General features: G+C 71.1%; 391 protein-coding genes and 4 pseudogenes (2 of these 395 only partly in view). 162 read left to right on the plus strand and 233 right to left on the minus strand.

All coding sequences use genetic code 11. The features are described from left to right. The 8 genes from DMA15_RS28590 to DMA15_RS28625 form a co-directional block, all read right to left on the minus strand. On the minus strand, positions 1-840 hold the 5' portion of the coding sequence (locus DMA15_RS28590) for a VgrG-related protein (protein WP_125515609.1). 1,056 nt of this gene lie to the left of the window's left edge; the window shows 840 of its 1,896 coding nt (coding positions 1-840); its start codon is at positions 838-840; its stop codon lies off the left edge, out of view. A 19-nt stretch (positions 841-859) separates the two neighbouring features. Further along, positions 860-1,609, minus strand: coding sequence for a LysM peptidoglycan-binding domain-containing protein (locus tag DMA15_RS28595; protein ID WP_125515610.1), 750 nt, complete (start codon positions 1,607-1,609; stop codon positions 860-862). A 1-nt stretch (position 1,610) separates the two neighbouring features. Beyond that, a complete protein-coding gene (locus DMA15_RS28600) occupies positions 1,611-2,048 on the minus strand; it encodes a phage tail protein (RefSeq protein ID WP_125515611.1) in 438 nt (145 codons plus the stop codon). 56 nt (positions 2,049-2,104) lie between these two features. Further along, positions 2,105-4,708 carry a hypothetical protein gene (locus DMA15_RS38040; protein ID WP_125515612.1) on the minus strand — a complete coding sequence of 868 codons (2,604 nt, stop codon included), beginning with the start codon at positions 4,706-4,708 and terminating at the stop codon, positions 2,105-2,107. A 773-nt stretch (positions 4,709-5,481) separates the two neighbouring features. After that, positions 5,482-5,640, minus strand: coding sequence for a DUF6760 family protein (locus tag DMA15_RS36800; protein WP_164551842.1), 159 nt, complete (start codon positions 5,638-5,640; stop codon positions 5,482-5,484). Continuing rightward, positions 5,637-6,083: a hypothetical protein gene (locus tag DMA15_RS28615; protein ID WP_125515613.1), complete on the minus strand. Its 447-nt coding sequence runs from the start codon at positions 6,081-6,083 to the stop codon at positions 5,637-5,639. Before DMA15_RS28615 ends, DMA15_RS36800 begins: the two co-directional genes overlap by 4 nt. Continuing rightward, positions 6,083-6,526: a phage tail protein gene (locus DMA15_RS28620; protein WP_125515614.1), complete on the minus strand. Its 444-nt coding sequence runs from the start codon at positions 6,524-6,526 to the stop codon at positions 6,083-6,085. The genes DMA15_RS28615 and DMA15_RS28620 overlap by 1 nt, the downstream gene beginning before the upstream one ends. 55 nt (positions 6,527-6,581) lie before the next feature. Continuing rightward, a complete protein-coding gene (locus DMA15_RS28625) occupies positions 6,582-8,186 on the minus strand; it encodes a phage tail sheath subtilisin-like domain-containing protein (protein ID WP_125515615.1) in 1,605 nt (534 codons plus the stop codon). Positions 8,187-8,761: 575 nt separating this feature from the next. Here DMA15_RS28625 and DMA15_RS38045 point away from each other — a divergent pair. From DMA15_RS38045 to DMA15_RS28640, 3 genes are all read left to right on the plus strand, one after another. Continuing rightward, complete coding sequence (locus DMA15_RS38045) at positions 8,762-12,079, plus strand: BTAD domain-containing putative transcriptional regulator (RefSeq protein WP_164551843.1); 3,318 nt, start codon at positions 8,762-8,764, stop codon at positions 12,077-12,079. Positions 12,080-12,190: 111 nt separating this feature from the next. Further along, entirely contained in the window at positions 12,191-13,849 is a 1,659-nt protein-coding gene (locus DMA15_RS28635; RefSeq protein ID WP_125515617.1) for a peptidoglycan-binding domain-containing protein, read from the plus strand. A 5-nt stretch (positions 13,850-13,854) separates the two neighbouring features. Continuing rightward, complete coding sequence (locus DMA15_RS28640) at positions 13,855-15,240, plus strand: hydrogenase expression protein (protein WP_125515618.1); 1,386 nt, start codon at positions 13,855-13,857, stop codon at positions 15,238-15,240. Positions 15,241-15,289: 49 nt separating this feature from the next. On the opposite strand, the gene DMA15_RS28645 is transcribed toward DMA15_RS28640, so the two are convergent. The 5 genes from DMA15_RS28645 to DMA15_RS28665 form a co-directional block, all read right to left on the minus strand. Beyond that, positions 15,290-17,332 carry an ATP-binding protein gene (locus DMA15_RS28645; RefSeq protein ID WP_240659975.1) on the minus strand — a complete coding sequence of 681 codons (2,043 nt, stop codon included), beginning with the start codon at positions 17,330-17,332 and terminating at the stop codon, positions 15,290-15,292. After that, complete coding sequence (locus DMA15_RS28650) at positions 17,329-18,009, minus strand: DUF4255 domain-containing protein (RefSeq protein ID WP_125515619.1); 681 nt, start codon at positions 18,007-18,009, stop codon at positions 17,329-17,331. The genes DMA15_RS28645 and DMA15_RS28650 overlap by 4 nt, the downstream gene beginning before the upstream one ends. A 46-nt stretch (positions 18,010-18,055) precedes the next feature. Continuing rightward, positions 18,056-18,742, minus strand: a complete 687-nt coding sequence (locus DMA15_RS28655) for a response regulator transcription factor (protein WP_125515620.1) — start codon at positions 18,740-18,742, stop codon at positions 18,056-18,058. Between the two features lie 151 nt (positions 18,743-18,893). Continuing rightward, on the minus strand, positions 18,894-19,496 hold the full coding sequence (locus DMA15_RS28660) for an NAD(P)H-dependent oxidoreductase (RefSeq protein ID WP_125515621.1): 603 nt from the start codon (positions 19,494-19,496) through the stop codon (positions 18,894-18,896). 181 nt (positions 19,497-19,677) lie between these two features. After that, positions 19,678-20,310 carry a hypothetical protein gene (locus DMA15_RS28665; RefSeq protein ID WP_125515622.1) on the minus strand — a complete coding sequence of 211 codons (633 nt, stop codon included), beginning with the start codon at positions 20,308-20,310 and terminating at the stop codon, positions 19,678-19,680. A gap of 408 nt (positions 20,311-20,718) precedes the next feature. Here DMA15_RS28665 and DMA15_RS28670 point away from each other — a divergent pair, with 408 nt between their 5' ends. From DMA15_RS28670 to DMA15_RS28680, 3 genes are all read left to right on the plus strand, one after another. Beyond that, the gene (locus DMA15_RS28670) at positions 20,719-22,275 is read left to right on the plus strand and encodes a 3' terminal RNA ribose 2'-O-methyltransferase Hen1 (RefSeq protein WP_164551844.1); all 1,557 of its coding nucleotides are present in this window, start codon (positions 20,719-20,721) and stop codon (positions 22,273-22,275) included. Next, positions 22,272-24,875, plus strand: coding sequence for a polynucleotide kinase-phosphatase (locus DMA15_RS28675; RefSeq protein ID WP_125515624.1), 2,604 nt, complete (start codon positions 22,272-22,274; stop codon positions 24,873-24,875). Before DMA15_RS28670 ends, DMA15_RS28675 begins: the two co-directional genes overlap by 4 nt. Positions 24,876-24,981: 106 nt before the next feature. Continuing rightward, complete coding sequence (locus tag DMA15_RS28680) at positions 24,982-26,214, plus strand: arginine deiminase (protein WP_125515625.1); 1,233 nt, start codon at positions 24,982-24,984, stop codon at positions 26,212-26,214. 36 nt (positions 26,215-26,250) lie between these two features. Here DMA15_RS28680 and DMA15_RS28685 read toward each other — a convergent pair whose 3' ends face one another. After that, a complete protein-coding gene (locus tag DMA15_RS28685) occupies positions 26,251-26,706 on the minus strand; it encodes an ATP-binding protein (RefSeq protein WP_125515626.1) in 456 nt (151 codons plus the stop codon). Positions 26,707-27,054: 348 nt separating this feature from the next. Between DMA15_RS28685 and DMA15_RS28690 the strand changes: the two genes are divergently transcribed. Both DMA15_RS28690 and DMA15_RS28695 read left to right on the plus strand, forming a co-directional pair. After that, entirely contained in the window at positions 27,055-27,882 is an 828-nt protein-coding gene (locus DMA15_RS28690; protein ID WP_125515627.1) for an enoyl-CoA hydratase family protein, read from the plus strand. After that, positions 27,879-30,257 carry a bifunctional salicylyl-CoA 5-hydroxylase/oxidoreductase gene (locus DMA15_RS28695; RefSeq protein WP_125515628.1) on the plus strand — a complete coding sequence of 793 codons (2,379 nt, stop codon included), beginning with the start codon at positions 27,879-27,881 and terminating at the stop codon, positions 30,255-30,257. The genes DMA15_RS28690 and DMA15_RS28695 overlap by 4 nt, the downstream gene beginning before the upstream one ends. Before the next feature lie 7 nt (positions 30,258-30,264). On the opposite strand, the gene DMA15_RS28700 is transcribed toward DMA15_RS28695, so the two are convergent. Together DMA15_RS28700 and DMA15_RS28705 are read right to left on the minus strand one after the other, a co-directional pair. Further along, complete coding sequence (locus DMA15_RS28700) at positions 30,265-31,086, minus strand: PaaX family transcriptional regulator C-terminal domain-containing protein (RefSeq protein WP_125515629.1); 822 nt, start codon at positions 31,084-31,086, stop codon at positions 30,265-30,267. Positions 31,087-31,090: 4 nt separating this feature from the next. After that, positions 31,091-32,776 (minus strand): AMP-binding protein, encoded by a 1,686-nt coding sequence (locus DMA15_RS28705; RefSeq protein ID WP_125515630.1) that lies wholly within the window; start codon positions 32,774-32,776, stop codon positions 31,091-31,093. Positions 32,777-32,884: 108 nt separating this feature from the next. Here DMA15_RS28705 and DMA15_RS28710 point away from each other — a divergent pair, with 108 nt between their 5' ends. The 3 genes from DMA15_RS28710 (at position 32,885) to DMA15_RS28720 (ending at position 35,516) form a co-directional block, all read left to right on the plus strand. Continuing rightward, the gene (locus tag DMA15_RS28710; RefSeq protein ID WP_125515631.1) at positions 32,885-34,111 is read left to right on the plus strand and encodes an acyl-CoA dehydrogenase; all 1,227 of its coding nucleotides are present in this window, start codon (positions 32,885-32,887) and stop codon (positions 34,109-34,111) included. Between the two features lie 142 nt (positions 34,112-34,253). Further along, positions 34,254-34,652 (plus strand): RidA family protein, encoded by a 399-nt coding sequence (locus DMA15_RS28715; RefSeq protein WP_125515632.1) that lies wholly within the window; start codon positions 34,254-34,256, stop codon positions 34,650-34,652. Between the two features lie 114 nt (positions 34,653-34,766). Continuing rightward, positions 34,767-35,516 carry a hypothetical protein gene (locus DMA15_RS28720; RefSeq protein ID WP_240659978.1) on the plus strand — a complete coding sequence of 250 codons (750 nt, stop codon included), beginning with the start codon at positions 34,767-34,769 and terminating at the stop codon, positions 35,514-35,516. Between the two features lie 93 nt (positions 35,517-35,609). On the opposite strand, the gene DMA15_RS28725 is transcribed toward DMA15_RS28720, so the two are convergent. Together DMA15_RS28725 and DMA15_RS28730 are read right to left on the minus strand one after the other, a co-directional pair. Continuing rightward, a complete protein-coding gene (locus DMA15_RS28725; RefSeq protein WP_125515633.1) occupies positions 35,610-37,139 on the minus strand; it encodes a UDP-N-acetylglucosamine 1-carboxyvinyltransferase in 1,530 nt (509 codons plus the stop codon). 117 nt (positions 37,140-37,256) lie between these two features. Beyond that, positions 37,257-39,173: an amidohydrolase gene (locus DMA15_RS28730; protein ID WP_125515634.1), complete on the minus strand. Its 1,917-nt coding sequence runs from the start codon at positions 39,171-39,173 to the stop codon at positions 37,257-37,259. A 154-nt stretch (positions 39,174-39,327) separates the two neighbouring features. Here DMA15_RS28730 and DMA15_RS28735 point away from each other — a divergent pair, with 154 nt between their 5' ends. After that, a complete protein-coding gene (locus DMA15_RS28735) occupies positions 39,328-40,332 on the plus strand; it encodes a LacI family DNA-binding transcriptional regulator (RefSeq protein WP_125515635.1) in 1,005 nt (334 codons plus the stop codon). A 35-nt stretch (positions 40,333-40,367) separates the two neighbouring features. Here the strand turns inward: DMA15_RS28735 and DMA15_RS28740 are convergent, their stop codons facing one another. Further along, a complete protein-coding gene (locus DMA15_RS28740; RefSeq protein ID WP_125515636.1) occupies positions 40,368-40,961 on the minus strand; it encodes a TetR/AcrR family transcriptional regulator in 594 nt (197 codons plus the stop codon). Between the two features lie 74 nt (positions 40,962-41,035). Between DMA15_RS28740 and DMA15_RS28745 the strand changes: the two genes are divergently transcribed. The 4 genes from DMA15_RS28745 to DMA15_RS28760 all read left to right on the plus strand — a co-directional run bounded on the left by DMA15_RS28745 (position 41,036) and on the right by DMA15_RS28760 (position 47,634). Then, entirely contained in the window at positions 41,036-41,860 is an 825-nt protein-coding gene (locus DMA15_RS28745) for a class I SAM-dependent methyltransferase (RefSeq protein WP_125515637.1), read from the plus strand. Positions 41,861-41,983: 123 nt separating this feature from the next. Continuing rightward, entirely contained in the window at positions 41,984-43,288 is a 1,305-nt protein-coding gene (locus DMA15_RS28750) for a phosphatase PAP2 family protein (RefSeq protein ID WP_276314399.1), read from the plus strand. A 268-nt stretch (positions 43,289-43,556) separates the two neighbouring features. Beyond that, the gene (gene acnA / locus DMA15_RS28755; protein WP_125515638.1) at positions 43,557-46,271 is read left to right on the plus strand and encodes an aconitate hydratase AcnA; all 2,715 of its coding nucleotides are present in this window, start codon (positions 43,557-43,559) and stop codon (positions 46,269-46,271) included. Positions 46,272-46,479: 208 nt separating this feature from the next. Next, positions 46,480-47,634 carry a S1 family peptidase gene (locus DMA15_RS28760; RefSeq protein WP_240659980.1) on the plus strand — a complete coding sequence of 385 codons (1,155 nt, stop codon included), beginning with the start codon at positions 46,480-46,482 and terminating at the stop codon, positions 47,632-47,634. Positions 47,635-47,665: 31 nt separating this feature from the next. Here the strand turns inward: DMA15_RS28760 and DMA15_RS28765 are convergent, their stop codons facing one another. The 3 genes from DMA15_RS28765 to DMA15_RS28775 all read right to left on the minus strand — a co-directional run bounded on the left by DMA15_RS28765 (position 47,666) and on the right by DMA15_RS28775 (position 55,238). After that, the gene (locus DMA15_RS28765) at positions 47,666-49,804 is read right to left on the minus strand and encodes a glycosyltransferase family 39 protein (protein ID WP_125515639.1); all 2,139 of its coding nucleotides are present in this window, start codon (positions 49,802-49,804) and stop codon (positions 47,666-47,668) included. A 133-nt stretch (positions 49,805-49,937) separates the two neighbouring features. Then, complete coding sequence (locus DMA15_RS28770; protein ID WP_125515640.1) at positions 49,938-51,116, minus strand: serine hydrolase domain-containing protein; 1,179 nt, start codon at positions 51,114-51,116, stop codon at positions 49,938-49,940. Positions 51,117-51,338: 222 nt separating this feature from the next. After that, positions 51,339-55,238: a GH92 family glycosyl hydrolase gene (locus DMA15_RS28775; RefSeq protein WP_125515641.1), complete on the minus strand. Its 3,900-nt coding sequence runs from the start codon at positions 55,236-55,238 to the stop codon at positions 51,339-51,341. A gap of 400 nt (positions 55,239-55,638) precedes the next feature. Here DMA15_RS28775 and ngcE point away from each other — a divergent pair, with 400 nt between their 5' ends. From ngcE to DMA15_RS28840, 13 genes are all read left to right on the plus strand, one after another. Next, a complete protein-coding gene (gene ngcE, locus DMA15_RS28780) occupies positions 55,639-57,072 on the plus strand; it encodes an N-acetylglucosamine/diacetylchitobiose ABC transporter substrate-binding protein (RefSeq protein ID WP_125515642.1) in 1,434 nt (477 codons plus the stop codon). Positions 57,073-57,197: 125 nt separating this feature from the next. Beyond that, positions 57,198-58,127 carry a sugar ABC transporter permease gene (locus tag DMA15_RS28785; RefSeq protein ID WP_240660283.1) on the plus strand — a complete coding sequence of 310 codons (930 nt, stop codon included), beginning with the start codon at positions 57,198-57,200 and terminating at the stop codon, positions 58,125-58,127. Between the two features lie 22 nt (positions 58,128-58,149). After that, a complete protein-coding gene (locus tag DMA15_RS28790; RefSeq protein ID WP_125515643.1) occupies positions 58,150-59,043 on the plus strand; it encodes a carbohydrate ABC transporter permease in 894 nt (297 codons plus the stop codon). A 148-nt stretch (positions 59,044-59,191) separates the two neighbouring features. After that, entirely contained in the window at positions 59,192-60,454 is a 1,263-nt protein-coding gene (locus DMA15_RS28795) for an extracellular solute-binding protein (RefSeq protein ID WP_240659982.1), read from the plus strand. Between the two features lie 70 nt (positions 60,455-60,524). After that, on the plus strand, positions 60,525-61,472 hold the full coding sequence (locus tag DMA15_RS28800) for a sugar ABC transporter permease (protein WP_206302864.1): 948 nt from the start codon (positions 60,525-60,527) through the stop codon (positions 61,470-61,472). Beyond that, positions 61,472-62,359 (plus strand): carbohydrate ABC transporter permease, encoded by an 888-nt coding sequence (locus DMA15_RS28805; protein ID WP_125515644.1) that lies wholly within the window; start codon positions 61,472-61,474, stop codon positions 62,357-62,359. Before DMA15_RS28800 ends, DMA15_RS28805 begins: the two co-directional genes overlap by 1 nt. Positions 62,360-62,554: 195 nt before the next feature. Further along, complete coding sequence (locus tag DMA15_RS28810; protein ID WP_125515645.1) at positions 62,555-63,754, plus strand: ROK family transcriptional regulator; 1,200 nt, start codon at positions 62,555-62,557, stop codon at positions 63,752-63,754. A gap of 131 nt (positions 63,755-63,885) precedes the next feature. After that, positions 63,886-64,974, plus strand: a complete 1,089-nt coding sequence (locus DMA15_RS28815) for a substrate-binding domain-containing protein (RefSeq protein WP_240660285.1) — start codon at positions 63,886-63,888, stop codon at positions 64,972-64,974. Positions 64,975-65,110: 136 nt separating this feature from the next. Further along, complete coding sequence (locus tag DMA15_RS28820; RefSeq protein WP_125515646.1) at positions 65,111-65,911, plus strand: ATP-binding cassette domain-containing protein; 801 nt, start codon at positions 65,111-65,113, stop codon at positions 65,909-65,911. Next, positions 65,908-67,212, plus strand: a complete 1,305-nt coding sequence (locus tag DMA15_RS28825; protein ID WP_125515647.1) for a sugar ABC transporter permease — start codon at positions 65,908-65,910, stop codon at positions 67,210-67,212. The genes DMA15_RS28820 and DMA15_RS28825 overlap by 4 nt, the downstream gene beginning before the upstream one ends. Before the next feature lie 256 nt (positions 67,213-67,468). Then, entirely contained in the window at positions 67,469-69,400 is a 1,932-nt protein-coding gene (gene dxs, locus DMA15_RS28830; RefSeq protein ID WP_125515648.1) for a 1-deoxy-D-xylulose-5-phosphate synthase, read from the plus strand. Positions 69,401-69,558: 158 nt separating this feature from the next. Beyond that, complete coding sequence (locus DMA15_RS28835) at positions 69,559-71,061, plus strand: amino acid permease (protein WP_125515649.1); 1,503 nt, start codon at positions 69,559-69,561, stop codon at positions 71,059-71,061. Between the two features lie 84 nt (positions 71,062-71,145). Then, positions 71,146-72,642, plus strand: a complete 1,497-nt coding sequence (locus DMA15_RS28840; RefSeq protein WP_125515650.1) for a glycosyltransferase family 39 protein — start codon at positions 71,146-71,148, stop codon at positions 72,640-72,642. An 18-nt stretch (positions 72,643-72,660) separates the two neighbouring features. On the opposite strand, the gene DMA15_RS38050 is transcribed toward DMA15_RS28840, so the two are convergent. From DMA15_RS38050 to DMA15_RS28855, 3 genes are read right to left on the minus strand one after another with little or no spacing between them, the layout of a single operon-like run. Then, positions 72,661-73,347 (minus strand): GAF and ANTAR domain-containing protein, encoded by a 687-nt coding sequence (locus tag DMA15_RS38050; RefSeq protein WP_125515651.1) that lies wholly within the window; start codon positions 73,345-73,347, stop codon positions 72,661-72,663. Between the two features lie 48 nt (positions 73,348-73,395). Then, positions 73,396-74,124 carry a GAF and ANTAR domain-containing protein gene (locus DMA15_RS28850; RefSeq protein WP_125515652.1) on the minus strand — a complete coding sequence of 243 codons (729 nt, stop codon included), beginning with the start codon at positions 74,122-74,124 and terminating at the stop codon, positions 73,396-73,398. Beyond that, the gene (locus DMA15_RS28855; protein WP_125515653.1) at positions 74,121-74,867 is read right to left on the minus strand and encodes a GAF and ANTAR domain-containing protein; all 747 of its coding nucleotides are present in this window, start codon (positions 74,865-74,867) and stop codon (positions 74,121-74,123) included. Before DMA15_RS28855 ends, DMA15_RS28850 begins: the two co-directional genes overlap by 4 nt. Positions 74,868-75,177: 310 nt before the next feature. On the opposite strand from DMA15_RS28855, the gene DMA15_RS28860 reads away from it, so the two are divergent. Together DMA15_RS28860 and DMA15_RS28865 are read left to right on the plus strand one after the other, a co-directional pair. Next, positions 75,178-75,915, plus strand: coding sequence for a GAF and ANTAR domain-containing protein (locus tag DMA15_RS28860; RefSeq protein ID WP_125515654.1), 738 nt, complete (start codon positions 75,178-75,180; stop codon positions 75,913-75,915). Between the two features lie 183 nt (positions 75,916-76,098). Further along, positions 76,099-76,437 carry an STAS domain-containing protein gene (locus DMA15_RS28865; protein WP_240659984.1) on the plus strand — a complete coding sequence of 113 codons (339 nt, stop codon included), beginning with the start codon at positions 76,099-76,101 and terminating at the stop codon, positions 76,435-76,437. A gap of 17 nt (positions 76,438-76,454) precedes the next feature. Here DMA15_RS28865 and DMA15_RS28870 read toward each other — a convergent pair whose 3' ends face one another. Next, on the minus strand, positions 76,455-77,435 hold the full coding sequence (locus DMA15_RS28870) for a hypothetical protein (RefSeq protein ID WP_240659985.1): 981 nt from the start codon (positions 77,433-77,435) through the stop codon (positions 76,455-76,457). Between the two features lie 23 nt (positions 77,436-77,458). On the opposite strand from DMA15_RS28870, the gene DMA15_RS28875 reads away from it, so the two are divergent. The 5 genes from DMA15_RS28875 to DMA15_RS28895 all read left to right on the plus strand — a co-directional run bounded on the left by DMA15_RS28875 (position 77,459) and on the right by DMA15_RS28895 (position 84,286). After that, positions 77,459-78,661 carry a CapA family protein gene (locus DMA15_RS28875; RefSeq protein WP_125515656.1) on the plus strand — a complete coding sequence of 401 codons (1,203 nt, stop codon included), beginning with the start codon at positions 77,459-77,461 and terminating at the stop codon, positions 78,659-78,661. Positions 78,662-78,856: 195 nt separating this feature from the next. Beyond that, complete coding sequence (locus tag DMA15_RS28880) at positions 78,857-81,142, plus strand: HAMP domain-containing protein (protein ID WP_346428927.1); 2,286 nt, start codon at positions 78,857-78,859, stop codon at positions 81,140-81,142. Positions 81,143-81,148: 6 nt separating this feature from the next. After that, on the plus strand, positions 81,149-82,717 hold the full coding sequence (pgsB, locus tag DMA15_RS28885; RefSeq protein WP_125515657.1) for a poly-gamma-glutamate synthase PgsB: 1,569 nt from the start codon (positions 81,149-81,151) through the stop codon (positions 82,715-82,717). Further along, positions 82,714-83,196 carry a poly-gamma-glutamate biosynthesis protein PgsC/CapC gene (locus tag DMA15_RS28890; RefSeq protein WP_125515658.1) on the plus strand — a complete coding sequence of 161 codons (483 nt, stop codon included), beginning with the start codon at positions 82,714-82,716 and terminating at the stop codon, positions 83,194-83,196. Before pgsB ends, DMA15_RS28890 begins: the two co-directional genes overlap by 4 nt. Before the next feature lie 16 nt (positions 83,197-83,212). Beyond that, positions 83,213-84,286: an NlpC/P60 family protein gene (locus DMA15_RS28895; RefSeq protein WP_125515659.1), complete on the plus strand. Its 1,074-nt coding sequence runs from the start codon at positions 83,213-83,215 to the stop codon at positions 84,284-84,286. 70 nt (positions 84,287-84,356) lie between these two features. On the opposite strand, the gene DMA15_RS28900 is transcribed toward DMA15_RS28895, so the two are convergent. Next, a complete protein-coding gene (locus tag DMA15_RS28900) occupies positions 84,357-84,728 on the minus strand; it encodes an NTP pyrophosphohydrolase (protein ID WP_125515660.1) in 372 nt (123 codons plus the stop codon). Positions 84,729-84,802: 74 nt separating this feature from the next. Between DMA15_RS28900 and DMA15_RS28905 the strand changes: the two genes are divergently transcribed. Continuing rightward, on the plus strand, positions 84,803-85,879 hold the full coding sequence (locus tag DMA15_RS28905) for a hypothetical protein (RefSeq protein WP_125515661.1): 1,077 nt from the start codon (positions 84,803-84,805) through the stop codon (positions 85,877-85,879). A 61-nt stretch (positions 85,880-85,940) separates the two neighbouring features. Here DMA15_RS28905 and DMA15_RS28910 read toward each other — a convergent pair whose 3' ends face one another. From DMA15_RS28910 to DMA15_RS28930, 5 genes are all read right to left on the minus strand, one after another. After that, positions 85,941-88,073 (minus strand): 3-hydroxyacyl-CoA dehydrogenase NAD-binding domain-containing protein, encoded by a 2,133-nt coding sequence (locus tag DMA15_RS28910; RefSeq protein ID WP_125515662.1) that lies wholly within the window; start codon positions 88,071-88,073, stop codon positions 85,941-85,943. After that, positions 88,070-89,296 (minus strand): acetyl-CoA C-acyltransferase, encoded by a 1,227-nt coding sequence (locus DMA15_RS28915; RefSeq protein WP_125515663.1) that lies wholly within the window; start codon positions 89,294-89,296, stop codon positions 88,070-88,072. Before DMA15_RS28915 ends, DMA15_RS28910 begins: the two co-directional genes overlap by 4 nt. Positions 89,297-90,455: 1,159 nt before the next feature. Beyond that, a complete protein-coding gene (locus tag DMA15_RS28920) occupies positions 90,456-91,730 on the minus strand; it encodes a ribonuclease D (RefSeq protein WP_125515664.1) in 1,275 nt (424 codons plus the stop codon). A gap of 78 nt (positions 91,731-91,808) precedes the next feature. Then, positions 91,809-92,471, minus strand: a complete 663-nt coding sequence (locus tag DMA15_RS28925; RefSeq protein ID WP_016643199.1) for a response regulator transcription factor — start codon at positions 92,469-92,471, stop codon at positions 91,809-91,811. Positions 92,472-92,791: 320 nt separating this feature from the next. Then, positions 92,792-93,457: a DUF3000 domain-containing protein gene (locus tag DMA15_RS28930; RefSeq protein WP_125515665.1), complete on the minus strand. Its 666-nt coding sequence runs from the start codon at positions 93,455-93,457 to the stop codon at positions 92,792-92,794. An 85-nt stretch (positions 93,458-93,542) separates the two neighbouring features. Here DMA15_RS28930 and hemE point away from each other — a divergent pair, with 85 nt between their 5' ends. Next, positions 93,543-94,616 carry a uroporphyrinogen decarboxylase gene (gene hemE / locus DMA15_RS28935; RefSeq protein ID WP_125515666.1) on the plus strand — a complete coding sequence of 358 codons (1,074 nt, stop codon included), beginning with the start codon at positions 93,543-93,545 and terminating at the stop codon, positions 94,614-94,616. Between the two features lie 81 nt (positions 94,617-94,697). Here the strand turns inward: hemE and DMA15_RS28940 are convergent, their stop codons facing one another. The 9 genes from DMA15_RS28940 to DMA15_RS28980 all read right to left on the minus strand — a co-directional run bounded on the left by DMA15_RS28940 (position 94,698) and on the right by DMA15_RS28980 (position 106,505). Next, the gene (locus DMA15_RS28940; RefSeq protein ID WP_125515667.1) at positions 94,698-95,402 is read right to left on the minus strand and encodes a spherulation-specific family 4 protein; all 705 of its coding nucleotides are present in this window, start codon (positions 95,400-95,402) and stop codon (positions 94,698-94,700) included. After that, complete coding sequence (locus tag DMA15_RS28945) at positions 95,399-96,325, minus strand: NAD-dependent epimerase/dehydratase family protein (RefSeq protein WP_125515668.1); 927 nt, start codon at positions 96,323-96,325, stop codon at positions 95,399-95,401. The genes DMA15_RS28940 and DMA15_RS28945 overlap by 4 nt, the downstream gene beginning before the upstream one ends. Before the next feature lie 7 nt (positions 96,326-96,332). After that, complete coding sequence (locus tag DMA15_RS28950; protein WP_125515669.1) at positions 96,333-97,046, minus strand: nucleotidyltransferase family protein; 714 nt, start codon at positions 97,044-97,046, stop codon at positions 96,333-96,335. A 65-nt stretch (positions 97,047-97,111) separates the two neighbouring features. Then, on the minus strand, positions 97,112-98,113 hold the full coding sequence (locus DMA15_RS28955; protein ID WP_125515670.1) for a GDP-mannose 4,6-dehydratase: 1,002 nt from the start codon (positions 98,111-98,113) through the stop codon (positions 97,112-97,114). A 132-nt stretch (positions 98,114-98,245) separates the two neighbouring features. Beyond that, the gene (locus DMA15_RS28960; RefSeq protein ID WP_240659987.1) at positions 98,246-99,685 is read right to left on the minus strand and encodes a hypothetical protein; all 1,440 of its coding nucleotides are present in this window, start codon (positions 99,683-99,685) and stop codon (positions 98,246-98,248) included. Further along, positions 99,682-101,211, minus strand: coding sequence for a GT4 family glycosyltransferase PelF (pelF, locus tag DMA15_RS28965; RefSeq protein WP_125515671.1), 1,530 nt, complete (start codon positions 101,209-101,211; stop codon positions 99,682-99,684). Before pelF ends, DMA15_RS28960 begins: the two co-directional genes overlap by 4 nt. 141 nt (positions 101,212-101,352) lie before the next feature. Continuing rightward, positions 101,353-103,506: a hypothetical protein gene (locus DMA15_RS28970; RefSeq protein WP_125515672.1), complete on the minus strand. Its 2,154-nt coding sequence runs from the start codon at positions 103,504-103,506 to the stop codon at positions 101,353-101,355. Between the two features lie 594 nt (positions 103,507-104,100). Continuing rightward, a complete protein-coding gene (locus DMA15_RS28975) occupies positions 104,101-105,495 on the minus strand; it encodes an FAD-dependent oxidoreductase (protein WP_125515673.1) in 1,395 nt (464 codons plus the stop codon). Between the two features lie 140 nt (positions 105,496-105,635). Beyond that, positions 105,636-106,505, minus strand: coding sequence for a DUF4349 domain-containing protein (locus DMA15_RS28980; RefSeq protein WP_240659988.1), 870 nt, complete (start codon positions 106,503-106,505; stop codon positions 105,636-105,638). Between the two features lie 145 nt (positions 106,506-106,650). Between DMA15_RS28980 and hemG the strand changes: the two genes are divergently transcribed. Both hemG and hemQ read left to right on the plus strand, forming a co-directional pair. Next, positions 106,651-108,126: a protoporphyrinogen oxidase gene (hemG, locus tag DMA15_RS28985; protein WP_125515675.1), complete on the plus strand. Its 1,476-nt coding sequence runs from the start codon at positions 106,651-106,653 to the stop codon at positions 108,124-108,126. Positions 108,127-108,130: 4 nt separating this feature from the next. Next, complete coding sequence (gene hemQ / locus DMA15_RS28990) at positions 108,131-108,850, plus strand: hydrogen peroxide-dependent heme synthase (protein ID WP_055531766.1); 720 nt, start codon at positions 108,131-108,133, stop codon at positions 108,848-108,850. A 16-nt stretch (positions 108,851-108,866) separates the two neighbouring features. On the opposite strand, the gene DMA15_RS28995 is transcribed toward hemQ, so the two are convergent. From DMA15_RS28995 to DMA15_RS29025, 7 genes are all read right to left on the minus strand, one after another. Further along, positions 108,867-110,498: an alpha/beta hydrolase gene (locus tag DMA15_RS28995; protein WP_125515676.1), complete on the minus strand. Its 1,632-nt coding sequence runs from the start codon at positions 110,496-110,498 to the stop codon at positions 108,867-108,869. 109 nt (positions 110,499-110,607) lie between these two features. Beyond that, complete coding sequence (locus DMA15_RS29000) at positions 110,608-111,381, minus strand: TIGR04222 domain-containing membrane protein (protein WP_125515677.1); 774 nt, start codon at positions 111,379-111,381, stop codon at positions 110,608-110,610. 40 nt (positions 111,382-111,421) lie between these two features. Next, positions 111,422-112,231: a DUF4142 domain-containing protein gene (locus DMA15_RS29005; RefSeq protein ID WP_125515678.1), complete on the minus strand. Its 810-nt coding sequence runs from the start codon at positions 112,229-112,231 to the stop codon at positions 111,422-111,424. A gap of 118 nt (positions 112,232-112,349) precedes the next feature. Beyond that, positions 112,350-113,435, minus strand: coding sequence for a TIGR04222 domain-containing membrane protein (locus DMA15_RS29010; protein ID WP_125515679.1), 1,086 nt, complete (start codon positions 113,433-113,435; stop codon positions 112,350-112,352). Between the two features lie 4 nt (positions 113,436-113,439). Then, a complete protein-coding gene (locus tag DMA15_RS29015) occupies positions 113,440-114,768 on the minus strand; it encodes a DUF692 domain-containing protein (RefSeq protein ID WP_125515680.1) in 1,329 nt (442 codons plus the stop codon). 116 nt (positions 114,769-114,884) lie between these two features. Further along, positions 114,885-115,652, minus strand: coding sequence for a DUF4142 domain-containing protein (locus DMA15_RS29020; protein ID WP_125515681.1), 768 nt, complete (start codon positions 115,650-115,652; stop codon positions 114,885-114,887). Between the two features lie 149 nt (positions 115,653-115,801). After that, a complete protein-coding gene (locus DMA15_RS29025; protein ID WP_240659990.1) occupies positions 115,802-116,560 on the minus strand; it encodes a peptidyl-tRNA hydrolase in 759 nt (252 codons plus the stop codon). An 82-nt stretch (positions 116,561-116,642) separates the two neighbouring features. Between DMA15_RS29025 and DMA15_RS29030 the strand changes: the two genes are divergently transcribed. Together DMA15_RS29030 and DMA15_RS29035 are read left to right on the plus strand one after the other, a co-directional pair. Next, a complete protein-coding gene (locus DMA15_RS29030; RefSeq protein WP_125515683.1) occupies positions 116,643-117,638 on the plus strand; it encodes an ATP-binding cassette domain-containing protein in 996 nt (331 codons plus the stop codon). Then, positions 117,638-118,306, plus strand: a complete 669-nt coding sequence (locus tag DMA15_RS29035; protein ID WP_125515684.1) for an ABC transporter — start codon at positions 117,638-117,640, stop codon at positions 118,304-118,306. Before DMA15_RS29030 ends, DMA15_RS29035 begins: the two co-directional genes overlap by 1 nt. Before the next feature lie 28 nt (positions 118,307-118,334). Here DMA15_RS29035 and DMA15_RS36805 read toward each other — a convergent pair whose 3' ends face one another. Together DMA15_RS36805 and DMA15_RS29040 are read right to left on the minus strand one after the other, a co-directional pair. Then, a complete protein-coding gene (locus DMA15_RS36805) occupies positions 118,335-118,490 on the minus strand; it encodes a hypothetical protein (RefSeq protein ID WP_164551845.1) in 156 nt (51 codons plus the stop codon). A gap of 9 nt (positions 118,491-118,499) precedes the next feature. Then, positions 118,500-119,372: a polysaccharide deacetylase family protein gene (locus tag DMA15_RS29040; protein WP_125515685.1), complete on the minus strand. Its 873-nt coding sequence runs from the start codon at positions 119,370-119,372 to the stop codon at positions 118,500-118,502. Between the two features lie 465 nt (positions 119,373-119,837). On the opposite strand from DMA15_RS29040, the gene DMA15_RS29045 reads away from it, so the two are divergent. Continuing rightward, positions 119,838-121,283 (plus strand): MFS transporter, encoded by a 1,446-nt coding sequence (locus tag DMA15_RS29045; protein WP_206302866.1) that lies wholly within the window; start codon positions 119,838-119,840, stop codon positions 121,281-121,283. Between the two features lie 327 nt (positions 121,284-121,610). Then, on the plus strand, positions 121,611-123,098 hold the full coding sequence (locus tag DMA15_RS29050; RefSeq protein ID WP_240659992.1) for an MFS transporter: 1,488 nt from the start codon (positions 121,611-121,613) through the stop codon (positions 123,096-123,098). Here DMA15_RS29050 and DMA15_RS29055 read toward each other — a convergent pair. Continuing rightward, the gene (locus DMA15_RS29055) at positions 123,043-123,978 is read right to left on the minus strand and encodes a PhzF family phenazine biosynthesis isomerase (protein ID WP_240659994.1); all 936 of its coding nucleotides are present in this window, start codon (positions 123,976-123,978) and stop codon (positions 123,043-123,045) included. The two genes, DMA15_RS29050 and DMA15_RS29055, sit on opposite strands and share 56 nt — an antisense overlap. Positions 123,979-123,989: 11 nt before the next feature. Continuing rightward, entirely contained in the window at positions 123,990-124,301 is a 312-nt protein-coding gene (locus DMA15_RS29060; RefSeq protein ID WP_125515687.1) for an EthD family reductase, read from the minus strand. A gap of 166 nt (positions 124,302-124,467) precedes the next feature. Between DMA15_RS29060 and DMA15_RS29065 the strand changes: the two genes are divergently transcribed. Continuing rightward, entirely contained in the window at positions 124,468-125,370 is a 903-nt protein-coding gene (locus tag DMA15_RS29065) for a LysR family transcriptional regulator (protein WP_125515688.1), read from the plus strand. Between the two features lie 89 nt (positions 125,371-125,459). On the opposite strand, the gene DMA15_RS29070 is transcribed toward DMA15_RS29065, so the two are convergent. The 10 genes from DMA15_RS29070 to DMA15_RS29125 all read right to left on the minus strand — a co-directional run bounded on the left by DMA15_RS29070 (position 125,460) and on the right by DMA15_RS29125 (position 138,176). Further along, a complete protein-coding gene (locus DMA15_RS29070; RefSeq protein WP_125515689.1) occupies positions 125,460-126,152 on the minus strand; it encodes an alpha/beta hydrolase in 693 nt (230 codons plus the stop codon). Positions 126,153-126,205: 53 nt separating this feature from the next. Then, complete coding sequence (locus DMA15_RS29075) at positions 126,206-127,471, minus strand: MFS transporter (protein WP_125515690.1); 1,266 nt, start codon at positions 127,469-127,471, stop codon at positions 126,206-126,208. 209 nt (positions 127,472-127,680) lie between these two features. Beyond that, positions 127,681-129,039: an FG-GAP-like repeat-containing protein gene (locus DMA15_RS29080; protein ID WP_125515691.1), complete on the minus strand. Its 1,359-nt coding sequence runs from the start codon at positions 129,037-129,039 to the stop codon at positions 127,681-127,683. Between the two features lie 1,086 nt (positions 129,040-130,125). Next, complete coding sequence (locus tag DMA15_RS29090; RefSeq protein WP_125515693.1) at positions 130,126-130,554, minus strand: hypothetical protein; 429 nt, start codon at positions 130,552-130,554, stop codon at positions 130,126-130,128. Between the two features lie 75 nt (positions 130,555-130,629). Continuing rightward, complete coding sequence (locus DMA15_RS29095; RefSeq protein WP_125515694.1) at positions 130,630-131,637, minus strand: winged helix-turn-helix domain-containing protein; 1,008 nt, start codon at positions 131,635-131,637, stop codon at positions 130,630-130,632. A 120-nt stretch (positions 131,638-131,757) separates the two neighbouring features. Beyond that, on the minus strand, positions 131,758-133,242 hold the full coding sequence (locus tag DMA15_RS29100; RefSeq protein WP_125518066.1) for an MATE family efflux transporter: 1,485 nt from the start codon (positions 133,240-133,242) through the stop codon (positions 131,758-131,760). An 8-nt stretch (positions 133,243-133,250) separates the two neighbouring features. Beyond that, positions 133,251-134,279 (minus strand): cysteine synthase family protein, encoded by a 1,029-nt coding sequence (locus tag DMA15_RS29105; protein WP_125515695.1) that lies wholly within the window; start codon positions 134,277-134,279, stop codon positions 133,251-133,253. Between the two features lie 47 nt (positions 134,280-134,326). Beyond that, on the minus strand, positions 134,327-136,060 hold the full coding sequence (locus DMA15_RS37670; protein ID WP_240659996.1) for a hypothetical protein: 1,734 nt from the start codon (positions 136,058-136,060) through the stop codon (positions 134,327-134,329). After that, complete coding sequence (locus DMA15_RS29120) at positions 136,057-137,112, minus strand: ornithine cyclodeaminase family protein (RefSeq protein WP_125515696.1); 1,056 nt, start codon at positions 137,110-137,112, stop codon at positions 136,057-136,059. The genes DMA15_RS37670 and DMA15_RS29120 overlap by 4 nt, the downstream gene beginning before the upstream one ends. 35 nt (positions 137,113-137,147) lie before the next feature. Then, positions 137,148-138,176: a TauD/TfdA family dioxygenase gene (locus DMA15_RS29125; protein WP_125515697.1), complete on the minus strand. Its 1,029-nt coding sequence runs from the start codon at positions 138,174-138,176 to the stop codon at positions 137,148-137,150. Positions 138,177-138,471: 295 nt separating this feature from the next. Here DMA15_RS29125 and DMA15_RS29130 point away from each other — a divergent pair, with 295 nt between their 5' ends. The 10 genes from DMA15_RS29130 to DMA15_RS29170 all read left to right on the plus strand — a co-directional run bounded on the left by DMA15_RS29130 (position 138,472) and on the right by DMA15_RS29170 (position 148,564). Then, entirely contained in the window at positions 138,472-140,019 is a 1,548-nt protein-coding gene (locus tag DMA15_RS29130; RefSeq protein WP_125515698.1) for an ABC transporter substrate-binding protein, read from the plus strand. Beyond that, complete coding sequence (locus DMA15_RS29135) at positions 140,004-141,014, plus strand: ABC transporter permease (RefSeq protein ID WP_125515699.1); 1,011 nt, start codon at positions 140,004-140,006, stop codon at positions 141,012-141,014. Before DMA15_RS29130 ends, DMA15_RS29135 begins: the two co-directional genes overlap by 16 nt. Next, positions 141,011-141,862, plus strand: coding sequence for an ABC transporter permease (locus DMA15_RS29140; RefSeq protein ID WP_125515700.1), 852 nt, complete (start codon positions 141,011-141,013; stop codon positions 141,860-141,862). The genes DMA15_RS29135 and DMA15_RS29140 overlap by 4 nt, the downstream gene beginning before the upstream one ends. A gap of 64 nt (positions 141,863-141,926) precedes the next feature. Then, the gene (locus tag DMA15_RS29145; RefSeq protein WP_206302968.1) at positions 141,927-143,480 is read left to right on the plus strand and encodes an ATP-binding cassette domain-containing protein; all 1,554 of its coding nucleotides are present in this window, start codon (positions 141,927-141,929) and stop codon (positions 143,478-143,480) included. Positions 143,481-143,573: 93 nt separating this feature from the next. Next, positions 143,574-144,719 carry a class I SAM-dependent methyltransferase gene (locus DMA15_RS29150; protein WP_125515702.1) on the plus strand — a complete coding sequence of 382 codons (1,146 nt, stop codon included), beginning with the start codon at positions 143,574-143,576 and terminating at the stop codon, positions 144,717-144,719. Positions 144,720-144,871: 152 nt separating this feature from the next. Continuing rightward, positions 144,872-146,089 carry a Cmx/CmrA family chloramphenicol efflux MFS transporter gene (locus DMA15_RS29155; RefSeq protein ID WP_125515703.1) on the plus strand — a complete coding sequence of 406 codons (1,218 nt, stop codon included), beginning with the start codon at positions 144,872-144,874 and terminating at the stop codon, positions 146,087-146,089. After that, the gene (locus DMA15_RS29160) at positions 146,086-146,544 is read left to right on the plus strand and encodes a RidA family protein (protein ID WP_125515704.1); all 459 of its coding nucleotides are present in this window, start codon (positions 146,086-146,088) and stop codon (positions 146,542-146,544) included. Before DMA15_RS29155 ends, DMA15_RS29160 begins: the two co-directional genes overlap by 4 nt. Positions 146,545-146,617: 73 nt before the next feature. Then, positions 146,618-147,196, plus strand: a complete 579-nt coding sequence (locus tag DMA15_RS29165) for a TetR/AcrR family transcriptional regulator (protein ID WP_125515705.1) — start codon at positions 146,618-146,620, stop codon at positions 147,194-147,196. Positions 147,197-147,273: 77 nt separating this feature from the next. Beyond that, complete coding sequence (locus DMA15_RS36810; protein ID WP_164551846.1) at positions 147,274-147,429, plus strand: tryptorubin family RiPP precursor; 156 nt, start codon at positions 147,274-147,276, stop codon at positions 147,427-147,429. An 85-nt stretch (positions 147,430-147,514) separates the two neighbouring features. Continuing rightward, on the plus strand, positions 147,515-148,564 hold the full coding sequence (locus tag DMA15_RS29170) for a cytochrome P450 (protein WP_125515706.1): 1,050 nt from the start codon (positions 147,515-147,517) through the stop codon (positions 148,562-148,564). Here DMA15_RS29170 and DMA15_RS29175 read toward each other — a convergent pair. Then, positions 148,561-149,033 (minus strand): annotated as a pseudogene (locus DMA15_RS29175) (class I SAM-dependent methyltransferase); the annotation flags it as partial. The gene DMA15_RS29170 and the pseudogene DMA15_RS29175 sit on opposite strands and share 4 nt — an antisense overlap. A gap of 387 nt (positions 149,034-149,420) precedes the next feature. Between DMA15_RS29175 and sph the strand changes: the two are divergent. From sph to DMA15_RS38055, 4 genes are all read left to right on the plus strand, one after another. Beyond that, positions 149,421-150,407 (plus strand): sphingomyelin phosphodiesterase, encoded by a 987-nt coding sequence (gene sph / locus DMA15_RS29180; protein WP_125515707.1) that lies wholly within the window; start codon positions 149,421-149,423, stop codon positions 150,405-150,407. Between the two features lie 387 nt (positions 150,408-150,794). Then, complete coding sequence (locus tag DMA15_RS29185; RefSeq protein ID WP_125515708.1) at positions 150,795-154,088, plus strand: RHS repeat-associated core domain-containing protein; 3,294 nt, start codon at positions 150,795-150,797, stop codon at positions 154,086-154,088. Between the two features lie 65 nt (positions 154,089-154,153). Beyond that, positions 154,154-154,372 carry a hypothetical protein gene (locus DMA15_RS29190; RefSeq protein WP_125515709.1) on the plus strand — a complete coding sequence of 73 codons (219 nt, stop codon included), beginning with the start codon at positions 154,154-154,156 and terminating at the stop codon, positions 154,370-154,372. A gap of 75 nt (positions 154,373-154,447) precedes the next feature. Continuing rightward, entirely contained in the window at positions 154,448-154,582 is a 135-nt protein-coding gene (locus DMA15_RS38055) for a hypothetical protein (RefSeq protein WP_276314375.1), read from the plus strand. 41 nt (positions 154,583-154,623) lie between these two features. Here DMA15_RS38055 and DMA15_RS29195 read toward each other — a convergent pair whose 3' ends face one another. Together DMA15_RS29195 and zapE are read right to left on the minus strand one after the other, a co-directional pair. Then, positions 154,624-155,985 carry an alkaline phosphatase PhoX gene (locus DMA15_RS29195; RefSeq protein WP_125515710.1) on the minus strand — a complete coding sequence of 454 codons (1,362 nt, stop codon included), beginning with the start codon at positions 155,983-155,985 and terminating at the stop codon, positions 154,624-154,626. Between the two features lie 114 nt (positions 155,986-156,099). Further along, positions 156,100-157,191 carry a cell division protein ZapE gene (gene zapE / locus DMA15_RS29200; protein WP_125515711.1) on the minus strand — a complete coding sequence of 364 codons (1,092 nt, stop codon included), beginning with the start codon at positions 157,189-157,191 and terminating at the stop codon, positions 156,100-156,102. 36 nt (positions 157,192-157,227) lie between these two features. Between zapE and DMA15_RS29205 the strand changes: the two genes are divergently transcribed. From DMA15_RS29205 to msrB, 4 genes are all read left to right on the plus strand, one after another. Beyond that, the gene (locus DMA15_RS29205) at positions 157,228-158,037 is read left to right on the plus strand and encodes a pyrimidine reductase family protein (RefSeq protein ID WP_125515712.1); all 810 of its coding nucleotides are present in this window, start codon (positions 157,228-157,230) and stop codon (positions 158,035-158,037) included. A gap of 150 nt (positions 158,038-158,187) precedes the next feature. Then, positions 158,188-158,643, plus strand: coding sequence for an indole-3-glycerol phosphate synthase (locus DMA15_RS29210; protein ID WP_125518067.1), 456 nt, complete (start codon positions 158,188-158,190; stop codon positions 158,641-158,643). Positions 158,644-158,927: 284 nt separating this feature from the next. Beyond that, entirely contained in the window at positions 158,928-160,331 is a 1,404-nt protein-coding gene (gene murC, locus DMA15_RS29215) for a UDP-N-acetylmuramate--L-alanine ligase (protein ID WP_125515713.1), read from the plus strand. 14 nt (positions 160,332-160,345) lie between these two features. Beyond that, positions 160,346-160,756, plus strand: coding sequence for a peptide-methionine (R)-S-oxide reductase MsrB (gene msrB, locus DMA15_RS29220; protein WP_125515714.1), 411 nt, complete (start codon positions 160,346-160,348; stop codon positions 160,754-160,756). 35 nt (positions 160,757-160,791) lie between these two features. Here the strand turns inward: msrB and DMA15_RS29225 are convergent, their stop codons facing one another. The 12 genes from DMA15_RS29225 to DMA15_RS29280 form a co-directional block, all read right to left on the minus strand. Then, the gene (locus DMA15_RS29225) at positions 160,792-162,447 is read right to left on the minus strand and encodes a hypothetical protein (protein WP_125515715.1); all 1,656 of its coding nucleotides are present in this window, start codon (positions 162,445-162,447) and stop codon (positions 160,792-160,794) included. Further along, on the minus strand, positions 162,434-164,464 hold the full coding sequence (locus DMA15_RS29230) for an ATP-binding protein (protein WP_125515716.1): 2,031 nt from the start codon (positions 164,462-164,464) through the stop codon (positions 162,434-162,436). The genes DMA15_RS29225 and DMA15_RS29230 overlap by 14 nt, the downstream gene beginning before the upstream one ends. A 25-nt stretch (positions 164,465-164,489) precedes the next feature. After that, complete coding sequence (locus DMA15_RS29235; protein ID WP_125515717.1) at positions 164,490-165,362, minus strand: hypothetical protein; 873 nt, start codon at positions 165,360-165,362, stop codon at positions 164,490-164,492. Positions 165,363-165,544: 182 nt separating this feature from the next. Then, positions 165,545-166,846, minus strand: a complete 1,302-nt coding sequence (locus DMA15_RS29240) for a M28 family peptidase (protein WP_125515718.1) — start codon at positions 166,844-166,846, stop codon at positions 165,545-165,547. 228 nt (positions 166,847-167,074) lie between these two features. Next, entirely contained in the window at positions 167,075-167,464 is a 390-nt protein-coding gene (gene rbsD / locus DMA15_RS29245; protein ID WP_125515719.1) for a D-ribose pyranase, read from the minus strand. Next, on the minus strand, positions 167,461-168,411 hold the full coding sequence (locus DMA15_RS29250; RefSeq protein WP_125515720.1) for a ribokinase: 951 nt from the start codon (positions 168,409-168,411) through the stop codon (positions 167,461-167,463). The genes rbsD and DMA15_RS29250 overlap by 4 nt, the downstream gene beginning before the upstream one ends. Positions 168,412-168,452: 41 nt before the next feature. Then, positions 168,453-170,408 carry a substrate-binding domain-containing protein gene (locus DMA15_RS29255; protein WP_125515721.1) on the minus strand — a complete coding sequence of 652 codons (1,956 nt, stop codon included), beginning with the start codon at positions 170,406-170,408 and terminating at the stop codon, positions 168,453-168,455. Continuing rightward, positions 170,398-171,984, minus strand: a complete 1,587-nt coding sequence (locus DMA15_RS29260; protein ID WP_125515722.1) for a sugar ABC transporter ATP-binding protein — start codon at positions 171,982-171,984, stop codon at positions 170,398-170,400. Before DMA15_RS29260 ends, DMA15_RS29255 begins: the two co-directional genes overlap by 11 nt. After that, complete coding sequence (locus DMA15_RS29265; protein ID WP_125515723.1) at positions 171,981-173,027, minus strand: LacI family DNA-binding transcriptional regulator; 1,047 nt, start codon at positions 173,025-173,027, stop codon at positions 171,981-171,983. The genes DMA15_RS29260 and DMA15_RS29265 overlap by 4 nt, the downstream gene beginning before the upstream one ends. Positions 173,028-173,188: 161 nt before the next feature. Continuing rightward, positions 173,189-174,463 (minus strand): DUF1266 domain-containing protein, encoded by a 1,275-nt coding sequence (locus DMA15_RS29270; protein ID WP_125515724.1) that lies wholly within the window; start codon positions 174,461-174,463, stop codon positions 173,189-173,191. 122 nt (positions 174,464-174,585) lie between these two features. Further along, entirely contained in the window at positions 174,586-175,863 is a 1,278-nt protein-coding gene (locus DMA15_RS29275) for a cytochrome P450 (protein ID WP_125515725.1), read from the minus strand. A 211-nt stretch (positions 175,864-176,074) separates the two neighbouring features. Next, positions 176,075-176,935, minus strand: coding sequence for an alpha/beta hydrolase (locus DMA15_RS29280; protein WP_125518068.1), 861 nt, complete (start codon positions 176,933-176,935; stop codon positions 176,075-176,077). A gap of 227 nt (positions 176,936-177,162) precedes the next feature. Here DMA15_RS29280 and DMA15_RS36815 point away from each other — a divergent pair, with 227 nt between their 5' ends. The 4 genes from DMA15_RS36815 to DMA15_RS29300 all read left to right on the plus strand — a co-directional run bounded on the left by DMA15_RS36815 (position 177,163) and on the right by DMA15_RS29300 (position 182,805). Next, on the plus strand, positions 177,163-179,688 hold the full coding sequence (locus tag DMA15_RS36815; protein WP_164551847.1) for a GTPase-associated protein 1-related protein: 2,526 nt from the start codon (positions 177,163-177,165) through the stop codon (positions 179,686-179,688). A gap of 107 nt (positions 179,689-179,795) precedes the next feature. After that, positions 179,796-180,455 (plus strand): tellurium resistance protein, encoded by a 660-nt coding sequence (locus DMA15_RS29290; protein WP_125518069.1) that lies wholly within the window; start codon positions 179,796-179,798, stop codon positions 180,453-180,455. An 83-nt stretch (positions 180,456-180,538) separates the two neighbouring features. Further along, complete coding sequence (locus DMA15_RS29295) at positions 180,539-181,396, plus strand: protein phosphatase 2C domain-containing protein (RefSeq protein ID WP_164551848.1); 858 nt, start codon at positions 180,539-180,541, stop codon at positions 181,394-181,396. A 59-nt stretch (positions 181,397-181,455) separates the two neighbouring features. Next, the gene (locus DMA15_RS29300) at positions 181,456-182,805 is read left to right on the plus strand and encodes a protein kinase (RefSeq protein ID WP_206302867.1); all 1,350 of its coding nucleotides are present in this window, start codon (positions 181,456-181,458) and stop codon (positions 182,803-182,805) included. Positions 182,806-182,817: 12 nt separating this feature from the next. On the opposite strand, the gene DMA15_RS29305 is transcribed toward DMA15_RS29300, so the two are convergent. The 10 genes from DMA15_RS29305 to DMA15_RS29350 form a co-directional block, all read right to left on the minus strand. Further along, the gene (locus DMA15_RS29305) at positions 182,818-184,938 is read right to left on the minus strand and encodes a hypothetical protein (RefSeq protein ID WP_125515727.1); all 2,121 of its coding nucleotides are present in this window, start codon (positions 184,936-184,938) and stop codon (positions 182,818-182,820) included. Between the two features lie 3 nt (positions 184,939-184,941). Beyond that, positions 184,942-185,433, minus strand: coding sequence for a hypothetical protein (locus DMA15_RS29310; RefSeq protein WP_125515728.1), 492 nt, complete (start codon positions 185,431-185,433; stop codon positions 184,942-184,944). After that, positions 185,430-186,887, minus strand: coding sequence for a hypothetical protein (locus DMA15_RS29315; protein ID WP_125515729.1), 1,458 nt, complete (start codon positions 186,885-186,887; stop codon positions 185,430-185,432). The genes DMA15_RS29310 and DMA15_RS29315 overlap by 4 nt, the downstream gene beginning before the upstream one ends. 63 nt (positions 186,888-186,950) lie before the next feature. Next, positions 186,951-189,032, minus strand: a complete 2,082-nt coding sequence (locus tag DMA15_RS29320) for an Hsp70 family protein (protein WP_125515730.1) — start codon at positions 189,030-189,032, stop codon at positions 186,951-186,953. Beyond that, on the minus strand, positions 189,029-191,170 hold the full coding sequence (locus DMA15_RS29325) for an Hsp70 family protein (protein ID WP_125515731.1): 2,142 nt from the start codon (positions 191,168-191,170) through the stop codon (positions 189,029-189,031). Before DMA15_RS29325 ends, DMA15_RS29320 begins: the two co-directional genes overlap by 4 nt. After that, positions 191,167-191,598: a nucleotide exchange factor GrpE gene (gene grpE / locus DMA15_RS29330; protein WP_125515732.1), complete on the minus strand. Its 432-nt coding sequence runs from the start codon at positions 191,596-191,598 to the stop codon at positions 191,167-191,169. The genes DMA15_RS29325 and grpE overlap by 4 nt, the downstream gene beginning before the upstream one ends. Then, positions 191,591-191,971 carry a hypothetical protein gene (locus DMA15_RS29335; RefSeq protein ID WP_125515733.1) on the minus strand — a complete coding sequence of 127 codons (381 nt, stop codon included), beginning with the start codon at positions 191,969-191,971 and terminating at the stop codon, positions 191,591-191,593. Before DMA15_RS29335 ends, grpE begins: the two co-directional genes overlap by 8 nt. Beyond that, positions 191,968-197,856 (minus strand): CHAT domain-containing protein, encoded by a 5,889-nt coding sequence (locus DMA15_RS38060; RefSeq protein ID WP_125515734.1) that lies wholly within the window; start codon positions 197,854-197,856, stop codon positions 191,968-191,970. The genes DMA15_RS29335 and DMA15_RS38060 overlap by 4 nt, the downstream gene beginning before the upstream one ends. Then, positions 197,853-200,237: a hypothetical protein gene (locus DMA15_RS29345; RefSeq protein ID WP_125515735.1), complete on the minus strand. Its 2,385-nt coding sequence runs from the start codon at positions 200,235-200,237 to the stop codon at positions 197,853-197,855. Before DMA15_RS29345 ends, DMA15_RS38060 begins: the two co-directional genes overlap by 4 nt. 52 nt (positions 200,238-200,289) lie before the next feature. Further along, positions 200,290-200,760, minus strand: coding sequence for a hypothetical protein (locus DMA15_RS29350; protein WP_125515736.1), 471 nt, complete (start codon positions 200,758-200,760; stop codon positions 200,290-200,292). 212 nt (positions 200,761-200,972) lie between these two features. On the opposite strand from DMA15_RS29350, the gene cyc2 reads away from it, so the two are divergent. Beyond that, positions 200,973-203,138, plus strand: a complete 2,166-nt coding sequence (gene cyc2, locus DMA15_RS29355; RefSeq protein ID WP_125515737.1) for a germacradienol/geosmin synthase Cyc2 — start codon at positions 200,973-200,975, stop codon at positions 203,136-203,138. A 52-nt stretch (positions 203,139-203,190) separates the two neighbouring features. Here the strand turns inward: cyc2 and DMA15_RS29360 are convergent, their stop codons facing one another. After that, positions 203,191-203,952, minus strand: coding sequence for a hypothetical protein (locus DMA15_RS29360; RefSeq protein ID WP_240659998.1), 762 nt, complete (start codon positions 203,950-203,952; stop codon positions 203,191-203,193). A gap of 95 nt (positions 203,953-204,047) precedes the next feature. Between DMA15_RS29360 and DMA15_RS29365 the strand changes: the two genes are divergently transcribed. Both DMA15_RS29365 and DMA15_RS29370 read left to right on the plus strand, forming a co-directional pair. Continuing rightward, entirely contained in the window at positions 204,048-204,917 is an 870-nt protein-coding gene (locus DMA15_RS29365; protein ID WP_125515738.1) for a LysR family transcriptional regulator, read from the plus strand. A gap of 166 nt (positions 204,918-205,083) precedes the next feature. After that, positions 205,084-205,680 carry a PDZ domain-containing protein gene (locus tag DMA15_RS29370; protein ID WP_346428928.1) on the plus strand — a complete coding sequence of 199 codons (597 nt, stop codon included), beginning with the start codon at positions 205,084-205,086 and terminating at the stop codon, positions 205,678-205,680. 23 nt (positions 205,681-205,703) lie between these two features. Here DMA15_RS29370 and DMA15_RS29375 read toward each other — a convergent pair whose 3' ends face one another. Together DMA15_RS29375 and treZ are read right to left on the minus strand one after the other, a co-directional pair. Next, on the minus strand, positions 205,704-206,717 hold the full coding sequence (locus DMA15_RS29375) for an aldo/keto reductase (protein WP_125515740.1): 1,014 nt from the start codon (positions 206,715-206,717) through the stop codon (positions 205,704-205,706). A gap of 64 nt (positions 206,718-206,781) precedes the next feature. Beyond that, positions 206,782-208,527, minus strand: coding sequence for a malto-oligosyltrehalose trehalohydrolase (treZ, locus tag DMA15_RS29380; protein ID WP_125515741.1), 1,746 nt, complete (start codon positions 208,525-208,527; stop codon positions 206,782-206,784). 143 nt (positions 208,528-208,670) lie between these two features. Between treZ and DMA15_RS29385 the strand changes: the two genes are divergently transcribed. Then, entirely contained in the window at positions 208,671-209,222 is a 552-nt protein-coding gene (locus tag DMA15_RS29385) for a DUF1707 and FHA domain-containing protein (RefSeq protein ID WP_125515742.1), read from the plus strand. A 47-nt stretch (positions 209,223-209,269) separates the two neighbouring features. On the opposite strand, the gene DMA15_RS29390 is transcribed toward DMA15_RS29385, so the two are convergent. Both DMA15_RS29390 and treY read right to left on the minus strand, forming a co-directional pair. Beyond that, positions 209,270-210,550 carry a M14 family zinc carboxypeptidase gene (locus tag DMA15_RS29390; RefSeq protein ID WP_240660287.1) on the minus strand — a complete coding sequence of 427 codons (1,281 nt, stop codon included), beginning with the start codon at positions 210,548-210,550 and terminating at the stop codon, positions 209,270-209,272. 196 nt (positions 210,551-210,746) lie between these two features. Then, positions 210,747-213,227: a malto-oligosyltrehalose synthase gene (gene treY / locus DMA15_RS29395; protein ID WP_125515744.1), complete on the minus strand. Its 2,481-nt coding sequence runs from the start codon at positions 213,225-213,227 to the stop codon at positions 210,747-210,749. An 81-nt stretch (positions 213,228-213,308) separates the two neighbouring features. Between treY and DMA15_RS29400 the strand changes: the two genes are divergently transcribed. Further along, a complete protein-coding gene (locus tag DMA15_RS29400) occupies positions 213,309-214,610 on the plus strand; it encodes an MFS transporter (protein WP_125515745.1) in 1,302 nt (433 codons plus the stop codon). Here DMA15_RS29400 and glgX read toward each other — a convergent pair. Further along, a complete protein-coding gene (glgX, locus tag DMA15_RS29405) occupies positions 214,585-216,693 on the minus strand; it encodes a glycogen debranching protein GlgX (protein WP_125515746.1) in 2,109 nt (702 codons plus the stop codon). The genes DMA15_RS29400 and glgX overlap by 26 nt on opposite strands. A 158-nt stretch (positions 216,694-216,851) precedes the next feature. Between glgX and DMA15_RS29410 the strand changes: the two genes are divergently transcribed. From DMA15_RS29410 to DMA15_RS29425, 4 genes are all read left to right on the plus strand, one after another. Continuing rightward, positions 216,852-217,643, plus strand: coding sequence for a Tat pathway signal sequence domain protein (locus tag DMA15_RS29410; protein ID WP_125515747.1), 792 nt, complete (start codon positions 216,852-216,854; stop codon positions 217,641-217,643). A gap of 64 nt (positions 217,644-217,707) precedes the next feature. Beyond that, a complete protein-coding gene (locus tag DMA15_RS29415; RefSeq protein ID WP_125515748.1) occupies positions 217,708-219,024 on the plus strand; it encodes a copper amine oxidase in 1,317 nt (438 codons plus the stop codon). Between the two features lie 104 nt (positions 219,025-219,128). Continuing rightward, the gene (locus DMA15_RS29420) at positions 219,129-220,370 is read left to right on the plus strand and encodes an SAV2148 family HEPN domain-containing protein (RefSeq protein WP_125515749.1); all 1,242 of its coding nucleotides are present in this window, start codon (positions 219,129-219,131) and stop codon (positions 220,368-220,370) included. Positions 220,371-220,472: 102 nt separating this feature from the next. Next, the gene (locus tag DMA15_RS29425) at positions 220,473-221,201 is read left to right on the plus strand and encodes a 3'-5' exonuclease (RefSeq protein WP_125515750.1); all 729 of its coding nucleotides are present in this window, start codon (positions 220,473-220,475) and stop codon (positions 221,199-221,201) included. A 1-nt stretch (position 221,202) separates the two neighbouring features. On the opposite strand, the gene DMA15_RS29430 is transcribed toward DMA15_RS29425, so the two are convergent. Then, complete coding sequence (locus tag DMA15_RS29430; protein ID WP_125515751.1) at positions 221,203-222,066, minus strand: aminoglycoside phosphotransferase family protein; 864 nt, start codon at positions 222,064-222,066, stop codon at positions 221,203-221,205. A 170-nt stretch (positions 222,067-222,236) separates the two neighbouring features. Between DMA15_RS29430 and DMA15_RS29435 the strand changes: the two genes are divergently transcribed. Genes DMA15_RS29435 through DMA15_RS29445 form a run of 3 tightly spaced genes read left to right on the plus strand, consistent with a single transcriptional unit; the run spans position 222,237 to position 225,288 of the window. Beyond that, the gene (locus tag DMA15_RS29435) at positions 222,237-223,160 is read left to right on the plus strand and encodes a sugar ABC transporter permease (RefSeq protein ID WP_125515752.1); all 924 of its coding nucleotides are present in this window, start codon (positions 222,237-222,239) and stop codon (positions 223,158-223,160) included. Then, positions 223,160-223,993: a carbohydrate ABC transporter permease gene (locus DMA15_RS29440; protein WP_125518073.1), complete on the plus strand. Its 834-nt coding sequence runs from the start codon at positions 223,160-223,162 to the stop codon at positions 223,991-223,993. Before DMA15_RS29435 ends, DMA15_RS29440 begins: the two co-directional genes overlap by 1 nt. Further along, a complete protein-coding gene (locus DMA15_RS29445; RefSeq protein ID WP_206302868.1) occupies positions 223,993-225,288 on the plus strand; it encodes a sugar ABC transporter substrate-binding protein in 1,296 nt (431 codons plus the stop codon). The genes DMA15_RS29440 and DMA15_RS29445 overlap by 1 nt, the downstream gene beginning before the upstream one ends. A 58-nt stretch (positions 225,289-225,346) precedes the next feature. On the opposite strand, the gene DMA15_RS29450 is transcribed toward DMA15_RS29445, so the two are convergent. The 3 genes from DMA15_RS29450 to DMA15_RS29460 form a co-directional block, all read right to left on the minus strand. After that, positions 225,347-226,768, minus strand: coding sequence for a M1 family metallopeptidase (locus DMA15_RS29450; RefSeq protein WP_346428950.1), 1,422 nt, complete (start codon positions 226,766-226,768; stop codon positions 225,347-225,349). 7 nt (positions 226,769-226,775) lie between these two features. Then, positions 226,776-227,219, minus strand: coding sequence for a hypothetical protein (locus DMA15_RS29455; RefSeq protein WP_125515754.1), 444 nt, complete (start codon positions 227,217-227,219; stop codon positions 226,776-226,778). Positions 227,220-227,349: 130 nt separating this feature from the next. Next, on the minus strand, positions 227,350-228,423 hold the full coding sequence (locus DMA15_RS29460) for a hypothetical protein (protein ID WP_125515755.1): 1,074 nt from the start codon (positions 228,421-228,423) through the stop codon (positions 227,350-227,352). Positions 228,424-228,578: 155 nt separating this feature from the next. On the opposite strand from DMA15_RS29460, the gene DMA15_RS29465 reads away from it, so the two are divergent. The 4 genes from DMA15_RS29465 to DMA15_RS29480 all read left to right on the plus strand — a co-directional run bounded on the left by DMA15_RS29465 (position 228,579) and on the right by DMA15_RS29480 (position 232,370). Further along, positions 228,579-228,971, plus strand: a complete 393-nt coding sequence (locus tag DMA15_RS29465; protein ID WP_240660290.1) for a MarR family winged helix-turn-helix transcriptional regulator — start codon at positions 228,579-228,581, stop codon at positions 228,969-228,971. Between the two features lie 150 nt (positions 228,972-229,121). After that, entirely contained in the window at positions 229,122-230,114 is a 993-nt protein-coding gene (locus tag DMA15_RS29470; RefSeq protein ID WP_125515757.1) for a CDP-alcohol phosphatidyltransferase family protein, read from the plus strand. Positions 230,115-230,515: 401 nt separating this feature from the next. Continuing rightward, positions 230,516-231,724 (plus strand): S8 family peptidase, encoded by a 1,209-nt coding sequence (locus DMA15_RS29475; protein WP_125515758.1) that lies wholly within the window; start codon positions 230,516-230,518, stop codon positions 231,722-231,724. A gap of 73 nt (positions 231,725-231,797) precedes the next feature. Continuing rightward, a complete protein-coding gene (locus DMA15_RS29480) occupies positions 231,798-232,370 on the plus strand; it encodes a DUF1697 domain-containing protein (RefSeq protein ID WP_125515759.1) in 573 nt (190 codons plus the stop codon). On the opposite strand, the gene DMA15_RS29485 is transcribed toward DMA15_RS29480, so the two are convergent. The 16 genes from DMA15_RS29485 to DMA15_RS29555 form a co-directional block, all read right to left on the minus strand. Next, entirely contained in the window at positions 232,318-232,860 is a 543-nt protein-coding gene (locus tag DMA15_RS29485) for a GNAT family N-acetyltransferase (RefSeq protein ID WP_125515760.1), read from the minus strand. The two genes, DMA15_RS29480 and DMA15_RS29485, sit on opposite strands and share 53 nt — an antisense overlap. A 41-nt stretch (positions 232,861-232,901) precedes the next feature. Beyond that, positions 232,902-233,759, minus strand: a complete 858-nt coding sequence (locus tag DMA15_RS29490; protein ID WP_125515761.1) for a hypothetical protein — start codon at positions 233,757-233,759, stop codon at positions 232,902-232,904. Positions 233,760-233,770: 11 nt separating this feature from the next. Then, entirely contained in the window at positions 233,771-234,535 is a 765-nt protein-coding gene (locus DMA15_RS29495) for a sirohydrochlorin chelatase (RefSeq protein ID WP_125515762.1), read from the minus strand. A 6-nt stretch (positions 234,536-234,541) separates the two neighbouring features. Then, positions 234,542-235,438 carry an ABC transporter permease gene (locus DMA15_RS29500; protein WP_125515763.1) on the minus strand — a complete coding sequence of 299 codons (897 nt, stop codon included), beginning with the start codon at positions 235,436-235,438 and terminating at the stop codon, positions 234,542-234,544. After that, positions 235,425-236,216 (minus strand): ABC transporter ATP-binding protein, encoded by a 792-nt coding sequence (locus DMA15_RS29505; protein ID WP_030787918.1) that lies wholly within the window; start codon positions 236,214-236,216, stop codon positions 235,425-235,427. The genes DMA15_RS29500 and DMA15_RS29505 overlap by 14 nt, the downstream gene beginning before the upstream one ends. A 36-nt stretch (positions 236,217-236,252) precedes the next feature. After that, positions 236,253-237,356, minus strand: coding sequence for an aliphatic sulfonate ABC transporter substrate-binding protein (locus DMA15_RS29510; protein ID WP_125515764.1), 1,104 nt, complete (start codon positions 237,354-237,356; stop codon positions 236,253-236,255). Between the two features lie 252 nt (positions 237,357-237,608). Beyond that, a complete protein-coding gene (locus DMA15_RS29515; protein ID WP_125515765.1) occupies positions 237,609-238,976 on the minus strand; it encodes a GTP-binding protein in 1,368 nt (455 codons plus the stop codon). A 2-nt stretch (positions 238,977-238,978) separates the two neighbouring features. Further along, positions 238,979-239,917, minus strand: coding sequence for a sulfate adenylyltransferase subunit CysD (cysD, locus tag DMA15_RS29520; protein ID WP_125515766.1), 939 nt, complete (start codon positions 239,915-239,917; stop codon positions 238,979-238,981). Further along, complete coding sequence (gene cysC / locus DMA15_RS29525) at positions 239,914-240,519, minus strand: adenylyl-sulfate kinase (protein WP_125515767.1); 606 nt, start codon at positions 240,517-240,519, stop codon at positions 239,914-239,916. Before cysC ends, cysD begins: the two co-directional genes overlap by 4 nt. Beyond that, positions 240,516-241,232, minus strand: coding sequence for a phosphoadenylyl-sulfate reductase (locus tag DMA15_RS29530; RefSeq protein ID WP_125515768.1), 717 nt, complete (start codon positions 241,230-241,232; stop codon positions 240,516-240,518). The genes cysC and DMA15_RS29530 overlap by 4 nt, the downstream gene beginning before the upstream one ends. Continuing rightward, a complete protein-coding gene (locus DMA15_RS29535) occupies positions 241,229-241,408 on the minus strand; it encodes a hypothetical protein (RefSeq protein ID WP_125515769.1) in 180 nt (59 codons plus the stop codon). The genes DMA15_RS29530 and DMA15_RS29535 overlap by 4 nt, the downstream gene beginning before the upstream one ends. Next, a complete protein-coding gene (locus DMA15_RS29540; protein ID WP_125515770.1) occupies positions 241,405-243,102 on the minus strand; it encodes a nitrite/sulfite reductase in 1,698 nt (565 codons plus the stop codon). Before DMA15_RS29540 ends, DMA15_RS29535 begins: the two co-directional genes overlap by 4 nt. A 140-nt stretch (positions 243,103-243,242) precedes the next feature. Continuing rightward, the gene (locus tag DMA15_RS38145) at positions 243,243-243,326 is read right to left on the minus strand and encodes a putative leader peptide (RefSeq protein ID WP_346428951.1); all 84 of its coding nucleotides are present in this window, start codon (positions 243,324-243,326) and stop codon (positions 243,243-243,245) included. A gap of 154 nt (positions 243,327-243,480) precedes the next feature. Then, positions 243,481-244,068 carry a GNAT family N-acetyltransferase gene (locus DMA15_RS29545; RefSeq protein WP_125515771.1) on the minus strand — a complete coding sequence of 196 codons (588 nt, stop codon included), beginning with the start codon at positions 244,066-244,068 and terminating at the stop codon, positions 243,481-243,483. 122 nt (positions 244,069-244,190) lie between these two features. After that, positions 244,191-245,489: a GAF domain-containing protein gene (locus DMA15_RS29550; protein ID WP_206302869.1), complete on the minus strand. Its 1,299-nt coding sequence runs from the start codon at positions 245,487-245,489 to the stop codon at positions 244,191-244,193. A 315-nt stretch (positions 245,490-245,804) separates the two neighbouring features. Next, on the minus strand, positions 245,805-247,445 hold the full coding sequence (locus DMA15_RS29555; RefSeq protein ID WP_125515772.1) for an acyl-CoA dehydrogenase family protein: 1,641 nt from the start codon (positions 247,443-247,445) through the stop codon (positions 245,805-245,807). 17 nt (positions 247,446-247,462) lie between these two features. Here DMA15_RS29555 and DMA15_RS29560 point away from each other — a divergent pair, with 17 nt between their 5' ends. Beyond that, the gene (locus DMA15_RS29560; RefSeq protein WP_125515773.1) at positions 247,463-248,599 is read left to right on the plus strand and encodes a YihY/virulence factor BrkB family protein; all 1,137 of its coding nucleotides are present in this window, start codon (positions 247,463-247,465) and stop codon (positions 248,597-248,599) included. A 78-nt stretch (positions 248,600-248,677) separates the two neighbouring features. Here the strand turns inward: DMA15_RS29560 and DMA15_RS29565 are convergent, their stop codons facing one another. Then, positions 248,678-249,535 carry an NmrA family NAD(P)-binding protein gene (locus DMA15_RS29565; protein ID WP_125515774.1) on the minus strand — a complete coding sequence of 286 codons (858 nt, stop codon included), beginning with the start codon at positions 249,533-249,535 and terminating at the stop codon, positions 248,678-248,680. Between the two features lie 81 nt (positions 249,536-249,616). Here DMA15_RS29565 and DMA15_RS29570 point away from each other — a divergent pair, with 81 nt between their 5' ends. Further along, a complete protein-coding gene (locus DMA15_RS29570) occupies positions 249,617-250,555 on the plus strand; it encodes an AraC family transcriptional regulator (RefSeq protein WP_125515775.1) in 939 nt (312 codons plus the stop codon). Between the two features lie 9 nt (positions 250,556-250,564). Next, complete coding sequence (locus tag DMA15_RS29575; protein WP_125515776.1) at positions 250,565-251,290, plus strand: DUF6597 domain-containing transcriptional factor; 726 nt, start codon at positions 250,565-250,567, stop codon at positions 251,288-251,290. Here DMA15_RS29575 and DMA15_RS29580 read toward each other — a convergent pair. Continuing rightward, positions 251,273-251,704 carry a VOC family protein gene (locus tag DMA15_RS29580; protein WP_125515777.1) on the minus strand — a complete coding sequence of 144 codons (432 nt, stop codon included), beginning with the start codon at positions 251,702-251,704 and terminating at the stop codon, positions 251,273-251,275. The genes DMA15_RS29575 and DMA15_RS29580 overlap by 18 nt on opposite strands. A gap of 110 nt (positions 251,705-251,814) precedes the next feature. On the opposite strand from DMA15_RS29580, the gene DMA15_RS29585 reads away from it, so the two are divergent. Next, the gene (locus DMA15_RS29585; protein ID WP_125518075.1) at positions 251,815-252,240 is read left to right on the plus strand and encodes an NUDIX hydrolase; all 426 of its coding nucleotides are present in this window, start codon (positions 251,815-251,817) and stop codon (positions 252,238-252,240) included. Here the strand turns inward: DMA15_RS29585 and DMA15_RS29590 are convergent. From DMA15_RS29590 to DMA15_RS29610, 3 genes are read right to left on the minus strand one after another with little or no spacing between them, the layout of a single operon-like run. Next, positions 252,230-252,964, minus strand: coding sequence for a hypothetical protein (locus DMA15_RS29590; RefSeq protein WP_125515778.1), 735 nt, complete (start codon positions 252,962-252,964; stop codon positions 252,230-252,232). The two genes, DMA15_RS29585 and DMA15_RS29590, sit on opposite strands and share 11 nt — an antisense overlap. A gap of 45 nt (positions 252,965-253,009) precedes the next feature. Beyond that, entirely contained in the window at positions 253,010-254,473 is a 1,464-nt protein-coding gene (locus DMA15_RS37685) for a hypothetical protein (protein ID WP_240659999.1), read from the minus strand. Positions 254,474-254,525: 52 nt separating this feature from the next. Continuing rightward, positions 254,526-257,429, minus strand: a complete 2,904-nt coding sequence (locus DMA15_RS29610; RefSeq protein WP_240660001.1) for a glycoside hydrolase family 2 TIM barrel-domain containing protein — start codon at positions 257,427-257,429, stop codon at positions 254,526-254,528. A gap of 185 nt (positions 257,430-257,614) precedes the next feature. Between DMA15_RS29610 and DMA15_RS29615 the strand changes: the two genes are divergently transcribed. Then, positions 257,615-258,307 carry a pyridoxamine 5'-phosphate oxidase family protein gene (locus tag DMA15_RS29615; protein ID WP_240660003.1) on the plus strand — a complete coding sequence of 231 codons (693 nt, stop codon included), beginning with the start codon at positions 257,615-257,617 and terminating at the stop codon, positions 258,305-258,307. 73 nt (positions 258,308-258,380) lie between these two features. On the opposite strand, the gene DMA15_RS29620 is transcribed toward DMA15_RS29615, so the two are convergent. After that, positions 258,381-259,535: a hypothetical protein gene (locus DMA15_RS29620; RefSeq protein ID WP_125515782.1), complete on the minus strand. Its 1,155-nt coding sequence runs from the start codon at positions 259,533-259,535 to the stop codon at positions 258,381-258,383. A 122-nt stretch (positions 259,536-259,657) separates the two neighbouring features. Further along, on the minus strand, positions 259,658-260,965 hold the full coding sequence (locus DMA15_RS29625) for a hypothetical protein (protein WP_240660005.1): 1,308 nt from the start codon (positions 260,963-260,965) through the stop codon (positions 259,658-259,660). A gap of 176 nt (positions 260,966-261,141) precedes the next feature. On the opposite strand from DMA15_RS29625, the gene DMA15_RS29630 reads away from it, so the two are divergent. Next, complete coding sequence (locus tag DMA15_RS29630; RefSeq protein WP_125518078.1) at positions 261,142-263,721, plus strand: polysaccharide lyase family 8 super-sandwich domain-containing protein; 2,580 nt, start codon at positions 261,142-261,144, stop codon at positions 263,719-263,721. Here DMA15_RS29630 and DMA15_RS29635 read toward each other — a convergent pair. Both DMA15_RS29635 and DMA15_RS29640 read right to left on the minus strand, forming a co-directional pair. Then, complete coding sequence (locus DMA15_RS29635) at positions 263,710-263,922, minus strand: ferredoxin (protein WP_125515783.1); 213 nt, start codon at positions 263,920-263,922, stop codon at positions 263,710-263,712. The genes DMA15_RS29630 and DMA15_RS29635 overlap by 12 nt on opposite strands. Before the next feature lie 9 nt (positions 263,923-263,931). After that, a complete protein-coding gene (locus DMA15_RS29640; RefSeq protein ID WP_125515784.1) occupies positions 263,932-265,170 on the minus strand; it encodes a cytochrome P450 in 1,239 nt (412 codons plus the stop codon). 235 nt (positions 265,171-265,405) lie between these two features. On the opposite strand from DMA15_RS29640, the gene DMA15_RS29645 reads away from it, so the two are divergent. The 3 genes from DMA15_RS29645 to DMA15_RS29655 all read left to right on the plus strand — a co-directional run bounded on the left by DMA15_RS29645 (position 265,406) and on the right by DMA15_RS29655 (position 269,100). After that, entirely contained in the window at positions 265,406-265,972 is a 567-nt protein-coding gene (locus tag DMA15_RS29645; protein ID WP_125515785.1) for a GNAT family protein, read from the plus strand. Between the two features lie 253 nt (positions 265,973-266,225). Beyond that, positions 266,226-267,404 (plus strand): ribosome small subunit-dependent GTPase A, encoded by a 1,179-nt coding sequence (gene rsgA / locus DMA15_RS29650; RefSeq protein ID WP_125515786.1) that lies wholly within the window; start codon positions 266,226-266,228, stop codon positions 267,402-267,404. Between the two features lie 181 nt (positions 267,405-267,585). Further along, positions 267,586-269,100, plus strand: a complete 1,515-nt coding sequence (locus tag DMA15_RS29655; protein ID WP_125515787.1) for an AlkA N-terminal domain-containing protein — start codon at positions 267,586-267,588, stop codon at positions 269,098-269,100. Here DMA15_RS29655 and DMA15_RS29660 read toward each other — a convergent pair. The 3 genes from DMA15_RS29660 to DMA15_RS29670 are packed head-to-tail and all read right to left on the minus strand — an operon-like array spanning position 269,036 to position 270,989. Beyond that, complete coding sequence (locus DMA15_RS29660) at positions 269,036-269,407, minus strand: PPOX class F420-dependent oxidoreductase (protein WP_125515788.1); 372 nt, start codon at positions 269,405-269,407, stop codon at positions 269,036-269,038. The two genes, DMA15_RS29655 and DMA15_RS29660, sit on opposite strands and share 65 nt — an antisense overlap. 53 nt (positions 269,408-269,460) lie before the next feature. After that, positions 269,461-269,943, minus strand: coding sequence for a DUF456 domain-containing protein (locus DMA15_RS29665; protein ID WP_125515789.1), 483 nt, complete (start codon positions 269,941-269,943; stop codon positions 269,461-269,463). Between the two features lie 41 nt (positions 269,944-269,984). Then, a complete protein-coding gene (locus tag DMA15_RS29670; RefSeq protein WP_125515790.1) occupies positions 269,985-270,989 on the minus strand; it encodes a LuxR family transcriptional regulator in 1,005 nt (334 codons plus the stop codon). A gap of 393 nt (positions 270,990-271,382) precedes the next feature. Here DMA15_RS29670 and DMA15_RS29675 point away from each other — a divergent pair, with 393 nt between their 5' ends. Then, entirely contained in the window at positions 271,383-272,927 is a 1,545-nt protein-coding gene (locus tag DMA15_RS29675; RefSeq protein ID WP_125515791.1) for a protein phosphatase 2C domain-containing protein, read from the plus strand. A gap of 124 nt (positions 272,928-273,051) precedes the next feature. Beyond that, positions 273,052-274,794: a pyruvate dehydrogenase gene (locus DMA15_RS29680; RefSeq protein WP_125515792.1), complete on the plus strand. Its 1,743-nt coding sequence runs from the start codon at positions 273,052-273,054 to the stop codon at positions 274,792-274,794. A gap of 3 nt (positions 274,795-274,797) precedes the next feature. On the opposite strand, the gene DMA15_RS29685 is transcribed toward DMA15_RS29680, so the two are convergent. Further along, complete coding sequence (locus DMA15_RS29685) at positions 274,798-277,842, minus strand: glycoside hydrolase family 38 C-terminal domain-containing protein (RefSeq protein ID WP_125515793.1); 3,045 nt, start codon at positions 277,840-277,842, stop codon at positions 274,798-274,800. Positions 277,843-278,018: 176 nt separating this feature from the next. Here DMA15_RS29685 and DMA15_RS29690 point away from each other — a divergent pair, with 176 nt between their 5' ends. Continuing rightward, positions 278,019-278,504, plus strand: a complete 486-nt coding sequence (locus DMA15_RS29690; RefSeq protein ID WP_125515794.1) for an ATP-binding protein — start codon at positions 278,019-278,021, stop codon at positions 278,502-278,504. A 32-nt stretch (positions 278,505-278,536) separates the two neighbouring features. On the opposite strand, the gene DMA15_RS29695 is transcribed toward DMA15_RS29690, so the two are convergent. Both DMA15_RS29695 and DMA15_RS29700 read right to left on the minus strand, forming a co-directional pair. Beyond that, positions 278,537-279,598 carry a DUF2637 domain-containing protein gene (locus DMA15_RS29695; protein WP_125515795.1) on the minus strand — a complete coding sequence of 354 codons (1,062 nt, stop codon included), beginning with the start codon at positions 279,596-279,598 and terminating at the stop codon, positions 278,537-278,539. Positions 279,599-279,785: 187 nt separating this feature from the next. Then, positions 279,786-280,652 carry a (2Fe-2S)-binding protein gene (locus DMA15_RS29700; RefSeq protein ID WP_125515796.1) on the minus strand — a complete coding sequence of 289 codons (867 nt, stop codon included), beginning with the start codon at positions 280,650-280,652 and terminating at the stop codon, positions 279,786-279,788. 196 nt (positions 280,653-280,848) lie between these two features. Between DMA15_RS29700 and DMA15_RS29705 the strand changes: the two genes are divergently transcribed. Beyond that, entirely contained in the window at positions 280,849-281,523 is a 675-nt protein-coding gene (locus tag DMA15_RS29705; protein ID WP_240660292.1) for a GntR family transcriptional regulator, read from the plus strand. Positions 281,524-282,198: 675 nt separating this feature from the next. Here the strand turns inward: DMA15_RS29705 and DMA15_RS29710 are convergent. Together DMA15_RS29710 and DMA15_RS29715 are read right to left on the minus strand one after the other, a co-directional pair. Further along, a complete protein-coding gene (locus DMA15_RS29710) occupies positions 282,199-282,975 on the minus strand; it encodes a hypothetical protein (RefSeq protein ID WP_125515798.1) in 777 nt (258 codons plus the stop codon). Between the two features lie 170 nt (positions 282,976-283,145). Next, positions 283,146-284,822: a PucR family transcriptional regulator ligand-binding domain-containing protein gene (locus DMA15_RS29715; protein WP_125515799.1), complete on the minus strand. Its 1,677-nt coding sequence runs from the start codon at positions 284,820-284,822 to the stop codon at positions 283,146-283,148. A 330-nt stretch (positions 284,823-285,152) separates the two neighbouring features. Between DMA15_RS29715 and DMA15_RS29725 the strand changes: the two genes are divergently transcribed. The 5 genes from DMA15_RS29725 to DMA15_RS29745 all read left to right on the plus strand — a co-directional run bounded on the left by DMA15_RS29725 (position 285,153) and on the right by DMA15_RS29745 (position 291,876). Then, positions 285,153-286,043 (plus strand): FAD binding domain-containing protein, encoded by an 891-nt coding sequence (locus DMA15_RS29725; RefSeq protein ID WP_125515801.1) that lies wholly within the window; start codon positions 285,153-285,155, stop codon positions 286,041-286,043. Then, positions 286,043-286,654 carry a (2Fe-2S)-binding protein gene (locus DMA15_RS29730; protein ID WP_125515802.1) on the plus strand — a complete coding sequence of 204 codons (612 nt, stop codon included), beginning with the start codon at positions 286,043-286,045 and terminating at the stop codon, positions 286,652-286,654. The genes DMA15_RS29725 and DMA15_RS29730 overlap by 1 nt, the downstream gene beginning before the upstream one ends. A 2-nt stretch (positions 286,655-286,656) precedes the next feature. Then, positions 286,657-289,047 carry a xanthine dehydrogenase subunit D gene (gene pucD / locus DMA15_RS29735; protein WP_125515803.1) on the plus strand — a complete coding sequence of 797 codons (2,391 nt, stop codon included), beginning with the start codon at positions 286,657-286,659 and terminating at the stop codon, positions 289,045-289,047. A 175-nt stretch (positions 289,048-289,222) separates the two neighbouring features. Then, entirely contained in the window at positions 289,223-290,680 is a 1,458-nt protein-coding gene (locus DMA15_RS29740) for an NCS2 family permease (protein WP_125515804.1), read from the plus strand. Between the two features lie 44 nt (positions 290,681-290,724). Continuing rightward, positions 290,725-291,876 (plus strand): XdhC/CoxI family protein, encoded by a 1,152-nt coding sequence (locus DMA15_RS29745; protein ID WP_125515805.1) that lies wholly within the window; start codon positions 290,725-290,727, stop codon positions 291,874-291,876. Positions 291,877-291,896: 20 nt separating this feature from the next. On the opposite strand, the gene DMA15_RS29750 is transcribed toward DMA15_RS29745, so the two are convergent. Next, entirely contained in the window at positions 291,897-292,349 is a 453-nt protein-coding gene (locus DMA15_RS29750; protein ID WP_125515806.1) for an SRPBCC family protein, read from the minus strand. A 40-nt stretch (positions 292,350-292,389) separates the two neighbouring features. Continuing rightward, a complete protein-coding gene (locus DMA15_RS29755) occupies positions 292,390-293,187 on the minus strand; it encodes a polysaccharide deacetylase family protein (RefSeq protein ID WP_125518079.1) in 798 nt (265 codons plus the stop codon). 258 nt (positions 293,188-293,445) lie between these two features. Here DMA15_RS29755 and DMA15_RS29760 point away from each other — a divergent pair, with 258 nt between their 5' ends. Continuing rightward, positions 293,446-293,802, plus strand: coding sequence for a DUF6479 family protein (locus DMA15_RS29760; protein WP_240660008.1), 357 nt, complete (start codon positions 293,446-293,448; stop codon positions 293,800-293,802). Positions 293,803-293,853: 51 nt separating this feature from the next. Here DMA15_RS29760 and DMA15_RS29765 read toward each other — a convergent pair whose 3' ends face one another. From DMA15_RS29765 to DMA15_RS29780, 4 genes are all read right to left on the minus strand, one after another. Next, positions 293,854-294,627: a metallophosphoesterase gene (locus DMA15_RS29765; protein WP_125515808.1), complete on the minus strand. Its 774-nt coding sequence runs from the start codon at positions 294,625-294,627 to the stop codon at positions 293,854-293,856. Beyond that, the gene (locus DMA15_RS29770) at positions 294,624-294,878 is read right to left on the minus strand and encodes a hypothetical protein (RefSeq protein ID WP_125515809.1); all 255 of its coding nucleotides are present in this window, start codon (positions 294,876-294,878) and stop codon (positions 294,624-294,626) included. The genes DMA15_RS29765 and DMA15_RS29770 overlap by 4 nt, the downstream gene beginning before the upstream one ends. After that, on the minus strand, positions 294,875-295,579 hold the full coding sequence (locus DMA15_RS29775) for a hypothetical protein (protein ID WP_240660293.1): 705 nt from the start codon (positions 295,577-295,579) through the stop codon (positions 294,875-294,877). Before DMA15_RS29775 ends, DMA15_RS29770 begins: the two co-directional genes overlap by 4 nt. A gap of 324 nt (positions 295,580-295,903) precedes the next feature. After that, positions 295,904-296,713 (minus strand): SDR family oxidoreductase, encoded by an 810-nt coding sequence (locus DMA15_RS29780; RefSeq protein ID WP_125515810.1) that lies wholly within the window; start codon positions 296,711-296,713, stop codon positions 295,904-295,906. Between the two features lie 169 nt (positions 296,714-296,882). Between DMA15_RS29780 and DMA15_RS29785 the strand changes: the two genes are divergently transcribed. Further along, positions 296,883-298,541, plus strand: coding sequence for a catalase (locus tag DMA15_RS29785; protein WP_125515811.1), 1,659 nt, complete (start codon positions 296,883-296,885; stop codon positions 298,539-298,541). 84 nt (positions 298,542-298,625) lie between these two features. On the opposite strand, the gene DMA15_RS29790 is transcribed toward DMA15_RS29785, so the two are convergent. Continuing rightward, entirely contained in the window at positions 298,626-299,090 is a 465-nt protein-coding gene (locus DMA15_RS29790) for an SPW repeat protein (protein WP_125515812.1), read from the minus strand. A 375-nt stretch (positions 299,091-299,465) separates the two neighbouring features. Beyond that, positions 299,466-300,092 carry a TetR/AcrR family transcriptional regulator gene (locus DMA15_RS29795; protein WP_164551849.1) on the minus strand — a complete coding sequence of 209 codons (627 nt, stop codon included), beginning with the start codon at positions 300,090-300,092 and terminating at the stop codon, positions 299,466-299,468. An 88-nt stretch (positions 300,093-300,180) separates the two neighbouring features. Here DMA15_RS29795 and DMA15_RS29800 point away from each other — a divergent pair, with 88 nt between their 5' ends. Further along, positions 300,181-301,767: a serine hydrolase domain-containing protein gene (locus DMA15_RS29800; protein ID WP_240660295.1), complete on the plus strand. Its 1,587-nt coding sequence runs from the start codon at positions 300,181-300,183 to the stop codon at positions 301,765-301,767. Positions 301,768-301,898: 131 nt separating this feature from the next. Continuing rightward, positions 301,899-302,147, plus strand: a complete 249-nt coding sequence (locus tag DMA15_RS29805; RefSeq protein WP_125515815.1) for an SCO4226 family nickel-binding protein — start codon at positions 301,899-301,901, stop codon at positions 302,145-302,147. Between the two features lie 37 nt (positions 302,148-302,184). Here the strand turns inward: DMA15_RS29805 and DMA15_RS29810 are convergent, their stop codons facing one another. The 3 genes from DMA15_RS29810 to DMA15_RS29820 form a co-directional block, all read right to left on the minus strand. After that, entirely contained in the window at positions 302,185-302,607 is a 423-nt protein-coding gene (locus tag DMA15_RS29810) for a DUF6003 family protein (protein ID WP_125515816.1), read from the minus strand. A gap of 79 nt (positions 302,608-302,686) precedes the next feature. Then, positions 302,687-303,985 (minus strand): phosphatase PAP2 family protein, encoded by a 1,299-nt coding sequence (locus DMA15_RS29815; RefSeq protein ID WP_125518080.1) that lies wholly within the window; start codon positions 303,983-303,985, stop codon positions 302,687-302,689. A 202-nt stretch (positions 303,986-304,187) separates the two neighbouring features. Then, a complete protein-coding gene (locus DMA15_RS29820; RefSeq protein WP_164551963.1) occupies positions 304,188-306,173 on the minus strand; it encodes an ABC transporter ATP-binding protein in 1,986 nt (661 codons plus the stop codon). Positions 306,174-306,405: 232 nt separating this feature from the next. On the opposite strand from DMA15_RS29820, the gene DMA15_RS29825 reads away from it, so the two are divergent. Next, positions 306,406-306,858, plus strand: a complete 453-nt coding sequence (locus DMA15_RS29825) for a hypothetical protein (protein ID WP_125515818.1) — start codon at positions 306,406-306,408, stop codon at positions 306,856-306,858. A 57-nt stretch (positions 306,859-306,915) separates the two neighbouring features. Here the strand turns inward: DMA15_RS29825 and DMA15_RS29830 are convergent, their stop codons facing one another. Beyond that, on the minus strand, positions 306,916-307,875 hold the full coding sequence (locus tag DMA15_RS29830; RefSeq protein ID WP_125515819.1) for an alpha/beta hydrolase: 960 nt from the start codon (positions 307,873-307,875) through the stop codon (positions 306,916-306,918). Next, a complete protein-coding gene (locus DMA15_RS29835) occupies positions 307,872-308,495 on the minus strand; it encodes a TetR/AcrR family transcriptional regulator (RefSeq protein ID WP_125515820.1) in 624 nt (207 codons plus the stop codon). The genes DMA15_RS29830 and DMA15_RS29835 overlap by 4 nt, the downstream gene beginning before the upstream one ends. Positions 308,496-308,685: 190 nt before the next feature. On the opposite strand from DMA15_RS29835, the gene DMA15_RS29840 reads away from it, so the two are divergent. Together DMA15_RS29840 and DMA15_RS29845 are read left to right on the plus strand one after the other, a co-directional pair. After that, on the plus strand, positions 308,686-310,776 hold the full coding sequence (locus tag DMA15_RS29840; protein WP_125515821.1) for a UvrD-helicase domain-containing protein: 2,091 nt from the start codon (positions 308,686-308,688) through the stop codon (positions 310,774-310,776). A 146-nt stretch (positions 310,777-310,922) separates the two neighbouring features. After that, the gene (locus DMA15_RS29845) at positions 310,923-311,912 is read left to right on the plus strand and encodes an alpha/beta hydrolase (protein WP_125515822.1); all 990 of its coding nucleotides are present in this window, start codon (positions 310,923-310,925) and stop codon (positions 311,910-311,912) included. 17 nt (positions 311,913-311,929) lie between these two features. Here the strand turns inward: DMA15_RS29845 and DMA15_RS29850 are convergent, their stop codons facing one another. The 3 genes from DMA15_RS29850 to DMA15_RS29860 all read right to left on the minus strand — a co-directional run bounded on the left by DMA15_RS29850 (position 311,930) and on the right by DMA15_RS29860 (position 315,171). Further along, on the minus strand, positions 311,930-312,190 hold the full coding sequence (locus DMA15_RS29850; protein ID WP_276314400.1) for a CorA family divalent cation transporter: 261 nt from the start codon (positions 312,188-312,190) through the stop codon (positions 311,930-311,932). Positions 312,191-312,523: 333 nt separating this feature from the next. Continuing rightward, on the minus strand, positions 312,524-313,174 hold the full coding sequence (locus DMA15_RS29855; RefSeq protein WP_125515824.1) for a hypothetical protein: 651 nt from the start codon (positions 313,172-313,174) through the stop codon (positions 312,524-312,526). Positions 313,175-313,287: 113 nt separating this feature from the next. After that, positions 313,288-315,171, minus strand: a complete 1,884-nt coding sequence (locus tag DMA15_RS29860) for an Hsp70 family protein (protein WP_125515825.1) — start codon at positions 315,169-315,171, stop codon at positions 313,288-313,290. 217 nt (positions 315,172-315,388) lie between these two features. Here DMA15_RS29860 and DMA15_RS29865 point away from each other — a divergent pair, with 217 nt between their 5' ends. The 5 genes from DMA15_RS29865 to DMA15_RS29885 all read left to right on the plus strand — a co-directional run bounded on the left by DMA15_RS29865 (position 315,389) and on the right by DMA15_RS29885 (position 321,201). After that, positions 315,389-315,694, plus strand: coding sequence for a hypothetical protein (locus DMA15_RS29865; protein WP_125515826.1), 306 nt, complete (start codon positions 315,389-315,391; stop codon positions 315,692-315,694). A gap of 485 nt (positions 315,695-316,179) precedes the next feature. Further along, complete coding sequence (locus DMA15_RS29870) at positions 316,180-316,875, plus strand: TnsA-like heteromeric transposase endonuclease subunit (protein WP_276314401.1); 696 nt, start codon at positions 316,180-316,182, stop codon at positions 316,873-316,875. After that, positions 316,872-318,908, plus strand: coding sequence for a Mu transposase C-terminal domain-containing protein (locus DMA15_RS29875; RefSeq protein ID WP_125515828.1), 2,037 nt, complete (start codon positions 316,872-316,874; stop codon positions 318,906-318,908). The genes DMA15_RS29870 and DMA15_RS29875 overlap by 4 nt, the downstream gene beginning before the upstream one ends. After that, positions 318,905-319,990, plus strand: a complete 1,086-nt coding sequence (locus DMA15_RS29880; RefSeq protein ID WP_346428929.1) for an ATP-binding protein — start codon at positions 318,905-318,907, stop codon at positions 319,988-319,990. The genes DMA15_RS29875 and DMA15_RS29880 overlap by 4 nt, the downstream gene beginning before the upstream one ends. Continuing rightward, complete coding sequence (locus DMA15_RS29885; RefSeq protein ID WP_125515829.1) at positions 319,990-321,201, plus strand: TniQ family protein; 1,212 nt, start codon at positions 319,990-319,992, stop codon at positions 321,199-321,201. Before DMA15_RS29880 ends, DMA15_RS29885 begins: the two co-directional genes overlap by 1 nt. Before the next feature lie 46 nt (positions 321,202-321,247). On the opposite strand, the gene DMA15_RS29890 is transcribed toward DMA15_RS29885, so the two are convergent. From DMA15_RS29890 to DMA15_RS29915, 6 genes are all read right to left on the minus strand, one after another. Next, positions 321,248-322,879 carry an alpha/beta hydrolase gene (locus tag DMA15_RS29890; protein ID WP_125515830.1) on the minus strand — a complete coding sequence of 544 codons (1,632 nt, stop codon included), beginning with the start codon at positions 322,877-322,879 and terminating at the stop codon, positions 321,248-321,250. Positions 322,880-322,986: 107 nt separating this feature from the next. Then, positions 322,987-324,294, minus strand: a complete 1,308-nt coding sequence (locus DMA15_RS29895) for a HAMP domain-containing sensor histidine kinase (RefSeq protein ID WP_125515831.1) — start codon at positions 324,292-324,294, stop codon at positions 322,987-322,989. Beyond that, on the minus strand, positions 324,291-324,971 hold the full coding sequence (locus DMA15_RS29900; RefSeq protein ID WP_125518082.1) for a response regulator transcription factor: 681 nt from the start codon (positions 324,969-324,971) through the stop codon (positions 324,291-324,293). The genes DMA15_RS29895 and DMA15_RS29900 overlap by 4 nt, the downstream gene beginning before the upstream one ends. An 820-nt stretch (positions 324,972-325,791) precedes the next feature. Next, positions 325,792-326,094: an STAS domain-containing protein gene (locus tag DMA15_RS29905; RefSeq protein WP_276314376.1), complete on the minus strand. Its 303-nt coding sequence runs from the start codon at positions 326,092-326,094 to the stop codon at positions 325,792-325,794. 584 nt (positions 326,095-326,678) lie between these two features. After that, a complete protein-coding gene (locus DMA15_RS29910; RefSeq protein ID WP_125515833.1) occupies positions 326,679-327,167 on the minus strand; it encodes a glutathione peroxidase in 489 nt (162 codons plus the stop codon). Positions 327,168-327,209: 42 nt separating this feature from the next. Further along, positions 327,210-328,715 (minus strand): MFS transporter, encoded by a 1,506-nt coding sequence (locus tag DMA15_RS29915; protein WP_125515834.1) that lies wholly within the window; start codon positions 328,713-328,715, stop codon positions 327,210-327,212. Between the two features lie 154 nt (positions 328,716-328,869). On the opposite strand from DMA15_RS29915, the gene DMA15_RS29920 reads away from it, so the two are divergent. Next, positions 328,870-329,838, plus strand: a complete 969-nt coding sequence (locus tag DMA15_RS29920) for an AsnC family transcriptional regulator (protein WP_125515835.1) — start codon at positions 328,870-328,872, stop codon at positions 329,836-329,838. Between the two features lie 663 nt (positions 329,839-330,501). Here the strand turns inward: DMA15_RS29920 and DMA15_RS29925 are convergent. The 5 genes from DMA15_RS29925 to DMA15_RS29945 form a co-directional block, all read right to left on the minus strand. Further along, a complete protein-coding gene (locus tag DMA15_RS29925) occupies positions 330,502-330,933 on the minus strand; it encodes a VOC family protein (RefSeq protein WP_125515836.1) in 432 nt (143 codons plus the stop codon). 85 nt (positions 330,934-331,018) lie between these two features. Next, positions 331,019-331,597: an isochorismatase family cysteine hydrolase gene (locus tag DMA15_RS29930; protein WP_125515837.1), complete on the minus strand. Its 579-nt coding sequence runs from the start codon at positions 331,595-331,597 to the stop codon at positions 331,019-331,021. Positions 331,598-331,693: 96 nt separating this feature from the next. Further along, on the minus strand, positions 331,694-332,650 hold the full coding sequence (locus DMA15_RS29935; RefSeq protein ID WP_206302871.1) for an isopenicillin N synthase family oxygenase: 957 nt from the start codon (positions 332,648-332,650) through the stop codon (positions 331,694-331,696). A gap of 81 nt (positions 332,651-332,731) precedes the next feature. Then, complete coding sequence (locus DMA15_RS29940; RefSeq protein WP_125515838.1) at positions 332,732-333,220, minus strand: glutathione peroxidase; 489 nt, start codon at positions 333,218-333,220, stop codon at positions 332,732-332,734. A 41-nt stretch (positions 333,221-333,261) separates the two neighbouring features. Continuing rightward, positions 333,262-334,638 (minus strand): MFS transporter, encoded by a 1,377-nt coding sequence (locus tag DMA15_RS29945; RefSeq protein WP_240660015.1) that lies wholly within the window; start codon positions 334,636-334,638, stop codon positions 333,262-333,264. 230 nt (positions 334,639-334,868) lie between these two features. On the opposite strand from DMA15_RS29945, the gene DMA15_RS29950 reads away from it, so the two are divergent. The 5 genes from DMA15_RS29950 to fxsT all read left to right on the plus strand — a co-directional run bounded on the left by DMA15_RS29950 (position 334,869) and on the right by fxsT (position 342,719). Further along, the gene (locus DMA15_RS29950; protein ID WP_206302872.1) at positions 334,869-335,792 is read left to right on the plus strand and encodes an Lrp/AsnC family transcriptional regulator; all 924 of its coding nucleotides are present in this window, start codon (positions 334,869-334,871) and stop codon (positions 335,790-335,792) included. Between the two features lie 82 nt (positions 335,793-335,874). After that, positions 335,875-335,997 (plus strand): hypothetical protein, encoded by a 123-nt coding sequence (locus DMA15_RS38065; RefSeq protein WP_276314377.1) that lies wholly within the window; start codon positions 335,875-335,877, stop codon positions 335,995-335,997. A gap of 198 nt (positions 335,998-336,195) precedes the next feature. Then, on the plus strand, positions 336,196-337,083 hold the full coding sequence (locus tag DMA15_RS29955) for an endonuclease NucS domain-containing protein (protein ID WP_125515841.1): 888 nt from the start codon (positions 336,196-336,198) through the stop codon (positions 337,081-337,083). A 1,294-nt stretch (positions 337,084-338,377) separates the two neighbouring features. Then, a complete protein-coding gene (locus DMA15_RS29960) occupies positions 338,378-338,689 on the plus strand; it encodes a trypco2 family protein (protein ID WP_125515842.1) in 312 nt (103 codons plus the stop codon). Between the two features lie 646 nt (positions 338,690-339,335). Then, entirely contained in the window at positions 339,336-342,719 is a 3,384-nt protein-coding gene (fxsT, locus tag DMA15_RS29965) for an FxSxx-COOH system tetratricopeptide repeat protein (protein ID WP_240660016.1), read from the plus strand. Between the two features lie 317 nt (positions 342,720-343,036). Here the strand turns inward: fxsT and DMA15_RS29970 are convergent, their stop codons facing one another. Continuing rightward, on the minus strand, positions 343,037-343,537 hold the full coding sequence (locus tag DMA15_RS29970; protein WP_240660017.1) for a site-specific integrase: 501 nt from the start codon (positions 343,535-343,537) through the stop codon (positions 343,037-343,039). 498 nt (positions 343,538-344,035) lie between these two features. On the opposite strand from DMA15_RS29970, the gene DMA15_RS29980 reads away from it, so the two are divergent. The 3 genes from DMA15_RS29980 (at position 344,036) to DMA15_RS29990 (ending at position 346,926) form a co-directional block, all read left to right on the plus strand. Then, positions 344,036-344,395 carry a hypothetical protein gene (locus DMA15_RS29980; protein ID WP_125515845.1) on the plus strand — a complete coding sequence of 120 codons (360 nt, stop codon included), beginning with the start codon at positions 344,036-344,038 and terminating at the stop codon, positions 344,393-344,395. A 120-nt stretch (positions 344,396-344,515) separates the two neighbouring features. Next, the gene (locus DMA15_RS29985; protein ID WP_125515846.1) at positions 344,516-346,024 is read left to right on the plus strand and encodes an AAA family ATPase; all 1,509 of its coding nucleotides are present in this window, start codon (positions 344,516-344,518) and stop codon (positions 346,022-346,024) included. Further along, positions 346,024-346,926 carry a hypothetical protein gene (locus DMA15_RS29990; RefSeq protein ID WP_240660018.1) on the plus strand — a complete coding sequence of 301 codons (903 nt, stop codon included), beginning with the start codon at positions 346,024-346,026 and terminating at the stop codon, positions 346,924-346,926. The genes DMA15_RS29985 and DMA15_RS29990 overlap by 1 nt, the downstream gene beginning before the upstream one ends. Positions 346,927-346,964: 38 nt before the next feature. On the opposite strand, the gene DMA15_RS29995 is transcribed toward DMA15_RS29990, so the two are convergent. Continuing rightward, complete coding sequence (locus tag DMA15_RS29995; RefSeq protein WP_125515847.1) at positions 346,965-347,312, minus strand: hypothetical protein; 348 nt, start codon at positions 347,310-347,312, stop codon at positions 346,965-346,967. Positions 347,313-347,555: 243 nt separating this feature from the next. Between DMA15_RS29995 and DMA15_RS36820 the strand changes: the two genes are divergently transcribed. Beyond that, positions 347,556-347,732, plus strand: coding sequence for a hypothetical protein (locus tag DMA15_RS36820; RefSeq protein ID WP_164551851.1), 177 nt, complete (start codon positions 347,556-347,558; stop codon positions 347,730-347,732). Between the two features lie 166 nt (positions 347,733-347,898). On the opposite strand, the gene DMA15_RS36825 is transcribed toward DMA15_RS36820, so the two are convergent. The 28 genes from DMA15_RS36825 to DMA15_RS30130 form a co-directional block, all read right to left on the minus strand. Continuing rightward, the gene (locus DMA15_RS36825; RefSeq protein WP_164551852.1) at positions 347,899-348,354 is read right to left on the minus strand and encodes a DUF317 domain-containing protein; all 456 of its coding nucleotides are present in this window, start codon (positions 348,352-348,354) and stop codon (positions 347,899-347,901) included. Next, positions 348,351-349,292: a hypothetical protein gene (locus tag DMA15_RS30000; protein WP_164551853.1), complete on the minus strand. Its 942-nt coding sequence runs from the start codon at positions 349,290-349,292 to the stop codon at positions 348,351-348,353. Before DMA15_RS30000 ends, DMA15_RS36825 begins: the two co-directional genes overlap by 4 nt. A 56-nt stretch (positions 349,293-349,348) precedes the next feature. Continuing rightward, positions 349,349-350,461 carry a DnaB-like helicase N-terminal domain-containing protein gene (locus DMA15_RS30005; RefSeq protein ID WP_125515848.1) on the minus strand — a complete coding sequence of 371 codons (1,113 nt, stop codon included), beginning with the start codon at positions 350,459-350,461 and terminating at the stop codon, positions 349,349-349,351. Then, a complete protein-coding gene (locus DMA15_RS30010; protein WP_125515849.1) occupies positions 350,461-351,687 on the minus strand; it encodes a DNA cytosine methyltransferase in 1,227 nt (408 codons plus the stop codon). Before DMA15_RS30010 ends, DMA15_RS30005 begins: the two co-directional genes overlap by 1 nt. Next, positions 351,684-352,556: a hypothetical protein gene (locus tag DMA15_RS30015; RefSeq protein ID WP_125515850.1), complete on the minus strand. Its 873-nt coding sequence runs from the start codon at positions 352,554-352,556 to the stop codon at positions 351,684-351,686. Before DMA15_RS30015 ends, DMA15_RS30010 begins: the two co-directional genes overlap by 4 nt. Positions 352,557-352,848: 292 nt before the next feature. Next, positions 352,849-353,664, minus strand: coding sequence for a hypothetical protein (locus DMA15_RS37690; RefSeq protein WP_240660019.1), 816 nt, complete (start codon positions 353,662-353,664; stop codon positions 352,849-352,851). 103 nt (positions 353,665-353,767) lie between these two features. After that, positions 353,768-354,604 (minus strand): hypothetical protein, encoded by an 837-nt coding sequence (locus DMA15_RS30025; RefSeq protein ID WP_240660020.1) that lies wholly within the window; start codon positions 354,602-354,604, stop codon positions 353,768-353,770. Positions 354,605-354,621: 17 nt separating this feature from the next. Continuing rightward, a complete protein-coding gene (locus tag DMA15_RS30030) occupies positions 354,622-355,374 on the minus strand; it encodes a hypothetical protein (protein WP_125515851.1) in 753 nt (250 codons plus the stop codon). Positions 355,375-355,732: 358 nt separating this feature from the next. Beyond that, positions 355,733-357,529 (minus strand): type IV secretory system conjugative DNA transfer family protein, encoded by a 1,797-nt coding sequence (locus tag DMA15_RS30035; RefSeq protein ID WP_125515852.1) that lies wholly within the window; start codon positions 357,527-357,529, stop codon positions 355,733-355,735. Between the two features lie 33 nt (positions 357,530-357,562). Continuing rightward, on the minus strand, positions 357,563-358,351 hold the full coding sequence (locus tag DMA15_RS30040; RefSeq protein ID WP_240660021.1) for a DUF317 domain-containing protein: 789 nt from the start codon (positions 358,349-358,351) through the stop codon (positions 357,563-357,565). A 5-nt stretch (positions 358,352-358,356) separates the two neighbouring features. Continuing rightward, on the minus strand, positions 358,357-358,935 hold the full coding sequence (locus DMA15_RS30045; RefSeq protein ID WP_240660022.1) for a hypothetical protein: 579 nt from the start codon (positions 358,933-358,935) through the stop codon (positions 358,357-358,359). A 99-nt stretch (positions 358,936-359,034) separates the two neighbouring features. Further along, positions 359,035-359,637 (minus strand): DUF317 domain-containing protein, encoded by a 603-nt coding sequence (locus tag DMA15_RS30050; protein WP_240660023.1) that lies wholly within the window; start codon positions 359,635-359,637, stop codon positions 359,035-359,037. A gap of 229 nt (positions 359,638-359,866) precedes the next feature. Continuing rightward, positions 359,867-360,208 (minus strand): hypothetical protein, encoded by a 342-nt coding sequence (locus DMA15_RS30055; RefSeq protein ID WP_125515854.1) that lies wholly within the window; start codon positions 360,206-360,208, stop codon positions 359,867-359,869. A 39-nt stretch (positions 360,209-360,247) separates the two neighbouring features. Then, positions 360,248-361,057: a DUF317 domain-containing protein gene (locus DMA15_RS30060; RefSeq protein WP_125515855.1), complete on the minus strand. Its 810-nt coding sequence runs from the start codon at positions 361,055-361,057 to the stop codon at positions 360,248-360,250. Then, complete coding sequence (locus tag DMA15_RS30065; protein ID WP_125515856.1) at positions 361,054-361,443, minus strand: hypothetical protein; 390 nt, start codon at positions 361,441-361,443, stop codon at positions 361,054-361,056. The genes DMA15_RS30060 and DMA15_RS30065 overlap by 4 nt, the downstream gene beginning before the upstream one ends. A gap of 275 nt (positions 361,444-361,718) precedes the next feature. After that, a complete protein-coding gene (locus tag DMA15_RS30070; protein WP_125515857.1) occupies positions 361,719-362,084 on the minus strand; it encodes a hypothetical protein in 366 nt (121 codons plus the stop codon). Between the two features lie 25 nt (positions 362,085-362,109). Further along, complete coding sequence (locus DMA15_RS30075) at positions 362,110-362,523, minus strand: hypothetical protein (RefSeq protein ID WP_125515858.1); 414 nt, start codon at positions 362,521-362,523, stop codon at positions 362,110-362,112. 315 nt (positions 362,524-362,838) lie between these two features. After that, the gene (locus DMA15_RS30080; protein WP_125515859.1) at positions 362,839-363,579 is read right to left on the minus strand and encodes a hypothetical protein; all 741 of its coding nucleotides are present in this window, start codon (positions 363,577-363,579) and stop codon (positions 362,839-362,841) included. A gap of 19 nt (positions 363,580-363,598) precedes the next feature. Further along, positions 363,599-365,221, minus strand: a complete 1,623-nt coding sequence (locus DMA15_RS38150) for a hypothetical protein (RefSeq protein WP_346428930.1) — start codon at positions 365,219-365,221, stop codon at positions 363,599-363,601. Next, positions 365,218-365,577 carry a hypothetical protein gene (locus DMA15_RS30090; protein WP_240660297.1) on the minus strand — a complete coding sequence of 120 codons (360 nt, stop codon included), beginning with the start codon at positions 365,575-365,577 and terminating at the stop codon, positions 365,218-365,220. Before DMA15_RS30090 ends, DMA15_RS38150 begins: the two co-directional genes overlap by 4 nt. Positions 365,578-365,756: 179 nt before the next feature. After that, complete coding sequence (locus tag DMA15_RS30095; protein ID WP_125515861.1) at positions 365,757-366,206, minus strand: hypothetical protein; 450 nt, start codon at positions 366,204-366,206, stop codon at positions 365,757-365,759. Between the two features lie 82 nt (positions 366,207-366,288). Then, positions 366,289-368,079 carry a hypothetical protein gene (locus DMA15_RS30100; RefSeq protein ID WP_125515862.1) on the minus strand — a complete coding sequence of 597 codons (1,791 nt, stop codon included), beginning with the start codon at positions 368,077-368,079 and terminating at the stop codon, positions 366,289-366,291. Further along, complete coding sequence (locus DMA15_RS30105; RefSeq protein WP_164551964.1) at positions 368,076-369,218, minus strand: AAA family ATPase; 1,143 nt, start codon at positions 369,216-369,218, stop codon at positions 368,076-368,078. Before DMA15_RS30105 ends, DMA15_RS30100 begins: the two co-directional genes overlap by 4 nt. 199 nt (positions 369,219-369,417) lie before the next feature. Further along, positions 369,418-369,639 (minus strand): hypothetical protein, encoded by a 222-nt coding sequence (locus tag DMA15_RS37695; protein ID WP_125518090.1) that lies wholly within the window; start codon positions 369,637-369,639, stop codon positions 369,418-369,420. A 162-nt stretch (positions 369,640-369,801) separates the two neighbouring features. Beyond that, entirely contained in the window at positions 369,802-371,031 is a 1,230-nt protein-coding gene (locus tag DMA15_RS30115; protein ID WP_125515864.1) for an MFS transporter, read from the minus strand. A gap of 40 nt (positions 371,032-371,071) precedes the next feature. Continuing rightward, positions 371,072-372,163 carry a hypothetical protein gene (locus DMA15_RS30120; RefSeq protein WP_125515865.1) on the minus strand — a complete coding sequence of 364 codons (1,092 nt, stop codon included), beginning with the start codon at positions 372,161-372,163 and terminating at the stop codon, positions 371,072-371,074. 114 nt (positions 372,164-372,277) lie between these two features. Next, on the minus strand, positions 372,278-373,291 hold the full coding sequence (locus DMA15_RS30125; RefSeq protein ID WP_125515866.1) for a hypothetical protein: 1,014 nt from the start codon (positions 373,289-373,291) through the stop codon (positions 372,278-372,280). A 22-nt stretch (positions 373,292-373,313) separates the two neighbouring features. Beyond that, the gene (locus tag DMA15_RS30130; protein WP_125515867.1) at positions 373,314-373,661 is read right to left on the minus strand and encodes a hypothetical protein; all 348 of its coding nucleotides are present in this window, start codon (positions 373,659-373,661) and stop codon (positions 373,314-373,316) included. 137 nt (positions 373,662-373,798) lie between these two features. Between DMA15_RS30130 and DMA15_RS30135 the strand changes: the two genes are divergently transcribed. Beyond that, positions 373,799-374,101, plus strand: coding sequence for a hypothetical protein (locus tag DMA15_RS30135; RefSeq protein WP_125515868.1), 303 nt, complete (start codon positions 373,799-373,801; stop codon positions 374,099-374,101). On the opposite strand, the gene DMA15_RS30140 is transcribed toward DMA15_RS30135, so the two are convergent. After that, positions 374,046-375,215 carry a hypothetical protein gene (locus DMA15_RS30140; RefSeq protein WP_125515869.1) on the minus strand — a complete coding sequence of 390 codons (1,170 nt, stop codon included), beginning with the start codon at positions 375,213-375,215 and terminating at the stop codon, positions 374,046-374,048. The genes DMA15_RS30135 and DMA15_RS30140 overlap by 56 nt on opposite strands. Positions 375,216-376,010: 795 nt before the next feature. Then, complete coding sequence (locus DMA15_RS30145) at positions 376,011-376,289, minus strand: hypothetical protein (protein WP_125515870.1); 279 nt, start codon at positions 376,287-376,289, stop codon at positions 376,011-376,013. Positions 376,290-376,606: 317 nt separating this feature from the next. Between DMA15_RS30145 and DMA15_RS36830 the strand changes: the two genes are divergently transcribed. After that, entirely contained in the window at positions 376,607-376,777 is a 171-nt protein-coding gene (locus tag DMA15_RS36830) for a hypothetical protein (RefSeq protein ID WP_164551854.1), read from the plus strand. 65 nt (positions 376,778-376,842) lie between these two features. Here the strand turns inward: DMA15_RS36830 and DMA15_RS30155 are convergent, their stop codons facing one another. Both DMA15_RS30155 and DMA15_RS30160 read right to left on the minus strand, forming a co-directional pair. Continuing rightward, a complete protein-coding gene (locus DMA15_RS30155; protein WP_125515872.1) occupies positions 376,843-377,709 on the minus strand; it encodes an alpha/beta hydrolase in 867 nt (288 codons plus the stop codon). A 163-nt stretch (positions 377,710-377,872) separates the two neighbouring features. Beyond that, positions 377,873-378,877 (minus strand): NADP-dependent oxidoreductase, encoded by a 1,005-nt coding sequence (locus DMA15_RS30160; protein WP_125515873.1) that lies wholly within the window; start codon positions 378,875-378,877, stop codon positions 377,873-377,875. Here DMA15_RS30160 and DMA15_RS36835 point away from each other — a divergent pair. Next, positions 378,864-379,232, plus strand: a complete 369-nt coding sequence (locus DMA15_RS36835) for a hypothetical protein (protein ID WP_164551648.1) — start codon at positions 378,864-378,866, stop codon at positions 379,230-379,232. The genes DMA15_RS30160 and DMA15_RS36835 overlap by 14 nt on opposite strands. Positions 379,233-379,242: 10 nt before the next feature. On the opposite strand, the gene DMA15_RS30170 is transcribed toward DMA15_RS36835, so the two are convergent. After that, positions 379,243-379,935, minus strand: a complete 693-nt coding sequence (locus DMA15_RS30170; protein WP_125515874.1) for an SDR family oxidoreductase — start codon at positions 379,933-379,935, stop codon at positions 379,243-379,245. Positions 379,936-380,050: 115 nt separating this feature from the next. On the opposite strand from DMA15_RS30170, the gene DMA15_RS30175 reads away from it, so the two are divergent. Then, entirely contained in the window at positions 380,051-380,632 is a 582-nt protein-coding gene (locus DMA15_RS30175; protein ID WP_125515875.1) for a TetR family transcriptional regulator, read from the plus strand. A gap of 170 nt (positions 380,633-380,802) precedes the next feature. Here DMA15_RS30175 and DMA15_RS30180 read toward each other — a convergent pair whose 3' ends face one another. Beyond that, positions 380,803-381,078 carry a hypothetical protein gene (locus DMA15_RS30180; RefSeq protein WP_125515876.1) on the minus strand — a complete coding sequence of 92 codons (276 nt, stop codon included), beginning with the start codon at positions 381,076-381,078 and terminating at the stop codon, positions 380,803-380,805. A 447-nt stretch (positions 381,079-381,525) separates the two neighbouring features. Here DMA15_RS30180 and DMA15_RS30185 point away from each other — a divergent pair, with 447 nt between their 5' ends. Next, positions 381,526-382,044: a hypothetical protein gene (locus tag DMA15_RS30185; protein WP_125515877.1), complete on the plus strand. Its 519-nt coding sequence runs from the start codon at positions 381,526-381,528 to the stop codon at positions 382,042-382,044. Positions 382,045-382,212: 168 nt separating this feature from the next. Here DMA15_RS30185 and DMA15_RS30190 read toward each other — a convergent pair whose 3' ends face one another. Continuing rightward, on the minus strand, positions 382,213-382,872 hold the full coding sequence (locus tag DMA15_RS30190; protein WP_125515878.1) for a hypothetical protein: 660 nt from the start codon (positions 382,870-382,872) through the stop codon (positions 382,213-382,215). Positions 382,873-384,242: 1,370 nt separating this feature from the next. Between DMA15_RS30190 and DMA15_RS30195 the strand changes: the two genes are divergently transcribed. Further along, positions 384,243-386,216 carry a hypothetical protein gene (locus DMA15_RS30195; protein ID WP_346428931.1) on the plus strand — a complete coding sequence of 658 codons (1,974 nt, stop codon included), beginning with the start codon at positions 384,243-384,245 and terminating at the stop codon, positions 386,214-386,216. Between the two features lie 1,134 nt (positions 386,217-387,350). On the opposite strand, the gene DMA15_RS37700 is transcribed toward DMA15_RS30195, so the two are convergent. The 10 genes from DMA15_RS37700 to DMA15_RS30245 all read right to left on the minus strand — a co-directional run bounded on the left by DMA15_RS37700 (position 387,351) and on the right by DMA15_RS30245 (position 400,502). After that, complete coding sequence (locus tag DMA15_RS37700) at positions 387,351-388,856, minus strand: TerD family protein (RefSeq protein WP_125515879.1); 1,506 nt, start codon at positions 388,854-388,856, stop codon at positions 387,351-387,353. A 523-nt stretch (positions 388,857-389,379) separates the two neighbouring features. Continuing rightward, positions 389,380-391,962 (minus strand): TniQ family protein, encoded by a 2,583-nt coding sequence (locus DMA15_RS30205; protein WP_125515880.1) that lies wholly within the window; start codon positions 391,960-391,962, stop codon positions 389,380-389,382. After that, entirely contained in the window at positions 391,959-393,095 is a 1,137-nt protein-coding gene (locus tag DMA15_RS30210; protein ID WP_125515881.1) for an AAA family ATPase, read from the minus strand. Before DMA15_RS30210 ends, DMA15_RS30205 begins: the two co-directional genes overlap by 4 nt. Beyond that, on the minus strand, positions 393,092-395,275 hold the full coding sequence (locus DMA15_RS30215; protein WP_125515882.1) for a DDE-type integrase/transposase/recombinase: 2,184 nt from the start codon (positions 395,273-395,275) through the stop codon (positions 393,092-393,094). The genes DMA15_RS30210 and DMA15_RS30215 overlap by 4 nt, the downstream gene beginning before the upstream one ends. Continuing rightward, positions 395,272-395,976, minus strand: a complete 705-nt coding sequence (locus DMA15_RS30220) for a TnsA-like heteromeric transposase endonuclease subunit (RefSeq protein ID WP_125515883.1) — start codon at positions 395,974-395,976, stop codon at positions 395,272-395,274. Before DMA15_RS30220 ends, DMA15_RS30215 begins: the two co-directional genes overlap by 4 nt. A gap of 150 nt (positions 395,977-396,126) precedes the next feature. Next, the gene (locus tag DMA15_RS30225; protein ID WP_346428932.1) at positions 396,127-396,918 is read right to left on the minus strand and encodes a glycosyltransferase; all 792 of its coding nucleotides are present in this window, start codon (positions 396,916-396,918) and stop codon (positions 396,127-396,129) included. After that, complete coding sequence (locus DMA15_RS30230) at positions 396,915-397,490, minus strand: hypothetical protein (protein ID WP_125515884.1); 576 nt, start codon at positions 397,488-397,490, stop codon at positions 396,915-396,917. Before DMA15_RS30230 ends, DMA15_RS30225 begins: the two co-directional genes overlap by 4 nt. 20 nt (positions 397,491-397,510) lie before the next feature. Further along, positions 397,511-398,056, minus strand: a complete 546-nt coding sequence (locus DMA15_RS30235; RefSeq protein WP_125515885.1) for a hypothetical protein — start codon at positions 398,054-398,056, stop codon at positions 397,511-397,513. Between the two features lie 50 nt (positions 398,057-398,106). Further along, entirely contained in the window at positions 398,107-399,126 is a 1,020-nt protein-coding gene (locus tag DMA15_RS30240) for a hypothetical protein (RefSeq protein ID WP_240660024.1), read from the minus strand. Between the two features lie 473 nt (positions 399,127-399,599). Further along, the gene (locus DMA15_RS30245; RefSeq protein WP_125515886.1) at positions 399,600-400,502 is read right to left on the minus strand and encodes a hypothetical protein; all 903 of its coding nucleotides are present in this window, start codon (positions 400,500-400,502) and stop codon (positions 399,600-399,602) included. Between the two features lie 556 nt (positions 400,503-401,058). Here DMA15_RS30245 and DMA15_RS30250 point away from each other — a divergent pair. Together DMA15_RS30250 and DMA15_RS30255 are read left to right on the plus strand one after the other, a co-directional pair. Beyond that, the gene (locus DMA15_RS30250) at positions 401,059-404,784 is read left to right on the plus strand and encodes a CHAT domain-containing protein (RefSeq protein ID WP_125515887.1); all 3,726 of its coding nucleotides are present in this window, start codon (positions 401,059-401,061) and stop codon (positions 404,782-404,784) included. Continuing rightward, complete coding sequence (locus DMA15_RS30255) at positions 404,784-406,232, plus strand: hypothetical protein (protein ID WP_125515888.1); 1,449 nt, start codon at positions 404,784-404,786, stop codon at positions 406,230-406,232. Before DMA15_RS30250 ends, DMA15_RS30255 begins: the two co-directional genes overlap by 1 nt. Before the next feature lie 72 nt (positions 406,233-406,304). On the opposite strand, the gene DMA15_RS30260 is transcribed toward DMA15_RS30255, so the two are convergent. The 3 genes from DMA15_RS30260 to DMA15_RS30270 are packed head-to-tail and all read right to left on the minus strand — an operon-like array spanning position 406,305 to position 408,828. After that, positions 406,305-407,144 carry a hypothetical protein gene (locus tag DMA15_RS30260; RefSeq protein WP_125515889.1) on the minus strand — a complete coding sequence of 280 codons (840 nt, stop codon included), beginning with the start codon at positions 407,142-407,144 and terminating at the stop codon, positions 406,305-406,307. Next, on the minus strand, positions 407,063-408,352 hold the full coding sequence (locus tag DMA15_RS30265) for a hypothetical protein (RefSeq protein WP_125515890.1): 1,290 nt from the start codon (positions 408,350-408,352) through the stop codon (positions 407,063-407,065). Before DMA15_RS30265 ends, DMA15_RS30260 begins: the two co-directional genes overlap by 82 nt. Then, the gene (locus tag DMA15_RS30270) at positions 408,349-408,828 is read right to left on the minus strand and encodes a hypothetical protein (RefSeq protein ID WP_206302873.1); all 480 of its coding nucleotides are present in this window, start codon (positions 408,826-408,828) and stop codon (positions 408,349-408,351) included. The genes DMA15_RS30265 and DMA15_RS30270 overlap by 4 nt, the downstream gene beginning before the upstream one ends. A 526-nt stretch (positions 408,829-409,354) precedes the next feature. On the opposite strand from DMA15_RS30270, the gene DMA15_RS30275 reads away from it, so the two are divergent. Then, positions 409,355-409,792 (plus strand): DUF4231 domain-containing protein, encoded by a 438-nt coding sequence (locus tag DMA15_RS30275; RefSeq protein WP_240660025.1) that lies wholly within the window; start codon positions 409,355-409,357, stop codon positions 409,790-409,792. Between the two features lie 274 nt (positions 409,793-410,066). On the opposite strand, the gene DMA15_RS30285 is transcribed toward DMA15_RS30275, so the two are convergent. The 7 genes from DMA15_RS30285 to DMA15_RS30315 all read right to left on the minus strand — a co-directional run bounded on the left by DMA15_RS30285 (position 410,067) and on the right by DMA15_RS30315 (position 417,534). Beyond that, positions 410,067-411,581 (minus strand): ATP-binding protein, encoded by a 1,515-nt coding sequence (locus DMA15_RS30285; protein ID WP_125515893.1) that lies wholly within the window; start codon positions 411,579-411,581, stop codon positions 410,067-410,069. Between the two features lie 151 nt (positions 411,582-411,732). Further along, complete coding sequence (locus tag DMA15_RS30290; protein WP_125515894.1) at positions 411,733-412,206, minus strand: DUF6238 family protein; 474 nt, start codon at positions 412,204-412,206, stop codon at positions 411,733-411,735. Between the two features lie 66 nt (positions 412,207-412,272). Then, entirely contained in the window at positions 412,273-413,745 is a 1,473-nt protein-coding gene (locus tag DMA15_RS30295) for an SCO6880 family protein (protein WP_125515895.1), read from the minus strand. 84 nt (positions 413,746-413,829) lie between these two features. Next, positions 413,830-415,218, minus strand: coding sequence for an ATP-binding protein (locus tag DMA15_RS30300; RefSeq protein ID WP_125515896.1), 1,389 nt, complete (start codon positions 415,216-415,218; stop codon positions 413,830-413,832). A gap of 35 nt (positions 415,219-415,253) precedes the next feature. Then, the gene (locus tag DMA15_RS30305) at positions 415,254-415,955 is read right to left on the minus strand and encodes a hypothetical protein (RefSeq protein ID WP_125518094.1); all 702 of its coding nucleotides are present in this window, start codon (positions 415,953-415,955) and stop codon (positions 415,254-415,256) included. After that, positions 415,952-416,266, minus strand: a complete 315-nt coding sequence (locus DMA15_RS30310; RefSeq protein ID WP_125515897.1) for a DUF6112 family protein — start codon at positions 416,264-416,266, stop codon at positions 415,952-415,954. Before DMA15_RS30310 ends, DMA15_RS30305 begins: the two co-directional genes overlap by 4 nt. Before the next feature lie 137 nt (positions 416,267-416,403). Further along, positions 416,404-417,534 carry a C40 family peptidase gene (locus tag DMA15_RS30315; RefSeq protein WP_125515898.1) on the minus strand — a complete coding sequence of 377 codons (1,131 nt, stop codon included), beginning with the start codon at positions 417,532-417,534 and terminating at the stop codon, positions 416,404-416,406. A 508-nt stretch (positions 417,535-418,042) separates the two neighbouring features. Here DMA15_RS30315 and DMA15_RS30320 point away from each other — a divergent pair. The 21 genes from DMA15_RS30320 to DMA15_RS30425 all read left to right on the plus strand — a co-directional run bounded on the left by DMA15_RS30320 (position 418,043) and on the right by DMA15_RS30425 (position 437,490). Next, on the plus strand, positions 418,043-418,798 hold the full coding sequence (locus tag DMA15_RS30320; RefSeq protein ID WP_125515899.1) for a site-specific DNA-methyltransferase: 756 nt from the start codon (positions 418,043-418,045) through the stop codon (positions 418,796-418,798). Positions 418,799-418,966: 168 nt separating this feature from the next. Further along, positions 418,967-419,617: a DUF4913 domain-containing protein gene (locus DMA15_RS30325; protein WP_240660026.1), complete on the plus strand. Its 651-nt coding sequence runs from the start codon at positions 418,967-418,969 to the stop codon at positions 419,615-419,617. Further along, a complete protein-coding gene (locus DMA15_RS30330) occupies positions 419,614-420,102 on the plus strand; it encodes a hypothetical protein (protein WP_125515900.1) in 489 nt (162 codons plus the stop codon). Before DMA15_RS30325 ends, DMA15_RS30330 begins: the two co-directional genes overlap by 4 nt. Beyond that, positions 420,099-420,734, plus strand: a complete 636-nt coding sequence (locus DMA15_RS30335) for a DUF3631 domain-containing protein (RefSeq protein ID WP_125515901.1) — start codon at positions 420,099-420,101, stop codon at positions 420,732-420,734. The genes DMA15_RS30330 and DMA15_RS30335 overlap by 4 nt, the downstream gene beginning before the upstream one ends. Before the next feature lie 223 nt (positions 420,735-420,957). Then, a complete protein-coding gene (locus tag DMA15_RS30340; protein ID WP_125515902.1) occupies positions 420,958-421,647 on the plus strand; it encodes a hypothetical protein in 690 nt (229 codons plus the stop codon). 38 nt (positions 421,648-421,685) lie between these two features. Next, a complete protein-coding gene (locus DMA15_RS30345) occupies positions 421,686-422,408 on the plus strand; it encodes a hypothetical protein (protein WP_240660027.1) in 723 nt (240 codons plus the stop codon). Between the two features lie 230 nt (positions 422,409-422,638). Then, entirely contained in the window at positions 422,639-423,091 is a 453-nt protein-coding gene (locus tag DMA15_RS37140; protein ID WP_206302874.1) for a hypothetical protein, read from the plus strand. Next, a complete protein-coding gene (locus tag DMA15_RS30355; protein ID WP_206302875.1) occupies positions 423,067-423,528 on the plus strand; it encodes a hypothetical protein in 462 nt (153 codons plus the stop codon). The genes DMA15_RS37140 and DMA15_RS30355 overlap by 25 nt, the downstream gene beginning before the upstream one ends. Then, a complete protein-coding gene (locus DMA15_RS30360; RefSeq protein ID WP_125515903.1) occupies positions 423,525-423,968 on the plus strand; it encodes a hypothetical protein in 444 nt (147 codons plus the stop codon). Before DMA15_RS30355 ends, DMA15_RS30360 begins: the two co-directional genes overlap by 4 nt. A 10-nt stretch (positions 423,969-423,978) precedes the next feature. Next, positions 423,979-424,389: a hypothetical protein gene (locus tag DMA15_RS30365; protein WP_125515904.1), complete on the plus strand. Its 411-nt coding sequence runs from the start codon at positions 423,979-423,981 to the stop codon at positions 424,387-424,389. 30 nt (positions 424,390-424,419) lie between these two features. Then, positions 424,420-425,337 carry a helix-turn-helix domain-containing protein gene (locus DMA15_RS30370; protein ID WP_125515905.1) on the plus strand — a complete coding sequence of 306 codons (918 nt, stop codon included), beginning with the start codon at positions 424,420-424,422 and terminating at the stop codon, positions 425,335-425,337. Next, entirely contained in the window at positions 425,334-425,912 is a 579-nt protein-coding gene (locus DMA15_RS30375; RefSeq protein WP_125515906.1) for a hypothetical protein, read from the plus strand. The genes DMA15_RS30370 and DMA15_RS30375 overlap by 4 nt, the downstream gene beginning before the upstream one ends. After that, entirely contained in the window at positions 425,909-427,147 is a 1,239-nt protein-coding gene (locus tag DMA15_RS30380) for an MFS transporter (protein WP_125515907.1), read from the plus strand. Before DMA15_RS30375 ends, DMA15_RS30380 begins: the two co-directional genes overlap by 4 nt. Before the next feature lie 41 nt (positions 427,148-427,188). Beyond that, positions 427,189-427,524 (plus strand): hypothetical protein, encoded by a 336-nt coding sequence (locus DMA15_RS30385; protein WP_240660028.1) that lies wholly within the window; start codon positions 427,189-427,191, stop codon positions 427,522-427,524. Positions 427,525-427,586: 62 nt separating this feature from the next. Further along, complete coding sequence (locus DMA15_RS30390; protein ID WP_125518099.1) at positions 427,587-428,822, plus strand: ATP-grasp domain-containing protein; 1,236 nt, start codon at positions 427,587-427,589, stop codon at positions 428,820-428,822. A 288-nt stretch (positions 428,823-429,110) separates the two neighbouring features. Next, positions 429,111-430,751: a DUF317 domain-containing protein gene (locus DMA15_RS37705; RefSeq protein ID WP_240660029.1), complete on the plus strand. Its 1,641-nt coding sequence runs from the start codon at positions 429,111-429,113 to the stop codon at positions 430,749-430,751. Positions 430,752-430,857: 106 nt separating this feature from the next. After that, positions 430,858-431,844: a SpaA isopeptide-forming pilin-related protein gene (locus DMA15_RS30405; protein WP_240660030.1), complete on the plus strand. Its 987-nt coding sequence runs from the start codon at positions 430,858-430,860 to the stop codon at positions 431,842-431,844. A 745-nt stretch (positions 431,845-432,589) separates the two neighbouring features. Beyond that, a complete protein-coding gene (locus DMA15_RS30410; RefSeq protein WP_240660300.1) occupies positions 432,590-434,209 on the plus strand; it encodes a pentapeptide repeat-containing protein in 1,620 nt (539 codons plus the stop codon). A gap of 413 nt (positions 434,210-434,622) precedes the next feature. Then, complete coding sequence (locus tag DMA15_RS30415) at positions 434,623-435,897, plus strand: transcriptional regulator (RefSeq protein WP_125515909.1); 1,275 nt, start codon at positions 434,623-434,625, stop codon at positions 435,895-435,897. 389 nt (positions 435,898-436,286) lie between these two features. After that, a complete protein-coding gene (locus DMA15_RS30420; protein WP_125515910.1) occupies positions 436,287-436,556 on the plus strand; it encodes a hypothetical protein in 270 nt (89 codons plus the stop codon). Positions 436,557-436,758: 202 nt separating this feature from the next. Then, a complete protein-coding gene (locus tag DMA15_RS30425) occupies positions 436,759-437,490 on the plus strand; it encodes a hypothetical protein (RefSeq protein WP_125515911.1) in 732 nt (243 codons plus the stop codon). A 34-nt stretch (positions 437,491-437,524) separates the two neighbouring features. Here DMA15_RS30425 and DMA15_RS36850 read toward each other — a convergent pair whose 3' ends face one another. Further along, positions 437,525-437,701: a hypothetical protein gene (locus DMA15_RS36850; RefSeq protein WP_164551855.1), complete on the minus strand. Its 177-nt coding sequence runs from the start codon at positions 437,699-437,701 to the stop codon at positions 437,525-437,527. A gap of 77 nt (positions 437,702-437,778) precedes the next feature. Continuing rightward, the gene (locus tag DMA15_RS30430) at positions 437,779-438,363 is read right to left on the minus strand and encodes a hypothetical protein (RefSeq protein ID WP_125515912.1); all 585 of its coding nucleotides are present in this window, start codon (positions 438,361-438,363) and stop codon (positions 437,779-437,781) included. A 223-nt stretch (positions 438,364-438,586) separates the two neighbouring features. Between DMA15_RS30430 and DMA15_RS30435 the strand changes: the two are divergent. After that, positions 438,587-439,447, plus strand: a pseudogene (locus tag DMA15_RS30435) (IS5 family transposase). Between the two features lie 5 nt (positions 439,448-439,452). Here the strand turns inward: DMA15_RS30435 and DMA15_RS30440 are convergent. The 6 genes from DMA15_RS30440 to DMA15_RS30465 all read right to left on the minus strand — a co-directional run bounded on the left by DMA15_RS30440 (position 439,453) and on the right by DMA15_RS30465 (position 443,314). Continuing rightward, a complete protein-coding gene (locus DMA15_RS30440) occupies positions 439,453-439,830 on the minus strand; it encodes a hypothetical protein (protein WP_125515913.1) in 378 nt (125 codons plus the stop codon). Positions 439,831-439,919: 89 nt separating this feature from the next. Beyond that, positions 439,920-440,240, minus strand: coding sequence for a hypothetical protein (locus DMA15_RS30445; RefSeq protein WP_125515914.1), 321 nt, complete (start codon positions 440,238-440,240; stop codon positions 439,920-439,922). Between the two features lie 28 nt (positions 440,241-440,268). Continuing rightward, positions 440,269-440,856: a hypothetical protein gene (locus tag DMA15_RS30450; RefSeq protein ID WP_125515915.1), complete on the minus strand. Its 588-nt coding sequence runs from the start codon at positions 440,854-440,856 to the stop codon at positions 440,269-440,271. 407 nt (positions 440,857-441,263) lie between these two features. Continuing rightward, positions 441,264-442,544 carry a hypothetical protein gene (locus DMA15_RS30455; RefSeq protein WP_125515916.1) on the minus strand — a complete coding sequence of 427 codons (1,281 nt, stop codon included), beginning with the start codon at positions 442,542-442,544 and terminating at the stop codon, positions 441,264-441,266. Positions 442,545-442,853: 309 nt separating this feature from the next. Further along, on the minus strand, positions 442,854-443,099 hold the full coding sequence (locus DMA15_RS30460; protein ID WP_125515917.1) for a hypothetical protein: 246 nt from the start codon (positions 443,097-443,099) through the stop codon (positions 442,854-442,856). An 11-nt stretch (positions 443,100-443,110) separates the two neighbouring features. After that, positions 443,111-443,314, minus strand: coding sequence for a hypothetical protein (locus DMA15_RS30465; protein WP_125515918.1), 204 nt, complete (start codon positions 443,312-443,314; stop codon positions 443,111-443,113). Positions 443,315-443,400: 86 nt separating this feature from the next. On the opposite strand from DMA15_RS30465, the pseudogene DMA15_RS37710 reads away from it, so the two are divergent. The 6 genes and pseudogenes from DMA15_RS37710 to DMA15_RS30490 form a co-directional block, all read left to right on the plus strand. Further along, positions 443,401-443,595, plus strand: a pseudogene (locus DMA15_RS37710) (hypothetical protein); the annotation flags it as partial. A gap of 324 nt (positions 443,596-443,919) precedes the next feature. Then, positions 443,920-445,656: a hypothetical protein gene (locus tag DMA15_RS30470; protein ID WP_240660301.1), complete on the plus strand. Its 1,737-nt coding sequence runs from the start codon at positions 443,920-443,922 to the stop codon at positions 445,654-445,656. A 290-nt stretch (positions 445,657-445,946) separates the two neighbouring features. Next, on the plus strand, positions 445,947-446,300 hold the full coding sequence (locus tag DMA15_RS30475) for a DUF317 domain-containing protein (protein WP_125515920.1): 354 nt from the start codon (positions 445,947-445,949) through the stop codon (positions 446,298-446,300). A 102-nt stretch (positions 446,301-446,402) separates the two neighbouring features. Further along, complete coding sequence (locus DMA15_RS38155) at positions 446,403-446,891, plus strand: hypothetical protein (protein ID WP_346428933.1); 489 nt, start codon at positions 446,403-446,405, stop codon at positions 446,889-446,891. A 78-nt stretch (positions 446,892-446,969) separates the two neighbouring features. Next, positions 446,970-447,656 carry a DUF317 domain-containing protein gene (locus tag DMA15_RS30485; protein WP_125515921.1) on the plus strand — a complete coding sequence of 229 codons (687 nt, stop codon included), beginning with the start codon at positions 446,970-446,972 and terminating at the stop codon, positions 447,654-447,656. Between the two features lie 464 nt (positions 447,657-448,120). Further along, complete coding sequence (locus DMA15_RS30490; protein ID WP_125515922.1) at positions 448,121-449,158, plus strand: DUF6615 family protein; 1,038 nt, start codon at positions 448,121-448,123, stop codon at positions 449,156-449,158. Positions 449,159-449,537: 379 nt separating this feature from the next. On the opposite strand, the gene DMA15_RS30495 is transcribed toward DMA15_RS30490, so the two are convergent. The 9 genes and pseudogenes from DMA15_RS30495 to DMA15_RS30540 all read right to left on the minus strand — a co-directional run bounded on the left by DMA15_RS30495 (position 449,538) and on the right by DMA15_RS30540 (position 456,912). After that, positions 449,538-450,215: a hypothetical protein gene (locus DMA15_RS30495; protein ID WP_125515923.1), complete on the minus strand. Its 678-nt coding sequence runs from the start codon at positions 450,213-450,215 to the stop codon at positions 449,538-449,540. A gap of 78 nt (positions 450,216-450,293) precedes the next feature. Next, positions 450,294-450,746 carry a hypothetical protein gene (locus DMA15_RS30500; RefSeq protein ID WP_164551856.1) on the minus strand — a complete coding sequence of 151 codons (453 nt, stop codon included), beginning with the start codon at positions 450,744-450,746 and terminating at the stop codon, positions 450,294-450,296. Between the two features lie 79 nt (positions 450,747-450,825). Further along, positions 450,826-452,550, minus strand: coding sequence for a relaxase/mobilization nuclease domain-containing protein (locus DMA15_RS30505; protein WP_125515924.1), 1,725 nt, complete (start codon positions 452,548-452,550; stop codon positions 450,826-450,828). 13 nt (positions 452,551-452,563) lie between these two features. Continuing rightward, positions 452,564-453,196 carry a plasmid mobilization relaxosome protein MobC gene (gene mobC / locus DMA15_RS30510; RefSeq protein WP_125515925.1) on the minus strand — a complete coding sequence of 211 codons (633 nt, stop codon included), beginning with the start codon at positions 453,194-453,196 and terminating at the stop codon, positions 452,564-452,566. A 315-nt stretch (positions 453,197-453,511) separates the two neighbouring features. Then, positions 453,512-453,703: a hypothetical protein gene (locus DMA15_RS30520; protein ID WP_125515926.1), complete on the minus strand. Its 192-nt coding sequence runs from the start codon at positions 453,701-453,703 to the stop codon at positions 453,512-453,514. A gap of 947 nt (positions 453,704-454,650) precedes the next feature. Next, a pseudogene (locus DMA15_RS37715) lies at positions 454,651-455,082 on the minus strand (DUF2637 domain-containing protein); the annotation flags it as partial. Continuing rightward, complete coding sequence (locus tag DMA15_RS30530) at positions 455,079-455,798, minus strand: WhiB family transcriptional regulator (RefSeq protein ID WP_240660031.1); 720 nt, start codon at positions 455,796-455,798, stop codon at positions 455,079-455,081. The gene DMA15_RS30530 and the pseudogene DMA15_RS37715, both read right to left, overlap by 4 nt. Positions 455,799-455,824: 26 nt before the next feature. Further along, a complete protein-coding gene (locus DMA15_RS30535) occupies positions 455,825-456,580 on the minus strand; it encodes an ATP-binding protein (RefSeq protein WP_125515928.1) in 756 nt (251 codons plus the stop codon). Continuing rightward, positions 456,577-456,912 carry a hypothetical protein gene (locus tag DMA15_RS30540; RefSeq protein ID WP_125515929.1) on the minus strand — a complete coding sequence of 112 codons (336 nt, stop codon included), beginning with the start codon at positions 456,910-456,912 and terminating at the stop codon, positions 456,577-456,579. The genes DMA15_RS30535 and DMA15_RS30540 overlap by 4 nt, the downstream gene beginning before the upstream one ends. 1,457 nt (positions 456,913-458,369) lie before the next feature. On the opposite strand from DMA15_RS30540, the gene DMA15_RS30545 reads away from it, so the two are divergent. Beyond that, positions 458,370-458,834 carry a helix-turn-helix domain-containing protein gene (locus tag DMA15_RS30545; protein WP_125515930.1) on the plus strand — a complete coding sequence of 155 codons (465 nt, stop codon included), beginning with the start codon at positions 458,370-458,372 and terminating at the stop codon, positions 458,832-458,834. A gap of 152 nt (positions 458,835-458,986) precedes the next feature. Here the strand turns inward: DMA15_RS30545 and DMA15_RS30550 are convergent, their stop codons facing one another. Beyond that, a complete protein-coding gene (locus DMA15_RS30550) occupies positions 458,987-459,982 on the minus strand; it encodes an MBL fold metallo-hydrolase (protein WP_346428934.1) in 996 nt (331 codons plus the stop codon). Next, a complete protein-coding gene (locus DMA15_RS30555; RefSeq protein ID WP_125515932.1) occupies positions 459,931-460,797 on the minus strand; it encodes a helix-turn-helix domain-containing protein in 867 nt (288 codons plus the stop codon). Before DMA15_RS30555 ends, DMA15_RS30550 begins: the two co-directional genes overlap by 52 nt. A gap of 257 nt (positions 460,798-461,054) precedes the next feature. Here DMA15_RS30555 and fabG point away from each other — a divergent pair, with 257 nt between their 5' ends. Continuing rightward, positions 461,055-461,373, plus strand: partial view of a 3-oxoacyl-ACP reductase FabG gene (gene fabG / locus DMA15_RS30560; protein ID WP_125515933.1) — the start only. Its footprint extends 401 nt past the window's final position; 319 of the gene's 720 nt are visible here — the first part of the coding sequence; its start codon is at positions 461,055-461,057; its stop codon lies off the right edge, out of view.

Genomic DNA, 461,373 nt, shown 5'->3' on the forward strand with positions numbered 1-461,373 from the left:
GGTGAACGGCGTGCGGGTCTCCGTCAACTCGGCCTTGCCGAAGGGCTGCGAGAGCTGGGCGGGCGTGATGTCGGCGACGATGTCCTTGCTGGTGATCGCGGGTGAGATGGCGGACAGCGTCCGCTTGCCCCGCATGTCCCAGCCGCGCGCACCCGCCGTGGCGACCTGTCCGGCTGCGGTCACCGCGACCCGGCTGTGCAGGGCGTTGTGCCCGAATTCGAGGACGTACGGGCTCTGCGCGGCGGGAGTCGTGTCGGCGGGCGCGCCCGCGGCGGGCGTCAGCTTGGCGAAACACAGCTTCCCGTCCTCGTCGAACGACAGGTGGGTGTCGTTCTCCTGGGCGAGGCGCGAGAGGAAGTCCCAGTCGGTGATGTTCGGCTGGGTGGCAAGCTCGTACACGGTCTGCGTCGCGTCGATCTTGCCGAGCTTCAGTCTGCTCGACGCGGCCACACGCCGCACGATGTCGGAGGCGGTCATGTTCGGGAAGCCCTGCACGCGGCGGTTGCGCAGCAGCCGGTGGCCGGGGTCGTAGCCGCGTACGACGAGGGACTTGCCGCCCGCGTCGGCGTCCACCTCCAGGGCAGTCACCTCACCGGTCAGCATCGGTTTGCCGCGCACGCCGTCCGTGAACGGAGACAGGACGGCCTCGGCCCCCACCTTGATCTGCGGGAACTTCTCCAGAATGTCGCCGCCGGTGTCGGCGAAGGTCAGCTGGAAGGCGGACGGCACGTTCACGCTGGAGTCCACCCAGCCCTCGACGAGCAGCACGGCGAGCTTGTCCGGCAGCCGGGAACCGCCGATCTCGGCGTGCAGGACGCTCGTATACGTCTTCTCACTCATCGCGTGTACGTCTTCTCACTCATGCGGACTCCACGTGGGCGCGGGCCGGGCGGGCCTCTTCGGCGGCGGGCAGCAGCAGTTCCGTGCCGGGCCTCAGCCGCATCGGGTCGTCGATGTCATTGGCCTCGGCGATCAGCCGCCAGCGGGTGGCGTCCCCGTACTCCCGCCACGCCAGCGAGGCCAGCGAGTCCCCGGCGACGGTGCGGTGCACGCGGCGGGCCGAGAGCGCGCCGGACGTCGGGTTCTGCCCCTTGGTGGCCATCGCTACCTCGGTGAGCGCCAGCGCGCAGGTGGCGCGGATCGGCTCGCCCGTCGGATTGAACAGGGTGTACGTCGCACTGACACTGGTCACGTACGCCACGAACTGCACGGTGTTGAACGACCCCCAGGAGAACCGCACCCAGGGCGGCGACGGCCGCTTGGAGGTGATGCTCTGCGGGGTCACCTCGCAGCAGGAGAGCAACAGCTCCACCTGCTTCTGCACCTTGCCGGAGTTCGGCGCGCCCGACGAGTCGAGGAACACCTCCAGCTGGAGCGTGGCGGGCACGGACCCGGTGAACTTCGGCGGCGCGCCCCGCATATAGGCGACCGCGGGCTGCGTGCGCCACTCGGCGGAGCGGCCCAGCTGCAACTGCGTCGGGTTGAACTGGAACTCGACCTCGCCGATCTTCCCGCCCATGGACCCGCCCAGATCGGTGGGCGGCTGATGGATGGCGAGCGCGGCCCGCACCAGGCTCGCCCCCGCCTTGCCGCCGGTCGGCGCGGCCATCTCAGGCACCCCCCGCGTCGGTGAACCCGTGGTGCGCGATCTCCAGCGTCTCGGTCGCCACGCTCGGACTGTCCGGACTCAGGCTCGGCCCCTGCCAGCGCACGGGCAGCACCTCGACGAGCCCCCACTGCGCGACGACGGAACCGTCCGCGCGCAGGGCCGCGATCTGGGCCGTGGGCCGGGTGATCCCGGTGGCGATGGAGGAGATCCACGCGGCGACGCGGGAGGTGTCCGCGGTCAGGGGCCGGGTGAGGCGGATGGTGGAGAAGGTCACGCGGGTGGGCAACTGCCAGACGAACCCGTTGTTGCCGCCTTCCTGCCGTTGCTCGACCTCCACCTCGGAGGAGAGCCCGTCGCACCCGTTGAACAGGCCGAGGTCCTGGCCGTCGGTGGTCAGCTTGAAGAAGACGGTGGAGCCGGGGTCAAGGGTCGAGGGCATGGGTTCTTTCCTGGGGCGGATGTCGGAGGCCGGAGGGGGTGGAGTGAGGGCAGGGCTCAGCGGCCGTGGTCGCGGAGCCGCCCGATCCGCTCGCGGTCACCGCGAAGTTCGGCGCGGAGGAGGCGCGAGAGGGGGGCGAGGAGACGCCGGGCCAGGTCGTCGAGGTCGGCGGGGGTGGCTTCGGGGGCGGGGCTGGAGGGCCCGGGGTGCGCTGCGGGCTCGGTGGGGCGGGTGCGGGTGGTGGGCTTGTTGTCTGTGGGGGTGGTGGTACGGGTGACCGGGGTGGGCGGCTGCGGCTGGGGTTGCGGCTGAGGTTGAGGGGGAGGGGGCGAGGCAGGGGTGGGCTCGGGTCGGCGTCGCTGGACGGTGGTGCGGCGGGCCGGGGGAGCGGGGGCCTGGCGCGGTGCTCGGGGGTAGGGCTTGCTCAGGGGTACGACGGCGGGGGTGGCGGCCACGGGTGAGGGGCCGCCCACGGGGTGCGGGGCGGCGCTCTCGGCGGCCTGGAGCGGCACGGGGGCCGGGGCGGTCCGTGGGGCGGGGGTGGTGGGGCCGGCTGCCGGGGCCTGGGCGGTCAGGCTTCGGGAGGGGGCCAGGGGGAGGGCGGTACCGGGGGCGGCGGGCCGGTAACTGCCGGACGAGAGAGGGAGGTTGAGTGGGACGACGGGGAGGGGCAGAGGCGCGCTGGTGGGGGCGCTGACCTTCTCCGTCGGGGAGTGGGGTGTGGCCCTCTGCACGGGGGTGGCCGGTGTGCCGGTGGGGGTGTGCGGGGCCTTTGCCGGGGAGGCGGCGGCCTGCTGCGTGGGCGTGACTGGCGTGCCGATGGGGGTGCGGCGGGCGCCGGTTCGGGGGGCCGGGGTGGCGCTCGCGTGGGTGTGCGGAAGCCGCGCCGGGGTGACGGGCGCGTTGACGGGGGGCTGGCGGGTGCTGGCCTCGGGTGCCGGGGGGCTGCTCTTGTGGGGGTGCGGGGGCGCGGCGGGGGTGGTCGTGGCCTTCTGTACGGGGGTGGTGGGGGCGTGGTGGGGGCTGGGTTGGGGTGCCGGGGCGGGCGCGGCAGGGGTTTGCGCGGGCGGGGGAGTGTTGCTCTGGGGGTGCGGGCGCTTCTCCGGGGCGATTGGCGCGCCGACGGGGGACGGGTTGGTGCCGGTCCGGGAAGGCGAGGGGGTGCTGTCGGCGGTGGTGGCCTGGGGAGGGGCCGGGGTGGGCGCGGTCTTCTGGACCGGGGCGTGGCGGGTGCCGGTTTGCGGTGCCGGGGTGCGCGGGGGCGCTGCCGTGGTGCGGGCGGCCTTCTGCACGGGCGTGATCGGCGCGCCGATGGGGGAGCGCCGGGTGCCGGACGAGGGCGCCCGGGTGGCCGCGGCGGGGGCTTGACGCGGTGCCGGGGTGCTGCTCTCGGGAGCGTTCGCCGGAGTGGCCGGCGAGCTGGCGGGGGTCTGCCTGTCCCGGGGAGTGTTGTTTCCGTCGGCGTGCTGGGGCCTCGCCGTAGCGGGGGCGATCGGTGAGCCGACGGCAGGCGTGGCGGGGGGCTGCGGGGGCGAGGGGGTGTGGCTCGCGGTGGTGTGCGGGGTTCCCGTGGCGGAGGGGGTGATCGGCGCGCTGGGGCGGCTGCCGGGATGCGGTGCCGGGGCGGGTGCGGCGGGGTTCTGCGCAGGCGAGGGAGTCTTGCCTGTGGGGGCCTTCGCCGCGGAGGGGGTGGTCGGGGCGCTGGCTGGGGTGTGGTCGGCACTGCGCTGCGGGTGCGCGGCCCGATTCTGCGCGGGCGAGGGCGTGTCGCTTGCGGTGGTGTGCGGGGTTTCCGTGGCGGAGGGGGCGATCGGCGCGCTGGGGCGGCTGCCGGGGTGCGGTGCCGGGGCGGGCGTGGTGGAGTTCTGCGCAGGCGAGGGAGTCTTGCCTGTGGTGGTGTGGGAGGCCTTCGCTGCGGAGGGGGTGGCGGGGGCGCTGGCTGGGGTGTGGTGGGCGCTGCGCTGCGGGGGCGTGGCGGGGTTCTGCGCAGGCGAGGGGGTCTTGCCTGTGGTGGTGTGCGAGGCCTCCGCGCTGGAGGGGTTGGTCGGGGTGCTGACGGGGGCGTGGTGCTCGCTGCGCTGCGGGGGCGTGGCCGGGTTCTGCGCGGGCGAGGGCGTGTTGTTCGCGGCCTTCGCCGCGGAGGGGGCGATCGGGGCGGGGGCGTGGTCGGCACTGCGCTGCGAAGGCGTGTTGCTTGCGGTGGTGTGCGGGGTCTCCGCCGCCGAGGGGGTGATCGGCGCGCGGGGGGTGTCGCGGTGAGGCGGCGCGGCCGGCGGCTGCTGGTTCAGCGGCTGGCCGAGTCCCGCGCGGGGGCGCTCACTTGGGGCGGCGCCGGAGTCCGGTGCGGGGCGCTGGACCCGGCGTACGCGAGGCCGCCGCTGTACGGGCTGGATGGGGGAATCCGCCCGTACAGCGACGGGGTCTGTTGCCGCCGACGCGTTCCCGGAAGCGGGAGCGGCGGCCGGCATCCCCGGACCGGCGGGGGGCACCGGCCCGGGGACATCTATGGGCCGGACCGAGGCGTCCGGCGTGGTGGGCGCACCGCTCGCGGCAGCGGGCGGTGCCGTAGGCGTGGCGCCGACGGCGAACAGCTGCCGCTGCGGCACCGCGCTCGGCGCCGCCGACACCAGCGGGGAACGCCCCTTCGGCGTCGGCCGCACCAAGGGCACGGCACGGGAACCCGTTGCCGCCGAGGAGGGAGCTTCGGGGCGCCGGACCGCAGGGCCCGCGGGGGTGCTGTCGCCTACCGTCCCGCTGCTGCGGCTCGGGGCCGCCGCGTTCCGGGCGCTGGTAAGCGGCGTGGAGCTGGCGAGGGGCGCGGTCTGGGTAGGCGGCTTGTGTCGTACGGGGTGGGGCGCCTCGGCGGCCGGAGCGGCGTCAGGCGTTCCGGCACCCTGCCGTGCGGCCCTGCCGCCCTCAGCGTCGCTCCGGACAGAGCCGCCGACCGGCGACGCCCCCGAGGCACCCCCAGCATCCGCCTCGCCCGCCAACTCCCCACCCGCCAACGACCGCACAGGCAGACTCAACGAGGGCAGCTCAAGGCTCCCCGGCCGCCCGGCCACGGGTGTGAGGACGTCACGGAGCAGCCCGCCAGGAGCGGAGGCCTCCACGGCGTGACCCAACTGCCGACCCAGCGAGGGGTCCTGATGCGTGGCGAGCAGCGCGCCAAAGCCTTGCTCGGCAACCGTACGAGGCGCCGCGAGCACACGCTGGACCGGCGGCACGGAAACCCAGTCACGGTCCCGTACGCCTGACACAGCCTCAGCACGCGCGTCGGCACCGGCACCGAGGTCAGCCCCGCGAGACGCCTCCACGGCCCCGTGCCTCCGCGCCCCCCGCCGCCACCCGAACAAGCCCATCACTTACCTCGACTCACCAACCAACGACGCCTGACATTCCTACGCCCAACAGGCGCCCGCGCCCGCACCGCCCCTCACTGCCCGGCCTCCGCCCGCTCCACCAGCCTCGCCGTCCGCGCCACGTACGCGCGCCGGTCCGCGTGTTCGAGGTCGAGGATGTCGTCCATGCCCCAGTGGAAGTGGTAGGCGAGGTACGCGACTTCCTCCTCGATGCGGTCGGCCGCGTACGTCACGATTCCCCCAGGCGGCTCCCGGCCAGCTCCACCTCGAAGGACTCCGCGCAGTGCGGGCACGCCACGGCCGCCCGCGTGTGCCCCTCCGCGTTGATCTGCCGGTAGAAGTCCTGGAGGAAGGCGAGGTCGGAGGCGAACATGTTCTCCACCGTGCCGTCGTGGACCGAGCCGAGCGTGCCGAGCCGGGTGATGACCCGGCCGAGCAGGACCACCGAGAGATACGCGGGGTTCTCCCGCACGCGCACGTCCCGCAGCGGGACCAGCTCGTCGCGCGCCGTCGCCAGCCGCATCGCACCGGCGCGGTGCACGGTCCCGGACTCGTCCACGAAGCCACGCGGCAACTCGAACTCGAACTCCGTACGCAGGGGTTCACGGACCCCCGCCACGCCCCCCGGGGCGGACGCCGCCCCGGGTGCCACTCCTGCCGGGCCTTCGCGCCGCATTATTCGATGACCAGCTCTTCGAAGACGATGGTGACCTGCTCGGTCAGCGCGGCCGCGTCGCCCGCCTTGACCCCGCTGGTCTCCACCTTGCTGCACCAGGCGTTGCGCAGGTTGTACCGCTTCACCGGGTTGTTCTGGTAGTCCATCATCATGATCGTGGCGTTCTTGCGCGCCGAACCCATGTCGCCCGCGATGGACTTGTTGATCCACTCGCTGAAGACGGGGCTCTGCGTCATGCCGCGGGTGACCGTGCACTCGCCGGCCTTCTTCACGCCGGGCATCTTCTTCACGACGGGCTTACCGTCCGCCGACACCTGCTGGTACTCGATGACGTCCTGCTCCATCGAAAGGCCGCTGACCTCTTGCAGGTACTCGACCATGACGCCGTCGATCTGGAGGCCGAAGTTGTGTGTGGTGAGGGCGTCACCGGGCTGAAGGGACAAGGGAGTTCACTCCTGTTGTGGTTCTCGTGGGCGGTGCTCGACGTGCGTACGCGGTCTACTCCTCCAGCTCGCCGCCCCCGCCGGAGAACTGCGCGAGCCGGAACACCACGAACTCGGCGGGCTTGACCGGCGCGATGCCGATCTCGCAGACGACCCGGCCGAGGTCGACCGACTCGACGGGGTTGGTCTCCGCGTCGCACTTCACGTAGAACGCGTCCTCGGGGCGCGAGCCGAACAGCGCGCCCGAACGCCACTCGTTGACCAGGAACGCCGAGACGTTGCGGCGGATGCGCGCCCACAGCGCCTGGTCGTTCGGCTCGAACACCACCCACTGGGTGCCGATCAGGATCGACTCCTCCAGGTAGTTGAAGTAGCGGCGCACGTTCAGATAGCGCCAGGCCGGGTCGGACGCCATCGTGCGCGCGCCCCACACCCGGATGCCGCGTCCCGGGAAGGCGCGGATGCAGTTGACGCCGACCGGGTTGAGCAGGTCCTGCTCGCCCCGGGTGATCTGGAGCTCCAGGTCCACCGCGCCGCGCACGATCTCGTTGGCCGGTGCCTTGTGCACGCCGCGCTCGGAGTCGTTGCGCGCCCACACGCCCGCCATGTGACCGGACGGCGGCACGACCACCGACTGGCCGGTCGCCGGGTCGAAGGACTTGATCCACGGGTAGTAGAGAGCCGCGTAACGCGAGTCGTAGCCCGCCAACTCCTGCCGCCACTGCCGCACCTGACGGGCATTCAGCGACGGGGGCGGGTCGATGATGGCCATCCGGTCGCCCATCAGCTCGCAGTGCGCGATCAGTCCGAGCTGGACGGCCTTGACCTGCTCCTCGTCGATGAGGCCCTGCTGGTAGGCGGCCATCAGGTCGGGCACCGCCACCATGTTGACCTCGTCCAGCGCCTCCAGGCCGCCGAATCCGGTGCGGTCGGCGGAGTCGCCGATGAACTGGGCGGTCTCCACGCGGGGCGCGGCCTCCCTCGGCGCGGCCGTCGCGGGTACGGCGGCGGGCGCGGGCGGCACGAGCGTCACGGACTGGGCCTCGGGCTTGGCCAACTGGCCGCCCGCCGATGCCTCTTCGAGCACGATGGTCTTGGAGCGCTGCTTGACCTGGGTGACGACGTAGTTGCGCGCGGTCTTCTTCGCGCTCACGTCGAAGCTCTCGACGACCTTCTCGCCGTCCTTGACGATCAGCTTGAAGCGGTCCGCCGCGCTCTCGCCCTCGCCGTCCTGCACCTCGACGGTGAGCGCCCCGCCGTTGCCGGTGCCCGCGGCGATCGCCGACACCGTGAACGCGCCGAGCGCCACGGGCTCGCCCGCGGTCAGCTCCTTGGGCGCCTGCGCGGGGGCCGCGGCCTGCTGCCGCGGGTCGGTGCCGTCGGCGGTGTCGGTGTCGGTGCCGCCGACTCGTACGACGTACGCGGCGGAACCGCCGTTGTTGAAGAACCCGTAGACGGAGTGCGCCAGGTAGTACCCGTCCGTGAACTCGCCGAACGCCGCCACGTACTGGGACCAGTTGGTCACCAGCGTCGGCTCGTTCAGCGGCCCGCGCGGCGCCAGACCGACGAAGGCCGCCACGGATGTGCCGACGCCCTCGATGGGGCGCGAACCGCTGGCCACTTCTTCGATGTAGACACCGGGGGACAGATACGTGGGCATGGGGCCTGGCTCTCTTCCTGGACGCGAGGAAAAACTGGAGGGGAAGACGGGAGTAGAACGATGTCCCAGACGCGGGCCGGTGCGTAGAGACAAACGGACGTCAACGAGGGCAGACGCCGCTGCCCGTTCGGCCGCCGGGCGGGGCTCCGCGGCGAGAGCGGGTGCGGGGGCGCGGACCGGGGCGCCGGGGGGTTGTCGGCGGGGCAGCGGGCGTTGCCCGTCCGGACACACGCGCAGGCGCGGGGACGGGTGGGAGCCGGGCCGCGTTCCACCCGGCCACCGCTTACGGCCGAATGTGCGTGGACTCTGGCGCATATGCCCCGCACCACGTCTCAGCGGCGTCAATACCTGGTCAACAAGGTGGCGCAAGTGCACGGGGTGCGTCGGCAGGCCGGTGCGATTGTCGTAACGTTTGGTGCGGATGGTCCTCTGCGGCCAGTACGAACGGGCACATTCGCGGGGCGTCACGGGGCAAGGGGTGCGGGCTGACGATGCGGGGCGACGCGGACGGCGGTCCGGGCCGGTACGGCGAGTCGGGCCGAGAAGGTGAGCGTGGCCGGAACGGTGATTCCGGCATGCGAAAGGAGCGGGCGGGCGGCCGGGGCGGCTTCGGTGGGGCGTTGTGGTTCCAGGTCCTCGGACCGGTGCGCGCCCTGCGCGACGGGCAACCGCTGAAGCTCGGCTCACCGCAACAGCGCGCGACCCTCGCCGTACTGCTGCTGCGCGACGGACGGCCCGTCTCCACGTCGGAGCTGGTGGACGCGTTGTGGGGCGAGGAACCTCCGCCGCGCGCGGTGGGCACGCTGCGTACGTACGTCTCCCGGCTGCGTTCCCTGCTCGAACCGGACCGGCGCTCCCGCGAACCCGCCCGGCTCCTCGTCTCCGCGGGCGACGGCTACGCGCTGCGGGTGCCGCGCACCGCCCTGGACGCGTGCGAGCTGGAGGACCGGGTGGCCGCGGCGCGGCGCATGCGTGCCGCCGGACAACACGCCGACGCCCACGCCGAGTTGACGGCCGCCCTCGCGCTGTCGGACGGCACCCCGCTCGCCGGTCTGCCCGGCCCCTACGCCGGACGCCAGCGCGACCGGCTCACCGAACTGTCCGTCACCGCCCAGGAGGAACTCTTCGCCTGCGCCCTTGAACTGGGCTGCCACGGCGAGACGACCGCTCCTTTGCGCGCCTTCGCCGCCGAGCACCCCCTGCGCGAGCCCGCCCAGGCCCTGCTGATGCTGGCCCTGCACCGCGCGGGCCGGCAGGCGGACGCGCTCGCGGTGTACGAGGCCACGCGCCGCACGCTCGCGGCGGAACTCGGCGTCGACCCGGGCCGGGAACTCGCCGCGCTGCACGAGGGGCTGCTCAAGGGCACCCCGCCGCCACCTTCCGCCAGCCCCGGCGCCCGCTTGTCGGACGTCCGGTCCTCAGACGTAGTCCGGCCCCCCGGGGCTCGCCCGTCAGACGACAGCCCCGCAGAAAACCAGGCATCAGGCAACCAGACATCAGGCAAGCGGACCTCGGGCGGCTGGGCTTCGGGCGGCCGGGCCTCGGGCAACCACCCCCCAGCCCTCCGCGCGCCAGGCCTCGGCTGCTCGGACGTCCACCCTCCAGCCGTCCGCACCTCCCGCGCCCCCCTCCCAGACATCCGCTCCTCGGACAACCGCGCCCTCCCCCCACAGCCCCGCCCCACCCCCCTGACCCCCGCCCAGCTCCTCCCCACCATCCCCGACTTCGCCGGACGCGAGGCCGAGATACGCCTCCTGGGCGAGACCCTGCGCCGCGCCGCGTCCGGCGACGCCATGGCCGTCGCGACGCTCACCGGACTCGGCGGCGTCGGCAAGACCGCCCTGGCCGTGCACGTCGCGCACGCCTTACGCGAGGACTTCCCCGACGGACAGCTCTACGTGGACCTGCGCGGCGCCGACCCCGCGCCCGGCGCCGCCCCCGGCGTGGACAGCGGCAGCGCGCTCACCGGCTTCCTGCGCGCCCTCGGCGTACCCGAGAGCGCCGTGCCCGACGGTCTGGACCAGCAGACCGCCCTGTACCGGTCGCTGCTGGCCGGGCGCCGCGTCCTCGTACTCCTCGACAACGCCCGCGACAGCGCGCAGGTGCGGCCCCTGCTGCCCGGCACCCCGGGCTGCGCGGTCCTGGTGACCAGCCGTTCGCGGACCATCACGCTGCCCGGCGCGCGCCTCGTCGACGTCGAGACGATGGACGAGCGGGAGGCCCTCGGCCTGCTCGCCGCCATGATCGGCCACGACCGCGTGGCCGACGAACCGGCCGCCGCCCGCGAACTGGTCGCCACCTGCGGCGGACTGCCGCTCGCCGTCCGTATCGCCGCCGCCCGGCTCGCCGCGAGGCCCGGCCGCTCCGTCGCCGACCTCGCCGCCCGGCTGCGCGGCGAGCACCGCAGGCTGGACGAGCTGCGCGTGGACGACCTCGGCGTCGAGGCCACCTTCCGGCTCGGCTACGAGGCGCTCGCCCCCGGCCTGGCCCGCGCCTTCCGCGTGGTGTCGCTCTGTTACATGCCCTCCTTCTGCCGGGGAGCCGCGGGCGCCCTGCTCGACGTGGACGACGAGGAAGCGGAGACGGCCGTGGAGCGGCTTGTCGACGCGGGCCTCATGGAGCTGCACGGCGAGGACCGCTACCGCTTCCACGACCTGGTCGGGCTCTTCGCGAGGCAGCTGTGCGACCGCCACGAGAGTGCCGAGGAGCGGGCCGCCGCCCGGCTGCGCTTCCTCGACTACGTCCTCGCCACCGTCATCACCGCCATCCGCCACACGAAACCGCACAGCGTCCTGCCCGGCCTGCTGCACCGGCCGGCCTCCCCGGGCAAGACCCTGCCGGACGAGGCCGCCGCGCGGGACTGGCTCGTCGTCGCGCACTCCCGCCTGTACGCGGCCGCCGAGAACGCCCTGCGCTACGTCCAGGACCTCCCCGGCGCCGCGGAGGGCAACGGCGTCCCGCCCGGCCTGCGCCCCACCGTCGACCTCCTCACCGCCTGGTCCCACCTGCTGGCCGGGACCGCCCGCCACCGCGACCTGGAGCCGCTCGCCGAACTCGCCCTGGACACCGCCCGACGGCACGGCGACGACCTCTGCGCGGCCCGCGCCCTGCGCCTCCTCGGCGCCCCGCACTACGGCACCGAGACCTACGGCCGCGCCGAGCGGATGCTGCGCGAGAGCCTGCGCCTCGCCGCGTCGGCGGGCGACCCGCTCGTCGGCGCCGAGGGCAGCCACGAACTGGGCATCGTCCTCATGGGCACCGGCCGCCCCGAGGACGCCCTGGAGCAACTGCGGCTCGCGTACGCGCGGTTCGGCGCACTCGGCGGCCACAGCGACCGCGTCCGCGTCCTGTCCCACATGGCACGGGTGTACGTCGCCCTCGGGCGCCGCGCGGAAGCCGACACCGCGCTGTCCGAAGCGGTGGGCCAGGCACGGGAGTCGGGCAGTACGTCCACTCTCGCGCACGTCCTCTACCAGGCGGGCTGCGCCCTGCTCGCGGACGGCCGCGCCGCCGAGGCCGCCGACCGGCTGCGCGAGGCACGCCGCCTGCACGCCCGCGCACGCGACCCGCGCTGGGAGGCCCTGTGCTGGGCCCGCCTCGCCACCTGCGAACTGGACCTGGGCAGTCCCGGCAAGGCCATGGACTGCGCGGACGCGGCGCTGGCCGTCGAGGGCGAGCTGGGGGACGCCTTCTGCCACGCCCTGGCGATGGCCGCGCGGGGCCGGGCGCTGCTCACCCTCGGCGACCTCGACCGGGCCAGGGGCGCCCTGCTGATCGCCTACCGCGTCCTCGACCGGCGCGGCGCCACGGAGGCCGCCGGCATCGCCGCGCTCCTCGCCCAGTGGAAGCCGCGCACGGGCGCGCCCCGGCCCGTGCTCTCGGCCCGCGGCTGAGCCCCGGCCCCGCCGAGCCCTCGCGGCCCGTACGGGAGGGCAGTCGGGGCTGCCCCTGACGTGGCCCTTTCGTACAAAGAGAGAGGCCGCGGCGCCCTCTACCGTGCCCGTATGACGTGGTGGAACTCCCTTGACCCGGCCGCGGTGACCGTTGACCCCGGTGGCCGAGCGACCGTACGGCTTCGCGTACGCAACACGGGAGACACGGTCGAGGAGTACCGGCTCGGGGTGGTCGGCACCCCGGCGGGCTGGGCCCGCGTCGAACCGGACGTGCTGCGGCTCTACCCGGGCAGCGAGGGCACGGCCGAGATCTCCTTCGCGCCGCCCCGCTCGCCGGACGCGACCGCGGGGCCGGCACCGTTCGGCATCCGGGTCGAGCCCCGTGAACACCCCGAGTCCCGCGATGTCGTCGAGGGCCAGGTCACCGTCACGCCCTTCTCCGAGATACGGGCGGAACTCCTTCCGCCCACCGTCGTCGGCCGTTTCCGCGGCCGCGCCTCGCTCGCCGTGGACAACCTCGGCAACACCCCGCTCACCGCGTCGCTGATCGCCCGCGACGACGCCGACCGGCTCACCTTCGACGTCCTGCCCACGAGCATCCAAGTCGCCCCGGGCCGTGCGGTGTTCGCCAAGATGACGGTCCGTCCGCAGCAGGTCCAGTGGACGGGCCCCGCCCAGCCGCACCCGTTCACCGTCTCCGTACGCCGCTCCGGCGACGAGACCGCCCACGAGCTGCCCGGCAGCTTCGACCAGCGTCCGGTCCTGCCGCGCCTGCTCCTCGCGCTCGGCGGTGTCCTCGCGGCTCTCGCCATCGCGTTCGTGGTGTTCTGGTTCTCCTTCGCGCCCAAGCTGACGGGCTCCGCGCGCGAGAACCAGGCCGCCGCGGCCCCGGACACCGCCCCGCAGGGCGGCGAGAAGGACAAGCTCGGGGACGCGCCGCCGGCCCCGAAGGACAAGAAGGTCGTCGACTCCGCGGGCGACGGCGGCGGCGGAGGCGAGGCGCCCGGCGGAGGGGGCGCGGGAGAGGGCGGCGGCGGGGGCGAGAAGGGCGGTTCCGGCGGCTCGTCCGGTGGTTCGTCCGGCGGCTCTAACGGTGGTGGGGGTGGCGGTGGCGGCTCCGGCGGCACGTCGAAGGCCGGAGGTGGCGGTGGCGGCGGTGGCGGTGGTGCTTCCAAGGCGGGGCCGCCGTGGAAGCGGGGCTACAAGTCCGACGTCGTCGTCGAATACGCCCAGCGCCGCCTCGCCGCCCTCGGCTCCAGGAACCCCTGCACGCTCGACGGCCGTTGGACCCCCGGAGTCATCGACGCCAACACCCAGGCCGCGCTGACCTGTTACCAGGAGGCAGTCATCCGCAGCGGCCAGAGCAGCGGCCGGAACACCGCCCAGATCTTCGCCACCGACGACAAGGGCACCCTCGGCCGGGCCACCCTCACCTCGCTGTGGGCACAGGGCATCCGCGCCGACGACGTCCGCTCCGGTGCCGACAACTGGGAGGTCGTGCAGTTGCAGGCGGCGTTCTGGTGGGCCTCGCAGGCCGGCATCAGCGACGACGACCTGAACCGCGACCGTGCCTACGCCCGGCGTGGCGTCGCCTACTTCAAGAACGGCGGCACCCCGCCCACCACGGCCCGCTACAACGGCAACACCGCCGCCCACATCAAGGAGTACCAGGGCGCGGTCGGCCTGCCGCGGACCGGTGTCGCGGACAGCGCCACCCTGCGCGCGATGGTCGGCGGCAGCGTGAAGAGCCCCGGCGTGGTGGGACGGTGAGCGAGATGTGGACAGCGCTTGAGCCCTCCGCCACCACCGTGGACCCCGGCTCCACCGCGAGCGTGCGGCTGCGCGTGCGCAACACGGGTGACACCGTCGAGGAGTACCGCCTCCAGGTGGTCGGCGACGCCGCCGGATGGGCCCGCGTCGAGCCCGACATGCTGCGCCTGTACCCGGGCGCCGAGGCCACGGCCGAGGTCACGCTCGCGCCGCCCCGCACCCCCGACGCCCAGGCGGGCCCGACACCGTTCGGCGTCCGGGTCCGGCCGCGCGAGGCACCGCACACCGCGGATGTCGTCGAGGGCCAGGTCACCGTGGGCCCCTTCACCGAACTCCGTACGGAACTCCTGCCGTTGGTCGTACGCGGCCGACTGCGCGCCAAGGCGTCGGTGGCCGTCGACAACCTCGGCAACCAGCAGCTGACCGCCTCCTTCTCCGGCCGCGAGAACGGCGAGGAGCTGGAGGTCGAGGCCGAGCCGGGCTCGGTCCAAGTCGCCCCGGGCCGGGCCGGGTTCGCCGAGCTGAGCCTGAAGCCCGGCGCGGTGAGCTGGGTCGGCGGCACCCAGAAGCATCCGTTCACGGTCTCGGTGTTACGGGCCGGGGTGCCCGATCCGGTGGAGCTGCGCGGTACGTACGTACAGCCGTCGGTGTTTCCGCGCTGGGTGATGGCGGTGTTCTCGGTCCTGGTCGCGTTGGCCGTGGCGGCGGCGGTGATGTGGTTCCAGCACAAGCCGAACCTGGCCACCCAGGCCAGGGAGAAACCCGGCAAGCAGCAGCAGCTCCCGCAGGGCGACGCCATGAAGCCCGCCCCGAGTCCCAAGCCGAGCCCCTCCAAGGAAGAGAAGAAGGAGGAGGAGCCCGCGCCGCCGGACGAGAAGAAGGACGACGCGTCGAAGTCCAAGCCGGGTGGCGGCGGTGAGCAGAAGGACGACGAGCCCGAGGGCCCCACGACGCACACCATCCGCAGCGCCGAGGGCAGCGGATGGTACCTGGAGGTGAAGCAGGGGAAGGACGCCGACGGCACCTACGTCGGGCAGAACCCCTCCCTCACCGACGAGTTCGGCAAGAACCAGGACTGGATCCTGCACCACTACCCCGAGTCCGACAGCTATTCCCTGGAGCCCGCCCACGCCCCGGGCACCGTCCTTGACCAGAAGGTGAACACCAACATCGCCCAGATCGTCCACGCCTCTCCGGAGAACATCAAGAGCGGGCAACTGCCTGGCAACCAGAAGTGGAAGCTGGAGAAGCGTGACGACGGGCTGACGCGGATCGTCGCCGTCGGCTCCGGCGAGTGCCTCGTCGACATGCAGAACGACACGAGCGCGGTCACATGGAAGTGCGACGACCGCAAGAGCATGGGCTGGACGATCTCCGACTGGCCGGAGTAGCCGGCCACCGGGCCGGCCGGGGTGGGCCGGCCGGCCCGGAGCGGGCGGGTCACTGCCAGGGCAGTGACCCGCCCGGCTCCAGTCGGCCCATCTTGCGGTACTCACGTCGCGCCCCGGCCCTCACGTCCGCGCCCGAGACCGGGCCACCGCGCCCCGCCGCCAGATAGGCGGCGGTCACCGCGGCCGACCGGATGCCACCGCCCGCCAGCTCGAACTCCTCGGCGCACGCGGTGATTTCGGCGTCCAGGTCGGGCGTGTGGGGCGTACCGGCCAGGCAGGTGCGCCACAGCGTGACGCGCTGCTCGACGTCCGGGAACGGGAAGTCCACCACGAGGTCGAGGCGCCGCGTGAACGCGTCGTCGATGTTCGCCCGCAGATTGGTGGTGAGCACGGCGATCCCGTCGAACGCCTCCAGGCGCTGGAGCAGATAGGCGCTCTCCAGGTTGGCGTACCGGTCGTGCGAGCTCTTGACCTCCGAGCGCTTGCCGAAGACGGCGTCGGCCTCGTCGAAGAGGAGTACGGAGTCCGTGCGGTCGGCCTCGGCGAAGATCTTCTCCAGGTTCTTCTCGGTCTCGCCGATGTACTTGTCGACCACCGCGGAGAGGTCCACCACGTAGAGATCCAGGCCCAGTTCACCGGCGACCACTTCGGCCGACAGCGTCTTGCCGGTGCCGGAGTCCCCGGCGAACAGCGCGATCACCCCGCGCCCACGCCCGCCCCCGGTGCGCAGCCGCCACTCGCCGAGCACCTTGTCGCGGTGCCGCGCGCGCAGCGTCAACTCCCGCAGGATGGCGAGGGGTTCCTCGGGCAGTACGAGGTCTTCGAAGCCGACCTCGGGCCTGATCCGCCGGGCGTGCTTGTCGAGGAGGGGCGCGGATTGCAGCCGGGCGCTGCCCTGGACGTGCGCGGCCGTCGGCGCGGTGCCGTCGAACGCGGCCAGGGCGGCGGCGGCCCGCGCGGCCCGGCGGATCTGCGCGGGGCCGAGCCGGTAGGGGGCGACCGCCTCGCCGAGGTCGAAGCCGAGGTCCGGCTCCCCGACGGGTGCGTGCCGGGCGAGTTCCGCGTGCCAGGCGCGGGGGGCGTCGACGCCGTCCTGCGGCGGTACGTCCAGCGCGAGCAGGCCCGCGTCGGGCGCCCACCCGGGGTTGTAGGGCTCGCTCCCGATGAGGACGAGGGGTACGTCTCCCGTCGCCAAGTCCCTTACCAGGGCGCCAGGTTCCGACGGAAGCGGCGCCACGACGAGCGCGGCCCGCCGCAGCCTCGCCTCGCGCACCAGCGCGAGGGCGGTGCCGGTGTCCGTGCCCCCGGCCGGGGGCAGGTGGCGCAGTACCGGCAGCCCGGCGGCCCGCAGCGCGGCGATGACCGGCTCGGCGGCGGTGTCCTCCCTGCGCTCGCGCAGATGGACGAGGAGGGGTCGCTTGGCGGCGAGTTCCGCGAGGCGCGCGGCGAAGGGGTCCGCCGACCGGTGCTCGGCGGGGCGCGTCTCCGCCGGGGGCAGCAACTCGACCGTCGGGCCCACCAGGTCCGGGTCCAGCGCGTCGTCCCCGAGCAGCCACGCCACCACCCGCTCGGGTACCCGCAGCGCGCGCCCCGGCAGCGGCCGGTCCTCGTCGTCCAGAGCGATGAGCCCCCCGGCGCGCAGCGGCGCCCGGGGGTGGAAGCGGGCGCGGGCCGCCGGGTCGTGCGCCCCGGTGCCCGCGAGGTCGAGGGCGAGCGCGACCGTCGCCCTGCGCCGCCCCACGTCGTCGTTGAGATACCCGTACAGCGGCTCGAAGCGGCGGTCGACGTCGGGTGCGAGGGCGGCCAGCAGAATGTGCCGGTCCAGCGGCGCGAGGCCGAAGAGGTCCGACAACAAGCCGAGAGGCCAGCCCAGTTCGGCCTCAACGGACAACGGTGCCGGAGCCGCCGGGGGGCCCGGGGCTCCTGGGGGAGCCGTCGCAAGGCGCAGCGCCGTCTCCGGCGACACATACAGCCCGCGCAGCGGATCCGCCGCCGTCGGGTCGTCGGAGCTACGCCGCTCGACCAGCTCCGCCACCCGCCCGCGCAGCGCGTGGAGCAGCGCGAGCACCCCTTCGGAGGCGGCGGCGCTCACCGCGTCCCCTTCCCCGCGCCCGGCTTTCCGTCGCTCAGCTTTCCGTTGCCCGGCTTTCCGTCATCCGGCCTGATCCGCATCCGCCGGGGCCGCGCGTCGCCCGGCTCGCCGTCGATACCGCGTACGACGACCGCGCCCTCGGTGACCGGCGGCGCCACGTCGTACACCGGCGAGACCGGGAACGGCACGGTGATCACCACGTCCAGGGACGGCTTCAGCTCACCGCCGAGCGCCGACCAGATGTCGGCGATGGACCGGGACTCGGGCGGCGGCACCGCGACGCCCAGCGGCAGCGGCACCCCCAGCGCGGCGAGCGCGGCCGGCAGCCGGTCCGGCGGCAGCAGTTCGTGGGCGAGCAGGGTGCCGAGGGCCGCCGACAGGAGCCGGTGCTCGTCCTCCGGGCGGTTGGTCCAGGCGGTCAGCAGGTACGAGAGCCGGAACCAGCGGGGCGGCTGGCGCCTGCGCAGCACCACGCCGTCCGGACCTCGCTCCGCGTACGCGCCGCGCTCGCGGCGGGCCACGTCCTCGCGGATGTCGTACAGGTACGAGTTGAGGGTGGGCGCGTTGCGGCGCGCCGCCCAGTCGCGGTTGGGGGCCTCGAAGACGACGTCGCCGGTCCCCTCGGGGAGCGCTTCGCGCAGCAACCGCCGCAGCGCCTCGTCCACTTCGTGGATCACGTCGACGCCCCCGGCCCGTGGGGTCGGAGGCGGTGGCTCGGCTGCATCAGATGTACCCCTCCCGCAGCGCGTACGCGACGGCATGTGCGCGGTTCTGCAGCTGCAGGCGCGTCATCAGCGCGTGCAGGACGTTCTTGACGGTGCGTTCGGAGTAGGCGAGCTTCTCCGAGATCTGCTTGGTGTCCAGGCCCTCCGCGATCAGCCGCACCACGTCGACCTCGCGGGGCGCCATGCCCAGCGTCGGCACGAGCGCGCCGCCGGCGGACGGCGAGCCGTCGAGCGCCGAGAGCCGCAGCCGCCCCAGCTGGGTCATGAGCCGGTTGATGAGATCGGGCGGCAGCTCCCCTTCCCCCCGCGCCGCGCTGTGCACGGCGCGCAGCAACTTCTGCGGGGTCGCCTGGTGCCGCCAGAGGATGGCCCGTACGCCACACTCGACGACCGCGAGCAGCTCCGGCTCGCGCAGCTCGCTCGCGATCAGCACGACGCGCTGCTCGGCGGACCTGGCGAGGCGGCGCAGTTCGGTGCCCGCGAGGTCGTCGAGCCGGTCGACGAGCATGACGGCGACCCGCTCCGGTGGCGGCGCCGCCGTGTGCGTGGTCCTGGCCGGCTGCGAGAGGTCTCCGGCACGGTCCACCAGCTCGACGCTGGGCTGGTGCTGGAGGTGACTGATCACCCCGGCCCGGCTGAGGGGGTCGGTGGCGTGCACGGCCACCGGTATGCGTGTATCCGACACTGGTTGTTCCCTGTCTTCCCCCGAGTAGCGACGGGCACAGGGTGATCGGAACCAATCAACAAACGATTGCCGATGGATCAACGCGGACGTTTACGGACGTGAGCGGACGCGAGGGGATACGTAAGCGGACACGTGAGCCGGACGTCAAGGGTCACGAGGCCGGGGGCGGGTACGGGGCTCCGCTCAGCAGCCGGGCGAGGTGGACGGTGTTCGCCGCGAGGGCCCGGGTGGTGTCGGCGACGGCGTCGGGGGTCTTGTCGAGATCCTGGTAGTCGGTGCCCTGCTGGGCCTCGCCCACCCAGTAGGTGACGGCTCCCGGCGCGAGGCTGAAGCCGATGTCGTTGAGACCCTGGAAGACGTCGGCGCTCACCTTGTGCGCGCCGTCCTCGTTGCCCACCACCGCCACGGCCGCCACCTTCCCGTGGATCAGCGGGCGGCCCTCGTCGTCGGTCTCGGACTCGGCGTTGAGCCGCTCCATGACGCGCTGGCAGATGCTCGAAGGGTGGCCGAGCCAGATCGGCGTGGCGATCAGCAGGATGTCCGCCGCCAGGACCTTCTCGCGCAGCGCGGGCCAGGCGTCCCCGTCGCCCAGGTCGGTCGAGATGCCGGACTTCACGTCGTGGTCGGCGACGCGCACGGACTCCACGCTCACCTCCAGCTTCTCCAGCTCGGCCAGCACCTGCCCGGCGAGCAGCTCACTGCTGGAGGGCGAGGGGGAGGGGGAGAGGGTGCAGACAAGTGCCAGGGCGCGCACGGGGACTCCTTCATGGGACGGATACGTTGAGAGGCCTCCAGTTACCTGATCGTCATGTACGAAACATGACCGCGCATGCCGGCGAGGGGCATCCGCACGGTCCGGGGGGCCGGGGGCCGGGGCCCGGAGACGGCGGCCCGGACCGCGCCCCGCATGCGCGCACCGCCTCCGGGTCCGCCTCCTACTGGACGGCGGCCCGCACGAGGACCTGTTCCGTCTCGGAGGGGAAGAACCCGGTGATCCCCAGCATCAGACGCAGCGCGGTGGTCACGCGCGGAGGCAGCGGCCGCGGCAGGCCCGCCGGGGCGAAGGCGGCGCCGGACGTTTCGGCCCGCGCCACGTCCAGCTCGTGCTGCGCACGCTGTGCCTCGCCGTTGCGGATGTGCAGAAGCGCGCGCCGGACACCACCCGAGGCGTGCTCGGAGACCTTGAGCAGCACGTCGATGCCGGTCGCGGTCGGGTCGGGGCCTTGCGGGGGGATGCCCGTCGCGAATCCGCCGGCGATGGATCCGGCGGTCGGGGGTCCGGCGACCGGGGACCCGGTGGTCATGGATCCGATCGCCGCGGACCCGGCGGTCGCAGACCTGGCCGTCACGGATCCACCGGTCACAGAGCCTGCCGTCCCCGCACCGGACGCACCGGACGCCCCGGCGCCAGCCGGCACCGACTCGGCCATCCCCGCACCAGTCACCCCCGCACCAGCCGGCACGGCCCCCGCGGCGGCGCACTCCACCGCGGCCACCCGCAGGTGGGTGCTCGCCTTGTCCAGGATCTTGACGATCGCACACAACCGTCCTATGTCGAACGACGTCATACGATCACTCCTCTGCGATGCCGCGCGTTCGAGCACGCGCGCGAGTAGGACTGCCAACAGGCGTATCACCGGCGTGCGCGCCGACCGAACCCCTCCGAGGGAGCGCACACGGCGCGCAGAGAGGAAAAGGCGCCAGCACATCGGCCCGTCCTTCCGCCGGGGGGCGCACGCCGAGTGGCGGGCGGAGCCGGATTTCCAGTGGCCCTCCACCCCCGCCCTGACGAGGGAAAATTCCCGGGTGCGCCCGCGGCGGGGGCGGTACGTTGAGGGGGCGCGCCGGGGATGGGGGCGCCGCGCGGACGGGTGACCGAGGCGCGGCGCGCGTACCGCCGCGAGCCCGGACAAGGGCCCGCGGCCGAGTCTCCGGGGCGCACCTCCACTCAGACCCCGTTTCGAGGCCAACCCACCGTGTTCCTGACGATCACCACCACCGGCACCCCTGAACGCCCCGCGACCGACCTCGGGTTCCTGCTGCACAAGCATCCCGGGAAGACGCAGGAGTTCTCCACCTCCTACGGCACCGCGCACGTCCTCTACCCCGAGGCGAGCGCGGAGCGCTGTACGGCCGCGCTGCTCCTGGAGGTGGACCCCGTCGCGCTCGTACGGCGCGGCAAGGGCAAGGGACGCGGCGGCGCGCCCGACGCGGCGCTCGCGCAGTACGTGAACGACCGGCCCTACGCCGCCTCGTCGCTGCTCGCCGTGGCGCTGAGCGCGGTGTTCTCCAGCGCGATGCGCGGCGTGTGCGCCGCGCGTCCCGAGCGGGCCGCGCAGCCGCTGCCCCTGCGCGTCGAGGTCCCCGCGCTGCCCGCACGCGGCGGCGCCGAGCTGGTGCGGGCGCTGTTCGAGCCGCTGGGCTGGACGGTGACGGCGACGCCGGTCCCGCTGGACGAGCGGTTTCCCGAGTGGGGCGATTCGCGGTACGTCAGCCTCGTACTCGACGTGCCCGAAGGGAAGTTGACCCTGGGTGAGGCGCTGCGGCACCTGTACGTGCTGCTGCCCGTCCTCGACGACGCCAAGCACTACTGGGTGTCGCCGGACGAGGTCGACAAGCTGCTGCGGGCCGGTGAGGGCTGGCTCGCGGACCACCCGGAGCAGCAGGTCATCACCAGCCGCTACCTCGCGCGGCGCTGGTCCCTGACCCGTGAGGCGAGGGAGCGCCTTGAACTGGTGCGGCTCGCCGACGTGGACGACACGGACGTCGCGGAGATCGACAACGCCGTCGACGAGGACTCCGCCGCCCCCGGTGAGGAGTCCGCCCCCGATCTCGAAGAGGCCGAGGGAAAGCCCGTACCGCTCGCCGTGCGGCGCCGCGAGGCGATCCTGGCGGCGCTCACCACCGCGGGCGCCGGGCGCGTCCTCGATCTCGGCTGCGGTGAGGGCCATTTGGTGCAGGCGCTGCTCAAGGACACTCGGTTCACCGAGATCGTCGGCGTCGATGTGTCCATGCGCGCGCTGACCGTCGCCTCGCGGCGGTTGAAGCTGGACCGCATGGGCGAGCGCCAGGCGGAGCGCGTCAAGCTCTTCCAGGGCTCGCTGGCCTACACCGACAAGCGGCTCAAGGGGTACGACGCGGCGGTGCTCAGCGAGGTCATCGAACACCTCGACGTGGAGCGGCTGCCCGCCCTGGAGTACGCGGTGTTCGGTTCCGCGCGGCCCCGCACGGTCCTGGTGACCACGCCGAACGTCGAGTACAACGTCCGCTGGGAAACGCTCCCCGCCGGGCACGTGCGCCACCGCGACCACCGCTTCGAGTGGACGCGCGAGGAGTTCGGGGCGTGGGCCCGCCAGGTGGCCGAACGGCACGGGTACGACGTGGATTTGGTGCCGGTGGGCGACGACGACCCCGAGGTGGGGCCGCCGACCCAGATGGCGGTCTTCACGCAGACAGAGCAGCAGACGCAGCACACGAAGAACACACAGCACACACAGCACGCGAAGAACGCGAAGGAGGTGCGGGCGGCATGACCGACGACACCAGCACCGGCAACACCAACAACACCGGCGCCAACGCCGGCACCAACATCGAAGCCCCCAAGCCCGCCCGCCGGCTCCCCGTCACCGACCTCTCCCTCGTCGTCCTCATCGGCGCCACCGGCTCCGGCAAGTCCACCTTCGGGCGGCGGCACTTCAAGCCCACCGAGGTGATCTCCAGCGACTTCTGCCGCGGCCTCGTCGCCGACGACGAGAACGACCAGAGTGCGAGCGGTGACGCCTTCGACGTACTGCACTACATCGCGGGCAAGCGCCTGGCCGCGGGCCGGCGCACCGTCGTCGACGCGACGAACGTACAGAGCGAGAGCCGTAAGCAGCTGGTCGAACTGGCCCGCAAGCACGACGTGCTGCCCATCGCCATCGTGCTCGACGTGCCCGAAGAGGTCTGTGCCGCCCGCAACGCCACCCGCGCGGACCGGGCGGGCGTGCCGCGCCGCGTCATCCAGCGCCACCAGCGCGAACTGCGCCGCTCCCTGCGGCACTTGGAACGCGAGGGATTCCGGAAGGTGCACGTCCTGCGGGGCGTGACGGAGGTCGACGGCGCCGAGATCGTCACCGAGAAGCGTTACAACGACCTCACCCACCTCACCGGCCCCTTCGACATCATCGGCGACATCCACGGCTGCGCCGCCGAGCTGGAGACCCTGCTCGGCAAGCTCGGTTACGTCGACGGGACGCACCCCGAAGGGCGTACGGCCGTCTTCGTCGGCGACCTCGTCGACCGCGGCCCGGACACCCCGGGCGTGCTGCGCCGCGTCATGGCGATGGTCGCCGCGGGCACCGCGCTGTGCGTGCCCGGCAACCACGAGAACAAGCTCGGCCGCTACCTCAAGGGCCGCGGCGTCCAGCACACCCACGGACTCGCCGAGACCGTCGAGCAGTTGGAGCGGGAGAGCGAGGAATTCCGCGCCCAGGTACGGGAGTTCGTGGACGGTCTCGTCTCGCACTACGTCCTGGACGGCGGCAAGCTGGTCGTCTGCCACGCCGGTCTGCCCGAGAAGTACCACGGGCGCACCTCCGGCCGGGTCCGCTCGCACGCGCTGTACGGCGACACGACCGGCGAGACCGACGAGTTCGGCCTGCCGGTGCGCTACCCGTGGGCGGAGGAGTACCGCGGCAAGGCGGCCGTCGTCTACGGCCACACGCCCGTGCCCACCGCGACCTGGCTGAACAACACCATCTGCCTGGACACCGGCGCCGTCTTCGGCGGCAAGCTGACCGCGCTGCGCTGGCCGGAGCGCGAACTCGTCGACGTACCCGCCGAGCAGGTCTGGTACGAGCCCGCCAAGCCGCTGCGCACCGAGGCGCCGGGCGGCCACGACGGACGCCCGCTCGACCTGAACGACGTGCACGGGCGCCGCGTGGTGGAGACCCGGCACGCCGGCCGCGTCGCCGTGCGCGAGGAGAACGCGGCGGCGGCCCTCGAGGTCATGAGCCGCTTCGCCGTCGACCCGCGCCTGCTGCCGTACCTGCCGCCGACCATGGCCCCCACCGCCACATCCCGGCGCGAGGGCTACTTGGAGCACCCGGCCGAGGCCTTCGCCTTGTACGCGCAGGACGGCGTCGCCCGCGTGGTGTGCGAGGAGAAGCACATGGGCTCGCGCGCGGTGGCCCTGGTCTGCCGCGACGCGGCCGTCGCCCGCGAGCGCTTCGGCGTCGAGGAGGGCCCGACCGGCTCCCTCTACACCCGCACGGGCCGCCCCTTCTTCAGCGACCCGTCCGTGACCGAGGAGATACTCGCCCGCCTGCGCGCCGCCGTCACCGAGGCGGGCCTGTGGGAGGCGCTGGAGACGGACTGGCTGCTGCTCGACGCCGAGCTGATGCCATGGTCCCTGAAGGCCTCCGGCCTGCTCCGCACGCAGTACGCGGCCGTCGGCGCCGCCTCCGGGGCCGTCTTCCCCGGCGCTCTGGCCGCCCTGGAGGCCGCGGTGGCACGTGGCGTCGATGCGGGCGCACTGCTCGCGAGGCAGCGCGAACGGGCCGCGGACGCCGCCGCGTTCACCGACGCCTACCGCCGCTACTGCTGGACCACCGAGGGCCTGGAGGGCGTACGGCTCGCGCCCTTCCAGATCCTCGCCGTCCAGGGCCGCAGCCTCGCCGCGCTCCCGCACGACGAACAACTCGCCCTGATCGACCGCATGGTGGAGCACGACGGGAGCGGCCTGCTCCAGACCACCCGCCGCCTCTACGTCGACACCGGCGACGAGGCGTCCGTGCGGGCAGGCGTCGACTGGTGGCTGGAGATGACCGGCCGCGGCGGCGAGGGCATGGTCGTCAAGCCGATCCAGGCCCTGGTCGGAAACGGCCGGGGGCGGCTCGTCCAGCCCGGCATCAAGTGCCGCGGCCGCGAGTACCTGCGGATCATCTACGGCCCGGAGTACACGCGCCCGGAGAACCTGGAGAAGCTGCGGGACCGCTCCCTCGGCCACAAGCGCTCGCTCGCCACCCGTGAGTACGCGCTCGGCCTGGAGGCGCTCGACCGCCTCGCGGAGGGCGAGCCGCTGTGGCGCGTCCACGAGCCGGTCTTCGCCGTCCTGGCCCTGGAGTCGGAGCCGGTGGACCCGCGGCTCTGACACCGGAGCCGTGAACACCTGAGCCAGATGCGTCATCGGGATCAGATGCGCCATCAGGTGCCGCGTTGACCGCGCGTAGGCCGTCCGGCCGGGGAAAGATGGACCCATGGGATTCCATGTCGACTCCGAGGCCGGGCGGCTGCGCCGCGTCATACTGCACCGCCCTGATCTTGAGCTCAAGCGGCTGACTCCGAGCAACAAGGACACTCTGCTCTTCGATGACGTCCTGTGGGTGCGCAGGGCCCGCCAGGAGCACGACGGCTTCGCGGACGTGCTGCGCGACCGGGGCGTCGCCGTGCACCTCTTCGGCGATCTGCTGACCGAGACCCTGGACGAGCCGGCGGCCCGCCTCCTCGTCCTGGACCGCGTCTTCGACGAGAAGGAGTACGGGCCGCTCGCCACGGACCACCTGCGGGCCGCCTTCGAGACGCTGCCCTCCGCCGAACTGGCCGAGGCGCTGGTCGGCGGCATGACGAAGCGGGAATTCCTGGAGCGCCACGCCGAACCGACGTCCGTGCGCTTCCACTGCATGGACCTGGATGACTTCTTGCTCGGCCCGCTGCCCAACCACCTCTTCACCCGCGACACCTCCGCCTGGATCTACGACGGCGTCTCCATCAACGCGATGCGCTGGCCCGCCCGGCAGCGCGAGACCGTGCACTTCGAGGCGATCTACCGCCACCACCCGCTGTTCCGGGACGGAGACTTCAACATCTGGTCGGAGGGCCAGGCGGACTACCCCTCGACGATCGAGGGCGGCGATGTCCTGGTCATCGGCAAGGGCGCGGTGCTCATCGGGATGAGCGAGCGCACCACCCCGCAGGCCGTCGAGATGCTCGCGCACAAACTGTTCGCGGCGGGCTCCGCGCAGACGATCGTGGCCCTCGACATGCCGAAGCGGCGTGCGTTCATGCACCTCGACACGGTCATGACGATGGTCGACGGCGACACCTTCACGCAGTACGCGGGCCTTGGCATGCTCCGCTCGTACACCATCGAACCGGGCGTCGGCGACCGGGAGTTGAAGGTCACCGACTATCCGCCGGAGAACATGCACCGGGCCATCGCGGCCGCGCTCGGGCTTGACTCGATCCGGGTGCTCACGGCCACGCAGGACGTGCACGCGGCCGAGCGGGAGCAGTGGGACGACGGCTGCAACGTCCTCGCGGTCGAGCCGGGTGTGGTGGTCGCGTACGAGAGGAACGTGACGACCAACACGTATCTGCGCAAGCAGGGCATCGAGGTGATCGAGATCCTGGGGAGCGAGCTGGGGCGCGGCCGGGGCGGGCCGCGGTGCATGAGCTGCCCGGTGGAGCGGGAGGCGGTGCCGGGGGGGTAGTGGCGCGTCTACCGTGCCGCGCCGGTTCGGCCGGGCTCAGCCGATGCCGGGCCCGATGCCCGGCCCGCCGCCGCATCCGCGGGTCGGGAGCGTGAACCACACCGCCTTGCCGGACGCCGTGGGGCGGTGGCCGCAGGACGAGCTGAGGGTGCGGATCAGGAGCAGGCCGCGGCCGTGCTCCTGCCAGGGATCCGGCTCCTCGGGCGGGCAGGGGGCGGTGAGGTCGCCGGGCGGCAGCGGGCTGGAGTCGTGCACCTCGACCTGGCAGCCGGTGGGCAGCAGCTCGATCACCAGCTCTATGGGGTCCTGCCCCCTGGTGTGCTCGACGGCGTTGGCGACCAGTTCCGCGGTGAGCAGCTCCGCGGTGTCGGTGTCGGCGGACGACTCGATGTCGGTGAGCGCCGTACGGACCAGGGCGCGCGCGACGGGCACGGCTGCCGTGGTGTGCGGCAGCGCGATGCGCCAGGAGGCGGGGGAGGCGGGCTCGTGCAAGGCGGGGGGTCCGTTCAGAGCAGCAGGCGATCCTGCTTTCAACCGTACGAATCTTAAGCGCTATGTCGACAGGGACGACGGTCGGGCATGCGGGGGACGTCCGGCCCTGTGGTGGTCCGGGAGACAGGACGCGGCTTTCGGGACTCATGCGCCCTTTGGGGCGGGGCCTGGCCGGTATCGCGCGACCGGTATCGCGTACTCGTGACGACAGTCACGGGCGAGTGATAACTTCGAGAGGGGACTGGCTGAAGCCCGGGTGGACACGCGCCGACCGGGCCCACCCCGCCCCCGCCCCGCCCGACCAGCGCACAGCGAACTCCAGCCCCGAGGCCCAGGAGGCCGCACCTCATGAGTCCCTTCACCGGCTCCGCTTCCCGGACCCCCGAGTGGCGGCATCTGCGCCTCGCCGTCGACGACGGGGTCGCCACGGTCACCCTCGCCCGCCCCGACAAGCTCAACGCGCTCACCTTCGGCGCCTACGCCGACCTGCGCGACCTGCTCGCCGAGCTGTCCCGCGACAAGTCCGTACGGGCCCTGGTGCTCGGGGGCGAGGGGCGGGGATTCTGCTCGGGCGGCGACGTCGACGAGATCATCGGCGCGACGCTCGCGATGGACACCGCGCAGCTCCTCGACTTCAACCGCATGACGGGGCAGGTCGTGCGGGCCATCAGGGAGTGCCCCTTCCCGGTGATCGCCGCCGTGCACGGGGTGGCCGCGGGGGCGGGCGCCGTGCTCGCCCTCGCCGCGGACTTCCGTGTGGCGGACCCGAGCGCCCGCTTCTCCTTCCTCTTCACCCGCGTCGGCCTCTCCGGCGGCGACATGGGCGCGGCCTACCTCCTGCCCCGGGTGGTCGGCCTCGGCCATGCCACGCGGCTGCTGATGCTGGGTGACGCGGTGCGCGCGCCGGAGGCCGAACGGATCGGCCTGATCAGCGAGTTGACGGACGAGGGCAAGGCGGGGGAGGCCGCCCTGACCCTGGCACGCCGCCTGGCCGACGGCCCGGCCCTCGCGTACGCCCAGACCAAGGCGCTGCTCACCGCGGAACTGGACATGCCGCTCTCCGCCTCCGTGGAACTGGACGCGGCGACCCAGGCCCTGCTCATGAACGGCGAGGACTACGCGGAGTTCCACGCCTCCTTCACCGAGAAGCGCCCCCCGAAGTGGCGGGGCCGATGAGCGGGCGGCCGATGGGCGGGCGCCCGATGAGCGCGGGGACGACCCCGCTCGGCCCGGCAGACGCGAGCGACCCCCAGGCGCCCCCGCCGCCCGGGGCGCCCCGGATAGCCGTCATCGGGGGCGGGCCCGGTGGGCTCTACGCCGCCGCGCTGCTCAAGCGGCTCGACCCCGCCCGTCAAGTGACCGTCTGGGAGCGCAACGCCCCGGACGACACCTTCGGCTTCGGCGTCGTGCTCTCCGACGAGACGCTCGGCGGCATCGAGCACGCCGACCCCGCCGTCTACGCCGCCCTCCAGGCCGAGTTCGTACGCTGGGACGACATCGACATCGTGCACCGCGACCGGCGCCACACCTCCGGGGGCCACGGCTTCGCGGCGCTCGGGCGGCGCAGGCTCCTGGAGATCCTGCACGCCCGCTGCCGCGACCTCGGCGTCCGGCTCCGCTTCCGCACCGAGGCGCCGCCCGCCGCCACCCTCGCCACGGCGTACGACCTCGTCGTCGCCGCCGACGGCGTGCACAGCCTCACCCGCGACGCGCACGCCGACGCCTTCGGGCCGAGCATCACGACCCACCGCTGCCGGTACATCTGGCTCGCCGCCGACTTCGCCTTCGACGCGTTCCGTTTCGAGATCGCCGAGACCGAGCACGGCGTGATGCAGCTGCACGGCTACCCCTTCTCCGCCGCCGGTTCCGGCGCGTCCACCGTCATCGTGGAGATGCGCGAGGAGGTCTGGGAGGCGGCAGGCTTCGACGGACTCGACGAGCGCGAGTCCACCGACCGCTGCGCCAAGATCTTCACCGAGGCACTCGGCGGCCGCCCCCTGCGCTCCAACAAATCCACCTGGACGAACTTCCGTACGGTCGTCAACTCCCGCTGGTCGCACGGGAACACCGTGCTGCTCGGCGACGCCGCGCACACCGCCCACTTCTCCATCGGCTCCGGCACCAAGCTCGCCGTCGAGGACGCTCTCGCCCTCGCCGCCTGCCTCCAGGAACAGCCCGACATCCCGAGCGCCCTCCAGGCGTACGAGACGGAACGCCGCCCCGTCGTCGAGTCCACGCAGCGGGCGGCCCGCGCCAGCCTGGAGTGGTTCGAGCGGCTGCCCGACTACCTCGACCAGCCGCCGCGCCAGTTCGCGTTCAACCTCCTGACCCGCAGCCGCCGCGTCACCCACGACAACCTCCGCCTGCGCGACGCGGACTTCACCCGCTCCGTGGAGGACGAGTTCGGCTGCCCGGCCGGTACGCCCCCCATGTTCACGCCCTTCACCCTGCGCGGCCTCACCCTGCGCAACCGCGTCGTGGTCTCCCCGATGGACATGTACTCCGCCGTGGACGGCGTCCCCGGCGACTTCCACCTCGTCCACCTCGGCGCCCGGGCGCTGGGCGGCGCGGGCCTGGTCATGACCGAGATGGTCTGCGTCAGCGAGCGCGGCCGCATCACACCGGGCTGCGCCGGTCTCTACACCGCCGAACAGACCGCCGCCTGGCGCCGGATCACCGACTTCGCCCACACCCAGGCACCCGGCACGGCCATCGGCGTACAGCTGGGCCACTCGGGCCGCAAGGGCTCCACGAAGCTGATGTGGGACGGCATCGACGAGCCGCTCCCCGACGGCAACTGGCCCCTCAGCGCCGCCTCCCCGCTCCCGTACAAGCCGGGCAGCCAGACCCCGCACGCACTCTCCCGGGCGGGCCTGACGGAGATCCGCGAACAGTTCGCCGCGGCGGCCCGGCGCGCCGCACAGGCAGGCTTCGACCTCCTCGAACTCCACTGCGCCCACGGCTACTTGCTCTCCGGCTTCCTCTCCCCCCTCACCAACCACCGCACGGACGCGTACGGCGGCCCCCTGCCCGCCCGCCTCCGCTACCCCCTCGAAGTCTTCGACGCCGTCCGCGAGGTGTGGCCCGAGGGCAAGCCCATGACGGTCCGCGTCTCCGCCACCGACTGGGCGGAAGGCGGCACCACCGCCGAGGACGCCGTCGAGATCGCCCGCGCCTTCGCCGCGCACGGCGCCGACGCCATCGACGTCTCGACCGGCCAGGTCGTCGCCGACGAACGCCCCGCCTACGGCCGCTCCTACCAGACGCCGTACGCCGACCGCATCCGCAACGAAACCGGCGTCCCCGTGCTCACGGTCGGCGCCATCTCCTCCTGGGACGACGTCAACTCCCTGCTCCTGGCGGGCCGTACGGACCTCTGCGCCCTTGCCCGCCCTCACCTCTACGACCCTCACTGGACCCTGCACGCGGCGGCCGAGCAGGGCTACCAGGGCCCCGGCGCCCCCTGGCCCCTCCAGTACCGCGCGGGCAGCCGCCGCCCCCAGGCGGGTCGCACGGACGCCCCGAAACCACGCCTGTCACTGGAGAACTGACGGCCGCTCAGAAACCGGGAAGGGTCACGAACCGTGCCCCCGACTCCCGCAACAGCCCGTCCAGCGCCGCGAACACCGCCGCCGAGCGCGCGCCCGGCCAGCCCCGCGGAAGGAGTTCCGCGGGCAGGCCCGGATCCGCGTAGGGGAGTTGGCGCCAGGAGTCCAGGGCGAGGAGGTAGTCACGGTAGGCCTCCTCGGGCGGCGGGGGAGTCTCCTCGCGGGCCTCCCAGAAGCGCAGGACCGGCTCGTGGCGGTCGAGGAACGCCTCGTGCTGCTTGGCCAGCGCGGCCAGGTCCCACCAGCGGGCCACCGCCTCGGCCGTCGCGGCGAACCCCAGATGCTCGCCCCGGAACAGGTCCACGTACGGAGCGAGTTGGAGACGGTCCAGGGTGTGCCTGGTCTCCTCGTAGAGGTGGGCGGGGGCGATCCACACGCCCGGCGCCGCCGTGCCGAAGCCGAGGCCCGCGAGACGGGAGCGCAGCACGTGCCGCTTGTGGCGTTCGGCCTCGGGCACGGAGAAGACGGCCAGCACCCAGCCGCTGTCCCGCACCCCGGCCGTGGTGCCGTAGATGCGACGGTCGCCGTCCTCCAGGAGCTGGCGGGCGTCGGGCGAGAGCGCGTACCCCGCCGCGCCCGCCTCCGTACGCGCGGGCACGAGCAGGCCGCGCCGCTTGAGCCGCGACACCGACGAGCGCACCGACGGCGCGTCGACGCCGACCGGCGCGAGGAGGCGCACCAGCTCGGCCACCGGGACCGGGCCGGGTGCCGCCCGGCCGTAGGCGCCGTAGAAGGTGACGATCAGGGACCGTGGAGTGTGCTGCTCGGACACGTGATCACTCTACGGGCCCGGGATGACCGGCCGGGGCCCCCGCCGCCGGCTCCGCCGAGGAGCGCGCGGCGACCGGCGCACGCAGCCGGAACCTCTGCAGCTTGCCCGTCGCCGTCCTCGGCAGCGCATCCAGGAAGACGATCTCGCGCGGACACTTGTAGGGGACGAGCTCCGCCTTCACGAACTCCCGCAGCCGTTCCGCGTCGCGGGGCGCGCCCTCGCGCGGCACCACGTACGCCACCACCACCTGCCCGCGCAGCTCGTCCGGCCGCCCCACGACCGCCGTCTCTGCGACATCCGGATGGCGCAGCAGCGCCTCCTCGACCTCCGGGCCCGCGATGTTGTACCCGGCCGAAATGATCATGTCGTCCGCGCGTGCGACATAGCGGAAGTAGCCGTCGGCGTCGCGGACGTAGGTGTCGCCGGTGATGTTCCAGCCATGGCGTACGTACTGGAGCTGGCGTTCGTCGGCGAGATAGCGGCAGCCGACGGGGCCGCGCACCGCGAGCAGTCCGGGCTCGCCGTCCGGCACCGGCGCCCCGGAGCCGTCCACCACGCGCGCGTGCCACCCCGGCACGGGGAGCCCCGTCGTGCCGGGCCGTATCGCGTCGTCGGCGGCGGAGATGAAGATGTGCAGCAGCTCCGTCGCGCCGATTCCGTTGATGACGCGGTGTCCGGTGCGCGCGTGCCAGGCCTGCCAGGTGGCCGCGGGGAGGTTCTCGCCGGCCGAGACGCAGCGGCGCAGCGAGGAGATGTCGTACGCGTCGATCTTGTCCAGCATCGTGCGGTACGCGGTCGGCGCGGTGAAAAGGACCGAGATCCGGTGGCGCCCGATCGCGGGGAGCAGCTGCTTGGGTGTGGCCTGTTCGAGCAGGACCGAGGACGCGCCGAAGCGCAGCGGGAAGATGACGAGCCCGCCGAGCCCGAACGTGAATCCGAGCGGCGGACTCCCCGCGAAGACGTCATCGGGGACCGGCTTGAGGATGTGCCGCGCGAAGGTGTCGGCGATGGCGAGCACATCGCGGTGGAAGTGCATGCACCCCTTGGGACGGCCCGTCGTGCCGGACGTGAACGCGATGAGCGCCACGTCGTCGGCGGCCGTGTCCACCGCCTCGTACCGCTCGGGCCGCCGGGCGGCGCGCGCCAGCAGGTCGTCGGGGCCCTCGCCGCCGTACGTGGTGATGCTCAGGCCCGGCACCCCGGCCTTGATCAGGTCGTCGACCGACCGGATGTCGCACAGCGCGTGCCGCACCTCGGCGATCTCGCACATGGTGGCCAGCTCCTGCGCGCGCTGCTGCGCGAGGACCGTCACGGCGACCGCGCCCGCCTTCATCACCGCCAGCCAGCACGCCGCGAGCCACGGCGTGGTGGGCCCGCGCAGCAGCACGCGCTGCCCGGGCCGCACGCCGAGGTCGGCGCTCAGCACATGGGCGATCCGGTCGACGTGGCCGCGCAGCACGCCGTACGTCCAGGTCTCCCCGGAGGCGGAGTGGAAGGCGGGCCGCGCGGCCCCGAGCCGCTCCACGGTCCGGTCGAGGAGTTCCACGCCGCAGTTGAGCCGCTCGGGGTAGTGCAGCTCGGGGCGGTCGTGGACGAGCGCGGGCCACTGCTCGCGCGGCGGAAGGTGGTCGCGGGCGAAGGTGTCGGTGTGGCCGGATGGTGTCAGCCCGGGTGTGCCGGTGGGTTCCATGGCGGCTCTGCCCCCTTGCCTGCGGGTCGGGCGCTGTGGTGGGCTCGCCTCACGAGCGTATCGTGATGGTGACGACAGTCAACGGTGCGCGATAAAGGAGGGCCCGGGGTGACGGCATTCGCGCTCAGTCCTGAACAGACCGCCTGGTGCGCGGAGCTGCGCACGCTCGCGGCCGAGCGGTTGCGGCCCCTGGCGGAGAAGGGGGAGCCGGGTCGGGTGAACCGGCCTTTGGTGGAGGCGCTGGGTGAACTGGGCTTGCTGGGGCGGCTGTTCGAGGAGGGGGTCGGCCCAGACCCCGGCTTTGGTCCGGTTGGCGCCGGGGCCGGCACCGGTCCGACCGGTTTTGGGACCGGCACCGGTCCGACCGGTTTTGGGACCGGCGCGCTCGACCTCTGCCTGATGCGGGAATCCCTCGCCTACGCCTGTACGGAGGCCGAGACCGCCCTCGCGCTGCAAGGCCTCGGCGCCCACCCCGTGCACGCGCACGGCACGCCCGCGCAGCGGGAGCGCTGGCTGCCGCCGGTCCGGGCGGGGCGCGCCATCGCGGCCTTCGCGCTCTCCGAGCCGGGGGCGGGCTCGGACGCTGCGGCCCTGTCCCTCGACGCGGCACCGGACGCCTCCCGCTCCGGAAGCTGGCGCCTCACCGGCGACAAGCGCTGGATCTCGAACGCCCCCGAAGCCGACTTCTACACCGTCTTCGCCCGTACGTCCCCGGGCGCGGGAGCCCGCGGCGTCACTGCCTTCCTGGTCCCCGCCGACCGCGCGGGACTGACCGGCACGCCCCTCGACATGCTCTCCCCGCACCCGATCGGCGCGCTCGCCTTCGACGGCGTACGGGTCGGCCCCGAAGACGTCCTCGGCGAGGTCGACCGCGGCTTCCGGGTCGCGATGACCACCCTGAACCGGTTCCGGCCGAGCGTCGGCGCGTTCGCGGTCGGCATGGCGTCCGCCGCGCTGGACGCAAGCCTCACGCATACGGCCGAACGGGACGCGTTCGGCGGCAAGTTGAGGGACCTTCAGGTCGTCACCCATCAGATAGCCGAGATGGCCACGCGTACGGAGGCGGCCCGCCTGATGGTGTACGCGGCGGCTTCCGCGTACGACCACGAGGGCCCTAGGGCGCCGGGAATCGCGCGGCGGGCGGCGATGGCGAAGCTGCTCGCGACGGAGACGGCGCAGTACGTCGTCGACGCGGCGGTCCAGCTGCACGGGGCCCGCGCGCTGCAGCGCGGGCATCTGCTCGAACACCTCTACCGCGAGGTGCGGGCGCCCCGCATCTATGAGGGGGCGAGTGAGGTGCAGCGCGGGATCATCGCCAAGGAGCTGTACGGGTGACCCTCGCGGGCGGCTGGCCGCGAGCCCGTGCGGGCCCGCCGCGGCTGGCCCCGATCCCGTGCGGGCCCGTCGTGGCTGGTCGCGCAGTTCCCCGCGCCCCTTTGGGGCGCATCCCCGATCCAGGAGCCAGGAGCCTCATCCCATGACCCTGCACCGCGTCAATCCCGCCGAACTCTCCCCGCCCACCGGCTTCTCGCACGCCGTCACCGCCACTGGATCCCGGCTCGTCTTCCTCGCCGGGCAGACCGCCCTGGACGGCGCCGGGAAGGTCACCGGAACCACCCTGCCCGAGCAGTTCGAGGTGGCGCTCGCCAATCTGCTCACCGCCCTGCGCCACGCGGGCGGCACCCCCGCCGACCTCGCCCGCGTCACCGTCTACGCCACGGACGTCGCCGACTACCGCGAGCACGCCCCCGAACTGGGCCGGATCTGGCGTGAGTTGGCGGGGCGCGACTACCCCGCCATGGCGGTGGTCGGCGCGGTCCGGCTCTGGGACGAGCAAGCCCTCGTGGAGCTGGACGGGGTGGCGGTCCTCGACTGAGGGGCAGAGGAGTGGGACGGGAAACCCCGCCAAGTCGACTGCGTCGGAACGAAGTTCGGGGGTACGCGGAGACAGCCGAGGCCACCAGGGCCGCGGTTGAGGAGGGGTGAAGACGTGCGTGCGAGCAAGGTGACGGGTGTCATCGGCATCATGGGGCTCTCGGCCGTTCTGCTGACGGGGTGTGGGGACGACGGCGACGGGGGCGGCTCCGACAAGCCGTTCGCGAAGGACAGCGCCGACCAGATCGCGGCCAAGGCGGTCGCGGCCACCAAGAAGGCGGACTCGATGCGCCTCAAGGGCGACATGCGCCAGTCCGGCGGGAAGTCGCTGAGCGTGGACCTCGCGGTCGACCAGGAGAAGAACTGCGAGGGATCCGTCGACACCGAGGGCGCCAAGGCCGAGCTGCGGCACACGAACGCGACGCTGTTCGTGCGCGGCAACGAGCAGTACTGGAAGAACTCGCTGAAGAACCAGCCCGGTTCGGACAAGGTGCTGTCCAAGGTCGTCGACAAGTGGGTCAAGATGCCCGCCGACGACGCGTCGACGTCCGGCCTCTGCGACAAGCAGGGCCTGATCGCCTCCATGGACGAGGACAAGTCGACCCGCAAGGGCATGAAGAAGGGCGACACCACGTCCATCGACGGGAAGGAGGCCATCACGCTGACGAAGAAGGCCTCCGGCGGAGAGACCCACACGATGTACGTCGCCACGGAGGGCAAGCCGTACATCCTGCGCACCACCGTGAAGGGCGGCGACAAGCCGAACGAGGCGACCTTCAGCGACTACAACGAGCCCGTGAACCCGAAGACGCCGGGCGAGGGCGACACGGTCGACCTCAAGGAACTCGCGGCCTCGGGCCAGTAACGGCCCCTGAGGTACGGCTGCCGCCCTCCGGAGCAAGACACGGCTGCCGCCCCCCTCAGAGGGAGGTACGGCAGCCGTGTCTCGGGAGGGACCTCAGATGTCCCGGAACGTCTCGATCTGCGCCCCCACCGAGTTCAGCCGCTCCGCCAGATCCTCGTAGCCGCGGTTGATCACGTAGACGTTGCGCAGCACCGACGTGCCCTCCGCCGCCATCATCGCGAGCAGGACCACCACGGCCGGGCGCAGGGCCGGCGGGCACATCATCTCGGCGGCGCGCCAGCGGGTGGGGCCCTCCACCAGGACCCGGTGCGGGTCGAGGAGCTGGAGGCGGCCGCCCAGGCGGTTGAGGTCCGTGAGGTAGATGGCGCGGTTGTCGTAGACCCAGTCGTGGATCAGCGTCTTGCCCTGCGCCGCCGCCGCGATGGCCGCGAAGAAGGGGACGTTGTCGATGTTCAGGCCGGGGAACGGCATCGGGTGGATCTTGTCGATCGGCGCCTCCAGCTTGGAGGGGCGCACGGTGAGGTCGATGAGGCGGGTGCGGCCGTTGTCCGCCGCGTACTCCGCCGACCTGTCGTGGTCGAGGCCCATCTCCTCCAGGACCGCCAGCTCGATCTCCAGGAACTCGATCGGCACCCGGCACACCGTCAGCTCGGACTCCGTGACGACCGCCGCGGCCAGCAGGCTCATCGCCTCGACCGGGTCCTCGGAGGGGGAGTAGTCGACGTCGACGTCGATGGTCGGCACGCCGTGCACGGTCAGCGTCGTCGTGCCGATGCCCTCGACCTTGACGCCCAGCGCCTCCAGGAAGAAGCACAGGTCCTGGACCATGTAGTTCGACGAGGCGTTGCGGATGACGGTCGTACCGGCGCTGCGGGCCGCCGCGAGCAGCGCGTTCTCCGTGACGGTGTCCCCGCGCTCGGTCAGCACGATGGGCCGGTCGGGGGAGACGTCCCGCGCGACCTCGGCGTGGTAGAGGCCCTCGGTCGCCGCGATGTCCAGGCCGAACCGGCGCAGCGCGATCATGTGTGGCTCGATCGTGCGGGTGCCGAGGTCGCAGCCGCCCGCGTACGGCAGCTTGAACCGGTCCATGCGGTGCAGCAGCGGGCCGAGGAACATGATGATCGAGCGGGTGCGGCGCGCGGCCTCCGCGTCGATCGCGTCCATGTCCAGCTCGGCGGGCGGCACGATCTCCAGGTCGACGCCGTCGTTGATCCAACGGGTGCGGACGCCGATGGAGTTGAGCACCTCCAGGAGCCGGTAGACCTCCTCGATGCGGGCGACGCGGCGCAGCACCGTGCGGCCCTTGTTGAGCAGGGACGCGCAGAGCAGCGCCACGCACGCGTTCTTGCTCGTCTTGACGTCGATGGAGCCGGAGAGCCGGCGGCCGCCGACCACCCGCAGGTGCATCGGCCCGGCGTAGCCGAGCGACACGATCTCGCTGTCGAGCGCCTCGCCGATACGGGCGATCATCTCAAGGCTGATGTTCTGGTTGCCCCGCTCGATGCGGTTCACGGCGCTCTGGCTGGTGCTGAGCGCTTCGGCGAGCTGCGCCTGAGTCCAGCCCCTGTGCTGCCGGGCGTCCCGGATGAGCTTGCCGATGCGTACGAGGTAGTCGTCTGCCATGTGTCGCAGGTTATCTCAGATATGAGATGACGCACGCGCTGGGGTGGTCCATCCGGGGAGCGGCCTTCCGGGTGCCGTTTCCCCACAGGGGCTCACCCGCCACCTCCGTACGGGAGTTCACCCGCAGCCGCAGGAAGCGTGCCGTCCGCCGTGCACCGACGCGTACGCCGTGGGCCGGGGCCCCGCCGCCGCCCGCGTCACCCGGGCGGCGGCCGCGCGTCCTGCCGACGACTGCGCGTCATGCACCACTGTGCCTCCGACGAGCGTGAGGCGCACCTCGGCGGAGCTGATATCGGCCACCGGACACCGCGTCACATCGCGGTCGAGCAGCACGAGATCGGCCTCCTTGCCCCGCTCCACCGTCCCGGTGAGGTGGTCGGCGCGGAGTTGACGAGCGGTGCCCAGGGTGTGCATGAGCAGGGAAGACGTACGGGTGATGCCTTCCTCGGCGCGGTAGAGGTCACCCTCGCCGTCCGCGCCCCGGCGGTCGATCGCGGTCCGGATCTGGTTCCACACCTGAAGGGGGTCGACCGGCCAGTCCGAGCCACCCGCGAGCACCGCGCGCCGCTTCTGGAGGCCGCGCGCCGGATACAGCCATCGGTGGCGCGCGGCGCCGATGTACGGCAGCAGGGCGTCCACGGTCCAGGTGTCACGGGCGGCCCATTGGAGCTGCATGCAGGCGACGACGCCGAGCGCGGCGAAGCGGGGGAGGTCGGCGGGGTCGACCAGTTGGAGGTGGGCCGTGGTGTTGCGCAGGTCGCGGCGGCCGGTGGCGCGCAGGGCGTACGCGTAACCGTCGAGGGAGGTGCGCACGGCGCGGTCGCCGATGGCGTGCGCGTGCATCTGCCAGCCCGCCGCGTTGAAGGCGGCGCTGAGCCGTCCGTAGTCGGCCGCCGAGACGTACAGGTCACCGCGGTTGTCGGTGGGCCTGCCGTCCTCGTCCAGATAGGGCTCCAGGAGCGCGGCGGTCTGCGCCGGGTGCTCGATGACCCCGTCGAGGAAGACCTTGACCGTGCCGAAGCGCAGTCCGCGTACGCCCTTGAAGTCCGCCCGCAGCCCGTCGGCGTACGCGAGCGCCGCCGCCGGATCCTTCGTCAGCTCGGCGTCGATGCGCAGGGCGGGCACGATGCGCTGCGGCAGGCGGCCCGACTCGGCGAGGCGCTGATAGACGTTCAGCACGGAGCGGTCCACCACGGCTTCCATGAACGTGGTGATCCCGGACGCGGCGGCCTCGGCGAAGATCTTCTCGGCGGCCTGCGCCAATCGGGTCGCGTCGGGCTCGGGGACGTGCCGGGAGACGAGCGGCTGGGCGTCGTCCTTCAGCACGCCGGTGGGCTTGCCGTCCCTGCCCTTGACGATCTCCCCGCCGGGCGGGTCCGGGGTCGAGGCGGTGACCTTCGCGATGTCCAGGGCGCGCTGACTGGCCCACAGGTTGTGGCCGTCGCCGCCGCGCAGGACGATCGGGCGCCGGGTCGGCAGCGCGTCGAGCATCGAGTGGTGCGGGGCGGTGCCCCGGGGGAGGAGCCCGATGGGGTTCCAGTCCTCCACCACAAGCCAACCGTCGGGCTCCTGGTCGGCGGAGTCCGCCAGGAACCCGGTCAGCGTCTTCTGCAGCTCCTCGACCGTCTGCTCCGCCCCCGCGAGAGAGGGCCGCAGGGAACGGCTCGCGGCGTCCATCGGATGGGCGTGCCCGTCGTGGACGCCGCTCATGAGGGTGCCACCCCGGGCGTCAACCACCTCGGTGTCCCGGCCGATGAACCGCCGCAGGGCGCGGCCGGCCCCCACGGCGAGGATCCGTCCGTCCCGCCCGACGGCCACGGCTTCGGCCCGCGCGGGGTCCGAAGTGCCGGTGAACACACGGGCGTTGTGCACGACGAGCGCGGCGGAGCGGCGCCGGGCGGGGGAGGCGGCGGCGACTCCGGCGGTGCCGAGGGCTCCGACGGCCCCGGCTGCTCCGGCGGCTCCGGCGGCGAGGAGAAGGCCGCGCCGGGAGGGCTGGGGGACGTATGACTGGGATGCGGGCGGCTGGGGCAAGAGGGCACTCCAAACGTGACGGCGACGGCCAGGGACGAGTGAGGGGGGCTCCCGCCGCGAAGCTGCGGCACGGGCAGCCCCGCCACGACCCGCACCAGACCCTCGACGAGTAATCCGTTAACCAGAACCCGCCCCGGACGACGATTTCCGTACGATGAGCCGCGTGCCAGGGCCGAGACTGACCGACATAGCCCGCGCCGCGGAGGTCTCGACGGCGACGGTCTCCCACGCCCTCAACGGCACCGGCAGGATCGGCGAGGCCACCCGCCGCCGCGTCCGTGAGACGGCGACGCGGCTCGGCTACGGCACCCCCGGCCCCCGGAGCGGCCGCACGCTCGGCGTCGCCGTCACCACCTTCCCCGGCGCCTGGAACTACACGGAGGTGGCGTACTTCTCGCGCGTGGTCACCGCGGCCACCTCCGCCGCCCACGCGCGGGGTTACGCCCTGACGACCTTCCCCGCCGACCGCGCCGCGGACGACTCCTGGCACGGCCTGAGCGTCGACGGCATGCTCATCGTGGACAGCCCGCGCGGCGACCCGATGGTCCGCGCGCTGCGGGCCCGCGGCATCCCGCTCGTCTTCGACGGCGCCCCCGGCGACCCCCGCCCCGGCGACCGCTGGGTCGACAACGATCACGAGGCGACCACGCACGGGGTCCTCGACCACCTCACCGCGTCCGGCGCCCGCCGCATCGCCCTCCAGTCGGGCAACGGCGATGAGCACTACGCCCGCGCGGTCACGGCGGCGTACACCAGGTGGTGCGTCCGGCACGGCACGGCCCCGCGGATCGTGCCCTTCGAGGCGGCCGACGGCCAAGGGCACGCGTTCGACGCGCTGTTGCGCGGCCCGGACCGCGCCGACGCCGTCTACGCCGCGTACGACCCGGGCGGCCGCCAGCTGTTGGCCGCGGCGGCCCGCCTCGGCCTGCGCGTCCCGGCCGATTTGCGCCTGGTGTGCGCGAGCGAGGACCCCGGGTACGCGGTGACCGTGCCGCCGGTGACCACGGTGACCCTCGACCCGGAACGCACGGGGCGCGCCGCCGTGACGCTCCTCGTCGACCAGATCGAGGGCACGTGCCGGACGCCGCCGGGCCCCGTCGTCGTACCGTCCGCGCTCCTGGCACGGGCCTCTTCGGCCTCCTCCGGCTCCGCGCAGTAGCCGGGGCGCAGGGCCGCGCGAACGCACTCCCGCCCCTACGCCCCCCGCACCACCCCCGCGATCACCGAGGCCACCACCCTGCGGACCTCGTCGTCCTCCACCGGAACCCCCTCCCGCCCCGCGAAGAGCAGATGGCCGGAACCGATCAGCGTCAGCGCGAGCGTGCCGACGTCCGCGTCCGCCTTGATACGGCCCCGCTCGCGTTCGGCGGTGAGGTAGGCCGCGAGCATGGCCGTGGCCTCCGTCAGGAGCGGGACGCCGGTCGGCGAGGTCTCGCGGAGCCGGGCGCGCAGCACGTCCCGGGAGGTGATGAGCCCGACGATCGCCAGGGCCACCGAGCCGAAGAGTCCGGCGAGCGCGCCGCTGACGTTGCCGACGACGCTCCCGGTCCCGGCGGACGCCCGCAGCGCCGCGCCCCGCAGCTCCATCCGGCCGATGCGGTCCCGCACGAGGTCCGCGAGGAACGCGTCGAAGTCGGCGAAGTGCCGGTGCAGGACCCCCTTGGCGCACCCCGCCTCCGTGGTGACCGCCCGGCTGGTCAGCGCGTTCGGCCCGGCGCGCAGCAGGACGCGCTCCGCGGCATCGAAAAGCTGCTCGCGTACGTCGTGGATGGCCACCCCTGTCGGCACCGTGAACCCCTGATTCCGCTCGTGGCTCCGCCCAGCCCATTGACGAGTGGGCGCGTGCCCACCATGGTGGGCACATGCCCACTATCCCCGAGAAGGCGCCGCACGGACAGCGGCGGCTGGCGGAGTCCTTCGGCGCGGACGCCGAGCGCTACGACCGGGCCCGCCCCCGCTACCCCGCATCCCTGGTGGCCCGCATCGCGGCCACCGGGCCACGCGTCCTGGACGTCGGCTGCGGCACCGGCATCGCCGCCCGGCAGTTCGGCGCGGCGGGCTGCGAGGTCCTCGGCGTCGATCCGGACGCCCGGATGGCGGCCCTGGCGCGGCGGCTGGGGACCGAGGTCGAGGTCGCCGCGTTCGAGGCCTGGGACCCGGCGGGCCGGGAGTTCGACGCGGTCGTCGCGGGCCAGGCCTGGCACTGGGTCGACCCGGTCGCCGGAGCGGCCAAGGCCGCGCGGGTGCTGCGGCCGGGCGGGCGCCTGGCCCTGTTCTGGAACGTGCCCCAGCTCCCGCCCGCGCTCACGGAAGCCTTCGCCGACGCCTACGAGCGGGCCGTGCCCGACGCCCCCTTCGCCATGCGAACCGCGCCTCCCCGCGCCTTGGACGGGTACGAGCCACTGTTCGCCAGGGCCGCCGACGGCATCCGGGAGGCGGGCGGCTTCGGCGCCCCCGAGCGGTGGTGCGACCACTGGGAGTGGACGTACACCCGCGACGCGTGGCTGGACCAGCTCCCCACGCAGGGCTCCCTCACCCGCGTCCCGCCGGAGAAGCGGTCCGGGATACTGGAGGCCGTCGGTGCCGCCATCGACGCCAGGGGCGGCCGCTTCACCGCGAGCTACACCACGGTCACCCTCACCGCCCGCGACAGCACGGTCACGCTCACCGAACGGAGTCGGCCATGACCCGCGAAACCCACCCGCATCGCTCCGATAACATGCTCGAACTCACAGCCCACGTCTAACAAATCGGCCAAACAATTGATATCCAGAGCATCGCGGGTGTTTTCGCGCACAAACTGCACAACCCTGCTCGCCGCATGGCGCCGACCACGGGCGATCCTGTGGACCGCGGTGGCTGTGGTGGCCCTCGCGTTCCTCATCGCGCTGGAGATCGCCGCGCGCGGCTACGGCTTGCCCGGGCCGATCACCAACCAGGCGCGCGAGGTGATCTTCGCCCCGAAGTCGGGTCCGCTGCTGTACGCGGGCATGGCGCTGATGATGGTGGTCCTCACCTGGCGGCAGCGGTTCATCGCCATGGGGGTCGCGGTCGGCATCGACCTCGTCTTCTTCCTGGTGCGCTGGGCGGTCGACGCCAAGATGATGTTCGGCAACGGCGCGCTGTGGGTGATGCTGGCCTGCGTCGTGATCGCCGTCACGCGCCGCACCGGCCGGGACCGGCTCCTGCTCCTGAAGGGCGTGGGGCTCGGCCTGCTGCTCGTGGCGGGCCGCAAGACCGGTGACACCTGGCTGCTCATCACGTGGAAGACCCGCCCGACGGTGCTCGACCAGTACGTGGCGACCGCCGATCACGCGCTGGGCAACCCCTCCTGGGTCGTGGGCCGGATGGTCAACGCCACCGGCGAGGTCGGCGCGCACGTCCTCGACTACGTCTACATCCAGCTCGCCGTCGCCGCGGTCGTCATCGCGCTGTACCAGCTGCGCAACGTGGCGAGCGAGGGCCGCTTCCCGGGGCACCACCTGGTGCGTACGTTCCTGGTCATCGGTCTGCTCGGGCCCGGCATCTACATGATCTACCCGGTGGTCGGGCCGATCTTCGCGTACGGCGTCCACGGCGAGCACTGGGCGGTGGCCGACATCTGGCCGAACACGCCGCCGACGATCACCACCCCGCACGTGATGCCGTTCGACGACAAGACCCCGCGCAACTGCATGCCGAGCCTGCACACGGCGTGGGCCACGACGATCTTCATCCACTCCCGCAAGGGGCCGAGGCTGCTGCGTTACGCGGGCACGTTCTGGCTGATCGCCACGCTCGGCGCGACGCTGGGATTCGGCTACCACTACGGCGCGGACATCGTCGCCGGTGTCGTCTTCGCGTACACGATCGACGCGGCGCTGCGCTCGTTCGACCGCGGCTGGGACCGGGCGAGCATCCAGCTGGTGGCCTACGGCACGACCGTCTTCGTCCTGTTCCTGCTGTCGTACCGCTTCCTGCCGATGGAGATGGCCCGGCACCCGTGGCTGTTCGGGCCGCTGCTGATCGGGGCGATGGCTTCGGTCATCTACGGCTACATACGGACCGCGGAACCACGCGAACCGAAGCCCGCGCCGCCGACGCAGAAGCTGGAGCCGCAGCCCGAGATGGTCTGACGGCAGGGCTCGATGCGGCCGCCCCGTCTCAGGGGCGGTCAAGCGCGGGGCAGCGCATTGCCGCCGCCCCGCGCGGGCGTAATGAAGGCGCGCCTCGTCGTCACCCCGGCTCGTGTACTAGAGTTATCTCGACATCGAGATATCTGCCGAGCGCACCAGAGGCCGCCACTCGGTAAGGGTTACCTAACTAAGCCTTACCTTAGCGGATCGACGAGGAGTCGTGGCGGCAGGATGTGCTGGAACGCGCACAAAAAAGAAGGAGACTGTCGTGTCGGCGAACAGCTTCGACGCCCGCAGCACGCTGCGCGTGGGCGACGAGTCGTACGAGATCTTCAAGCTGGACAAGGTCGAGGGCTCCGCACGGCTCCCTTATAGCCTGAAGGTCCTCCTTGAGAACCTGCTCCGCACCGAGGACGGCGCGAACATCACCGCCGACCACATCCGTGCGCTCGGCAACTGGGACTCCCAGGCCCAGCCCTCCCAGGAGATCCAGTTCACGCCGGCCCGCGTGATCATGCAGGACTTCACCGGCGTCCCGTGCGTGGTGGACCTCGCCACCATGCGTGAGGCCGTGAAGGAGCTCGGCGGCGACCCGGCGAAGATCAACCCGCTGGCCCCGGCCGAGCTGGTCATCGATCACTCCGTGATCGCCGACAAGTTCGGCACCGCGGAGGCCTTCGGCCAGAACGTGGAGCTGGAGTACGGCCGCAACAAGGAGCGCTACCAGTTCCTGCGCTGGGGCCAGACCGCCTTCGACGAGTTCAAGGTCGTCCCCCCGGGCACCGGCATCGTCCACCAGGTGAACATCGAGAAGCTGGCCCGTACGGTCATGGTCCGTAACGGCCAGGCCTACCCCGACACCCTGGTCGGCACCGACTCGCACACCACGATGGTCAACGGCCTCGGCGTCCTCGGCTGGGGCGTCGGCGGCATCGAGGCCGAGGCCGCGATGCTCGGCCAGCCGGTCTCCATGCTCATCCCGCGCGTCGTCGGCTTCAAGCTGACCGGTGAGCTGCCCGCTGGCACCACCGCCACGGACCTCGTGCTGACCATCACCGAGATGCTGCGCAAGCACGGCGTCGTCGGCAAGTTCGTCGAGTTCTACGGCGAGGGCGTCTCCGCCACCTCCCTCGCGAACCGCGCCACCATCGGCAACATGTCGCCCGAGTTCGGCTCCACCGCCGCGATCTTCCCGATCGACGACGAGACGCTGAAGTACCTGCGCCTGACCGGCCGCGACGAGCAGCAGGTCGCGCTCGTCGAGGCGTACGCCAAGGAGCAGGGCCTCTGGCTGGACCCGGCCGCCGAGCCCGACTTCTCCGAGAAGCTGGAGCTGGACCTCTCCACGGTCGTCCCCTCCATCGCCGGTCCGAAGCGTCCGCAGGACCGCATCGTCCTCGCCAACGCCGCCGAGCAGTTCAAGATCGACGTACGCAACTACGTCGACAGCGTGGACGAGGCGGGCAAGGAGTCCTTCCCGGCCTCCGACTCCCCGGCGACCACCAACGGCGTCCCGTCGAACCCGGTCCTGGTGACCGCCCCCGACGGCTCGACGTACGAGCTGGACCACGGCGCCGTCACCGTCGCCGCGATCACCTCCTGCACCAACACCTCGAACCCGTACGTGATGGTCGCCGCCGCGCTCGTCGCGAAGAAGGCCGTCGAGAAGGGCCTGACCCGCAAGCCGTGGGTCAAGACCACCCTCGCGCCCGGCTCGAAGGTCGTCACCGACTACTTCGACAAGGCGGGGCTCACCCCCTACCTCGACAAGGTCGGCTTCAACCTCGTCGGCTACGGCTGCACCACCTGCATCGGCAACTCGGGCCCGCTGCCCGAGGAGGTCTCGAAGGCCGTCAACGACCACGACCTGGCCGTGACGTCCGTCCTCTCCGGCAACCGGAACTTCGAGGGCCGCATCAACCCCGACGTCAAGATGAACTACCTGGCGTCCCCGCCGCTGGTCGTCGCGTACGCCCTCGCCGGTTCGATGAAGATCGACATCACGACCGAGGCGCTCGGTGTCGACCAGGACGGCAACCCGGTCTACCTCAAGGACGTGTGGCCCTCCGAGGCCGAGGTCAACGACGTCGTCGCCAACTCCATCGGCGAGGACATGTTCAACAAGTCCTACCAGGACGTCTTCGCGGGTGACGCCCAGTGGCAGGCCCTGTCGATCCCGACCGGCAACACCTTCGAGTGGGACACCGAGTCGACGTACGTCCGCAAGCCCCCGTACTTCGAGGGCATGACGATGGAGACCACCCCGGTCTCCGACATCACGGGCGCCCGCGTCCTCGCCAAGCTGGGCGACTCGGTCACCACCGACCACATCTCCCCGGCCGGTGCGATCAAGGCCGACACCCCGGCGGGCAAGTACCTCACGGAGCACGGCGTGCAGCGCCGCGACTTCAACTCCTACGGCTCGCGCCGAGGCAACCACGAGGTCATGATCCGCGGTACGTTCGCCAACATCCGCCTGCGCAACCAGATCGCGCCGGGCACCGAGGGCGGCTTCACGCGTGACTTCACGCAGGCCGACGCGCCGGTCTCGTTCATCTACGACGCCTCGCGCAACTACATCGACCAGGGCATTCCGCTGGTCGTCCTCGCGGGCAAGGAGTACGGCTCCGGCTCGTCCCGTGACTGGGCCGCCAAGGGCACCGCGCTCCTCGGCGTCAAGGCCGTGATCGCCGAGTCGTACGAGCGCATCCACCGCTCGAACCTCATCGGCATGGGCGTGCTGCCGCTCCAGTACCCGGAGGGCCAGTCCGCCTCGTCCCTCGGCCTGACCGGCGAGGAGACCTTCTCCTTCACCGGCGTGACCGAGCTGAACGACGGCACGACCCCCCGCACGGTGAAGGTCACCACCGACACGGGCGTGGAGTTCGACGCGGTCGTCCGCATCGACACGCCCGGTGAGGCGGACTACTACCGCAACGGCGGCATCATGCAGTACGTGCTGCGCAGCCTGATCCGCAAGTAGGCTTACCGCGCACGGCAGTTGAGGGCCGCATCCCGTCATCGCGACGGGGTGCGGCCCTCGCACGTTCCCGGGGGGCGGACAGTGGCCGGGGAACGTATGGACTTGTCGGCGCGCCCTCCCTACGCTCGGCCGCACCAGTCGCAGAGAGCGCTCTCACCCGTTCAACTCAGCTCAGTCACCGGCCAGTTGGTACGACGAGAGGACCCCCGTGGGACGCAAGACCACCGCACGCCTTCGCCTGTCCGCCCTCCTCCTGACGGCCGCCTGTCTCGGCACCGGCCTCCCCTCGGCCGCCGCCGCCGACGTGCCCGGGAGGGACTCCCGGCCACCGGCATCCGCCGCCCTCCTCGACGCGATGCGGCGCGACCTCGGCCTCACGCCCGCCGCCGCGCGCGAGCGGCTCGCCGACGAGCGGCGGGCCACCAAGACGGAGCGCGCGGCACGCGAAGCCGCCGGTGCCGCGTACGGAGGGGCCTGGTTCGACGCCGGGCGCGGGCGGCTCACCGTCGCCGTGACCGAGCGGCGAGCCGCGAAGGACGTACGCGAGACCGGCGCCGACGTCCGGCTCGTCGAGCACAGCGCGGCGGCTCTCGACGCGGCGAAGGGCCGCGTCGACAAGCTCAAGGCACCTTCGGGCGTGGCGAGTTGGCGCGTCGACCACCGGGCGAACCGCGTCGTGGTCGATGTCGTCGAGGCTCGCCGCGGCGACGACGACGTCGCCGCCTTCCTGCGACGGGCCCGCGCCACCGCGCCCGTGCGGGTGGGCTCGGTTCCTGGGGCGCCGCGCACCTACGCCGCGGGGACTGTCGGCGGCGACCCGTACTACACCGGCAACGTGCGCTGCTCCATCGGCTTCTCCGTGCACGGCGGTTTCGTCACCGCCGGGCACTGCGGGCGCGCGGGCGCGGCGGTACGCGGCTGGGACGGCTCCGACATGGGCACGTTCCGGGGCTCCTCGTTCCCGGGCGACGACTACGCGTACGTCTCCATCGGGCACGGCTGGTGGACCGTGCCGGTCGTGCTCGGCTGGGGCGCCATCCCCGACCGGCTGGTGCGCGGCTCGGCGGAGGCGCCGGTCGGCTCGTCGATCTGCCGTTCCGGTTCGACGACGAAGTGGCACTGCGGACAGCTCCTCGCCAAGAACGAGACCGTCAACTACTCCGACGGCAGGGTCGTCCACCAGCTGACCAAGACCAGCGTCTGCGCCCAGGGCGGCGACTCGGGCGGCTCGTTCATCAGCGGCGACCAGGCGCAGGGCGTGACCTCCGGCGGCTGGGGGAACTGCAGCAGCGGCGGCGAGACGTGGTTCCAGCCGGTGAACGAGATCCTTCAGCGGTACGGGCTGAGGCTGCACACCGCCTGACCCTACGGTCGGGCGCGCCGCACCCCGGTCACTAGGGCCTGTCCGCGTCGCCCGGAGTGCAGTGGTAGAGCGTCGGCGAGCTGCCCTTGCCTCTGTCCCTGCCCCGGCCGCTGTCGGCGTCAGCGGCGCTGTCGGGGTCGGCGCCGTACGTCCGGGGATCGACCTTGGCGCAGGCCGACTCCACCCAGGCGCTTATCGCCGTCTTCCAGAACTGCTCCTTGGTGACCAGCGCGAAGCTGACCTCACCCGAGGCCACGCGCTCCCGGTACCAGGTGAGGCTCCTCCCGGTGAGCGGGAGGACGGGCGGGGCCTCGGCGTAGATGTACGGGGCCAGGTCCAGCCTCGTCTCGGCGGACAGCGTGTACTTGGCGGAACCGCCGTGCTTCTGGACGTAGGCGAGGAGCTTGCTCTGGTCGGCGGTCATCGACGTATCGGCATTACGGGCGACGCGGCCCGCGACCCCAGCGGGAGCAGGGCCCGCGGACGCGTCGAACGCCGACCCTCCGTGCCGTTCGTCCAGCACGGAAAGGGACCACGCCGCAGGAGCGGCGAACATCGCGAGGCATCCGGCGAGCAGTCCGGCCGACCCGAGGCGCCGCGCGGCAGGGCTTGGGCGCGAGGTCGCAGACCGCCTGATTGGAACGGTGACCGAGACGAGCGCGGCGAGCGCCCCCACGACGACGACGGGGATGAGCCAGGGCGCGAAGTCCGTGTAGTCGGAGGCGAGATGGACCGTCCAGCCCGCCTCGGCGACGATGACGGCGGGCAGGGTCCAGGCCCGCCAACCTCCTGTCGCCGCGCGGTGGGCACGCCACAGGGCGACGGTCCCCGCGGCGGACAGTGCGGCGAGCGGAGGCGCGAGGGAAGCCACGTAGGCGGTATGCGGGATGAATAAGGCGCTGAGCACACCGGCCGCTGCCGCCAGCCATACGCCCCACATCAGATAGCCGGTGCGGGCCTGGTCGGTGCGAGGGCCCGCACGGTGGCGTACGAAGCCGAAGGCCAGGGCGCACAGCGCGAGGGGGTACAGCCAGCCGATCTGCGGGGTGAACCTGGAGTCGAGGAGGAGCTTGAACCAGTCCGATGGGCCGGGTTTCCCGGGCGGCTGCTGACCACCGTCAGGCCCGTACCAGCCCGGCTCCTTGCTCTTTTCCCCTCCCTTGCCCTCTCCCTCCTCTTCTCTCCTGCCCTCGCCCCTGCGCTCGCCCTTGCCCCCGTCCTTGATCTCTGCCGTCGCCTGCCGCCCGGCACCCCCCTTCTCGCCCCCGTCGCCGGGGCGAGCGAACCCCCCGCCGTCGATCAAGCCCGGAAGCATGCGGTCGAAGCCGTTGTAGCCGAAGACCATGGCGACGGCGCTGTTGTTGGTGGAAGCGTCCACGTAGGGGCGGTCGTCCTTCGGGGTGAAGGTGAGCAGGGCCACCCACGACAGCGACACCGAGAAGAGCACCACGCCCGCCACCGCCAGCCGGCCAAGTCGCTTCCGCAGCTGGACCGGAGCCGCCACCAGGTAGCCGATGAAGAAGGCGGGGACGGCGATCCAGGCCTGCATCATCTTCATCTGGAAGCCGATGCCGATCCACAAAGCGCTCAGCAGCAGCGGCCTGAGCCGGGCGGTGCCGACCGCCTTCTGGTACTGGTCGGCGGCGAGCACCAGGCACATGGTGAGCGAGCCGTCCGGCATCGCGTGACCGAACATCGAGGCCGCCACGGGCGTGACCGTCAGCAGGCCGGAGGCGAGCAGCCCGGCGGCGGGCCCCTGCCAGCGGCGCACCAGCCGGTACATCACCAGCACGGAGATCACGCCCATGACGCACTGCGGCAGCGTCAGGGCCCAGTCATGGAACCCGAAGATCCGCGCCGACAGGGCCTGCGGCCACAGGAAGCCGCCGATCTTGTCCATGGTGAGGGTCGCCGAGGGATCGACGGTGGTGAAAAGGAACGCCTTCCAGCTCTCGGACATGCTCCGGGCGGCCAGGGAGTAGTACGGGGCGAACCCGCTGCTGGTGATGTTCCAGGCGTAGAGCAGCGCGGCGAGCGCGGCGATCCCCAGGAGTCCCGGCCGGGCCCAGCGCGGCTGGTCCGGCGGCGAGCGCCAGAACCGTCCGCGGCGCGGCGGCGTCGGGTCAGCCGAGGGCGCGGTCCTGCTGGAGGTGCTGGTCAGAGACGTCATGGTCGCTGCTGGCTCCTTGCTTCCGGACAGGGCCGCCAAGTGGTCGACGTCTCGCTTCTACCGGTCGCCTGTTGTCCGGCGCCGGTGGGGCAGTTCCGGACAACAGGCTCCGGACATCAAGCTCCCCCCACCCCTACTTCGTCTTGCACAAGGCGTCGTCGATGAGCCGGTCGGTGCGGTCGTCGCGGTCCTCCGCGGCCACGTTCGTGGAACGCATCACGAGGACACCCTTCTTGCCCTTGTCGACGAAGCCGTTGCCGTTCAGGTGGCCGAGCGTGGTCCCGCCGTGGCCCCAGTAGCTTCCGCCGCAGCTCAGCCGCGTCTTGAAGATGCCGAGCCCCATCTCCTGCTTGACCGACGTCTCGCCCTCCTCGGGGGCGGGCACCGTCTTGAGCATCTGCGCCATCTGCTTCGGTGCGAGCAGCTTGCCGCCGAGGAGCTTCTGCCAGAAGCGGGTGAGGTCGTTCCGGGTGGTGATGAGGTCGCCCGCCGCGCCGCCCCAGGTCATGCTCAGCTCGGTGCTCTCGACCAGCGGGCCCTCCGGCTTGAACTGCTGGTAGGCCTTGGCGTGCGGCTGGGGGAGGCCGGTGCGCCTGCCCGGGGAGTAGGTGTCCTTGAGGCCGAGGGGTTCGATGATCCGGGTGCGGACCTCGTCGCTCCAGTGGTGGCCCGTCGCCTTCTGGATGATCAACCCCGCGAGTATGTAACCGGTGTTGGAGTAGCTCCAGCCCTCGCCGGGCTCGAAGAGGGGCTTGTCCCGCAGGGCCAGACGGATGAGGTCGCGGGGCGCGTAGTGGTCGAAGCGGCGCTCCTGGAATTCGTTCTCGTCGAGGACGGGCAGCTTCGCGGCGTAGTCGGGCAGGCCGCTGGTGTGCTGGAGCAGCTGCCGTACGGTGATCCGGCTGCCGTCGTGGCCGTTGCCCTCGACCACGCCGGGCAGCCAGTCGTCGACGGTGTCGTCGAGGCGTATGCGGCCCTCGCCGACCAGTTGCAGCACGACGGTGGAGACGAAGGTCTTGGTGTTGCTGCCCATCCGGAAGTAGCCCTGGTCGGGCATCGCCCGGCCGGTGCCCAGTTCGGCGGTGCCGCTCCGCACGGAGGTGCGGTGCTCGCCCTTCACCAGCGTGGCCTGCGCGCCCACCACGCCGTCCGCGCGGACCATCTCGTCCAGCCCCCGCTGGAGATCGGCCCGCCCGTAGCCGGACCTGCCGGAGCCGTCGGAGTGGGCCCAGGCGGCGGACGCCGGCATGGCGATCGTCGCCGCGACGACGATCGCCGTCACCGATCCCAGGGTGTTTCGCAGGTGCTTCATGGTGGTCGCCTCACATGGCTGGAGAGTGTGTGGTCAGTGCGCTCGTCCCAAGATCATTGAGTCATGGGAGGGCGGTGCACGGCCATGGAGGAGCCCCCCTGGCAGGGGGTATGGAGAACCCCCGGAAGGGCGGACACGGTGGATACGGCGGACACGGAAAAGCCCCACCCCTTCGCCCGGCGTGCGGCGAAGGGGTGGGGCATGAGCCGTCAACTGCCCCGCTCAGGACAGCAGTTCCACCTCCGCCAACGTCGCGGAGCCGACCGGAACCAGCCGGTAGTGGCGGTACGCCCCGGGGTGGGCCACCGTGAAGACCCGCGTCTGCTGGCCCCAGGCGAAGGACTCACCGGAGCGCCTGTCCAGGTCCTTCCACTTCCGGCCGTCGGCGGAGCCCCGCAGGACCCAGCCGCGCGGCGCCTTCGCCTTGTCGGTGGACGACGTCAGCGTGTACTGCACCGCCTTCGTCCTCCCGGCGACCGGCAGCTCCACGGCCGAGTCCGAAGTCGCCTCGGTCGCCGAGGTGTTGTCAAAGAGCGGACCCTCGCCCTTGAGCGCGTCCTTCCTCGGCGAAGGCACCTCGTCGCCCTGCGTCACCGATGTCGGCTGCGCGTTCTTGCCCGCGCCCCACGAGGACGGCTTCGGGCCCATGTCGAACTCCAGGACCCCGCCGCGCGCGATCAGCCGGTGCGGCAGCGCCGTCGACTTCCACGCCTTGCCGTTGACCTTCAGGCCCTGGACGTAGATGTTCTCGGCGCTGTTCTTCGGCGCCTTGACGACCAGGTCGCGTCCGTTGTCCAGGTGCACGGTCATCTTCTTGAACTGCGGTGAGCCGACCGCGTATTCGCCGCTGCCCATCACCAGCGGATAGAACCCGAGCGAGGAGAAGAGGTACCAGCCCGACTGCTCACCGTTGTCCTCGTCGCCGTGGTAGCCCTGGCCGATCTCGCTGCCGGTGTAGAGGCGCGAAAGGACCTCTCGGACCTTCTCCTGGGTCTTCCATGGCTGCCCGGCCGCGTCATACATGTACGCGGCGTGGTGCGCGACCTGGTTGGAATGCCCGTACATGCCCATCCGCACGTCACGCGCCTCCGTCATCTCGTGGATGACGCCTCCGTAGGAGCCCGCGAACTCGGCGGAACCGGTCTCCGGAGTCGCGAAGTACGTGTCGAGCTTCTCGCCGAGGCCCTTGCGGCCGCCGTACAGGTTCGCCAGGCCGCGCGAGTCCTGGGGAGCCGTGAAGGCGTACCCCCAGGCGTTCGTCTCGGTGTAGTCGTGACCCCACACGCGCGGGTCGAACTTGTCCGACGGGACACGCCACTTGCCCTTGGCGTCCTTGCCCTGGAAGAAGCCGGGCGGCGTGCCCGCTCCCGCCGCCTTGTCGTCGAAGAGGTGCACATAGTCGCGGGCGCGGTTGAGGAAGTACGCGGACTCCTCCTTGTAGCGCTTCTCGCCCGTCTTCTTGTAGAGGGCCGCGCCCATCCGGGAGATGCCGTAGTCGTTGAGGTAACCCTCCAGCGCCCACGACAGGCCCTCGTGCGTCTCGCTGCTCGTGTAGCCGAGGAACGGCGAGGACTTCATGCCCTTGCGGCCGACGCCCGAACTGGGCGGTACCACCGTCGCGTTCTTCAGCGCGGCCTCGTACGCGGCCTTCGCGTCGAACTTGACGCCCTTCACGTACGCGTCCGCGAACGCCACATCGGAGGACGTGCCCGTCATCAGGTCCGCGTAGCCCGGCGACGACCAGCGCGAGGTCCAGCCGCCGTCCTTGTACTGCTGCACGAACCCGTCGACCAGCTCGCCCGCCTTCTTGGGAGTGAGCAGGGAGTACGCGGGCCACGTCGTGCGATAGGTGTCCCAGAAGCCGTTGTTCACATACGGCTTGCCCTCGACGATCTTCGCGCCGGTGTGGGTCGGGGTGTCGGGGCCGGTCTGCGGCGAGAAGGGCGAGGCGTACTTGTACGTCGCCTTGCCGCGCTCCGAACGCACTTTCTCGAAACCCGAGTTGGGGTACAGGTACAGCCGGTACAGCGAGGAGTACAGCGTCGTGCGCTGACCCTCGCTCGCGCCCTCGACCTCCACCTTGCCGAGGAGGGCGTCCCACTGCTTCTGGGCGCGGCTCTTCACGCGGTCGAAGGAGGTGCCCGCCGGGATCTCCTGGGCGAGGTTGGCCTTGGCCTGGTCCACGCTGATGAGGGAGGTGGCGAGCCGCAGCTGGACCGTGCGGTCCTCGCCCGGCTTGAAGCGGAGGTAACCGGTGACGTCACCGCCCCCGCCGCCCTCCAGCTTGCCGCCCGCGGTCACGGGCGCGTCGAAGGTCCCGTAGACGAACAGGCGCGTGGCACCCGTCGACAGACCGGACTTGACGTCCGAGAAGCCGGAGACGATCCCCTTCTCCTTGTCGAGGGTGAGGCCGCCCTTCTCCGAGACGTTGTCGAAGATGACGCTCGCGTCGTCACCGGGATAGGTGAACCTCATCATCGCGGCGTGGTCGGTCGGCGCCATCTCGGCCTTGAGGCCGTTCTCGAACGTCACGCCGTAGTAGTGCGGGCGCGCCGTCTCCTTCTCGTGCCGGAAGGGCAGCGCCCGCTTGGTCCGCGAGGCGCTCGGCGTGTCCTTGTCGACGGACGGCATCATCTGGAACGTCTGCCGGTCACCCATCCACGGGCTGGGCTCGTGGCTCGCGCTGAACGCCTGGATCGTCGGCAGGTTGTCGTCGTTGTTGCCGCGCGCGTAGTCGTACAGCCAGCTCAGGGAGCCCGCGTTCGTCACCGGCGTCCAGAAGTTGAAGCCGTGCGGGACGGCCGTCGCCGGGAAGGTGTTCCCGCGCGAGAAACCGCTGCTGGAGTGGGTGCCGCGGGTGGTGTCGGCGTAGTCGGAGGGGTGCGCCTTGGGCTTCGGCGGCGCCTTCTCCTCCAGCGACACGTCGTCGAGCCAGCCGCGGAACTTCGCCGGGCCCTTCGGCGCGTCGTACGCCAGGAGTATCCGGTCGACGGTCTTGCCGCGGGCGACCTGCCCGATACGGGAGGCCACGTTGTTCCACTGGTTGACGTAGAGCACCTTGGCGGCGCCCTGACCGCGCGGGCTCAGCGGGAAACCGTGCTGGTCGGTGGCGCGGAGGTCACTCAGATAGGTGCCGTCGGTGAACGCCAGGTCCACGGCGACGTTCGTGGCCGCGTAGTCGAGGTCGCCCTCGGCCATCGAGGGGAAGACGCGGTAACCCAGCTCGGTGTCCGCCCGCACCGGGACGTCGACGTCGAAGACCTTGTTGTACGAGTAGCCGCGGCCGTCCGCCGTGTGGGTGCCGGCGTAGCGCAGCGCGTGCTTTCCCGTGAACCCGGCGCGCGACTTGGCGGTGGGGGAGCCGCTGGGGCCGCGGTCCACCAGGCTCAGCATGTCCTCGGGGGCGGGGGCCTCGGTGCCGCCGACCGACAGCTGGACGTCGGCGAGCTGCAGTATGTCGGCGGCGCCGTTGTTCGCGGTGATGTCGAGGCGGTAGTGGGCGTACGCGGCGGGGGCGGCCACGTCGTACTTCTTCGTCTTGTGCCGGCCGTCGAACGCCTCGCCCTCGCGCTCGTCGAGGACCTTCCACTCCTTGCCGTCCGTGGAACCCTTGAGCGTCCACTCCTTGGGGTCGCGCTCGGCGTGGTCGTTCGCCGAGGTCAGCGCGTACGTCACTATCTTGGCGGGCTCATCCAGGTCGAACTCGGCCCAGCCGTCCTTGGCGAACGTCAGCCATTTGCTCGTGGCCTCGCCGTCGACGAGGTTCTCGGCGACCTCCCCCGAACCGGCGTTCTCCCCGCTCGCCCGCACCTCGGTGACGTGGTCCATCACGCTGCCGGGCAGTCCGGAGCTGAAGGCGCCGTTCACCCCGGAGGCCTTCTTCTTGCCGTCCGGGCCGGTCTCGACGGTGCTCACCCAGTCCGGCCGAGCGTCCCCTTCCTCGAACGAGGAGTCGAACCCCCGCGCGGCGCGCGGCGCTTGCTCCGGCTCGGCGACGGCGGCCCCCTGTGCCGCCACGACGAGCGCCAGCGCCAGCGTGCCGATGGCCGCGGCCGAACGGAGTCCTCCGGGCGCACCCGGACGGTGGTGTCTGTAACGAGGTCTACGTGCCGTATGCGGCATCCCCGAGCCCCTCCTTGCGAGTTGGACAACGTTGTCACGATCGCTGCGCAAGGTCTAGTAGGGAGTCAAGTGAGGAGTGGTGTCAAGGCTGTTGCGCGGGGCGAACGGGGTCTCCCCGGAGCCGAGATCATGGAAAGTCCAAAAGAAACGCCGCGAAAGTCCACGCGTTCACAAGGCGTGGTGCGAGAGGTTTTGACCAGGGATCTCCGCAGGTCTCAACTCGGAAAACCTCCGGAGGAAACCGGTATTCGATCTTGCCGACCCGACCAGAAATGGACTATACCTGTCGGGCATTCACCAGCCGTTCGGCACCACCGCACGACCCCAGCTTCACACCACCGCGGTGCCGGGGAGGGTCCGGTTCACCGCCTGAGTCCTATGAGAAGGCGAGGACTTGAGCATGGGATCCACCAGCGTCAACCGTCGTGATGTCATGAAGAGGGCGGCCGCCGCCGGGCTGCTCGCGGTGCCCGCCGTGGGGGCGCTCAGCTCCTGCGCCAGCGGGGGCGGCGAGGAGAACAAGGCCGAGAAGGGCGAGAAGAGCAAGAAGAACCCCCTCGGGGTGAAGGAGGACGCGGCCCTCGCGGTCTACATCTTCAACGGCGGATACGGCGACAAGTACGCCCAGTTCGTCACTGACATGTACGCCGACAAGTACCCGAAGGCCGACGCGAACCAGAAGGCGACCGAGAAGATCGCCACCCAGGTGCAGCCGAAGATCGTCCGTGGCAAGCCCACGGCGGACGTCGTCAACAACTCCGGCGCCGACCAGATGAACCCCGGCAAGCTGGTGCACAACAAGCAGGTCGCCGACCTCAGCGAGGTGCTCGACGCCCCCTCGTGGGACGACCCCGACGTCACCGTGCGCGAGACGCTGGTGCCGGTCGTGGAGCAGATGGGCCGCTTCGGCGGCAGGGAGTGCTACCAGCTCAACATCGCCCTGACGGTGTACGGCAACTGGCACTCCAAGAAGCTCCTGGAGGACGGCCTGGACTCCTCGTACCCGAAGACCTGGGACGAGATGCTCGCCGTCTGCAAGAAGGCCAAGGCCAAGGGCATCCACGGCTGGAGCTACCCGGGCGGCCACCCCCGCTACATGTTCTTCAGCATGTACGCGATGTTCGCCCAGCGCGGCGGCCGCGAGGTCATCGAGGCGATGGACTACCTGGAGCCGAACGCCTGGAAGCACGACGCGGTCAAGGACGTCTTCGAGGCCTGGGAGGAGCTGGTCGCCAAGAAGTACGTGCTGACCGGCTTCGACGGTCAAGAGGCCCACACCGAGATGCAGACCGCCTGGACGAAGGAGGGTAAGTGCCTCTTCGTGCCCAACGGCTCCTGGGTCGAGAACGAGGCGAAGGACACCACGCCCAAGGACTTCCGGATGACCGTGGGGGCGACCCCGTCGCTGGACTCGGGCGACAAGATGCCGTTCGGCACGCTCTACGCCCCGGCCGGTGAGCCCTTCATCGTCCCCGCCAAGGCCAAGAACCGCCAGGGCGGCCTGGAGTGGCTGCGGATGATGTACAGCAAGGAGGCGGCCCGCAATCTCTTCGAGGAGATCGGGTCGATGCCCGTCGTCAAGGGCGCCATCGACGGCCTGGAGCTGCCCTCGGGCGCGGCGAGCGCGCAGGCGGCCATCAAGGCGGCCGGTGAGAACGTCGTCATCCCGCAGTTCATGGACTGGTACAACGAACTGTTCCGCGAGGACTTCAACAACATGATCCACAAGTTCATGCAGGGCCAGATCGGCCCCAAGCAGGCGATGGACACCATGCAGAAGGCCAGCGAGCGGATCCTGAAGGACCCCGACGTCACCAAGGTCAAGAAGGCCTGAAGGGCGTGAGGACCGACACCCGGGTGGCCAAGCCCCCGCCTTCGAAGAAGCGGGCGGAGCCCGAAGCTCCGCCCAAGCCGGCCAACGGGCTCCTGCTGTGTCTGGCGTTCCTGCTGCCGCCCGGCCTGACCCCGCGGCGGGTCCGCTACGACCGGCGCTACCGCACGCTCGACAAGTACCGCTTCATCGTGGGCTTCCTGGCCGTGCCGCTCGCGTTCTACGCCCTGTTCGTCGTCTCGCCCTTCCTCCAGGCGATCTACTACTCGTTCACCGACTGGTCCGGCGGCCCGGTGGCGAACTTCATCGGCTTCGACAACTACCGCAAGATGTGGGACGACGAGCGGTTCTGGGACTCGCTGGAGGTCAGCGCCCTCCTGCTCGTCATCGCCCCGCTCCTGACCCTCGTACTCGGCATGTTCTTCGCCTACATGATCACCGCGGGCGGCCGGCACCGCAGGGGTCAGGCGATCGCGGGCGTCGTCGGATCGTCGTTCTACAAGGTCGTCTACTTCTTCCCGCAGGTCCTGTCCGTCGCCATCATCGCCGTGGTGTGGGGCCGCGTCCTCAACACCAACAGCGGCCTGATCAACGGCGGTCTGGAGAAGGTCGGCGTCGACGGCCCGGCGTGGCTCGGCGGCGACCACGCCCTCGGGGTCCTCTCGCTGCTCACCGTGATCAGCTGGAGCTTCGTCGGCTTCTACGTCGTCCTGTTCTCCGCCGCGATGGGCGCGATCCCCAAGGACATCCACGAGGCCGCGCTGCTGGACGGCGCGGGCCGCGCCCGTACGTTCTTCAGCGTCACGCTCCCGCTGATCTGGGACACCGTGCGCACCGGCTGGATCTACATGGGCATCCAGGCGCTCGACACCTTCGCGATCTGCCTCGTGATGGTGCCCTCGCACGTCCTGAAGGTCACCCCGGTCTTCCTCTACGAACGGTTCCGTGACGGCCAGTACGGCTATGCCACCTCCATCGGCGTCGTCCTTCTCGTCCTGAGCATGGTGTTCTCCCTGATCGTCATGCGGGCCGGGAACCGCGACCGGATCGAATACTGAAGACCGCGGGAGCCACTGACTCATGACCACGACCGCCACCACCGCGCCCCGCCCCGGCACCGCCGCCGACGCGCCCCACGAGAAGGGGTCGGGCACCACCCTCAACGTCTTCTCGCACGCCTTCCTCGTCCTGTGGGTCGTGCTCGCCGCCGGGCCCCTGATCTGGGTCGCGCTCACCGCGTTCCGCCCCTCGGCCGAGATCCTCAGCGATCCGATGGGCTGGCCCGCCTCCTTCCACTGGGAGAACTTCACCAACGCGTGGAACAAGGCGAACATCGGCCAGTACACGGTCAACTCGCTGATCATCCTGGCCGGTTCGCTCACCGGCACCATGCTGCTCGGCTCCATGGCGGCCTACGTCATCGCCCGCTTCACCTTCCCCGGCAACCGCCTGGTCTTCATGCTCTTCGCGGGCGGCATGATGTTCCCCGTCATCCTCGCGCTCGTCCCGCTCTTCGCCGTCATGGAGAACTTCGGACTCCTCGACACGCGGGCCGGCCTGATGATCGCGTACATCGCCTACTCGCTGCCCTTCACCACCTTCTTCCTGACCTCCTTCTTCCGCACGCTGCCGACCGGCGTGCAGGAGGCGGCGATGGTCGACGGTGCCTCGCACACGCGTACGTTCTTCCAGATCATGCTGCCGATGGCCAAGCCCGGCCTGGTCAGCATCGGCATCTTCAACTTCCTCGGCCAGTGGAACCAGTACCTGCTCCCGCTGCTGCTCAACAACGAGGACGAGAAGAGCTACGTACTGCCCCAGGGGCTCGCCTCGCTCGCCGTCTCCCAGGGGTACCGCGGCGACTGGGGGGCGCTCTTCGCGGGGCTGACGATCGCCATGCTGCCGGTCCTCGTCGTCTACGCGGTCTTCCAGCGACAGGTACAGGCCGGTCTCACCGCCGGGGCGCTCAAGTGACCTGGTGAGGCAGGTGATTTCAGCTTGGCCACGAAAGTGGTCTAGGCCTGTCGAGGCAAAACGGCGCGTGAGTAGTGTCGGCGCCACGGCGCCGCGGGGGGCGACTGAACGCGCTCAAGTCGACACCGATGTCGAAGGGTTGAACAGCATGAGGAACCGAATGGTCGCCACCGGGGCGGCAACGCTCTGCATGGCGCTGGGACTTACCGCCTGCGGTGGGGACAGCGACAGTGGCGACAGCAAGACGATCAAGCTCGTCGCCGCCGACTACGGCGACAAGGCCTCCAACGCCTCCAAGGTGTACTGGAACCAGGTCAAGAAGGAATTCGAGAAGGCCCACAAGGGCTACAAGGTCGACGTCCAGGTCATCAACTGGAACGAGATCGACAAGTCCGTCAAGAACATGATCCAGGCGGGCGACGAACCCGACCTGCTCCAGACCGGCGGCTACGCCGACAAGGTCGCCGACGACCTGCTCTACAAGGCGGACGAGGTGATGTCCGCGAAGACCCGCGAGAACCTCATCCCCACCTTCGCGGAGGCCGGCGAGGTCGACGGAACGCAGTACGGCATCCCGTGGGTCTCCTCCAGCCGCGTGATGTTCTACAACAAGGACGTCTTCAAGAAGGCCGGCGTGAAGTCCCCGCCGAAGACCTGGGACGAACTCGCCGCCGCCGCGAAGAAGATCAAGGACAAGAAGGCCGCCGAGACCCCCTACGCCCTGCCGCTCGGCCCCGAGGAGACCCAGGGCGAGACGATGATGTGGGAGCTGGGCAACGGCGGCGGCTACACCGACGCGGACGGCAAGTACACCCTCGACAGCGCCCAGAACGTCGAGACCTTCGAGTGGCTCAAGACCAACCTGGTCAAGCCCGGCCTCACCTACGCCAACCCCGCCTCCACCGACCGCAAGACGGCCTTCGCGGACTTCGCGGGCGGCAAGGTCGGCATGCTCAACGGCCACCCGAGCCTCATCCAGATGGCCAAGGGGGGCGACGTCGACTACGGCGTCGCGCCCATCCCCGGCAAGGAGGGCCCGCTGGAGAGCACCCTCGGCGTGGCCGACTGGATGATGGCGTTCAAGGACGGCGGCGCGGAGAAGGAGGGCGTGAAGAAGTTCCTGGACTTCACGTACTCCAAGAAGATGCTGGCCTTCGACGAGATGTACAACCTCATGCCGGTCACCCAGGACGCCCTGAAGACGATGCAGTCCAACGGCGAGCACAAGGACCTGGAGCCGTTCTTCGAGGTGCTGCCCAAGGCCAAGTTCTACCCGCTGGGCGACACCTCGTGGGACCTGGTCTCCGCCGAGATCAAGAAGACCGGCGGCAAGGCCGTCGTCGACGACCCGAAGCAGGTGCTCGGCGACCTCCAGAAGAAGGCGGAGTCGGCGGCGGCCGACACCAAGTAGCCCCTCGGCCCTGCCACTTCCGCCCAGTTCCCCCAGTACTCCCCGTTCACCCGGTTCGCAAGGAGTCCTTGTGTCACTGAAGGCCCCTCCGTCCCCGGCCTCCTCAGGCCGGGGACGGGGCGGGCGCGCGGCCGGGCCGGTGAGCCGCCGCAGCGGCATCGCCCGGCTCGGCCCGCTGCCCTGGATAGCGCCCGTCATCCTGCTGATCCTCGCCGTGGTCGTCTGGCCCGTCATCGAGCTGATCCGCACCTCGTTCCTCAACATCTCCATCGCAGGCAAGGTGCGCGGCAGCGCCGGGACCGACAAGTTCGAGAAGCTCTTCGAGGAGAGCGACTTCGGGGCCGTCCTGACGTGGACCGTCATCTGGACGGTCGTCGTCGTCACCGCGACCATGCTGCTCTCGCTCGCCCTCGCCCAGCTCTTCAACCAGAAGTTCCCGGGCCGCCGCATCACCCGCTGGGCGCTCATCGCCCCCTGGGCGGCCTCCGTCCTGATGACCGCCATCGGCTTCAAGTGGATGCTCAACCAGACCGCGGGCGTCCTCAACACCCTGATGCTGGACCTCGGCCTCATCGACAGCTCCAAGGACTGGCTCGGCAAGCCGGAGACCGCCTGGCCCTGGATGATGGCCGTGGCCGTCTTCGTCTCCCTGCCCTTCACCACGTACACGCTCCTGGCCGGCCTCCAGACCATCCCGCAGGACGTCTACGAGGCCTCGCGGATCGACGGGGCCGGGCCCTGGCAGACATACCGCCACATCACGCTGCCGATGCTGCGGCCCGCGTTCCTCGTCGGCGTGGTCATCAACCTGATCAACGTCTTCAACTCCTTCCCGATCATCTGGGCCATGACCCAGGGCGGTCCCGGCTACGACACCTCCACGTCGATGGTGTTCATGTACAAGCTGAAGGAGACCGACATCGGCGAGTCCGCGGCGATGTCGGTCGTCAACTTCCTGATGGTCGTGGTGCTCGTGCTGATCTTCCTGAAGGTCAGCCGGTGGAACGAGGAGGACTGATGGCCACCACGACGGCGACCCGCCCCGCGCCGAAGAAGGGCCGCACACCCAAGGGCCGCACACCCAAGCGCGCCTTCCGGCCCCGCACCCTGGTCATCACGGCCTGCGCCTGGCTGCTCGCGGCGGTCTTCCTCGCGCCGTACCTGGAGATGATCGTCACCGCGCTGCGCCCCAAGGAGGAGCTGCGGGACCGCACCTATCTGCCCCAGAACCTGGAGTGGGCGAACTTCATCGACGTATGGAAGGAGTCCGAGCTGGGCCAGAACCTCCAGGTCACCCTGGTCGTGGCGGGCGGCGCCACGCTCCTGGTCCTCCTCGTCTCGCTGCCCGCCGCCTACTACACGGCCCGCATGCGCTACCGCGGCCGCAAGCTCTTCCTGCTCCTGGTCCTGGTCACCCAGATGTTCCAGCCCACGGCCCTGCTGGTCGGCCTCTACCGCGAATTCCACCAGCTGGACATGTTGAACTCTGTCTGGACGCTGATCCTCACCAACGCGGCGTTCAACCTCGCCTTCGCGGTGTGGATCCTGACGGCCTACATCAGCTCGATCCCGCCCGAGCTGGAGGAGGCCGCCATGGTGGACGGCACCAGCCGCTTCGGCGCGATGATCAAGGTGACGCTGCCGCTCGCACTCCCCGGCGTGGTGACGGCCGTGATCTTCACCTTCATCACCTCCTGGAACGAGTTCGTGATGGGTCTGACCCTCACCACGGAACCGGACAAGCAGCCGCTGACGGTCGGCATCAGCAATTTCATCGGCAACTACACGGTCCAGTGGAACTACCTCTTCGCCGCGTCCGTGGTCGCGATCGTGCCGGTCATCGTGCTGTTCGCCTTCATCGAGCGGCATGTGGTGTCGGGGCTCACGGCGGGGTCGGTGAAGTAGCCTTCGGCGCCAGGGCGGGCCGGGGCCCGGCGGGGAGCGGAATGCCTCCCGCCGGGCCCCGGCCCTTTCCGCGTTCGATCGACTGTTTTTCCGTCAAGGACTTGACTGCGCCAACCCCTTCATCGGAGCTTGGAGTTCACAACTTGTACGGGCGGCCCTGGTGCCGTACGTCATACGGCAAAGGTGGAAGAGTCAATGGAGACTCCGGGGTCGCAGTCCTCTCTGCACCGGGCCAATCTGGAGCGGGTCGTACGAGCCGTACGCCTTGCCGGATCGCTCACGCAGGCGGAGATCGCGCGGACGACGGGCCTGTCGGCGGCGACGGTCTCCAATATCGTGCGGGAGCTGAAGGACGGCGGGACGGTCGAGGTCACGCCCACCTCGGCGGGGGGCAGGCGGGCCCGCAGCGTCTCGCTCAGCGGTGACGCCGGCATCGTCATCGGCGTCGACTTCGGCCACACCCACCTGCGCGTCGCCGTCGGCAACCTCGCCCACCAGGTGCTCGCCGAGGAGGCCGAGCCGCTGGACGTCGACGCGTCCGCCGCGCAGGGCTTCGACCGGGCCGAGCAGCTGGTCAGCAGGTTGATCGCGGCCACCGGAGTGGACCCCACGAAGATCGCGGGCGTGGGGCTCGGCGTGCCCGGGCCCATCGACGTGGAGTCCGGGACGCTCGGCTCGACCTCGATCCTGCCGGGCTGGACCGGCACCAAGCCCGCCGAGGAGCTGGGCGCCCGCCTCGGCGTGCCGGTGCACGTGGACAACGACGCCAACCTCGGCGCGCTCGGCGAGCTGGTCTGGGGCAGCGGCCGCGGGGTCAAGGACCTGGCGTACATCAAGGTCGCCAGCGGTGTCGGCGCGGGGCTCGTGATCAGCGGGCGGATCTACCGGGGGCCCGGCGGTACGGCGGGGGAGATCGGGCACATCACCCTGGACGAGTCCGGGCCGGTCTGCCGGTGCGGCAACCGCGGCTGCCTGGAGACCTTCACCGCCGCCCGCTATGTCCTGCCGCTGCTCCAGTCCAGCCACGGCACGGATCTGACCATGGAGCGCGTGGTGGGGCTCGCCCGGGACGGCGACCCGGGGTGCCGGCGCGTGATCGCCGACGTCGGGCGGCACATCGGCAGCGGCGTGGCCAATCTCTGCAACCTCCTCAACCCCTCCCGGGTCGTCCTCGGCGGAGACCTCGCGGAAGCCGGTGAGCTGGTGCTCGGCCCGATCAGGGAGTCCGTCGGGCGGTACGCGATCCCGAGCGCGGCGCGTCAACTGACCGTGCTTCCCGGGGCCCTTGGCGGCCGCGCCGAGGTGCTCGGCGCGCTGGCCCTCGCCCTCAGCGAAATGGGTGATTCAACCCTTTTGGACGGATCGCTCCCCGCCGGGGCTCCTGTCTTCACTTAGATAACGCATGGCACCGTTGTCATCTCGTTAAGGATTTACTCCTTGACGCTGGTGTGGCGGCCGAGTTGACTTCGAGCCACCTCGGCCGCAACGACGCGGCCTCGTCAGGGAGGCACCCCACCATGAACGCAATGACGCGTCGCGTCGTCATAGGCACGGCCGCGGTTTCGATGGCACTGGCCATGACCGCGTGCGGCAAGGCCGGAGACGGCGAAGACAAGAGCAGCGGCGGCGACAGCAAGACCATCGGTCTGCTGCTCCCCGAGAACAAGACGACCCGGTACGAGACCTTCGACCGCCCCATTATGGAGGCGAAGATCAAGGAACTCTGCTCGGACTGCGAGATCAAGTACAACAACGCCGCTCAGGACATCGAGAACCAGAAGAAGCAGTTCGACGCCCTCATCACCCAGGGCGTCAAGGTGATCATTCTGGACGCCGTCGACTACAAGTCGACGAAGTCCTGGGTCGAGCGGGCCGACAAGCAGGGCGTGAAGGTCGTCGCGTACGACCGCCTCGCCGAGGGCCCCCTCGCCGCCTACGTCTCGTACGACAACGAGAAGATCGGCCGCCTCCAGGGCGGGGCCATGGTCAAGGCGCTCGGCGCCGAGGCCAAGGACGCCAACGTCGTCATGATCAACGGCTCGCCGACCGACCCGAACGCCCCCTTCTTCAAGAAGGGCGCCCACTCGGTGCTCGACAAGAAGGTCAAGAAGATCGCGTACGAGCAGGACATCCCGGACTGGTCGCCCGACGAGGCGAACAAGAAGATGTCCTCCGCGATCGACAAGCTCGGCAAGGACGGCATCCAGGGCGTCTACGCCGCCAACGACGGCATGGCGGGCGGCGTGATCACCGCGCTGAAGCAGCGCGGCATCAAGGTCCCGGTCGGTGGCCAGGACGCCGAACTCGCGGGCGTGCAGCGCCTGTTGAGCGGCGACCAGGACTACACGATCTACAAGGAGATCAAGCCGGAGGCCGAGACCACCGCCGAGATCGCCGTGGCCCTGCTCAAGGGCAAGGCCATCGACGCCCTCACCGACCGCAAGGTCGACTCGCTCAGCGGCGACTTCAAGGGCATCCCGGCCAAGCTCTACGACGCGCAGGCGATCACCAAGAACGAGGTCGCCGACACGATCGTCAAGGACAAGGTCTACAAGGTCAGCGAGATCTGCACCGCCCAGTACAAGAAGGCGTGCGACGCGGTGGGCATCAAGTAACTCCCGCTCGCGGTAAAGCCGTTCGCACGAAGTGAACTCCGGGGGGCGCTCGAGAGAGCGCTCCCTGGGGCCCGTGCCCTGTTGAGGGCACTGCTCTTGCTGCACCACCATTCCCCGCCCCCGGGCGGCGAAGGAGATGATTCACGTGTCCGCTACGCCCGTGCTGGCGTTGCGCGGGGTCTCCAAGCGGTTCGGCGCCGTCCAGGCGCTCACGGACGTAGACCTCGAAATCCACACCGGTGAGGTGGTCGCCCTGGTCGGCGACAACGGCGCCGGCAAGTCCACCCTCGTCAAGACGATCTCGGGCGTTCACCCGATCGACGACGGCACCATCGAGTGGGAGGGCCGCCCGGTCCGCATCGGCCGGCCGCACGACGCCCAGAACCTCGGCGTGGCCACCGTCTACCAGGACCTCGCCCTCTGCGACAACCTCGACGTCGTCGCCAACCTCTTCCTCGGCAGCGAGCTGAAGAGCGCCTCCGTCCTGGACGAGATCAAGATGGAGAAGCGGGCCAGGGAGCTGCTCGACACCCTCTCCATCCGCATCCCCAGCGTCCGCATCCCCGTCGCGGCGCTCTCCGGCGGTCAGCGCCAGGTCGTCGCCATCGCCCGCGCGCTGGTCGGCGACCCCAAGGTCGTCATCCTCGACGAGCCCACCGCGGCCCTCGGCGTCGAGCAGACCGCGCAGGTCCTCGACCTGGTGGAGCGGCTGCGCGAGCGCGGCCACGGCGTGATCCTCATCAGCCACAACATGGCCGATGTGCGCGCCGTCGCGGACAAGGTCGCGGTGCTGCGGCTCGGCCGCAACAACGGCACGTTCTCCGTCGCCGACACCACCAACGAAGAGGTCATCGCCGCGATCACCGGCGCCACGGACAACGCCGTGACCCGCCGCAAGGCGCGTACGGCCACGGCACCGAAGGAGGACGCGAAGTGAGCGACCTCGCCAAGACCCCGACAAGCAAGAACTCCGGCGCCCCGGGCGACACCCCGCCCCCGGCGGCCCCGGTCCCCGCGGTCGACCCGCGCCTGCTCGTGCGCGAGGAGGGCCTGGCCGGCTACTGGAGCGAGTTCAAGCGCAAGATGCGCGGCGGTGAGCTGGGCTCGCTGCCCGTCGTCATCGGCCTGATCGTCATCGCGGTCGTCTTCCAGCTGAAGAACGACCACTTCCTGGACGCGAGCAGCCTCGCGAACATCGCGGTCTTCACCTCCGGCCTCGGCATCATGGCCGTCGGCATCGTCTTCGTCCTGCTGCTCGGCGAGATCGACCTCTCGGTCGGCTCGGTCGCCGGTATGGGCGCGGCGGTCTGGGCCGTGCTGAGCGTCACCCACGACCTGAACGACTGGCTCGCCGTCGTCATGGCCGTCCTGGCCGGCCTGGTCATCGGCGCCGTCCACGGATTCTTCTTCGCCAAGATCGGCGTGCCCGCCTTCGTGGTCACCCTGGCGGGCTTCCTCGGCTGGAGCGGTCTGCAGATCTGGCTGATGGGCGGCGAGGGCAGCATCAACACGCCCGAGGGCAGCGTCGTCGAGGACCTGACCGGGCACTTCTTCGCGGAGAAGGGCGCGGCCTACGGTCTCGCCGCCGTCGCGATCCTCGCCTACGCCGCCTCCCTGCTGCTCGACAGCAAGCGCCGCAAGGCCGCGGGGCTGCCCTCGCGCCCGGTCAGCGAGATCGTGCTGCGCACGGTCGTCGTCGCCGTCCTCGCGGGCGGTGCCGCGTACGTCCTGAACGAGCCGGCCGGAGCCCGCGGCCTGCCGCTGGCCCTGGTGCTCTTCCTCGCCGTGCTGGTGATCGCGGACTTCGTGGCGCGGCGCACCACCTTCGGCCGCCAGGTCTTCGCGGTCGGCGGCAACGCCGAGGCGGCGCGCCGGGCCGGTATCAACGTCGACCGGGTCCGGATCATCGTCTTCGCGGTCTCCGGGATGCTGGCGGCCTTCGGCGGCCTGTTCATCGCGAGCCTGTCCGGCGGTGCCACGAAGAGCCTGGGCGGCGGCAACACGCTGATGATGGTGATCGCGGCGGCCGTCATCGGCGGGACGAGCCTCTTCGGCGGGCGCGGCAAGGTGTGGTCCGCGCTGCTCGGCATGCTGGTGATCCAGTCCATTCAGCAGGGGCTGAATCTGCTCGGTATGGCCAGTGAGATCCAGTACATGATCACGGGGGCGGTTCTCCTTGCTGCCGTGGTCATTGACTCTGTTTCGCGGCGTACGCAGAAGTCCGCGGGGCGCGCGTAGCGGTCCCCTGGGCGGGTGGGGGGTGCGTTTTCGGCCGCGGGTTCGTCGTGGCTGATCGCGCAGTTCCCCGCGCCCCTGACGGGGCCCTGACGGGCCCCTTAGGGGGTTTCCCCCGCGTCCCTCTTAGGGGCGCGGGGGGTCTTTGTGTGCGCCGGGAGCGGCTCCCCGGGCGCGGGGCGTGGTGGCGGAACATTAGACTCGACAGACCCGGCAACGCTCGAACAGCACATCTCAGCTCTACTGCAAGGAGGCACGGGTGCCGCTGCTGAACCGCATCACGGGACCGCGCGATCTTGACCGGCTCAGTCCCGAGGAGCTGAACCAGCTGGCCGGAGAGATCCGCGGCTTCCTCGTGGAGGCAGTCTCCAAGACCGGCGGCCACCTCGGCCCCAACCTCGGCGTGGTCGAGCTGACCATCGCCCTGCACCGCGTCTTCGAGTCGCCCAAGGACAAGGTCCTCTTCGACACCGGCCACCAGAGCTATGTGCACAAGCTGCTCACCGGCCGCCAGGACTTCGGCAACCTGCGCGGCAAGGGCGGCCTGTCCGGCTACCCCTCGCGCGCCGAGTCCGACCACGACGTGATCGAGAACAGCCACGCCTCCACGGTCCTCGGCTGGGCCGACGGCCTCGCCAAGGCCAATGAGGTGCGCGCCAAGGACGACCACGTCGTCGCCGTCATCGGTGACGGCGCGCTCACCGGCGGCATGGCCTGGGAGGCGCTGAACAACATCGCGGCCGCCAAGGACCGCCCGCTGGTGATCGTCGTCAATGACAACGAGCGTTCGTACGCTCCCACGATCGGCGGGCTCGCCAACCACCTGGCGACCCTGCGCACGACCGACGGCTACGAGCGGTTCCTGGCCCGTGGGAAGGACATCCTGGAGCGCACGCCGGTCGTCGGCAGGCCGCTCTACGAGACGCTGCACGGCGCCAAGAAGGGCCTGAAGGACTTCATCGCCCCGCAGGGCATGTTCGAGGACCTCGGCCTGAAGTACGTCGGCCCGATCGACGGCCACGACATCGAGGCCCTGGAGTCCGCGCTCCAGCGCGCCAAGCGCTTCGGCGGCCCGGTCATCGTGCACTGCATCACCGAGAAGGGCCGCGGCTACAAGCCCGCCGAGGAGGACGAGGCCGACCACTTCCACGGCATCGGCCCGATCCACCCCGACACCGGGCTGCCCATCGCGGCGGGCGGCATGGACTGGACGTCCGTGTTCGGCGAGGAGATGGTCAAGCTCGGCCACGAGCGCGAGGACATCGTCGCCATCACGGCCGCCATGCTCCAGCCCGTCGGCCTGGCCAAGTTCGCCAAGGCCTTCCCCGACCGGGTCTACGACGTCGGCATCGCCGAGCAGCACGCCGCCGTCTCCGCGGCCGGCCTCGCCACCGGCGGCCTGCACCCCGTCTTCGCCGTGTACGCGACCTTCCTCAACCGCGCCTTCGACCAGCTCCTGATGGACGTGGCCCTGCACAAGTGCGGCGTCACCTTCGTCCTGGACCGGGCGGGCGTCACCGGCACGGACGGCGCCTCGCACAACGGCATGTGGGACATGTCGATCCTCCAGTGCGTGCCGACCCTGCGGATCGCCGCCCCGCGCGACGCCGACCAGGTCCGCCTCCAGCTGCGCGAGGCCGTCGAGGTCGACGACGCCCCGACCGTCGTGCGCTACTCCAAGGGCGCGGTCGGCCCGGCCGTCAAGGCCGTCGGCACGGTCGGCGCCATGGACGTGCTGCGCCGGGCGAACACCGGCCGCCCGGACGTCCTGCTCGTCTCCGTGGGTGCGCTCGCCCCGATGTGCCTGGAGATCGCGGACCTGCTGAACAACCAGGGCATCACCACGACCGTCGTCGACCCCCGCTGGGTCAAGCCGGTCGACGAGGCGATGGCGCCGCTCGCCGAGAAGCACCGCGTCGTCGTCACCGTGGAGGACAACTCCCGCGCGGGCGGCGTCGGTTCGGCGATCGCCCAGGCCCTGCGCGACGCGGGCGTGGATGTGCCGCTGCGTGACTTCGGCATCCCGCCGCGCTTCCTGGACCACGCGTCCCGCAAGGAGATCATGGCCGAGATCGGACTGACCGCGCCGGACATCGCTCGCCAGGTCACCGGTCTGGTCGCCAAGCTGGACGGCAGGTTCGAGCGCGACACGGCCGCGGCCGTGGAGTCCGTGGAGCCCGCCCGCGACTGACGTCAACCGACACGGCCGATGGGCCGGTTCCGGCACCCTGTACGGGTGGTGGGACCGGCCCATTCGCGTGAATAGGGCCGTGCCGGGCGGTGCGGGATGCGCGGCCTCTCGATCATGTCGGGGACGACAAGCGTGGAGGCAAGCGTGGAGGTTCACCCGTGACAAGCACCCTGTTCCGAACAAAGAGCGTCGAGCAGTCCATCCAGGACACCGAGGAGCCGGAGCACGCGCTCAAGAAGTCGCTCTCCGCCCTCGACCTCACGGTCTTCGGCGTCGGTGTCATCATCGGCACCGGCATCTTCGTCCTGACGGGGAAGGTGGCCAAGGAGACCGCGGGGCCCGCCACCGCGCTCGCCTTCGTCGTCGCGGGCGTCGTCTGCGCGCTCGCGGCCCTCTGCTACGCGGAGTTCGCCTCGACCGTGCCGGTCGCCGGATCCGCGTACACCTTCTCCTACGCCTCACTGGGCGAGCTGCCCGCCTGGATCATCGGCTGGGACCTCGTGCTCGAATTCGCGCTCGGCACCGCCGTGGTCGCCGTCGGCTGGTCCGGCTATGTGCGGTCGCTGATGGACAACGCGGGCTGGCATCTGCCGGAGACGCTCACCGGGCCCGACGCCGCCGAGGGCTTCGGCTTCGACATCCTCGCCTTCGCCCTGGTGCTCGTCCTCACGGTCATCCTCGTCCTCGGCATGAAGCTCTCCGCGCGGGTGACCACGGTCGTCGTGGCCATCAAGGTGGCCGTCGTCCTGATCGTCATCATCGCGGGCGCCTTCTTCATCAAGGCCGACAACTACAAGCCGTTCATCCCCAAGGCGCAGGACGTGCCGCCGGGCGACAGCATCCAGTCGCCGCTGATCCAGCTGATGTTCGGGTACGCGCCCACCAACTTCGGCGTGCTCGGCATCTTCACGGCCGCCTCGGTCGTCTTCTTCGCCTTCATCGGCTTCGACATCGTGGCCACCGCCGCCGAGGAGACCAAGCTGCCGCAGCGCGACATGCCGCGCGGCATCCTCGGCTCCCTGCTCATCTGCACGGTCCTGTACGTCGCCGTGTCGATCGTCGTCACCGGCATGCAGCACTACAGCGAACTCTCCGTGGACGCGCCACTGGCCGACGCCTTCAAGGCCACCGGGCACCCCTTCTACGCGGGCATCATCAGCTTCGGCGCCGCCGTCGGCCTCACCACCGTCTGCATGATCCTGCTGCTCGGCCAGACCCGCGTCTTCTTCGCGATGAGCAGGGACGGACTGCTGCCCCGCTTCTTCTCCCACGTCCACCCGAAGTACAAGACGCCGCACCGCCCGACCATCCTGCTCGGCGTGCTCATCGCCATCCTCGCGGGCTTCACCAGCCTCAACGAACTCGCCGAACTGGTGAACATCGGCACGCTCTTCGCCTTCGTCGTCGTCGCCCTGAGCGTCCTCATCCTGCGCCGCACCCGCCCCGACCTGCACCGCGCCTTCCGCACCCCGCTGGTGCCCCTGGTGCCGATCCTCTCGGTGGCGGCCTCGGTGTGGCTGATGCTGAACCTGCCCGCCGAGACGTGGATGCGGTTCGGCATCTGGATGGCGCTCGGCTTCGTCGTCTACTTCGCGTACGGGCGCTCGCACAGCCAGTTGGGCCGACGCGGCAAGCAGCTCTCCGCCGACGACGCACGGTAGTCACCCGCCGTTCGGCAGGCATTCCTCCCCGGCCCCGTATGTCCCGATCCATTCGGAACTGCGGGGCCGGATAGCGTGCACCATATGCTCGCCGCGCCCGCCGCCTCACCACGCTCCGTACGCGGCCTCCGGGTGCCGGGGCCGCGCAAGGAGCACGTCCCCGAGCCCCCGGCCGCCTACTGGAGGCGCCTGCTCCCGCTGCTCGCCGCCCTGGCGTGCGTGACCCGCCTGCCGTCCTTCCGGTGGCCGCTGTGGAACCCCGACGAGGGCTATCTCGCCGTCCAGGCCCGGATATTGGCCGACGGCGGCGAGCTGTACGAGACGGTGGTCGACCGCAAGCCGCCGCTCGTCCCCTGGCTCTACGCGGGCGCCTTCGCGCTCTTCGGCGACTCCTCGCTGCTGCCGCTGAAGGTCCTCGCGGTCGCCGCGCAGCTCCTGACGGCGGTGCTCCTCGCCTCGCTGGCCCGGCGCCGCTGGGGCAACGGCGCGGGCCGCACGGCGGGCGTCCTGTACCTCCTGGTCTCGATCGGCCTCAACCCGGAGGACGCGCAGGCGGCGAGCTTCGAGGTCTTCATGCTGCCGTGCACGGCCGCCGCGATGTGGTGCGCGGACCGCCGCCGGTGGGGCGCGGCGGGGGCCGCGGTGGCCTGCGCCTTCCTGGCCAAGCAGACCGGGGGAGCGGTACTGCTGCCGGTGCTCTGGCTGCTGTGGCGGGGCGGGCCTCCCCGGCGGGACGTCCTGCGCCTCGGCGCCGGTCTGTGCGCCCCCGTCCTGGCCGCGGCCGCCCTGACGACGCCCTCGGGTTTCCTGTTCTGGACGGTGACCGGCTCGGGCGCGTACGCCTCCTTCACCGGCTCCGAACTCCACGTCCTGGGCCGGGGGTTGGCGAACGCCGCGGTCCTCGCGGCGGCCTGCGCGGGCCTCCTTCCGCCGGTCGTACGCGTCCTGCGCATCGCCCGCACCGGAGCGGCCGAGCTGTGGCTGTGGCTCGCCTCGTCGGTGGCCGCGGTCCTCCTCGGCTTCCACTTCTTCGGCCACTACTACCTGCAACTCATGCCGCCGCTTGCCCTGTTGGGGACGGCGGCACTACAGATCCTGCCGCGCGAACGGACGGCCCGCGCGCTCGTGACGTCGGGGTGCGCCTGCGCCCTGTTCCTGGCCTGGGGCCTGCTCGCGCCGCGCCCCGAACTGGCCCACGCCACGCGCCTCGCCGAGACCGTCAGGGCACACACCGGCCCCCAGGACCGGGTGCTGCTGTGGGGCATACACCCGGAGGGTTACTGGCTGGCCGACCGCGCCCCCGCGAGCCGCTTCCTCACGGCAGGCCTGCTCACCAACTACAGCGGCGGCCGCAACGGCCCGCAGGTGGGCGAGAAGTACGCGGTCCAAGGCGCCTGGCCCGCCTTCCGGGAGGAGTGGCGGGCCCACCCCCCGGCGCTGGTGGTGGACGACTCCCGGGGCAAGCCGTACGCCCCATCCCGCGTCCCGTCCCTGCGCAGGGCCCTGGCGGTGGGGTACGAGCCGGTGCTGTGGGTGGAGGGAGCGGTGGTGTACGTGCGGGTGGAGGAGCGGGGGCGGTGAGGGCCGCGCGGGGGCACGTCAGTCGAGGGTGTGGTGGGTCAGGACGTGGTCGGCGGTCTGGTGCAGGGGCTGGCCGTGGCGGAACGCGTGGGCGCGCATCCGGGCCAGGGCGTCGTCCGGGGGCAGCTGGTACGCCTCGGCGAGCACGCCCGCGGCCAAGTGGACGCTGGGCGGGAAGCCTTGCGGTCCCGGCCGGGTGGGGCGGTGTTCGGCGGTGAGCAGGTGGGGGTGCGCGTCGAGGGCGAGCAGGGCGAGGACGCGGGCGTAGGCGCGGGCGAGGGCCTTGTGCCGGGGGCTGAGGAGGCCGGGGGCGGTGCGGTAGATGTTCACGGCGCCGACGCGCAGATGGCCGGTGGTCAGGGGCAGCGCGGTCACGGAGCGCAGGCCCTGCTCGGCGGCGGCCTGCGTGAAGGCCGGCCAGCGGCCGAACGCCTGGTCCAGGTCGGCTTCCTCGACCAGGGCACGCCCCACATAGGCATCGGTGCAGGGGCCCTCGCCGGTGGTGAGCTGGGCGTCCTCCATACGCCGGGCACGCCCGTCCGTGGTGTGGGCCAGCAGGCGCAGTTCACCGGCGACGACCAGCGTCACGCCGAGGCAGTCTGCCTCCAGATCCGCGACGCAGGCACGGCAGGCCGCGGCGAGGGTGATGCCGCCGTCGGCGGAGCCGATCCTGCGCCAGGCGGCGGTGTGGTCGTCGTCATCCATGAGGCGGGTGTCCCAACGAGAGGTCGCGGGAGGCGGGACCCGAGGGGGTCAGGGGCGCGCGATGGCTTCGGAGTCGAGCTGCCCCTCGATGAGTTGGCGGCAGAGCTGGGTCAGGCCGAGCTGGTGGGAGCGGGCGTGGCGGCGCAGGGCGTCGAAGGCGTCGTCGACGCCGGTGTTCCAGCGTTCGGCGAGGACGCCCTTGGCCTGCTCGATGAGGATGCGGCTGGTCAGGGCCGCGTGCATCTGCGCGCGCTGCTGGTTGGCGTGGGCGAGGGTGCGGTGCTGGAGGATGGCGATGGTCGCCACGTCCGCCAGGGCCTGCGCGACCCGCGCGTCGGCGGGGGAGAGGTTCTGGGGGCGGGCGTCGAACAGGTTGAGCGCGCCGATGACCGCTTCGCGCAGGCGCATCGGCAGCGCGTGGCTGACGACGAAACCGGCCTTGCGGGCCCGGCCCGCGAAGACCGGGAAGGGGCTGGTCTGCACCGGTGAGGTGAGGTCGATGTTCAGCCGGGCCGCGCCGCTGCGGTGGCACTCCACGCACGGGCCCTCGTCATGCTGGAGGGCGAAGAGTTCCAGGAGGCGGGTGTGCTCGTCGGATGCGGCGATCAGCTGGAGCCTGCCGCCCGGGTCCTCGATCATGACTCCCACCGCCGACACATCGAGCAGCTCCAGGCAGCGGTCGCACAGCATGTGCAGGAAGTCGATCAGATCGAAGTCGTCGACAAGTGTGTCGACCGCGTCGATGACGGCCGCCAGCAGGCGTTCTTCTCGAGTCATGGCCCTTCAGTCCCTCCGCCGGCCAAAGGCGCCCGGCCGTCTCCATCATCATGGCGAAAATGCACCCGGCGGGCCACCACGTCCTCGGCTACCTCGTTCAACGGCCGACCGTGGCGGAAGGCGTGGGCCCGCAGCCGGATCAGCGCCTCGGCGAGGGAGACTCCGGCCTGCACGCTGATCATCCCGGTCGCCTGGTGCACCGCGGCCCGGTAGAAGTCCGAGCCGTCCTCCGCGGCGGCGAAGGCGGCCCACTGCCCGGCGTCCTGCACGAGCGCGGCGGTCAGCGCGTGCGTGACAATCCACGCGTCGGCGAGCGGCATCTCCTCCAGCGGGCCGGGCCTCGCGCGTTGCAGGGTCATGGTGCCCAGGCAGGCGCTGCCGGCGAGCAGGGGGAGGCAGAACACCGCCCTGATCCCCAGTGCCAGCGCCTCGGGCAGCAGGACCGGCCATCGGTCGACCGGCTCGCGCACCAGGTCGGGGACCGACACGGCCGTGCCGGACGCGGCGACCTCGGGGCCCGGCCCCTCACCCAGGGTGAACTGCAGGTCCTCCAGCTGGGTGCTGACACCCGGGGTGGACCACAGCAGTTCGTTCAGGCCGCTGCCCACCGTCACCGAGACCGCCACGCCGTCGACTCCCAGCGCACGGGCGCACCGCAGGGCGTCCGCGCCGACCAGGCCGCCGCTGCCGGGCGCCGGGAGCAGGCTCGCCAGTACAGCGGCGAGGTCGCCCTTGGGGACCACGGCGCGTCACCTCCTGCCTGGCCGAGTCGCCGGGGAACGTCATGTCCAGTCTATGGGGCGCATCCCTTGTGAGGCAGTCGCAGTGGCGGGCGGTGACAGTGGTGGGCGGGTACCGCGGCGGGCGGTGCCAGGAGCGTAAGGTGGAAGCAAGCTGCCCGTACCCGCACACACGGTTACGTCTCGTACGGCAACCCTGACATTGGCTTCCGATCAAGGGCAGCATCGGCGGTTGAGTGCCAAAGATCGGAAGCACGGCCATGTGCACACACCTGGGCGCGCGCTCTCTGCCCGCCCCCCGCGTCTGTCTCCCGTGACCAGCACCCGGGCGGCAGCCGTGGAGCTCGCCGCCCTCCACCTCGACCGCCCCGACCCGGCCACCAGTCTCGTGCGAGCATGCCGGACCGCTCTCAGCCGGCGCTGCTCGGTGGGGCTGACGCTGGCTGCGGACGCGGCCCTGGCCCAGCGCGTCTCCCTGGCCGCCGTCGGCCCGCTGGCCGAGCGGGGAGAAGCACTGCAGATCAATCTGGGCGAAGGCCCCTGCGTCCAGGCACTGAGCCGTCTCGCGCCGGTCCTCGCCCCCGACCTCGACGACACGGACGTCACCGGCGCGTGGCCGGTCTACGCCGAGCAGGCCCGCGCCCACGGCATCCGGGCCGTCTTCGCGCTCCCCGCCGTCGACCCCCGCTACACCGTCCCCCAGCCGGGGCTCGTGCTGTGTCTCTACCGCGACCGGCCCGGCGCCCTTCCCGAAGCGGACCTGCGCACCGCCCGCACGCACGTGCACGCCGCCGAGCTGCTGCTGCTCGCCGTTCCCACCCCCGGCGAGGACGACGCCGCCGATGCCTGGCTGCTGCCCGCCGACGCCGTCGTCCACCAGGCCACCGGCATGATCAGCCACCGCCACGCCCTCACCACCGGCCAGGCACTCGCGCTGCTGCGCTCACACGCGCACGCCCTCGGCACCGATCTGACCGGCCTCGCCCACGCCGTCGTCCACCGCGGCATGCGCCTGCCCGACCCGCCCCCACCGGACCCCATCGGCCCATGAGCCCGGGCCTCCCGGCGCGGCCCCCTACTAGCAGGGGGCAACGGGCGCCGCAGGTGTTCCGCCGAACTGCTCCACGGCACCGCGGGGCGTCCTACTGTGTGGCGTCGGCCCAGACCCCGTCGGCGGTCCGCCCCCTCCCGGGGGGTCAGTGCGCTTCGCCGAGCGAGAGTCATGCCCTTCCCGTTGCCAGCCGCCAGCTGTATCGCGTCCGTACACACCCATGGCACCGGCACCCTCGTCCGCCTGTGCGGCGAGATCGACATTGCCACCGCACCCGACATCTCCGACTACCTCGACACCCTGTCCTACGCCGGTGCCGCCGAGCTGCTGATCGATCTGCGCCAGGTGGAGTTCATGGACGGCTCCGGAGTACGTCTCCTCAACCGCGCCCGCGCCCGGGGCGACGGACGGCTGCGCGTCATCTGCACGGATCCGACCACGCTCCGGCTCCTTCGCCATCCGAGCCTGCGCATGTGGTTCGACATCCTGGACCACCTGCCTCCACCGGTCGTGGACGGCTGAGCCCCAGCCCCGCCGCCTCAGCCCCGCCGCCACGCCCGCGTCACGTCCGCGAGCGCGGCGACCGCCTCGCCCGCTTGGTCGCGGTCCTCGCGGAGGCGGGGGCCGAACTCCACGTGCAGGAACGGAACGTCGCGGGCCGTGGCCGCGCGGCCCTGGACGTTGGTGCGGCCCGCCAGGGGGCAGGACCGGGCCCAGGCGCGGCACACGTCGTAGCCGCGCTTCTTGAGGTCGTCGGCGAGGGCGCGGCCCTCGCTGACCGCCTCCCTGCCCCGGCCCGTGGAGGCGACCACGTCATGGTCCGGAGCGGAGTCTTCCGCCATGCCGTGCAGCTGTATGCCCGGCAGTCCGCGCCGCACCAGTTCGTCGCAGACGGCGTGGAAGACGCTGTCCCGGCGGTGCGCCACGTCCGCCTCGTCGCCGCGGCCCGCTTTGCGATGTGCTCCCGCGACGATCAGCACGCCGCCGGAGGCGCGGCTGAGGAGCTGTGCGCCGAGCCGTTCGGTGTGGCGGTCGGCCACGGGGTGGGGGACCTGGGCCGACCAGCGCACGGGGGAGCCGAGGTCGACGTAGACGCGGCCCCAGCCGCGCGGTGCGGCGCCGCCCTCGGCGCGGTCGGCGATCTCCGCGTACCGCCGCCCGGTGGCTTCGTCGGTGACCGTGCGGATCGCGAAGTCCACGTCGGACAGGCGGTGTTCGGCCTCCTCGCGGCGGCCGTCGAGAAGCAGGCCGACGCCCGCGGCGACCGTCCTGCGGTCGGAGCGGGAGGGGCGGCGGTAGCCGGTGTCCTCGTCGAAAGCGGCGGTGTAGGCGGTGATCTCCCGCTCCAGGCCGGGCGCGGGCGCCGTGGCGGACGGCTCCCGGTGCTCCCGCGAGGGCGCCCGGCCCTTGTCCGACGAGCCGCCGGAGCACTGCACGAGACTGAGGACACAGGCGGTCACGGCGGCGAGAAGCCCTAGCTTCTTTGCTGCTGCTACCGGCCGGATGTGGGAGTTCATCATGGTTGTATAAAGATAGCCCTGTGATGACACGTCCCTCCCGCAGGCATTTCGTGACCTGTGCGGCCTCCGCGCTCCTGCTGCTCGCCACTGCCGCCTGCGGCCCTTTCGGCGATGACGACGAAGCCGCCGACGGCGGTCCCTCGTTCACCGTCGCCGCAGCGGGCGACATCCTGATCCACCCGCAACTCACCGACCAGGCCCGCAAGGACGCCAAGGCCACGGGCAAGGGCGAGAAGGGCATCGACTTCGGGCCGCTGATGGCCGGGGTCAAGCCGGTCATCAGCAAGGCCGACCTCGGCATCTGCCACTTCGAGCCGGTGGTCGGCAAGCCCGGCGGCCCCTTCCAGAGCTACCCGGACTTCCTGGTGCCGCCGCAGATCGCCACGGCCATCAAGGGCGTCGGCTACGACCAGTGCTCCACCGCCTCGAACCACACGCTCGACCACGGCCCCGCCGGAGTCACCCGCACCCTCGACACGCTCGACAAGGCCGGTCTGCGCCACACCGGCTCGGCGCGGAGCGCCGCGGAGGCGAACAAGCCGCTCATCACCGAGGTGAAGGGCGTCAAGGTCGGCCAGATCGCCTTCGCCTTCGGGTTCAACGGCCGCGAGGTCCCCAAGGACAAGCCGTGGATCGTCAACCAGAACGACTTCGACGCGATCGCCGCCGCCGAGAAGAAGGCGCGCAAGGCGGGCGCCGAGGTCGTGATCCTCAGCATCCACTGGGGCCGTGAGAACCAGCCCAACGCCAGCGCCCCGCAGATCAGGCTCGCCCGCAAGATCGCGACCGAGACCGGCATCAACCTCGTCATCGGCCACCACGCGCACGTCGTCCAGCCGATGGAGAAGGTCGACGGCACCTGGATCGCGTACGGGCTCGGCAACCAGGTCGCCCGGCACGACGTGCCGAGCGGTCTGACCGAGGAGGGCGTGGTCGGCTGGTTCGAGTTCGTCAAGCGCGGCGGCGAGTGGGACGTGGACGCCAAGTACGTACCCACGTTCGTGGACATCCCGCCGGACCCGGACGAGACCGGTGCCCTGCCCAAGGGGGCGGTCGAGGACCACCGGCTCCTGGACGTGGCCGCCACCCTGCGCGACGGCGACGGCCTCAGCGAGCAGCAGCGCTCCCGCTACCGCCTGGCCTTCGAGCGCACCCAGGGCACGCTCCTGAACAGGGGCGCGAGCAAGGACGGGCTCGAACCGCTGGAAGGGTTGCCGGCCGACTGACCGGAAGGACCGCTTCCGGCTGATCCGAGGGGCAAACCCTCGATCGGTGCGAGCTAGCTCACATTTCGAGTACTTCGTACATCCCTCCGGATGGGTCGCGGGTCAAAGCTCTCCGGAACGCATCACCCTGCGCTTCCGCACCCCCGCGTCACCGTGCGCTTACGCGCCCGCGTCATTCCAGGAGAGGAGCACCCCTTGGCCGCTTCGCGTTCGAAGCGGCGGCACAAGGTCCGCCGAAGGACCGACATGTCACTGCTGGGCGGCATCCGTCCCCCCATCGCCGTGCTGTCGGTCCTGCTCCTCGCCCTCGCGGGCATCACCGCCCTCACCCTCGGCCGCGCCGGACAGGAGGCGGTCCCCAAGGCGGTCAAGCTGTCCCAGCAGCACTTCGCCGAGGACGGCGCCATCGCGCTGCGCGCCTCCATCGACGAGTCCGTCACCGACCTGACCCGGACCGCCGAACTCTTCAGCGCGGGCGAACCGGTGCAGCCGGACGCCGTCCTCGACAAGATCGGCAGCGTCTACCAGAAGTGGATGGGCACCGCGGTCGTCGAGATCTCCTCGGGCAAGCTCCTCGCCGCCCGCGGTGAGAACCTCCCCCTGACCGCCATCGACCGCGGCGCCCTCGCCGACAAGGACGGCCTGGCGCCGCGCATGGTGCGCCTGGAGAACGGCGAGACCCGGCTGCTCTCCTTCGCGCTGCTCACCTGGAAGGGCCAGCCGCAGCAACTCCTCGTCGCCTCCAGCAGCCTGCGCTTCCCCGGCATCAGCCTCGGCAAGTTCCGCTCCATCGCGGTCGTCGGCCAGGACGGCCACGTGCTGAGCACCGACGGCATCCCCGAGCCCGAGCAGGTCCTCACCGACCTCCAGCGCGAGGAGGTCAAGCAGTCCAACAAGCAGCTCAAGGCGTTCGCGAAAGCCGCCGCGAAGAAGGCCCGCACCCACCCCCTCATGTCCAAGGAGCCCGGCTCGGGCGGCTTCCTCGGCGTCAGCGGCCACCTCACCGGCGAGCGCTACCTCGGCGAGCGCGCCATCGGCGGCTACGCGAGCCTCGCCGGACCCGAGGCGGGCAAGCCCACCGTGGCCACCCGGCTCGGCCTCACCGTCGTCGCGCAGGTCCCGGTCGCCGAGGACCCCACGGCCACCAACAGCTCGGCCTTCGGGCTGCTCGCCGCGGCCGCCCTGCTGCTCATCGGCGGCACCACCGTCTACCTGCTCCTGCGGACCGTCCAGCGCCCGCTCATCCGGCTCTTCCTGGAGGGCCGCCGCCTGAGCCGGGGCGACCTCGAACGGCCCGTCACCGTGCCGAAGTCCGGCGAGGCCGCCCGCATCGGCGCCGCGCTCGAACGCCTGCGCCGCCAACTGCTGGGCGAGCCCGCCGACCGGCCGGAGAAGAGCGGCCGCCGCCGGTTCGGCAGCCGCACGCTGATCGCGGTCTGCGGAGTGCTCCTGCTCGCCTGGTCCGCGCCGCTCATGCTGCTGCTCAACCGCGCCGGCGACACCGTCGTCGTACCGCAGCAGATGGTCAACGACCAGCGCGAGCGCACCGACACCCTCACCGACCGCGTCCGCCGCGCCCTCAACGAAGGCCACGCCGACCTCACCTCCGTCGCCTCCCTCATGGGCGACCGCACCAAGCCCTCGGACATGGCCAAGGTCCTGGAGAGCACCCTCAACCAGCACCCCCGCTACCAGTCCCTGTACGTCCTCGACGCCAAGGGCAAGGTCCTGGCCGAGGCCGGCGACGACCCCCGCAGCCCGTCCGGCAAGGGCCCCTCCACCCAGCCCATCCGCGTCCTCGACGAGGGCGGCAAGGAGCCGGTCATCCTCGGCACCGCCGAGGTGCAGGGGCGCCAAGGAGCCGCCGTGGTGGGCGAGTTCCGCATCGACTTCCTCAACTCGCTGCTCAAGCGCCCCGGCCTCGGCGAGGTACGCGTCGTCGACGACAAGCGCAAGGTGATCGGCGCCAACACCGGCTACCGCGAGTTCGAGGGGCTGCCGAGCGGCCGCCTCGACGCGCTCGCCGAGGGCACCGGCCAGAAGGTCGGCCTCAGCCCGCGCCCCAGCGGCGTCCTCTACCGCGACGGCGACGACATCCAGATCGCGGCCGCCGCGCCCTTCGTCGGCGGCGGCGCGGCCCACGCGCTCGGCTGGACCGTGCTCAGCTGGCAGCCCGCCTCGGGCCTCGCCATCCCCGAGTACAGCCTGCAGAACCGCACCGTACTCGCCGGTCTCCTCGGCATCACCGCGGCGGCGGCCTGCCTGGGCTGGCTGCACATCGTCGTCGTACGACCGCTGCGGCACCTCGCCGACCAGGCGGAGGCGCTCGCCGACGGGGACCGCAAGACCGTCCTGTACCCGCGCCACCACGACGAGGTCGGCGCGGTCACCCGCAGCCTGGAACTCATCAGGCAGCAGCTGCCGACGGGCACCCAGCGCAAGCGGGACGGCGTCACGGCCGGCCTCGCCGGAAGGAACTGAACCGCCGTGCTCTTCCTCTACACCGTACTCATGGTGTGCTGCGCCATCCTGCTGGCGGCCGGAGTCGTCGAACAGCGGCGGCACTTCGGCAACCTGGAGCACATCCCCACCCGGGTCCTCGTCAACGGCATCCGCGGCAAATCCTCCATCACCCGCCTGTGCGCGGGCGCGCTGCGCGGCGGCGGGCTCACCACGGTCGCCAAGACCACCGGCACCGCGGCGCGGTTCATCCACCCGGACGCCACCGAGGAGCCCGTCTACCGCAAGTTCGGCATCGCCAACGTCGTCGAGCAGATCGGCATCGTGCGGCGCGCCGCCGCGTACCACCCGGACGCCCTGGTCATCGAGTGCATGGCGGTCATGCCTGCCCTCCAGGAGATCAACCAGTCCAAGCTGATCCGCTCCACCATCGGCGTGCTCTGCAACGTCCGCGAGGACCACCTCGCCGAGATGGGCCCCACCCTCGACGACGTGGCGCGCTCGCTGTCGCGCTCCATGCCCGAGGGCGGCATCTGCGTCACGGCGGAGAAGGACCGTTACGCCATCCTCAAGGAGGAGGCCGACGCCCGGAACTGCGAGCTGATCTACGCCGATCCCGAGACGGTCACCGACGACGAGCTGCGCGGCTTCAGCTGGTTCACCTTCAAGGAGAACGTGGCGATCGCGCTGAAGGTCGCCGAACTCCTCGGCGTCGGCCGCGAGGTCGCCCTCCAGGGCATGTACGACGCGCCGCCGGACCCCGGTGTCCTCTCCGTCGAGCGGTACGCCACCGAGGACGGCAAGAAGCTCCGCTTCGCCAACGTCTTCGCGGCCAACGACCCCGAGTCGACGCTGATGAACATCAATCAGCTGCTCGACCTCGGCGCCATCCACCGCCCGCTCAACGTCGTCATCAACTGCCGCCCCGACCGAGTCGAGCGCAACGGCCAGATGGGCGAGATCATCCCCGACCTCCGGCCGGACAAGGTCTTCGTCATCGGCCACCCCGCCAAGTCCGCCATCGACGCGATCCCCGCCGAGTGGCGTGCGCGCGCCGTCGACCTCGGCGGCGACCGGCGCGACCCCGAGGAGTTCATGCGCGAGATGCTCGCGCAGCTCGGCCCCGACTCCTCACTCGTGGCGATCGGCAACATCCACGGCCAGGGCGAGCTGCTCCTGGAGCACCTCGCGGAACTGCCGCCGGACGAGAGCGAGGAGCAGGCTCCCGAGGAGCCCGCCCCGTTCTACGAGCCGCACGTCGACCCGTACCAGCACTACTCCGAGGCGTACGAGACGCGGTACACGGGCCAGCACCAGCAGGTCCACGTGCCGGTGCAGCGCACCACGGACCAGCCGTACGAGACGCACCGCGAGTACGAGCCGTATGACACGTATGAGCCGTACGAGCAGCAGACGTACGCGCCCCACGAGCAGCAGCCCTACGAGCAGCAGTCCTACGAGCATCAGTCCTACGCGCCCGCGGACACCTACGCCCAGCCCCCCGCCCCCCGCGGCCTCTTCGAGCCGCGGGTGCCGCCCGCACCGCCCGCCGCAGACGACACCCAGCAGTGGCACAGCCCAGGAGAGCCCCGTTGATTCCCTCCGTCCTCACCCCCGAGATCGCCGCGGTCGGCATCGCGCTCGGGCTGCTCTTCTCGCTGGTCTGCTATCTGACGACCAACCTCTCGCCCGGCGGCATGATCACCCCGGGCTGGCTGGCGCTGACCCTCGTCGAGGACCTGCAGCGCGCGGCCATGGTGGTCGGCGTGACCGTCCTGACGTACGCCGGCACCCTGCTGATGCAGAAGTTCGTGATCCTCTACGGCAAGCGGCTCTTCGCCGCGGTCGTGCTGCTCGGTGTGACGCTCCAGGCGACCGTGATGATCGTGCTGTCCATCGAGTTCCCGCTCATGTACGCGAACCAGACCCTCGGCTTCATCGTCCCCGGCCTGATCGCCTACCAGCTGGTGCGCCAGCCCAAGGGCCCCACGCTGCTCGCCACGGGCTCGGTGACGCTCATGGCCTACGTCGTCCTCACCGCCGGGATCCTCCTCGGCTTCATGCCGTCCGCCTGATTCCCAGGAGTCATTCATGCCGCCCAAGAAGAAGCGTCCCGTCCTGCACGCGGCGACCATCCTCGCCCTGCTCGCGGGCAGCGCCTATCTGACCGTGGAACTGCGCAAGGACGAGGCGGCCAAGGCGCCCAAGGTGCAGGCCGTCACCGACACCCCGGAGCTGCACAACAGCACCGGTCAGCAGGCGAGCGGGAAGCAGACGTGGGAGCGCCTGAAGAACCCCGACCGCTCCGTCCTGCGCACCGAGGGCGGCAAGGTCCTCGCCACCTTCACCGACGGCGCCCGCAGCGCGACGCTGACCGGCCCGAGCCGCACCTTCACCGAGCCCGCGAACACCAAGTCCCGGGTGGTGACCAACGACTGGGTGCGGCTGATGCCGGAGACCTGGCGCGAGGGCGCGGAGAAGGAGAAGTGGTTCAAGGACTGGTACAAGGAGTTCTCCGGCAGCGAGGAGGACGACATCTTCGCGATGGCCTTCCAGTACGTGGAGGGCGCCCCGGTCAAGAAGGACGACGAGGGCATCGCGTACGCCGGTGACGCCAACTTCGGTCCGCTGAACCCGGACGGCAGCGCGGGCAACGACCTGCGCCTGGAGCAGTCCGACTTCTTCGACTACCTCGGCATCCCGTACACCTTCCGCAACGGCACCACCATCCAGCCCGAGAAGGCGCGCGCCCGCTCGATGGACTGCTCCGGGTTCATCCGCACGGTCTTCGGCTACCGGGCCCGCTACCCCCTGATGGCCGACGACCGGTCCGGCGACGGCCTGCCCCGCACCGCCAACGGCATGGCGCGCGGCAAGGCGGGCGCGGACGTCATCGAGCTGAAGGGGGTCGGCGCGGCCGACCGGCCCAAGTCCATCGATGTGATCCAACCCGGCGACCTGGTCTTCTTCAAGCTGGACGCCCGTACGAAGCAGCGGCTCGACCACGTCGGCATCTTCCTCGGCCACGACGCCGACGGCCACAAGATCTTCATCTCGAGCCGCGAGGAGGTCAACGGCCCCACGATCGGCGACAAGGGCGGCACGTCACGCCTCGACGGCAATGGCTATTACGCCACGACGCTGCGCAGCGCCAAGCGGCTCTAGCTCTGCGCTGGGTCGGCTTTGCGTAACCCGCGGGCCGCAGGGGGCCGGTCGCGCAGTTCCCCGCGCCCCCTTAGGGGGAGCGGACCGCCCTCGGGCCCGCGCATTCCGCGCCCACCTCGCCCACTCTGCGGCGCAGTTCGCGGTCGGCCGTGACCACCAGACACGGCCGGCCCGCCGCCTCGGCGGCCACCTCCACGATGCGGTCGTCGCCGCTGCCCGGCGCGCTCTCCACGCGCACACCCGGCACGGACTCCACACCCCGGGCCGCCCCTTCGACGACGAGGACGATGTCCAGCGGTCCCGGACGCCCCTCGATCCCCTCCTCGGCGTACGCGACGAGCCGGTCCCGCAGCCGCTCGGCGGCCCCGCGGCGGTCGTGCCACCATCCGTCGGGCACGGAACCGACGACGTTCGCGCCGTCGACGACGACAAGAGTTCTCATGCGGCAAACGTAAACTAATAGGCAAAACGCTGTGCGCACGTGGACGTGCGTGAACGGGGAGGTCGCCGCCAGTCATGCCGTCGAGGACGAGGGCCGTCAGCACCGGAGCCCCGGATACCGCCCGCTGGCTGCTGCGCGGCAAGGACGGCCGCCTCACCGCGTACGCCCGCGCCGAGGGCGGGCTGCTGCGCTGGACCGAGAGCGCGCCCGGCGGACCGGACTGGACGGGCCCCGACTTCTTCGAGGCGCCCGGCCTGACCTACCTCACCCTGGCACAGGGCGCCGACGGGTACGTGCACTTCGTCGGCCGCGGCGAGCGGCGCGAAGCTGACGGCAAGGTCGTCGTCGACCTCGTGCACTCCATCCAGTACCAGACGGGCCGCCCCCTCATGGACTGGCGCCCGATCGGCAACCCGCACACCAAACTCGTCGAGCGCGCACCCCACCTGGGCGCCCCCGCGGCCGCCGTGGACGCCCAGGGCACGGTCCACGTCTTCGTGCGGGACGCCGTGAACAGCGTACGGATGCGCCGTGAGGGCAAGGGCGGCAAGTGGGAGGGGTGGAAGGACTTCAAGGTCCGCGAGGCCCTTGACGGCATCACCGCCCTCGCCACCTCCACCGGCCGTGTGGAGGTCCTCGCGCCCGGCGCCAAGGCGACGCTGCGCTGGACCCAGGAGAAGCAGGGCGGCGAACTCACCCGCGCCGACGACATCCCGCTCGCCCCGGTACCCGGCTCGGGCACCCTCCTGGAGACCGCCCCCGACCGCCTCACGTACTACGCGGCCGACGCGCTCGGCAGCGGCATCCTCGCCCACCGCCCGGCGGACGGCGGCTCGGCGATCCCGCTCGGCGGCGCCCCGGGCACCGGACCCGTCGCGGCGCTGCGGACGGCCATAGACGGCTACGACTGCACGGTCCTCGCACACCGCACCAGCACCGGCCGCCCCGCGCTCGCCGCGTTCCCCACGGAGGACGAGGACGCGGGCCTGTGGTGGGCCGGGACCGGTGAACCCTGCCTGGGCGCCCCGGCGTTGGCGCTCGACGCGCGGGGCCGCGTGGTCATGGCGGCGATCGGCCTCGACGGCACGCTGCGCCTCGCCCGCCAGAAGGCGGAGCCGGGCCTCGCCCTTGAGGCGTGGACCACGGTGTGAGCAGACGGCAGTGGGCCGTACGGGAGTTGTCCCGTACGGCCCACTGTCAGTGCTGTGCGTGTTACGCCGGGACGCTCGCCACGCCCTGCGCGAGGAACCGCTTGCCGTTCACCCGCTCGCTGACGCCCTCACGGTCCAGGTACGGCGTGATGCCACCCAGGTGGAAGGGCCAGCCCGCGCCGGTGATCAGGCAGAGGTCGATGTCCTGCGCCTCGGCGACGACACCCTCGTCGAGCATGAGCCCGATCTCCTGCGCCACCGCGTCCAGCACGCGCTCGCGCACCTGCTCCTCGGTCAGGACCTTGTCGCCCTGCTTGAGGAGCGCGGCGACCTCGGGGTCCAGCTCCGGCTTCCCGGAGTCGTAGACGTAGAAGCCGCGCTTGCCCGCCTTGACGACGGCCGCGAGGTTCGGCGAGACGGTGAAGCGCTCCGGGAAGGCGCGGTTCAGGGTCTCGGAGACGTGCAGACCGATGGCCGGGCCGACCAGTTCGAGGAGGACCAGCGGCGACATCGGCAGACCGAGCGGCTCGATGGCCTTCTCGGCGACGGCGACCGGGGTGCCCTCGTCGATGACGTTCTGGATCTCGCCCATGAAGCGGGTGAGGATGCGGTTCACGACGAACGCCGGGGCGTCCTTGACCAGAACAGCGGTCTTCTTCAGCTTCTTGGCGACACCGAAGGCCGTGGCCAGCGACGCGTCGTCGGTCTTCTCGCCGCGCACGATCTCCAGGAGCGGCAGGATCGCGACCGGGTTGAAGAAGTGGAAGCCGACGACCCGCTCGGGGTGCTTCAGCTTCGACGCCATCTCGGTGACCGAGAGCGAAGAGGTGTTCGTGGCGAGGATGGCGTGCGCCGGGGCGACCGCCTCCACCTCCGCGAAGACCTGCTGCTTGACGCCGATCTCCTCGAAGACGGCCTCGATGATGAAGTCGGCGTCGGCGAAGCCCTCGGCCTTGTCCAGGACACCGGAGACGAGCGCCTTGAGGCGGTTTGCCTTGTCCTGGTTGACGCGGCCCTTGAGGAGGAGCTTGTCGATCTCCTCCTTGACGTATGACACGCCCTTGTCGACGCGCTCCTGGTCGATGTCGGTCAGCACGACCGGCACCTCGAGGCGGCGCAGGAAGAGCAGCGCGAGCTGCGAGGCCATCAGACCGGCGCCGACGACGCCGACCTTGGTGACCGGGCGCGCCAGGTTCTTGTCCGGGGCGCCCGCGGGGCGCTTGGCGCGCTTCTGCACGAGGTTGAACGAGTAGATGCCCGCGCGCAGTTCACCGCCCATGATGAGGTCGGCGAGCGCGGTGTCCTCGGCGTCGAAGCCCTTCTGGAGGTCGCCGTCCTTGGCGGCCGCGATGATCTCCAGAGCGCGGTACGCGGCCGGGGCGGCGCCGTGCACCTTCGAGTCGGCGATGGCACGGCCGCGCGCGACGGCGGCGTCCCAGCCCTCGCCGCGGTCGATCTCGGGCCGGACCACCTCGACCGAGCCGTTCAGGACGGAGGCCGTCCAGATCAGCGACTGCTCAAGGAAGTCGGCGCCCTCGAAGATCGCGTCGGCGATGCCCAGCTCGAAGACCTGCTTGCCCTTGAGCTGACGGTTCTGGTTGAGCGAGTTCTCGATGATGACCGAGACCGCGCGGTCCGCGCCGATCAGGTTCGGCAGCAGCGCGCAGCCGCCCCAGCCGGGCACCAGGCCGAGGAAGACCTCGGGCAGCGAGAAGGCGGGCAGCGCCTTGGAGACGGTGCGGTAGGAGCAGTGCAGACCGACCTCGACGCCACCGCCCATCGCGGCGCCGTTGTAGTACGCGAAGGTCGGCACGGCGAGCCCGGAGAGCCGCTTGAAGACCTCGTGGCCGCCCTTGCCGATGGCGAGCGCGTCCTCGTGGCGCTTGAGCAGCTCCACGCCCTTGAGGTCGGCGCCGACGGCGAAGATGAACGGCTTGCCGGTGATGCCGACGCCGACGATGGAGCCCTCGGCGGCCTCCTTCTCGACCTGGTCGATCGCCGTGTTCAGATTGGCGAGGGACTGCGGCCCGAAGGTGGTCGGCTTGGTGTGGTCGAAGCCGTTGTCCAGCGTGATGAGCGCGAAGCGCCCGGCGCCCTGGGGCAGGTCGAGGTGGCGTACGTGCGCCTGCGTGACGACCTCGTCCGGGAACAGCTCGGCCGCACCCTTCAGGAGCTCAGTGGTCGTGGTGCTCACTTGTCGCCTCCGGCGTCCTTGTGGTTCGGGTTCTCCCAGATGACCGTCGCGCCCATGCCGAAGCCGACGCACATGGTCGTGAGGCCGTAGCGCACCTCGGGCTGCTCCTCGAACTGCCGCGCCAGCTGCGTCATCAGGCGTACGCCGGAGGAGGCGAGCGGGTGGCCGAAGGCGATGGCGCCGCCGTACTGGTTGACGCGCGCGTCGTCGTCCGCGATGCCGTAGTGCTCCAGGAAGGCGAGCACCTGCACGGCGAAGGCCTCGTTGATCTCGAAGAGGCCGATGTCGGAGATGGACAGGCCCGCCTTGGCGAGGGCCTTCTCCGTGGCCGGGATCGGGCCGTAGCCCATGACCTCCGGCTCGACGCCCGCGAAGGCGTACGAGACGAGGCGCATCTTGACCGGCAGGCCGTTCTCCCGCGCGAACTCCTCGGAGGCGATGAGGGAGGCGGTGGCGCCGTCGTTGAGACCGGCGGCGTTACCGGCCGTGACACGGCCGTGCGTACGGAACGGCGTCTTGAGCCCCGCGAGGTTCTCCAGGGTGGTCCCCGGGCGCATCGGCTCGTCGGCGGTGGCGAGGCCCCAGCCGGTCTCACCGGCCTCCGCGTTCGTCCGGCGTACGGAGATCGGCACCAGGTCGGCCTGGATCTTGCCGTCGGCGTAGGCCTTGGCGGCCTTCTCCTGCGAGCGCACGGCGTACTCGTCGGCGCGCAGCTTGGTGATGCTCGGGTAGCGGTCGTGCAGGTTCTCGGCGGTCATGCCCATGAACAGCGCGGACTCGTCCACGAGCTTCTCGCTCACGAACCGCGGGTTGGGGTCGACGCCCTCGCCCATGGGGTGGCGGCCCATGTGCTCGACACCACCGGCGACGGCGATGTCGTACGCGCCGAACGCCACGCTGCCGGCGACCGAGGTCACCGCGGTCAGGGCGCCCGCGCACATGCGGTCGATGGAGTAGCCGGGCACGGACTGCGGCAGCCCGGCGAGGATGCCGGCGGTGCGGCCGATCGTCAGGCCCTGGTCGCCGATCTGCGTGGTCGCGGCGATGGCGACCTCGTCGATCTTGGCGGGGTCGAGGTCCGGGTTGCGGCGCAGCAGCTCCCGGATGGCCTTCACGACGAGGTCATCGGCACGGGTCTCGTGGTAGATGCCCTTCGGGCCCGCCTTGCCGAACGGGGTGCGGACGCCATCCACGAAGACGACGTCCCTGACGGTACGAGGCACGATGGCTCTCCTCCAGGGTGCGGTTGCGCCACACCTGCGGCGCGCTTCCTTCTCCCCACCCTACTTGCCGGTAACTATGCGGCCAAGGGAGGCCTCGGGGAGGCGAACGTCACACTTGCCCCGCCGCTCGGCGCGGGGTGGCTCCCGGGGCTCCCGGGGCGGGCCCCACGCTGTCGGGCGGGTCGCCCTGGGCGGCTGCCTGTGCCTGTGCCCGTGCCGGGGCCGACGCGGTCGATGGGCTCCCTCGCGTGGTGGCCCCGCGCGCCCTCCCAGAACGGGGGGTGCCGTTGGCGCGGGGGTGCGAGGCTCCCTCGCGTGGCGCCCTATTCCGCCCGCTTCGCGGCGGATGCTTCCCCACCCACCCACCCGTTCACCCCGAACCGGGGGGTGCCGTTGGGGCGGAGGGTGCGAGGCTCCCTCGCGTGGCGCCCTGTCCCGCCGCTCCGCGCCGGATGCTTCCCCACCCACCCGCCCGTTCGCCCTGCACCGGGGGGTGCCGTTGGGGCGGGGGTGCGAGGCTCTCTCGCGTGGCGCCCTATTCCGCCCGCTTCGCGGCGGATGCTTCCCCACCCACCCACCCACCCGTTCGCCCCGGACCGGGGGGTGCCGTAGGGGCGGGGGTGCGAGGCTCCCTCGCGTGGCGCCCTGTCCCGCCCGCTCCGCGCCGGATGCTTCCCCACCCACCCACCCGTTCGCCCCGAACCGGGGGGTGCCGTAGGGGCGGGGCCCTACGGCACTTGGTAGTGCCGGGTGAACGGGCGGGTGGGTGGGAGCGATCCGCCGCGAAGCGGCGGGACAGGGCCCACGGACGACGGGCAGGTTCACCATCCTGGCGATCCGCAGCCGAAGCGGGCGGAGCATGGGCCAGGGGCGACGGGCAGGTTCACCGCCGCGGGGATCCGCAGCCGAAGCGGGCGGGACAGGGCCTAGGGACGACGGGCGGGTTCACCGCCCCGGCAGTCCGCCGCCGGAGCGGGCGGGGCGGAGGCCAGGGACGACGGGCGGGTTCACCGCCCCGGCAGTCCGCCGCCGGAGCGGGCGGGGCAGAGGCCAGGGACGACGGGCAGGCTCACCATCCCGGCGATCCGCCGCGGCGCGGGCGAACCGGGCCCCGCCGACCCGGCCCCGCGAGGCAAGCCGAGCCCCGCCCGAGCCCCGCTCAGGAAAGCGCCGCCACCAAGGGCGACGTCACCTGGGAGATCTGCCAGTGCCGCGCCCCGTGCGCGGCCAGCGCCGACGCCACCGAGTCGGCGTCCACCTGAGCCGGAGGCTCCCAGCAGACCCGCCGGACCGTGTCCGGAGTGATCAGATTCTCCTGCGGCATGTTGAGGCCCTCGGCGAGCGAGGAGATCGCCGCCCGCGCCGCGGAGAGCCGCGCCGCGGCGGCGGGATCCCGGTCCGCCCAGGACCGCGGCGGCGGAGGCCCGCTCACCGTCTGCCCGGGCTGCGGAAGCTCCGCGTCCGGCAGCGCCTTGGCGCGGTCCACCGCGGCCTGCCACTGCTCCAGCTGACGCCGCCCCATGCGGTGCCCGAACCCGGGCAGCGCGGCGAGCGCGTGCGCGTTCGCCGGCAGGGCGAGCGCCGCCTCCACGATCGCCCCGTCACTGAGCACCTTGCCCGGCGACACGTCACGCCGCTGCGCGATCCGGTCCCGCGCGGTCCACAGCTCCCGCACGACCGCCATCTGCCGGCGCCGCCGCACCTTGTGCATGCCGGACGTCCGGCGCCAGGGGTCCTTGCGGGGCGGCGCGGGCGGCGCGGAGGCGATGGCGTCGAACTCCTCGTGGGCCCACTCCAGCTTGCCCTGCCGGTCCAGCTCCTTCTCCAGGGCGTCCCGCAGGTCGACGAGCAGCTCGACGTCGAGCGCCGCGTACCGCAGCCAGGGCTCGGGCAGCGGCCGGGTCGACCAGTCGACGGCGGAGTGCCCCTTCTCCAGTACGTAGCCGAGTACGCCCTCGACCATCGCGCCGAGCCCCACCCGGGGGAACCCGGCGAGCCGCCCCGCCAGCTCCGTGTCGAAGATCCGCGACGGAACCATGCCTATCTCCCGCAGGCACGGCAGGTCCTGGGTGGCGGCGTGCAGCACCCACTCGGTGTCGCCGATGGCCTCGCCGAGGCCCGAGAGGTCGGGGCAGGCGACGGGGTCGATGAGCGCGGAGCCCGCGCCCTCGCGGCGGAGCTGGACGAGATAGGCGCGCTGGCCGTACCGGTAGCCGGACGCGCGTTCGGCGTCGACGGCGACGGGGCCGGTGCCACGGGCATAGGCGGCGATCACCGCGGCGAGGGATTCCTCGTCGGCGATGACCGGAGGAATGCCGTCACGCGGCTCGAGCAAAGGGGTCGGCAGCCCTTCGGAAGCGAGGCCGTCGTCCGGAGGGGCGCCTCCGGTGGTTCGCAGTGAGCTGTCTGCTGCGGTCTCTTGGGCGTCGGTCACCTGTCAAGGGTATCTGTGTATGCACGGCGCCCGTCGACGGAACGTTCCGTCGACGGGCGCGGGAGGGTTGTAAATCAGTCAGTGGATGATTCCGGTGCGCAGCGCGACCGCCACCATCCCTGCCCGGTCGCCCGTGCCGAGCTTGCGCGCGATCCGGGCGAGGTGGCTCTTCACGGTGAGGGCCGACAGGCCCATGGAGACGCCGATGGCCTTGTTCGACTGGCCTTCGGCGACGAGCCGGAGCACCTCGACCTCACGTCCGGACAGCTCGCGGTAGCCGCCGGGGTGGCTCGGGGTGCCCGGAGGGCGGCGGTGCATTCGGGCGGCGGCCGAGCCGATGGGAGCGGCGCCGGGGCGGGTGGGGAGTCCGACGTTCGTACGGGTGCCGGTGACGACGTAGCCCTTGACGCCGCCCGCGAGGGCGTTGCGCACGGCACCGATGTCGTCGGCGGCGGAGAGGGCGAGGCCGTTGGGCCAGCCCGCGGCACGGGTCTCGGAGAGGAGCGTCAGGCCGGAGCCGTCGGGGAGGTGGACGTCTGCGACGCAGATGTCCCGGGGGTTGCCGATGCGGGGACGAGCCTCCGCGATCGACGAGGCCTCGATGACGTCGCGTACACCGAGCGCCCACAGATGGCGGGTGACGGTGGAACGGACGCGGGGGTCGGCCACGACGACCATGGCGGTCGGCTTGTTCGGGCGGTAGGCGACCAGGCTTGCAGGCTGCTCGAGGAGAACGGACACCAGGCCTCCTGGGGGGAGCGGGGGGAGGGGGGACGGGACCGGCTCGGGGATGAAGCCGGGACGAACCATGCTTTTCAAGGTCACAAACCTCTTCGGCAGCAAACCCGCCAGCCTTTAGGAATGATCACGATTTGATGAGTGTCAATCGGGACAATTAGGACACGTACTCGACCACCCGAAGACCATTCCGAACCCTCACCCTCCCGAGGGACAGCAAAAGCGCCAACGAAAGAGCCCCGCGGCACGAGGCCACGGGGCGAGCAAGGTTCCTACGACCGCCAGGACGGCTCCTGCGGCCATCGAGACGGTTCCCGCGACCCTCAGGGAGAAAGCGGCCCCCGCCGCTGCGGCAGCGACACCACCGACCCGTCCCCGGAGCCGGGCCCTACCGGCGGCAGCCCCGCGACCTGGCAGAGCAGCTCGCACCACGCCGCCAGATGCGCCCCCGTGTCCGGCACCCCGCCGCTCCCCTCGCGAGGCGTCCAGGACGCCCGGATCTCGATCTGCGAGGCGGGCGGACGCTCCGAGAGCCCCCCGAAGTAGTACGAGCCCGCGCGGGTCACCGTGCCGCTCGCCTCCCCGACCGAGAGCCCGCGCGAGCGCAGCGCCCCGGTCAGCCACGACCAGCAGACCTCCGGCAGCAGCGGATCCGCCGCCATCTCCGGCTCCAGCTCCGCCCGCACCAGCGTCACGAGCCGGAACGTGCCCTGCCAGGCATCGTGCCCCGCCGGATCGTGGAGCAGCACGAGCCGCCCGTCCGCGAGGTCCTCCTCGCCGTCCACGACCGCCGCCTCCAGCGCGTACGCGTACGGCGCGAGCCGCTGCGGCGGCCGCGTCGGATCGATCTCGATCTCCGGCCGCAGCCGTGCCTCCCGCAGCGCCTCGACCGCCGCGCGGAAGGGCGGCGGAGCCGCATCCGCCACTTTCCCCTCCGAACCGTCCATCTCTCCAGCGCCGTCCGACCGTTGTCCCTGAGCCGCAGCCATGCGGGGAAGGTTAAGGGGAACGGCGCCTTCGCGCAGGGAGAGACACCCGTGAGGGGGTCGCCGGTCAACGTGCGAGACTTTCCGCGTGAGTGCCAACAACAGCCAGAGCCCGACGGGCCGGCAGAACGCAGCGACGTACGACTCCCCCTTCATGAAGGCGTGCAGGCGCGAGGCCGTGCCGCACACGCCGGTCTGGTTCATGCGGCAGGCGGGGCGCTCACTGCCCGAGTACCGCAAGGTCCGCGAGGGCACCGCCATGCTGGAGTCCTGCATGCGGCCCGACCTCGTCACCGAGATCACGCTGCAGCCGGTGCGCCGCCACCACGTGGACGCGGCGGTCTACTTCAGCGACATCGTCGTACCGCTGAAGGCGATCGGCGTCGACCTCGACATCAAGCCCGGCATCGGACCGGTCGTCGAGAACCCCATCCGCTCGCGCGCCGACCTCGCGCAGCTGCGCGACCTCACCCCGGACGACGTCCACTACGTCACCGAGGCGATCGGGATGCTCACGGGTGAGCTGGGCTCCACCCCGCTCATCGGGTTCGCCGGGGCGCCGTTCACCCTCGCGAGCTACCTCGTCGAGGGCGGCCCGAGCCGCAACCACGAGCACACCAAGGCGCTGATGTACGGCGACCCGCAGCTCTGGGCGGACCTGCTCGACCGGCTCGCGGAGATCACCAGCGCCTTCCTGAAGGTGCAGATCGAGGCGGGCGCCAGCGCCGTGCAGCTCTTCGACTCGTGGGTGGGCGCGCTGTCGCCCGCCGACTACCGCCGCTCGGTGATGCCCGCGTCGGCGAAGGTGTTCGACGCGGTCGCCTCGTACGGCGTGCCCCGGATCCACTTCGGCGTCGGCACGGGCGAGCTGCTCGGGCTGATGGGCGGGGCGGGCGCCGATGTCGTGGGCGTCGACTGGCGGGTGCCGATGGACGAGGCCGCGCGCCGCGTCGGCCCCGGCAAGGCGCTCCAGGGCAACCTCGACCCGGCCGTCCTCTTCTCCACGCGCGAGGCCGTCGAGACGAAGACCGACGAGGTGCTCGCCGCCGCGAAGGACCTGGAGGGCCACATCTTCAACCTCGGCCACGGCGTCCTGCCGACCACCGACCCCGAGGCGCTGACCCGGCTCGTGGAGTACGTCCACACGCGTACGGCTGTCTGAGAAATCCCGGCTGTCCATGGTGTGACGGCTGTCTGAAGAATGTCCGAAAAGGGTCCCTCTCCGGCCGGACGGGGACCCTTTTCACGGTTCGCTCGTCATACCGGGCGTACCTTTTTGGCCGCTGGGCCGCCCCACGGGCACGTCCACGCGCGGCGGCTGCGTCCATGGATTGGGCCCCGCCCCCGGCACCGCGCAGTGCACCCCGGCGCCGCGCAGCGCGGCGGTGCGCTCCGCCAGCCCGGTCAGCGCGGGCGGCACGCCGTACACGAGGTGGCAGAAGTGCTCGGGGGAGTGCCGGGCCGTCCAGGGCGGGGCGGTGAACGCGCGCAGATACGTCGACCAGTGCCCCTCGAACGTGACGATCAGGTCGGCGAGGCGGGCGTACCCGGGCGCGGGGTGCACGCCCGGGTTGAGCACCACCGTCCGCGCGCCCCGCTCCCGCGCCGCGCGGACCAGGCGCCGGCAGTGCCGCAGCTCGCGGCGGCCGGGGGAGACCTGGTCGAGGAAGCAGCCGTCCACCTCGTACCAGGAGCGGTGCCGGTCCACGTCGTCGGCGACCGCCTTCGGTGACCGCCGCCCGTACGCCGTGTCGACGTACCCGAGGACCCGGACCCCCGCCTCCCGCAGCGCTCGCGCGGCGTCGGCGAAGGCCGGGTCGGGGGCCGCGCCCGGACCGTCGGCGGCGTTGAGGACGACGCCGTACAGCCGGGGCGCGGCCGCCACGAGCGCCCGCCAGGCTGCGGGGTCCGCGGCCGGGTGGACGTAGAGCGGGACCAGCAGGGTCATCGGGGGTCCCCGGTGACCGGCGCGAGGTGCGGCGCGCCGTCCGCGGCCCAGAGCGCGGCGAGGGACTCGCGCAGCGTGAACCGCGGCTGCCAGCCCAGCTCCCACTCCGCGGCGGTGACATCGGAGCACTGCCAGGGCACCGCCGTCGAACGGCCCACCGCGCCGAGCGTCTCCTCCACGTCCCCGGTGAAGCCCGCGGCGGCGGCCAGGCCGTGTGCCAGGTCGCGCACCGGGGCGGCCCGGCCGCTGCCGATGTTGAGCAGCCGCGGCAGCCGCCCGGGCAGGGCGAGCGCGAGCGCCACGGCCTGCGCCACATCGCGTACGTCGACGAAGTCCCGGTGCGCCGAGAGGTCACCGACGCGCACCGCGCCGTGCGGGGTCCGCACCAGCGCGCGGCTCAGCTCGGCGGTGAGGCGGCCGGGGAGACCGGCCGGGGGAGCGCCGGGGCCCACCGGGTTGGTGACCCGCAACACCAGGGCGTCGAGCCGCGTCTCCAGGACGGCGAGGGTCCCGGCCAGCTTCGTGGCGCCGTAAGGGGTGACGGGGCGTGCGGGGGCGTCCTCGGCGGTCCGCTCGCCGACCGCGCCGGGCCCGTACTCGGCCGCCGAGCCGAGGTGCACCAGGCGCGCGGTGGGCACCGCGGCCCGCATCGCCTCACAGAGGGCCGCGGGGCCGCGGGAGTTGACCTCGGCGAGGGTGAGCGTGCTGCCGCCGACCGCGCCCGCGCAGTTGACCACGGCGTCCGGCGCGGCCCGGCCGAGCTGTTCGGCGAGCGCCTCGGGCGTGCTGGTGGCGAGGTCGATCCGGTGGTCGTCGACGGGGGCGCGGCCGCCGCGGAGCAGCCGCACGCCCGGCAGGGCGCGCAGCCGCTCGGCGATGTGCCCGCCCAGATATCCGGTGGAGCCCAGGACGAGTATGCGCACGGTCTCGTCACGCTCCCTTGAGGAGGAGGGAGCGGTGGGTGGTGAACTCCGCGTTGGCCCTGTCGTAGTCGTCGGGGCGGCCGATGTCGAGCCAGTATCCGTCGAACTCGTAGGCGTGCGGGGGCGTTTGGGCCTTCAGCAGGTCGAGGACCAGCTCGTCGAAGCCGAGCGGGAGCCCCGGGGTGTAGGGGGCGAGCGTGTCGCGCGAGACGCCGTACACACCCATGGAGACGCGGTAGTCGATGCTCGGCTTCTCCGTGAAGGCGACCACGCGCTCCGATTCGGTGGTGAGCACGCCGAAGTCGATGCGCACCTCGCGGGCGTACGTCGCTATGGTCAGCGGCGCTCCCGAAGAGCGGTGGTTGTTCAGTACGTCCGCGTAGTCGAGGTCGGTGAGGATGTCGCCGTTCATCACGAGGAAGTGCTCGGGCAGCCGGTCCATCATGGTCAGGAGCGGGCCCATGGTGCCGAGCGGGCTGTCCTCGGTGGAGTAGCCGACGCGCAGGCCCCATCGGGAGCCGTTGCCGACGTAGGCGCGGATGATGTGGCCGAGGTGGCCGATGGCGATGGTGCAGCTGGAGAATCCGGCGGACGCCAGCTGGCGCAGCACGATCTCCAGGATGGCGTGCTGGTCGCCGATGGGGACGAGCGGCTTGGGCAGCGCGGTGGTGTACGGCCGGAGCCGGACGCCCTTGCCGCCGGCGAGGATGACAGCGTGCATGGTCGTTCTCCCTTGCGCAGTGGGTGAGTTGAGCCGTGGTGGGGCGGTGTCGGTCGCGCGGGGCGTCAGATGTTGTAGATGTCGGTCTTGTAGCGGGCCAGGTTGGCCGGGTCGCGGAAGAACTCGACGGTGCGGGCCAGGCCCTGCTCCAGGTCGTGGGCGGGGGCCCAGCCGGTCGCCGCCCGCAGCCGTGTCGCGTCGGCGACCAGGCGCATCACCTCGGAGGCGGCGGGGCGGATGCGCTGTTCGTCCTCGCGGACGTCGAGGTCGGCGGACATCACCTTGCCGATGAGCCGCACCAGGTCGCCCACGGAGATCTCGCCGCCGGTGCCTGCGTTGAACGTGCGGCCCACGACCGCTTCGGCGGGGGCGGTGCCGACGGCGAGGAAGGCCTGCGCGGTGTCGGCGACGTAGGTGAAGTCGCGGGTGGGGCGGAGGTCGCCGAGTGTGATCTCCCGGGAGCCCGCGGACACTTGGCCGATGACGGTCGGGATGACGGCCCGCATCGACTGGCGCGGCCCGAAGGTGTTGAAGGGGCGCAGGGTCACCACGGGCGTCTGGAAGCTGGCGTGGTAGCTGTCGGCGAGCCGGTCGCCGCCTGCCTTCGAAGCGGCGTACGGGGACTGGGTGTTGATGGGGTGGTCCTCGGTGATCGGCACGGTCCGGGCGGTGCCGTACGTCTCGCTGGTGGAGGTGTGCACCAGGCGGGGGATCTCCAGGTGGCGTACGGCTTCGAGGACGTTGAGCGTGCCGGTGACGTTGGTGTCCACATAGCTGTGGGGTGCCTGGTAGGAGTACGGGATCGCGATCAGGGCGGCCAGGTGGTAGACGGTGTCGGCGCCGGCGACGAGGCCGTTGACCGAGCCGGGGTCGCGTACGTCGCCCAGCACGATCTCGACCTCGGCGAGCACGTCGGGCGCCAGGGTCTCCAGCCAGCCGTAGGAGGAGAAGGAGTTGTACTGCGCCATCGCCCGGACCCGGTGGCCGGAGGCGACCAGGGCCTCGGTGAGGTGCGAGCCGATGAAGCCCTCGGCTCCGGTGACGGCGACGAGAGGTGCGGATGCCATGGGGACTCCTGGTGAAGGGGACGGTGAGGGTGTGCGGCGTGCCGTGCGGTGTCTTGCTGTGGGGCGTGGGGTGTGGGGCGTAGGGATCGAGCGGTGGGGCTTGTGTGTGGGGGGGCGTGGTGCGCGGGCCGCTCAGGCGTGTGCCGTCGGCCTGCCCAGGTGGTGCAGGGCGACGGCGAGCAGCGCGAGGGCCGCGGCCGTGCAGCCGATGAGCTGTGCGGTGGGGGCGGTCAGGGCGCCGGTGCGGGGGAGCGCCGCGACGGCGGCCGCGGCGGCCAGACAGGGCACGGCCGACGGCCACGCCGTGCCGAACGCCTGGAGGAGCAGGGCGAGCCACAGCACGGCGCCCAGGAGCAGCAGCGGGACCGGGCGCGCCCCGACCAGGACGGCGCCCAGGGCGAGCGGGGCGAGATAGGCCGCCCCGCACACGGCCAGCGCGCGTGCGGCGCGGAGCCAAAAGCCCCGGGCGGTGGCCGAGGCGTGCAGGGCGGTCACGGCGAGCCCGCGGTAGCGGTGCAGCAGCCACTCGGCGGGCCCCATGCTCAGCGTCAGCACGATGACGGAGTACGGCTCCTGGGACCCCGCCACCGCGGTGAGCACGCCCGCCGCCAGGCCGAACAGGCCGTACGGCACCGACTGCGCCAGGCGTGGCGCGGGTCCCGGCGCCGGGGCCTCCCGCAGCGCCGAGCGCAGCGCGTACCCGGCCGCCGCCGCCGCCCACACCACGGTGAGCAGCGGCAGTCCGGTCCGCAGCGGGCCCGGCGGCTGCCACCACGGCAGCGCGGCGGCACCCGCGGCGACGGGAAGCAGCGCGGCGGCGAGGGCCTTCTCGCGGCCGAGGACCAGCAGCACTCCGGCGGCCGCCAGATAGCAGGACTGCCCCACGGCGAACAGCGCGGCGGCCCCGGGCCCCGCGACCAGCAGCCCCGTACCGGAAGCGGCCGCGACCCCGAGCGGCGCGCCGGCCAGCAAAGCGCGCCCCGCTCCGTGGCGCCCGGCGGCGAGCCGTACGTACGCCCGATGGCTCAGCGCCTGGGACCAGGCCCAGGACACCAGGGCGGCGGCGATCAGTCCGTGCAGTCCCGCGGTCGACGCCCAGACGCCCTCCGCGAGCAGATACGCCGTGCCGGGGAGCGCGAAGAGGAGGCCGCGCAGAGCGCAGCGCAGATGGTCGGGCCGCCAGGGGTCGGGCGGCGGCGGTGGCTTCCGGTGGCTGCGCGGCACCCGCCGGAAGACGGCGTCGGCCAGCGAGAAGAGATCAGGTTGCCCGTATGTCTCCTGGATCCGGTCGCCCGTCAGGCCCTGCGACTCCAGGAGCGCGGCGACCTCGTAGGGGTGTACGGCAGCCCCTGCCTCCTCGGCGAGTTCGGCCGCGAGGCGGTCCACGGGGTCGTCGGCGCGGGCGGGCCGCAGCGTGCCCCGGGAGCGCGGGCCGGCGTGTCCGGGGGCGTCCGTGGCCGTGCGGGGCGGGCGGGCCAGGCGCAGGGTGAGGGTGTCGTCGGGGTAACCCTCGCGGTGGTCTTCACGGCGGCCGTCGCGAGGGCGGGGGCGCAGGGGGAGGGGGCCGCTCATCCGGCCACCTCGGCGGGTACCTGATGGAACGTCAACTCGGGTGCGTACGGGTTGCTTTGTGCGCCCATCAGCTCCGCGTATATCGAGCGGAAGGCGTCCACCGTCTGGCGGAGCGTGAACTGTTCGATCACCCGCAGCCGGGCCGCCTCGCCCATCGCCGCCCTGCGGGGAGGGTCGCGGAGCAGTTCGAGCGCCGCCCGCGCCATGGCTTCCGGCGCGCGCGGCGGCACCACGAGGCCGGTCGGGCCGACCGCCTCCCGCACTCCGCCGACGTCCGTGGAGACCGTGGCCCGGCCGCACGACATCGCCTCGATCAGCGTGAACGGGAAGCCCTCGCTGATGCTGGAGAGCATGACGACGCTGCCCGCCGCGTAGGCGTCCTTGATGTGCTCGACACGGCCCTCGAAGACGACCGCGTCACCGTGCCCGAGCTGGGCGGCGAGCGCCTCGCACCGCTCGCGGTAGGCCTCGCCGCCGCGCGGTGTGCCGCCGAACAGGCGCAGTCTCGCCTCCGGTAACTCCTGTCTGACCTGGGCGAAGGCGCGGATCAGCGTCTCCAGGTCCTTGATCGGGTCGACCCTGCCCGCCCAGCTCAGGGTGGGGCTCCGCGGCTCGGGGCCCGCGGGCGGGAACGCCTCGGGGTCCACGCCGTTGTAGACGGTCCGGATGAGGGAGGGGTCGGCGCCGCCGCGCTCCTCCCAGAGGCGGTTGTAGCGGTTGCCCGGGGTGATCAGGGCGGCCTTGCGGTACGTCTCCTCGGCGAGCAGTCGGAAGAAACCCAGCAGGAGGGCCTTCACCGGCCAGCTGTACGGGCCGGTGCGGTAGCCCAGGTAGCGCTCGCGCAAGTACACGCCGTGTTCGGTCAGGAGCAGGGGCACGCCGTGGAGTTGATGGGCGATCAGACCAGGTAGCGCCGCGATGCCGCCGCTGACCGCGTGTGCCACCCCGTGCTCGGGAGGGCGGGCGGCGAGCGGGCGCAGGGCGTGTTCGAGCAGGCTTGTGGCGGTGACGGCGTCGTGCAGCGTGGGCCGCGCCTCGGCGACCGCGAGCCCCGGGGCGTTCCATACGGACGCCAGGAGCCGCACCGCGCGGTCGGAGCGCAGGGCCGGGGTGAGGGCGCCGTCGCGGGCGTGCCGGGCGAGGTCGTGCAGGGCCGGTGCGAAGCCTTCCTCGGCGGCGGGGTCGAGGAGTGCGGTGAGGAACCGCTCGTAGGAGGCGAGGAGTTGGCGTGCGCGGCGGCCGCGCGGGGCGTGGCCCGGCGGGGTCGGCCCCCACATGGGCAGGCAGACGGGCGCCTCGACGTGGGGCGGCAGCTCCCAGGCGAGGGCTTCGCGGCCGGTGCCGGTGACGGCGAGGACACCGAAGTCGACGTCGGGCATGCCGCGCACGAGCTGGTCGCACCAGACGCTCACGCCGCCGTGGCTGTGCGGATAGGTGCCTTCTGTCAGCAGGGTGACGCGGGGGCGGCGGGACGGGGGTGCCGGTGCCGGCACGGGTCTCGGTATCGGCGAGGAGGAATCGGGCATGGCGGGGCTCCGCGGGTGAGTCGTCGAGCGGGCGGGGCGTGGGGAGTGCGGGTGCCGCTGTCGGCGGGGGTGCCTCGCGCGCGGTGGGGCGGGGCCCCGGGCGGACGTGCCGCCGTGTCCCCTCGCGTCGCGTTCGCGGTGTTACGTCGTCGGGGGTTCGGGGGTCGCGCCGGACGTGCCCGGCTTCACGTACCGCTTCACGCCTGGCGGTACCGGCAGCTTCTTGTACGCCTTCGGAAGCTCGGCCCGGGCGGGGGCCTTCGCCGCTGCCGTCGGTGCCGTGGGCAGTTTGAGCGTGACCCGGTCCTGGAGGAGTGCCGGAGAGACCCAGCCGGAGGTCCTGCCCGCGTACGCCGTGCCGAACGGGTCGGTGCCGAGCAGGTGCTGGCGCACCGTGCCGGTGGGCATCGTGGCCCGGGCGGCCACGCCGGCGGGGGCCTGGACCGTCACGGTGTCGCCGATCCGGTAGGCGGTGACGCGGCCCGCCTTGACCGCCGTGTCCCAGGCCGCGCGGGAGCGCAGCTCGCCGCCGATGTCGGCCATCCGCAGGTTGACCACAGGGGCGTTGGACGCGAACAGGGCTTCGTAGGAGTCGAGTACGCGGTTCAGGACCGGGTACGCGATGCGGTCCTCGGCGAGGTTGGACTGGTGGATGAAGTGCGGGCGGGGATCGTTCGCCAGGACGTGTCCGAGCGCGATCGTCGACTCCACCGGCACGATGTGGTCCTGGTAGCCGGTGGTGAGGTCGAGGGGCGCGTCTAGGCAGGTCGCGACGGGGGAGTTCTCGCAGACGCCGCTGCCGCCGTCGGCGGCGCGGGTGTAGATCCAGTTGTACTCGTCGACCTGTTCCTCGGCCCGGCCCGCGTTGTAGAAGACGTTCATCGGGAAGCGCGGCACGGTCAGCGCGGGGCCGACCTGGCGCTGGGCCCTGTCCCGGGAGTTGTCCGAGCCGAGCCACGTCACGCCATTGTCCCGCAGGGCGCCGGGCAGGTTCGGGTTGTCGTCGGGCTGTTGCGGCAGGACCTTCAGGCCGGAGTGCTCACCGGTCACCAACTCGCTGTTGGTGAGCGGCAGTCCGGCCCGCTGGCCCCAGGCGCGGTTGTCGGAGATCTGCTGGGAGATGTCGGCGCGCGAGACGTAGCGCGTGCTGCCGTCCGCGTTCTGCGCGCACTTCCACGGGACCGCGCTGACGTCCTGGACGCAGCCGAGGAAGGGGTGGTTGTAGGTGTGGTTGATCCAGCGGTGGTCGGCGCGGTCGGCGATGAGCCGGTCGGCGAGGGGGTCCGCGCCGCCGTTCTCCTCGCGGTACAGCTCGCTGCCGCCGCCGTTGAAGGCCATGTCGAGCGGGAACTTCCGGCCCTTGGACCACTCGGTGGCGTGGGCCGCGTCGTCCGGCGTCATCCGGATCGGGTCGGGCGTGCCCTCGCCCGGCGGGCAGTCGACGTCGCCCGGCGTGCAGTTCAGCTCGGTGTCCCAGCGGTCGTCGGCGCCGAACACGTCGTCGACGTGCACGGCGAAGTAGTTGCGGGACGCGCCCAGGTGGACGCCCTGCGTCAGCCAGTCCACGATGCCCCGGGCGAGCAGGCGGAACTGCCGCTGGTGTTCGTTGTAGACGAAGGTCACCACCAGCTCGCGCCGCCCGTCGTGGCGGTACTCGCCCACGAGCGAACCGCGGCCCTGGCCGCCCGGGATCGGCGCGTCCACGTAACTGGTGAAGTCCGCGCCGGGCGCGGGCTCGGCCAGGAAGCCGTAACTCTCGCCCACTGACGGCGAGTTGTCTTCGAAGGGAACCTGGTCCGCCAGATATCCGAAGGGGCCGCTCTTGCCCGCCGCCGTCACCTGGGCCCGTACGCCGTCGAGCGACCCGCTGAACTCCGGTGTCTTCAGGCCCGCTTCGGGACGGGCGTAGGTGTACGCGTCCACCTGGGGGATCGCGTACGTCTGCTCGTACGACGCCAGGGCGGCCAGCTCCGCCGAACCGGCCCCGAACGGGTTGTCGTTGGGCAGGACGACGGCCTGGAACTTGGCCCGCGCCCTGCCGTTCACGGTGTCCGCGAGAAACGCCTTGTCGATCACGGGGCGTCCGCTCCGGCGCAGGTCGACGGTGGTGTACGGCGTGCCCTGGCCGTCGAGTTCGGCGATGATCGCGGCGGTGGCGGGGCCTCCGTCGGTCACCACGAGGACGCGCAGGTCGATGCGGGGCTGCTCGGCGGCGAAGGCCGGAGCGCCGGGCAACGAGAGCGCGAGAAGCAGAGCGCCGGCTCCGAGAGCCGCCGCTCGCGCGGTGTGTCTCATGCGGTGTGTGGTCCCCTCCACGGTCGGGCCGAGGGGGTGTCTCCACCCACGGCCCGCCCCCCCAAACGGCGCCGCTCACACGTCGCCGTGTGTGTCGGTGCCGCTCTGACGCGTCACATAGTGCGGCCCACCTGGGGGGTCTGTGCCGATTCTGTGAAACCTGGCGGAAAAAAGACGGCACGCCCCCAGGGGCGCGTGAGGAGGGTCGCGGGAAGCGTGATGCGCCCCGGAAGCGGAACTTCCGGTGCGGCGTGGCCGCTCAGAGGGGTCGCCGTCCTCGCGCCGCGTATGCGTGGCGCCTACATGCGCCCGCCGTGGGCGGGCTCCCACGGCGGGCGAATCACCAGTGGTCCAGACCACTTGGAATCAGCCAAGAACGGGCGATCATGGAGCGGTCGCCATTTCCCGGAAAGCGCGTACTGACCTGCGCGGCAGGCGTGCGCAGCCGCCCGGGAGGGGGGCGCAAACAGGGCGCGTCGGGGGCGCGCGGGGGGCGCCCCCGCTTTATTCCCGGGTTTCTGCAACTGCGTATGGGTTGCAATAGTTTCAGCTAGGTCGCTTGCCCACGGTTCAGCCGGGTTGCCCGTCCACGGTTCAGCCGGGTTGCCCGTCCGCCGCCCGTACCGCCGCCACCGCCTTGCGCGCCGCCACCAGGATCGGGTCCCACACCGGGGAGAACGGCGGCGCGTATCCCAGGTCCAGTGCCGTCATCTGCTCCACCGTCATCCCCGCCGTCAGCGCGACCGCCGCCACGTCCACCCGCTTGCCCGCGCCCTCGCGCCCGACGATCTGGACGCCCAGGAGCTTGCCCGTGCGCCGCTCGGCCAGCATCTTCACCGTCATCAGGGCCGCGCCCGGGTAGTAACCGGCGCGGTTCGTCGACTCGATGGTCACCGCCACGTACCGCAGCCCTGCCGCCCGCGCGTCCTTCTCGCGCAGACCCGTCCGGGCGATCTCCAGGTCGCAGACCTTGCTGACGGCCGTGCCGACCACGCCGGGGAACGTCGCGTAACCCCCGCCCACGTTCGACCCGATGACCTGCCCGTGCTTGTTCGCGTGCGTGCCGAGCGCGATGTGCCGCTCGCGCCCCGACATCAGGTCGAGGACCTCCACGCAGTCGCCGCCCGCCCAGATGTCCTCGTGCCCGCGCACCCGCATCGCGAGGTCGGTCAGCAGGCCGCCGTGGTCCCCGAGCGGCAGCCCCGCCTCGCGCGCCAGCTCGGTCTCGGGGCGCACGCCGAGACCGAGGATCACCACGTCCGCCGGGTACTCGGCGTTCTCCGTGGCCACCGCCCTGACCCGCCCGTCGTCATCCGTGAGGATCTTGGTGACCTCGGCGTCGTTCACCATCTCGATGCCGAGGCCCGTCATCGCCTCGTGCACGAGCCGGCCCATGTCCGCGTCGAGCGTGGACATCGGCTCCTTGCCGCGGTTGACGACCGTCACGTCGTAGCCGCGCTGGATCATCGCCTCCGCCATCTCGACGCCGATGTAGCCCGCGCCGACGACCACGGCCCGGCGGCCCTCTGTGTGCTCCAGGGTGTCGATCAGGGCCTGGCCGTCGCCGAGGGTCTGCACGCCGTGCACGCCGGACGCGTCGATGCCGGGCAGCGACGGGCGCAGCGGCCGGGCACCGGTGGCGATGACGAGCTTGTCGTACGCGGTCCAGTACTCCTCGCCCGCTTCGAGGTCACGGGCGAGCACGCGGCGGCCCGGCACGTCGATGCGGCGCACCTCGGTGCGCATCCGCAGGTCGATCGCGCGCTCGCGGTGCTCCTCGGGCGTGCGGGCGACCAGCTCGTCCCGGCCGTCGACGGCACCGCCGACCCAGTAGGGGATGCCGCAGGCGGAGTACGAGGTGAAGTCGCCGCGTTCGAACGCGACGATCTCCAGTTCTTCCGGGCTCCTGAGCCTGCGTGCCTGGGACGCCGCCGACATGCCGGTGGCGTCGCCTCCGATGATGACCAGTCGCTCTTGTTTGGTGCTCATGCGGACACGCTACGGCGGCGCTGCGGGGTGCTGCGCTGGCTTGGGCGGGTGGCTATGTGGAGATCCGCGGGTTCGTGGGGGCTGGGCGCGCAGTTCCCCGCGCCCCTTACGGGGCGCCCCCCACGCGTCTCCCGCGCCCCTTACGGGGCGCCCCGCCCGTGGCGGGGGCGTACTACTCGTAGCCACAGCAGCAGGAGCAGTGCGGCAACCGCCGCGAACGGCAGGACGGCCGCCAGTGCGATCACGACCCAGCGCAGTCCGGTGACGAACACGTCCCAGCCGCCCCCGAGGGCGTCCCCGAAGGTCGGGTCCTCGTCCTCGGCCGGTGCCTGCTCCGGACGTTCGGTGAGCGACAGGGTGATCGTCGCCAGCGAGACGCGGTCCTTCAGCGAGGCCCGCTGCGCGAGCAGCGACTCCAGGTCGGCCTGACGGGTGCTCAACTCGCTCTCCAGGGTGACGACATCGCTCAGCTTCGTCGCCTTGTCCATCAGCTCCCGCACCCGCGCCACGCTCGCCCGCTGGGACTTGACGCGGCTCTCCACGTCGACGACCCGGTCGGTGACGTCCTGCGCCTTGGCCTCGCGGTCGAGCAGCTTGCCGGTGCCTTCGAGGGCGGTGAGGACGTCCTCGTACTTCTCCTGCGGAACGCGCAGCACCACGCGGGAGCGCTCGCGGCCCTCGTCGTCGCGCGACGTGTTCTCGTTCCCCACGATGCCGCCCGCGTCCTCGGCCGCCGCGCGGGCCTCCTCCAGCGCCTCGGGCACGTCCTCGACCCGCACGGTGATCGTCGCGGTGCGGATGACCTGGGAGCCGGTCAGCTTCGACGGCTTGCGCTTCCCGGACGCGCCGGACTGCGCGCCCGCCGCGTCCTCGGGCCCTTGCGGACCGGCGGCACGATCGGCCGCCGCCGCCCCCTTGGCGTCCCCGCCGCTGTCGCCGTCGCCGCTCGCGGTGCACCCCGTGAGCGCGAGCGCGACCGCCAGGAGCAAACCGAGGAGAGCCCGGACCATGAGCCTGCCTGACGTGTGCATCGATGTACCCCCGAGGGCCGTGGCCAGTGATGCTCCTACGACGCCGGGGAGGGGCCCCACGGTGGTTGCCGACCGGTTCCGATGCGGTCACGGTCGGGACTCGGCGGTCTGAGAGAGTGGAGGCATGCGCGAAACGGACACACGTACGGGCAGCGGCCGTCCCGGGACCCACGCCGTCGTCATCGGAGGCGGAATCGCCGGACTTGCTGCCGCGCACCGGCTCCTCGCCACCGATCCGCACACCCGCGTGACCGTCCTTGAGGCTTCCGGCCGGCTCGGCGGCAAGCTGCGCGCCGGTGAGATCGCCGGGGTCCGCGTCGACCTCGGCGCCGAGTCGATGCTCGCCCGCCGCCCCGAGGCCGTCGCCCTCGCCCGTGAGACGGGCCTCGCCGACCGGCTCCAGCCGCCCGCCACCGCGACCGCCGCGATCTGGACCCGGGGCGCTCTGCGCCCCATGCCCAAGGGGCACGTCATGGGCGTGCCCGGTGATGCCTCCGCGCTGGCCGGGGTCCTCTCCGACGAGGGTCTGCGCCGCATCGAGCGGGAGCGCGAGCTGCCGCCCACCGAGGTCGGTGACGACGTCGCCGTCGGCGAGTACGTCGCCGCGCGCCTGGGCCGCGAGGTCGTCGACCGCCTCGTGGAGCCGCTGCTCGGCGGGGTGTACGCGGGCGACGCGTACCGCATCTCGATGCGCTCGGCCGTTCCCCAGCTCTTCGAGGCCGCCCGCACGCACGCCTCCCTCACGGACGGCGTCCGCGACATCCAGGCGCGCGCCGCGCGGAACCAGCAGACCGGGCCGGTCTTCATGGGCATCGACGGCGGCATCGGCGCGCTGCCCCTCGCCGTCGCGGAGTCGGTACGCGCGCGTGGCGGCCGCATTCTGACCGACACGCCGGTCACGGAGCTGCGCCGCACCGGGGACGGCTGGCGCGTCGTCACCGGGAGCGAGGTCCACGAAGCGGACGCCGTCGTCCTCGCCCTGCCCGCGCCCGCCGCCGCGAAGCTCCTGGACGCCGAGTCGCCCGCCGCGGCCGCCGAGCTGCGCGGCGTCGAGTACGCCTCCATGGCGCTGATCACGCTCGCCTACCGGCGCGCCGAGACGGGCCTCCCCGGAGGCAGCGGTTTCCTCGTGCCGCCCGTCGACGGGCACACCATCAAGGCGTCCACCTTCGCGAGCAACAAGTGGGGCTGGATCGACCGGCAGGACCCGGACCTGCTTGTCCTGCGCACCTCCGTCGGGCGGTACGGCGACACGGCCGACCTCGACCGCGACGACGCCGACCTCGTCGGCCTCTCCCGCCGCGATCTGCGCGAGGCCACCGGGCTGACCGCCACCCCCGTCGCCGCCCGCGTCACCCGCTGGGACGAGGGCCTGCCGCAGTACCCGGTCGGCCACCACGCGCGCGTGGCCCGCGTCCGCGCGCATGTCGCCGCGCTGCCCGGCCTCGCGGTCTGCGGAGCGGCGTACGACGGCGTCGGCATCCCCGCGTGCGTCGCGAGCGCCAACGCCGCCGTCGACCGGCTGGCCGGGGACCTCATGGGTGTGGAGCAGCTCACCCGCGACCCGGTGCAGAGCCTGCACGGCGGCGGAGGAGAATAGCCCCATGAGTGACGACGCCCCCGCCAAGACCCCCAACGCCGGCAAGAAGGCCAAGGACCTCAACGAGGTCATCCGCTACACCCTGTGGTCGGTCTTCAAGCTGCGTGACGTGCTCCCCGAGGACCGCGCCGGTTACGCCGACGAGGTCCAGGAGCTGTTCGACCAGCTCGCCGCCAAGGACATCACGATCCGCGGCACCTACGACGTCTCCGGCCTGCGCGCCGACGCCGACGTCATGATCTGGTGGCACGCCGAGACCGCCGACGAGCTGCAGGAGGCCTACAACCTCTTCCGCCGCACCAAGCTGGGCCGCGCCCTGGAGCCGGTCTGGTCGAACATGGCGCTGCACCGCCCCGCCGAGTTCAACAAGTCGCACATCCCGGCCTTCCTCGCCGACGAGACGCCCCGCGACTACGTCTCCGTCTACCCCTTCGTGCGCTCCTACGACTGGTACCTGCTGCCCGACGAGGACCGCCGCCGCATGCTCGCCGACCACGGCAAGATGGCCCGCGGCTACCCCGACGTGCGCGCCAACACCGTCGCCTCGTTCTCCCTCGGCGACTACGAGTGGCTGCTCGCCTTCGAGGCCGACGAGCTGTACCGCATCGTCGACCTCATGCGTCACCTGCGCGCCTCCGAGGCCCGGATGCACGTACGTGAAGAGGTGCCGTTCTACACCGGCCGCCGCAAGTCCGTCGCGGACCTCGTCGCGGGCCTGGCGTAACCGCGGGACGGGTCGGTCAGAGCGCCCTCGGGCGCTCCACCGCCCGCCCGCCGGACTCCGGCCGGGGCTCCTTGTGCGGTGCGCACGCCGCGCGCCGCACCGGGAGGCGGCCCTCCAGGAGGTACGCCTCCAGGTATCCGTTGACGCACTCGTTGGGGCCGCCGCCGATGCCGTGCGTGCCCGCCTCCCGCTCGGTGACGAGCACCGAGTTCGCCAGCCTGCGGTGCAGCTCTCGCGCCCCCTCGTACGGGGTCGCGGCGTCGCGCTCGGCGGCCAGGATCAGCGTCGGGGCCAGCTCGTCGCCGTCCGCGCGCACGTCGAGCGGCTGCTGCCGGGGCGCCTGCCAGTAGGCGCACGGCAGGTTCATCCAGGCGTTGTCCCAGGTCTCGAAGGGCGCGAGGCGCGCGAGGAGCGTGTTGTCGCGGTCCCAGGTGGCGAAGTCCGTCGGCCAGGGGGCGTCGTTGCACTCCACGGCCGTGTAGACGGCGTTGCCGTTCTCGTCGTCGGCGGCCGCGCGCCGCTCGGGCGCGGCCTGCTCGATCAGCGGCTTCGGGTCGCCCTTCAGATACGCGGAGAGCGCCTTGGCCCGCTCCGGCCAGTAGTCGTCGTAGTACCCGGCCTGGAGGTACGCGGCGTGGAGCTGGCCCTGACCGACCTTGCCTCCCGCGGGCTTTCGGCCCAGCTCGTCGCGTACCTTCTCGTAGTTCTCCATGACCTTCTCGGGCGTCGTGCCCAGGTGGTACGTCTTGTCGTGCTTGGCCACCCAGGTGCGGAAGTCCGCCCAGCGCCGCTCGAAGGCCGCCGACTGGTCGAGGTTGTTGCGGTACCAGATCTGCGCGGGGGCGGGGTTGACCGCCGAGTCGAAGACCATGCGGCGCACGTGCGTCGGGAAGAGCGTCGCGTAGACGGCCCCGAAGTAGGTGCCGTACGAGGCACCCATGAACGTCAGCTTCTTCTCGCCGAGCGCGGCCCGCAGCACGTCCAGGTCGCGCGCGTTGTTCAGGGTCGTGTAGTGCCGCAGGCCGGGGTTGCGGGCCGCGCACCCGCGCGCGTACGCCTTCGCCCGCGCGATGCGCTCCTGCTTGTACGCGTCGTCGGGGTGGACCGGGGCCGATGAGGGTGCCTTGCCGAACTCCTTCGGGTCCTGGCAGGAGAGCGGGGCCGAGCGGCCGACACCGCGCGGCGCGTAGCCGATGAGGTCGTAGGCGGCGGCGACGCGCTTCCACTCGGGCATGACGCCGATCATCGGGAAGTACATGCCGGACGCGCCGGGTCCGCCGGGGTTGAAGACGAGCGCTCCTTGCCGGGCGACGGCTTTCCCCTTCGCCGTCCCCTTCGCCGTCCCGTGCTTCTTCGCCTTCGCCTTCGGCTTGGTGCGGCTGACGGTCAGTTTGATCTGCTCGCCGTGGGGGTGCGCGTAGTCCAGCGGCACGGAGACCGTGCCGCACTGGAGGGTGGCGGGAAGGCGCTCGGCCTTGGCGCAGATGCCCCAGCGGATCCCGGCGGCCTCGGCGCGCTGGGCGGCGACGGCGGTGCCGTGCGCCTCGGGGGAGGGCGGGGTGGCGCTCGCGCTCCCCGCGGGGGCGGCGACGAGGGCGGTCAGGACCAGGGATCCGGCGGTTCCATAGCGGGCGGCTGCTGCTCTCATCGCGCTTCACTACCTCTTTTGTTCGGCCATGCGTTCCAGGCGATCTTCGAACAAAAGGGATGATTCGTGTGATATTCGGAGAAGTAAAGCACCGGTCGCCGGTGTCGGCTCAAAGCCCCCCTTGCGCGACCCCCCGCCGCCCCCGGTCGGTGAGGGCGGCCCGCAGCTCCGGCTCGGCGACCGCGCGGACCCCGCGCACGGCCACGGCGGCCAGCTGGTCGTCCCGGGTGGGCAGCGCGCCAAGGAGCCGCTGACCGGCGGGCGACGCCCACCGCGTATACGGATGGACCTCGACGCGGGCGATCGCCAGACACCCCACGCACATGAGCAGCGGCAGCCCGAACCAGACCGCGACCGGCACCTGCCCCGAGGCTCCCTGTCCCTGCGCCGGCATGAGGACCGCCGCGGCGCCGAGCGCGAGCACGGCCACCGTCGCCGCCCGCACCTGGCGGACGGCGGAGGCGACATGGGAACCCACGCCCTCCGGGACGGCGAGCCCCGCGGCGACGAGCCGGTCCGCGAGCGCCCGCACGGCCTCGGCGGTGGCCGCGCCCCGGCGTATCGGGGCTATCCGCGACTGGCCCGCCGGGCCGATCGCGCCGAGCACGGAACGCTCCATGTCGTCGCGGCCCACCGGGTCGACCACGGTCGCCCACCCCGTGTGCGCGATGAGCAGCCGCCGCGCCCGGGCCATCGCCACCAGCGCCACGTCGGCGACGCGGGCGGGCCCGCCGGAGAGGAACGCGGCCTCGTAGAGCGTGAGTTCGTGGCCGCGCGGCGCCGCCCTCTCCTGGTCGGCGGCGCGGCTCGCGGCCAGACAGAGGCGACCGCAGGCGAGGCCGGTGACGGCCCAGGCGAGGAGGAGCAGAGGGACCCAGAACATGGCGGTGTTTCTATGCGAAGCGGTCACTGGGCGCCACGGGTTATTCACTATGCGGACGCGGGGTGACGGGTATATAACGTTCCGTTTGCGGCCGGGCGTTCGGCCTCTCCGGCTCGGGGCGGGACGCGGCGGGCGGCAGGGGATACGTCGGTGACGGGGTGACCGGCGTGGCCGGGTCCGGTGAGGTGGCCGGGCCCGGTGGCGCGGGGGAGCGGGTCAGGGGCGGCGGGCCCGCGGTCGCCGCGTCCCGGGCGATGCCCTCGAAGTCGACGAGGCCGGTGGCCTCCAGGACGGTGATGTGGTCGAGGACGGTCGTGTTCGCGTCGTCGGCGAGGGCCCGCACCAGTGAGTTGCGGGTGTTCGCGCGGACCTCGGCCACCACCGAGAACACCTTGCCGTGCGCGCGCCGCAGGATGTTGGCGAACTTCTGGTTGTACGTCTCCCCGCGCGCCCGGCTCAACTCGGCGAGCCAGCGCCGCTGCTGGGGGTTGGGCTGGCTGGGCAGTTCGAGGCTGAGCCGGGTGGCGACCTCCCGTACGCGCGCGTCCAGGAACGCGTGCCCCTCGACGAGGTGCTCGCCCGCGGTCCGCACCGCCTTGGTCGTGCCGCGCTCCTCCGCCTGCTGTCCGGCGGGCAGTTCCCACAGGCCCGCGAGGCGGACCTTGGTGATGAAGTCCCGGTCCAGGGCGGAGAGCGGCCCGAAGTCGGTCGACACCGTCTCGGCGTTGAGTCGGTCGAGGCCGGTGCCCGAGCGGTCCTCGTAGGACCAGAGGGGGAAGAGCAGCGCGGCCAGGGTCGCGACGAGTCCCGCGACGATGAGGCCTGTTCCATTGATGGCTGGGGATCGCATGGTGCCTCCTGTTGCGGCACCGCACGTTAGTGCGCCTCGGGCGCGGGATGACGGGTTATCGCGGGGTGTACGTCAGCTGCCGTACGGCTGTGTGGGGCGGGGCCGTTGGCGGGTGCCCTCAGAAGGAGGAGGACGAGCTGCTGCAACTGGACCCGCCGCCTCCGCCGCCACCACCCCCGGAGCAGGAGGAGCCGCCGCCTCCACTGGAGCAGGCCACCCCGCTTCCGCCGGAGCAGGCAGACCCGCCTCCACTTGAGCAGGCGTAGCCGCTCCCGCCGGAGCAGGCCAAGCCGCCGCCGGAGCAGGCCGCCCCGCTCCCGGAGCCGCAGCCGGAGCGGCCCGAGCAGGCGAAGCCGCTGGGGCCGCCCCACGCCCCGGGATCCCGGGACGGGGCAAGGTGCGGGCCCGCCGCAGCAGGCGTCCGCCTCCGCACGCGGGCGGCGGCGATCAGCTGGGCGCGCAGGTCGGGGTGGGCCGCCGCGAGGCCGCGGGTCGCCACGAGGTGCGCCGCGCCCGTGAGGTGGCCCGAGGAGGCGACGTACTCGTCGAGAGCGCGGCGCCCCGCGGCGGTGAGCTGCTTCTCGGTGACCGAGAGGCAGCCCAGGGCGATCGCGAAACCGATGACGCTGGCGGGCACCATGTGGAGGATGGCGTCGAGGACGCGGTCGGTGCCGCCGAGCTGCGCCGCGTCGTCCGCGTACTGCGCCACGGTCAGCATGGAGGCCACGAGGAACCCCAGGAAGCACGCGAAGAGTTGCGCCCCGGCCCAGGTCCGCCACGTCCGCCGCGGGCCCGGCCGCATGAGGAGGCCGCGTGCCGCCAGCGCGTCGCCCGTCTCCCGCACCGGGCCGCTGTGCGTCACGGCCGCGCGCAGCCAGTGCAGGGAGGCGCTTGGCGCCGCGCGGTGGGTGTCGATGACGGCCTGCTCGGCGGGGTTCCTCGCCGTGGGCCGGGGGATGCCGACGACGCCGGGCCCGGCCACGACCAGGCGGCCGTCGTCGTGCAGGCCCGCGATCAGCGCGTCGGCGAGCCGGGCGGGACCGCCGGAGAGGAACGCGGCCTCCCACGTCCCGCGCACGAAGTCGCCGTGGTCGTCCCCGGCCGGGTCCGGGCCCTGGGGGCGCCCGGCCGCCACCACGCCTCTGATCAGCGCGGCGGAGGAGGCCAGGACGAGGACCGTGTACATGATTCCCGCGATGCTCACCGTGTCACCGCCTCAGCAGGACCCGCCGGGTGGCCTGGAGCAGTCGGGCGGCGGGCCCCCGCGACAGGGGCGCGGGGCCGGAGCGCTCCAGCCACCAGTCGCTCAACCGCGCCCTGGCGTCGGCGTCCTCGGGCCGCCCGGCGAGCAGCAGGTACTCGGCGAAGCCCAGCGCGTCCTGGCGGTAGCCGCCCGTCATGGGCCGGGAGTGGGCGTAGGCGAGGAAGTCGGCGCGGTACGCCGCGCCGAGGATGCCCGGCAGCTCGGGCGCGACCTTCGCGACGACATCGGCCCGCTTGGCGGCCAGCGCCTGGCTCTGCACCTTCAGCCGCACCCGGTCGAACCCTTCGGGCGCCGGGGTCCCCGCGACGAGCGCGGAGAGCAGAGCGGCCTGCGCGAGGGCGCTGCGCTGGCGGGCGGCGGCGGTCGGCGGGAGTTCCCCGAGCGGCCCGCCGGGGAGGCCCTCACGGCGCCCGTCAGCGGGGTCCACGCCCGAACCTGCTCCCGGACCCGCCGCCCCCCACACCGTGGCCCGGATCGCGTCCAACTCGCGCTCCAGCTCCGCCGGTTCGGGGAAGTTCTCGTCCCGCTCCAGGAGGACCCCCGGCGGGGTCACCCGGGAGGCGAGGTCGGCCAGGATGGCGAGCACCGGTTCCGGTACGGGGTGCGCGTGGCTGTCGTGCCAGACGCCGGCCCGCTCGAAGCCGCCCGCCACATGGACGTACGCGATGGCCTCGACCGGCAGCTCGTCCAGCGCCTTGGCCGGGTCCTCGCCGCGGTTGACGTGGTTCGTGTGGAGGTTGGCGACGTCGATGAGCAGACGTACGCCCGTACGCTCGACCAGCTCGTACAGGAACTGCCCCTCCGTCATCTCCTCGCCCGGCCAGGAGATCAGCGCGGCGATGTTCTCCACGGCGAGCGGCACTGGCAGCGCGTCCTGCGCGATGCGGACGTTCTCGCAGAGCACGGCGAGCGCGTCGCGGGTGCGCGGCACCGGCAGCAGATGCCCGGCTTCGAGGGGCTGCGTGGCGGTGAGGTCGCCCCCGGCGCGTACGAAGGCGATGTGCTCGGTGACCAGCGGCGAGCCGAGCGCCAGCGCCCGCTCGGCGAGCGCGGTCAGCCGCCCCTCGTCGGGGCGGTCGGCGCCACCGAGGCCGAGGGAGACGCCGTGCGGCACGACGGTCACGCCGCGCTCGCGCAGCCGCAGCAGGGAGTCGGGCAGATGGCCCGGACAGACGTTCTCCGCGACGGCCTCTACCCAGTCGATGCCGGGCATCGCCTCCACGGCGTCCGCGATCTCCGGACGCCAGCCGATACCGGTCCCCAGACGCCGCATGGCGCTCCCCTTTCGTCCCCCGGTCTCCCGGTCCCCCGAATCGGTCCCCCCGATCCCGTCCCCGGGTCATTCACCGGGGCGGGGTCGGCCGAACCCTCAGGGGGAGACGTTCAGAGCTACATTTGAGGTTCCGGCCGTCCGGTGTTGATCTGTCCGGGCGGGCCGGGCGAGGGGCGGGACGTGGTGGAGATGTCGCCGCTCGGCCGGGCGGGCACGGGCTCCGGGGGAGTGACCCCGGACGGCGGGGGAGGCCCGGAGGGGCTGGCGGTCGCGTTCGACGCGGCGTCGTTCGCGATCCCGTCGAAGTCGACGAGCCCGGTGGCCTCCAGCATCGTGATGTGGTCGAGGACGGTCTGGTTGGCGTCCGTGGCGAGCTGCCGGATCAGGGAGTTGCGGGTGGTGTCGCGCACCTGGGCGACCACGCTGAACACCTTGCCGTGCGCGACCCGCAGCAGGTTCGCGAACTTGCGCTGATACGTCTCGCCGCTCGCCTCCGTCAACTCCTTCAGCCAGCCCTGCTGTTGCTCGGTGGGCTGATTGGGCAGCTCCACGCCGAGTTTCGCGGCGGTGGTGCGGGCCCGCTGGTCGAGGTCGGTGTGGCCGACGATGAGGTGGTCGCCCGCCTCCTTGATGGCCTCGGTCGGCGCGCGCTCCACGGCCTGCTGGCCGGCCGGTATCTCCCAGAGCCCGGCGAGCCGCACCTTCACCAGCAGATCCCGGTCGGCCGCCGAGAGGGGCCCCCACTGGGTGGCCACGGACCCGGCGGCCAGATTGGCGGGCCCCGTGCCCGAGCGGTCGGCGTACGACCACACGGGGAACGCGATCGCCCCGAGCGTGGCGACGAGCGCCGCGATGATCAGAGCCGTGCCGTTGACGCGCCGCAAGGTGCCTCCCGTGTCGCTCCCGTACTCCCCCGGTGATACCGAGGAGTACGGAAGATACGGGTGGGGTGTTCAAACGCGCGAGAGGTTGTACGAATTGGCGTGCGTGCTGACGTGTCGACGTGTTGACGTGCTGCGGTGCGCGGCGCCGGTCACGGCCGGGGCGGGCGCAGGGCGGGGTGGTCGGCGACCACCGTGCAGGAACCCGGGGCGATCTCCGTGAAGCCCGCGTCGCGGACCACCGGCAGCCCCGAGGCGGTCAGTTCACGCCAGTGGGCGGCCTCGGGGGTGCGCACGGAGAGCGGAAAACCGGCGTCGCGCCAGGCCGTGCGGTCCTCGGCCGACAGCTCCCACCAGGCCAGCTGGGCGCCGTGGCCCGCCTGCGCCATCGCCTTGCCCGCCGACATGTCGAGGTCGGGGCTCATCCACAGGACGGGGTGCGTCGGGTCGGCCCCGGCCGGGGGCTCGGGGTCATCCAGGTCCGTGCCGGAGACCTGGAGCCGCGCCAGCTCCTTGGGCCAGCCGTCCAGCGGGACCGGCGGGAAGACGCGGACCTCCGCCGACTTGCCGGTGACGGTGAGACCGGGCAGCGCCTCCGCCCTGCGCCACTCGGCGCCCCGCGCCCGGCGCACCACCTTGCGGATGCGGGCGTCCTGCCAGTCGCGCATGGCCTGCGCCCACTCGCCGTCGCCGAGGGAACGCTCGTCGCTCAGCATCACCAGGACGGCGCGGGCCGCGGTCTCCAGGGCGTCGGTGCGGGCCGGGGGAGCGGCGCGTTCGATGCGGGCGACGAGGGGCAGCACGAACTGCGGGGCCTCGTCGCGCGAGGTGGTCTCGTGCCGGAAGGGGCTGTCCTGGGCGGTGGTGCTCTCCGCGGAGGTGTTCTCGGCGGTGGTGTTCTCGTCGCTCACGCGTCCAGTCTGCCAGGCGGGAGTTCCGCCCCCGCCGGGGCTCGGGGCGGCCCGGGGAGGGGCGTGCGCGAGGATGGCCCGCATGGAACGTGATCTCGTGGTGCGGCTGGGCGGGGTGGGCCGGCGCTACGGCGTGCGCGGCCCATGGGTGCTGCGCGGTGTCGATCTCGGCGTGCGTGCGGGTGCCCTGGTGCGGGTGGAGGGCGCCAACGGCAGTGGCAAATCGACCCTGTTGCGGCTCCTCGCCGGTATCGACGCGCCCTCCGAGGGGCGGGTGACGGGGCGCCCGCGCACGGCGTACGTCCCCGAACGCTTCCCCGCGGCCATGCCGTTCACCGCGATCGGCTACCTCACGCACATGGCGCGGATCCACGGTGTCGCGCGGGGTGCGGCGAGCCGGGGTGCGGCGGCGCGGAGCGCGGAACGGTGGCTGGAGCGCTTCGGCGCCGCCGAGTACGCGCGTACACCGCTCTCCGAACTCTCCAAGGGCAGCAGCCAGAAGGTCGCCGTGGCACAGGCGCTGCTGGCCGCCCCCGACCTGCTCGTCCTCGACGAGGCGTGGACCGGCCTGGACGCCCCCGCCCGCGCGGAACTCGACCGCGCGGTGGCGGAGCGCACGGCGGCGGGCGGCGCGGTCGCCTTCGTGGACCACGATCCGGGGCGGCTCGCGGGGGCGGTGGATGAGACGTACGGGGTGGTCGGGACGGGGCCGGGGGAGGCTGAGCGGGTCCCTCGTGCCCTGCGCATTCGTCGTGGCTGGTCGCGCAGTTCCCCGCACCCCCAGGCGGCTCCGCCGCTGGGGGCGCTCATGCGGGGGCGGCACGTGGTCATCGAGACGCGGGGCCCGCGGGGCGCGGAGCTGCCGGCTCCGGTCGCCGCGGCGGCGACCGTCGTGACCGACGCTCCGGAGGGAGCCATACGGTTCACGGTCCCGGAAAGCCGCTCTGACCTGGTCCTGCGGGAACTCCTGACGGCGGGACCGCCCTGGCACGTGGTGACGGTGACACGCGCGCCGGCGGGGGCGCCGGTCCCGCCTCAAGCCCCGGCGCAGGCTCCCACTGAAGGGCGGGGCCGGTGATGAGCGCTCTCCTCACCTACCAGGCGGCCCTGCTGGCGCGGTCGCAGCGGTGGCTCGCGCCGGTGATCCTCTACGCGGTCTTCCTGGCCGTCGGCGTCCAGAGCGGGCAGCCCGTCCTCGACTCCCTCGCCTACGCGGCGGCCGCACTGCTGCCGGTCGCCGCCTGGCTGGTGCGTATCTGCGTGAGCAACGAACCGCCCGCGGCGCGCAGTTGCTCCGCCGCCGCGGCCGGGCCGGGGCGTGCGCACCTGGCCTCGCTGCTGGCGGCGTTCCTTGCCGCGTCCGCGCTGGGCGCGCTGGCCGTGCTCGTGGTGACGGTCATGAGCGACGGGGCGTCCACCAACGGGCGCCTGCCCGTGCCTCGCGTCCCCGCGGGCGCCGCAGGCCTCATCGCGATGCTGGTCAGCGCGCTGCTCGGCACGGCCGTCGGCGCCCTCACCAACTGGCCCCTGCTGCGCTCCCCGGCCAAGTCCGTCCCCACGATGCTGCTCGCCGCGCTGCTCCTCCTGGTCACGACGGGCTCCCCGGCCCAGTCGGTGCTGACGGACCTGACGACCGGCTCACGAGAGGGCTCGGTCCCCTGGCCGCTGGGCGCGCTGGCCGGGGCGGTGGTCGCGGCGGTGGCGGCGGGATGGGCGGCCTGCGCGATGAGTTCGCGGCGCGGGTGAGGTCGGTGCCGTCCGGCCGCCCGCTCGCTCAGCCCGAGCACATGGTGCGCTGGGCCTCCTGCCATTCGCAGGGCGGGCAGAGCGTGATGCCTCTGTGGGACTCCGGGTACTCCGTGGGCGCCTGGCACAGGACGCACTCGGGCCTGTCCGCCCCCGTCTCCGCGCCGTGGTCGCCGTCCGTCATGCGTCCAGCCTAGCCCCGCGCCCCCGCCGCTCCCCGGGTCGAACCGATCTGCTCCGACACCCGCACGAAACGGAAGCCCCGCTCCCGCAGCTTCGGGACGATCGTCCGCAGCGCGCGTTCCGTCGTCGGGGCCGCGCTGCGCGTGCAGTGCATGACGACGACCGACCCCGGCCGCACCCCGTCGATCACCTGGCGGGCCACCGCGTCCGCGTCCGTCGCGAAGGCGTCGCCGCTGACCACGTCCCACTGCACGGCGGTGACGCCGCCGGGCGCGAGCGCGCGCAGGGACCGCTGGTCGTAACAGCCGCCGGGGAAGCGGAAGTACGGCAACGGGCGCTCGACGCCCGCCTTGCGGAACGCGTCGAAGGCACGCTCCATGTCCGCCCGCATCCGCTCCGGGGGCACGGTCGGCAGGCCGTAGCAGTCACCGGTGAAGGCGTGGTGGCTGTAGGAGTGGTTGGCGACCTCGAAGAGCGGGTCCTTGCCGATGGCCTTGGCCTGGTCCGGATACTCCTCCGCCCAGCGACCCGTCATGAAGAAGGTCGCGGGCACCTTCAGCCGGCGCAGCGTCGCGACCAGCTCGGGATGGTCGAACCGCTCGCCCGCCGCGGCGCGTGCCCCCTGGTTCACGGTCATGTCCGCGTCGAAGGTCAGCGCGACGGTACGGCCCTGGGTGCGGGAGCCGTTGCTGAAGACAGGGGTGAGGCCCGAGGGGCCGGGCGCGAGCGTGGGCGGGGCGGCCGGCGACGCGGAGGCCGCGGGCCGTGCCTGGCGGCCCGGGTGGCCGGAGGCCGTGGTGTCGCCGGACGAGCACCCGGCGAGGACGGTGGTCAGAGCGCCCAGGGCGCAGAGAGCGGCGCGTCTCCGTACGAGAGTGATCACGCGGTGACGATATGTGCGCGAATCCGATAAACAGGTTATCGGCCCACATGTCCGCCTCGATGCCACCCGTCTGGGCCGGAAGCAGGGGCAGGAAGCACGGGTCGGAAGCCCGGGTCGGGGGCTCGGCGGCAGACAGCGACCCCGTCGGCAGCGTGGTGGTTTATTGCGTTGCGGGGAGGTCGAAGAACGTTTTAGCCTCGCGTGGTTCCGTCGGTGCCCGTTCCGGGGCCCCGGCGCTGTGTTTCGAGGTGATGACGTATCTCCCAGGCCAAGTAGCCGCTCGTTCTGAGGCTCTTTTCCGGTTGTCCGCGATCGCGGGCTCCCGACGCATGCCTCGACGGCGGTGCTCCCGATGGCCTGGGCTTGTCGCACCCTGCTCCCCCCTGTCGCGCCGTACGCGTGCGGGGGCATGCCCAGGCCTGCCTCCGCCCACTTTCCTTCCGTACGCGAACAGGAACCTTCCACGTGTCGACCGACACCCATGCCCACGGCACTCCACGCTCCACAGGGGCCGGCCGTGCCGCCACGATCATTCTGGCCGTGGTACTGATCGCCGAGCTGATGAACGCGCTCGACGGCTCGATCGTCCACACCGCCCTGCCCTCCATCCAGGCGGATACCGGTGCGTCCAGCGCCGCCGTCCAGTGGATCCCCGCCGCCTACACCCTCACCTTCGCCCTCGCCCTGATCACGGGCGGGCGCCTGGGTGACCTCTTCGGGCGCAAGCGGGTCTTCATCGCAGGCACCGTGCTGTTCACGCTGGCGTCGCTGCTGTGCGGGATCGCGACCGGACCGGAGTTCCTGGTCGCCGCGCGGGCCCTACAGGGCGCCGGGGCGGCGGCGATGGTGCCGCAGGTCATGGCCACCATCGCGGTCACCTTCCAGGGCGAGTCCCAGGCCAAGGCGTTCGGCATGTACGGCATGATCATGTCGCTCGGCGGCGTCCTCGGGCCCGTCCTGGGCGCCGTCCTGACCTCCGCCGACATCGCCGGTCTCGGCTGGCGGGCGATCTTCCTGATCAACCTGCCCATCGGCCTGGCCACCGTGCTGTTCGCCCTCCGGTTCATCCCGGAGTCCCGCGACCGGCAGGCCCGCCGTCTCGACCCGCTGGGCATCGTGCTCTCCGGCACCGGTCTGCTCCTTCTCGCCTACCCGCTCACCGTGGGCGGCGAGAAGCACTGGCCGGCGTGGAGCTTCGTCCTGCTCGGCGCGGGCGCACTGACGCTTGTGGCGTTCGTGGTCCAGCAGCGGGCGAAGACCCGCAAGGACGGCAGCGCCCTGGTCGCGCTCTCCCTCTTCCGGAGCAAGGCGTTCGCCGGTGGGCTCGCCGCCCAGCTGGTCTTCGGCCTGGTCTCCGGGGTGTTCCTGCTGACGTGGGTGCTGTTCATGCAGTCCGGCCTCGGACTCACGCCCGGGCAGTTCGCTCCCGCGTCCGTCGCCATCTCCCTCGGCGGCATGGCCGGCGCGATGCTCGCCTCCAAGTGGGCGGGCACCCATATGCGGCGCGTGCCGCAGGCCGGGGCGGTGCTCATCGCCGCGACCCTGGTCGGCTACCAACTGCTGGTCTCCGCCCAGCAGACCGGGACGCCGTTCGTCGCCGCCGTCGCCCCGATGATCCTCGTCGGGGCCGGTTTCGGCATGGTCGGCGCGGGACTCGCCGGTCTCACCCTCAGCCAGGTCGGCCACGAGGACGCGGGCTCCGCGGCGGGACTGTTCAACACCGCCATGCAGCTCGGCACCGCGCTCGGCATCGCGATGGCCTCCGTGGTCTTCTTCGACCATGCCCCAGCGGGCAGCCACGGCACCACCGTGACCGAGGCGTTCGCGGGCAGCGTCTGGTACGTCGTCGCCGCCCTCGCGGTGATGTGGGCGCTGATGTTCCGACTGCCCAAGCCGGTCAGGACCGCCTGAACCACCACCGGCGGCCCCGCCCCGTGCCGGGCGGGGCCGCCGGACCCCCGCGGGCCCGTATACGTATCCGGCCCGGCTCTTCCCTGCTGACCCGGGCGGACGTGTTCCGCCGCTCCTCGATGTGAGGTGATGACGTATCGCCCAGGCCCGATAGCCGTCCTGTTCCCGGCCCGGACAGCACCCGCGCGGTGCCGTTCCCGCCTGCCCGGAACCGACGGCGTCCCCTCCTGGCCCGGGCCCGCTCCTTCTTCCTGTACGCAGTCGGCGTACGCGGCCCCGGCCTGCCCGTATCCCCGATCACCCACCGCGAGCAGGAGTCCCCCTCCCGTGTCCCACGACACCCACCAGGCCACCACCACCGCCACCAGCAACCCGCCACGCGCCGGATCCCCGGCCCCGGCCCAGGCCCCGGCCCCGGCCCGTGCCCGCGCCATCACCCTCGCCGTCGTCCTGACCGCGGAGCTGATGAACGCGCTCGACGGCTCCGTCGTCTACACCGCCCTGCCCTCCATCGCCGCCGACACCGGCGCCACCACCGCGGCCCTCCAGTGGATCGACGCCGCCTACGTCCTGACCTTCGCACTCGGTCTGATCACCGGCGGCCGGCTCGGCGACCTCTACGGTCGCAGGCGGATCTTCCTGGCCGGTACCGCCGTTTTCACGCTGTCCTCGCTTCTGTGCGGGATCGCGGGCGGCCCTGACCTGCTGATCGCCGCCCGCGTACTCCAGGGAGCCGCCGCCGCGGCGATGGTGCCGCAGGTCCTCGCGACCCTGCACGTCACCTTCGACGAGGGCTCCCGGGCGAAGGCGTTCGGTCTGTACGGCACGGTCATGTCGCTCGGCAGCGTCATCGGCCCCGTCCTTGGCGGGGTCCTCACCCAGGCCGACCTGTTCGGCCTGGGCTGGCGGCCCATCTTCCTGATCAACCTGCCCATCGGCATCGCCGCCGTCGTCCTCGGCCGGCGCTGCCTTCCCGAGTCCCACGACCGCACCGCCGGGACCCTCGACCCGCTCGGCATGTTCCTGTCCGCGCTCGGCCTGCTGCTGATCACGCTCCCGCTGACGATGGGCGGCGAACACGGCTGGCCCCTCTGGACATTCGCGATGATGGCCGCCGGTCTGCTCGTCCTGACCGGGTTCCTGGTGCAGCAGAGGGCCAAGCTGCGCAAGGACGGCTCGCCCCTGGTCGTCCTCTCCCTCTTCACCGGCCGCGCCTTCAGCTCCGGGCTCGCCACGCAGCTGGCCTTCGGCCTCCTGTCCGGCGTCTTCTTCCTGTCCTGGGTCCTGTTCATGCAGAACGGCCTCGGTCTCACCCCGGGCGAGGCGGCCGTCGGCTTCGTCGTGGCCTCCCTCGGCGAGATGGGCGGCGCCTGGCTCGCCATGAGCCTCGTCGCACGCCACGGACGGGCCGTGCCCCAGGCCGGGGCCCTGCTCGCCGCCCTCACCCTGGCCGGCTACCACCACCTCATCACCACCGTGGGCACCGGCATGGGAACCGTGGCGGCCGCCGCCCCGATGCTCGCCGTCGGCTTCGGCCTCGGCATGATCGGCGCCCCGCTCGCCGACCTGACCCTCGGCAGGGTCCCCCACCGGCACGCGGGCTCGGCCTCCGGCCTCTTCAACACCGGAACGCAGCTCGGCATCGCGCTCGGAACCGCCCTGACCACCGTCATCTTCTTCACCCACATCGGCGCGGGCATCCGCGGCCCAGCCGTGAACACCGCGTTCGCCGACAGCCTCTGGTACGTCGTCGGCACACTCATCGCGATGGGGGCGCTGATGCAGCTGCTCCCCCAGCGGACCCGCACCGGCTGACGAGCGGAGTCCAGCGTCCGTCGCGGACCACCGCCAACCCGCCGACCCGGGCCGTGATGCCCGCCGGCCCGCGGCGGGCCGAAGCGAGCACGCCGGCAGGGCGACCGAGGGTGTCGCCCTGCTCCACCTCGATCGCGACCGTCCGCGCCCCTGCCGTGTCGAGCAGGTGGGCGGCCAGGCAGCCGGTGCTGTTGGCGTTGGCGACGTCCTCGTCGACGCCGATCGCCGGTGCGAACATCCGCGCCGCACCCGGCCGGTCACCCACCGGCGGTACGTACACGAAACAGCCGAGGAGCCCGTACCGCCGGCACGCCGCCGCCAGCCTGCCGAGGTGCGGGCGGACTCGGAGCAGCACCGACCGGTCGTGGACCGGGACCAGCATGCGTGGCGCGCCGGGCGAGGCGATCCGTGGCGCGTCGGTCGGATGCGCGTCGTCCGCCGTGAGCCCGAGGGCGGCGACGATCGCGGCGCGCTCGTCCGGTGCCGGGTGACGCAGGGCGACGGGGCCCTGGTCGAACCAGACCTCGATGGCGGCGGGGCGGCGGATCGCGACGGTGTCGAACGTGCGCCCGCCGGTGTGTTGGCGGTCGGTCAGCTCGCCCAGCGCGGTGCGGGTCAACCGGACGGCCTGCGCGGCGACGGTGCCGTGGCCGCAGCCGGACAGTTCGGCGGTGGCGGTGAAGAACCGGACCGGCAGGCCGCCGTCCGGCGTCCGCCCCGGGCCGAGGAACGCCGCGTGCGAGGTGCCGGCCGCGGCGGCGACCGCACGCCGGTCCGCGTCCGTCGCCGCCGGGTCGTCGTCGGTGACGGCCGTGGGGCTGCCGCCCCGGCCGTCGCGCCGCACGCACGCGTCGACCACCGTGACATCAGGCCAGGACATACCGGCCTGCCTCAGCCGGTGCCGTCCCGCACCGGATAGTGGATGATGACCACACCGCCGGTGGCGTAGTTGGCGACATCGGCGGACAGCCGCTCGCCGTGTGGCGACGTCTGCGCAGCGGCCATGGCGGCGGCGTCGGCGAAGTCGGCTTCGAAGACCGCGAAATACGGCGCTTCTCCCTCGGGCGCCGCCACGTCGAAGCTGTAGCGCCACGCGAGCGGGCCGGGCCAATTCGCGACCAGCGGCAGGTGGTTGGTCACGTAGTAATCGCGGAAGTGGTCGGGGTCTGCGGGGTGGGGATACAGAACGACCAGCCTATGCATGACGGCCTCCGTCCAGATCGGGGTCGGCGGGCCGCGTGCGCGCGATGTCCAGGACCGCGCTCGGTTGAATCGTCATATCCGCAGGCTAGGGCCCGACTTGAGGTCGGGGGAAAGACCAATACGGGATAGCCTCAGAACGGATCGTTATCAATCGGCAGGGGGGCACATGGCACCGGATACGGTCAGCCTGCGGTACTTCCTCGTGCTGGCACAGGAGTTGAACTTCACCCGCGCGGCCGCCCGAATCGGTATCGCGCAGCCCGCGCTCAGCGCCCGAATGCGCCGACTGGAAAAGGAACTCGGCAACGCCCTGCTGGTTCGGGACACGCGGAGCGTCGTACTGACCGCGGCCGGTGCGGCGTTGGCGGAGTCCGCGCCGCCCGCGCTCGCGGCGCTGGACCGGGCATGGGACACCGCCCGGCGGGCGGGCGCCGGCGAGCTGGGCACGCTCCGCGTCGGCTACAGCCTCAGCGCCGGGGCCGAGACAGCCCCGGCGCTGGTGGACAAGGTGATGCGCGACAGTCCCGGACTCGAGGTCGGCGCGGTCCCGATGGCGACGCCCGAGATCTCCGCCGCGGTCGCCGAGGGCCGCATCGATGCCGGGATCACCCGCGGTGAACAGCAGGGCCGTGGCGTGCGCCGGTACCTGCTGCGGCGTGAGCGGACCGGCGTCCAATTGGCGCGGCACCATCCGCTGGCCGGACACCCGGAGATCGAGATCGCCGACGCGGCCGCGTATCCGCTGCGGCTCCCCGACAGTGCGGCCAACCCCGTGATCCACGACCAGCTGGCCGCACTGTTCCGGGACATCCGGCCGCACCCCCGATTCCACACGCCCGCCGTCTCTTTCGACATGTCCCAGCGCGACCTCCGCGACGGGCTCACCCTCGCCCCGGCCGGCGAAGCCGCGGTCACGGCGGCACCGGCCGGTCTCACCTGGCGACCGCTGCGGGGCGCGCCCGGCCTGACCTTCCATCTGGTCCTGCCACGCGAGCAGTCGCCACTGCACCGCCGCATCCGTGCCGTCGCCAGAACCCTGGCGCACGAGCTGCACTGGCTGCCGGGCTGACGCGCGAGAGGCCAACTGACGCGCCAGAGGTCAAGCGGGACGGACGTCCGCGGTTCCGGGGGCTCCGGCCCCCGCCCCGGGGCCCCCGCTCACAACCACCCCTCCAGCGAAGCCATGAACGCCTCGAAGTCGTCGCGATGAATGGTGTGCCCCGCGCCCTTGACCGTACGCACCTCGAAACCGCGCCGCACCAGCTCCTCCTTCATCGCCTCGTCGATGAGGAAACTGGGGTCCGCCACCTGCACGAGCGAAGGGACGACCGGCGCGGCCGGGGTGCGGTCCACGGCGTTCGGGCCGGAGAGCGCGAGCGCGGTGTCCGCGTCCCAGGCCGCGAGGGTGGCGACTTCGATGTCGACGTCGGCCTCCTCCCAGCGCGGGTTGAAGTTCGCGATCACCTCGCGCGTGGCACCCCGGAACTCCACGAAAATCGCCGGATCCACCGACCCGACGCCGCCGAGCGCCCACGCCGGGTCGGAGAAGACCGCCCGCTCGGGCGCCAGACGCTCGGCCGCCAGGGCCAGCGCCATCGCGCCGAGCGAGTGCCCTATCGCCAGCTCCGCGCCGACCGGCAGCGTCTCGACGAGGTCGTCCGCGAAGATCTCGGCGCCGTACGCGCCGCGCCCGCTCGCGCCGTGCCCGCGCAGGTCGACGCCGATCACGCGGTAGCCCCGGTCGGCGAGCGCGGGCCCCACGCGCCGCCAGGTGCGGTGGTCCGACATGATTCCGTGGACCAGGAGGGCGACGCGGTCGCCGGCCCCCCATTCGTGGGTGTGCAGTTTCATGGTGGTGCCCTTCTCTCGTCACGGGAACGGTACGGCGGCGGAGTCGGCCCCCGTCACCGCACCCCGCGAATCGGCCGCACGGCGAGCGCCCCCAGCAGGGAGAGCGCCGCACCGGCGATGAACAGCGCGGTGTAGCCGCCTCCCTGGCCGCCGCCGCAGAGCGAGACGATCACGGAAGCGGCGAACGGCGCCAGGATCTGGGGGCCGGCCTGCGCCATGTTGAGGACGCCCAGATCGCGCGCCGCGTCCTCGGCGCTCGGCAGGATCATCGAGACGAGCGCGTTGTCGACGGCCATGAAGCAGCCGAAGCCGAGGCCGTTGAGCACGGCGAAGACGATCATCGCGGGCCAGGTCGGCGAGACGGCGGGGACGATCAGCGCGACGGCGGAGATCACCGCGGAGAGGGCGACGAACAGCTTGCGGCGGTTCAGCCGGTCGGAGAGCACGCCGCCGACGACTGTGGAGAGGGCCATGGCGACCGCGTTGACCGGGGTGAGGATCGCGACGGCGCCCTCGGGGGCGATGCCGGACGGCAGGGCGATGTGGTCCTGGAGGATGTAGAGCTGGTAGCCGAAGACGCAGAAGTAGCCGAGGACGAGCAGCGCCCGTCCGATGAAGGCCCAGCGGAAGTCGTGGTGGCGCAGGGCGCCGAGGAACGCCGCGAACTGCCGTCTCAGCGGCGCCTGTTCGGCCTTGTCCGTCGGGGGCAGCGGCTTCTCGCGGGCGAACGAGGTGAAGACCACGGCCGCCAGCGCCACGAAGGCGCCGAGCACCAGATAGCCGGTGCGGATGTGGTCGGCGAAGGCCGAGCCGAGCAGCGCGCCGATGGTCGAGCCGAGCGGCATGCCGAGACCGACCGCGGCCGACGCCCTGCCGCGCGCGGAGAGCGGCACCCGGTCCGGGACGACGGAGGTGAGCGCGGCCTGGAAGACGTTCATCACGGCCTGGCCGACGCACCAGGCGATGGCAACGAGCAGCACCGTGTCGACCCCGCCGAGCAGCGCCATCGCGCCGACCGCGGCGAGACCGCCGCCGAGTATCCACGGATTGCGGCGCCCCGAACGGTCCGAGAGGGCACCCGCGACGGGGTTGAACAGGGTGGCGAAGACCGCGCTCACACCGCTGACAAGGCCGAGCATCGCGACCTTGTCGGCCTCGTCGATCCGCTCGATCTGGAGGGGGAGCAGGACACCGCCGACGCCGATGTAGAGCGTGAACATCGCGGTGTTGCCGAGCAGGAGGAGCGGCATCAGGCCACGCGGGGTGCCTGCGGGCCGGTCCGGCGGGGGTATCTGGTCCTGACGAGCGGAAAGGGCCATGGTGCCCTCCTCGGAAGGTCCGGTCTGGTCCGGTCCCGATGACCGAAAAAGACTCGTGACACGTGTCAGTTGACACGTGTCACGAATGTTTAGCAGTGAACGAACGGATCCGCCAGACCCTGGACGGGAAGAGCCGCCGTGCGAATCGCCGGGGTGTGCCGACCGGGCCGCGGCGCCGGGCCGGCACACCAACTGGGCGTCGTAGGGGGTTAGTCCAAGAAGCCGCCGATGGGCATCGCGTCGTACGCCGCCGCGCCCGTCGTGGTGATGCCGCTGGGGGAGCCGGGCAGCCGCAGAGGGCCATAGCCGGCGTTCACGTACAGGTCGGCCGTTCCGTCCCTGTCCGCGTCGCGCAGCCGTACCAGGCCGCCGAACGCGTCGTCCGCCTCCAACGGGCCCGGGACACCGGGGGTGTTGCGGGCGAACCACTGTGAACCGGCACCGGACAGACCGCTCGCCCGCCCCTTGAAGACGTGCACGCCGCCCGCGTAGTCCTTGCCGTCGATCTCCTCGCCGTGCACGCCGACCGCCAGATCCGCGTAGCCGTCGCCGTTGACGTCGCCCGCCGAGACGGATGAGCCGAACTCGTCGTCGTTCTCCGCGGATCCGGCGACGCCGCTCGTCGACTGGGAGAGGCGGGTGCTTCGGGACGGCCCGCCGGACGAGCCGTACCAGACGCTGACGCGGCCCTTGTGCTTCGAGTGGAGGGAGGTGCCGATGGCGATGTCGCCGTAGCCGTCCTTGTCGAAGTCGGCGATGACGCCGTCGCCGCCGCGCTCGGTGCTGCCGCCGTTGCCGGACTGGGATTCCAGGCGCAGGGTCTTGCCCGGGGTGAGCGCACTCGCGCCACCCTTGATGAACCAGGCGTCGGACGCGATCTTCTCGGGGTTGACCACGTCGCCGATGATCGCGAGGTCGGTCTTCTTGTCGCCGTTGACCTTGCCGGAGATCAGGGCCGAGGCGTAGAAGCCCGTCGTCTTGTCGAGCTTGGTCACGGGGCCAGTGGTGCCGGAACGCTTGAGCGGGCCCCGGTAGACGTAGGTCATGGATTCGTTGATGACGGCCAGGTCCTGCTTGCCGTCGCCGTTGAAGTCGCCGGTCGCCAGGTCCTTGCCCATGTAGTTGTGGCGGCCCGGGTTCTTGTTCGGCAGGGTCGTGCCCTTGGACAGACCGGAGGCGGAACCCCACAGGATCGTCACGGCGCCCTGGGAGCCGTTCTCGCCGGTGGCCGCCACCGCGAGGTCCCCGTATCCGTCGCCGTCGAAGTCCGCGGCGGCCCGTACCTCGCCGAACATGTCGTCGGCCTCGTCCGTGCCGGGCACGCCGGGGCTCGACTGGGTGAGGCGCTTCTGAGTGGGGCCGGGCCCGGTGGCGGTCCCGAAGACCACGGTGACGCCGCCGCCCTCTCTGGCGCTGAAGCTCGAGTACGCGTAGTCGCGGTAGCCGTCGCCGTTGAAGTCGTCGCCGTGCTTGGCGGGCGCGGCGTCCGCTGTCGCGGCGGGCAGGGTGAGGGGGGTGAGGCCCGCTGCCAGGAGGGTGGTGAGCGTGGCCGTTGTGCGGATGTGCATGGGTGTTGGGGGTTCCTTGTGGGTGGAGAGGTCGAGCGAGTGGGAGAGGGGGAGGGGGAGTGGTGGTCGGGTCGGTCGGCATCCGGGCGCCGAAGCGGGGTGTGCGTCGCCGGGTGGCGCGCACCGGGTGCCGGCGGAGCCGGGACTGGCGGTGGAGGAGACCGGTGGTGGGGCCAAAGGGTTGTACGGGGCGCGGGGCGATGCTCTGCGCCGGATACGGATTCCCGCGCCTGCCCGCTCCCGCAGTGAACCGTGCCCTGTTGCGTCACCCGCCCCGAAACGGGGCGCGGCGCTTGGTGATTGGTGCCTGCTGTCACGCTCAGTCACAAGTGACAGGATGCGCGGCAGGCTGAACGACAGCTCGTGCCCGGCGCGGGCCCCGTTCCCCGCGCCGGACCGCGCCGGGTCCTTCGGCCCCGACGGTCGCCCCGATCCCGCCGGGTCCGCCGATTCCGTCGGTCGTCCCGATCTCGCCGGGCCTTTCGATTCCGCCGGTCGTTCCGCTCCCGCCGGGCCTCTCGATCTCGTCGGTCGCCCCCGGTCCCGCCGGGTCCCCCGATCCCGTCGGTCGCCCCGATCTCGCCGGGCCTCTCGATCCCGCCGGTCGTCCCGACTCCGCCAAGCCCTTCGATCTCGTCGGTCGCCCCGACCCCGCCGGGTCCCCCGATCCCGTCGGTCGCCCCGGTCCCGCCGGGCCCTCCGCACCTGCCGGTCACCGCGACCCCAGCGGGCCCTTGGATCCCGCCGGGCCCCCAAACCCCGCCGGCCCCCCAAACCCCGCCGGGCCCCCCGACCCCGACGGCCCCCCCACCCCCGCTGGACCTCCCACCCCCGCCGAGCCAACCCCCCACCGCTGAGCCAACCCCCACCGCCGCCCCGCCCACCAGCACTTCCGTTGCCCCGTACGCGGCGTGCCGCGGGCGAGCGGCAGTTATGTGCTCACCGGGCTCGCGGCAAGCCGTGTCAGTGCGGTCGGCGAGTTGTTGCGGCCGCGCCTGACGAGCGTACGGATCGAGCTGCCCACGCCCCGCGATGTGGCCGCGCTAGTGGACCGTCTCATCCGGGAACCGCGGACGTGGCCTGCGGTCAGGGCCGCCGGTAGGGCGCGCAGAGCAGGTCGTTGTAATTGCCGTCGTCCAGACAGATGCGCACGAGCTGGGCACCACCGACTATGTCCGCCGGAACGACGAAGCTGAAGGTTCTGGTCGTACCGCAGGCCATGTCAGCGGGATCGGAGCCCCTCGAACCCACCAGCGCGCGGTTGGCGTCGTAGGTGCGCCCCCAGGTGAGGCGGCAGTACGCCTTGCCGGCCGTACTCACCGACTTGTGTGTCCCCTCCACGAGGACCGACCGGTTGTACCAGGTCAGCTTTCCGTCGGTCCACGTGTTCCCGACCTCGACGCGGAACGAGTTGGTGGGGTAGTCGGTGGCCTCGGCGTTGGCGGCGGGAGCGCCGAGCAGAGCGCCCGCTGTCAGTGCCACGGCACCGAGGGCGGCGGAGAGTTGCGTACGCAAGGTGACCTCCAGGATGTGAGTCGGTTGCGGCTCCACATGGTCCGGGAACGGGATGCCCGGGGCCCAGCTCTTAAGTCACGGCTTAAAGGGTGCGGTAAGCGGTGCGGTGAGCAGGGCGAGTCCCAAGGGGGTCACGAGGTGCAGCACGGATCCGCCCCGGCGGCTTGTCGTGATCAGGCCCGTCTTGCGGAGCACAGTGGCGTGCTGACTGGCGGCCGAGGCCGAGACGTTGAGGCGCCGGGCCAACTCGGTCGTCGTGCAGCCCTCCGCCGTCACGTGCAGCGCGGCGGCCCGCGTGCGGCCGAGCAGGGACTCCAGGCTCGGGCCGGGGGAGCAGTCGGGTCCGGCGGGGCCGGTGCCGGTCAGCGGCTCGCGCAGGCACGGCACGGTCAGCCGGGGCGGCTGCGAGGAGTCGAGCGGGTCGTACAGCAGGCTCATCGGGAGCGGCGAGAAGACGGTGGGCGTGATGATCAGGCCTCTGCCCTGGAGGCGCACCTCGGTCCGGCGCGGGTAGGGCACTTCGAGCACGGGCGGACACCAGCGGACCGATGGCGGGCCCAGCGACCGCAGCAGCAGGTCGATGCCGCCCTCCAGCATCAGGTTCGCGTAGCGGGAGGCCAGCGCGACCAGTTCGGAGCGCCCCTTGTCCCAGTAGGGCTCCACCGTGAGCCGGTGGCAGGCGCGCACGGCGTCGGCGAACTCCCGCCGCGCTTCCCGGTCCCCCGCGGCGAGCCGCCTCGCCCACGACAGGTGCCGGGGATGGAAGTCGAGGCCTTCGAACTCCCGCCGGATCCGGGAGACGGGCGCGCGCAGCAGGTTGTCCACGGCGTGTTCCATGGAGGGCGCGTCGCCCATCAGGGCCAGCAGGTCGAGCCCCGGCCCGCGCACCGGGACCAGGGACGTCAGCGGGCGCGTCTCCGCCCCCATGCGGCCCACGAGCGCCGACCGCCACTGACGGAAGTGGGGAAGGTCGCGGTTCTGCCTCAGCAGTTCGAGGCTGTAGTACGTTTCCGCCGCGACGCCGATGGTCGCGGCCACCCTGGTCCGCGCGAGGTCTTCCGTCGTGAAGTGGATACGTAACACCGGCCGGCTCCCTGTCACAGCGGTGAAGCGTGTCTCGCACCCCCAGACTGCCCCGGCACGGCGCTCCCCACGCGGTGTCTTCCGGCCACCGCGCGGGGAGCGCTTTCGCGAGTCGGCGGGTTACGCGGCCCGCGCCGCGAGCGAGGAGCCGTACCGGCGCAGCAGCAGGACCGCCGTCGTGGCGAGGCCCGTGAGGAGGCCGAGCCAGATGCCGACAGTCTCCAGGCCCAGCGGGTGGGACAGGAGCCAGGCCGCGGGCAGTCCGACGGCCCAGTAGCCGATGACCGTGATGCGGAAGCCGCTCTTGGTGTCGTCGAGGCCGCGCAGCAGGCCGACGCCGATGTTCTGCGCGCAGTCGAAGAACTGCAGGAACGCCGTGACGATCAGCAGATGCGTGGCGATGGTCAGCGCGCGGTCCGAACCGGAGTCCATGAAGGGGGCGAGGACCAGGCGCGGGACGGTGAGGTAGGCGAGGCCCACGACGGCCATGACCGCGGCGGCGCACGCCAGCGCGGTGTTCTTGATGCGCCGCGCGTCGTCGATGCGGCCGAGCGCCAGCTCGCGGCTGACGTTGATGGAGGCGGCGTGCGAGAGGCCGACGGCGACCTGGAAGACGATGTAGACGAGCTGGTTCACGGCCGTGTGCGCGGCGAGCGCCGCGGGCCCGAACGCGCCTGCCATCAGCGCCGTCACGGAGAAGAAGCCCGCCTCCGAGCCGTACGTCGCCGCGATCGGCACCCCGAGCCCGATCAGCCGCTTCACGGCGGCGGGATCGGCCTTGAGGGCGTTCAGCGTGAGGAGCGGCGCGAGTGTGGCGTCCCGCTTCGCGGAGGCGTACAGCGCGAGGAACGAGAGCAGGTAGACCGTGGACGTGGCCACGCCGATGCCGGTGAGGCCCAGCTCCGGAAGCCTCCAAGTGCCGTGGATGAGGGCCCAGTTGAGCCCCGCGTTGACCGCGATCGAGGCGATCGTGATGCGCAGCAGGGCCTGCGGGCGCCGCATGCCGACGGTGAACTGGCGGATCGCCTGGAACCACAGACACGGCAGCAGCCCGGGCGCCAGCGCGAACAGCATGGTCTGCGTGCGGTCGACGACGGCGGCGTCCTGGCCGAGCCAGGTCAGGCACTGGCCGATGAGGACCATGAGGACGGCGCCGACGATCCCCGCGAGGGTGGCGACGGCCATGCTGGCGCGGACGATGCCGCGGACCTCGTCGCGATCGCCGTCCTTCCCGGCGCCACCCTCCCCGTCCTTCGCGGCCTCCCCGTGCTCTCTGTCCTTCTCGTCCTTCTCGTCCTTCTCGGCGCGGGCGGCCGCCGCGGCTATCTGGTTGCCGACCGAGGTGAGCAGGCCGACGCCCATCGTGCGGAGCTGGTTGAAGATGACGATGGCGAGGCCGCCCGCGGCCAGCTCCTGGGTGCCGAGCAGGCCCATCATCACCGTGTCGGTGGTGGTCAGGGCGACCTGGGCGAGCTGGGTGAGGATGAGCGGAACGGCGAGCGTGGCCAGCGCCCGGCTGTCGCCGAGCAGCGTGGCGAGCGCCGAGGGCGGCGCCTCCCGTTCGGGCGCGTCGGGAGCGGTGGGGGAGTCGGGCTTGGGGGGCATCGAGGTCATCAGTTCCTGCGGAGCTTGGTGAGGAGCTCGTCGATCTCGCGTTCCGCTGCGGGATCGAGGAGGTTGCGGGCGTTCATCCAGGCGTCGTCGAAGACCGTGTCCAGGTACTTCTCGCCGCCGTCGTTGATGAGGGCGACCATAGTGCTGCCCGGCGGGAGCGTGCCCAGGCGGGTCAGCGCCTCGTACACCACGCCGCCCGCCGAGCCGCCGATGAGCAGCCCGGTGCGGGCGACCGCGCGGCAGGTCGCGAAGGCCTCTACGTCCCCGACCTTGACGCCCTCGTCGATCAGGTCGAAGTCGACGAGCGCCCCGATCTCGGCGCCCTCGGGCGTGCCGGTGCCGGACTGGTAGTAGTCGTGGGCGGGCCCGCCGAAGGCGATCGACCCCTTGGGCTCGACGCCGACCGTCGCGAACTCCGGTATGAGCTTACGCAGTTCACGCGTCGTTCCGCACAGGGCGCCGCCCGTGCCGACCGCCCCGATCAGCACGTCGATCCGCCCGTCGAGCGCCTCGTGCAGCTCGTGGGCGACGGGGAAGTAGCCGACGCCGTTGCTCGGGTTGTTGTGCTGCTCGGTGAAGATCGTGTTGTCCTTGCCGCGCGCCATCTCCTCGGCGAGTTCCTCGCGGGCGGCGGTGGCCAGCTCCTCGCCCCCGCCGTCCTCGTCGACGTAGACCAGTTCCGTGCCGAGGGCCTTCATGGCGCGCAGCTTGTCCGTGCAGGCGTGGTGGTCCACGACGGCGGTGAAGGTGTAGCCGCGCTCGGCGGCCACGACGGCGAGGCCGAGGCCGGTGTTGCCGGAGGTGGACTCGATGATCCGCCCGCCCGGGCGCAGCTCGCCGCGCTCCTCGGCGTCGAGGATCATCTGCCGGGCCATGCGGATCTTCGCGGTGCCGGTGGGGTTGAACATCTCCAGCTTCAGCAGCAGCCGGCTGCCGGTCTCGGTGGTGGCGAGCTCCAGAAGGGGAGTGCGGCCGATGAGGTCGGACACGTGGGAGACCACGGCGGGGCGCGTCAGGGCTCCGGACATCGATGTGCTCCTGTTACGGGGAGGGAGGGGCGGGGGCGGGGGCGGCGTCAGGTGAAGTGGCGGTCCAACCGCCAGCGCGGGCGCGGCAGTTCGGTGCGGTCGACGACGACCTTGGGTGGCAGCGGCAGGTCGTGGAAGGGGGATTCGTTGGAGTCCATCTGGTAGCCGGCGGTGTTGGGGTAGACCAACAGGTCACCCACGCGCGGCAGGCGCCGGAAGGGGATCTTGCGCCAGGTGAGCATGTCCGACTCCAGACAGGTCGCGGCGCCGACACTGGCCGGATACGTTTCACTGGCGGCGCCCGGCGGGTTCTGGGCGGCGCCCGGCGCTTCCATGGCACCCTCTGAGACGGCTCCGACGCCTCGCGGCGCGGTTTCGGCGGCCTCTGAGACGGCTCCGACGCCTCGCGGCGCGGTTTCGGCGGCCTCCGAGACGGCTCCGACGCCTCCCGGCGCCGCTTCGGCAGTGTCCGGCACTTCTCCGGTCACCCCTCGCGCGGTTTCGGCGGCCTGCGGGGCTGCTCCGGCGCCTCGCGGCGCTTCTCCGGTTGTCCCCCGCGCGGCTTCGGCGGCCCCCGAGGCTTCCCCGGCGCCTCCCGGCACCGCTTCGGCGCCCCCCGGCGCCTCCCCGGCGGCGCCCCCGCCAGGAACCAGTACCGGGTCGGGCAGGTACTCGCTGGCGAACCACTGTTCCGACAGGCTCAGGCTGCTTCCGTCGACCGTCAGCAGCCGGTAGCCCGCCCGCTCCTTCACGCCCTGCACCCGGAACACCGTCCCGCCCGCGCGGTCGAGCAGCGCCCGCCCCGGTTCGAGCAGCAGGCGTACGCCCAAGTCCCTCAGCAGGGCGGAGAGTTCGCGTCCACCGGTGCGGTGCGCCAGGAGCGCCCGCAGCGCCTCCGCGCCCGCGACCGGCGAGTGGTACGGGTAGAAGTCGCCGTCCCTGAACGACTTGCGGGCGTGGAAGTGCCCGTCGTGCCGCGCGGCGAGGAAGGCCTGCCAGTCACCGGCGCCCACATAGCTGATCGGCAGCCCGCCGCCCACGCTGACGCGATCGGCCCGCAGCCCCAACGCCCGCGCCTTCACGCAGAGTTCGGCGAGCGAGGCGGCGAGTTCGGCGCGCGCCCCGACGTCGTATCCGGAGAGGTGGAAGCTGAAGCCCTCCATGCGCAGGACGGCCGCGCCCGCGTGCGCGCAGCGGTCCATGGCGGTGGCCAGCTCCGCCTCGGTCAGGCCGAAACGGCTGTGCGGCTGGCCCGGCGGCAGGGCCCGCAGGAGCACGCGCGCGGGCCGCGCGCCCCCTCTTCCCTCGCCGCCCGCGAGAGCGAGGACCGCGTCGAGTTCGTCCAGCGCGTCCACGGCGATCAGCGCGCCCTGACGCACCGCGAGCAGCAGCAGGTCGTGCGCCTTGGCGGGCCCGGTGACCATCAGGTGCTCGCCGGGCACGCCGTGGCCGAGCGCCTCGCGCAGCTCGCCGAGGGAGGCGACGTCGACGCCCGCGCCCTGGGCCGCACACCGCTCGACCCACACGGCGGCCTTGTTCGCCTTCTTCGCGTAGTACACGAACCCGGCGACCCCCGCCTCCTCCAACGCCCCCCGCATCGCCCGCAGGTTGGCGTCGAAGGCGTCCGGCAGCAGGAAGTGGAAGGGGCCGCCGAAGGCGTAGGAAAGCTCCTGGACGAGCCCGGAGGCCAGCACGGCGTCGGCGGCGGGGTCCGGCAGCGCGGGCAGCGCCGCGGAGAGGTCGGCCCCGGCGCCACCGTTCACCCTGGAGGCCTCGCTCACCGCCACACCGCCACCTCGGTCCCGAGGCCCTGCTCCAGCGCGAGCTGGGCGAAACGGTGGCCCAGGGCGATGTCCGTGACGACAAGCCCGCTGTTGTACGCGAAGATCCGCTCCTCGGCGCCCGTACGGCCCGCGGCAGCGCCCGCGATCACCGGCGGGAACTCCGCGTCCACCGCGGGCAGTTTGCCCTCGGCGTCCGCCATGTCCGTGCCGGTGACGTTCATCTGCGCCTCGCTGGTGGCGATGACGCGGTCGGCCCGGTGCAGGGTCGAGGGCGCGAGGCCGTGGCCGACCAGGATGGACAGCGCGCCGGGCTTCAGCCAGTCGGCCTCGATCGCCGCCGGGGTGTGTCCGCCCGCGGTGGCGACGATGACGTCGGCCTCCCCGGCGGCGGCGCGCAGGTCCTCGACCAGTTCCAGCTCGCGGTCCGGGAAGTGCCGGTGCAGCTCGTCGCGTACCGCCTGGATGCCCTCGGGGTGCGTGCCGGACAGCATCAGCCGCTCCAGGCCCGGCAGCGCGGTCAGCAGGAACGGCAGCGCGAGCCGCCCCTGCGTGCCGGTCCCGACGACCAGCGCGGTGCGGGCGCCGGGCGCGGCCAGCTCGCGGGCGAGCAGCGCGGAGACGGCCGGGGTGCGCAGGGAGCCGATGCGGGAGCAGTCCATCATCGCCACCGGAAGGCCGGTCACGTCGTCGTAGATCGTGAGCGAGGTGTAGTAGTGCTGCTCCTCGCGCCCCTTGTCCAGGCCGTGCTTGTACGAGGTCTTGATGGCGACGACGTCGCGCGAGCCGTCGCGGCCGAGCATCGCGTACGAGACGGAGTGCCCGTCCTTCGGCTTGACGGTGAGTTTGCGCGGGTTGTCCGACTCGCCGGCGTGCAGCGTGCGGTACGCGCCCTCGACGGTGGAGACCACGTCGGCCAGGGAGATGTCGATACCGGCGAGGTCGCTGGTCGACAGGATCCGCAGGTGCTTGTCGTCACCGGCGGTCCGGCCTTCGGCGGGGGTGCCGGGTATTCGGCCCTCGGCGGTGCTGGGGGAGGTGCTGCCGGTCATGGTGTCCGTTTCCTTCCGGTCCGTGGGGGAGGCGTTCAGCCGGCGTGCGCCGCGAGGGCGGCCCGGCCGCGACCGTGCGCTTCGAGCGCCGCCTGACCGTAACCGTGCTCGTCGGCCTCGGCCAAGGGGCGTCCGCGCCGCCCGGGAACGCGTACGGAGGCCCGCTTGAGCCAGCGGTCGGTCCCGTCGTAGCGGGCCCGGAAGGGGACCCGGCCGTGCACGACCAGGTCGTTGTCGACGACGAGGACCTCGCCGGGGTCGAGGCTCACCGCGACGGAGACGCGGGCGAGTTCGTCCTCCAGGCGGCGGTACGCGGCCCGGTACTCCTCGTCGGCCTGCTCCAGGGGCGTGTACGCAGGGTCGAAGCGCAGCGTCAGCCCGTCCTCGGCGGCGAAGAGTGTGGGCACGGGCGGGGGAGCGGCGTCGGCGTACCCCTGGGCCTCGGCGTAGGCGTCGTCGGGCAGGATCGGCAGGGCGGGCCGGGAGAGCAACTCCACGTCCTCGTCGGAGAGCCGGACCTTGCGGATACTGGCCGCGGTGGTCGCGATGCGGTCGTGGTTGCGCATGCAGCCCAGCATCAGCAGGTGCGCGCGGCCGGGGTGGAAGGCGTCCTCGGTGTGCGGGCTGAGGAGCACCGCGCTGCTCGCGCCGGTCTGCTCGGACTCGTGGCCCGGCGACGGCACGATGTTGTGGACGAACCTGCCGTCCTGCTGGCCCTGCCAGGCGATGGGGTTGCCCATCACGCTGGCGAGCAGCAGGAGCGCGATGTCGTGGACGGCGCCGCTGTCACCGGCGAGGGCCCATCCGGACGGGGTGGGGCCCGCCTGGGCGTCGTCGACCTCCATGCCGCGCAGGATGAAGAGGCCGTCGTCGGTGTCGACGGGGCGGCAGTGGTGGCGCAGCGTGTCGCCGAACTGCGCCGCGGTCTGCTCAACTCGCGCGAGAAGTTGGGGAGATGTCGCGGATGTGCCGAATTCTTCGAGAATCTTCTCCGCTGCGGTGCGAAGCTCGCCCACCGAGTGGGGGTCGAGCTGGCGGACAGGGGCGGCGGCTGCCGTGCTCATCGCGAAGTTAGTCCGTTTCCGTCGAGTTGGTGGAGGAATCCGGGCGTGCGATCACCGGTGACGAGTCGCACGCTAGCAGTAAACTTAGGTAAGGCAAACCTTAGATTTATGGTTGAACTATCTCCTACCGGGCGCCTGTTGGGCGCAAGTGTGAAGGTGGGGGGCGCACTTGCCGACGCACGCCGGGTTGCGCACACAGTGGCCATTAGGGTAGGCAACCCTAAGATTTCCCGATCGTATTTCTGCCTTCGGCAACTGCTTCGACATGCCGCTCTGAACTGGAACGAGGACGTACGTGGACATCACCAGGCGCCAAGTGCTGTGGGCCGGCGGAGCGTTGGGCACGGCCGCGCTGCTCACCGCGTGCTCGGGGGACGGCGACACCTCGTCCAAGGCGGGCGGTGGCGGCAAGCCCCGCAAGGGCGGCACCCTGCGCGTCGGCGCGCTCGGCCGCGCCTCGGCCATCACCCGGGACCCGCACGGCACCCAGGCCAACGAGAGCGACTACCTCATCATCGCCCTCGTGTACGACACCCTCACCGCGCCCGGCGCCAAGGACAACACCGCCCCGCGCCTCGCCGCCAGTTGGAAGTCCTCCGCCGACCTGAAGACCTGGCGCTTCAAGATCGCGGAGGGGGCCAAGTTCCACGACGGCTCCCCCGTCACCGCCGACGACGTCGTCTGGTCGCTCAAGCGGCTGCGCGGCACCCCCTCCGGCGCCTCCCGGCTGCCCGGCATCAAGGCCGAGAACATCAAGGCCGAGGGCAAGGACACCGTCGTCCTCGTCTCCGACTACGCCAATGCCGAACTGCCCCTTCTGACCCGCCTGTCCACCTTCGTGCTGAAGAAGGACACCAAGGAGAAGGAACTCGGCAAGGCCCCCGGCACCGGCCCCTTCAAGCTCGACTGGTTCCGCTCCGGCAACGCCCGCCTCGTGCGCAACGAGCACTGGCACGGCGGCGACGTACTGCTCGACGCCATCGAGGTCAAGATCTTCGAGTCCCCGCAGGCCATGTCCAACGCACTGCTCGCCGGGCAGATCGACCTCGCCTCCAACGTCGGCCCGGTCGCCGCCCGCACCGCCGAGAAGCGCAAGGACATCCAGGTCGTGCGCCGCCCCGACGACATGGCGATGCCGATCATCATGCGCGCGGGCGACGGCCCGTTCGCCGACCCCAAGGTCCGCGAGGCGCTGCGCCTCGCCGTCGACCGCAAGGCCATGGTCAAGCAGGTCCTGTCCGGCTACGGCACCGTCGGCAACGACATCATGGGCACCGGCGACCCCGCCTACGCGTCGGACATCCCGCAGCGCGGACGCGACCTCGCCAAGGCCAAGTCCCTCCTGAAGGAAGCGGACTTCGACACCTCCAAGACGTACAAGCTGATGACGACCGAGGACGTGCCCGGCCTCGCCGAGTCCGCGACGCTCTTCGCCAGCCAGGTCCGCGAGGCGGGCGTCAAGATCCAGGTGGTCAAGCAGGAGTCCGCCACCTTCTACGACAAGACGTGGCTCAAGGCCGACCTCTACACCACCTACTGGGGCACCAACGACTCGGTGCTCTTCTTCGCCAGCAAGACCATGGAGTCCAAGTCCGGGCAGAACGAGGCGGCCTGGAAGAACAAGGAGTTCGACGCCGCCTACCGCGAGGCCATCGGCGCCAAGGACGCCGACGCGCGCGCCAAGGCCCTGACCAGGCTCCAGCAGATCCAGCACGACGACTCCGGCTACCTGCTGTGGGGCGTCGCCGAGGGCATCGACCTCGCCGCGGCCCCCGTGCACGGCCTGCCCAAGCTGCCCGGCTACGGACGCGTTCAGCTCGAGCGGGCATGGCTGGCCCGCTGAGCGGCACGGTGAGCGAGCGGGTCGCGGGCCTTCGCCCGCGGCCCGCCGGCCCCGTGCTCTCCGGGACCCTGCGCCTCGCCGGGCTGCTCGCACGCCGGGCGCTGCTCCTCGCCGTCCTGCTCGTCACCGTCTTCGTCGCCGTCGAACTCCTGCCGGGCGACGCCGCCAACGCCACCTCCGAGCGCGGCGAGAGCGCCGCCGACCTCGCGCGCCGCCGCGAACTCCTCGGCCTCGACCGGCCCGTCCTCACCCGCTTCTGGGAGTGGATGACCGGCCTGCCCACCGGCGACTTCGGCACCTCCGCGCGCGGCGAACCGATCGCCGACATCCTCTCCAAGCCGCTTCCCAACACCCTGCTCCTCGGCGGCCTCGCGCTCCTGGTGACCCTCGCCGTCTCGCTCGCCCTCGGCTGCTGGGCCGCGCTCAAGCCGGGCGGCGCCACCGACCGGGCCGTCTCCGCGACCGCCACCGGCATCCTCGCGCTGCCGGAGTTCGTCGTCGCCGTCGCGCTCGTCCTCGTCTTCGCGCTCTGGACCGACCTGCTGCCCGCCGTCACCCTCACCGACGCCGACGGCACGCCCGCCTCCTGGCGCATGCTGATCCTGCCCGTCCTCGCCCTCGCGATCCCGCAGATCGGCTGGAACGTCCGCATCGTGCGCGCCGCCCTCGCCGACGAGGCCAAGGCGCCGCACGTGGAGAGCGCCGTCATCGACGGACTGCCCCGCCACCGCGTCTTCACCCACCACCTGCTGCCCGGCGCGCTGCCCACCGTCGCGGCGGGCATCGCCACCTCCACCGGCATGCTCCTCGGCGGCGCCGTCGTGGTGGAGACCATCTTCAACTACCCGGGCATCGGCTCCGTCCTCGCGGGCGCCGTCACCGACCGCGACGGCCCGCTCGTCGCCGGGGTCGTCGCCGTCACCGGCGCCGTCATCACCGGCGTGCTGCTCCTCGCCGACCTCGTACGTTCCTGGGCTTCGGGAGGCCGTATATGACCGCGCCCCTCACCCTGGCGAAGCGGGCCGCACGCCGCCTCCCGCGCCGCGGCGTCGTCCTGCGCGTCCTGCCCGCCCTGCTGCTGGTCGCCCTCGCCTTCGCCGGGCCCTGGCTCGCGCCGCACGCCATCGACACCCCCGTCACCGCCCCCTACGCCGAACCGGGCGGCGAGGCGGCGCTCGGCGGCGACCAGCTCGGCCGCGACGTCCTGAGCCGACTGCTCGCCGGAGGACGCGAACTCATCGCCACCTCCCTCCTGGTGGCCTTCCTCGTCACCGGCTCCGCCGCGCTCCTCGGCGCGATCGGCGCGCTGCGCCCCGCCGTCGGACGCGTCGTCGAACGCTGCGCCGACGTCCTCATGCTGCTCCCCGCCGTCCTCGGCATCCTGCTCATCGCGCTCTCCTGGCCCGGCGGCGGACGGTTCGCCGTCATCGCGGCCGCCGTGGTGATGGGCGTGCCCTACGCCGTACGCCTGGTCGCGGGCGCCGCCGCGCCGGTCGCCGCCTCCGGGTACATCGAGGCCGCAGCGGTCGGCGGCGAACGCCTGTGGCACCTCGTCGTACGCGAGGTGCTGCCCAATCTGCGGGCCACGCTCCTCGCCCTCTTCGGGCTGCGCTTCGTCGCCGCCGTCTACATCGTGGCGACCGCCGGCTTCCTCCAGGTGGGGCCCCAGCCGCCCGCCGCCGACTGGGCGCTGATGATCCGGGAGAACTCCGGCGGGATCGTCCTGAACCCCTGGGCCGTCCTCGCCCCCTCCCTCGCCATCGGCCTCCTCGCCATGAGCGTCAACCTCGCGGCCTCGGCACTGGTGCCGCGGGCCGGCCGCGAGGCGGTGACGGCGCTGTGAGACAGAAGAGCGCTCCGGTGAAGGAAGAGACCGCGATGACCCAGGGGGTCGCCCTGTGAACCACATGCCTGACTGGTACCCGAAGGGGCAGGTCCCCTCCTCCGGCGTGGCGGTGCGCGTCGCCGGTCTGACCGTCGCCGCCGACGACGGACGGCTCCTCCTGGAGGGCGGCGGCATGGAGGTGCGGCCCGGTCGCGTCACCGCGCTCGTCGGGCCGTCGGGGTCCGGCAAGACCACCCTCCTGCGGGCCGTCGCCGGAGTCCTGCCGCCCGGCGCCCGGCGCACCGCGGGGACCGTGGAGGTCCTGGGCCAGGACCCCCTGGCACTCGGCGCGGCCGACCTGCGCGCCCTGCGCCGCCACCGCCTCGCCTATCTCGGCCAGGACCCCGGCTCCGGACTCAACCCCCGCATGAAGGTGCGCCGCCTCATCGCCGAGGTCGCCGTCGACCGCGGCCCCGAGGCGCTGCGCGCCCAGCTGGAGGAGGTACGGCTGCCACTCGGCCAGGGCCTGGAGAACCGCCGCACGGGCGAGCTGTCCGGCGGCCAGCAGCGCCGCGTCGCCCTCGCCAGGGCGCTGGCCCGCCGCCCCGCGGTCCTCCTCCTCGACGAGCCCACCGCGGGCCTCGACCCCGCGGTGCGGGACGAGATCGCCGAGCTGCTGCGGCACCTCGCGGCCCACCACCGGCTCGCGGTCGCCCTCTCCTGCCACGACACCGACCTCGTCGCACGCCTGGCGGACGACGTCGTCGACCTGGCGCCCGAAGGGGCACCGCCCCTGCCGCTGCCCGCGCCCCGTCCTCGTACCGCCGACGCCCCGCTCGCGTCGGACGGCACGCCCATGCTCGCCGTCGCCGGACTGCGCGCCGCCTTCACCCACCGCGGCCGTGGCGTTCCCGTGCTGCACGGCGTCGACCTCACCGTCACCGCCGGGTCGAGCACGGGCATCGTCGGCGCCTCCGGATCCGGCAAGACCACGCTCGTGCGCGCCGTCGTCGGCCTGCACCGGCCCACCGACGGCACGGTCACGCTCGACGGGGTACGCCTCCACCCCGCCGCCCACGGCCGCACCCGCGCCCAGCGCCGCGCGCTGCAACTCGTGCCGCAGGACCCGCTCGGCACCCTCAACCCCAGCCGCACGGTCGGCGACACCCTCGGCCGCCCGCTGCGGCTGCACGAGCGGGCCACCCGCGCCGAGGTCCCCGGGCGCGTCCTTGAACTCCTGGAGAGCGTGGGCCTGCCCGCGAACTTCGCCGACCGCTACCCCCGCGAGCTCTCCGGGGGCCAGCGCCAACGGGCCTCCATAGCACGGGCGTTGGCCGCCGACCCCGACGTCCTTGTCTGCGACGAGGTCACCTCGGCCCTGGACGACAGGACCGCCGGGGCCGTCATGGACCTCCTCGAAGAGCTGCGGGAGAGCCGCGCCCTCGCCCTGGTCCTCATCAGCCACGACCTGCGCATGGTGGCAAGCCGTACGGACGCGCTGCTGGTCCTCGCCGAGGGCAGGGCCGTGGAGTCGGGCGCCACCGAACGGATCCTCGCAGGGGCCGCCGGTGCCGCTGGGGCCGCTGGGGTCGCCGGTGCCGCTGGGGCGCGTTTGCCAGGGCAGCGGCCGGTGTGACAGGTTTCCGGAACAAAGGAGTCACCCAGGAGGTACGCCCCCTCGTCGAAGCGCGCTTCGAGCCCCGGAGCCCGCGATCACGAGGAGTCCTTGATGCCCCGCATCGAGTGGACCGAGAGCGACAACACCCCTGTGCGGTACGCCCGTTGGCACTCCGAGAGTGACGCGGCCCCGCCCGGCCGCACCTCCGTCGCCGACGACCGGATGAGGGCCGACACCGCCCACCGCCTCGCCTGCGAGGGCACCGCGCTGCTCTGGCGCGGCGACTTCCACGGCGCCCGGCACCTGCTCGCCGCCCTGGCGCGCCGCGTCGACAGGAAGCCCCCGCCGCCGGGTGCCACGCCCGCCGACCGCTTCCACCTGCACCGGCGCGCCCGCGGCCACCGGGCCCGCGTGCTCGGCATGGTGCTGGTGCGCCTCGACGAGGAGTACGCCCTGACGCTGCGCAGGGCGCCCGACGTCCGCGCCGCCTGCCAGGAGGCGTACGGCCCGCCGGACGGCCCGACGGTGGTCTCCCTGCGCGAACTCCTCGGCGTCGTCGGCGCCCACGAGTGGCGGGCGAAGGGCGTGCCCATACCCGCCCTCGACGGCGACCGCGTCCACCCGCACTACGGCGTGTTCTCGCCGGTCAGAGGGGAGTACGTCGACCTCGTGGCGGGGGCCCCGCTGCCGGTCGCCGCCGCGCGGGGCGGGACCCGGCCGCGTACGGCGTTCGACATCGGCACCGGAACGGGCGTACTCGCCGCGGTGCTCGCCCGGCGCGGGCTCGAACGCGTCGTGGCCACCGACATCAACCCGCGCGCCCTCGCCTGCGCACGCGACAACACCCGGCGGCTCGGCCTCGCCGGACGGGTGGACGTGGTCGGCACCGGGCTCTTCCCGGAGGGCCGCGCCGCGCTCGTGGTGTGCAACCCGCCCTGGCTGCCCGCCCGTCCGGCCTCCGCCGTCGAACAGGGCGTGTACGACAAGGGCGGCGCGATGCTGCGCGGATTCCTGACCGGGCTCGCGGCGCACCTGGAGCCGGGCGGTGAGGGCTGGCTCGTCCTCTCGGACCTCGCGGAACACCTCCAACTGCGCTCACGCGCACAGCTGTTGGCGTCCTTCGACACGGCGGGGCTGCGGGTCATCGACCGTCTCGACACCGTCCCGCGCCATCCGCGCGCGGCGGACGCCACCGACCCGCTGCACGCGGCCCGCGCGGCCGAGGTCACGTCGCTGTGGCGGCTCGCGCCCCGCTGACGCCGCACGTGCCCCACCTCTGACGCTGACCTCCGCCCCCTCCTCCGGCTTCCCAGGTTATGGAGCAGCCGCTTCAGAATGTGTTAGCGTCCTCACTCGTCAGTTCTGAAGCAGTTGCTTCAAAAAATTTCGGCACGTCGGAGGGCGATCCCATGCCACCTGCGGTCTACATAGTGGCGCTCGGCATCTTCACCCAGGGCACCTCGGAGTTCATGCTGGCCGGCCTCTTGCCGGGCATGGCCGACGACTTGGGGGTGTCGATCCCGGACGCGGGCCTGCTCATCTCGGCCTTCGCGGTCGGCATGGTCGTCGGCGCGCCGCTGCTCGCCGTCGCCACGCTCGGCTGGCCGCGCCGCACGGCGCTCGTCTGGCTCCAGGCCGCCTTCATCGCGGCCCACGTGGCCGGCGCCCTCGCACCCGGCTACACCCTCCTGTTCCTCACCCGTATCGTCAGCGCCCTTGCCTACGCCGGGTATTGGGGCGTCGCCGTGGCCACCGTGGTGGCCCTCGTCCCGGCGGCGGCGAAGGCGCGGGCGGTCGCCGTGGTGGCGGGCGGACTGACGCTCGCCACCGTCGTCGGCGTCCCCGCGGGCACGGTGCTCGGCCAGTACTCCAGCTGGCGCGCCGCGTTCTGGGCGGTGGCGGCGGCCACCGCGGTGAGCCTGCTCTGCACGCTGCTCGTGGTCCCCGGCGGCCGCGGCGAGGGCGCGCGCCCCTCCGTCAGGGCCGAACTGCGGGGCATGGCGCGGCCGCAGCTGTGGCTCTCGTACGCCATCACGGCCTTCGCGTTCGGAGCGGTCATCGTCACCTTCAGCTACCTGGCGGCGCTCCTGACCGAGGTCAGCGGCGTCTCTGAGGGATGGGTGCCGGTGATCCTCGCCCTCTTCGGCGTCGGCGGCATGGTCGGCATCGTGATCGGCGGGCGCACGGCAGGGGCGCGGCCGCTCGGCACGCTGGGCGCGGGGCTCGGCGGACTCGCCTTGTTCTCCGCGCTGCTCGCCCTGACCGCGCAGGTGACGGCCGTGGTGATCGCCCTGGTCTTCCTGCTCGGCCTCGTCGGTTACGTCACCAACCCCGCTCTGCAGTCACGGGTGTTCACCCTGGCGCCGGGGGCCCCGACGCTCGTGGGCGCGACCAACACGGCCGCGTTCAACGTCGGCAACACCGTGGCCCCGCTGCTCGGTGGCATGGCCATCGACGCCGGGTTCGGCTATGCCTCGGTGGCCTGGGTGGGTGCCGCGCTGGCCGCGGCGGGCGGCGCCGGTGTGCTGTGGGCGGCGTACCTCCAGCGCCCGGGGGCGGGGCGGGCGCCGACGCCAGGCCCTCGTACGACGGTGATCGCCCGCGAGACCGCCAAGGCGGAGGCGTGAGCGCCGACGCGCGGGCGGACCGCGCCGCTCCAGCCGCCTCCGTAGCCTCCGCCACTCCCGTAGCCCCCGTCACTCGCGTCCGCGTGACCGCCGAGCCCGACTGGTACGAGTCGGCGGGCATATCCCTCGGTATCCGCGTCGGCGGCCTCGTCTTCACCTCTGGGCAGGCCCCCGTGGACGAGCGCGGCGCCACCGTCGGCGCCGGGGACTTCGAGGCGCAGGCCCGGCGGGCGCTGGCCAATCTGTCGACCGTGCTCGGCAACGCGGGCTCCGGTCTCGACCGGCTGGTCAAGCTCACGGTCTTCGTCACGGACGTGGCCCACCAGGATGTCTTCGCCCGGTTGCGCGCGGAGCACTACGTCGCGCCGTTCCCCGCGGAGTCCTTCGTCCAGGTCGCCGCGCTCGCCGACCCGGCGTGGCTGATCGAGATCGAGGGGATCGGCGCCGTCGAGTGAGCCCCGGGTGGCCGCACCGAGACCGAGCCGCCGGGGTTTTGTAAGCACGTTCCAAAACGTCTACTGTGGTGCCATGGCCAGGCCACGAGAGTTCAGCGAGGACCGCGTCGTCACCGCGGCCATGGAGACGTTCTGGCGTCACGGGTACGAGGGCACCTCCACCCGGGACCTGTGCGACAGCACGGGCCTCGGCCCGTCCAGCCTCTACAACACCTTCGGCGGCAAGCGGCAGCTCTACCTCCGCGCCCTCGAGCGCTATCACGACACCGCCACCGCCGAGCAGGTCGAGCTGCTGCGCGGCCCCGGCCCGGCGAAGGAGCGGCTGCGCGCCATGATGCTCCACTCCGTCGACGCCGACCTCGACGCGGCGGACGCGCGCGGCTGCTTCGCCATCAACGCCGCCATCGAGGCCGCCGGGCTCGACCCGGAGGTCAAGGACGCGGTGCGGCGCAGCTTCGACCGGGTCGAGGAGGAGCTGTGCGCGGTCGTGGAGGAGGGGCGGCGCGCGGGCGAGTTCCGCTCCACGGGCGACGCGAGGACCGTGGCCCGCCGGGTGCAGAGCACGTACTACGGGCTGCGGGTCCTCAGCCGCGTACACGACGACCGGGAGATGCTGCTCGCCACGGTGGACGGGGCGCTCGCCGACCTGTGACGCGCGGCGCGGACACCCGCGCGGCCCGGCACCCGCTGACGTACCGCTCACGCGCCCCGGGAGCCGTTTATCGGCTGTTGATCGATCCCCTGGACGCTCCGCTGGTCAAGTCCGGCAGCAACCAACGGAACCGACCGACCGGAGGTATGTGCATGAAGATGGTCCGCTCGCTCAAGAAGAGGATCACCGGAGAGAAGAGCCTGAAGGCGTACGCCTGGTACCACTGGTACTAAACCGGCGAATCGTTCCTCCGCGTGCCCGTGTCCGGCGTGCCCGAGCGGCCGCCGGGCACGGGCCTCCCGCCCTTGGAGACCACCGATGCCCCTCTCCGGTACCGACCGGTCCACCCGGACCACCGTCTTCGCGCCCCGACTCGACGCCCTGCTGCGCGACCACCGCGGCGAGGACGTCTTCCGCCTGGACGCCGACACCGTGGGCGTCGCCGGGCACGGTCTCACCGACCGGATCCTCGCCGCCCGGTCGGCCACCGAACACGAACGCCCCACCTTCAAGCCCCTGCACGGACGCTCCATCCACCGCACCGAGGCGTCGCACGTCATGCGGGCCATCGGGCGCGACGTACGCACGGCCCTGCGCAAGCCCGTGCCGGGGGACGTCGACCTCAGCGGCGAGTGGCCGCACGTCGGCCACGTCCACCTCCGCGACCTGATCCTCGGCGCCGACCCCTACCGGCTGCGCGTCCTCATGGACCGCACCCTGGAGCTGACGCCCAAGCTGACCTGGACGGTCATCGCCGTCGGCGCCGCACTGCCCGGTGCGCTCCGCCCGGGCGCGCCCGTGACGGAGATCGCGGGCCTGACCGCCGACGCCGCGAACTACGGCGACCGGCGGTACGCGATGGGCCTGTACCGGCGGGCGGCGGCGCCCGTCTGCTTCACCGTCTCCACGCTCGTCGCGAGCGCGTACTGGCTCGGGGCCCCCTTCGACGAGGAGACCCCGAACGAGCACATCCTGTACGAGGCGATGCGCCTGCTGCCCCCGTCCTGGAACATCCTGCGCAACGCGTCCCCCGAGTACCCCGCCCTCGACGCCCGCATCGGCGCGGGCGACGACGTCCTGCTGCTGCCGTTGCTCAGCCACCGCGACCCCGCGCTCTGGGACGACCCCGACGTGTTCCGTCCCGAGCGCTGGGCCACCCTCGACCCCGACGACCACCCCGGTTACCTCCCCTTCGGCCACGCCTCCGAACGCTGCTGGGGTCGCCACATGGTGATGCCGCTGGCCGGAATGCTGCTCGACCTGCTGCGAGCCGAGCGAATGACGGTCGACCCGAGGCAGACGACGGCCAAGGTGCCGTTGGCGGGGCTGCTCGGCGTCGACAAGGTACGACTCGTGCGGCGGCCCTAGCGGGCCTTCTCGGCGGCCGTGGCCGCGCGGCGGAACAGGCCCGTCCAGAGGAACGGCTCGCCGAAGAGCGGGGAGTCGGCGGGTTCGTCGCGCATGCGGCGCAGTTCGACCTCGGTCAGGTCGCCGAAGATTCGCCGCAGCGCCCGGTCGTCGTAGGCGAGGCCGCCGTGCAGCGCGGAGTCCCGGTAGAAGTCGGCGTCGGGCAGTTCGTATCCCATGCCGCCAGGGCCGGCCGCGAAACCGCTCACGCGGCGGTGCGGTGGCAGATATGGAACCAGCCCGAGTCGTAAACAAGGTCGTAGGGGCCCGCCAACTCGGCCTGTGTCAGGGCGAATGCGTCGCCCTGGTGGAACCGGATGTCGGCGCCGTGCTCGCGGGCGCGGTCCCCGGCCCAGGCGAGGGCGGCCGGTGACAGGTCGACGGCGTCCACCTCGAAGCCGAGCGAGGCGAGGTGCAGGGCGTTGCCCCCCCACGTCGTCGGCCGTACGGATGCCGCAGTCCACCAAGTCCCCATCCCCAAGGGGGTGATTGCGGACTGAGGACAGGGGGGAGCAGGTCAGACCGGGTGCGAGGCATGCCGGTGAGGCCGTCCGCAGGCGTCTGGCGGGGCCGTGCCCGCCCGCCTGGCGCTCCTCTCAGGACCCGGGCGCAAGAGGCGCCCGCGCACCCCCCGGAGGGGCCGCACGGGGCCTTTCGGGGCGTCGCCGGAGCGGCTATGCCCGCTGAATCGAACAATGTGTTCACGCGGAGTATCCCCAGAAGTAATCCCGGCTGGTTGGATGTGCGGGCGCCGGAACAACGGCCGCTTCCAGCCACCCGGAACAGCCGCAACAGGCCCCCACCCTCAGGAGTCTCAGTGCCGCACTCAGCGCTGCGCAGGTCCCACGCAGCGGCGATCACCGCCGTGCTCGCCGCCGCCACGCTCACCGCCGTCGCCCCGTCCGCGACCGCCGCCGACGCGTCCGCCGCGACGCCCTCGCTCAAGGTGCTCACGTACAACACGTTCCTGTTCAGCAAGTCGCTCTACCCGAACTGGGGCCAGGACCACCGCGCCAAGGCCATACCGGCGGCGGACTTCTTCCAGGGCCAGGACGTCGTCGTCCTCCAGGAGGCGTTCGACAACTCCTCGTCCGACGCGCTGCTGGCCAACGCCAGGGACCGCTACCCGCACCAGACCCCGGTGATGGGCCGCGGCAAGAGCGGCTGGGACGCCACCGGCGGCGCGTACTCCTCGGTGACGCCCGAGGACGGCGGCGTGACGGTCCTGAGCAAGTGGCCGGTGCTGCGCAAGGAGCAGTACGTCTACAAGGACGCGTGCGGCTCCGACTCGTACTCCAACAAGGGCTTCGTCTACGCGGTGCTGGACGTGAACGGCACCAAGGCGCACGTGGTGGGCACGCACGCCCAGTCCACCGACCCGGGCTGCGCCGGCGGCGAGGCGGCCGCCACGCGCGCGAAGCAGTTCAAGGAGATGGACGCCTTCCTGGACGCGAAGAACATCCCGGCGGGCGAACAGGTCATCGTGGCGGGCGACTTCAACGTCGACTCGCACAGCTCCGAGTACGCCTCGATGCTCGCCGACGGCGGCTTCGCGCCCGCCGACGCCCGCACCGGCCACCCGTACTCCTTCGACACCCAGGAGAACTCGATCGCCGCCGAGCGCTACCCGGACGACCCCCGCGAGGACCTCGACCACGTCCTCCACCGCAAGGGCCACGCCCGCCCCGCCACCTGGCACAACAACGTGATCAAGGAGCAGAGCACGCCCTGGACGGTCTCCAGCTGGGGCAAGAAGTACACGTACACGAACCTGTCCGACCACTACCCCGTGACGGCGTACTAGGACTCCGGAGCCCGGGGCCCCCGGGCCCCCGGCCCCTGGTAGCCGAAACTATTCGGACAGTTTTCGAACGTGCGGGGACGGGCAGAGGGCGGCAACGACGTGCGACGCGCGCTGATGTGCTGCCTTTGCCCGGCTTCACACCCCCTCCCAGAAGGGCCGGTTCCGGACCGTGTGACGCAAAAGTTAGGGGGCAGCGGAGCGTTTTCCATGGGGGGCGTGTGGAAGTTTGTGTGCGCCTCGTGACCACTGGGGTCTGCGAGATGTGTCTTCCTGTGGGGGGAAGTCTTGACGCAACGCACCGTCGGTGCGCGTGTTTCGCGTGCCCGTAAGAGAACCACCCTTGCCATCGCCGCCGCTTCGGCCACCGGCGCTCTGACCCTGTCCCTGATGTCGGCGACGGGTGCCGCCGCGGCCGATGAGCCAGGCTCGGCGTGGGGCAAGGACGCTCCGTCGTTCTCGATGCCCGATGTGAAGGTCGGTTCGAACAAGCCTGTCGCGCCGGAAGCCGAACGCGCACCCTCGCGCAAGGTGGCCGCCTGGCGCGCGCAGCAGAAGAAGCGCACCGAGGGCGACGCGGCACGCTCCCTCCAGGAGATACCCGCCCATGTGCCCGAGGGCCAGGGCGATGTGCCGTGGCACAAGATCAGTGACTTCGCCATCACGGACGCGCTGACGGCCCGGATCAACTACTCCACCGGCAACCTGATGCTCACGGCGACGGACTTCTCCGTCGCGGGCGTCGGCCAGAACCTGACGCTGGCACGCACCTACAACTCCCTCGACGCCCCGTGGGGCAAGGTCTCCCAGCGCTGGTGGCAGCAGTACGAGCGCTACCTCCAGGTGCTCACCGACGAGGTGGTCCTGTACGACGCCTCCGGCGACACCCTGCGCTTCACCAAGGCCGCGGACGGCTCCTTCACCTCGCCCAAGGGCTACTCGAAGGAGCTGAAGAAGAACACCGACGGCACCTACACCCTCACCAGCTGGAAGTCCGGCTCGAAGGACACCTACAACGAGCACGGCACCCTGACCAAGGTCACCGACAAGAACAAGGGCACCCTCACCGTCACCCAGCACGACGAGGGCGAGGAGCACAAGGGCTTCAAGCTGACCGAGACCCGCTCCGGCCGCTGGATCGACCTGCTCAAGACCAACGCCTCGCAGTGGCAGGCCAAGGACAACTCCGGCCGCACCGCCGTCTTCGACCTCGACCCCGACGGCAACCTGCACAAGACCACCGACGCCGAGGGCAAGACCACCACCTTCGGCTACGACACCTCCAACCGCCTCACCAAGATCACCACCGCTGAAGGCCGGGTCACCGTCTTCACCTACGACGACGCCAACCGCGTCACCTCCATGCTGCGCGCCACCGAGTTCAACGGCTCCGGCCACACCGGCCCCACCTGGACGTACGCCTACGACGCGACCTCGCCCACGGCGGCCGGCACGACCACGGTCACCGATCCGGAGAAGCACGCGACGAAGTACAAGCACGACGGTGACGGCCAGGTCACCGACGTCACCGACGCGCTCACCCGCAACCGCTCCACCAAGTTCGACGCGAACCACAACATCGACACGGCCACCGACGCGATGGGCACCGGCACCATCGGCGGCAACGTCACCGACTACTCGTTCAACACCCGCAACAACCTCGAAGAGGTCAAGTCCCCGACCGGCGGGCGGGGAGTGGCCAGTTGGCAGACGATCGCGGGCGGCGATGTGCCCAAGGAGGCCACCAACGCCGACGGCGAGAAGACCTCCTTCACCTACGACACCGCGGGCAACACCAAGTCGGTCGCGCAGACCGGCACGGGTGGCGGCAGCGTCTCGTACACCTACAACCCCGCCACTCCCACGTGTGGTGGCTTCGAGGGCCAGCGGTGCACGGCCGAGACGAAGATGTCGTCGACGAAGACCGTGAAGACGTCGTTCACCTATGACGCCAAGGGCAACCTCACCAAGGTGGTGCCGCCCAAGCCGCTGGGGGAGACCACCTTCACCTATGACAGCCTGGGCCGCACCGAGACCCTCACCGACGGCCGGGGCGTCAAGAAGGTCTTCACCTACGACCACCTCGACCGCATCAAGACCGTCTCCACCACGAACGACACGGTCCGCTACTGGTACGACGGCGACGGCAACCTGCGCCAGCGCGACGACTCCACCGGCACCATCAAGTACCAGTTCGACCCGCTCCAGCGCGAGACCATCCGCACCCTCCAGGACGGCTCGCAGACCCTGCTCGCCTACACCCCGGCGGGCAACGTCGACTTCTACCAGGACCCGGCCGGAAAGGTCGACTACACCTGGAACGAGGTCAACAAGCTGGAGAAGCTGACCGACCCCTCGGGCAAGGTCACCTCCTACAAGTACAACCGCAACGACGTGCGCACCGAGACCGCCTACCCCGGCGGAACGGTGCAGACCGTGGGCGTCGACAAGTCCGGCCGCCCGGAGAAGATCACGGCGAAGTCCGCCAAGGGCACCCTGGTCGACCTGGCCTACACCTACGGCTACGGCACCGACGCCAAGACCGACGGCGACAAGATCCGCACCAAGACGGACGCGGTGGCGGGCACGAAGACCAGCTACCTCTACGACGGCGCCGGACGCTTCTCCTACGCGGAGGAGAACAAGGGCACCACCCTCAACTCCTCCTGGCAGTACTGCTACGACCTGGCGGGCAACCTCACCAGCCAGGGCACCGAGAAGGGCTGCCCGCGCGGCACGACCTACACGGTCAACGACGCCCAGCAGATCACCGGTAAGAACGGCTCCACCGCCAACTGGTCCTATGACCTCGAAGGCAACGAGACCGCCGGCGCCTCCACCCCGGAGGGCACCCGGACCGGTGGGAAGTGGTCGGACCACAGCCAGCTCACCTCACTGACCGTGGGCGGCAAGACGTACGCGGGCCAGTACGGCTCCACCGACCAGAGCGAGCGCGTCAAGCTCGGCGACACCTTCTTCCACAACGGGCCCCTCGGCCTCTCCGCCACTTCCACGGGCGGTACGGACACCGGCTTCAACCGTGAGCCCGGGGGCACACTCAACTCCATGACCCGGGACGGGAAGACGTACTTCTACCTCACCGACGCGATCGGCTCCGTCGTCGCGGTCGCGGACGAGTCCGGTACGAAGGTCAACGGCTACTCGTACAGCCCCCGAGGCGTCGCCCGGGACGCGGGCGGCGAGAAGGTGACGCAGCCCTACCGCTTCGCGGGCGGCTATCAGGACCCCACCGGCCTGTACCACTTCCAGGCGCGCTACTACGACCCCAACATCGGCCGCTTCAACAGCCCCGACCCCTCCGGCCAGGAGCAGAACCCCTACCTCTACGCCGAGGGTGACCCCGTCAACCGCATCGACCCGAGCGGGCTGATCACGGGCTCCATCTCGGGGGAGGTCTGCTTCGGCGTCTGCATCGGCGTGGGCGGCAAGACGGACGGCAAGGAGGCCAAGCCCACGCTCAGCCTGGGATTCGGAACCCCGGGGGTGAGCGGCGGCCTGTCCGCCGACACCGGGGACATGGAGAGCGGCGGCTCGGTCGGCGTCTCGTGCGGCGTCGGTCCCGGCAGCGTCACCGCGTCGACGGACGGCAAGAGCGTGGACGCCGGGGTGGAGACCGGCGGAAGCACCGGAAAGTGCTCGGGCACCGCCGAGTACACCTTCTGACGACGCACACCCCCGATGCTGATGCGACACCTACCAGCGAGCGACCGGACCCGGCAGGAGGCGAAGTGAGGGTAGTGGTGGGAGTGGCCGTGGCCGCTTTCGGCCTGTGCTTCGCGATGTTCGCGGACCGGCTGAGCAAGGGAAGCGCCGCGAGTTCCAAGGAGGTCTTCGGCACGTCCGGCGGGCCGGGCACGCGCCGTTGGAACCGGGGCGTGTTCACCGTGCTCGGAGGGCTCCTGGCGCTCTTCGGCGTCGTGTACGCCGCAGGACTGCTCGGCTCATAGGGCCGCAGCACCGACCGAACACCGGGACCCGGCCGGAGTGACCTCCGGCCGGGTCCCGCGGAAGAAGGAGAAGACATGATGTCGGAGTCGTCGGTCGAACTGGCCAAGATGTGGTCGTCGAAGGGAGGGGCGACGATGTTCGTCATCGTGTTCGTCGTCTTCGCGATAATCCTTGTCGCTCTGCTGATGCGGAACAAGAACCGGCGCTGAGGGAACGGGACCCACGAAACCGCCGCCTCCTCCGTGGCGCGCTACCTGTGCCAGGGCCCGGTCACGGCGAACGTCGTGCCGGGCGCGTAGCAGTTGACGTACATCGTGTCGTGGTCGGGGGAGAAGGCGGCGCCCGCGAACTCGCCCCACTCGGGCTTGTCGGGGGTGCCGATGTTCTGCCGGTTGCGGGCCATCGCGTAGACGTCGCCGCGCCGGGTCACGCCGTAGACGTGCTGGACGCCGCCGCCGTCCTCGCAGACCATCAGGCCGCCGGTCGGCGCGAGGCAGATGTTGTCGGGGGACTCGCCGGGGAGCTGGATGTCCGTGCTGGGGCCGAAGACGATGACGAGGGTGAGGCGGCGCCTCGACGGGTCGTACCGCCAGATCTGACCGTAGTGGTCGCCCGCCGAGCCCTCCGCCTTGCGTGCGAAGGACGAGACGAAGTAGACGGACGAGCCGCCCCAGTAGCAGCCCTCCAGCTTCTGCGCGTGCGTGACGCCCTTCGGGCCGAAGTCCTGGTGGCGGATGGGTGTCCGGGCGGCCAGCGGGTCGGGTACGTCGACCCACTCGACGCCGTCGAAGCTCGCGCCCGTCTCCTGGATCGACGACAGGTCCGGTACGCCCGGCACGCGCATCGCCTGGAGCCTGCCGCCCGCGCGCAGCGAACCACGGCCGCCCTCGGGCCTCTTGGGCAGGAAGCGGTAGAAGAGACCGAAGGGCTTCTGGAAGGCGTCCTCGGTCTCGTAGACGACGCCGCGTCTGGGGTCGACGGCGACCGCCTCGTGCTGGAAGCGGCCCATCGCGGTGAGCGGTTCGGCGCCGGTGCGGTGCGGGTCGACCGGGTCGACCTCGAAGATGAAGCCGTGGTCCTTGGTGTAGCCGTTCGTGCCGGCCTTGTCCTCGGTCTCCTCGCAGGTGAGCCAGGTGTTCCACGGGGTGGGCCCGCCCGCGCAATTCACGGCGGTACCGGCGATCGCCACGCGCTCGCCGAGGACGTTGTTCCTCCGGTCGAGCGCGAGCGCCGTACAGCCGCCCTTGGCGGCCGGGTCGTAGGTGAGTCCCTTGACGGTCGGCACGCCGATCTTGGCGGTGACGCGGTTCTCGTGGTTGCGCACGAGGTGGACACCGCCGTGCTTGCCGCCGAAGGCGGCCATGCCGTCGTGGTTGCTGGGCACCCTGCCCTCACCCGACCGGAGGTTCTCCCCCTCGCGGGAGAGGACCTGGTAGCGGAAACCTTTCGGCAGATCGAGCAGGCCCTTGGGGTCGGGGACGAGGGGGCCGTATCCGGCCTTCCCGTGGGCGGCGGCGGTACCCGCGAACAGCTCCGAGATCGCGCCGGTGAAGGCGATTCCCGCGCCCACGGCACCGGTGCGGGCGAGAACCTGACGTCGAGTGGCAGACATGATGGGCAACCTCCTGCTGGCGGACAGGAATGTGACCGGATGTGTGTACCACGTGCCTAGGTGCACGGGAACCACGCGCGTAGCGATCGCTTGTTCTACTTGGGCGTGGGCCTGCTACTCCGCCACGAGTCCCTTGGCGTCCCGGGCGAGTGCCGTCAGCCGCGATATGGCTCGGAAGTACTTCTTCCGGTACCCGCCGTTCAGCATCTCCTCGCTGAACAGCCGGTCGAAGGGCACCCCGGAGGCGAGCACCGGCACCTCCCGGTCGTACAGCCGGTCGGCGAGCACCACGAGGCGCAGCGCGGTCGACTGGTCCGGCACCGGTGTCACGTCGGTGAGGCAGACGGCCGCGATCCGGTCGGTCAGCGCGCCGTACCGGCTGGGGTGGACCTTGGCCAGGTGCGCGAGCAGGTGCGGGAAGTCGTCGAGCGAGGCGCCCTCGGTCGCGTACGCCGCCTTGGTGACCTGCTCCTCCGAGTACGGCGCCGGAGCCTCCGGCAGACCGCGGTGGCGGTAGTCGTCGCCGTCGATGCGCAGCGCCTTGAAGTGCGCGGAAAGGCCCTGGATCTCGCGCATGAAGTCGGTGGCGGCGAAGCGGCCCTCGCCGAGCTTGCCCGGCAGCGTGTTCGAGGTCGCCGCCAGTGCCACGCCCTGTTCGACCAGCTTGGAGAGGAGCGAGGAGACCAGCACGGTGTCGCCCGGGTCGTCGAGTTCGAATTCGTCGATGCAGAGCAGGCGGTGATCGCTGAGCGTACGCACCGTCTGCTGAAAGCCGAGCGCGCCGACCAGGTTCGTCAGCTCGACGAAAGTGCCGAACGCCTTCTGCTCGGGCGCCGCGGGCGTCGCGTGCCAGAGCGAGGCGAGGAGGTGGGTCTTGCCGACGCCGTAGCCACCGTCGAGATAGACACCGCGGGGGCCCGTGGGGGCAGCCGCCTTCTTCTGGAACCAGCGCTTCTTGCCCGCCCCGGACGCGTGCGCCCCGCCCAGCCCCTCCGCGAACCCGCTCAGGACCCGGACCGCCTCGGTCTGGCTCGGCTGGTTCGGGTCCGGGATGTACGTGGCGAAGCGGACCGAGTCGAAGCGCGGCGGCGGCACCATCTCGGCGACCAGACGGTCGGCGGGGACGTGGGGCTCGCGGGCGCACAGGGACAGCGGAACGACTTCGGCCAGGGGATCGGGCCCGTGGGCTGCGGTGGAGGACGACACGGTTCCCCAGCTTAAGGGGCGTGCAAGACTGCGGATATGCGACGCCTGTTCCCTGTGACCGACCAGACAGCAGACACGAGCACCGCGGAGGTGGAGGCCCGGAAGGCCGCGGAACCACGGGAGTGGGGGCTGGACGAGCTGGCCGACGCGTACGCCTACCCCTCGGGAGTCGTCGCCGGGCGGGCGACGTGGCTGCGCGCCAACATGGTGTCCACGCTCGACGGCGCCGCCCAGCACGACGGCCGTTCGCAGCCGATCTCCAACGACACCGACATGCGGATCTTCGGCACCCTGCGCGGGCTCGCCGACGCCGTGATCGTCGGGGCCGAGACGGTCCGTCTCGAGGGGTACCGTCCGGCACGCGCGCGTGCCGCCTTCGCCGAGCGCAGGGCCGCCGCCGGGCAGACCCCGGCGCCCGCCATCGCGATCGTCAGCGCGAGCCTCGACCTGGACTTCTCGCTTCCGCTGTTCACCGAGCCGCTGACGCCCACGCTGGTGGTGACCGGGGCCGCCGCGTCCGCCGACAAGATCGCCGCCGCCGAGCAGGCGGGCGCCGTCGTGGTGATCGCCGGCGAGGGCGCGACGGTGGACCCCGCGCGCGTGGCGCCCGCCCTGGCCGAGCGGGGGCTCACCCGGCTGCTCACCGAGGGCGGGCCCCGCCTGCTGGGGCAGTTCGTGGCCGCGAAGGCGCTGGACGAGCTGTGCCTGACGGTCTCGCCGATGCTCACCGCGGGGGACGCGCAGCGGATCGCGGGCGGGCACGCGCTCGCGACGCCCGACCAATTCGTACTGACGTCCGTGTTGGAGGAGGCCGGGTTCCTCTTCACCCGATACCGTCGTAGCTGACAATCGGCGGAATCAGCCGTTCCGTTTGGCTTCGGCTGGGCACACTAGATCTCGCAGACCCCGTGCGGCCACGGGGCAGGATGGTTTCCGCAAGGGCCTCAGGACGGCCCACGGAGGAGAAGGGCGCCTGTCGTGTTCACAAGCGTATTGATGATCGAGAAGGCCCTGACGTCCGCCGACGTGGAGTTCGTCACCACCTTGCACGGGGACGAGCCGGTCACCTTCCACGTGCTGCTCCAGCCCCGGGGCGATCAGGCGGACCGGCTGCTGCGAGCCATCGACGACGTCGCCCTGGGCGAGCTGGACGAGGCGGCGCGCGAGGGCGAGACCCCCGAGGGTGCGGATGCGGCGGGCCCCGGTGAGCAGGCGCTGCGCGTCTCGCTGACGGCGCTGCGGGTGGCGGGCTGTGCGGCGGAGGGGCGGCTGATCGAGGACCATCCGCTGGACGCGCTGAAGGTTCTCGTGGACGAGGTGGGGGCCGATGAGGTGATCGTGCTGACCGATCCCCACTACGTGGAGGAGTTCTTCCACCGGGACTGGGCCTCGCGGGCGCGGCACAAGGTGGGGGTGCCGGTTCTCAAGCTCTTCTCGCACAGCGAGGCGTGACGCTGCCCGCTGTGGGTGGGCGGTTTCTTATTGTGCGGGGTCGCTGCCGCTGGGGGGCGGGTCTCTGTCGTGCGGGTTTGATGTGGCTGGGCGCGCAGTTCCCCGCGCCCCTTCGGGGCGCTTTCCTGCGGGTGCTTTTCTGCGGGTTCGTTGTGGCTTGTCGCGCCGTTCCTCGCGCCCCTTTGGGGCGCATCCCTGCGGGCGCTTTCCCGCGGGGCGCTTAGGCTGGGGCCGTTCACACCGTACGAACGCGACTTCGTCGCACCACCAGGGGAGACACACGCATGGCATCCGGCCTGCCCCAGTCCATGGCCGACATGGACCGACCGCACTTCATCGGCATCGGCGGGGCCGGAATGTCGGGCATCGCCAAGATCCTGGCCCAGCGCGGTGCCAAGGTCGCGGGCAGCGATGCCCGGGAGTCCGCCACGGCCGAGGCGCTGCGCGCGCTCGGCGCCACCGTCCACATCGGGCACGACGCCGCGCACCTCGCCCCCGACGCGACCTGCGTCGTCGTCTCCTCCGCGATCCGCGCCGACAACCCCGAGCTGGCCCGCGCCGCCGAGCTCGGCATCCCCGTCGTGCACCGCTCGGACGCCCTGGCCTCCCTGATGGAGGGCCGGCGCCCGATCGCCGTCGCGGGTACGCACGGCAAGACCACGACGACGTCGATGCTCGCCGTCACGCTCGCCACCCTCGGCCTCGACCCGTCGTACGCGATCGGCGGCGACCTGGACGTGCCCGGCTCGAACGCGCTGCACGGCGAGGGCGACATCTTCGTCGCCGAGGCCGACGAGAGCGACCGCAGCTTCCACAAGTACGCGCCCGAGGTCGCCATCGTCCTCAACGTGGAGCTCGACCACCACGCCAACTACGCGTCGATGGACGAGATCTACGAATCCTTCGAGATCTTCGCGGGCAAGATCGTCCCCGGTGGCACCCTGGTGATCTCCGCCGACCAGCACGGCGCGGTCGAGCTGACCAAGCGCCTGCGGGACCTCGGAGAGCTGAAGGTCGTCACGTACGGCGAGTCCGACGGCGCCGACCTGCGCATCCACAAGATCACCGCGCGCGGTCTGACCAGCGAGGTCACCGTCGTCCTGAACGGCAAGTTCCTCACCTTCCAGGTCTCGGTCCCCGGCCGCCACTACGCGAACAACGCGGTCGCCGCCCTCGCCGCGGGCATCGCCCTCGGCATCCCCGCGCACAACCTCGCCTCCGCGCTCGGCTCCTACACCGGCGTCAAGCGCCGCCTCCAGCTCAAGGGCGAGGCCGCGGGCGTCCAGGTCATCGACTCCTACGCCCACCACCCCACCGAGATGACGGCCGACCTGGAGGCCATGCGCTCCTCGGCCGGCGACTCCCGCATCCTCGTCCTCTTCCAGCCCCACCTCTTCTCGCGCACCCAGGAGCTGGGCACCGAGATGGGCCAGGCCCTCGCCCTCGCCGACTCCTCCGTGGTCCTGGACATCTACCCGGCCCGCGAGGACCCGATCCCCGGCGTCACCAGCGCCCTGATCATCGACGCGGCCCGCGCCGCGGGCGCCGAGGTGGCGGCCGCCCCGGACAAGGACGCGGCGGTCGCGGCCCTCGCGGGAATGGCCAAGCCCGGCGATCTTGTTCTCACCATGGGAGCGGGCGATGTCACGGACCTCGGCCCGCGGATCCTGGCCGAACTGTCGAAGTGAAGGGGACTCCACCCATGTCGTACGACGTCGAGAAGCCGGACGAGCAGTGGCGCGCCGAGCTGACCCCCGCCGAGTACGCGGTGCTGCGCCAGGCCGGCACGGAACCGGCCTTCGTGGGTGAGTACACCGATACGAGGACGAAGGGCGTCTACTCCTGCCGCGCGTGCGGCGCGGAGCTGTTCACGTCGGAGGAGAAGTTCGAGTCGCACTGCGGCTGGCCGAGCTTCTTCGACCCGAAGGACACGGACGCCGTCGAACTCGTCCAGGACACCTCGCACGGCATGGTCCGTACCGAGGTGCGGTGCGCGCGCTGCGGATCACACCTCGGGCACGTCTTCGAGGGCGAGGGCTACCCCACGCCGACCGACCAGCGGTACTGCATCAACTCGATCTCGCTGCGCCTTGAGCCCGCCGGCGGCGAGTGACCGGCACGGGGCCGGAAGCGGGGCCGGGCCGGGGCTCATCCCGGGCAGGTCCCGCTCTTGCCCTGGTGCGTGCGGAACGCCTGCGGCGGGCTGTACTCCTTCGGCCGCGGGAACCGCACGACAGGGACGCGCTTGCAGACAGGCCAGTTGCCGTTCCCGGCGGTGTAGCCGAAGTCGCCGGTCGCGCCCCTGACGCAGCCCTTGCAGGTGTCGTCGGGCAGCATCTGCATGTTCCTGATGGTGTTGGTGACGTCGTGCGTGGAGGGCAGCTGCAGCTTCCCGAGGCTCTTCTTAGCCTCGAAGACGGCCTGGGCGAGCACCTGGAAGGCGTCGTAGTGCATGATCGCGTAACCGTCGTCCAGGGCGGCGTCCTTGAGGCCCGTGTCCTTGGCCATGGCGGCGGCGAACGGCGCGAACTGGGCGGGCGCGTCCTGACCGGCGCGCCACGAAGGGCCGTCCGTGGCCGCCGCGTTGAGGGTGACGACCCCGGCCTGCTCCATCTGCTCGCGGGACTTGTCGGTGGTGAGCCGTGACGTGAGCCCCGTGGAGACCCGCAGGATCCGGATGGGCTCCTTCGCCTTGCGGCCCTGGCACTCGGGCTCCTTGGCGATCTCGTCCACCAGATACGGAAGATCCCAGTCCCTGCCCGCCAGGAACACCGTGTCCGACTTCGTCTTGCAGATGCCCTCGGCCGCCGCGGCCACGGCGTGCGGCGCGCCTTGATAGGGGCCCATGGTGCCGACGTACGAACTCTGCCGGATGTCCAGTTGGTAGGCCTTGCCGAAGCGCTTCTCCAGCTCCGCCTTGGTGTTGCTGACGTAGTTGTCGTGCGCGCGTGAGTCCCAGACGAGATAGCCCCGCTTCTTACCCGGCTCCTTCTTGAGGTGGCGCGCGAGGGCGGTCACGGCGTTGCGGTTGTTGGGGGCCACCTTGAAGAACGTGTCGGCCTCGATCTCGGGGGAGCTGAGGAGACCGCTCACCGCCGGGATGTCCGCGGCGGACAGGGCACTTGCCGCGTCCTGCGAGTCCTGCTCGCTGTTGAGCAGACCCATCGCGCCGACGAGCGGGGCGTCACCTTCCTCGGACTGCTTGGTCCCCGCCAGCTCCGCCGCCCTCTCCACGGCCGGGCGCCACAGGGAGAGGTCCGTGCCGATGTTGCCCAGCAGCATCTGGAAGTTGATGCCGGTCTGCGCGCTGTTCGCCTTGAGCTGCGCCGCGTAGGCGCCGGCCAGGGCGTGTTCGATGAGTTCGGCGGTCATCGCCCCGGACTCGGAGGCGTTGAACGGAAGCAGCAGGGCGACCTTCACGTACGGCTTTCTGTGGGCGTCCTCCTCGGGGTGCTCCCAGGCGTCGCGCACCCGCCGGTTCTCCTCGGCGACGCGCGCGACCAGGCGGGAGAAGCGCTCGTCGGGACCGTCCTCGCCCGGCTTGAAGGAGGGCGAGGACGCCGTGGCGTCCAGGAGGCCGACGCACTCGCCCTCCTGCTCCCGCAGCCCCTGCGAGCAGTCGTCCCTGGTGAGCCACGAGATCCCGGTGACCGTCGCGGCGATCAGGAGGGCGAGGGCCACAAGACCCGCCACCCCCTTCTCCGCGGGCCCCGGCGGGCGGCCCCGCAGCCGGGTGAACGGGCGCACGAACACGAACCGGCCCAGGCCTAACGCCGGGCGGACGAAGATGTCAGTGGCTTTCACCGTGGCTCCCTTCAGGGGCCTGGGCAGGCAGGGCGGAGGGCGGGGTGCGCAGCTCGCGCAGTGCGTCGTGCCACTCCTGGGCGGCGTCGAAGAGGATGCCCGCGCCCGTGGAGTGCCGCGCCGAGAGGAATTCCAGCTCCCACTTGATCCGCCCGCACAGCGGCTCGTCCGGCGCGGTCAGCGGGTCGGCGGCCAGCCACACCGCGTGGAGAAGGCGGTACACGGAGCGCTGCACGAAGTCCCCGGCGGGCTCCGTGCCGGGCGTTCCCGTGGCGTAGGCCCGGCACTCGTCGGCCCAGCCGGGGCGCGGCGGATGCGGGGCCGACGCCACCTGCCACAGGTGGCGCAGCCACTTCTGGGCAGAGGTCGGCGTGGCGAACAGCTCGGCCAGGCGGCGCGCCACGTGTCCGGCGTCGCCGTCGGCGAGGGCGTGGTGCAGGGCCTCGATGGGCTGCCCCGCGGTCTCGTGGTGGGTCCGCAGCCGCTCGTGGATGTCGGACCAGGTCTGCGGCGGCCGCGTCGACTCCGGCCTGCGGCGGCGCAGCTCGTGGACGAGCACGGCCCGCAGGAACGGGTCGGCGACGAACGGCCGCGCCGCCCTCGTGCCGTGCTCGGCGTGGAGATGGCTGCGGGCGGTCGCGACGGCCGCGAGCTGGGGGTCGGCGGCCAGATAGGTGTCGGCCAGGGCGTGCGCCGCCGCGTCGTCCTGGGCCACGGAGAACAGGATGAGATTGCTGAGCAGCTGCGGGTCGGGCACGAGCCGGGTGGCGATCTGCCAGGTCACCGCCCGCCCGGCGAGCCGCAGCGCCCCCACGTCGTACCCGGCGGCGTAAGCGGCGTGCGGGTCGGCCGCGAGGGCGTCCCTGAGCAGTCCGCACCCCAGGGGCGAGCCCTGGGTGAACCGGCGCACCGCGCGCGGCAGATCGGGCCGCGGCGGCGGGTCGACGGTCATCAGCATCGCCACGATGTCGTTGCGTGCGAGCGGCGGCAGGTCCAGGGCGATGAGCCCGGCCGACCAGGTGCGGGTCTCCGGGCGCTGCCAGCCGCTCGCCCCGCCCGCGACCTGCGCCAGGGTGCGTACCGCCGCGTCGGGCCCGGCACGGTGGCGGGCCCCGCCGCGCGCCGAGGCCACCAGGATCAGCGGGTCGCGCGCGCCCTTCGCCCGGTGGGTGAGGAGGTGTTCGAGGAGGCGGGACCCCGGTGCGGTGTGCACGTCGTCGAGCAGCAGCAGCGGCCGCGGTACGTGGTTGAAGTGCGCCCAGCCGCTGTAGTGGGCGCGCAGGTCCTCCAGGAGCGCCGCCGCGAGCGAGGCCTCGGCCTCCTCCCGCAGGTCGTCCCCCAGGTGGAAGGAGCGGCACAGCTCGTTGAGGGGCTGTGCGCTGCGGCCGGGCCCGAGCCGGCCGGCGTAGAAGGGCCGCACGTCACGGGCCTGTCTACGGTTCAGATAGCGCTCGGTGAACAGCTGTACGGAGGCCTCCGCGATCGGTAACAGGTCTCCCTGGTCGCCCACCGGCAGCGTCCTGTTGACGTCCTGGGTCCAGCTGTCCGCGTCCGGCGAGTCCTCGGGGACCAGGCCGCACTCGGTGAGCAGGCGCCGCATCCTGGCCCGGGCGACCGACTGCTCCCGCTGGTCGCCGCGGGTCCAGGCGGAGACGGCCGTGAGCCCGGTCCACAGCCGCGGCAGCCGCACCCGCTTGCGCCCGGTGACCGGGGCGCACAACCCGCAGGCCACATCGGTCAGGAAGTCGGCGCCGGACGAGGTGTTGGCCACCATCGCCCCGGCGGGGTGGGCGTCCCGCGCGCAGTTCACCTTGGCCACCGGCAGCCGGGTGCGGTACGCGGTGAACAGGGCGTCGAGGACGGCGGTGCGGCCGCTGCCGTGCGGCCCGGTCAGGAGCAATGCGGGCGGGTCGTCGGGGTGGGCCTGCCCCCGCAGCCTCGGCTCCTCGGCGTCGAGTCCCACCAGGCGTGGCACCAGGTCGTCGAGGAGGATGTCCCGGCCGTAGAGTTCGCTCACGCTCGTCCTCCCCGCTCCGCGTTCATCAGCCGAGCAGTCTCGTCAGGATGGGCCCGATGGTCTGCAACAGCCCCTGTGCCGCCGCCGAGTCGGGCGCCGCCGCCAGCTGTTCCCTGATCCGCTGGGCGAGGGCGCGCAGCCTGCCGCGCTGCTGGGGCAGGGCGCCCGTGCGGCGCAGCTCCTCGCTGTCCCTGATGAGCTGGGCGAGCCGCTCGGCGCCCAGGTCGAGGGAGGGGGCCTGGTCGCGGATCGACTCGACGACGTTCATGACGCTGCCGTAGGTGACGTGGACGTTGCCTTCGACGGTACCGATGTGGAGGCCGGCGAGGGCCGGTTCCCGCGCCAGATACGTCGATACGCCGCCGCCCTCGGCCACACACCGCCGCCCCGCGGGGGTCAGCGTCACCTGGGCCGCGACGGTGTCACCGCTGAGCGCGAGCAGGCCCGCCTGGCTCAGGAAGCGCGCGCTGCCCTCGACGTCGCCCTGGCTGAGCGGGCTGCCGTGGAAGAAGACCTGCTCGGCGACGAAGAACTCCTTCAGGCGCGGCCGGTGCCCGGCGCGCTCCTGCTCCCGCGCCCAGTCGAGCAGGGCGTCCTCGGTGTAGCGGTGGAGCGCTCCCACGTCGTGCAGTTCCGCGTCGAGGCGCAGGGCGTGTGCGAGGCCCGCGTCGGTGAGTTCGGCGTCGGGCGGCGGCCGCTCCCCGTCGGCATGGGCCCGGACCAGGCCCCGCTCCTGGAGGGCTTCGACGACCGCGGTGACGCCGAGCGCCGGTTTGTTCTGGTGCCGCCCGAAATCGCCGGTCGGCACCGGCACGTGGACGCGCCCGCCGCACCGCTCCAGGAGCCATAGCAGCAGGCGTACCTCATAGCGTCCGGGCGCGGCTGTGCTTTGCGTCATCGCGAACCCAACCCCCGTTGGCACAGCGGTGTGTGAAGCGTGTGAACAGTCGAAATTACATCCGATCCCGCTCAGCCACCAGGCCGCCGGACGCCGTACCGCCCGATGTGTACGGGCGGTACGGCGGCGGTACGACTAGAACTCGACCAGCACGTCAACTGGAGCGTCGACCAGGACGCCCACTAGAACGTCAGTTTCCAGCTGTTGATGTAGCCGGTGTCCTGGGCTGCCACGTCCTGGACGCGGAGTTTCCAGGCGCCGTTCGCGGTCTCGCTGGACGCGTCGACCGTGTACGTCGCGATGACGTTGTCCGCCGAGTCGCTGCTGCTGGAGTTCTTCAGGCGGTACGCGGTCCCGTCGGGGGCGAGGAGGTCGACGACCACGTCACCGCGCCAGGTGTGGCGGATGTCGACGTCCACCTTGAGCGCGGCGGGGGCGTTGCCGGTGCGGCCGGTGACGTTGACGGTGGAGGTCACCGCGGCGCCGTTGTCCGGGATGGTGACGTCCGTGGTGTTCTCGTAGCTGTCACCGGGCGGGACCGGGGTGTCCGTGCCGAGCTGCCAGACCGCGTGGGCGATGGCGTCGCTGTTGCGGTCGAGCGCCGTGTCGTTGATGTTCGACGTCGTGTCGCACGACGAGTGGTAGCAGCGGTCGAAGGCCTGGCCCGCCGTGCCGCCCCACTTCTGCGCCTGGGCGCTGGTCTTGGCGCGCTCGGCGCCGGAGAACAGGCCGCCGACCGGGATGCCGACGTTCTTGAACGGGGCGTGGTCGGAGCGGCCGTCGCCCTCGGTCTCGATCTCGGTCGGGACGTTCAGACCGGCGTAGTAGTCCTTGAAGGTCTTCTCGATGGTCGGGTCGTCGTCGTAGACGAAGTAGCCGGCGTTCGGCGAGCCGATCATGTCGAAGTTCAGATAGCCGCTGACCTTCGCGCGCTCCGTGGTGGGGAGGTTGTTCACGTAGTGGCGGGAGCCGACCATGCCGAGTTCCTCGGCGCCCCACCACGCGAACCGCAGGTGCTTGGTGGGCTTGAGCTGCGCGCGGGAGACCGCGAGGGCCGTCTCCAGGACGCCGGCCGAGCCCGAGCCGTTGTCGTTGATGCCCGGCCCCGAGGAGACGCTGTCGAGGTGCGCGCCCGCCATCAGGACCTTGTTCGGGTCGCCGCCCGGCCAGTCCGCGACGAGGTTGTAGCCGGTGGCGCCGCCGGAGGTGAACTGCTGGACGCTGGTGGTGAATCCGGCCGCGTCCAGCTTGCCCTTCACATAGTCGATGGAGGCCTTGTAGCCGGGGCGACCGTGGGCGCGGTTGCCGCCGTTGGCCGAGGCTATGGACTGGAACTGGGTCAGGTGCGCCTTGACGTTGGCGAGCGGGATGTCGGGCGCGGCGAGCGTGGGTGACGGGGCGGCGGACGAGGGGGCGGCGGTGGCGAGCAGGCCGCCGATGGCCAGGGTGGCGGCACCGACGGCCGCACGTCTGAAGAGGTTCATGTGGGGCTCCGTATTCCGAACAGCGAGGGGGACGGAACGTGCGAAACGCCCCGCGACGCGGGTGCCGCGGGGCGCCTTTGGAGCTGTGCGTTGCCTGATGTTGAAGGTGGTTTGACTCTCCGTCAAGGGCGGAATCCGGTCAGAATACGGTCAGTTGTGTTCGCATTACGGACAAGAAGCCTACGAGCACCGAACTTGCCGCCGGTCAGAACCCCGACCCGCCGCCGGTCAAAAGAAGACCCCGCACCGCAGCAGCACGTTCGCGTACGGCCGCGCCTCCCCGGTGCGGACCACGAGCCGGGCCCCCGCCGAGAGGCGCTTCAGCTCTTCGTGCGGGACGAGATCCAGCGCCGGAAGGCTCTCCCGCAGCAGCCGGGCCGCCTGCGGGTTCGCCTCCTGGATCTCGTACGCGGCCGTCCCGCCCTCCACCACGAGCTCGGCGAGCAGCCCGTCGAGGACCTCCGCGAAGGCGGGCACCCCGGCGCGGAACGCCAGGTCCACCACGCGCGGGCCCGCCGGAACCGGCATGCCCGCGTCGCAGACCAGGACCGTGTGGCCGTGGCCCAACTCGGCGAGCGCGCCCGCGAGATGGCGGTTGAGGATGCCCGACTTCTTCACGAGGACGAGGCTTCCGGCGCGGCGGCCGCCAGCTCCGCGGCCGTCGGGTACGAGTCCTGCGCACCCTTGCGGGTGACCGCCGCCGCGCCCACCCGCACCGCGTAAGCCGCCGCCGTCGCGAGGTCCTCGCCGAGACCGAGCCGCCAGGCGAGCGCGGCGGTGAAGGCGTCGCCCGCGCCCGTCGTGTCCACCGCGTCGACCTTCGGGCTCGGGACCCGCACGACGTCGGAGCCGTCCGCGGTGAGCGCGCCCGCCGAACCCAGCGTGATCACCACCGACCGGGGCCCGAGCGCGAGCAGCCCCCGCGCCCACTCCTCCGGGCTGTCGCCCGCGTCCTCGCCGAGCACCACCCGCGCCTCGTGCTCGTTGACCACCAACGGGTCACACGCTGCCAGGACTTCGGCGGGCAGCGGGGCGGGCGGTGAGGGGTTCAGGACGAAGCGGGCGCCGGGCCGCAGCGTGCGGACGACCTCGGCGACCGTCTCCAGAGGGATCTCCAGCTGGCTGGAGACCACCCGCGCCGCCGTCAGGAGGCCGCCCGCCGCGCGGATGTCCGCCGGAGTCAGGCGGGCGTTGGCGCCGGGCGAGACCACGATGCTGTTGTCGCCCGACGGGTCGACCGTGATCAGCGCGACGCCGGTGGGCGCGCCGCCCACCAGGACACCGGCAGTCTCCACCCCGGCCGCCCGCTGCGCGTCCAGCAGCAGCGTGCCGTGCGCGTCGTCGCCCACCCGGGCGAGCAGCGCCGTGCGGGCGCCGAGCCGGGCGGCGGCCACCGCCTGGTTGCCGCCCTTGCCGCCCGGATGGACGGCGAGATCCGAGCCGAGGACGGTCTCGCCCGGCGCGGGGCGGCGCTCCACACCGACCACCAGATCGGCGTTGGCGGAGCCCACGACCAGCAGTTCGAGGTCCGTGTCGCCCGTGCTGCCGGCGTTGTTGTCGTTCATGTGCTGCTTCCTGCTTTCGTACGGTGATGGGGCGAGGGCGGTCAGGAGAAATTCTTCACGTTCTTCGACGTGACGACCTTCACCGGGACCTTCACCGTCCCCCGGACCTTCTTGCCCTCCGCCGCACGCACCGCGTTCTCCACGGCGATCCTGCCCAGCTCCTTGGGCTGCTGCGCCACCGACGCGTACAGCGTGCCCGCCTCGACCGCCTTGAGGCCGTCGGGGGTGCCGTCGAAGCCGACCACCGGGACGGACGTGCCCGCCTTGCCGCCGAGCGCCTTGACCGCGCCGAGCGCCATCTCGTCGTTCTCGGCGAAGACGCCGTTGACGCCCTTGTTCGACTGGAGGAGGTTCGTCATCACGTCCAGGCCCTTGGTGCGGTCGAAGTCCGCGGGCTGCTTGGCGACGACCTCGATGCCGGGGTACGCCTTGATGCCCTCGGCGAAGCCCTGCCCGCGCTCACGGCTCGCGGAGGTGCCCGGCGTGCCCTGGAGGACGACGACCTTGCCCTTGCCGCCCAGCTTCTCGGCGAGGGTCTTGGCGGCGAGCCTGCCGCCCGCCACGTTGTCGGAGGCGACGAGCGTGGCCGTCCGCGCCTTGTTCACCCCGCGGTCGGCGGCGACCACGGGGATGTCCTGCTTGTTGGCGCCGCGCACGGCCGGGCCCGCCGCGTCGGAGTCCACCGGGTTGACGATGATCGACTTCACGCCCTCGCCGGTGAAGTTCTGGAGTTGGTTGGTCTGCTGGGAGGCGTCGTTCTGCGCGTCGGTGACGGTCAGCTCCACGCCCGCCTTCTCGGCCGCCGCCTGCGCGCCTTCCTTCATCTGCACGAAGAAGGGGTTGTTGAGGGTGGAAAGCGACATGCCGACCTTCGTCGACGTGCCCGATGAGCCCGAGTGGAAGAAGGAGACCGCGCCGACGGCGGCCGCCACGACCACGGCGGCCACCGCGTACTTCGCCGCCTGCGGCCCCTTGCCGCGTATGCCCCCGGCCGCGCCTGACGAGGCGCCCGGAGTCGCCCCGGCCCGCCTGCGCAACGTATCCAGGAGGACCGCGAGCGCGATGACGACGCCGATGACGACCTGCTGCCAGAACGCCGACACGGAAAGGAGGTTGAGGCCGTTGCGCAGCACCGCCAGGATCAGCGCGCCGATGAGCGTGCCGGACGCCTTGCCGACGCCGCCCGCCAGGCTCGCGCCGCCGATGACGACCGCGGCGATCGCGTCGAGTTCGTACCCCTGTGCGGCCTGCGGCTGCGCGGAGACCAGCCGGGAGGCGAGCACGACGCCCGCGACGGCGGCGAAGAGACCGGAGAGCGCGTAGATGACGAGCTTCTGGCGCTTGACGCGCAGGCCCGAGAGGCGGGCCGCTTCCTCATTGCCGCCGATCGCGTACATGGAGCGGCCGATGAACGTACGTCCGAGCACGACGGCCGTCACCAGGCCCATCACGACCATCACGATCACCGGGATCGGCAGCCAGCCGCCCACCGTGTCACCGAGGTGCGACACCGAGTCGGGGAACGCGATCGGGCTGCCCTGCGAGATCACCAGGGAGAGGCCGCGGGCCACCGAGAGCATCGCGAGCGTCGCGATGAACGGCGGGAGTTTCCCGTACGACACGAGCAGGCCGTTGACGAACCCGCACGCCATGCCCGTGGCGACCGCGAGGACGACCGCGAGCCAGACCGGCAGCCCCTCCGAAGTCGCCGTCCAGGCGAGCACGGTGGCCGACAGCGCGGCGACCGAGCCGACCGACAAGTCGATGCCCGCCGAGACGATCACGAATGTGACACCGAACGCGAGGATCGCGGTCACGGCCGCCTGCACACCGACGTTCAGCAGGTTCTGGGTGGTGAGGAAGTCGCCGGAGAGCAGCGACATCGCCACGACCAGGACGATCAGGGCGCTCAGCGCGCCGTTGTCGAGCAGGACGCGGCGGAACGTGGCCGTGCCACCCGCGCCGCCCGCGTCACGCTTCACGGTTTCAGTGGCCACGGGAGCCCTCCGCTTCTTCTTCGTTGCGTACGTTCGTGTCGAGCGCCTCGTGCGCCTCATGCGCCTCGCGCGCCTCTTCGGCCGGGGCCGCCGTGCTGACGGCGAGCGCCATCACCGCGTCCTGGGTCGCCTCGTCGGCGGTCAGTTCACCGGCGATCCGGCCCTGCGCCATGACCAGGACCCGGTCGCTCATGCCGAGCACCTCGGGCAGGTCGCTGGAGATCATCAGGACCGCGTGCCCGGAGGCGGTCAGCTCGTTGATCAGCTGGTAGATCTCGACCTTCGCGCCCACGTCGATGCCGCGCGTCGGCTCGTCGAGGATGAGCACCTTGACGTCGGCGAGCAGCCACTTGCCGATGACGACCTTCTGCTGGTTGCCGCCGGACAGCGTGCGCACGTGCTGGCCGAGCCCGGCCATGCGCACCTTCAGCTGCTCGGCGATCCGGGCCGCGTCCCGCGCCTGGCCCTTGAGATCCACGAGCCCGGCGCGGGTCGCCGACCGCAGCGTCACCAGGCCGAGGTTCTCCCGCACCGACGCGTCGAGGAGCAGGCCCTGGCCCTTGCGGTCCTCCGGTACGAGGCCGATGCCCGCGCCCATCGCGGCGTTCACGTCATGCCGGGGCAGCCGCTCCCCGCGCACACCGACACTGCCCGCGTCGTACGGGTCGGCGCCGAAGACCGCGCGCGCCACCTCGGTGCGGCCCGCGCCGACGAGCCCCGCGAGGCCGACGACCTCACCGGCCCGCACCTCGAAGCTCACGTCGTGGAAGACGCCGTCGCGGGTGAGCCCCTTGACCGACAGCAACGGCGGCCCGGCGTCCGGGCGTTGGCGCGGATACTGCTGCTCGATGCTGCGGCCCACCATGAGACGCACGAGTTCGTCCTCGGGAGTGGAGGCGGGCACCTGTCGCACGCTGCGGCCGTCCCGCAGCACAGTGACGCGGTCGCCGAGCGCGGCGATCTCATCGAGGTGGTGGGTGATGAAGACGATGCCCACGCCGTCCTCGCGCAAGGTGCGCACGATGGCGAAGAGCTTGTCGACCTCCTCGGAGGTGAGCACGGCGGTCGGCTCGTCCATGATGAGCACGCGCGCGTCCAGGCTCAGCGCCTTGGCGATCTCGACCATCTGGAGCCGGGCGATGCCCAGTTCACGCACCTTGGCGCGCGGCGACACCCGCACGCCGACCCGCTTCAGCAGCTCCTCGGCGTCCGACTCCATCTTCTTGCGGTCGACGAGTCCGAAGCGGCGCGGCTGGCGCCCCAGGAAGATGTTCTCGGCGACGGTGAGGTCCGGGACGAGGTTGAACTCCTGGTAGATGGTGGCGATGCCGAGCCGTTCGGCGTCCTGCGCGCCGTGGATGCGCACCTCCTCGCCGTCCACGACGATGCGGCCGCTGTCGGGGCGGTAGGCCCCGGAGAGCATCTTGATGAGGGTGCTCTTGCCCGCCCCGTTCTCGCCGAGCAGGACGTGCACCTCTCCGCGCCGCAGATCGAAGTCGACGGAGTCGAGCGCGACGACGCCGGGGAACGTCTTGCGGATGCCTTCGATGCGCAGCAACTCGGCCTGGTCGCTCACGGGTTGCTCCTTCGTACGGAGGTGTCCTCGCCGGCGCCCTCGCCGCACGAGCGGCGGACGACGAGGCGGGCGGGCAGGGTCACGGACCGCGGGCTCCTGCCCTCGATCCGGTCGATCAGGGCGCGTACGGCGGCCCGGCCGAGGTCGCCGGTCGGCTGGGCGATCGCGGTGACCGGCGGATCGGTGTGCACGAACCAGGGGATGTCGTCGAAGGCCGCGAGCCCGATGTCGTGCGGGACGCGCAGGCCGTGCGCGCGGATCGCGTCGAGGGCGCCGAGCGCCATCAGGTTGTCGGCGGCGAAGACGACCTGGGGCGGCTCCGGCAGGGCGAGGAAGCGCTCGGTGGCGCGGCGGCCGCTGTCGGCCTGGAAGTCGCCCTGGCCGATGTAGGCGGCGGGCAGGGCGATGCCGTGCTCGCGCAGCGCGTCACGGAAGGCCTCGACGCGCTCGCTGCCGGTCGTGGTGGCGGCCGGGCCCGCGATGATCGCGAGCCTGCGGTGGCCGAGCCCGTGCAGGTGGGCGACGAGGTCACGCACGGCCTGCCGCCCGTCGGAGCGGACGACGGGGACGTCCACGCCGGGGATCCACCGGTCCACGAAGACCATGGGGGTGCCGGCGCGCACGGCGTCGAGCATCAGCGGGGAGCCGCCGTCGGTGGGGGAGACGAGCAGCCCGTCGATCCGCCGGTCGAGCAGGGTCCGCACGTGGTGGTCCTGCAGCTCGGGGCGCTCGTCGGCGTTGCCGATGATCACGCTGTAGCCGAGTGCGCGCGCCGCCTCCTCGACGGAGCGGGCGAGCTCCGTGAAGTACGGGTTGAGTACGTCGCTGATGACCAGGCCGAGGGTGCGGGTCTGGTCGGTGCGCAGGGAGCGGGCGACGGCGTTGGGGCGGTAGCCGAGCGCCTCGACGGCGGCGAGCACGCGGGCGCGGGACGCGGGGCTGACCGAGGGGTGGCCGTTCACCACGCGCGAGACGGTGGCGACGGAGACGCCTGCCTCGGCGGCGACATCCTTGATGCTCACGGAGCCCGAGCTGGGAGCCATCGTCGGTCCACCTCCTTGTGGAATCGATTACACGGAGGATTGGAATCGATTACACGAGGGTGTGGCAAGAGGGTGGCGGGCCCGGTGGGGCGAGTGAGACCTGATCGTGATGAAGGCGGGCGTGGGGCTGAAGGAGGGGGGCGGGGGAGGGGGCGGGTGGCTCAGCTCGGCTGGAACGGGACCGTCAGCCAGGGGCTGTCCGGATCCGACGTCAGCGCGCGGTGCGCGTGCAGCACGTCCGTGTACCAGGAACCGAACGACTCCTCGTCGAAGTGGAGGCACCGGCCCAGGATGTAACCCGCCGAGAACTCCTCCCACGAGCCGTACACCGACCGCGCGGCGTGCGACGTACGCTCGATCGCCGCGCGCAGCTCCGCCTCGGTCGCGTACCGGGCGCCGCGTCCCCAGCGGGCCATCTTGGAGGCGCGGCCGATGTCCCAGGCCGCGACCGTGCGGACGAAGCCGTCGGGCGGCAGCAGCTCATCGGCGCGGAAACGGGCCTCGTAGCGCAGGATCTTCCCGACCAGATCGCGCATGGCGGCGACGAAGTCGTCCAGTTCGGGATCGTCGCCCGGCCGGTGCGGGGTGTCGGGGCCGCCCGTCTCCACGACGCGGTTGCGCAGCGTCACCTCGACGCACTCCCGCCACCGCTCCGGGTCGAGCCGCGGCCCGACCTCGGCAAGCACCGCGAGACGGGCACCCAGGACGAAGTCCCAGTACCAGGGGCTGACTTCGCGGGTGAGAAGCCGCTCCTGGGTGGCCAGCCACTGCTCGCGGCCGCGCACGCCCCAGGACTCGGCCAGGCGCTCCACCTCGTTGTGGTGGCCCGCGCCGTGCCAGTCGAGCGTGTTCCACGGGTCGCCGTTGGCGAAGCACAGGTGCGCGCCGCAGGCGAGGCCGTGCAGCAGCGGGCCCGGCTCGGGCGCCCCCGTGCGGCGGGTCTCGATGCGGTCGCCGAGGCCGCCGTCGCGGTGGTGGCGCTCGTGCAGGTCGGCCCAGACCTGCCGCTCCTCGTCGGTGGTGAGGTAGTACTGCTCGCACGGGGTCGCCGCGTTGACCACCAGGATGTCCACGTCGTCGGGGCAGCCCTCGGCGAGCGCGCCGAGCGTCACGAACTCGTACACGACGGCGGGGTGCGGGCGCGGCAGCAGCCCCGCGGTGTAGACCTGCGCCGCCTTGCGGCCGTCCGGCAGGTCGACGGTGAGCAGCGGGCTCGCGTCCGCGCCGGGGTCCTTCTCGTGCAGCGCCACCGGCCGGTACAGGCCCGCGACGGCGACGGCCCGCAGATAGGTGTACGCGTCGTCGGCCTCGCGGAGTTCGTACAGGTGCTCTTCGAGGTCGGCGGGGGCCTGCCACCGGCTGCCGTCCTCCGGAGCGGGGACGAACGGGAAGATCTCGTCGTGGAACTCGTCCTCGGCGTCGGCTGCCGCGTGCATGGTCGTTCTCCGCTTTCGGGGGCCGGTCTGTTCCGCGTGCGTACGTGCGTACGTGCGTACGTGCGCAGGTGCCGTACGTGCCGTACGTGCTGCACGTGCCGCACGCGAATGGATCTTGCACCCTACGCGGAGACCTCGAACCGCAGCGACTTCAAGCCGTTTATGAAGTGCGACACCAGCCGGTGGGGAGGCGCCGCGAGCCGCAGCCGGGGCAGGGCGCGGGCCACCTCTTCGTAGAAGACGCGCAGTTGGAGGCGGGCGAAGTGCGCGCCCAGGCAGACGTGCGGGCCCTCGCCGAACGCCACATGGGGGTTGGGCGAGCGGGACAGGTCCAGGCGGTGCGGGTCGGTGAAGACGCGCTCGTCGTGGTGGGCGGAGGCGTGGAAGACGACGACCTTGTCCCCGGCCGCGATCGGCGTCCCCGCCAGTTCGGTGTCACGGGCCGCGGTGCGCCGGAAACTGAGCACCGGCGGGTGCCTGCGCAGCAGTTCGTCCACGGCGGTGGCGGCCCCGACCGCCCCGCCGCGCAGCCGCTCGTACTCGCCGGGGCTCTCGGCGAGCGCGAGCAGCCCGCCCGGCGCGGCGCTCCGCACGGTGTCGTTGCCCGCGACCGTGAGCAGGAAGAAGAACATCTCCAGCTCAGGGGCGTCGAGTTCGGCGTCGGTGGCGAGGGTCGTCAGGATGTCGTCGGCGGGGTGGCCGCGCTTGTACGCGGCCAGCGTCCGCGCGTAGTCGAACATGTCGCCCAGCATCGCGGGCGAGCGCGGGTCGAGGGGCGCGCCGTCGGGGCCGTGCGCGGTCGGTGCCGCCTCGTCGGGGTCCTGGTAGCCGATGACGCGCCGCGTCCAGTGGAGCAGGAGGCCGCGGTCGTCCGGCGGGACGCCGAGGAGGTCGGCGAGGTTGAGCAGGGCGTAGTCGTCGGTGACGGTGGTGACGACATCGAACGTGCCGTCGCCCGCGCGGGCCCGCGTCAGGGCTTCGGCGAGGAGAGTACGCGCCCGCTCCCGCGCGCGCTCCTCGAACCGCTCCACCCGCTTCGGGGTGAACGCCCGGCTCACCAGCCTGCGCAGGCGGCCGTGGGCGGGCGGGTCCTGATTGAGCATCATGCGCCGGATGAACGGCAGGTCGGCCGGGGCGGGGTCGCGGATCTGCGTGGCGCCCAGGTGGGAGGAGAAGGTGGCGGGGTCCTTGAGGACGCGGACGACGTCGGCGTGCCGGGTGACGGCCCAGAACCCCGGCCCGGCCGGCCAGCCCAGCACCTCGGGCTCCTCCTGCCAGGCGACGGGGTGGTGATCGCGCAGGACGCGGTAGCGGTGGTGGGGCGGCCCGTTGGCGTACACCCGAGGATCGAAGACGTCGGGGACGACGGGGGCCTCCGCGCCGGGGCGCGGTGCCTTCATGTGGCGGAGCCTCGGTGTGCTGTGTCCTCGGGGTGTGTGTATGTGCCGCCCTTGTCCGTGTGGTCTGTGTCCGTTGGGGCTGGTGGCTGTGGGGGACTGCTGGTTGTGGTCTGTTCTCGCGCAGTTCCTCGCGCCCCTGGCGGGGTGCTTTCGGCCCCTGTGCTTCTTGCCGCCGCCTTGTCTGTGCCGCTCATGTGTCGGTCGTGGGCCGTCATCGTGCCGTTCCCCGCGCCCCTGGCGGGGTGTTTTCGTGCTCTGTGCTTGTTGCCGTCCTGGCCGTGCCGTCGCCGCGGCCCAGGGGCCCGTCGTCCGCGCGCAGGAAGTCCTCCACCGTGCGGATCAGTTCTAGGGGCGTCTCGTCCATCGCGTAGTGGCCCGCGCCCGGCAGCTCCGCCAGTTCGCCCTGGGGGTACGCCCTCAGCCACGTGCCCCGCATCAGGTCCGCCGACAGCGCCGGGTCCAGCGCGCCCGTGATGGCCAGCGCCGGCACGGGTGAGCCCGTGACCTCGGTGTGGAAGTCCTCGCCCGCCCAGGAGTCCAGCCAGGCCCGGAACGCCTTGGGGTCGCTGACCGTGAGGGAGCGGGTCACCATGCGGTCCAGCCAGGCGCCGGGGCGTACGCCGCCCGTGGTGAAGTCGATGATCGCGCGCCGGGCCGCCGGGGAGTGCGCGGCGGAGGCGAACAACTCCCCCTGCTCGGGCGAGAGCCGTAGCCCTGAGGCGGGGACGGGCGACACCCCGACCAGGCGGCGCACCCGGCGCGGGGCCATGGCCAGGACCCGCTGGGCGACGCTGCCGCCCATCGAGTGGCCGACCAGCGAGAACCGCTCCCAGCCGAGCCGGTCGGCGAGGTCAAGGACGTCGGCCGCGCCCTCACCCGTCGTGTACGAGCCGACCGCGTCCTTCGCCTCGCCGTAGCCCCGCAGGTCAACCACCGCGTACTGGAACGCGCCCGCGTCGAGATCGGCGAGCACGGGATCGTACGCCGAGCGGTCGGCGAACCAGCCATGGACCGCGATCACCTTGTGCGGGCCTTCGCCGAGCAGGGTGCGGGGGAGCTGGAAGGAGGCCACATCGACTCCGATCGCCGGCACGGTCCGGGCGACACCGGTCGGCGCCGGCCCGCGACCACGGTGACCCCAACCTCCGCGCCGCGCAAGGGCGCCCGGTGGCGGCGGAGGGGAGCGGGGCCGCGCTGGCGGGGCTGCGGGGCGTCACCGGTACGGGTGGTGCGCGGGAAGGCCGGGGTGAACTTGCCGGACGGCCTGCGGGGCGGTGCCGTGGGTGGTCAGAATGTGGCATGGCCATCCGTCGCCTCAGCTACCGGCTCGACCAGGAGCCGAACACCGGAGCCGTCCGGCTGATCCCCGCCGAGATGGAGGGGCAGGGAAGGGGGGAGGGGCAGGGACGTGGGGAGCCCGGAGAGTTCGGGCCCGCCGTCGAACGCGTCATCGGAGCGGGCTCCGAGCTGAGCTACAGCCTGCTCCCGGACGGCGGCCGCCTCCTGTGCGCGGCGCTGCCCGGCCAGCGCGTGGAGGCGCTGCACCTGAGCGCGGACACACCGGGGCCCGGGCCTGTCTGGCCGATCGACACCTGGCGTTCGGCCGCCTGGGAGCCGGGCGCGGGCGAGGCGCTCGGCGCCGGGTTCGTCGAGTCCGAACTGCCCGTGCCCGAGGAACTGCCCGCCCCCGAGGCGCACTTCGACCACGAGCGCCTGGTGGAGTTCGCCCGGGAGCGCGCGGACCGTGTCGCGCCCTTCCTCGCCGACGTGCGCCGCCTCTTCGGTGACCCCGCCGGCCGGCAGATCGTCCTCGTCGAGGAGGACTCCGAGACCGTGGCCCGCTGGATCGCGCTCGCCTGCGCCTCGCTGCCCGAGGCCTACGTCCCGCTGCTGACGTTCACCACCTGGACCGCCGCCCCGCACGACGCCCCGCAGCAGATCATCGGAATCGGCCCGGATACGGCCGAGGCGGCCTTGGACCGGACCGACCCCGCCACGGTCACGTACCTGTACCGCGTGCACGACGGCACCGGTGGCCCCCAGAGCCCACCCCCCGACTACGACCCCTGGGCCCAGCTCACCGCCGAACGCTGGATCTCCGGGAACCCGCCGCGCCCCGCCCCCGGAGCTGTCCCGCCCCCCGACGACGCCTTCGCGCTGCTCCCGCTCATCCCCGACAAGAGCGGAGGCGGGACCGGAGGCGGCGGAGCCGAGGTCAGTGGCGGAAGCGGCGACGCGGGTTCCGCGGGGATCCCCGCGGGCGCCGACCTCGCCGGGCTCAGCGGCGACTCGCTCCGCGCGGTCTTCGACGCCCTCGCCGAGGCCGTGACGCGCGGTGAGAGCGACTCCCGCGCCCTCGCCGACCTCGACCGGCTCTGCAGGGGACTCGAAGGCGACCAAGCCGTCGCCGCCCGCCCGCTGGCCCTCGCCCTCGTCAAGCACCACCTCGACGCGCCCCGCACCCGCGGCACCCTGCCCGACCTCGCCGCCCTCGAAGGGCTGCCCCTCGGCCAGGAGGCCTGGCGGCAGCTGCGCGAGGAGTACGGCGACCGCGCGGATGACGCCCTGCGCCGTAGCCTCCGCGGCCCCCTGCCCGCCCTGACGCAGCCGCTGCGGCTCGCCCTCGCCGTGGGCGCCGACGGCGGACCCGGGCTCGCCGAGGCCATGAACCGGCTCGCGGCAGCACTGCTGCGCCCCGACCGCGGCGACTGCGCCCACGCGGTGCGGGTCCTCGAAGAGGTCGACCACCCTCCGCTCACCCGCCGGGTGCTGCGCCTGCTCATCAAGGACTTCACCGAGCGCAAACTCGACCGCCTGCGTGAGCTGGCGGACTCCCCGCAGGGCGACTGGCTGCGACGGCACATCGACGAGGCGCCGCTCACCGTCCGCCTCGCCGCGGCCGCCGCGCACTGGCACGGCCCCCCGGACCGCCTGCGCGGCGCCGAACTGTTCAAGCGGCTCACCGAACTGCTCCCCAAGCAGAGGGTCGAGGACAGGACGACGCTGGGCCTGCTGTGGCACATCGTGTGGCGCACCAGCCCGCCGGACCGAGCCGAGCAGCCCTGGATCGTGCGCACCTGCACGCCCCGCCTGATCGTCGAGGCGGATCTCGGCCGCCGCGTCATCGGCTGGCTGCGGGAGCCGGACCACTGCGACGCGGAGCTGGTGGAGTTCGCCCGGGCGATGAGCGGCGACACCAAACTCGGAGCGGGCGACCGCCACACCGCCACCCTGCTCGTGACCGCCCAGGACCTCGCCGACGGCCGGACGCCGCTCACCCGCCCCGCCGTCGACCGCCTCGGCGAGCTGTTCCGCAAGGCCCCGCAGCCGGGCCTGGTCCTGCGCCAGGGAATCGAGGAGCGGGTGGGCCACGCCCTCGCCCGGGCGAACCCTCTCGACGTGTGCGACTCCCGGGGCGGCCGGATCCTCTTCGCCGCCGGACGGGAACTGCTGCGGCCCTACCGCGCGTACTTACTCGATGACCGCACCCGCGACCGTCTGCTGCGCGAACTGCCCGCGCAACCCGCCGAGACGGCCGCGTACTTCTACCTCTGGCGGCCCCGGCGGCGGCACGGCGTCAGCGAGGAGTGGAACAAGGTCGCCGAGGAACTGCTCGACCAGGTCCTCGCGCCCGTCCTCGCGTACATGGACGACGACCAGCTCGGCCGGGTGGCCACCGTCCTCGAGAGGAAGAACCAGGACGTGCAGGAATGGACGGCCTGGCGCCACCGGATCAGGCAGCGGACAGAGCCCCGGCCCGAGACCTGGACCGAGCCCCGGCCCGAGACCTCGACAGAGCCCCGGCCCGAGCCCAAGGGCGAATGACCCGCGCCCCCGACCCCGCCCCCCGCACCCTTCGCGCTCCACAGGAAAGGACCAGCGTGAGCGACACCAGCGAGACCGTCGTCGTCGACAACTTCCCCGGCGGAAGCATGGCAAGCCGCCCCGTGCACTTCATCTGGATGCTCGACTGCTCGGGCTCCATGGGCGTGAACGGCAAGATCGGCGAGCTGAACTTCGCCATCCGCGAGGCCATCCCCGAGATGCAGCAGGCCGCCCAGTCCAACCCCGCCGCCTCCCTGCTCGTGCGGGCCATCACCTTCGCCAGCGGGGCGAGCTGGCACGTCAGCGACCCCACGCCGGTCGACCAGTTCTCCTGGGAGGACGTGCACATCTACGGCGGTACGGACATGGGCGCCGCCTTCAAGCTGGCGGCCGGCGCGCTCCAGACGCCGCCGATGCCGCAGCGCGCCCTGCCCCCGGTGCTCGCCCTCGCCTCCGACGGGCAGCCCACCGACGACTGGCGCGCCGGACTGCGCGCCATCGACGCCACCCCGTGGGGCAAGCGGGCCGTGCGCGTCGCGGTCGCCATTGGTGACGACGCCGACAAGAGCATGCTCAAGGAGTTCCTCGGCAACCCCGAACTGGAGCCGCTCCAGGCGAAGAACCCCCGCCAGCTCGCCGCGGCCATCCGCTGGATGTCCACCGCGGTCGTCAAGGACGCCTCCACGCCGAAGGTCGACGACGGCTCGAAGCCCGCGACGCCGATCGACGTCCCGTCGATGACCAAGGGCGAAGACGACATCTGGTGACCGGACCGCAGACGGCGGCCGGACCGGATCCGGCATTCGGCCCCACAGAAAGCCCCACGGAAGGCCCCATAGGAGACCCCGCGGTGGCCGCACCCTGGGCGCTGCTCAGCGGTGCGGTCAAGGGCGTGGCCAAGAAGTACAGCCAGGACCGCGGCGTCGCCCTGCCCGTCGCCGGGGGCCGCGCGGTCGTCCTCGCGGTCGCCGACGGGCACGGCAGCGCCGCCCACTTCCGCAGCGACCTCGGGGCGCGCTGGGCGATCGAGGAGTTCACGGCGTGCGCGAGGACTTTCGCGTACGAGGTGATACGCGTCGGCGATGACGCCTCGGGCTGGACCGGGCTGCGCGAGGAGGCGCGCCGCCTGCCGCAGCAGGTCGGCCACCGCTGGCACGAATGGGCCGTTCTGCACGACCGCAACTCGCCCGCACACGGCGCCCGTTCGCGCCGGCTGGGTCGCGCGGAGACGGAGCGCGACCGCAAGGAGCCCCCGGACCTCGCCGCCTACGGCAGCACGCTCCTGGGCGCGGTGCTCACCGAACGCATGGTGTTCTGCTGGCAGTTGGGCGACGGCGACATCGTGTTCGTCGACGACGAGGGCGTCCCGCACACCCCGCTCTCCACCGGACCCGACATGGGCGACGAGACCGACTCGCTCTGCGCGCCCGAACCCTGGCGCAAGACGCGCGCGCACTGGCAGCCGTTCACGGGCGGCGCCCCGCCGTGCGTGCTGCTCTCCACCGACGGGCTCTCCAAGAGCTTCGCCGACCACCAGGGGTTCCTGGACTTCGCCACGGGCGTCAGCGGCCGCGCCGCCGAGCAGGGCGTCGCGGCGGTCCAGAGCCAGCTGCCGGACTGGCTGGCGCGGGCCGCGCAGTTCTCCGGCGACGACACGACCCTCGTGGGCGCCGTCGCGGTACCCGCACGGCGCGGCGACGAATCGTAAGGGCAGAAAGACCGTAAGGCCAGAGAGATCGTAAGGGCAGAAGGGCAGAGAGGAACAGAATGGTGAACGGCATGCTCGCCGCCGGAAAGACCCTGGTGGCCGAGTCGGGGGAGAAGCTGAAGGTCGCCGAGTTGTTCGGCTCCGGGGGCCAGGGCGAGGTCTACCGCGTCATGACGCCCACCGGCGACCGCGCGGTGAAGTGGTACTACCCCCAACTGGCCGACGCCCGCCAGCGGGAGATCCTCGAAGGGCTCATCGCCAAGGGCTGGGACGACGACCGCTTCCTGTGGCCGCGCTCCATCGTGATGGACCCCGAGGGCAAGCAGCCCGGCTTCGGCTATCTGATGGACGTACGGCCCGCCCGCTTCTGCGATCTGCCCGCCCTCTTCCGCCGCGACCCCTCGGTCTCCGCCGCGACGATGCGCACGCTGGTGACCGTGGCGCTGCACACCGTCGAGGCGTACCGCGCGCTGCACTCCCGGGGCATCGCCTACCGCGACATCAACTGGGGCAACATCTTCTTCGACCCGCGCACCGGTGACGTCCTGGTCTGCGACAACGACAACGCGGTCGTGGAGGGCGCCGAGGCGGGCGTCGCGGGCACCATGGACTTCATGGCGCCCGAGCTGGTCCGCGGCGACAAGGGCACCCAGCCCGGCACCCAGAGCGACCTGCACTCGCTCGCCGTGCTCCTCTTCTACCTCCTGATGAACGACCACCCGCTCAACGGCGCCCTGGAGCTGAACATCCGCTGCCTCGACATGGCGGCCAAACGCAGGCTCTACGGCACGGATCCCGTCTTCGTGTACGACCCCAAGGACACCCGCAACCGCCCGGTGCCCAGCGAGCAGCCGACCGTCGTGGCCAGCTGGAACGCGCTGCCGCAGATCCTGCGCGACCTGTTCGTGCGCACCTTCACGGACGGCCTGCACAACCCCTCCCTGCGGGTGCGCGAGTCGCAGTGGCGCGAGGCGCTCAGCCAGGTCCTGGACGCCATCACGCAGTGCGGCGCGTGCGGCAAGCAGAACCTCACCCAGCCGGACGGCGCCCCGCCCAACTGCTGGAAGTGCCGCACGACCCTCACCCTGCCGCCGCGCCTGGAACTGGTCACCGGTACCGGCGCCCTGCGCACCCGCCGCGGCATCCGGCTCGCCCCCAGCGCCCGCGTCTACGCCCACCATCTGCGCGAGGACCCCGACCGCCACGACTTCACCGCGGTGGTCGGCGAGGTCACCGAACACCCTCAGCAGCGCGGGCGGTTCGGCCTCACCAACCGTACGAAGTCGGTGTGGACGGCCCGCAAGGACGACGGCACGGTCCGGGACGTGGACCCGGGCAGGACGATCGCCCTGCGCACCGGGCTGCTCATCGAGTTCGGGGGCGGCACGGAGGCCGTGGTCAAGGAGTGACGCGCAGCCGCCTCACGGCCGGGGACGCCGCCAGCGCCGCCACCACCCCCGCCACCAGGGCGGCGCCGGCGGCAGCGGCGGCGGGGGTGCCGCGGGGAGTGTCGCCTGGGCCGGGGGCGTGGCGATCGCGACCGCGTCGGGGCGGGGCAGCGGCACCGCGGTGACCACGCACTCCTCGGCGGAGACGGCGATCTCCACCCGCCCGGCCGCCAGCGCGCTGCGCGGCACGCACCGCTCCCCGCCCCGCAGCCCGTCGCTCCATGTCACGCGGACAAGGACCGCCGGTTCCGGCCAGTCGAAGTGCAACTCGGCGCGGTCGGCCGCCAGCCGACGTACCGTCAGATCGCGGACCGGCGCCGGGTGTTCGATGAGCATGCTCGGGCCGGACACGGCCCGCCCGCCGAGCACGCTCACCGCCGTCACGCGCACGCACTGCTCGGGGCGCGGTGTCAGCTCGGCACACGATTCGGCGCCGACCGAGGTCGCCGGGAGGTGTTCCACCGCGCCCACCAGGTGCGACACGTCCGTGCCCGGCGAGACGGGGCCCGCCGTCCAGGGCAGGAGCAGCCCGTCGCCGACCGCCGGCGGCCGCCAGGCGATGGTCACGCGCTCGCCGTCCGCGTGCCGCCGCACGGTGAGTTCCTCCACCGGGGAGGGCCACTGCTCGGCGCGTTCGGTGAGGGTGACGCCACGGGACCACACGAGGTCGCCGTCCGGATCGCGGTAGCCGCAGCGCACTTCGTAGGTGTACGTCCCCGGGGCCAGGGGCGCGTCGAGCAACCGGTCGTGAGCGCAGGGCACCCGCACCAGCGACGCGCCACCCCAGCCCTCGGCGGCGTCACCGAAGCCCGAGCGGGTCACCCGCACCTCGACCGCCGCCGGGTCGGGCCGCCAGCGCAGCCGCACCCCGCCCGGCACGACGGTGGCGCGCAGCTCCGTCACCACGGGCGTGAGCAGCACGGGACCCGTGACGCGCGGCACCCCGGCGATGCGGTCGCGGCGCAGCGGCACGACGGCGTACCGCAGCGGACGGCCCACCGGGGCGTCGGTGTCGACACTGCCCGGGCCCGCCGCACCCACACCCCCCGCGCTCGCGCCCGACTCACCCGCGGCCGTCTCGACCGCCAGGTGGGGCGCGCCGTCGGGAAAGCGCAGCACGCGGTACGTCACACCGTCGGCGCGGCGCTGCGGCGCGCACCAGGACAGGCGTACGGTCCGGTCGTCGGTCACCGCCTCGACCTCGGCCTCCGCCGGGGCGAAGGGGTCGTCGGCGAGGAGCGTGGCCACGCGCAGCAGCTCGGTCTGGGCGTCCGGGTCGTCCCGCGCGAGGCGCAGCGCGCCGAGCCGGGCGGTGGCGGCGGCGCGCAGCGCGCCCGCGGCCTCGGAGCGCGCGGCCTCGGCGGTGAGCCGGTCCACCTCGGCGGCCCGCGCGCGGACCGAGTCGACGAGCGCGGCCAGCCGGTGGTCGGCCGGCCCGTCCGGATAGCCGGAGCCGCGCGGCAGCCGCGCCACGACCCGCTCCGCCTCGCGCAGCCGCACGCCCGGCCATACGTCGTTGAGGGTCTCGGCGGCGTGCCGGGCGGGGCCCGCCGCGGGGAACCCGGCGCTCACCGCGGCGGCGAGCTGCCCCGCCTCGCTGCGGTGCACGCCGAGCGCCACCGCGTCGGCCGCCGCCGGGCTCTCGCCGCCGTCCACGAGGAGGCAGCACACCTCCCACAGGACGAGGCGGCGCAGACCCATCGCGTCGTCGAGCAGGACCGTCTCGAGCACGTCCACCAAGGCGGCGGCCTGGTGGCCGCGCGGGCCCCCGGAGGCCTGCCAACGGGCCCGCGCCTGCTGGACGTAGGGCCGGTCGACGCGGTGCCAGATGCCGCCTCGGCCGGGGAACCAGAGGCCGTCGAGCACACGGAAGCCCTCGTCCTTGTCGGCTCTCGGGAGCGTGCCGAAGAGGGCGTCCGTCGCGGGCGCGGCCACCGGCGCCCGCAGTGCGTCCGCCGCATGCCGGAAGCCCGCCTTCCGCATGGCCGCGCGCAGATCGACGTACCCCCGCATGCCGGGGCAGCGGGGCAGGGCGGGCAGCGGCGGGCGGCTGCCGCTCGCCTTCGGGGGCTCACCGGGGCGCAGGACCGCCATGGCTCAGCCGCCCGGCGCGGTGTAGAAGTACACGCGGACGACGGCGGTCTCCGGGCGCTTGCCGAGGTTGTGGAAGTCGTCCGTCGCCGTCTTCTTGGTGAACATGTCCGGACGCCCCTTGCCGAGCATGCCGTTGACGCGATGGGCGTAGGTCGTGCCGTTCGGACCGCCGCCGAAGGTCAGTACGAGCGCGGCCGTGCGGCCCGACCACTTCCGGGTGCCCTTCGAGATCTGCGAGACGAGGGCGTCCTTGTCCCGGCCCGAGACCTTGAACTCCTCCGGGTCGCGGTCCACGGCCCGGGGTCCGGTCGGGGTGGGGGAGGGCTTGCCGCCCTTCGACGGTGAGGGCTTGGGGCGGTCGTTGGCCTGCGGGTCGGGGCGGTCGGCCATCGACACCAGCGCGAGCACGAGCAGCAGGTCGGCGAAGAGCCACCCCGCGAGGAAGACCACGCTGAACCGCCCGCCTCGCCCGCGCCCCGGCCGTCGTCGGCTCACGCGGAGCCTCCGTCCCGCGGGGCGGGCGGGGGCAGCCGGGTCGTCACAGGGTCGTCGAGGGGCTGGTCAACGGAGCGGGGACCGGGAGCGGGGCCCACCGGAGGCCCCGCGGGCAGGGACTGCGCGGGCACGGCGGAACCGCTCTCGGCGGCATGTCCGTTGGCGGCGCCACCGTCGGCCGCCCCGGCTCGCCCGGCACGCGGTTGGCCCGCGCCCGGGTGCGCGCCGCCGTTCGTGGCGAAGGGGCCGCCGCCCGGACCGTACCCGCTTCCCGGCCCGCCCGGGGCGTACGCGCCGCCTCGCGCCGACAGAGAGGGCAGGGCGGCCGCCAGCGTGTCCATGCGGGCGTCGAGGCGGGCCGCCGCGTCCTGCCAGTGGGCCGCCGCCGCGTCCCACCGCTCCGTGGCCTCGCGCATGCCGTCCACCGCGTCGCCCGTGCGGCCGGTGCTCGACACCAGGGCCCGCGAGGCCAGTTCGGTCGCCTTCGCCACCGACTCGGACTTCGTGACGAGCGTCTGCTGCGCGGTGACCAGCGCCTTCAGGGAGGCCTCGACCGTGTCGCCCGCCGCCTTGACGTGGTCGGCGATCCCGCGGGCCGCGAGCGCGTTGGCCTGGCCCGCCTTCGCCGTCGCCGCGGTGCCGTCGCGCAGGGTGGTGTTGATGCGGTCGGCGGCGGCGCCGAGCTTCGGCACCTCCGTGGTGAGGGAGAGCGCCGCGTTCTTCAGGGCGTCCGTCGCTTGGCCCACGGACGCCGTGGCCCCGCTGAGCGCCTTGTGGCTCCGCTCCGCCTTCGCCGACACGTCACGCATCTCCTTGGCGGCCTCCCTCAGCTCCGCGATGAACTGCAGCGGCGACGCGCTGCGGTACGGCGCGAGCAGCATCTGCGTACGGGTGAGCACCGACGCCAGCTCGGCGAGGAGCCGCTCCCGTTCCGCCTCCCGCGCCTCGTCCTCGCGCTCGGAGCGCACCCGCACGCGCGCGTGCCACACCGAGAGCGCCACGAGCAGGGCGATGAGGAGCACGGCCATCAGCGCCACGTTCTCGAACCGGCCGAGCGCCGACAGATGTCCGCCGAAGCCCGTCTGCCACAACTGGAGGAAGGGACGCGTCGCCTGGTCGGAGTCCTCCTTCGCCAGCTCGCCGTACGCCCGCACGGCCTCCCGCAGGCCGAACCAGGTGATCAGGAGCGGAATGAAGACGAGCACCCCGAGGACCGCCTCAAGGAGCCGGTCGCGGCGCCAGGAAGCCTGTTCGGGGGGTGTACGTACGCTCTCCGGTCGTACGTACGTCTGCACGAGGTCGACCTCCGCCCAGCTGTCGAGCCGGGTCATCGAGCCCATGTCCCGGTGCAGGGCGGTCAGTTCGGCACCGCGCGGCTCCAGTGCGGGCAGGGCGGCGAGCCGTCTCAACTCCTTGATGATCAAGGCTTTGTCGAGCAGTTGTGCGGGCGTCAAGCGGGTTCCCTCCCTGGCTCACGGGCGACTCGCGGGGCGGCACGCGCGGGGCGCGGCGGTCCTCTACCCGAGGACGTCACCCCTGCCACGCCGGTTCCTGCCGTCACGGTTGAGCCGCCGCAACAGCGCCTCGGCGTCGGTGTGTTCAGGGTCCCACGTCAGACACTTCCCCAGGGCCTCAATGGCCTCATCCCGTTTCCCGCGCCGGTCCAGTTCCACGGCGTGCCGGAAGGTGCGCTCGGCGAGCAGACCGCGCACCCGTACGTTCGTCGGGTCGTGGTTGTAGGCGCACTTCAGCCACTGCTCGGCGGCGGCGAAGTGTTCCGGTGACATGTCGGCCATCGCGGCCGTGCAGTGCACGTCGATCATCGCGTCCAGCATGTCGGCGCCGGCCGGTCGGGTCGCCGCGTCCTGCCAGGCGACGTGCGCGGCCTGCACGGCGTGGTCGTACCGGCCGAGCGACAAGAACGCCTGGGCGCGGGCCAGCTGCCGCTGGGAGGCGTAGTCGAGGGCGGGGGCGGGCTCCGGGGTGGACGGCTGTGGCTGGGGGTGCGGGTGCGGTGGTGCCGGTGTGGCCGGTGTCGGGGCCGGCCCGGGGGAGGGGCGGTCCAGGTCGGCCAGCAGCTCCTGCGCCTCGGCGATGATCTCGCGCAGCAGGGCGGTGGCCTCTCCCCGGCGTCCCTGGCGGACGAGCAGCCGCGCCTGTTCCACATCGCGGGCGCCGTGGTTCGCGTGCTCCCCGGGCGCGCCGCGCCGGGTGGCAGGCTCGCGGGGGTCGCGTACGGCGGTGTGTGCGGGCCGGGGGCCGGGTGCGGCACCCGCGTCTCGTACGGCACCCGGATCTCGTACGGCACCCGGATCTCGTAGGGCACCCGGATCTCGTACAGCACCCGCCTCTCGTACGACTCTCCCCTCTCGCCCCGCACCCGAGTCACGGACGCGACGCGCGTCCCGTGCGTCCCCTGCCTCCTTCTCCTCCGCCTCCACCAGCGTCGCCGTCAGCGGCGGTCCGTCGGAGAGGGTGTCCTGGGTGGGCGCGGCCGGTTCCAGCGGGCCCTCCTCCAGGGCCGAGGGCCCCGAGGACGCCGCGCCGCCCGCCAGCCGCACCGCGTGCTTCAGCGCGCCGAGCGCCAGCAGCTCCTGCGGCGCCCGCACGCTCCGCTCCCCGAGCCCGGTGACCCGCGAACGCACCTGCTCCATACGGGTGTTGCCGCCCACGAGCAGCACCGTGTCCACGTCCGACGAGCCCATCCCCGCCTGGTCGAGCAGCGTCCGCGCCCGGTCGAGGGTGCGCCGCACATGCCGGTCCAGGTACGCGTCGAGGTCGGGCCGGGTGATCCGCACCCACATCGGGAGCCCCGCGGCGGCCTCCAGGGCGAGCACCGCCGCCTCCGGACCGCCCGGCGACCCGAGCGCCTCCCGCGCCTCCTGCCCGCGCGCGCGAAGGCCCTGCCACACGGTCGCGGCCATCCCGGTGACCGAGGACGCGCCGCGGTGCGTGCGCAGCAGCCGCACCGCCGAGGACAGCAGACCCGCGTCGAACGCCCGTCCCCCCGAGGTGGCGCCGCCCTCGTAGCCCAGCGAGCGGAAATGCCCGCGCACACTGCGGACAAGGCCCAGCTCGAACCCGTCGTACCCCATGCCGTAGACCAGGCACGTGCCGCTGTCCCGCTCCGTCATGTGGCCGATCACCGCGGCCATGGAGTCGCTGACGAGCCGCACCGGATCGAGCCCCGCCTCGCGTGCCGCGTCCCGCAGCGCCGCCCGCTGCGCCGAGCCGAACCGCGCGGGCACGCTGATCACGGTCTGCGCCACCCGCCCTGGCGCCGCCGCCTCCACCCGCTCCCGCACGGACCGCAGCAGCCGCACCACGACCTGGTCGGCCTCCAGGGACTCGCCCCCGACCCACACCGGACGCCCGCTGCCCAGGCGGGACTTCAGGCTCGGGAAGGTGACCGGCAGCTCGCCCGTCTCGGCGGGCTCGCACAGGAGCGACGGCTCGTCGTCGGCGCCCGGCTCCAGGCGCCGCCCCGGCCTGCCCGGCAGCGCGAAGAGCGCCCGCAGCCCCGTGGCGCCGAAGTCGATGCCGAGGCTGACGGGGGCCGCCCCCGGCGCGGGGCGGCCGTCCCGGCGCGGCTCCGTCATCCGCCGGCCGTCTCTTCGGCGAACCGCAGGATGCCCTCGTAGTCCGGCCGGTCGGGGAGCGCGGGCACCGCACGCTCGGACTGTGCGACCGCCACCAGGTTGACGAGGTTGCGCGCCTGCTGGGCGGTCTGGATGCCGTTGCCCTGCCGGTGGGCCTGCTTGACGTGCTCGACCGCTTCGTTGATCTGCCGGACCGTCTCCGGAGGGGCGCCCTCCGAGGCCAGCTCCGCCTGCCGGAACTGGCTCGCCAGACCGCACTGGCGGTACATGTCGTCGATCAGCAGTTCGGTCAGGCGCTTGTACTCGCCGCTGTCGCCCATCGTGACGGCCCGCTGCGCCTGTTCGATGTCGCGGCGCACCTTCATCGCCTGCACCGGCTCGATGTAGGGCCCGTACCGCTTCAGGAAGTGGTCGGCCTCCCGCTCGGCGAAGGCGAGCTGCTCGCGCAGGACCGCGCTGTCCAGCTCGTCCACCGGCTCGGGCGGCGGGGTGCGCGGCTTCTCCCGGTTCGGGGTGGCCTCAAGGACCATGTCCGTGCCGCGCACGCTGATCTTCACGGTGATGATGCGGTCGGCCGAGTAGTTGAAGGAGACGTCCACCTGGCGGTTGATCTCGATCTCCTGCGGCAGTTCGAACTCCACCACCCCCTGTTCGTGGTTCTCGCTCGCCACCTTGCTGTCGCCCTCGTAGACCGGCACCCGGATGCGGCGGCTGTCCGTCGCGTGGAAGGTGCGCTGGCGCGGCTCGGAGAGCGGGTACGGCGAGCCCGCCTCGATGATCTCGACGAACACGTCACGCTGGCTGCCCTTGATCGCGGCGATGCCCATCGCCATCGGCGTCGACTCGTACAGGCCCGTGTCGCCCTTGGAGCGCCCGTCGGCCAGGCTCCGGCCGCAGGCCGCGCAGGCGCTCGCCCCGTACTCGTTGACCTTCGCGCACTGCGGGTCCGAGCACTCCACGCCGTGCAGCGTCTCGGCGAGGACGCCCGCGCCGAAGGCGACGCACTCCATCGGGTTGATGTTCCTGCGGACCTTGTCCGCGCCGAAGAACCCCTCGACCGCCTCGTACACGGGCCGGGTGAGCGTGCCGCCGCCCACCAGGAGCACGTCCGAGATGTCGTCGGAGGAGAGTTCGTAGCGCGCCAGGGTCTCCTGGACCAGCGACATCGTGCGGCCCACCAGCGGCGCGATCATCGCGTTGAACTCGCCGCGCGTCAGCTGCATCTCGACGTCGAGCACGCCGTTCTCGCCCTTGTACGCGGCGGGGATCACGATGTACGTGTCCTCCAGGTCGTTCAGCTCCCGCTTGGCGCGCTCGGCGGCCTTCTTCGCGTGGAAGAGGAACGCCTTGTCGCCGGAGGGGTCCACGTGGTGCTCCTCGCGCATCCACGTGATGATGCGCTCCACGATCGCGAGGTCGAAGTCGTCGCCGCCCAGCCAGATGTCGCCCGCCGAGCGCAGCACCTGGAACTGGCTCCTGCCCTCCTGGTCCTTGACCGCGTTCAGGACGGAGATGTCGAACGTGCCGCCGCCGAGGTCGTAGACGAGGACCCGGCTGCGCGCCCCGCCGGGCTTGTGCAGGCCGAAGGCGACCGCGGCCGCCGTCGGCTCGTCCACGATCTTCTTCACCACCAGGCCCGCCTTCTCGGCGGCCTCGCGTGTCGCGGCGCGCTGCGCGTCCCGGAAGTAGGCGGGCACGGTGATCACGGCGTGCGTCACCGGCTCGCCGAGGGTGCGCGAGGCGTCCCGCACCAGCTTGTCCAGGATCACGCTGGAGATCTCGGCGGGCGTGCGGGCCCGGCCGCCGAGCACCACGTGCGCCCGCGGGTCCTCGTCGGGCCCCGCGACGATCTCGTAGCTCATCCGGTCGCGGGCCTGCGCCACCGACGCGTCGGCGAAGTCCCGGCCCATCAGGCGCTTCACGGAGACGATGGTCTCCTTGGGCTGCCTGACCGCCCAGTTCAGCGCGTCCTCGCCGACCAGCGGCTGGTCCTTGCCGTCGCGGCTCTTGACGCCGACGACCGACGGGGTGAGCCGCTCGCCCTTGCTGTTGGTGAGCACCGCGATGTCCGCGCGGTGCGGATCGTGGGCGGCGACCGCGCTGTTGGTGGTGCCGAGGTCGATGCCGATGGCCTTCATTCCCGCTCCGTCCCTTGCTCCGTGCCGCCGTCCGCGGCGACCACAACCCGGGCGGCGCGCAGCACTTGCCCCCGGTATCGATACCCGCGCTGCAGGATCTCAAGGACCTCGTCGTCGGCGCTGCCGGGCGGCGCGGCGCGCACCTCGGTCACCTGGTGCGTCGCCGGTTCGGCCCGCTCGCCGACCCGCCCGAGAGGTTCGAGCCCCTCCTCGGTCAGCGCCGCCTCCAACTGCCCGGCGATCAGCGCGAGACTCCTTCGGTACGCCTCCACATCGCTCGCCGCGCCGTCCGCCAGGAGCCGGTCGAAGGAGTCGAGTACGTCGGCGCAGCGCAGCAGCAGCCGTTCGGTGAGCGCCTGATGGGCCGCGTCGCGGGCGGCCAGATCGCGGGCGTGCTCGTAGGCGAGCCGGGCCGTCGGGTCAGACATCGAAGCGGATCAGATCGTCCAGGAGGCGCGCGGTGGCCTCCGGGAGCGGGCGCTCGGGCTGCTCATCGCTCGGGACGTGCTGCTCCTGGGACGCGGTCTCGGCGGCCAGCCTTCGGTCGATCTCGTCGGCTGCCAGGGGCAGTTCGGCGTCGGGGTCCACGTCGTACAGGAGCAGGTCGACGAGCATCCTGCGGCGTACGCCGCGCAGCTCGTCCCACGCCTGCTGGGTGACCGGCGTCATCAGATGCCGGGCGAGCAGCTCGAAGGAGACGTCCCGCATCTCGGCGTGGGTCGTCCAGGGGGTCACACCGGCCGGGGCGAGCGCGTCGTAGGGGAAGGGGCCCTCCCAGCTCGCGTCGGGGTCCTTGATCACGCGACACTGCCTCCTGCTTCGTTCTCGGTGGCCCCGTCCGCGGGGCTCAGTTCGGTGAGCCAGCGGCGCACCGCGTCGAGGAGCGCCCGCCGGATCCGGCTGTCGGTGGGATCCGCGCGGGTGGCGCGGATCAGATGGTGCAGCGCCCACAGGATCTCCCCGCCGCGCAGGGCCCGCTCCGCCTTGTCGGTCAACTCCGCCGCCCAGGAGGGCAGATCGTCGACGTCGGGCGGGGTCTCCTGGCCGTCGCTGCGGATCAGATCGCCCATGCCGCCGACGCCGAGATGCCGGGTGAGCAGCTTCTCCATCTCGTCGAGGGCCTCGCCCAGCGTCTCGCGGTAGCGGTGCGTCAGGGCCTGTCCGAGGCCCACGTCCAGGAGGTCGAGCGCCTCGTGGAGGAGTTCCAGACGGGCCGGCACCTCGTACGTCCGCTCGTCGAGGGTGAAGACCAGGGCCCGCGCGAGGTTGTCGCGGGCGTGGCTCGACTCCGGGTTGAGGGCGAGGGCGCGGCGCAGGTCGGCCTCGGCGCCGTACACGTCGCAGCGCATCCCGTGCTTGGTGCGGGTGTAGCCGCGCCACACCCCGCGCAGGGAGAGCAGCGCCGAGAGCTTGCCGTTCAACTGGCCGAGCAGGTCGCGGTCGAGGGGGTGCAGGGCGGCGGTGGCCGACTCGACGAGCCTGACGGCCTCGTCGAGGCAGGGGCCGAGCTGGGCGCCCTCCTCGTCGGTGAGGGCCTCGACGCGGCCGAGGACCGTGCGGATCACGGCCTTCTTCGAGCGGGCCTGCATCCCCGCGTCCCGGGACACCCGCACCAGCTCCCGCCAGTGCTCAAGGGCCTCGTCGAGTCCGCCGTCGCCGCGCGTCAGGGCGGCCCTGGCGAGCGCGAGCCGTACGTGCACGGCCAGTTCGACGCCGTCCTGGAGGAGGCGGGCGTGCCGGCGCGGCAGACGTACGTAGGCGGGGTTGCGGCGCAGGAAGTCCTGGCAGTGGCCGCACCCCTCCGTGTGCCCGGCCTCCGACGCGGGCCCCGCGCAGTCGTCCGGCAGGGTGCTCAGCGTGCGCAGGACCGGCAGGGCGCGCAGGGCGTGCCCGAACTTGCGCACCTCGCACAGGGCGAAGCTCCGCGCCAGCTCGGAGAACGCCCAGCGCAGCTCGCGCACCGCGTACTCACCGGGGTCCTCGCCCCGCTGGGCCGCCGCGTCCAGGCTCGCCACGAGATCACCGAGCGGCGCCTGGAGCCGCAGCAGCCGCAGATAGCGCGGACCGCAGGCCAGCGTGGCGCCCGCGCCCGGCACAGACGGCAGGCCGCCCACGTCCTTCAGGACCCGCGCGCCGCCCAGCTCGGACTCCAGGAGGCCCGCCAACGCCTGGTAGGCGGCGGCCTGTTGGGGGCGGTCCTGCTCGGTGTGCCGCTGCTCGTAGGCCGACAGCTGGCCGAAGAGGTGCTGGCTCAGCTCCCAGCGCAGCGACGCCATGTCGTCGTGGGTGAGGTCGCGTTCGTAGCAGACGGCGCGCTCGGCACGCCAGCCGTCCCAGTACTCGTCGTCGCTCAGCAGCGTCGCCCAGTACGCGAGCGCCGCCTCCCAGGCGCCCACCGCGTGTTCCCAGGCGCCGCTCTGTTCGAGCTCCTGCGCCTGCCACAGCCGCGCCGCGGCCAGTCCGTGCACCACGGCCATGTCACCGGGCGCCTCCCTGAGGCGCCGCTCCCACTCGGCCGCGGCGGCCTCGCGGTCCCGCGCGAGGAGCAGGAGCAGCGGGGCGTCCCGCGGGAAGCGCTCGCACAGGGTGTCCAGGAGGCCGGGCCCCTCGTCCGGCGAGAGCCCGGCGAGCGCGTCGCGCAGGGCTTCGGGGGAGTGCCAGCGGTAGAGCAGGGCGTCCAGCTGCAACCGCCGGGCGGGCAGGCGCAGCCGCTCCAGCGCGACACGCTCGTGCCACGACAGGGAACCGCGCTCGAGCAGCGCGTACGACGCGTTCTTCACCACGTCCATGGAGGCGCCGGGGTCCACGCCCGCGTCCCGGAGCGCGAGATACGGAAAGGCCCGGTCCTGTACGGCGAAGGGGTCGGCGACCAGGGGAGTGCTGGTCAGCCCGTCCGCCCAGGGGAGCAGCCCGACCAGCCGCCGCATCCTGCGGCAGCGCACGTCGGCCCGGTCCAGGACGCCCCGGGCCCGCCCGTACGCCTCGACGGCCGCGCTCCACTTGCCCGCCGCCTCCAGCAACCTCCCCTCGGCGTAGGCCAGATGGGCGTCGGCGTCCCGGTGCCCCGGGCACTGCCGGAAGGCGTCGGCGGCCCGCTGCCACTCCTGGTGCGCGTCGGCGAGGCGTCCGCGCGCGTAGGCGGCGACGGCGGGGGCGTCCCGGTGCGCCCCCAGGGCGCCGGCCTCGGCGGCGGCGCGGGCCCAGTCCCCTTCGGCCTCGGCGAGCCGCACGCGCGCGTACCGCCCGCGCGCGGCGGCGTCGACGCCGTGCGCCTCCTCCCGCTCCAGCTCCTCGTACGCCTCGACGACGTGCCGCCACGCGGCGCTCCCCTCGGCGCCCTCCTCGGCGATCCGGGCGCGCGCGTAGCGCCGCCGCGCGGTGACGTCGGCCCAGTGGCCGTCCAGCGCGTCGTAGACGCCGAGCGCGTCCTGCCACCGTCCGTCCAGTTCGTGGGTGCGGGCGAGGGCGTAGAGGTGGAGGTGGGTGGGTTCGTCCAGCGGGGCGCCGGGGGCGGGGCTCGCTGCCTGGCCGCTCGGCGGCGGAGGGAACGCCCGGGCGTAGATCTCGCAGGCCCCGCGCCAGTTACCCGCCTCCTCCGCCCGACGGCCCTCGGCCTTGCGGCGGAGGGCGCCCACCGCGCCCTCGCGGGCCTCGTCCGGCACGCCGGTGAGCAGGCTGAGCACCGCGGTCCAGTCGGCGCGCGAATCGGCGGCCACACGGGCGCGCGCGTACAGGCGCCGGACGCCGACCTCGCCGTCCGCGTACGCGTCGGGCAGCCGCCCGAACCCGTCGATGACGCCGCTCCACTCGCCCCGCTCGTCGGCGGCCCGCCCCCGGGAGTACAGCACCCGGTCCGGCACGTCCGCCAGCTCGGACGGCAGCCCCGCGAAGTGGGCGAGCGCCTGGGCCCAGCGGCCCTGCTCCTGGCAGAGGCGCCCCTCGGCGTACGTACGAAGGCGCGGCGCGTCGGCGGGCACCCCGTCCTGAGGGCCACCGCGGACAACCGCCCCGAACGCCTCCACCGCCGCGCCCCAGTCACCGGCGACCGCCGCCGACCGGCCCGCCACATAGCGCCGGAGCGTCTCCGTGGCGGCGTACCCGGCGGGCAGCGGGGCCAAGTGGGCCGACGCGGTCGCCCAGTCACCGGACTCCACCGCCGCGAGGGCGGCCTCGTACACCTGCCGCCGCAGCTCGCCGAGGTACGGCTCCACGTCGCAACCGCCGTACGCATGCACCACCGAGGGGCCCGGCGCCTCCGGCTGCTGGTGCGAGCCGCCGTGCTCCGGCACGGCCACCGGACCCTGCGGGCCCAGCTGCTGCCCCGCACCGCCGGCGTCCTGCTCCGGTGCCCCCGCCGGACCTTGCTGCTGGCGCGGGCCACCGCCGTTCTGCTCCGGAACCGCCACCGGGCCCCGCCCGCCCAGCACGTCCCGCTCGGTCGCCGCCGCCGACAGGTCGGTGACCGCTTCGACGAGGCGGCCCGCGTCCGCCGCGTCCCGCCCCCGCGCGTACAGGAGCCGCACCCCGCTGTCGAGGAAGCCGTCCGCCGCCCCGTAAGCGGTCACCGCCGCGCCCCACGCGCCAGCCGCCTCCGCCACCCGCCCCTCGGCATACGCGCACCAGGCGCCCCGCTCGGCCCCCGCCTGAGCGAACGCCTCCCGCGCGCCCGGCCAGTCCCCGCCGCCCGCCGCCGCCCGGCCCCGCGCGTAGGCGGCCCGCCCCGCCGCGTCCTCCAGGCCCGCGCACGCGCCGTACGCGGTTTGCGCCGCCGACCAGTCCCCGGCCGCCTCGGCGGCACGACCGGCCACATACGCCGCCCACGCCGAGGCCGTGTCGTGGCCGGGGCGCAGGGTGAGGACGGCGGCGTACCCCCGTGCGGCCGCCCCCCAGTCGCCCGCCCGCCGCGCCCGTTCGGCGGCCTCGCAGGTCCGCGCCACGTGCAGCTCGTCGCGCGCGGCCGCCAGGCGCTCGGCGACATCCCGCAGCCCGCCGGGCCGCGCGGCGAGCACGTCCTCGTACCGGCTGATCGCGGTCGCCCAGTCCGCGGCCGCCTCGGCGGTCCGCGCCTCCTCGACGAGCGCGGCAAGACGCTCCAGCTCGGCCACTTCCCCCGCCAGGCAGCCCGGTACGGCCCCCGGCAACTCCCGGCGCACCACCGCCCATTGCGCCGCGGCGGCCGACGCGTCCCGTCCCTCGGCGAGCAGCGCGCACAGCTTCTCGACCTCGTGCCAGGCCAGTTCGAAGGCGGCCTCGGTCCGCAGCCGCCGCTGCTCGTCGGCGTAACTCTCGCCCTCGGTCCGCAGGATCCGCTGCACCTGCGCCCAGAGCCCGCGGTCCCGCTGGAAGCGCGCCGCGCCGATGAGGACGTCCGAGGCGACATGGCCGAAGGGGCTCTGGAACGTCCGCAGCGCGTCCGCGCCCTGCCGCAGCGGGTCCGGTTCCGCCCTGTCGCGCACCTCACGCGCCTTGAAGAGCCAGCCCTGGCGGCACCCCTCGTGCAGGAAGAGCGTGGGCGTCGCCCACTCCACCGCCGTGTGCTCGGGCTGGTGGGAGATGCGCAGCCGCGCCGCGGCCACCGACTCGTCGACGGTCTTGTTGGCCGCGATGCCCTTCAGCAGCTCCGGGCTGAACGCGCCCGCCGACACATCGCTGACCAGCCCCCGCATCGCCACCACCGCCGGAACGCCGCCGCCGATCAGCGCCTGCGCGAGCCCGGAGAAGGGTTCGAGGTGCGAACTGTCCGCGCTGAAACAGAGGTTGAGCGCGATCAGCCGCAGCCGCCGCGACTTCAGCAGGATTCCGCTGAGCACATCCGCGGGCACCCGGTCGACGCCGCCGCTCCGCGTCTCCAGGGATACCACGCCCTTGCCCAGCTCCTGGTCGTACTCGCCGTGCGCGATCAGTACGACAGCCGTGGGGAGTTCGGGGTCAGCGGCGAGCGCCGACGCCAGGTTCGCACGCGAGGCACGCTCCAACACGGTGGTCTTCACGGCGACGTCGGGCAGATCGTGGCGGAGCGCCGCCACCTCCGCCGAGGTCCGCAGCCGGGGGAGGTCACCGGGCGACGCGCAGGCCACCAGGAGCCGGATCACGCTCGGCTCGTCCGCCGGATCGGGCAGCCGCTGTCCGAGGGGGCCGCCCGGCAGTGAGCGCGCCAGCGAATAGGCGTGGTTGAGCGCGAACGCCTGCTGGGGGCTGCCGGGCGGGCCGCACAGCGACTCCAGCGGAAGGTCGCGCAGCTCGGGCGGCAGGTCGAAGCGGAGCCGGAGCCCGCGCTGCCTGGACATGCCCTGGGCGCGGTCGAACGCGGCGTCGACGCAGACGCCGACGCGAGTGCCGATCTCCTCGCGGCCCTCGCCCCCCTCGCGGGCCTCGTCGTCACCCCCCGCACCCGCCTCGCCGCCCGCGTCCTCCTCCGGTTCCGCCCCCTCGCCGCCGAACAGGAGGCGGAACACCCCGCGCCCCAGCTCCCGCAGCTGCGCCACGGTGTGCTGATCGCCCATCGGGGCGAGGCAGAGTTCCGCGGCGATCAGCCGGTCCCACTGCTCGCGGAGGACCGCGGGCTCCTCGCCGACCGTGATGATCTCGGCGGCGGCCGCGGGGCCATTGGCGGTCACCAGATAGCGGTCGCCGCCCACGCGGCGGACCCGGATGCGCAGTTCCTCGTACGCGAGCACGGCCGTCACTGCTCGCTCTCGTCGGGCTGCCACATGACGTGGTTCAGATCGGTCACGGCGGCTTCCCGCTGCTCCTCCAGGTCGGGATCGTCGGGGAAGTACGTGAGAGCGGCGGTGAGTTGGTCGATCGCCTCGCGCAAGGTGGCCCGCGCGCCGGACAGGCTGCCCGAGGCCCAGCGGGCCCCCGCGAGGCGGCGCAGCACGATGCCGAGGCTGACCTGTGCCCGCAGCAGGTGCGGGTTGAACGCGACGGAGCGGCGCAGGTCGGCGGCGGGCTCGTCGAGCAGCGCGTCCTCCTCGTTGGCCACGGAGATGGCGCGGTCGGCGAGGACCCGGGCCAACTGGCCCTCCAGGCGTCCCCGTTCATTGGCACCGATCACCGAGCGGGTCGCCTCCAGGGTGGAGACCGCGCGCGTCAACCGCCCCTCGCGGTGTGCGGCGCGGGCCGCTCCGAGCGCCATGTCGACGATGGCGGTCTGCGTCTCGCGGTAGCGGTCGAGCTGGCGGCTGTGGACCAGGGCGCGCCGCCAGTAGGCGGCCGCCGCCGCGAAGTCGGGCCGGTCCGCGACGAGTTCGACGCGTCCCATGCTGAGCCGCGCCTCCAGGGCGAGACCGCGCGCGTCGAGGGAGAGCCTGCGGTGCTTGTCCGGCAGCCCGGCGTACCCGGGGTTCAGCTCGTCGAAGCGCGCGCACTCCGGCTCGCACACGGCCGCCGCACCGGGCCCGCTGCCCCGCGCCCGGCAGCCGGGGCAGCGCAGCTCGGAGAGCGCGGCGAGGGCGTCGGCGGGCTTGCCCATGCCCAACATCAGCTGAGCGAAGCCGAGTTCGGAGAACGCGTAGGTGAGGGAGGTGTACGTGGGTGGGGTGCCGGAGGCCGGGGCGGCGAGGGCGTCTTGCGTACCCTCGGCAGGATGGGCGGCTTTCTGCGAGGCGACGCCGTCGGCCGGGAACGCCTGCCCCTGGCGCGCGGCGCCGAACGCGGCGCCCGCTTGCAGCATCCGGGCCTCCTGCGCGGCCGCGAACGCGCCGAACTCCGCCGACCTGCCCAGCTCGGCGATGCGCAGCGGCCCGCAGACCAGCGGCGCCCCGCCGCCCTGGGCCGACGGGAAACCGCCCGCGGCGGCGAGCAGCTTCGCGGCGTCGGCCTCGCGCTGGAGCAGGGCGCCGGGCGCTACGCGCGTACCGGCGTCGTCGGGCAGGCGGCGCTCCAGCGCCTCGCGCAGACCGGCCCGGAGCACGGGTACGAGGGACGCCTCCACCGCCACGTCGTACCGCCGCGCGGCGGTGGCCCGGGCCCGCTCCCAGAACCCCGCGTCGTGCAGCACGGCCGCCCACGCGGCGACGCACCGCTCCCAGTGCGAACCGCTCGGCTCGCCCAGAGAGTTGAGCAGGGCCAGGGCCAAGGTATGGGTGACCCGGTGATCGGCGGGGTCGTCTCGTACGGCCTCTCCGAGCAGTTCCACGGCGGCGGCGCGCCGACCGCCGCGCACGAGCACCACGGCGTGCAGCGGGGCGAAGCCGTCCGGCTCCCGGTCGAGCGTCCGAGCGGCGTCGACCAACGCCCCGGCCCGCTCCCACCCGGCCTTCTCCTCCGCGTCGTCGCTGCCGTTGCAGTCCGTGCGTGCGGCGCGCCGCACGCCCATCAGCCCCCGGAGCGCGGCCCTGCGCAGCCGCAACGCCACCTCGCGCGCGGGGCGGCCGGAGAGCGCCGCCATGACCCAGTGGGCCTCGTCGTCCAGCGGCGCGATGCGGGAGGCGGCGCGCAGATCGCGGAGAGCGGCGTCCGGTGCGCCCGCGCGAGCGTGGACGTACGCCCGTTGGACCAGGCTGCGGGGGTGCGGGGCCGGGCAGGCGAGGGCCGCGGTGAGGTGGCGCTCCGCCGCGGCGAGGTCGCCCTGGTGCGCCGCGGCGCAGCCCAGCCAGTGCAGGGGCCCCGCGGCCGTGGGCCGCAGCCTCCGCGCCCGCTCGAACTCCGCGACCGCCTCGGCGACTTCCCCGGCGGCGAGCCGCACCCGCCCCACCCCGGTAAGGGCCCGCGCCACGACCCGCACCGCTTTCCCGCCGGGGCCCCGGAGCCCTACGCCCCCCTGCGACTCACCGGCACCGTCCCCATCGGCGCGGCTTCCCCCGCTGCCGTCGCCGCCCTGTTCAGCGGGGCTGACGCGGTTCTCCGTACCGCCGCCCTCGAAGCTTTCTTCACCCCCGCCCGCCCCACCCCGGCCATCCCCCTCCCCCGCCAGCGACAACGCCTTCCGGAAGTGCTCTTCCGCCCTCGCGTGCTCGCCGCGCTTCAGTGCCGACTCCCCATCGGCGCACGCCTGTTCGGCACCGAGCAGCTCTGTGGCTGTCGTGTCCGTCGTGTCCGTGGTGTCTGCGGTCTGCGCAGTCACAGTCAGCCCCCGATCCGCGGCGAGCGGCCCGCCGCGTCCTCCGGCCGGCGCGTCAGCCGGCGGCCTCGTCAAGGACCGAGCGCCAGCGGCCCTGGGCGCGGTCGTAGTGCAGCGGCCCCACCGTGAACTTGGCCAGGTCCAGCGCGACGAGCGACTCGTAGGCCTCGGCGGGAAGGTCCGGTTCCAGCACGATGCTCAGCCCGCCCGCGGGATCCTGGAGCACCAGCGGCCGGGCCCCGCCGTCCGTGGCCGACGCCGGGCGCGCGGTCCTGCGTACGACCCCCTTGAACGCGGCGTACGCGTCCTTGACCGCCTCCGCCCCGAGGCCGCTGAGGAACGCCTGCAACGGCAGGGAGGCCAGCACGATCCAAGGGATGTCGGCCGCCCCGCGGTGGACGAGGGTGCGGCGGACCCGGACCGGCGGGGCGCCGAGCCGGTCGAACGCGGCGACCAGCTCCCGGCCGAGGTCTTCGGGGACGTCGCGGTCCAGGAGCAGCTCCGCTCGCGGCGGCGCATCGGTCATGGAGGTGATTCCTTCCGGGGACGTGGACCGCAGCCTAGAGGCGTGAGCCGTGCGTACGTGGGGAAACCGGTGATTCAGCGCGGCGCATCAAGGCCGCCACCCCCTACCCCCGTGCGCCCTCTCCGCGCCCCCGTACGCCCCCGATTCACGCGATGGTGCGATCATGTGCCGCCGTCCGGATGCCGGGGGAGAGCCACGGGTAGGGCCGGGCCATGACGCAGCCTTTCGAACTGCCGCACTTCTACATGCCGTATGCCGCGCGGCTCAACCCCCACCTGGAGGAGGCGCGCGCGCACTCCTCCCGGTGGGCGCGCGACATGGGGATGCTGGAAGGCTCCGGAATCTGGGAGCAGAGCGACCTCGACGCGCACGACTACGGCCTGCTGTGCGCGTACACCCACCCCGACTGTGACGGCCCCGCCCTTTCGCTGATCACCGACTGGTACGTGTGGGTGTTCTTCTTCGACGACCACTTCCTGGACATGTACAAACGCACGCAGGACCGGGCGGCCGGAAAGGCCCACCTGGACCGGCTCCCCCTCTTCATGCCGATGGACCTCTCGACCCCCGTACCCGAGCCGCGGAACCCGGTCGAGGCGGGCCTCGCCGACCTGTGGGCCCGCACGGTCCCCGCGATGTCCGCGGACTGGCGCCGCCGCTTCGCCGAGTCCACCGAGCACCTCCTGAACGAGTCGCTGTGGGAGCTGTCGAACATCAACGAAGGACGGGTCGCCAACCCCGTCGAGTACATCGAGATGCGCCGCAAGGTCGGCGGCGCCCCCTGGTCGGCGGGCCTCATCGAGTACGCGACCGCCGAAGTGCCCGCGGCCGTCGCCGGGTCCAGGCCGCTGCGCGTGCTGATGGAGACGTTCTCCGACGGCGTCCACCTGCGCAACGACCTCTTCTCGTACCAGCGGGAGGTCCAGGACGAGGGCGAGCTGAGCAACGGCGTGCTGGTCCTGGAGACCTTCTTCGGCTGTACGACCCAGCAGGCCGCCGACATCGTCAACGACGTCCTGACCTCGCGCCTGCACCAGTTCGAACACACGGCGGTCACCGAAGTACCCGCCCTCGCCCTGGAGAAGGGGCTCACCCCGGCCGAGGTCGCGGCGGTCGCCGCGTACACCCGGGGCCTTCAGGACTGGCAGTCCGGCGGCCACGAATGGCACCTGCGCTCCAGCAGGTACATGAACGAGGGCGCGCTGGCCACCTCACCGCTCGCCGGACCCACCGGAATCGGCACCTCCGCCGCCGACGTGGGCGCGCTGCTCGCGTCCGCCGGGGCGGAGCGGCTGCGCGCCTTCACGCACATCCCGTTCCAGAAGGTGGGCCCCTCGATCCTCCCGGACTTCGAGATGCCGTTCCCCCTGCGGCTCAACCCGCACCTGGACGCCGCGCGCCCGAGGCTCACCGCCTGGTCGCACGCGATGGGCATCCTGGAGGAGGGCGTCTGGGACGAGGACAAGCTCGACGCGTACGACCTTCCGCTCTGCGCCGCCGGAATCGGCCCGGACGGCTCGGCGGAAGCGCTCGACCTCAGCTCGCAGTGGCTGGCCTGGGGCACCTACGGCGACGACTACTACCCCCTGGTCTTCGGCCACCGCCGCGACTTCGCCGCCGCGAGGCTCTGCACGGAGCGCCTCGCCGGGTGCATGCCGATCGAGGGCGAGCCGCTGACCGTGCCCGTGAACGGGATGGAGCGCGGCCTCGCCGACCTGTGGGCGCGCACCACCCGGGACATGACCCCGGAGCAGCGGCGCACCACGCGGCACACCGTGGTGGTCATGACGGAGAGCTGGCTGTGGGAGCTGGCCAACCAGCTACAGAATCGTATCCCCGACCCGGTCGACTACCTGGAGATGCGCCGGGCCACCTTCGGCTCCGAACTCACCATGAGTCTGTGTCGGATGGGCCACGGCCCCGCCGTGCCACCGGAGGTCTACCGCAGCGGCCCCGTCCGCTCCCTGGAGAACGCCGCGATGGACTACGCGATGCTTCTCAACGACGTCTTCTCGTACCAGAAGGAGATCGAGTACGAGGGCGAGGTCCACAACGGCATCCTGGTCGTGCAGAACTTCTTCGGCTGCGACTACCCGACCGGGCTGAAGGTCATCCACGACCTGATGACACAGCGCATGCGCCAGTTCCAGCATGTCGCCGAGCACGAATTCCCCGTTCTGTACGAGGACTTCGGGCTCTCGGCCGAGGCCCGCGCCGTCATGGACGGCTATGTCACCGAGCTGCAGAACTGGCTGGCGGGCATCCTCAACTGGCACGCGGGCTGCCGTCGCTACGGCGCCGAGGACCTGGCCCGCAGGGCGCACGGCTTCCTGCCGGACCGCGCGCCCCGGGTCCCCTCGATCGCCGGGCTGCGCTGACCGCTGCCCGGCGAGACGACCGGGCAGGCCGCGCGCGTACCGCCCGGGCCGACTAGGCGGGCACGCGCGCGTGCCGCACGGCGGCCCGTGCCAGACCCCGGATGACCGGGTGCGGGCGCGAGCCGTCGCCGAACAGCTCGGGCTGGAAGAGGGTGGCCAGGAAGAAGGGGTGGCCGGGGAGTTCGGCGATGCGGACCCGGCCCTCCTCGTCCTCGCCCGTGAAGCGCAGGCCGTGCGCGCGCAGCGTGTCGAGGTGGGGGCCCGGGCCGTAGGAGCAGTGGTAGCGCTCGACGGACCGGTCGGCGCCGAGCAGGGACTCGGCGAGCGAGCCGGGGGCGAGCGTCACCGTGCCCTCGTGCCCGACCAGCGAGCAGGCGAGCGGCTCGATGAGCAGGTCGTCGGCGCCGGGGTCGTTCTCGGCGTGCGCGACATCGGAAAGGCCGCACACGTGGCGCGCGTACTCCAGAAGCGTGTGCTGGAAGCCGCCGCAGGTGCCGAGGAAGGGGATGCCCTCCTCGCGCGCCGTGCGGATGGCGGTCAGCGCGCCCGCCTCGCTGCGGTAGGGGCTGCCGGGCAGGACCCACACCGCGTCGAAACCGCGTACGGCGTCCGGGTCCTCGGCGTCGTCGGTCGCGACCCAGTACGCGTCGAGGACGAGGCGGTCGTGGGCGGCGAGGGCGTCCAGGAGCAGCGGCATCCGGTTGTGGGAGGTCACGTTCGGCGAGCGTTCGCCGATCAACGCGACCCGGGCCGTGGGGGAGTGGTGCGCGTGGCGGCCCGCTTCGGCGCCGGTCATGGCTGTGTCGGTCGTCATGCCGATCATCCTGGGCGCGACCTGTCGTTCACGTCCAACGATGAAATCTGCATCCTCCATAAGCGATCCTGATGGGGTGCGCGATCCTTGGCCGCATGGATCCGCATCTCCTGCGTACGTACGTGACGGTGGCCCGCCTCGCCTCCTTCTCCGAGGCCGCGCGCGCACTCGGCTACACCCAGTCCGCCGTCTCCCAGCACATCGCCGCCCTGGAACAGGACCTCGGTTCCGCCCTGCTGACCCGCCGCCCCGTGGCCCCCACCCCGGCCGGCGCACGCCTCCTGGAACACGCGGGTCCGCTGCTGCTGCGCCTCGACGCGGCCCGCGCCGAGGTCGTGCGCATGGCGAGCGCCCCCGAGCACGGCCTGACGCTGGCCGCCACGCCGACCGCCCTGACCCGGCGTACGGCCGAGGCGCTGCCCCCGGCGGGCGTCACCCTCTCCGTGCTGCCCCGCGACGAGATCCCCGCTGCCGTCGCGACCGGCGCCGTCGACCTCGGCCTCGTCGACGGCCTCGCCGCGCCGAACGACCCGCTGCGCCTGCCCGACGTGGCACCCCTCACCGCGCGGGGCACCGGCCAGGAGCCCGTCGCCGTCCTGCTCCCCGAAGGCCACCCGCTGGCCCGCCGCACCGGACTGCGCCTCGGCGACCTCGTGCACGCCCGCTGGATCGACGCCCCCGGCACCGGCCTGCCGCTGGCCCAACTCCGCGCCGCGAACGGCACATCGGGCTTCCGGCCCGCGCTGCGCTACGACGGCACGGACCTGCGTACCCTCGCCGCGCTCGCCGCCGCGGGCCACGGCCTGACCCTGCTGCCGCGCTCGGCCGCCGCCGGGGTGCCCGGCACGGTCGCCGTGCCGCTGACCGCGCCCCGCGTCGTCCACCGCACGGAGCTGCTCCACGCGGGCACCCTGCGCGGGGCCGCCGCGGCGCTGGCGGCACACCTGGACGTCACCCGTTCGTGAGGCATCGCCGCAGGGGCGCGCCGGGTAGGGCTGTGGCCGGAGGCGAGCCATGGAACAGACCGCGTTGCGTCCCAAGCCGATGCCAGGCCGGAGCCCCGGCCACGGCCCAGGCGACCACCCCGAGAAGGACCGTCGGCCATACGCCGTGCGGCGCCGAGGCAGGCGAGTGCCGGCCGTGCTGTCCGGACTGCTCCTCGCGGTGCTCCTGGTCCTTGCGGGTATCGGCATCGGCGTCGGAGCCGTGGGCGCCACCGTCCTCGACGTGAGCGGGCTCGCCGGGACAGGGGAGGCCGCGTCCCCGACGGGCGCGCCCCGGCCGACCGCCGGGGGCCCTGAGTCCGAGGCACCGAAGCCCGAAGCGTCCAAGCCCGCGCTGAAGTCCGCGCCGCCGAAGTCCGCCCCGCCGAAGTCCGAGGCGCCCAAGCCCGGACCGCCGAAGCCCGCGCCGCCCAAGTCCCCGCAAGCCGGGCCCGCCTCCGCCGCGAAGCCCGCCAGGACCTCCACCCTCGGTGTCGAGGCCGTGGACGCCCCCGGCGGCGCGGGCGCCCTGCTCGTCGGCGTGCACCTCCCGGGCCCCGGCCACAGCGCGGGCCTGGTGCACGGCGACACCCTGCTCGCGTTCGGCGGAACCCGCGTCGGCTCGGCGGCCGCCCTGGCGTCGGCGGTCGCCGCCGCGCCCCCGGGCACGCAAGTGACGCTGACGGTCCGCCACAAGAACGGCGCCCGCCAGACGCTCGCGGTGAGGCCGGGCATCGTGACCTGACCCCTGACCCCTGACCGCAGGCGTCAGCCGAAGTCCGTGCGGGGCCCACTGCGCGGCTCGCGCCCCGGGTAGTAGGCGAGGACGTCGTACGGATACGGCAGCGGCCGCGCACTCGCCGACGTCAGCCGCTCCTGCTGCTCAGACGTCAACTCCCAGTCCACGCAGCCGAGATTGTCCGCCAGCTGCTCCACCGACCTGGCCCCCACGATCGGCGCGGTCACCCCGGGCCGCTGGAGGAGCCACCGCAGCGCCACCTGGGACGGCGTGCGGCCGGCTTCGTCGGCGACCTCCAGGAGCGCGTCGACGACCCGCCACGTCTCCTCCGTGTTCCGCTCCCGCCAGGCGCCCGAACCCCGCGCGCCCTCCGGAGGCGCGGCCATGGAGCGCCGGAACTTGCCCGAGAGCCAGCCGCCCTGCAAGGGGCTGTACGGAATGACGCCCACGCCCTCCGCCGCGCTGAGCGGCAGCAGCTCCCACTCGCTCTCGCGCGCCAGGAGGTTGTAGAGCGGCTGGAGACAGGAGTACGGCTCCCAGCATCGGGCCCGTGCCACGTCAAGGGCCTTCTGCAGCTGGGCCGGGGAGTGGTTGCTCGCCCCGAGATAGCGCACCTTGCCCGCCTTCACGAGGGTGTCCAGCGTGGACAGGGTCTCCTCGATCGGCGTCGTCGCGTCCCATACGTGGGTCTGGTACAGGTCGATGTAGTCGGTGCCCAGGCGGCGCAGGCTCGCGTCCACGGCCGACAGGATGTGCTTGCGGCTCAGGCCGCCCGCGTTCGGGGATTCGCCCATCGTGCTGAACACCTTGGTGGCGATGACGAGTTCGTCCCTGCGGCGGCCCTTGAGCCAGCGGCCAAGGACCTCTTCCGACACGCCACGCCCGTACATGTCGGCCGTGTCGACGAACGTGCCGCCCGCCTCCGTGAACGCGTCCAGCATGCGGTGGGACGTCGTCTCGTCCGCGCCGCTGCCGAACATCATCGCGCCGAAGCACAGCTCGCTGACGCGCAGCCCGGTCCGGCCGAGGAATCGCTGCTTCATGGCCTGCCCTCCCCTGAGTAGGCACCCCAAGATAGGCGCTCCGTCCGACAAGGAAGGAAGGCGCTCACGCGGGGCCCAGGACGGCACACGACTCGGCGGGCAGCCGCAGCAGGCCGTCCGCGCCCGGCGGCTCGACCGGCTCCCAGGCGGCGAGCACGCGCGCGTGGTTGTGCCCCAGCGGGACGGCGGCTGCCTCCCCGGCGAGGTTCACGGCGATCTTCAAATCCCCGCGGCGGAACGCGAACCAGCGCGCCCGCTCGTCGAAGGCGACCCGCACCGCCGCCAGGTCGGGGTCCATCAGGTCGGCGCGGGCGCGCCGCAGGGAGATCAGCTCGCGGTGCCAGGCGAGCACGCGCGCGTGGTGGCCGGTCTCCGGCTGCGACCAGTCGAGGCAGGACCGCTCGCGGGCGGCCGGGTCCTGCGGATCGGGAATGTCCTCCTCCGCCCAGCCGTGCGCAGCGAACTCCCGCCGCCTGCCCCGGCGCACGGCCTCTGCCAGCTCGGGATCGGTGTGGTCGGTGAAGAACTGCCAGGGCGTCGTGGCCCCCCACTCCTCGCCCATGAAGAGCATCGGCGTGAACGGGCCCATGAGCGTGAGCGCGGCCGCGCAGGCGAGCAGGCCGGGGGAGAGGGAGGCGGAGAGCCGGTCCCCCTGCGCGCGGTTGCCGATCTGGTCGTGGGTCTGCGCGTAGCCGAGGAAGCGGTGGGCGGGGGTCCGGGCGCGGTCCACGGGGCGGCCGTGGGCGCGGCCGCGGAACGTCGAGTACGTGCCGTCGTGGAAGAAGCCGCGCGTCATCGTCTTGCCGAGGGCGGCCAGCGGGGCCCGCGCGAAGTCCTCGTAGTACCCCTGCGCCTCGCCCGTGAGCGCGGTGTGCAGCGCGTGATGGAAGTCGTCGTTCCACTGCGCGTGCAGGCCGAGGCCGCCTCTCGCGCGCGGCGTGACGACGCGGGGGTCACCCAGGTCGGACTCGCCGATCAGGGAGAGCGGCCTGCCGAGGTCGTCGGAGAGGGAGTCGACGGCCGCGGACAGCTCTTCCAGGAAGTGGCACGCGCGCGTGTCCCGCAGCGCGTGCACGGCGTCGAGGCGCAGCCCGTCGAGCCGGTAGTCGCGCAGCCAGGCGAGCGCGCTGCCGACCAGATACGCGCGCACCTCGTCCGAGCCGGGCGCGTCCAGGTTGACGGCGGCGCCCCAGGGCGTGTGGTGCGTCTCGGTGAAGTACGGGCCGAAGGCGGGCAGGTAGTTGCCGGAGGGGCCCAGGTGGTTGTGGACGACGTCGAGGACCACGCCGAGGCCGAGCCCGTGTGCCGCGTCGACAAATCGCTTCAGCGCCTCGGGGCCGCCGTACGGCTCGTGCACGGCCCACAGGGACACCCCCTCGTACCCCCAGCCGTGCCGCCCCGGGAAGGGGCACAGCGGCATCAGCTCCACATGGGTGACGCCGAGGTCCGCGAGGTGGCGCAGCCGGTCCGCCGCCGCGTCGAGCGTGCCCTCGCGCGTGTACGTCCCCACGTGCAGCTCGTACAGGACCGCCTCCCGCACGCCGCGCCCCGCCCAGGGCGTCCGCCACGCGTACCGGTCGTGGTCGACGACCGCGCTCAGGCCGTCGGGGCCGTCCGGCTGGCGCCGCGAGCGGGGGTCGGGCAGAACGGGACCGCCGTCCACCGAGAAGCCGTAGCGCGTGCCGTCCTCGGCCTCCGCCTCCGCGGTCCACCAGCCCGCCCGACCGGCGTCGCGCTCCATCGCGCGCGTGGCGCCCGCGCACTCCAGAGCGACCCGCTCGGCCTGCGGCGCCCACACTTCGAACCTCACCGACGTGCCCCCTCGTCCGCTGTCCGTCACACCTGCGTCCCATGGTGCGTCAGAAGTGCTCTGTTGGGGGGCGGAAGAGATCGATCGGCCGCCGCCCCGGCCCATTCTGGACACCCGGGGCGAGCTTGCCCGACAATCCCCAGGTGACATCCTCTTTCGAGTTCTCCACATACCCCGCGCGGGTGACGGACGCCGAGCGCGACCGGGCGCTGGACGCACTCAAGGAGGGCGCGGCCGTCGGCAGGCTCTCGCACGACACCTTCCTGCGGCGCATGGAACTGGTCCTCGCCGCCCGCAGGCCCGACGAACTCGCCGCCCTCACCGCCGATCTGCGGACCGAGGGCCGCTGGTCGCGCATGGTGCTCGGCAGCGTGGAAGCGGTCTCCGGGTTCACGATGAAGCTGCGCAGGGCCTGGCAGGCCGAGCGCCTGCCGAAGCTTCTGCTGCCCTCGCCCGACAGCCCCTATCCGCTGCGGATCGGCCGCGACCCGGCCAACGGCCTGCGGCTCAGCCACGACACGGTCTCGCGCGTACACGCCGAGCTGCGCCGGCAGGGCGGCGTCTGGGTACTGCGCGACCTCGGCTCCACCAACGGCACGTCGGTGAACGGCCGCCGGGTGACCGGCTCCGCCCTCGTCCAGGACGGCGACCTGGTCAGCTTCGGCCGGATGGCCTTCCGCCTCGCCGTGAGCTGAGCCACGGCCCGGCGCGTCCGGGGCGGTCGCGGGCCCCACCACTCACTTCACTCACCTCCGCACGCGCGAGCGTGGCGTGCGGCGGCCACCGTCGTGCGTGACTGGTGTTCGATCTGGTGCTCCAGTGGCACCCAGCGCGCCCCGAACCGCTCGGCGAGGGCCTCGCTCCACCGGGTCACCAGCCGGTCGAGGCGTGGCGCCGCCCGGTCGTCCGCCTCGGTCAGGACCCGCAGCAGCATCGCCGCCGCCCGCAGCGGCAGGCGCCGCCCGAACGCGTCGACGCTGCCGATGTACGCCACGGTGGTGCTCGCGGGCGGCAGCCTGGCCCAGTCGTCGGCGAGGCCGGGCACCAGCGCGAGCGCCCAGCGCGCCGCCCGCAGCAGCGGCCCCTCCTCGCCGGGCAGCCGGGGCAGCGCCTCCGCCAGGACCTCCTCGACGAGCCGCCCGTCCCTGCGCAGCCGCCGCGCGAACGCCCGCATGGCCGGTCCCGGTGCCGGGTGCGCCGCCGGGTCGTCGACGAGGTCGCTCGCCCACATCGGCACCTCGACGATCGCGGTGCGGCCGCCGTACCGGTGGGCGTGGTGCCAGGTGGTGAGCCGGGCGTCCTCGGGGAGGCTCGGGTAGGCGGCCTGTGCCCCGGCCGCGGGCAGTACGTGGACGCCCGGCCCCGAGACCGGCCAGCCCGCGGCGTCCGACGCCCCCGTCTCCACCGGAATGTGCAGCTCCGCCGCCGACTTGGCGAACGGCTCCGCGAGCCCGGGGATGTCCTCGGTCAGCTGCACCCAGCTGCCGCCCAGATCGGTGCAGTGCAGGGACACCTGCAAGTAGGGCCGCAGTTCGTCGATGACGGCGGTCAGGGCGCGTGTCTCGGGCGGCAGCCGGTGAGGGGGCAGCACGGAGGGCGACCACTCGGGCTGCTCCGGGCCCGCGGGGCGGAAGAAGTGCCGGTGGTAGTCGAGGAGCGTGCGCGGGGCGGGCGTGCGGTGCAGGCTCGCGCCGTCCGGGTCGGCGCAGAGCAGGAAGTGCCAGGAGGTGTCGGCGCGCAGTCGGGGATCGCGCAGGGCCCGCTCGGCGAGGTGCAGCAGGGTCGAGCCGCCGATCGGCTCGTTGGCGTGGGCGCCCGCGACGACGAGGACCGCACGGGAGGCGTGCCCCACGGACAGCAGGTGCAGGGGCCGCCCCGCGCGCGAGGCGCCGATCTGGCGCAGGGTGCTCAGTTCGGGACGGTGGGCGGCCAATTGCCGTGCGGAGGTGATGAGTTCCGGGACAGTGGGATAGCGCTGCACCGCCAGTTGACTCACCCCCGCCTGGTCCGCCACCGCCGCAATCCGCAGTACGCCACGCCCCCGGGCAGGTGTCAAGGAAACGGACGCCGGGGGCATCCGTGCGCCCCCCACACCCGTACGCCCGTACGAAAACCACGCGCTCCCGGAGCCGACCGGGGGACGGGGTCGGCCGCGGGCCGCGCAGTACACCCTCCGCCCGTCCCCCTGGCACCCGGCGCCAGGCTCAAGGCGCGGCCCCTCAGAGCCCGTCGGCCTCTCCCCCTATGCTCTCCGGGGCCGAATCTCCTCCAGAGTCGGCGATCCGCTCCAGGAGCGTCACCGGCGAGGCCGTGAAAAGGTCCGCCACGCGCGCGTGGCCCTCGAACTCCCGGCCGGGGGTCAGCAGATCCGTCCATCGCCCTGCCGGAAGCGGAAGTTCCGTCTCTCGCCAGCCACCTTCCTCCGCCAGCCGCAGGGACAGCCGCGTCACCGCGACCACCACCTCGCCGGAGCGAGCGAACGCCACGCAGTGCGCGGCGCCGGGGCCCTCGGCCGTCAGGGGTTCGTAGGTCCCCGCGTCCCCGAACAGCTCCGGGCGCCGCCCGCGCAGCCGCAGCGCCGCCGCGGTGAGCGCCAGCTTCTCCTCCGAGAGGTCAGCGCGCTCCGGCCGCGCGTCGAGCCGCTCCAGGGCCTTTGGCCGAAAGCGCGCGGGCGTCCGGTTGTCCGGGTCGACCAGCGCGCGGTACTCACCCTCCGTCCCCTGATAGAGGTCGGGCACCCCGGGCATCGTCAGATGCAGGAGCGCCGCCCCCAGGACGTTCACCCGCACATGGGGTGCCAGCTCCCGCGCGAGGGCCGCGACGGCGGACTGCGGCGCCCCGCACGGCCCCGCCTCCACAAAGGCCCCCACGGCCTTCTCGTACGCCTCGTCGGGCTCGGTCCAACTGGTGTGCAGCCCCGCCTCCCGCACATGCTTCAGGAGCGCGTCCCGCAGCCGTGTGTCGTCCGGGACGCCGAAGCCGACCGCCGTCTGCCAGGCGGCCCACGCCAGCTGGGGGTCGGGCGCGCGGACGCCCCCCTCGCGCGCGGTCCGCTCCGTCACCTCGGCGAGAAGGGCGGCCCAGCGGTCCGGGCACTGCGCCAGGACGGAGATGGCCGCGCGCACGTCGGCGCTGCGCTTGGTGTCATGGGTCGTCAGGACCGTGCCCGTATAGGGCCAGTCGCGCTGCACGCGCGCGCAGTACGCGTGGAACTCCTCCACGGAGACCGCGGGTCGCTCGGGCGCCCCGCCCACCTCCGCCGCCGACAGGAGCGGCGCGTGCCGGTAGAACGCGGTGTCCTCCACGGCCTTGGCGCGCAGCGCGGACGCGGTCTGCGCGAACCGCGCGCGGAACGCCGCCACCGCGGCCCCCCGGCTCCCGTCCACCGCCCCGGCCCTGCCAAGGACCAGATCCCGTACGACATCGACCGTCCGGGCCTCCTCGGGCACGCTGAAGGCGGCCCTGGCCTCCGCGGCGGCCGCCGCGGTCAGGACCGTCTCGGGGGCGGCGCCCCCGGACACGTAAGGCCGGTAGACGGGAAGCCGCACGAGCAGTTCCCGCAGGGCCGTGCGCAGCGCCCACGGGGCGTGGTCCCGCAGGGTGGGGTCGGCCGCGCAGATCGCGGCGGCCGCGCGCGTGAGACGGTCGACCTCGGCGGCCAGCTCGTGCGTGATGACCCGGTACGCGGCGCGGCGCACCGTCGCGGCCCACTCACCGCCCCGGTCGGTGGGCGGCGCGGCGAAGCGGCGGTACTGGCCGAGGAGTTCCCCCGTGCCCGCCGGGTCGGTGAGGACGCCGTCGAGATGGCGCAGCGCGTCGTAGCCGGTGGTGCCGGCGACCGGCCAGGCGGCGGGCAGGTGCTCGCCGTCGCCGAGGATCTTCTCGACGACCGTCCAGCGCCCGCCGGTCGCCTCGTGCAACTTCTGGAGGTAGGCCCCCGGGTCCGCGAGCCCGTCGGGGTGATCGATCCGCAGCCCGTCGACGACGCCTTCGCGGAGCAGCTGGAGGATCTTCCCGTGGGTCGCGTCGAAGACCTCCGGCTCCTCGACGCGCACGCCGATGAGATCCGAGATGGTGAAGAAACGCCGGTAGTTGAGGTCCGTACGGGCAAGTCTCCACCAGGACAGGCGGTACCACTGGGCGTCCAGAAGCTCGGGCAGCGGCAGCCCTTCCGTGCCCTCGCGGATGGGGAACGCGTGTTCGTGGTAGCGCAGGACGTCCCCGTCGACCCGCAGCGCCGTCAGCTCGTCCCCGAGCCGCGCCCCCAGGAAGGGCAGCAGGACGCGTCCGCCGCCCGCCTCCCAGTCGATGTCGAACCAGCGGGCGTACGGCGAACGGGGCCCCTCGCGCAGCACCTCCCAGAGCGCGTGGTTGTGGCGCGGCACCGCCGCCATGTGGTTCGGCACGATGTCCACGATCAGGCCGAGCCCGGCCTCGTGGGCGGTGCGGGCAAGGGACCGCAGCCCGTCCTCCCCGCCGAGTTCGTCCCGCACGCGCGCGTGGTCGACGACGTCGTAGCCGTGCGTCGACCCGGGGACCGCCTGGAGGACCGGCGACAGATGCAGATGCGAGACACCGAGCGAGGCGAGGTGGGGTACCGCGGCCTCGGCGGCGGCGAAGGGGAACTCCGGCTGCAACTGGAGCCGGTACGTGGCGGTCGGCGAAGGAGGCACCGCGGGCCTGGAGCGCTCTGACGTCATGCGAAGGTACGTACCCGTCCCGGCGGCTTTCGTGTCATCGGCTCATGCGTCTCCGCACGACGGCGTCGTTAGCGTCGGACGATGGCTTCGAGAACGCGGGACGCGTATCGCACGGTGATCGGCATGACGGGAGCGCTGCTGCCCGCCGTCTCGTTCCTCGGCAGGCTCCCCGTGGCCATGATCCAGTTCGGCAGCGTGCTCCTGGTGACGGAGACCAGCGGTTCACTGGCCACCGGCGGCACCGTCGCCTGCGCGCTCGCGCTGGGCCAGGTGGGCGCGGGGCCCTTCGTCGGGCGCCTCGCGGACCGGCACGGCCAGCGGGCGGTGGTGCTCGCCTTCTCGCTCGTCAACGCCGTGGCGATCGCCGCGTACACCGCGGGCGCCGTCGCGGACCTGCCCACGCTGGCCCTCGTCGCCCTGGGCGTCCTGGCGGGCGCCACGATCCCGGGGATCGGCCCGCTCGCCAGGGCCCGCGTCGTCCCGCTGGTGCGCGCGAACGGCGGCGACGACCGGCTGGCGGGCACGGTGCTCTCCCTGGAGAGCACCATGGATGAGCTGTCCTTCGTGCTCGGCCCCGCCCTGGTGGGCCTCGCGGCGGTCGCGGGCCACCCCGCGTACGCGTTCGGCGCGGCCGCCCTCCTGGTCGCCGTCTGCGGCACGGTCTTCGCGCTGCACCCCACGGGACGCACCGCCAAGGGGGCCCCGAGAGGACCGGCACGCGCGCGTGGGGCACGGCCGCCGCTGCCGCGCTCGGTGTACGTGGTGCGCGTGGGGCTCCTCTTCCTGGGGGTGCTGCTCGGCGCCTGCGGGGCGGGGATCACCGCGCTGACCGAGGAGCTGGGGCAGCCGGGGCAGGCCGGGCTCGTGTACGCGGCGATGGGCGTCATGAGCGCCGTCGTGGGACTCTCCATGGCCGCGCTGCCCGAGCGCTTCGGGCTGCTCGCGCGCTGGCGGGCGGCGACGGCGGCGGCCGCCCTCCTGTCGCTGCCCCTGGTGTGGACCGACAGCCTGGTGGGCCTCTACGTGGTGGTGACCTTCTTCGGCGCGATCTATGCCCCGAACCTCATCACGGGCTTCGCGCTGACCGAGCGTGCCGTGCCGTCGAGGCGGCTCGCGGAGGGCATGACGTTCGCGGCGAGCGCGTTCGTCGGCGGCCAGGCCGTGACGCTGGCGGTGGCCGGGCGGCTCGCCGAGGCCCACGGGGCGGGGGCGGCGTTCGCCCTGGGGAGCGCGGCCGCGGCGGGCGCGTTCGTGGTGGCCCTGATAGCCCGCCACGAACCGCCCCGCCGGCAACCGGCCCCCGCGGAACCGCCCCGCTCCGAAGCCCTCCCTCAGCCGCCCAGCGCCCCCGCCCCCGTCACGCCGGACGCTGCAAGACCGTAAGGCTGCGGTCGGTCAGCGTCAGCCGGTCGCCCGCCCGCACCTTCGGCCCCGGCTCCAGCGGCACACCGTCCGCACGCGCCGTGTCGACCACGACCTGCCACTGGCGGCCGTGGTTGACCGGCACCACGAACTCCAGCGGCTCCGGCGAGGCGTTGAACATCAGCAGGAACGAGTCGTCGGAGATCCGCTCGCCACGCGGCCCCGGCTCCGAGATCGCGTTGCCGTTCAGGAACACGCTCAGCGCCCGCGCGTGCGAGGCGTCCCAGTCGTGCTGTTCCATCTCCCCGCCTTCCGGAGTGAACCAGGCGATGTCGGACAGCTCGTCGCGCGTGCCCTGCACCGGGCGGCCGTGGAAGAACCGGCGCCTGCGGAAGACCGGGTGGTCCCGCCGCAGCATCGCCATCGCGCGCGTGAAGGCCAGTATCGGACTCTCGCCGTCCGGCCAGCGCACCCACGCCACTTCGTTGTCCTGGCAGTACGCGTTGTTGTTGCCGCCCTGCGTGCGCGCGAACTCGTCGCCGTGGCTGAGCATCGGCACGCCCTGGGAGAGCATCAGCGTCGCGATGAAGTTCCGCATCTGCCGCTCGCGCAGCGCCAGCACGGCCGGATCGTCCGTCTCGCCCTCGGTGCCGCAGTTCCAGGAGCGGTTGTGGCTCTCACCGTCCTGGTTGTTCTCGCCGTTCGCGTGGTTGTGCTTCTCGTTGTACGAGACGAGGTCGTGCAGCGTGAAACCGTCGTGGCAGGTGGTGAAGTTGATGGACGCCAGCGGGCGGCGCCCGTCGTCCTGGTAGAGATCGGAGGAACCGGTCAGCCGGGACGCGAACTCCGCGAGGGTGCGCGGCTCGCCCCGCCACAGATCGCGCACGGTGTCGCGGTACATGCCGTTCCACTCGGCCCACAGGGGCGGGAAGTTGCCCACCTGGTAGCCGCCCTCGCCGACGTCCCAGGGCTCGGCGATCAGCTTCACCTGGCTGACCACCGGGTCCTGCTGGACGAGGTCGAAGAACGACGACAGGCGGTCCACCTCGTGGAACTGGCGCGCGAGCGTCGCCGCGAGGTCGAAGCGGAAGCCGTCCACCCGCATCTCCGTGACCCAGTACCGCAGCGAGTCCATGATCATCTGGAGCACGTGCGGCGAGCGCATCAGCAGTGAGTTGCCCGTCCCCGTGGTGTCCATGTAGTAGCGGGGATCGTCCATCAGGCGGTAGTACGAGGCGTTGTCCAGGCCCTTGTAGGACAAGGTGGGGCCCAGGTGGTTGCCCTCGGCCGTGTGGTTGTAGACGACGTCCAGGATCACCTCGATGTTCGCCTCGTGCAGCGCCTTCACGGCCTGCTTGAACTCCAGGACCTGCTCGCCGCGGTCGCCCCAGGAGGCGTACGCGTTGTGGGGGGCGAAGAAGCCGACCGTGTTGTAGCCCCAGTAGTTGTTCAGGCCCATGTCCACCAGCCGGTGGTCGTTCACGAACTGGTGGACCGGCATCAGCTCCAGGGCGGTCACTCCCAGTCCCGTGAGGTGCTCGATGATCGCCGGGTGGCCCAGGGCCGCGTACGAACCGCGCAGTTCGTCCGGAAGGTCCGGGTGCAGCATCGTCAGGCCCTTCACATGGGCCTCGTAGAGCACGGTCTCGTGGTACGGGGTGCGGGGCGGCCGGTCGTCGCCCCAGTCGAAGTACGGGTTGACCACCACCGACGTCATCATGTGCGGCGCCGAGTCCAGGTCGTTGCGCCGGCCGGGGTCCTCGAAGTGGTAGCCGTACACCTCCTCGCCCCAGTCGATGCGCCCGCTCACCGCGCGCGCGTACGGATCGAGCAGCAGCTTCGCGGAGTTGCAGCGGTGCCCCTGCTCGGGTGCGTAGGGGCCGTGCGCCCGCAAGCCGTACCGCTGTCCCGGCATGACGCCGGGGAGGTAGGCATGGCGCACGAACGCGTCGGACTCGCGCAGCTCGACGGCCGTCTCCGACCCGTCGTCGTGCAGGAGACACAGCTCCATGCGCTCTGCGGCCTCGGAGAAGACCGCGAAATTCGTGCCGGCTCCGTCGTACGTGGCACCTAAGGGGTACGCCTGCCCAGGCCAGACCTGCATGAATATGACTCTTTCACTAACGCCCCCTCGGGTTGGGGCCACATTGGCCAGAGTCTCCCCGAAAGTGGGGCAACCACCCTTGAGTTGAACCCGTCTAACCGTCCGACCACATACTCGGCTTGCCCACGAATGGGGCGCCAGAGGAGTAGGGGGAGTAAGTGCGAGAGATAGTCAGACGCCACCTCGGGAAGGTGGTGGCGGGCGCGGCGGTCGCGGCGACCGCGACGGCCGTACTGGTAGGCGTCAATCTGCCGGGTTCGGAGGCGGGCGCGTCGGGGGACCGCCAGGCCAACGCGGCAGCGGCGAAGCAGGACGCCATCGCCAAGGACGGTGTCGTCGAGGCGGCGCCCGAGGAGGGCGCCAAGGGCATCGGCAGCGACCCGCTGACCGACGAGGAGATCGAGCGCGCGGAGAAGGCCTCGGTCAACGGCCAGCTGCGCTCCAGCGCCCGGGACGTGGAGGGGGACCGCGGCCCGCAGCTGCTGTCCACGAACCTCAGCGAGCCGGACCCGGCAGGCACCGGGGCAGCGGCCCCGCGCCGGGCCGAAGTCGTCTACTACGACTACAAGAAGGACGCCGTCATCACCAAGACGGTCAACCTGGACTCCGGCAAGGTGGACGACACGACCACCGCGCAGAACGTCCAGCCGCCACCCAGCCAGGACGAGCTGGCCGAGGGCGCCAGGCTGCTGATCGGCGACCCGCTCGGCAAGGGCCTGAAGAAAGACTTCAAGCACGCCACGGGCAAGGCGCTGACCGGCCCGGACCAGCTCCAGCTGAGCGGCATGGTCTTCCGCAAGGAGACCGTCAAGCGGGTGCCCTCCGACCTGGCCGAGTGCGGCAAGCACCGCTGCCTCCAGGTCGTCACGAAGGTCAAGAACGGCCCGTGGATCGACACCAGGTCCCTCGTCGTCGACCTGAGCACCCGCACCATCGGCCGCCTCGGCTGATTCCGGCCGGCCGCGCAGCACACCACAGACCAACTTCTCCTCGTACGAGGGAGTTCACTCCACCATGCACGTCAACAGAGTTTCGCGCGCCCGCAAACAGGCCGCCCTGGCCGTCGCGGTCTCCGCGCTCCTCGGCGGCGCCCTGAGCGTCGCCGCCCCCGCCTCCGCCGCCCCCAAGGCGCCCGGCGCGCCCGCCCCGGCGGCCGACTGCAGCGACGCCTACAAGATCGAGCAGACCGTCGACGGCGGCACGACCTGGCGCATGTGCTGGCACTACAACACGCTCTCGGGCCTGATACTCGACAAGATCAGCTACCAGCCCAAGGGCGAGGCGAAGCCGATACCCGTCCTCACCAGCGCCCGGCTCGCCCAGGTGCACGTCCCCTACGACGACGGCAAGGCCGAGTACGACGACGTCACCGGCACCGACTTCGGCCAGGCGCTGCAGAACCTCCAGCCCGGCGAGTGCCCCGGCGGCACCATCAAGACCGTCAAGGTCCCCGACCGGGGCAACGTGAAGGGCCTGTGCACCACCACGCGCGCGCGTGGGCACGCGTACCGCCTCAACGACGACATGAGCACCGGCGGCAACGGCAAGGTCTACGCCGGCCAGGGCAAGGACCTGCTCGTCTACACCGTGAACAAGGCCTCCTGGTACGAGTACATCACCGAGTGGCGCTTCTCGTCGGACGGCACCATCACCTCGAACGTGGGCGCGACCGGCAGCCTCTCGCCGTACGACTACGACGGCGGGGACGACCGCGGCTGGCCCATCGGCAAGGGCGACCAGGCCAAGGCCGAGAGCCACGCCCACAACGTCTTCTGGCGGCTCAACTTCGGCCTCGACGGCTCCCCGAAGGCCAAGGTCGAGCAGTACGACTCCAAGGTCACCGCGCCCGCCAACCAGGGCAGCCCCACCACGAAGACCACCCGCACCAAGGTCACCAAGGAACTCGCCGGTGACCGCAAGGACATGCGCTGGTGGCGCGTGGTCAGCGGGGCCGGCAAGAACAAGGACGGCCACCCCCGTTCGTACGAGATCGTGCCCGGGGCCAGCACCAAGCACGCCGGACGCCCCTTCACCAAGCACGACGTGTACTTCACCGAGTACAAGAAGTGCGAGCAGTACGCGAGCAACAACATCGGCTGTCCCGGTGGCGCTCCCGCCAGCGTCGACAAGTGGGTGAACGGCCAGAACCTCACCCACCCCATCACCTGGGTCAACATCGGTTTCCACCACATCGCCCGTGACGAGGACCAGCAGCCGATGCCGGTCCACTGGCAGGGCTTCTCGCTGGCCGCGCGCGACGTCACCGCTATGAGCCCGCTCACTCCGCAGGATCTGGCGGACCAGAACGGACAACCCCCGATGGGTGGTTGAGAAAACACCCTGTGCATCCGGCTGCACCGCCCGCCGCTCCCGGAGTACCCTTCCTTGATCGTTGACCGGGGGAGTGGCCAGGGGGAGCGGAAGGCGGTGCGCGGGTGAGCTCGGGTGGGCGGGAGCTGCCCCCTGGTGACGAGGGTCACGAGGGGGGCTCCGCGGACGTACCCGCCGGAGCGGTCTCCCTGGCACGGCCGATGGAGACGGGATCTCAGATCGGACCGGAACTGGACTGGGGCCCCGACGCCTGGCGCGAGGTCCGTACGCGCGCCCAGCGTGCCGGGCGCGCCTACATCTGGCTGAATCTGGTGGAGCAGCGGCTGCGCGCGGTCGTGGCCGCTGTTCTGCGCCCCGTCTACGAACCCGTCCACGCCGACGACTGGGTGGTGGCCGCGGCCGGTCCCGCGGGGCAGGAGTGGGTGCAGCGGGCGGTCGCCGTACGGGAAGTGAGCCGCCGCAAGGGGTACTTGCTCGACCCCGCCGACGACAACGTCCTCAGCTTCCTCACACTGCCCCAGCTGCGCGAGCTGATGGTGCAGCACTGGCCGTGCTTCGAGCCGTACCTCGACGACCGGCGCGACGTGGAACTGGCCCTGGACGAGCTGGAGGTCACGCGCAACGTCGTCTCGCGCAACCGCGCCCTCTCCGAGGCGGTCCTCGCCCAGGCCGAGCGCGCCTCGGCCAGACTTCTGGACATTCTCGGCGCGGGCACCGACACGCCCTCCGCGCGCCGCCTTCCCGTCGACGCCGTCGAGGACATGGTGGGCGACCGGTACGCGGACGTGGTGGCGGTGCACTCGGACCGCGTACGCCTGCTGCGGCAGTTCCCCGCGGAGGACATCTTCGGCGGGGCCCGCCGCCTCGACGCGATCGGCATCGGCCTCAACCTCCTCGTGCAGAACTTCTCGGGGCGGCGTCTGGTGCGGCTCGCGGAGTCCGGCTGCCGGGTGCGGCTGCTCTTCCTCAACCCGGCGAGCAGCGCGGTCAAGCGCAGGGAGCGGGAACTGGGCATCAAGAAGGGCGAATTGAGCCGTTCCGTCGAGATGAACATCCTGCACACGCGCAGGGTCCGGGCGCGGCTGCGCGATCCGGGGGCCTTCGAGATCCAGGTCTTCGACGAGACGCCCCGCTTCACCGCGTACCTGGTCGACGGGGACGGCGCGGACGGCATCGCCGTCGTGCAGTCGTATCTGCGCAGGACGCGCGGCATGGAGGCGCCGGTGCTCGTGCTGCGCGGCGGCGGGCGCGTGGTGAAATCGGACGATCTGGGTGAGGGTGGGCTTTTCTCCACATATCGCGAGGAGTTCGAGCTGGCGTGGGCGGACTCCCGACCGGTGTCGTGACCGGCCCCCGTCCGGGTAAGCGGAATGCGAGCCTCGGATTGTCAGTGGCGCATGGGATCGTGGTGGTCACTGGGGGAAAGCACGACGAAGAAGGGGGCGGCCATGGGCTGGCACCAGGAGCTGCTGATCGGTTTCGACCTGGAGACGACAGGGACGGACCCGGCCGAAGCGCGCATCGTCACCGGCGCGGTGATCGAGGTCAAGGCCGGCGAGACGCTGGGTCACCGCACCTGGCTCGCGGATCCGGGAGTCCCGATCCCGGCCGAGGCGGTGGCCGTGCACGGCGTGACGAACGAGCGGGCGGCCGCCGAGGGCAGGCCCGCCGCCGACGTGGCGGACGCGCTCGCCGACGTCCTCGTCTCGTACTGGCAGTCGGGCGTCCCGGTCGTCGCGTACAACGCGGTCTTCGATCTGAGCCTGCTCTCGGCCGAGCTGCGGCGGCACGGCCTGGCCTCCCTGCGTGAGCGGCTCGGCGGCGCGGAGCCCGGCCCGGTCATCGATCCGTACACGATCGACCGCTCCGTGGACCGCTACCGCAGGGGCAAGCGGAATCTGGAGGCGGTCTGCACGGAGTACGGCGTGGTCCTGGAGTCCGCCCACGACGCCGCGGCCGACGCCCAGGCCGCGGCCCGCCTCGCCTGCGCGATAGCCGACCGCCACCCGAAGGTCGCCTCCCTCGGCCCGGCGGCCCTGCACCGCCACCAGATCGAGTGGTACGCGCAGTGGGCGGCGGACTTCCAGAACTTCCTCAGGAAGAAGGGGAACGAGGACGCGGTGGTGGACGGAGTGTGGCCGCTCCAAGAGCCCACGCCCGCGCCCGCGGCGAGCTGAGTCAGAAGGGGTACCAGCGCACCTCGGCGTCCCCGTCCCGCAGGGAAGCCACCCTGCGGCGGAACTCCGTCAGCGCCTTCGGGTTGGCCGGTGCGTGCTGTGCGACCCACGCGCAGCTGGCCGTCTCCCTGGCGCCCCGCAGGACCGCGCAGCCCTCCCACTCCCGCACGTCCCACCCGTAGGCGTGCACGAATCCGTCGTACGCCTCGGGCGAGAGTCCGTACCGGTCGCGGGAGAGCGCCATGACGACCAGGTCGTGCTCGCGCAGGTCGAAGGAGAAGGTCTCCAGGTCCACGAGCACCGGGCCGTCCGGGCCCACCAGGACGTTGCGCGGCAGCGCGTCCCCGTGGATGGGGCCGCGCGGCAGGCGCGGGGTCAGCGCGGCGGCAGCGGCGGCGAAGTCGTCCCGGCGCCGGCGTAGGAAGTCGGCGTCCGCCGGATCGATGGCGTCGCCCGCGAGCCGCAGCCAGCGCCTGACACCGCCGAGCAGTTCACGGCGCGGCAGTTCGAAGGAAGGGGGCGGAAGTTCGTGCACCAGACGCAGCAGCACGGCGAGGTCGCGTGGCTCGGCGGGGCGCACGGCCGCCGGGAGCCGGTGCCAGAGCGTCACCGCGTGCCCTTCGACGAACAGGGGCTCGTCCTGCGCGGGCCGTGCGGCGGGGACGTCCGCCTGCTCCAGCCAGCGCGCGACCCCCAGCTCGCGGCGGGCCCGCTCAAGGAGTCCGGGGGCGGAGCGGCCGATCTTGACGACCAGCTCGCCGACGCCGAACACCGCGTTCTCGCCGAGGGCGAGCAGCCGGGCCCCGCCCACCGGAACCGCCAGTTCCGCCGCTTCCAGTAGCTCCCGCGCCCGTGCCTCGTCCATCCCGTGCCTCCCGCACCCGTCGCCCCGTCCGCCCGACAGTCTCGCATTCGCACAGGCCAACAGGTGTGAGCGGGCTGCGCAGCTCCTTGACGTATCAAGACCACATCAGCACGATGACGGGGGCCGCCGGGGCGGCCAGACCCGTACGAGCCGCCCGAAGGAGCCGATCCGTGACATTGGCGACCGCGACGAAGCGGTCAGCGCGAGGCGCACCGGGAAAGAGACCATCGGACCACGGTGCGTGGTTCCTCGTGCTGCCCGCGCTGATCCCGATCCTCGTCCTCAGCGTCGGCCCCCTCCTCTACGGCATCGCGCTGGCCTTCACCGACTCCCAGTCGGGCCGCACCGCGCCCACCCAGTGGATCGGCGCCCTCAACTTCAAGGACCTGCTCCACGACACGCTCTTCTGGGACTCGTTCCGGATCGGCCTGCTGTGGGCGTTCGGCGTCACCGTGCCGCAGTTCCTGCTCGCGCTCGGCCTCGCCCTGCTGCTCAACCAGAACCTGCGCTTCCGCTGGCTGGCGCGGGCGCTCGCGATCATCCCCTGGGCGATGCCCGAGGTGGTCGTCGGCATCATGTGGCGCCTCGTCTACCACCCCGACGCGGGCGTGCTCAACGAAACGCTCTCCACCTTCGGCCTCGGGGAGGGCAAGGACTGGCTGACCGGCACCGCCACCGCGCTCTTCGCTGTCATCGTCGTCGGCGTCTGGGCGGGCATGCCGCAGACCACCGTCGCCCTGCTCGCCGGGTTGCAGAACACCCCGCGCGAGCTGCACGAAGCGGCCGCGATGGACGGCGCGGGCGCCTGGCGGCGCTTTCGGACGGTGACCTGGCCGGCCATCAAGCCGATCGCCCTCGCCATCACGGCGCTCAACTTCATCTGGAACTTCAACTCCTTCGCCCTGGTCTACGTCCTCACCCAGGGCGGCCCCGGCGGCCGCACCCGCCTGCCCATGCTCTTCGCCTACGAAGAAGCCTTCCGCTACGGCCAGTTCGGCTACGCCGCCGCCATGGGCTGCGTGATGGTCGCCGTGATCTCCGTGCTCCTCGCCCTCTACCTCGTGGGCCGCCTGAAGGGAGACGACGAGACATGATGCGTACGAAGAAGTCCACGCGCGCCGCGCAGTACGTGGCGCTCGCCGCCTACCTCGTCTTCCTCGCCTTCCCGTTCCTGTGGCTGATCTCCACGGCCTTCAAGCCCGCGCGGGAGCTGGGCAGCCTGCACCCCACCTGGATCCCCGAGGACCCGACGCTGGAGAACTTCCGGCAGGCCTTCGACGAGCAGCCGCTCCTGCGGGCCGCCGGGAACTCCCTGATCGCGGCGGTCAGCGCGGCCCTGATCGCGGTCGTCATCGCCACCCCGATGGCGTACGTCATGGCCAGGCACCGCACGCGCCTGGCGAAGGCGGCCACCGGCTGGGTGGTGGTCAGCCAGGCGTTCCCGTTCGTCCTGATCATCATCCCGCTCTTCCTGATCCTGAAGAACCTCCACCTGATCAACTCCCTGCCCGGTCTGATCCTGGTGTACGTGGTGTGGTCGCTGCCCTTCGCGCTGTGGATGCTCGTCGGGTACGTCCGCGCGGTCCCGGCCGAGCTGGAGGAGGCGGCGGCGGTGGACGGCGCGAGCAAGGTGCGGACGTTCGTCTCGGTCGTCGCGCCGCTGCTCGCACCCGGCGTCGTGGCCACGGCGATGTTCGCCTTAATCACCGCGTGGAACGAGTTCTTCTTCGCGCTCGTCCTGCTCAAGACCCCGGAGAAGCAGACGTTGCCGGTCATCCTCAACCGCTTCATCGGCGCGGAGGGCGTCGCGGACCTCGGACCGCTCGCCGCGGCGGCGTTCCTCGCGACCATCCCCTCGCTGGTCATCTTCGCGCTCATCCAGCGGCGGATCACGGGCGGCATGCTGGCGGGGGCGGTGAAGGCCTGATGCGTACCGCACCGCGTCTGCTGACCGCCGCGGCCACCGCGCTCGCCCTCCTGCTCACCGGATGCGGCGGCGGCTCCGAGGACGACGACGGGAAGATCACGCTCCGCTTCCAGTCTCTGGCGTGGCAGAAGGAGTCCGTCGACGCCAACAAGGCCCTCGTCGAGGAGTGGAACGCCACCCACCCCGACGTCAAGGTCGAGTACGTCCAGGGCAGTTGGGACAGCGTCCACGATCAGCTGCTCACCTCCTTCGAGGGCGGCGAGGCGCCGGACATCATCCATGACGCCTCCGACGACCTCGCCGACTTCGCGTACGGCGGCTATCTCGCGGACCTCGGCGAGCTGCTCCCCGACCGGCTGAAGTCCGACATCCCGAAGCGCAGCTGGCAGACCACGACGTTCGGGGGCAAGGTCTACGGGGTGCCGTTCCTCCAGGAGCCGCGCGTCCTGATCGCCAACACGAGGTGGCTGAAGAAGTCGGGCGTACGGATCCCGACGCCCGACAAGCCGTGGAGCTGGGAGGAGTTCAGGGACGTCACCAAGGAGCTCGGCGACGGCGAGGACGGGAAGTACGGCGTCGCCTGGCCGCTGAAGGAGCCGGTCTCCGCGACGCTCAACCTCTCCCTGTCGGCGGGCGGACAGATGTTCCACCGCGGTGCGGACGGCAAGGTCGACGTCCGCTTCGGCGAGGCCGACGAGATCATGCCCCGTACGGTCCACGACCAGGTCAACAGCGACAAGAGCGCCAGCGGTACGACCCTCGGCATGGGCGGCTCCGACACCCTGCCCGGCTTCTTCGGAGGGAAGTACGCGATGGTCCCGCTCGGCTTCTCCTACCGCCAGCAGATCGTCCAGCAGGCCCCCAAGGGCTTCGACTGGCAGGTGCTTCCCGCGCCCGCCGGGGACGAGGGGCTCGCGCAGGGCGTCAGCCCGCAGACCTTGTCCGTCGCGCAGGACAGCCCGCACAAGAAGGAGGCGGCCGAGTTCATCGACTTCTTCCTCCAGCCGGAGAACATGGTGAGGCTGGCGCGCGGGGACTGGATGCTGCCGACCGGCGAGCAGGCGCTGAAGGACCCGGCGCTGCGCACCGAGAAGCACGACTGGGCGGTGGGCGCGGCCCTGGCGAAGGACCTGCGCTCGGCGCCCGCCCAGTCGGTGCGGGGCTATCCGGAGTGGAAGGACAAGGTCGCCACCCCGGCGTTCCAGGAGTACTACAGCGGGGCGATCGGCCTGGACGAGCTGCGCGAACGCCTGGTGAAGGACGGCAATCTGGTCCTGGCGCGCTATCAGCGGTAGGGCTGAGCGAGGGGCCCGCGGCGAGCTGGGTCTGCCCTAGCGGGCTCGCGGCGCGGTCTCAGTCGACGTCCGGCTTCTCCGCCGAGAAGAGCCAGGTCTCGAAGAGGTCCGAGAGGTCCCGCCCCGACTTCTTCTCGCACAGCGCGATGAACTGCTCGGTGTCGGCGTTCCCGTGCCGGTGCTCACGCGTCCAGGCGCGCAGGATACCGAAGAAGGTCCGGTCGCCCACGGCCTCGCGCAGCTGGTGCAGCGTCATGGCGCCACGCCCGTACACGGGTGCGTCGGAGACCCGGGTGGCGGTCGGCGGGTCGGCGGCCGGGAAGTCCCAGATGCCCTCGCTCTCCTCGTGCGTGCCGTCGTAGAAGGAGTCGAACGTCTCCTGCGCGGTGCGGTGTCCGTGCTCCTCGTCCCACAGCCACTCGGCGTAGGTCGCGAAGCCCTCGTTCAGCCACATGTCCTGCCAGGCGCGGGGCGTGACGGAGTTGCCGAACCACTGGTGGGCCAGTTCGTGGACGACCAGGGTGGTGTCGGGCGCCTCCTGGAAGTACGGCTTGGTCTGCGTCTCCAGGGCGTAGCCGAGGTCGGGGAGGTGGTCGACGACGGCGCCGGCCGAGGAGAAGGGGTAGGGGCCGAAGCGGTCTGTGGCCCACTCGATGACCTCGGGCACCAGGTCGGGGACGTCGACGGGCCCGTCCGCCTCGTCGGGGTCGACGGCCGTGTAGAGGGGCAGGCCGTCGTCCGTCGTGCTGGTGGAGATGTCGAAGACGCCGGTGACGACGCTCGCGACGTAGCTCGCCATGGGCTCGGGGTTGTGCCAGCGGAAGGTGGTGCGCTTGCCGCGCTGCCGTGTCTCGCGCAGCGTTCCGTTGCTGACCGCGGTGTAGTCGGAGGGCACGGTGACGTCGATGTCGTACGTCGCCTTGTCGGACGGGTGATGGTTGCCGGGGAACCAGGTCATGGAGCCGGTGGGCTCGCCGAGCGCCGCCACGCCGTCGTCCGTCTCGATCCAGCCCTCTTCGCCGCCGTCGCCCGCCGTGAACACTCGGGGTGTCCCGCCGTACCGGACGGTCGTCTTGAAGGTCTCCCCCTTGCCGATGGGCCGCGCGGGGGTGAGCGTCAGCTTCTTCTCCCACCTGCTGAAGCGGGCCTCGGAGCCGTCGACGGCGGCGTGGCGCACGCGCAGGCCCGCGAGGTCCAGGCTGAAGCGGGACAGGTCCTGGGTGGCCCGCGCGGTGATCACCGCGGTGCCGGTCAGGGCGTTGTCGTCGGGGGCGTAGTCCAGGGTCAGGGAGTAGTGCGCGACGTCGTAGCCGCCGTTGCCGAGCGCCGGGAACAGGTGGTCGTCGACGCCGGTCGCACCGGGGCGCGCCGGGTCCTCGGAGCGGTCCGACGAGGTCGTGCAGGCGGCCGTCGCGGTGAGGAGCAGGGCGAGGAGAAGGGGGACGCGGCGGCGGATGGCAGGCTCCTGAGGGGGCGGGATGGCGAGGTCACAGGCGGCTGTGGGCGAGGCGGTCCCCGCGTGCGTCGAGCAGTACGAGGTCGCGCGCGGTGCCTTCGCCGTCGTCGCCGTCCCACCAGGTGCGCAAGAGCGCGGAGAGGTCCTCGGCGGTGGCCGACCCGGCGGTGAGGTCGGTCCTCACCTCGACGTCGTAGTCGTACGCCTTGTCGGTGCCGGTGAGTTCGACCGTCGCCAGGGCGTGCGCGTGGCGGGCGGTGCGGGACTCGTCGGTCTCGCGGGCCCAGGAGCGGAACTGTTCGAGGAGACGGTGTTCGGGCTCCCGTACGGGCTCGGCCGGGGGCTTCGCGGCGCATGCCGACAGGGTGAGGTAGACGGCGCACACCGACAGGGCGAGGCAGACGGTCACGGCGGACGCGAGCACGGCGGGGCGGCGCGGGAGGAGGCGGTCGCTCCCCGCGTACGGGCGGTTCATGGCGTCGCCTCCGTCCGCTCGTCCACCGTCGTTCACCCAGGTAGACGGGCCACGGCACCGTGAGGTTGCCGCCGCCCGCTCGTTCCTGCGTGGTCTTCCGCGGGGGAGGAGCGCGCCGCCGCGCGAGGCGTCACACCGCGACCGACTCCTCCATCTCCTCTTCCTGGGCCTCCCGCGCGTCGGCGGCCGCGCGCGGGGCGGTGGCAAGGGCCGCCGCGGCCCGCTGCCGTCGCTCCCGGAGCGCCGCCACGCCGACGAGCAGCAGACCGAGCACCAGCCACGCGAGCAGCGTCACGACGTGCCGCCCGAGGTCGTGGCCGCCGAAGTAGAGGTGGCCGCGGATGCCCTCGACGAAGCCCGCGCCGTTCCAGAAGGAGTGCAGCGAGCCGAAGAAGCCGTTCTGGAGTTCGGGCCGGAAGAGGCCGCCGGACGTCGTGAAGTTGAGCATCACGAAGAGCACCATCATCGCCAGTGTCGTCCAGCGCTTGAGGAACGTATGCAGTCCCACGCCGATGAAGAGGACCCCGGCGGAGTAGAGCCAGGACATCGCCCACACGCCCCAGAGGCCCTGGTGCGCGAGGTGGAAGACCGGCCCCGCGAGCGCCGCGCCGATCAGGCTGACGGCGAAGGAGACACCGACGACGAGGCCCGCGCGGACCCGCATCCGCAGTCCCGCGCCCGCCGCGCCGAGCACGGCCACGGACGCGTAGGAGCCGATGCTGACCGCGACGAGCAGGAAGAACAGGCCCTGGCCCGTGGGATCGTCGGCGACCGGCGCCGCGACATCGGTGACCTTGAGCGGGACGCCCTGCTCCGCCGCGACCGGCGTGAAGATCTTCTGCACCGCCAGCGCACTCATGTCGGACCCGGCGGAGGCCACGATCAGCTCGGGCGACTTGGCGTCGGGGACGTAGGCCCCGGCGATGTCGAGGGACTTGAGCGCGTCGACGGCCTGCTCGCGGTCCGCGAGGGTGCGCACGTCGAGCGCGTCGCCCGCCTTGTCCTTGACGGTCTGCGCCAAGACCTGCGTCCGCGGACCCGAGCCGACGACGGCGATCGGCATGTCGTTCGGCTCCGGCGTCACGAACGCGCCCATGTAGGCGAGACCCATGCCGAGGCACATCAGCAGGGGCGTCACCAGATGGAGGAGGACGTGGCGCAGCACGTCGCGGGTGCGGGGTGCGGCTTCCGCGGTGGCGGACATGGGAAGTGCTCCGATTGATCGAGATTGGTTGGCATATACAACTGACTCTGATGTTGTACTCTACAACCATTCGCGGAGAGGGAGAAATCGTGACCGATCGAGACAGTCCCCAACCCGACGTACGGGACGAGTCAATCGAGATCATTCAGCGCGAGATGACGGCCTTCGCCCGACGGGCACGGGCCACCGCCGGACGGATGCACCCCGAGCTGTCACTCGTCTCGTTCACCCTGCTCGGCCACCTGGAAGACCAGGGCGGCTGCCGGGCCACGGACCTGGCCGCGCACTACACCCTCGACAAGTCGACGATCAGCAGACAGGTGGGCGCGCTGGAGAAGGCCGGACTCGTCGAGCGGCGGCTCGACCCGGCCGATCACCGGGTCCATGTGTTGCACCTCACTGACCGTGGCCGTGACGTGCTGGTGCAGGTCGCCGCCGCGCGCCGGATCGCGTTCCGGGAGCGCCTGGCGGAGTGGGACGGGCCCGATCTGGCGCGGTTCGCGGAGTATCTGCGGCGCTACAACGAGGCCGGGGTAACGCTGAGGTAACGCGGCACTGTCCTGGTAGGGCCATCGACTCATCCCGCATGGATGACCATTACCCCCCGTGAAAGGTTGCACAGCGTAGATCTTGTACCTTGCGTGAACCCCTCCCTAGCGTGAGATGAACTTTCGTCGAATGCCAGGAAGTTGACCCCCATGCGTCGAGACATACCGCCCCTCGCCGAGGTGCGCCGCATCACTCAGAAGAAGCGCGACGCGTGGTGGACCGTGTTGCTTGTCGACCCGGTCGCCACGCCGCTCGTGCGGTTCACCGCGATGCGCACGAGAATCACGCCCAACCAGATCACGTGGGGCGCGTTCCTTCTCGGTCTCGGCTCCGCCGCGTGCTTCGCGCTCGGTGACTGGAAGTGGCTCGCTCTCGGCGCCGTCATCTACCACCTCAGCTTCATCCTCGACTGCATGGACGGCAAGATCGCCCGCCTCACCGGGCAGGGCTCGGTCTTCGGCGCCTGGCTCGACTTCGTCTTCGACCGGATCCGCGTCATGGTGTGCGGCGTCGCCCTGATGGGCGGCCAGTACGACCGCACGGGCGACACCCTCTACATCTGGCTGGCGCTCGCCGTCGTGGCGCTCGACACCCTGCGTTACATCAACTCGCTGGAGATCTTCAAGATCCGCCACTCCATGCGCAAGCAGATCAAGTCGCGCATGCGGGCCGCGCGGCGCGCGCAGAACCAGGCGGAGCTGGCCTTCATGGAGGACCTGCTGCGCGACAACCCCTCGGCGGACATCGAGCAGGACCTCCAGCGCGCGGCGGGCGAGGCCGCGTACGACCCGGAGCCGGCCGAGGGGACCGGTGCCGACGGGGAGGCGGCACCGGCCGCCCCCAGGCCCCAGGTGATCGACCTGCACCAGGAGTTCCGGCGGAAGTTCCCCGCCTATCTGCGGGCCCGCTCGTTCCTGCTGCGCCACCGCATACGCGCACACCTGGTGAGCGGCATCGAGTTCCAGATGGGCGTCTTCATGATCGGCCCGCTCTTCGACGTGGTGGTGCCCGCGACGATCGTCTCCGGCGCGCTCCTGCTCGTCTTCGAACTGGCCATCATCTACAAGCTGCTGCTCTCGACGAGGGACTTCACGCGGACCATCGACTCCTTCGAGGAGCAGAAGGTCCCCGCCGCGGCATAGTCCGCGCTCCGTACGCGCGACACCGGGCGGGCTGGAATCTCCAGCCCGCCCGGTGTCGTGTCCGGCCCGGTGTTGTGTCCGGCTCGGCGTCGTCTCCCGCCCGGTGTCGCGCGTGGGGCGCAAAGAGCTTGCTGTTACCCGGAGTTGGGGCGTTTGAGCGGCGAGATGTCCGTTCCGGTGCTCCAGGTCCCGTTTGTTATTACGAAAGCTTGTTGAACAAGTCACAGCTGTATGTAGGTATTGATCTGCGCGCGTCAATCGGTCAGGGTTTCGTCCCAACACCCGGAGATCTTCCGGGCGTCAGGGCGCGTCGCGGCGAACTTGCCGTCACGGCACGCCCTGGGCAAGACAGCTGAATACCCCCCACATCCCCCCACACAGCACTGAGGAGACCCCTCTTCATGGCAACTCACAAGCGTGCCCGCACGATGAAGCTCACCGCCGCGATAGCCACCACCGCCACCGCGGTCGGCGTGACGGTCTTCGCCACCTCCTTCGCCGGTGCGGCCACCCCCGCCGAGGGCAAGGTCTACGGCGCGGACGCCAAGGGCGCCGTCGCCGGCAGCTACATCGTGATGCTCGACGAGAAGGCCGACAAGGACGCCAAGTCCGACCTCGCCGAGGAGTACGGCGGCGAGCTGAAGCGGAACTACTCCTCCGCCCTCAACGGCTTCTCCGCCAAGGGCCTGAGCGAGACCGAGGCCAAGCGCCTGGCCGCCGACCCGGCCGTCGGCAAGGTCGTCCAGTCGAAGAAGTTCACCATCGACGCCACCCAGGACAACCCGCCGTCGTGGGGCCTGGACCGCATCGACCAGGCGGACACCGCCGCCGACAGCAAGTACACCTACCCGGACGCCGCGGGCGAGGGCGTCACCGCGTACGTCATCGACACGGGCGTCCGCGTCAGCCACAAGGACTTCGGCGGCCGCGCCACCTCCGGCTTCGACGCCATCGACAACGACGACAACGCCGACGACGGCAACGGCCACGGCACGCACGTCGCCGGGACCATCGCCGGCGAGTCGCACGGCGTCGCCAAGAAGGCGAAGATCGTCGCGGTCCGCGTCCTGGACGACCAGGGCTCGGGCACCACCGAGCAGGTCGTCGCGGGCATCGACTGGGTCACCAAGAACCACCAGGGCCCCTCCGTCGCCAACATGAGCCTCGGTGGCGGCGCGGACGAGGCGCTCGACGCCGCCGTCCAGAAGGCCATCGCCGCGGGCGTCACCTTCGCGGTGGCCGCGGGCAACGAGTCGGCCGACGCCTCCCAGGGCTCCCCGGCCCGCGTGAAGGAGGCCATCACGGTCGCCTCCTCCACCAAGGACGACCAGCAGTCGGACTTCTCCAACTTCGGTTCCTCCGTGGACATCTACGCCCCGGGCTCGGACATCACGTCCGCCTGGAACACCGGTGACGACGCCACCAAGACCATCTCCGGTACGTCGATGGCGACCCCGCACGTCGTGGGCGCCGCCGCCGTCTACGTCGCCGCCCACCCGGACGCCAAGCCCGCCGACGTCGCCAAGGCCCTGACCGACGGCGCCACCCCCGACAAGATCTCCAACCCGAGCGCGGGCACGCCCAACAAGCTCCTGAAGGTCGTCGAGTAACCCTCGCCGCCCGCCGAGCCGCGGCCGTCGTGCCCACCCCCACGGGGCACGGCGGCCGCTTTATGGTGTGCGCATGACGACCAAGACATACGCGGCCCTCCTGCGCGGCATCAACGTGGGCGGCCACAAGAAGGTGCCGATGGCGCGGCTGCGCACCCTCCTGGAGGGGCTCGGGCACGGCGACGTACGGACGTATCTGCAGAGCGGAAACGTGGTCTTCACCGCGGACCGGGGCGACGAGGACTCACTCGCCGCCGAACTGCGGACGGCGATCGAGGAGCACTTCGGCTTCACCGTCGACGTGCTGGTGCGCGACGGCGCGTATCTGCGGGCGGTGGCGGACGCCTGCCCGTTCCCCGCGGCCGATCTCGAGGCGAAGCAGCTCCACGTCACCTACTTCTCCGCGCCGGTCGACGCGGCCCGCTTCGCCGCCATCGACCAACCCGCTTTCCTCCCCGAGGAGTTCAAGCTCGGCGACCGCGCCCTTTATCTCTACGCGCCCGAAGGGCTCGGCCGCTCCAAGCTCGGCGAGCAGCTGTCGCGACCCGCCCTGAACAAGGGTCTCATCGCCACCAGCCGCAACTGGAACACCGTCACCCGACTCGTGGAGATGACCCGTGAGGGCGGCCCGGAAGCCGTGAGGTGAGCAGCAGCGTGGTCCTGCCGTCCTCCTCCGGCACCTCGCGTGCCTGGGTGTAGCCGAGGCGCTTGAGGACGGCGAGGGAGGCGGTGTTCTCCGAGTCCACGGTGGCGTGCACCTCGGCCAGGCCCAGGGACTCATGTCCGTACGAGGTCAGGAGCCGCGCCAGCTCGGTCCCGAGCCCGAGACCCCAGGTCTGTCTGGTCAGGCCGTAGACGATCTCGTGACCGTTGAGCCAGGTCTCGGGCGAGGGCTTGATCTCGGCGTGCCCGACATAGCGCCCCTCGTGACGGACCGCCCACACGGGAAAGCGCTCCTCGGCGTAGACGAGATCGAATATCCGACCGAACAGCGCCCGGTCCTCCGCCGCGCTCTGCATCCCGTCCCCGAACCAGCGGCCCACGGCCTCGTCCTGGAACAGCGCCACGAAGTCCGCCTCGTCGGCGGTGGCATAGGCGGAGAGGGCAAGGCGTTCGGACCGCAGTTCGGGTGTCATCCGCGTGACGGTAGGGGCGAGAGGTGGGCGAGGCAAGCGGTTTACCCCACCGTGCGGGGGAGTCCGATGGGGTTGGGGTAGGGCAGGATGCCGGAGTTCTGCACGGCCCGGGACGCCGGATGGAGGGTGGCGAGGAGATTGTCGAGCACCGGGGCGGGGAGCGGGCGCAGCAGCCGGTCCGTCAGGCGATCCGTGTCGTCCTCGATCAACTCCCGTTCCGTCAGCCCCCGGTCCGTCACCCGGCCCGCCGGGTCGATGAGCCCGCGGCCGCGCAGACGGTCCACGGAGACCTCCCACTCCTCCTCGCTCCACCCGCGGTCCTGGCGGATACGGGCCGTGTCCACCCGGCCCGTCGCGGCGGCCAGCGCGAGGGCCTCGCGGGCGTCCAGGCCGTGGTCGGCGAGCACCGAGATATGCGCGTCCCCCCGGAACTCGCGTACGCACGTGGCCAGTTGCCACAGCCGCTCGACCGGATCGGCGCGGTCCGCCAGATCGCGGTTGGCGGCGAACAGCGGGCGGGCCAGCGGCGGGGCGTCCGCGACGAGCGCGGTCAGCGGCGGATTGGCCGACGTCGTCAGTATGGCGATGTCCGGAAGGAGTTGGCGCAGGGCGCGGGCCGCGAGCCGGGCCCGCTCCTCGACGACCCGGTCCGGTGAGGCGTACTCCCACGCCGAGGGGAGGGCGCGCGCCACCATGCCCGGCGCGAAGACACCGAGCGCCGCCGACGCGACGCCGGGCCCCACCCGGCCCATCGGGGCGGTACGGGCGGCGAAGTACCCCATCCAGAAGCCCTTGAGGCCCACCGCCCGGCCGAGGCCGCGGCAGCGCTCCTCGAAGTAGATCACCGCGTGCAGAGGTTCGGTCCGCAGCCACAGCGTGCGGGAACGGCTCGGGGTCATGGACCCACAAGCTAGGCCAGTGCGGGAATCCGCGCCAGAGGAGCAACAGGGCAGGTGTCCGGCGCGTACGTCTCGTCGTAGCGCCGTACCAGCAGCCGCGCCACCTCGGGCGCCGGACCGAGGACGTCAGCCAGTACGTCGGCCTCCGCCGCGCCCCGCGCGATGCGGTCCGGCAGGAACCCGGGCGCGAGGACGTAGGGCGCCACGGCCACCTGACGTACGCCCGGCACGGCACGCAGTGCGCGCACGGCGTCCTCGGTGCGCGGCAGGGATGCGGAGGCGAACGCAGGCCGCACGGCACACCAACCGGTGAGCCGCCACTCCCGCGCGATTTCAGCGATCACTGCGATCGCCTCCGGGTCGGATGACCCCGCCGAGGCCAGCACGACCCCGGTCGAGGACTTGTCGGCGGGGTCGAGCCCCGCCTCGTACAACCGCTGCTCCAGGGCCGAGAGGAGGAGCGGGGAGGGGCCGAGGACCGCGGCCTGGCGGATGCGCAGGGCCGCGGGCGCCGCGCGCAGCACCGCCGGGATGTCCGCCTTCGCGTGGAACGCGCGCGTCAGCAGCAGCGGCAGCGCCACGACGTCCCGTACCCCTTCGGCCGCGAGCCGCTCCAGGACGCCCGGTACGGAAGGGGCGTTGAAGTCCAGGAAGCCCGTCTCCACCCGCAGCCCCGGGCGCAGCGACCGCACCCGGCGCGCCAGCGCGTGCACGGTCTCGGCGTGCCGCGGGTCACGGCTGCCGTGGGCGATGACGAGGAGCACGGGTCGGTACATGGCGTGTCAGCTCTTCACGAGGAGGCCGCGGCCGCGCAGCACGCGCCGCTCCAACGGGCTGAAGATGAGCAGGTCGATGGCGATGCCGACGATCAGGATGAGGAAGATGGCCAGGAAGATCATGGGCATGGAGCTGGCGTTGCGGCCGTTCTCCAGGAGCTGCCCGAGGCCCACGCCCAGCTCCGGCGAGGACGCGATGATCTCGGCGGCCATCAGGGACCGCCAGGAGAACGCCCAGCCCTGCTTGAGCCCCGCGAGATAGCCGGGCAGCGCCGCCGGGAGGACGATGTGCCAGGTGTGCCTGAGGCCCGTGGCGCCGAGCGTGCGGCCCGCGCGCAGGAAGAGCGGCGGCACCTGGTCGACGCCCGACACCAGGCCGTTGGCGATGGAGGGCACGGCGCCGAGCAGGATCACCGCGTACATCATCTTGTTCTCCAGGCCCAGCCAGAGCACGGCCGGCGGCACCCACGCCACCGACGGCAGCGACTGGAGTCCGGAGAGGATCGGGCCGATCGCGGCCCTGATGAACCGCACCCGGGCGACGATCAGGCCGAGCGGCGTACCGATCGCGAGGGCGAACACGAAGCCGAGCAGCCCGCGCGAGACGGACGTCCAGATGTAGTCCAGGAGCGTGCCCTGGAGCCAGGCCTCGCGCACCTCGTTCCAGACCGCGGACGGCGAGGGCAGCTTGCTCGGGTCGTCGACGACCTTGAAGGAGACCAGCGCCTGCCAGACCACGAGGACGAGCAGCACCGCGGTGAGCGGCGGCAGCACCTTCTGCACCAGGACCTGGCGCACGGGCGTGCGGACGGGACCCGCGGTCGTCTCCAGCGCGTCGAGCCCCGCCTCGAGACCGGCGAGGTCCTGACTGTCCCCGGCCTCCTTCGTCTCAGTGCTGGCCATGGCGGCGGATCTCCCCACGCAGTTGTTCGGTGATCTCGACGGACAGTTCCGCCACTGCGGAGTCCTCGATGCGGCGCGGGTGCGGGATGTCGACCCGCCACTCGTGCGCCACCCGGCCGGGACGCGACGAGAGGAGCACGACGCGCTGGGCGAGGCGCACGGCCTCGCGGACGTTGTGCGTGACGAAGAGGACGGAGACGTTCGTCTCGCGCCAGATGCGGGTCAGCTCGTCGTGCAGCACATCGCGCGTGATCGCGTCCAGCGCGGCGAACGGCTCGTCCATCAGCAGGAGCCTGCTGTCCTGCGCGAGCGCGCGGGCCAGCGCCACGCGCTGGCGCATGCCGCCGGACAGCTCGTGCACGCGCTTGCCGTACGCGCCGTGCAGCCGGACGAGTTCCAGCAGCTCCTCGGCTTTCGGGCGGCGCTCCGCCTTCGGTACGCCGCGCAGCTTCAGGGCGAGTTCGATGTTCTTGCCCGCGGTCAGCCACGGGAAGAGCGCGTGCTCCTGGAACATCAGGGCCGGGCGGCCGTCCGTCGCGATGGTGCCCGCCGACGGCTTGTCGAGCCCGGCCACCAGGTTGAGCAGAGTCGACTTCCCGCAGCCCGACGCGCCCAGGAGGGTGACGAACTCACCCGGCGCGACATCGAGCGTGATGTCGTCGAGGACGAGCTGGGACCCGGCGGGGCCGGTGAAGGACTTCGATACGTGCTCGATCCGGGCGGCGTGCGTTGTCTCGGCGCGGATCTCCTCCGCGGCCTTGGCGAGGGTGGTCGCCATGGTCGTCACCTCCTGGGAACTGGTCGTCTGCCGGGCTTACTTGACGCCGAGGCCGGCGTCGGCGACCGGGGAGCCGCCCTCGGCCCGAAGGACCTTGTTCAGCGGGCCGAGGTCGTAGATGCCCTTGAGGTCGGGCTCTTCCAGGAGGCCGGCCTTGACCGCGTGGTCCGCCTCCGCTTCGAGGGTGGCGGCCAGCGGGTCGTTGGTCGTCCGGATCGACTTCCACGCCGGGTCGAGCACCTCGGCGGGGAGCGCCTTGCCGGAGTCCGCCTTGAGCTGGGCGTTCGCGGCGGCCTTCGCCTTGTCCGGGTTCTTCTCGATCCAGGCGTTGGTCCGTACGGCGCCGCGCAGCACGGCCTCGACGACCTTGGGGTGATCCTTCAGGAAGCTCTGCTTCACGATGATGTTCGTGATCACGAACTTCTTGTCCGGCCAGAGGTCGGCCTCGTCGAGGAGCACCTTGCCGCCCTCGGCCACCAGCTTGGACGCGGTCGGCTCGGGCACCCAGGCACCGTCGATGGAACCGGACTTGTAGGCGTCCGGGGTGATCTTGTTGTCGGTGCGGACCACCGACACATCGCCCTTGCCGCTCTGCGCGTCGACGTCCCAGCCCTGCTCCGCGATCCAGTTGAGGAAGGCCACGTCCTGGGTGTTGCCGAGCTGCGGCGTCGCGATCTTCTTGCCCTTGACGTCGTCCAGGGACTTGATCTTCTTGGGGTTCACCACGAGCTTCACGCCACCGGAGGCCGAACCGCCGATGATGCGCAGGTTCTTCCCCCCGGACTTGGTGTAGCCGTTGATGGCGGGTGACGGGCCGATCCAGCCGATGTCGATGGAGCCCGCGTTCAGCGCCTCGATCTCCGAGGGGCCGGCGTTGAACTGCGAGTACTTCGCCTCCGTGCCGCCCAGCTCCTTCTGGAACAGGCCCTCGCGGTTGCCGACGAGCGCGGTGGCGTGGGTCAGGTTCGGGAAGTAACCGATCTTCACGCTGTCCAGGCCGTCGATCTTCTTCGCACCCGCGGCGACCTTGGACTTGCCGTCCTCGTCCGTCGCCTCGGAGCCGTAACCGCAGGCGCCGAGCGCCAGGGCCAGCAGGGGCAGGGCTGCCAGGGCGGCGAGCCGGGTACGCGGTGCAGGCACGGGAGGTGTTCCTCTCGTCGGCCCGGGCTCACGCCGTCAGGTCGTGGCCGGGAGGTCGGCAGGTCTTCGTCTTCGTACAGCAGGGCCCCGGAGGGCCGGACGGCAGGGGGTGCGCACGCGGTGCGCGCGCGCCTTCCCCGCCAGGGGCATCACGCCACACATCGGGCGACTCCGCCCTGCCCGCTGCCGAGGGCGCCGCTGCCGATGCGGCCGCCCTCCTTCGCGAAGGTCGCGAACACGTCGTACGCCATGTCAGAAGTCCCAGCCCTCGTCGTCGGCGACCGCGGGGGTCTCGCCCGGGTGCGCGTGCGCCGGGGCGGTGGCGAACGCGTCGCCCGCCATGCCCGCCGCGAGCGTCGTGCCGTCCGCCGGGTCGATCAGCAGGAACGATCCGGTGCGCCGCGAGTCCGCGTAGGCGTCGAGCGCGAGGGGCTCGGCGGTACGGACCTTCACGCGCCCGATGTCGTTGGCGACGAGCCGGCCGGGCTCCGGGTGCTGGGAGAGGTCGTCGAGGGTCAGCCGCGAGGGGATCTCCTTGACGATCGCCTTGACCGTGCGGGTGGTGTGCTTGAGCAGCACCCGCTGGCCGACGTCGAGCGGCGTGTCCGCCACGTGGCAGACCGTCGCCTCGATGTCCTGCGTGGTCGGCGGGGTGTCACCGCTCGGCACGATCAGGTCGCCGCGCGAGATGTCGATGTCGTCCTCCAGGAGCAGCGTGATGGACTGCGGCGTCCACGCCACGTCCACCGCCTTGCCCAGGAGGTCGATGCCGGTGATCTTGGAGGTGCGGCCCGAGGGCAGGACGGTGACCGACTCGCCGACGCGGAAGGTGCCGGCGGCGATCTGGCCGGCGTAGCCGCGGTAGTCGGGGTGCTCGGGGGTCTGCGGGCGGATCACGTACTGCACGGGCAGCCGTGCGTGGCAGGAGGTCAGGTCGTGGCTGACCGGGACCGTCTCCAGGTGCTCCAGGACAGTGGGGCCGCCGTACCAGTCCATGTTCGAGGACGGCTCCACGACATTGTCACCGGCCAGCGCGGAGATGGGGATCGCGGTGACCTCCGGGACGCCCAACTCGCGGGCGTAGGCGGTGAACTCCTCGGCGATGGTCGCGAAGACCTGCTCCTCGTAGGCGACGAGGTCCATCTTGTTGACCGCCAGCACCACGTGCGGGACGCGCAGCAGGGCGGCGACCGCGGCGTGGCGGCGGGTCTGCTCGATGACGCCGTTGCGGGCGTCGACCAGGACCACGGCGAGGTCGGCGGTGGAGGCGCCGGTGACCATGTTCCGGGTGTACTGCACGTGCCCGGGGGTGTCGGCGAGGATGAACCGGCGCCGGGCGGTGGCGAAGTAGCGGTAGGCCACGTCGATGGTGATGCCCTGCTCGCGCTCGGCGCGCAGCCCGTCGGTGAGCAGCGCCAGGTCCGGCGCGTCGGCGCCGCGGCTGGCCGAGACGCGCTCGACGGCCTCCAGCTGGTCGGTCAGGACCGACTTGGAGTCGTGCAGGAGGCGGCCCACCAGCGTGGACTTGCCGTCGTCGACGGACCCGGCGGTGGCGAACCGCAGCAAGGTGGTGGCCGACAGATCGGCCAGCTGCTCGGTGGCGGCGGTGGTGTCGCTCATGGTTAGAAGTACCCCTCGCGCTTGCGGTCTTCCATCGCGGCCTCGGACATCTTGTCGTCCGCCCGGGTCGCCCCGCGCTCGGTGAGGCGCGAGGCGGCGATCTCGGCGATGACGGCCTCCAGCGTGGTGGCGTCGGAGTCGACGGCGCCGGTGCAGGACATGTCGCCCACCGTGCGGTAGCGGATCAGCCGCTTCTCGACCCTCTCGTCCGCCTTGGGGCCGCCCCACTCACCGGCGGTCAGCCACATCCCCGCCCGCTGGAAGACCTCCCGCTCGTGCGCGAAGTAGATCTGGGGCAGCGCGATGTGCTCACGGGCGATGTACTGCCACACATCCAGCTCGGTCCAGTTGGAGAGCGGGAAGACGCGGACGTGCTCGCCCGGCGCGTGGCGACCGTTGTAGAGCTGCCACAGCTCGGGCCGCTGGCGGCGCGGGTCCCACTGCGAGAACTCGTCGCGCAGCGAGAACACCCGCTCCTTGGCGCGGGCCTTCTCCTCGTCCCGGCGCCCGCCGCCGAAGACCGCGTCGAACTTCTCGCTCTGGATCTTCTCGGTGAGCGGCACGGTCTGCAGCGGATTGCGCGTCCCGTCGGGCCGCTCGCGCAGCATCCCACGGTCGATGTAGTCCTGCACCGAGGCGACGTGCAGCCGCAGCCCGTGCTCGGCCACCGCCCGGTCGCGGTACTCGATGACCTCGGGGAAGTTGTGCCCGGTGTCCACGTGCAGCAGCGAGAAGGGCACGGGCGCGGGGGCGAACGCCTTCAGCGCCAGGTGCAGCATGACGATGGAGTCCTTGCCGCCGGAGAAGAGGATCACCGGCCGCTCGAACTCCCCCGCCACCTCGCGGAAGATGTGCACCGCCTCGGACTCCAGGGCGTCCAGATGGCTGAGCGCGTACGGGCTGTCGGTGCCCTCGCCGGTCACTGTGGCGACGGTCGTCATGCCAGACCCCTCTCGGTGAGCAGCGTGTACAGGGCCGCGGCCGACTCCCGCACCGTCTGGTCCTGCGACTCGATACGCAGATCGGGCGACTCGGGCTCCTCGTACGGGTCGTCGACCCCGGTCAGCCCGGATATCTCGCCCGCCGCCTGCTTGGCGTACAGGCCCTTCACATCACGTACGGAACACACCTCGACCGGCGTGGCGACATGCACCTCCACATATCCGGTACCGGCCGCCTGGTGGCGCGCTCGCACCGCCTCACGGCTGTCCGCGAACGGCGCGATCACCGGCACAAGAACCAACACGCCGTTACGGGCGAGGAGTTCGGACACGAAACCGATGCGCTGCACATTAGTGTGCCGGTCCGCACGGCTGAAGCCGAGGCCCGCGGAGAGGAACTCACGGATCTCATCCCCATCGAGCACCTCCACCCGGCGCCCCTGCTCCCGCAGCAGGCCCGCCAACTCGTACGCGATGGTCGTCTTACCCGCACTGGGCAGGCCGGTGAGCCAGACGGTGGCTCCGCTCACGTGGTTCTCCTGAATCTCTTGCTGTGCCGCAGCGTCTTGCTGTGCCGCGATCTCTTGCTGTGCCGCGGTCATGCGTGGATCCCGCACTCGGTCTTGGCGTTGCCGGCCCAGCGGCCCGCCCGCGCGTCCTCGCCCTCGATCAGGCGGCGGGTGCAGGGAGCGCAGCCCACCGAGCCGTAACCGTCCATCAGGAGGGGGTTGGTGAGGACGCCATGCTCGGCGGCGTACGCGTCGACGTCGTCCTGGGTCCAGCGGGCGATCGGCGAGATCTTGACCTTGCGCCGCTTCTCGTCCCAGCCCACGACCGGGATGTTCGCCCGGGTCGGCGACTCGTCGCGGCGCAGCCCGGTGGCCCAGGCCGCGTACGCCGTCAGACCCTCTTCGAGCGGCTTGACCTTGCGCAGCTTGCAGCACAGGTCCGGGTCGCGGTCGTGCAGCCGGGGCCCGTACTCGGCGTCCTGCTCGGCCACCGACTGGCGCGGCGTCAGGGTGATGACCTTGACGTCCATCACGGCCTCGACGGCGTCGCGGGTGCCGATGGTCTCCGGGAAGTGGTAGCCCGTGTCGAGGAAGACGACGTCCACGCCGGGCATGGCCCGCGAGGCGAGGTGGGCGACGACCGCGTCCTCCATCGAGGAGGTCACGCAGAACTCCTTGCCGAAGGTGTCGGCCGCCCACTGGAGGATCTCCAGCGCGGACGCGTCCTCCAGATCGCGCCCGGCCTGCTCGGCGAGCGCCTTCAACTCGTCTTCCGTACGCCGCTGCTGGTCCTGGATGGTGCTCATGTTCCGTCCCCTCCACCGTCGGTGCGCCGAGCGCCCCGGGCGAGCAGCCCGAGGAACTTCAGCTGGAAGGCCCGGTTGCAGGCCGCGCATTCCCACGCGCCGTGCCCGGTCTCGTTCGGACGCAGGTCCTCGTCCCCGCAGTAGGGGCAGTAGAACGGCGCCGCGCGCTCGCTCATGACAGGGCTTCCTCGTCGGCGCGGGCGGCCCAGACGGCGAACCGCTCGCCGTCCGCGCGCTGTTCCTGGAAGCGCCCGAGGACCCGCTCGACGTAGTCGGGCAGCTCGTCCGCGGTGACCTTCAGACCGCGGACCTTGCGGCCGAAACCGGCGTCGAGACCGAGCGCGCCGCCCAGGTGCACCTGGTAGCCCTCGACCTGGTTGCCCTCGTCGTCGAGGACCAGCTGGCCCTTGAGGCCGATGTCGGCGACCTGGATGCGGGCGCAGGCGTTCGGGCAGCCGTTGATGTTGATGGTGATCGGCTCGTCGAACTCCGGGATGCGGCGCTCCAGTTCGTCGATGAGCGAGGCGCCGCGCGCCTTGGTCTCGACGATGGCGAGCTTGCAGAACTCGATGCCGGTGCAGGCCATCGTGCCGCGCCGGAACGGCGAGGCGTTGACCTTCAGGTCGAGCGCCTCCAGGGCGCCGACGAGCGAGTCGACCTGGTCCTGCTCGATGTCGAGCACGATCATCTTCTGCTCGGCGGTGGTGCGCAGCCGCCCCGAGCCGTGTGCCTCGGCGACCTCGGCGATCTTGGTCAGGGTGGCTCCGTCCACGCGGCCGACACGGGGCGCGAAACCGACGTAGAAGCGGCCGTCCTTCTGCCGGTGCACGCCGAGGTGGTCGCGCCAGGTGCCGGCGGGCTGCTCGGGCGCGGGGCCGTCGGACAGCTTGCGGTGCAGGTACTCGTCCTCCAGGATCCGGCGGAACTTCTCCGGGCCCCAGTCGGCGACGAGGAACTTCAGGCGGGCGCGGTTGCGCAGCCGGCGGTAGCCGTAGTCGCGGAAGATGCCGATGACGCCGCCGTACACGTCCGGCACGTCCTCCAGGGCCACCCACGCGCCGAGACGCACGCCCAGCTTGGGGTTGGTGGAGAGGCCGCCGCCGACCCAGAGGTCGAAGCCGGGGCCGTGCTCGGGGTGGTGCACGCCGACGAAGGCCACGTCGTTGATCTCGTGGGCGACGTCCAGCTGCGGGGAGCCGGAGATGGCGGACTTGAACTTCCGCGGCAGGTTCGAGAAGTCGGGGTTGCCGATGAAGCGGCGCTGGATCTCGTCGATGGCGGGGGAGCCGTCGATGATCTCGTTCTCGGCGATGCCGGCGACGGGCGAGCCGAGGATGACGCGGGGCGTGTCGCCGCAGGCCTCGGTGGTGGAGAGCCCCACGGCTTCCAGCCGCCGCCAGATCTCGGGAACGTCCTCGACGCGGATCCAGTGGTACTGCACGTTCTGCCGGTCGGTGAGGTCGGCGGTCCCGCGCGCGAACTCCTCGGAGATCTCACCGATGACGCGCAGCTGCTCGGTGGTGAGCCGGCCGCCGTCGATGCGCACGCGCAGCATGAAGTACTCGTCGTCCAGCTCCTCCGGCTCCAGGATCGCCGTCTTGCCGCCGTCGATCCCGGGCTTGCGCTGGGTGTAGAGGCCCCACCAGCGCATCCGTCCGCGCAGGTCGTTCGGGTCGATGGAGTCGAATCCGCGCTTCGAGTAGATCGTCTCAATGCGTGTCCGCACATTGAGACCGTCGTCGTCCTTCTTGAACTGCTCGTTCCCGTTGAGCGGCGTGAAGTGACCCACGGCCCACTGACCCTCGCCGCGGTGACGGCTCGCCTTGCGGCGGGGCGTGGCTGGGGCGGGCTTCTCTGGCGTGGCGGGCATGGGGTTACGTCCTTCGGGGCAGCGGAAAAGCGGCTCTCTGACCTGCGGGTATGGGGCGCATGCGGAGATGCGCGCGCGGCGCTGCGCAGGGAGGGGAAGCGGGGGGACCGGTGATCAGTCGTGCGGCGGTGCTGAGTGGCTCAGCGGACCGGACACATGGCGCTGGACATGCGGCCGAGGTCGACGTGACGCCGACTCACCAAGGCAGTTCCAGTGCGATCCATGACGGAAGCGTGTCACGGGACTTTCGGCCCAGTCCAGCATTATCCAGAATGCGGACACTCCTGTCCCGAATGGTGGACAGGAGTGTCGTCGATCACAAGGGTCGGGGGGGAATAAGGGAAGGGGAGAGGGAGCGGAGGCGCGGGCGGGGCGGTGTCAGTCGCGCTTGGCGCCCGGCCACGGGCCCGGCGTGGGGGCCTCCGGCTCCTGCTCGACCTTGGTGTCGTAGAGCTTGAAGCCGCGCCGGAGGTAATTGTCCATGGCGTGCTCGCCGTCCTTGGAGCAGGTGTGCAGCCAGACCCGCTCGGTCGGCGCGAGCCCCGGCCACCGCTCGGCCAGGTCCCAGGCCCGCGCGGTCCCGTACGCGAGGAGGTGCCCGCCGATCCGGCGGCCCCGGAAGGCGGGGAGCAGCCCGAAGTAGGAGATCTCGACGACGCCCGGCGCCGCGTCCCCCTTCTCGCCCCGCGCCGCCAGCTCCAGATAGCCGGCGGGCGTCCCCCTGTCGTACGCGACCCACGTCTCCACGCCCGGCCGCTCCAGCAGCTTCTGCCACTCGGCGTACGTGAGGGACAGCCGGTCGACCCAGCGGATGTCCCCGCCGACGGACGCGTAGAGGAACCGGCTGAACTCGGGTGAGGGCACTTCGGCGCGCACGATCCGCACATCGCCCTCGGGCGCGGGGGCGGGAAGCAACTCGCTGGGAGACGTCTGCTCCAGCGACCACGTGGTGACAGTGAGACTCATGGGACTCAGCGAATCACGGGTCGGGTCCTCCGGGGAGACCGGGGCGGCGGTGTCCACCGGGCCCGCCTGACCGGACAGTGCCTCGACGGCCGCCCCGCGCTGATGCGCAACCGTCGCCACGCTCAAGGCTCCGCCACGCCCCTCGCCGCCCGTATCGCAGGCGCGACCGAGTGCGGCAGGAGGCCGGCCGGACTGTCCGGCATCACCACCTCCACCTCGACATCCTCATGGAAGCGGTAGGGGCGGTGGGCGAGGACCCCGCCCAAGTACCGTCGCACCCGGGAGAGTTCCGCGCGCACCGTCACCGTGCGGCCCGGGTCGCCGAACATGTCCTCGGCCAGCCCCGACGCGCTGCGCCCCTTGCGGTGTGTGGCGAGCAGATAGAGCAACTCCGCGTGGCGCGGGCTCAGTTCGTGGGTCCAGTCGCGGGCGCCGCCGAGCATCGCCAGTGTCCATCCGCGCGGCTCGCTCACGTCCAGGACCAGCCGGGTCGCGGGCAGCGGCTCCGGTCTCTCACCCGGCTTCTCCAGGCGCAGCAGCCAGCCGCCGGGCAGCGGCTCCACCCGGCAGGAGCCCAGCGAGGGCAGCCAGGTGCGGCCCGCCGCGAGGGACTTGGGCAGCGCGAGGCGGTCTTCCGGGGGCATGCCCGTCACCGCGGCGGTCCAGCCGTGCACGTCCACGGCGAGCGCCCGCCCTTCGAGGCGCGCGAGAATCGGGGCCGCCACCGCGCGCAGCCGCTCCAGCGCCGTGACGTGCCGCTCGCGCAGCCGCGCCTCGGCGAGCTTGGCGACCGAGTCGACCAGGGAGAGCGTCGCCGGATGCACGGTCCGCAGCGGGCCGCTGACGTCGACGACGCCGAGCAGCCTGCCGTCGCGCGGGTCGGTCACCGGAGCGCCCGCGCACGTCCAGGGATGGTGGGTGCGCACGAAGTGCTCGGCGGAGAAGACCTGCACAGGGCGGCGCACCACCAGAGGCGTGCCGAGGCCGTTCGTGCCGACGGCGCTCTCGGTCCAGTCCGCGCCCGGTACAAATCCGAGCGTGTCGGCCTTGCGGAGCACCGCGGCGCTGCCCTCGCGCCACAGCACCCGCCCCTCCGCGTCGCAGACGACCATGATGTGCTCGGCGGCGTCCGCCACCGAGACCAGGGCTTCGCGCAGGACCGGCAGGACTTCCAGGAGCGGCGAGGCGCGGCGGCGCTCCTCCAGCTCCTCCTCGTTGAGCAGCCGGGGCCGGGAGCCGTGCTCGGGGTCGACCCCGCCGGTGAGCATCCGCCCCCAGGACTCGCGGATCACCGGGCGCGGCATGACGCGCGGCGCCTGCCCGGCGAGCATCGCGTCCCGCACCCCCTTCAGGAGCCGCGCGGCGTGCGCGAGGTCCATGGCGGAGATCCGCGCGAGATCGATCGTCGAAGGGGGGTTCATCACCACTGGGTCCTTTCCGGCCAGACCAGTGCGTAGCGGGGCCCTTTCATCGTGCCCTGTGATCACGGTCCCGGGTGATGGTTCGACAATGAATCAATTTCGGCGCGGTAAGCGTTGCAACCTCATGCAACCCTCGCGAACTGCTGTGCGGTGGCCGAATCTGGACACCACGCCGCCCGTGCGGTGTTCATGCTCCTCAAGGGGCCTGAAGGACGGGGGTGGTGCCGTGTCGGCGCAGCACCACCCCCGTGTCAACGTCGGCGCCTTGCAGCGCGCTCCCGTGTCAACGCCGGCGCCCGGGACCTGTCCGGCGGATCATTCCGCGGGACGCGGCGCCGCCCGCTCCACCACCGAGGCCAGATCCAGGCTGTGCGGCAGCGTGCCGAACGCCGCGCCCCAGTCCCCGCCGAGCCGGGACGCACAGAACGCGTCGGCCACCTCCGGCGGCGCGTACCGCACGAGCAGTGACCCCTGGAGCACCAGCGCCATCCGCTCCACGAGCCGCCGCGCCCGCGCCTCGATGCCCTCCAGGTCGGCCAGTTCGGTCAGCAGGCCCTTGATCGCCCCGTCCAGCCGGTGGTCGGCGCCGCGGGCCCTGCCGACCTCCTGGAGGAAGGCGTTCAGGGCCAGCGGCTCGCGCTGCAACGCCCGCAGCACGTCCAGCGCCTGGACGTTGCCCGAGCCCTCCCAGATGGAGTTGAGCGGCGCCTCGCGCAGCAACCGCGGCATGCCCGACTCCTCGACGTAGCCGTTGCCGCCCAGGCACTCCAGGGCCTCGCCGACCATCGGCGTGCACCGCTTGGTCACCCAGTACTTGGCAGCAGGCACCGCGAGCCGCAGGAACGCCTGCTCCTGCTCGCTCCCGTCGTCGTACGCCGCCGCGAGCCGCAGCGCCAGCGTCGTCGCCGCCTCGGATTCCAGCGCCAGATCCGCCAGCACGTTGCGCATGAGCGGCTTGTCGATCAGCTTGCCGCCGAACGCCTCCCGGTACGTGGCGTGGTGCACCGCCTGCGCGACGGCCTGCCGCATCAGCGCGGCCGAACCGATCACGCAGTCGAGGCGGGTCGCCGCGACCATCTCGATGATGGTGCGCACCCCGCGCCCCTCGTCACCGACCCGACGTGCCCACGTCCCGTCGAATTCGACCTCGCTGGAGGCGTTGGAGCGGTTGCCCAGCTTGTCCTTGAGCCGCTGGATGGCGAACGGGTTGCGCGTGCCGTCCTCAAGGACGCGCGGCACGAGGAAGCAGGTAAGCCCCTGCTCCGCCTGCGCGAGCACCAGGAAGCCGTCGGACATCGGCGCGGAGCAGAACCACTTGTGGCCCTTCAGTTCATACGTCCCCTCCTCGGAGAGGGCCGCCGCGCGCGTGGTGTTGGCCCGCACGTCGCTGCCGCCCTGCTTCTCCGTCATGCCCATCCCGAAGAGGGCGCCCGCCTTCTGCGACGCCGGGCGCAGCCCACGGTCGTAAATGGTCGAGGTGAGGCGCGGCTCCCACTCGGCGGCAAGCGCCGGGTCGGCGCGCAGCGCGGGCACCGCGGCGTGCGTCATCGACACCGGGCAGCCGTGCCCGCCCTCGGTCTGGGTCCACACCAGGAACCCCGCGGCCCGCCGCACATGCCCGCCGGGCCGCGACCAGGCCGCGGTCAGACCCGCCCCGACGGCCTTGCCGAGCAGCCGGTGCCAGGACGGATGGAAGTCGACCTCGTCGACGCGGTTGCCGTACCGGTCGTGGGTGCGCAGCCGGGGCGGGTTCTCGTTGGCGAGCACTCCCCACTCCTGCGCCTGGGCGGAACCGGCGCTGCGGCCGAGCAGGGAGAGGTCGTCGCGGGCGGAATCGAGGAGCGCCGGATCCAGATGCCGCTCGACGGCCTCCACGAGGGCCCGGTCGGAGGCGAATACGTCATATCCCACCAGGGGCGGAGCCTGGTTGGTCACTGTGTGGGTGGTGGCTGCCATGCCGCTACGGTAAGGAGGTGCACCAGGCAAATGAAACACCCGGGCGCCCCTCGGGGCGCTGGAAACGGGCCCGCGCTCTCTACCGCAACGTCTCCAAGCGCAGGACCGCCTGGCTGCTGCTCAAGGACACCGTCAACTCGTGCATCGAGTACCGCATCCTGGGGCTCGCGGCCGAGGCTGCGTTCTTCACCCTGCTCTCCGTGCCGCCGCTGCTGCTGAGCCTCATCGGCCTGCTCGCCTACGTCGACCGGTGGACCGGCGCGAACACCATCGCCAGCGTCGAGAACAACATCCTGGAGGCGTCCCGCACGATCCTCTCCGACCGCGGCGTCAGCCAGATCGCGCAGCCGATACTGGAAGACGTCATGAAGGTCAGCCGCCCGGACATCATCTCCATCGGCTTCCTCTTCGCCCTGTGGTCGGGTTCGCGCGCGGTGAACGTCTTCATCGACACGATCACCGTCATGTACGGCCTCGACGGTGTGCGCGGCATCGTCAAGACCCGGCTGCTCGCCTTCGGGCTCTTCATCGTGGCGCTGCTCATCGGCTCGGTCGCGCTGCCGCTGATGGTGGCGGGGCCGGACGCGGTGGTAAAGCTCCTGCCCGGCTCGACGACGGTCGTCCAGATCCTCTACTGGCCGGTCGTCGTCATCCTCTCCATCGTCTTCCTGACCACGCTGTACCACGTGTCGGTGCCGGTGCGGTCGCCGTGGGTCGAGGACATGCCGGGCGCGCTGATCGCCCTGGCCATGTGGGTGCTCGGCAGCTTCCTGCTCCGCATCTACCTCACCTCCACGGTGGAGGGCCCCACGATCTACGGCTCCCTGGCCGCGCCGGTAGCCGTGCTCCTGTGGATCGGCGTGGCGGCCTTCGCGGTCCTGGTCGGCGCCGCCGTCAACGCGGCGATCGACCGCGTCTGGCCGTCCGTGGCCACGGCCGCCGCGCGCGCCGCCAACGACCGCATAAGGGAGGCGCAGGCCGCGGAGGTCATCGCCAGGGCGGCCGCCGCGCGGGAGGCCTCCGTCGACCCCGACGACCCCGAGATGCCGTCGGAGTTCCCCGAGCGCTGGTCCCGCTTCCTGCCCCCGGACGACGTGACCTCGCGGCTCAGGACGCATGTAAAGAAGAACGGCACGGACCCACCCCCGGAGTAACAGAGAGAAAGCCCCTCCGGCGATTGAGGAGCGGGGTCCGGGGCGGAGCCCCGAGGCCTCGCGCGGAGGGGCCCCGGCTCAACTCTTCCAGGTGCCCGCCTCGGCCTGCTCCGCGGTGAACTCAGCGAAGTCCCTGGGGTCCCGCCCCAGTACCTCCCGCACCCCCTCGGAGAGCATCGCATTGCGCCCGTCGAGGTTCGTCTCGAAGAGCTCCACCAGGAACTGCGCCTCCTGCGGCGGCACCCCGAACTCCGCGAGGGCGGCCCCGTAGTCGCGGGCCGAGACCGGGACATACGTGATGTCCCGCCCGGCCGCCGCCGAGATCTCCGCCACCGCCTGCCGGAACGACAGCAGGCGGGGCCCGGTCAGGTCGAGGGTCCGCCCCGCGAACCGGTCGCCGCCGGTGAGCGCGGCCACCACCACGTCCCCGATGTCGCGCGTGTCGATGAACGGTTCGAGCACCTCTCCGGCGGGGAAGACCAGCTCCCCGGCCCGCATCTCCGCCAGGAGCGGCCCCTCGCTGAGGTTCTGGGAGAACCAGCTGGCCCGTACGACGGTCCACCGCGCCCCGGAGTCCCGCACGGCCCGCTCGGTGGCGTGCGCCTGGTGCTCGCCCCGCGCCGACAGCAGCGTGAGCCGCCCCACGCCCATTTCCACCGCGAGCCGGGAGAACGCGCCGACCGCCTCCGCCGCCCCGGGCGCGCCGACGTCCGGCAGATACGCGAGATGCGCCGCGTCGGCGCCCCGCAGGGCGTCCGCCCAGGTCGACCGGTCCGCCCAGTCGAACCGCACCGCGCCGCCGCGCGAGGCGGCCCGTACCGTGAGCCCCGCCGCCTCGGCGGACTCCACCACCCTGCGCCCCACCCGCCCGGTCGCGCCCGTCACCAGAACCGTCATGCCCGCCGTGTCCGCCGTGTTCGCCTTGTTCGTTGTCATGGCTTCAGTGAACTGCCCGGGCAGCCCCGGGAACATCGCCGAGGCGCTCACGCGCATACGCCTGCGTCTACGCTGCCGCCCATGGACGCACTCGCAGGCTTGCTGGAGGGCCCCCGCGCCCGGGGAGCCTTCATGATCCGCGCACTCTTCGACCCGCCCTGGTCCGTGCGCGTCGCCGACGAGGCGCCCCTGTCGGTCATGATCATGGTGCGCGGGACCGCGTGGATCGTCCCCGAGGACGGGACGCCCCCGCAGCGCGTCCGCCCCGGCGACCTCGCCATCGCCCGCGGCCCCGGCCACTACACCTGCGCCGACGACCCCGCCACCGAGGCGCTCGCCGAGATCCAGCCGGGCGAGCGCTGCGTGCCGCTCGGCGGCGCCCCGGTCGGCAAGTACGGGGACCTCGGACTGCGCGCCTGGGGCGAGTCGCACGACAGCTCCGTGGAGATGCTGATCGGCACCTACCAGATGCGGGGCGAGATCACCGGACGGCTCCTCGACGCGCTGCCCCCGCTCCTCGTCCTGCCCACCGAGGTGTGGGACTGCCCACTCACCCCGCTGCTCGCCGACGAGATCAGCAGGGACGAGCCGGGCCAGGACGTCGTACTCGACCGGCTCCTCGACCTCCTCCTCATCGCCGCGCTGCGCGCCTGGTTCGCGCGGCCCGAGGCGGCGGCCCCCGCCTGGTACCGGGCGATGGGCGACCCCGTCGTGGGCCGCGCCCTGCGCCTGCTCCAGGACGACCCCGCGCACCCCTGGACGATCGCGGACCTCGCCGCGAAGGCGGGCGTCTCGCGGGCCGCGCTGGCGCGCAGGTTCGCCGATCTGGTGGGCGAGCCCCCGATGACGTATCTGACGAACTGGCGGCTCGCACTCGCCGCCGACCTGCTGCGCGACAGCGAGCTGACGATCGCCTCGATCGCCCGCAAGGTCGGCTACGGCAGCGCGTTCGCCCTGTCCGGCGCCTTCAAGCGGGTCCACGGAATCAGCCCGCAGGAACACCGCTCCCGGGCGGCGTAGCCTCTGTACGTGGCCCAGGAGACCCCTGACCAGGGGGAGTACCGCGAGCGGCCGTCCCGGCTGTCCGGCGCGGTCGTCTGGACCCGCACGGCCACGGGCGCCCCCGGCGGCGATCGACCCGTCCTGCCCGACGGCTGCATGGACCTGCTGTGGACCGAGGGCAGGCTGCTCGTCGCGGGCCCGGACACCCGCGCGTTCACCCCGGGCGCCGCCGGGCCCGGCACCCGCCATGTGGGCGTCCGCTTCTACCCCGGCACCGCTCCCGCCCTCCTCGGCGTCCCGGCGCACGAGCTACGGGATCAGCGCGTGGAGTTGGCCGACCTGTGGGGCGCGGCGAGGGCGCGCCGCCTGGCGGGGCGGGTGGAGGGGGCGCGGGATCCGATGGCCGCGCTGGAAGCGGTCGCCGTGGAGCGCGCCGCCGGCGCCGGTCCGCCCGACCCGTTCCTCACCGAGGTCGTCCGGTCCCTGAACGCCGGCCGGACGGTCGCCGCGACCGCGCACGCGCTGGGCGTCAACGCCCGTCTGCTGCACCGCCGTTCCCTGCCCGCCTTCGGCTACGGCCCCAAGACGCTGGCCCGGGTCCTCAGGCTCCAGCGGGCCCTCGCGCTGGCCCGCGAAGGACGCTCGTACGCGGACACCGCCGCCGCCACCGGCTTCGCCGATCAGGCCCATCTCGCCAGGGACGTGCGGGAGCTGACGGGGCTGACGCTGTCCGTACTACTCGGCGGCGCCTGACGGCTCGGCGGCCGCCAGTGGTGCGAACAGGTCGACGCCGTTGCCGTCCGGGTCGAGCACGACGGCGTACCGCTGCCCCCACGGCGCGTCGAACGGCGGCAGCTCGCTCTTGTGCCCGGCGCCCACCAGCCCCTCGTAGGACGCGTCGACGCCCTCGGGCGTCCCGCAGTGGAAGGCGATCCCGATCCGGCCGCCTCCGGAGGGCGGGTGCCACCCCTCGTGGAAGGACCGGACGGTCTCCTCCGTGTCGAAGGCCATGCGCAGGCCCCCGGGAAGCGTGGCCTCCACGTGCGGCGCGCTCTCGGAGCCCTCGGCGAACTCCAGGCCGAGGCGGCGGTAGAAGGCGAGCGAGGCGGCCATATCGGTGACGACGAGGCCGACCACATCGAACCGTGGAACGGGTGTGCTGTTCATGTCCGTGAGCGTATGCGGCCTACGAATGAACGGTCTTGAAGGAATCGGACACGGCGCTGCCCGACTGTCCCGACCCCCCGATCCCCGCTACGGTGGAAGGCATGGACCCCATGGACCACCGCGTGGACTACCCCGGCGACAACCGGCTCGCGGCGGCCGTCGTGGCCCATCGCGGCCGTGTCCTGCTCGTGCGCCGCAGCGAGACCGAGCGGTTCCTGCCCCGGGTGTGGGGCGTGCCGTGCGGCAAGCTCGAACCGGGCGAGAGCCCGCGCGACGGCGTCCTGAGAGAGCTGAAGGAGGAGACCGGCCTGCTCGGCCAGGTGCTGCGCAAGGTCGGCGAGTCCTCCTTCCTCAGCACGTACCACGGCCACGAGGTGAAGAACTGGCAGGACAACTTCCTGGTCAGACCGCTCACCTTCGACGTGGCCCTGCCCCTGCCCGACCAGGAGCACCGCTGGCTGGCCCCCGCCGACCTCGGCACCGTCGAGATCGACGACTACAACCGCGACATCGTCCGCCAGGCCTTCAGCCGATGAGGCACGCCAGGTTCTCCAGCTCCGCCAGGTAGTCCCGTACGTCCAGCGGCTTCTTCGCCACCGCTCGCGCCCGCACGTCCGCCGTGTCCGCCGCGTCGAGATCGGTGAACACGTCCGTGTGGCGCCGCCGCCCCGCCCCGGTCTCCAGGAAGAGCGTCACCGTCGGCCCAGGCGACGCGCACCACGCCCGGTGCAGCGCCGGCGAGTGCAGCGCGTACCCGCTCCCCGCCGTGTACCGAGCGCTCTGCGTCAGCCGCAGCCGCGCCCGCCCGGCCGGTTCGAGGAGCCAGTCGCCCCCCTCGCCCGCGAGGGACTCCCGGTACCGCGCGGCCTCCCGCCCCTCCCCGCCGTCCCGGACGGTCTCGTACAGCTCCATGGCGAGCGCGCCCCGCACCACATGGGAGGCGAGCGGCGAGCGGTGGTTGTGGATGTCCTCGCGCGCACCCGCCCCGGGGTGCCACACGTGCGCGCGCAGCATGTGCCGGGGCGTGCCGTCGATGAGGAGCAGCTTGTCGAAGCCGAGGACATGGCGGTACGAGAGGAGTGCGCACCCCGGGGCGTCGTCGGCCCCCGCCGCCAGCTCCGCCACGAGCGGCAACAGGCGTGCGGGCGAGCCCAGTTCGTCGACGATCGCGCGGGCGGCCCGCACCAGGTCGTCCTCCGCCGCCCCGGCCAGGGTTTCTTCGAGCAGCCGTCTGGCCCTGTGCACGTGCCGAGCACCCACAGTGTTCTCCCCCTCGTCAGCGCGCGGCCGCGCCGGTCCCGGGGTTCAGGCACCCGGCTGATACATCCATACGGCATGTGCCCGCAGCGCCGAAAGGCCCTGATAGGTCATCCACAGCGGGCGGCCGAGATCATGCCCGTCCCAGTTCCATATCCCGTCGTCCTGCTGGCGCCACACCGAGCCGACGGCCGCCGCGAGCAGTGTGTGCCACTGCTCCTCGCGGCCCTCGTCGACGGCGATCCGCCAGGCGCCCGGCGTGAGGAGCGCGCGCACCATCCAGGCGGCGGTGAAGTGCCGTACGAACAGGACCTCTTGGCGCCAGGAGTCCACGGGGTGCGGGCGGCGCACCTCCTCCTGCGTGTTGGTCAGGTCCACGCAGACGTCGTGGAGCGGCTGCGGGCAGGAGAGCAGCCAGCGCACGCCGTCCTCGCGGGCCGCGCGGATGTTGGTGTCCTCCTCCAGGAGGCGGGCCGCCCGGTCGAGGGCGACCACGGCCTGCGCGGTGTGCACGGGCGAGGGGCGGGCGGCCGGGGTGCGCAGCGTGGGGCCCCAGCAGCGGCGGTGCTCCCTGGCGGGGTCCGTGATCGTGCGGTCGACCAGTTCGTCCCGCAGCCGGGCCACGTCGGGGGAGTGCGGCGCCGCGCGCAGCAGGCCGCGCAGCATCGTGGTCACCACATGGGTCCTGCCGAAGCCGGACGGTTCCAGCTCGGCGGTGAAGGCCGCGGCGCACCGGGAGGCCTCGGCGGCGACCCGCTCGGGGTCCGCGCCCGCGCGGGCGAGCGCGCCGAGCGCGAGCGCGGTCACCTCGGGCCGCGGCTTGGCGCCCTGGGAGCGGGCCGCCCAGCCGCCGTCCCTGAGCCGCAGCCGCCACAGCGTGTCCGTGAGGTCGCTGACGCTCAACCGGCCGTCGGGCGCGGAGAGTTCGAGGACGATGTGCAGGCCGTAGGCGGTGCCGGTCGGGGTGGGGCGCACCGGCCTCGTCTGCTCGTCCAGGGAGTGCGGCCAGCCGGTGAGCCTGCCCCGGTCGGGGTCGTCGAGGGTGGCCAGCTCAGCGGCGAGCGTGGCCTGCGAGGCGGCGAGGAGCGCGGGGAGGGGGCCGGGCAGGCCGGCGGGCGCGTCGGCGTCCGGTGCCCCGGGGGTGGGTCCGGGGTGTGTTCCGCGCGGGCGGGGCAGACCCGCGAGGCCCTGCCGGCCCGCGCCGGGCCCGCCCTCGTCCGTACCGTCGCCGTCCTCGCCCCCCGTGTCCGTCCGCGCCCTGATCAGCGCGGCCGAGAGCCAGGCGGCGAGGCCCACGCCGAGGCCGCTCACCGCCGCGATGCCATAGCGCGCGGCGTCCGCCGAGATCGCGTCCGGCAACACGCCCACCAGCGACTGGAACACCGCGTACCCGGCCGCGGCGCAGCCGAAGCCGCCGAGCCAGCCCACGAAGCGCCCCGGGGGCGCGTCGGGTCGCGGTTCCGGGGCGGGTTCGGGCCTGGACGGGCCGCGGCCGAGCCGCTGGTGTGGCATCCGGTGCTCCCTCCCCCCAGGGCGGCACGTGGGGTCGGTGTTCATGCCCAGTCTAGTGCCGGGCGGCCCCGTTTCCCCGGGTCACGGCGGTGGAGAAGGTGACCTCCAACCTCTGTAGCCGGGCGCGCAGCTGATGCTCCGGCAGGGCGCCGGGACCGCAGGACCCCGTGCCGATGCCCTGCTGGCCGATGTCGAGGTTGACCCAGACCGTGTCGCCCGGGGCGAGGTCGGTGCGGTGCCGGGCGGCGTCGAGCTGTTCGGTGGTCCAGCGGCGGGCGGTGAACCACGGCCTGTGGGGGGTGTCGATCCGCAGTCCGCCGATCTCCGCCCAGCGCAGGCCGGGGCGTGCGCCGTTCTCCTGCGGGCGCACATAGGGGGTCTGCATCGCGTCGACGTCCGATTCCCAGAGGCCGGTCAGCGAGGCCGCGCGGGTGTCGGGGTAGGCCTCGCCGGGCCCGCCGCCGAACCACCGCACGGGCCCGGACGCGCCGGGCAGCCCGAAGCGGATGCCGACGCGGGGCAGGGGCACGGTCCACTCACCCTCGGGCTCCACCTCCAGCGCCAGCAGCAGGCGGCTCCCGTCCGACTGCCAGCGGTACGCCACGCGCAGGCCCAGATCGGTCGCGGCGGGCGCGACCCGGGTGCGTACCACCAAGGCGTCCTCGCCCAACTCGACGCCGTCGACGCGGTGTTGCATCCGGTCGAGTCCCAGCGCGCGCCACAGGGCGGCAGGGGAGGGCTCGGGGCGCCAGGGCATGCCGTTGTCGTTGTCGGTGGGCGCCCGCCATACGTCCAGGCGCAGATCCTTGATCTCCAGGCCGTCGAGGGCCAGCAGCGTGCCGCGGGCGTCGAAGACGGCGGGACCGAGCACGATCCGCCCCCCGTCGCGCACCGGCGCCGTGCCGCTCACCGTGGCCCGGCTCGTGCCGCTCTCGTCGACGAGCTGGGCCCACGCCACCACATGGCCGCGCTCCGCCCACGCCGTGTCCCGCGCGAGCACCGCCCGCACCGTCCACTGGGTCTCCCCGCCGGGGTCGCGCCCCGGCGCCGGCGGCAGTCTCACCTCGGCGCGCTCGCCGGGGCCGGTCGCGGGCACCGCCAGGGTGCCGTCGGCGACGCGCACGCCGTCCCGCTCGTAGGACCAGGTGAAGGAGAGGTGGTCCAGCGTCGCGAAGTCGTACAGATTGGTGATCCGCAGGGTCCCCCCGCGGCCGTCGCCCTCGATGCGGACCGGCTCGATCACCTTCTTGTACTCGACGAGGCCGGGGGACGGCGTCCGGTCGGGGAGGACCAGCCCGTCGCAGACGAAGTTGCCGTCGTGCGGCTCCTCGCCGAAGTCGCCGCCGTAGGCGTACTCGTACGAGGGGTGCGCGAGGCCGTGGTCGATCCACTCCCAGATGAAGCCGCCCTGGATCCGCTCGTACGTCTCGAAGAGCCGCTGGTACTCGCTGAGTCCGCCCGGGCCGTTGCCCATGGCGTGCCCGTACTCGCAGAGGATGAAGGGGAGTTGGCGCCGCCTCTCGGGTCCCTCGTCCGCGCCGCGGCCGATGCGCTCGACCTCGGCGTGGTCGGCGTACATCCGCGCGTACATGTCGGTGTCCGCACACGAGCCGTCGCCCTCGTAGTGCAGGAGGCGACTGTCGTCGCGGGCCCGGATCCACTCGGCCATGGCGGTCAGGCCGCGGCCCGTGCCGCATTCGTTGCCCAGCGACCAGACGACGACCGAGGGGTGGTTCTTGTCGCGCTCGACCATGCGGGCCGCGCGGTCCAGGAGGGCGGGCGTCCAGCGGTCGTCGTCGACGGGGTTGCCGCGCCAGCCGATCGCCTGGAAGCCGTGTGTCTCCAGGTCGCACTCGTCGATGACCCACAGGCCCAGCTCGTCGCAGAGGTCGAGGAAGGCGGGGTGGGGCGGATAGTGGCTGGTGCGGACGGCGTTGATGTTGTGCCGCTTCATCAGCAGGATGTCCGCGCGCATGGTGGCGAGGTCGAGGGCGCGGCCCGTCCGCGGGTGGAACTCGTGGCGGTTGACGCCGCGGAAGAGGAGCGGGCGGCCGTTGACCTTGATGAGCCCGTTCTCGACGGCGACCGTGCGGAAGCCGATCCGCAGCGGGATCCGCTCGCCCGCCGTGGCAAGGACCCCGTCGTAGAGCCTCGGTGTCTCGGCGGTCCACGGCTCGACGGGCACCGAGACCGCCTCGCCCGTCGCCACGTCGATGCCCAACTCGCCGACGGTGACGCGCCCTTGGACGTCCGCGTCGACCCGCAGCGTGCCGGTTCCCGCGTGAGGGTCGTACGACGCGTGCACGAAGTGGTCGCCCGCGCAGCCCTCGGGCCGGTGCAGCAGCGTCACGTCGCGGAAGATGCCCGGCAGCCACCACTGGTCCTGGTCCTCCAGATACGACCCGGAGGACCACTGGTGGACGCGGACCGCGAGGACGTTGCCCTCGGGGCGCAGCAGCGGGCCGACATCGAACTCGTGGGGGAGCCGGGAGCCCTTGAAGTCGCCGAGTTCCGTGCCGTTGAGCCAGACGCGGGCGCAGGACTCGACGCCGTCGAAGCGGAGCAGGGCGGTGCCGGACGCGGGCCAGTCGGCGGGCAGGTCGAAGGTGCGCAGGTGGTCGCCCGTGGGGTTGTCGGTCGGCACGCGCGGCGGGTCCACCGGGAACGGGTAGAGCTGATTTGTGTAGTGCGGGGAGCCGTGCCCCTGGAGCACCCAGTGGCCGGGGACCGCGATCTCGTCCCAGGTGGCGCCGTCATGGCCCAGAGTGGCGAACGCCTCGTCCTCGGCGTCGGCGGTGGGGGAGAGGCGGAAGCGCCAGGTGCCGTTGAGGGAGAGGGCGGCGGCGTCCGATGCCGCGTACCAGGCGCGGGGCGGGAGGGCGCCGGTGCCGGGGCCGAAGTCCTCGTGGTGGCGGAGATCCATGCCGTGATCCGTACGGAGATCCATGTGATCCATGCGTTCCATCAGACCGTGCCGGGGCGGCGGCTCACAATTGTTTCGGAGCGGGAGTTGATGGACTCTTCGGGCAGGGCTTGGACGGGTGCGAGCCCGACTGCGAATACCGTAGGCCAGTGGATCCGGAGAGACGAAATCCGTCGAACCATGGCAACCGCACGGCGATATCGGTAACTTGTCGCCGTGTGAACAGACGCCCTCAGCCCTCAGCGCTGCCCCCGGAACTGCCCGTGACCGACCGCACCCGCCACCGCCGCCTGCGCGAACAGGGCAGCCTGGAGCGCGCCGACCTGGAAGCGATCCTGGACGCGGGCTTCGTCTGCCACCTCGGTGTCGTCGTCGACGGCCACCCGATGGTCGTACCCACCGTCTACGGCCGTGACGACACCGAGCTGTTCCTGCACGGTTCCGTCGCCAGCCGCAGCCTCGCCGCCGACCCCGGGGCCCCGGTCTGCGTCACCGTCACCCACGTCGACGGCCTGATCCTGGCCCGCTCGGTGTTCGCACACGGCGTCAACTACCGCAGCGCGATGATCCACGGCGTTCCGCGCAAGGTGACCGACCCGGAGGAGAAGCTGCGCGGCCTGCGCCTGCTCACCGAGCACGCCACGCCCGGCCAATGGGAGTACGCCCGCCGCCCGAGCCGCAAGGAACTCGCCGCCACCACCCTGCTCGCCCTCTCCCTGGCCGAGGCCTCCGTCAAGGTGGCCGTCGGGCCCCCGGACGACGGCGAGGGCCCGGACGCCAAACTCGGCGTGTGGGCGGGCAACCTCCCGCTGACCGCCACCTGGGGCGAGCCCGTCGCCGACCCACTGCTGCCCGCCGGCATCGAACCGCCGCCGCACATAGCGGGGCGCGGCGGCACGCGGCACGGATAGACGGATGGGTGGGCGCGGCGGCACGCGGCACGCGGCACGGCTGGGCGGCGCGAGGCGAGCCGAGAGCGAGGGCTCAGGGCAGCTTCGGGGCCCCGCAGCCGTGTGCCTTCGCCGAGCGCCGCGCGAACTCCTTCAGCGCGGCCCGCTCGTACGCCAGGTCGGCCGGGGAGGCCTTCGCGGCGCGGCGACCGTCTCCGCCGCCCGTTGTCCCGCCCTTCGCCCCGCCCGTCTCCACGGTGAACAGCGCGGGCCCGCCGCCGTCATGGCACGCCGCGCTCGCCCAGTGGCCGCCGCCCGGCCGTCCGCCCGCCGGAGTCTCGCCGGGCACGGGCTCATCGGAGTACCGGCCCTGGGTCTCCTGTCGCAGCAGCCGCTCGGTCACCGCGTACGGCCCGTAGTAGGCGACCAGCCGGTAGCGCCGCGCCTCGCTGCCCGAGCCGGGGTCCGCGCCTGTGATCGGCGTGCCGACCCGGCCGCCCGCGAGCACGCACACCTCGACGGGGCCGCCCGGCATACGGCTCTCCCACGCCCGGGACACCCGCGAGCCCCGCCCGGGGAGCCCGCGGCAGGACCCGGACGCGTCGGCGAGCGGCACGTCCTCGTCGACGTTGACCGGCAGCGGCACGGTAGGCGGGGGCTTGCCGAGCCGGGCGCCGCAGCCCCACGTCCCCGACGCCTTCGCGGCCGTCCCGGTGGCGATCCGCGCGAAGGCGGTCCGGCGGCGCGGGTCATCGAGGGTGATGTCCTCCTCTTTCACGTCGACGGTGACGAGCAGGCCGCCACGGCCGCGGGCGCAGTCCAGGAGCACCGTCGCGGTCGCCGACTCCGCGTCCGCCGGACCCGTGAAGGTCTCGCCGGTCGTGAACAGGCCCTGCCAGCCGCCGCCGAGCGCGGCGGGCGGCAGCTCGGCGGAGACCGCCGGGTACAGGGCGCCGAAGCCTCGCGGGACCTCGACCTCGCGGTCCTCGGCCGTGCTGTTCGCCCGCCGCTCCGGGAGCCTCTGCACGGTCACCTCGACGGAGGCGTCGTGCGTCGGACGACCGGCGCCGTGCTCGGTCTCGCGCCGGACGGTGCACGTCACCTGGCGCGTATCGCCCTTGCTGCCGTACGAGTCCGTGTCGCCCGTCCGCACCTCCGCCCGGCCGGGCCCGCGTTCGAACGGCCCCTCGCCGAGGACGGCCCGCACCTCGGCCGCAGGCAGTACGCCCCCGCACGCCTCGTCGATCACCTGCCGCGCCGCGCGGCGCTCGTGCGGGCCGCCCCACTAGTAGTAACCGCCCGCGATCAGGGCCAGGGCGACGAGCGCCCCGCAGGCCGTGAGCACCCCGCGCCCCGCCTTTGTCCCCCACGTCAGCCGCGCCACTCCTGCACCTCTCCCATGATCTCCGTGTCCCGGCAGTGCGTGCGCTTCGGCCAGCCGTGGGGCGCCGCGAGGTAGCGGTCGAGCAGGGCGCGCGCCTGCCGCGAGAGCCGCCGCCGCTCGTTCGGTTCGAGCACGCCGTCGTCGTCTGTGCCGTCGCCCGTGCCGTCGTCCGGGCCGAGTTCGGGGGTGACCGTGACGCGGTGGTACGTCGGTCCCGCGTCGCACTCCGACCGGGCCCACAGGGCGAGCAGCGGATCGTCGCCGGACCGCGAGATCCTGACGGGCTTCCCGGCGTCGAGCCGACCGTCGGAGCCGGAGCCGGAGCCGGAGCCGGAGTCAGGGCCGGGGTCGGGTTCGGGGACGTGATCGCTGCCCCGATGGCTGTCGTACGCGCCGCCCGCGAGCACCCCCGACCAGCTCTCCGCGCCCGCCGCCTTGATCGCCGGCTCGTCGGCCGACCCGGCGGAGTCGTCCCACCGGGCGCCGCACGCACCGGCGCGCCTGCTGAACACCGACGCGCCGCGGTCGGGCTTCCAGTCGCCGGGCGCGAACCGCAGCGCCTCGGCAGAGAGCCAGTCGCACAGCTTCGACGCCTCGGCGGGGGCGCCGCCGCCGGACGCGGCCTTCAAGGGCTCGCTGCCGCAGCCCTGCTTCTTCGCCACCCAGTCGGCGACCCGCACCGCCGTGCGGGACGCGAGGAGGCGGTCCTCCTTGGGGACGTCGTACTCGTCGGCCGTCGACGGCAGGTCCACCGTGACGAGCAGGTCCCGGGTGGGGCGGACCCGGCCGGTCAGGCCCTTGGGGCAGTCGGCGAGCAGGGAGGCCGTCACCGTGCTCCCCTCCAGCCGGTCGCCGTCGACCGTGACGGCACCGAGCGCGCTGTCCGGCAGCGGCACTCCGAAGCCGACGTCCAGCGCGGGCGGGGAGGTGCGGGTGAGCACGGCCTCGGCCCGCACCCGCGCCTGCGCGTCGGGCTCCCAGGCGTCACCGCCGCCGCCCCACGACAGCGTGCAGTCGAGCAGCGCGCGGCTCTCCTGGCGGGGCCGCAGCATCGTGCCGAACTCGGCGAGTACGCCCGGCTCGTCGTCCGGCACGAAGGCGCCGAGCGCGTCGGGGAGCAGGCCCGCGCAGGCCCGCGCCAGCTGCCTCTGGTTGGCCGCGAGCCGTTCCTCGCGCTCCTCGGACCTCGATACGACGACCCAGGTCACGGACGAGACGGTCACCGCCAGGGTCACCAGACAGGCCACGAGCCATATGTGCCGTCGCGCGACGAGTACCGCGCCCACCCGGGGCATGACGCCCCCCTTCCCCCGCGAACCGCAAGACCCGACCCGACTCGACCCGCGTCAAGATCAGAGGGGACGGTATCAACCCCGGTCGGCGCGTCGGCGCGCGGACCCTTGTCCGCCGTGGAGGCATCTGCTTGACTCCGCCCGCCTGGACGCCACGTACGCCGCCGGTGGAGGCCGCCATGGAGATCACCCGCAGACGCCTGCTGTCCGCCCTGTCGGCCGCCGGACTTCTGGCGGCGATCCCGGCGGGCCGCGTGGACGCCGCCGCGGCGGCCGAGGGCCGTGCCCGGCTGCTCGCCAACACCGTGGCGGTCTTCGCCGGAACCGCCGCCTCCAACGCCCGCCCCGAGACGGCCGCGAAGCTCGCCGCCATCGAGCGGACCGCGCGGGCGAACCTGAAGGCCATGGACGAGGCGGGCGAGGGCGAGCTCTTCGCCGGCCTGCCGCTCGGCACCGACGACGCGAACCTGAACACCACCTACCGCCGCCTGTACGAGACCGCCCTCGCCACCCGCGCCCCCGGCTCCGGGACGCACGGCGACACCGCCGTCGAGCGCCGGGTGATCGACGGCCTGGTGTGGCTGCACGAGCGCTACTACGGCGACCAGGCCAAGGGCTACTACGGCAACTGGTTCCACTGGGAGATCGGCATCTCCCAGAGCGTCAGCAAGACCCTGGCGCTGCTCGCGGACGAGGTGGCCTCCTACCGCCCGGAGCTGGTCCGCACCTACGTCACCTCCATGGACGCCTATCTGCGCAACGGCACCGACGGCGACGTGAACCTCGACTCCCGCTTCCACACCGGCGCCAACCTCGCCGACATCACCACGAACCGCGTCCTCCAAGGCGCCCTGCTCGGCGAGGGCGGCGAGGCCCGCATCCGCAAGGCGCTCACCGACCAGCTGACGGTCTTCCTCACCATCGACCCCTACCGGCTGCGGCACGGTGTGACGGACGGCCACTACGCGGACGGCTCGTTCATCCAGCACGCCTCCGTCGCGTACACGGGTTCGTACGGCAAAGGCCTGCTCACCCGCGTCGTGCAGACCCTCAAGATCCTGGACGGCACGGGCTTCGCGCACGGCGGGGAGCTGGTGCCGACCGTGTACGGCTGGGTGAAGGACGGTTTCGCCCCGCTGATCTTCGAGGGCTGGATGATGGAGGTCGTCAAGGGCCGGGCGGTGGCGCGCCCGGACTCCGGGTACGCCGACGTGGCGGTGGTCGTGGAGGCCGCCGTCGACCTCTCCTCGCTCGCGGCCGCCGCCGAGGCCACCGCCCTCAAGAGCTACGTCAAGCACATCAGGGCCACCTCGCGCACCGCCCTCGACCCGGCCCGCTTCGTCTCCCCGGTCAGCGTCGCGCGCTACGCCGACATCGTCGGCGACGCGTCCGTGCCACCCGCCGACCTCAACCCCGCCGAGCGCAGCGTCGCCTTCAACGCCATGGACAAGACCGTGCACCGCAGGCCCGGTTACGCCTTCGCCCTCGCGCGAAGCTCCGACCGGATCAGCAAGTACGAGTACATGAACGGCGAGAACCTCATGCCGTGGTTCCAGGGCGACGGCGCGTACTACCTCTACCTCTCCGGCCAGGACCAGACGGGGGCATACGGCGTCGACTACTACACGACGGTCTCGCCCTACGGTCTCGCGGGCGTCACGGCCCCGGTCGAACAGCGGCGCTCCGTACCGGAGTTGTACGGCAAGGCGTACTACGACAACCCAGGCCACCCCCTGCACTTCACCTCGTCGTCCGAGTCGCAGAACAAGTACGTCTACTTCCCGCGCGGCACCAACAGCCACTCCGGGGGCGCGGTCCTCGGGGCGTACGGCGCCGCGGCGATGGTGCAGTCCAGCGACGCGGCCCACCGCGACCGGGCCCTGCTCCCCGACGACTTCGTGGTGTACCGGAACGCGACGGCCACCAAGTCGTGGTTCCTTCTCGACGACGAGATCGTGGTGCTCGCCGCCGGGGTCGGCGACGCGGCGGGGCGAGCCGTGACCACGACCGTCGACGCCCGCACAGCGGCCCCCGACGACCGGATCTCGCTCACGGGCATGCGCCGCGACGGCCGGTCCTGGACCGGCCCCGGCGTCGCCGACCTGCGCTGGCTGCTCTATGCCAACACCACGCAGGACACCGCGGTCGGCTACCTCTTCCTCGACACGCCACCGGTCCGGGTCGCCCTCGACCGGGTCACCCGCAGCCGCCCGGTGGTGCGCACCGCCAACTCCGATACGCCGGTGACGCGTTCGGTCCTCGGCGTGAGCGTCGACCAAGCTGCCGGAGCCCGACCGGCGCGCCTGGCCTACGCGTTGGTGCCGAACGCCACCGAGGAGCGGCTGCGTGCCCACCGCCACGGCCCGCTCAAGGTGCTCGGCAACTCCCCGCGCCACCAAGCGATTTCACACGACGGCCTCGGTCTGACGGCCGCCAACACCTTCACGCGGGGACAGCACGAGATCGCCGGACTGCGCGTCGAGGGCCCCGCCTCGGTCATCGTGCGCCGCCAGGGACGCCACGGCGAGGACAATGGCGGGGCCCATAGCGTGCTCCGCGGCGGGGCGACGACCGCCGTGGCCGTGTCCGACCCGACCATGGGCCGGGACCGGATCACGGTCCTGCTCCGCGGCCGCCGCCTCCAGAAGGTCACGGCGGACCCCGGCGTACGGGTGAGCCGGGCGCCCGGCGGCGCGCGCATCGACGTGGACACGCATCACGCGTACGGCAGGAGCTTCACCGTCACGCTACGAGGGTGACCCGGCGCTGATGGCCTGTACCGGGCACGCCCGCACGGCCTCGCGCACCATCGGGTCGCCACCGCCGTCCTCCTGGCCCGGCAGTATCTGGCTGAAGCCGTCGTCGTCCTGGGTGAAGACGCCCGGCGCGGTCAGCGCGCACATGCCCGCTCCCACGCAGCGGTCCGTGTCGACGCGGATCACATCGCTTCCCTTCGTCATCGTCAACTCCTACCAGGTGACGGGGAGTTCGAGCATGCCCTGAATGGTGTCGCCGGGCTTGAAGGGGATCTCCTCGGCGGGCACGGCCAGGCGCAGACGCGGCAGCCGCTCGAAGAGGGACCGCAGGGCGATCTCCAGCTCCGCGCGGGCGAGGTTCTGCCCCAGGCACTGGTGGATGCCGAACCCGAAGGCGAGGTGGTGGCGGGTCGTGCGGTGCCAGTTCAGCTCCTCGGGGTCCTCGTAGGCCGCCTCGTCGCGGTTGATGAGCGAGGTGGAGAAGACGACGCCCTCGCCGGCGCGCAGCGTGCTGCCCGCGACCTCGATGTCCTCCTTCACCAGGCGCAGCATGCCGTCCGCGATGGACAGATAGCGCAGCAACTCCTCGACCACGGCGGGCATCAGCGACGGGTCGGTACCGCCGGGCCCCGGCCGCAGTTCGGCGAGCCGCTCGGGGTGCTGGAGCAGGGTGAACGTACCGAGGGAGATCATGTTCGCCGTGGTCTCGTGCCCCGCGACGAGCAGGATCGTGGCCAGGTCGGCCAGCTCCTCGCGGTCCACCGCGCCCGCCGCGAGCTGCTGGTGGATCAGCTCGTCGAGGAGCCCGTCGCCCGGCTCCTCGCGTTTGCGGTCGATCAACGCGTGGAAATACGCGTCCAGTTCGCCCCGCGCCGCCTGGGAGACCCGCGCGTCGGCGCCGCGCAGCAGGCGCCGCGACTGCTCCTCGAAGAAGTCGTGGTCGGCGTAGGGCACGCCGAGGAGCGCGCAGATCACGATGGACGGCACGGGCAGCGCGAACGCGCTGACGAGTTCGGCGGGCGGCCCCTGCGCCTCCATGGCGTCCAGGAGCCGGTCCACGGTCTCCTGGATGCGCGGGCGCAGCGCCGCGACGCGCTTGACCGAGAAGCTGGGGATCAGCATCCGGCGCTGGGTGTTGTGCCGGGGGTCGTCGACGCCGAGCAGGGCGACGCTGCGGTTGCGGACACCGGCGAAGCGTTCGGCCGGCGCGGGGAAGTCCTCGTTCTCGCGGTCCGAGGAGAGCCGGGGGTCGGCGAGGAGTTCGCGGGCCACCGCGTGCCCGGTGACCGCCCACACGACGCGTCCGTCGAAGAGGGTGACACGGGAGAGCGGCCGGGCGTCGCGCAGGGGCGCGTAGGCGGTGGGTGGGTGGTAGGGGCAGGTGCGGTCCCGGGGGAAGGCGATGGGTTCGGTGCGTGCGCTCTGCTCCATCGGCTCGGCCGGCTTGGTCATGGGTGTACCTCGCAAACGCAGGTGTTCCGGTTGCCGCTCCCATTCGATGCCTGGGGCATCTATCTCGTACACGGCAAGACCGGCCAGATCGGTGACGCGCCGGATCTGACCGGAAGTGCTCCGTGCGCTCAACCGCCCTGCGTCCGAGGGGGAGTGGGCCCCGTCCGAGGGGGCGCGCGGGGGGCGTGCGAGGATCCGGGCAGACTGTGCGCGGCCACTGCGGAGGATGAGAAGAATGTTCGCGATTTCCCTGGGCGACGGAGCCGAACTGCGTCCGCTGGAGCCCTGGCAGGCCGAGGAGTTCCTGGCCCACATGGACCGCGGCCGCGACTTCATCGGCCAGTACGTCGGCCTGCCCGACATCACCGCCGACCTGACGGCCGCGCGCCGCTGGCTTCAGCTCTACGCCGACAAGGCCGCCGCCGACACGGGCCGCCTGTACGGCATCTGGCTCGACGGACGCCTGGTCGGAGGCGTCCTCTTCCGGGTCTTCGACGCGGCGGGCGGCACCTGCGAGGCGGGCTGCTGGCTGGAACCGGCAGCCGCCGGCCGCGGCCTGGTCACCCGTGCCGTGCGCACCATCATCGACTGGGCGTTCGAGGTCCGGGGCATGCACCGGGTGGAGTGGCTCGTGGCCTCCGGGAACCGCCCGAGCATCAATGTGGCCAAGCGCCTCGGCATGACCCTCGAAGGAGTCCAGCGGCAGAACGACCTCTACCGGGGCGTGCGGCAGGACACGGAGATCTGGGCGGTACTGGCACCGGAGTGGCGTGCGGCGGCCGAGGGGCACGGCAGCCGATAAATGGATGGCGTCCCGGCCGAGCCGGGATCTAAGCTGCGTCTCGTCCCTAGGCGGCCGTTCTCCGGCCGCCGGTATCAGTCGAGCAGGACCTGCGAGACCAGGAGGAGTGACCGATGGCTGTCGTCGCGACGGGCGTTGCCCGCATCCGGAAGTTCATCAAGTCTACCTCCGTGGCCTCCGGCTGACCGAGCGTCAGACACCTCCGCGCGCCGTCGTGCGCGTGCGCCGGGGCCACCCTGTGAAGGGTCACCCCTTGTCTTCCTCTTCTCTCCCGTTCTCCTCTCTTCCGCTCACCTCCCGGACGGGCGCATCCCTCACGGGTACGTCCTCCCTCACGGGTACGTCCTCGTCCGCGCCGCACCCCCTCGCCCCCTACGGCTGGGACGCGCGGTGGGAGGCCGAGTTCGCGCCGTTCGCGGCGCGGGGGCTGCTGCCCGGCCGGGTCGTCCGCGTCGACCGCGGGCAGTGCGACATCGTCACCGCAGGGGGAACCGTGCGGGCCGACACCGAGTTCGTCACCCCGCGCGACCCGCTGAAGGTCGTGTGCACCGGCGACTGGGCCGCCGTCGACCCGGACGGCGGCGACCCCCGCTACGTACGCGCGTATCTGCCGCGGCGCACGTCCTTCGTGCGCTCCACCTCGTCCAAGAGGTCCGAGGGGCAGATCCTCGCCGCCAACGTCGACTACTCGATCATCGCCGTCTCGCTCGCCGTCGAACTCGACCTCGGGCGGATCGAGCGGTTCCTCGCGCTCGGCTGGGAGTCGGGCGGCCAGCCGGTCATCGTCCTGACCAAGGCCGACCTCGTCCCCGACCGGGCCACGCTCGCGCATCTCGTCGAGGACGTGGAGACCTCGGCGCCCGGCGTCCAGGTGCTGCCGGTCAGCGCCACGGACGGCGACGGCGTCGACGTCCTCGCCGCGGTCGTCTCCGGCGGTACGTCGGTGCTGCTCGGCCAGTCCGGCGCGGGCAAGTCCACCCTGGCGAACGCGCTCGCCGGCGCCGACGTCATGGAGGTCCAGGCGATCCGTGACGTCGACGGCAAGGGCCGTCACACCACGACGACCCGCAACCTCCTGCTGCTGCCCGCGGGCGGTGTCCTCATCGACACGCCGGGGCTGCGCGGCGTCGGCCTGTGGGACGCCGGGAACGGCGTCGGGCAGGTCTTCTCCGAGATCGAGGAACTGGCGCGTGACTGCCGGTTCCACGACTGCGCCCACGTGGCGGAGCCGGGCTGCGCGGTGCTCGACGCCGTCGCGGACGGCGCGCTTCCCGAACGCCGTCTCGACAGCTACCGCAAGCTGATCCGCGAGAACCAGCGCATCGTCGCCAAGACGGACGCGCGGGCCCGAGCGGAGATGCGCCGGCAGTGGCGCCTACGTGGAGCGGAGGGCCGCGCGGCCCTGGAACTCAAGAGGGGCCGCATCCGCTGACGGCCAGCGGGACTCGCGCCCCGCAGGCGAGCGCCCCGCAGGTTCGAGCCCCGTAGGGGCGCGGGGAACTGCGCGACCAGCCACAACGGACCCGCAGTTCCCCGAAGGACCCACCCCTCCCGCCCCCCCTCGAGCACGGGGTCCGATAACCGCCAGCCCCCTCAGCCGAAGGCCCCGCACAATGGACGGCGTGATCGATGAGGAAACCCGGTACGAGGCCGTCCGCAGCCGGGACGCCCGCTTCGACGGCGAGTTCTTCTTCGCCGTCGAGACCACCGGCATCTACTGCCGCCCCAGCTGCCCCGCCGTCACGCCCAAACGGCAGAACGTCCGCTACTACACCACGGCCGCCGCCGCCCAGACCTCCGGCTACCGCGCCTGCCGACGCTGCCGGCCGGACGCCGTCCCCGGCTCCGCCGAGTGGAACGTCCGCGCCGATGTCGTCGGCCGCGCCATGCGCATGATCGGCGACGGTGTCGTCGACCGCGAGGGCGTCCCCGGCCTCGCCGTACGCCTCGGCTACAGCGCCCGCCAGGTGCAGCGCCAGCTCACCGCCGAACTGGGCGCGGGCCCGGTCGCGCTGGCCAGGGCCCAGCGGGCGCACACCGCGCGCGTGCTGCTGCAGACCACGGACCTGCCGATCACGGAGATCGCGTTCGCCGCCGGATTCGCCAGCGTCCGCCAGTTCAACGACACCATCAAGGCCGTGTACGCGCTCACGCCCACCGCGCTGCGCGCCGCCGCCCCCAAGCGCGGCGCCGCACGGGCCACGCCCGCGGCGGGCATCCCGCTGCGCCTCGCCCACCGGGGGCCCTACCAGGCCGCGGCCGTCTTCGACCTGCTCGCGGCGGAGGCGGTGCCCGGCGTCGAGGAGGTCACCGGCGAGCGCGCCGCCCGCACCTACCGCCGTACGCTCCGACTGCCCTACGGGACGGGGATCGTGGCGGTCCAGGAGCCCGGCGCCGGAAGCGGGGACGGCGAAGGGGGCGGCTCCGGCTCGGCGGCCGTGCACCGCGGCGGCTGGCTCGACGCCCGGCTGCACCTCACCGACCTGCGCGACCTCACCACGGCCGTGCAGCGCCTGCGCCGCCTCTTCGACCTGGACGCCGATCCCTACGCCGTGGACGACCGGCTCGGCGCCGACCCCCGGCTCGGCCCGCTCGTCGCCGCCCGGCCCGGACTGCGCTCGCCCGGCGCCGCCGACCCCGAGGAGTTCGCGGTACGGGCGCTCGTGGGGCGGGCCGGTGCCGGACGGCTGGTGGAGCGGTACGGCAAGGCGCTCGACGCGGCCTGCGGACGGCTCACCCACCTCTTCCCGGCCCCCGCCGAACTGGCCGCCGAACCCGGCCCGCTCGGCGCGCTGGCCACGGCGCTCGCCGACGGCGCCCTGCGCCTCGACGCGGGGGCGGACCGGGACGACGCCGAGGCCGCGCTGCTCGCCCTGCCCGGCCTGGACGCCCGGACGGCCGCGCTGATCAGGATGCGGGCGCTCGGCGACCCCGACGTGGCCCCGCCCGGCGAACCGGATCCGGTCCCCGACGCCTGGCGGCCATGGCGCTCGTACGCCTTGCGCCACCTCTGGACGGACCGGAGCCTCACCACGGACCGGGGCCTCACCACGGACCGGGGCCTCACCGCACGTCGAGCCCCCAGCTGTGGATCCGCCGCGGCCGGATCCGGATCAGCTCCGCGCTGAAACCGGGGCCCAACTCATGCGGGCCGATGAGCAGTTCGGCCACGCCCCGGACCTCGATGCCCCGCACCTTCCACGGCTCCAGGCTCACGACGTCGTCGACGACGAGGGACACCTTCGAGTTCGCCTGGAGGTTGCGCCACTTCTTCGTCGTACCCAGAGCATGGCCGCCGACCAGGATCGTGCCGTCGTCCTGCGGGAAGAAACCGACGGGGTTCGCCTGCGGCTGCCCCTTCGGGTCGACCGTGGCCAACCGGCCCAGCCGCTGGGACTTGAGGTACGCGCGTTCGGCCGCACTGAATTCGCTCATGCGGCGAGCCTCGCACGGGCACCCGGCCGACAACACGGGGCGCCCGCACCGGTCTACCCCCAGAACACCGCCCCCAGCCACGCCCCCAGGATCAACAGGCAGGCGAACAGCTCGGTCAGCACGCTCGTCCCGCCGTTGCGCATGGCCGTCCGTGTCGCCGCCACTGCCTCGCCATGGCCGCCGAGCCGCAGCCGCTCCGCGGTGTAGATCCCGCCGACGAAGCCGGGAATCGCGCCGAGCACCGGCACCACGCAGAACCCCAGCAGCGCCCCGGCCCCGGCGAAAGCGGCCATCCGGCGCGTGGCGCCGCTCTGCCGCAGCCGGCGCGGAGGCAGCTGCCAGCGCACGGCCTGCGCCGCGAGCAGGACGACGGACGCGCCGACGAGCAGGCCCCACGCGAGCCCCCGCTGGTCCTGGAGCGCCCACCACAGGACCGCGGCCCACACCAGCCACGGCCCCGGCACTCCGGGCACAAGCACTCCGCACAGGCCGAGCAGCATCACCACCGCGACCAGCAGGAGTTCCCACGCTCCCATCTGCCCAGCGTGCCGCAGTCCCGGTGAAACCGCAGGTCAGATTAGCCCTGCGGCGCGCGGCTCCGGCGCGCCACCCAGTCGCGTTCGTACGCGTGCCAGCCCAGCTGGAGCCGGGTCGTCACGCCCGTCAGCTCCATCAGCCGCTTCACCCGGCGCTGCACCGTCCGCAGCCCCAGATCGAGCTGCTTGGCGACGCTCGCGTCCGTCAGCCCCGCCAGGAGCAGGGAGAGGATCTCCAGGTCCGTGCCGTCCGGGCCCTCGGGGGCCTCCTCGCCGACCGTGCCGCCGTCCGCGCCCAGGCGCAGCGGCAGCGCTTCACGCCAGACCGCCTCGAAGAGGCCCGTCAGCGAGGCGAGCAGCCCACTGGCGTGCACCACGAGCGCGGTGGGCTCCGCGGTCCGCGAGGTGAGCGGCACCATCGCGAGCGAGCCGTCGGCGATCACCAGCTTCGTCGGAACGCGGTCCACGACCCGTACCTGCTCGCCACGGCCGATCGCCGTCGACAGTCCGCCGAGCCCCGTGGGCAGTTCGAGCACCGCGCGCTCCACCACCGAGCGGCAACGGACACCCCGGTCGGCGGCCCGCTCCTGCGCGCCGTTCTCCACGCCGGTGAGCCCGGCTGGGCCGCCGGTCACCAGCGCGCAGACCTCGTCGCGCGCCCCGAGACGCAACTGGAGGAACCGCTGCGAGACGGCCGCCGCGCCGGTGACCACCTCGACCAGGTCGTGGACGGTGGGCTCGGCGGCCTGCGCGCGGTACTCCTCGGCGAGCGCGGTCGCCGCCAGCTCCGCCTTCTCCAGCTCGTGCCGCCGCTGGGTGAGCAGGGCGCCGAGCGCGACACCGGGCGGCGCGGCCACCCAGCGGCCCGCCCTGCCGGAGGCCTGCGCGGCCAGGCCGTGCCGCTCCAGTCGGCGCAGCGCCCGCTCGGTCTCCGGCTCACCGAGGGCGAGTCTGCGGGCTAGCTCGGACACGTCGGCGGCGCCCACGCACACCAGCGCCCGGTACGCCGACTCGTGTGTCTCGTCCAGACCTATCGCTGCCAGCATCCGGCGACGTCCCTCCCCAGTGCTCCGTCCCGGCGGCGCCGCGGCGGAAAACAGCCACGGCGTGAATCCGCCCCAGGACATCATCCCCGCCCCTCGCCGCCCCCGCCCCTCACTGTGCTGCCCGAAGGAGATGCGGCCCGAAGGAGACGGCAGGCGGATTGAACTCCGCGCCCCTGGGCACGCGGGCTACGGGCCGGGCGCACTTTGTGCGCCGGTCGCTCAGACACCGCCGGGCGGTCCCCCTGTGGGGGGTGGGCCCGCCCGGCGGTCCCTCTCGTCGCGCCTGCTTCGGCCCCTCGGCCCGACCTCTCGTCCCGGCCCCCTTGTCGCCAAGATGGCCGGAATTTCCGGAAGCACCGTTTTCGTACGCCCTTCGCGGTGGAAAATAGGGGCATGAGCCAGCAGGGGGAGAGGCGCACCGGCCGCGACGACGACTGGTGGGGGCAGCTGTACGACGAAGCCGCACAGGACACGGGCCCCACGCCCGCACCGGACACCCTCGACGACAGGTTCGCCTCGGCGGCGGACGCGGTGAAGGAAGGGGAGCCCGGGGCGGCCGGCGCGGTTCCGGACGACCTGGGCCTGGACTTGGACCCGGGCCTGGACCTGGACCCGCCCCGGTCCGAGCCCCCCGCCCCCCTCGCCCCGGAGGAGCCGCGCCCCCGGCCGGCCGGACCCGAGGCCCTGATCCCGCCGCAGACCTCGCAGCTCCCGCAGACCCCGCAGACCCCAAAGACCCCGCAGCCCCCGCGCCCGCCGAAGGTCCCCCCGAGCCCTGCCGCCCCGCCCCGCCCCAGCGGCACCCCCTCCCCATGGGAGCCGCCCACCGGGCCCAGGGGACCGGTGACCTTCGGCGCGGGCTCGGGAGCGGTGGCCGGGCCGCCCTCGCCCCACCCTCCGGCACCCGCGCCCCACGCCCCCGTACCGGCATCACGCCGGGAGCCCGACTCGGCGCCGCCGCCCGCCACCCCCGCCACCCCCGCCTACGTGGGTGACGGACCCCCCACCTACGAGGCCGAGCCGACCGCCCTGCCCGCGGCCGACCCCGACGATCTCGGCGACCTCGTCGCGGACACCGTGCTCGACGGCGCCCGGTACGGTGCGTGCACCCTGCGCGCGGCCTCCGTGCGCGGCGACTCCGCCCGCTACCGCGGCGAGCCCCGCCGCGACGCCCTGCTGACCGCCCGCTTCGGCACCGGCGAGGACGCCCTGGTCCTTGTCGCCATGGCCACCGGCGCCCGCGCCACCCCAGGAGCGCACCGCGCCGCCGCCGAGGCCTGCGCGTGGATCGGCCGGGCCGTGGGCCGCAGCCACCAGCGGCTCGCCGAGGACATCAGAGCCGCCCGCCGCGGCGACCTGAAGTCGGGCCTGCACCGCCTCACCGACCGCAGCCTCGGCAAGCTCCGCGCGCACGCCGTCGACCTCGGCCTCCAGCCGGACGAGTACGCCGCCTCCCTGCGCTGCCTCCTGCTGCCCGCCGACCCGCAGTGCCGTACGCGCGTCTTCTTCGGCGTCGGCGCGGGCGGCCTCTTCCGGCTGCGCGAGGGGGAGTGGCAGGACATCGAGCCGCGTGTGACGGACGCCACCGGCGAGGCCGTGGTCGGGTTCGGCTCGCCGCCGACAAGGCCCCCGGACGGCGACCGCCTCACCATGGACCTGAACATCGCCACGCCGCCGAGCCCCTACGAACCGGCACCCGAGCCGCCCTCCGACCCGTTCCGCTTCCGCGCCTCGGTCGCCCGCCCGGGTGACACGCTCCTGCTGTGCAGCGCCGGGCTCGCGGAACCGCTGCGCGGCGAGCCCGAACTGGCCGAACACCTCACGCTCAGGTGGCGCGAGAGCGGCCCGCCGGGGCTCGCCGCCTTCCTGGCCGACATCCAGGTCAGGGTCAAGGGGTACGCCGACGACCGCACGGCCGCCGCGGTCTGGGAGGCATGACCGCCGCACCTGTGAATTCATGGACCAAAGGGTTCCAAGTGGTTACAAGGGACCCAAGGGGTTACAAGGGGCCCAAGGGCTCCATGAGGCCCAAAGGTTCCAAGGGTGAAGAGGTGCGTACCGCATGGCCAAGCAGAACGTCGCCGAGCAGTTCGTCGACATCCTCGTCCGGGCGGGGGTCCAGCGCCTGTACGGGGTCGTCGGCGACAGTCTCAACCCGGTCGTGGACGCCATCCGCCGCACGAAGGAGATCGACTGGGTCCAGGTGCGGCACGAGGAGACCGCGGCCTTCGCGGCCGGCGCCGAGGCCCAGATCACCGGCAGGCTCGCCGCCTGCGCGGGCTCCTGCGGCCCGGGCAACCTCCACCTCATTAACGGCCTGTACGACGCCCACCGCTCCATGGCCCCGGTGCTCGCCCTCGCCTCGCAGATCCCCTCCAGCGAGATCGGCCTCGGCTTCTTCCAGGAGACGCACCCCGACCGGCTCTTCCAGGAGTGCAGTCACTACAGCGAGCTGATCTCCAGCCCCAAGCAGATGCCCCGGCTGCTCCAGACCGCCATCCAGCACGCCGTCGGCCAGTCCGGCGTCAGCGTCGTGTCGCTGCCCGGCGACATCGCCTCCGAGCCCGCCCCGGACAAGGCCGCCGAGACCGCCCTCGTGACCTCGCGGCCCACCGTGCGCCCGGGCGACGAGGAGATCGACAAGCTCGCGAAGATGATCGACAAGGCGGGCAAGGTCACGCTGTTCTGCGGCAGCGGCACGGCGGGTGCCCACGCCGAGGTGATGGAGTTCGCCGAGAAGATCAAGGCCCCGGTGGGCCACGCGCTGCGGGGCAAGGAGTGGATCCAGTACGACAATCCGTTCGACGTCGGCATGAGCGGCCTGCTCGGCTACGGCGCCGCGTACGAGGCCACCCACGAGTGCGACCTGCTGATCCTGCTCGGCACCGACTTCCCGTACAACGCCTTCCTCCCCGACGACGTGCAGATCGCCCAGGTGGACGTGCGCCCCGAGAACCTCGGCCGCCGCTCGAAGCTGGACCTCGCGGTCTGGGGCGACGTACGCGAGACGCTGCGCTGCCTGACCCCGCGCGTCGCGCCGAAGAAGAACCGCAAGTTCCTCGACAAGATGCTCAAGAAGCACGCGGACGCCCTCGAAGGCGTCATCAAGGCGTACACCCGCAAGGTCGACAAGCACGTCCCGATCCACCCGGAGTACGTCGCCTCGGTCCTGGACGAAGTCGCCGCCGACGACGCGGTGTTCACCGTCGACACCGGCATGTGCAACGTCTGGGCGGCCCGCTATCTCACCCCCAACGGCAGGCGCCGCATCATCGGCTCCTTCAGCCACGGCTCGATGGCTAACGCCCTGCCGCAGGCGATCGGCGCCCAGTTCGTCGACCGCAAGCGCCAGGTCGTCTCGATGTCGGGCGACGGCGGCTTCTCGATGCTGATGGGCGACTTCCTCACCCTGGTCCAGCACGACCTGCCGGTGAAGGTAGTCCTCTTCAACAACTCCTCCCTGGGAATGGTGGAGTTGGAGATGATGGTGGCCGGGCTGCCGTCGTACGGCACGGCGAACCACAACCCCGACTTCGCCGCCGTGGCCCGCGCCGCCGGGGCCTACGGCGTCCGCGTCGAGAAGCCCAAGCAGCTCGCGGGCGCCCTGAAGGAGGCCTTCGCGCACAAGGGCCCGGCCCTGGTCGACATCGTCACCGACCCGAACGCCCTCTCCATGCCGCCGAAGATCAGCTCGGACATGGTGACCGGCTTCGCGCTCTCCGCCAGCAAGATCGTGCTGGACGGCGGGGTGGGCCGGATGGTGCAGATGGCCCGCTCGAACCTGCGGAACGTGCCGAGGCCCTGACCCTCAGGCGGGCCGCAGCCGCAGCGTGACGATTTGGAACGGCCGCAGCGCGAGCCTCAGCCCGGCCTCGCCGGTGTCGGCCTCGTGCAGCGGCCGCTCCAGCAAGTCCGTCACCTCGGCCCGCGCCACCGGGAACGATGTGCTGAGCACTCCCGAGGCCCGCCCGCCGCGCGATTCGTAGAGCCGTACGACGACATCGCCGCCGCGGTCGTCGGCGAGCTTCACCGACTCCACGGTGATCGCCGGATGGTCGACGCTCACCAGCGGCGCCAGGGCGGGCGCGTCGGCCACCCGCAGCGGCAGATTGAGCGCGAGCCCCTCCGCCACCGCGTCACCCGTGCCCGCGCCGGGCAGCAGGGCGTACGTGAAGCGGTGCGCGCCCTGGTCGGTCTCCGGGTCCGGGCTGTGCGGGGCCCGCAGCAGCGTCAGCCGCACGGTGGTGGCAAGGGTGCCGCCGTGCTCCGCGCGCGTCACGTCATGGCCGTACGTCGCGTCGTTGAGCAGCGCCACGCCGTACCCCTCCTCGGCCACCCGTAGCCAGCGGTGCGCGCAGATCTCGTAACGCGCCGCGTCCCAGCTGGTGTTGGCGTGCGTGGGACGGTGGACGTGGCCGAACTGGATCTCGGCGGCGGACCGTTCGGCGTGCACATCCAGCGGGAAAGCGGCCTTGAGCACCTTCTCCGACTCCCGCCAGTCGACGTCCGTGACGACATCGACGCGCCTGCCGCCCGCCGCGAGCCGGATCTCCTGCGTGATCCGCGAGTCCCCGAAGACGCGCACCACCCGCACCGCGACCCGCAGCGGCCCGTCCTCGACCAGCTCCACGGAGTCGGCGTCCGTGAGGTCGGTGTGCCGCCGCAGGTAGTGCCGGTCGAGATCCCAGGCGTCGTAGTACGTGGGGTGGTCGGGGTGCAGCTGGAGGAGGTTGCCGGGGGCCGCGAGCACCTCACGGCCCGCGGCCAGGTCCTTCACCGAGGTCAGCAGCCCGGCCGCGTCGACGGTCACGCTCAGATGCTCGTTGGTCAGCAGGATCGTGTCGCCGGTCGTGTGCGCGGCCACTCCCGGGCCCGGCGCCACGGCGCTGTCCAGGCTCCGGCTGCCGAGCGCGGGCACATCGACGCGCGCCAGCGTGCCGCCCCCGGTCTCCACCACCTCGCTGCGGGCGTACGGCGAGGCGTTCAGCACCGCGGGCCCACCCGCGCCGAGGGACCGCACGGCGGAGGTGGTCAGCTCGTCCAGCTCGGCGAGGACCCCCTCGTACGTCTCCCGCGCCTCGCGGTGCACCCACGCGATGGACGAGCCCGGCAGGATGTCGTGGAACTGGTGCAGCAGGACCGTCTTCCACAGCCGGTCAAGCGCGTCGTACGGATAGACGTACGCGCGATCGCGCACCGCCGCCGCCGTGCACCACAACTCCGCCTCGCGCAGGGCGTGTTCGCTGCGGCGGTTGCCGCGCTTGGTCGCCGCCTGCGTGGTGTACGTCGCGCGGTGCAGCTCCAGATACAGCTCGCCCGACCAGACCGGGGCCGTGGCGCCGTACTCCTCCTCGGCCGCCGCGAAGAACACCGATGGTTTCTCGATCTCCACGCGCGGCGAACCCTCTAGGGATTTGAGGCGCCGCGCCCGCTCCATCATCTCGCGGGTCGGACCACCCCCGCCGTCACCCCAGCCGAACGGCACCAGGGAGCGGGTCGCCCGGCCCTTGTCGGCGAAGTTCCGCTCCGCGTGGGCGAGTTCGGCGCCGTGGAACTGCGAGTTGTAGGTGTCCACGGGCGGGAAGTGGGTGAAGACCCGGGTGCCGTCGATGCCCTCCCACCAGAAGGTGTGGTGCGGCATCTTGTTGGACTGGTTCCAGCTCAGCTTCTGGGTGAGGAACCACCGGACACCCGCGAGCCTCGCCAACTGCGGGAAGGCGGCGGTGTACCCGAAGGAGTCCGGCAGCCAGATCTCCTCGGTCTCCACGCCCAGCTCCTCGCGGAAGAACCGCCGGCCGTGCGTGATCTGCCGCGCGAGCGCCTCGCCGCCCGGCATGTTGGCGTCCGACTCCACCCACATCGAGCCGACCGGCGCCCAGGTCCCGTCCGCCACCGCCTTCTTGACGCGCTTCCAGATGTGCGGCTGGTGCTCCTTCACCCACGCGTACTGCTGGGCCTGCGAACAGGCGAAGACCAGCTCCGGATACTCCTGCGCAAGCGCCGTCACATTGGCAAAGGTCCGCGACGCCTTGCGCACCGTCTCGCGCAGGGGCCACAGCCATGCCGAGTCGATATGCGCGTGACCGGCTGCCGATACGCGGTGCGCGCTGGCGTGCGCGGGCTTGGCGAGGACCTCGGCGAGGGCCGCGCGCCCGGCGGCCGCCGTGCCCGGCACGTCGTGCAGATCGAGCGCGTCGAGCATGTCCTCAAGGGCCCGGAGGATTTCGTGCCGACGCGGACGGTCGGGGTCCACTTCGGCCATCAGCTCGGAGAGGACCTCGATGTCCAGGGTCAACCGCCATACGTCCTCGTCGAGTACGGCGAGATCGGCAGACGCGAATCGGTAGATCGGGCGAGAGCCTGCGGTCAGTACGTCGCCCAGGGGTGTCGGCACGAAGTCGTGCAGAACAGCGGGATTGGCCGCCGCCTCCAGGAGTAGGTGCACGGGCTCGCCGCCCCGCGCGGGAGAGGCCACCGGGATATGCCGGTTGCGCGGGTGAACTCCCTTCAGCGGCACACCCGACGCGTCGTACACCAGACCCTCCGCCTGGAACCCCGGCGCGTCACCCGTGAACCCGGGGTCGACGACCACCTCGACCCGGCGCCCCCGCCACTGTTCGGGGACCCGCCCCTGAAGGCGGAACCAGCTGGTCGACCAGGGACTTCCCCATTCCGTGCCGGTCTCGAAGGGCGCGTACGACGCCTCTAGAGCGGCCGATACGGGCACCGGCTCGCCCGGCGCGTGCCAGACGGAGAGGGCGAGCGGCGTCCTGTCCGGGTACTGGGCGGGGCGGATGAACTGGCGCAACGCCCGCTCCAGGCGGGCTTCCACCAGCAGTCTGTCGTCATGCACCGGGGCTCCTCGAAAGGCTCGGGGGCGGGGTCCACCGCTTCATTTCCCCTCAGTCCTTCGGCACACCCACGCCATTGGTTGATGATTCGACAGGAGTGCCGTGATGGGGCCGGGGCATGCATTCCGTGAGGTTGTTCGAGCAAGGAGGCAAAGTCATCGCTTTGTGGGCGGGGGTCATGACGAGGCAGTCACGTGGGGGCGGCCCCGGGGGAATCGGGGCCTCTTCGCCGAACGTAAGGGACGAGACAGCCGAGGAGGCGCAGGCCGGACCGGGCCGCGCGCAGCTCAGGCGGCGCCTTGGGAGGTCGGATCTGTCGGCGGTACCCGAGGTCAGGGCCGCCCTGAGGGAGTTCTTGAGACGCTGGGGGAATCCGGCCCGGGCCGACATAGCCGAGCTGCTCACCAGCGAACTGGTCACCAACGCACTGGTGCACACCGACCACGACGCGATCGTCACCGCGACCCTTGACCCGCGCGGCCTGCGCGTCGAGGTGCGGGACTTCGTGGGCCGCCACCCCGAGCCGCGGGTGCCGGACGCCGACGACGGCACGAACGGCAGGGGCCTGGTCCTCGTGCAGTCCCTCGCGGACGCGTGGGGCGTGCGCGCGCACGGGGTGGGGAAGGCGGTGTGGTTCGAGCTGGACGGCGGCGGCACGGCGTGAAGCCTGCCGCCACCGCCAGGCACCTGGTGTGATCAGCCGAACTGCTGCTCCAGGTCCTTGAGCTTCTGCTCCAGCGAGTCGAGCCGGGGCAGGGTCTGGGTGTCGTCCTCGGCCGTGAGGTCGACGGTGACGGGGGCGGCACTCTCGGAGTCACTCCTGACGGCCTGGAGGGAGGGACGGGCGCGTACCGGCAGCTCTTCCTGCGCTGCTATAGCAGGGTCCGCGCCGACTTGCGCGGACCCGGCGGACGCGGAGACCGCCTGCACGTCGACCTGCCGACCGCCGCGGGCGTAGCCCCGGTGGCCGCGGCTGATCGCCTTGAGCCTGGCGCGGTCCAGCTTCTCCTGGTCGCGCCGTTGCAGCCGGGTGCGCTCCTTCTCACGGCGGTCCTCCCGCACCTCCTCGACGGCCTCGTCCAGCGTCCGTACGCCTTCGAGGAGCATCAGCGACCAGGCGCCGAAGGTCTCCCGGGGCGCGCGCAGCCACCGCACGATACGGATCTGCGGCAGCGGACGCGGCACCAGCCCCTGTTCGCGCAGCGCCGCCCGGCGGGTCTGCTTCAGCGCGCGGTCGAAGAGCACCGCCGCCGAGAGCGACATCCCGGCGAAGAACTGCGGGGCACCGGCGTGGCCGAGCCCCCGGGGCGCGTGCACCCAGTTGAACCAGGCCGCGGCCCCGGCGAACGTCCACACGAGCAGGCGTGAGCCGAGCGCCGCGTCACCGTGGCTGGCTTCGCGCACAGCCAGGACGGAACAGAACATGGCCGCCCCGTCGAGGCCGAACGGCACCAGGTACTCCCAGCCGCCGGTGAGGCTGAGATTCTGCCGGCCGAAGCCGACCAGGCCGTGGAAGGAGAGCGCGGCGGCGACCGCCGCACAGCAGAACAGCAACACATACGACGCGGTGCCGTAGATGGCTTCCTTGCGCCTGCGGCGCTCCTCGCTGCGTTCCCACGAGTCGTCGCCCGCGCCCGCCTTCGCTGCTTTGTCATGGCCTCGCTTGCCGCGCGCGAGCACCGCCACCGCCACCAGCATGCCCAGGAGCAGGACGCCGCCGGGGAGCAGCCAGTCCAGCGATATGTCGGTCAGTCTCATCTGGGGTCCCTTGCATCGCGGTAGGGCGTTTCGGCGCCATAGTGACCCGATCCCGGCGGCCCTCAGGAGGGTTTCGGGACAAGAGAACGCCAAGGGGGTGCGAGGGAGTACGCAGAACGCGTTTTAGCTCGAACTGGCGGTGGAACGGCGGGCGTTCAGTTCGATTAAACAGGCCCGAAGGGGTGGTTCAGCCGGAGGCGGACGCGGTGGCGCTCAGCCGCGCCACGCGTTCCGTGTCGCAGGTGCGCGGGCAGGTGACGCAGGTGTCCTCGGGGCGCAGCGTGTAGAACATGCAGCAGCTCGCCCGGTCGCGGGTCGGCAGCGACTCGCCGTTCGGTCCCGTCAGCTCCCGGAAACCGGCCGTGCCCACGTACGGCTTCGTGGCGCCCGGCAGCAGCCGCTCCAGCTCCGTCATCGCGCGGCGCTCCTCGCCGAGGAGGTGCGCGATGTACCAGAGGCCCTCGACGATCTCGTCGGTCGCCACGCTCCACAAGGCGCGCGAACGGCGCCGCATTCGGGGGCCGAAGCCCTCCAGGAGCGGGCCCAGGTGTTCGGCGACCGCCGCCCGCACCTCCGCGCGCAGCGCCTCCTCGTCGGGGACGACGTGGGCGCCGGGGAGTGCGGCGGCCGGGTCGTCCGGCAGGCAGGCGAAGCCTTCCGTGCGTACGGCCATGCGGCCCAGGCTGCGCTGGAAGGAGACGTTCGCCACCGGCAGGCGCGGGACGCGGCGGTGCAGGAACCACGGGACCGTGATCAGCAGGGTGGCCGGCCAGGCGTACCGGTGCAGGCCGAAGCTGGCGACGACGTCGGGGCGGGCCTGGGTGCCGTAGTCCTTCAGCACCTGCGCGTTGTCCCACGCGAGGAACGCGTCGAGGTCGGCCCCGCCCTCCGCGAGCCGGGCGGCGCTGACCCAGCCGCCGCCGTGGGGGGTCCGCTCATCGGCGCCCAGCTCGGTGACGCGCAGTCCGGGGAACACCTCGGTGAGGCGGGCATAGGAGTCCGCGACGGCGCTGGGGGCGCTCGGGGCGGGCGCGGCCAAGGTGGGAACGGACATGCGGGGGACCACCGAATCGCGATCGATTGCAGGTTAGCCTTACCTTACCCGACGTGATCGAGGTTTCAACCGCGGTCCTGTCCGCCTATGGTGCCTCTCGTACCTTTCACACAGGCGGAGACGGGGCGGGGCGGACGGCGTGGAGCAGACCGGAGCGCGCGGGGCGGGGCCTCTCGCGGGGGCGGCCCGCGTCCGGGTGCCGGAACAAGCGGGGGCCGGGGCCCGTCGGCCCGGCTCGCCCGTGCGCCGTGCCGTACGGCGCAACTCCGTACGCGGACAGATCCTCGACGCGCTGCGGGCCGCGCTGGTGGGCGGCGAGCTGACGCCCGGCGAGGTGTACTCGGCGCCGGTGCTCGGCGAGCGCTTCGGCGTCTCGGCGACGCCCGTGCGCGAGGCGATGCAGCAGCTGGCGATCGAGGGCGCGGTCGAGGTCGTCCCCAACCGCGGCTTCCGGGTCGTCGAGCGGGGGGCGCGGGAGCTGGGGGAGCTGGCGGAGGTGCGGGCGCTGATCGAGGTGCCGGTCATGCTGCGGCTCGCCCGTACGGTGCCGTCCGCGCGGTGGGCCGAGCTGCTGCCGCTGGCGGAGGCGACCGTGACGGCGGCGGCGGGCGGCGACCTCGCGTGCTACGCCGAGGCCGATCGCGCCTTCCACGGGGCGGTGCTCTCGCTCTCCGGCAACCAGGAGCTGGTGCGGGTCGCGGACGAGCTGCACCGGCGGGCGCAGTGGCCTCTCGTGAGCGGCCCCGTCTCGGGGCGCCGCGCGGACCTGGTCGCGGACGCGGCGGAACACATGTCGCTCCTTCAGGCGCTGGTCGCCCAGGACTTGGGGGTGGTGTCGGGGCTGGTGCGCGAACACTTTGCGGGGGCCTGATCTTTGGGTGGTGGGGGTTGCTGGGGATTGGGGGGCTTGGTCTGCCTGTCTGCCTGTCTGCCTGTCTGTCCGCGTGCGGGTTGATGGTGGCGCCCCTGTCCCGCCGCTTCGCGCCGGATGCCTCCCACCCGCCCGTTGCTCGGTGCCGGGCGGGTGCCCTGTTCGTGGTGCGTGTTGTGCTGCGCGTGCGGTCCGGTGGCGGGGTCCCTGTCCCGCCGCTTCGCGCCGGATGTTTCCCACCCACCCGCCCGTTGCTCGGTGCCGAGCGGGTGCCCTGTTCGTGCGGGTGTTTTCCGCCGATCCCACCGTTACCCCGCCTCGCGGAACGTTTCCCACCCACCCGTCGCTCCGCTCCGAGCGGGTGCCGCCGCCCCGCCGTCGCTCCGCTCCGAGCGGGTGCCGCCGCCCCGCCGTTGCTCCGTGCCTCGTGGTTGAGTGCCAGGTAACGGGCGGGTGGGTGGGTGGGACAGGCTGCTCGGCGAGGGCGAAGCCAGCCCCCGAGGCCTGTGCCTCGCGGTTGAGTGCGGGGTAACGGGTGGGTGGGTGGGGAAGCCCCCCCGGGGAGGCGAAGCTTGCTCTGAGACTTAAGTCCGCGCCCCGCGCCCCGCGCCCCCGCGCGTGCGTGGCGGACGCCCCCGGCGAGCGGCAGCGGGGCCAGCTCCCTGGCTGACCGGACTAGGTCGCCGGTGCCGGCGGCGTGAGGTGGGCGGAGAGCCAGGTGGGGACGCCGCCCAGGAGGCGGAAGAGCCGCGCTGCCTCCGCCCGGAGCCGCGCCGCCTCCGGCTCCGGCTCCGCCCCGGCCAACGCGGCAAGCGCCGGCGCCGTCCCCACCAGATAACCCAGCTCCTCCCGGAGCCGGAGCGACTCGGCGAACCCGTGCCGCGCCTCCGCCAACTCCCCGTCCCGCAGGGCGAGTCCGGCAAGGTGGCGCCAGGTGAAGGAGAGGAGGAGAGAGTCCTCGTGCGCCGTCGCCCCGGCGTGCGCCCGCCGGTACGCGGCCTTCGCGGCCTGCGGCGAGTCCGCGAGGTGCTCGGCGATCAGCCCCCGGCGGAAGTCGAGGAGAGGCCGCCCCGCCGCGTTCGGGGCGAGCAGCGCCGCCGCCCTGCCGAGCGCCGTACGCGCCTCGTCGGCCCGGTCCCGTACCCCCAACACCGTAGAGGCATAAGCCAGTTGGCCCCGCTCACAGGCCGCGCCCCCGCGGTCGTCGTCGTCCTCGGCCAGCGCCTCCGCGCTCCGCAGCGCGTCCTCGGCCTCGCCCCAGCCGTCCCCGGTGAACAGGCACCGTTCGACGAGGAGCGCCGCCCGCTGGAGTGCGGGCGCGGCCCCGGCCCGCGAGGCGAGCAGCGCGGCCGCGTCGGTCCAGCAGCCGCGCGAGCGCAGCCGCCATACCGCGGTCTGGAGTGGATCGTCCCCTGCAATCGTTCCGGTACCAGACATGGCGGTATGCGCCACGTTGCCCTCCCCGAGCACACCATTGAGCTGTTGAGTCGTGGGCGAATCTCAGCATGGATGGCGGCGTCCGGCCAAGGGGCTGGGTGAAAGAATTCACAAAGGGCGGGCGCCGAACGCGGCCCGGACCACCCGGAGTTCGGGCGGCCCCGGCCGGCCCCCGCCGGATTTCCTCAGCTCATCCGTAGCGCGAGGAAGAAATCGAGCTTGTCCTCCAGGCGCGAGAGGTCCCGGCTCGTCAACTGCTCGATACGCCCCACCCGGTAGCGCAACGTGTTGACGTGCAGGTGCAGCCGCGCGGCACAGCGCGTCCAGGAGCCGTCGCAGTCGAGGAACGCCTCAAGGGTGGGGATCAGCTCCGCCCGGTGCCGCTGGTCGTACTCCCGCAGCGGGTCCAGGAGCCGCGCCGTGAACGCCCGGCGCACGTCGTCCGGGACGAAGGGCAGCAGCAGCACGTGCGAGGCCAGCTCCTGGTGCCCGGCCGCGCAGACCCGGCCGGGGCGGGCGGCGGCGACCCGGCGCGCGTGCCGGGCCTCTTCGAGCGCGCCGCGCAGCCCCTCCGCCGAGTGGACGGAGGCGCTGACGCCGAGCGTGAGCCGCCCGTCGCCGTCGAGGCCCGCCGACAGCGGCTCGCGGACGGACTCCAGGAGGGCGTCGGCGAGCAGCCCCGTCTCGGAGCCGTCGTGCTCGGTCGAGACCGCGGGGAGCGGCACCAGCGCGATGGCCTCGTCGCCGGTGTGCGCGACCGCGATCCGGTCGGACGGCTCGGGCCCGGAGGAGAGGGGGTCGACGAGGATCTCCTCCAGCAGGGACTGGGCCACCGGGCCGCCGTCGATGTCGCCGCCGTCCCACTCGACGCGGGCCACGACGACCTGCCAGTGCGGGGCCGCACCGAGTCCGGGGAGGAGGACGGGCGCGGCGACCCGCAGGCGCGCCGCGATCTCCGCCGGGGCCGCGCCCGTCTGTACGAGTTCAAGGACCTCCTGGGCCAGGCGGCGCCGCACCGTGCGGGCGGCGTCGCGCCGGTCCCGCTCCACGGCGATCAGCTGAGTCACACCCTGCAAGAGGTCGAGCCGCTCCTCGGGCCAGTCGCCCGCGTCGGCCTCGACCGCGAGCACCCAGTCGGAGAGCACGGTCTCGCGCACGTCGCGCGAGGCGCCGCCCGCACCCCGGCCACTGGTCCGAACGGGGAAGAGCGAGTACGTCACACCGTCCACCGAGACGCGGTGCGGCCCGCGCCGTCCGGTGCGCGCGGCGGCCAGGTGCTCCCCGGCGAGGCGGGCGCAGACGGCCTCGGGCAGCGCGGCGCCGCCCGCCGTCGACCCGGCGATGGCGCGCCCGGCGGAGGAGAGCACCCAGGCCCGCAGGTCCAGGTCGGTGCCGAGCAGGTCCAGTACGACGTCGGGGCCGCCGCCCGCCGGGCCCGAGGTCATCAGGCGCCGGTGCCGGTCCACCACGGCCGCCAGGTCCCCGGCGCGCTCGCCGGAGACCTGCCGTACGACGTGTTCGGTGATCGTCGCGAAGGCCACGGACTCGTTGACCGCGAAGAGCGGCAGGCGGTGGCGGGCGCAGGCCTCGACGATGTCGGAGGGGATGTCGCCAAGCTCGGCCTCGCCGGCGGCCAGCGCGGCCACTCCGGCGCTCGCGAGGATGCGTACGAAGGGTTCGGTGTCCGAGGCGTCGCGGCGCCAGGCGAGGCCGGTGAGGACCAGCTCGCCGCCGGCCAGATAGCGGCTGGGGTCCCGCAGGTCCGTGGTCATCACACCGCGCACGGTGCGGTCCAGCTCGTCCTCGCCGCCGAGCAGCCGCAGGCCCAGCGCTTCGGTGTCAAGGAGTGCGCGCAGCCGCATGGTGTCGTCGCCGCCGATCTGTCTCGAATGTGGTGTACAAGCAGGTGGGCTCCGTGGGACCGGGGCCCTGTGCCACCGGGCGTCCACGGTTTCCAGGGGGAATCCGCGAGGTTGCTGAGGCCCGTTCTTCATACGAATCTACAAGACGCACGGCTTGGCCAGCCAACTCCTTCATGGTTTCGGTGACTGACCCGATCGGACGAGCGAGCGATGTACTTGCCCCACTCCGCGTTAACAGCAGATGAACGAGCAGTCGAGGGACCAAGGGCCCGAGTGGCCGATACGAAGTCCTTCGAAGCGAACGACCCTCGATACGAAGAAGAGAGCCTCATGGACTTCCTTCGCCCTGCCAGCTGGGAGGAGGCGCTCGCCGCCAAGGCCGAGCACCCCACGGCTGTGCCGATTGCGGGTGGCACCGATGTGATGGTCGAGATCAACTTCGACCACCGTCGTCCCGAGTACCTGCTTGACCTCAACCGCGTCGTCGAACTGCGCGAGTGGGAGGTGGGCGAGGAGACGGTCCGGCTCGGTGCCTCCGTCCCGTACACCCAGATCATGGAGGAGCTTCGCACGGAGCTTCCCGGCCTGGCGCTCGCCTCGCACACGGTCGCATCGCCGCAGATCCGCAACCGCGGCGGCGTCGGCGGCAACCTCGGCACCGCCTCCCCGGCCGGTGACGCCCACCCGGCGCTCCTCGCCGCGGGCTGCGAGGTCGAGGTCGAGTCCGTACGCGGCTCGCGCCTGATCCCGATCGACGACTTCTACACCGGCGTGAAGCGCAACGCCCTCGCCGAGGACGAGCTGATCAGGGCCGTCCACATCAAGAAGGCCGACGGCCCGCAGCAGTACTCCAAGGTCGGCACCCGCAACGCCATGGTCATCGCCGTGTGCGCCTTCGGCATCGCGCTGCACCCCGAGACCCGGACCGTGCGGACCGGCATCGGCTCCGCGGCCCCTACCCCCATCCGGGCGAAGGTCGCCGAGGAATTCCTGAACGCCGCGCTCGACGAGGGCGGCTTCTGGGAGAGCAAGAAGATCATCACCCCCTCGATCGCCAAGCAGTTCGCGGAGCTGGCCTCCGGGGCCGCCAACCCGATCGACGACGTGCGCGGCACGGCGAGCTACCGCCGGCACGCCGTCGGGATCATGGCCCGCCGCACGCTCGGCTGGACCTGGGAGTCGTACCGCGGCAAGGGCCGCAGCATTGAGGGAGTCGCATAATGCGCGTGAACTTCACGGTCAACGGCCGTCAGCAGGAAGCGGACGACGTCTGGGAGGGCGAGTCCCTTCTCTACGTGCTCCGCGAGCGCATGGGGCTTCCGGGCTCCAAGAACGCCTGTGAGCAGGGCGAGTGCGGTTCCTGCACCGTCCGCCTCGACGGCGTGCCGGTCTGCGCGTGTCTGGTCGCGGCCGGTCAGGTGGAGGGCCGCGAGGTCACCACCGTCGAGGGCCTCGCCGACTACGCCAAGCACCGCGAGAGCGCCCACCCCGGCGGCGGCTGCGCCTCCGGCACCTGCGGCACCTCGCTCCAGGACGCCCAGCAGTGGAAGGCCCAGGGCACGGACTCCCAGACCGGCGAGGGCACCACGCTCTCCCCGATCCAGCAGGCGTTCATCGACGCCGGCGCCGTCCAGTGCGGCTTCTGCACCCCCGGTCTGCTCATCGCGGCCGACGAGATGCTGGAACGCAACCCGCAGCCCACCGACGCGGACATCCGCGAGGCGCTCTCCGGCAACCTGTGCCGCTGCACCGGTTACGAGAAGATCCTGGACGCGGTGCGCCTCGCCGCCGCCCGCCAGGACCGTCAGGGACTCCAGGAAGGGGCGGTCTGACCATGGGCTCCACCCGTACGACCGGCGTACCCACCAAGCTCACCCAGGGTTCGAAGACCAAGGGCGGCATCGGCGAGTCGACGCTGCGCCCCGACGGCACCCTGAAGGTCACCGGCGAGTTCGCGTACTCCTCGGATATGTGGCACGAGGACATGCTGTGGGGCCAGACCCTGCGCTCCACGGTCGCGCACGCCGAGATCGTCTCGATCGACGTCTCCAAGGCCCTCGCGATGGACGGCGTCTACGCCGTCATGACCTACGACGACCTGCCGGCCGAGATGAAGAACTACGGCCTGGAGATCCAGGACACCCCGGTCCTCGCCCACGGCAAGGTCCGCCACCACGGTGAGCCGGTCGCCCTCGTCGCCGCCGACCACCCGGAGACCGCCCGCCGTGCCGCCGCGAAGATCGTGGTCGAGTACAAGGAGCTGCCCCTCATCACCGATGAGGCCTCCGCGACCGCTCCGGACGCGGTGCTCGTCCACGAGGGCCGCACCGACAGCCACATGAGCCACGTCCCGCACCCGAACATCGTGCACCGCCAGCCGATCATCCGCGGCAACGCCGCCGAGGCCGCCAAGAAGGCCGACGTCATCGTCAAGGGCGAGTACACCTTCGGCATGCAGGACCAGGCCTTCCTCGGCCCGGAGTCCGGCCTCGCGGTGCCCGCGGAGGACGGCGGCGTCGACCTCTACGTCGCCACCCAGTGGCTGCACTCAGACCTCGAACAGATCGCCCCCGTCCTCGGCCTGCCCGAGGAGAAGGTGCGCATGACGCTCTCCGGCGTCGGCGGTGCCTTCGGCGGCCGCGAGGACATCTCGATGCAGATCCACGCCTGCCTCCTGGCGCTGCGCACCGGCAAGCCGGTCAAGATCGTCTACAACCGCTTCGAGTCGTTCTTCGGCCACGTGCACCGCCACCCGGCGAAGCTCACTTACGAGCACGGCGCCACCAAGGACGGCAAGCTCACGCACATGAAGTGCAGGATCGTCCTGGACGGCGGCGCCTACGCGTCGGCCTCCCCGGCGGTCGTCGGCAACGCCTCGTCCCTGTCGGTCGGTCCGTACGTGATCGACGACGTCGAGATCGAGGCCATCGCCCTCTACACCAACAACCCTCCGTGCGGCGCGATGCGCGGCTTCGGCGCCGTCCAGGCATGCTTCGCCTACGAGGCCCAGATGGACAAGCTCGCCGCCAAGCTGGGCATGGACCCGGTCGAGCTGCGCCAGCTGAACGCCATGGAGCAGGGCACCCTCCTGCCGACCGGACAGGTGGTCGACTCGCCCGCCCCGGTCGCCGAGATCCTGCGCCGCGTGAAGTCCCGCCCGCTGCCGCCCGAGCGCCAGTGGGAGTCCAGCGAGGGCGCCGACGTGCGCCAGCTGCCGGGCGGCCTGTCCAACACCACGCACGGCGAAGGCGTCGTACGCGGTGTGGGCTACGCGGTCGGCATAAAGAACGTCGGCTTCTCCGAGGGCTTCGACGACTACTCCACCGCCAAGGTGCGCATGGAGGTCATCAACGGCGAGCCCGTGGCGACCGTCCACACCGCCATGGCGGAGGTCGGCCAGGGCGGCGTGACCGTCCACGCGCAGATCGCGCGGACCGAGCTGGGCGTCAACCAGGTGACCATCCACCCCGCCGACACCCAGGTGGGCAGCGCCGGTTCGTCGTCCGCGTCGCGGCAGACGTACGTCACCGGTGGCGCCGTCAAGAACTCCTGCGAGCTGGTGCGCGAGAAGGTCCTGGAGATCGGTCGCCGCAAGTTCGGCTCCTACCACCCGGCGTGGGCCACCGCCGAGCTGCTGCTCGAAGGCGGCAAGGTCGTCACCGACGGCGGCGAGGTCCTCGCCGACCTGGTCGACGTCCTGGAGGACGAGAGCGTCGAGATCGAGGCCGAGTGGCGGCACCGCCCCACCGAGCCCTTCGACCTGAAGACCGGACAGGGCAACGGCCACGTCCAGTACTCCTTCGCCGCGCACCGCGCGGTCGTCGAGGTCGACACCGAGCTGGGCCTGGTCAAGGTCATCGAGCTGGCCGTCGCCCAGGACGTCGGCAAGGCGCTCAACCCCCTCTCCGTCCTCGGCCAGATCCAGGGTGGCACCACCCAGGGCCTGGGCGTGGCGGTCATGGAGGAGATCATCGTCGACCCGAAGACCGCGAAGGTGAAGAACCCCTCCTTCACGGACTACCTGATCCCCACCATCCTCGACACGCCGACCATCCCGGTCGACGTGCTCGAACTCGCCGACGAGCACGCTCCCTACGGGCTGCGCGGCATCGGCGAGGCTCCGACCCTGTCGTCCACCCCGGCGGTCCTCGCGGCCATCCGGAACGCGACGGGTCTGGAGCTGAATAAAACTCCGGTACGGCCCGAGCACCTCACCGGTACGTAACCCCTGGCCGGGTGGAGGCGGAGCAAGAAGCCCGGGGGACGGACAGCCGTCCCCCGGGCCCCCTCCTCAAAGCCATGTCGTTCGTCTCGGGCCGTCCCCCGGGTCGTGCAGCCAACGCAGCATCCCAAATCCCGCGACTTCGCGGGTGCCCCTGTGAACCTTGGGAGTAGGCACCATGACCCAGTCGTCAGTGGAGCCCAAGACCACCGCAGAGGACGCGGGCAACGGCTCTCGCGTCCCGGCCGGCCGGTCTTGGCTCGATCGGTACTTTCACATATCCAAGAGAGGGTCCACGGTCGCGCGCGAAGTGCGCGGCGGCGTCACCACCTTCATGGCGATGGCGTACATCCTCCTGCTCAACCCCGTGATCCTCTCCGGCAAGGACGTCGCGGGCGACAGCATGGCCACCAAGGCCGTGATCACCGCGACCGCGTTCGCCGCGGCCCTCACCACCCTCCTGATGGGCTTCGTCGGCAAGGTGCCGCTGGCCCTCGCCGCCGGACTCTCCGTCTCCGGCGTGATCTCCTCGCAGGTCGCACCCGAGATGACCTGGCCGCAGGCCATGGGCATGTGCGTGATGTACGGCGTGGTGATCATGCTTCTCGTGGTCACCGGGCTCCGCGAGATGATCATGAACGCGATCCCACTCGCCCTCAAGCACGGCATCACCATGGGCATCGGCCTCTTCATCGCCATCATCGGCCTGGTCAAGGGCGGCTTCGTCCACCCGGGCAAGGCCACCCCGCTCTCGCTCGGCCCCGCCGGTGAACTCTCCGGCTGGCCCGTCCTGCTCTTCGCGGGCACCCTGCTGCTCATCTTCATGCTCCAGGCGCGCAACATCCCCGGCGCGATCCTGATCGGCATCATCACCGGCACCGTCGTCGCCGTCATCCTCAACGCCATGGATGTCATCGCCCCCGACCAGTGGGCCAACGGCGCCCCCGAGCTGCACGGCGGCGCCATCTCGTCGCCGGACTTCTCGCTCTTCGGTGACGTCGAGTTCGGCGGCTGGGGCGAAGTCGGCGCGATGACCGTCGGCATGATCGTCTTCACGCTCGTGCTCGCCGGGTTCTTCGACGCGATGGCCACCATCATCGGCGTCGGCACCGAGGCCAACCTCGCCGACGAGAAGGGCCGCATGCCCGGCCTGTCCAAGGCGCTGTTCATCGACGGCGCCGGCGGCGCCATCGGCGGCGTGGCGGGCGGCTCCGGCCAGACCGTCTTCGTCGAGTCCGCGACCGGCGTCGGCGAAGGCGCCCGCACCGGCCTCGCCTCGGTCGTCACCGGCCTGTTCTTCGCGGCCTGCCTCTTCTTCACGCCGCTCACCGCGATCGTGCCGCAGGAGGTCGCGTCCGCCGCGCTCGTCGTCATCGGAGCGATGATGATGATGAACGCCCGGCACGTCGACTGGGCCGACCGCGCCACCGCCATCCCGGTCTTCCTGACCGTCGTGCTCATGCCCTTCACGTACACCATCACCACCGGTGTCGCGGCGGGCGTCATCTCCTGGGTCGCCATCAAGATCGCCCAGGGGAAGGCCCGCGAGATCGGCGCCTTCATGTGGGGCCTGACGGTGATCTTCATCGTCTACTTCGCCCTCAACCCCATCGAAGGATGGCTGGGCGTCCACTGACGTCCGGACCCTCCGCACATCCGCAGAGCCTGAGGAGGCCGCACATGCTGGACATCGCCGACGAGCTGAACCGGTGGGTCGAGCAGGGACGTGACTTCGCCGTCGCCACCGTGGTGGCGGTCGGCGGGAGCGCGCCCCGGCAACCCGGTGCCGCGCTCGCGGTCGACGCCGAAGGCACCGCCATCGGCTCGGTCTCCGGGGGATGTGTGGAGGGCGCGGTCTACGAGCTGTGCCAACAGGCGCTCCAGGACGGCGAACCCGTGCTCGAACGTTTCGGCTACAGCGACGAGGACGCCTTCGCCGTCGGCCTGACCTGCGGCGGAATCATCGACATCCTCGTCACCCCGGTCCGCGCGGACTCCGCGTCCCGGCCGGTGCTCGCCGCCGCCCTCGCCGCCGCCTCCTCGGGGGAGGCGGCGGCGGTCGCCCGCATCACCTCCGGGCCCGCCGACCTCATGGGCCGCGCCCTCCTCGTCCGTCCTTCGGGTGCGTACGAGGGTGGCCTCGGCGGCCACCCGGAGCTGGACCGCACGGTGGCGGGGGAGGCCCGCGCCCTCCTCGACGCGGGCCGCACCGCGACCGTGGAGATCGGCGAGGACGGCTCGCGGTGCGGATCGCCGCTGGTCGTCCTCGTGGAGTCCAGCGTGCCGCCGCCCCGCATGATCGTGTTCGGCGCCATCGACTTCGCCTCCGCGCTGGTGCGGATCGGCAAGTTCCTCGGCTACCACGTGACCGTGTGCGACGCGCGGCCCGTCTTCGCGACGCCGACCCGCTTCCCCGACGCCGACGAGATCGTCGTCGAGTGGCCCCACAAGTACCTGGAGAACACCGACGTCGACGCCCGCACCGTGCTGTGCGTGCTGACCCACGACGCCAAGTTCGACGTACCGCTGCTGCGCCTCGCGCTGCGGCTGCCCGTCGCCTATGTCGGCGCGATGGGCTCGCGCCGCACCCACGAGGACCGCAACGTCCGGCTGCGCGAGGTCGGCGTCACCGACCTGGAGCTGGCGCGGCTGAGGTCGCCCATCGGGCTCGACCTCGGCGCTCGTACGCCCGAGGAGACCGCCCTGTCCATCGCCGCGGAGATCGTCGCCAACCGGCGGGGCGGCAGCGGGGTCTCGCTCACCGGGGCGCACACGCCCATCCATCACGACGGCACCCGCGGGCCCGCGGGACGCATCGGCTCGGTCGCCTGAGCCGCGCTTCCTGTCGCGACCTAGGCCGTGGGCGGCGCGGTCGCGGTGAGCCGGTCCACCACCCGGCCGAACATCCGCCGGGCCGCGAAGGCCAGGACCCCGTCGAACAGCCGCGGCAGCCACCGCACGGCCAGCTCCTCCTGCCAGAGCACCGTGGAGCCCCCGGCGGACGAGGGGCGCACCTCGAACTCCGCCCAGCCCGTCACGAACGAGCCCCGCTTCTCCAGCCGGCACCGCCCGGGTGAGGCGCCCTGCGGCGGCCGCCAGTCGACGACCTCCATCGGATCGTCGAAGCCGAGGGGGCCGAGCGCGCTGCGGGCGACGAAGACCGTGCCCACGCGCGTGGGCGGGGGAGTGCGGACCGTGACGCGGGTGAGCGGTACGGCCTCGCCGTGCCGTTCCCACGTGGTCACACGGCGCCACGCCTCGGCGGCGGGCAGGGACGTTCGCCTGGCGAACCGGAAGAGAGCCACGCCGCTGAGCCTAGTTCCAGCCGGTGCGTGCGGCGTGTGATCAGCGGTAGACCTTGCCCGGCTCGGCCTTGCCCGGCGCGAGCAGCTGGGAGACCGTCACGAAGACGTAGCCGCGCTTCTTCAGCTCGGCGATGACGCCAGGCACGGCGGGCACGGTGCCCTTGTAGATGTCGTGCAGCAGGATGATGCCGTCCCGCTTCGTCTGGTCGATGACCCGCTTCTCGATCAGCCGGGAGTCATTGGTCGTGTAGTCCTTGGCCGTGACGGTCCACAGGACCTCCGAGAGGCCCAGCTCCTTGGAGAGCTTGTTGACGTCGGCGTCGGTGCGGCCCTGCGGCGGGCGCATCAGCGTCGGCTTCTTCCCTATGAGCTTCTCTATCGCCTCGTTGGGGCGCTCCAGCTCGCGGCGCGCCTCCTCGGGCCCGATCTTCGTGAGGATCTTGTGCGACCAGGTGTGGCTGGCGACCTCGTGACCCTCGGCGTCCATCTGCCGCACCAGCTCGGGGTACTTCTCGATGTGGTTCCTGCCGAGCGTGAAGAAGGTGGCGGGGACCTTCTCGTCCTTGAGGATCTTGAGCAGGCGGGGCGTGTTCTCGCTGGGCCCCGCGTCGAAGGTCAGCGCCACGCACTTGGCCGCGCGGCAGTCGACCGTGCCGAACTTCCCCCGGTCCGCGGCCTTGGCGTCCGCGGCGGCCTTGCGGACGGTGCTGGGGGACTCGGTGTCGAGCTTGGTGCACCCGGTCAGCGCGAGGACGAGAGCCGCCCCCGCCGCGAGGACGGGGGCGGTGCGAGGCAACCTCGGCGGGGTCCGTCTCGTCTTGAAGGCAGCGGAAGGCATGTTCACGGAAGGCATGTGAGCACTATACACACCGCGTATACACGGGGTGCATAGTTGCCCAGGCCCCTGGTCGGCGATCAGGCCCGGGTGGATCCGGTCCGGCCCGCGTGAATTCCGGGCCGAAGCGATACCGCTGACCGGGGGAATTCACCCGGCCCGGGAAAGAGATTTCCGGTCGCAAGTTTCGGCGGGTGAATCGTCAGGCGTAATCTTCAGCTATTTTTCGGGTGGGGCGGGTACAACACTCATATGAAATCCATGGAGTGGGAACTTGCCATCTCACACACCGCCGCCCTCCTGATGTGGATCGCCGGCGTCGTGGTGGTCGCGGTTCTTCTCGGCGCCTTTTTCTGGGGGCAGCGGGTTCGCGCGCGCGAGCCCCGGCCACCGCGTCCGGACGAACAGCCGAAGATGCCCGAGGGCGGCCCCGTGCGGGAGATCCGGGAGTACCGCGACGCGGACGACGTGTCGAGCGAGGACGGCCACCGGCTCACCCCGCACGAGCTGAAGGGTGGGTACGGCCAGTCGAGCACGCACCCCAGCCCCTCGCAGGACCCCGCCGATCACCGCAAGGGCGACGGCGGCAGCTTTGGCAGCGGCGGCCTCGGCAGCTGACCGCGCCCCGGTGCTCGTGCCCTGCGGGGTGCGAGCGGCCGCCGGGGCCGCTCAGGCGCGGCGGTCGGCGGAGGCGGCGACCGCCGCGGCTCCCTCGTGCCCGTGACCCCGCAGGTGGTAGACGTTGAACGCCTTGCGGATGACGGGCTGGGCGACGTTGCGGACGGGTACGCCGCCGCTGGTCATGCCGTGCTCGGTCCCCGCGTGCGCGTGGCCGTGCACCGCCAGGTCCGCGCCCGCCGCGTCGACCGCCTCCGCCAGCAGATAGCTGCCGAGGAACGGATAGATCTCCAGCGGTTCGCCCGCGAGCGTGTCCGGCACCGGCGCGAAGTGCGTGAGCGCCACCCTCGTATCGCACCCCTGTTCGGCAAGCTCTTCCAGTGAGGCCCGCAGCCCCTCGGCGCAGCGGCGGGTGTACCGGATGAACTCCTTCATCAGGGGTTCCCCGAACTCGCTCCCACTGCGGCCCACGAACCCACCGCCGAACCCCTTGGTGCCCGCGACGCCCACCCGCGCCCCGTCGACCTCGACGACCGTGCTCTGCCCTTCGAGCACCTGTACGCCGGCGTCGCGCAGGACGGCGGTGACCTCCTCGGGCCGCTCCTCGTGATGGTCGTGGTTGCCGAGCACGGCGATGACCGGCACCGGCAGATCCGCCACCTCGCGCGCCACCACCCGGGCCTCGTCCGGAGTGCCGTGCCGGGTGAGGTCCCCGGCGAGAAGCAGCAGGTCGGCACAGTCGTGCAGCGTTTCGAAGGCGGGCCTGAGCAGTCCCTGACTGTCGGCCCCCATGTGGATGTCCCCCACGGCCGCGACGCGGATCATACGACTTCCTCCGGGTGGTCCGGGGCCGCCGATCCGGCGACCACGACATCGAAGTGCACTGTCTGCCCGGCCAGTTCCTCGTGCACGGTACGGAGCAACTCCTCGCGGCAGTGCGATGAGGGGACGGTCCCGACGACCGCCACGGACGAGCCGCGGGCCTCGACGCGTATGCCGAGTTCACCCAGCTCCTCCGCGGCGAGCCTTTCCTTCAAATGGGCGATGCGGTATTCGACGTTGGCTTGCTCGTTCATCGGTCTCCTCCTCGCGGGGCGACGTCCGATGCGTGGGGCGATGCGTTATGCGGGGCGCCATACGGTGCGTTATGCGGTGCGCCGTGCGGTGCGATGACTTCCAGGCGTTCCAGCAGATAGAGGAAAGCGGCCGGCATCGGCGCGTCACCGCATTCGCCGCGTACCGCCTCCCAGTCGACCATCTCGCGCAGCTGCCGCGCGATCGGCAGTACAGCGCCGAAGTCGCAGTGGTGCTCGGAGAACGCGGCGAGCAGCGCCCGCATCAGATCGGTCGGTGCGAGGACCGGCATGCGCACCGAGTCCACCGGCAGCTCCACGGCCCGCCCCAGCAGCTCCGCGGTGACCGGCTGGTGGGCCAGTTCGAAGATGAGGTCGATGTCCTGGCCCAGGCACTTGGCCTTGAGGAGCCAGTCCTCGGGCGGCGCGTACACCGTCAGACCGGCCTCCTCCAGCGTGGCCGCGACCGGCCCGGCGTCCTCGGGCCTGATGCAGAAGTCGGCGTCGTGCTGGAGGTTGCCGGTCCCGCCGTGGGCGTAGACGGCGACGCTGCCGGCGAGGGCGAAATCGTGCTCGTGGCGCTTGAGGATGGCGGCGACCTGCTTGGTCGCCTCCAGGATGGCCTGGTTCAGGTCGGGCGGAAGCTCGTCCGCGCACACCTCGTGGTGCGGGGACCCTCCGAGCACTCCCGCCGCCGGACGCAGCTCGGTCACCGGCTTGCGTCCGTCCCCGTCGGGAGTGGTCTCTTCTGCGTTCGGCGTCACCTGCTGCTCCGTTTCCGGACGCCGGCTGCTGCACTGTCGTCGTGCAGGTCGGCGGTCTCCGACGATCGCTGCCTCAGGCAGCACCGGTACCCGGACCGCCGGGTTCGACACGGGTCATTTCTCCGTGCGGCACCGTGGCGCACAAATGTGCGCGATGTTGGATTTCCCTTATACCGCAGGGGCGGCCACGCCACCTCTCCGCGCGACGCGGAGGCCAGGGGACCCGGGACCAACAGGCCAGGGGCGCGGCTCATTGGGCGCGGCTCAAGGGCGCCGCCACTCGTCGCTCCGCAGATGCGATCCGGCCTGCGGTCCCATCCGCACCATGCCGCCGTCCGCGATCCAGGACGCGCCGGTCACGTACGAGGCGTCGGGCCCGGCGAGGAAGGCGATGACGGCGGCGATCTCGCGGGCGTCACCGGGGCGCCCGAGCGGGATGCCGGGCCGGCGCACACCGTGTACGTCCGTGTCCTCCTGGCCCGTCATGGGCGTGGCGATCTCGCCGGGGGCGACGGCGTTGACCGTGATGCCGTGCTCGGCGAGTTCCAGGGCCATCACCTGCGTGAGCAGCCCGAGACCGCCCTTGGCGGCGCAGTAGGGGGCCGCGCCCACGCGGGGCTGGTGCTCGTGCACGGAGGTCACGTTGACGATGCGGCCGCCGTCGCCCTGCCGGATCATGCGGCGCGCGGCGCGCTGGCCGCACAGGAAGGGGCCGATGAGGTCGACGTCGATGACCTGCCTGACGGTCTCGTGCTCCAGGTCGAGGAAGGGGGTCGCGGTACCCGTACCGGCGTTGTTCACCAGGACGTCGATCCGCCCAAGCCGCTCCGCGAGGTCGTCGATGACGTCCGCGGCATCGGGCAGCCGGGTCAGGTCCATCTGGGCGACGGCCGCGCGCCGGCCGTGCCTGCCCACCTCCTCGGCCGTCCTCTCGGCGCCTTCCCGGTCGCCGTGCCAGGTGATCCCGACATCCATGCCGGCCTCGGCGAGCCGGACGGCGGTGGCCCTGCCGATGCCGGAGTCCGCGCCGGTGATGACGGCCACTCCGGTGGCGGAAGCGGTGGGGACGGTCATGGAGCCTCCTGGTCGTTGCGGAGTCGGCGTGAAACGGACCGCTCGCCTGCCTTGAGCGGACTGCCGATGGGTACCCGGGGAGCAGGGCGTTCAGCCTATAACTCGCTTAGCGTGGGAAACCGGAGCATAAGGAACGTACAACGCACACGGGTCGAAGGAGTCGACGATCGTGACGGACGTATCGAGCAAGGGCCCCGCCTCGGGCGACGAGCGCGAGACGCTCACCAACCGGCAGGGCCACCCGGTCTACGACAACCAGAACCAGCGCACCGTCGGCGCCCGCGGCCCGGCGACGCTGGAGAACTACCAGTTCCTCGAGAAGATCAGCCACTTCGACCGCGAGCGCATCCCCGAGCGTGTCGTCCACGCCCGCGGCGTCACCGCGTACGGCTACTTCGAGGCGTACGGCTCCCTGGGCGACGACCCCATCGGCCGCTTCACCCGCGCCAAGCTCTTCCAGGAGCGCGGCAAGCGTACGGACGTCGCCGTGCGCTTCTCCACGGTGATCGGCGGCCGCGACTCGTCGGAGGCGGCCCGTGACCCGCGCGGCTTCGCGGTGAAGTTCTACACCGAGGACGGCAACTGGGACCTGGTCGGCAACAACCTGGGTGTGTTCTTCATCCGGGACGCGATCAAGTTCCCCGACGTCATCCACGCCCTCAAGCCGGACCCCGTGACCTTCGAGCAGCAGCCGCGGCGGATCTTCGACTTCATGTCGCAGACCCCCGAGTCCATGCACATGCTGGTCAACCTCTTCAGCCCGCGCGGCATCCCCTCGGACTACCGCCACATGCAGGGCTTCGGCGTCAACACGTACAAGTGGGTCAACGACCAGGGGGAGTCCCTCCTGGTGAAGTACCACTGGATGCCCAAGCAGGGCGTCCGCAGCATGACCGAGGAGGACGCGGCGAACGTACAGGCCGACGGCCTCGGGCACGCCACCAAGGACCTGTACGAGTCGATCGCGCGCGGCGACCACCCGGAGTGGGAGCTGCTCGTCCAGGTGATGGAGGACCACGACCACCCCGAGCTGGACTTCGACCCGCTCGACGACACCAAGACCTGGCCCGAGCAGGACTTCCCGCCGAAGGCGGTCGGCCGGATGGTGCTCGACCGGATGCCGGAGAACTACTTCGCGGAGAACGAGCAGATCTCGTTCGGCACCGGCGTCCTGGTGGACGGCCTCGACTTCTCCGACGACAAGATGCTGGTGGGCCGCACGTTCTCCTACAGCGACACCCAGCGCTACCGGGTCGGCCCCAACTACCTCCAGCTGCCCGTCAACCAGGCCAAGAACGCCCGCGTGCGCACCAACCAGCGCGACGGCCTGATGACCTACCAGGTCGACGGCGGCGGCGAGAACCCCCTCGTCAACTACGAGCCGTCCATCACCGGCGGGCTCCGGGAGGCGCAGTATCCGACCCACGACGAGCAGGGTCCGGAGATCCACGGCAGGCTCACGCGCAAGCGGATCCCGCGTACGAACGACTACCTCCAGGCAGGTCAGCGGTACTGCCTGATGGAGCAGTGGGAGCGGGACGACCTCGTCAAGAACTTCGTCGACCTGCTCTCCCAGTGCCCCCGGGAGATCCAGGAACGGATGGTCTGGCACTTCCTGCTCGTCGAGAACGAGCTGGGCCTCAAGGTCGGCGAGGGCCTCGGCATCGGCCCGAAGGACGTGGCGGGCCTCCAGCCGCTGGCCGGCCAGGACCTGACGGACGAGGACCGCAAGCGCCTCGCCAACCTGGGCGACAACCCGCCGCGCGATGTCAGCGGGCTGACGATGACGCACTGCGTGCCGAACGAGAGGCACGTCGTCACGCGGTGAGCCCTTACGCGGAGACTGCGGGCGCCCGCCTCGGGCCACCCGCAGTCCCTGTACTGCTCTACTGCTCTACTGCTGGGGCTTCGCTCAGCCAGGGCCCGCCCGGTAAGCCGCCGTCCTGCCGTGACCGGCGGCCGAGCCCTCTTCCGCACGGGTCGCCGCGCTGGCGGCCAGGCCGAGCAGCAGCGCCACCGCGCCGCAGATGATGTTGCTGACCACGGACCTGGTGGTGCTCATGTCACCCGCCACGACCCACGGGGCGACGATCGTCCACAGCCCCAGCGCACAAGCGGCCCACGCCATGCTGTGGGTGCGTTCGTACGCTCGGCCGAAGCCGCCGCTCATCAGCAGGGCGTAGGCGATGCCGACGATGAGGTTGACGACCGTCAGCCTCGCCAGGCCGTCGAAGCCCACGATCCAGGGCGAGGCGGCCAGGTAGAGGCCGGTGAGGAAGGCCATCGTCTCGACGGCTTGCACTTTCGGTGTGCTCGCCGCGCGCTCGGCGATCTCATGACGAGCGCGGATGTCGACGATGTCGGGATGCGTCTCCATCGATGACGGGGACCTGGGGGACGTTGTCATTACGCCCACCTCCAGCTGAGTGGTGGTACTTGGTGCGTGTGGTTCCAGATGTGGGGGGCCGCGTGTACCGATGCACGCGGCCGAACCAGGACGCGGGCCGACGCGGTGGTCCACGGACTCATCGGCCGGCTCAGGCATGGCGATCACCATCCAGAGTACTCGCGGAGACGGCCGCGGGCGCGGCGCGAGAACCGGTCCCCGACCCGCCGCCGGACCGGTACGGATAGCCTCCGGGGATGGATGTGCGACTGGCCGCGTATGCCGTCTCCGTCGAGGCCGGACGAGCGGCTCCCGTCCCGGTCGGCGGCCTGATCCGGCACTGAGGTCGCGTCGGCGCCGGGTGGCTCACTCGTACTGGCGGCAGCGGCCCGGGAAGGCGTTCTGGACGCGGGCGGTGAGGAGGTCGAGGGCGGCGCGGGAGGCGGTGGCGTCGGGCTCGGAGCCTAGCTGGAGGGCCAGGCCCTCGGTCAGGCAGTGGAGTTCGAGCGCGGCGAGGCCGTGGTCGGTGTCCTGCGGGACCTCGCCGCACTCCTTTCCGTTCCGAACGGCCGTGGCGAGCATCGAGCGGATGAGCCGGCCCGTCTCGGCGTGGGACCGGGCGAGGCGCGGATTGTCGACAGTGCGGCCGAGGAAGGCCAGGGTCACCCGGTGCGCGGAGCGGCGGCGCGGATCCACCGGCAGCCACTCGGCGAGCCCTTCGACGACCACGTCGCGGATCGGCAGCTGTTGGCGCGTGGCGCGTTCGCCGAGCGTCGAGACGCGGTCGAGGATCTTCTGGACGACGCGTTCATGGGTGAAGAGCAGCATCTCGTCCTTGGTGGGGAAGTAGTGCTGCACATTGCCGACGGAGAAACCCACCGCCGCGGCGGTCCGCGCCACGGTGACCCGGTCCAGGCCCTGTTCGGTGATCAGTTCCTGTACGGCGTCGGCGACCTGGACGCGCCGTGCTTGATGATCGACGACCTTCGGCATGCCGTCAGAGTAGCCGCCCCCAGGCCTTGTCGGACCCCATAACCATATGCTCATATGGTGAAAACCGTCGGCGGATCAGGGGGTGGCTATGCATGGGGCCGGGTGGCTGCGGCGCACGCGCATACGAGAGTTGGCGCGGGCATTACTCGTGGCGGTCATGGTGGTGGTTGTGGTGGCGGGCGGGGTGGGTCCCGCCCCGCCCGTCGCGGCGGGCGAGGCCGGGGGAGCGAGAGGGACACGCGCCGAGACCGACGCGGGGGACTGGTCCAAGGTGGACGCCTTCGTCCGTGACCGGCTGGACGCGACGGAGACACCCGGCGCCGCGCTGGCCGTGATCGAGGGCGGCCGTGTCGTGCACCGGCGCGCCTTCGGTGAGGACGGCAGGGGCCGGGCCGTCACGCCGGACACGCCGTTCCTGTGGGGCTCGGTGTCCAAGCCGGTCACCGGCGTGGCCGTGATGCAACTGGTGGAGGCCGGCCGGGTGGACCTCGACGCGCCGGTGCGGACGTATCTGCCCTGGTTCCGGCTCGCCGACCGGGGCGCGTCCGAGCGCATCACGGTGCGCCACCTGCTCACCAATACCAGTGGTATCCCCGCCTCCGCCTCCGCCGTGATCGGGGACCGCTACGACAACGCCCCGGGCGCCCTCACCACCGCTGCCCGCGCCCTCGCGCGCATCGAACCCGCGGGCCGCCCCGGCGAGTCGTACGCCTACTCCAGCGCCGGATACGTCGTACTCGGCGCACTGGTCGAGACCGTGTCGGGACGGCCGTTCGGCACCTATCTGCACGAGCGGATCCTCGGCCCGCTCGGCATGGAGCACGCCGTCGCCACCGAGCGGGACTTCGTGCGTGAGCGGGTGGCTCCCGGTCACCGTTCCGTCTTCGGTACGCCTGTGGCGTTCGACGCGCCCTACGACACCTCAGGCGTCCCCTACGGCCATATCGGCGGCAGCGTAAGGGACTTGGCCCGCTTCGTCCTCGCTCAGCTGGGCGGGGGCGAGCTGGACGGCCGACGGGTGCTCTCCGCGAAGGGGGTGGCCGAGACCCAGCGTGGTCAGGTCGACAGCGACGTCGACCGTTTCGGCCTCGGCTGGTCGGTCGGCACGCTCGAAGGGACGGACGAGCGCATGGTGTGGAAGTCCGGCTCGCTGCCCGGCCACGACGCCATGGTCGTCATGCTGCCCGACAGCGGCCGGGCGGTGATCGTCCTGCAGAACGCCTTCCATCTTCCGCGGGCCGAGGAGTTCCACGACGCCGCCTTCGGCGTGGCACGGCTGCGGTCCGGCGTGGACCCGGGCAGCACGCCGGCAGACCCGCTCGCCACCGCCCTGCCTTGGGGCGTGACCGCTCTCGGCGCGGTGCTGTCGCTGTGCGCCGCCGCCCCGTTCCTGCGCCTCCTGCCCGGTCGGCGCGCCGCGGCCCGCGCCCGCGCCCGTGCCCGCTCCCGGCGCAGGATCGTCCTCACCGCCCTGGTGCAGGTCACTGCCGCACTGGCCATGGCGGCGGTGTTGTGGCGGCTGCCCGCGGCCTTCGGCGGAACGGTGTCGATGGTGCTGCTGTGGCTCCCCGACGTGGGATGGGGCCTGGTCGCCACCTTCGTACTCGCGCTGCTCCTCGCGCTGGAACGCACGGTCCTGGCGGTCGTGGACCTCAGGACCGCCCGGGCGCGGTGACGGCCCTGACCTCACATGCCGGCCGGAACCGGGCGCCGTACCGAGCGGGGACCGGCCCGGTAGCCCCCGCCCCCGTCCAGGCGCACGATGGAGATAGCGCGAACGCGCATGTCGGAAGGAGGTGTGGCGCCATGTCCCAGTTCATGGACGTCCACCACGGGATGAAGGGCATCACGGCCGACGACCTGAAGCAGGCGCACCAGGCCGACCTCGCCATCGAGAAGGAAGAAGGCGTCCACTTCCAGAAGGCGTGGGCGGATCCGGAGTCCGGCACGGTCTACTGCCTCTCCGAGGCGCCCTCGGCCGACGCGGTCCAGCGCATACACGAGCGCGCCGGTCACCGCGCCGACGAGGTCCACGCGGTCCCCCTCACCGTGTGAACGAAGTCCCTGGGCCCGGCCCCGGAGGGGCGCAGGGTCAGACGGTCAGGCGGCCGATTTCCTGGGGGTCGATGCCGGTCAGCTGGGCGATGCGGGGCGCGGGGACGCCCGCGGTGAGCGCCCGGTGGACGAGGGCCTCCCAGTCCTGGGTCGTCTCCCGGAATTCGAGCAGCTCGCTCTCCACGTCCGTGACGGCCTGCGGCGCGCACTCCTGCTGAACCCGCACCGCCTCCTCTTCGCTCAGCGGCACGGGCAGGCGCTCGGCGTCCTCGGGGATGAATGCCTCCGCGTCGGCGGGCAGGATCCTCACCTGCTCCGAGGCCGCCGAGACCTCGTGGGCCTGCAACCAGCCGTGCACGGCAGGGGTTTCGGTGCATTCCAGGGTGCCGACGGCGGCGAGTGCCGCCCCCAGCCGGGGGTGCCGGTCAGGAAGGAGGAACAGGTAAGCGTCATCGGCCATCGCGGGGGAATCGCCTTCTCGATCGGACATCACAGCAGAGCCGCCCCGATGCTAGCGCCCCGCGTTACCCCCCAGCGACCTACACCAGTTCGGGTTGGGGTTCCGGTGGGAGCGCCGGTGCGGCCTTCGGCTCCCACAGCCTGGTGGTCCGTACGTAGCCGTAGATCACCGAGAGCATCGCCAGTATGAGAAGTGGCCCGAACACCGCCGGCCTCTGGGCCATTTCCATCGGCAGGTAGCGGTACGACACCAGGAGCGCGGCGAAGACGCTCGTACCGTAGGCGACCAGCTGGAGTCCCGACCGGTCCCACCCGCGGTCGTACGTGCGCAGCCCCGCCTCGACGGTGAGCGCGAAGACCACACCGGCGATGAGGTCCACGCCGTAGTGGTAGCCGAAGCCCAGCGTCGCGCTGAGCGTGGCGACGAGCCAGAACGTCCCGGCGTACCGCAGAAGGCGTGGCCCCTTGCGGGAGTGGATGAAGATCGCGGTCGCCCACGCCGTGTGCAGGCTGGGCACGCAGTTGCGGGGGGTGATCCCGTCGTACGGGACCGGGTGCGGGGCGCTGATCGGCGGCGGCGTGTGCGGCCACAGGTCCGCGACCGCCCACTGCAGGCCGCCCGTGCCGGAGGTGCCCGGGCCGTAGGCGAAGATCGGGCCGACCACCGGGAAGATCATGTAGATGCCCGGTCCGAGGAGGCCGATCAGCAGGAAGGTGCGCACCAGGTGGTGGCGCGGGAAGCGGCGCTCGGCCGCCACATTGCGGAGCTGGTACAGGGCGACGACGATCGCGGCCACCGCGAGCTGGGCGTAGACGAGGTCGAGCACATACGTGCTGACCGGGCCGGTGGCCTCCAGTATTCGGCCCGCGAGCCACGACGGGTTGCCCAGGGCGTGATCGGCGGTCGCCACGTACGGGTCGAGCACGGTGGGGTGGGCCTTGGACGTGATGAGCAGCCAGGTGTCACCGGTCTTGCGGCCGGCCACGAGGAGCAGGCCGAGGCCGACGCCCTTCAGGAGCAGCGCGCGTTCCTCGCCGGTGCGGCGGGTGAGCGCGAAGACCGCGCAGCCCAGCATCGCCCACAGGGCGCCGTTGCCGAAGAAGTGGTCCTCGGGCACCTCGGCGCCGACCGCCCACCGCACGCCCACGAAGACGAGGTCGATGCCGATCGCCGCACCGGCCGCGATGAACCGCTGCCGCCAGCTGAGCACCACCATCATCAACGCGAGGCCGCCGTACAGCGGTCCCGGTTTGGGCGGGAAGATGATCTCTCGCGCCTGGTTGGTGAGGGGCCCCGGTACGCCGCCGTAGTGACGCGCGGCGATCTCCAGGGTGATGAGGAACCCGAGGCCCACCACACACGCCGTGCCCCACAGGATCGCTCGCCCCCGCGAAACTACAGGTATCAATTCTTCGACCGATTGTTAGACGCTGTTCGGATGCCCGATCATGCCATCGCCCGGTCGTCGTCCTGGGCCGAGGGGTGCGATCGCGGGCCCGGCCCGGCCACGCGCAGACTCGTGGCAGACGTCCACCACGATCACGTCCACGAGAGAGGCAACCTTCGCGGGCAGGACCGGATCACCCCTGACGATCAGCGGGGTCCGTGACGGTGGGGGAGGCGGGGTTCGGGATGCTTCCCGAGGGGGCGTACTGGGCGTACTGCGCGGCCTGGGCGGTGAACATGGCCGCGTAACGGCCCCCGGCGGCCATGAGTTCGTCGTGGCTGCCCTGCTCGGCGAGGCGCCCGTGGTGGAGGACGTGGATGCGGTCGGCGTGGCGGACGCCGGACATGCGGTGGGTGACGAGGATGACGGCCCGGTGGGGGGCGGCGAGTCGGCGGATGCGGTCGAAGGCTTCGATCTCGGCCTCGGGGTCGAGCGCGGAGGTGGGTTCGTCGACGATGAGGACACCGTCCGCCTGCGAGGTGGAGCTGCGCCAGTGGGTGCGGGCGAGCCCCATCTTCTGCCATTCGCCGCCGGACAGTTCGATGGCCCCGCGGAACATGCGGGCCAGCAGGCTCTGCAGTCCGTCGGGGAGCTTGGCGATGACGGGGCCCGCCCCGGCGTACTCCACCGAGGGCTGGAGGTCGTGGGGCGCGGCGCTGTGGGCGGGGCGGCCGAGGCGGATGTTCATCGCGGCGGTCACGGGCCAGCGCTGGAAGTCCTGGGTGAGCAGGCAGACGCGGGCGAAGACCTGGGAGCGGTCGAGGTCGTCGATGTCCGCCCCGCCCCACCGCAGGGTGCCCTCCTGGGGCAGCAGCAGGCCCGAGAGGATCTTCATCAGCGTGCTCTTGCCGGAGCCGTTCTCGCCCACGACGGCGGTGACCGAGCCCATGGGGAGGGTGAGCGTCACCTCGTTCAGCGCCGGGGTGTCACGGTCGGGGTAGCGGTAGGTGACACGGTCCAGTACGACCTGGTCGATCCGCTCGGGGACCGGGGCGCCGCCCTCGGGGATGACGCGCTGCGCGGCCTGGGTGAGGAAGCGTCCGTGGTCGCGGACGTACAGGGACTCCTCGTGCAGCTGGTTCACGTTCATCACCAGCGCGCCCAGACCGGCCGAGCCGGTCCGTACGGCGATCACGGCGGTGCCCGCGACGGCGAGGCTCATGTGCCCGTTCGTGATCAGCCAGAACATGGTCCCGTACGTCGCCGCCATGGCGAGGCCGGAGAGCGCGGCGGCGACCCACTCGGTGAGCGCCTTGCTGGTGGCCAGCCGCTCCTGTTCGGATTCGGCGCTCTCCGCCATCCGCTGGTACCGGCCGAGCAGGAAGGCGCCGACGGCGTGGATGCGCACCTCCTGGGCGGCGCTGCGCTCGGTGAGGAGGTTGCCGATGAGGCGGCTGGCCCGCACGTGCTCGACCCAGCCGATCCGTGACACGTAACGCTCCTGCGCCACGCGCATGGCGCCCCAGCCGCGGGGAGCGGCGATGAGGATCAGCATGGGCAGCAGGGCGGGGTGCAGGACGGTGAGCACGCCCGCCGTGGTGATCAGTGAGATGACGCCGTTGAGCGCGGCGACGCAGGCGCCGATCATGCGGCGGGCGGAGGCCGGGCCGTACTGCGCGATGTCGATGAGCCGGCGGAAGTCGGGGTCGTCGATGGCTTCCAGTTCGACGGAGGCCGCGGCGGCCAGGTACTGGGTGGTCGCGATCCGTTCGACGAGCGGTTCCAGGCGCCCGGCCCGGGACGTGGACCAAGCGGCCAGGGCGGAGTTGACGACGGCGACCGCCGCGGCGGCGAACAGACCGGGCAGCAGGGCGTGCAGCCGCTCGGTGGCGCCACCGGTACCGCCGAGCAGCGCGTGCATGACGGCGTTGACGGCGAGCAGGCCGACGGCCGCGGCGATGCCCTGGCCGACCTCGCTGATCGCCACCGCGACGAGCGCCCGCCGGTCGGCCTGCCACGCCATGCGCAGCGTCACCCCGATCAGCGACGGCATGGAGCGCAGCGCGGACCTCATCGTCAAGTCCAGTGTGGCGTGCTCGTGTTGGGACCAGCCCATGTCGTAGCGCAAGGGGCCGCCGAACAGTTCCCGTTCGGCGTCGGAGATCTTGGGTTCGGCCATCCGTACCCGTCCGAAGAACCTCTTCACAGGGCGTCTCCTCCCGAGCTGGGCCAGCTCCGTGTCCACGGACAGGTGATCGGATAACTGAGCCCATCCTGTCGCCGTCACGGGCGCGCGGGAGCGAAATCCGGCGCCGCTCGCACACCGGCCGCCGCCACCGGGAGAGGCCCGCATACGATCTCCGTACCTCATTCCGCACACGGACCACATACGTAAAACGGGGAGCAGACGCATGCGCAGGGCGATGACCATAACGGCGCTGATCGCGGCGGCCGGGCTGATGACCGCGTGCGGCGGCAGCGGTGGCGGCGATGACGAGGGCGGCAAGAAGGGGCGCACCGAGCAGGGCAGGGCCTCGTCGTCGAAGCCGGCGTCCGGCGTCAAGGACAGGACGTACGAGGTCACCTTCGAGGTCGACGGCGAAGGCAGCTCCAGCGTCTACTACAACCTCGACACGAACCACTCCGAGCAGGTCACCCTGCCGTGGAAGAAGTCGGGCGAACTCACCCTGAACAGCACCGAGCGCAAGGTCGGGATCACGGTGTCCGTCGTGCCGGGGACGGTGCGGCTGTCCAACGGCCAGTTCGCCGCGGCCCCTTGCTCGATCACCGTCGACGGCAAGAAGGTCGCCAAGGACCCCGGTGGCGCCAAGGGGAAGCACATGTGCGAGTACACGCTTCGCTGACGGCGTGGCGACGTGGCGACCGGTGGCGCGGCCGCGGGGGCCGGCCTGGGTTGACGCTCACCGGGCCCCTTCGGCGGACGGGTCGCTGGACGGGCCGCTGGACGGGTCGTTGAGCGGCTGGGCGGGCGGGGCGCCGAACGGCTCGAGGAACGGGACGATCGCGTCGATGAAGTGATCGTTCCGGTCGCCCGCCACCATGTGTCCCGCACCGGACACGTCGACGCGCCGCGCGTGGGGCACCCGCGCGCAGAACTCGTCGGCGATGTCCTCGCGCACCACGTCGCTGCTCCCGCCGCGGACGAGCAGGATCGGGGCGTCGGTGCGGCGTGCGGCGTCGAGGAGGCGCTCGGCCATGCCGGGTGGGTCCATGCGGCCCTCGAAGCTGTCCAGCATGCGGGGGTCCCAGTGCCAGACCCAGCGTCCGCCGTGGCGTCGCAGGTTGTTGCGCAGCCCGGCCTCCTCGTCGTCGGGGCGCGGGCGGTGCGGCAGGTAGGCGGAGACGGCGGCGGCCGCCTCCGCCACGGTGGTGAATCCGTCGGGGCGGCCGCGCATGAACTCGACGATCCGGCGGGCCCCGCGGGGGTCGGGTCGATGGGCGACGTCGACGAGTACGAGCGCGCGGATCGCCGCTCGGGGTGCCTCTCCGGCGGCGAGCAGCGCGCTGAGGCCGCCGAGGGAGGCGCCGACGAGTACGGGGCGGTGGCCGGGTCCGTCGGCTCCGCCGAGTCCGCCGAGTTCGGCGATGACCGCGCGGACGTCGTCGGCGAACAGGCCGAGGTCGTAGTCACCGTCGGGCGACCACGCGCTGGTGCCGTGTCCGCGCAGGTCCGGGGCGATCACCTGCCAGCCCAGGGTGGCCAGTCGGGGGCCGGTGCGGTCCCAGGCGTGGCGGGTCTGGCCGCCGCCGTGGAGCAGGAGGAGAGGGGGCGCGCAGGCCTCGCCCCACACGTTCGCCGTGAGCGGGATCCCGTCGCGGCCCGCGAAACCGCGGGTCCGGGGCGGTGCGCCGGCCGTCATGCCGGGTCCTGGGTCCGCAGCGGCGCCAGGAGCCGGTCGCGGTGGGGGTCGGCGGCGGCCGCGGCGAGCGCGACGTCCAGGGCGAGCAACGTACGTACGAGGAACTGGTCGTCGTCGGTCATGGCGGCCACCCACTGGTGCAGCGCGCCCAGGCACGCCGTGCTGACCACGGCGGCCAGCGCGTCGGTGTCGACGTCGGCGCGCAGCAGGCCCTGTGCCCGCGCGTCCGCCAGCGCGCGCCGGAGGTGGGTGAGCGGACCGCGGCGGAGTGCGAGGCCGCTGTCCTCCCACTCGCGGACCATGCGGCGCGAGACGACCGGGTCGTCCACGAACAACTGGACGGTCGACCGGACGACCTCCCGCGCATCACCGGCTCCACCCGCCCCGAGGCGGCTCTCCAGCTCGTCCATGAAGTCGGCGGCCAGCGCCTCCCAGATCTTGTCGCGCGGCCCGATCAGGTTGTACACGGTGGCCGGGGAGACCTCCGCCCGAGCGGCGATCCGCTCGGTACTGATCACCGACTCGGGGCTCTCCCGCAGCAGTTCACGGGTCGCCTCCAGAATCCGCCCACGCCGCTGGGCCTTGTGCCGCGCGCGGAGCCCGCCTTCCGCTGCCTGCATGAGCGCACCTCGCTAAAGTTAGAGACACCGCCAACTTTAGAGACATCTCTAAATTCCGCAAGGGCCTGGCGGCCACCACGCAACACCGCCGCGCGGTCGCGCCGGCAACTCTGGCTCGGTCATCCGTGCGCCCTGCCGCTCCGGTCGCCGACCGTCCTATGATCGCTACTCCGCGTAGGAGGGGGCTGGTATGGCGGCAGGAGGGTCGGCGTCGCGGCGGGCGCAGGAGGCGCGGCGGCAGGAGCGGCTGTTGCGTGAGCAGTGGCAGGCCGCGCGTCAGCAGGCGCGTCAGTGGGAAGCGGCGAGTGAGGGTGAACGCCGGGTCGCTGCCCAGCTGTTGGTGCTCACGGAGCGCGGGTGGCGGCTGCTCGTGGATCGACGCTGGCCGGGGACGCGGGTCGCCAATGTGGACATGCTGCTGGTGGGCCCCGGTGGTGTCTTCGTCATCGATGTGAAGAACTGGCGTGCAGCTCCCGAGACTTGGGGCGGCAAGCTCCGTGCTGGTGGTGAGCCGCGCGACGAGCACGTGGCGCGGCTCCTGGCGGTGACGAAAGCCGCGGAGGGGGCGGTCGCGTCCCTCGGTATGTCGCCGGTGGCAGTCCAGCCACTTATGGTCTTCGCGGGCCAGCGGGTCGACACCGGCCTCGGCAGGATTCGGCTCCTGGGCGAGCATGAGGTCGGCCCCGCACTGCTTTCGGAGCGGTGCAGACTCCGTACGGAATCGGTCCGCGCGATCGCCGACCATCTGGAACGCGTCTTCCCCGACTACGCGGGACCAGCCGTCGGGCGGGCGACACCGCCCGCCTCGGCCCAGCCTCAACAGGCTGAATCCGATGGCCTGTTCGACCTGGAAGGTCTGCGGGAAGCGGCGCTGAAGGAGGCGATGCGGGCCCCGATCGAGCAGTGGATGACGTTCCTTCACCCCGACCAGGTCGCGCTGGTACGCCGCAACTGGTCGGGCCCCGCGCGCATCAGCGGTCCGGCGGGCACGGGCAAGACAGTCGTGGGCCTGCACCGCGCGGCTCACCTCGCCCGGCGCACCAGCGGCCGGATCCTGTACGTCACGTTCGCCAACAACCTGCCCCGGGTGCAGGGCACCTTCCTCAAGACCATGTCTCCGGGCGTCGCGGACAGGGTGGACTTCCGCAGCCTGCACTCCTGGGCGCAGGAGTTCTTGCAGGAGCGCGGTGTCCAGGTGCGGCTGCACGGGGACAAGGCCGAGACCGCCTTCAGCCTGGCGTGGAAGCACGTCGGGCGGGACAGCCGCCTCGCGGAGATCGACCCGGCGCCGGGCTACTGGCGTGAGGAGATCGACCACGTCATCAAGGGCCGCGGCATCACCGCTTTCGAGGAGTACGCGACCGTGCCCCGGCGCCGCCGCAGGGCGGTCCTGCGCCGGTCACACCGGCAGGCGGTATGGGCGCTGTACGAGGCGTACGAGTCCCTGCGCGGCGAGCGCGGCGTGCACGACTTCAACGACGTCCTCTCCCTCGCCCTGGCGGAGGCGACGCGACGCAAGGAAGGGCCGCACTACGCGGCCGTGATCGTCGACGAGGTGCAGGACCTCACCCTGGTCGGGGTCCGTCTCCTGCACGCGCTGGTCGGTGACGCCTCCAACGGGCTGTTGCTGGTCGGTGATGGTCAACAGGCCGTCTATCCAGGAGGGTTCCGCCTCACCGACGCCGGCATCGATATCCGCGGCGACCGCGGACAAGTGCTGCGCACCAACTACCGCAACAGCAAACAGATCCTCGACACGGCCCTCGAGGTCGTTGCCGAGGACTCCTTCGACGACATCGACGGCCAGCGCACGCCCGGCCGCCGGGACGTCGATCTCACCTACCATGACGGCCAGGTGGTCCGGGTCGCGAAGTCGACCGTGGCCGAGCACGACCAGGCGCTCCTGGACGCCTTGTGCGCGCTGCGCGACGGAGCGCGGGCCGACGCCGCCGTGCTGTGCCCGTCCGTGCGGGCCATCGCTTACTACCAGCGGGTGCTCTCCCGTGCCGAGATCCCGATATGCCTGCTGGAGCACTACGACGGCCGCCCCGTCGACGCGGTCAAGCTGGGGACGTACCGCAGGGCCAAGGGGCTGGAGTTCAAGCGCGTATATCTGCCGCAACACGATGCTGCACTGCCGAAAGGCACAGCACCCGGTGGCACCGGCGTCACGGAGGCACACGAAACGGCGCGCGAACGCGAAGAGCTGCTACGTAGCCAGCTCTTCGTGGCGATGACCCGGGCCCGTGACTTGCTGTGGCTTGGAAGCGTGGACCGGTAGGGCTGCGGTGCCGTTCCCGCTTGCCATGCCGCTCCCCCTCTCTGCCGCTGCGAATTTGCCAAATGGGCAAGGTTGATCGCGTCGGGCGGGTGTCGCGCCGCATGATCGATGGGTAGCCGCGTCCGCCCGCGAACGAGGAGAAGCCCATGCAGCCCGAGCTGACCGCCGCGCTCCGCCACCGCACCGTCGAGGCCCCGGCCGGGCGCCTGCACCTGGTCGAGCAGGGCGCCGGGCCGCTGGTCCTGCTCGTGCACGGCTTCCCTGAGTCCTGGTACTCCTGGCGCCGCCAGCTGCCGGCCCTCGCGGCGGCCGGGTACCGGGCGGTGGCGATCGACGTACGCGGCTACGGCCGCTCCTCCAAGCCCGCCGCGACCGACGCCTACCGGATGCTCGACCTGGTGGACGACAACCTCGCCGTCGTGCGCGCCCTCGGCGAGGAGAACGCGGTGGTCGTCGGCCACGACTGGGGCTCCAACATCGCCGCCACCTCCGCCCTGCTCCACCCGGAGGTCTTCCGCGCCGTCGCCCTGCTCAGCGTCCCGTACGCGCCGCCCGGCGGCCCGCGCCCGACCGACGTCTTCGGCCGGATCGGCGGCCCCGAGCAGGAGTTCTACGTCTCCTACTTCCAGGCGCCCGGCCGCGCCGAGGCCGAGATCGAGCCCGACGTCCGGGGCTGGCTCGCGGGCCTCTACGCGGCCCTGTCCGCCGACACCATGCCCGCCCAGGGCGAGCCCGATCCGCACTTCGTCGCCCGCGACGGCGGCAGGATGCGTGACCGCTTCCCCACGGGGGTACTCCCGGCCTGGCTGAGCGAGGACGAACTCGACGTCTACGCAGGGGAGTTCGAGCGCACCGGGATCACCGGCGCCCTCAACCGGTACCGCAACATGGACCGGGACTGGGAAGACCTCGCCCCGCACCGCGGCGCCGCGATCAAGCAGCCGTCCCTCTTCATCGGCGGAGCCCTGGACGCCTCCACGACCTGGATGTCCGACGCCATCGACGCCTACCCCACCACCCTCCCCGGCCTGTCGGCGTCCCACCTCCTAAACGCCTGCGGCCACTGGATCCAGCAGGAGCGCCCCGACGAGGTCAACCGCCTCCTGACCGACTGGCTCGCCGGCCTCCAGGCTTGAATCGGGCGGGCCGCCTGCTACAGCCAGTCCCGACGCTTGAAGATGAAGTACAGGCTGACGCAGACCGCCGCCATCAGCAGGATCGCGAAGGGGTAGCCGAAGGCCCACTTCAGCTCCGGCATCGTGTCGAAGTTCATGCCGTAGATCGTGCCGACGAGGGTGGGGGCGAAGAGAATTGCCGCCCACGAGGAGATCTTCTTGAAGTTGTCTACCTGGTGGCGCTGACCAGCGTCGATGTGACGGTGCGCGTTCCTGACCTGGGAGGATGAGTCTTTCAGCGTCTTTCAGGTTCGTGCTGCGTTACGCGGTCGATTCTCCCCACGCGCTCCCCAGCACCGCCGAAACTCCCCAGATTCTCCCCAGCATTCGCCGTTGGGCGGGGCGGTTGTGACACAGCTTCTCCGCCATCAGCGGCGCTGCCGTAGGCACCCTGAGTGACAGGCACGGCGGCAAATCGCGTCTGATGCTGCGCAGGCAGACAGTAACGGGCGTGGTCCCCTCCAGAAGGCCGCCGCGGTAGACCACACGCCGATGGGTGGTCGGAGCGTTAAGCAGTGTTTCTCCGACCACCCATTGCTGCATCTATGCCTCGTGCGGCGCCCCGCAGCGATTCAGAAAGACGGGTTGGTGAGGACCCGCTGCAGGCAGAAGACCTCCTTCTCCACGACGTAGGCCGGGGCGATCACGTACTGAGCAGGCAGAAGGGGATCACAGGAGAGCCAAGCGGCCTGCCGCGATGGGTCGAGCCTTGTCCCGGGCAGCAGGTCAAAGTCCCACCGGAACGGCAAACCGATGCATGTCGCCCGACGCCACAACGCCTGCGTCTTCACCAGGGCTTGGTCGACGCGGGTAGCGAGGGTCATCCGCCCGTCCTTGTCCAGACCGAGGGCGCCCTCGATGAGTCCGGTGGTGGGAGGAGCCTGGAAAAGAGCCTGGCAGAGCTCGCCGAGGAACCACAGGTGGGCTGGCTTATAGGCCGGCCGAAGCGTGCTCGCTGTGGTGGCGGCGAGGGCCAGCGTCGCAAGATGGTGTTCGACCAGAGACTGGTAGTCGCGGGCGATGCTCTGGTGGTCGGCGTGAGCGTTGGAAGGCAGGTCACCACGCTGGCGGGTCTGAGCGGCCAACATGGCAGCCAGTCTCTTCTCCAGCCGCTCTACCCGAGCAACGATTTGGACGAATTCGTGACGCAGATCTTGGTTGTCCCGCTCCACGGCAGAGAGTCGCTGGTGACCCACGTCGAGCTGGCGCTGGACACGGAGCATGTCCTCGCTGCTGTGCAGTGAGGAGCTTTGCTGGGGCATCTGTGCGTGGGGGCACGGGGCCTCGGAGGGATGGGAGAACCAGCAGGCGCTGTTCACAGGTGCTCCTGGACGGGTCAGTAGTCGGAGGCGAAGTGGACGGTGGTGGCGGCTTCTTCGCCGGTCTTCGGTACGACGGCGCGTACCTTGATCTCGGTCTCGCCGAACCGCAGGTAAAGCCGTACCTGACGATCGTCGAGGGCGTCCCTCATGTTCAGGGCGACGCTGACGGTTCCGATCCGCTCACAGCCTGGGTCCGTCACGTATCGGGGGTTCTCCTGTGTAGTGGTGTACAGGTCGAAGATCAGTCTTGTGGTGTCTCCCTCGACGGGCAGGAAGACATCGCTGATCTCTTGCTCCGTATCCACCACGTCTCCGATGGTCACCAGCTTGGCGAACCGCTTTCGGCACCGGGCGACGCCGTCCGAGGCCACGAAACGCAGTTCCTCGGGGTCCACATCGGGCTCGAAGCGGGTGCTGCTGTTGACCCCGTAGGTGTAGCGGGCGCGACGGGCACGGGTCTGCGGACTGTAGGCGAAGTGCACGGCACCGTAGAGGACTGCGGAGCTTGGATCCGGCGGGACTAGGACGTGGGCGCGGCCCTTGAGGTGTTGCTTGAACGCGTGCTGGAGATATGGCGAGTTGCTGAAGCCACCTACCATCAAGACCACGGGCATGGGTGAGTCGGGCGGGAGGCTGGGGACGGCCACTTCGGCGAGTTGCTCGTCGATGAGATCCAGGACATCGGGTACGACCGTGTCGAAGACGTCCTGCATCTCCTTGGGGGTGATGAGGATGGAGTCGGTTACCCCGCGCTGCTTGCGAGCCAGGCGCTTACGTACCGCGGCGCCCAGTTTCCGGTCGACCGCGGTGGGGATGGGCAGGGGGACTGGGTCCGTGGTGTCCGCCCCGAAGGACAGTTTGTGACGCTCCCATGCCTCGACCAGGTCGAGCATTGCCTCGGGCACTTCTTCGCGGAGCTGTTTGACCAGTTCCGGCTTGCCGAAGCGATCGGCTAGGAGTCGGTCCTCAAAGCGGTGGTTGAGCTCGTTGGAGCCGTGTCGCCCTCCATTGACCAGGCCGATTTCGACCATTCGACCGGCCTCGTCGTTCACGTAGGCGGCCAAGTCCACGGTGCCGCCGCCACTGTCGACGACCAAGATGCGCCTGCCTGGAGCGGAGAGGTCCATCGGAGGCTGATCCCCCTCTCCGGGCGGTTTGGCACCGCGAACACGTGCATGGTGGACTGCCGCCTCGGGTTCCAGCGCGAGGATGAGCCGGCCGTCCTCGTTGGGAAATCCGGCTGCGGCGGCACACCGTCTGACCGTCTGCTTGTTCTGGTCGTTGAAGATCGCGGGAACGGTGATGCACCAGCGGATATCTTCCTCTAGGTAGCCGCTGCTGGTGATTTGTGCCAGCGCCGCCTCGCGCACACGAGACAGCAGCTCAATCGTCAACCTCTCTGCCTCGCTGGGCGGTTCGACCAAGCATGGTTCACCATCGTCATCCGTGCTCTCCCCGCCTTCTTCATCAAGCGCGTCAGTGTCACCGTGCCCCTCCTGGCTTGCCGACGCGGTGATCTCCAGGTCACCGGTCCTGGATGCCCTTGAGCTCGCTGCCTCTTTGTGTCGCCCCATACGCCTCTGCACGTCGGTGGCTCGCGGGGACGTCTCCATCAGGTCCATCTTGAAGGCTGCGCAATACCGGTGCCCCGCGCTTCCGCTGAGGAGACTCAGTGCCCGCCGCCGGGCTTCGTACCCCCAGGCGAGGACCTTGTCGCCCTCACCGAGCAGCAGAGCGGAGAGGTTCTTGACAGCGGACACAGGCTGGCCCGGCCACTGTGTGAAGAAATGGATGCGGCGACGCTCGGCGTCTTCGTTCTCCTCATCGATGACCGCCCAGGCGAATCCGGTGGCATGCGTACCTAGGTCGACTCCGCAGACGATCAAAGGTTCGGACATGTCTCTCCCACGGAGGATAGGGCCGCGAAGCTATCCAGAGGCTTCGCCGACGACACCCTGTGCCGTGACAATGCCTGCCCGCATCCCGAATTGGGCTGAACCCGCCGCGTCGGGGAGTTTCGATACACCAAGACGGCCGATATTAGACATGAAATATTACTGAAATGGGTGTCCAGAATTGGGCATGTATATTTCTGGGAAGATCCGGGAGGTTTAGATGCACGACGACTTGGCCCCGCCAATGCGGCTCGCGGAGCGCGAAGCGGAGACCGAAGAGAGCGGCTTCTTCATGCGGGTTTCCGCGCCACCCGCCAGCGTGAGTGGTGGTGACGAGGCAGCCGAGGAGGCCGGGGAGAAAGGGCAGGAGGAAATCCTCAGCAAGCTACGAGCCTACGGGGCGATGAAGGCGAGCCGCGACGACCTGATCCGCGAGGCTGACGCACAGCAGATTGAAGAGGCGCGCATTGCCCGCCTAATGGGACACTCACGCACCACCATCCGGGCAGCTTTGGGGAAGCGCTGAGAGAACTGACCACGGAGAAGCCGATGCTTCAGCCGCTCACTCTGCGTTCCTACTGCGGCGTCGGTGAAAGTGCCGCCGACCTCGAGCACGTTGGCTGGAGTAAGCGCTTAGAAGGCACGTGTTCTATCTATTGAGCTTTAGGGGTTGACCTGCGCAAACGCAGCTTCTCAGCGCTGTCCCCCGGGGCGCGGGGGACACATGGGGGAATCGTAGATCCCTGGTGACTGGGGGACGCGAGTTGTCTCCAGCCAGGCCGTACGCAGGGTCTCACACTATCTTCACGCCTCCGAAGCCCCTAGTGGCAACAATCCTGCCCCATATGTCTGGTACGGGTTGACCTTGCAGATGTCAGTTCTAGGCTGCATGCGATCTTGCATAGGTCAGCGTGACCTTGCATCGAGGGGCGGGGTTAGTCGTACGTGGTGCATGCGTTAGAGGTCTTGGAGGGCGGGTCTGCGGGGGCGCCAAGGGCCGAGTTCGAGGTGGTGTACGTCGCCCCTGACGGGTCGGAGTCGCGGCGTTTGCTGGCGGATGCGTGGGCGGTGCAGTTCGAGCACGTCGCGCCTGTACGCGCGTTCGCGTCGTACCGCGGCCAGCGGAACTTGCCGGGCCTGTGGTGGTCCGCCACGGCGGGCGGGCATATCGGGTATGAGTCCTGGCTGGAGCGGGACCACGTGATGTTGCTGGACTTCGATCCGGCGGTAGTGGGTATCTCCTCGCAACCGTTCTGGCTGTTCTGGTCCTCGGTGAAGGGCAAGCCGGTCTCGCATGCGCCGGACTACTTCGCCCGCCGGGACGACGGATCGGCGGTTGTCGTCGACTGCCGTCCGGCCGAGCGTCGCAGAGCGAGGGACTGGGTGAAGTTCGAAGCGACGGAGACGGCTTGTGATCAGGTGGGGTGGGAGTTTCGGCTGCTGGGGGCGCCGGATCCGGTGCTGGTGCGGAACGTGCGCTGGCTGGCGGGCTACCGCCACCCTCGCCACCGGGTGGAGCCGGTGGCCTCGTGGCTGCTGGAGACGTTCGTCGAGCCGTTGCCGCTGATGGACGGTGTCCTGGCTGTGGGGGAGCCGGTGGCGGTGCTGCCGGTGCTGTTCCATCTGCTGTGGTCGCACGAGTTGGCGGCGGACACGTCGGTTCCGTTGCACGCCGAGTCGCTGGTGTCGCTGGGGATGGTCCGGTGAGGGCGGGCGGCGAGAGTACGGTGCTGCGGGTCGGGGACTGGGTCACCTTCGATGACGGCCAGCACCAGGTGGTGGCTCTGGCGGGGACGGCGGTGCGGCTGCGGTCGTCGGGCGGTGAGGAGTCGGTGGTGCTGGCCTCGTACTTGATGGCGGCGCCGGACTTCTCGGTGACGGGCACCGAGTCGCTGCCCACGCTGGAGCCGGCCGGGTTGCTGGAGTCGCTGCCCGAGGCTGCGAGGGAGGCGGCGGTGGAGTGGGAACGGCACGTGGTGGAGGTGGAGACCGGCTTGCCGGCGGGGGCGGAGCCGGGAACGGCGGTGAGGCCCGAGTACGACCCTGCACGGCCGTTGGTGGAGCGGGCCCAGGCGAAGGCGGATGAGCTGGGGGTGAGCCTTCGCACGGTGATGGCCAAGCGGTCGCGCTACGCACAGCAGGGGGTGTGGGGGCTGGTCGATGGACGCCTGGTGCGGCTGACGGAGGCGACAGGCCGGGCGGACGCCCGGCTGGTCGCCGCGGTGAAGCAGGTGCTGGATGACCAGACGCACGCTTCGACGGGCACGCGATCGCGGGTGATCCGGCGGGTGGTGAAGCTGGTCGAGGACACCCACGGCGAAGGGGTGGTGCCGCTGCCGAGCCGCAACACCTTCTACAAGCTCATCGACGCCCTGTCCACGGGACGGCATAGCTTCGGGTCGGCGGCCGCCCGGCGGCAGACGGCGAACCGGCCGACGGGCCCGTTTACGCCGACGTTCGCGGACCGTCCCGGAGAACAGGTGCAGATCGACTCCACCCCGCTGGACGTCATGGTGGTCCTGGACTCCGGGGTCGTAGCCCGCGCCGAATTGACGATCGCGGTCGATGTCGCCACCCGCACGATCTGCGCGGCGGTGTTGCGGCCGGTGAGTACCAAGGCGGTGGACGCCTCGCTGCTGCTGGCGCGGATGCTGGTGCCGGAGCCGATGCGGCCGGGCTGGCCGCTGAGTCTGCGGATGACGGCCTCGCGGATGCCGCACCGGCAGCTCCTCGACGTCGATGCGCGGATGGACCAGGCTGCTGCCAAGCCGGTGATCGTGCCGGACACCGTCGTCATCGACGGCGGCAAGGTGTTCATCTCCAACACGTTCATCCGGGCCTGCGCCCGGCTGGGCATCTCGGTCCAGCGGGCACGCCCCCGCACGCCCACAGACAAGGCGATCGTGGAGGCGACGTTCTCGGCGATCAACACCCTGTTCTGCCAGCACCTGGCCGGCTACACCGGCCGGGATGTGAGCCGCCGCGGCGAGCGGGTTGAGCAGGCCGCGGTCTGGACGATCCCCGAACTGCAGAATTTGCTGGATGAGTGGTTGCTGGCGGGGTGGCAGACCAGGCCGCATGACGCCCTTCGGGATCCGTTTCGGCCGGGGAAGGCCATCTCGCCGAACGACAAGTACGCCTCCTTGGTGGCGGCGGCCGGCTACCTGCCGCTGGTGTTGCGCGGGGAGGACTATCTGGAGCTGTTACCGGTGGCCTGGCGCGCGATCAACGACTACGGCATCCGCATCGCGCACCGCACCTACGACAGCGCCGAGCTGGGTCCCTATCGGCGTCAGCACTCCGGCCATGCGGCCAGGCGCGGGCTCTGGGAGGTGCACTACGACCCTTACGACCTCTCGCAGGTCTTCGCGCGCACTGAAGGCGGCTGGGTCACCGCGCCCTGGGTGCATCTCCCGCTGGTGGCCGCGCCGTTCGCCGAGTTCACCTGGGCGCACGCCCGACGCCTGGCCGCCGAGGCCGGCCTGGACGACACCAACGAGGTGGCCGTCGCCCGTGTCCTGGACGCGCTGCTGACGCGCGCCGAACACGGCCCGGACCGGCAATCGGCCCGCGTCCTGGGCCGCACCCGCGCGGCAGCCGCTCTGGCCGCCCCCACTGCCGCACCTGCGATCGAAAGCGCCCCCGAGCCCGAGCAGGAGTCCACGGCGGCGCCACCGGCCGCGAACGTGGTGCCCTTCGGGGTCTTCGACGCCCACGCCGAAGCCGAAAGGTGGCTATGAGCACGCCCTCCTCCCGGATGCCGCAGACGGATCTGCCCAAGGCGACGCCACCGGATTGTCCACTGACCACCAAGGAGGGCTGGCGCCGCTACGTCGAGCGCGAGAGCACCCCACCGCCGTTACACAGCGCCACTGAGCGGGCCGCGCTGACCGGCCGGGCACGGGACCGTGAGGACGAGTGGCGGCGGGAGTATCACGCGGACCTGCCGATGGTGAACACCCCGACCATCCGCAAAGTCATCGCCACCGCACGACTGTTGATCCAGCTCAACCGCCACCAGGTCTCCGCCCGCCGGGGCGTGATCCTTTCCGGTGCTTCCGGTACGGGCAAGACCACCGCGCTCACCCAGCTGGGCCGCGCGCACGAGCTGGCCACGCGCAAGCGCCATCCGCACGACGGGGCCCGCCTGCCGGTCATCTACGTGACCGTTCCCCCGGCGGCGACGCCGAAGATGCTCGCGACAGAGTTCGCCCGCTTCTTCGGATTGCCCTTTCCCAAGCGGGGAGTGACCCTCACCGACATCGTGGACGCGGTCTGCGCGACCGCCGCCCACACCCGGGTCGATCTCGTCCTGGTGGACGAGCTGCACAACCTCAACCTGGCCACCCGCTCCGGTGCGGAAGCCTCCGACCAGTTGAAATACTTCGCCGAACGGCTGCCGGCCACGTTCGCTTACGCGGGCATCGACATCGAGACCCAGGGCCTGTTCGCCGGCACCCGCGGCCGTCAGATCGCCGGACGGTTCGTCGTCATCCCTGCCGCCCCGTTCTCCCACGCCACCGGCGCCGACCAGGAGACGTGGCGGGCCCTGGTCCGCACGCTGGAGTCCTTGCTCCGCCTTCACGAGCACGCCCCCGGAACGCTCACCGAGATGAGCGACTACCTCTTTCACCGCACCAGCGGCATGATCGGAAGCCTTTCCCAGCTCATCCGCGGCGCTGCCGTGCTGGCCATCGAGGACGGCAGCGAGCGCATCACGAGAGAGCTGCTGGAGCTGGTTCCCCTGGACTTCGCCGCCGAGCAGACCCAGCGGCTGATCACCCCGGCAGGCGCAAAGGGCCGACGCCGGAGCGTGGCCTGATGCTCCTGCCCCGGCTGCCCGACCCGGTCCCCCCGGCCCGTCACGAAATCGCTGTCTCCTACATCAGCCGCCTGGCCACCCTGCACGGCATGGACTCACAAACGCTCTGGATGCAGGCCACCCGGCCGAAGCGGGAGGGAGCCTCCCGACGCGTCCCGATCCCCGAACAGCTCGCCGCGCTCACCGGCCGCAACGTCCACGCCCTGGCCGGGGCCCTGCCCGAACTGCGCGACCCGCTACCGGACTGGGCCATGTTTCGCCACGCGACGCAGAGCGGCTGTCATCTCTGTGACGCCCGCCATCCGGGCGGCCGGGTGGTGAGGCTGCTGCCGCACCACACCTACGTCTGCCTGCGGCACGGCACCTGGATCGGCCCGCCCGACATCGACCACCCCGCTGCCGGCCTCGCCCAGCTGCCGGAAGTCATCGACGCCCAGCGCCGCCATCACGTCCTCGTGCGACGTTACGGCTGGGAAGCCGCCTACGACGCGGTGCTGACCGCCTTCATGCTCTGCGCGCACATCTGGGCCGACGGCCGCCTGCCTGGCGAGGACTTCCACGTCTGGCACACCTGGGACAGCCGGACGTACGCCCTCATCCCCTACGACCATGCCGCCAAGTCCTACAGCTCCTACAGCACGTCCAAGCTGTTCGCCGCCGTCTATCCCGAGGTCATCGGCCTGGCACCGCTGATTGCCTCCCCCTACTGGCGGCAGCTGGCCTGCGGCACCACCACGGAGCAATCCCGGTTCTTCGCCGAGGTCGGCAAGCGCGTCACCTACCCCTACAGAAAGAAGGAGCACGGCGACGCCGTCGCGCACTGGGCCATCGCGGATGCCTGGCGCCCACCCTCGACACCGCTGACGACCTACACGCCGGGCCAGGTTCGCGGAAAGCTCTCTCCGCTCCACGCCAGTCGGGCCGCGCGGCACGCGAACAGCGTGAAGTGGTACAGCCGCATCAACCGGAACCAGGGCCGCACCCTCCTGTTCCACAACCACCTCAAGCCCGTCCTCCTGCGCGACAAGACACCGCAATACGTGAAGTGGGAAGGCACCGTCTGGCACAGCAGCCGCACCGACGCCCTCATAAAGGAAGAGGTCGCACGGCGGCGAAAGGAACTCCAAGACGGAGCAGCGCGCTTGCGGCACCAGCGGACGTTGCATGAAGGGTCAAACGGGAGCCAGCCCGATGCCGACCACAGCATCTGATGGCAGGGCCGGTCGGGACAGGTGCCACACCGGAAAGAGGCCCGCGTCAGCAGGTGGTGCCGGGCGCTACCTTCTCTAGTCCCAGGAGGTAGTCGTCGACGGCGTTGGTGACGCAGGCGTTGCTGCGGCCGTAGGCGGTGTGTCCCAGGCCCTCGTACGTCAGCAGCATGCCGCCGGGGAACTGGTCGGCCAGGCTCACGGCATCCTCGTAAGGGGTGGCCGGGTCGCCGGTGGTTCCCACCACCAGCACCGGTGGTACGCCGGCGGCGTTGACCTTGTGCGGCTTCATCGTGCCGGTGGGCCATCCCTTGCAGGTCAGAGCGGTCATCACAGCTGAAGTGCCGTAGATGCCCGCGGCCTTGTCGGCGGTTTCGAGGGCGTCCCAGTACGGCCTTTCGCTGCGCGGATGGGGTGTGTCAAGGCAGCTGACGGCCTGGAGTGCGGCCTCGCTGTTGTCGACGGGCACCTGGCTGTCGTCGCCCGCCTCGTCGGTCTCGTCGGCGGGTCCGTCCGAGGAGTCGGCGGGTCCAGATGGCTCCCAGTCCTCTGCTTCCGAGAGCTGTTCGTCGTACAGGCCGGCCATTTTTGTCCCGTCCCCGTCGGCCGCGTCCCCCAGCGCCTCGGAGAGGTCTGGCCACTGGTCCTCGGGCGTGTACATCGACTCTGTGATCGCGGTGAGCAGCATGGTGGCGTCGAGCCCGTACTCGTCCCCGTCAACGGGCAGCGGTTCACGCTCCGTCTGCTCGTACAGATCGTCGATCAGTGCGGATATCTCCTCAGGGGTGCTGCCGGGGCAGCTGTCTTCGGCGATGTCCGCGCAGTAGGTGGCGTAGTCGTCGACGGCCTGCTGGAAGCTGACTGCCTGTCCTATCGTGAGCGCCGACCAGTCCTGGGAGGGGTCTATCGCTCCGTCAAGAACCAGGGCACGCACTCTGCGTGGGAACTGCTCGGCGTAGGACGTGCCCAGGCTCGTGCCGTAGGACCAGCCGATGTAGGTGAGCTTGCCCTCGCCGAGGGCGGCGCGCAGCACGTCCATGTCCCGGGCGGCGTCCGGTGTGCCGACGTGGCGCAGGAGCGGGCCGCTGTTTGCCCGGCAGGCGTCGGCCTCGGCCTGTGCGCTGGCCAGCGCCTCCTGCTGGTCGGTCTCGGTCTGGGGATAGAGCGGCTGTTGTGCCGACGTGGTGTCCTCGGCGCCATCATCGGTGGCCTCCTCTTGGTCGTCCTCACACGTGAGGGCAGGCGAGCTCTGCCCGACGCCGCGCGGGTCGAAGGAGACGATGTCGAAGCGGTTGCGTACCTTCTTGCTGATCGATTCGGCTATGCCGTCCTTGAGGGACTGCACGCCGGGCAGGCCGGGGCCGCCCGGGTTGTAGACAAGTGTCCCGATGCGCCGGTCCGGGTCCGCGGTGACGGACTTCGCCACCGGCAGGACGAACGTCTTGCCGTTGGCGGGGTGTGCGTAATCCATGGGAACGGTGAGTTTCGCGCACTCGAAGTCCCCGCAGTCAGACCATGTCAGCTTCTGGCTGTAGAAGGACTTCAGCTCCGGGCGGCCGGCCAGGTCGGCGGCAGCGGCCGATGTCCCTGGCCGGTCCGGGGCCGTGCAGGCGGCCAGGGACGTCGAGCCGAGGACGGCCAGGGCAATGATGAGGGCGTGGCGGCGGGTTGCGCGGTTCAACGGGCTGCTCCCATGTTCGGTTCACGGGTAGCTTCCCGGGCCGATGCTGAGGTTTTGATGAAGCGCCGCGTTGGCCGGCCCGTGTGATCGGCCTGTGCCCGGCTCGGTCAGCCGCGCGCCGGCAGGCGCAGTACGAAGCGGGCACCGCCGCGATCACCGCGTGCGGCGGTGAGGGTCCCGCCATGGGCGTGGGCGACCCATGAAGTGATGGACAGGCCCAGACCTGCGGACCCGGATCTGCTGCGAAAACGTTCGAACAGGGCGCTCGCCACCTCGGGAGGCAGTCCGGGGCCGGCGTCGTCGACCGTCACGGTGCCGTCCCGGGTGACGGTGATACGGACGTCCGCAGGCTCTCCCGGCGCATGGCCGTGCGCCAGCGCGTTGCCCAGGAGGTTGGACACGGCCCGGCGGATGAGGTCGGGGTCGGCGGCCACGACGGTCTCCTGTGCGTCGAGCGTGACCTGGTGTCCTTGCGTCGGCGCGTCCTCGATGACCGCTTCCACCACCTGGTCCAGGCGCAGCGGCTGGCGGGCCAGGGCCGCTGTACCGGACATCAGCCGGGCCCGGGTCAACAGCCCGTCGACGAGCTGCCCCATGGCCTGCGCCAGGCGCAGGGTGCGCCGGTGTACTTCAGTGCTGTCCGTCTCACCGCGCAATGCGGTTTCCGCGAGCGTGTGCAGCGACGCGACAGGCGTGCGCAGGTCGTGCGCGGCGTCGGCGAGGAATGCCTCCTGCTGGCCCAAAGCGGCCAGCGCGGGCCGGATAGCCCGTCCGGACAGCAGGTGCCCGACCGCGGCCGACAGCAGCACCAGTACGGCGCAGCCGCCTGTCACCACCCAGGTCAGCCTGCGGTGATCGGCCCGCTGCCCGGTTGTCTTGGACACGGTCACCAGGGCGCCTTCTGGGCCCTCGCGTTCGGCCGCGTCCAGCGGGTAGTACGGCAGGGCGAACACCCGCACTGGCTCGCCGTCGCTGGTCCGCCGGTCGAAGGCTCTTGCACCATCGGCGCGCACGGCCTCCTGGGCGGCATCCTGAACGACTGTCGGGCTCACGCTCAGACAGGGCCGGTGCGGGGCGTGCTCGACCACCAGGTCCGCGTCCGCGTCGGACGGCACGGAGAGCACGAAGAACGGAGGGCACGCGGTGCCCATCGTGTCGACAAGCACCGTGGTGTCCAGCCGGCCCTCCTCGTCCGTCTCCAGCAGGCCCAGGGCCCAACTGGTGTCCACATCCATCGAGTGGTCGACCTGCTCACGCCACCGGACGTCGTCGCTGCGCACCGCGAAGAGGGCCATCGCGACGAGCCCCACGGCGCTGGTGAACGCGAACAACGCGGTGATCCTGCGACGCAGCCGCTTGACCCGCATCGTGGGCGTGAGCGCCCGGGGCCCGCGGCGGAGAAAGGCCCTTCTCATCGCGGTTCGCCAGCCGCACGCTCCTCGGACACCAGTCGGTATCCGACTCCCCGTACGGTCCTGATCAGCGGCGGGTCTCCCAGCTTGCGGCGCAGCTGGGAGACAAGGACCTCCAGGACGTTCGACTGCGGCTGCGCCATCTCATCCCAGCAGCTTGCGATCAGCTCCGCGCGGGACACCGCCTGGTCGGCCCGCGCCACCAGCACTTCGAGGACAGCGAACTCCCGGCTGGTGAGGGTGAGCAGCACCCCGCCCCGGTGGACATGCCTGCGGGCGGTATCGACCTCCAGATCACCCACATAGTGCACAGGCGGGCGGACGACCGCGGCGCGGCGGCACAGACTGCCTACCCGCGCGATCAGCTCCGGTACGGCGAAAGGCTTGACGAGGTAGTCGTCACCGCCGCTCGTGAAGCCTTCCACGCGGTCGGCAACGGTGTCACGGGCGGTGAGGAACAAGACGGGCACGGCACGGCCTCCGCGGCGCAACCCGTTCACGTACACGGCGGCATCACCGGAGGGAAGCATCCGGTCGAAGACCGCGCAGTCGTAGGCAGTGACGAACAGTGCCTCGTCGGCCTGGGGGAGGTCGGCTACCTGATCGACGGCGAACCCTGCGGCACGCAGCGCGGCGGCCACCGCGAAACGCAAGTTCTCGTCGTCCTCGACCAGCAGCACCCGCACGCGGCTCACCCTATCCGCACTGCTCTGAAAGCCCTGGCCGGGGAGCAGCGCGTGCGCTCCGGCCGCAGAAGGAGGGAAGCCCCGCCTGCCGGACCACGATGTCGCCGGTTCGGGCTGTACCCGTCGGACCCGACTACCCCTCGGTGAGCCGCTGCTTGGCCTGGCCCGCGCACCACCTTACTGAGGCCGCCCTCCGTCCCCCCGGGGCAGCTCTCCAGGCGGCTTGACCAGGACCGTGCTACCGATCACCGGGGCTGCCCGTCTACTCTCACTGCAGGCTCCCAGCCCCCGAGCCGTGACCGTCTTTGAGGCCAGCTGGAACCGCATCGCCGACAACGCGGCTCCAGCCCCTGCCCTCCAGGCGGCGGCGGGGCAACTCCCGCGGCCCTGCCACCCGGAGGGCACCTCGCGCGAGGCCCGACCGAGGGGAGCCTTCGGTGCCTCGCGCACCCGGCCGCCGCCGCACTCCGGCGGCGGCCGGACCCAAGAAGCGTCCCACCGGCGGTGCCCCCTGTCCGCGCAATGCCATATTCCGGCTGCGCATCCATCCCGTTGCGCATCGACGATGCGGTCAGCCGCTTCCGCAGCCGGGCACAAGCTGGTCACGGCAGCTCAGCAGACATGATCCGGGCCCACGCCCGCGTCCATGCCCCTGTCCCACCCGTAAGCCGTGAGTGCCGGCGCATTCCCGCGACGCCGACACCCACGGTCGGACTGCAACGGCTACGGAGGGGAGCTCGACACAGCCGGAACGTCCTGCCCCCACCCTCCTCCACCAACAGGGGGCAGAACGGGCCGGCACAGCGCATTTCCTCTACGCCAGGTCACCTTCCGCCGCGCCCTGATCCACACCTGGCACCGAGCCCCTGCCGGCTTCAGGCCACCGAGCAGCCCCGGCCGCATCCGCCTGCCGCCACGCTCCGATCAGCACACCCAGCCCGACCGAGTCGCAGAACGAGACGCCGGACAGATCCAGCACGATAAAGCGGCCACCCCGCGCGATCAGCTCCCTGAACTGCGGACGGAACGCTGGGGCGGTCACGTAATCCATCTCGCCACGGACCCTCGCGACCAGGAAGCTCCCAGAAGCACTCAACTCGACCAGAGGGTCAGCCACAAGGCTCTGCCCACCAGTTCGCCAGAAGGCAGCGCTGCCGAATCTCGAAAAACACCAGCTTTACCCACACCCGTCCGACGCCTATGTCGGCACCAGCCCGACCAGGCTGTTCGTCAACGCGTCACGATCACCGCCAGGCTATGCCCGGGCCACCTGCAACGCTCCTCACACAGTCGCTGAATGCGCCCCGCGCACCCATAACGACCAGATGTGCTCCCCAAGCGCCGCCTTCTGACAAGCTCGCCTACGGTGCTGGCTCATCCCTGTCCCCCCTGTTTTGTATCCATGTGAATCCGTACGGCCGGTTCGAGCGGGACATGAACAGCCGCTTCGATCTGGACCTGTCCATCCGGGCTACGGTGCCTGGCCCTCGTCCGCGGCAGGCAGAGGCAGCCGCAACCCCCGGGGGGCACTGGGCTCCGGGCCTGGCCCGAGCTGGGGCGTAGACGGCGTTGCCCGGGACGCCGAGCATCCCGGGCAACGCGAGTGAGTGACAGGACCCCCGGAGCTCCGGAACGGCTCCTGGCCGAGTGTCCTGGCGTAGGGCGCAGAGACGCCCCCGTTCCGGTGGCGAGGGGGGGCCGTCAGTGGGGCAGCACGGCTTCGATGGCGGTGGTGACCTCGTCGGAGTCCGGTTCGGTCTGGGGTGCGAAGCGCGCCATGACGTTGCCCTCAGGGGCGATGAGGAACTTTTCGAAGTTCCAGCGCACGTCGCCGGTGTAGCCCTCGGCGTCGGGAGTGTCGATCAGCTTGTCGTAGAGGGGGTGGCGGGTCGGGCCGTGGACGTCGGTCTTCTGGGTCATGGGAAAGGTGGTGCCGTAGGTGGCGGAGCAGAACGTGGCGATCTCCTCCGCGGTGCCGGGTTCCTGGCCCATGAACTGGTTGCATGGCACCCCCAGGACGGTGAAGCCGCGGGCCGCATAGGTTCGCTGGAGCTTTTCCAGGGCGGCGTACTGGGGGGTGAGGCCGCACTGGGAGGCGACGTTGACGATGAGAACGGCCTTTCCCTGGTACTGGTCGAGGCGGGCGGGGCCGCCGGTGAGGGCATCGATCTCGATGTCGAAGACGGTCATGACTCTCCTTGTGTGTGGTGCTGTGCAGGGGTGCGGGTGGCCTCAGTTGTGGGTGGCGGGGGCCTTGTCCGGGGTGTGCGGCTGTGCGGTGCCGGGGCGGGGCCGGGGGTCGTGGGTGATGAGGAGGGTGGCGGCGAGAGCGGCGAGGGTGAGGATTCCGGCGGCCCACCACAGGGCGGTGCTGTAGCCGTGGACAAGGGCCTCGGTGCGCTGGCCACGGTGACCGCCGATGTACGTGGCGGTGGAGGAGGCGGCGAGGGTGTTGAGCAGGGCGGTTCCGATCGCGCCGCCGACCTGCTGGGAGGTGTTGACCATCGCGGAGGCGATGCCGGCGTCCTCGGGGCGCGCACCGAGGGTGCCCAGGCTGAAGGCGGGCATCAAGGCGGTGCCCAGGCCCAGGCCGGTGACGAGCATGCCGGGCAGCACGATCGCCCAGTACGAGCTGTGCGGGGTGATCCGGGTGAGGATCAGCAGCCCGCCGGCCGCAACCAGGAAGCCGGGCCCCATCAACGCCCGTGCGGGCAGACGGGGGGCGAGACGGGGGCCGATCCGGGTGGAGGCGAACACCGAGGCGGCCGCGATCGGCAGGAACCCCGCTCCCGTCTGCACGGGGCTGAGGCCCAGGACGGTCTGCAGGTAGTAGGTCAAAAAGAGGTACATCCCGAAGTTGCCGATGACGGCCAGACCCACCGCGAGGTAGGCGCCGCCGCGGTTGCGATCCGCGAGGACACGCAGGGGCAGCAGCGGGGACTTCGCCCGCATCTGCCACCCGGCGAAGGCGGCCAGCAGGACCAGTCCGGCACAGATGGGACCCAGAGTGGCGGCGGATTTCCAGCCGTCCTCGGAGGCGTGGGAGAGGCCGTAGACGAAGCCGACCAGGCCGGCCGAGGCGAGCAGGACGCCGGGAACGTCGAGGCGGGAACGAGGACGGTCCCGGGCCGGGTCGGGCAGAGTGCGCAGGGCCCCGGCGGCGGCGATGACGCCGAAGAAGATGTTGATCAGCAGGGTCCAGCGCCAGTTCAGCGCCTGCGTGAGCACCCCGCCCAGCATGAGGCCGATCGCCGCGCCGCCGCCGGACAGGGCGCCGAAGACGCCGAACGCCTTGGCGCGTTCCTTGGTGTCGGTGAACATCACCGACATCAGCGACAGCACGGCAGGCACGAGCATGGCGCCGAAGACGCCCTGCAGAGCACGCGCCCCGATCAGCATGCCGGTGTTCAGGGCCGCGCCGCCGAGGGCGGAGGCGGCGGCGAAGCCGACGACGCCGGCCAAAAGGGTCCGCTTGTGCCCCCACAGGTCAGCGAGCCGACCGCCGAGCAGCAGCAGTCCGCCGAAGGTAAGGGAGTAGGCGGTGATCACCCACTGACGGGAGCCGTCGGAGAAACCGAGGTCGTGCTGGACCGAGGGCAGCGCGATGTTCATGACGGTGACGTCGAGCACGACCATCAGCTGGGCCAGGCATATGAAGAACAGCGCCGTCCAGCGCCCAGGAACCGGCGCGGATATGGGCGCCGGGCCGGAGCTGGACGGGGCGGACGGTGCAGACATGTCAGATCCTCCAGGCGGGTGAGGGTGGGGCGGCCGCCCGGCGCGGTGGTCTCCGTGGCCGGCGGCACGACCTTCACTGTCACGGCAGCAGGCACCGAATCCGGAGCCGTACGGTGGAATCTGCAAAGAAACGGCATACAGGCAGGAGCAGGCGATGGAATCCGGCACGGTCGACGAGACTGATCAGCGCCTCGTACGGGAGCTCCAGCACGACGGACGGGCGCCGTTCAGCCGCATCGCCGATGCCATCGGCGTCTCCGAACACACCGTTGCCCGCCGCTACCGGCGCCTGTACGCCATGGGCCTGCGGGTCATCGGCGTGCCCGGGCTGCGGCCCGCGGGGCCGACCCGGTGGCTACTGCGGGTGAGCTGCACCCCCGACGCCTCCGCGAAAATCGCCGACGCGCTGGCCAGGCGCGACGACACCTCCTGGGTCGTCATCGCCTCCGGCGGCACCGAACTGCACTGCGCGGTCCAGACCCGTACCACGCGCGAACGCGACGCCCTGTTCCTGCACAAGCTTCCCCAGACCCCGCAGGTCAGCTCCGTCGCCGCGTACTACCTCCTGCACACCTTCGCCGGCGCCTCCGACGCCTGGCACATCCCGACCACCACAGGCCCGGAAGACGACGACCAGGAAAAGCCGCCCCCCGGCCCGGCCCCCGACCCCGCCGCACTGGACGCCGTGGACGAACAGCTCATGGCAGAACTCGCCCAGGACGGCCGCGCCCCCCTCTCCGAACTCGCCCACGCCACCGGCCGCTCACCCGCCAGCATCAACCGCCGCCTGGAGCGCCTGCGCTCCACCGCCGCCCTGCGGCTCGCCGTCGACTTCATACCCGAACACCTCGGCTACCAGCTACTGGTGCGTTTCTGGCTGCGAGTGGCCCCCGGCCACCTCGACGCCGTCGGAACCGCCCTCGCCGCCCACTCCGAAATCCCGTTCGTGTCCGCCACCACCGGCGCCTCCAACATGGTCGCGACCGGGATGTTCCGTGACGCGGAGGAGCTGTACCAGTACCTCGACCACCGCATCGGTGCCCTCCCCGGAGTGAAGTCCATCGAGACCACCCTGATCCTGCGCGAAGTCAAACGCCTCACCTACCACCCCAGCTCCCGATAGGCGCCACCTGGCTATGCGAGAGGACCTTGTACGCGGTGCCGCGCACCGACAACAACTGGGACGGCCGTGCCCGAACCGATGCCGGCGGCAACGCCTCCCGGGATTCCGTAAGCCGCCACGCTCGCCACATCTTGCCCCCGAACCTTGCGGCCAGCGCCACCCGCGAGCAGGCCCCGGTTCTTCGCCGAAGTCAGCAACCGCGTCGCCTACCCCTTACACCGAAGGAACGCGGCGACGCCGTCGCCCACTGGGCCATCGGCGATCCCTTGCGCCCGCCCTCCGGCCGATGACGCTCTATATCCCGGCCGGGTACGCAGCAAGGCGTCCCCCACCCCGAGCTCTCATCAAAGTTCATCTGTGAAAGTTCTGCCACAGCCCCAGGGCGATCACGCCGCAGCACCGAAAATGCAAGATCGAATTACATGAACCAGGCAGAAGCCGATCACAACATTCCTTCATCACCCAGCTAAGCGTGGGCCCCGGCCCCGCCGGAGCCTGCCGCCCTCTGCGCACCCGCACCGCGTACAGGATCGAGGAGTGACGGCCCTTCCAGGCCGCTGGAGGCGAGCAGTACCCCGGGAACATCGAGGCGGGGCCGGGCCCGCTGCGGATCCGGCTGCGGCAGGGTGCACAGGCTCCGACGGCCGCGACGCCGAATGGGCCCTACTGGGCCTTGAGCCTGTCGTCTTCGGGTGGGTGGTTGTTGGACCAGTCGAGTTGGCACAGGACCAAGCGGTAACCGTCGGGGTCCTCGATGGTGACTCCCCACTGAGCCCAGTAAGGGTTGTCGGAGGTGACGATCTTGCCGCCGTGATGGGCGAGTTGGTCGACCAGCTGTTGCGGAACTGGGTGGTCAAGGTAGAAGACCAGGAGGTCGTCCTCGGTCGGGGTAGGGGCGGCTGGTTCCGCTCCGTGGTGTGTCAGCTCGATGTGCCAGTTGGCGTCCGGCAGCCCCAGCATGCGCAGCGCGTGGTCCGCGGCGTCGCGGCCGAAGAGGAGGGAGAGGCCAAGGCCGTCGCACCAGAACGCCTGGGTGGCTTCCATGTTGGCGGTGGGGCGGGAGACGCGCAGATGCGTGTCAGCGGTGATTTGCACGGGAGACTCCTTTCTTGCCGGCTGCTCAGTCGGTTGAGCGGTCCGGTGTCGGGGGTGGCGGCACAGCGGGGCGAAAGGTGTTATTTCACGTCCGCTTGAGTTCCTCGGTGAGCTGATGGCTGGTGAGGATGCGGGAGAAGGCGGGGAGCATGCGCTGGACGCTGAAGGTGTGAGTTTCGTCGTCGAAGCTGGAGCAGAGGTCTTCCAGTACCGTGATGTGGTAGCCGGAGTCGGACCCGGTGCGGGCGGTTGCTTCGACGACGAAGTTGGTCGCCACGCCGCCCAGTACCAGTTCGGTGGGCTGAAGTTGGGCGAGTTTCTGTGTGAGGTTGGTGCCGATGAAGGGGTCGGCCCCGCCCTTGGTGATCACGGGTTCGCCGGGCAGTGGGGAGACTTCGTCGCAGATGGCGCTGAGCGGGTCGTCGTCCTGGAGGCGGTTCTGTTCGCGGATGCTGCGGAAGAACGGGGCGGCGCTCGTCATGCGGGTGTAGTGCTCGTCGAAGCAGGCGCGGACGAAGAGGCGTGGCAGATCACGGCGGCGGAATTCCTCCAGCATTGCGGCGGCGGCTGTCAGGACGCCGCGTTCGCGGGCATGTTCGCCCAGGGCGCCGTGTTTGCACAGCTCGACCTGGTAGTCCAGCAGCAGCAGAACGGGGCGGGACATTCAGCGGTCGCTCCTCTTGGGGCGGGGTGGCGGCACCGAGCGCGGGTGCAGCCGCCGTTGGAGGCTGCCGGGTGGCAGCCGGTAACGGGCGCTGGTCTACGGGCTGTTAATGGCGCGCAGCTTGTCGCTGATCCAGTCGCCAGCACGCACGCCCTCGTACTGCTTGTGGCCGAGAGGCGCGGGCAGGGGCGTGATGAGGGTGCCGGGGGCGCAGCTGTGGAAGTACACCAGCGAGGTCAGCTCCTCCTCAGGGGCATCTGCGGAGGGCGGGAGGACGCGGTGGCGTCCGGAGCGCCAGCGACCGCCGCTCCAGTGTTCCATCAGGTCGCCGATGTTGAGGGTGAACACGCCGGGCTCGTAGGGGGCGTCCTGCCAGCCGTGTTCATCGTCGTGGACCTGGAGGCCGCCTTTGCCAGTCTGCCGGTCGAGGATAGTGATGAGGCCGAAGTCGGTGTGCGGGCCGACACGGAACTGGCCGGGTGCGGCGGCGCCGGTGGCCTGGGCCGCCGGGTACCAGTTGATGTTGAATCCCCAGTGCGGGCGGGTGGTGTGCCGGGTGAAGAAGTCCGCCGGCCGGCGTAGTGCCGTTGCCATGATCTGGAGCAGGGTGTCGGCCAGGGCACGCACGTGCTCGGTGTACTGGGTTACCAGCGGGTGAAGGGAGGGCGCCTCGTCGGGCCAGCGGTGGGGCGTGTGCTGTGTGGTGCCGGGCTGCGCGGAGGAGTCGGCGGCACACGACCAGGCTTCCAGCAGGTCGGGTGGGGTCTGGGTGCCCTCGGAGAGGGCGGTGGTCACCCGTTCCCGGCCAATCCAGCCGCGCCGGTCCGGAAGCTGGGCGTAGCCCTCTTTGACGGCCGGCGGCAGGTGGAAGAAGTCGCGGGCCGCGGCGCGCACACGACCGGGCAGGTCCGGGTCGATGCCGTGCCCGGTGACCAGGAGGAATCCGGTGGACTGAAGGGTCTGGTCGACCTGGGCAGCGAGCTGTGCGCGGCCCGCCGGGTTGTCCTGCGACCACTGAGTGAGATCGATGGTCGGGATCAGAGGGGCGGCCATGAGGGTTCTCCTTCCGGGATCGGTAAGCGCGGGGCGGGCCGGCCGGGTCGTGCGGTGGTGGGCCCACCCCGCGGGTGGTGGTCAGGCAGGCAGGATCTGTTCGAGGGTGGCGATGATCTGGGGTGCGTCGGGTTCGGTCTGCGGGCTGAAGCGGGCGGCGACCGTGCCGTCGGGGGCGATGAGGAACTTCTCGAAGTTCCAGCGGACCTCCCCGCTGTATCCGTCGGCGTCCGCGGTGGTGATCAGTGCGGCGTAGAGAGGGTGGCGGCCTTCGCCGTGCACGTCGGTCTTCTGCGTCATCGGGAAGGAGGCGCCGTAGGTGGCCGAGCAGAAGGTGGCGATCTCCTCGGGTGTGCCGGGCTCCTGGCCCATGAACTGGTTGCAGGGCACCCCCAGGACGGTGAAGCCGCGCGGTGCGTAGTGCTGCTGGAGTTTCTCCAGTGCCGCGTACTGGGGGGTCAGGCCGCACTGGGAGGCGACGTTGACGATCAGAACGGCCCTGCCCCGGTACTGGGCGAGGTCAGCCGGTCCGCCGGCCAGGGCGCCGATCTCGATGTCGAAGACAGACATGTCACACCTTGGATGTGAGCTGGATTGAGGGGTGGCGTGGTTCACCGGGCGGTTTCGCCGGTGCGGGAGGGAAGCATCGCCGGCATGACGGCGGCGGTCAGGGCGAAGGCGCAGGCGGTGATGAGAAAGACCAGCGCGTAGCCGTCGGCCAGCTGTGCGGGGCTGCCGGGGGTCGCACCGTGGCTAGTGTGGGAGGCGGCGACGGCGGAGAGGATGGACAGCCCCAGGGCGCCACCCATCTGGCGGGCGGTGTTGTTGATGCCGGAGGCAGCTCCGGTGTCCTCGGTGGCCACGCAGTCGGTGGTCAGGGAGGTGAGGGCGGTGGCGGCGTAGCCCAGGCCCAGGGACATCACCAGGCCGGGCAGCAGGAAGGCGGTCAGGTAGGTGCCATCGGCGCTCAGGGCCGCGTACTGCCACAGCGATCCGGCCGCCGCAAGGGCCAGCCCCCCGGTGATGAGCATCGTGCGCCCGGCGCGCCGGGCGAGGCGGGCCGAGGTCTTCGAGGCGAGCACGATCGCCAGCGAGTGCGGGAGGAAGGACAGGCCCGCCTGCAGCGGGGAGTAGTGCAGGACGTTCTGGGCGTAGAGGTTGAGGAAGAACCACATCACCACGAACATCGCCCCCACCGGCAGGATGCCGACCGTGGTCGCGCGCAGGCTGCGGTTGGCGAACAGCCGCAGCGGCATCAGCGGCGCGGCAGTGCGGGCTTGGACCAGCACGAACAGCGCCAGCAGGATCACCCCGGCGATCAAGGGCAGCAGCGTGCCCGCCGCCTGCCAGCCCGCGGTCTCCGAGCGGCTGATGCCGAACGTGAGCGCGGCCAGTCCCGTACACACCAGCACCGCCCCCGGCACATCCAGCTTCGCCGAGCCGGCCGGACGCACCTTGGGCAGCCAGGCCAGGGAACCGGCCAGCACCAGCAGGCCCACCGGCACGTTGATCAACAGGACCGAGCGCCAGGACAGGTACTCCACCAGCACCCCGCCCACCAGGCTGCCCGCGGCTCCTCCGGCGGAAGCGACCGCAGCCCAGGTGCCGATCGCCCGCGAGCGGGCCTCAACCTCGGCGAAGGCGGTGCTCACCAGCGTGAGCGTGACCGGCGCGACGGCAGCCGACCCCACGCCCTGCGCGGCCCGGGCCACAAGAATCTGCCACGGCTCCTGCGCCAGCCCGCCGCCCAGGCTCGCGAGCGTGAAGAGGGCCATGCCGGTGATGAAGACCGTCCGCTGACCCCACAGGTCACCCAGACGCCCGAACAGCAGCATCAACCCCGAGAACGGGATCACATAGGCGATGGTCACCCACTGCAGGGCCGAGGGACTCATCCCCAGGTCCTGGCGCATCGGCGGGATCGCCACATTCATCACCGACACATCGAGGATGACCAGGAACTGGCCCAGGCACGCCAGGACCAGCACCGCCCACCGCGGCCCACGGCCCGCAGCCGGTCCGGGATCACCGCCTTGAGGGGCCGGGCGAGAGGAAGGGGCCAAGGTACGCATGAAGAACTGCCTTCGTGACTCAGACGGGAAGAGGGACGCCCCCACCTTCCAGCCGCATCACCCTCCAGCCCGAGTCATATCCTGGATCCCGGGAAGAACCCACATCAGGATCGGAGATACGAGTGGAATCCGTCAGCCTGGACGAGATGGATCACCAGTTCCTGCGTATCCTCCAGCATGACCCACGCGCCCCCTTCGCCCGCATCGGCACGATGCTGGGGGTCTCCGAGACCACCGTGACCCGCCGCTACCAGCGCCTGCGCGGCCTGGGCCTGCGCATCACCGCCCAACCCGTCCCCTCCCGCCTCGGCCTGACCCGCTGGCTGCTGCGCCTGCACACCGTGCCCCACGCCGCCACCACGATCGCCGAAGCCCTCGCCCGCCGCCCCGACACCAGCTGGGTCACCCTCGCTTCCGGCGGTACCGAGATCAACTGCGCGGTCAACACCCGCAGCCGCCACGAGCGCAACGTCCTGCTGCTGGAGAAGCTCCCCCGCACCCCACAGGTCACCTCCGTCACCGCCCACTGCCTGCTGCACATCTTCACCGGCGCCGCCAGCACCTGGCATGCCACCCGCTTCGGGACCGACGCCCACCTGCTCGCCGCCGACCCCGACACCAGCACCGAACCGGTCACCCTGGACACCACCGACTACGCACTCCTCGGGCAGCTCGCCACCGACGGGCGCATGTCCATCACCGAACTCGCCGCCACCACCGGGCGGTCCACCTCCACCGTCCAGCGCCGCCTCGACCACCTGCGCACCACCGGCGCCGTCAGCTTCGCCATCGACTTCGACCCCGAACTCCTCGGCTACCACATGAACACCCGCCTGTGGCTGCGCGTCTCCCCCACCCACCTGCGCACCGTCGGCAAAGCCCTGGCCGCCCACCCCGAAATCGCATTCGCCGCGGCCACCACCGGCCCCTCCAACCTCGTCGCCAGCGGCCTCTTCCGCGACCCTTACGACCTGTACCGCTACATGGACGAGAAACTCGGCACCCTGCCCATCGACACCACCGAGACCGCCCCCATCCTCCGCGACGTCAAACGCCTCACCACGACCTGACTGCCACAAGGACACCCGGAAACCCCTCGGCTCTGCGGCGAACGCCAAGGCCAAGCTGAAGCTGGTCGCGCCCGGGGGAACAGTGCACTCGCCGCTCTACGGCCCCAAGCAGGCCACGGAGTTCCATCCCACACTCTTCGCCGATGCCCAAGTTGACGAGATCTTCACCCACTCCCTGGCCTTCGCCCTCCGCCTCATGGCCTAACAGGAAGGCAGCTCACGGCGGTTCGCGTTCCAGCACGCGTCTACCACCACAGGAAATGCAAGATCCAATGACACGAACCGAGCTCACCCCGGGCTTCGTGTTCCTTCATCCCACAGATCAGCACTGCAGGCCGATGCAACGATGAACTTCAACGGACACCATATCGGCGTTGGTGATCTCCGAGCCGAGGAGGGGAAGGTGTCGGGGCTGAAGCTGTTTCACACGACAAATAGCGGCGTGACAGAGGTTGCGCCGCGTCTTGCTGCGGTCGAGGCGGATGTGCAGGACCTCGTCGAGGCGCACATGGAGACGATGCTGGGCGTCACCTTCCTGGCGAGCGAGTACGTCATCGACTGCGTCGACGGCGGGCGGATCGACTCGCTGGGCCTCGACGAGAACGGCGCACCCGTGATCGTCGAGTACAAGCGCGGCACCGACGCAGGCGTGATCAACCAGGGCCTCTACTACATGGCCTGGCTGACGAACCACAAGGACGCCTTCCGGAACCTGGTCCGCGACCGGCTCGGGGTGACAGCCGCGTCCCAGATCCTGTGGAGCGCACCCCGGCTGATCTGCGTGGCCGGCGACTTCACCCGCTACGACGCGCACGCCGTACGCGAGCACCGGCGCTCGATCGACCTGGTCCGCTACCGCTACTTCGGCAGCGACCACTTCGGCCTTGAGACCGTAGCCTCCGTCACCGGGCACTCGGCTCCGGCCAAGCGGGTACGCCGACGAGCGGCCGGGGTGCCGGCCCGAGGCCAGGACGGTGCGATGGCCGAGCTGGCCCAGGCGGTCGACGAGGTCCTGGTCGGACTCGGGGACGGCGTCACCCGGGTACAGCGCAAGCAGTACCGCGCCTACCGACGGCTGCGGAACTTCGCCAGCGTCTGCCCGCCCCAGCAGACCAAGATCCTCGTCTACCTCAAGGCCGACCCGAACGAGGTTGACCTTGTTCCCGGCTTCACCCGGGATGTAACGGGGCTGGGCCACCACGGCACGGGTGACTTGGAGCTGCAACTGCGTACGGAGCGCGACCTGGAGCGCGCCGGTGACCTTCTCCGCCTCAGCTACGCCGCGGCATAGAGATCCCCCGCTACGGCATCGGCCCAAGCGGAGTGTGGAGTTGTGGACTGTCGTCGTGATGCTGCCTTTCGACGGGACGGGCAGGGAATGGCGGTGGACCACTAATGGTGCGGAGGATCCCCGGTTTCGCTAACCGGGGATCCTGTGCTAGGTGCCGAGGGGCCCTCCGCTCTCTCGGCTTCAGCGTCCGAATGCGGCGCGTCAGCGCAGCGGATCGTTCCGCAGGTGCGCAGGCAGCTGCCGGTATAGGCGCCGTTGGGCCGCATAGTCATCCTGGCCATCTGTGAACTCGCGGGCCTTGCTCCCGATGCGGTGGGAGAAGCGCACCTGTAGTCCGCCGGAGCGGCCAGTGGTGCTGTGTGCGTAGAACACGGCATCCGTACCTGTCTGCGGGCGGGAGGTGGCAGCCGCAGTCCAGTTTTGTCACGTTGACCGGTAGCCCACACTCAGGATCGGTGAGCAAGGTGATGAAGTCGTGATGGTGATAGGGGGCTCGAACGAGCGGTTCGTGGATGTGGTCGATGATCCACTCATGGCCGCCGTGTTTCCGGGCCACGTTGCTCCAGCCGGTTGTCCACAGGGGGGTGCCGATCGTCCGCAGGAGCGGGGCGCGGCGCAGCATTCCGCTAGTTGCCCAGGCTGAGGCACGGAGTAGACGGTTGCGTCGGGCGTGCACGGTGTGGGCGTGCGTGCTGCGATACGGCTTTTCACTGCTGTGCCACTGGTCGGGAGCTTTGGCGTGGCACATGAGGGTGCCGTCCGAGTCGTAGTCGCGCTTTTGGAGTTCGAGGGCGGTGAGCCAGTCGTCGACGTCTACTCCGCCCAAGGTGATGCTGCCGGGGAGACCGACTCTGCGTAGAACGATCTCACCGTCCTCGATCGAGAACCGGGCCCCTGGGATTCCCCGCAACTCCCCTTCGCGACTACGAGACCAAACCCGCGCACCTCTGACCCCGACAGCTCCGGCGTCCTGGGGGCATGGTCCCTTCAGCCTGGATCCACCGCGTGACGCTCGTCCTTTGGGCGGTGTAACCAGAAGCGACTCGTGCAGCTGAGTCGGCACCACAGAGCGCCCTGATGGCGCGCGGGGTCCTCGCCCCACGCCGCCGATCTCCGCCGCGTCACGAGGCAGGAGCCGGCCGGGAACGGCAGCCGTGTGCAGTTCTCGCTACCGGGGACAATCTGTAGACAACGTCCCTGCACTTGTGACGGACGCACACGCTCCGCGCTGCACGGGTCTCTCGTATGGTGAAACAGCAAAGCACCTGCCGTAGAGAGTAGTTGGGGGATCTTCATGCCGCAGGAGCCGTGGGTCGGTTTGGCGGATGCGATCAGCGCCGTACGTGCAGAGTTGGACCTCGCCATGGACAACGGCCGGGAGCACCGGATCAGCTTCCGCACCGGGCCTGTGGAGATGGAGTTCAACGTGGACGTGAGGAAGGACGGCGAGGCCCGCGCCAGGGTAATGGTCTTGCCATGGAGCGCCGAGGGGAAGGCCGGGTACGCAGCCGGAACGACAAGTCGACTGAAGATCACTTTGCAGCCGGTCGATGAGGACGGAGCGGACCAGAAGATCACCGCGGATTCCGAGGAGCGCCCGACGTAGTGGGCCCTGGCGCTAAGGGAACATCATGCACCTACAGCGGGTGGTGGAGGTCTGGAATCCGACCTCGCAGAGAGTCGGCACAGGTTACTTGGTTACAGATCATCTGGTGCTGACGGCACATCACAACGTGTCGCCCAGTGGTGCTGGGGGCGACGGAGGGCTGGAGATACGTCGGTTGGGGCTGGGCCCGGCAAAGGACCAGCCGTGGGTCGCGGCCAGGGTGGTGTGGCCCGATGAGCCACCCGATCTGGCCGCAGATCCGGGAGGTGACGCGGCTCTGTTGTTGATCACCGACGGGGAATGGGTGCCTCCCGACTGTCCACCGGTCGCCTGGGGTCGCCTGGCTCCGCCCGGGGAAGGGCGAGGACGAACGGACTGCGTCGCAGTTGGCTTCCCGCAGGCCGAAGCGAGGGGCGGCCGCCGTGACACCAAGGAGATTCGGGGGCACATCGAAGCCCTGACGGGATTGAAGTCCTGTCTGATCCACGCACATGTGGATCAGGTTGCAACCCCGCACGGTGGCTCCACGACCTCGCGGTGGGCGGGGACTTCGGGAGCTGCCCTGTTCTGCGGGACCGCTCTGGTAGGCATCCTCGTCGTGGACCGGGCTAGGGACTATCCGGCCACCCTGCTCAGAGCCGTACCCGTGGCGGGACTGGCCGCTCGTCCCGGCTTCGCTACGACTATCAAGGCAACGGGCGGTGCTCTGACTCTTCAGGAGGTCACCTCCTTAGCTGCCCACGGCCTGGCATCCGCCTACGCGGTGGAAGCCCGAGTCGGGCTGAACAATCTTCCCGAGCTGCCCTCCCGGATCTTCGTGGGACGTTCCGATGCCCTGCACGAGCTCGCCGCCGCCCTTAACCGTGGCTCCCAGGCGGTCACCCAAACTCTTCACGGTCTGGGAGGAGTCGGCAAGAGCACTCTCGCTCTGCACTACGCCCACACCCATCTGGACGCCTACCGGCTCGTGTGGTGGATCCGCTGTGATACTCCTGACCTGATCACCGCCGACCTGGCCGCGCTGGCCGGCCGGCTGCGCGGCGGCATCACCGGCGATCTGACCACACCACAAGCCGCCGACTGGGCGCTGGGTTGGTTGCAGGAGCACCCGGGATGGCTCTTGATCCTGGACAACGCCGAACATCCCAGCTTCCTCGCCTCCCTGACCGGCCAGCTGCGACACGCGGGACGACACCTGATCACAAGCCGTTACGCGGAAGGCTGGGCCGCCGAATCGCTCGCCCTTCCCGTTCTGGCCGATGACGCGTCGCTCGAGCTCCTGACGCGATTCACCGGGCTGACCGACCCGGCCAACCAGGACCAGGCTGGTCTGCTCGCCGAGGAACTCGGACACCTGCCCTTGGCCCTGGAGCAAGCGGGTGCCTTCATCCGGCAGAGCAAGCTCCAGACGGTCAGTGAGTACCGCGACCTGCTGCACGAAGACACGGCGTACACCGTCGACGTCCCTGCGGACCACACCCGGCCCGAACGAACCATGGCCCGCATATGGCGTGTCACGCTCGACGCGCTGGCCCAACTGGACCCACTGACCGTACGCATTCTGCGCACTGTCGCATGGTTCGCGCCCACACCGCTGCCCCGTGATCTGCTTGATCGACTCGCCGACCATCCAGCCCGTCTCGCGCGAGCCCTTGGTCTCCTCGGCGCCTACAGCATGATCACACTCGGGTCCGACACCCTTGCTGTCCATCGCTTGGTTCAGACCATCGCGCGCACCCCGGATTCCGAGTTCGGGTTGCGTTCCCACCTCCCCCCTGATCCTCACCGCGCCCCGGGTGCCATCGAGAGGGCCCGACGCGAAGCCGCTGTCCTCCTTGCCGATGCCCTTCCGGATGATCCCCAGACCAACGTCGCAGGGTGGCCACGCTGGCGTGCGCTCATCCCACACGTCCAAGCGCACGTCGACGCCTCCGACTCCACGCAGGACACCGCAGCCACGGAGTGCGTGCTCTATGAATCCGCGGTGTTCATGCGGAGCCAAGGCTTGATCCCTCAAGCGAAATCGCTCGTCGACCGCTCTGTGGAATCCGGCACCCGCATTCACGGAGCTGACGACACCCACACTTTCGCCTCCCGAGCGCTCCAGGCCAGCGTGTACGAGGACCTCGGGGATCTGGAGCGAGCGATCAAATTGTGGGAAGCGGTCTTGGCTGACATCCAGCGGGTGTCGGGCCCTAACCATCCCGACGCCCTCGCCGCGCGCAACAACCTTGCGACCACCTGTCAGAGAGCCGGAAACCTGGGCCGATCAATCTCTCTGTTGGAAGCGGTTCTCGCCGAGGAGGAGCGCGTGCAGGGGCCCGACCACCGCCGTACCCTGGTCGCTCGAAGCAATCTGGCCGGCGTTCTTCGCGACGCGGGGGACTTGGAGCGGGCGATCGGTCTGTACGAGGCCACTCTCGCAGACCTGGAGCGGACCCTCGGTAGCGACCACCCCGACACCCTCAGTGTACGCAACAGATATGCCTCCGCCTGCGAGTTGAAGGGAGACCTCGGCCTGGCCATCTCGCTGCACAAGGCGGCGTCAGACGATTTGGAACGGTTGCTGGGAGCGGACCACCCCAACACCCTTGCGTCCCGGGACGGCCTCGCAGGGGCGTATGAGTCGGCAGGCAACCTGGGCCAAGCCATACGACTGTACGAGGCGACGCTCGCCGTACGCCTTCGTGTGTTGGGCGCCGAACACCCTGACACACTCACCAGCCGCAACAACCTTGCCTTCGCATACGGGTCGGCAGGAGATCTGGGGCGTGCTGTCCCGCTGCACGAGGCGACGCTGGCTGACCGCGAGCGGGTACTGGGAGCCGACCACCCCGACACGCTGTCTTCCCGCAACAACCTGGCTTGTTCGTACGAAGAGTTGGGCGATCTGGACCGGGCGGTTCCCTTGTTGGAGGCAACGCTGGCCGACCGTGATCGCGTTCTGGGAGCCGACCACCCCCACACGCTGGGCTCCCGCAACCTACTCGCCTGCGCCTACGCCTCGATGGGTGATCCGAGGCGTGCTGTGCTGCTGCACGAGGCGACGCTGGCTGACCGCGAGCGGGTGCTGGGAGCCGACCACCCCGAATCGCTGTCTTCTCGTGCAAGCCTGGCCGCCGCCTCTCAGTCTGCTGGGGACCTGGGCCGTTCGGTCTCCCTCTACGAGTCGACGCTGGCTGACCGCGAGCGGGTGCTGGGAGTCGACCACCCCGACACTCTCAAGACGCGTGCGGAGCTGGCCGGCGCATATCGGTCCACGGGAGATTTGGGGCGGGCGATTCCGTTGCTCCAAGCGGCGCACGCCGACCACGAGCGGGTGCTGGGAGCCGACCACCCCAACACCCTTTCCACCTGCAGTAATCTGGCTCATGCCTGGCAAGCTGCGGGGAACCTGGCCCAGGCGATTTCGTTGTTCGAGGCGACTCTGACCGATCGACAGCGGGTGCTGGGAGCCGATCACCTTCGCACCATCGCCAGCCGCAGTAGCCTGGCCGGTGCCTATCTGGCAGCGGGAGATCCCGGTAGAGCGATTCCGTTGTTCGAGGCAGTGCTGACCGATCGGAAGAGGGTACTTGGGGACGATCACCCCGACTCGCTTTCTTCCCGCAACGAAGTGGCTCGCGCCTACCAGGCAGCGGGGTACCTTACCTGGGCGATTCGGTGCTTCGAGACGACGCTTGCGGACCACGAGCGGGTCCTGGGCGTCGACCACCTCAACACACTCGCCACGCGTCACGACCTCGCCCGCGCCTACCATGCAGCGAAGGATCCGGTGAGGGCCGTCCCGCAGTACGAAGCAACGCTGGCCGGTCTGGCGGACAAGCTCGGCGCCCGACACCTTGACACACTGAGTGCTCTCAATAATCTCGCCGGCGCCTACCAGATCGCAGGGAAGCTCACCCAGGCCATTTCGATGTACGAGGGGGCCTACGCCGGGTGCGCGGAAGTCTGCGGCGACGAAGCCCCTCTGACGCGGGCAGTTCGAGGCAACCTCATCGGTGCCTATCTCGAGCGTCATCCCCTTTGACACATATCCTGGCGATGCCTCGCAGAGGACATGTCCTCTGCGAGTGAGCAGGAGCGTCCGGGAATCAAGGCGCCAGAAGGCCAAGGCGGCAGTCGTCCGGGCGGTGTGGCAGAGCCCGGCAAGCCGGTCCACCAGCAGCGCCAACCCTTGCCCGGTGTCCCTTCGGCGGCACTTCTCGTGAATAGGGCCACCGCCCATGCAGACCGACGAGAACACCTTGGTTCCACTCAAAGGGCGTTTCGGTTGGTTTGCTCCAGGTTATGAGTGTTTACCTCGTTGCTCGTTTCGCGAGGTAGGAGGCCCTATAGCGATGTGGATCATGCTAAGTCGACCTCGCTGGCCCTGGCGTTCTTCGCCCGGGCTGCCGACACCGTGATCACTTCGCCCCGTCGGTCGACCGCGGACCGTGTCACGACTGGATTCCCCGCCACATACGCGCGGCGAACTGCCCAGTCGTGCAACCGCGCCAGCGCCGCCAGGCCACGGTTCCACCGCGAGCCGCCAACACGCCGCGGATTGCGTGGCGAGCGTGTCCGCCAGTCGTCAAAATCCCACAGGTCGTCGGGGGGCGCTTCGTTCCACGCGTTGCCCCGGGCCCTCAGGCAGTCGAAGAACAAGCAGTAGTCGTCCGCGTAGTTCCGCTTGGTCTCCGGTGCCAAGCGGGCGAATGACGAGCGGCACAAGTACAGGCTCAACACGCCATCAATCCGGCAGTCCGGCGACAGCAGAATGGGGTCTCCCACATGAATCCCGGCACGCTCTTCGCGCTCGGCCAGATCCTCCAAGCCCTCCAGAACCGGCAGGTGTTCCGCCTCCATACTCCGGTCCTGCGGCACCCAGTACGTACGCCACCCAGTCACGACCCCACCCTTGCTCGATCCGCTTCAACACGCAGAGCAAACAGGGAATTCGTCTGCTTCGATCTCCTCGAACACGCGGGGAACTCCCTCCTCTCACGCCCCGGCCGTGAACGCCTGGACACCCTGCGATCGCTCTTCGCCTCCGAGATGCTCGGCTCGCCGTGGGCGCTCGTCGCTTCCACCACCGATCGGGCAGTCGCCCAGGAATGGATGGACCCCGCCTGGGGGCGGGTGGGCGTCGAGGGTGTTGTACTCCGCTCCGGCAGCCGCCCCTACCGGCCAGGGGCGCGAGAGCTGATCAAGGTCCGTGCCTATGAGAGCGCCGAAGCGATCTTCCCTGTCAAGTCAATGTGTTCAGTTTGGTAGTGACCCTCAGGGCGCGGGAAGGCGTTTGCGGGCGGGTCTGGGCGAACAGGACAGGCCGGTCGCGGCGATCTCCTCGACGTTCTCCTCGCGTTGGCCCTGATCCGCTGGCGTCTGCCGTGCGGCGCCGATCAATGCCTGGCGTGCTCGGTCGCGGCGGCGCTCGAACCAGCTGCCCTATATGTGGCGAGGAAGGAGGAGGGCTCCTGCAGTGGGGTGCAGTGCGCCATCATTGGGGCCACGATTGCTGTGGCGATGCTCGGCGCCGGCGTGTACGTGGCACAGGATGCCTGGCGGCTTGCCACGCTGCTGTGCGGGCCGAGCCTGCTGGCCCTGGGCAAGATCTTCGTGCTTCGGCGCAGCGATCCTGATGACAGGAAGGCCGATGGTCGGGCGACGCGCTCATCCACTGCGGCGGCCGAGCAGGCCCAGCAACAACCACCTGTCATTTAGGAGTTCACCCTCGTCGCGGCGCGGCCACCGCTCTCGGATGGCCATCATTCAGTAACTGGTGCTCACTCGCTCCGAATCCCGCTCCTGGGGCGACTGAAGCGTGTTCGGTAACGTGACGCGATGCACTTCACTACGGCACCCAACGCGCGGGAATCAGCGCGTACTCGTCCTGGCATAGCGTGGCTCAGCGACGACAACTGGGATGACTACGGGTTCAAAACAACCTTCCATTTGCGTTGCTACAACGGTAACCGCAGCGTCAACATCGGTGCAGTGAAGATCGGCTCGTTCGGCATGGAGTCCGGCCGCACTTCCCTGCCCCGGCGCTTCGAGGCCCTTGAGCCACGGTTCTTCTCCCTGGGGATCGATGAAAGCTACTACGCCACGCTGCGCGACGAGTTCGATGACGAAACGCGCCTCGCAATCTTTTCCGGTCTGCGCGATGTCGCCTACGACGCCGAGCTCTTCGAAGAAGCACGGAGCGAATCCGTCCTGCGGACATCGCTGCTGCGCGGCACCGATGTCGACACGGTCTGTACTCAGTACCGCAGGATCGCCCATGGCGGGCCCACACTCTCACGCTTCCACGTCCGCTACCGCCAAGAGGCCATGCCCGATACCGCCCCGACGCTCATCTTGGAATTGAAGGTAGACCCCGACAAGAACCCTCCCAGCAACATCCATGCGGTCATTGGAAGCAACGGCGTAGGCAAAACACGCCTGCTGCACGACATCGCCCAGACCACGCTCACCCCCGCCAGCCGACGGCGCCATAGCTCCCTGGAGGACAGGCTCCAACACGGCCCGCATCCCTTCACCAACGTCGTGTACGTATCGTTCAGTGCTTTCGACCCCCAGGGCCCTCACCAGGTCAGGAAAGTCGCCAACCGAGTCGGTGATCATGTCGACTACCAGTACGTCGGCCTGAAAACGGATGGTGGTACGGGAGTGAAGACCTACGAGGCTCTAGGCTCCGAGTTCGCCGAGTGCGTACAAAGGTGTGTGGAGGATCACCCAGCGAAGGCTCGCCGCTGGAGCGTCGTCCTGACCAAGCTCGAAGAGACGGATCCTCTCTTCTCTGACCTGGGGATCACCCGGCTCGCGCGCGCCCAGGACCGGCCGGACCCGAAGCAGGTCTTCGACGGGCTCAGCTCGGGACACAAGATCGTCCTGCTGACACTGGCCCGGCTAGTGCAGCACACCACCGAACGCACCCTTGTTCTCATCGACGAGCCCGAGGGTCATCTCCACCCCCCGTTGCTGTCGACGTTCGTGAGAACTCTGTCCGAGCTGCTAAGAGACCGCAACGGAATCGCAATCATTGCCACGCACTCACCTGTAGTGCTTCAGGAGACCCCGCGCGATGCGGTCTGGGCCCTGCGCAGGGCAGGCGATGATCTGCGCGTCGATCACCCCGAGATCGAGACGTTCGGCGAGAACGTCGGAGTGATCACCAGGGAGATCTTCGGGTTGGAGGTGCGCCGTACAGGGTTCAACAGGCTGATCCAGTCGCTCGCCGAAGACGGCATGTCGTTCGAGGACATCCTCGACGAGTTTGACGACCAACTGGGCGCCGAAGGCCGAGCGTTGGCACGTTCCGCGACCCGCCGTCTCGAAGGCGAGCGCTGATGCGCCGACTCGACCCTCCTCAGATCGGAACGCGGGAGGCGTTCCGAATGTGCATCAGCGCGAAGATCAACCCACCGATGAAGGCCCTACTCAGCAGCTATGAGGGGGTAATCATGATCGCCTCCGACATGTATGAGCAAGCGTGTCGTACGTCCACGCTTCACCACATGCATCCTGCCGCGTTCACGCCTTCGCCTCCTCTGGGGAAGCGCGACAGGGATGCCCTGATTGCCATGTACGAGCGGCGGATGGGGCCGCGGTATCCCGGTCGGCCCGTGTACGAGGAGGCCCGCAACCGCAAGGCCAAGTGCCCCATGTGTGGCGTCGGCGCAGTACGCCAGGTCGATCACCACATGCCCAAGTCGATCTACCCCTACCTTGCCGTCGTACCGATCAATTTGCTGCCCATATGTTCGGACTGCAACTTCGCGAAAAAGGACCAGTCACCGACCTGCTACGCGGAACAGACTCTCCACCCCTATTTCGATGACGTCGACCACGACCGATGGCTGAGGGCGCGGCTCATAACCCGCTCGCCCGATGGCCAGGTCCTTCATGCAAGGCCCCAGGACAGCCCAGCGAGTTGGGCGATCGAGTTCTACGTGGATCCGCCGTCCTCTTGGGATGCGAACCTCGCGGAGCGCGTCAGATACCACTTCGACACCTTCAAGCTGGCGCCGCTGTACGAGGATCAGGCCGCCGATGACCTGCCTGGTATCGAGCTGTCGATTGAGGAAGCCTTCCAGGCCGGCGGAGCACCCGACGTCCGTGCACACCTGGAGGGACTTGCACGCTCACGTGCCCGCCAGCACCAGAACTCCTGGACGGTGGCCCTGTATGAAGCGCTCTCCGCCGACCACTGGTTCTGTAGCGGGGGCTTTCGCCAGGTTGCAGCTGGCTAAGGCTCCATCTGCGCCTCGTCGGCCCAGCGCCAAAGCGCCTACCTGCTGATCCACCGTGCGTACGATCCGGCGGAGGGCGGGGGCTGGCGGACCGCGGACGGGGTCGGTGCGGTCAGCAGCGGGGCGTGGACGATGGCGCCCTTGTTGGACTCGGGGATCGGACCGTGTACGAGGATGCAGGAGTCGATGCGGCCCGGGGACTCCGGATCGGTGGACTGCCAGGTGGCCCACTCGCGCTCGATGTCACGGCCGGTCGTCTCAGAGGCGGGCGGTCCACTTGCCGACCGGGAGGGTGCGGTGATCGCGTAGCGGCGGCCGGCGGCGCGGAAAGGAGGGACCAGCCACCACTCGTCCATCTGCCACCCCGGCGAGTCCCTTGAACTCACTCAATCATCAGGGAAGCGATCATCGTCGGAATCACCGGCACCCGGCGCGCTCCGACCTCTCTGCTGCTCGGCCGCTACGACCATGAACACCGTCTTCGGCTCACTGCCCGTACGACGCCACTGCCGGCCACCGCTCGCCGCGACCTCGGACTACGCCTCACGCCCGGAGGGCCGGAATACCCCTGGGATGGGGTCCGATTCAGCGCGAGATGGGGAGCCCGCGGGGACCTGCTCTTCGAAACCGTGCAGCCCGACACCGTCGCCGAGTTTCGAGCTGACGCCGCCGTGGACGGGGGCAGTTACCGGCATCCGGTGCGATTCCTGCGCATCCGAGCGGAGTTGCACCCGATGCATGTCCCGCTCTTCGGGGAGGAGGGCGACTCGCCGGAGGACGGTGCCGACTCCGGGCCCGGCGTCTGACCGCTGCGTGCCTTGGTCATTGCGCCCACGCGTGGCCGGGCAGAACCGTTCGGAGCCGCCGCACTGTGAGTGCGCATGGTAGTTGGCCCGCCTGGCCATGTAAGTGTTCAGCAGGCCCTGAGAGGTGCCCGCACGCAGAGGTGATGCTCCCTCGCAGGGTGAGGGCTCATCGACTGCGCCCGGGACGGTACGCGGCCGGCAGCGATGCTGCCATCGATTCGGGGGCTTGAGCGGTGTGGAGCGCTGGGCCGTCAGCAGCGGCCTGTACGAGGCGGGTGCCTTGGCCCTCGGCCATTTCGAAGGCGATGTACTGCACCAGGGTCGCTGGCGTGTTCGGCGACAGTTGGAGTGCCCATGCCGGTTGGTGGACGGCGTGGCCGCCCCAGATGGTCCAGGTGGGAAGAAGCCCGTTGTCCTTCTGGGCGGCGAAGGCGTCGAACTGTATGCCGGCTTCCTGGGGGCCTGGGGCCTCCCAGGTGATGTAGCGCCCGTCGATGGTGTGCTTCCATTCCGCGTCGGTGAGCGGACGGGTCGCCTCGGTGATGGCGGTCTCGGGAGCGGTGGGGGAGAGGCCGCTGTTCCAGGCGTTCTCGGTGGCTACTGAGTCGAGCAGAGCGCTCACGATTGCGGTGGGTGTGGAGGCGGTGGCCGTGCCGTGCCGTGCCAGAGCCGGTCGCTGACCGGTGTCTCGTAGGCCGCGAAGGTCCACTTCGTCTCGCGGCCTTCGGCGTCGTGGTCGAAGATTGCGCGCAGGGTCAGGGACTCGTGATTGGCGACGGTGGTGGAGTCCTCCCAGGTCCGGTACTTCTCCCACTCGCCCTGTTCCTCTAGGAACTTGTCCAGCAGTGCCTCATGGTCCCCTGGGTCGGCCGCGTACACCGGCACCCGTTCTGTCGTTGCCTGGGGTTCCATGGGGGCGTCAACGATGCGGGCGGCGTTTGCGGCCGACAGGGCGGCGAGGGCCTGGGCGGCCTGCTGTTCGGTGTCGGTGGCCGGTGCGGGGCCGGCGCGGACCGCATCGCCGTACAGGCGCTCGAAGTCGGCGATGGCCTCGCCTGGGGTGTCGTAGGAACCGCTGACGACGCGCAGGTGGTTCTCACCGTGGAGGTGGACGCTGTCGGCGTGCGGGTAGGTACCCACGGCGACGGTGGTGTGGCCGTCGTGGGCGTGCTGGTGGATGGTGAGGAACCCGGAGGCGATGTCGTCGTGGATCTTCTGGGCTTCGGCAGACACGAGGCGGATCTCGTCGCTGTCCAGCCAGGTCATCGGGTGGTTGGCCCAGGTCCACTCGGTGTCGATCTCTTCCTGCAGCTGGTCGGTGATGTTCACGGGGATGCCGGCGTCGCGCAGGAGGTTGGCGGTGATGTTGGCGTAGTAGGGCTCCTCGTGGTCGATACGGACGAGGAGCATCGTGTCGTCGTTGACCGGCCGGAAGCCTTCCGAAGCGAGGGTGGTGCGGGCGGTGTGCAGCTTGGTGCCGGTGAGGGTCGCGACGACGGCGCTGGGGTGCTGCGGGTGCAGGCCGAGGTGAACGTGAGCGTCGGGTGCGGCGTCGGGCATAGGGGGCTCATTTCGCCGGTCCGGACCGACGCGGAGGTCGGCCCGGACCGGGGGTTCTAGCGGGTGGCTCGGATGGGTAGCGGGGCGGTGTGCGGAGGCGGCCCGGCCCGAGGGGCAGCCGGGGTGCGGGCCGGGCGGGCGGTGCGCGGCATGGCCGGGCCGGTGGCCTGGTGCCAGCGGGAGCGCACGGCGGTCAGGTCGGCCAGCGCCCGCCGACTGCCGGTGATCAGCTGATGAGGGCTGTTAGCCGGGTCATGGGTGAGGGCGGTGATGTTGACGGCGGTGGTCTGTGCGCGGCTGAGCAGGGCACGCTCAAGGACCTTCTCGCCCCAGTGTTCGGGTGAGCCGACCGGCGTGGAGAGCAGGGTCAGCAGGTTGGCGGGGGCGATGTCGTGTGCGAGCAGGCCGCGGTGCTGGGCTTCCCAGAGCACGGTGATCGGGTCGACGGCCTCGCCGCGGTGCGTGAGCGCGGTGAGGCACTGCCACAGTGCGGCGTGCAGGGGGAGCGCGAAGTCCCCGGGTATGAGCCAGCGCATCTGGCTGGTCTCGGCGGGGTACGCGGTCGCGGTGGCGATCAGGAGGCGTTCCTCGTCGAGGGCTTCCTCGCCGGTGTCCCTGGCGGGCGCCGGCGGCAGCGCGGTGCGCAGCAGGGAGCCGGGGTGCGGGGCGAAGCGGCCGGAGAGGTCGTCCAGGAACCGGGCGAGGGCGTCGGCCTGGTGGACGGTGGCCTTCGCGCGGTGGGGCAGGGTGGTGTCGACCGCAGCCTGGGCCAGGCGCTCGGCGTGCAGGCGCAGGCTGCGGCGGGCGTGGTCGGCGCGGATCATCCGGGCGTATGTGGCCGCGTGCTGCGGCCAGGGGCAGATCTGGATGAGGGTGTGCAGGTAGGAGGCGGTCAGGCCGGGGGCATGGGGGTGGGCCGCGGCCAGGACGTTGTTCGGCCAGGCGGGGCTCGTGCGGTGCTGTTCGGTGTCGGGGGCCGGTGCCGAGCGCATGGCACGGAACAGTTCGCCGTGCGTGTGGTTGGAGAAGTGGCCCGGATCCAGTGGGCCGATCTCGTCGAGGCGGTGGGGGTCCAACAGGAGTGCACCGAGCAGGGATTGTTCGGCGTAGTGCACGGGTTGGGGCGGCGGAAGGTCGTCGTGCTCGTCGTCGGTGGAGGGAGGGGGCATCAGGCGGCCAGGGTGAAGTCGTCGGGGGTGAGGGTCTTGCCGAGGTGTGGTGCCAGCAGGTGGGCTGCGAGCCGGGGCGGGACGGCGTTGCCGACCTGGCTGAAGATCTGCCCCTTGTTGCCCTGCCAGGGGTAGTCGGCGGGGAAGGTCTGCAGGATGCCGGCCTCGGCAGCGGTGATCCGGATCGGATCCGGCGCTGAGACGGTGCCCGCCGGCGCTGAAACTGTCGGCTCGGCCTGCCACACGCACTCGTTGACCCGGTGACCGAAGAACAGGGTCCCGGCCGGCTCATCGATCGTGCGGACGGTGGCGTTGGCCTGGTTGTTGCTGCGCAGGGTCCAGCGCCACGCCGTGGGCGTCGCCTGTGTGGCGGGGACGGATTTCTCCGTCCGGGCATCCGCCCCAGCGACAGTCGAGTTGGCGGGCGGGTGCGGCTTCCAGGTGCCGCGGTCGCGGGCGTCACTGAGGGTCTTGCGGGAGCCGGAGGGGAACGGCTCGGGCCCGCCACCGGGGCCGCCCCCGGCGCACACGGTCGGTACGGGGCGGTCGGTGGCGCCCCAGCCGAGGGCCTCGGCCATGGAGATCCAGCGGGCGCGGCCCGGCCCGAACAGCGACTCGGGCTCGGCGTGTTTGGCGTGTGTGGGCGGCGGCGGCTCGGCGGTGCGCGTGCGGGAGGCGAGCAGGATTGCCCGCCGCCGGGTCTGCGGCACGCCGTAGTCGGCCGCGTTCAAGATCCCGGTCCAGGCCGAGTAACCCCAGGTGCGCAGGATCGCGGCGTACTGGCACCACAGGGGCAGGACGTCGGGGACTTCTTCCATCGCGACCCACTCCGGCTGCCCGTGTTGGTGCAGGGCGTGCAGGTAGCGCATGGGTTCGGCGGCGAGCAGGGAGCGTGGGTCACGGCAGGCGGCCAGCAGCTGTTCGCGGGTGTCCAGGCCCTTTGCGAGGTCGGCGACGGCCTGATGGACCAGAGGCTGGTCGAGGAGCCCAAGGCGCTTGCCGGCCATCGACCATGCCTGGCACGGCGGGCTCGCGATCAGGCCGGTGATCCGGCCGAGGAAGGGCCACAGAGGGTAGGCCGCGACATCGGTGCGGATCGTCAACTGCCCTGCTGCCGCACGGGTCTTGCACGCCCACTCGTCCCATTCCAGGCCCACGTCCCGTACGCCGAGCACGGTCAGGGCCTGGCTCCATCCCCCGGGACCAGCGAACAGATCAAGAATCAAGAGGCCAGCCCGAAACCGTCCTGCACCGGCTCGACTTCACCGCGGCAGGCCCATGGGGAACAGCCGTCGATGACGCCGTTCTCCAGTCCCTGGGCGTCTGCTGCGCTGTCGCCGAGTTCTTGCTGCAGGGCGGCCCATTCGGCGGCGGTGACATGGTCGATCGGCGCCTGGTCGAGCGGCACGCGCGAGCGGTGCAGGAATGCTTCTCCCAGCAGTCGGTTGCCGGTGGCGTTGGCGCGGGCGTTGCCTTGCCGGATGGCTGCATCGAAGGCCACCACGTCCGCCCACTCCTGCGGCGATGAGTCCCGGATGGATCTCCACTGGGCGTTCCCATGAAAGGGGCACCCAAGGCAGCTGGACTTCGGGGTGTCCGCCAGTCCGAGTGACGTCAAGTACCGGACGCAATCAGCCCTTGACCAGCCCATGTCGATGAGCGGGTGGCGGTTGCGCATGTACTTGACGTCCGAGTCCTTGGCCCGGTGGAATTCATCCGTCGAAATGCCGACCCACTGCTCCACGAAAACGCCTCGGGGGATGCGTGCCGGGTAGGGGTATCCGAGGAGTTCGCGCACCTGCTTCTTCAGGGGCTTAATTTTGTACTCGCCAGTGCATTGGCGCCTGGTCATGCCCGGCTTGCCGTCTTTGTTCAGGATATAGAGCGGCATGGAAGCGAAGCGGTGATCCGGGTCGAGTGCATCCCTTCTGATGTTCCCGGAGGAGACTCGTAGAATGGGTATTCCGGCCGGACTGGCTATGTCCCGCTCCAGCCGGTCGAGATGCTGGTAAACGGCCTGCGGCTCCCAGCCGGTGTCGGCGAATATCGCGTAATCGACCTTGGGGAGGATGCCCTTGGCGGACAGGGCGAGCATGGCGCTGGATTGCACTCCAGCACCGAGAGAAATGCATCGGAAGGCGGGGGATTCGGAAATGGTGCGACCTTAGGGAATGAGGCAGGGGATAGGAGGAGGTTCAGCGCCGCGGGGGGTGCCGGGGACGACGCGGCGGGCTGCACGAGCGCGGGCATTGCCCTCAGGGCGGCGCGGGAACCCGGCTGATGCCCTCGGCGGGTTCGCGCCCCGTGGTCGTGGACGGATCTCCAGGCGGAGCGAGAGGGCAGGGCCGTGCGACCACGAGGCGGTCGGACGGCGCAGGCCCCGTATGTCATCGGGAGCGTGCGGGCGTGGCAGTGGCCCGGGGCTGTGCCGGGCGAGCGGCTGTCAGGGCCGGAGGCCGCGGGTGCCCGAAGCTCGCTGCCAGGGTGCGGCAGCCGTCAGCAGTCAGGTGGACGCGTTCGTCGTGCAGGATCCGTGGGGTTTCCTCGCGGTTGAGGAGTCCCCGGGCTTCCAGGGAGCGGATGGTGCTGATGCTGACGCGGACATCATCGTGGCTGACCCTCGGCTTGTCGGTGTGCCGGTCGATCGTCACGAAGCCCCGGGCGACGGCACGCAGGGCGGTGCGCTGCGCGGGCGAGAGGTCGAGCGACCGGCCGGCGGGCAGGAGACGCTGGTGGCGCATCTCGACGGTCAGGAGTTCCGCGGTGGCCAGTGCGTCGTCGGCGCCGAGGGCGGTCAGGTCCCGTACGAGGATGAGGCGGCCCCTCACCTCCTCACGGGCCTCCTCAGCGGTCAGGGGCACCCCGTGCTCGCTGGGGGCGCCGACGCGGGTGTCGTCGAGGATGTCCTCGGCGTCCAGGAGGTGATCGGCAGCGTCGAGGGCGAGATGGGCGAGCTGCCGGATGCGTGCGTAGACCGAGCGGATTCCGGGGCTGGGGAACATCGGCTTCTCGTTCAGCGCCTCGACGATGTGGAGCGCTGACTTGGCCAGGTGCTGCGTGCGGGGGATCTGCCTGCCGACCGCGGTCGCGGGCCTGGCGCCGTTGATCTCCATGACGTACAGCGAGTGGAGCGCGTCGTTGTGACGGTTGTAGTCGGCACCGAGCGCCAGCAGCGCTTCGGGCGGGGAGAGGTGGACGGTCATCGGGGAGGTGAGGGATCCGTTCGGTGAGGGGGCATGGTCGGTGGCGAGGCAGCGGGCGGGGGTTCGGGGTACCGGGTGAGTTGGCTCTCGGAGGCGCATCCCGTCACCGGCGGACACCCGGAATCGCGGAGGTTCTTGGCGCGGGCACCGCCGTGGTGGCGAGGGTCGCGGTGGGCCGGAATTCGATGAGAGCGCGCTGCCCCTGCTCGGTGACCGTGATGGCCTGGCCGACGAGCAAGGGGGTGCTGGTGTCGATGGTGAGGAGGCCGCGCTTGGCGAGGGCCTGGAAAGTGGCTATGGAGATGCGCGTGCCGTCCTTGGCCGCGACCCGCGTGAGGCTCCGTCCTCGCTGCCCCCGCTCGTAGAGACGTCCCTCTCCCTGCGCCAGTGACTTCAGGGCCGAGTGCTGGGTGTCATTGAGTTTGGCCACGGCCTGCGGCGGGTGCGGTGATGTGGTCGCCAGGCTGCTCCTGATGCTCGTGGCGAGGTAGTGACAGGCGGTTGCCCCCACGTCGAACTGGTGGGCGGCGTCCTTGAGGTGGCTGTTCATACGGGGGACGGCCTCGCCGTGACGCGCCGCGCGGACATGGGCGTCATCGGCCGGATATCCGGCGAAGGGCGCTCCCTCGTACGGATTGGCCGAGATGGCCTCGGCGAGGTCGCTGCAGGCCATGGATGCGCCGGCCACGATGGCGGACAGGGCTTCCAGCCCGGCGCGGCTCCCGGTGACGCCGGTGTACGTGCTGTCGTCCAGGGCCCTCAGCTGCCCGAGCGCGGTCGCGGTCAGCTCCTGGGCCGCGAGCAGGAGCGGAGTGATCTTGTGCAGTGCGTCGGTGCCCGGGGTGTAGGAGAGGTCGCGCACGCGGTCGTGGAGTTCCTCGAAGCTCCGGGCCATGGCACGGAGTTGGTCTGGCTTTTCGTTCAGGTCGAGCGGGGGCATGGGGCTCCAGGAGGGGGTCAGCGGCCTCGCGTGGCCGTCTGCGTGTGGGGCGCGGGCCCGGGCGAAGGGCCCGCCGTGGTGGCTGGGGGCAGGGCAAGGGCGGCGGCCAGGACCGTGACACCGGCGGAGGTGAGGTGCACGCGGTCCTGCGGAGAACCCCCGATGTATGCGGGTGAAGCAGACTTGGCCTTGTGCGTGATGAGGCCCTTGGCTTCCAGGGACCGCAGCGTGCTGATCAGAACGCGTGCCGTGCGGTGGTGGACGTAACTCCGGTCAGCGGAGCCGGTGACCACGACGTGGCCGCAGGCGATCTCGTGCAGAGCCGTGTGCTGCGCGGCCGAGAGCGGTTCATCGGACCGTGGGGCGTTGCTCCAGCGCCTTCGCCGTATCTCACCGGCAACACGCGTCGCACTGTCCAGGACAGCTTCGGGGGCCAGAGCAGTCAGCTCGCGCGCCAGCTGAGGGCCATGGCCGGCGGAGGCGGTGCACAGGTAGGCGAGCTGCTTGAGCCGGACGACGGCGTCGGACAACTCGGCGCTCTCATACAGCCGTTCGTCGCGAACGGCCTTGATGGCGGCGAGGGTCTCGGTAGCCAGGCCCTGCGCGGCGGTGACGTGGGCTCCCGATTCGGGCTTGGCGCGGTCCGCGAGCAGGAGGTCGAGCCGGTCGTTGTGCTCGGTGTAGTGGGCGGCGAGGGAGAGCAGACGCTCGACGGGCGTCGGCGGCGGGGCCACCTCGAACAGCAGGGCCTCGGCGGGGGGTTGAGTCATGTGTGCGGGCGGCGTTGAGGTGCGGGCGCGGAGGACTGGGCCGGCGTGATGGGGGGCGTCGACGACGGCGTTGGCGCAGTGCGCGGAGCGGAGGCATTCGAATCGAGGACCGCGGTCACGTCCGCGATGTGCCTGCTACAGGCGAGAGCCTGCTGGGTGGTCACGGAGTGGGTGATGGCCCGCAAAGCGACCTCGGGTTCGCTGTTGCCGCATTGAAGGCAGCAGCGGTGGCGGGGGTCCCAGTCATCGGGGACTGCATGGATCTGTGTCATAGGCGATTCCAGGTGCGCTGACGGCCGGTGCGGCGATGTGGAGGGACGCCACGCGCAGCACAGGCCGTGAAGGGCGAGGGTTGGTTCTACGCGGCGGTGCCGAAGTCGGACTGCTTGGGGGCGGCCTTGGCGACGGCCCGCTCGGTGATGCCCTTGGACGCGCGGGCGGAGGCGGCGGACAGTTCGTCGGCGCCGGGTTCGAGATACCAGGGGCGCAGGTCGAGCATGGCTGCGCGCATGCCGGTGGCGAAGCACAGGGCGGTGCCCTTGGGCAGGGCGCGGATGGCGTCGGCGGCCAGGATGCGCTCCTGGCGCATCGACACCGAGGTGCTCTTGCCGGAATCCGAGTGTGAGGTGGAGGTGGTCTCCACGTCGTGGTCGCCGATCAGGCGGGAGAGCTTGTCGGCGAAGTCGGGGTCGTCGATGCCGGATCCGATGACCTTGATCGTGGAGGCGCTCCACATGGCGTCCATGCCGGCGTCCCCCCAGACTTTCTGGCCCTGGCGGTAGGACTGCAGGATCGTGATCGGGATGATCCCGCGGCTGCCGAGGTGGGAGTACAGGTCCGGAAGATCGCTGATCTTGCACACATTCGCGGCCTCATCCAGGATCGCGAGCATGGGCGGGTCCAGACGTCCACCGGCGCGCTCGGCCTGGGCGGTCGCGGCCCGCATCACCGAGTCCGCGCACGCGGCAATCAGTGCGCTGGCTCCACCGCCGCCGTCCTTGGAGAGCAGGTACAAGGTGTCGGTCGAGGTGACGAACGCCTCCGGCCGGAACTCCTCGACGTCCTTCTGCGGGGTCACCCAGGCGGCGATCTCCGAGTTCAGCAGCGCGGCGGCGTACTGACGGGCGGTCTCGTAGATGCCGTCGCGGGTCTCCGGCGGCCCTTCGACGGTGCCCTTGAGCTGGGCGGCGACCGCGGTGAAACCGTGGTCGCGCAGGATGTCCAGCGGCGTGCGGTCGGCGGGGAAGGCCAGCCACTGCATCACGTCGGTGATGGGGCGCTCGTCCAGGGCGGCGGCCAGGAACAACTGGCTCAAGATGTTGCTGCCGGCCTTCGACCAGAAGTCGCCCTGCTGGGAGGCGTCCACGCTCGCGGCGAGGAAGTGCCCGGCGAGCCTGCCCGCCCCGTCGAGTGTCTTGGCGGTGGCCAGGGGATTCCACCACATCTCCCGTGCCGTATGGGCGATTTGCTGCGGGTCCATCGACCAGGTCCGACCGACGGCCGCCCGCGCGTCGAGCGTGGCGGTAAAGGCATCACCGGCTGCCTTGTTGGAGGTCAGCAGGACCGGGCCGGGTGCGTTGAGGATGGAGGGGATTGCCAGGGAGGTGGTCTTGCCGGAGCGCGGCGCCATGATCGCCACGGCGACGTCCTCGTACCCCATGCGCACCTCGTACTTCGTGCCCTGGAGGTTGCCCAGGAGGATCCCGGTGTCGTTGGCGTCGATGTGCTTGGCGTCTTTGAGGCTCGGGCGCAGCGAGCGGGCTTTGGTGGTGATCGCCTTGGACATCAGCGGTTCGATGTCGGTGCGTTTGGCCATGCCCTCGATGCGCTTCTTGCGCCCGCCGCTGGTGCCCTTGTGCCGCTTGTAGAGGACGGCGGCGGTGATGCCGAGGGCGAGCAGCACGGCGCCGGGCAGGATGCGGGTGCCGATCAGGAGGGACGTTTCTCCCAGGTCCGGCCAGAGCTGGTCGGGGTGCAGGAGGGCTTGAACGGGCTGGTAGGGGGCGTCGGGCCCGGAGCCGGTGGCCCAGGCGGTGAGCTGTCCGCCGAGCCAGGCGAGATTGGACAAGGGAACCGCGACGGCGAGCACGCCAAGGAGGATCTTGAAGGCGATGTCCGTGGCGTCGGTGGACTGGTTGGGGGAGGGCTGGGGCAAGAGGGCGGATCCAGAGGGGAGTGCGGGTGTCGGTCAGCGGGCCCGGCGCTGCTGGGGCACATGCGGTCCGGGGGTGGATGAGGCAGGAGGCATTGGGGTGCTGCGCTGCGCGAGTGCGGTGGTGCGGTGCTCCAGCGCGAAGGCGACGGTCTTGGCGCTCACCCGGCCGGTGGTGGTGCGGCCGTGGGTGGCTGCCAGGTGCGGGACGCGGTGCGGTTCGCGGACCAGGGGTGTCTCGTCGGCTAGCGCCCCGAAGAGCGCGGCGACCAAGTGGGGCGGGGTGTCGCCGTCCAGGTAGGCGCGCCACAGGGTGGGCAGGTGAGGGACGGACGTCTCGACGACCCAGCTGGCGGCGCGGTGTTCATGGACGAGGCGGTCGACGCGGGCCAGGCCGTCGGGGGAGGTCATGCCCTCAGGTGAGGTGCGACCGTCGTGGTGGCGGGGAGCGTGCCAGCCTGCCGCGCGCAGTGTCTCGTAGGGGTCGTCGGGCGCGGCCCGCGGTGTGGCGGGGTCGGTGAGGGCGTCGGTGACCGCGGCGATGATCTCGACCGGTGTGTGGGCGTCGAAGGTGACTGACCAGGCCCGCTGGTCGCCGTGGTGGGCGTGACGCAGGGTCCACCACGGTTCGGCCGGGTCCGGATCTGGGGTGATACGCAGCTGGGCGAGCTGGTCCGGGCTGGTCAGGATGACCCGGGGCACGAGCGGGTCCTGGGCGGTGCTCCAGCGGCAGGCGCGGTGGAGCGGGACGGTGACCCAGGCCGGGTTGCCGGGGCCGGCGAGGTAGCGGGGCGCGACCAGCGCGATGTCGATGTCGTGCGGCACGCCGGTCACCTGCGGGCCACAGCGGACGGCGCCGCGGCCGGAGCCGCCGGACGGGCATACGCCTGGGCTGAGGTCAGGGCCGGTGAGCGGGGCGGGAGCTCCTGTACTGCGGCCTGGATTTCCAGGAGAACCCCGCCGTGGCTGGCCCAGTCGTCGAGGTAGGACCAGGCTTCCTCGTTGCGCTCGGCGAGCGCGTCGTCGTACGCGAAATCGCCCGGTCGGGCAGTCGGGGCCAGCGCGTCACGGGTTTCGAGCCATTCGCGCTGCAGCGCGCCGAGCTGCTCCAGGGCGTGATCGAGGACGCTCAGCTGCCAGGGCCAGCGGGACTGGATGTGCGCGGGGTTGAGCTGCTGTATCTGTACCTCGGCGGTAGCCAGCAGGTCCTTGGCGAAGGACCGGACGCGGTTGAAGGACCGCCAGGTGTCCGCGTCGCGCTTGACGGCATGACGGCTGTGCTCGGCGTCGTCGAGGGGCCAGCCGTCGAGGTCGCTGTGCTCCTCGCGCCAGGCGTCGAAGTCGGCGAGAATCCGCTCGCTCTCGCGCAGGAAGGCGGTGAGCTGGTGCAGACGCTCGCGGTGAATCACATCGGGGGCGTGGGCAGTTGGGGACAAAAGCGCTCTCAGACGAAGGATGGAACAAGGGGGGGGCGGTGAGCCGGGCGGGAGTATTGCCGCCCGGCTCGTTCAGCGGGCCCGGCCGGAGGCGGGCGCGGCCGGTGCGGCGCGGGGCGCCGGTGAGCCCGTGGTGAGTGCGGCCGTGCGGCGGGCCTTGCGACCGGCGGCACGCATCGCCTTGAGCCGCACCCGGTGCGTCTCGGCGAGCTGCTCGCCCTGCGGGCCGCGCTGCTCCTGGGTGACCAGGTGGGAGTGCGGCACGTCGTACATCGCGCGCTGCACGGGCTCGGTGTCGGCCAGGGCAGTGGTGAATGCGGCGATCGGGTGGGGCGGCATCTGCTCGTCGAGGTAGGCGTGCCAGATCCGGCGAAGGCCACCGCCGCCGCCTGGCACGGCAGCCTGGGCCCGCCAGTGGAAGGTCTCACCCGGCTCGACGGCCCACCGCTCCAGGCTGAGGATGCCGTCGGGATGGCGGGCCATCTCGTTGCCGTGTTCATCGCGCTCATAGGACCAGCCCGCCGCGGTGAGGGGTGACCAGATCGGCGGCGTCTGCTCGGGAGCGGGCTGGAGCAGCGCGTCGGTGAGGTGGGCGAGGATTTCCACGGGGGTGTGCGCGCCGAACTCGGTGTACCAGCGCCGACCGTCTTCTTCCTGGCGCGGATGCGCCACCATGCCCCGGTGGGCTCGGGGTCGGGTTCGAGCACCACGGTGTGCCGGTAGTCGGGGCTGGCCAGCAGGACGTGGGGGAAGTCGGGGTCGGAGCGGTTCGCCCAGCCTGCGGCTCGCAGTGCCTGGGTGATGTGCCGCGGGTCGCCGCGTCCGGCCAGGTGACGTGGCTGGGTCTCGAACCAGATGGTGCCGTGCGGAGAGTTGGCGCGGGTGGGGAGGTAGGGGTCGGGCGTCACTGCGGGGCGCCGGTGTGCCTACGGAGCCGCTGTACGTCCCAGTGCAGAACGTGCCAGTCCGTGACCTCCTGGGCGGCTTCGCGGAAGGCGGCCATGATCAGGCGGGTCTCGTCGGGCACGGGGAACGCGGCCTGCTGGCCGATGAGGTGCTCGGTGCAGCGCAGGGCATCGCCGAGCAGGATCGGGACGCCGTCGTCCTCGTCGAGCAGCGCCGCGAGCAGCGGCAGTACGTCGGCGAGCGGGGGATGCGTCCGTAGGTAGGCGGCGAGGTCGGCGAGGGTGCTTGTGGCCTGACGGACCTGGTCGGGGGTGGGGGCATCGGGTGCGTGGTGGGGCAAGGCGTGAGCTTTCGGTGCGAGGCGAGGGGGGGCAGCCGGTCAGCGGCGGGCGCGGGAGCCTGCCTGGGCGTACGGGCCGGCGGTGGGTGTCTGGCGGCGTGGCCGGGTGGAGGCCCAGGAGTTGCGGGCCCAGGTGGCGGCGCGGGCGGCTCGGACACGGGCCTGCTGCCAGGCGGACAGCTCCTCGGGCCGCACGGACACGGAGGTGGTGCGGATGCGGGTGGAGGGCGGTACGTGCCCGCGCGGGCGCATAACCTGTTGCGGGTCGGCCAGCGCGGTGCTGAACGCCTGGACGAGGTGCGTCGGCGTGGAAGCGGTGAAGGAGGCGTCCCAGATCCGGCCGTGCTCGTTGCGGGCCCCGGCCCACCACAGCGCCTCACCGGGCTTGGACTGGTGGAACTGCAGCCAGGCGCCGCCGTCGGGGCTCATCGCGGTGAAGTGCTGGCCCTGCTCGGTCTTCCAGCGCTGCTCCTGCAGCGGCGCCCAGACGTTGGGGGCGTGCGCGGAGCGGGGGCGGGTGAGCGCGTCGGTGAATCCGGCGACGATCTCCACGGGTACCTGGCGGGTGAAGGTCGCGTGCCAGGCTTCCTGGCCGCGGGCGGCCTTCCCGGAGATCGTCCAGCCGCCGGGCTGAGTGAAGGGGTCGTATCCGATGCGCACGGACTTGTCCGGGCTGTCGAAGACCAGCGGCCCGCCGGTCTTGGACTTGTCGTTCCAGCCGGAGGCGCGCAGGAACTCGCTGACGAAGCGGATGTCGCCGCCGCCGGCGAGGTAGCGGGGCTCGACCAGGTAGTGCTGTTCGGCTTGCTGGGCGCCGGGGGCCCAGCCGGCCCACTGCTGCTGTTTCACCGGCTCCTCCTGACGACCATGGCGGAGGCGACGGGCTGGGGCGGCAGAGTGCTTGCCGTGGTGGGCGGTGTCCCGAGCTGCTTGATGGCGTCGGCGTGCTCGTCAAGATCCAGGCCGACGCTGTGCAGTTCGTGGGAGGCCCGGCCCATGGCCAGCCAGACCTCGGGCGGGAGCATCCCGCGGTGGGCCTGGTTCTGGGCGAACCGGGATCCGGTGCCGACCAGATCGGTGACCCGGGTCAGGACACCCTCCTGGGTGTCGAGGACTTTGGCGAGGATTTCGGCCGCTTGGCGCGGGGTGGCCTGGTCGAGGTGATCGTCCAGGGTCTTGATCAGGCTGGCGATGTACTCGGCGAGGCGTACGGGATAGGACGACAGGTCGGTCATGGGCCTCCTGGGGGGCGAAGGAACGGGGCGGTCAACTGCGTCGTCCGAGGCGGCGGGCTTCGCTGAGGACGGCCTCTGGCCCGGCGGGGCCAGAGGGAGGGACCGTTCGCAGCTGCCGACAACGACGGCGCGCAGGTAGTGGCGGAACAGGGCAACGGCCAGACGCGGGCTTCGGCTGGCGGTGATGGGCGGGGGCGTGCGGTCGGGCGCGGGGATGTGCGGCATCTCTCGGGTGGCGGGGGCCGGCCTCCGCGGCGGGAGCCGGCCGGGGACGGTTATAGGGAGCGGCGGGAGCGATGGCTGCCTGCGTCAGGTGGTGTCACCGGTGGCGACGGCCGCGCGGTGGCACGGGCGGCCTGGTCGGCGGTGCCGCCGAAGACGGTGTCAATGGCGATGCGGTACCCGGCGCCGGTCAGCAGGGGGATGGCGCGGTCGATCATCTGTTTCATGGCCATCTCGCCCCAGTGCTCGGGGACTTGGTGCCAGGTGTCGGCTTCCTCGGGCATGCAGTGCCGGTCGAGGCCGAGGCCATCGAGCAGTTCGAGGAGGTGTTCGGGGGCGCTGGTGCGGCTGTCGACGTAGATGGTGCCGTCGCGGTGGTAGACCAGTACGTCGACGTCGTGCTCGTCGGCGAGCGTCATGGGTGAGGCTCCGGGGTGTTGAGGTTCACCGCCGGGCGGCTGGAGCGGTGCGGCTGGGGGCCTTGGGCGCGGGCCGGGTTCCGGCCGAGGGCGCGGCGGCCGGGTGGCGGTGGTTGCGGATGTCGGCGACCGCTTCCTGGTAGGCCACGGGGTCGAAGAGATCGTCGGGGATGTTGACCACGTATCCGGCCAGCAGGAGAGAAGGCAAGGCACGGGTGGCGACCTTCTTCTTCTCCTGTTCGCTGAGGTGGCTGGGGACTTCGTGCCAGACGTAGACGGGGCCGGCCGTGACCTCGGTTTTGCGTTCCAGCCCGAGGGCGTCGAGCAGGGCCAGGAGCTGCTCGTGTGCACCAGTGGGGGTGTCGGCGTGGATCGTGTCGGTCAGGGGATTGCGGTAGATCTCGACGTCGCTGCCTTCGGCGTCGGCTCTGTTGCCCACGGGCGGGCTCCTCCGATCTTCTGGGGGGGCTATCACCGCCGGGGGCAGGCGACTTGGCCGGGGTGGTTGCCGGGGCGGTGGTCAGCGCGGGTGCACTAGTGCGCGCGCCCTGACGCTGCTGCTCGACGGGCATGATGTGCGGCTGGCGCTGGTAGGGGCCGCGGGGTCCGGCGGCGGAGATGAGGCTGCCGACGGTCTGCAGGATTCCCTTGGCGCGTTCGTCACCGCCGACCGCGAGGACCAACTGGGTCTTCGAATCCCGCGGGATGGTCACGTCGAGGACGACGAACGGCGGCTCGTCGTCCGTCGACCTGTTCACCGAGTCCGCGCCGCAGGGGCCGCTGGGGTCGGGGCCGCGACCGGGGCGGTGTCCAGGGCGGGCTTGGCCTGCGGGAGTCGCACGCTGATGCCGATGCCGAGCTGGACGAGCTGAGCTGCTGCCCGCTGGATGGCCTGGGCCTGGGCTGCGGTGTCCTCGCCGGGCAGTACGAAGTGGTCATGGTCCTTGTCGTAGACGCAGCCGTTGTCGGTGAGGATCTCGGCGGCATCGGCCCGGTCGGGCTTGGTGACGTGGAAGTCCCGGCCGCTCAACGTGATCACCACGAGTTCCGGGGGCAGCGCCGGGGCGAGGCGGGCGGCGTTGTCGCGGACTTGGGCGAGGGCCTTGTCGTAGCGGGGCAGGAGGGTGGTCGTGATGTCCGCGGCGGCCTGGGCCGGGTCGTCGGGGACGGTGATGCCGTCGGGCTCGCGCACGGTACGGAAGGCTTCCGCAGGGATGTCGGCCGGGGCGATGGCGCCGACGAGGAACTCCTCGCCGCTGCGGGGGCGCGGGATGACGTACAGGCGGGTGCCGTCGTCGCGGGTGAGGACCGCGTCCTGGTCCAGGACGTGCTCGGCGATGGCGTGGGCGACCAGGTTCATGTCCCAGAGGTGTTCGGCGCGGGCGAACTGGTCGGGGTACTGCGCATGGGCGTGGTGCTCGCTGGTCCAGTTGCCGGGGAGCTCGTCGGCGAGGGCGATGGCGAAGGACGCGAGATCAGGGGTGGGGTCGTGCATGGGTTCCTCGGGATGGGGGTCAGCGCCGTCGCCCGGCAGGGGCCGGGGCAGTGGGCGGCGGGCTGGAGGCGGTGTTGGGCAGGGGCGGGGGTGGGCAGCCGCAGACGGCGGAGGCTTCGCGTTCGTTCGGGCCGACTTCGGCGCTGCATACGCTGCGCTGTGGGTGAGGCTTGTGCCGGTCGGCGAGGTCGGCGCGGATGGCGGCCAGGTCGGCTCGGATGACGTCCAGGTGGCCTTCGGAGAGGTGGCGCAGCCGCCCGGCGGTAGCGATGTCAGTTGGTCCGCCAAGGCTCAGGTGGAACTCGATGGTTGCCGCGAGGACATCGTCGAGGGCGGCCAGGACGCCGTCGTGGGCGGCGGTGAGTTCGGTCAGGGCATCCGCGCCCTCCTCGGTGGTGGTCGCCTGGCGGATGCGTTCGCCCTGGTGAGCGACGGAAGCACCGAGGGGGAGGTAGTGGGCCTCGCGCCGTTCGGTCTCGAACGCCGCGTCGCAGGCGACGTGGTACCGGACGGTGCGCAGGCGTGCCACGGCCCGGGTGGCGAGACGTTTCTCCTCGGCTTTGTCGAGGCCGGTGGGCAGCCGGTGGTAGTGCTCGTGTACGCGGACGACGGGGATGAAGCCGGTGCGCTGAAGGATGCTGTGCGCTTCCGGGTCGCCGCCGCGGGCGAGGACTTCGCCCGAGTGCACGTCGCGTTGCAGGGTCAGGTAACGGTCGGCAATGGCCAAGGGCACTGCTTTCTCGGAGTGTTCACCGGGAACGGCGCGCGGGCGCGGGGTGCGGTGCGGCAGGCACGCGGGGGCATGGGTGGCGTGCTCGTTGGCTGCGGGCAGATCCGCGGCGGCTGCCTTCAGGTCCTGCTGGATGCCGTACAGGCGCCGGGCGATCCACTCCAGCCGGTGCCCCGCTGCGGGACCGTAGGAGTGGGGCAGCTCTTCCAGCCGGTGGGCGGCCTGCTCGACCAGGCCACGCACCGAGGCGATCGGCCCGTGGGTCTCGTCGGCGAGCTGGCACATCAGCGTGGCGAGCTGTGCGGCCACCGCGGGCGGGGACTGTTCTGTCACCGGCCGTGGCAGCACCGGGCGTTGGGCCGGTGGACGCACGGTCAGTGGGCGCCCGCCTTGGGGCTGGGCGGGCGCCAGGCCCAGATCGGCCTCGATGCGCCGGCACTCCTCCACGAGCGCCCGGACGAGGGGATAGGGCTGCCGGGCCCGGGCGCCGTCGTCGCGGATAAGGTTGGCGATCACATCGAGGCGGCCGGGGCGGGCCTGCAGCGCCACCCAGCGGCATGTGTGTTCATCTGCGAGGCCGGTGGCGCGGGTCAGCCGCTGGGCGATCTCCGCCCACTCCGGCCGACGCAGGTCCCGGTCGGCGGGGTGCAGGCGGACCGCCAGGTGGAAGATCTCGGGAGCGTTGGCGTTCGGCCCGGCAGCGTAGGGGTGGAGGGACTGCGGCGTGCGGAGGTACTCCTCCCAGTCGGCGAACATCCACTCCTTGGGGCCGCCCTCGGCGACGCTGCAGTCCACAGGCGCGCTGGCCACCACGAGATCACCCAGAACGTCCTGTTCGGCGACCGGACGGTCCAGCGCGGCGGAGAGCGAGATGGAAGGGAAGGACTCCGCCTCGTGGATGTACGGAATCATCGGCCGCCCCGGGCGTCCGCGATGTGCACGAGCTGGTTCAGCGAGGTGGTGGAGTACCAACCGCAGTCGATCACGGTGCCCGCGTCGGCGAACTTGGGGATCAGGTGGTCCTCCAGGGCCCGCAGGTAGACGAGGCAGTCGGCGCAGCGCCGGGAGAGGTGGACCAGGTAGCGGGGGTGGGCGGTGACGAACGTCTGCTGCCCGCCGTTGGGGTCGCGCAGCCGCCAGCCGTCCTCGTCGGTGGGCGTGTGCCAGGACGGAGTCACCACCGTCATGGCATCCCCCCACAACTCCCCGCCGGCCACGCCCTTGAGGACGACGACTTGGTCGCCGGGCCGGAAGTGGTCATGGGTCATGTCCCTCTTGGGCGTGAGGATGTCGTCGGGAACGTACGGCGGGCGCGCGGCTTGGGGCACAAGGGGGTCCTTCCACGAACGGCACGGGCGGCGGTGGAAAGACAATGGTCCGGAGGATCCCCGGTTTCGCTAACCGGGGATCGTCGGGTATACGGCATCCCCGCGCCCGCCGCGCACAACTAGCGGAAGGGGTTCTCCGTGCCGCGATCGGCCTCCGTGGCGGCGTCGAGAAGCTCAGGAAGGTCAGTGCCTTCGGCCTCTCGCTGGTCGATCCACCACCCGGCGCGGGTGATCGTGCGGATCTTCTCTTCGAGTGCGGACCAGTCCGCCTCGTCCCAGGTGCCTTCGGTGACCAGCGCGGTGTAGGCGGCGGTCACCAGCTGGTGGCGGGAGCGTTCGCCCCAGTCCAGGGCCTTCTCGGGGCCTTCGAGCGGTGGCATCTCGAACTGGGCGGCCCAGTCGGCGGCGGCCTGCTGTTCGGCGGCGCGCTTGGCGGCGAGCCACTCCTGCTTGCTGGCGCTGTCGTTGTCGCGGGCGGCCTTCCAGCAGTCGGTGCAGTCCTTGGAGGCGAGCCAGCGGGCGAAGGACGCGCGCTTGTCGGCGGGCCGGTCGGACAGGTTGTGCGTCACGGTGTGTCCACAGGTGTGGACAACTTCGAAGGATGTGCGGACTGCCACGTGGTTGTTCCTGCTTTCTGTCTTCTGTGTTGTCTCAGCGGGTCCTGCGGATGGCGTCTGTGGCCGCCGTGGCGATGGCGGCGGGAGCGCTGGAGGGCCGGGGCAGGTGCAGCAAGGTGGTCCCCGGCAAGTGCTGGGACCGAGCGGTGAGGGTGAGCTGGAGTACGGCGCAGCCGGCGGTGGTGAGCTGCTTGACGCGGGTGACGGCGTCAGCGGTCTCGTCGGCGGTGTAGATGGCGTCGGTGACGATCACGAGGAGACGGCCGGCGCCGGGGCGGCTGAGTTCGAGGCCGTGGTCGAGCGCATCCAGGGCGTTGGCGAGGTTGTGACTGCTGCCGTTGGCGCCGAACGTTGTCACGCGCTCCGGCGCCCGGTGGCTGGGTCGGGTCAGTGCGGTCAGATGCGTGTCGTAGGCGATGGTGGCGGTGAGGGAGTCGGGGTCGGTCAGGGCCGCTGCGCGTGCCACGATCCAGGCAGCGGACGCGACGGGCGCGCAGGCGGCACGCATGGAGCCGGAGACGTCGACGGCGATTCCCACACGCAGCGGTGGGGTGGGCGAGTTTCGGCGCCGGGTGTGGGTGAACGGTTCTGCGGTGGGCACCGACCCGGCCGCGCGCTGAGCGTCGCGGGCGAGGGCCGCGCGCATGTTGAGGCGGCCGGGCGGGGTGGGGCTGGTGGTCCGCTCCTCGGTCCGCTCGCGGTAGGCGGCGGCACGCAGGGCGCGGCTCAGGCGGGCGGCGGCACTCTGCTCGGCGGCGGTGGGCCTGCGGGTGCCGGTGACCGGGTTGCTACGGGGCGCCGATGTGCCGTCGGGGGTGACGGTGGTGCCACGGGTGTTGAAGACCGACTTGGCGGTGGCGGCGGCTTTGCGTCGCTGGCCGGCTCGCTGGGCGCGGTCCTGAGCCTGTGCCTTGGACTGCGCGGCCAGGGCGTTGGCCGCTGCGGCCTGTGCCGCGAGGTCGGCGGCGTCGGTGGCTGCGGTGCTGTCCATGACGACCCCCACGGCGCCGGACAGCAGATCCGCGAGGTCCTTCGGCACAGGCAGGGCAGGGGCCGCGGCGTCCAGAGCGTCGCACCACTCTTGACCGCGCGCGAGCATGGTCGTGGCGTCGTGGTCGGCACACTGGTGGGCCGCGGTCCAGATACGGGTCAGTGTGGCCAGCAGGTCTGTGCCCAGCACCTTTTCGCACAGATCGGCGACGGCCCGGGTCTCGCCGGCGTCCAGGATGCCGACGTCACGGCGGCCGAGGATCAGGGCCGCCACGGAGGCGGCCTGCTCGATGCCCTGGACGGTGGGGTGGGCGATGTCGGGCATGACCAGGGTTCGGGCACTGGTGCGCAGGTATGTGCGGTCCGTGGGCCGCGCGATCAGGTGTGCGCCTTCGACACGGCTCTCCTCCAGCAGGAGCGCGGCCTCGACGACACGGGGGTTCGCTCGGGCAGGCGCCGTCCAGACGGAGTGGGCCGCGTGCGCGGCCTCGTGGACGAACACGCCCCAGGCGGCGGGATACCGCTCCTCGTCGCCCACGATCCGAGGATGGATCTCGTGGGGCTTAAGCGGGGCGAACAGGCCCGCGTCGAATTCGACCTCGCCCAGGGTTGGGAAGAACGCGGCCGGTGCGCCGCTGCGCGTGCCGGGGCGGCAGGTGACGAGGAGGTCCTGGCGGCCGGAGAGGGCGACGAGCCGGTCGCCGAGTTCGGCTCCCACGCGCAGCCACGCGCTGGGGGAGGAGCGGGGTTGCGCGGGCGGGGCGCCGTCGTCGTCCCATCGCGCGAGGTCGGCGTCATCGTCCGGCGTGGACTGGACGTGGTGGTGGGCGCTCATCGCGGGCGGCCCCGGTGTGCGGAGCCGGTGCTGCCCGGGGGCTGCCGGGCAGCTGAGGCGGGGAGCTGCTTGCCGAGGGTGAGGGGCGCGATCTTCTTGACGCCGGCAGCCTTGATGACGGCGGCGGCGACGATGTCGCGATCCTCCGCAGGAGCGATGCCGACGAGGTTCGCGAGGGCGGCTTTGGTGCCGAGGACGGCCTCGGTCTTCTGGTAGCTGAGCAGCTCTCGCAGCTGGGGGGCCCAGCCCAGCTCGCCGAGTTCGACCTGGTGGGCGAGGTGTCGGGCGACCCGGACAACCCGTGCATCGATCCTCAAGGCCAGGGCGAGGTCGTAGTCCGTGCCGATCTGGATCTGCACGCTGAACCGGCTCGCGAGCGCCTCCGTCAAAACCGCCCCGTGGACGCCGGGATTGTGGCCCGCCACCACGTAGAAGCCTGGCTCGGCTTTGATGGTCTCGCCCTTGTGGGCCTTGACCTGGATCTGTCGGCGCCCGTCCATCGCGGGATACAGCGCTGCCAGGACCTTCGGTGAGATCAAGGTGGCATCGTCGATCAGCAGGGCGCGGCCCTCGGCCATCGCGGTGACCAGCGGCCCGTACTGGAAGACGTAGCCTCCCGCGTCGTCCTGTGTGTACTCGCCGATCAGGTCGCCGACCGTGGTGTCGCCGTCGCCGGCGACGGTGAGCAGGTCCGGGAACGCCGCCTCCACCAGACTCGTCTTGCCGGTGCCCGGAGGGCCGTAGAGCAGCACCGGCACGTCGGCGTCGCGCAAGCGATTCAGCGCCTCGACGTCGGGCAGATCGGCCAGCTCCCGGGGGTGGTAGAGCTGTCCCCCCGCGCGGCGGATGGGGCCGGTCTGCCGGGGCGTGGCTGCTGCGGTGATGGTCGTGCGGGCCGTGGCCGCCTGGGCGCGGGGAGAGTGGGTGCCCGGTGGGCTGATCACGGCGGTCTGCGCGGCTGCGGCGGTTTTCGCGTTCGCGCGGAACTCCGGTTGTCCGGTTCCGCTTTGGTCGGCCTCGCCGCGTCGCACCAGGGTGAGGGCGGCGTTGCGGACGGCGCCGTGGGAGTGGCCCAGCTGCCTGGCCATGTCCCCGATGGTGAACGTGTCCGTCGGCCGGTCGGCCAGCAGTCGGGCCACCTTGGCCCGTAGTTCGCCGCCCTTGGTGCGCGCTGGACTGGTGCGCGTTCCGGGTGTGGTCAAACGAGGATCCTTCTACAGGTGCGGGTGCGGGTGCGGGCGGGGTTGGCGATGCGCTGGAAAGGCTGGCCGCTCTCGGAGCGGATCGCGGACTGTGCCGACGTCGGCGACCGGGCCAACCGGGGCGGATTGTCGCCGCTCATCGGCCGGCCGAGGGATCGGTACGGGTACACGGGATGGCCGGCGACGAGCAGCTCGCTGGCTGCCGAGCGGGTCCGTGCGTCCGCTCCGTACCTGGTTCCGTCGCACGGCAGACGCATCCTGGCGCCTCTTCGAAGCCGGACTGGAGCAGGATCCGCCGGGCGGCGGCGTTGTAGCCGGTGGTGGTGATCTCGCCGGTGATGGCGTGCCGGATCGTCATGAACGGCTCTGCTGGCGTTTCGGGCAAGGCGGGTCTCCTATCGGTGGTGGCGGGGAAGCGGGCCTCACCGCCCCGCAGCTACTGGACTCCCTTTTCCGCACGTTCCGATAGCCGGATGTACGACCAACCGCTAGGGGTGAATTCCCTTGGCGTTGGGGGTGTTCAGCGCGAGGCGTGAGTCGGCGTGTGGCGGTGCCGGCCCCGACGCTGGGGGACAGCGAGGTGCCGGTTTGTGGCGAGCAGGACGATGAGGGTGAGCGCGGCGCCGGCTGCGGGGAGAGCCGCACCGATCGGCGGGTGCTCGGAGAGCGTGCCGGACAGAGCGGTCCCGGCGGCCTGGCCGGCGCCGACCGCGGCGATCAGCCAGGCGTGCGCCTCGGTCGTGGTGCCGGCCGGAGCGAGGGCGTCCACGGTCAGGAACGCGGAGGTGATCACGGCGGTGAGCAGCAGACCCGGCACAGCCGTCAGCGCGACCGCGGAGAGGGGGCCGGTGACCGTCATCAGTGGAAGCCACGCGGCTGCGAACAGCGCTGCTGCGCAGCGCAGTTGCCCGGAGAGGGTGCCTGGCCAGGTGCGCTTTCCGTAGAGGAAGCCGCCGATGAGGCTGCCGGTGGACAGTGCGGCCGGGATGAGCCCGGACAACAGATCCATCCCGAGATCCTCGGCAAGGGCGACGGCCCAGACGTTCATCGCGCCCAGGGCGAAGCCGACGCCGCTCACTGCCACGAGCAGCCAGCGCAGCCCCGCGTGTGCGAGGGGCCCGAGTGCGCCGGTGCGCTGGGTCGCTCGGGCCGGGCGCCAGCGGCGCGACGGCTCAGCACTCAGTACCACCGCGGCGCCCACCAGCCCGAGCGAGGCGCTCACCACCATCGCGGCGTGTGGCCCGGTCGTCGTGGACAGCAGGGCCACCAGCGGGGGGCCGGTGACGTAGATCAGCCCCTGGGCGCCGGTGTCGAGCGCGAGCGCCGCCCGGCGCCGCGCCTCGTCGGGCAGGACCACGGGCCACAGGGCCCGCAATCCCGCTTCCAGCGGCGGGGTGCTCAGACCGGCGAGCGCGACGAGAGAGGCGGCCAGGCCCGGCCGGGCGGGAATTTCGACCACGGCCAGGGCCAGCAGGCAGACCGTGGTGAGCAGGACCGCCGCGGCGGTGACCAGGCTCTGGCCGCGCCGGTCGACCATCCGGCCCAGGACCGGCTGCCCGATGGCGGAGGCCAGTCCGTACAGCGCGCACAGCAGTCCGCCCATCCTGAGTGATCCGCCCTGGTCGGCGACGAGCAGGAGAATCGCGACGGGCGCCATGCCATTGGGCAGGCGTCCGATCAGGGTCCCGAACAGCAGGCGGGCGACGTGGCGTTGCGCAAGCAGCGGGCCGGAGCCGGTGGTGGAGGTCAACGGGCGCTTCTGGGGTGAGACACCCCGGGGGCAGGGGGTGCTAGCGGCGGCGGGCAGTGCCGGGGGCAGGGGGCGCGGCCGGAACGGCAGACGGTGTGGGCGAAGGTGCCGGTGGTGTGGGGGTTACGAGGAACGCCGGGCGGGGTGTGCGGTGCGGTGGCAGTACGCCGGCCCCCAGGCCCTCCATGGCGGACTCGATCTCCTCTCTCAGCGCGCCCAGCTGCCTCGCGAGGACGGACAGACGGGCGGCGGAGTGCTGGCCCTGTTTCGTCTCCAGCGCATCAGCGAACGTCGCCGCCCGGTCCAGGAGGTCGGCCAGGCGGGGCAGCGGACCGCGGGAGAAACCGGAGTCATCCACGGCGTCGAGCAGTGCCATGTAGACATCCCCGGTGTGCCGTGCCTCATCGATCTGGCGGACCAGCTTCGCCACCGGGGCCTCCGCTGCAGGAGTTGGGGGTGCGAAGGGCGAGAAGTCCGGGCGCAGGACCCCGGCGGGGACCGGGGGAGGGGATGCTTCGACTGCTTTCTGCACGGTGTCGTAGTGGCCGAGCACGCGGATTTGTTCGGTGCCGAGTTCGCCCGCCAGTACCACCACTGTCTGGTCGTCGGGCTCGACGAGGTGGGCCAGGGTGATGAGCTCGTTGTCGGCGCTGTACCAGACCTCGTCGACGTCCAAGTCGCCGCGTCGCCATGCCTCCAGTGCGAGGTCCGTCCAGAGCTGCTGTTCCTCCAATGGCAGTGGCGGACCGGTGGGGCGGTGCTGTTCGGCAAGGCCGCTGATGATGAAGGCACGTTCGGCCCAGGCCAGAACGTAGGGCCACAGCTGGAGATGACGGGCGCGGGTGGCATCGGGCTCGGCCTGGCTGTCGGGCGCGGACCGGATGCGGACGATGTGGTCCGCGGCGTGGGCCATGTCCTCGATCAGCTCCCGCCACGCGGCATGGTGTCGGGCCGGCGGCATGGTCTCCACGGCACTCCGTGCGGCGGCCAGCAGCGTATTCGCGTGCGGCGCCACATGGCGCTCGAACAGCTCGGCGCCTTCTCGGCGCCGGCTCTGCGTAATGACTGCCGCGGCCTGTGAGGCATCTGCGGCCGTTGCCTGGGACCAGGCGCGCTCGTTCCGCCGGTGCATGAGTGCGAACTGCTCCTGGAAGGTGCGCAGTTCTGTGAGGGCGGTGCCGAGGTCTTCGGCGGGGATGTCGGTGATGAGGTACTCCGGTACAGGGGCGTGGTGGCTGCGGGGGATTCAGCGGCGCGGGCCAGCGGCGTTGAAGACCACCGCCCCCGGGGGCGGTGGGGCTGCGGCCAGCTTCTTGGGCTTCGCGGGTGGGGCGAGGGGCGCAGGCGTGGCGGCGCGGGCCATCTCGATCAGCTCCTGGCCGTCGACGAGCCACACCGCTTCCGCGTCGGCGAGGGTGGCGGGATCCGGGTCGTCCAGTGCGTCGAGGTTCAAGCCGTTGTGCATGCGCTCCAGGAAGATGGTCTGCTCGGCCGAGAGCGGCGTGTCCTCGCGCAGGGTGGCGATGAACGCGATGGCGTGGGCGCGGAACCGGTACAGCGCTGCCTGCAGGTCCACGGGGTCGTGTGCCCCCGGCTTGTCCCGCGCCCAGCGCAGGTCCCGTTCGGCTTCGTCGAGCCGTGAGAGATGGACGGCTCGTTTGTAGTCGGGCAGCAGGCGGGTCTGGGTGAACCGGGCGACGAGCCGGGCATCGGAGGCGATGACGCTGCGCGGAGCCGGGGCTGTCACATGGACGTGATCAGGGCTCGGTATCAGAGCGCCGACCATGTACGCGCCGTCTGAGGGGCGCTCGACCAGCAGCAGCTCAGTGCCGCCGCCATCGCGGAGGATCGCCGCGAAGCCCAGCGGAGATCTGTCCAGGAGGTCGGAGATCTCGCCCGCCTCCCAGACGAAGTCTCGTAGGTAGTACGGGTGGTCTTGTTTCTGTGGCAGGGGCTCGACGTCTGCCATCCAGTGGCCCGGCAGTGCCGCCACGATCGCCTCGGCGATGTCGCCGAGATAGGGGCGGGGGTGGGTGGCGATAGTCACCTGGCAGTCGCGGGCGGCCTGGTGGAGATGGGTGAGCGCCTGACGCGCTCTGGCCTGGTCATCCAGCGCCAGGGTGCGGGTCGGGTCGTGGCTCTTGGTGAAGTCGGACAGGTCCAGAGCGGTCTGGGCCCATCTGCGGCCGGTCCCACTCGGCAGGGCGATGATCTTGTTGTGGGCGCTGAGGTAGAGCGTGATCTTGGCGGAGGGGGTCATGGTGCCTTGCGTGCAGGAGAGGTCAGGGCCGGCGCCGCTGCGTGGAGTGAGGCGCGGGATGTGACGGCCAGGTGGGGGTTCGCGGTGGCCACCCGTTCACCGGCGCGCTGTGCCCGGCGGCGGGGAGCAGGCTCGGATCGAGATCGACCTGGTAGCCCGCGGCGTGGAGCATCTGGGCGGCATAGGTGGCCTGCCGGTTCTCGTGCTGCTGGCCGGTGTCGAAGTGCAGCCGGATCCAGACGCCGCCCAGAATCGGGCGGAAGATGAACCCCGCGCGGTCCAGGATCTGGGCGGCGAACTCGTCGACGGGGCTCTCGACATCCACCTCGCCGCCGCGTTTGCGGGCGATGCGGATGGGCTCGGTGCTCATGCTCATCGCCCCCGTGCCGGGCCCGGGTCCGGAGCGCGTCCGGCGACGGCGGTCGGTTGAGCCGAGGGCTGTGCTCCGTTGCGGAGGTACGGGCGAGCGGGCTGGGGGGTGATCGCGGGGTCGAGCGAGTAATCGGCGTGCACCCGCAATCCGTGGGCACGCAGGTCCTGGACGGCCTGGCGGGTGCGGCGCTGGCCGTCCTGTTCCGGATGCGCGATCCGGTACACGCCCGCCAGCTCGGGGACGGGCTCGAACTGCTCGCGGGTGAGGAGCCACTCGGCCAGGTGTGGGGTGACCGCGGCCGTGGGAGCGGCGACGAAGCCGTACTCGGGGTGGACGGCGAAGTGGAAGTGTTCGGACAGAAGACGGATCCTTTCTGCTGGGTCAGCGGTGTGCCGCCGAAGGCCGGCGCACGGCGGAGGGTGCCGGGCGGGCGGTGAGCAGGCGCGGGCTCGGGGCCGACAGCGCCACCGCTACGCCCGGGACAGCGGCCCGGGCCTGGCGCTCGAACGCCTCGCTGTCGGCGAGCCAGGTCTCGATCGCGGGCAGGGCGGCGAGACCGAAGCGGCTGCGCGCCTGTTTCCACCCGTCGACGGAGAACAGGACGCCGCGCAGTTCCTGGTCCTCGTCCCGGGTTTCCTGGCTGTCGGCCAGTGCCGAGTGCAGGCGCTCCAGTGCGGCGGCGTCCTGGGGCCAGGCAGTTGCGGCGGGGCGGCACCGGCTGAGCAGGACGGGAGCGTGCTCAAGTACGTGGCGGAAGGAGAGCCAGGCGTAGTCGGCGAACGAGCGCTCCATCTCGGGAAGCATCCGGGAGTCGGCGAGTGGGACGCCGTCGCTGTAGCGGCCGGACGCCTTGATGGCCTGCAGGGTCTTGTACTCGGCCCGGATGTGCTCCAGCGCGCTCAGCACCGTATCGAGCCGGCGTTGGTGCAGGGCCCGGCTGTAGGCGGGCAGGAACGTAGTGGTGACGGCGCGGGCGGCGAGGTCCGGTTCGCCGGGCAGCACAATGCTGCGCGGCGCGTTCGGCTCCTCCCAGTTGTCCTCGAACTCCTCGGCGGCGAAGGCTCCCAGGAGGTAACCGCCACCGTTCCCGGGACGTTCGATCAGCAGCAGTTCCGTGCTCGCCCCGTTCGTGAGGACGACCGCGCCGGGAACGGCGTCGTGGAGCACAGCCTGGAGAAGATCTCCGCTGTCCCACAGTGAGCCGATGAGGTCCTTCTGCACCTCAGGGTTGTAGTAGAGCTCCAGCCGCGCGCTCCAGGCGCCGGGCAGCCGGGCGGCGAGGTCCTCGCCGAAGTCCCCCAGGTAGGGCCGGGGGCTGGTGGTGATGGTTGCGCCGCACTCGTGGGCGCGGTGCACCAGGGCACTGGCCATCTGGCGAGTGGCCGCTGGGTCGGTCAGCGGCGCGGCGAAAGCGCCGCCAGGGATCCGCTGGAACCCGGCTGCCTCCAAGGCACGGGCGGCCCGGAGGTGCTCCTCGCCGTACGGGACGGCGACCAACCCGTTGGCGCGGCTGGTGCTGAGGATGATCTGCGTGGGAGGTGTGGGTGACATGTGGTCCTGGTGGTCAGCGCCGCAGTCCGCGGCATGAGGACCGCGGGGGCGGGGCGATGAGCGGGCGGAGGTGTCCTCAGGGCAGCGGCGACCCGGGGCCCCTCGCCCCTGCGGCCGCTTTCGGTGTGCAGCTGTGCAGCAGCGGCGATCAGTTGCGTCCGGGCCGTGCTGCACTTCGCGGCCGCGATGACCCGCAGCGCTTTGGGATCGCCTCGCAGGTGCGAGGTCTCCACCCCTGAGATGGCCTCGCGGTAGAAGCCGGTGGACACACAGTCCAGAGCCTCGGTCAGGTGGCCCATCGCATCAGTGACGGCGGTCATCGCCTCGGCCAGCCGCATCAGAGTGTGGCGCTCGGGAAGGGAGACCCTCTCGGAGGCGGCGAAGCGTTCCTGCGCGCGTTCACTGGCGTAGGTGAGGTGGTGCGCGAGCAGGGCGATGGCGTCGGTGAGCGCCGCCGCCCCACCTCCGCATGGGAGATGGGAAGGTGGGCGGCGGCGTCATTGAGACGCCGGCCGAGGTAGTCCAGGGTGGCCTGGGTGACCCCGGAGGCCATCAGGACACCAGCTCCTGCCCTCGTGTTCGTTGTAGGGAGCGCGGCTTGGTGAGCACGGGATCCTGCGGGAACGTCGGATTCCGCGAGTGATGAGCACTGCTTGAGTCGGGTGATCATGAGCAGGGCGCGCCACCGGGACCTTTTTGGTAGTCACTTTAAGTAGCTGACGGGTGGCGACCAGCCCGGGGCAGATGGATTGATTGCTCAGCAGGTCCGTCGGACCTGCTCCACGCTCTGGCCGTTCACTCCTGGTAGCGCGGGAGGATTGCGCCGTTCCTGACGAAGGTCAAGGCGGCGGCGACGTCGTATGCATGGATCTCGGAGGCGAGCGGTGCCAGCTGGTTGGTCAGGCCCTCGATCGCGTTGCCGGTGAAGAATGCGTCCCGTGCTGCGCTGTCGCTGAACCCGAGGACGAGGGAGGCGTGGAATCGCTGGTCGTGGGGGGTGTCGTGGGCGACGTTCGGGGTGTCCCAGAGCTTTTCGCTCCAGGACAGGAACGTCTGCGTGCGCAGTTCCTTCAACGCTGCAGTGTCGGCAAGTGCGTGAACGAGCTGCTGGTTGACGAACTTCCGGAACTCGCCTGCGCCGACCCCGTCTCTGCGGCGCAGGTAGATCAGGGTGCGGGCACCGACCGTCTCGCCGGGGCTGCGTAGAGCAGGGTGCGGCGGAACACGTTGATCTCGTCGGCGTGAGCCAGCTTCGTCTGCTTACGCCCTTTCAGGGGCGCAAGCGCCGATTGGAAGGTGACTTCGGCGACGCCGTCGATCTTCCGGTCCGCGGGGATCGAGGTCTACACCCCGTCGGTCGCCGGCCACCGGCCCGGGTTGTGCTCGGCGAGGTGGATCTGTCGGTACTCCTCCAGGCCCCCGGGGTCGGGGAGATGATCCCTGAGTGCGGTCCGTTCCAGTGGTTCATGCCGGTCTGGCGGGGCTGGTCGGTGCGCACCCACAGCAGGATCGAGGAAAGTGAGGTGCTTCTTCTCCACACCCAGCTGAGCGGCGGACGGTGAGGTGCTCGTGGTGCTGCTCTTCTCTTCCTGGTCGCCGAACGTGCAGTTGCGGTGTTCGCCAGTGGTCAACGGGCGAGGAACTCGACCGCGAGGGGGGCGAACTGCTGGTGGTACTGGAAGATGCCGCCGTGACCGGAGTCGGGGTAGATGGTCAGCTCACTGTCCTTGATGCGTCGGTGCAGGTCTTCGGAGAGGACCGAGGGCACCATGCGGTCGTTGTCGCCGTTGGCGATCAGGGTGGGCTGGGTGATCGTCGACAGGTCGTCGGGGGTGGAGCGCCCCCACTTCTTGATCGCCTTCAGCTGTGTCTGGAACCCCTGGGTCTTGATCTTCGCGTCGCGGTCGGAGGTGCGCTCCTTGAGCCGGTTGAGGAACGCGCGCGCAGCGGGCTTGCCGGTGGTGTTGCGGTTGAAGAACAGGAATTCCTTGGGGTCCGACCGGGTCAGAGTGGCGCGCAAGATGTCCCAGTAGGTGGTGCCGGCGACCTTGTCGATGTCCTTTCCGCCCTTGGGCCCGGTGCCGGTGAGGACGAGTTTGCGGACGAGTTCGGGGTGCTTCACTACCAGGGCCTGGGCGATCATGCCGCCGAGGGAGAAGGAGAAGACGTCGATCTTGTCGAAGCCGAGCGCCGTGATGAAGGTGTAGGCGTCGTCGGCCATGGCCTCGATGCTGTCCGGCACCTGGCCTGTGGAAGCTCCGACCCCGCGGTTGTCGAAGGCGATGGCGTGACGACCCTTGGCGATGGGGTCGATGATGCGCGGGTCCCAGTTGTCCAGGGTCGCGGCGAGGTGGACGAAGAAGACGACGGGGATGCCGCCCTTGGGTCCCAGCTCGCGGTAGGCGTAGGTGACGCCGCCGGCGGTGATGGTGCGGGCCGGGGCGTGGGCGTACGAGGTGATGACGGGTTCGTTCGGGGTGCCGGTGCTGCTCATGATGGTTTCTCCTGGTGTGTTTCTGGTCGCCCGCAGCGGGGTGGTGGCGGGTCTGCTGGGGCTGATGATGACGGCCCTGCCAAGCGGGGCACCTTGCCCGTGACCGACCTTGCTCGACGCGGGTGGTGATCTGGCGGAGCCTGTCGATGCCGGCGCGCCCGCCTTACGTCATGGCGACGACGACCTTGCCGGCCTTCGCGCGGCCCTTTTCGACGTACTCCATGGCCTGGAGGGTCTGGTCGAACGGGAAGACGCGGTCGATGACGGGGCGGATCTTCCCTGTGTCGATGAGGGGAGTGAGTTCGCGGAGTTGGTCGCCGCTGGCCTTCATGAACAAGAAGGAGTACGTCACGCCGAGGCGCTTGGCCTGACGTCGGGTCTTGAAGCTGAGCGCGGTCATGGCCAGGCGGAGGACCGGGTTCGTGCCGAGTTCGCGGGCGAAGTCCGGGTCGGGCGGGCCCGCGACGGAGATGGCCGTGCCGCCGGGCTTGAGTACGCGCAGGGATTTGGCGAGGTTTTCGCCGCCGAGGCTGTCGAGGACGACGTCGTAGCCGTCGAGGAGGGTGGCGAAGTCCTGCGTGCGGTAGTCGATGACTTCGTCGGCGCCGAGTTCCTTGGCGAGGTCGACGTTGGCGGTGCTGACGGTGGTGGCCACGTGCGCGCCGAGCGCTTTGGCGAGCTGGACGGTGATGGAGCCGAGGCCGCCGGCGCCCGCGTGGATGAGGACCTTCTGGCCCGGCTGTACGTGGGCCCGCTCGGCCAGAGCCTGCCACGCGGTCAGCGCGACCAGGGGGAGGGAGGCGGCCTCGGTCATGGTGAGTGTGGCGGGTTTGGCCGCCAGGTCGTCCTGGTGGACGGCGAGGAGTTCGGCGAAGGTGCCGATGCGGTCCTTGTCGGGCCGGGCGTAGACCTCGTCACCCACCGTGAAGCGGGTGACGGACGGTCCGACCCGGACGACGGTCCCCGCGAGGTCGTTGCCCAGGACGAGCGGGAGACGGTAGGGCATGAACAACTTGAAATCACCGTTGCGGATCCTGATGTCCAGCGGGTTGACGCCCGCCGCGTGGATCTTGACCAGGACGTCGTCGGGGCCCACCTGCGGGTCGGGTACCTCGGCGGCGCGCACGGTGGTCGCGTCACCGTACTTCTCGACCATGAAAGCCCTCATCGTCGTCTCCGTTCCGTGTCCCGTCCGTGGAAGGGCGGGGTCTCCGCTCGCCCCGGGCTTCTCCCAGTACGAACTAGTTTGTGTTGTCTTTCTGGGTGTGGCGCGGGCGCACTGCGTCCTCAGCCGCGTTCACCCATCAGGCCACCGGCACGACCGGGGCAGTGATCCGGTCGGCGGCGCCTCCCTGGAGGCGGTCCAGGGAGGCGGCGATCCCCTCGTAGGGACGCCGAGCGGCGCCGCGCTGACCTCCGGCCAGTCGGGTGTACTGCTCATCGGTCAGCTGGACGTCGAGGGCGCCGAGGTAACTGTCGAGCTGGGAGAGGCTGCGCAGGCCGATGATCGGGACGAGCGGTGAGGGGTGAGCGTCAGCCTGCGGTCTGCTGGGGTGCCGCGGACAGGCTCTGCTTGACGTACCGGCTGGTCTCGTCGGCGAGGATCTCGGGCAGGCCGGTCTCGATGCCGTACAGGGCCTGGGCTGCGACGTCGGCGGCGGCGACTTTCTGGTCGGCGGGCACGCCGGCGGCCATGTCGGTGTCCATGTAGCCGACGTGCAGCGCCGAGACGGTGATGCCGCGCGGTGCCAGCTCCTCACGGGTCGCGTCGCTCAGCGCCCAAGCGGCGGCCTTGGAGGCCGCGTAGGAGCCGAGGCCGGCCGGGTGGAACCAGGACAGGGCGGACAGGACGTTGAGTACGGAGCCGCCGCCGTTGCTCTCGATGACCGGGGCGAAGGCCCGGGTGGCGGCGAGCGGGCCGAAGAAGTTGGTCTCCATCTCCCGACGTACCTCGTCCAGGTCGCCGCCGACCAGCGTCGCACCGGTGGAGATGCCCGCGTTGTTGATCAGCAGCGTCGCATCGGAAGCAATGCGGGCGGCCTCCCGTATCGACTCCTGGTCCGTCACGTCGAGGCGCAGTGGGGTGACGCCCGGCAGGTCGACCGTCTCGGGGCGGCGGGCCGCCACATAGACCTTCGCTCCGTGCTCGACGAGCTGGGCGGCCAGGTGCCGTCCGAGGCCCCGGTTGGCGCCGGTGACGACCGCGACCGCGTTCTTGAGTTCCATGTCTGCTCCTGGTGATGGCGGGTGCCGTCGGCCGCCCGCAGTAAATTAGATTATGCATCCAATCTAAACACGGGTCTATGATAGATGCCAGTTGACATCCAAACGGGAGGTGGTCATGAGCCGCGTATCGCAGGCGCAGGCGGAGGAGAATCGAAGGCGGGTGGTGGATACGGCATCGCGGCTGTTCCGGGGTCAGGGCACCCACGTCAGCGTCGCCGAACTCATGAAGGCGGCGGGTCTGACCCACGGCGGCTTCTACAAGCAGTTCGCCTCCAAGGAGGCGCTCGTCGACGAGGCCACGGCCCATGCCTTCGAGGAGCTCGCCCGGCGCTACGCGGTCGAGCTCCAGCGGTACGACGGGCGGCGGGATGCCGCGCAGCGGGCCCTGATCGACGCCTACCTCTCCGTCGAACACCGTGACGACGCGGCGGACGGCTGCCCGGTCGCAGCCCTCGCCGTCGACGTCGCACGCGGGGGCGAGGATCGCGAGGCCCGCCGCGTCTACACGGAGGGCGTGGTCGACTTCGCCGCGTTCCTCGCCTCCACCGGGGACGAGGAAGGGGGCGAGGGCGGGGACGGTATCGCCCGGCTGTGCACCTTGTTCGGCGCGCTGGTCCTGTCCCGGGCCACCAAGGGCTCCCCGCTCTCCGAGGAGATCCTCACCGCCGCGCACGCGGCCCTGACAGAAGCCCGCTGACCGGGGTCGGGGCCCCGGACACCGCGCGGCGTGTGCGCGCCGGTCGCACCCACCGTCGAACATCGCGGGCACCCCGGCGAGGGGCCGTGATTGCCCCGTCGGCCGTAGCGCTGCGGTTGGGGTGTCGCCGGCGTCAGCGCGGCAGCACGACCGCCAGCTGGTCTCGGATGTCATGCAGGATCTCGTCGACGCTCGCGGCTGCGTTCACGCTTGCCGCCATCGAGAGGAACAGCACGGCGGACACGACGCGCGCCGGCATCGCTCTCGCCGAGCCGCCCGGCGCGGCCCAGGGCAGCGGCGACGGCCTCCTCGGTGCGCGCGGTGATGACGAGGGCCTGGTGGTGGCGGGGCTCGGTGGGGTCACCGAAGACCATCTCGCGCAGGTAGACGCGCCCGTTACCGACATGGGCGCGGTTGCATGCGACGACCGGTCGGACGATCGCCATCACCGCACCCAGGGCGTCGGGTGCATTCTCGGCCTCCGCCCGGCCTTACTCCAGGGCTTCGGCGTACAGGGAGTATCTGACGGCTACCGACCGTGACCAGTGCTCATGATCACCCGGAATGCTCAGAAGCTGCTCATGATCATGCGGAAATGCTCGCGATTCTGCGGAACCTACAACACGCGTGTAGGATCCGCGACTTCGTGAGCAGCGAACCCTGCGAAAATGCTTGATTCCGCGCATGGTGAGCACTGCCTGCGCCGCCTGATCATGAGCAGGATCCCTTGGCCGGGTGGCCTCTGCCGTCACCGCGAGTGACCTTCGAGCGTGGAACCGGCTGACAGTTGGGAGCGTTGCCCGGGCGCCGTGATGGCAGGCTGAGGGCTGTGTGGGGCGCTCCGGGACAGGCGGCACACACTTACGGGGTGGAATCGAGGGAACACTCACTCCATGGACATCTCTATTGTGCTCAATGTGCTTGCTTTGATGATCTCCGTTTGCGCGCTCACCATGTCTATTACGGTGGCGCGCCGGCAGCTAAATCTGGCGCACAACTCGAATCTATTGCCGGTCATGATTGACGCCTTCAGGGAAACCCGCAGCACTGCCTTTCTGAGTTCAATGCACTACATTCGCGAAGAACTGTCAGCACACCCTGCGGATGATGGGTATAGGAACCTTCCCCAGGAAGCGCAACTGCACATCCGCCGCGTCGGCCTGTTCTATGACGACATTGGCAAACTGGTAGCCCATGGCATAGTCGAAGAGAGCCTTATTTTTGGTGCGTATGGTGGCGCAATCGCTAGAATTTGGGATACTTTGGCACCCTTCGTTTATGCAGAGAGGCAGAAATATCACAACTTGACCATGTTCTACTTCGAGGACCTGGCAAGCCGGGCGAGCCCAGACGCCATGCAAGAGGTCCACAGGACCCTTGGACTAGGCCGTCGCCCCCCAGCTCAGGGGTAAAGCTGACCAAAAATGGCCCTTCGGGACCGGACGCTTCAGGCCCCGGACTCCGAGTAGCGGATCGGTCAGGTCAGGTCATCGGTGGCTATTGCCGGGGTCCAGCGCAATGGCGACGTTGTGTGCGGGCAGCCTTCGCGAGTGAGGCTAGGAATCGCCTTGTGGTGGTTGTCAGCTCGCTTTGGAAAGGTCAGTCGCATCCTCCGGGCCTGAAAGCGGGCGGTCACAGACTTTCCGGAACTCGTCCTCGCTTGCGGCCAGAGCTGCCATCCAGACCTCATCCGACGTAGCAGCTGGAACTTCGAACTGCTCGATCAAGAGGCGGATGACCGCCTCCAGAGGGATGCGCCCGGTGGGGAAGTGCACGGACTGCAACTGCTTGCCACGGGAAAGCACACTTTGACTCAGATCCCCGTGAACATTGAGGTGCGCCCGAGGGTGTCGGTCCTTCTGTTCCCTAGTGTAGTCATAACGGAAGATTTCCGCTTGATCTCCTTCGTGTGCTTGGTATTGGAACGAGGACACAGGGACCGCGAGATGATTATTCGTGGTGATCCTCACCGTCATTGTGATGCGGAGGTAGCAGCCATTGTTGAGTGGAATGGTGTTCAGGTCGGGGTCTTGTGACCGCCCAACAAGGAGCCTGGTTCGACTATCAGGGATCCAACTCTGGTTGAACCCGACACGTCCGCCGACGTCCATGACCGTCAGGACCAGTAGCTTCTGAATCAGCTCGCGGAATGCGTCGAAGCGTTTCTGCTGTCGTCCTTGACCATGGCACGTCTGAGTGAGCGAACGGACCTCTGCACACTCTTCAGCCGCGGTGCCCACGATCGTCAGTCCTGGAAGGCTGGGTCGTCCGCCGGCAATAGTTCCAGCAGCTGGAGGACGTCCCCGAGTACCCCGGCGTCTTCGACCCCAGCTCCGCGAAACTCCGCGAGGATCGTGTCGCCAGACTTATGGCACCGATTCTTGGATGCCCAATCGAGTCGGCGCATGATGTCGTCACGCGTCAGGACTTGGCCAGCGTCGTTGTCTGGTCGCATGGTGGTGGCCTTCCTGCGATCCCCGACTACTTTCAAGCGTACGTCCGTCAGTCAGCTCCTGCACGCGGCAACGGCTGCTTAGGAGTTCCAGAGGCCGCCTCTGACCAGTTACCGCTTATGTTGGATGATCACGAGCACCATGCCCCTGGACTTCTTTGGCAGCTACGCCGTGCAGCGCCTGCCGTCCTCGGCTCCCCAGATGCTTCGACAACAGGGCGTCGTGGATGGGCTCCCTGGGGGCCGTCCGATGGGGTGGCGTACCGAAGGTTGTAGCGGAAGCAGCCGCAGTATTCTGGCGGTCGGAGCATCCGGGGGGGGGGCTTCGCCGCCCGGCAACGCGCGCTCTCTCGACGAGCACGGGAGGTGCGGGGCGGTATCGGTCCCAGGCAAGAGCGTCGACGGCTTCGACCAGCACGGGGAACGGGTCACCGCGCACTTCTCGGACGAGACCTCCGGTGAGTACTGCTGATCGGCGCGGACGCCGTTGGCAGTCCGCTACTGACCGTCACCACTGCCCATGATCACGCGGAAATGTCCAAACCGTGCCCATGATCACGCGGAAGTGTCCACGGAATCGCGGACCCTACAACCGCTGTAGGGGCCGCGTCTCTGTGAGCAGTGACTCCTGCGGAGATGGCATTCTCCGTGCGCGATGAGCATTGCTCGAGGGCGTGGATCATGAGCAGAATCCCTCAGCAGCGTACCGCTGGCCGTTGCTGTGCGTAACGCTCGCTGTCTTCGGTCTTCCGCCGAAGGTGCGTGAGAATGTCGGCAAGATGTGCGGAGAGCAGGGGATTTGGGGCATCACAGGGTCCTTCCATGAATGGCACGAGTGGTGGATGGACAATGATCCGGAAGATCCCCGGTTTTGCTAACCGGGGATCGTGAGGTAAAGGTGGCAAGGTCCGTGATTTCATGAGCTGAACCCTGCAGGACCGTCGGAGCCCGTGCTCGGCGAGCGCTGAGCGCGCTGGCAGCGGGGAGCAGTCAGAGACACCGTCGCCCGATGCTGCTCACGGTCAGTAGCCGGTCTGTCCCGGAGCAAGTCACGCCCGGGGTGGCCCTTAAGGGATCTAGAGTTCCGCGACATCGGGCTGATGACCGTCACTTGATCGCGAGCTCCTGCATACCAGAGGCCGACCCAGGACGCGGGACGTGAAGCGAGTCATCCTCTACGGTGGTGATGAATCCACAGGCCGGGGGGCGAGCTGCATGGGGCGACCGAGGGGCACAACCGGCAGGCTGTACTTCGGCCGTGATGACGCCGAGCACGACATGGCCGACGGCCTGTTGCGTGAGGGCTTCCTGCCAACCGCCGCGTACGAGGCCGTGCTCTCCGGGCGGAAGACCCTCGTCATCGGGCGCAAGGGCGCCGGCAAGAGCGCGATCTGCATGCGGCTGACCACAGATGGCGAGCATGCGGGAGACACCGTCCTGCTCACGCCGGACGACGCGGCGGGCGACGAGATCCGCAGATTCGAGTTGCAAGGGCTCACCGGTCGCAGCTCCAAGTCGCTAATTTGGCGGTACGTCTTCGCTGTCCACACCGCCCGACATGTCATTGCCCATGCCACCGAGCGGCATGGGCGGCGGCATCCGGCCTCGGTGCGTGCCCTGCGAAAGTTCCTGCGCGCCAACGGGGAGGAGAGCGAAGCCCAGCTATACGACAGACTGGCGAGCGGCACCCGCGGGCTGCAAACCTCGTTATCGCTGGAGGCGTTCGGGGTTAAGGCGGCGCTGGACATGAGTGGTTCTTCCGAGGGCACCAGAGCCTCCGTACAGCTCGAGGTCCTAGAGGGGGGCGTCGCCCGCGCGCTGAAGGAACTCGACTGCGCCGACGCGCACGGTCCCCTACTGGTGCTGGTTGATCAGTTGGAGCAGGTCTGGTCCAATGCTCCGGACAGCAAGGATATGGTGATGGGCCTGCTGCTGGCAGGTAAACATGTGTCGGGGGCATACGGCAGAGCGGTGCGCTGTGTGCTGTTCTTACGCGCAGACATCTACGACGTGCTCGAGTTCACCGAGGGTGACAAGTATCGCGGCGACGAGGTCCGTATCGAATGGACCCCCGAGCACCTCAGAGAGCTGGCGCTGACTCGGGCCTCCGTGTCGCTGGGGCGGCGGCTGACGCCGGAAGAACTGTGGCAGCAGCTGTTCCCGCTGAGCGTAGCGGGTGTGCCTACGGCGGACTACCTCTTCTCCCGGTCGCTCGCGCGGCCCCGAGATGCGATCCAATTCCTCAACCTGTGCCGCGACAAAGCGGTGGAACGCGGACACACGAGAAGCATCTCTCCAGACGATGTCACCGGGGCCACGCGGCAGTTCTCCGAATGGAAGCTTCAGGACCTCGCGCGTGAGTATCTGGTGAACTTCCCCTTCCTTAGCAGGATCTTCGCCATCTTCCAGAACACCGGCTACGTGGTCATGAAGGCTGCGCTGCGGAGCCGTTTCGACGAGCACCGTGAGGCACTGCATGCCCGGTTCCCCGAGTACAGCGACACGCTCACGGTGGACGGGGTCATCGACGTACTTTTCGCCGTGAACTTCCTCGGGGTGCGGCGCGGCAGCGAGGTGGTCTACACGGGGGAGGCGCACGTATCAGTGCAGCCCCATGAGACCGAATTCCATATCCACCCCTGCTTCCGCCCGGCGCTCAACGCGCTCAGTTCCACCGAACTGCACCCCTATGTACCGCGTCAGCGGGATGTCTTCATCACCGGCGACCAACATGTGGCCGGTCTCGCGGTACGCGGTTCCCAGGTTGGCGCGACTATGGGTTTCCCGGTGGGCCGCGACTTCGTCATGGTTGAGTCACTAGTCGACTCCTGCGAACGCATCAGACGCCAGCTCGGACGGGCGAACCTACCTTCACAGACAGCCTTTGAAATCTCGGTTCAGGTGGGCCACGTAGCGGACGATGCCTCCCAACTGCTCGCCCGCATGCAGCAAGGGGAAGTGCGGGATGCCGTCAGCCATGTGGTGGCTGCCACCAACTACCTCAACACCCTGGCCACCCAACTTGTGGAGAACGGGATGGACAGGGGCACCGGCGTGCGTAGCGTAGTAAACCGCATCCAGGACGAGACGCGTGCTCTGGGACGGATGCTTGGCGGCGGACACTACGGATAACAGGCCGATCAGACATAGGGGGCTCCACATGCAGACTCGTCCCCGTACCGCATCGGCGCCGTGGGTAACCTTCGCTCGCTACGGCCTCTGCTCGGCTCCGTACCGCCAACCTGGACGGTACGGAGCATCCGTTACCCGCCCAAACGAAAAGGGCGAAAAGAAACCTCACAGTGAAGGCTGCTGCACGTAGTCGCTGCTCATGGTCACGCGGAAACGCTCACGAAACTGCGGAACCTACAACGCGTCTAGGGACCGTAGCTTCGTGAGCACTGGGTCCTGCGGCGATGGAGGTTTCCGCACGAGATGAGCACCGCGCGACGGTACGGATCATGAGCAGGATGCCTGAGCGGGGGCCATCGGGGGTTGCTCTGCATAGCGATGGTTCTGTGCCCACCGCCGGTCGGGCGCGAGGATGTCTTCGGGCATGTACGGCGGGCAGGTGGCTTGGGGCATGAGGAGGTCCTTCCACGGACTGAACGGGGGGCGGTGGAAGGGCAATGACCCGGATGTTCCCCGGTTTCGCTAACCAGGGATCCGCTGCTATAGGTGGCAACGAGTGTGTCAGCCAGTCAGTCGGGCATGGCCCGAAGAAGCCCCTTGAGGTCGTTCAGGGTGTGTAGCGTGCCAGGCATCCCAGATCCCGCGCCGGATTCTGCCCCGTTGCGGAACATCGAGGTCTTGACTGCGAGCCTTAGGCTCGGACTTCCGCAACGGTCGGTAGCGGCAGTTGTGTGGTCGTCATGTCTGAGCCTCGCGAAAGCTCGGCTACGCCAGCCGAACCGAAATGATCGCACGACGGGTCAACCGCTGAGCTCGCCGTTTGTTATTGACAACTACTGGATGTCACCACTGTCCAAGATCACGTGGCGGGGTGTCAGCGTCGCGCGTGGCATGGCGCGCGACTCGACGGGGACAGCGGCATCCTGCCTGTCCAAGTGCCCTCTCGGGACTCTGAGATCGCTGAGCGCAAGGAGGGATATCGTAAGCGTGCGCTGTTACGGCTCGTGGCGTAGCACCCCGAACTGGAGCGCCTGCGCGGTGGGTTGCCGACGGTGCCGTACGCGCCTGCTCAACCCGGAAGAGGCTCCTGCTCCTGAAGCCAATTCAGGAGGGTGCTGAGTAGCGAAAGTAAGGTCAGACGTTGATGCCGAATTCTTGCGCGATACCGACCAGGCCGGAGGTGTACCCGCGACCGACGGCTCGGAACCTCCATTCCGTACCACGTCGATAGAGCTCACCCAAAATTACTGCGGAGACGTTGGAGCTTGCCCCGGGGAACGAGTAGTGGGTTATCTCGTGGTCGCCTGATGGGTTGATGACCCGGATGGACGCTTGGTGAATATCGTCGAAGGTCTGCTGCCGGTTAGCGGCATCGTAGATTGATGCTAAAAAAACGATCTTTGTGACTTCGGCTGGGACGGTGACGAGGTCGACTTTGATCCTTTCTTCGGAGGCCATTCCCGCAGTGAGGTGTTCGACCGAACCCTCTGGGCTCGTGCGGTTATTGAAGAATACGAAGTGCTGGTCGGATATCACTCTCCCTTTGGCGCCAACCAATATGGCACTGGCGTCAACATCGAAGTCTGGACCCGCTGGCGTCCGCACGTCACAATTCAGCACAACGATTACGGTTGTGAGGTCCGGCGCCTTGGTGGTCAGCGAGACCTTGCCCCCCTTCTCAAGCCGCGTGCTGCCAGCTTGGCAGGATGGTGCGGAGAGTGATGGGTGCTGGATGTTGAGTGCGGTGGCCCGTAGCCGAACGGCGGTGGCAACGGGTTCGGGTAGCCAGCCACCTTCAGCGAGGCTCATAGCTACGGCTTGCCTACCTCCGTGGGTCACAGCTAGCTGTTCCAGCAGCTCTGGTACGGAGAGCCGTCGGGAGGGGTCTTTGGTCAGACACTTTGCCACTACGGCCCGCAGACTGTTTGGTACTCGCTGCAGATCGGGCTCTTCATACACGGCGCGGAAGTTCACAGCATGGGCCAGGCCGGAGCCGAAGGGACCGGCTCCGGTGGCGGTGAACACCAGGACCGAGCCCAATGAGAAGACGTCGCAGGCCGGAGTGACTGGATTGCCGGTGATCTGCTCCGGCGACATGAAGCCTGGCGAGCCCACCACCATGCCACTCCGTGTCAGAGCGCTGGCCTCGTCGGCGACCGAGATGCCGAAGTCGATGACTCGGGGCCCGTCAGCAGCGAGCAGTACATTAGAGGGCTTTAGGTCTCGGTGGACCACTCTGGCGGCATGAACAACCTCCAAGGCTTCGGCCAACCCCGCGCCTAACGCCAGTACTCGCTCCTGTGGCCAGGGACCGTGGGTGGCAACCGCCTCTCCGAGTGAGATACCCGGTACGTACACGGTCGCTAGCCAGGCCGGGGACCCGTGCGGGTCTGCGTCAATCACTCCTGCGGTGAAGGCTCCATTCACCCGGCGGGCCGCCGTGATCTCCCGAGCAAATCGGTGCCGGAAGCCGGTGTCGTCGGCCAGATCGGGGCGTACAACCTTCACGGCTACCGGCCGCCCACCTCGTGAGCGCCCTAGGTAGACCCGCCCCATGCCGCCGGCGCCTAGCCGCGCGACTATTCGGTACGGCCCGACCTGGTCCGGATCCCCTGCCTGCAAGGCTTCGAAAACCGTCATTGTGCCCCCGTTGTGCAGCTTGCCGTCAACTCGCCGTTGGACGGATCGAGGTGGCCGTGGATGGTCTCCTCGGCCAGCGGCCCAAACACCCGGTCCGCGTCGTCCTGGGTCTTGTCGCACGGTCGGCCTCGGCCGGGCTCCAGCCGGTCCGCCCGGTGCGTGCACTCACCCACCGCCTTGCGTACACGTCGTCGCGTCCGGTGAACAGAGCCCGGAGCAGAGTGATCTTCGCCACGGTGCCGGACGAGGGGCCGGCGCACGGAAGCCCGCCGCCAGCACCAAGGACGGGGGCACCGGCATGGGGTCGGCTGCGGCCGACGGCGCGGGGGCCGGGCATGGCGGTTGGCCTAGGCGCGCCCTCAGGCGTGTGTTGTTTGTCTTCAGCAGGGCGAGCTCCGCGTTCTCCTGCAGGGCGGCGTTGAGACATGCGCAGCTCATTGGGGTCGTTGCCATCAGACCAGTCCTCCACGCCCCTCATGATCCAGCCTGCAGGTGGATCGTGCGGTGAGATCCGTCAGGTTCGCTAATATACGTCGGCTGATGCTGAGGGCTCTTGCGCGTCAAGGAGCTGGAGCAGGCGCCTGGCCTCATTGAGGAGGGTTCGGCCGCGGGGCGTCACCCTGACCGGCCGCTTGCGGTGGTTGAACACGGCGAATCCGGCGGCGCCCTCAACCAGGCGAAGGTGGGCGTTGAAGGTCGTCCTGGGGATGCCGAGGGCGAGGGCTGCCGAGCGGCGTGTTGGGTATCCCGGCACCAGTACCGCGCTTCGCAGGGCGGTCAGGCTGTTCTGGCGGATGCTGATGCGGCGCATGGCCGGCGAGAGCTTCACTGGCAATCCGTCGAACGGATTCGTGTGGATGCGTGGCGGAGGGGTGTGGCCGCTGGCGGGGTGCCGGGGGATCTCCCATGCGTCGAGGAGCTTGGTGATGCTGTTGCCGCCGGTGTTGAGTTCCCGTCCGATGTCCGCGGCCGTGCGCCTCTTGACGTAGTACTCGGTCGCGAGCCAGGCGGGGTCGACGGACCGGGCGAGTTCACCGGCGGCGCGGCGCGGCCGGAGCGGGATGGCGGCCTCTTTCAAGGAGTAGCGGACGATATCGGGGCTGCATCCGGCGACTTCGGCGATGTCCTTCTGCTGCATCCCCCGTTCCACATAGAGGTGGCGCAGGCGATCGGGTGCAAGGTCACCTTGCCGGGGAGTGAGGTGCCCCGGCCCTCGGGGTTCGGGCGGTTTCGGGGCGCTGACTCCTCGGCTCTCCAGCAGCAGCCGCAACTGGTGCATCGTCAGGCCGAGCTCGCTGGCCACATCGCCGGCGCTCGGCCCCGGCTGCAGCAGCGCGGCCAGGCGGTCCACGGTGACGTCCAGCGGGGCGACGGGCAGCGCGATCCCGTCGAGCCAGTCGTCGGGCGGCTCCCACCACACCGGCTCCTTGATCTTGCGGGCGGCGAGGATCGCAGCGGCCTGATCAGCGAAGAAGGCACGCAGATCGGGATGCAGCCGGTAGGTGAAGCGGTGAGCCCATGCGGGCGGGTGGTTGCCCCGGTGGGGCTCGGCCCCCAGCAGCAAGCGGCGCACCTGCCAGCGGGCCCGCTCCCGATGTACTGGTGTGAACTGGCGGCTGCCGAAGCTGCGACAGATCTCCCGGTGCCGCCACTCGTCGAGGCACAGATCGACGCTCTCGTCGGCGAACAGGGCCCGACGGCGTGCGTAGTTGATCGGGACGGTATGCGTGTCGACGACGTGCGCGAAGTGCGCCAGCGTGCTGGCGATGTGGTCCTCGTCTACGAAGGCCAGCAGCGCCTCCTGCTGGCTACGGAAGTGGCTGTTGTCCATGAGCCGGGTTGCTTCCCGGTGCCCGATTGGGCCTGCGGGGATCAGCATCAGGTTCACGCAGGCGCGGCGGATGCCGCCGATCCGCGGCTGGTGGGCGGCCTTGGCCGGCAGCAGCCGCAGCGTCCAGGACGCCCAGAGCATCCCGGGCAGCTTCGCCGCCCGCTGGCTCACCTGCGCTTCGGTGAGCGCGGGAGGGGCGGCATCGGGGGTCGCCGTCCGGTAGCGCAGCCGGGCCTTGAGGGTGAGCTGTCCGTCCGAGGCTTTGAGGATCCGCGAGATCACGCGTGGCCCGGCCGGCCTCCAGTTCCCCAGATCCGAGGTCGGGTGATCGCGGGGGATGCCGATGGGCTGCCCGTTGCCGCGGTGCAGCCAGGCGAACAACTCGTCGAAGGCAGGGTGTTCAGGGTCTGTGGCGATGACGGCCAGGGCTGTGCCGACGGCGATGTTGTGCGCGTCATGCACTTCCTGGGTGGCGGCGACCCGGGGTGTGGTCCCGCCGCATTCTTCAAGGACCTGACCGACCACGGGTGGCGCCAGCTCGAGTTGCGCCTGGATGCCGCGCAGGGCCCGGCGGCCCAGGAACGACAGCTCGCCGCCGCGCTGGCGTGCAGCGGGGCCGTGGTGGTCGGCGAGCACGGAGGTGTCCACCGCGTGCTGGGCTGCGAGGACCGCCCCGTTCGTGGGCAGGCGGACCGCTGGTGCGTGGGCGAGGGGGAAGTCGCAGCGGACGTCCTGGCCCCGCTGGATGATCCAGGAGCGGCAGGTTTCCGGCGGCGGCACGACGCGGTGCCGGCCGCGGGTGGCCACGGGCGGGGCGTTGCCGCACTGGGGACACAGGTCGAGCAGCAGCAGGCTGTGCCGGGTGCAGGCGAAAACCCAGCCAAGGCGCCAGCGCACCTGCCACCGTGCCTGCTGCTCGTTCAGGCAGGCCGGGCAGTACCGGGAGGTGTTGCCGTAGTGCCGCCAGGTGGGCGGACACCGCAGGCGCCGTGTGACCGGGTCGATGCGCACGAGGGAGCCGTCGTAGGGCTCCAGGGTCATCGCCCTCAGCTGCCCGGCCCCGATCCCGGTGCGGCGCTGGAGCACCTCGCCTTCGTCCTCGGTCAGGCGGCGGACCATCGTGCGCGCGGACGAGCGCGGCAGACCGAGATAGTCGACGAAGTCCAAGGTGTTGATCCGAAGCCGTTGTGCGTACCGCTCCAGCCAGCTGTCCAGGGCCTCCCCCGGGACCGGTGCCACGGCGATGGGGATGCGCTCCTCACTCCAGCCCGTCATGCCGACTTCCTCCGGTGTCGTGGACCCTGGTTGGGCCGTGTGGTCTTGAGGCCGGCCTTGATCTCGGCTTCCAGTTCCTTGCGGGCCTCCTCGGCCGCGGCATCGTTCTTCACCTGGTTCATCAGCTCCTCGTCCAGGCGCTCGTGCCCGCTGCGGATCGCGCGCAGGCAGCCGCGGTTGATCAGCGACATCAGCGAGGCGAAGTGCCCGGTGGAGCGGGCGAAGAGGTAGTCCGAAAGGTCCTCGGCGAGCATGCCGGGGTGCTTCTCGGCCAGGACCAGTTTCTGCTCGATCGTCTTGAGCAGCTGACGCCACTGCAGGCGGCCCTCGTCGTCATCGACCTGGAAGGGCGCCAGCGTCAGCGCCGTGGTGCGCCGCCCGAACTGGGCGAGCGGGCTCTCCCTCGGCGAGAAGCCCTCGTGGAGGATGCCGCGCTCCTGGACGCCTACCCCGACGTAGATCAAGGTGACGGGGAAGACGTTGGAGAGGTACTTGAGCTGGTTGGCCATGCGGACCGAGTTGGACTTCGAACCGGCCAGGAAGTGGATGTCGTCGATGATCATGGCGACGGTCTTCATCGACAAGACCGCGTCCACGGCCCGCTCGGCCAGCGTGTCCGCGTCGCCCTTGACGGGCAGCCCGTAGAACCGGCAGATCGCCGCGTTCAGGCCGCGGATCTGCGTGTTGCCGCTCAGTGCGATGTAGATGACCGGCACCCGGCGGGCACCGGCCGCGGTGGTGTCCCCGCGCAGGTTCACCTGCCGTTTGAACAGGTCACAGCCGTACGCACGTACCGCCGTGCTCTTACCGAGCCCCGGGTGGGCGTCCACTAGGGCGGCCGGTTTGGTCTTGTTGCCGTCCTGCCGGTTCGCTTCGACGATCTCCCGCAAATCCGCGTGCAGAGCTAGCAGTTGCGGAGTGTCGATGGGGCCGATGTTGGCGTGCCAGACCTCCCGGTTGTCGTTATGCACCGATCGCGCCCGCGGCGACAGCTCAGCGAGCTGGGCCCGGCTCAGCTGCTCCGGCCGGATCCGGTCAGGGCCGTAGACCTCCTGCAGCCATCCGGCCAGCCGGGTCGGACTGTACTGGCGGTCGTCGCCCTCGAACGGCGCGGGGCCGTCGGCCTTACTCAACGGCTCTCCCAGACATCGGCGTAGTACTCATCCTCATCGACCAGGCCCGCAGTCTCCTCGTCTGCCGGGACTGCCTCGCACTCCTCGTCCTCGTCGTCGTCCCCGCCCAGGTCCTCATCCGCAGGCACGACCACCACCTGCAGATCAGGTGCCGTCCTTCGGCCTGTTCCCACGTTTGGCGAGCTGAGCTCCGCCAGACGGCGCACGGAAGGAAGCTCGTCGATCTCGTCGACTCCGGAACCGTCTCCGCCCATCAGGCGCAGACGGTCCTGCGACAAGCGCACCGCCATGCGCCGCTCGGCCCGATCCACGGTCAGCCCGGCACCCCAGCGTTCCAGCAACTCGATCAGGGCGCGTTTGGTGTCCGGGAAACGATGCGTCTTGGCTGCGATCCGGCGTGCGTACTTCAATGCCTCCAAGCTGGCCGGCCCGTTAAGGGCCGGGGCGTGCTCCCAGTCCAGCGTGTGCCACAGGTGAGACTGCCCCGGATCCTGGAAGTAGATCTTCCTGATGTCGGCGCGATCCACGGCGACGGGCCATTTCCCGGCGTGCTCGCCGCGGTGCGGGCTGATCCGATTGCGGTAGTCGTCGAGCCCGTCACCGTTGTAGCGCAGCCCATTCATCTCCACCCCGTAGTGGTGGATGGGGCGCCACTCCTCTTCCAAGAACTCGAACGCGAGCCCCGGCCTGGACGGGATACGCAACGGCCCCGCCCGGTTCACGCCGTGCTCGAACATCTCCAGAGGGCTCAGCTTCAGACCCGGGACCTCCGGAACCGTCAGCCCTCGGTGGTGCCGCCTGTGATAGATCAAGGTGATCCACTCACGGATGATCATCTCAAGCTCGTCCAGGAAGAAGTACGCCTCCTCCTCCACTTTCTCTCCCCGGCTGTGCACGTCTGGCCCCTTGTAGCCGGGAAGCGCCGCCAGAAGCCCCTGGTTCAACGTTTTGAACCACCGCTCCACCGGCTTGTCGGTCGGCGTATAGGGGCGAGCCGGCTGCAGCGAGATGTCGAGCTTCGCGCTGACGCTCGCGATGTGGTTCGAGACGTAGATCCGGCCGTGGTCATAGATGATCGTCTCTGCCGCGACCGCGGGCAGCAGCGGCTGCCCCTGCGCGTCCACCAGCTTCTCCGCGTCGAACACCACCGTGGAAGGAACCCCGCAGTACGGAAGCGGCTCACCCGTTCCAGCAGACGACACCTCCCGCGGTCGGATCGTCTCGAACAGAACACCGGCCACGTCGGTCGACTTCGTCGACACCGGCGTCAGACGCAACCCGGTGATCACCTTGCTGTAGAGGTCCATGGCGACAGTGAGTTCGCACTGCACCCACCGGCAGGTCACCGGCTCCATTGCGAAGACATCCAGGCTGTTGGTGTCCAGCACGACGTACTCACCTGGCCGCGCGGCCCGCAGCTTGCCGAAGACCCCTTGCGGACGGTTCGCGATGGACCGCTTCCCCTTCGTGCTGCCCTGGAACGCGTTCGTCCCCCGACCGAGTTCCTTCAGCAGCGCATAGCCCGTGGTCTGCTTCGGAATGCTCACCTCATCACGGCCGTACTTCTTGGCCAGCCGTTCTTCGATCTCCATCAGCACCAGGCCACGAACCGGGCGGCTGGACTTCTCCAGACTCCCGATCACCGTGCGTGCCATCTCCAACCAGCGCGGATCGGCCCGATCCAGCACGCCTTTGGGCTGGCGCTTGCTCACCAGCCCGGCCGGCCCGTCCCGCTCGACCTTGGACACCCATCGCCGGACCGTCGCTGGGTCGACTCCGAGCTCGGCGGCCTTTGCCCGGTACCGGTGCATCAAAGGCACCTCTGGCGCATAGTCCGGCCGTGGCTCACCCTCCAAAGCCAGCTCGGAAGAACCCAGTTGAAAGCCGAAGCGAACCTCCTGCACATGCCGGAACCGAACGGTGAGCGCATCGTCCTCCGCACTACTGAGGCCGCCCACCAACGCTGCGGCCGCCGGCTCCGCAGGCGAGGTCTCCACCAGGAACTCGGTAGAGGGGTGTGCCAGCAGCACCGACAAGTCGACCTGCCGCCACGTGGGGCGGCCCTCTGCCGACATGTGCTGAAGGAGGATGCGGCGGCCCTCGATCTCCGCGATCGTGAACTGCTCGCCGTCATAGGTGAGTGGCAGGCCAGTCCGCAGAGTCGTTGTCCAGGCGTTCACAGTGACCTCCGCAGGACCCAGTCGCCACTCAGCGGGCGGGATAAATCAGTGGTCAGCCGCCCAGACCACACCAGCGCCAAAAGAGCTGGTCGCGCCTCGTGGTCGGGGCGCCCAGATGCCAGCCGTCGCTCGGCCACACCCAGTCGGTCACCGTCCTGCACGCTTTCCCAAGCACGCTCGATCTCGGCCTCCGGCACCACGCCCGGGCGACGGTAGGCCGCGAGGAACCGGACGTTCTCCAGGACCACCCGGTCCGCCCCGGACCAGATCTCGTACTCCCAACCGTGCCGTTCGACCAGTTCACCCGGCCAGGCCAACGCCTCCGTGATCTTCGGATCCTTGAGCCGATCCGCGGGCTTGACGTTCACCACCCGCACCGCTCCCGACTCCATGATCAGCAGGAAGTCCGGCACGTGCCGCCGTACCCGATCGCCAACCCGAGCGGTCAGGTGGCACGGCTGGGCATGGATTCCCCGCACGGCAGGATCCATGTCGGCCAGGAGCAGCCGTGCCAGCTCCAAGCGGCTCTCATAGACCACGGGCCCGGCCATAGTTGCCGACGCGTACCGCCCTGAGTAGTGCGCTTGGCCGTGGACGGAACGAAACTTCCGCCATGGAACCGACCATGTGAAATCCGCCAAACGCAGATCCTTGAACGGGACCTTGCGCACCGACGCGTCGTTGTAACGCACCGAGGCCATCGGCTGTTTGTACTTCCCGCGGACCTGGGCTGGACTCGGAATAGCCATAGGGCGGAAGCTAGTTACCGTGCGGAGTCAGTGCGCACAGAGCCTTGAAATTGCGCATCGGGTGCGCATTTCACGGGTACAGTGCGCACCGGATCGCGGAACCTACATTCGTGCATGCCGCAGTGCGGCGCGCAGTGCGCGGCCGTGCCGGAAGGCGAAGTCGCGCGAAGGACCCCGAAGATCCCGGTAGGCCACGCCGCCGGCGGTCATCTGGTGGGGATGCTGCCGGTAGAAGTAGACGACGTGTGGCAGCAGTTCGCCTGCGGCGAGGTTGGTCACGCCGTTGACCATCAAGAAGTCTTCCCCCGCGGGGAGTCCGCCGTGTCCGCCCGCGGCGATGACGAGGTCGGTCCGGGCCAGCAGCATGGTCTGGCCGAGCGGGATCTGGGCCTCGGGGCTGGCCCAGTAACCGGTCACGTCACCGGGCTGGTGCACGCCGGGGGGCGTCGGGCAGCGCCAGATCGTGGTGGAGCCGTCCGGGTGCAGGTCGGCGCTCCAGCCCGCCACCCAGCCCAGACCGGTCTCGGTGATCCGCTGGTGCCGGACGGCGAGGCTGTCATCCGGCACCAGATCGTCGTCGTCCATGTAACACACCAGGGGAGTGCGGACCGTGCGCAGGCCCAGGTTGCGGGCGGCGGCTGCGCCGACCGGGCGGGGCAGTTCGATCACCCGGATCCGGGAATCGGCAGCGAGAGGTTCCGGCAGCAGTGTGCGGTCGGCCCCGTCAAGAACGAGAGCGGCCTCCCACGGCACGGCCTGCCGCATCAGGCTGGCGTGCAGTTCGGCGAGGTAGCCCAGACGTTCGGGCCGCAGCCGGGTGGCGATGACGACCGTGATGTCGGGACGGGAGTGCGAGGACAGGACGTTCTCCAGAGACGAAAGGTGTGAGATCAACGGTGGGTGGCGGGCCGTGCAGCCGGTGAGGTGGGCGCCTGGGTGGCGGCGGGCGCCAGTGTGGTGCGCGGCGGCCGTGTGGCGGGCACCGGTTGTCCGGGCGACCACAGGTAGGGGTGGTCGCTGAACCGCGTGCGCGGGTCGGTGTTCCAGTCGACGAACGGACCGCGGTCGGCCGCGTACAGGCTGATGACCTCGACGCCGACGGGATGCAGGACGTAACCCCAGGACAGGTCACTGGAGTCGGCCTCGGTGATGACCGCCCGCTCGGGCGGGGAGCCGTCCGAGGTGATGATGTCGTCCATCTCGCGGCCGGGCCACCTCTCCCCGCCGGTCAGCTGCTTGAGCAGCGACTTCGGGGCGCCATCGAGGAGGTCGGTGCCCAGCTCGTCCCCGGCGGTGCTCTCTTGGGCGATGAGGTGGACGCTTGTGGCTTCGACATCGCGTGCGAAGCGGTGTTGGTAGGCGGTCAGCAGCAGCGGGAGGCGACCGCTGGGGGAGCCGTCGTGGTGGACGTATATGCCGGTGTAGCCGGTCTCGGAGGGGCGGGCGATGACAGAGCGTGTGGACAAGTGGCCTCGGGGAGCGCTGGTTACCGGCCGAGGGCCGGCCCGGAGGGAGGGAGGTGCGGTGGAGCCGGGGGGAGGGTGGACGTGGTGTCAGCCGGGGCGTCGGCTCGCGCCTTCGGCGCGGGCGCAGGGTCGTAGACGGTGCGCAGGATGGCCAGGTCGGCTCGGTGGGCGAGGGCCAGCACGTCGAGGCTGCGGCTGGCTGCTGCCATCAGCATCTTGGGCGGGGAGTCTGGCTCGGCTCCGCGGTGCTGGTCGCGCCATCGGGCCGCGGCCAGAAGGTAGTCGCTGACCGCCTGGAGCACGGGTTCGGCAGCGTCCAGCAGGTGCTGGGTGACGGCGCTGGCCTGCGCTGGTGTCTCGGCGGCGGCGAGCGCGTCGTGGTACGGGGCGAGGTCTGGGCTCGGCAGGGGCGTGTCCGGCAGCGGGTGCTCGGCCAGGAACGGCTCGGCATCTCGCTTCGCCCAGCGCAGCAGGTCGCGATCGGTGTCGATGTCGTAGCGGGCGGCGGCGATCTGGTCGGCGTCGCGGCCGACGTTGTCGTACAGCTCGAAGTCGGGATCGGGCAAGGGATGTTCCAGGTGCGGTGCGGTGCGGTGCGGTGCGGGCGTGGGCTGCGCTACGCGCGGGGCAGGGACGCGGAGTTCACGGGCGGACCGGAGGCGGCGGTGCGGGCGCACGTGTAGGCCAGCAGCGTGGAGGGCGCGGCCTTCGCGGGGACGGTGGCGGCGTCGTTGCAGACGAACGTGTACCGGATGGAGCGGCGGGGGACGTCGTACAGCCAGGCCCGGTCGTCCTTGCCGGGATTGAGCTGCAGTTCGGAGCGGGCGACCGCGTCGGTCTGGGTGTGACTGTGAGAGAAGAAGACCAGCGCACCACCGTCGGTGGTCTTGAGCGCGTACGCGTCACGGTGGCGGTTGGTGGCACCGGCGAACGTGCTGGTGCCCTGGCTGCCGTACTTGGGGACGGTCCTGTCGTGGACCATGATCTGCTGGCTGCTCGCCTTGCTCTTGGTGAAGATCTTCTTCCCGGAGTTCTGGCCGCCGGTGGCGAAGTTGTCCAGGACGCCGCTGCGCAGCAGGTCGGCTCCCGCCGCGACGTCCTTATCGCCGTTGGCCGCGACGGCGGCGGCGTATCCATCGGAGTCCAGGGCGACCTTGGGCAGATCCGCTCCGTACAGGTCGGCGACGGAGACCATCTCCCACCGCTTGTGCTGCGGCTGTTCGGCGAAGACGGCGAGCCGGCTGGGGGCCTTGCCCTTGGTACCGGAGAGCGCGGCGGCGAACCAGCGCGGCTGGCCGGCGGCGATCCGCGGGATGTACAGCCTTGAGTTCTGGATGTCGTACGCCCACGGCTTGTACGGCTTGCGCTCGGCCTTGGTCAGGCCCTCGGTCTCCTTGTAATCGGAGACCGACATGGCATACAGCGGTCCGTCCTCAATGGTGTCGAGCAGGGTGCGGTCGCGGTCGGCGTTGGCCTTGTTGTTGACCCTCGCGTACCGGTCGATCGCGGCGAGGGCCTGCTGCTTGGTGAGTGCGGGCGGCAGCTCCCGCTGCTTGTCGGCACTCGCGGAGGGGGCGGTGTTCTTGGCCTCGGGACTGTCGTTGCCGCCGTTGCAGGCGGTGGCGGCCAGGGCCACGCAGGCGGTGGCGATGACCAGAGGGAACTGGTGGAGAGGGCGGCGGATGAGGTGCTCCTGAAAGAAGGGGGTGGTGGGTGATCCGCCTCTAGAGTCCGGGTAATCCCCGGTTTCGCTAACCGGGGATTGCCCGCTATGTTGCCGCCTTTCCCGCGCGGCGACGCCGGGCGCGAGGATGCCCAGAGCTGGACCCTCGTGCAGCTTCCTTGCAGGTCAACGAAGGGTTCTAGGGTCCGTCTTCAGCCGGATCTTGCCCAGAGCAGGAGCGACGCGAGACTGACCGCTGCCTCGTATGAGGTGGCGGTCTCCCTTTGACCTGCGACTTCAAGTTGGCGGGGGCTCAGTGGTGTTGCACCAGTGAGCCCGTCATGGCGGATGCCGACCCAAGTGCGGGGTAAGTACGGGGCGGTTGCGACGTGGTCAAGCTTTGCGCAACGACGAAGCAGTAGCAGCCATGGATAGGAGGGCGCGGGTCACGTTCCCTTGCGGAGGCGTTCGCTCAGGGCGGCCCCTATGTCAGGGGTGACCCAGGACTGGGGCAGGGTGAAGCCGAGGCTGGTGGCGAGCTCGGCGGAGTGCACATCGACGGCGGCTTCGACTAGGTCCGCCAGGGTGGCGATGGCTCTGCGGGCACGCCACCAGGCAAGGAACAGGAGGAAGCTCCCACCCATGAGGGCCGGATACCACCAAACGGCGCCAGTCAGGACATACAGGGCACCCCAGACCGTGAGGGCGCAGGCGTTGGAGTAATCGGTCCTGGCAGCGCGAATGTCCGAGCGGACCGCGTCGGGGAGTGTGATCCACAGCCGTGACCACACCGAGTCGAGATCAAGTCCATACTGGTTGTGGACCCGGAGCGCGCAGCCGTGCATGCGGTCCCCCATCCACGTCGCCCGCTCGGGCGACGCGAGTGCCAGCCTGTTGCGGGCTTGCGTGTTTCGGTCCATTCGTTGGGTGACCTCTGCACGGCGGTCGGCCTGAGCCGTACGACGTTCCGCTCGAGCCTGCTGGCAGGCCGCGTCCGCCACCTCCCAGCGCTTCTGACGGCGCTTGATGAGCAGCGCGGCTGGGCCTCTGTGCCAGGCGGTGAGCCAGCATGCCTCGAAGGCCGACCCCGACCAGCGAACGACCAGCCCGACGAGCGTGGCTGCAGCGAGGAAGCCGAGGGCCACGAGCACCGCCAACGCCGGACGCCCTTCGTAGCGGACCGCGCCTCGGTCGGCGGCGGTTTCGAGTAGTCCCGTGTCCCAGGCGCGGTCGTGGCCGAGGACCCGGGCGCAGGCCACCACTGTGAGAAAGAGGGCGCCTGGGAGCGCCAAGAGGCTTGCCCAACGGTCGGCGAGCTTCTTGCCGAGTTCCGAGAGAAAGGAGTTCAAGGAGCCGACTCACTTTCGTACTCCAGTGGCATGCGCTGGAGATGGCATCGAGGTACAGGGCCGCTGGGTGCGCGGTCGGTGCGCACAGGGCACCACCGTGTCGGACACACATACGCTCCCTCGGTCGAAAACTCTGTGACGCCTTTGAGTCGAGTGACGCCGGGCAGCCGAGTCTCCGGCCCCCCACGCAGCTCGCCCGAAGGAAGACCGATCGATACCCAGAAGGCCCGGATGCGGCGGCCGATCTCGGCTTCGGCGTCAGGCTGGCGGGGAGTCGCCTGAAGCCGAACCAGAGTGGCCACCAACTCTCGTACGTCCCGGCCCCGCCCTTCCTCGTCGGCCTGTCGCATCAGTACGGGCAAGGTCCGGCAGAACGATTCCAACTCGGCGACAGTCAAGGGGCCCCCTGTCCTCTTGTCGTGGGCTTGTGCGTACTTCACCATGGTTCGTAGCCAACTTCGCGGAAAACTAATCGTTTTAGTGATTAGTCGCGGTACTCCTGATACTTCTGGTTGCTCTGAAGCAATGGTTTCACCGGACTCGGGGGGGCGAGCCCATGTCGCAACTACCATCGGTCGAAGCAGCCCACCAGGCCGTTCTCGATCGACTCGCCGCCTTCGACGCGAGCGGGAACAGTACGCCGGTCGTCTCCGAGGAGGCGTTCGCGGACGCCGACCGGCTGCACTGCGCACTGGCCGTCGATGGGAAGGCGGACACGGCGGCACTGCCTGTGCTGCGGTCGCTCGCGAGACTCCATGAACTGCGCCGGGAACTCGCCGAGGACGATGGGCGACAGCGTGACTTCGTCCGGGCCCGGCATTTTCACTGTCGACTGCATGCCCTCGTGCCGGATGAAGCGCCCGAGGAATACCAGGACTTGTTCAGCGGTGACCCGGCTGGTTGGGATCTGTGGGGCTGTCCGCCGCCGGTATGGGCAGAGCAAATCAGAGGAGCTGCTGATCTGCTGAGGCAGACAGGGCTTGGACGACCCGCGAAGCAGCCGCCGGCCCTCTCTGCGGAGAAGCAACTGGTCCTTCAGGCCGTATTGCTCGGGAGTGCGCTGGTCTCGCCCCAGCATCCTCAGTGGCCGGAGGTCGCAGCCGCGTGTGCCTACGCTTGGCTGGCCCTGTCCGAGCACAGTGAGCCTGAGCGCCTCGACCAGGCGATCGCCGCGCTTGTCCAGGTCGTGGCCGCGCTGGAGGACGGGGAGGCACGCCGTAGGCAGTACCTGGCCGAACTCGGCTTCTGCCAGTTGCGGCGGGCGGAGCGATTCGGAGACGTGCGGGCGGCCGCAGGCGCAGTGGAGCACCTGCGGGCATGCGTGGATCCGACCGCGATCGACACTGCGGACGAGGCCGCGGACGCCGTCAACCTGGCCCTCGCATTGGTCAGGCTGCATGCCCTGCGCGACGACAGCGACGGCGGCCTGCTGGAGGAGGCCGAGGACCTCCTGAGCCAGGCCGCACACTGCTCGGCTCTGACTCAGGACCAGCGCGTGACGGCTCTGCTGAATCTCGGCGCCCTGTTCAGCGATCGCCATGGTGGGCAGCAAGGAGCCCTGCGCCTGCTGGAGGAGTCCGTGGCAGTCGCCCGCGAGGCGCTCACGCACACCCGGGAGGGGAGCGTTGAGCGCATGCGCTGCTTGGCCAACCTCGGCATCGGGTTGTGCCAGCTCGCTGAGAAGACACAGAACCTCGCCCACCTGCGAGAAGCAGAGACCTTCCTCCGCGCGGCTCTCGACAGCGAGCACGCAGGTCACGAGGAACGGAGCCAGGTGGGAGCGGCCCTGGCCTTCGCCAGGCAGCGGCTGACCGGCGACACCGGAGGTGTTGAGCTACTCCGCGCGGCAGTGGAAGGCTTTCCCGAGGGGGACCCCAGGCGCGGTCGAGCCCTGCTGAACCTGGCCGGAGCGGCGCTGTGGCGCTACGAGCAAGTGGGCGACCTTGACAGCATCGCCCAGCACCGCGATCTCCTGCGGGAGGCATTGCAGGGCACACCGGCGTCCAGCAGGTTGCGCTCCACCCCCATGCTCGCTCTCGCTCAAGCCCTAATCCTCTCAGGAAGCGCCGATGAAGTCGCCGAGGGCCAGCAACTGCTGCGACGACTCGGAGAGAGTCCATGGGCCCCGATCGCAGAGGTCTCCTACGCCAACGGGCTGCGCGGCAAAGTTCTGCACGACCGGTTCCTCGTCTCCAGGGCAAAGGCGGTGGCGCTGCTGCGGGCGACGGCGGCGATGACGGCGTACGCCGCCCCCCAGGAGGGCTACCCGCTGCGTGAACGGGCGGTTGCGCCCGTTGTCCCCGCCGATGACGCCCTGATGCGGGGCAAGGGGGACCTCGCTCTGCTGGAGGAGGCCGTCGGACTGCTGCGCCGCGCGGTGACCGAGCCGGGCGACGGGTCTTCGATCTCCCAAAGGGCGTGGCTGTCCCAGGCCCTGGGAAGCCTGTACCTGTACACCGGGGACGCCTCACACCTCGACGAAGCCCTCGCCCTGGCCCGAAACCTCCTCGGACGGACGCCGAACACGCCTGTCCGAGCGCTACTCGGTCGTCTGCTGCGCATCCGCCACGGTGCCCAAGGTGGGCGCAGCGTCCTCGCTGAGGCCGCGGAGCACTACGGCTGGGCAGCGGCGGACGCGACGTTGGGTTCTCTCGCACACCTGTACACCACCGTGGACTGGGCGCGCTGCGAGGCGGAACTCGGACGTTCCTCCCAAGCCGCCGGGGCGTACGCCCAAGCCCTGGATCTGCTGGAGCTCGTGCCCTGGTCCGCCTCGGACCGTCCGGGACAGATGCAGGTCCTCACCTCGCACATCGGTCTCGCTTCGGAGGCGGCGGCTCACGCGGTGGACAGCGGCGCCACGGAGCGCGCACTGGAACTGCTGGAGCAGGGGCGCGGTCTCATCCTCGGGCATGTCCTCGACTCCCGCGCCGCACACCACCGGGTAGCCGCTGTATCGGCAGAGCTGGCGAAGGCGTTCGAAGACGTTCACAAGAGGATCGAGGAACTCCCCTCACCGGACGCCATGCCCGCCTTTCCCGCCGACGGCGTCCCGAGCGGCAACGGCATCGACAGACTGGACGTCACCAGCGCGCGGATGGCCGCCGTGCAAGAACGGCAAGAACTCGTCGAACAGATTCAGAGTCTCCCCGGTCTCGCCGACTTCCTGCGCCCGCCATCCTGCGCTGAGCTGCGGCTGGCTGCACAGGGCGGCCCCGTGGCCGTCCTGAACGTGAGCCGATTGCGCTGCGACGCCCTGCTCGTCACACCGAACAAGGTCCGGGCTGTACCGCTGCCCGCCGTGACCGAGGCGGTGGCCTTAACATACGCGCACCGCTTCGCCATCGGCGTCGCACTCCTGGGCAAGTCCGACAGCGAAGCTCTGCAGATCGCCGGGCGGGACATGGTGATATCCACACTGCGGTGGCTGTGGGACAGCGTCTGCGCACCGGTGCTCAGCGCGCTGGGACTGACCCGCCGAGCCGACCCGGACCGGCCGCCGCGGATGTGGTGGTGCCCTACCGGTCCGCTGATCTCACTGCCGCTGCACGCAGCCGGCCGGCACGGCAGCCGGCACGAAGCCGCCCCGCAGACAGTTATGGACCGGGTCGTCTCGTCCTACACGCCCACCCTGCGCAGTCTCGTGGCGCTGTACGCACGCCCAGCCCAGCCCCCCGCCAGCGGGGACCGGCCCCTTGCGGTGAGCGTAGCCACCAGCGGGGCCGCGTCAGAGACGGAACCGGGCACCACGCCGCCGGACGCCGAGACCTTCGCCTCCGCATTCCCCGGGACGCGAGTGCTGACCGGGACGCAGGCGACCCGTGACCAGGTCCTCGCCGGGCTTCCCCACTCGCCCTGGGTCCATTTCGCCTGCCACGGTGAAACGGGTCGCGCTGACACCGGACCGCTGCTGCGGCTGACCGACAGCACGTTGACCGTGACGGACCTCACCGCGGTTGCCCTGGAGCGAGCGGAGTTCGCGTTCCTGTCCGCCTGCGAGTCCTCCCTGACACCGGGGCGGTTCGCGGACGAATCGCTGAACATGGCAAGCGCCATGCGGCTGGCCGGCTACCGCCATGTAATTGGCACGCTGTGGCCCATATCGGGCGACCATGCGGCGCAGGTCGCGGCGCAGCTCTACCCACGCCTGACAGCACCCGACGGCCGGCCACCCAACACCTCGCACACAGCCGTTGCGCTGCACCGGTCGGTGCTGGCGTTGCGGGAGGACCAGCCCTCCGCCGTGACGACGTGGGGCGCGTACCTTCACATGGGGCCCTGATGACGGATCACCTGACCGAGCGCACGATGATCCTCAACCGGCTCCACGACCGGCTGGACGGCTTCGTCTTGTCGGCGGAGCCGGCTCTGGTGCTGGACGAGGCAGCGGTCGAGGACGCGACACGACTCCTCACGATGGCGCAGTCAGAAGAACTCGACCGTCAGTCCCTGGACGACTACGAGTTCCAGCAGGTAGCCACGGAACTGGTCGCCTGGCTCCACTGGTTCCGCGCTGCACTCAAGTCTCCAGAGGAAAGCATGCCGGATTGGGAGAAAACAGTACGTCTGTTTCTCACCATCGCCGAGCGGAATCCGCAAGCGATACCGCGCTCGCTGTTGCAGCAGATTGAGGCCACCGCGGACCAGGCGCCGTCCGGCGACGACGCCGGCACGTCGTGGAGCGACCGAGGTCATGTCGCCTACCAGCTCTGGGAGAAAGACGGACGAGCGGACGCTTTGGACCGGGCGATCGCCGCTTTTCAACGCGCCGTTGCGGAGGGGCTACCGGGCACCCCGGATCACTCCCTAAACCTCACGCTGCTCTGCATGGTGCTGCGCACTCGCTCCGAACAGAACGGTGATGAACGGGACGCACAACTGGCAGTCGACATCGGTCGTCGCTCCGTCGACGACGCGCGTGAGTCCGGCGCGTACGTTCTGCAGTGTCTGCACCATCTGGCCCTCGCACTGGCCCACCGCGGCGCATTGTGCGGAACACTCGCCGACCTCGACGAGGCGGTGAGGCTACGCCGAGAGGCTATCGCCGAAAGCGCCACCCTCCCAGGGGCCGAGAAACTCCTGCCGTTCTTGTACGACGGCCTGTGCACCGCCTTGTTGCGCCGCCACTGGCACCGACCGAACGCGGAGGACCTCGACGAGGCGATCGCCGCGGTACGGCAGGCGATGGTGACGGCGGGCGAACCAGACGCCGGCCATCTCCTCGACCTGTGTCTGGTTCTCACCCAGCGCAGCCAGTTAACAGGCGACGGCAACGATCTGGTAGAGGCGCTGCAAGCTGGCCGAGCAGCGGTCGACGCCGCCGTTCCCGGCGACGAGAGGAGACCACGGGCCCTGAACAACCTGTCGATAGCTCTGCAGTTGCTGGCCAGCCGTTCCGGGTCGCGCGGTCATTTGGAGTACGCCGTCCACTGTGCCGAACTGGCGGTCGAGGCGTCGCCGGCCGACAGGTTCGACGGCGCTGGCCGGATGAGTCAGCTCGCGAACCTGCTGGTCGGACGATTCGTCAAGTACGGAGACAGCGGGGACATCGACCGGGCCGTGGAACTGCTGCGCACGGCTGTGAAGGTGACGCCCCTAGGGCATCCGCGGCGGCCTGATTTCCTCCAAGGGTTGGCCGACGCCCTGCACCAGCGCTTCCAACGTACGCACCATCTGGAGGACTGGATGGAGTGGTCCGCCATCCGTCGAGAGGTAGGAGATCTCGACTAGCTTGGTTGACGGCGCCGGCCGCGGCCGACTCGTTCCGCACTGCTGCACCTGCCGGTGCACTGCTCTTTCTCCCTATGCCTGCTCATCGAGGCTCAGCATTTCGGTGACAGCCGGTGGCGGGCCACTTCTCCAGCCTTCTTCGACAGCTTTGAGGACTGCCGTCCGGGTACCCCGCGCCCATGCGTTCTGACTGGTGGCAAGGACGATTTCGTCCGCGCTGAGAAGCTGGGCGGCCCGCACGAGTCTGGCGGCCGACTCTTGCGTGCCGTACTTCTTCCCTTTCAGGGAGTTGTTGGACTTGGCTTCGCCGACGATGATGCGCCCGTCGGCGACCAGACATAGGTCAATCTCGATGGAGCCGTCCGAGTCCGTGACTTCCAACTCGGGCGACCACAAAACGGAAGAAGCCTTCTGCCGCACCTGGTGGGCGGCAAGTAGCGGGACATCGCCATGGCTGCGCAGCAGATTGCGGACGACCTGATCGATCGCGTAGTACCAATGCGGCTCGGGATCCTTCGAGTACCACCGTCCTCTTGTGACACCACTGGTGTGCCCGCACGCTTCGCAGTTGAAGGTGGACCCGACCAACTCGATGCGGTAGAAGGCCTCAAAGTGGCAGCGAGCGCAGTTGAGCAGGAGACCGCGGCGCAGCACGTTCGCGTCCAACAGCCGGTCTGCAAGGTCACGGGCCTCGAAGACGTCGATGTCCAGTGTTGTCTTGATGTCCTCGAGGGCGACGTAACCGTCACCCCGGACGGCATAGCCGACACCGTAGTCACCGTCGCGTTTGGGAGCCAGGAAGGAATTGAGCACTTTGCGAACAGGACCGGTCAGGTCAGCAGCGAGTGCCTCGGGAGATCCCCACATCTCCGCCGCGATGGCGGCGCGGCGTCCCGCATCCGAGCGTTCCACCGTGGCACCGCGTGCGCGGGCGAGTTCCTCGAACAGCTTGTCCGCCGACGGAAAGTGCAGCAGGGGACGTGCGTGTCGGGCGTCGGGAGTGGCGAAGCCAGGTCGTCGGCCAGCGCGTCCAGTGCTTCGTGAGGCTCACTGACGCTTGTAACCAGCACCGGCAGATCGCCGTCATCGTGGAACGTCTGGAGGGTATGGAGAGCGTTCTTGATCACTCGCCGGTAGGGACTCTCATCTGCCAGCATGCGGGTCGGGATCCAGGCGCCATGCCCGTACAAGCGATCACACAGTATCGCCAGAGCATGATCGTCGGCGGTCTCTCCGACAACCACGCACGCCGCAGGGCCCGGAGGGTATGAGGACAGCTGCGTCGTCCAACGGCCGGCGTGCGCGAGGGGCGTGGCGGCCAGAAACTCGTCGGGGGTCAGCTCCTGCGGCGAGTCCCCTTCGACCACCGCGCGGAAGCGGCTTCCGAGATCCCATCCGGTTGCTCGCGGCTTGCCGGTGACGGCCAGATGGATCAGTGCGGGCAGGTCCTCGTCCTCAACCGGCAACTCCATGATGTTTTCGTCCGACCGGGCTGCCGCGTCGGCCGAGCCGATCCGTGTCTCCACCATCAGTGCGATCATCGGATCTACACCGGACAGATCGAGCGTCAACATCCGGTCGTCCGGAGGCAGAGATACGGTCGCCAAGCTGCCGCGGGAGTCGTGCTCCTGGCCCAGATTGCGGACGTCGTGCGCCTCAAAGCGCTGCTTGCTCTGGCGGATCCCCTTGAACGGGGAACACCAGCCGTCCAGTTGATCAGCCAGCCCCTCCCAGCGCGGCATCCGAAGTGACAGGGAACTCAGGCGGTTCCAGGTGGTGTCGCTGCCCTCGTCGGGGGTTGCGTACTGGGCGACCAACCGGCCGCGCACCGTGGGATCCATTTGTGCCGCGTCCTCCAACGATGGCACCAGCCCGGCGACATGATCGGGGTCGTAGTTCCTGAGCGATGGCAGCAGGCTGATGTGAGTGGTGGCCTGCTGCGTGTCACCGGACACGGGAAGGATCACCGCTCCCGAGCCGCCCCACACCCTCGACACCTGCGTCACGGCACAGCGCGCCATGTATACCCAGTCAGCCATCGGCCGATAGGCCAGGACGAAGCGGGGAGCACGCAACCGGGCCCCGACAGGTCGGTATTCCAGGTGCTTCATCACGGTCATGGCATCCCATTCTGCGCGACAGCGTGCGGAATCCCCAGCGACGTCGCTGAGAGCCCTGTCGGTGGAAGGACGCGACAACGACTCAGGCAGCTACTGCCCCGGCCGGCGACGGCGCATGATGCGGACGACACCGTCCGTTCCGCAGATTCTCTCAGGTTGTGGTTTTCGACCTCGAGGACGTGGATGACTCGGGCCATCTGTGGGGTCTTGATGCGGAGGCTCTCCCGCTCTGCCCGGACCCGGATCAGGTCCTTCTTCTGTTTATCGCTCGCCTCTCGCTCTTTGTCGGTGATGGGCCGCGGTGGGATCTGTTGAGTATTGACCAGTGCGTAGAAGAGGTCCTTGAGGCCAGTGTGTTTGTGGGTGAGTTTGTTCCGCCGCAGGTCGGTTTCCTTAGCCAATGACTTGATCGTGAGCTGCCCGTCCGAGCGAAGTGGTGCACCGACCAGAAGCCGGACCATGGCCTCGGTGATCATCCGGGTCTCTGTGGCGTCTGCGCTGGCTTCCTGCTGGAGGGCGTCAGCGGCGGGCGCAAGGACCGCTCCGACGGTTTCAGCGATGGTGGCAGCCTGGCCGGTCTAGGAGACCAAGGTAGCGCGGTGGCGAGAGAAAAGACGCGAGCTGACTGTCTGGACTGGCCTTCTACGAGTGTCGTGTCGGTCTGGCCAGCTCGATTCCCGACCCAACCGTCACACCTGGTAGTCCCTTCCCTGGCCAGCCTTCGTTGTCGGCATCGGTGAGGAGATGGCCTCCGCTATGTAGTGACGAAACTTGCACGAAGCCGATCGACTCTCCATCCGAGGATGCATTGGTCAGGTGGACCTTGCGTGGCGGAGGCTTCGCCGGTTCTCGTAGTTCGGCTGCCGATCGGCGACTCTGTGGAACCGCACAGTCACTAGGCAGTGTCTGACGTAGGGAATTGCAAGGTGACGATGGGTCGCTTTGGGGGCGGACAGAGTGCAGCCAGCTGGTGAATTGAGCGCAGGCCTCAGCCCGGAGAAGGTGGCTGCTCTCCTGCTGGGCAAGATTCGTGGAGGCGACAAGTACGCCGATAGGAGGAAGCGACAGTTCCGCCGACTCGCTTCAGTGATCAAGATGACAACGCTGACACTGTCCGCGGCGTCCACCATCATCCTGGGCCTGCAAAGCCTCAACACGTGGGCCGGTCTTGCCTTTGCGCTGGTGGCCCTGGGGACGCTACTGGGGGCCGTCGAACCGTTCTTCAACTGGCGCTCCCGATGGGTGCTGATGGAGGAGACGCAGGGCCGATTCCGACGTCTGGCCGATGACCTGGAATACCTCGTGGCATCAACCGCTCCCGGCGATCTGACGCACAACCAACTCAACGCCATTTTTCTTGACTATCAGGATATTTGGGATGATCTGTGCCGTGTGTGGCTGGAGCAACGCCGGGAACCAGTGTCGTCGCGTGGGGCCTGAGACAGTCGTCGCCGTTCCGCTGCCAGACGCGGGCCGGGGCCGCTATGGAATGTGTAGGTTCGCGGGGAAGGGCCTGCGTGTCGGAGATGTGCTGGAGCAGTTCGGTGTAGGACGGCGCGGCTGGTACACGGCCGGCTTCGTGCAGCAGCTGGTGCCTCTCGGCGGAGGCGACGAGTCTTGCCCTCAGGTCGTTGAGGGCGCCGATCATCTCAAGGGTGTCGTCGCGAGGTATCAGTTCGCGCTGGGCATCGGAATTCATGAGCCTCCGGAGTTCCTAATGCATTCGGGCATCTGTATCGAAGAGTGACAATTCCTGTGGGTGAAGCAGATGCTGGACGATGAAGGATCGTCCGGCGACCTTCCATAGGCCGCGTCCGCGGTTGAGGTGGGCGATGGCGTCGCTCTCCACGGAGGTGAGGCCCAAGAGTGCTGCGGCTGCGTGGAGTTGGTCTGTTTCCTGGCGGTAGATGATTCGAGTGGAGCAGTCGGCGAGCAGGCCCTCGGCGAGGGCTCGTCCGCGGGATCCGGCGTCGCCGGCGGTGAGCAGGTCGGATAGCCGGTGAATGACCATGAGGTTGGCGATTCCCAGGCCGCGGGACAGTTTCCATTGGCTCTGCATGCGTTGGAGGAGGCCGGGGTGGCGCATCAGGCGCCAGGCTTCGTCGTAGACGATCCAGCGTCGGCCGCCGTTGGGGTCGGAGAGCGCGGATTCCATCCAGGCGGAGGCGCAGGTCATGGCGAGGACGAGGGCGGTGTCGTCGCCGGATCCGCCCAGTCGTGACAGGTCGATGGTGAGCATCGGGCTGTCGGGGTCGAAGTTCACGGTGGAGGGGGCGTCGAACATTCCGGCGAGGTCGCCGTGCACCAGGCGGCGCATGGCGTGGGCGAGGTCGCGGGAGGCGTCGCCCAGGCGGCCGGACATCAACCCGCCCGCGGCGTCGAGGTCGTCGGGGCTGTTGAGCATGGCGGCGATGTCGCCGAGCAGCGGGGTGCGTGCGGTGGCTGCGGCTCGGGTGACCACGGCGTCCAGGGCGACGTCGAGTCCGGTGTGCTCCATCGGCAGCAGGTCCCGCCCGAGGACGGTGCGGGCCAGGGAACCGAGCAGGAGCAGGCGTCGTTTGCGGATCTCGCTGGCCCAGTCCGTCTCGGAGACCGAGGGCGGGCGCGGGGCCGCGTCCAGGGGGTTGAGCTTGCCCGGCAGGCCGGGGCCGATTGCGATGGAGGTGCCGCCGAGGGCTGTGGCCACCGGGGTCCATTCCCCCTTGGGGTCGCACGGCACATACACGCGGTAGCCGAAGGCCACCGAGCGCAGGGCGAAGGACTTCGCCAGGGCGCTCTTGCCCTGGCCGATCACGCCTGCCAGCAAGACGTTGGGGTTCGTGAAGCCTTCGATCTTGCCGTACAGGGCGAACGGGTCGAAGCAGAAGCTCGCTTCGGCGTGGACGTCGCGGCCGATGTAGATGCCCTCGGCGCCGAGGCCGCCTTCGGCGAGGAAGGGGTAGGCGCCCGCGACGGTCGCGGTGGTCATGCGGTGTGCGGGCAGTTTCAGTTTGCCGCCGCGGGCGGAGGCGGGGCCGGGGCGACCGCCGGACGGGAAGAGGGGGTGCGGCATCTCCTGCTCGGCCGGTTCGGCGCCGGTTGGGTGCAGGGAGGCTTCGGCGCGGGCCTTGGCAGCGGCCTCGGCGAGCTGACGGCGGGCCGCTTTGCGGCTGGCGCGGTCGGTGCCGTGCGGAGTGAACAGAGGGGAGGCGGAGGCGCGGCGGGCGCGCCGGGCGGGCCGGTGGCTCATGACTAAGTGGCTTTCAGGTGACGGCGCGGGGCAGCGGGGGATCACGCAGCCGGTGACGTGGCGAACTGGCAGCGCCCGTAGCTGTTGCCGCCCTCCGTGGAGGGGGAGCGCTGGAGTGTGCGCAATGCAAGGGCCCTTTGCTGAGGGGGAGTTACTGGGCGCAGGCGGTGGTGTGGCCGTGCACGGGGCGGTTGAGGTCGGTGGGGGTGGTGGTGCGGCGCACGAGGTGGCCGGCGGCGAGGTGGCGCTGGCAGATGGTCAGCACCGGCGGGCCTTCGGGGAGCCGCTCGGGATGGCACTCCTCCTCGTCCGCAGAGGTTGCGTGTTGGGCGGGCAGGAGGTGGAAGGCGTCGTGGACGGCGGCGGCGGCCTGCCACAGCCGGGTTCCGGCCGTGGCCAGATGTCGTCCTGCCGCCGAGTGCGGCGGTCGTGTGGCCGTCTGGAGCTGGTCGAGCAGGCGGTGCAGGGCGACCAGGTGTGTGTGCAGCACGTCCAGGTGCGTGCGGTCCGCCGAGGGCGGAGCGGTGTCTGCTTCGGTGGTGAGGGCGCGGGTGTGGTGGCGGACTCCGGCGCTGGCGGCCCGCAGGTAGGGGTGTGCGTCGCCGACGGGGGTGGCTGAGGTCAAAGGGGGAGGATCCTTCCTGCCGGTGTGGCAGGGCACGGGCCCCATGAGGCGGGGCCGGGGTGGGGACTACAGGGCGGTGCGGGCCAGAGGCAGGGCGCCGAGGGTGAAGGCGTCGGGCTGCTGGTAGAAGAGGCGGCGCAGGTCGACCTGGGCGGTGACGGCGGCGGTCTCGATCTGCGCGCAGGCGGCGTCCAGCAGGGCGTCGGTCTCGGCGGAGACGGTGAGCAGGCCGGTCAGCGCGACATCCGCGTGGCCGGCGATCAGCTGGCGCTCGCGGGTTTTGACGTCGGCGTACTCGACGCTGTCGGCCTCGGAGTCGACCTGTCCGCGGCGCGAGCGCTCGGCGGCATCGGAGATGATCGCGGCCTTCTTGCGCTGGACGTCGCGCAGCGCGGACTCGAGCTCCTGGGGCACATAGATGAGGGAGAGGCTGCGTCGCACGCCGGCGGTGAACATCAGCCCGTGCAGGAACCCGGCGCCGGTTTCGGTGCGGGGCCAGTCCTCGACCCAGTAGGTGACGTGTCGGGCGGAGTCGGTGGCGACCCGGTCGTACTCCTCGACCTGGACGACGGGCCCGGCGGCGGTCGGGTCGGCCTCGGCCCGTCCGCTCTGGGACCACTGCTGCAGGCCGGAGAGCGCCTTGGGGTCGTAGGCGGTGCGGATGACGGCGGCGATCTCGCGGGCGGTCAGCCACCCGGTCACCATCAGACCTGCGCTGCGGGCGGCGAGCGCGACGGCGCTGGTGGTCTGCTCCAGCACGGTGAAGGCGCCGGTGAGGCCGCCGCCGGCCTGGGAGATGAGGCGTTTGGCGGCCTTGAGGTCCAGGGAGATGGCCAGGTACGCCTCGTGCGGGGCGGCGGCGGGCCCGGCGGAGGCGACCAGCTCGGAGTACACCTGCCCGGCGACCGGGGTCTCGGGCCGCCCCTGCTGGCTCCAGTGGCGCACCAGGGTGTCGCCGCTGTCGGGCACGGTGCGCTCCAGGACCTGTACGGAGGCGACGTGGCCGGTCCGCGCGATGCCCGCCAAGGCCCTGCCCCAGCCGGACACGTTGTGGTTCTGCGTTGCGGGGTCCAGCAGGGCGAAGGCGCGGGAGGAGACGCGGGCGACGGCGGTCAGGGTCTGGCCGTGCGGGTCGTGCACGGCGGCGGCCTGGTTGGCGGAGTCGCCGGGGGTGACGACGCGCAGGGAGGCGACGGTGCCGGGCAGGTGGAGGGTGCCGTCCTGGCGGGGGCGGGTGACCGGCCGGGCCAGCCACAGCGTCTGCCCGTTGCGGCGGCGCCGGGCGAAGCGGACGACGATCGGTGCCCAGTCGATCAGCGACTTTCCGTTGCGGCGGATGACGACCAGGGCGGTGACACCGGCCCACAGCGGGGCGAGCACGATCGCACCGAGCAGCCCGGTGCTGACGACGGTGACCAGCAGCAATGCCAGCGCCGCAGAAACGAGGACCAGTTGGGCAAGGGTGAGGCCGAGCAGGATGCCGCGCTTGGACCTGTGCGGGAATTTGACCGTGAGGGGGGTGATCGTGAGTTCAGACAAGGGCCGTTCCGGTGGTGCGCGGGCGGGGCCGGAGCGGCACACACGGGGGCGTGGTGTGTGCCGCTCCGGCGTGAGGGGGCGGGGTCAGATGCCGGTGGGCGGGGGAGGCGGAGGGGGCGCTCCGGCGCCGCTGGCGCCGTCCGAGGAAGCCGAGTTCGGCGAGGGGGGCGCGCCCTGCGGCGGAGGCGTAGAAGCGCCGGACGGGTTGGACAAGAACCCGCCGCCGGAGGGGGATTGCGCACCCGAACCGGGGCCGCCCTGGCCGGGGGTGCCGCCGAACTGACCACTGGTGTCCTCGGTGGGGCGCGTGGGCGGAGGCTGAACGGCCTTCTCCAGCCCGTCCTCCATGCCCTGGCCGCCGGAGGAACCACCGGGGCTGCCGGATTCCTTGCCGCTGCCCCCCGTGGGGTTGGCGGCGATATCGCCGGGAAAGCCACCGCCGGGCACCGAGTCGGGCCCTTGCGGTGCGGCGCCCGCTCCGGCCGCCGCGCCACCGGTTCCGGCGGTGGCTGCCATGGCGGCGGCCTTGCGGCCCGCGCGCTCGGTGTGCTGCCGGGCGAGCTGGGCGCCGGCGCCACCGGCACGGTGAATCGATTCGCCGTCCGTGCCTTCTGCGGCCCAGTGAACGAACTTGAAGGTCGCGTACGGGCAGAGCAGCACCAGGACCATGATCACGATGCCGGACATGACGTCCGCGAGGGCGCCGAGGCCGTCCTTGGCCTCCGTCTTGCCCATCGCGGCGATCCCGAGCACGAAGATCACGGTCATCAGGAGCTTGCTGACGACCAGGGTGGCGGTGGCTTCGATCCAGCCGCGGCGCCAGCGGCGGGCGGCTTCCCAGCCGCCGCCGGCTCCGGCGAACACGGCCAGGGTGACCATGACCAGGATGCCGACCTTGCGGACCATCATCACGCACCAGTACAGAACCGCTCCGATGGCAGCTCCGATGGCGGCGAAGACGGCGACGAGCCATCCCATCCCGGCCAGGCCGGGAATCTGATTCACCTTGACCATGCGCCGCACTGCGGATTCGATCGACAGGTGTGCTGCCTTGAACAGGCCGTCGGACAACGCGTCGACCACTTCGATCGCGACGGTGGTCAATGCGATGGCGCTGAAGGCGAAGAGCACGCCGGAAGCGGTGCCGGTGAATGCCTGGGTCAACGCCTGACCGTCGCGTTTCATCGCGGCCCGTATGAGTTGGGCGCAGAAGGTGGCGACCAGGATGATCAAACCGATCGGCAAGATCATCTCGTAGTTGTCGCGGAACCAGCCCGCGTTCAGGTCGACCTTGGTCGTCTTGTTCACGGCCTTGGCGGCCAGATCGGCCGAGGCGGCGGCGAGTTCACCGGCCGACTTGGCCATCCAGTCGCCGATGACCTTGCCCGGGTCACTGGCGAAGTCGACCGCGCCTTTGGCGGCGCCGCCGATGGAGCACAGCTTGTCGGCCAGGGGGTAGTCGCAGAAACCCACGGGGTGTTGGGCTCCTTTCTGCTCTTAGGCGTGGGTCACTGCGTGACGTTGGGGGCGATCGCGGACAGCGCGCAGTCGTGGCTGGGGCGGCACTGAACAGCCAGGGTCACGGCGCGTTCCTCGGCTCCGCCGCCGCCCTTCTTCCAGGCAAGCGTCTGTTTGCCGTTGACGGTGACGACGTAGATGTACGCCTTGGTGATCGCGGAGGGGTCCTCGGCCAGGGCTGTTTTGAAGGCGGAGGGGAAGTGGCCTTCGGTGACCGTCGCGGTGGCGTGCTGGTCGTTGTCGGCCATGCGTGACCACAGAGTCGGATCCGGTACCTGGGCGGCTACGGAGTTCCAGTCGGCGTACTTGGTCTCCTTCGACATCCACGCGCTCATGCCGGCGAGCTGCTGGTCACGGCTGGTGTCGCGGGTGTCGTAGGACCACAGCATCTGGGCCGCGGCCTTGGCGTAGGCGACCGGATCGGCGATCTGCGGTGGCCGGGGAACGGACCCCGCCTCCTTTCCGCCCGGCTTCGGGGTGGCTTGGGAAGGAGCGGTGCTGCCCGCGGTGGACGGCGGGCCGCACTCGCTGTGGTGGCCGTCCTTGCCGCGTCCGGTGAAGAAGGCGACGGTGGCGGCGAGAGCGAGCAGGGCGGCGATGGCCACCGTGAGGGTGGCGATACGGCGGTTGGACGAGGCCGACCAGCCGGTGCCGTAGGAGGACAGAGAGAAGGACGGGAATCGTTTCATCAGTGGACCTGCGACCCCAGAGCGCTGAAGAACGCCACGACGCCGTTGGCGGCGCCCAGGCCAAGGGCTGCGCCGGCTGCGACGGTTGCGCCCTTCTTGCCGTTGGCTTCGGCCTGGTGGCCGCCGGTGTGGTGACCCCAGGCCCACACGGCGAGGGAGACGGCCAGGGCCCCGACGACAGCGATGATGCCGAAGAGGTTGATCGAGTTGACGACGTTCTTCAGGACGGCGAGGCCGGGCAGGCCGCCGCCCTTGGGGGAGATCCCTGGGTCGTAGGCGAGCTGGATGGCACGGTCAGCGAGAGGTATGGGCATGCGTGTGGCGGACTCCTTGCGTGCGCAGGCCGGCTGCGGCCCGGCGAAAGGGGGAAGGGAGAAAAGGGGGAGTGGCGCGATGACGCCGAGAGGGGCCGGCCCGGCCAGCCAGGTGCGGGACCTGGGCAGGGGCGGCGTCAGAGGACGCGGCGGACGGCGAGAATCGCCCAGTCCTTCAGGGGAGTGATGCGTACCGGCTTGCCGGTCCTGGGGGCCTCGATGACGAGTCCTGCCCCCATGAACATGCCGACGTGTTCCGGGCGTTGGGCCGTGCCGCGGCTGAAGATCAGGTCGCCGGGCTGCAGCTTGCTGGGCGAGACGGCCTTGCCTTCGTTGACCTGGGTGTACGTGGTGCGGGTGAGCTTGACGCCGGCCTTGGCGTACGCCTGCTGCATCAGGCTGCTGCAGTCGCAGCGGCCCATCGGGTCAGGGCCGTGCGCGGCCGTGCAGGACCCGCCCCACTGGTACATCGTGCCGAGCTGGTGCATCGCCCAGTCGATGGCCTTGCGGGCCTTGGGGTCGGCGTTCTTCGGGATCGTGTAGCCCTTGGGCACGCTGCCCTCGGGGATACGCCCGTAGGAGGAGCCGTCCTCGGCCGGGCCGCAGCCGGCGGCCGGGTTGTCGCTGTCCTTGGAGTCACCGTCGGAGGGCTTGTCCGAGCCAGTGCTGGGGAACGTGGCAGCGATGGCCTTCTGCAGGGCGGTGGCCAGCGGTTCCCACTGTGCGTACGCATCGGGCAGGCCCGACTTCTGCACGGCCTGGGCGGCTTGGGTGACGGTCATCTGCTGCCAGCCCTTGACCTTGAGCAGGGCTTTGTAGAACTTCTCGCTCGCGTACACCGGGTCGTGGATCTGCTGAGCGGTTCCCCAGCCCTGACTGGGGCGCTGCTGGAACAGTCCGAGGCTGTCGCGGTCTCCGTAGTTGAGGTTGCGCAGGCGTGATTCCTGCATGGCGGTGGCGAGCGCGACGATCTGGCCGCGTTTGGGCACGTCGAGCGAGATGCCGGTGGCCACGATGGTCTGGGCGTTGGGGACCTGCTCGGCGGGCATGGACAGGCCCTCGACCTTCACGTCTTTGCCGGACGCTCCGTTGAGGATCTTCGTCACCTGCTTGGTGACGGTGTCCGTGTCGACGTCGTGCAGGCATCCGCTGAACCCGCTGGTGGTTTCGGCGGCTTCGCTGGAGGCGGCGGCCATCATCATGGCCGTGCCCGCGAGCAGCAGGGGGGAGAGGAAGACGACGCCGATGCCGGCGGCTATCGCCTTCAATCCGGCGCGCCTCCCGGCGGCGGGGTTTCAGGCAGGGGTGGGTAGGGAGTTGTCACAAGGGCGTCCTTGAAGGTGGAGTCCTGGCCGCGCGGGGCGTGTGGGCGGGGGGCCGCGGCAGCCGGTGGCGGGTGAGTAGGGGCCCCGACGCACGCGGCGGATTGCACCTCGATGTGCGTGCGTCGGTCGGGTTCAGGTGGGTTCGGGCAAGGGGGTACCTCGGTGAGGGCAGGGGAGGGGGAGTTGGCCAACGGCGGTGTCCGCCGGGCAGCTCCAAAACAGTAAGCCCAGATCCCCGGTCCCCGAAATCAAACGTGACCAAGGCTTGATTGCGCGGACTTTGGCGGCGACACCGCTCCACCGGGGATCGTGCCCTACAGTTTTGGCTCCTCCCCCTCGCATCCCGCATTGCGGTCCGTGGCCATCGTCATGCCTGCAGCAATTCCGCCGGGTTGTGTACGCGAGCCGGAGCGAAAACCCATCCTCACCCGAACCGAATTGTGGTATCCCTTTGCCTTTTTCCCTGCATCAGGGCGACGCGCTGAGCGTGCTTGCGACGCTGCCGGACGGATGTGTCGACTCCGTCATCACCGACCCGCCGTACAACTCCGGCGGCCGGACAGCGAAGGAGCGCACCAGCCGCAGCGCGAAGCAGAAGTACACCTCCGCCGACGCCCAGCACCAGCTGCCGGACTTCACCGGCGAGAACATGGATCAGCGCAGCTACGGCTTCTGGCTCACCCAGATCATGACCGAGGCGCATCGGCTGACCAAGCCCGGCGGCACCGCGCTGTTGTTCACCGACTGGCGGCAGATGCCGACGACGACGGACGCGCTGCAGGCGGCCGGCTGGCTGTGGCGCGGCGTGCTGGCCTGGCACAAGCCCCAGGCCAGGCCCCAGAAGGGCCGCTTCACCCAGAACTGTGAGTTCATCATCTGGGGCTCGAAGGGCGCGATCGACGGCTCCCGGAACCCGGTCTATCTGCCCGGCCTCTACTCCGCCTCGCAGCCCTCGGGCAAGAACCGCCAGCACATCACGCAAAAGCCGGTGGAGGTGATGCGGGAGCTGGTCAAGATCTGCCCAGAGCAGGGCACCGTCCTGGACTTCACCGCCGGATCCGGGTCCACCGGGGTAGCGGCCCTGCTGGAAGGCCGCTCGTTCATCGGGGTGGAGAAGACCCGCGAGTACGCCGAGGTGGCAGCCGACCGGCTGACCGAGACGGTGCAGCAGATCTTGTCCCAGGATGACTTCGTTCTGTCTGCCTAGGCGTCTTCCCATGCCCGGCGCGGGGCGATAGCGGGCTTCTGCTCCGTCATTCCCCGTGCCGGGTGATGCGTTATAGCACCGGATCCCCGGTTAGCGAAACCGGGGATTCTCTGGATCGTGGAGCCGTCATTCACGCCCACCGGCCGCGGCTTCAAGGAGACCTCTTTCGTGCCTGAATCCATAGACCTCCCCGACGACGGGGAAAGGGAACCTGTCCGGCTGCCGGACTCGAATCTGGAGAGCGTCGAGGCCAGCGTCCGCAAGCTCATGGAGCAGCAGGCCGAGCAGGCCCGGCAGCTCGACAGCCTTGCCGCACCTCCGGACCCCTCGCCCTTCGCGGCGTTCGGCATGCCCAGCCTTCCGGGGATGCCCGGAGCGCCGATCCAGGCGCCGCCCGAACCGCGCCCGATCCTGGAACTGGAGGGCGAGGAATACGAGGACGAGCTCGACGCTCTGACGGACTGGGTCGACGGCTTCCTCATCGACACCTATGGCGCCGAGGTCACCACCGCGGCCCCGTGGTGCAGAAAGTGGCAGGAGCACGACGACGTCGTCGCCTGGCTCCACGCCTTGTGGATGGCCTACCAGCAGCACAAAGACCCCGAAGCCGGGCCGTCGGGGATGTTCGTGTGGCACCGCGACTTCCTCACGCACTGCCTGGCCCATGTGCGCGCCCCTGGCGGACCGCTCTCGGCCTGCCAGACCGACCCCGACCGCGACGCGCACCGCCTGCTGCCCGGCCCGGCCTCCTCCATCCGCTCCGCACGCTCGGCCTCCGCGGACCAGCCGGAGCCCGGCGAGCCGGACCAAGCCGCATGAGCGGGGCCGAGCACCGGCCCGCCTTCGGCCTCTCCTTCGACCCGCGCGCCCTGACCGACCTCCTCCAGGCACCCGGCGACATCCGCGACCTGGCCCTCGCCCAGCTCCAGGACGTCGTCAACGCCAGGCAGTTCGGCCCCAGGCTGCTCGGCGAACTGGCCGACTACCGCAAGCTGTACGTCGATCACCGCAAAGCCTGGCGCGTCGTCTACGCCCAGCGCCCGGCCCCGCCGGGATCGGCGCACCGCGCCGAGATCCACGTGGTGGCCGTGCGCCCGCGCGAGCGCCACGAGGTGTACAACGTCGCCCGCAAACGCCTGGGGATCACCCGCCGCCCGGTGAGCGCGCTCGCCCATGCCGCCCGCTCCCGCTCTCCGCAGCTGGAGGCGCGCCGCGAAGCCCCCAGCCCGGGCCCGCCGCCGTACGCCGTGCCCGGACTTCCCCGCCCCGCTCTCTCCCCGCCCCCGAAGGACCGCACTCTTTGACGACCCACTCCCCCTCCGGCCTCGACGACCTCACGGCCGCCCTCGCGGGACTCGGCATCTCGCAGGAGAACCCGCACCACTGGGCAATTCTGGATGCTCACTGCCGAGTTCAGCAGCTGGATGCGCAGCTCCTCGCCATGGCCGGCGATAGGCCGACCGTCTGCTTCGCCGATGCCCATGAACAGCTGGAGCAGCTCACCGACGTCCTCATCCTGCGCCTGCTGGCCGGCGCCGAGCTGACCCGCCTGCTGAGCATCCCGTGCTGCTGCTCCCCAGCCTCCGACGAAGGCGAGGTGGACACCGCCGAGGACGAGGTGGACACCGCCGAGGGCGAGGCGGACTGCCGCTCCTGCCCGGTCGCCGAGCACACGATCGTTCACGCGTGTCTCGACGCCTTCGCGGCCGACGGCGATCCGGCTGCCATGTCCTCGGCCGCTCTCACCGACCGCCTCCGCCATCTGCCCGGCATGGCGGAAGACCGCTGGTCGTACGCCGAACTCACCCCACACCGGCTGGGCCGTCTGTTGGCCCCCTACGGCGCACGGCCCCGCAACGTCCGCTTCGGCACCTACCAGCTCAAGGGGTACCTGCGCAGCTCCCTGCAGGCGGCGCTGCCCGTCTGCTCCTGCTGAGGCGCGGCATCCGCACCGCGCTGGCCCGACACACGGCCAAGGGCCGGGGCGCCCACACCCCGAGCATCTACACCGAGGTGTCGAACCAGCCGATGCTCCGCCCCCTTCGCCGCCTCGGCCCCGTCCGCGAGGTGCGGCACGGAGCGCACCTCGACGTGCGCCTGCCCCTCGGCGTGAGCGGCCTCGTACACCGGCCCTCGTGACACCCCAAGGAATCTTCCCCATGCCCCCCAACGCGCCGGTGAAGAAGGCTCTGACCCAGCTGGATCACCGCATCGAAGCGGCCGTGGGCCACAGCATCGACCGCCTGTGGCAGCACCGCGACCGCGACCTGCTCGACGAACGGCACGCGCACCTGGTCGACGCCCACCGGGCCCTCGTCCAGGCCGAGACCAACGTGACCTTCTACCGATGCCAGCTCAACAGCCTCTCCTCCGGCCAATACCCCGTCGATGGCGCGCTGTTCGAGCGCATCGCCCGGACTGTCGACCTGCTGGAGGACGCGGCCCGCACCCGCGACGAGCGGCAGGTGCAGACCGTTGCCGCGCTCGAGCCTGTCGAGGCCGCCGCCCGCGACAGTGCTCCGCGCGACGTGCCGAACCTCCCGGCGCCCGACATCGCGGCGCTGCTCGCCATTACCCAGGGCGCCAAGCTCCGCCAGAACCTGCTGACGCAGCAGCTGTACGTCGTCACCGCCTCCGGCACCCGCATCCCCTACAGCCAGCTGCAACGCCTCGAAGAGGATCGCCTGGTGGTGCGCGACACCTCTCGTCCGGTCACGGCAGGTCAGCCCGTCACGCTGACCGACACCGGCCGTGCGGCCGTGACCGCCCCACGCTTGCCCAAGGTGCCCGGCGCCGTTCCCGCGCCCAGGCCCGGTACCTGGCCCGCGGCCACTCCCGCCCGCCGCTGAACCCTGCATCCCGTGTTCGCCTTGCTCCGAAAGCCCTTATGCCCTCATCCCCGGACTTCCGCCTCGACGGCTACGACGCCGTCAACGATCGTGTCGCCGAGCAGTTCTGGCAGCACATCGAAATCGAATCCACTGAACTCGCCGTGCTCACCGAGCACCACACCGACGATCAGCGGCACAGCTACTACATCCTGCACAACGGCGCGGTGACCTGGGGTATCCCCGGCGAGCCGCAGCTGGTGGCCCTCCACCTGCAGCGGGACGTGGAAGCCCGAACCTTCCGCTTCCAGCACGAGAGGCTGGCCCTGGTGCCTATGGCGCAGAGCTGGCTGATCGCCCGCGGCTGCCCCAAGGAGGCCATTGGTCTTCCTCCCGGCATCGGAACCGATGCCGCCGACGAGGCCACCAAGGCGCTGGAGGACCGTCTCACTGCCGACGGCGACCACTTCGCCCTCGTCACCAGCTACACCGACGACGATCCGGCCCGCATGCAGATCACGGTGCTCCTGGCCGCCATCGACGAGAAGGCACCGCTGCGCTTCCGGGTACTGCTGCACGAGGTCGACACCGAGCACTGGACGCACACCCTGCGCGAAGGCGGCTTCTCGACCTACGAGCAGGCCACCGCCTGGTGGCACGCCCACTGGTCGGGCGAGGACGTTCCCCTGCCGACCGCCGCGCCGGCGACCCGGTACACCGCCGCGTCCGCAGGGCCCGCTATGCCCGCCGCCCCAGCGCCGCGAACGGGCCCAACTCGATAAGCGCAGCAGCCCATTTGCGCTGTCGCAGGATCTCTTTCGACGTGGATCCTTGAGGGCTGGGTGCCCGTAGAAGCGCGAAACATAGCAGCACATCCCCGGTTAGCGAAACCGGGGATTCTCCGGACTCTTGAACCACTGCCCGCCCGGTCAGTCCGGGTGTGGTCCCGCTTTCCCTTCTTTCTCCTCTGGAGGTCAATCTTTCATGCGCTCACCCCGCATAGCCGTCGCTGTTGCTGTTCTCGACTCGCTCGCTCTCCCGCTCGTCGTCGGCACGTCCGCGAGCTTCGCGGGCTCCCGCCACTGCGCTGGTCAGCGGCCAGTGTGACCTGTGCGGCTCGTGGAAGGTCGGCACGAAGTCCGTGACGATCCGCTGCAAGGCATCGGCCGAGATCACCGCCACCGGCGTGCTCTATGCCAGCCACGAGTTCACGGCTCGCAAGAGCAGCGGCAATTGGCACTACATCACCGACAAGAACACCGGTGTAAGGGGCTGGGTCTGCGGCGCACAGGCCAATCACGAGGATCGCACATGCCTGCAATCGGTCCTGCACTCATGCGAGTTCGCCGGGGGCTGGCACTTTCTCGCGGTCTTCGCCTCTGACCAGCGCGGCACGCGTTCTTGTCTCGCCCACGCATTTCTAAGGAAAGGAGCCGTGTCGTGTCCGACGACGCCGACGACGTGATGGGCGTCATCACCCAGCAGATCGAGGCCCGCTTCCAGATGCCGCTGGCCGACTTGCGCCGGGCGGTGGCCGTTGCCCCGCACGCATCCAACGACGCCACCGTCGTCGTGAAGTGGTACGGCTTGCTCGCCGAGGCCCAGGAGGTACTGGAGAAGGCCGAAGACGCCCTCGTCGCGGCCCTCGACCGCGCTCCCGGTGACGTGCTGGATGACCCGGTCATGGAATTGGCCCACCAAGTCAACGCCGCCGTGGCCGTCCGCGACGGGCGGGCGATGGTCGTACGCCACTACACCGACCCGAACTCCCTGGGACGCAAGGGTCCGGGCGCCTGGCGCGGAGCCGACGCAGCCCCCCGCCGCAGGCCGGCCCTTCAGACCACACCGATACCGAGCGGCGCGCCCACGCCATCCGTGCCGGTGCGAGGAGCGACGCGGTGAGTGTCGCACTCAAGCCGACCGGCCAGGACGAGGCCCTGACTCAAGCCTTCGGTGCCTCGCTGAGCGAGCTGTACGCGCAGGCCGCGGGCCCCGAGGCGTCCGCCGCCCTGCTGCGCGCCCTGGAGCTGCGTTCCTGGCTGGCGGTGGCCGAGGAACAGGTCGCCCGGGTCCGCGACCGCATTCACGACGCCACCGCCGCCGACCACGACATGGGCCAACTGCTTGCCGATGACCTGCGGTTCGACGCGCAGTGGATGGAGGCGGCCCTGTCCGCCCGCGACGGATACGCCACGGCGCTCGGCGAGCTGCTGCGCACCATGCCGCCGCCCGGAGCCTGCCCCGAGCGGCCGGTGCAGCTCACCGGGCCCAAGCGCACCACCACGCTCCCGCCCGCCCCGGCACCTGCCCGTGCCGGGGCGGCGCGGGAGCGCCGACTGTGAAAGCCCCCGATTGCCCCACACCACGTCCGAGACCATCGCCGAACGCATCGAGAACCTGTACGGCCAGCCGATGGCCGCCCTCGAAGCCCACGCCGACAGCCAACCGGCCGGCGCCATGCTCGCCGCCCTGACGAGCAGCCACAGTGATCTGCAGTTCGCCGAGCGCAACATCACCTTCCAGCTCCAGCGTCTGCGTGAACTGGCCTCTCCGGAACGGGAGATCGGCAGGTTCGAAGCTGGTCACCTGCTCGACTGCGCCCGCCGGATTGCCGAATCCGTCGCCACCCGGGACGCGCACGCCAAGACCGTCAGCGCCGTCCTGGCCAGCCTGCACCGCACCCCCGCGCCTTCGACGGCAGTGGATCTCACCACCTCCGTGCCGCCGAGGCCGATGGAGCCCGCCGCCACCCACACCCGCTGATTCGCCCGCCCCGCCCTAGGAGTTACCCCCTTGGCCACCACCGGTCTGCCCCGCTCCACCCAGGTCGACGTGCAACGCGTCACCGAGTCGCTGGAGATGATCACCCCGCTGTGGAGTGTGTGGATCCTGATGACGCTGTCCGCGCAGCCCCTGCGCTACGCGGAGATCAAGCCGCGCCTGTCCTGGCTCAACGATGGCACGCTCCACCCCAAGCTGCGCCGCCTCGCCGACGCCGGACTGGTCGAGCGCACCGAGGTCGCCCAGGGCCATGTGACCTACGGTCTGACCGGCCGCGGCGCCGACCTCATGCCCGTCCTGACGGTGATCGCCGCCTGGGGCGAGGAGCACCTGGAAAAGCCCCTGGTGCAGAACAAGGACACCGGCCAGCTGGAGCCGCTCACCCAGGTCGCGCCCGCGCAGAACATCGAAGACACCCTCGCACTGATCGGCCCCCGTCACGCCACCGCGATCCTGTGGGTGCTCAAGGCCCGCGGCGCCACCAGCGCCAAGGCGCTCGCCGCTGCGGCGATGCCCGGCTACCGGCTCAGCAACATCTACCCCCAGGTGGACCGACTGGTCGAGGACGGCCTGGTCCGCAAGGACGGCCGCGCCTACGAACTGACCTCCAACGGGCATGCGCTCGCCCCCGTCTACCGAGCTCTCGCCGCCTGGGCCGCCGGACGCCCGCTCGCCGACACTCACCCCGTGTGGGGCCAGGCCCCGGCCGCGGCGCAGACCCAGTCCGGGCCGTGGCTGACCACCCAGCCCCGCGTACCGGCGCCAGCCACCCCCGCATCCGCCACGACCACCCCGGCCCTGACCACCCAGCCGCCGTCCACCCCGGCTCCGGCCACGCCGCACACGGCCTGGAAGCCCGGCGACCTCTTCTCGCACCAGATACCGGTGCGCCCCCTCGCCCTTCCCCAGGCAGGGGGCCAGCGCCGATGACCAGACACTCCACCGACGGCCTCGACCAGCGCCAGGCCATCCGCGGGCTGGCCCTGCCGGCCCTGATCCGCCTCGTCAGCGAAATCGCCGACAACGGCCCCATCAACCGCCGTCGCGGCAGCCTGCAGGCCGCCTTCGGCAACCTGACCGCCAACCAGCTCGGCCACGCCATCGACCGGGCCCGCGACTTCCGCCTCGTGTACGGCGACGAGCACGAACGAGTCCGCTACCGGCTCACCGACAGCGGCGAGGACCTCGCCGATGTCTACGACACGGCCGCACACTGGGCCCGCACCCACCAGTTCCCCGCTGCCACCAGCGACTTCGTCACCCGAGTCCAGCACACCCTCCCCCTGCTCGGCCAGGATCCCGCTCTGGCCCGCGATGTCGCCCGGGTCGGCACCTCCGGAGGACTGCTGCTGCCCGGCGGAGCGGTCCTCAGCCCGCAGGCCACCTCGGCCCTCGACGGCCCGCAGGCCGCCCTGACCGCCTGGCTCCAGGCCAACGTGAGCCTCCAGCACGACATGGCCCTCCACACCGCCCGCACGGCGGACGAGATGGAGACCGCTGCGTGAGATCCAGTGTCGGGCCCCGGCATGCCCGCCGACCGGTCCCCACCCTGGTGCGCGGCATCTACCTGCCCCGCAGCATGGACGCCGGCGCCTTCGCGATGACGACGTACGGCATCCCGCTGCTGGTGCTCGCCACCACCCACTCCGCAGCTCTGACCGGCGTGGCGTTCGCGCTGGAGTGGATGCCACGCCTGGGCGCGTTCGCCGTCGCCGGAGCGATGGTCGACCGCCACGGCACCACCCGCGTTCTGCGACTGGCCTCGGCACTGCGAGCCATCGTGGTCCTGGCCGCCGCCCTCGCCCTGCCGCAGCTGGACGCCGGACCGGCCACCACGGTCACGGTCATGGTGCTCGCCGCCTCGACCGGCGTGCTCACCGAGTTCTCCTACATCGCGGCGGAGACGGCAGGCGGCATCGCCAGCCGCGAGGCAGGCGAGCGTGCCCATCGCGTGCAGTCGGTGCTGCTGGGCATCGACCAGGTCGGCACCCTGGCCGGACCCGCCATCGCGGGCCTCCTGCTGGAGCGCACCGGGGCGGCCGGGATGCTGGCCACGATCGCCGTCTTCTCGCTCCTGGCGTGCGCGCTCGCCCCCCGGCAGCACGCCACCAAGACCGAGCTGCCGCAGCCCCTCCTTGCGGGGCTGCGCACTGGATGGACGACCTTGCGCTCCCTGCCCGCGCTCGGCTGGCTGGTCTGCGGACTGACCCTGTCCAACCTCGCCATCGGCCTGCTCCAGGCCGCGGCCCCCGTGATCGTGGTGCAGCAGTTCGGACACTCCAGCGCGGACGTGGGCCTGATCTGGTCGGTGGCCGCCCTCGCCTCCCTGATCACCGTCGCGGTGTGCCGCCGCGCGATCGACCGCTTCGGCCTGTGGCCCGTCGGCGCGCTCTCCGCCACCGTCGCGGCAAGCGCGTGCCTGGCCGTCTCCCTCACCCACACCTACACCGCGTACCTCGTGCTGATCGCGGTGCTCATGGCCGGAGAGGGCGGCATGACGGTGGTCCTGCGCACCCTGCGCTCCCACCTCATCCCGCAGCAGGTGTTCGGCGCCACCCTTTCGTTGACGATCCTGCTGCTCCTGCTGCCCTTCCCGCTGGCGGGCGTCCTGGTCGCCACGGTGCCGCCCGCCCTGCTCGGCCACGTGATCACCATCTGCGCCGCCGTGCAGGCCCTCGGCCTGTGCCTGGCCTTCCTGCGCCTGCGCACTCTCCCGGCACTTCACGCCCGTCTCGCCTGACCCCCTGCCCTGCCGCCCTTCGCGTCCTGGAGATCCGCCCGATGCCCGTGCCCGCTGACGCCGCCCAAGCCGACATACCGCTCGCCCGGCCCTCCTCCCGCGCGGGATCCAGACCCACCATCACCGACCAGTTCCTCGCCTTCGACGCAGCCCACCCCTACGTCTACCGGGCCCTGGAGAAGCTGGCGGACGAACGGCTCGCCGCCGGGGCCACCCGCATCGGGCTCAAGGACCTGTTCGAGGACTTGCGCTGGCGACTGCCGCAGGGGCTGCGCGGGATCAACAACAACTACAGCGCGCTGTATGCGCGGAAGTTGATCGCGGACCACCCCGAGTGGGCCTCCGTCTTCGAACTGCGTCGCCGACGTGCCCCCTGAACCTTGACCGCCGCGCCTGAACCGCCCCCCGTCTGCTTGCCTTTGGAGAGTCCTTGCCCGCCATCCTTGTCATATCGACCGCCGATCCGGAGGCCGAGGCGTACCGCGGCTACTGCCTGGAAGCCGTCGCCGCCCGGTACAACGTCGTCCTGATCACCCCCGCCGCACCCACCTGGGAGCGGGAGTTCATCACCGACTTCGAGATCGCCGATCCCGACGACGCCCAGGCACTGGCCGCCGCCGGCCAGGCCCTCGCCGAGCGGCACGAGCTGACCGGCGTGGCGACGTGGACCGAGTGGTATCTCGTTCCAACCGCACGCCTGGCGCGGCGCCTGGGACTGCCGACGAACAGCCCAGAGGTCATGGAAGCCGCCCGCAACAAAGCGAGTGCCCGCACCCTGTACGCCCACCACGGCGTGCCCTCGGCCGCGTCAATGACCGCCCACTCCCTGCTGGAGGCGGCGCTCGCCGCCGAGACGATCGGCTACCCCGTCGTGCTCAAGCCGGCTGCCCGCGCGGGCAGCATCGGCGTCATCCGCGTCAACAGCGCCGAAGAACTGCCCGGCGGCTTCCAGTTCGCCACCGCCGGGGCCCGCGACGGTATCGAGAGCACCAAGGTGCTGGTGGAGGAGTACCTCGACGGTCCCGAGGTCTCCGTCGAGTGCGTCACCCACCGAGGTCACACCACCGCGGTAGCCGTCACCCGCAAGACCCTCGGCGCCCCGCCGTTCTTCGAGGAGATCGCCCACAGCGTCGATGCCGGCGATCCGCTGCTCGACCAGGTCGCGCCCGTCGCCGCCGCGGCCATCAAGGCACTCGGCATCACCGACGGCGTGAGCCACGTCGAGATGCGCCTCGTCGACGGCCACCCCCGGCTGATCGAGGTCAACGCCCGTATCGGCGGCGACATGATCGGCCACCTCGTCCAGCTCACCACCGGCGTAGACCTGGCCCGCGCCGCCGCCGACACCGCCTGCGGCCAGGCCCCCGACCTCACCCGCACCACCCACAGCGCCGCCGCGATCCGGCTGCTGTACCCGAAAACCTCCGGCACCCTGACCCACTGCCACCTTGACGCCGACTTCGCCGCCCGCACACCGTGGCTGGACCGCGTCACCTTCCAACGCGCGGCTGGCGACGCGGTCACCCTGCCGCCCGCCGGCGACATGTTCAGCGCCCGCGCCGGATTTCTGATCACCACCGGCCCCACGGCCGAAACCGCCCAGGCCCGCGCCGAAGAGGCCCTTGGCCACCTGACCCTCGCCGTCGAACCCCAGCCCTCCGCGTCCCCGGCATAACCCGCGCGCCGCCGAGCCCGGCTCGCTGAACAGGAACCCGCGCTCGCGGTGGCCTGCACCGGTGCGATCGATCGGCCGGGCACGCGCCCGCTGGTCTCAGCCGGCCTGGGGTGACCCGACGCCCCAGGCCGTCGTGGCCCTCCTCGTCGGCCCCTGCCTAGTGAGAGCCCTCTTCTAGGCACAACTCCGCCTGACCCGAGCCCTGGTCGGCGCCGATTGAGGCCCCGCGTCGGCCCTGTGACCGACGGCCACCTGCTGACTTCCCTCCTGACCCCGACGGATACGCCTATGACCGACCCCACACCGATCGAGGGAGATGTTTACGTCTCCCCGCGCTACCTCGCCGGCCTGCCCGGCCACGCCGATCCGAGCTTCGACCCCGTCAAACACTGGCCGCACCACCACCTCGACGACAGCCCGTTCCAGACGGTCGTCACCTCACCCGACCACCGCATCAAGATCGGCTGGGCAGGCGACGACTACGACGTGTGGCGTATCAGCGCAGCCGAGGACGCCGTGTCCCGTGCCACCTGGACTGCCACCTTCAACCAGAACACCCCGCCCGAGATCGTCCACGGCCTCACCAGCGCCCTCGCCCGTGAATGGAGCACGGACACCGACAGCTTCCTGGCTGATTCCTCGTACCGCTGGACCGACGCGATACAGCCCCTACTCGACGCCGGATGGGAACGCCGCCCGCTCACCCGCGGCACGGTCGAGATCATCGCCCCCGACGGGCTGGCCGGAGCAAGCATCGACGTCGTCGGTACCGATCCTGACCGCGAAACCGTGGAGCTGTGGGCCGGACCCGAAGGCTGGGGGACCCGCGCCGAGGCGATCTTCACGGCGCGCACCCCCAAGCACCTCATCGCCGCCACCGCCGCCGCCTTCATCGACCCCACCCCCGTCGCCCGCTATAGGAACAACCTCGCTCCCCGGCTCACCCAACTCGCCCAGCTCACCCCCGTGGTGCCACCGAAGCCTCCCGCGCCGACTCCGCTCGACGTCCAGCAGGCCGCCGCCCGCCCGCCGTCGCCCGCCCGCGCTCGGCACGCGCAGCATCCCCCGCTGGAGCACCACCACGCTCCCCCCGGCCGTCGCCGGTGCCGCCCTGCCCGCCCGCCGCCGCTGAGGACCCGCCCTATGTCAACCGACCCCTTCAGCAGCCTCAGTCCCGACCAGCATGTGAAGGTCTTGCCCCGGCACCTGGCCGGCACTGGGCCCATCGACCTCGGTATGGCCTGGCCCTTCCCCGAGGACTGGCCCGTGCACCAAGTTGACGACGGAGCAGCCCTTGCCACCAGCCCCTGCCTGCGACTGGTCGCCAGCCTGGCCCCCGACGCCGACAGCCCGCATTTGGGGAAATGGACGGTCACCGCCAACCGCGCCCCGTTCGGCCCCGCGGCCTGGCAGGTCACCTTCGACGCCACCACCCCCGTCGAGCTGCTGCACGACTTCCACCACGAACTGGTCGACCTCTACCTCGAAGACCGCCACAGCGACCAGGACCGGCTGTTAGAAGACGACACCCCGCCGCAGGAGGCATACACGCAGCTCCTCACCCGCGGCTGGAGCCACGAGATCAAGACCGACGGCACCCAGTTCTTCCGCGCTCCGGACTCCCTCAGCGTCGTACGGCATCGCTACGCCATCGTCGATGTCGATTCGCCCACCTGGTCGGCCTCGGGCGGATACCCGAGCGAGCCCGATTGGCGCGCCCGTTTCTCCTACGGCACGCCCACCACTCTGGCCGCCGCCTTTACCGCGTCGCTGGTCTCCACGGAGCCGGTGAGCCGCGCGGTGAGAGACGTCCCGTTCCACACCCGTCGCCTCCTGTACGTCGCGGCAACGACCCCGTCGCAGCAGATGTCCGTCTCCACGCCAGTCCCTGCGCCCCCTGGGCTCCTCGGCCCGAGCCGGACCCGCTGACCAACCCCTTCGCCTCATCAATTTCGCCCTCTACCGGGAGAGTTCCTACTTGCACCCCCGATCCGCCCGTCTTCTGCCGACTGCGGTCTTCACCGTCGCCGCCACCGTGACTGGATCCCTGGCCTGGGCCCCTAGCGCCTCTGCCCAGACCCCGGATCCGACCCCGCCCGCCTCCACCACACCCGCCCCACGCAACGCCGCAGAGGGCGGAGGCGTCGCGATCCTCAAGAAGGACGCGGGCGGCGACGTCCTGGCCGGCGCGTCCTTCGCCCTCTACGACTCCATGGGCAAGGAAGTCGGGAGCGGCAAGACCGACGCCGAGGGCCATCTGGCCTTCAAGGGCCTGGCACCGGGCGTCTACCGGCTCAAGGAGACCTCCAGCGGCAGCCCGCTGCACGACGTCGTCGAGGACCAGGACGTCATCGTCACTCCCGGCACCGACGCCCCGCTCACCATCATCGATCCGTTCAAGCCCGCCTCCGTCCTGCTCAAGGCCAAGGACGACAAGAGCGGCAAGCTCCTGCCCGGCGCCACCGTCAACATCGGCACCGGCAACAAGACCCTCCTCACCCTCACCACCGGCGACAAGGGCACCGCCACCGCCAAGCTCCCGGTCGACAACCGCACCGGCACCAACTTCTGGGTCAGGGAGACGAAGGCACCCGCGGGATACGACCTCTACAAGGAGCAGCGCGACTTCAAGGCCAAGCCCGGCGCCCCGGTCACCGTGACCGTCACCAATGCCAAGACCCAAACCACCCCGCCGAGCCCCGACCCCTCGGAGAAGCCCACCGAGAAGCCGACCGAGAAGCCGACGGAGAAGCCCTCGGACAAGCCGACGTCCGGAAGCTCCGGTGACCACGGCACGCCGGAGACGAAGGAGAAGCCGACTGGCTCCCCGGCCCCCGACGAGACCGCATCGAGCACGACGACCCCCGAGCCCGACGGTTCCCTCGCCCACACCGGCGCCGATGCCACCCCGTGGCTGATAGGCGGCGCCGCTCTCCTCCTTGCCGCCGGCGGCGGCGCACTCATAGTTTCCCGCCGACGCCGTACGGACGACTCAGACAGCGACGGCTCCACCGAGAGCTAGCAGACACACGCCGCTGATACGGCCCCCGGAATCCGCCTCGCGATTCCGGGGGCTTCGTCATGTCCCAGCTCAGACGTCGAGAGGACCTGGTGCCCATGGCTGAGGAGCTGCTCCGCGGCGCTCAGAGCGGCGGCTAACCGTACCCCTGCCCCAATTCCATTGCAGGGAACAGGATTTCGGCGGCAGCGCAGTCGTGGCACGCACTCGTTCCGGGGCGCATCAGTGCATCCAGGGCGCCAAGGGAGCCCAACTCCCGTCCTCCGCCTGTGGCGTGGCGACACGCGGCATCATGCACGAGCATGCCGCCACGGCGTTGGGGATCGGGGCGCACGACCCAGCCGGAAGGCTTCGTCGGCGGCGGTCCTTCCAGGCGCCGATGCGTCGGGACGACCGACAGATCAACCCCTTCGATCGGCCGCAGCTGCTGGTCCGTGACCCAGACCGAATACTCCGCGGGCTCCACCCCCGCCCACTGGTGAAGAGGCAGTGTTCCGACCCTGCGCTATTTGTCGGACGGCAGAGCCAAGCGGCTGCGGCCATGAGGCGAGGTCGGCAACCGGTGGTCGCCCTCAATCGTCCTTCGGGTATGTCCCAGCCAAGCCTCGAACCAGCCCCTGCGCCTCCATGGCAGCACTGCCAGCACGGCGCGGACCCCGCCAGCGATCCCGTCGGTTGCCCCGGCATCCTCGTCTCTGGCCACACCGCGTGCCTCGCCCACCTGGCCAATTCTGACCGCGATGCCTACCTGGCGGGTTTGTCCCCCGGTGCCGACATCGACCACCGCGGCACCCCCTTCACCCGGCCCCTCCTCGCTGCCCTCCTCAATGCCCTCCGTGACCCCGCAACCGGATACCCACGCCTCGGCTACGCCGTGTTCGCGTCGGCCGCCTTCAAGGACTACGCCGACTTCGCGTCGGCCGCCTTCGAGGACTACGCCGGATTCGGATCGGCGACCTTCACGTACGACGCCACGTTCGAGTCGGCCACCTTCAAGGGCGACTCCGGGTTCGCGTCGGCCACCTTCGAGAACTACGCCGAGTTCAGGTTGGCGACCTTCAAGGGCGAAGCCAGGTTCACGCGGGCGACCTTCAAGAGCGGAGCCGGGTTCGGATCGGCGACCTTCGAGGACTACGCCGACTTCGGATCAGCGACTTTCAAGAACAACGCCGGGTTCGGGTCGGTGACCTTCGAGCGCAACGTCGGGTTTGAGTCGGTGACCTTCGAGCGCAGCGTCGGGTTTGAGTCGGTGACCTTCGAAAGGGCGTCACGTCTCGGGCCGTTGGTATGCGCCGGGCAGGTCAGCTTATTCGGGGCGGTGTTCGGCGGGCCTGTGAGCCTCTGGGTTGCCGCGCGCCGCCTGGAGTGCCGACGGACCCGCTGGTCGTCGACGGCCGAGGTACGTCTGCGCCACGCCACGGTGGACTTCACCCACGCGGTCTTCGAATATCCGCTCACCATCGGGGCGGAACCCGACCCGTTTGTACTCCCCAACGGCCACCAGGTGCCAGAAGAGCCCCTTACCAGCACGTCCGACGCCGCGGTGCGCATCGCCTCGCTACGCGGGGTGGACGCGGCCCACCTGGTCCTCGCCGACGTAGACCTGTCGGAGTGCCTGTTCACCGGGACCGTGCACCTGGACCAACTGCGTCTGGAGGGCGCCTGCCTCTTCAACACGGTCCCGCGCTCCGTGCACTGGCGGCGCTGCTGGCACCCCGCACGGTTCACCCGGCGGCGCACCCTCGTCGAAGAACACCACTGGCGGGCGCGGCAGCCAGCCGCAGCCCCCGGCTGGCAAGCAGCCCCATCCGGCGCCGCCCACGTCGGGCCGCTGCAACTGGCACCGGTATACCGGGCACTGCGCAAAGCATTCGAGGACGCCAAGCACGAACCCGGGGCCGCCGACTTCTACTACGGGGAAATGGAGATGCGCCGCCACGCCGACGACATCCCCCGAAACGAACGAACCCTTCTCACCGCCTACTGGGCCCTGTCCGGCTATGGCCTGCGCGCCTACCGGGCGTTGAGCTGGCTCGCCGCGGCCATGCTCCTCACCATCCTGCTCCTGATGGGCTTCGGACTCCCCAACAACGATCCGAAGCAGGTAGCCACCGGCACCGTGCCGTCCGGCGGCGGGAAAGTGACCTTCGAGATCAGCAAGGACGATCCGCACCATCCCACCGGACAACGGTTCACCGGCGAGCGCTTCGAGAAGGCCCTGAACGTCACCCTCAACTCGGTCGTCTTCCGCTCCGCCGATCAGGACCTGACCACCACCGGCACCTACATCGAAATGACCTCCCGGCTCACCGAACCCGTCCTTCTGGGCCTGGCCGTCTTCGCCGTCCGCAACCGCGTCAAACGCTGACTCCCGCCACCCGACACTGAAACGACCGGTGCACTCGAACCAACGCAGGCCAGCGCGCGGGAGATTGCGGTGCCCAGTTCAAAGGCCCGCTCGCTGAAATCTTCGCTGCTGCCCGACGCCCACTCACGGCTCGATCACCTCTCGCACGTCGTGACGCTCCGTCCCTTCGCGTGGTGCCCTGTCGCAACGAAGATTGAGCGTTCTCACCGAACATTGAGTGCCAGCCGGTCCTGGGCGAGCTGTTCAACGAGACCACGCCGGAAGTACCGACCCGGCCGGGCAGCACGCCGATGACCTGCCGGCCCAGTCCTCATTAAAGGCCCCGACGTGTGGCGGCGTGGTCGGCCAAACACAGGGGTAAGACACACGCGTCGGCCACCGCTGAGGTGGTGATGGGGGCGAGGGGAGAGCACATGGACTGGTCGCCAGAGCTGTGGATCAGCCTGGCGAGCCTTTTGCTCGCCGGTGTCGGCGTCTACTACGGACGAGGCGCGCTTACTCCCGAAAGAGGCGGGGAGTCACAGCGGTCCTTCGTCGACGGGCGGAAGGACATGGGGGCCCGCTTCGGGGAACTCTCCGAGGCGGCCGCCGACATCCACGTGCGTGCACGCCCCGCACTCGAGCGGATTGGGACCTCCACACTGCTGTGGGAACCGGCGATGCGTCCGCCGCGACCAGTCCCGCTGCGGCAGGTGACACTCACCTGGCAGGAGAATCCGCCGCCGCCCGACCCGGCCCTGCTCCGAGCGACACGGCGGTACTTGCCGCAGGAGACTAGGACCCGGAGGTACCAGCGATATTCCTCGGCCATGGGCGACCTGGCTCGGCCCGCACTCTTCGAAGACCGCCCCTCCTTCCGGCTGCTCCGGGCCGACTGGTCGCATGCGGACGGGCCTAGCCTGGATTTCGGGCCCGGCCAGTACTTCGACCTCATCGACCAGAACGAGGCCCTCGCCCATGAACTCGCCGAGGCCACACGGCGGAAGCCGGGACGCCTGCCGTTCTGGGGTCTGCCCATCCGCCGGCTCCTCACTGACGACCCCCTGCTTCTGGGGCGGCGCAAGGTACTACCGTCCGTCGGCACCCTGACTCTACGGCGCACCCCCGACGGCCAGGCGTCCTTCCTCCTGCTCTTGAGAGGCAAGGGCAAGGTCGCCACGGGGGAGGAGATATTCGGGCCGCTCCCCGGCGGTATGATCCAGCCCGCCTCTCTATCACCCCACGCACACCGGCGGGACCTCTCGCTGTGGCGCGTCATCATGCGCGAGTACAACGAGGAATTGCTCGGTGCTCCGGAGGCGACCGGAGACGGCGGCACCGAGGTCGACTACGGCCAACCTCCTTACAGCCTGCTCGACGCAGCACTGGACGATGGCTCTTTGCGGGTTTGGTGCTTCGGCATGGGTTTGGAACCGCTGCACCTCGCCGTGTGCGTGCTAACCGTGGCGGTGTTCGAAGCCCACACCTTCGACACCGTCTTCGCTGAGGCGGTGAAGGAGAACGATGAAGGCCATGTGATCAGTCAGAGGCCCGATGGCGCCGTGAGGGGGCTGCCGTTCACTGAGGCCGGCATCGCAGACCTCCAGGCGAAACGCCATCTCCTGTCGTCCCCTTTGGCGGGACTCCTTCAGCTGGCCCAGCAGCACCAGGAGATGCTTCTCGCGCCACCCGGCTGTGCGCCGACGTGAGCACTGTGTCCCGCAGCGCACCGGTCATGGACCTTCAGCCGTGACCCACCGCCCCTCGGATGTGAGGACCCGGCCGATGATCGCCAGTCCTTGTAGGTGACGTGGACGGAGTCGTAGTGCCCAGCAGGTGATGGTGTGTGGTTATTGAGTCCGAAAGCGTAGGGCCACCTCATTTCCCGGGTTCTACTTCGCCACCGCGGTCGCCTCGCTGGCCTTGGCCGTCTCCTCCTGATAGCGGCACCACTCAATATTCGATGAGAACACTCAGCCTTCGCTGCGACAGGACACGTGGTGTCCCGTCCCAGTGAACCTTGACCGTTTGCCATCGGATCTTGGTGAATGCGAGTTAGCGTCAGCGATGGTTGAGTACTGCAGGTCAAGGAGGCGAAATGTCCGAGCCCGTCCCCGATGATCTGCGCTGCCGTCGTTGCGGTGACCTGCCGGAGCCGCTCCTCTGTCTCGGCCACAAACCTGACGGAACGCCCTCCGCCGACGCGCCTCCAGCGGTGCTCGCGCTGGAGGCCGAGCTCGGCCTTGCCGAGGACGCGCGCCGCCGGGCCGCCGGCACCGTGCTCACCGACACCCAGGCCGCCGCGATGCTGCGTGCCATGGCCGGCGAGCCCGAACTGGACACCGGCAACGGCGAGCACGAGCGCTAACCAATCGCGCCGAATGCGGGGCATCGCCCGAAGCAATCGAGCAGACCCAGGCCGTCCTCGCTCTCGCCCGACGCCGCGTGAACGTCCTCTGGGCCCTGCTGCGCGACGGACGGTGCTACGAACTCACGCCGCCGGCCGTCCTCGCGGCTTGACAGACCGCATTGGGAATCGGCGGCACAGGACACGTGGCTAGGCTGCTGCAGTGATCGAGCCCTTGCCGCTCCCCGGCGACCCGACCGAGCTTCGCCTGCGCATCCACTACACCGACACTCTGAGTGACACCCTCGACGCGGACACCCTGGAGGAGTGGAGCGTGGAGATCCTCCACCGCAGCCGGGAGCATGCCAGCAGTCGTTGTCCGACGGCGCCCGGCGCGTGTGACGCAGCGGACTGCCCCGCGTACACCGTGAGCGACAGCGCGGCCGGTTCGATGACCTTCTTTCGTGTGCATCTCGACCGCGGGCGCAACGCGTACGCAGCCATGGAGGAGGCGTCGGAGGACCTCTGTGAGATCGCGCAGGCCCTCCTCGACCCCGCCACGGGGTACTACACGGACGAGGTCGGAGAGCTGCTGGAGTACAGCGGTTCCGCCCTGCTCGTCATGGACCGCGTCACCCTGCACGAGGAATGGAGAGGGCGCGGCTTGGGCGTGATCCTCGCTTCCGAAGCCATCTACCGGCTGATGCCCGGATGCCGGGCCGTGGCCTGCGCTCCCGGAATCTCCGACATGAGCGCGAACCGACTACGGAGCGAAGTCGAGTGGGGCCGCGTCACGGCCAAGATCGCCAGAGGGTGGGAGCAGCTCGGGTTCCTTCCCTGCCGGGGCAACGTCTTCGTCCTGTCGCCCACCTCGCTGGTCCTGGAGGAGCAGCGAGGTCAGCTCCGCCGGAGGCTCGTGGAACTCGGGGCCGCCTGGGCGGCGGCCCGCGCATAGGGTGGCCCGCCCGTCTGCCCATGCCGCCCGCCACTCACTCCCGGTTCTCTACCTCCCGCCGCTCGCGACGCTCACGACGCTTGCGCTCTTGCTCTCGTGCGCGCTGCCGCTGCATCAGCAGTTCCTTGCGGTCACTCGACCGCTGTGGCCAGACCGCGCGCAGGACGACCCCCACACCGGTCACGGCGATGAACAAGAATGCGATGCCCAAGACAGCCCACCACGGGGCAGAGTCCGGTAGAAAGAACACGACTTGCACCTTCCGACCTACAAGGGTCGGCGGGTCGCTTAAGCAGCTAGTACGGCGCTCCCCAGCGCGCTGCGCCCGCCCCGAAGACTGATCACGGGGAGGGCGGGGTTCGGGCCGCGAGGGGCGACCTGAGGTGATGTATCAAGAGGTCGCGGTGCCCAGTTCACACAGTCGGCCGGCCTCGGCGTCAACGATGCGAGTAGGGCCATCAAGCTGCGGCGCTGAAAGCTCACGTAATAGGCGAGCAGATCTGCTAGGGCAGCAAGATATTCAGTTATGAGACTTGGGTCATGAACGCCTTGCGCGGCGCGAAGGGCGTCCGCTGCCTTGGCGAGCCGGGTCTTCGCGCTTTCGACGTGTGTGTACGTGAGTCCGGGGCCAGCGTGAGTCTTGCTGCCCAGTAGCTGCTCTTCAAAGATCTTCCGGAAGTCGTCAGACTGCCAGCCCAGGGCCGCCGCCTCACGAACTCGCGGGTCACGGACTGCTAGCCGAAGCTCATCTTCGAGGATCAACAATTCAACGCCGGTGATGTCGAACCCGACATCCAGCCGGTTGGTGGCGATCACCATCTCAAGGTCAGACGCTCCTGGCGTTGGCCGCTCGGACTCGCTCATCTCAGTCAACTTCCTCCTCTCAGTGTCTCGTTCGTCAAGATCGGCAGAAGTCTATCTGGCGGGTCCGACATCACTGTGAGGAAGGCCGAAGCGACAGGGGTCGCTGCCAAACGCCTCGGTTGGATCTCAAAGGGCAGCAGTTCTGTCCTTCGTCATCGAATCCAGTCGTTTCGGCTTGCTTGACATTGGACCTAGAGCGTGTCTCTTTGATCGATTGGTCAGTTGATCGGATGTGTCCGTTCGGTTAGTGATCACTGATGCGATGTGGGACCGGATCGAGCCGTTGATGCCGGCCGATCCGGTCCGCGGTCGGCGGTGGGCCGATCATCGACGAACCGTGGAGGCCATCGCGTGGAAGTACCGCACCTGCTCGCCCTGGCGGGACCTGCCCGACGAGCTCGGCTCGTTCCAGACCGCCCACAAACGACTGCTCAGGTGGGCCGTGGACGGCACCTGGGAACGCATCCTTGCCGCGGGTCCTGGCAGCGGCCGACGACGTTGACGACATCGGCTGGACCGTGTCGGTGGACTCCACCGTCTGCCGGGCTCACCAGCATTCCGCCGGCGCCAGGAAAAAGGGGCTCCAGGTCGGGCCGAACCCGACGACCACGCGCTCGGACGCTCGCGCGGCGGCCTGAGCACGAAGGTCCATCTCGCCAGTGACCCCCGTGCACGGCCCCTGGCGCTCCGCGTCACCGCAGGCCAGGCGGGCGACGCCCCGGCCTTCGAGACCGTCATGGCCGCCATCTGCGTTCCGCGAAGCGGGCCCGGACGACCGAGGACCCGCCCAGATGCCGTCCTCGCGGACCGCGCGTACTCGTCCCGCGCGATCCGAAGTCACCTCCGCCAACGCGGAATCCGCGCTGTAATCCCCCAGCCCTTGGACCAGATCGGCCACCGGCTGCGGCGAGGCAGTGCCGGAGGTCGACCGCCCGCCTTCGACGCCGAGGCATACAAGCAGCGCAACTCAGTCGAACGCTGTATCAACCGGCTCAAGCAGTGGCGCGGCCTGGCCATGCGGACCGACAAGCTCGCCATCGCCTACCAGGCCGCGCTCCACCTCGCCGCGATCCTCATCTGGGCACGGCGATAGCCCGCTCAGCGATCGACCACCCAGCGTGCGTCCGCAGGCCAAGAGCCCGTGCCAACGATGTGCTCCACGAGCCTGAATGCCTCCCGGATGGGGACGGTGTCCTCATCCGGATACTCGTCGCCCTGCCCGTTGGAGAGGATGAACCCGTCGCTCGACCCCGCAGTTCCGGGGTCCACGGCATGCTCGCCGGGACCACCCTCGCCTTCGAGCAGCACCACCATCGCTCGCTCGGCATTCGTCACGAAGGCAAGCAACCGTCCAGACGAACTGGCCAGCCACGTCTCAAGCTGTCCGCTGTCGATCCTCGACCGAAGAGCCTCCACGACCCCCGCTGACAACACAGGGACAGGGCTGTCTTCGTTGATCACCCAAGACTCGATCACGAGCACGACGATCTCACGGGCGGATTCAAGAGACAGGCCCTAGTCGTAGGTGGCGGGCGTGCTGGGTAGCCGACCAACTGGCCCGGAAGTCAGGGGGCGGGGGGCAGCGTGTCGGGCAGGGATCCTCCGGATTTCCGGGACAGCTCGTCTACCAGCGGCAGGAGTTCCAGGAGGCGGCTGGTCGGACGCTCGACCCATCCGTTGAGGACGTTGTCGATCCGGGCCAGCAACTCGGGAGCATCCCGCTTCAGCGCTCGGCGGTGCACATCCACGTGAGCGCGAGCGTGGGTGAGGTCGTCCTGCGCGCCTGGTACGCCGGGCACCGCTTCCAGGGCATGCGAGGCGGCCAGCAGATTCAGTGCCACATATAGGTCCCAGGCCACAGCGCTGTCCAGCGGATCTTTTCCCATTTTTTGATTCTCCCCGCCGCCCCCGCCTTTAGGGGTGACGGGGATTGATGGCCTGTAGCCGCGCGGAGAAGTCTAGGTCGGGGGCTGCGGCGCGGTGCTGGCCGGTGGCCAGGTCGAGGTATCCCCAGCGTCCATGTTCCCGGGGGCCACAGACCATCAGGGTCAGGGTACGGCCGGGTTCGTGGATCTCGGTGACCTCGTGGTAGACGTCGCGCGGCACCGTGTTGATGCCGCCGGAGCTGTGCCCGACGCCGTGTTCGGCGCGTACTGCTCCGTCGCCGTCGGGGATGTATCGGTCTTCGCTGTACCCGCCGAGCAGTACGTGTGCGTCGAAATCCCAGGGGTGCGAGTGCGGCGCTGGCTGCTGATCTCCACGCAGGTCCGGAGCGATCCAGAGATTAATCTTCACGGTGGCCTTGCGGGTGCCGAGCAGCGTCAACTCCGCCTTGTACCCGTTGCCGCAGCCGTCTGGCACCAGAGTCCAGCTGGGCGGCGCTGTGAACGTCTCCCAAGTCAGGGGCGCCAGGTGAGGGACGTGGGTGGCGGTGCCAGCTTCCGCCACACCGTACAGAACGTCGTCGAGCGCCAGGCCCGGGCGAATCTGAATGGTCGCCATGTCACCAGGCTCTCCGACGCCCGCAACAAGACACAACGTCTTGGCGGCAGACCCACGGGGCCGGGGCCCCGTCGGGCACTCGACTGACCAGCCGGGCCAGCGGACGGCTGGGTTCGTTTGTAGGGTCTCGCCGCTCGTGTCAGATGGCGTTCCCGTGACCTGCAGATTCGCAGGTTGTCTCACGCGATGTCGGACGCAGGAATCTCAACTTCGTGTCGTCCCTCGCCATTCGCTCGCAAGTGCGCGAGTCGCGCAGAGTCATGGCTTGCCCTGCCATACGCAATGCGACAGGACACTTCTGCTCGATGTCGGCCACACCTTGAGTCGCGAATGACGCCAGCGGCCGTTTCCCTGGACCAGACCGTGGTCAGCGAACCGCGGCTGGCTGGGGCCGCCTTTGCGGAGGATTAACTCCCCAGTTCCCTCAGCCGCTGGTGGAAGGGGGCAATTTTGCCCGTCGCCAGCTCGCGGCTGAGCTGAGAGAAGAAGGTGAGGTGGGGAAGCCTGCGGCGCAGGAGCCTGCGCAGCCATGCGGGAGACCGCACGTGCACCTCGGTCTCACCCTCGATAACAGGGAACCCGGGGATTACAGGCACGCCGGCGGTGGTAACTCGGAGCGTGACCGGATGACCGCCTGCCACGTTGGCCCCAAGCAGTTCGGTACGCAGATCCGCAACGATTCCCTCGAGCTCGCCCATAGCTTTGCGCAGCCGCAGAAGGTCGCTCTGGTGCTGCAGGGCGAGCTCCTGCTCCCTGACCCACCTGCGGAAGGCGGCCACGGACTCGCGCCCTCGCAGCTCTGTTGCGGCGGCGAGCAGTTCGCTCCGGGATCCGACGGAATGCGCCAGCATGGACGCGATGGCAGGCATGTCGATCGTCACGCTCAAACGCACGGCAGAGGCGAGCTCGGCTCGGACCCTGCCCGTCTGCTTCACCACCTCACCGGCGAACTCCCTCGTGGATGGCCCGCCGCCAGGGCGCGGCAGCTTCAGCATGGCCTCGGCTCGGTAAGTGTGCGGCATGTAGGAGAGCGACAGCTTGTCGGCCAACTCTTCGTAATAGAAGGCCCTCAGCAGGAACATGCAGTAGCGGCGGAAGGCGTCCGAGGCGCCTTGCAGCGCCCGGTCGATGGCGTCCTCGAGGGCGTGGACGCGGCTGAAGGCCGCCTCTCCGGCGAGGGCCTGGCGCAGGATGGTGGCGTCGCTTCGGTACAGATGCTCAACTTCGGGCCGGATGTCGGTCAGCCCGTAGTAGCGGTTGAAGTGAGCCGAAAACAACTCACCACCTCCCAGCCTGCTCAGGAGGAGTCGGTGCTGCTCGGCAAGTTCGCCCGAGCTCAACGCCCGCTCCAGCCGGTCGAGCGTCGCTTTCACCAGCAGTGTGGTGAACGGCAGCAAATCCCCTTCAGGAGGAGAAGTGCTGCGTGCTGCGGTCAGCGAGGGGAAGGTCGAGAAGTACGGGGCGTGCAGCAGGCTTATGGGATAACTCTCCGAGTCGCCCCAGCTGTCGATGACCAGCGCCTCGTGCAGGACGATCGCCTCCAGAAGGTCAGCGAGGGACTGTTCGTCCGCCAGGGTGGCGCTGCCCGGGGACTCAAGCATGGTGGTGGCGCCCGCCACCGTGGCGTTGTCCAGGAGCGCGGCGCCCCTGTCCTGTGCGATCCGCAGTGGCTGTCCCTCGTCCCACATGTGGCGTACCCCCCCCGATCGACATGGGCGCCCCGTGGCCCCCTCGGCCGAGGGGGCCACGGGGCGCTCCTCCACCGTCCAGCTGACCGGGAATTTGAGCAAGGTACCCGGGGGCCACCGCCTGATTGGACTGCATTCCTACGCCGCCTGGGATGCGTCAGGACACCTGTGGTGTCTCACCGGGATGTCGGATCCGACATCCATCCGACCGCGACCGTGAGATTCCGACACGGAACTTGAGTTCCTACATCGTTGTCCAAGGACAAGTTCTGTCCTGCCTCAGCGAAGCCAGTCGTCGTCTCACTCAACTCACTCGAAGGCGGCGGGCCATAATCGCGCTTCCCGCGGACCTCGGCTGTGTGCCCTACAGATCGTGTAGGTCGCCGTGACCGTGCTGCTGGCAATAACAGGATGCGTCGTCGGCAGCGAACTGACACCTGCCCAGCCATGTCCCAGCGCGCGGGTGCCTGTACGGGCGGGGTAGGGGAAAACGGTGTGCGATGGCGTCACGGGAATATGGGTGCCGTAGAACGGCGAGGGATCGTTCATCTCCACCGAGGACTCCTTCAATGGTCCAGTGCGACCAGGGCTGTTGTGATGGCGGCGGCGAGGGTGAGGGTAGCGGCGAAGGCTACGGCGGCGCGGGCCAGCGCGGTGGGGTAGGTGGCATGGTCGCGGCGGGCGAGGTAGCCCGCGCCAGTCCCGGCGAGGGCGGCGATCACGACGGTCAGGGCGCAGGCGAGCAGGATCAGGGCGGTGCGGTCGGACACGGTGTCAGTCCCTCTCGGCACGGCGGGTGTTGTCGTGGTGCCGAATTTTGCGGATCCGGTGTTCGGCGTGGTTCGCGCGGTCGAAGATGAACGACGGCGAACAGCGGCACAGCACAGGGGGCAGCGTGGGGACGGACCATTTGCAGGTTCCGGCGGCTGCACGGGCGGAGCTGCGCGCCCAGCTGGAGGCCGGTCGGGTCGCGCGGGGGTTGAACCAGACTGAACTCGCCCGCCGTGCCGGCCTGGGCCGTACCTCGGTCAGCCAGGCGCTCAGCAGTACCGCGCCTGCGCCTACTGCGCAGACGGTGGGCGCGTTGGCGCGTGCCCTCCGCCTCGACGTCCGCCCCTTACTGGACTTGCTGGCCACTGTAAGTGGGTCTCCTCACGGCCCGGGCGGCGCGCTGGGGAAGCCGATTGCGGACTGGGATCCGTACGATCTGGAAGTTCATCCCGCGGCCGAAGCCCCTACGCGTTCGGGATACGGCAGCGGGCCGAGCGGTGCGGTCGGGCAAGGGCGGCGGGCCCTGCTGCCGTCGTATGTGGGCCGTGGGCACGATGAGGAGCTGTCTGCCCTCGTGGACGCCGCGGCGCAGGAGCGCAGTCGGATGGCCGTGCTGGTTGGTTCCTCCTCGACGGGCAAGACCCGGGCCTGCTGGGAGGCCGTGCAGCAGCTGGACGAGTACGGCTGGAGGTTGTGGCATCCCTTCGATCCCACCCGGGCCGAAGCCGCCCTGGCCGACATCGAGCGCGTCGGGCCGCGCACGGTGGTGTGGCTGAACGAGGCCCAGCACTACCTCGGCGCCGGTGGCGGACTGGGCGAACGCATCGCCGCTGCCCTGCACGCCCTTCTCACTGACCCGGCACGCGGACCAGTGCTAGTTCTGGGTACCTTGTGGCCCGAGTACGCCACCGCCTACACCGCACTGCCCCGACCGGGCGTGGAAGACCGGCACCCGCGGGTGCGGGAGCTGCTGGCCGGTCGGCAGATCGCGCTGCCTGACAGCTTCGACACGGCCGCAATCGCTGACGCGAAGGCCCTCGCCGCGGCGGGCGACCGGCAGCTCGCACACGCGCTGAACCACATGGGGGACAGGCGGTTGGCGCAGTTCCTGGCCGGGGCGCCAGAACTGCTGCGCCGATACGAAACCGCGTCCCCGCCAGCCCGGGCCCTCCTTAACGCGGCGATGGACGCACGCCGTCTGGGCGTCGGCCTCCACCTATCACTGTCCTTCCTCGAACACGCGGCCACCGACTACCTGACCAGCGACGAATACGACACCCTCGACGACAACTGGCTCGAAGAAGCCCTCGCCGAGGTCACGCAGGCCGTCCACGGCCATCTCGCCCCCCTGCGCCGCATCCGCCCACGCCCAACCCAGCCCCTCACTCAGCAGGGCAGCACGGCGCAGGGGCCCGGCTACCGGCTGGCGGACTACCTCGAACAACACGGCCGCGACATCGGGAAACCTATGTGCCCCCCGGCCTCGTTCTGGGAAGCCGCGCACCACCACCTCACCCAGCCCGACATCTCCCACATCGCATACGCGGCCAAAGCGCGCCACCGCACCTACTGGGCCTACCACCTGTGGCACAAGGCCGCCGACGCTGGCAGCACCGAGGCCCTAGCCCAGCTCGCCGGATTGCGGGAGGGGGTGGGGGACCGGGAAGGGGCCGAGCGGCTTGCCCGGCAGGCTGCCGACGCCGGCAACACCGACGCCCTGGCCCGGCTCGCCGATATGCGAGAGATTGCCGGGGACCGGGAGGGGGCCGACCGGCTTGCCCAGCAGGCTGCCGACGCTGGCAACACCGATGCCTTGGCCTCGATTGCCGAACTGCGCATGATGGCGGGGGCCCGGGATATGGAAGGGGACCGGGAGGGGGCCGAGCGGCTCCTGCGGGAGGGGACCGAGGGGCACCTGCGGCGGGCCGCCGACGCCGGCAACACATTCGCCCTGGTCCTACTCGCTGTACTGCTGAGCGAGGCCGGGGACCGGAACGGGGCCGAACAAGTCGCCCATCAAGCCGCCGACGCCGGCGACACCGACGCCCTGTTACAGCTTGCCCGGATGCGGGAGGAGGTCGGAGATCGGGAGGGGGCCGAACGGCTCCTGCGGCGGGCCGCCGACGCCGACAACGAGGAGGCCGTGGGCCTACTCGCCGCGCTGTGGGAGAAGGCCGGGGATTGGGAGGGGGCCGAGCGGATCGCCCTGGAAGCTGCCGACGCTGGCGACACCGACGCCCTGGAACGGCTCGCCGATATGCGGAAGGTTGGCGGGACGGATGAAGATGGACTGTGGACGTATGGGCTCGACCCTGATGGCACGCCATCTGCCCCTTGGTGACCATTCACCCAATTGAACGCCGACGCGACCTACGAGCTGCCATGGGCGGGACCCCAACAGGCAGTAAGGCACGACAAAGCTAGTCCGGCGAAGCCCTGACTCGGCGACTGAGTTGGATGAGACAGAGCGCCAGTCGCCTGCCTTCGATGAGACGGCGACTCGGTTTGATGACAACGGACAAGTTCGCCGGGGGCAGACAGGAAAGATCGCGGAAGGACTGGTACAAGCCGCCAGGGGCATGTCAACGTAGACGACCTTCCCCGAAACCCCAGGTCAGAGAGGTGATGCCCGTGACCGTGGACGCGTCCACCCCCGGATTCTCCACCACCACCGAAGCCTTGCAGCTGCGCTCGTGGCAGCTGGGCCCCGGCCAGCCGACGATGGTCACCGACCTGTTCAAGGCCGAGTTCTTCCACCTCGTCGTGGACGACCGCGCCGACGTCCACATCAGCAGCAAGGACGGCCGCTTCTACCTCGGATGGTTCCCCCTCGGCCGCCCCGGCACCGACGGCGACGGCTGGACCCTCGCCGTCACCGGCGCCGCCAAGGTCCCCGGCTACCGGATCCGGTTCGACACCGAGACGCCGGCCGAGATCGTCGCGGCCACGGTCCAGCGCGTCCTGGCCACCTCCCGGCCTCTGTGAACCGACCGCAGGCCCCGCGCGGATCGGAGCCGCTGCTCACGCGCGGCACGTACCCTGCCCTCGGCCCCTGCGGGGGCGCCCGCTACTGCAAGGAGATGCGTCTTGGCCCCGGAGTTGACCGTCGGCGATCTGCTCGACCGCCTGTCCGCCAGCGACCGCGACGTGGTGGCCCGCCTGTGGATTAACCCCTTCGCCCGCACGGCCCGCCGCCTGGGCGGCGTGGTCCCCACCCGTGACGACGCCGGCCGGCCGGTGGTGTTCATCGCCGAGGCCAAGGACGCCGAGCCGCTCGGCGCCCTGCCCGACACGACCGTCGGCGACCTGCTCGACCAGCTGTCGGCCTGCGACCGCGACGCCGTCGTGCAGCTCGCCCTCAACCCCGACTTCCCGATGGCCCACCGCGCGGGTCCCGTTACCGCCGCCCACGATGAGAAGGACCGCCCCGTGCTGCTCCTCACCGAGCCGGACGAGGACGAGGCCGAACAGTTCGGCCCCCTGTTGCCCGCCGTCGCGGTCGCGCTGACCTGGCACGCACCGACCGAGGCCCCGCCCCGCCGACGGCGCGGAACCCGCCCCAGCGGCGGGCAGTGAACCACCCCCGAGCCCACGGAGGCGCCCCTGCACCCGCACCATCCCACTGATCCCTCCCACCCCGCTTCGCCGGACGCCGTGCGCTGGGTCACCCCGCGCCATCTGGCCGGCGATGACGACGTCCTCGCCGAGCGCATCGGGGACACCCTGACCGGCCTGGGGTGGCGCATGTGGCCGACCTCCCGCGACACCCTGCTTTATGTGAGCCCCGACGAGCTGCGCGGCGCCGAATGGATCCTGGCCAGCAGCCCGTTCTCCCTCGGCGGACTGCGGGTGGCCCTGCAGATCTCCGCGCGTTCGGACGCCACCAGTGCCCTGGTGCAGTGGAACGCGTACTTCACCACCGGCGTACCGCACGAGGCACTTCATGACTTCCTCGTCGCGCTCGACGCCAGCGGGGTGCCCGACAGCGGCTTCGAGGAGCCCGAGGCGGTGGTCGCGGCGCTGAGCGCCCAGGGCTGGATCCGTGACGTGGACCGCCCCCGCGCCGCCGCCACGGATCCCGGCTTCGCCTCGCACATCTCACTCGAGATGCTGCCGGACCTGATCGCCGACGCCGATCTGCGGGAGGACCTGATGGGCTGGCAGGCATGGGCCGAGCCCACGTTCGGCGCCCCCTACCTGTGGTGCGCGAACTTCAGCCCGAGCGTCCCCCACGAGCTGGTCGCGGCCTTCGCCGCCTCGCTCGCCTCCCCGGCCCCGGTGGCACGCCACCGGCTGCCACAGAGCGCGGAGAAGCGACTCACCATCGTCCACCGCGGCTGACCAGCAGAGCCCGGCACGTTGTCGGGCCCTGCCCTCCGCAGGCCGCGTTCACACCTCAGACCTGGCAGAGGTGTCCCCGACGAACCCGCTGCCCGCTGCCCGCTGCCCGCTGCCGAGGCTCAGCGCTGCGAGCGCTGCGGCTCCAACGGATTCCTCGCCTGGGCCGCGCGGGCGGCGCCGCGATTGCCGAGCGGGTCACCGTCATGTCCCCGCTGCGCACGGAGGCCCGGGCGAGCGCGCCGCGAGGTCCGCCTGAGCGGGGCGCGCCTGCGCCGCGAGCGCGTGGTCACCGTGGAGCGCGTGGACCCTGCGACGCCGAGAACAGCTCACGAGCGGTGAGCGCCAGAGCGTGGTCATGCCCAACACCCGTCGCCTGTCAGGCCCTTTGGCCTGGCGGGCCTTCGGCGTACACGGGGGTCGTGCCCGCCCTTGGAGGGTGAGCGCAGCAGTGGTCTGATAGGCCCATGATCACGCCGTACCGTTACGGTCCCGTTGATATCTGGCCCGGCCAGCGCCCGTCGCTCTGCGGCCTGTTGAAGTGGATGGCCTCCGACACCTTCCACTGGCTTGGTGACGGCTATCGCCATGCTCCACCACCAGGCGAGGAGACCTTCACGGATCTCCACATCCGGCACCTGCGGCAAGCCATGGGACACCGCCTGAAAGCCATTCAGTTCACCAAGAGGCAGGAGAGTTTCAACGGTGCCGACTGGGAGCTTTGGATCCACAACCGGTCTCACGGAATTGGTCTGAGGATCCAGGCCAAGAAACAATCCCGAAAAGGTCAGTACGGCTTTTGGTACTGGCTTCATGAACGTTCAGCTCTGCAGTGTGACCTCCTCGTCCATGACGCGCTCATCACGCAGTGCGTTCCCGTATACCTCCTGTACAACCACCGCGGGCCGTGGACCGTCGCCCAGGGCCTTGCGCAGGGCCTGTGCGGTCATACGGCATCAGACCAATCGCACTACGGCTGCACGCTGTTGTCCGCCTTCCATGTGCAGGCGGCACTCTTCCGACTCGTGATCGACAATGACCTGTACGGCCACTACCGGAACATCAGCCACCAGCGGCTCCGGCAGATGTCCGCGCCGTGGAATCAGGTGTTGTGCGACGTGCAGGAACCCAAAGAAGTACGGGATTCTCGTGGCGTCGCCACACTGAAGGAGATACAGCGGCGAAGCGCGGCGTTGGAACAATCCGGACTGGAAGCACTGGGGCGAGTCGATCCCGAAGGGTTCTCGACTCCGAGCCAGGTGCAACGAGACCATTCAGACCTGGGAGACGCCCCAGAGCTCAGGACGCGCCTGGACGAGACGCCGGCAAGGGGCGACGCCCAGACGGCACTCAGGCCGCTTCCCCAACGTGTGCTCAGGCTGCTGGAAGCAGACGACCCATGCCCGCCAGAGCCCGACGTTCCCACGAGTGCGGTGGTGCTGTACGACGTCACGGACGCCGAGGAACGCCTGGTTAACGAGCGGGGGCGCCTGTACCACTCGTAGCCGATGGCGACATGACAGTGCCCCTGTGGATACCAATCGACATCCACAGGGGCACTGTGTAGCGGTTCTGCTACCGGAGCCCTTGCGGGCCTCACCCAGACGGAAACCGCCTGTACGACAGTGCCCGTCCTAATTCACGTCAGCGTGCCGAAGGATGAGCTGGGTGCCGAACGCGATGAGGCCCACGCTCGCTCCCCCGACAACGCCCACCAGCCACCACTGGGCGTTGCCGGTGAACGATGAGGTGAACAGGCCAAACAGCAGTGCCGTTCCGCTGCCCAGCCAAAGGGGAGGCGGTGCATCGGGCGTTGAGGAGTAGCCGCGTGCAGAGCACATTTGGGATGGTCCTTCCTTCGAACGGTCTCCAGGGGCGGACGACTCAGCCACGGGAGCGGGCCTTGGCGAGGGCCTTCTCTAGATGGGTGCTGACGAGCGCTGGTGAGCCAGAGACGACTACGACGATGTTCCCCGTGCGGATCGCCGTCTGCTTGACGGCACTACGCTGCCCGCCGACAGAGTAGGTGAGCAGCTGGCTCCACTGATCGTCGCCGAGGTCGGGAGCGGTCGCGGTTTGAGTGGTCATGTCGATGGTGGTGCTGCCCGAGATCACCTGGTACTTCGGGCAAGAAGCCATTGCGTCGAAGATACGGCCGACGCCGTCGGACAGCTTCTGCGCGGTGGCGCTGTACAGCTCCTCGCTCACCTCGGAGTCGCCGCCGCCGCTGTAGGTGAACGCGACCTTCGCCTCGTTCGGGAAGTCGAGGCTCTGCCGGGTCGCCCCGTCCCCGCCGAGTTTGTCGAGGGCGGGGCAGCCGATCACCGTGACGTCGTCGTTGTGCTGAGTGCCCTCGGCCTGGCGTACATAGCCCTGGCCCAGGTCCTTCTCGGTCAGGAGCCGCTTGCTCAGTGCGGTCGAGGACAGCGGCTTGGCGTCGGCGGCGTCGTGTCCACCGCGGGGCGAAGAGGGGGCCGTCGGTGCGGTGCCGGAGGGGTCGGCGGAGCAGGCGGTCAGAGCGAGTGCAGTCAGGACGAGGGCGGCCGTGGTGTGGTGACGCAAGTGAACCCCTTGGTGTGGAGCGGACGTTTGACTGGGGCCGACACGCGATCCGCTGCCGGCGGGAGGGGTTACGGGTGGTCAGTGGCCCAGGTGGCGCAGGCCGTCGTCCAGAGTGGGGTGAAAGTGGTCCACAGGACCGGAGTTGCGGTTGTACCAGGCCGGGTCCAGATGCGGCTCGGCAGTGTTGTGGCCGGCGCGGCAGCGCAGCCAGATCGTGTCGTCGCGCATGCTGAAGACGATCCAGTCCCGGTACGCGCCGCACTGCGGGCACTCACGAACCTCGCCATCGACGACGAGCGGCTGCTCCCAGCGCATCATCAGTCCCTTGACTTCGTGGCGTGAGGGCACGCGAAGGTCCGGCGGCAGGAAGTCGGGCACCTCCTCGATGCCCGTGCCGTCCTGCGCGGTCGGCGTCGGCTCGGCAGCCGGGCTGACGAAGTCGGGCGCTGCCCAGGTCGCCTGTGCCTCCAGCAGAGCCTGGCCGGCGAGCTGGGCGTCACGGAACTCGCGGTCAGCACGTCGTCGAAACATCTGTCCCCCTCTTCGTCGTTGATCGGCACACGGAGAGTGCCCCAGGCCGCTGACCTGCTGCAACTTGCGGATTCAGTAATCACCTTGCCCTCCTGGGCCGGGCGTTGTCCCTGGGGGAGGGCCGCTTCGGCCGCCCGGCGCGCTGCGGCGTGGTGGTGCCCGGCTCAGGCACGGCGGAGGCATCGGCGGGCAGATCGGCCAGGCGACGCAGCCGCCAGACCAGGACGTCGCTCACTGACTCGGCGGTGTCGAGTTCGCGGCGTGCGACGGCCTCGGCGAGCAGGGTGGCGGGTTCGTGGCCGGCGGCCTCGACGTCGGCGAGGGTGGCGGCGAGCGCGTGCCAGCCGGGCTCGGCGAGGATCTGCTCAGCCAGCTCCGGAACCGCCTGCCGCAGGTGGGCCACCTGGCGGCGTTGCAGCGGTTGGGAGAGGCGACGGCCACGGTGGCGCAGCACGGCCATCGGATGCTGGGCGGCGGACTGGTAGGCCGCGCGCAGGTGTTCGGCGGCCTCGCGGGCGGCAGCGGCCTGCTGGGCGTGGTTCTTGCGGCCGTGCCAGTGGGCTGCGGCGATGACCAGGAAGGCAACCATGTCGATCACCATGGCGGTGGTGGCGCCGTCCTCTCCGCGCCCCAGTACGGGACCCCCGTAGATGAGGTCGCGGGCGGCTTGGCGTAGGGCACGGTCGTGGCCCCGCTCGGCGCGCACGTGGGAACGGGAGGCCCGCTCGAATGCCCAGGCAGCGTCACGTAGTTCACGGCGGGTATGGGTGGCCGAGGTCTTGGCGAGCGCGTCGAGGACCTCACCGGCGGCGGCAATCTGCGCGGCGATCTGCCCGTCGGTGCCCTGGTCGAGGACCACCACGGCCTGCCAGATCGCCGTCGTTGCCCGGCGCCGTGCGGACGACGGGCTGATGCGCGCCGATCCGGAGGTGCGGTCAGTGGCGGTATCGCGGCTGTGGCCGGCGGCGCTGGTGGACCAGCGCTCGCGGATGCGGGGCAAGGAGAGGTCGGGGGCGAGTTTCGAGCCGGGATAGAACACCGGCTCGCCGTCCTTGTTGTGGTCGTCGGGCAGCGCGACCGTGTAGCCGAGCAGATCACCGGAGGGCGCGACGCGCTGGCGGACCAGGAGGCCGGCGGCGGACAGGCGGCCGAAGAACTCCGCTTCACTTGCGGCGCCGGCGACCGCGCGGCGCACAGTCTCGCGCAGTTCCTCACGTGCGGTCCGCTCTCGGCCTTGACGTTCGGCCTTGTGGCGTTCGGCGCTGGTAGGGCGTTTGGCAGCGGTGCCATCTCCCTTGTTGAGGCGACGCAGCCCCAACTCGACTTCCAGCTCGCGGGCTTCGGCCTGAACGCGGGCGGCGTCGAAGTCGAGGTCGGGCTTGTAGCCGTCCTCGCGCACGAGGGTGGCAACGATGTGGATGTGATCGTCAGCGTGGCGGACGGCCGCCCAGCGGCAGCCCGATTCTTCCTCCGGGTCGTCGATGCCGGCGGCAGCGACCATACGGCGTGCGATGTCGCCCCATTCCTCATCCGTCAGGATGCGGTCATCGGCGCCGTTGCGCACGGACAGGTGCCACACGTGTTTCTTCGGCTGCTCGGCCTTGTCGACGTTCTCGACGGGCTGGTCGAGCAGGTGCTGGAGCTGCTTGAGGGTGGCGTTCGGGTCGCGGCCGGGATCAGGAGCACACTCGTCCCAGGAGGCCACCAGATGCGGATCGATGTGCTCCTCGAATTGGCCCGGCCCGTACAGGTAGTACAGGAGGCCGATGGTGCGCTTCCCGCGCTTCTGGATCCTGGGGATCATGCCGGTCTCGTTCTCAGTTCTGCTGGAGGAGCTGATCGGTGGCGTCCTGGACGCGCTGGACTGCCCGCTGGGTGGCGGTGAGGACGGCGTCGAGTTCGGCCGGCCAGGCACCGGAGTTGATGGCGCGGGCAACTTGGTTGAGGTTGTTGCCGACCTGGTGGAGGTGGCGGCGGGCGGCGAACAGCTCGGAGACTGTCTCTCGGCGTCCGGCTATGGCCGCGGCGGTGTTGTCGAGATCGTGCGCGGCAGCGAGACCACTGCGGGCGAGGAAGGCGGGCAGGCTCGTACGGGCAGCGGTCGCGGCAGCGGAGAGCACAGTCTTCTCGCTGTCATTGACACGGACGTAGACGACATGAACGCGCTTATCGGCGCCGGTCTTCGGCGAGCGCTTGCGCGTGTTCTTCTTCGGAGCACGGCGCTTGCGGCGCGGTGACTGCTTCCCCGGCTGCGATCCGCCCTCGGTCGCTGCCTCCCGGACCTGCGCCCCCTGGTGCTGGTCCGGGCCCGCCACCCCCGGGGCGGGCTTCGCCGAGGCCGCCTTCCCCGACGGGGAAGACGGTCTTGGCGGATAACTTGCTCCCCACAAGGGCGAGTTGGTGGCCTGCTCACCGCGGGTGTGGGGCTGGGGTTCGTGCGAGTGCGTCATCGGATGTGGTTCCTCGTGGTGCGGGTGTGGTGCTGGATCTGGGCGGCGAGATCGACCATGGCGGCGGACCCGTCCAGGACGCGGACGGGCGCCTCGGGCGCGCTCTGCACGAGCCACTGCCCGTTCGGGGCCAGGACTGCGACGTGCAGGAGGCGGTGGCGGACCAGAACCTCGGCCCAGGCGCTCGCTTCGGCTGCGGTCGGGACCGATGTACGGGAGCGGATGGCGGGCCTTTCAGGGTGGGGGGGCGGTGGCCCGGCACGAGGCCGGGCCACCGCAGCGGTTAGCGGGTTTGACCTGCGGTTATGGCATCGGTCACCCGCATATCGGGCAGCGCTCGAAGTGCCGGCCGAGAGCTTTGGCCATGCGGGACTTCACAGCGATAGCGTTCGTCGCGCTCGTCTTGGCCGCCGTGGTGCCCGCGCTGCGCCGGGAGTGGTTGCGCAGGTACGTGATGTCCCGCTCGTAGCCGCTCTTGATGCGCTCGAAGCGCGCGCAGGTCCTCATCGGGCTCTCCTTGTATCGCGGGGCAGGTGGGCAAGTGCCGGGTCCGCGTACAGGGCGGCCTGCAGGTCGCTGAACAGCTCGTTGCTGACGGTGATGTTGGCGTTGCGCAGGTGCGGTCGGATGGCCCGGCGGGTCATCCGGCCTTCTGCGAGGGCGGCTTTGCGCGCGACCGCGACCTTCGCTTCCCACGGGACTTCGTCCTGGTCCGCGGGCTTGGTCCGAGGGCCCGGCGCCAGGGCGTCGTGGCTCGTGGTCCGCGCCCCCTGCGGTCCGCCAGAGGAACCGCCCTCGCCTGGGTCCGCCGGTTGGTCTGTTGGCTGGTCCGCGGCAGGAGCGTCGTGGTCCGTGTCGTGGTCCGGTGCCGGGTTGGTCTGCTGGTCCGGAGCCGTGGCGTCGTGGTCCGCGGGGGTGGAGTCGGCCGGTTGGTCCGTGGTCCGCGCGGCGTCGTCGGTGGTCTGCGGGTGCTCGCGGTCCGGCATCTGGTCCGCCGGGGCGCCCCGGTCCGCGCTTGCCGGACCGGCTCCCTCGGCCGGCCCGTGCTCGTGGCCCGCCCGCGCGTGGTCCGCCGGACCGTGTGCGCTGGGCGCCGCTTGACCTGCGCCGTTGCTGGTCCGCTCCTCGTCGTCGGCCTGCTGCGGACCAGCGCTGATCTGCTGGTCCGCCGGTTGGTCTGCGGGCTGGTCCGCGGCAGGAGCGTCGTGGTCCGGTGCCGGGTTGGTCTGCTGGTCCGGAGCCGTGGCGTCGTGGTCCGCGGGGGTGGAGTCGGCCGGTTGGTCCGTGGTCCGCGCGGCGTCGTCGGTGGTCTGCGGGTGCTCGCGGTCCGGCATCTGGTCCGCCGGGGCGCCCTGGTCCGCGCTCGCCGGACCGGCTCCCTCGGCCGGTCCGTGCTCGTGGTCCGCGGGGCGCTTCTCCTCGAGCCGGACCGCCATGGGGTCCGCCGGGTGGTAGCGGGTGATGAGGATGTACAGGTGGACCGCCCCGGCCAGGGCGAGCGGGGCGAGGGTGGAGAGGATCGCGACGACGGTGTCGCTCAGGCGCAGTCCGGAGTGGGTGGTCTGCTGGTTGAGGCGGACCGCGTGCAGGGCGTTGGCCCAGATGCTCGCGGCGGTGGCGGTGCCGAACAGCACCCAGACGTAGAGGCGGGCACGCAGCGGGGCCTCGGAGAGGACCAGCAGGGCGCGCACTCCGTAGGCGATGAAGCCGTCGACCACGAGCGGGAAGAGGTAGGTGAGGAGTCCGCGGACGTGGATGGCGACGGCCATCTGCTGCAGGGCGTCGTAGCTCAGAGCGCATCCGGCCAGGCCCAGGACCACGATGGCGAGGCGGTCCCAGAACCCGACGGGCGCGACGGCCGGGTGTGCAGCGGTGGGGTGGGTCATGCGGCCTTTCCGAGCGAGGCGATCAGGGCGTGAGTCTGCAGCCGACGGGGGCCGTCCGAGATGGTGCTCTCGTCGTCCTTCGGGCGCTCGCCGCCGGCGTCGTCCGCTTCGTCGAGGCCCCAGTAACGGTCCCGGTCTTCAATGACGTGGGCGGCCTCGCGCATGAGGTCGCGGATCCAGTCCAGGTCGGCACTCAGCAGGTAGGCCACACGCTCCGGGCTCCAGCCGCGCAGGTAGGCGTGGTGGATGACGGTGCTGCGCTCGGCGGTGCTCAAGTGGACGTCCCGTCCCTGGAAGGCGGCGCGTACGCGGTCGTAGTCCAGGCGCTTGCTCAGGTTGGCCAGCCAGGGCTGGCGCTCCTTGTCGGTCAGGCCGCCCCAGATGCCGTAGCGGACCTGGTTGTCGACCGCGTAGTTGAAGCAGTCCTTCTTCACCGGGCAGGTGGCGCAGGTCCGCTTCGCCTCGGCGACGGCCTGGTGGTCCCGGGGCGTGTGGAAGAACAGCTTGTCGGCGCGGGCCGGGTCCATGCCGTGGCATGAACCCCGGGTGTGCCAGCTGTGGTCGGCGATTCCCCGCAGGTCCGGTGCGGGGGAGTCGTTCGTGGTCTTGTAGCGCAAGGAAGTCTCCGAGGTCGCCTCGCGGTAAGGCGGGCAGGGCGGCACCGCGGTGCGGCGGTGGGCGGCGAGGCGGGACAGGGTGCGGCGGACAGGCCGCACGGCGGTGTCGGTGGCGCAGATGCGGGTCAGCGGCGCTGGAAGCGGCGGTCAGGGCCGGTGAACTCGACGGCGGTGCACATGCCGGACAGGCGGGAGAGGACCCGGTCGCCGAGCTTGTCGCGCAGTACCGCCTGGCGCGCGGGCATCCGGTCGGTGCGCACGGGCGGCATGTTGCTGGTGAAGATCGTCGGCAGTCGATTCTGGCAGCGCCAGTTGACCAGCCGGAAGGTGATCTCCTCGGTCCACTCGCTCGGCTTGGCCGCGCCGAGGTCGTCGAGCAGCAGCACCGGGATCCGCATGATCCGCCGCAGCATGTGCTCGGGGTCCACGCCGGCGCGCGGACGCAGCTCGGCGTACAGGTCGGCGGCGGTGGTGGCGTGCCAGCGCACCCCGCATCCAGCGGCGGTCAGGGCGCGGATCGCTCCGAACGCCTCGTGCGTCTTGCCGGCGCCGGTGGAACCCCACAGCAGCAGGCTAGGCCCGTGCGTGATCTGCCTGCGCCCGGCGGTGCCGTAGTGCGGATTGACGCCCTTGGCGTTCGGCGCCACGGCGTTGTCGGCGATGGCCCGCACCCACGCGGCGACGTCCGGGTGCTCGGGCACGGCAGCGCGGTAGTCGACCGGGATGCGCGCCTGGGCGGCTTCCAGGGCCGGGATTGGCTCGGGGGTGTCCGGCAGCGCCCGGTCCAGGTCCAGGCCGCGCTCGGCGAGTTTGGCCTCCAGGCGCTCACGCAGCCGCTCGGAGATCGCGGGCCGCGGGTCGGCGTAGCGGGCGCGGGTCACAGGTGGCCTCCAAACGTCGTCGGCTCGGCGGTGGGATTGAGATACGGCGTGTACGAGCTGCCGGTGCTGGCCCAGGGCCCCGCGCCGGAGGCGGACGGCAGCGCGGCGGGCGACTGGGGTATCGCGTTGACGACCTCGTTCACCAGGCTCGGCAGGACGCTGGGGTTGAGCCCCTTGGCCCGCAGCTTGTCGAGCGCGGCGCGGATGGCGTCGGCCTCGAACCGCTCGTCGAGCAGGACGTTGATCTTCCGGCCCAGATGGCCGAGGAAGTCCTCCGGTGGGCGCCGGTTGCAGCCCCGGACGTACTCGGCCACCAGCTGCTTGGCTGACATTTGCGCCGAGGAGGCGTCGGTCGCGGGCGCCTCGCGCCCCGTAAGGGAAGATCCAGGATCCAAGATCCTAGATCCAGACGCCGAGGGCTCGTCGAGGCTTCGGCGAGGAATCGACGAGCCCTCGCCGATTCCCCTCTGACCTGCGGAAACACCGGGCGGAGGCATACAGGGGCCAGCCGGGCTGTGCGGGTCGGTTGAGGCGGGTTGCGCCCCGGCCGCCGGGGGCCCGGACAAGGGCGCCGCATCGATGGCAGTGGCCTCAGACGGCCGAGCGAGGGCTCCGCGAGCCTTCGTCGAGCTCTCGGCGAGGGCTGCGCGAGGTGTCGCCGAAGTGGCCTGGGCGCTGGGCTGCGTGGTGCCGTCGGGGCACTGGGCGGCAGCGCATCCACCGCACTTGTGGCCAGCCTGGTGTTGCGGGCACCGGGGCAGCCGAGAGGCGGAGGGGCGGTCGATCTTCTGGTGCCGCTCCCACGTGACGATGTGCAGCCAGCCGCGTCCGTCGCAGCCGGTGTACCGGCAGATCAGCCCGGCGACAGCCAGCTCCTCCAGGTCCTGCGCGACGTGCGTGGCGGTGTGCTCCGGGCGCAAGGCCCACAGCCGTCCGGCGATGATGGCGGGGTGGTCGCGGTGCCGACCGGAGTCATCGGCCTGGGTCAGCAGCCCGATGAAGGTCAGCATCGCGGTGACCGAACACTCAGCCAGCGACTCGGACTCGAACATCTCAGGCTTAACGGTGCGGATGCGCGCCATCAGTTCACCTCCGCCCTGTCGAGGGGGAACACAGAGGTGTGGGCCTCGGACGTGTCCGGGAGGTGGGGATTTGGGCTGCCGCGCCGACCGGGGAGTTCGGCCTTTTGCGCAGGGCCGTCGGCATGCAAGACTCTCTCCTGTGTAGTAGCCGCGCCCGGGGCGCCCTGTGGTAAGGACCCGGTTGCGGTTTTGGTAGGTGATCTCACGCCCTTGCCGGGGCGTTCAGGTCAGGTACCGGTCGGCGTCTGAGGGAGACCAACTCTCAGACGCCGACGGCTTTTTGCGCCCATTCCACGTGAGTGCTGGATGTGTGCCTCATGCTTTCCTCCTCTCGGGTCGTGGCCGCTGAGCCGTGCGGCGGGGACCAGGAACATATGCAGACGCGGCCGTCAAGTCCAGACTTCACTTAAGAGTTCGAGACAAGTGCGCTGGTCTAGGCGCGACCGGTCTTCGTTGCTGGGGGTGGATGGCTCTCCTTCGTGTGCGGCATGCGGCTGTGAGGGCCCGTCCGGAACGGTCGAAGACCTGATGCGCCTGTGGCGCAGCCTCTGACCTGGAGGCGAACACTAAAGTGTTCGGGCTTGATCGAAGGTTCGCTGAAGTGTCGATCGCCTGTCAACACTTAAATGTTCCGCAGGGGCGGGTGGAAGTCGGCCTGTGTACTGAAGTACCCTGCGTGGAGCCGTTCAGATGAGAGGAGGACACGCATGCCGAAACACAGCAGCGACGGCGGCAGCTCTCCGGGCGGCCGGCAGGGAGAGTTCGCGCGCCGGCTCACTCGTCTGTTCGAGACGAAGACGAACCCTGATACGGGTGCGGCTTACACCAACCTCGAACTGTCTCGCATAGTCGGTCTCTCGCCCAGTACGATCGCGCAGCTCAAGCAGGGAACGAAGGACAACCCGACGAAGAACACCATTGAGGCGCTCGCCAAGCACTTCGGGGTGGAGCCGGGCTACTTCTTCGATGAGATGAGTCCGGAGCATGAGGATCGAGTCATTGCCGGACTCAAGCTGTTGGATGCCGCGGAGAACGCTGGCGTTCAGACGCTGGCGACTCGAATGCTGGCGGATCGTGCCGATGGTCTCTCTGCGGCCAGCTTGGAAATGATCGCGTCGGTCATCGAGACGGCCCGCAAGGCCGAGGGGCTCGACGGCCTTTCCAAGGGCTGACCGACTGCAAGTGCGAGGCGCGGTGCTTCCACGGACATGGAGGTCCGGCCCCTGGCAGTGAGGGCTGATCATGCTCCTCGTGGCGTCGGCCGGCGTCCCCGGCGCGCTTTTGCCGCGCGGGCCCGGCTGGTGCCGGGCCGGGATGCAACTCCTCAGATGGTGCAGGTCATCGGCTTGCCGCCATTGAAGGCCACCATGTCCTTGACGGCGGCCCCCACGGGCAGATGGTGGCCCAGGGGTAGTCCGCCCAGCTCGGCGTAGGCGCGGTGCAGGTTCCCGACAAGGCGCTCCGGCTCAGGCCAGTGACTGAAGGGGCCAAGGTCTGCGCGCAGCGCGGCTTCCAGCGGTTCCCACCCAGCGGTCGCTCCATCGCGCGCGAGCTGCTGCACCCAGCGCAGGTACTCCACGTTCTCCTCGATGACCCGAGCGTCGGCGATCGGCCCGTGCCCGCTGACGATGCGTTCTGCACCCAGCGCCTTGAGTTTGCCCAGCACCTGCAAAGAGCCCCGCACGGAACCCATGAAGACGAACGGCGTGACACCCGAAAACGTCAGGTCGCCTGTGTAGAGGATGCCGCGCTCAGGGAGCCACACCACGACGTCGCCAGTGGTGTGGGCCGGGCCGAAGTGCAGCAGCTCGGCCTGCTGGCCCCCCGTGTGCAGGGTCGTGCGATCGGTGAAGGTGAGCGTCGGGGGAGTGAGGGTGATCTGCCCCCAGTTCGCCTCCGGCCAGATGGTCGGCAGGTCTACGCCATCACGCAGTACAGCTTCACGAGTGTGCTCGTGCGCGATGACCGTAGCTCCGGGGAACGCGCTCGCGCCGAAGTGATGGTCGCCATGGTGATGGGTGATCACCAGGCGCGCGATCGGACGCTGAGTGCGCTCCCTGATCCTTGCCAGGAGCTGCCGGGCGCTGGCTGGCGTCGCGGTGCAGTCGATGAGAGTTACCGAGTCCTCTCCGATAAGGACACCGGCATTGCTGACACACCACCCGCCCTGGGGTTGCAAGTACGCATACGCCGAGCCTGAGTCAAGCTGCGTCAAATGCGGCTGCTCTCGGCGAGGTTGAGGGATGCGGAGGTGTGCTGCTGAAGTCTTCATGAGTGGATCGGTGCATCCTGCATCGGTATGACCGTCATGAGCCGGCATGACGGTAGGTCATCTACCTTCATCGTCAACAGGGTTACCTCGAATTCCCGTGTCCCTTGCCGCGGGAGATACAGCTTGCGAGTCGATGCCGCGTCAGGGTGGGACAGGGTGGGCAAGTGGGGAGCGTTCCAGAGACCCCTTGCGACAGGGTCGGCGCAGACGCGTTTGATCAGCGCCTGCATCCCGAGGTCGCCGACCCAGTGTTCTGCATGAAGGCGGAGCTGAGCAATCATGGGGATGGCCCAGTCTTGCTCCCAGCGAATCAGCTGTGTCCGGGCTTCGGGGTAAGTCAGCGCCCACTCCATAACGTTGGTGCCGTGAAGCATCCACGGGTAGTCGCCAAGGGCAGCGGAGTTGTACGCCAGGAGGTCCCACCGGTAGTCGCACAGGTAGGTCGGCCAGCGCTGGGCCTGGATAAAGGCGCGCAGAGATGCCGGCAGCTCATCGCCCACCCGGGGTGCGCGGACGGGCTGGGCATCAGGGGTCTTCCGGTCGTGAACGAGCTGCCAGATGGTGTCCCACTCGACGTCGTCCAGCTTCAAGAGGCGGCGCACCGAACGCAAGAACGTAGGCGAGTAGTTCAGCGGCTTGCCCAGCTCCAGATTGCGGTACCACTTCGTGGATACCCCCAGCAGGTGGCTTACGTCGTCTTGAGTCAAGCCCGGCTTATGGCGCGGGCCCAACACCGCTGCGAAACCAGGGATATCACGCGGATCAATGCGATTGCGCGCCTGGCGCAAAACGCGCGTAATGGTCTGCTGCTGGGCGGAACGGGACGTTCCGTTAGTACTCGGGTTCGGCGACTCTTGAGGCATGGATCACATTTTCTTGCTATCCCCCGATGTTCTGTAGACGAGGGAACAGGCTAGCAGTGGCCTGTGGCCCATAAATGACGCGGGTTACGCCGGGCGGTGAGCCGCTGCGAACCGTGATCCAGAGGTCTTATACGCTGTATGGGGAAGTGGTAGTTCCCCCCGTCCGAAATGTTCTAATGACCAAAACTTTCGCGGCGCCTACAGTCTGAACCCGTCGGGACCTCCGGCGGTGATCCGAACTGAGAAAGGCCATGTAGATGTCGCGCACGATCCTGGTCACCGGTGGAAACCGCGGCATTGGCTTGGCGATTGCCCGCACGTTTGCCCACGCGGGGGACAAGGTGGCCTTTACGCATCGCACGGGCGAGCCCCCGGCGGAGCTGACGGACCTGGGCTGCCTGCCGGTGCGCTGCGACATGAGGGACGCCGAAGAGGTGGAACTCGCGTTCAAGACGGTGGAGGAGGCGTACGGACCGGTTGAGGTCCTGGTCGCCAACGCGGGGGTCACTCAGGACCAGCTGCTGATGCGGATGTCCGAGGAGGACTTCACCTCCGTCGTCGACACCAACCTCACCG

The organism is Streptomyces sp. WAC 01529, assembly GCF_003945545.1.
GTDB classification, from domain to species: domain Bacteria; phylum Actinomycetota; class Actinomycetes; order Streptomycetales; family Streptomycetaceae; genus Streptomyces; species Streptomyces anatolicus.

Coding starts and splice junctions, on each gene's coding strand:
- DMA15_RS29910 (WP_125515833.1), bottom strand. CDS start 327,167: ATGACCGTCTTCGACATCGAGATCGATGCCCTCACCGGCGGCCCCGCC.
- DMA15_RS29570 (WP_125515775.1), top strand. CDS start 249,617: ATGGACGCACTCGCAGGCTTGCTGGAGGGCCCCCGCGCCCGGGGAGCC.
- DMA15_RS38150 (WP_346428930.1), bottom strand. CDS start 365,221: ATGATTCCGTACATCCACGAGGCGGAGTCCTTCCCTTCCATCTCGCTC.
- DMA15_RS28615 (WP_125515613.1), bottom strand. CDS start 6,083: ATGCGGCGCGAAGGCCCGGCAGGAGTGGCACCCGGGGCGGCGTCCGCC.
- DMA15_RS29895 (WP_125515831.1), bottom strand. CDS start 324,294: ATGAGAAGGGCCTTTCTCCGCCGCGGGCCCCGGGCGCTCACGCCCACG.
- DMA15_RS29035 (WP_125515684.1), top strand. CDS start 117,638: ATGAGCGCTCTCCTCACCTACCAGGCGGCCCTGCTGGCGCGGTCGCAG.
- DMA15_RS29505 (WP_030787918.1), bottom strand. CDS start 236,216: ATGGCGACCACCCTCGCCAAGGCCGCGGAGGAGATCCGCGCCGAGACA.
- DMA15_RS29425 (WP_125515750.1), top strand. CDS start 220,473: ATGGGCTGGCACCAGGAGCTGCTGATCGGTTTCGACCTGGAGACGACA.
- DMA15_RS30500 (WP_164551856.1), bottom strand. CDS start 450,746: ATGTTTCGACGACGTGCTGACCGCGAGTTCCGTGACGCCCAGCTCGCC.
- DMA15_RS29270 (WP_125515724.1), bottom strand. CDS start 174,463: ATGCACGCGGCAGCCGACGCCGAGGACGAGTTCCACGACGAGATCTTC.
- DMA15_RS29300 (WP_206302867.1), top strand. CDS start 181,456: ATGGTGAACGGCATGCTCGCCGCCGGAAAGACCCTGGTGGCCGAGTCG.
- DMA15_RS29585 (WP_125518075.1), top strand. CDS start 251,815: ATGGACCACCGCGTGGACTACCCCGGCGACAACCGGCTCGCGGCGGCC.
- DMA15_RS30285 (WP_125515893.1), bottom strand. CDS start 411,581: ATGAGCCACCGGCCCGCCCGGCGCGCCCGCCGCGCCTCCGCCTCCCCT.
- DMA15_RS29135 (WP_125515699.1), top strand. CDS start 140,004: ATGGCTGGCCCGCTGAGCGGCACGGTGAGCGAGCGGGTCGCGGGCCTT.
- DMA15_RS30025 (WP_240660020.1), bottom strand. CDS start 354,604: ATGCCCCCGCTCGACCTGAACGAAAAGCCAGACCAACTCCGTGCCATG.
- DMA15_RS29755 (WP_125518079.1), bottom strand. CDS start 293,187: ATGCCTTCCGCTGCCTTCAAGACGAGACGGACCCCGCCGAGGTTGCCT.
- DMA15_RS29005 (WP_125515678.1), bottom strand. CDS start 112,231: ATGCGATCCCCAGCCATCAATGGAACAGGCCTCATCGTCGCGGGACTC.
- DMA15_RS28950 (WP_125515669.1), bottom strand. CDS start 97,046: ATGCACGCTGTCATCCTCGCCGGCGGCAAGGGCGTCCGGCTCCGGCCG.
- DMA15_RS29350 (WP_125515736.1), bottom strand. CDS start 200,760: ATGACCGATGCGCCGCCGCGAGCGGAGCTGCTCCTGGACCGCGACGTC.
- DMA15_RS30050 (WP_240660023.1), bottom strand. CDS start 359,637: ATGGTGGCGCATCCGCGCCAGGAAGAAGACGGTCGGCGCTGGTACACC.
- DMA15_RS30540 (WP_125515929.1), bottom strand. CDS start 456,912: ATGTCAGCCAAGCAGCTGGTGGCCGAGTACGTCCGGGGCTGCAACCGG.
- DMA15_RS29660 (WP_125515788.1), bottom strand. CDS start 269,407: ATGAGCGAATTCAGTGCGGCCGAACGCGCGTACCTCAAGTCCCAGCGG.
- DMA15_RS28905 (WP_125515661.1), top strand. CDS start 84,803: ATGCCGTCGAGGACGAGGGCCGTCAGCACCGGAGCCCCGGATACCGCC.
- DMA15_RS29555 (WP_125515772.1), bottom strand. CDS start 247,445: ATGGCAGCCACCACCCACACAGTGACCAACCAGGCTCCGCCCCTGGTG.
- DMA15_RS29375 (WP_125515740.1), bottom strand. CDS start 206,717: ATGAAGCAGCGATTCCTCGGCCGGACCGGGCTGCGCGTCAGCGAGCTG.
- DMA15_RS29015 (WP_125515680.1), bottom strand. CDS start 114,768: ATGCGGCGTCTGGGGACCGGTATCGGCTGGCGTCCGGAGATCGCGGAC.
- DMA15_RS37695 (WP_125518090.1), bottom strand. CDS start 369,639: ATGACGATCCGGCACGCCATCACCGGCGAGATCACCACCACCGGCTAC.
- DMA15_RS29715 (WP_125515799.1), bottom strand. CDS start 284,822: ATGCGGCTGCGCGCACTCCTTGACACCGAAGCGCTGGGCCTGCGGCTG.
- DMA15_RS29830 (WP_125515819.1), bottom strand. CDS start 307,875: ATGACGGCCGGCGCACCGCCCCGGACCCGCGGTTTCGCGGGCCGCGAC.
- DMA15_RS30310 (WP_125515897.1), bottom strand. CDS start 416,266: ATGCCCATACCTCTCGCTGACCGTGCCATCCAGCTCGCCTACGACCCA.
- DMA15_RS30100 (WP_125515862.1), bottom strand. CDS start 368,079: ATGAGCGCCCACCACCACGTCCAGTCCACGCCGGACGATGACGCCGAC.
- DMA15_RS28635 (WP_125515617.1), top strand. CDS start 12,191: ATGACGTGGTGGAACTCCCTTGACCCGGCCGCGGTGACCGTTGACCCC.
- DMA15_RS28775 (WP_125515641.1), bottom strand. CDS start 55,238: ATGCCGCATACGGCACGTAGACCTCGTTACAGACACCACCGTCCGGGT.
- DMA15_RS29610 (WP_240660001.1), bottom strand. CDS start 257,429: ATGGATCACATGGATCTCCGTACGGATCACGGCATGGATCTCCGCCAC.
- DMA15_RS36835 (WP_164551648.1), top strand. CDS start 378,864: ATGAAAGCCCTCATCGTCGTCTCCGTTCCGTGTCCCGTCCGTGGAAGG.
- DMA15_RS28930 (WP_125515665.1), bottom strand. CDS start 93,457: ATGGCTGCGGCTCAGGGACAACGGTCGGACGGCGCTGGAGAGATGGAC.
- DMA15_RS30220 (WP_125515883.1), bottom strand. CDS start 395,976: ATGGCCTCGGTGCGTTACAACGACGCGTCGGTGCGCAAGGTCCCGTTC.
- DMA15_RS28665 (WP_125515622.1), bottom strand. CDS start 20,310: ATGACGTCGTTCGACATAGGACGGTTGTGTGCGATCGTCAAGATCCTG.
- DMA15_RS30545 (WP_125515930.1), top strand. CDS start 458,370: ATGCCGAAACACAGCAGCGACGGCGGCAGCTCTCCGGGCGGCCGGCAG.
- glgX (WP_125515746.1), bottom strand. CDS start 216,693: ATGCAGGTCTGGCCTGGGCAGGCGTACCCCTTAGGTGCCACGTACGAC.
- DMA15_RS29780 (WP_125515810.1), bottom strand. CDS start 296,713: ATGACCGTCCCCACCGCTTCCGCCACCGGAGTGGCCGTCATCACCGGC.
- DMA15_RS30445 (WP_125515914.1), bottom strand. CDS start 440,240: ATGGGAAAAGATCCGCTGGACAGCGCTGTGGCCTGGGACCTATATGTG.
- DMA15_RS28970 (WP_125515672.1), bottom strand. CDS start 103,506: ATGAGACACACCGCGCGAGCGGCGGCTCTCGGAGCCGGCGCTCTGCTT.
- DMA15_RS29795 (WP_164551849.1), bottom strand. CDS start 300,092: ATGCCGAAGGTCGTCGATCATCAAGCACGGCGCGTCCAGGTCGCCGAC.
- DMA15_RS28675 (WP_125515624.1), top strand. CDS start 22,272: ATGACCGACGACACCAGCACCGGCAACACCAACAACACCGGCGCCAAC.
- DMA15_RS29915 (WP_125515834.1), bottom strand. CDS start 328,715: ATGTCTGCACCGTCCGCCCCGTCCAGCTCCGGCCCGGCGCCCATATCC.
- DMA15_RS29550 (WP_206302869.1), bottom strand. CDS start 245,489: ATGAACCCCCCTTCGACGATCGATCTCGCGCGGATCTCCGCCATGGAC.
- DMA15_RS28960 (WP_240659987.1), bottom strand. CDS start 99,685: ATGAGCGGCCCCCTCCCCCTGCGCCCCCGCCCTCGCGACGGCCGCCGT.
- DMA15_RS29635 (WP_125515783.1), bottom strand. CDS start 263,922: ATGACGAAGGGAAGCGATGTGATCCGCGTCGACACGGACCGCTGCGTG.
- DMA15_RS28980 (WP_240659988.1), bottom strand. CDS start 106,505: ATGGTCCGGGCTCTCCTCGGTTTGCTCCTGGCGGTCGCGCTCGCGCTC.
- DMA15_RS29205 (WP_125515712.1), top strand. CDS start 157,228: ATGCGACGCCTGTTCCCTGTGACCGACCAGACAGCAGACACGAGCACC.
- DMA15_RS30155 (WP_125515872.1), bottom strand. CDS start 377,709: ATGAGCAGCACCGGCACCCCGAACGAACCCGTCATCACCTCGTACGCC.
- DMA15_RS29070 (WP_125515689.1), bottom strand. CDS start 126,152: ATGAAACTGCACACCCACGAATGGGGGGCCGGCGACCGCGTCGCCCTC.
- DMA15_RS29235 (WP_125515717.1), bottom strand. CDS start 165,362: ATGACGCAAAGCACAGCCGCGCCCGGACGCTATGAGGTACGCCTGCTG.
- DMA15_RS28625 (WP_125515615.1), bottom strand. CDS start 8,186: ATGCCCACGTATCTGTCCCCCGGTGTCTACATCGAAGAAGTGGCCAGC.
- DMA15_RS29920 (WP_125515835.1), top strand. CDS start 328,870: ATGGAATCCGGCACGGTCGACGAGACTGATCAGCGCCTCGTACGGGAG.
- DMA15_RS29250 (WP_125515720.1), bottom strand. CDS start 168,411: ATGAACGACAACAACGCCGGCAGCACGGGCGACACGGACCTCGAACTG.
- hemQ (WP_055531766.1), top strand. CDS start 108,131: ATGAGTGACGACGCCCCCGCCAAGACCCCCAACGCCGGCAAGAAGGCC.
- DMA15_RS28900 (WP_125515660.1), bottom strand. CDS start 84,728: ATGAGAACTCTTGTCGTCGTCGACGGCGCGAACGTCGTCGGTTCCGTG.
- DMA15_RS30555 (WP_125515932.1), bottom strand. CDS start 460,797: ATGCCTCAAGAGTCGCCGAACCCGAGTACTAACGGAACGTCCCGTTCC.
- DMA15_RS29125 (WP_125515697.1), bottom strand. CDS start 138,176: ATGAGCACGGCAGCCGCCGCCCCTGTCCGCCAGCTCGACCCCCACTCG.
- DMA15_RS30455 (WP_125515916.1), bottom strand. CDS start 442,544: ATGTGGGACGAGGGACAGCCACTGCGGATCGCACAGGACAGGGGCGCC.
- DMA15_RS30490 (WP_125515922.1), top strand. CDS start 448,121: ATGATCACGCCGTACCGTTACGGTCCCGTTGATATCTGGCCCGGCCAG.
- DMA15_RS29150 (WP_125515702.1), top strand. CDS start 143,574: ATGCCCCGCATCGAGTGGACCGAGAGCGACAACACCCCTGTGCGGTAC.
- DMA15_RS37690 (WP_240660019.1), bottom strand. CDS start 353,664: ATGACCGTCCACCTCTCCCCGCCCGAAGCGCTGCTGGCGCTCGGTGCC.
- DMA15_RS29210 (WP_125518067.1), top strand. CDS start 158,188: ATGATCGAGAAGGCCCTGACGTCCGCCGACGTGGAGTTCGTCACCACC.
- DMA15_RS29760 (WP_240660008.1), top strand. CDS start 293,446: ATGGAGTGGGAACTTGCCATCTCACACACCGCCGCCCTCCTGATGTGG.
- DMA15_RS30180 (WP_125515876.1), bottom strand. CDS start 381,078: ATGGCGATCGTCCGACCGGTCGTCGCATGCAACCGCGCCCATGTCGGT.
- DMA15_RS29415 (WP_125515748.1), top strand. CDS start 217,708: ATGCACGTCAACAGAGTTTCGCGCGCCCGCAAACAGGCCGCCCTGGCC.
- DMA15_RS29400 (WP_125515745.1), top strand. CDS start 213,309: ATGGCTTCGAGAACGCGGGACGCGTATCGCACGGTGATCGGCATGACG.
- DMA15_RS29030 (WP_125515683.1), top strand. CDS start 116,643: ATGGAACGTGATCTCGTGGTGCGGCTGGGCGGGGTGGGCCGGCGCTAC.
- DMA15_RS29265 (WP_125515723.1), bottom strand. CDS start 173,027: ATGGCTCCCAGCTCGGGCTCCGTGAGCATCAAGGATGTCGCCGCCGAG.
- DMA15_RS29860 (WP_125515825.1), bottom strand. CDS start 315,171: ATGTCCGAACCTTTGATCGTCTGCGGAGTCGACCTAGGTACGCATGCC.
- DMA15_RS28795 (WP_240659982.1), top strand. CDS start 59,192: ATGAGGAACCGAATGGTCGCCACCGGGGCGGCAACGCTCTGCATGGCG.
- pelF (WP_125515671.1), bottom strand. CDS start 101,211: ATGCCCGATTCCTCCTCGCCGATACCGAGACCCGTGCCGGCACCGGCA.
- DMA15_RS29805 (WP_125515815.1), top strand. CDS start 301,899: ATGTCCCAGTTCATGGACGTCCACCACGGGATGAAGGGCATCACGGCC.
- treY (WP_125515744.1), bottom strand. CDS start 213,227: ATGACGTCAGAGCGCTCCAGGCCCGCGGTGCCTCCTTCGCCGACCGCC.
- DMA15_RS29475 (WP_125515758.1), top strand. CDS start 230,516: ATGGCAACTCACAAGCGTGCCCGCACGATGAAGCTCACCGCCGCGATA.
- DMA15_RS29835 (WP_125515820.1), bottom strand. CDS start 308,495: ATGCAGGCAGCGGAAGGCGGGCTCCGCGCGCGGCACAAGGCCCAGCGG.
- DMA15_RS29530 (WP_125515768.1), bottom strand. CDS start 241,232: ATGAGCACCATCCAGGACCAGCAGCGGCGTACGGAAGACGAGTTGAAG.
- DMA15_RS28810 (WP_125515645.1), top strand. CDS start 62,555: ATGGAGACTCCGGGGTCGCAGTCCTCTCTGCACCGGGCCAATCTGGAG.
- DMA15_RS28640 (WP_125515618.1), top strand. CDS start 13,855: ATGTGGACAGCGCTTGAGCCCTCCGCCACCACCGTGGACCCCGGCTCC.
- DMA15_RS37685 (WP_240659999.1), bottom strand. CDS start 254,473: ATGCCACACCAGCGGCTCGGCCGCGGCCCGTCCAGGCCCGAACCCGCC.
- DMA15_RS29145 (WP_206302968.1), top strand. CDS start 141,927: ATGCCTGACTGGTACCCGAAGGGGCAGGTCCCCTCCTCCGGCGTGGCG.
- DMA15_RS28725 (WP_125515633.1), bottom strand. CDS start 37,139: ATGGCAGACGACTACCTCGTACGCATCGGCAAGCTCATCCGGGACGCC.
- DMA15_RS29885 (WP_125515829.1), top strand. CDS start 319,990: ATGCTCCTGCCCCGGCTGCCCGACCCGGTCCCCCCGGCCCGTCACGAA.
- DMA15_RS30125 (WP_125515866.1), bottom strand. CDS start 373,291: ATGACCCCCTCCGCCAAGATCACGCTCTACCTCAGCGCCCACAACAAG.
- DMA15_RS29960 (WP_125515842.1), top strand. CDS start 338,378: ATGCCGCAGGAGCCGTGGGTCGGTTTGGCGGATGCGATCAGCGCCGTA.
- DMA15_RS29930 (WP_125515837.1), bottom strand. CDS start 331,597: ATGTCCCGCCCCGTTCTGCTGCTGCTGGACTACCAGGTCGAGCTGTGC.
- DMA15_RS30070 (WP_125515857.1), bottom strand. CDS start 362,084: ATGACGCTCGCCGACGAGCACGACGTCGACGTACTGGTCTACCACCGC.
- DMA15_RS29940 (WP_125515838.1), bottom strand. CDS start 333,220: ATGTCTGTCTTCGACATCGAGATCGGCGCCCTGGCCGGCGGACCGGCT.
- DMA15_RS28940 (WP_125515667.1), bottom strand. CDS start 95,402: ATGACCCTGCTGGTCCCGCTCTACGTCCACCCGGCCGCGGACCCCGCA.
- cyc2 (WP_125515737.1), top strand. CDS start 200,973: ATGACGCAGCCTTTCGAACTGCCGCACTTCTACATGCCGTATGCCGCG.
- DMA15_RS30330 (WP_125515900.1), top strand. CDS start 419,614: ATGAGCGGGGCCGAGCACCGGCCCGCCTTCGGCCTCTCCTTCGACCCG.
- DMA15_RS30450 (WP_125515915.1), bottom strand. CDS start 440,856: ATGGCGACCATTCAGATTCGCCCGGGCCTGGCGCTCGACGACGTTCTG.
- DMA15_RS30090 (WP_240660297.1), bottom strand. CDS start 365,577: ATGACCCATGACCACTTCCGGCCCGGCGACCAAGTCGTCGTCCTCAAG.
- DMA15_RS28975 (WP_125515673.1), bottom strand. CDS start 105,495: ATGAGCACCAAACAAGAGCGACTGGTCATCATCGGAGGCGACGCCACC.
- DMA15_RS29700 (WP_125515796.1), bottom strand. CDS start 280,652: ATGTCCGTTCCCACCTTGGCCGCGCCCGCCCCGAGCGCCCCCAGCGCC.
- hemG (WP_125515675.1), top strand. CDS start 106,651: ATGCGCGAAACGGACACACGTACGGGCAGCGGCCGTCCCGGGACCCAC.
- DMA15_RS29840 (WP_125515821.1), top strand. CDS start 308,686: ATGGCGGCAGGAGGGTCGGCGTCGCGGCGGGCGCAGGAGGCGCGGCGG.
- DMA15_RS29195 (WP_125515710.1), bottom strand. CDS start 155,985: ATGTCTGCCACTCGACGTCAGGTTCTCGCCCGCACCGGTGCCGTGGGC.
- DMA15_RS29465 (WP_240660290.1), top strand. CDS start 228,579: ATGACGGCCTTCGCCCGACGGGCACGGGCCACCGCCGGACGGATGCAC.
- DMA15_RS29770 (WP_125515809.1), bottom strand. CDS start 294,878: ATGAACGAGCAAGCCAACGTCGAATACCGCATCGCCCATTTGAAGGAA.
- DMA15_RS30470 (WP_240660301.1), top strand. CDS start 443,920: ATGGCCGTGCTGGTTGGTTCCTCCTCGACGGGCAAGACCCGGGCCTGC.
- DMA15_RS28850 (WP_125515652.1), bottom strand. CDS start 74,124: ATGACTCGAGAAGAACGCCTGCTGGCGGCCGTCATCGACGCGGTCGAC.
- DMA15_RS30505 (WP_125515924.1), bottom strand. CDS start 452,550: ATGATCCCCAGGATCCAGAAGCGCGGGAAGCGCACCATCGGCCTCCTG.
- DMA15_RS29675 (WP_125515791.1), top strand. CDS start 271,383: ATGAGCCAGCAGGGGGAGAGGCGCACCGGCCGCGACGACGACTGGTGG.
- DMA15_RS29690 (WP_125515794.1), top strand. CDS start 278,019: ATGACGAGGCAGTCACGTGGGGGCGGCCCCGGGGGAATCGGGGCCTCT.
- DMA15_RS29800 (WP_240660295.1), top strand. CDS start 300,181: ATGCATGGGGCCGGGTGGCTGCGGCGCACGCGCATACGAGAGTTGGCG.
- DMA15_RS29625 (WP_240660005.1), bottom strand. CDS start 260,965: ATGCCCCGGGTGGGCGCGGTACTCGTCGCGCGACGGCACATATGGCTC.
- DMA15_RS29845 (WP_125515822.1), top strand. CDS start 310,923: ATGCAGCCCGAGCTGACCGCCGCGCTCCGCCACCGCACCGTCGAGGCC.
- DMA15_RS29360 (WP_240659998.1), bottom strand. CDS start 203,952: ATGACGACCGACACAGCCATGACCGGCGCCGAAGCGGGCCGCCACGCG.
- DMA15_RS29065 (WP_125515688.1), top strand. CDS start 124,468: ATGGCACCGGATACGGTCAGCCTGCGGTACTTCCTCGTGCTGGCACAG.
- DMA15_RS29740 (WP_125515804.1), top strand. CDS start 289,223: ATGACCCAGTCGTCAGTGGAGCCCAAGACCACCGCAGAGGACGCGGGC.
- DMA15_RS29535 (WP_125515769.1), bottom strand. CDS start 241,408: ATGAGCGAGCGCGCGGCGCCGTTCTACTGCCCCTACTGCGGGGACGAG.
- DMA15_RS29455 (WP_125515754.1), bottom strand. CDS start 227,219: ATGAACCGCCCGTACGCGGGGAGCGACCGCCTCCTCCCGCGCCGCCCC.
- DMA15_RS28690 (WP_125515627.1), top strand. CDS start 27,055: ATGAGTCCCTTCACCGGCTCCGCTTCCCGGACCCCCGAGTGGCGGCAT.
- DMA15_RS29680 (WP_125515792.1), top strand. CDS start 273,052: ATGGCCAAGCAGAACGTCGCCGAGCAGTTCGTCGACATCCTCGTCCGG.
- ngcE (WP_125515642.1), top strand. CDS start 55,639: ATGGGATCCACCAGCGTCAACCGTCGTGATGTCATGAAGAGGGCGGCC.
- DMA15_RS30170 (WP_125515874.1), bottom strand. CDS start 379,935: ATGGAACTCAAGAACGCGGTCGCGGTCGTCACCGGCGCCAACCGGGGC.
- DMA15_RS29290 (WP_125518069.1), top strand. CDS start 179,796: ATGGCAAGCCGCCCCGTGCACTTCATCTGGATGCTCGACTGCTCGGGC.
- DMA15_RS28805 (WP_125515644.1), top strand. CDS start 61,472: ATGGCCACCACGACGGCGACCCGCCCCGCGCCGAAGAAGGGCCGCACA.
- DMA15_RS29935 (WP_206302871.1), bottom strand. CDS start 332,650: ATGGCCGCCCCTCTGATCCCGACCATCGATCTCACTCAGTGGTCGCAG.
- DMA15_RS29120 (WP_125515696.1), bottom strand. CDS start 137,112: ATGACCGGCAGCACCTCCCCCAGCACCGCCGAGGGCCGAATACCCGGC.
- DMA15_RS30175 (WP_125515875.1), top strand. CDS start 380,051: ATGAGCCGCGTATCGCAGGCGCAGGCGGAGGAGAATCGAAGGCGGGTG.
- DMA15_RS29320 (WP_125515730.1), bottom strand. CDS start 189,032: ATGACGGAGCCGCGCCGGGACGGCCGCCCCGCGCCGGGGGCGGCCCCC.
- DMA15_RS29630 (WP_125518078.1), top strand. CDS start 261,142: ATGGAGATCACCCGCAGACGCCTGCTGTCCGCCCTGTCGGCCGCCGGA.
- DMA15_RS29545 (WP_125515771.1), bottom strand. CDS start 244,068: ATGAGTCTCACTGTCACCACGTGGTCGCTGGAGCAGACGTCTCCCAGC.
- DMA15_RS28595 (WP_125515610.1), bottom strand. CDS start 1,609: ATGGCCGCGCCGACCGGCGGCAAGGCGGGGGCGAGCCTGGTGCGGGCC.
- DMA15_RS29880 (WP_346428929.1), top strand. CDS start 318,905: ATGAGCACGCCCTCCTCCCGGATGCCGCAGACGGATCTGCCCAAGGCG.
- DMA15_RS29745 (WP_125515805.1), top strand. CDS start 290,725: ATGCTGGACATCGCCGACGAGCTGAACCGGTGGGTCGAGCAGGGACGT.
- DMA15_RS38055 (WP_276314375.1), top strand. CDS start 154,448: ATGATGTCGGAGTCGTCGGTCGAACTGGCCAAGATGTGGTCGTCGAAG.
- DMA15_RS29075 (WP_125515690.1), bottom strand. CDS start 127,471: ATGGCCCTTTCCGCTCGTCAGGACCAGATACCCCCGCCGGACCGGCCC.
- DMA15_RS29490 (WP_125515761.1), bottom strand. CDS start 233,759: ATGACCCCGAGCCGTTCCCGCACGCTGTGGCTGCGGACCGAACCTCTG.
- DMA15_RS29480 (WP_125515759.1), top strand. CDS start 231,798: ATGACGACCAAGACATACGCGGCCCTCCTGCGCGGCATCAACGTGGGC.
- DMA15_RS30255 (WP_125515888.1), top strand. CDS start 404,784: ATGACGGATCACCTGACCGAGCGCACGATGATCCTCAACCGGCTCCAC.
- DMA15_RS30080 (WP_125515859.1), bottom strand. CDS start 363,579: ATGCACGACCCCACCCCTGATCTCGCGTCCTTCGCCATCGCCCTCGCC.
- DMA15_RS29170 (WP_125515706.1), top strand. CDS start 147,515: ATGCCCCTCTCCGGTACCGACCGGTCCACCCGGACCACCGTCTTCGCG.
- DMA15_RS29820 (WP_164551963.1), bottom strand. CDS start 306,173: ATGGCCGAACCCAAGATCTCCGACGCCGAACGGGAACTGTTCGGCGGC.
- msrB (WP_125515714.1), top strand. CDS start 160,346: ATGTCGTACGACGTCGAGAAGCCGGACGAGCAGTGGCGCGCCGAGCTG.
- DMA15_RS28765 (WP_125515639.1), bottom strand. CDS start 49,804: ATGACGTCTCTGACCAGCACCTCCAGCAGGACCGCGCCCTCGGCTGAC.
- DMA15_RS28600 (WP_125515611.1), bottom strand. CDS start 2,048: ATGCCCTCGACCCTTGACCCCGGCTCCACCGTCTTCTTCAAGCTGACC.
- DMA15_RS29185 (WP_125515708.1), top strand. CDS start 150,795: ATGTCGGCGACGGGTGCCGCCGCGGCCGATGAGCCAGGCTCGGCGTGG.
- DMA15_RS30340 (WP_125515902.1), top strand. CDS start 420,958: ATGCCCCCCAACGCGCCGGTGAAGAAGGCTCTGACCCAGCTGGATCAC.
- DMA15_RS29000 (WP_125515677.1), bottom strand. CDS start 111,381: ATGTTCTGGGTCCCTCTGCTCCTCCTCGCCTGGGCCGTCACCGGCCTC.
- DMA15_RS29540 (WP_125515770.1), bottom strand. CDS start 243,102: ATGCCCGCCACGCCAGAGAAGCCCGCCCCAGCCACGCCCCGCCGCAAG.
- DMA15_RS29970 (WP_240660017.1), bottom strand. CDS start 343,537: ATGGAGGCGGAACACCTGCCGGTTCTGGAGGGCTTGGAGGATCTGGCC.
- DMA15_RS30015 (WP_125515850.1), bottom strand. CDS start 352,556: ATGCTCGCCCTGTCCGCCAAGGGCATCCTCCCCAAGGTCGATTACGCG.
- DMA15_RS29985 (WP_125515846.1), top strand. CDS start 344,516: ATGCACTTCACTACGGCACCCAACGCGCGGGAATCAGCGCGTACTCGT.
- murC (WP_125515713.1), top strand. CDS start 158,928: ATGGCATCCGGCCTGCCCCAGTCCATGGCCGACATGGACCGACCGCAC.
- DMA15_RS29990 (WP_240660018.1), top strand. CDS start 346,024: ATGCGCCGACTCGACCCTCCTCAGATCGGAACGCGGGAGGCGTTCCGA.
- DMA15_RS29730 (WP_125515802.1), top strand. CDS start 286,043: ATGCGCGTGAACTTCACGGTCAACGGCCGTCAGCAGGAAGCGGACGAC.
- DMA15_RS28815 (WP_240660285.1), top strand. CDS start 63,886: ATGACGCGTCGCGTCGTCATAGGCACGGCCGCGGTTTCGATGGCACTG.
- DMA15_RS29155 (WP_125515703.1), top strand. CDS start 144,872: ATGCCACCTGCGGTCTACATAGTGGCGCTCGGCATCTTCACCCAGGGC.
- DMA15_RS29140 (WP_125515700.1), top strand. CDS start 141,011: ATGACCGCGCCCCTCACCCTGGCGAAGCGGGCCGCACGCCGCCTCCCG.
- DMA15_RS38045 (WP_164551843.1), top strand. CDS start 8,762: ATGCGAAAGGAGCGGGCGGGCGGCCGGGGCGGCTTCGGTGGGGCGTTG.
- DMA15_RS29440 (WP_125518073.1), top strand. CDS start 223,160: ATGCGTACGAAGAAGTCCACGCGCGCCGCGCAGTACGTGGCGCTCGCC.
- DMA15_RS28715 (WP_125515632.1), top strand. CDS start 34,254: ATGACCCTGCACCGCGTCAATCCCGCCGAACTCTCCCCGCCCACCGGC.
- DMA15_RS28895 (WP_125515659.1), top strand. CDS start 83,213: ATGCCGCCCAAGAAGAAGCGTCCCGTCCTGCACGCGGCGACCATCCTC.
- DMA15_RS30065 (WP_125515856.1), bottom strand. CDS start 361,443: ATGACCGACCTGTCGTCCTATCCCGTACGCCTCGCCGAGTACATCGCC.
- DMA15_RS29470 (WP_125515757.1), top strand. CDS start 229,122: ATGCGTCGAGACATACCGCCCCTCGCCGAGGTGCGCCGCATCACTCAG.
- DMA15_RS28840 (WP_125515650.1), top strand. CDS start 71,146: ATGCTCGCCGCGCCCGCCGCCTCACCACGCTCCGTACGCGGCCTCCGG.
- DMA15_RS29655 (WP_125515787.1), top strand. CDS start 267,586: ATGGACGGCGTGATCGATGAGGAAACCCGGTACGAGGCCGTCCGCAGC.
- DMA15_RS29445 (WP_206302868.1), top strand. CDS start 223,993: ATGCGTACCGCACCGCGTCTGCTGACCGCCGCGGCCACCGCGCTCGCC.
- DMA15_RS29240 (WP_125515718.1), bottom strand. CDS start 166,846: ATGAACCTCTTCAGACGTGCGGCCGTCGGTGCCGCCACCCTGGCCATC.
- DMA15_RS29790 (WP_125515812.1), bottom strand. CDS start 299,090: ATGGAGACGCATCCCGACATCGTCGACATCCGCGCTCGTCATGAGATC.
- DMA15_RS28995 (WP_125515676.1), bottom strand. CDS start 110,498: ATGAGAGCAGCAGCCGCCCGCTATGGAACCGCCGGATCCCTGGTCCTG.
- DMA15_RS30550 (WP_346428934.1), bottom strand. CDS start 459,982: ATGCCGGCTCATGACGGTCATACCGATGCAGGATGCACCGATCCACTC.
- DMA15_RS29275 (WP_125515725.1), bottom strand. CDS start 175,863: ATGAAGGCACCGCGCCCCGGCGCGGAGGCCCCCGTCGTCCCCGACGTC.
- DMA15_RS29495 (WP_125515762.1), bottom strand. CDS start 234,535: ATGTACCGACCCGTGCTCCTCGTCATCGCCCACGGCAGCCGTGACCCG.
- DMA15_RS29565 (WP_125515774.1), bottom strand. CDS start 249,535: ATGACAACGAACAAGGCGAACACGGCGGACACGGCGGGCATGACGGTT.
- DMA15_RS28695 (WP_125515628.1), top strand. CDS start 27,879: ATGAGCGGGCGGCCGATGGGCGGGCGCCCGATGAGCGCGGGGACGACC.
- DMA15_RS30385 (WP_240660028.1), top strand. CDS start 427,189: ATGCCCGTGCCCGCTGACGCCGCCCAAGCCGACATACCGCTCGCCCGG.
- DMA15_RS29515 (WP_125515765.1), bottom strand. CDS start 238,976: ATGAGCGACACCACCGCCGCCACCGAGCAGCTGGCCGATCTGTCGGCC.
- DMA15_RS29665 (WP_125515789.1), bottom strand. CDS start 269,943: ATGGGAGCGTGGGAACTCCTGCTGGTCGCGGTGGTGATGCTGCTCGGC.
- DMA15_RS28820 (WP_125515646.1), top strand. CDS start 65,111: ATGATTCACGTGTCCGCTACGCCCGTGCTGGCGTTGCGCGGGGTCTCC.
- DMA15_RS30000 (WP_164551853.1), bottom strand. CDS start 349,292: ATGCCCGACGCCGCACCCGACGCTCACGTTCACCTCGGCCTGCACCCG.
- DMA15_RS28770 (WP_125515640.1), bottom strand. CDS start 51,116: ATGAAGCACCTGCGAAACACCCTGGGATCGGTGACGGCGATCGTCGTC.
- DMA15_RS30205 (WP_125515880.1), bottom strand. CDS start 391,962: ATGACGGGCTGGAGTGAGGAGCGCATCCCCATCGCCGTGGCACCGGTC.
- DMA15_RS28875 (WP_125515656.1), top strand. CDS start 77,459: ATGACACGTCCCTCCCGCAGGCATTTCGTGACCTGTGCGGCCTCCGCG.
- DMA15_RS30030 (WP_125515851.1), bottom strand. CDS start 355,374: ATGACTCAACCCCCCGCCGAGGCCCTGCTGTTCGAGGTGGCCCCGCCG.
- DMA15_RS30420 (WP_125515910.1), top strand. CDS start 436,287: ATGTCCGAGCCCGTCCCCGATGATCTGCGCTGCCGTCGTTGCGGTGAC.
- DMA15_RS37700 (WP_125515879.1), bottom strand. CDS start 388,856: ATGACGGTTTTCGAAGCCTTGCAGGCAGGGGATCCGGACCAGGTCGGG.
- DMA15_RS28735 (WP_125515635.1), top strand. CDS start 39,328: ATGAGCCGCGTGCCAGGGCCGAGACTGACCGACATAGCCCGCGCCGCG.
- DMA15_RS29055 (WP_240659994.1), bottom strand. CDS start 123,978: ATGTCCTGGCCTGATGTCACGGTGGTCGACGCGTGCGTGCGGCGCGAC.
- DMA15_RS30345 (WP_240660027.1), top strand. CDS start 421,686: ATGCCCTCATCCCCGGACTTCCGCCTCGACGGCTACGACGCCGTCAAC.
- DMA15_RS30140 (WP_125515869.1), bottom strand. CDS start 375,215: ATGTCACCCACACCTCCCACGCAGATCATCCTCAGCACCAGCCGCGCC.
- DMA15_RS29645 (WP_125515785.1), top strand. CDS start 265,406: ATGTTCGCGATTTCCCTGGGCGACGGAGCCGAACTGCGTCCGCTGGAG.
- DMA15_RS38050 (WP_125515651.1), bottom strand. CDS start 73,347: ATGGATGACGACGACCACACCGCCGCCTGGCGCAGGATCGGCTCCGCC.
- DMA15_RS37705 (WP_240660029.1), top strand. CDS start 429,111: ATGACCGACCCCACACCGATCGAGGGAGATGTTTACGTCTCCCCGCGC.
- DMA15_RS30185 (WP_125515877.1), top strand. CDS start 381,526: ATGGACATCTCTATTGTGCTCAATGTGCTTGCTTTGATGATCTCCGTT.
- DMA15_RS30130 (WP_125515867.1), bottom strand. CDS start 373,661: ATGAGCACCGAGCCCATCCGCATCGCCCGCAAACGCGGCGGCGAGGTG.
- DMA15_RS29670 (WP_125515790.1), bottom strand. CDS start 270,989: ATGCTGGCAGCGATAGGTCTGGACGAGACACACGAGTCGGCGTACCGG.
- DMA15_RS28870 (WP_240659985.1), bottom strand. CDS start 77,435: ATGATGAACTCCCACATCCGGCCGGTAGCAGCAGCAAAGAAGCTAGGG.
- DMA15_RS29325 (WP_125515731.1), bottom strand. CDS start 191,170: ATGAAGGCCATCGGCATCGACCTCGGCACCACCAACAGCGCGGTCGCC.
- mobC (WP_125515925.1), bottom strand. CDS start 453,196: ATGACGCACTCGCACGAACCCCAGCCCCACACCCGCGGTGAGCAGGCC.
- DMA15_RS29500 (WP_125515763.1), bottom strand. CDS start 235,438: ATGGCCAGCACTGAGACGAAGGAGGCCGGGGACAGTCAGGACCTCGCC.
- DMA15_RS29765 (WP_125515808.1), bottom strand. CDS start 294,627: ATGATCCGCGTCGCGGCCGTGGGGGACATCCACATGGGGGCCGACAGT.
- DMA15_RS29080 (WP_125515691.1), bottom strand. CDS start 129,039: ATGCACATCCGCACAACGGCCACGCTCACCACCCTCCTGGCAGCGGGC.
- DMA15_RS29810 (WP_125515816.1), bottom strand. CDS start 302,607: ATGGCCGATGACGCTTACCTGTTCCTCCTTCCTGACCGGCACCCCCGG.
- DMA15_RS29105 (WP_125515695.1), bottom strand. CDS start 134,279: ATGTCCGGAGCCCTGACGCGCCCCGCCGTGGTCTCCCACGTGTCCGAC.
- grpE (WP_125515732.1), bottom strand. CDS start 191,598: ATGTCTGACCCGACGGCCCGGCTCGCCTACGAGCACGCCCGCGATCTG.
- cysC (WP_125515767.1), bottom strand. CDS start 240,519: ATGACCGCGGCACAGCAAGAGATCGCGGCACAGCAAGACGCTGCGGCA.
- DMA15_RS30375 (WP_125515906.1), top strand. CDS start 425,334: ATGACCAGACACTCCACCGACGGCCTCGACCAGCGCCAGGCCATCCGC.
- DMA15_RS30250 (WP_125515887.1), top strand. CDS start 401,059: ATGTCGCAACTACCATCGGTCGAAGCAGCCCACCAGGCCGTTCTCGAT.
- DMA15_RS29725 (WP_125515801.1), top strand. CDS start 285,153: ATGGACTTCCTTCGCCCTGCCAGCTGGGAGGAGGCGCTCGCCGCCAAG.
- DMA15_RS30160 (WP_125515873.1), bottom strand. CDS start 378,877: ATGAGGGCTTTCATGGTCGAGAAGTACGGTGACGCGACCACCGTGCGC.
- DMA15_RS29865 (WP_125515826.1), top strand. CDS start 315,389: ATGCACGACGACTTGGCCCCGCCAATGCGGCTCGCGGAGCGCGAAGCG.
- DMA15_RS30520 (WP_125515926.1), bottom strand. CDS start 453,703: ATGAGGACCTGCGCGCGCTTCGAGCGCATCAAGAGCGGCTACGAGCGG.
- DMA15_RS29855 (WP_125515824.1), bottom strand. CDS start 313,174: ATGCTCCGTGTCCAGCGCCAGCTCGACGTGGGTCACCAGCGACTCTCT.
- DMA15_RS29100 (WP_125518066.1), bottom strand. CDS start 133,242: ATGCCCCCCAAGCCCGACTCCCCCACCGCTCCCGACGCGCCCGAACGG.
- DMA15_RS29695 (WP_125515795.1), bottom strand. CDS start 279,598: ATGAGACTGACCGACATATCGCTGGACTGGCTGCTCCCCGGCGGCGTC.
- DMA15_RS36815 (WP_164551847.1), top strand. CDS start 177,163: ATGGCCATCCGTCGCCTCAGCTACCGGCTCGACCAGGAGCCGAACACC.
- DMA15_RS30005 (WP_125515848.1), bottom strand. CDS start 350,461: ATGCCCCCTCCCTCCACCGACGACGAGCACGACGACCTTCCGCCGCCC.
- DMA15_RS30270 (WP_206302873.1), bottom strand. CDS start 408,828: ATGATCACCGAGGCCATGGTCCGGCTTCTGGTCGGTGCACCACTTCGC.
- DMA15_RS30415 (WP_125515909.1), top strand. CDS start 434,623: ATGGACTGGTCGCCAGAGCTGTGGATCAGCCTGGCGAGCCTTTTGCTC.
- DMA15_RS29060 (WP_125515687.1), bottom strand. CDS start 124,301: ATGCATAGGCTGGTCGTTCTGTATCCCCACCCCGCAGACCCCGACCAC.
- DMA15_RS38145 (WP_346428951.1), bottom strand. CDS start 243,326: ATGGATCGCACTGGAACTGCCTTGGTGAGTCGGCGTCACGTCGACCTC.
- DMA15_RS29485 (WP_125515760.1), bottom strand. CDS start 232,860: ATGACACCCGAACTGCGGTCCGAACGCCTTGCCCTCTCCGCCTATGCC.
- DMA15_RS28745 (WP_125515637.1), top strand. CDS start 41,036: ATGCCCACTATCCCCGAGAAGGCGCCGCACGGACAGCGGCGGCTGGCG.
- DMA15_RS28790 (WP_125515643.1), top strand. CDS start 58,150: ATGACCACGACCGCCACCACCGCGCCCCGCCCCGGCACCGCCGCCGAC.
- DMA15_RS29365 (WP_125515738.1), top strand. CDS start 204,048: ATGGATCCGCATCTCCTGCGTACGTACGTGACGGTGGCCCGCCTCGCC.
- DMA15_RS29825 (WP_125515818.1), top strand. CDS start 306,406: ATGCGCAGGGCGATGACCATAACGGCGCTGATCGCGGCGGCCGGGCTG.
- DMA15_RS29165 (WP_125515705.1), top strand. CDS start 146,618: ATGGCCAGGCCACGAGAGTTCAGCGAGGACCGCGTCGTCACCGCGGCC.
- DMA15_RS36805 (WP_164551845.1), bottom strand. CDS start 118,490: ATGACGGACGGCGACCACGGCGCGGAGACGGGGGCGGACAGGCCCGAG.
- DMA15_RS29305 (WP_125515727.1), bottom strand. CDS start 184,938: ATGGCGGTCCTGCGCCCCGGTGAGCCCCCGAAGGCGAGCGGCAGCCGC.
- DMA15_RS28680 (WP_125515625.1), top strand. CDS start 24,982: ATGGGATTCCATGTCGACTCCGAGGCCGGGCGGCTGCGCCGCGTCATA.
- DMA15_RS29580 (WP_125515777.1), bottom strand. CDS start 251,704: ATGAACAGCACACCCGTTCCACGGTTCGATGTGGTCGGCCTCGTCGTC.
- cysD (WP_125515766.1), bottom strand. CDS start 239,917: ATGACGACCGTCGCCACAGTGACCGGCGAGGGCACCGACAGCCCGTAC.
- DMA15_RS30120 (WP_125515865.1), bottom strand. CDS start 372,163: ATGCACCGGCGGAACGAGCGCGCCTGGTCCCAGGCAACGGCCGCAGAT.
- DMA15_RS28705 (WP_125515630.1), bottom strand. CDS start 32,776: ATGGAACCCACCGGCACACCCGGGCTGACACCATCCGGCCACACCGAC.
- DMA15_RS29430 (WP_125515751.1), bottom strand. CDS start 222,066: ATGGACGAGGCACGGGCGCGGGAGCTACTGGAAGCGGCGGAACTGGCG.
- pucD (WP_125515803.1), top strand. CDS start 286,657: ATGGGCTCCACCCGTACGACCGGCGTACCCACCAAGCTCACCCAGGGT.
- DMA15_RS29950 (WP_206302872.1), top strand. CDS start 334,869: ATGGATCACCAGTTCCTGCGTATCCTCCAGCATGACCCACGCGCCCCC.
- DMA15_RS30265 (WP_125515890.1), bottom strand. CDS start 408,352: ATGACCGTGATGAAGCACCTGGAATACCGACCTGTCGGGGCCCGGTTG.
- DMA15_RS28955 (WP_125515670.1), bottom strand. CDS start 98,113: ATGGCATCCGCACCTCTCGTCGCCGTCACCGGAGCCGAGGGCTTCATC.
- DMA15_RS29460 (WP_125515755.1), bottom strand. CDS start 228,423: ATGTCCGCCACCGCGGAAGCCGCACCCCGCACCCGCGACGTGCTGCGC.
- DMA15_RS29640 (WP_125515784.1), bottom strand. CDS start 265,170: ATGACCAAGCCGGCCGAGCCGATGGAGCAGAGCGCACGCACCGAACCC.